Annotated in this window: 424 protein-coding genes, 4 tRNA genes, 11 pseudogenes and 1 riboswitch (1 of these 440 running past the window's edge); of the genes and pseudogenes, 172 read left to right on the top strand and 267 right to left on the bottom strand. The window is 70.8% G+C overall.

Going from position 1 to position 454104, the window contains the following annotated elements; all coding sequences use genetic code 11:
* Positions 1-11: 11 nt before the first annotated feature.
* From ACIBJC_RS12030 to ACIBJC_RS12020, 3 genes are all read right to left on the bottom strand, one after another.
* Positions 12-317 carry a hypothetical protein gene (locus ACIBJC_RS12030; RefSeq protein WP_399290898.1) on the bottom strand — a complete coding sequence of 102 codons (306 nt, stop codon included), beginning with the start codon at positions 315-317 and terminating at the stop codon, positions 12-14.
* A 74-nt stretch (positions 318-391) separates the two neighbouring features.
* Complete coding sequence (locus ACIBJC_RS12025; RefSeq protein ID WP_399290895.1) at positions 392-1201, bottom strand: APH(3'') family aminoglycoside O-phosphotransferase; 810 nt, start codon at positions 1199-1201, stop codon at positions 392-394.
* 9 nt (positions 1202-1210) lie between these two features.
* Positions 1211-1450: a hypothetical protein gene (locus tag ACIBJC_RS12020; RefSeq protein WP_399290893.1), complete on the bottom strand. Its 240-nt coding sequence runs from the start codon at positions 1448-1450 to the stop codon at positions 1211-1213.
* Positions 1451-1685: 235 nt separating this feature from the next.
* Between ACIBJC_RS12020 and ACIBJC_RS12015 the strand changes: the two genes are divergently transcribed.
* Entirely contained in the window at positions 1686-2519 is an 834-nt protein-coding gene (locus ACIBJC_RS12015; protein WP_399290890.1) for a helix-turn-helix domain-containing protein, read from the top strand.
* Positions 2516-2728 (top strand): DUF397 domain-containing protein, encoded by a 213-nt coding sequence (locus ACIBJC_RS12010; RefSeq protein WP_399290887.1) that lies wholly within the window; start codon positions 2516-2518, stop codon positions 2726-2728. The genes ACIBJC_RS12015 and ACIBJC_RS12010 overlap by 4 nt, the downstream gene beginning before the upstream one ends.
* Positions 2729-2895: 167 nt before the next feature.
* Here the strand turns inward: ACIBJC_RS12010 and ACIBJC_RS12005 are convergent, their stop codons facing one another.
* On the bottom strand, positions 2896-3375 hold the full coding sequence (locus ACIBJC_RS12005; RefSeq protein ID WP_399290884.1) for a nitroreductase family deazaflavin-dependent oxidoreductase: 480 nt from the start codon (positions 3373-3375) through the stop codon (positions 2896-2898).
* A gap of 179 nt (positions 3376-3554) precedes the next feature.
* On the opposite strand from ACIBJC_RS12005, the gene ACIBJC_RS12000 reads away from it, so the two are divergent.
* Positions 3555-6800: a tetratricopeptide repeat protein gene (locus ACIBJC_RS12000; RefSeq protein ID WP_399290881.1), complete on the top strand. Its 3246-nt coding sequence runs from the start codon at positions 3555-3557 to the stop codon at positions 6798-6800.
* A gap of 90 nt (positions 6801-6890) precedes the next feature.
* On the opposite strand, the gene ACIBJC_RS11995 is transcribed toward ACIBJC_RS12000, so the two are convergent.
* Positions 6891-7133 (bottom strand): hypothetical protein, encoded by a 243-nt coding sequence (locus ACIBJC_RS11995; RefSeq protein ID WP_399290878.1) that lies wholly within the window; start codon positions 7131-7133, stop codon positions 6891-6893.
* A gap of 1 nt (position 7134) precedes the next feature.
* Positions 7135-8016 carry a mycothiol conjugate amidase Mca gene (mca, locus tag ACIBJC_RS11990; RefSeq protein ID WP_399290876.1) on the bottom strand — a complete coding sequence of 294 codons (882 nt, stop codon included), beginning with the start codon at positions 8014-8016 and terminating at the stop codon, positions 7135-7137.
* 97 nt (positions 8017-8113) lie between these two features.
* Here mca and ACIBJC_RS11985 point away from each other — a divergent pair, with 97 nt between their 5' ends.
* Both ACIBJC_RS11985 and greA read left to right on the top strand, forming a co-directional pair.
* The gene (locus ACIBJC_RS11985; RefSeq protein WP_399290873.1) at positions 8114-8521 is read left to right on the top strand and encodes a DUF4307 domain-containing protein; all 408 of its coding nucleotides are present in this window, start codon (positions 8114-8116) and stop codon (positions 8519-8521) included.
* Between the two features lie 283 nt (positions 8522-8804).
* Positions 8805-9302: a transcription elongation factor GreA gene (greA, locus tag ACIBJC_RS11980; protein WP_399290871.1), complete on the top strand. Its 498-nt coding sequence runs from the start codon at positions 8805-8807 to the stop codon at positions 9300-9302.
* Between the two features lie 151 nt (positions 9303-9453).
* Here greA and ilvA read toward each other — a convergent pair whose 3' ends face one another.
* Positions 9454-10686: a threonine ammonia-lyase gene (gene ilvA / locus ACIBJC_RS11975; protein WP_399290868.1), complete on the bottom strand. Its 1233-nt coding sequence runs from the start codon at positions 10684-10686 to the stop codon at positions 9454-9456.
* Positions 10687-10907: 221 nt separating this feature from the next.
* On the opposite strand from ilvA, the pseudogene ACIBJC_RS11970 reads away from it, so the two are divergent.
* The 3 genes and pseudogenes from ACIBJC_RS11970 to ACIBJC_RS11960 form a co-directional block, all read left to right on the top strand.
* Positions 10908-11429: pseudogene (locus ACIBJC_RS11970) on the top strand (MarR family winged helix-turn-helix transcriptional regulator); the annotation flags it as partial.
* Positions 11430-11657: 228 nt separating this feature from the next.
* Positions 11658-12173, top strand: coding sequence for a sigma factor-like helix-turn-helix DNA-binding protein (locus ACIBJC_RS11965; RefSeq protein ID WP_399290865.1), 516 nt, complete (start codon positions 11658-11660; stop codon positions 12171-12173).
* Complete coding sequence (locus tag ACIBJC_RS11960) at positions 12170-12421, top strand: hypothetical protein (protein WP_329828953.1); 252 nt, start codon at positions 12170-12172, stop codon at positions 12419-12421. Before ACIBJC_RS11965 ends, ACIBJC_RS11960 begins: the two co-directional genes overlap by 4 nt.
* A 25-nt stretch (positions 12422-12446) precedes the next feature.
* Here ACIBJC_RS11960 and ACIBJC_RS11955 read toward each other — a convergent pair whose 3' ends face one another.
* The gene (locus ACIBJC_RS11955; protein ID WP_399290862.1) at positions 12447-13607 is read right to left on the bottom strand and encodes a cystathionine gamma-synthase; all 1161 of its coding nucleotides are present in this window, start codon (positions 13605-13607) and stop codon (positions 12447-12449) included.
* A gap of 111 nt (positions 13608-13718) precedes the next feature.
* Here ACIBJC_RS11955 and ACIBJC_RS11950 point away from each other — a divergent pair, with 111 nt between their 5' ends.
* From ACIBJC_RS11950 to ACIBJC_RS11915, 8 genes and pseudogenes are all read left to right on the top strand, one after another.
* Positions 13719-14822, top strand: coding sequence for a hypothetical protein (locus ACIBJC_RS11950; protein ID WP_399290860.1), 1104 nt, complete (start codon positions 13719-13721; stop codon positions 14820-14822).
* An 86-nt stretch (positions 14823-14908) separates the two neighbouring features.
* Positions 14909-15574 (top strand): peptide-methionine (S)-S-oxide reductase MsrA, encoded by a 666-nt coding sequence (msrA, locus tag ACIBJC_RS11945; RefSeq protein ID WP_399290858.1) that lies wholly within the window; start codon positions 14909-14911, stop codon positions 15572-15574.
* Between the two features lie 245 nt (positions 15575-15819).
* Positions 15820-16260 (top strand): hypothetical protein, encoded by a 441-nt coding sequence (locus ACIBJC_RS11940; protein ID WP_399290855.1) that lies wholly within the window; start codon positions 15820-15822, stop codon positions 16258-16260.
* A gap of 8 nt (positions 16261-16268) precedes the next feature.
* Complete coding sequence (locus tag ACIBJC_RS11935; RefSeq protein WP_399290852.1) at positions 16269-18419, top strand: DUF6571 family protein; 2151 nt, start codon at positions 16269-16271, stop codon at positions 18417-18419.
* Complete coding sequence (locus tag ACIBJC_RS11930; protein ID WP_399290849.1) at positions 18316-19089, top strand: hypothetical protein; 774 nt, start codon at positions 18316-18318, stop codon at positions 19087-19089. The genes ACIBJC_RS11935 and ACIBJC_RS11930 overlap by 104 nt, the downstream gene beginning before the upstream one ends.
* Before the next feature lie 296 nt (positions 19090-19385).
* A complete protein-coding gene (locus ACIBJC_RS11925; RefSeq protein WP_399290846.1) occupies positions 19386-19664 on the top strand; it encodes a hypothetical protein in 279 nt (92 codons plus the stop codon).
* Positions 19665-19772: 108 nt separating this feature from the next.
* A pseudogene (locus tag ACIBJC_RS11920) lies at positions 19773-19997 on the top strand (DUF6879 family protein); the annotation flags it as partial.
* A 358-nt stretch (positions 19998-20355) separates the two neighbouring features.
* Positions 20356-20865, top strand: coding sequence for a DUF6879 family protein (locus ACIBJC_RS11915; RefSeq protein WP_399290843.1), 510 nt, complete (start codon positions 20356-20358; stop codon positions 20863-20865).
* Between the two features lie 257 nt (positions 20866-21122).
* On the opposite strand, the gene ACIBJC_RS11910 is transcribed toward ACIBJC_RS11915, so the two are convergent.
* Together ACIBJC_RS11910 and ACIBJC_RS11905 are read right to left on the bottom strand one after the other, a co-directional pair.
* Positions 21123-21353, bottom strand: a complete 231-nt coding sequence (locus tag ACIBJC_RS11910; RefSeq protein ID WP_399290840.1) for a DUF397 domain-containing protein — start codon at positions 21351-21353, stop codon at positions 21123-21125.
* A 21-nt stretch (positions 21354-21374) separates the two neighbouring features.
* A complete protein-coding gene (locus ACIBJC_RS11905) occupies positions 21375-22259 on the bottom strand; it encodes a helix-turn-helix domain-containing protein (RefSeq protein ID WP_399290837.1) in 885 nt (294 codons plus the stop codon).
* Positions 22260-22516: 257 nt separating this feature from the next.
* Between ACIBJC_RS11905 and ACIBJC_RS11900 the strand changes: the two genes are divergently transcribed.
* Positions 22517-23173 (top strand): Tn3 family transposase, encoded by a 657-nt coding sequence (locus ACIBJC_RS11900; RefSeq protein WP_399290834.1) that lies wholly within the window; start codon positions 22517-22519, stop codon positions 23171-23173.
* A 414-nt stretch (positions 23174-23587) separates the two neighbouring features.
* Here ACIBJC_RS11900 and ACIBJC_RS11895 read toward each other — a convergent pair whose 3' ends face one another.
* Entirely contained in the window at positions 23588-24340 is a 753-nt protein-coding gene (locus ACIBJC_RS11895) for an SDR family NAD(P)-dependent oxidoreductase (protein WP_399290831.1), read from the bottom strand.
* Positions 24341-24462: 122 nt separating this feature from the next.
* On the opposite strand from ACIBJC_RS11895, the gene ACIBJC_RS11890 reads away from it, so the two are divergent.
* The 5 genes and pseudogenes from ACIBJC_RS11890 to ACIBJC_RS11870 all read left to right on the top strand — a co-directional run bounded on the left by ACIBJC_RS11890 (position 24463) and on the right by ACIBJC_RS11870 (position 28737).
* A complete protein-coding gene (locus ACIBJC_RS11890; RefSeq protein ID WP_399290828.1) occupies positions 24463-25416 on the top strand; it encodes an AraC family transcriptional regulator in 954 nt (317 codons plus the stop codon).
* A 541-nt stretch (positions 25417-25957) separates the two neighbouring features.
* Positions 25958-26575: a recombinase family protein gene (locus ACIBJC_RS11885; RefSeq protein ID WP_399291227.1), complete on the top strand. Its 618-nt coding sequence runs from the start codon at positions 25958-25960 to the stop codon at positions 26573-26575.
* Positions 26576-26609: 34 nt separating this feature from the next.
* A pseudogene (locus ACIBJC_RS11880) lies at positions 26610-27314 on the top strand (phosphorothioated DNA-binding restriction endonuclease); the annotation flags it as partial.
* 135 nt (positions 27315-27449) lie between these two features.
* Positions 27450-28118, top strand: a complete 669-nt coding sequence (locus ACIBJC_RS11875; RefSeq protein ID WP_399290825.1) for a ClpP family protease — start codon at positions 27450-27452, stop codon at positions 28116-28118.
* Position 28119: 1 nt separating this feature from the next.
* On the top strand, positions 28120-28737 hold the full coding sequence (locus ACIBJC_RS11870) for a ClpP family protease (RefSeq protein WP_399290822.1): 618 nt from the start codon (positions 28120-28122) through the stop codon (positions 28735-28737).
* Positions 28738-28759: 22 nt separating this feature from the next.
* Here the strand turns inward: ACIBJC_RS11870 and ACIBJC_RS11865 are convergent, their stop codons facing one another.
* From ACIBJC_RS11865 to ACIBJC_RS11855, 3 genes are read right to left on the bottom strand one after another with little or no spacing between them, the layout of a single operon-like run.
* Positions 28760-29200, bottom strand: coding sequence for a helix-turn-helix domain-containing protein (locus ACIBJC_RS11865; protein ID WP_399290819.1), 441 nt, complete (start codon positions 29198-29200; stop codon positions 28760-28762).
* Positions 29201-29218: 18 nt separating this feature from the next.
* Positions 29219-33451, bottom strand: coding sequence for a trypsin-like peptidase domain-containing protein (locus tag ACIBJC_RS11860; RefSeq protein ID WP_399290816.1), 4233 nt, complete (start codon positions 33449-33451; stop codon positions 29219-29221).
* A 7-nt stretch (positions 33452-33458) separates the two neighbouring features.
* Entirely contained in the window at positions 33459-33767 is a 309-nt protein-coding gene (locus ACIBJC_RS11855) for a trypco2 family protein (protein ID WP_399290813.1), read from the bottom strand.
* A 138-nt stretch (positions 33768-33905) separates the two neighbouring features.
* Here ACIBJC_RS11855 and ACIBJC_RS11850 point away from each other — a divergent pair, with 138 nt between their 5' ends.
* The 8 genes from ACIBJC_RS11850 to ACIBJC_RS11815 all read left to right on the top strand — a co-directional run bounded on the left by ACIBJC_RS11850 (position 33906) and on the right by ACIBJC_RS11815 (position 43653).
* Complete coding sequence (locus ACIBJC_RS11850; RefSeq protein WP_399290810.1) at positions 33906-34496, top strand: RNA polymerase sigma factor; 591 nt, start codon at positions 33906-33908, stop codon at positions 34494-34496.
* Positions 34493-35398 carry a zf-HC2 domain-containing protein gene (locus tag ACIBJC_RS11845; RefSeq protein WP_399290807.1) on the top strand — a complete coding sequence of 302 codons (906 nt, stop codon included), beginning with the start codon at positions 34493-34495 and terminating at the stop codon, positions 35396-35398. The genes ACIBJC_RS11850 and ACIBJC_RS11845 overlap by 4 nt, the downstream gene beginning before the upstream one ends.
* A gap of 100 nt (positions 35399-35498) precedes the next feature.
* On the top strand, positions 35499-36335 hold the full coding sequence (locus ACIBJC_RS11840; RefSeq protein ID WP_399290804.1) for an ABC transporter ATP-binding protein: 837 nt from the start codon (positions 35499-35501) through the stop codon (positions 36333-36335).
* Positions 36332-37969, top strand: coding sequence for a hypothetical protein (locus tag ACIBJC_RS11835; RefSeq protein WP_399290802.1), 1638 nt, complete (start codon positions 36332-36334; stop codon positions 37967-37969). Before ACIBJC_RS11840 ends, ACIBJC_RS11835 begins: the two co-directional genes overlap by 4 nt.
* The gene (locus ACIBJC_RS11830; RefSeq protein ID WP_399290799.1) at positions 37966-38553 is read left to right on the top strand and encodes a hypothetical protein; all 588 of its coding nucleotides are present in this window, start codon (positions 37966-37968) and stop codon (positions 38551-38553) included. Before ACIBJC_RS11835 ends, ACIBJC_RS11830 begins: the two co-directional genes overlap by 4 nt.
* Before the next feature lie 119 nt (positions 38554-38672).
* A complete protein-coding gene (locus ACIBJC_RS11825) occupies positions 38673-39965 on the top strand; it encodes a ParB/Srx family N-terminal domain-containing protein (protein WP_399290796.1) in 1293 nt (430 codons plus the stop codon).
* Positions 39966-40159: 194 nt separating this feature from the next.
* A complete protein-coding gene (gene abc-f, locus ACIBJC_RS11820; protein WP_399290793.1) occupies positions 40160-41827 on the top strand; it encodes a ribosomal protection-like ABC-F family protein in 1668 nt (555 codons plus the stop codon).
* A gap of 182 nt (positions 41828-42009) precedes the next feature.
* Positions 42010-43653 (top strand): hypothetical protein, encoded by a 1644-nt coding sequence (locus tag ACIBJC_RS11815; protein WP_399291224.1) that lies wholly within the window; start codon positions 42010-42012, stop codon positions 43651-43653.
* Between the two features lie 8 nt (positions 43654-43661).
* Here the strand turns inward: ACIBJC_RS11815 and ACIBJC_RS11810 are convergent, their stop codons facing one another.
* The 5 genes from ACIBJC_RS11810 to ACIBJC_RS11790 all read right to left on the bottom strand — a co-directional run bounded on the left by ACIBJC_RS11810 (position 43662) and on the right by ACIBJC_RS11790 (position 49281).
* Positions 43662-44654, bottom strand: coding sequence for a GNAT family N-acetyltransferase (locus tag ACIBJC_RS11810; protein ID WP_399290790.1), 993 nt, complete (start codon positions 44652-44654; stop codon positions 43662-43664).
* A gap of 301 nt (positions 44655-44955) precedes the next feature.
* Positions 44956-45639, bottom strand: a complete 684-nt coding sequence (locus tag ACIBJC_RS11805; protein ID WP_399290787.1) for an ABC transporter ATP-binding protein — start codon at positions 45637-45639, stop codon at positions 44956-44958.
* Positions 45640-45728: 89 nt separating this feature from the next.
* Positions 45729-47264 carry an ABC transporter permease gene (locus ACIBJC_RS11800; protein ID WP_399290784.1) on the bottom strand — a complete coding sequence of 512 codons (1536 nt, stop codon included), beginning with the start codon at positions 47262-47264 and terminating at the stop codon, positions 45729-45731.
* Between the two features lie 161 nt (positions 47265-47425).
* Complete coding sequence (locus ACIBJC_RS11795; RefSeq protein WP_399291222.1) at positions 47426-48697, bottom strand: Ig-like domain-containing protein; 1272 nt, start codon at positions 48695-48697, stop codon at positions 47426-47428.
* Between the two features lie 176 nt (positions 48698-48873).
* Positions 48874-49281 (bottom strand): hypothetical protein, encoded by a 408-nt coding sequence (locus ACIBJC_RS11790; RefSeq protein WP_399290780.1) that lies wholly within the window; start codon positions 49279-49281, stop codon positions 48874-48876.
* Positions 49282-49436: 155 nt separating this feature from the next.
* Between ACIBJC_RS11790 and ACIBJC_RS11785 the strand changes: the two genes are divergently transcribed.
* A complete protein-coding gene (locus ACIBJC_RS11785) occupies positions 49437-49859 on the top strand; it encodes a hypothetical protein (RefSeq protein WP_399290777.1) in 423 nt (140 codons plus the stop codon).
* Positions 49860-49890: 31 nt separating this feature from the next.
* Here the strand turns inward: ACIBJC_RS11785 and hutH are convergent, their stop codons facing one another.
* From hutH to ACIBJC_RS11760, 5 genes are all read right to left on the bottom strand, one after another.
* Positions 49891-51432, bottom strand: a complete 1542-nt coding sequence (hutH, locus tag ACIBJC_RS11780; protein WP_399291219.1) for a histidine ammonia-lyase — start codon at positions 51430-51432, stop codon at positions 49891-49893.
* Between the two features lie 63 nt (positions 51433-51495).
* On the bottom strand, positions 51496-52653 hold the full coding sequence (locus ACIBJC_RS11775) for a diguanylate cyclase domain-containing protein (protein WP_399290774.1): 1158 nt from the start codon (positions 52651-52653) through the stop codon (positions 51496-51498).
* A gap of 106 nt (positions 52654-52759) precedes the next feature.
* A complete protein-coding gene (locus ACIBJC_RS11770) occupies positions 52760-53581 on the bottom strand; it encodes an enoyl-CoA hydratase/isomerase family protein (RefSeq protein ID WP_399290771.1) in 822 nt (273 codons plus the stop codon).
* A gap of 42 nt (positions 53582-53623) precedes the next feature.
* Entirely contained in the window at positions 53624-54772 is a 1149-nt protein-coding gene (locus ACIBJC_RS11765) for an adenylate/guanylate cyclase domain-containing protein (RefSeq protein WP_329828911.1), read from the bottom strand.
* A 317-nt stretch (positions 54773-55089) separates the two neighbouring features.
* Positions 55090-55962 carry a biotin--[acetyl-CoA-carboxylase] ligase gene (locus tag ACIBJC_RS11760; RefSeq protein WP_399290768.1) on the bottom strand — a complete coding sequence of 291 codons (873 nt, stop codon included), beginning with the start codon at positions 55960-55962 and terminating at the stop codon, positions 55090-55092.
* A gap of 129 nt (positions 55963-56091) precedes the next feature.
* Here ACIBJC_RS11760 and ACIBJC_RS11755 point away from each other — a divergent pair, with 129 nt between their 5' ends.
* The 4 genes from ACIBJC_RS11755 (at position 56092) to ACIBJC_RS11740 (ending at position 58879) form a co-directional block, all read left to right on the top strand.
* Positions 56092-57729: an acyl-CoA carboxylase subunit beta gene (locus tag ACIBJC_RS11755; RefSeq protein WP_399290764.1), complete on the top strand. Its 1638-nt coding sequence runs from the start codon at positions 56092-56094 to the stop codon at positions 57727-57729.
* Positions 57730-57759: 30 nt separating this feature from the next.
* Positions 57760-57966, top strand: coding sequence for an acyl-CoA carboxylase epsilon subunit (locus ACIBJC_RS11750; RefSeq protein ID WP_399290762.1), 207 nt, complete (start codon positions 57760-57762; stop codon positions 57964-57966).
* Between the two features lie 98 nt (positions 57967-58064).
* Positions 58065-58193, top strand: coding sequence for a morphogenic membrane protein MmpB (gene mmpB / locus ACIBJC_RS11745; RefSeq protein WP_399290759.1), 129 nt, complete (start codon positions 58065-58067; stop codon positions 58191-58193).
* A 71-nt stretch (positions 58194-58264) separates the two neighbouring features.
* The gene (locus ACIBJC_RS11740) at positions 58265-58879 is read left to right on the top strand and encodes a Maf family protein (protein WP_399290756.1); all 615 of its coding nucleotides are present in this window, start codon (positions 58265-58267) and stop codon (positions 58877-58879) included.
* Between the two features lie 13 nt (positions 58880-58892).
* Here the strand turns inward: ACIBJC_RS11740 and ACIBJC_RS11735 are convergent, their stop codons facing one another.
* On the bottom strand, positions 58893-59357 hold the full coding sequence (locus tag ACIBJC_RS11735) for a hypothetical protein (protein WP_399290753.1): 465 nt from the start codon (positions 59355-59357) through the stop codon (positions 58893-58895).
* A gap of 349 nt (positions 59358-59706) precedes the next feature.
* On the opposite strand from ACIBJC_RS11735, the gene ACIBJC_RS11730 reads away from it, so the two are divergent.
* On the top strand, positions 59707-61461 hold the full coding sequence (locus tag ACIBJC_RS11730; RefSeq protein ID WP_399290752.1) for an acetyl/propionyl/methylcrotonyl-CoA carboxylase subunit alpha: 1755 nt from the start codon (positions 59707-59709) through the stop codon (positions 61459-61461).
* A 153-nt stretch (positions 61462-61614) separates the two neighbouring features.
* Entirely contained in the window at positions 61615-62199 is a 585-nt protein-coding gene (locus tag ACIBJC_RS11725) for a TetR/AcrR family transcriptional regulator (RefSeq protein WP_399290749.1), read from the top strand.
* Positions 62200-62292: 93 nt separating this feature from the next.
* On the opposite strand, the gene ACIBJC_RS11720 is transcribed toward ACIBJC_RS11725, so the two are convergent.
* Entirely contained in the window at positions 62293-63294 is a 1002-nt protein-coding gene (locus ACIBJC_RS11720) for a DeoR/GlpR family DNA-binding transcription regulator (protein WP_399290746.1), read from the bottom strand.
* A 306-nt stretch (positions 63295-63600) separates the two neighbouring features.
* Entirely contained in the window at positions 63601-65037 is a 1437-nt protein-coding gene (locus ACIBJC_RS11715; protein WP_399290744.1) for an NAD(P)H-quinone dehydrogenase, read from the bottom strand.
* A 328-nt stretch (positions 65038-65365) separates the two neighbouring features.
* On the opposite strand from ACIBJC_RS11715, the gene ACIBJC_RS11710 reads away from it, so the two are divergent.
* The 4 genes from ACIBJC_RS11710 (at position 65366) to ACIBJC_RS11695 (ending at position 70187) form a co-directional block, all read left to right on the top strand.
* A complete protein-coding gene (locus tag ACIBJC_RS11710; RefSeq protein ID WP_329828899.1) occupies positions 65366-65803 on the top strand; it encodes a gamma-glutamylcyclotransferase in 438 nt (145 codons plus the stop codon).
* A gap of 343 nt (positions 65804-66146) precedes the next feature.
* Positions 66147-66977 (top strand): purine-nucleoside phosphorylase, encoded by an 831-nt coding sequence (locus ACIBJC_RS11705; protein ID WP_399290740.1) that lies wholly within the window; start codon positions 66147-66149, stop codon positions 66975-66977.
* Between the two features lie 97 nt (positions 66978-67074).
* On the top strand, positions 67075-68769 hold the full coding sequence (locus ACIBJC_RS11700; protein WP_399290738.1) for a phospho-sugar mutase: 1695 nt from the start codon (positions 67075-67077) through the stop codon (positions 68767-68769).
* A 512-nt stretch (positions 68770-69281) separates the two neighbouring features.
* The gene (locus ACIBJC_RS11695) at positions 69282-70187 is read left to right on the top strand and encodes a DUF3626 domain-containing protein (protein ID WP_399290735.1); all 906 of its coding nucleotides are present in this window, start codon (positions 69282-69284) and stop codon (positions 70185-70187) included.
* 124 nt (positions 70188-70311) lie between these two features.
* Here ACIBJC_RS11695 and ACIBJC_RS11690 read toward each other — a convergent pair whose 3' ends face one another.
* Together ACIBJC_RS11690 and ACIBJC_RS11685 are read right to left on the bottom strand one after the other, a co-directional pair.
* Positions 70312-70833 (bottom strand): hypothetical protein, encoded by a 522-nt coding sequence (locus tag ACIBJC_RS11690; RefSeq protein ID WP_399290732.1) that lies wholly within the window; start codon positions 70831-70833, stop codon positions 70312-70314.
* A 1191-nt stretch (positions 70834-72024) separates the two neighbouring features.
* A complete protein-coding gene (locus ACIBJC_RS11685) occupies positions 72025-72675 on the bottom strand; it encodes a PH domain-containing protein (protein ID WP_399291216.1) in 651 nt (216 codons plus the stop codon).
* Between the two features lie 388 nt (positions 72676-73063).
* Here ACIBJC_RS11685 and deoC point away from each other — a divergent pair, with 388 nt between their 5' ends.
* From deoC to ACIBJC_RS11665, 4 genes are all read left to right on the top strand, one after another.
* Positions 73064-74011 carry a deoxyribose-phosphate aldolase gene (deoC, locus tag ACIBJC_RS11680; protein ID WP_399291213.1) on the top strand — a complete coding sequence of 316 codons (948 nt, stop codon included), beginning with the start codon at positions 73064-73066 and terminating at the stop codon, positions 74009-74011.
* Between the two features lie 7 nt (positions 74012-74018).
* Positions 74019-75509 (top strand): aldehyde dehydrogenase family protein, encoded by a 1491-nt coding sequence (locus ACIBJC_RS11675; RefSeq protein ID WP_399290729.1) that lies wholly within the window; start codon positions 74019-74021, stop codon positions 75507-75509.
* Positions 75502-76419 carry an aldehyde dehydrogenase family protein gene (locus ACIBJC_RS11670; RefSeq protein WP_399290726.1) on the top strand — a complete coding sequence of 306 codons (918 nt, stop codon included), beginning with the start codon at positions 75502-75504 and terminating at the stop codon, positions 76417-76419. The genes ACIBJC_RS11675 and ACIBJC_RS11670 overlap by 8 nt, the downstream gene beginning before the upstream one ends.
* Positions 76420-76511: 92 nt before the next feature.
* Complete coding sequence (locus ACIBJC_RS11665; protein WP_399290722.1) at positions 76512-76769, top strand: type II toxin-antitoxin system Phd/YefM family antitoxin; 258 nt, start codon at positions 76512-76514, stop codon at positions 76767-76769.
* 142 nt (positions 76770-76911) lie between these two features.
* On the opposite strand, the gene ACIBJC_RS11660 is transcribed toward ACIBJC_RS11665, so the two are convergent.
* The gene (locus ACIBJC_RS11660; RefSeq protein ID WP_399290719.1) at positions 76912-77358 is read right to left on the bottom strand and encodes a hypothetical protein; all 447 of its coding nucleotides are present in this window, start codon (positions 77356-77358) and stop codon (positions 76912-76914) included.
* 180 nt (positions 77359-77538) lie between these two features.
* On the opposite strand from ACIBJC_RS11660, the gene ACIBJC_RS11655 reads away from it, so the two are divergent.
* Positions 77539-78219 (top strand): ATP-binding protein, encoded by a 681-nt coding sequence (locus ACIBJC_RS11655; protein ID WP_399290716.1) that lies wholly within the window; start codon positions 77539-77541, stop codon positions 78217-78219.
* 298 nt (positions 78220-78517) lie between these two features.
* Here ACIBJC_RS11655 and ACIBJC_RS11650 read toward each other — a convergent pair whose 3' ends face one another.
* Positions 78518-79270 (bottom strand): SigE family RNA polymerase sigma factor, encoded by a 753-nt coding sequence (locus tag ACIBJC_RS11650; protein WP_399290713.1) that lies wholly within the window; start codon positions 79268-79270, stop codon positions 78518-78520.
* 160 nt (positions 79271-79430) lie between these two features.
* Between ACIBJC_RS11650 and afsQ1 the strand changes: the two genes are divergently transcribed.
* The 5 genes from afsQ1 to ACIBJC_RS11625 all read left to right on the top strand — a co-directional run bounded on the left by afsQ1 (position 79431) and on the right by ACIBJC_RS11625 (position 83552).
* Entirely contained in the window at positions 79431-80108 is a 678-nt protein-coding gene (afsQ1, locus tag ACIBJC_RS11645) for a two-component system response regulator AfsQ1 (protein ID WP_193564048.1), read from the top strand.
* Positions 80109-80293: 185 nt separating this feature from the next.
* Positions 80294-81811: an ATP-binding protein gene (locus ACIBJC_RS11640; RefSeq protein WP_399291210.1), complete on the top strand. Its 1518-nt coding sequence runs from the start codon at positions 80294-80296 to the stop codon at positions 81809-81811.
* Positions 81808-82419 carry a hypothetical protein gene (locus ACIBJC_RS11635; RefSeq protein ID WP_399290710.1) on the top strand — a complete coding sequence of 204 codons (612 nt, stop codon included), beginning with the start codon at positions 81808-81810 and terminating at the stop codon, positions 82417-82419. Before ACIBJC_RS11640 ends, ACIBJC_RS11635 begins: the two co-directional genes overlap by 4 nt.
* A 269-nt stretch (positions 82420-82688) precedes the next feature.
* Entirely contained in the window at positions 82689-83249 is a 561-nt protein-coding gene (locus ACIBJC_RS11630) for a VanZ family protein (protein WP_399290708.1), read from the top strand.
* Between the two features lie 93 nt (positions 83250-83342).
* Entirely contained in the window at positions 83343-83552 is a 210-nt protein-coding gene (locus tag ACIBJC_RS11625; RefSeq protein ID WP_399290705.1) for a PspC domain-containing protein, read from the top strand.
* 184 nt (positions 83553-83736) lie between these two features.
* Here ACIBJC_RS11625 and ACIBJC_RS11620 read toward each other — a convergent pair whose 3' ends face one another.
* Positions 83737-84120, bottom strand: a complete 384-nt coding sequence (locus ACIBJC_RS11620; protein WP_399290702.1) for an ATP-binding protein — start codon at positions 84118-84120, stop codon at positions 83737-83739.
* Between the two features lie 186 nt (positions 84121-84306).
* Positions 84307-85440: an adenosine deaminase gene (locus tag ACIBJC_RS11615; protein WP_399290699.1), complete on the bottom strand. Its 1134-nt coding sequence runs from the start codon at positions 85438-85440 to the stop codon at positions 84307-84309.
* 201 nt (positions 85441-85641) lie between these two features.
* On the opposite strand from ACIBJC_RS11615, the gene ACIBJC_RS11610 reads away from it, so the two are divergent.
* On the top strand, positions 85642-86370 hold the full coding sequence (locus ACIBJC_RS11610) for an alpha/beta hydrolase (RefSeq protein ID WP_399291207.1): 729 nt from the start codon (positions 85642-85644) through the stop codon (positions 86368-86370).
* Positions 86371-86382: 12 nt separating this feature from the next.
* Here ACIBJC_RS11610 and ACIBJC_RS11605 read toward each other — a convergent pair whose 3' ends face one another.
* Positions 86383-87396, bottom strand: a complete 1014-nt coding sequence (locus tag ACIBJC_RS11605) for a LysR family transcriptional regulator (protein WP_399291205.1) — start codon at positions 87394-87396, stop codon at positions 86383-86385.
* Positions 87397-87515: 119 nt separating this feature from the next.
* Between ACIBJC_RS11605 and ACIBJC_RS11600 the strand changes: the two genes are divergently transcribed.
* The 3 genes from ACIBJC_RS11600 to ACIBJC_RS11590 all read left to right on the top strand — a co-directional run bounded on the left by ACIBJC_RS11600 (position 87516) and on the right by ACIBJC_RS11590 (position 90708).
* Positions 87516-88802, top strand: a complete 1287-nt coding sequence (locus ACIBJC_RS11600; protein WP_399290696.1) for an MFS transporter — start codon at positions 87516-87518, stop codon at positions 88800-88802.
* A gap of 118 nt (positions 88803-88920) precedes the next feature.
* Positions 88921-89619 (top strand): L,D-transpeptidase family protein, encoded by a 699-nt coding sequence (locus tag ACIBJC_RS11595; RefSeq protein WP_399290693.1) that lies wholly within the window; start codon positions 88921-88923, stop codon positions 89617-89619.
* Between the two features lie 105 nt (positions 89620-89724).
* A complete protein-coding gene (locus tag ACIBJC_RS11590) occupies positions 89725-90708 on the top strand; it encodes a sigma-70 family RNA polymerase sigma factor (RefSeq protein WP_399290691.1) in 984 nt (327 codons plus the stop codon).
* Between the two features lie 106 nt (positions 90709-90814).
* On the opposite strand, the gene ACIBJC_RS11585 is transcribed toward ACIBJC_RS11590, so the two are convergent.
* The 3 genes from ACIBJC_RS11585 to ACIBJC_RS11575 form a co-directional block, all read right to left on the bottom strand.
* Positions 90815-92455: a carboxylesterase/lipase family protein gene (locus tag ACIBJC_RS11585; RefSeq protein ID WP_399290688.1), complete on the bottom strand. Its 1641-nt coding sequence runs from the start codon at positions 92453-92455 to the stop codon at positions 90815-90817.
* 316 nt (positions 92456-92771) lie between these two features.
* Positions 92772-93428: a class I SAM-dependent methyltransferase gene (locus ACIBJC_RS11580; RefSeq protein ID WP_399290685.1), complete on the bottom strand. Its 657-nt coding sequence runs from the start codon at positions 93426-93428 to the stop codon at positions 92772-92774.
* A gap of 10 nt (positions 93429-93438) precedes the next feature.
* A complete protein-coding gene (locus tag ACIBJC_RS11575) occupies positions 93439-93777 on the bottom strand; it encodes an STAS domain-containing protein (protein ID WP_399290682.1) in 339 nt (112 codons plus the stop codon).
* Between the two features lie 99 nt (positions 93778-93876).
* On the opposite strand from ACIBJC_RS11575, the gene ACIBJC_RS11570 reads away from it, so the two are divergent.
* Positions 93877-94563 (top strand): HAD family hydrolase, encoded by a 687-nt coding sequence (locus ACIBJC_RS11570; RefSeq protein WP_399290679.1) that lies wholly within the window; start codon positions 93877-93879, stop codon positions 94561-94563.
* Here ACIBJC_RS11570 and ACIBJC_RS11565 read toward each other — a convergent pair.
* The 8 genes from ACIBJC_RS11565 to ACIBJC_RS11530 form a co-directional block, all read right to left on the bottom strand.
* Entirely contained in the window at positions 94556-95140 is a 585-nt protein-coding gene (locus ACIBJC_RS11565; RefSeq protein ID WP_399290677.1) for a Uma2 family endonuclease, read from the bottom strand. The genes ACIBJC_RS11570 and ACIBJC_RS11565 overlap by 8 nt on opposite strands.
* A 94-nt stretch (positions 95141-95234) precedes the next feature.
* Positions 95235-96512: a thymidine phosphorylase gene (locus ACIBJC_RS11560; protein WP_399290674.1), complete on the bottom strand. Its 1278-nt coding sequence runs from the start codon at positions 96510-96512 to the stop codon at positions 95235-95237.
* 90 nt (positions 96513-96602) lie between these two features.
* A complete protein-coding gene (locus tag ACIBJC_RS11555; protein ID WP_399290672.1) occupies positions 96603-97085 on the bottom strand; it encodes a cytidine deaminase in 483 nt (160 codons plus the stop codon).
* Positions 97082-98353, bottom strand: a complete 1272-nt coding sequence (locus ACIBJC_RS11550) for an ABC transporter permease (RefSeq protein WP_399290669.1) — start codon at positions 98351-98353, stop codon at positions 97082-97084. The genes ACIBJC_RS11555 and ACIBJC_RS11550 overlap by 4 nt, the downstream gene beginning before the upstream one ends.
* The gene (locus ACIBJC_RS11545; RefSeq protein WP_399290667.1) at positions 98350-99585 is read right to left on the bottom strand and encodes an ABC transporter permease; all 1236 of its coding nucleotides are present in this window, start codon (positions 99583-99585) and stop codon (positions 98350-98352) included. The genes ACIBJC_RS11550 and ACIBJC_RS11545 overlap by 4 nt, the downstream gene beginning before the upstream one ends.
* Positions 99582-101213: an ABC transporter ATP-binding protein gene (locus ACIBJC_RS11540; protein WP_399290664.1), complete on the bottom strand. Its 1632-nt coding sequence runs from the start codon at positions 101211-101213 to the stop codon at positions 99582-99584. The genes ACIBJC_RS11545 and ACIBJC_RS11540 overlap by 4 nt, the downstream gene beginning before the upstream one ends.
* Positions 101214-101536: 323 nt before the next feature.
* Positions 101537-102586, bottom strand: coding sequence for a BMP family protein (locus ACIBJC_RS11535; RefSeq protein ID WP_399290661.1), 1050 nt, complete (start codon positions 102584-102586; stop codon positions 101537-101539).
* A 164-nt stretch (positions 102587-102750) separates the two neighbouring features.
* On the bottom strand, positions 102751-103983 hold the full coding sequence (locus tag ACIBJC_RS11530) for an amidohydrolase (RefSeq protein WP_399291202.1): 1233 nt from the start codon (positions 103981-103983) through the stop codon (positions 102751-102753).
* 294 nt (positions 103984-104277) lie between these two features.
* On the opposite strand from ACIBJC_RS11530, the gene ACIBJC_RS11525 reads away from it, so the two are divergent.
* Positions 104278-105798 (top strand): ATP-binding protein, encoded by a 1521-nt coding sequence (locus ACIBJC_RS11525; RefSeq protein ID WP_399290658.1) that lies wholly within the window; start codon positions 104278-104280, stop codon positions 105796-105798.
* A gap of 54 nt (positions 105799-105852) precedes the next feature.
* On the opposite strand, the gene ACIBJC_RS11520 is transcribed toward ACIBJC_RS11525, so the two are convergent.
* Positions 105853-106062, bottom strand: coding sequence for a DUF397 domain-containing protein (locus ACIBJC_RS11520; RefSeq protein ID WP_399290655.1), 210 nt, complete (start codon positions 106060-106062; stop codon positions 105853-105855).
* Positions 106059-106889 carry a Scr1 family TA system antitoxin-like transcriptional regulator gene (locus ACIBJC_RS11515; protein WP_399291199.1) on the bottom strand — a complete coding sequence of 277 codons (831 nt, stop codon included), beginning with the start codon at positions 106887-106889 and terminating at the stop codon, positions 106059-106061. Before ACIBJC_RS11515 ends, ACIBJC_RS11520 begins: the two co-directional genes overlap by 4 nt.
* A 104-nt stretch (positions 106890-106993) precedes the next feature.
* On the opposite strand from ACIBJC_RS11515, the gene ACIBJC_RS11510 reads away from it, so the two are divergent.
* Genes ACIBJC_RS11510 through ACIBJC_RS11500 form a run of 3 tightly spaced genes read left to right on the top strand, consistent with a single transcriptional unit; the run spans position 106994 to position 108053 of the window.
* Positions 106994-107188 carry a hypothetical protein gene (locus tag ACIBJC_RS11510; RefSeq protein WP_399290652.1) on the top strand — a complete coding sequence of 65 codons (195 nt, stop codon included), beginning with the start codon at positions 106994-106996 and terminating at the stop codon, positions 107186-107188.
* A complete protein-coding gene (locus ACIBJC_RS11505) occupies positions 107185-107481 on the top strand; it encodes a hypothetical protein (RefSeq protein ID WP_399290649.1) in 297 nt (98 codons plus the stop codon). The genes ACIBJC_RS11510 and ACIBJC_RS11505 overlap by 4 nt, the downstream gene beginning before the upstream one ends.
* Entirely contained in the window at positions 107478-108053 is a 576-nt protein-coding gene (locus ACIBJC_RS11500; RefSeq protein ID WP_399290646.1) for a hypothetical protein, read from the top strand. Before ACIBJC_RS11505 ends, ACIBJC_RS11500 begins: the two co-directional genes overlap by 4 nt.
* A gap of 12 nt (positions 108054-108065) precedes the next feature.
* On the opposite strand, the pseudogene ACIBJC_RS11495 reads toward ACIBJC_RS11500, so the two are convergent.
* The 11 genes and pseudogenes from ACIBJC_RS11495 to ACIBJC_RS11445 form a co-directional block, all read right to left on the bottom strand.
* Positions 108066-108239: pseudogene (locus tag ACIBJC_RS11495) on the bottom strand (NUDIX hydrolase); the annotation flags it as partial.
* Between the two features lie 33 nt (positions 108240-108272).
* A complete protein-coding gene (gene tgmC, locus ACIBJC_RS11490; RefSeq protein ID WP_399290643.1) occupies positions 108273-109415 on the bottom strand; it encodes an ATP-grasp peptide maturase system methyltransferase in 1143 nt (380 codons plus the stop codon).
* Positions 109412-110374: an ATP-grasp ribosomal peptide maturase gene (tgmB, locus tag ACIBJC_RS11485; RefSeq protein WP_399290640.1), complete on the bottom strand. Its 963-nt coding sequence runs from the start codon at positions 110372-110374 to the stop codon at positions 109412-109414. Before tgmB ends, tgmC begins: the two co-directional genes overlap by 4 nt.
* Positions 110374-110694 carry a putative ATP-grasp-modified RiPP gene (gene tgmA / locus ACIBJC_RS11480; RefSeq protein WP_399290637.1) on the bottom strand — a complete coding sequence of 107 codons (321 nt, stop codon included), beginning with the start codon at positions 110692-110694 and terminating at the stop codon, positions 110374-110376. Before tgmA ends, tgmB begins: the two co-directional genes overlap by 1 nt.
* 137 nt (positions 110695-110831) lie before the next feature.
* Complete coding sequence (locus ACIBJC_RS11475; RefSeq protein ID WP_399290634.1) at positions 110832-111680, bottom strand: helix-turn-helix domain-containing protein; 849 nt, start codon at positions 111678-111680, stop codon at positions 110832-110834.
* 19 nt (positions 111681-111699) lie between these two features.
* Positions 111700-112209 (bottom strand): DUF6879 family protein, encoded by a 510-nt coding sequence (locus ACIBJC_RS11470; RefSeq protein ID WP_399291196.1) that lies wholly within the window; start codon positions 112207-112209, stop codon positions 111700-111702.
* Between the two features lie 2 nt (positions 112210-112211).
* Complete coding sequence (locus ACIBJC_RS11465) at positions 112212-112337, bottom strand: hypothetical protein (RefSeq protein ID WP_399290631.1); 126 nt, start codon at positions 112335-112337, stop codon at positions 112212-112214.
* Between the two features lie 288 nt (positions 112338-112625).
* Positions 112626-113765, bottom strand: coding sequence for a hypothetical protein (locus tag ACIBJC_RS11460; RefSeq protein ID WP_399290628.1), 1140 nt, complete (start codon positions 113763-113765; stop codon positions 112626-112628).
* Positions 113766-113769: 4 nt separating this feature from the next.
* A complete protein-coding gene (locus ACIBJC_RS11455; RefSeq protein WP_399290624.1) occupies positions 113770-114696 on the bottom strand; it encodes an N-acetylneuraminate synthase family protein in 927 nt (308 codons plus the stop codon).
* Between the two features lie 12 nt (positions 114697-114708).
* Positions 114709-115956, bottom strand: coding sequence for a cytidylyltransferase domain-containing protein (locus tag ACIBJC_RS11450; RefSeq protein WP_399290621.1), 1248 nt, complete (start codon positions 115954-115956; stop codon positions 114709-114711).
* Between the two features lie 100 nt (positions 115957-116056).
* Positions 116057-117391, bottom strand: a complete 1335-nt coding sequence (locus ACIBJC_RS11445) for a DUF6716 putative glycosyltransferase (RefSeq protein WP_399290618.1) — start codon at positions 117389-117391, stop codon at positions 116057-116059.
* 208 nt (positions 117392-117599) lie between these two features.
* Here ACIBJC_RS11445 and ACIBJC_RS11440 point away from each other — a divergent pair, with 208 nt between their 5' ends.
* The 4 genes from ACIBJC_RS11440 (at position 117600) to ACIBJC_RS11425 (ending at position 121578) form a co-directional block, all read left to right on the top strand.
* Positions 117600-118583, top strand: coding sequence for a glycosyltransferase family 2 protein (locus ACIBJC_RS11440; protein ID WP_399290615.1), 984 nt, complete (start codon positions 117600-117602; stop codon positions 118581-118583).
* Between the two features lie 5 nt (positions 118584-118588).
* Positions 118589-119995 carry a polysialyltransferase family glycosyltransferase gene (locus ACIBJC_RS11435; protein ID WP_399291193.1) on the top strand — a complete coding sequence of 469 codons (1407 nt, stop codon included), beginning with the start codon at positions 118589-118591 and terminating at the stop codon, positions 119993-119995.
* A 133-nt stretch (positions 119996-120128) separates the two neighbouring features.
* The gene (locus ACIBJC_RS11430) at positions 120129-121277 is read left to right on the top strand and encodes an acyltransferase family protein (protein WP_399290612.1); all 1149 of its coding nucleotides are present in this window, start codon (positions 120129-120131) and stop codon (positions 121275-121277) included.
* A gap of 106 nt (positions 121278-121383) precedes the next feature.
* Positions 121384-121578 (top strand): DUF1918 domain-containing protein, encoded by a 195-nt coding sequence (locus ACIBJC_RS11425; RefSeq protein ID WP_329828851.1) that lies wholly within the window; start codon positions 121384-121386, stop codon positions 121576-121578.
* 30 nt (positions 121579-121608) lie between these two features.
* Here ACIBJC_RS11425 and hemC read toward each other — a convergent pair whose 3' ends face one another.
* The 3 genes from hemC to ACIBJC_RS11410 all read right to left on the bottom strand — a co-directional run bounded on the left by hemC (position 121609) and on the right by ACIBJC_RS11410 (position 125023).
* Complete coding sequence (hemC, locus tag ACIBJC_RS11420) at positions 121609-122544, bottom strand: hydroxymethylbilane synthase (protein ID WP_399290608.1); 936 nt, start codon at positions 122542-122544, stop codon at positions 121609-121611.
* A 71-nt stretch (positions 122545-122615) separates the two neighbouring features.
* Positions 122616-123275, bottom strand: coding sequence for a leucine efflux protein LeuE (gene leuE / locus ACIBJC_RS11415; RefSeq protein WP_399290605.1), 660 nt, complete (start codon positions 123273-123275; stop codon positions 122616-122618).
* A gap of 83 nt (positions 123276-123358) precedes the next feature.
* The gene (locus tag ACIBJC_RS11410; protein ID WP_399290601.1) at positions 123359-125023 is read right to left on the bottom strand and encodes a methylmalonyl-CoA mutase; all 1665 of its coding nucleotides are present in this window, start codon (positions 125021-125023) and stop codon (positions 123359-123361) included.
* 207 nt (positions 125024-125230) lie between these two features.
* On the opposite strand from ACIBJC_RS11410, the gene ACIBJC_RS11405 reads away from it, so the two are divergent.
* Entirely contained in the window at positions 125231-126160 is a 930-nt protein-coding gene (locus tag ACIBJC_RS11405) for a L,D-transpeptidase family protein (RefSeq protein WP_399290598.1), read from the top strand.
* A gap of 175 nt (positions 126161-126335) precedes the next feature.
* Here the strand turns inward: ACIBJC_RS11405 and ACIBJC_RS11400 are convergent, their stop codons facing one another.
* The 4 genes from ACIBJC_RS11400 to ACIBJC_RS11385 all read right to left on the bottom strand — a co-directional run bounded on the left by ACIBJC_RS11400 (position 126336) and on the right by ACIBJC_RS11385 (position 129420).
* Positions 126336-127448, bottom strand: coding sequence for a hypothetical protein (locus ACIBJC_RS11400; RefSeq protein ID WP_399290595.1), 1113 nt, complete (start codon positions 127446-127448; stop codon positions 126336-126338).
* Entirely contained in the window at positions 127448-128182 is a 735-nt protein-coding gene (locus tag ACIBJC_RS11395; protein ID WP_399291190.1) for an RNA polymerase sigma factor, read from the bottom strand. The genes ACIBJC_RS11400 and ACIBJC_RS11395 overlap by 1 nt, the downstream gene beginning before the upstream one ends.
* A gap of 711 nt (positions 128183-128893) precedes the next feature.
* Positions 128894-129148 (bottom strand): Txe/YoeB family addiction module toxin, encoded by a 255-nt coding sequence (locus ACIBJC_RS11390; RefSeq protein WP_399290592.1) that lies wholly within the window; start codon positions 129146-129148, stop codon positions 128894-128896.
* Positions 129145-129420, bottom strand: coding sequence for a type II toxin-antitoxin system Phd/YefM family antitoxin (locus tag ACIBJC_RS11385; RefSeq protein WP_399291188.1), 276 nt, complete (start codon positions 129418-129420; stop codon positions 129145-129147). The genes ACIBJC_RS11390 and ACIBJC_RS11385 overlap by 4 nt, the downstream gene beginning before the upstream one ends.
* Before the next feature lie 593 nt (positions 129421-130013).
* Between ACIBJC_RS11385 and ACIBJC_RS11380 the strand changes: the two genes are divergently transcribed.
* Positions 130014-130844 (top strand): helix-turn-helix domain-containing protein, encoded by an 831-nt coding sequence (locus tag ACIBJC_RS11380; protein WP_399290589.1) that lies wholly within the window; start codon positions 130014-130016, stop codon positions 130842-130844.
* 98 nt (positions 130845-130942) lie between these two features.
* Here the strand turns inward: ACIBJC_RS11380 and ACIBJC_RS11375 are convergent, their stop codons facing one another.
* From ACIBJC_RS11375 to ACIBJC_RS11365, 3 genes are read right to left on the bottom strand one after another with little or no spacing between them, the layout of a single operon-like run.
* Positions 130943-131647, bottom strand: coding sequence for an NADPH-dependent F420 reductase (locus ACIBJC_RS11375; RefSeq protein ID WP_399290586.1), 705 nt, complete (start codon positions 131645-131647; stop codon positions 130943-130945).
* Between the two features lie 28 nt (positions 131648-131675).
* Entirely contained in the window at positions 131676-132725 is a 1050-nt protein-coding gene (locus tag ACIBJC_RS11370; RefSeq protein ID WP_399290583.1) for an LLM class flavin-dependent oxidoreductase, read from the bottom strand.
* A gap of 60 nt (positions 132726-132785) precedes the next feature.
* Complete coding sequence (locus ACIBJC_RS11365) at positions 132786-133157, bottom strand: DoxX family protein (RefSeq protein ID WP_399290581.1); 372 nt, start codon at positions 133155-133157, stop codon at positions 132786-132788.
* Positions 133158-133300: 143 nt separating this feature from the next.
* On the opposite strand from ACIBJC_RS11365, the gene ACIBJC_RS11360 reads away from it, so the two are divergent.
* The 4 genes from ACIBJC_RS11360 (at position 133301) to ACIBJC_RS11345 (ending at position 136211) form a co-directional block, all read left to right on the top strand.
* Positions 133301-133942, top strand: a complete 642-nt coding sequence (locus tag ACIBJC_RS11360; RefSeq protein WP_399290579.1) for a TetR/AcrR family transcriptional regulator — start codon at positions 133301-133303, stop codon at positions 133940-133942.
* Positions 133943-134160: 218 nt separating this feature from the next.
* Positions 134161-134592 (top strand): YybH family protein, encoded by a 432-nt coding sequence (locus ACIBJC_RS11355; RefSeq protein ID WP_399290577.1) that lies wholly within the window; start codon positions 134161-134163, stop codon positions 134590-134592.
* Positions 134593-134652: 60 nt separating this feature from the next.
* Complete coding sequence (locus tag ACIBJC_RS11350) at positions 134653-135111, top strand: YybH family protein (RefSeq protein ID WP_399290575.1); 459 nt, start codon at positions 134653-134655, stop codon at positions 135109-135111.
* A gap of 158 nt (positions 135112-135269) precedes the next feature.
* A complete protein-coding gene (locus ACIBJC_RS11345) occupies positions 135270-136211 on the top strand; it encodes a hypothetical protein (RefSeq protein ID WP_399290573.1) in 942 nt (313 codons plus the stop codon).
* Positions 136212-136343: 132 nt separating this feature from the next.
* Here the strand turns inward: ACIBJC_RS11345 and ACIBJC_RS11340 are convergent, their stop codons facing one another.
* The gene (locus tag ACIBJC_RS11340; RefSeq protein ID WP_399290571.1) at positions 136344-137036 is read right to left on the bottom strand and encodes a hemerythrin domain-containing protein; all 693 of its coding nucleotides are present in this window, start codon (positions 137034-137036) and stop codon (positions 136344-136346) included.
* Between the two features lie 294 nt (positions 137037-137330).
* On the opposite strand from ACIBJC_RS11340, the gene ACIBJC_RS11335 reads away from it, so the two are divergent.
* The 4 genes from ACIBJC_RS11335 (at position 137331) to ACIBJC_RS11320 (ending at position 143637) form a co-directional block, all read left to right on the top strand.
* Positions 137331-139823 (top strand): ATP-binding protein, encoded by a 2493-nt coding sequence (locus tag ACIBJC_RS11335; protein WP_399291185.1) that lies wholly within the window; start codon positions 137331-137333, stop codon positions 139821-139823.
* Between the two features lie 100 nt (positions 139824-139923).
* On the top strand, positions 139924-140775 hold the full coding sequence (locus ACIBJC_RS11330) for an LLM class flavin-dependent oxidoreductase (RefSeq protein ID WP_399290569.1): 852 nt from the start codon (positions 139924-139926) through the stop codon (positions 140773-140775).
* Between the two features lie 399 nt (positions 140776-141174).
* Positions 141175-142536 (top strand): alpha/beta hydrolase, encoded by a 1362-nt coding sequence (locus tag ACIBJC_RS11325; protein WP_399290567.1) that lies wholly within the window; start codon positions 141175-141177, stop codon positions 142534-142536.
* Positions 142537-142992: 456 nt separating this feature from the next.
* The gene (locus tag ACIBJC_RS11320; protein WP_399291183.1) at positions 142993-143637 is read left to right on the top strand and encodes a DUF3159 domain-containing protein; all 645 of its coding nucleotides are present in this window, start codon (positions 142993-142995) and stop codon (positions 143635-143637) included.
* A gap of 52 nt (positions 143638-143689) precedes the next feature.
* On the opposite strand, the gene ACIBJC_RS11315 is transcribed toward ACIBJC_RS11320, so the two are convergent.
* Positions 143690-144364 (bottom strand): TetR/AcrR family transcriptional regulator, encoded by a 675-nt coding sequence (locus tag ACIBJC_RS11315; protein ID WP_399290565.1) that lies wholly within the window; start codon positions 144362-144364, stop codon positions 143690-143692.
* Positions 144365-144484: 120 nt separating this feature from the next.
* Between ACIBJC_RS11315 and ACIBJC_RS11310 the strand changes: the two genes are divergently transcribed.
* Positions 144485-145183, top strand: a complete 699-nt coding sequence (locus ACIBJC_RS11310; RefSeq protein WP_399290563.1) for a TetR/AcrR family transcriptional regulator — start codon at positions 144485-144487, stop codon at positions 145181-145183.
* A 103-nt stretch (positions 145184-145286) separates the two neighbouring features.
* Entirely contained in the window at positions 145287-147206 is a 1920-nt protein-coding gene (locus ACIBJC_RS11305; RefSeq protein WP_399290561.1) for a S9 family peptidase, read from the top strand.
* Positions 147207-148218: 1012 nt separating this feature from the next.
* Here the strand turns inward: ACIBJC_RS11305 and ACIBJC_RS11300 are convergent.
* From ACIBJC_RS11300 to ACIBJC_RS11275, 6 genes are all read right to left on the bottom strand, one after another.
* Entirely contained in the window at positions 148219-149259 is a 1041-nt protein-coding gene (locus ACIBJC_RS11300; RefSeq protein WP_399290559.1) for a DUF418 domain-containing protein, read from the bottom strand.
* Positions 149260-149374: 115 nt separating this feature from the next.
* A complete protein-coding gene (locus ACIBJC_RS11295) occupies positions 149375-150091 on the bottom strand; it encodes a response regulator (RefSeq protein WP_399290557.1) in 717 nt (238 codons plus the stop codon).
* Between the two features lie 24 nt (positions 150092-150115).
* Entirely contained in the window at positions 150116-151327 is a 1212-nt protein-coding gene (locus tag ACIBJC_RS11290; RefSeq protein ID WP_399290555.1) for a sensor histidine kinase, read from the bottom strand.
* Between the two features lie 186 nt (positions 151328-151513).
* Positions 151514-152155, bottom strand: coding sequence for a hypothetical protein (locus ACIBJC_RS11285; protein ID WP_399290553.1), 642 nt, complete (start codon positions 152153-152155; stop codon positions 151514-151516).
* A 146-nt stretch (positions 152156-152301) separates the two neighbouring features.
* Entirely contained in the window at positions 152302-152988 is a 687-nt protein-coding gene (locus ACIBJC_RS11280; protein WP_399290550.1) for a DUF4328 domain-containing protein, read from the bottom strand.
* 249 nt (positions 152989-153237) lie between these two features.
* Positions 153238-154830, bottom strand: coding sequence for a glycoside hydrolase family 20 protein (locus tag ACIBJC_RS11275; protein ID WP_399290548.1), 1593 nt, complete (start codon positions 154828-154830; stop codon positions 153238-153240).
* Positions 154831-155136: 306 nt separating this feature from the next.
* Between ACIBJC_RS11275 and ACIBJC_RS11270 the strand changes: the two genes are divergently transcribed.
* The 6 genes from ACIBJC_RS11270 (at position 155137) to ACIBJC_RS11245 (ending at position 160244) form a co-directional block, all read left to right on the top strand.
* Positions 155137-155877: a 2-oxo-4-hydroxy-4-carboxy-5-ureidoimidazoline decarboxylase gene (locus ACIBJC_RS11270; RefSeq protein ID WP_399290546.1), complete on the top strand. Its 741-nt coding sequence runs from the start codon at positions 155137-155139 to the stop codon at positions 155875-155877.
* Positions 155878-156065: 188 nt separating this feature from the next.
* Positions 156066-156446 (top strand): succinate dehydrogenase, cytochrome b556 subunit, encoded by a 381-nt coding sequence (gene sdhC, locus ACIBJC_RS11265; RefSeq protein WP_384920165.1) that lies wholly within the window; start codon positions 156066-156068, stop codon positions 156444-156446.
* 8 nt (positions 156447-156454) lie between these two features.
* The gene (locus ACIBJC_RS11260; RefSeq protein WP_399290543.1) at positions 156455-156949 is read left to right on the top strand and encodes a succinate dehydrogenase hydrophobic membrane anchor subunit; all 495 of its coding nucleotides are present in this window, start codon (positions 156455-156457) and stop codon (positions 156947-156949) included.
* A gap of 20 nt (positions 156950-156969) precedes the next feature.
* Positions 156970-158724 (top strand): succinate dehydrogenase flavoprotein subunit, encoded by a 1755-nt coding sequence (gene sdhA, locus ACIBJC_RS11255; RefSeq protein ID WP_399290541.1) that lies wholly within the window; start codon positions 156970-156972, stop codon positions 158722-158724.
* The gene (locus tag ACIBJC_RS11250; RefSeq protein ID WP_399290539.1) at positions 158724-159512 is read left to right on the top strand and encodes a succinate dehydrogenase iron-sulfur subunit; all 789 of its coding nucleotides are present in this window, start codon (positions 158724-158726) and stop codon (positions 159510-159512) included. Before sdhA ends, ACIBJC_RS11250 begins: the two co-directional genes overlap by 1 nt.
* 132 nt (positions 159513-159644) lie before the next feature.
* Positions 159645-160244: a hypothetical protein gene (locus ACIBJC_RS11245; protein ID WP_399290537.1), complete on the top strand. Its 600-nt coding sequence runs from the start codon at positions 159645-159647 to the stop codon at positions 160242-160244.
* 1126 nt (positions 160245-161370) lie between these two features.
* On the opposite strand, the gene ACIBJC_RS11240 is transcribed toward ACIBJC_RS11245, so the two are convergent.
* A complete protein-coding gene (locus tag ACIBJC_RS11240; RefSeq protein WP_399290535.1) occupies positions 161371-161577 on the bottom strand; it encodes a hypothetical protein in 207 nt (68 codons plus the stop codon).
* Positions 161578-161867: 290 nt separating this feature from the next.
* Here ACIBJC_RS11240 and ACIBJC_RS11235 point away from each other — a divergent pair, with 290 nt between their 5' ends.
* The 3 genes from ACIBJC_RS11235 to ACIBJC_RS11225 are packed head-to-tail and all read left to right on the top strand — an operon-like array spanning position 161868 to position 163171.
* Positions 161868-162698, top strand: coding sequence for a Scr1 family TA system antitoxin-like transcriptional regulator (locus ACIBJC_RS11235; protein WP_399290533.1), 831 nt, complete (start codon positions 161868-161870; stop codon positions 162696-162698).
* Complete coding sequence (locus tag ACIBJC_RS11230; RefSeq protein WP_399290531.1) at positions 162695-162910, top strand: DUF397 domain-containing protein; 216 nt, start codon at positions 162695-162697, stop codon at positions 162908-162910. Before ACIBJC_RS11235 ends, ACIBJC_RS11230 begins: the two co-directional genes overlap by 4 nt.
* Positions 162911-162955: 45 nt before the next feature.
* On the top strand, positions 162956-163171 hold the full coding sequence (locus tag ACIBJC_RS11225; protein ID WP_399290529.1) for a DUF397 domain-containing protein: 216 nt from the start codon (positions 162956-162958) through the stop codon (positions 163169-163171).
* 36 nt (positions 163172-163207) lie between these two features.
* Here the strand turns inward: ACIBJC_RS11225 and ACIBJC_RS11220 are convergent, their stop codons facing one another.
* Positions 163208-164029, bottom strand: coding sequence for an SDR family NAD(P)-dependent oxidoreductase (locus ACIBJC_RS11220; protein WP_399290527.1), 822 nt, complete (start codon positions 164027-164029; stop codon positions 163208-163210).
* 109 nt (positions 164030-164138) lie between these two features.
* Here ACIBJC_RS11220 and ACIBJC_RS11215 point away from each other — a divergent pair, with 109 nt between their 5' ends.
* The 3 genes from ACIBJC_RS11215 to ACIBJC_RS11205 all read left to right on the top strand — a co-directional run bounded on the left by ACIBJC_RS11215 (position 164139) and on the right by ACIBJC_RS11205 (position 165729).
* Positions 164139-164765 (top strand): TetR/AcrR family transcriptional regulator, encoded by a 627-nt coding sequence (locus ACIBJC_RS11215; RefSeq protein ID WP_399290525.1) that lies wholly within the window; start codon positions 164139-164141, stop codon positions 164763-164765.
* An 85-nt stretch (positions 164766-164850) separates the two neighbouring features.
* On the top strand, positions 164851-165261 hold the full coding sequence (locus tag ACIBJC_RS11210; protein ID WP_399290523.1) for a hypothetical protein: 411 nt from the start codon (positions 164851-164853) through the stop codon (positions 165259-165261).
* 6 nt (positions 165262-165267) lie between these two features.
* Positions 165268-165729: a thiol-disulfide oxidoreductase DCC family protein gene (locus tag ACIBJC_RS11205; protein ID WP_399290521.1), complete on the top strand. Its 462-nt coding sequence runs from the start codon at positions 165268-165270 to the stop codon at positions 165727-165729.
* A gap of 9 nt (positions 165730-165738) precedes the next feature.
* On the opposite strand, the gene ACIBJC_RS11200 is transcribed toward ACIBJC_RS11205, so the two are convergent.
* Genes ACIBJC_RS11200 through ACIBJC_RS11185 form a run of 4 tightly spaced genes read right to left on the bottom strand, consistent with a single transcriptional unit; the run spans position 165739 to position 170570 of the window.
* Positions 165739-166878 (bottom strand): XdhC family protein, encoded by a 1140-nt coding sequence (locus ACIBJC_RS11200; RefSeq protein ID WP_399290519.1) that lies wholly within the window; start codon positions 166876-166878, stop codon positions 165739-165741.
* Complete coding sequence (locus tag ACIBJC_RS11195) at positions 166871-169012, bottom strand: xanthine dehydrogenase family protein molybdopterin-binding subunit (RefSeq protein WP_399290517.1); 2142 nt, start codon at positions 169010-169012, stop codon at positions 166871-166873. The genes ACIBJC_RS11200 and ACIBJC_RS11195 overlap by 8 nt, the downstream gene beginning before the upstream one ends.
* Positions 169009-170001 carry an FAD binding domain-containing protein gene (locus tag ACIBJC_RS11190; RefSeq protein WP_399290515.1) on the bottom strand — a complete coding sequence of 331 codons (993 nt, stop codon included), beginning with the start codon at positions 169999-170001 and terminating at the stop codon, positions 169009-169011. Before ACIBJC_RS11190 ends, ACIBJC_RS11195 begins: the two co-directional genes overlap by 4 nt.
* Complete coding sequence (locus tag ACIBJC_RS11185) at positions 169998-170570, bottom strand: 2Fe-2S iron-sulfur cluster-binding protein (protein WP_399290513.1); 573 nt, start codon at positions 170568-170570, stop codon at positions 169998-170000. The genes ACIBJC_RS11190 and ACIBJC_RS11185 overlap by 4 nt, the downstream gene beginning before the upstream one ends.
* 384 nt (positions 170571-170954) lie before the next feature.
* On the opposite strand from ACIBJC_RS11185, the gene ACIBJC_RS11180 reads away from it, so the two are divergent.
* A complete protein-coding gene (locus ACIBJC_RS11180; protein WP_399290511.1) occupies positions 170955-171611 on the top strand; it encodes a TetR/AcrR family transcriptional regulator in 657 nt (218 codons plus the stop codon).
* A gap of 11 nt (positions 171612-171622) precedes the next feature.
* Positions 171623-172390, top strand: a complete 768-nt coding sequence (locus ACIBJC_RS11175) for a TetR/AcrR family transcriptional regulator (RefSeq protein ID WP_399290509.1) — start codon at positions 171623-171625, stop codon at positions 172388-172390.
* 9 nt (positions 172391-172399) lie between these two features.
* Here ACIBJC_RS11175 and ACIBJC_RS11170 read toward each other — a convergent pair whose 3' ends face one another.
* From ACIBJC_RS11170 to ACIBJC_RS11160, 3 genes are all read right to left on the bottom strand, one after another.
* Complete coding sequence (locus tag ACIBJC_RS11170; protein ID WP_399290507.1) at positions 172400-173953, bottom strand: ABC transporter substrate-binding protein; 1554 nt, start codon at positions 173951-173953, stop codon at positions 172400-172402.
* Positions 173954-174111: 158 nt separating this feature from the next.
* The gene (locus ACIBJC_RS11165; RefSeq protein WP_399290505.1) at positions 174112-175512 is read right to left on the bottom strand and encodes a metallophosphoesterase; all 1401 of its coding nucleotides are present in this window, start codon (positions 175510-175512) and stop codon (positions 174112-174114) included.
* 14 nt (positions 175513-175526) lie between these two features.
* Positions 175527-175784, bottom strand: a complete 258-nt coding sequence (locus ACIBJC_RS11160) for an SCO4848 family membrane protein (RefSeq protein WP_329828776.1) — start codon at positions 175782-175784, stop codon at positions 175527-175529.
* A 97-nt stretch (positions 175785-175881) separates the two neighbouring features.
* On the opposite strand from ACIBJC_RS11160, the gene ACIBJC_RS11155 reads away from it, so the two are divergent.
* A complete protein-coding gene (locus ACIBJC_RS11155) occupies positions 175882-177189 on the top strand; it encodes a D-alanyl-D-alanine carboxypeptidase family protein (protein ID WP_399290503.1) in 1308 nt (435 codons plus the stop codon).
* On the opposite strand, the gene ACIBJC_RS11150 is transcribed toward ACIBJC_RS11155, so the two are convergent.
* The gene (locus ACIBJC_RS11150) at positions 177152-178105 is read right to left on the bottom strand and encodes a YihY/virulence factor BrkB family protein (protein WP_399290501.1); all 954 of its coding nucleotides are present in this window, start codon (positions 178103-178105) and stop codon (positions 177152-177154) included. The genes ACIBJC_RS11155 and ACIBJC_RS11150 overlap by 38 nt on opposite strands.
* A 114-nt stretch (positions 178106-178219) precedes the next feature.
* Here ACIBJC_RS11150 and ACIBJC_RS11145 point away from each other — a divergent pair, with 114 nt between their 5' ends.
* Complete coding sequence (locus ACIBJC_RS11145; RefSeq protein ID WP_399291180.1) at positions 178220-179029, top strand: SDR family NAD(P)-dependent oxidoreductase; 810 nt, start codon at positions 178220-178222, stop codon at positions 179027-179029.
* 55 nt (positions 179030-179084) lie between these two features.
* Here the strand turns inward: ACIBJC_RS11145 and ACIBJC_RS11140 are convergent, their stop codons facing one another.
* A complete protein-coding gene (locus tag ACIBJC_RS11140) occupies positions 179085-179675 on the bottom strand; it encodes a 2'-5' RNA ligase family protein (protein WP_399290499.1) in 591 nt (196 codons plus the stop codon).
* Positions 179676-179887: 212 nt separating this feature from the next.
* On the bottom strand, positions 179888-180901 hold the full coding sequence (trpS, locus tag ACIBJC_RS11135) for a tryptophan--tRNA ligase (RefSeq protein WP_399290497.1): 1014 nt from the start codon (positions 180899-180901) through the stop codon (positions 179888-179890).
* A 256-nt stretch (positions 180902-181157) separates the two neighbouring features.
* On the opposite strand from trpS, the gene rocD reads away from it, so the two are divergent.
* Positions 181158-182363, top strand: coding sequence for an ornithine--oxo-acid transaminase (gene rocD, locus ACIBJC_RS11130; RefSeq protein WP_399290495.1), 1206 nt, complete (start codon positions 181158-181160; stop codon positions 182361-182363).
* A gap of 84 nt (positions 182364-182447) precedes the next feature.
* Here the strand turns inward: rocD and ACIBJC_RS11125 are convergent, their stop codons facing one another.
* The 3 genes from ACIBJC_RS11125 to ACIBJC_RS11115 all read right to left on the bottom strand — a co-directional run bounded on the left by ACIBJC_RS11125 (position 182448) and on the right by ACIBJC_RS11115 (position 185381).
* Positions 182448-183824 (bottom strand): hypothetical protein, encoded by a 1377-nt coding sequence (locus tag ACIBJC_RS11125; protein ID WP_399290493.1) that lies wholly within the window; start codon positions 183822-183824, stop codon positions 182448-182450.
* A gap of 85 nt (positions 183825-183909) precedes the next feature.
* Complete coding sequence (locus ACIBJC_RS11120) at positions 183910-185097, bottom strand: glutathionylspermidine synthase family protein (protein ID WP_399290491.1); 1188 nt, start codon at positions 185095-185097, stop codon at positions 183910-183912.
* Positions 185097-185381: a hypothetical protein gene (locus tag ACIBJC_RS11115; RefSeq protein ID WP_399290489.1), complete on the bottom strand. Its 285-nt coding sequence runs from the start codon at positions 185379-185381 to the stop codon at positions 185097-185099. Before ACIBJC_RS11115 ends, ACIBJC_RS11120 begins: the two co-directional genes overlap by 1 nt.
* A gap of 219 nt (positions 185382-185600) precedes the next feature.
* On the opposite strand from ACIBJC_RS11115, the gene ACIBJC_RS11110 reads away from it, so the two are divergent.
* On the top strand, positions 185601-186737 hold the full coding sequence (locus ACIBJC_RS11110; protein ID WP_399290487.1) for a methyltransferase domain-containing protein: 1137 nt from the start codon (positions 185601-185603) through the stop codon (positions 186735-186737).
* A gap of 59 nt (positions 186738-186796) precedes the next feature.
* Here the strand turns inward: ACIBJC_RS11110 and ACIBJC_RS11105 are convergent, their stop codons facing one another.
* From ACIBJC_RS11105 to ACIBJC_RS11060, 10 genes are all read right to left on the bottom strand, one after another.
* On the bottom strand, positions 186797-187774 hold the full coding sequence (locus ACIBJC_RS11105) for an ABC transporter substrate-binding protein (protein ID WP_399290485.1): 978 nt from the start codon (positions 187772-187774) through the stop codon (positions 186797-186799).
* 1 nt (position 187775) lies between these two features.
* Complete coding sequence (locus tag ACIBJC_RS11100) at positions 187776-189833, bottom strand: ABC transporter permease (protein WP_399290483.1); 2058 nt, start codon at positions 189831-189833, stop codon at positions 187776-187778.
* The gene (locus ACIBJC_RS11095) at positions 189830-191038 is read right to left on the bottom strand and encodes a glycine betaine/L-proline ABC transporter ATP-binding protein (RefSeq protein WP_399290481.1); all 1209 of its coding nucleotides are present in this window, start codon (positions 191036-191038) and stop codon (positions 189830-189832) included. The genes ACIBJC_RS11100 and ACIBJC_RS11095 overlap by 4 nt, the downstream gene beginning before the upstream one ends.
* On the bottom strand, positions 191035-192675 hold the full coding sequence (locus ACIBJC_RS11090) for a GMC family oxidoreductase (RefSeq protein WP_399290479.1): 1641 nt from the start codon (positions 192673-192675) through the stop codon (positions 191035-191037). Before ACIBJC_RS11090 ends, ACIBJC_RS11095 begins: the two co-directional genes overlap by 4 nt.
* Before the next feature lie 133 nt (positions 192676-192808).
* On the bottom strand, positions 192809-194341 hold the full coding sequence (locus ACIBJC_RS11085; protein WP_399290477.1) for an aldehyde dehydrogenase family protein: 1533 nt from the start codon (positions 194339-194341) through the stop codon (positions 192809-192811).
* Between the two features lie 184 nt (positions 194342-194525).
* A complete protein-coding gene (locus ACIBJC_RS11080) occupies positions 194526-195056 on the bottom strand; it encodes a hypothetical protein (RefSeq protein WP_399290475.1) in 531 nt (176 codons plus the stop codon).
* On the bottom strand, positions 195056-195301 hold the full coding sequence (locus ACIBJC_RS11075) for a helix-turn-helix transcriptional regulator (protein ID WP_329828756.1): 246 nt from the start codon (positions 195299-195301) through the stop codon (positions 195056-195058). Before ACIBJC_RS11075 ends, ACIBJC_RS11080 begins: the two co-directional genes overlap by 1 nt.
* 176 nt (positions 195302-195477) lie before the next feature.
* Positions 195478-196467 (bottom strand): malate dehydrogenase, encoded by a 990-nt coding sequence (locus ACIBJC_RS11070; RefSeq protein ID WP_329828755.1) that lies wholly within the window; start codon positions 196465-196467, stop codon positions 195478-195480.
* A gap of 226 nt (positions 196468-196693) precedes the next feature.
* Positions 196694-197851: a helix-turn-helix domain-containing protein gene (locus ACIBJC_RS11065; protein WP_399290472.1), complete on the bottom strand. Its 1158-nt coding sequence runs from the start codon at positions 197849-197851 to the stop codon at positions 196694-196696.
* 250 nt (positions 197852-198101) lie between these two features.
* The gene (locus tag ACIBJC_RS11060; protein WP_399290470.1) at positions 198102-198266 is read right to left on the bottom strand and encodes a hypothetical protein; all 165 of its coding nucleotides are present in this window, start codon (positions 198264-198266) and stop codon (positions 198102-198104) included.
* Positions 198267-198280: 14 nt separating this feature from the next.
* On the opposite strand from ACIBJC_RS11060, the pseudogene ACIBJC_RS11055 reads away from it, so the two are divergent.
* Positions 198281-198538, top strand: a pseudogene (locus ACIBJC_RS11055) (peptidase inhibitor family I36 protein); the annotation flags it as partial.
* A gap of 112 nt (positions 198539-198650) precedes the next feature.
* Here the strand turns inward: ACIBJC_RS11055 and ACIBJC_RS11050 are convergent.
* Both ACIBJC_RS11050 and ACIBJC_RS11045 read right to left on the bottom strand, forming a co-directional pair.
* On the bottom strand, positions 198651-199304 hold the full coding sequence (locus ACIBJC_RS11050; RefSeq protein WP_399290468.1) for a DUF3017 domain-containing protein: 654 nt from the start codon (positions 199302-199304) through the stop codon (positions 198651-198653).
* A complete protein-coding gene (locus ACIBJC_RS11045) occupies positions 199304-200167 on the bottom strand; it encodes a bifunctional methylenetetrahydrofolate dehydrogenase/methenyltetrahydrofolate cyclohydrolase (RefSeq protein ID WP_329828749.1) in 864 nt (287 codons plus the stop codon). The genes ACIBJC_RS11050 and ACIBJC_RS11045 overlap by 1 nt, the downstream gene beginning before the upstream one ends.
* Positions 200168-200473: 306 nt before the next feature.
* On the opposite strand from ACIBJC_RS11045, the gene ACIBJC_RS11040 reads away from it, so the two are divergent.
* Positions 200474-201091 carry a hypothetical protein gene (locus ACIBJC_RS11040; protein WP_399290466.1) on the top strand — a complete coding sequence of 206 codons (618 nt, stop codon included), beginning with the start codon at positions 200474-200476 and terminating at the stop codon, positions 201089-201091.
* 126 nt (positions 201092-201217) lie between these two features.
* On the opposite strand, the gene purH is transcribed toward ACIBJC_RS11040, so the two are convergent.
* Positions 201218-202780, bottom strand: a complete 1563-nt coding sequence (gene purH / locus ACIBJC_RS11035; RefSeq protein ID WP_399290464.1) for a bifunctional phosphoribosylaminoimidazolecarboxamide formyltransferase/IMP cyclohydrolase — start codon at positions 202778-202780, stop codon at positions 201218-201220.
* Positions 202773-203423, bottom strand: a complete 651-nt coding sequence (gene purN / locus ACIBJC_RS11030; protein WP_399290462.1) for a phosphoribosylglycinamide formyltransferase — start codon at positions 203421-203423, stop codon at positions 202773-202775. Before purN ends, purH begins: the two co-directional genes overlap by 8 nt.
* 293 nt (positions 203424-203716) lie before the next feature.
* Here purN and ACIBJC_RS11025 point away from each other — a divergent pair, with 293 nt between their 5' ends.
* Entirely contained in the window at positions 203717-204637 is a 921-nt protein-coding gene (locus ACIBJC_RS11025; RefSeq protein WP_399290460.1) for a hypothetical protein, read from the top strand.
* Between the two features lie 3 nt (positions 204638-204640).
* Here the strand turns inward: ACIBJC_RS11025 and ACIBJC_RS11020 are convergent, their stop codons facing one another.
* Positions 204641-206677, bottom strand: a complete 2037-nt coding sequence (locus tag ACIBJC_RS11020) for a DUF6350 family protein (protein ID WP_399290458.1) — start codon at positions 206675-206677, stop codon at positions 204641-204643.
* Positions 206678-206793: 116 nt separating this feature from the next.
* On the opposite strand from ACIBJC_RS11020, the gene ACIBJC_RS11015 reads away from it, so the two are divergent.
* Positions 206794-208239 carry a sigma factor-like helix-turn-helix DNA-binding protein gene (locus ACIBJC_RS11015; protein WP_399290456.1) on the top strand — a complete coding sequence of 482 codons (1446 nt, stop codon included), beginning with the start codon at positions 206794-206796 and terminating at the stop codon, positions 208237-208239.
* 101 nt (positions 208240-208340) lie between these two features.
* Here the strand turns inward: ACIBJC_RS11015 and sucD are convergent, their stop codons facing one another.
* From sucD to ACIBJC_RS10985, 6 genes are all read right to left on the bottom strand, one after another.
* The gene (sucD, locus tag ACIBJC_RS11010) at positions 208341-209225 is read right to left on the bottom strand and encodes a succinate--CoA ligase subunit alpha (RefSeq protein ID WP_399290454.1); all 885 of its coding nucleotides are present in this window, start codon (positions 209223-209225) and stop codon (positions 208341-208343) included.
* A 21-nt stretch (positions 209226-209246) separates the two neighbouring features.
* The gene (gene sucC / locus ACIBJC_RS11005) at positions 209247-210422 is read right to left on the bottom strand and encodes an ADP-forming succinate--CoA ligase subunit beta (protein WP_329828740.1); all 1176 of its coding nucleotides are present in this window, start codon (positions 210420-210422) and stop codon (positions 209247-209249) included.
* 274 nt (positions 210423-210696) lie between these two features.
* Entirely contained in the window at positions 210697-211833 is a 1137-nt protein-coding gene (locus ACIBJC_RS11000) for a vWA domain-containing protein (RefSeq protein ID WP_399291177.1), read from the bottom strand.
* 122 nt (positions 211834-211955) lie between these two features.
* The gene (locus ACIBJC_RS10995) at positions 211956-214370 is read right to left on the bottom strand and encodes a DUF5682 family protein (protein ID WP_399290452.1); all 2415 of its coding nucleotides are present in this window, start codon (positions 214368-214370) and stop codon (positions 211956-211958) included.
* The gene (locus tag ACIBJC_RS10990) at positions 214367-215512 is read right to left on the bottom strand and encodes an AAA family ATPase (protein WP_399290450.1); all 1146 of its coding nucleotides are present in this window, start codon (positions 215510-215512) and stop codon (positions 214367-214369) included. Before ACIBJC_RS10990 ends, ACIBJC_RS10995 begins: the two co-directional genes overlap by 4 nt.
* Positions 215513-215685: 173 nt before the next feature.
* Positions 215686-216153: an MmpS family transport accessory protein gene (locus ACIBJC_RS10985; protein ID WP_399290448.1), complete on the bottom strand. Its 468-nt coding sequence runs from the start codon at positions 216151-216153 to the stop codon at positions 215686-215688.
* Positions 216154-216285: 132 nt separating this feature from the next.
* Between ACIBJC_RS10985 and ACIBJC_RS10980 the strand changes: the two genes are divergently transcribed.
* Both ACIBJC_RS10980 and ACIBJC_RS10975 read left to right on the top strand, forming a co-directional pair.
* A complete protein-coding gene (locus ACIBJC_RS10980) occupies positions 216286-217626 on the top strand; it encodes an SWIM zinc finger family protein (RefSeq protein WP_399290446.1) in 1341 nt (446 codons plus the stop codon).
* A gap of 50 nt (positions 217627-217676) precedes the next feature.
* A complete protein-coding gene (locus ACIBJC_RS10975) occupies positions 217677-219446 on the top strand; it encodes a DUF5691 domain-containing protein (protein ID WP_399290443.1) in 1770 nt (589 codons plus the stop codon).
* Here ACIBJC_RS10975 and ACIBJC_RS10970 read toward each other — a convergent pair.
* Entirely contained in the window at positions 219412-219825 is a 414-nt protein-coding gene (locus tag ACIBJC_RS10970) for a cobalamin B12-binding domain-containing protein (protein WP_329828733.1), read from the bottom strand. The two genes, ACIBJC_RS10975 and ACIBJC_RS10970, sit on opposite strands and share 35 nt — an antisense overlap.
* 320 nt (positions 219826-220145) lie before the next feature.
* Between ACIBJC_RS10970 and ACIBJC_RS10965 the strand changes: the two genes are divergently transcribed.
* Both ACIBJC_RS10965 and ACIBJC_RS10960 read left to right on the top strand, forming a co-directional pair.
* Positions 220146-221078, top strand: coding sequence for an esterase/lipase family protein (locus ACIBJC_RS10965; RefSeq protein WP_399290441.1), 933 nt, complete (start codon positions 220146-220148; stop codon positions 221076-221078).
* 243 nt (positions 221079-221321) lie between these two features.
* The gene (locus ACIBJC_RS10960) at positions 221322-223145 is read left to right on the top strand and encodes a peptidoglycan DD-metalloendopeptidase family protein (protein ID WP_399290439.1); all 1824 of its coding nucleotides are present in this window, start codon (positions 221322-221324) and stop codon (positions 223143-223145) included.
* A gap of 122 nt (positions 223146-223267) precedes the next feature.
* Here the strand turns inward: ACIBJC_RS10960 and ACIBJC_RS10955 are convergent, their stop codons facing one another.
* Positions 223268-225808 carry an ATP-dependent DNA helicase gene (locus ACIBJC_RS10955; RefSeq protein ID WP_399290437.1) on the bottom strand — a complete coding sequence of 847 codons (2541 nt, stop codon included), beginning with the start codon at positions 225806-225808 and terminating at the stop codon, positions 223268-223270.
* 280 nt (positions 225809-226088) lie between these two features.
* Positions 226089-226263, top strand: a riboswitch (cyclic di-AMP (ydaO/yuaA leader).
* Between ACIBJC_RS10955 and ACIBJC_RS10950 the strand changes: the two genes are divergently transcribed.
* Positions 226262-227575, top strand: a complete 1314-nt coding sequence (locus tag ACIBJC_RS10950) for a C40 family peptidase (protein ID WP_399290435.1) — start codon at positions 226262-226264, stop codon at positions 227573-227575. (Overlaps the previous riboswitch by 2 nt.)
* Positions 227576-227796: 221 nt before the next feature.
* Here the strand turns inward: ACIBJC_RS10950 and ACIBJC_RS10945 are convergent, their stop codons facing one another.
* Complete coding sequence (locus ACIBJC_RS10945; RefSeq protein WP_399290433.1) at positions 227797-228150, bottom strand: hypothetical protein; 354 nt, start codon at positions 228148-228150, stop codon at positions 227797-227799.
* A gap of 271 nt (positions 228151-228421) precedes the next feature.
* On the opposite strand from ACIBJC_RS10945, the gene ACIBJC_RS10940 reads away from it, so the two are divergent.
* Both ACIBJC_RS10940 and ACIBJC_RS10935 read left to right on the top strand, forming a co-directional pair.
* Entirely contained in the window at positions 228422-229471 is a 1050-nt protein-coding gene (locus tag ACIBJC_RS10940; RefSeq protein ID WP_399290431.1) for an NlpC/P60 family protein, read from the top strand.
* Positions 229472-229616: 145 nt separating this feature from the next.
* Entirely contained in the window at positions 229617-229994 is a 378-nt protein-coding gene (locus tag ACIBJC_RS10935; RefSeq protein ID WP_399290429.1) for a hypothetical protein, read from the top strand.
* 42 nt (positions 229995-230036) lie between these two features.
* On the opposite strand, the gene ACIBJC_RS10930 is transcribed toward ACIBJC_RS10935, so the two are convergent.
* On the bottom strand, positions 230037-230759 hold the full coding sequence (locus ACIBJC_RS10930) for a LuxR C-terminal-related transcriptional regulator (RefSeq protein WP_399290427.1): 723 nt from the start codon (positions 230757-230759) through the stop codon (positions 230037-230039).
* Between the two features lie 89 nt (positions 230760-230848).
* The gene (locus ACIBJC_RS10925) at positions 230849-232147 is read right to left on the bottom strand and encodes a PspC domain-containing protein (protein ID WP_399290425.1); all 1299 of its coding nucleotides are present in this window, start codon (positions 232145-232147) and stop codon (positions 230849-230851) included.
* A gap of 156 nt (positions 232148-232303) precedes the next feature.
* Here ACIBJC_RS10925 and ACIBJC_RS10920 point away from each other — a divergent pair, with 156 nt between their 5' ends.
* The gene (locus ACIBJC_RS10920; RefSeq protein WP_399290423.1) at positions 232304-233680 is read left to right on the top strand and encodes a PspC domain-containing protein; all 1377 of its coding nucleotides are present in this window, start codon (positions 232304-232306) and stop codon (positions 233678-233680) included.
* Between the two features lie 156 nt (positions 233681-233836).
* On the opposite strand, the gene ACIBJC_RS10915 is transcribed toward ACIBJC_RS10920, so the two are convergent.
* The 4 genes from ACIBJC_RS10915 to guaA form a co-directional block, all read right to left on the bottom strand.
* A complete protein-coding gene (locus ACIBJC_RS10915) occupies positions 233837-234355 on the bottom strand; it encodes a DoxX family protein (protein WP_399290421.1) in 519 nt (172 codons plus the stop codon).
* A 191-nt stretch (positions 234356-234546) separates the two neighbouring features.
* A complete protein-coding gene (locus ACIBJC_RS10910; RefSeq protein ID WP_399290419.1) occupies positions 234547-235812 on the bottom strand; it encodes a hypothetical protein in 1266 nt (421 codons plus the stop codon).
* Between the two features lie 146 nt (positions 235813-235958).
* Entirely contained in the window at positions 235959-236570 is a 612-nt protein-coding gene (locus ACIBJC_RS10905; RefSeq protein ID WP_399290417.1) for a Uma2 family endonuclease, read from the bottom strand.
* 186 nt (positions 236571-236756) lie between these two features.
* Positions 236757-238340, bottom strand: coding sequence for a glutamine-hydrolyzing GMP synthase (guaA, locus tag ACIBJC_RS10900; protein ID WP_399290415.1), 1584 nt, complete (start codon positions 238338-238340; stop codon positions 236757-236759).
* Between the two features lie 354 nt (positions 238341-238694).
* On the opposite strand from guaA, the gene ACIBJC_RS10895 reads away from it, so the two are divergent.
* Complete coding sequence (locus ACIBJC_RS10895) at positions 238695-239069, top strand: chorismate mutase (protein ID WP_399290413.1); 375 nt, start codon at positions 238695-238697, stop codon at positions 239067-239069.
* A gap of 528 nt (positions 239070-239597) precedes the next feature.
* On the opposite strand, the gene ACIBJC_RS10890 is transcribed toward ACIBJC_RS10895, so the two are convergent.
* The 7 genes from ACIBJC_RS10890 to ACIBJC_RS10860 form a co-directional block, all read right to left on the bottom strand.
* Positions 239598-241565 (bottom strand): GMC oxidoreductase, encoded by a 1968-nt coding sequence (locus tag ACIBJC_RS10890; RefSeq protein ID WP_399290411.1) that lies wholly within the window; start codon positions 241563-241565, stop codon positions 239598-239600.
* Positions 241566-241602: 37 nt separating this feature from the next.
* On the bottom strand, positions 241603-243258 hold the full coding sequence (locus ACIBJC_RS10885) for a succinic semialdehyde dehydrogenase (protein ID WP_399290409.1): 1656 nt from the start codon (positions 243256-243258) through the stop codon (positions 241603-241605).
* Between the two features lie 54 nt (positions 243259-243312).
* Complete coding sequence (locus ACIBJC_RS10880) at positions 243313-245136, bottom strand: serine/threonine-protein kinase (RefSeq protein ID WP_399290407.1); 1824 nt, start codon at positions 245134-245136, stop codon at positions 243313-243315.
* A gap of 43 nt (positions 245137-245179) precedes the next feature.
* Entirely contained in the window at positions 245180-246934 is a 1755-nt protein-coding gene (locus ACIBJC_RS10875) for a protein kinase (protein WP_399291174.1), read from the bottom strand.
* 197 nt (positions 246935-247131) lie between these two features.
* The gene (locus tag ACIBJC_RS10870; RefSeq protein ID WP_399290405.1) at positions 247132-250398 is read right to left on the bottom strand and encodes a protein kinase; all 3267 of its coding nucleotides are present in this window, start codon (positions 250396-250398) and stop codon (positions 247132-247134) included.
* Positions 250399-250625: 227 nt separating this feature from the next.
* Positions 250626-252602, bottom strand: coding sequence for a serine/threonine-protein kinase (locus ACIBJC_RS10865; protein ID WP_399290403.1), 1977 nt, complete (start codon positions 252600-252602; stop codon positions 250626-250628).
* 588 nt (positions 252603-253190) lie between these two features.
* Positions 253191-254912: a glycerol-3-phosphate dehydrogenase/oxidase gene (locus ACIBJC_RS10860; protein WP_399290401.1), complete on the bottom strand. Its 1722-nt coding sequence runs from the start codon at positions 254910-254912 to the stop codon at positions 253191-253193.
* 290 nt (positions 254913-255202) lie between these two features.
* On the opposite strand from ACIBJC_RS10860, the gene ACIBJC_RS10855 reads away from it, so the two are divergent.
* A complete protein-coding gene (locus tag ACIBJC_RS10855) occupies positions 255203-256465 on the top strand; it encodes a nucleotide sugar dehydrogenase (RefSeq protein WP_329828705.1) in 1263 nt (420 codons plus the stop codon).
* 160 nt (positions 256466-256625) lie between these two features.
* Positions 256626-257114, top strand: a complete 489-nt coding sequence (locus tag ACIBJC_RS10850; RefSeq protein WP_399290398.1) for a hypothetical protein — start codon at positions 256626-256628, stop codon at positions 257112-257114.
* Between the two features lie 102 nt (positions 257115-257216).
* On the opposite strand, the gene ACIBJC_RS10845 is transcribed toward ACIBJC_RS10850, so the two are convergent.
* The 4 genes from ACIBJC_RS10845 to ACIBJC_RS10830 all read right to left on the bottom strand — a co-directional run bounded on the left by ACIBJC_RS10845 (position 257217) and on the right by ACIBJC_RS10830 (position 261722).
* On the bottom strand, positions 257217-258341 hold the full coding sequence (locus ACIBJC_RS10845) for a GuaB3 family IMP dehydrogenase-related protein (protein WP_329828703.1): 1125 nt from the start codon (positions 258339-258341) through the stop codon (positions 257217-257219).
* A gap of 165 nt (positions 258342-258506) precedes the next feature.
* The gene (gene guaB, locus ACIBJC_RS10840) at positions 258507-260009 is read right to left on the bottom strand and encodes an IMP dehydrogenase (RefSeq protein WP_399290396.1); all 1503 of its coding nucleotides are present in this window, start codon (positions 260007-260009) and stop codon (positions 258507-258509) included.
* Positions 260010-260229: 220 nt separating this feature from the next.
* The gene (locus tag ACIBJC_RS10835) at positions 260230-260805 is read right to left on the bottom strand and encodes a sigma-70 family RNA polymerase sigma factor (RefSeq protein WP_399290394.1); all 576 of its coding nucleotides are present in this window, start codon (positions 260803-260805) and stop codon (positions 260230-260232) included.
* Between the two features lie 305 nt (positions 260806-261110).
* Positions 261111-261722 (bottom strand): response regulator transcription factor, encoded by a 612-nt coding sequence (locus ACIBJC_RS10830; protein ID WP_003948568.1) that lies wholly within the window; start codon positions 261720-261722, stop codon positions 261111-261113.
* A 425-nt stretch (positions 261723-262147) separates the two neighbouring features.
* Between ACIBJC_RS10830 and ACIBJC_RS10825 the strand changes: the two genes are divergently transcribed.
* The gene (locus ACIBJC_RS10825; protein WP_399290392.1) at positions 262148-262558 is read left to right on the top strand and encodes a WhiB family transcriptional regulator; all 411 of its coding nucleotides are present in this window, start codon (positions 262148-262150) and stop codon (positions 262556-262558) included.
* A gap of 69 nt (positions 262559-262627) precedes the next feature.
* Here the strand turns inward: ACIBJC_RS10825 and ACIBJC_RS10820 are convergent, their stop codons facing one another.
* A complete protein-coding gene (locus ACIBJC_RS10820; RefSeq protein WP_399291171.1) occupies positions 262628-263518 on the bottom strand; it encodes a LysR substrate-binding domain-containing protein in 891 nt (296 codons plus the stop codon).
* Positions 263519-263608: 90 nt separating this feature from the next.
* Between ACIBJC_RS10820 and ACIBJC_RS10815 the strand changes: the two genes are divergently transcribed.
* Complete coding sequence (locus ACIBJC_RS10815; RefSeq protein ID WP_399290390.1) at positions 263609-264283, top strand: MOSC domain-containing protein; 675 nt, start codon at positions 263609-263611, stop codon at positions 264281-264283.
* A gap of 122 nt (positions 264284-264405) precedes the next feature.
* Positions 264406-265179, top strand: a complete 774-nt coding sequence (locus tag ACIBJC_RS10810; RefSeq protein WP_399290388.1) for an SDR family NAD(P)-dependent oxidoreductase — start codon at positions 264406-264408, stop codon at positions 265177-265179.
* Positions 265180-265361: 182 nt separating this feature from the next.
* Here the strand turns inward: ACIBJC_RS10810 and groL are convergent, their stop codons facing one another.
* The 4 genes from groL to ACIBJC_RS10790 form a co-directional block, all read right to left on the bottom strand.
* A complete protein-coding gene (gene groL / locus ACIBJC_RS10805) occupies positions 265362-266987 on the bottom strand; it encodes a chaperonin GroEL (RefSeq protein WP_399290386.1) in 1626 nt (541 codons plus the stop codon).
* 102 nt (positions 266988-267089) lie between these two features.
* On the bottom strand, positions 267090-267398 hold the full coding sequence (gene groES / locus ACIBJC_RS10800) for a co-chaperone GroES (protein ID WP_023539274.1): 309 nt from the start codon (positions 267396-267398) through the stop codon (positions 267090-267092).
* A gap of 275 nt (positions 267399-267673) precedes the next feature.
* Positions 267674-267967, bottom strand: a complete 294-nt coding sequence (locus ACIBJC_RS10795) for a hypothetical protein (protein WP_399290384.1) — start codon at positions 267965-267967, stop codon at positions 267674-267676.
* A complete protein-coding gene (locus tag ACIBJC_RS10790) occupies positions 267964-268995 on the bottom strand; it encodes a polysaccharide deacetylase family protein (RefSeq protein ID WP_399290382.1) in 1032 nt (343 codons plus the stop codon). Before ACIBJC_RS10790 ends, ACIBJC_RS10795 begins: the two co-directional genes overlap by 4 nt.
* A gap of 83 nt (positions 268996-269078) precedes the next feature.
* On the opposite strand from ACIBJC_RS10790, the gene ACIBJC_RS10785 reads away from it, so the two are divergent.
* Positions 269079-270377, top strand: a complete 1299-nt coding sequence (locus ACIBJC_RS10785; protein WP_399290380.1) for an SAM-dependent methyltransferase — start codon at positions 269079-269081, stop codon at positions 270375-270377.
* A gap of 71 nt (positions 270378-270448) precedes the next feature.
* On the opposite strand, the gene ACIBJC_RS10780 is transcribed toward ACIBJC_RS10785, so the two are convergent.
* Both ACIBJC_RS10780 and ACIBJC_RS10775 read right to left on the bottom strand, forming a co-directional pair.
* Entirely contained in the window at positions 270449-270826 is a 378-nt protein-coding gene (locus ACIBJC_RS10780; RefSeq protein WP_399290378.1) for a hypothetical protein, read from the bottom strand.
* A 71-nt stretch (positions 270827-270897) separates the two neighbouring features.
* Complete coding sequence (locus tag ACIBJC_RS10775; RefSeq protein WP_399290376.1) at positions 270898-271542, bottom strand: hypothetical protein; 645 nt, start codon at positions 271540-271542, stop codon at positions 270898-270900.
* Between the two features lie 262 nt (positions 271543-271804).
* On the opposite strand from ACIBJC_RS10775, the gene ACIBJC_RS10770 reads away from it, so the two are divergent.
* Positions 271805-272317 (top strand): DinB family protein, encoded by a 513-nt coding sequence (locus ACIBJC_RS10770; RefSeq protein WP_399290375.1) that lies wholly within the window; start codon positions 271805-271807, stop codon positions 272315-272317.
* Between the two features lie 15 nt (positions 272318-272332).
* Here the strand turns inward: ACIBJC_RS10770 and ACIBJC_RS10765 are convergent, their stop codons facing one another.
* Both ACIBJC_RS10765 and ACIBJC_RS10760 read right to left on the bottom strand, forming a co-directional pair.
* Positions 272333-272965 carry a hypothetical protein gene (locus ACIBJC_RS10765; protein WP_399290373.1) on the bottom strand — a complete coding sequence of 211 codons (633 nt, stop codon included), beginning with the start codon at positions 272963-272965 and terminating at the stop codon, positions 272333-272335.
* Positions 272966-273048: 83 nt separating this feature from the next.
* Entirely contained in the window at positions 273049-273903 is an 855-nt protein-coding gene (locus ACIBJC_RS10760) for a helix-turn-helix transcriptional regulator (protein ID WP_399290371.1), read from the bottom strand.
* A gap of 445 nt (positions 273904-274348) precedes the next feature.
* On the opposite strand from ACIBJC_RS10760, the gene ACIBJC_RS10755 reads away from it, so the two are divergent.
* Positions 274349-274888, top strand: a complete 540-nt coding sequence (locus tag ACIBJC_RS10755; protein ID WP_399290369.1) for an NUDIX domain-containing protein — start codon at positions 274349-274351, stop codon at positions 274886-274888.
* A 178-nt stretch (positions 274889-275066) separates the two neighbouring features.
* On the opposite strand, the gene ACIBJC_RS10750 is transcribed toward ACIBJC_RS10755, so the two are convergent.
* The gene (locus tag ACIBJC_RS10750; protein ID WP_399290367.1) at positions 275067-276455 is read right to left on the bottom strand and encodes an RNA polymerase sigma factor; all 1389 of its coding nucleotides are present in this window, start codon (positions 276453-276455) and stop codon (positions 275067-275069) included.
* 131 nt (positions 276456-276586) lie between these two features.
* Entirely contained in the window at positions 276587-276940 is a 354-nt protein-coding gene (locus tag ACIBJC_RS10745) for a YciI family protein (RefSeq protein WP_399290365.1), read from the bottom strand.
* A gap of 286 nt (positions 276941-277226) precedes the next feature.
* Here ACIBJC_RS10745 and ACIBJC_RS10740 point away from each other — a divergent pair, with 286 nt between their 5' ends.
* Positions 277227-278693 (top strand): ricin-type beta-trefoil lectin domain protein, encoded by a 1467-nt coding sequence (locus ACIBJC_RS10740; RefSeq protein ID WP_399290363.1) that lies wholly within the window; start codon positions 277227-277229, stop codon positions 278691-278693.
* A 39-nt stretch (positions 278694-278732) separates the two neighbouring features.
* Here ACIBJC_RS10740 and ACIBJC_RS10735 read toward each other — a convergent pair whose 3' ends face one another.
* Positions 278733-279386 carry a TetR/AcrR family transcriptional regulator gene (locus tag ACIBJC_RS10735; protein ID WP_399290361.1) on the bottom strand — a complete coding sequence of 218 codons (654 nt, stop codon included), beginning with the start codon at positions 279384-279386 and terminating at the stop codon, positions 278733-278735.
* Positions 279387-279500: 114 nt separating this feature from the next.
* Between ACIBJC_RS10735 and ACIBJC_RS10730 the strand changes: the two genes are divergently transcribed.
* Complete coding sequence (locus ACIBJC_RS10730; protein ID WP_399290359.1) at positions 279501-280793, top strand: cytochrome P450; 1293 nt, start codon at positions 279501-279503, stop codon at positions 280791-280793.
* Between the two features lie 166 nt (positions 280794-280959).
* The gene (locus tag ACIBJC_RS10725; RefSeq protein WP_399290357.1) at positions 280960-281580 is read left to right on the top strand and encodes a Uma2 family endonuclease; all 621 of its coding nucleotides are present in this window, start codon (positions 280960-280962) and stop codon (positions 281578-281580) included.
* 6 nt (positions 281581-281586) lie between these two features.
* Here ACIBJC_RS10725 and ACIBJC_RS10720 read toward each other — a convergent pair whose 3' ends face one another.
* The 4 genes from ACIBJC_RS10720 to tsaB are packed head-to-tail and all read right to left on the bottom strand — an operon-like array spanning position 281587 to position 284206.
* Positions 281587-281877: a hypothetical protein gene (locus tag ACIBJC_RS10720; RefSeq protein WP_399290355.1), complete on the bottom strand. Its 291-nt coding sequence runs from the start codon at positions 281875-281877 to the stop codon at positions 281587-281589.
* A gap of 7 nt (positions 281878-281884) precedes the next feature.
* On the bottom strand, positions 281885-283006 hold the full coding sequence (gene tsaD / locus ACIBJC_RS10715) for a tRNA (adenosine(37)-N6)-threonylcarbamoyltransferase complex transferase subunit TsaD (RefSeq protein WP_399290353.1): 1122 nt from the start codon (positions 283004-283006) through the stop codon (positions 281885-281887).
* Positions 282999-283496 carry a ribosomal protein S18-alanine N-acetyltransferase gene (rimI, locus tag ACIBJC_RS10710; protein WP_399291168.1) on the bottom strand — a complete coding sequence of 166 codons (498 nt, stop codon included), beginning with the start codon at positions 283494-283496 and terminating at the stop codon, positions 282999-283001. Before rimI ends, tsaD begins: the two co-directional genes overlap by 8 nt.
* Before the next feature lie 56 nt (positions 283497-283552).
* The gene (gene tsaB / locus ACIBJC_RS10705; RefSeq protein WP_399290351.1) at positions 283553-284206 is read right to left on the bottom strand and encodes a tRNA (adenosine(37)-N6)-threonylcarbamoyltransferase complex dimerization subunit type 1 TsaB; all 654 of its coding nucleotides are present in this window, start codon (positions 284204-284206) and stop codon (positions 283553-283555) included.
* A 103-nt stretch (positions 284207-284309) separates the two neighbouring features.
* Here tsaB and ACIBJC_RS10700 point away from each other — a divergent pair, with 103 nt between their 5' ends.
* Complete coding sequence (locus tag ACIBJC_RS10700) at positions 284310-284870, top strand: hypothetical protein (protein WP_399290349.1); 561 nt, start codon at positions 284310-284312, stop codon at positions 284868-284870.
* 27 nt (positions 284871-284897) lie between these two features.
* Here the strand turns inward: ACIBJC_RS10700 and ACIBJC_RS10695 are convergent, their stop codons facing one another.
* The 7 genes from ACIBJC_RS10695 to glmS form a co-directional block, all read right to left on the bottom strand.
* The gene (locus tag ACIBJC_RS10695) at positions 284898-285131 is read right to left on the bottom strand and encodes a hypothetical protein (RefSeq protein WP_399290347.1); all 234 of its coding nucleotides are present in this window, start codon (positions 285129-285131) and stop codon (positions 284898-284900) included.
* A 240-nt stretch (positions 285132-285371) separates the two neighbouring features.
* The gene (tsaE, locus tag ACIBJC_RS10690) at positions 285372-285992 is read right to left on the bottom strand and encodes a tRNA (adenosine(37)-N6)-threonylcarbamoyltransferase complex ATPase subunit type 1 TsaE (protein ID WP_399290345.1); all 621 of its coding nucleotides are present in this window, start codon (positions 285990-285992) and stop codon (positions 285372-285374) included.
* The gene (locus tag ACIBJC_RS10685; protein ID WP_399290343.1) at positions 285964-287169 is read right to left on the bottom strand and encodes an alpha/beta fold hydrolase; all 1206 of its coding nucleotides are present in this window, start codon (positions 287167-287169) and stop codon (positions 285964-285966) included. Before ACIBJC_RS10685 ends, tsaE begins: the two co-directional genes overlap by 29 nt.
* The gene (gene alr / locus ACIBJC_RS10680; RefSeq protein ID WP_399291165.1) at positions 287166-288404 is read right to left on the bottom strand and encodes an alanine racemase; all 1239 of its coding nucleotides are present in this window, start codon (positions 288402-288404) and stop codon (positions 287166-287168) included. Before alr ends, ACIBJC_RS10685 begins: the two co-directional genes overlap by 4 nt.
* Before the next feature lie 197 nt (positions 288405-288601).
* Positions 288602-290071, bottom strand: coding sequence for an NAD(P)H-hydrate dehydratase (locus ACIBJC_RS10675; protein ID WP_399290341.1), 1470 nt, complete (start codon positions 290069-290071; stop codon positions 288602-288604).
* A gap of 49 nt (positions 290072-290120) precedes the next feature.
* Positions 290121-290489, bottom strand: coding sequence for a holo-ACP synthase (locus ACIBJC_RS10670; RefSeq protein ID WP_384916443.1), 369 nt, complete (start codon positions 290487-290489; stop codon positions 290121-290123).
* Between the two features lie 30 nt (positions 290490-290519).
* The gene (gene glmS, locus ACIBJC_RS10665) at positions 290520-292367 is read right to left on the bottom strand and encodes a glutamine--fructose-6-phosphate transaminase (isomerizing) (protein WP_399290339.1); all 1848 of its coding nucleotides are present in this window, start codon (positions 292365-292367) and stop codon (positions 290520-290522) included.
* A 223-nt stretch (positions 292368-292590) separates the two neighbouring features.
* Between glmS and coaA the strand changes: the two genes are divergently transcribed.
* A complete protein-coding gene (gene coaA, locus ACIBJC_RS10660) occupies positions 292591-293598 on the top strand; it encodes a type I pantothenate kinase (RefSeq protein WP_399291161.1) in 1008 nt (335 codons plus the stop codon).
* Between the two features lie 97 nt (positions 293599-293695).
* Positions 293696-294658 carry a DUF389 domain-containing protein gene (locus tag ACIBJC_RS10655; protein ID WP_399290337.1) on the top strand — a complete coding sequence of 321 codons (963 nt, stop codon included), beginning with the start codon at positions 293696-293698 and terminating at the stop codon, positions 294656-294658.
* A 17-nt stretch (positions 294659-294675) separates the two neighbouring features.
* Here ACIBJC_RS10655 and ACIBJC_RS10650 read toward each other — a convergent pair whose 3' ends face one another.
* The 4 genes from ACIBJC_RS10650 to ACIBJC_RS10635 form a co-directional block, all read right to left on the bottom strand.
* Positions 294676-295659 carry an alpha/beta hydrolase gene (locus ACIBJC_RS10650; RefSeq protein WP_399290335.1) on the bottom strand — a complete coding sequence of 328 codons (984 nt, stop codon included), beginning with the start codon at positions 295657-295659 and terminating at the stop codon, positions 294676-294678.
* Positions 295660-295914: 255 nt separating this feature from the next.
* Positions 295915-297201 carry a PP2C family protein-serine/threonine phosphatase gene (locus ACIBJC_RS10645; RefSeq protein WP_399290333.1) on the bottom strand — a complete coding sequence of 429 codons (1287 nt, stop codon included), beginning with the start codon at positions 297199-297201 and terminating at the stop codon, positions 295915-295917.
* Positions 297202-297288: 87 nt separating this feature from the next.
* Complete coding sequence (locus ACIBJC_RS10640; protein WP_399290331.1) at positions 297289-297528, bottom strand: hypothetical protein; 240 nt, start codon at positions 297526-297528, stop codon at positions 297289-297291.
* 1609 nt (positions 297529-299137) lie between these two features.
* Entirely contained in the window at positions 299138-299821 is a 684-nt protein-coding gene (locus ACIBJC_RS10635; protein ID WP_399290329.1) for a hypothetical protein, read from the bottom strand.
* Between the two features lie 313 nt (positions 299822-300134).
* On the opposite strand from ACIBJC_RS10635, the gene ACIBJC_RS10630 reads away from it, so the two are divergent.
* The 3 genes from ACIBJC_RS10630 to ACIBJC_RS10620 are packed head-to-tail and all read left to right on the top strand — an operon-like array spanning position 300135 to position 304518.
* Positions 300135-301637 carry a DUF4331 domain-containing protein gene (locus ACIBJC_RS10630; protein WP_399290327.1) on the top strand — a complete coding sequence of 501 codons (1503 nt, stop codon included), beginning with the start codon at positions 300135-300137 and terminating at the stop codon, positions 301635-301637.
* Between the two features lie 14 nt (positions 301638-301651).
* Positions 301652-302986 (top strand): tetratricopeptide repeat protein, encoded by a 1335-nt coding sequence (locus ACIBJC_RS10625; RefSeq protein WP_399290325.1) that lies wholly within the window; start codon positions 301652-301654, stop codon positions 302984-302986.
* The gene (locus tag ACIBJC_RS10620) at positions 302986-304518 is read left to right on the top strand and encodes a nickel transporter (RefSeq protein WP_399290323.1); all 1533 of its coding nucleotides are present in this window, start codon (positions 302986-302988) and stop codon (positions 304516-304518) included. The genes ACIBJC_RS10625 and ACIBJC_RS10620 overlap by 1 nt, the downstream gene beginning before the upstream one ends.
* 63 nt (positions 304519-304581) lie before the next feature.
* On the opposite strand, the gene glmM is transcribed toward ACIBJC_RS10620, so the two are convergent.
* The 4 genes from glmM to ACIBJC_RS10600 all read right to left on the bottom strand — a co-directional run bounded on the left by glmM (position 304582) and on the right by ACIBJC_RS10600 (position 309181).
* Entirely contained in the window at positions 304582-305940 is a 1359-nt protein-coding gene (gene glmM / locus ACIBJC_RS10615; RefSeq protein ID WP_399290321.1) for a phosphoglucosamine mutase, read from the bottom strand.
* A 269-nt stretch (positions 305941-306209) separates the two neighbouring features.
* Positions 306210-306737, bottom strand: a complete 528-nt coding sequence (gene rpsI / locus ACIBJC_RS10610; protein WP_329828631.1) for a 30S ribosomal protein S9 — start codon at positions 306735-306737, stop codon at positions 306210-306212.
* A gap of 42 nt (positions 306738-306779) precedes the next feature.
* Entirely contained in the window at positions 306780-307223 is a 444-nt protein-coding gene (rplM, locus tag ACIBJC_RS10605) for a 50S ribosomal protein L13 (protein ID WP_329828630.1), read from the bottom strand.
* A gap of 311 nt (positions 307224-307534) precedes the next feature.
* A complete protein-coding gene (locus ACIBJC_RS10600; RefSeq protein WP_399290318.1) occupies positions 307535-309181 on the bottom strand; it encodes an ABC-F family ATP-binding cassette domain-containing protein in 1647 nt (548 codons plus the stop codon).
* A gap of 79 nt (positions 309182-309260) precedes the next feature.
* Here ACIBJC_RS10600 and ACIBJC_RS10595 point away from each other — a divergent pair, with 79 nt between their 5' ends.
* Both ACIBJC_RS10595 and ACIBJC_RS10590 read left to right on the top strand, forming a co-directional pair.
* A complete protein-coding gene (locus ACIBJC_RS10595; protein ID WP_399290316.1) occupies positions 309261-310229 on the top strand; it encodes a hypothetical protein in 969 nt (322 codons plus the stop codon).
* A gap of 65 nt (positions 310230-310294) precedes the next feature.
* Positions 310295-313312, top strand: coding sequence for a glycosyltransferase (locus ACIBJC_RS10590; RefSeq protein WP_399290314.1), 3018 nt, complete (start codon positions 310295-310297; stop codon positions 313310-313312).
* 18 nt (positions 313313-313330) lie between these two features.
* On the opposite strand, the gene truA is transcribed toward ACIBJC_RS10590, so the two are convergent.
* The 33 genes from truA to ACIBJC_RS10425 all read right to left on the bottom strand — a co-directional run bounded on the left by truA (position 313331) and on the right by ACIBJC_RS10425 (position 332177).
* Complete coding sequence (truA, locus tag ACIBJC_RS10585; protein ID WP_399290312.1) at positions 313331-314230, bottom strand: tRNA pseudouridine(38-40) synthase TruA; 900 nt, start codon at positions 314228-314230, stop codon at positions 313331-313333.
* Between the two features lie 92 nt (positions 314231-314322).
* The gene (gene rplQ, locus ACIBJC_RS10580; RefSeq protein WP_399290310.1) at positions 314323-314835 is read right to left on the bottom strand and encodes a 50S ribosomal protein L17; all 513 of its coding nucleotides are present in this window, start codon (positions 314833-314835) and stop codon (positions 314323-314325) included.
* A gap of 119 nt (positions 314836-314954) precedes the next feature.
* Entirely contained in the window at positions 314955-315977 is a 1023-nt protein-coding gene (locus ACIBJC_RS10575) for a DNA-directed RNA polymerase subunit alpha (protein ID WP_329828625.1), read from the bottom strand.
* 115 nt (positions 315978-316092) lie between these two features.
* Complete coding sequence (gene rpsK, locus ACIBJC_RS10570; RefSeq protein ID WP_003956432.1) at positions 316093-316497, bottom strand: 30S ribosomal protein S11; 405 nt, start codon at positions 316495-316497, stop codon at positions 316093-316095.
* A gap of 66 nt (positions 316498-316563) precedes the next feature.
* On the bottom strand, positions 316564-316944 hold the full coding sequence (rpsM, locus tag ACIBJC_RS10565; protein ID WP_399290307.1) for a 30S ribosomal protein S13: 381 nt from the start codon (positions 316942-316944) through the stop codon (positions 316564-316566).
* 183 nt (positions 316945-317127) lie between these two features.
* The gene (gene rpmJ, locus ACIBJC_RS10560) at positions 317128-317241 is read right to left on the bottom strand and encodes a 50S ribosomal protein L36 (protein WP_003956441.1); all 114 of its coding nucleotides are present in this window, start codon (positions 317239-317241) and stop codon (positions 317128-317130) included.
* A 57-nt stretch (positions 317242-317298) separates the two neighbouring features.
* Positions 317299-317520: a translation initiation factor IF-1 gene (gene infA / locus ACIBJC_RS10555; protein WP_003956442.1), complete on the bottom strand. Its 222-nt coding sequence runs from the start codon at positions 317518-317520 to the stop codon at positions 317299-317301.
* Positions 317521-317673: 153 nt separating this feature from the next.
* Positions 317674-318510, bottom strand: a complete 837-nt coding sequence (gene map, locus ACIBJC_RS10550) for a type I methionyl aminopeptidase (RefSeq protein ID WP_399290305.1) — start codon at positions 318508-318510, stop codon at positions 317674-317676.
* 141 nt (positions 318511-318651) lie between these two features.
* The gene (locus ACIBJC_RS10545) at positions 318652-319317 is read right to left on the bottom strand and encodes an adenylate kinase (protein WP_399290303.1); all 666 of its coding nucleotides are present in this window, start codon (positions 319315-319317) and stop codon (positions 318652-318654) included.
* Complete coding sequence (gene secY / locus ACIBJC_RS10540; RefSeq protein WP_384925264.1) at positions 319317-320636, bottom strand: preprotein translocase subunit SecY; 1320 nt, start codon at positions 320634-320636, stop codon at positions 319317-319319. Before secY ends, ACIBJC_RS10545 begins: the two co-directional genes overlap by 1 nt.
* A 235-nt stretch (positions 320637-320871) precedes the next feature.
* A complete protein-coding gene (gene rplO, locus ACIBJC_RS10535; RefSeq protein ID WP_329828621.1) occupies positions 320872-321330 on the bottom strand; it encodes a 50S ribosomal protein L15 in 459 nt (152 codons plus the stop codon).
* Position 321331: 1 nt separating this feature from the next.
* Positions 321332-321514, bottom strand: coding sequence for a 50S ribosomal protein L30 (rpmD, locus tag ACIBJC_RS10530; protein ID WP_024491595.1), 183 nt, complete (start codon positions 321512-321514; stop codon positions 321332-321334).
* The gene (gene rpsE, locus ACIBJC_RS10525; RefSeq protein WP_023539330.1) at positions 321514-322116 is read right to left on the bottom strand and encodes a 30S ribosomal protein S5; all 603 of its coding nucleotides are present in this window, start codon (positions 322114-322116) and stop codon (positions 321514-321516) included. The genes rpmD and rpsE overlap by 1 nt, the downstream gene beginning before the upstream one ends.
* Before the next feature lie 46 nt (positions 322117-322162).
* Positions 322163-322546, bottom strand: coding sequence for a 50S ribosomal protein L18 (gene rplR / locus ACIBJC_RS10520; protein WP_384925258.1), 384 nt, complete (start codon positions 322544-322546; stop codon positions 322163-322165).
* Positions 322547-322549: 3 nt separating this feature from the next.
* Positions 322550-323089: a 50S ribosomal protein L6 gene (rplF, locus tag ACIBJC_RS10515; RefSeq protein ID WP_399290300.1), complete on the bottom strand. Its 540-nt coding sequence runs from the start codon at positions 323087-323089 to the stop codon at positions 322550-322552.
* A 21-nt stretch (positions 323090-323110) separates the two neighbouring features.
* The gene (gene rpsH / locus ACIBJC_RS10510; protein ID WP_399290298.1) at positions 323111-323509 is read right to left on the bottom strand and encodes a 30S ribosomal protein S8; all 399 of its coding nucleotides are present in this window, start codon (positions 323507-323509) and stop codon (positions 323111-323113) included.
* Between the two features lie 212 nt (positions 323510-323721).
* Complete coding sequence (locus ACIBJC_RS10505; protein WP_003948630.1) at positions 323722-323907, bottom strand: type Z 30S ribosomal protein S14; 186 nt, start codon at positions 323905-323907, stop codon at positions 323722-323724.
* 2 nt (positions 323908-323909) lie between these two features.
* Positions 323910-324470, bottom strand: a complete 561-nt coding sequence (gene rplE / locus ACIBJC_RS10500; protein ID WP_030351443.1) for a 50S ribosomal protein L5 — start codon at positions 324468-324470, stop codon at positions 323910-323912.
* Positions 324470-324793 carry a 50S ribosomal protein L24 gene (gene rplX / locus ACIBJC_RS10495; RefSeq protein WP_329828619.1) on the bottom strand — a complete coding sequence of 108 codons (324 nt, stop codon included), beginning with the start codon at positions 324791-324793 and terminating at the stop codon, positions 324470-324472. Before rplX ends, rplE begins: the two co-directional genes overlap by 1 nt.
* Before the next feature lie 2 nt (positions 324794-324795).
* Positions 324796-325164, bottom strand: a complete 369-nt coding sequence (gene rplN, locus ACIBJC_RS10490) for a 50S ribosomal protein L14 (RefSeq protein WP_003966950.1) — start codon at positions 325162-325164, stop codon at positions 324796-324798.
* Positions 325165-325282: 118 nt separating this feature from the next.
* Positions 325283-325567, bottom strand: coding sequence for a 30S ribosomal protein S17 (gene rpsQ / locus ACIBJC_RS10485; protein WP_399290295.1), 285 nt, complete (start codon positions 325565-325567; stop codon positions 325283-325285).
* On the bottom strand, positions 325567-325791 hold the full coding sequence (gene rpmC, locus ACIBJC_RS10480) for a 50S ribosomal protein L29 (protein ID WP_031230018.1): 225 nt from the start codon (positions 325789-325791) through the stop codon (positions 325567-325569). The genes rpsQ and rpmC overlap by 1 nt, the downstream gene beginning before the upstream one ends.
* The gene (rplP, locus tag ACIBJC_RS10475) at positions 325791-326210 is read right to left on the bottom strand and encodes a 50S ribosomal protein L16 (protein ID WP_003966953.1); all 420 of its coding nucleotides are present in this window, start codon (positions 326208-326210) and stop codon (positions 325791-325793) included. Before rplP ends, rpmC begins: the two co-directional genes overlap by 1 nt.
* A 5-nt stretch (positions 326211-326215) precedes the next feature.
* Entirely contained in the window at positions 326216-327064 is an 849-nt protein-coding gene (gene rpsC / locus ACIBJC_RS10470) for a 30S ribosomal protein S3 (RefSeq protein WP_399290293.1), read from the bottom strand.
* A complete protein-coding gene (gene rplV, locus ACIBJC_RS10465; protein ID WP_026249422.1) occupies positions 327064-327411 on the bottom strand; it encodes a 50S ribosomal protein L22 in 348 nt (115 codons plus the stop codon). Before rplV ends, rpsC begins: the two co-directional genes overlap by 1 nt.
* Before the next feature lie 40 nt (positions 327412-327451).
* Positions 327452-327733 (bottom strand): 30S ribosomal protein S19, encoded by a 282-nt coding sequence (gene rpsS / locus ACIBJC_RS10460; RefSeq protein ID WP_003966956.1) that lies wholly within the window; start codon positions 327731-327733, stop codon positions 327452-327454.
* A gap of 12 nt (positions 327734-327745) precedes the next feature.
* Positions 327746-328582 (bottom strand): 50S ribosomal protein L2, encoded by an 837-nt coding sequence (gene rplB, locus ACIBJC_RS10455; RefSeq protein ID WP_129770859.1) that lies wholly within the window; start codon positions 328580-328582, stop codon positions 327746-327748.
* A gap of 50 nt (positions 328583-328632) precedes the next feature.
* Positions 328633-328950, bottom strand: coding sequence for a 50S ribosomal protein L23 (gene rplW, locus ACIBJC_RS10450; protein ID WP_249948333.1), 318 nt, complete (start codon positions 328948-328950; stop codon positions 328633-328635).
* Positions 328950-329603 (bottom strand): 50S ribosomal protein L4, encoded by a 654-nt coding sequence (rplD, locus tag ACIBJC_RS10445; RefSeq protein ID WP_399290290.1) that lies wholly within the window; start codon positions 329601-329603, stop codon positions 328950-328952. Before rplD ends, rplW begins: the two co-directional genes overlap by 1 nt.
* A gap of 8 nt (positions 329604-329611) precedes the next feature.
* Positions 329612-330256, bottom strand: a complete 645-nt coding sequence (gene rplC, locus ACIBJC_RS10440; RefSeq protein WP_399290288.1) for a 50S ribosomal protein L3 — start codon at positions 330254-330256, stop codon at positions 329612-329614.
* A 14-nt stretch (positions 330257-330270) separates the two neighbouring features.
* Complete coding sequence (gene rpsJ, locus ACIBJC_RS10435) at positions 330271-330579, bottom strand: 30S ribosomal protein S10 (protein WP_003948644.1); 309 nt, start codon at positions 330577-330579, stop codon at positions 330271-330273.
* A gap of 498 nt (positions 330580-331077) precedes the next feature.
* Positions 331078-331302, bottom strand: coding sequence for a DUF397 domain-containing protein (locus ACIBJC_RS10430; RefSeq protein WP_399290286.1), 225 nt, complete (start codon positions 331300-331302; stop codon positions 331078-331080).
* On the bottom strand, positions 331299-332177 hold the full coding sequence (locus ACIBJC_RS10425; protein ID WP_399290284.1) for a helix-turn-helix domain-containing protein: 879 nt from the start codon (positions 332175-332177) through the stop codon (positions 331299-331301). Before ACIBJC_RS10425 ends, ACIBJC_RS10430 begins: the two co-directional genes overlap by 4 nt.
* A gap of 221 nt (positions 332178-332398) precedes the next feature.
* Here ACIBJC_RS10425 and ACIBJC_RS10420 point away from each other — a divergent pair, with 221 nt between their 5' ends.
* Complete coding sequence (locus tag ACIBJC_RS10420) at positions 332399-332902, top strand: hypothetical protein (protein WP_399290282.1); 504 nt, start codon at positions 332399-332401, stop codon at positions 332900-332902.
* Between the two features lie 383 nt (positions 332903-333285).
* On the opposite strand, the gene ACIBJC_RS10415 is transcribed toward ACIBJC_RS10420, so the two are convergent.
* The 3 genes and pseudogenes from ACIBJC_RS10415 to ACIBJC_RS10405 all read right to left on the bottom strand — a co-directional run bounded on the left by ACIBJC_RS10415 (position 333286) and on the right by ACIBJC_RS10405 (position 339735).
* Complete coding sequence (locus ACIBJC_RS10415) at positions 333286-334785, bottom strand: RHS repeat domain-containing protein (RefSeq protein ID WP_399291159.1); 1500 nt, start codon at positions 334783-334785, stop codon at positions 333286-333288.
* Positions 334786-336037: 1252 nt separating this feature from the next.
* A pseudogene (locus ACIBJC_RS10410) lies at positions 336038-337213 on the bottom strand (hypothetical protein); the annotation flags it as partial.
* A gap of 2045 nt (positions 337214-339258) precedes the next feature.
* Positions 339259-339735 (bottom strand): hypothetical protein, encoded by a 477-nt coding sequence (locus ACIBJC_RS10405; protein ID WP_399290280.1) that lies wholly within the window; start codon positions 339733-339735, stop codon positions 339259-339261.
* Between the two features lie 280 nt (positions 339736-340015).
* Here ACIBJC_RS10405 and ACIBJC_RS10400 point away from each other — a divergent pair.
* Together ACIBJC_RS10400 and ACIBJC_RS10395 are read left to right on the top strand one after the other, a co-directional pair.
* Positions 340016-341361: pseudogene (locus ACIBJC_RS10400) on the top strand (FG-GAP repeat domain-containing protein); the annotation flags it as partial.
* 145 nt (positions 341362-341506) lie between these two features.
* Positions 341507-341962, top strand: a complete 456-nt coding sequence (locus tag ACIBJC_RS10395; RefSeq protein ID WP_399290278.1) for an RlpA-like double-psi beta-barrel domain-containing protein — start codon at positions 341507-341509, stop codon at positions 341960-341962.
* Between the two features lie 76 nt (positions 341963-342038).
* Here ACIBJC_RS10395 and ACIBJC_RS10390 read toward each other — a convergent pair whose 3' ends face one another.
* The 3 genes and pseudogenes from ACIBJC_RS10390 to ACIBJC_RS10380 form a co-directional block, all read right to left on the bottom strand.
* Positions 342039-342545 carry a hypothetical protein gene (locus tag ACIBJC_RS10390; RefSeq protein ID WP_399290276.1) on the bottom strand — a complete coding sequence of 169 codons (507 nt, stop codon included), beginning with the start codon at positions 342543-342545 and terminating at the stop codon, positions 342039-342041.
* Complete coding sequence (locus ACIBJC_RS10385) at positions 342542-343897, bottom strand: AAA family ATPase (protein ID WP_399290274.1); 1356 nt, start codon at positions 343895-343897, stop codon at positions 342542-342544. The genes ACIBJC_RS10390 and ACIBJC_RS10385 overlap by 4 nt, the downstream gene beginning before the upstream one ends.
* 230 nt (positions 343898-344127) lie before the next feature.
* Positions 344128-344636 (bottom strand): annotated as a pseudogene (locus ACIBJC_RS10380) (Scr1 family TA system antitoxin-like transcriptional regulator); the annotation flags it as partial.
* 161 nt (positions 344637-344797) lie between these two features.
* Between ACIBJC_RS10380 and ACIBJC_RS10375 the strand changes: the two are divergent.
* The 3 genes and pseudogenes from ACIBJC_RS10375 to ACIBJC_RS10365 form a co-directional block, all read left to right on the top strand.
* On the top strand, positions 344798-345379 hold the full coding sequence (locus ACIBJC_RS10375; RefSeq protein ID WP_399290272.1) for an ATP-binding protein: 582 nt from the start codon (positions 344798-344800) through the stop codon (positions 345377-345379).
* 210 nt (positions 345380-345589) lie between these two features.
* Positions 345590-346507, top strand: coding sequence for a helix-turn-helix domain-containing protein (locus ACIBJC_RS10370; protein WP_399290270.1), 918 nt, complete (start codon positions 345590-345592; stop codon positions 346505-346507).
* A gap of 59 nt (positions 346508-346566) precedes the next feature.
* Positions 346567-346734, top strand: a pseudogene (locus tag ACIBJC_RS10365) (alpha/beta hydrolase); the annotation flags it as partial.
* Between the two features lie 63 nt (positions 346735-346797).
* On the opposite strand, the gene ACIBJC_RS10360 reads toward ACIBJC_RS10365, so the two are convergent.
* The 11 genes and pseudogenes from ACIBJC_RS10360 to ACIBJC_RS10310 all read right to left on the bottom strand — a co-directional run bounded on the left by ACIBJC_RS10360 (position 346798) and on the right by ACIBJC_RS10310 (position 359350).
* Positions 346798-347688, bottom strand: a complete 891-nt coding sequence (locus ACIBJC_RS10360; protein WP_399290268.1) for a calcium-binding protein — start codon at positions 347686-347688, stop codon at positions 346798-346800.
* Between the two features lie 293 nt (positions 347689-347981).
* A complete protein-coding gene (locus tag ACIBJC_RS10355; RefSeq protein ID WP_399290266.1) occupies positions 347982-349577 on the bottom strand; it encodes an alpha-1,2-mannosidase in 1596 nt (531 codons plus the stop codon).
* A 116-nt stretch (positions 349578-349693) separates the two neighbouring features.
* Positions 349694-350212: pseudogene (locus ACIBJC_RS10350) on the bottom strand (MFS transporter); the annotation flags it as partial.
* An 83-nt stretch (positions 350213-350295) separates the two neighbouring features.
* A complete protein-coding gene (locus tag ACIBJC_RS10345) occupies positions 350296-352371 on the bottom strand; it encodes a tetratricopeptide repeat protein (RefSeq protein WP_399290264.1) in 2076 nt (691 codons plus the stop codon).
* The gene (locus tag ACIBJC_RS10340; RefSeq protein ID WP_399290262.1) at positions 352368-352772 is read right to left on the bottom strand and encodes a hypothetical protein; all 405 of its coding nucleotides are present in this window, start codon (positions 352770-352772) and stop codon (positions 352368-352370) included. The genes ACIBJC_RS10345 and ACIBJC_RS10340 overlap by 4 nt, the downstream gene beginning before the upstream one ends.
* A 339-nt stretch (positions 352773-353111) precedes the next feature.
* Positions 353112-354305 (bottom strand): elongation factor Tu, encoded by a 1194-nt coding sequence (tuf, locus tag ACIBJC_RS10335; protein WP_129770864.1) that lies wholly within the window; start codon positions 354303-354305, stop codon positions 353112-353114.
* Between the two features lie 155 nt (positions 354306-354460).
* The gene (fusA, locus tag ACIBJC_RS10330; RefSeq protein ID WP_399290260.1) at positions 354461-356587 is read right to left on the bottom strand and encodes an elongation factor G; all 2127 of its coding nucleotides are present in this window, start codon (positions 356585-356587) and stop codon (positions 354461-354463) included.
* A gap of 38 nt (positions 356588-356625) precedes the next feature.
* On the bottom strand, positions 356626-357096 hold the full coding sequence (rpsG, locus tag ACIBJC_RS10325) for a 30S ribosomal protein S7 (protein ID WP_384919609.1): 471 nt from the start codon (positions 357094-357096) through the stop codon (positions 356626-356628).
* Between the two features lie 2 nt (positions 357097-357098).
* Positions 357099-357470 carry a 30S ribosomal protein S12 gene (gene rpsL, locus ACIBJC_RS10320; protein ID WP_003948652.1) on the bottom strand — a complete coding sequence of 124 codons (372 nt, stop codon included), beginning with the start codon at positions 357468-357470 and terminating at the stop codon, positions 357099-357101.
* A 300-nt stretch (positions 357471-357770) separates the two neighbouring features.
* On the bottom strand, positions 357771-358367 hold the full coding sequence (locus ACIBJC_RS10315) for a hypothetical protein (protein ID WP_399290258.1): 597 nt from the start codon (positions 358365-358367) through the stop codon (positions 357771-357773).
* 524 nt (positions 358368-358891) lie between these two features.
* Positions 358892-359350, bottom strand: a complete 459-nt coding sequence (locus ACIBJC_RS10310) for a helix-turn-helix domain-containing protein (RefSeq protein WP_399290256.1) — start codon at positions 359348-359350, stop codon at positions 358892-358894.
* Between the two features lie 391 nt (positions 359351-359741).
* On the opposite strand from ACIBJC_RS10310, the gene ACIBJC_RS10305 reads away from it, so the two are divergent.
* Positions 359742-360581 carry a hypothetical protein gene (locus ACIBJC_RS10305; RefSeq protein WP_399290254.1) on the top strand — a complete coding sequence of 280 codons (840 nt, stop codon included), beginning with the start codon at positions 359742-359744 and terminating at the stop codon, positions 360579-360581.
* A complete protein-coding gene (locus ACIBJC_RS10300; RefSeq protein WP_399290252.1) occupies positions 360578-360805 on the top strand; it encodes a hypothetical protein in 228 nt (75 codons plus the stop codon). The genes ACIBJC_RS10305 and ACIBJC_RS10300 overlap by 4 nt, the downstream gene beginning before the upstream one ends.
* A gap of 134 nt (positions 360806-360939) precedes the next feature.
* Here ACIBJC_RS10300 and ACIBJC_RS10295 read toward each other — a convergent pair whose 3' ends face one another.
* Positions 360940-361266, bottom strand: coding sequence for a hypothetical protein (locus ACIBJC_RS10295; RefSeq protein ID WP_399290250.1), 327 nt, complete (start codon positions 361264-361266; stop codon positions 360940-360942).
* Positions 361267-361534: 268 nt separating this feature from the next.
* On the opposite strand from ACIBJC_RS10295, the gene ACIBJC_RS10290 reads away from it, so the two are divergent.
* From ACIBJC_RS10290 to ACIBJC_RS10270, 5 genes are all read left to right on the top strand, one after another.
* Positions 361535-361942 (top strand): hypothetical protein, encoded by a 408-nt coding sequence (locus ACIBJC_RS10290; RefSeq protein ID WP_384919593.1) that lies wholly within the window; start codon positions 361535-361537, stop codon positions 361940-361942.
* Between the two features lie 147 nt (positions 361943-362089).
* The gene (locus tag ACIBJC_RS10285; protein ID WP_329828570.1) at positions 362090-362677 is read left to right on the top strand and encodes a phage tail protein; all 588 of its coding nucleotides are present in this window, start codon (positions 362090-362092) and stop codon (positions 362675-362677) included.
* 83 nt (positions 362678-362760) lie between these two features.
* A complete protein-coding gene (locus ACIBJC_RS10280) occupies positions 362761-363054 on the top strand; it encodes a hypothetical protein (protein WP_399290247.1) in 294 nt (97 codons plus the stop codon).
* A 65-nt stretch (positions 363055-363119) separates the two neighbouring features.
* Positions 363120-363458: a hypothetical protein gene (locus tag ACIBJC_RS10275; RefSeq protein ID WP_399290245.1), complete on the top strand. Its 339-nt coding sequence runs from the start codon at positions 363120-363122 to the stop codon at positions 363456-363458.
* Positions 363459-364016: 558 nt separating this feature from the next.
* The gene (locus ACIBJC_RS10270; protein WP_399290243.1) at positions 364017-364751 is read left to right on the top strand and encodes a hypothetical protein; all 735 of its coding nucleotides are present in this window, start codon (positions 364017-364019) and stop codon (positions 364749-364751) included.
* A 59-nt stretch (positions 364752-364810) separates the two neighbouring features.
* Here the strand turns inward: ACIBJC_RS10270 and ACIBJC_RS10265 are convergent, their stop codons facing one another.
* Both ACIBJC_RS10265 and ACIBJC_RS10260 read right to left on the bottom strand, forming a co-directional pair.
* Positions 364811-365212: a DUF3592 domain-containing protein gene (locus ACIBJC_RS10265; protein WP_399290241.1), complete on the bottom strand. Its 402-nt coding sequence runs from the start codon at positions 365210-365212 to the stop codon at positions 364811-364813.
* Positions 365213-365749: 537 nt separating this feature from the next.
* Positions 365750-366451 (bottom strand): hypothetical protein, encoded by a 702-nt coding sequence (locus ACIBJC_RS10260; protein ID WP_399290239.1) that lies wholly within the window; start codon positions 366449-366451, stop codon positions 365750-365752.
* A gap of 267 nt (positions 366452-366718) precedes the next feature.
* Here ACIBJC_RS10260 and ACIBJC_RS10255 point away from each other — a divergent pair, with 267 nt between their 5' ends.
* From ACIBJC_RS10255 to ACIBJC_RS10215, 9 genes are all read left to right on the top strand, one after another.
* Complete coding sequence (locus ACIBJC_RS10255) at positions 366719-367915, top strand: phage tail protein (RefSeq protein WP_399290237.1); 1197 nt, start codon at positions 366719-366721, stop codon at positions 367913-367915.
* Complete coding sequence (locus tag ACIBJC_RS10250; RefSeq protein WP_399290235.1) at positions 367912-369207, top strand: tape-measure protein; 1296 nt, start codon at positions 367912-367914, stop codon at positions 369205-369207. Before ACIBJC_RS10255 ends, ACIBJC_RS10250 begins: the two co-directional genes overlap by 4 nt.
* A gap of 86 nt (positions 369208-369293) precedes the next feature.
* Positions 369294-370220, top strand: coding sequence for a phage distal tail protein (locus tag ACIBJC_RS10245; RefSeq protein WP_399290233.1), 927 nt, complete (start codon positions 369294-369296; stop codon positions 370218-370220).
* A gap of 72 nt (positions 370221-370292) precedes the next feature.
* The gene (locus ACIBJC_RS10240) at positions 370293-371426 is read left to right on the top strand and encodes a hypothetical protein (protein WP_399290231.1); all 1134 of its coding nucleotides are present in this window, start codon (positions 370293-370295) and stop codon (positions 371424-371426) included.
* Positions 371427-371437: 11 nt separating this feature from the next.
* On the top strand, positions 371438-372556 hold the full coding sequence (locus ACIBJC_RS10235) for a hypothetical protein (protein WP_399291156.1): 1119 nt from the start codon (positions 371438-371440) through the stop codon (positions 372554-372556).
* Positions 372557-372560: 4 nt separating this feature from the next.
* Positions 372561-373274: a hypothetical protein gene (locus ACIBJC_RS10230; RefSeq protein ID WP_399290229.1), complete on the top strand. Its 714-nt coding sequence runs from the start codon at positions 372561-372563 to the stop codon at positions 373272-373274.
* Between the two features lie 98 nt (positions 373275-373372).
* Positions 373373-374830, top strand: a complete 1458-nt coding sequence (locus ACIBJC_RS10225; RefSeq protein WP_399290227.1) for a phage tail protein — start codon at positions 373373-373375, stop codon at positions 374828-374830.
* A 107-nt stretch (positions 374831-374937) separates the two neighbouring features.
* Positions 374938-375867 (top strand): peptidoglycan-binding protein, encoded by a 930-nt coding sequence (locus tag ACIBJC_RS10220; protein WP_399290225.1) that lies wholly within the window; start codon positions 374938-374940, stop codon positions 375865-375867.
* A gap of 12 nt (positions 375868-375879) precedes the next feature.
* Positions 375880-376143, top strand: a complete 264-nt coding sequence (locus tag ACIBJC_RS10215) for a hypothetical protein (RefSeq protein ID WP_329828552.1) — start codon at positions 375880-375882, stop codon at positions 376141-376143.
* A gap of 73 nt (positions 376144-376216) precedes the next feature.
* Here ACIBJC_RS10215 and ACIBJC_RS10210 read toward each other — a convergent pair whose 3' ends face one another.
* The 10 genes from ACIBJC_RS10210 to ACIBJC_RS10165 all read right to left on the bottom strand — a co-directional run bounded on the left by ACIBJC_RS10210 (position 376217) and on the right by ACIBJC_RS10165 (position 389563).
* Positions 376217-380131, bottom strand: coding sequence for a DNA-directed RNA polymerase subunit beta' (locus tag ACIBJC_RS10210; RefSeq protein ID WP_399290223.1), 3915 nt, complete (start codon positions 380129-380131; stop codon positions 376217-376219).
* Positions 380132-380256: 125 nt separating this feature from the next.
* Positions 380257-383739 (bottom strand): DNA-directed RNA polymerase subunit beta, encoded by a 3483-nt coding sequence (rpoB, locus tag ACIBJC_RS10205; protein WP_329828550.1) that lies wholly within the window; start codon positions 383737-383739, stop codon positions 380257-380259.
* Positions 383740-384359: 620 nt separating this feature from the next.
* On the bottom strand, positions 384360-384743 hold the full coding sequence (gene rplL, locus ACIBJC_RS10200; RefSeq protein ID WP_329828549.1) for a 50S ribosomal protein L7/L12: 384 nt from the start codon (positions 384741-384743) through the stop codon (positions 384360-384362).
* A 104-nt stretch (positions 384744-384847) separates the two neighbouring features.
* Positions 384848-385408 (bottom strand): 50S ribosomal protein L10, encoded by a 561-nt coding sequence (rplJ, locus tag ACIBJC_RS10195; protein WP_329828548.1) that lies wholly within the window; start codon positions 385406-385408, stop codon positions 384848-384850.
* Between the two features lie 247 nt (positions 385409-385655).
* Positions 385656-386591 carry a hypothetical protein gene (locus tag ACIBJC_RS10190; RefSeq protein ID WP_399290220.1) on the bottom strand — a complete coding sequence of 312 codons (936 nt, stop codon included), beginning with the start codon at positions 386589-386591 and terminating at the stop codon, positions 385656-385658.
* A 152-nt stretch (positions 386592-386743) separates the two neighbouring features.
* Entirely contained in the window at positions 386744-387466 is a 723-nt protein-coding gene (gene rplA / locus ACIBJC_RS10185) for a 50S ribosomal protein L1 (protein WP_384919544.1), read from the bottom strand.
* A gap of 82 nt (positions 387467-387548) precedes the next feature.
* Positions 387549-387983 (bottom strand): 50S ribosomal protein L11, encoded by a 435-nt coding sequence (gene rplK, locus ACIBJC_RS10180; RefSeq protein ID WP_023539372.1) that lies wholly within the window; start codon positions 387981-387983, stop codon positions 387549-387551.
* 166 nt (positions 387984-388149) lie between these two features.
* Positions 388150-389025 carry a transcription termination/antitermination protein NusG gene (nusG, locus tag ACIBJC_RS10175; protein ID WP_399290218.1) on the bottom strand — a complete coding sequence of 292 codons (876 nt, stop codon included), beginning with the start codon at positions 389023-389025 and terminating at the stop codon, positions 388150-388152.
* 72 nt (positions 389026-389097) lie between these two features.
* Positions 389098-389382, bottom strand: a complete 285-nt coding sequence (gene secE, locus ACIBJC_RS10170) for a preprotein translocase subunit SecE (RefSeq protein ID WP_384919537.1) — start codon at positions 389380-389382, stop codon at positions 389098-389100.
* 108 nt (positions 389383-389490) lie between these two features.
* Positions 389491-389563 (bottom strand) — tRNA-Trp (locus tag ACIBJC_RS10165).
* Positions 389564-389872: 309 nt separating this feature from the next.
* Between ACIBJC_RS10165 and ACIBJC_RS10160 the strand changes: the two genes are divergently transcribed.
* Positions 389873-391099 (top strand): pyridoxal phosphate-dependent aminotransferase, encoded by a 1227-nt coding sequence (locus ACIBJC_RS10160; RefSeq protein WP_399290216.1) that lies wholly within the window; start codon positions 389873-389875, stop codon positions 391097-391099.
* A gap of 145 nt (positions 391100-391244) precedes the next feature.
* Positions 391245-392276: an adenosine deaminase gene (locus ACIBJC_RS10155; protein WP_399290214.1), complete on the top strand. Its 1032-nt coding sequence runs from the start codon at positions 391245-391247 to the stop codon at positions 392274-392276.
* Between the two features lie 24 nt (positions 392277-392300).
* On the opposite strand, the gene ACIBJC_RS10150 is transcribed toward ACIBJC_RS10155, so the two are convergent.
* From ACIBJC_RS10150 to ACIBJC_RS10125, 6 genes are all read right to left on the bottom strand, one after another.
* Positions 392301-393356 (bottom strand): UDP-N-acetylmuramate dehydrogenase, encoded by a 1056-nt coding sequence (locus tag ACIBJC_RS10150; RefSeq protein WP_399290212.1) that lies wholly within the window; start codon positions 393354-393356, stop codon positions 392301-392303.
* A gap of 74 nt (positions 393357-393430) precedes the next feature.
* Positions 393431-393859 (bottom strand): MaoC family dehydratase, encoded by a 429-nt coding sequence (locus ACIBJC_RS10145; RefSeq protein WP_329828538.1) that lies wholly within the window; start codon positions 393857-393859, stop codon positions 393431-393433.
* A 5-nt stretch (positions 393860-393864) separates the two neighbouring features.
* The gene (locus ACIBJC_RS10140) at positions 393865-394317 is read right to left on the bottom strand and encodes a MaoC family dehydratase N-terminal domain-containing protein (protein WP_384919522.1); all 453 of its coding nucleotides are present in this window, start codon (positions 394315-394317) and stop codon (positions 393865-393867) included.
* Positions 394318-394404: 87 nt separating this feature from the next.
* Positions 394405-394569 (bottom strand): 50S ribosomal protein L33, encoded by a 165-nt coding sequence (gene rpmG / locus ACIBJC_RS10135; RefSeq protein WP_003956487.1) that lies wholly within the window; start codon positions 394567-394569, stop codon positions 394405-394407.
* 93 nt (positions 394570-394662) lie between these two features.
* A tRNA-Met gene (locus ACIBJC_RS10130) sits at positions 394663-394735 on the bottom strand.
* A 47-nt stretch (positions 394736-394782) separates the two neighbouring features.
* A tRNA-Thr gene (locus tag ACIBJC_RS10125) sits at positions 394783-394855 on the bottom strand.
* Between the two features lie 260 nt (positions 394856-395115).
* Here ACIBJC_RS10125 and ACIBJC_RS10120 point away from each other — a divergent pair.
* Positions 395116-396384: an amidohydrolase family protein gene (locus ACIBJC_RS10120; protein ID WP_399290209.1), complete on the top strand. Its 1269-nt coding sequence runs from the start codon at positions 395116-395118 to the stop codon at positions 396382-396384.
* 72 nt (positions 396385-396456) lie between these two features.
* On the top strand, positions 396457-397116 hold the full coding sequence (locus ACIBJC_RS10115; RefSeq protein ID WP_399290207.1) for an SDR family oxidoreductase: 660 nt from the start codon (positions 396457-396459) through the stop codon (positions 397114-397116).
* An 87-nt stretch (positions 397117-397203) separates the two neighbouring features.
* Here ACIBJC_RS10115 and ACIBJC_RS10110 read toward each other — a convergent pair.
* Positions 397204-397285 (bottom strand) — tRNA-Tyr (locus ACIBJC_RS10110).
* A gap of 237 nt (positions 397286-397522) precedes the next feature.
* Between ACIBJC_RS10110 and ACIBJC_RS10105 the strand changes: the two genes are divergently transcribed.
* The 3 genes from ACIBJC_RS10105 to ACIBJC_RS10095 all read left to right on the top strand — a co-directional run bounded on the left by ACIBJC_RS10105 (position 397523) and on the right by ACIBJC_RS10095 (position 399436).
* On the top strand, positions 397523-398011 hold the full coding sequence (locus tag ACIBJC_RS10105; RefSeq protein ID WP_329828534.1) for a YajQ family cyclic di-GMP-binding protein: 489 nt from the start codon (positions 397523-397525) through the stop codon (positions 398009-398011).
* Positions 398012-398189: 178 nt separating this feature from the next.
* On the top strand, positions 398190-398702 hold the full coding sequence (locus tag ACIBJC_RS10100) for a methylated-DNA--[protein]-cysteine S-methyltransferase (protein ID WP_399290205.1): 513 nt from the start codon (positions 398190-398192) through the stop codon (positions 398700-398702).
* Complete coding sequence (locus ACIBJC_RS10095; protein WP_399290203.1) at positions 398699-399436, top strand: alpha-ketoglutarate-dependent dioxygenase AlkB family protein; 738 nt, start codon at positions 398699-398701, stop codon at positions 399434-399436. The genes ACIBJC_RS10100 and ACIBJC_RS10095 overlap by 4 nt, the downstream gene beginning before the upstream one ends.
* 34 nt (positions 399437-399470) lie before the next feature.
* Here the strand turns inward: ACIBJC_RS10095 and ACIBJC_RS10090 are convergent, their stop codons facing one another.
* From ACIBJC_RS10090 to ACIBJC_RS10030, 13 genes are all read right to left on the bottom strand, one after another.
* Positions 399471-399740, bottom strand: coding sequence for a GlsB/YeaQ/YmgE family stress response membrane protein (locus ACIBJC_RS10090; protein ID WP_399290201.1), 270 nt, complete (start codon positions 399738-399740; stop codon positions 399471-399473).
* Positions 399741-399952: 212 nt separating this feature from the next.
* On the bottom strand, positions 399953-400345 hold the full coding sequence (locus tag ACIBJC_RS10085; RefSeq protein ID WP_399290199.1) for a YccF domain-containing protein: 393 nt from the start codon (positions 400343-400345) through the stop codon (positions 399953-399955).
* Entirely contained in the window at positions 400342-401205 is an 864-nt protein-coding gene (htpX, locus tag ACIBJC_RS10080; RefSeq protein WP_399290197.1) for a zinc metalloprotease HtpX, read from the bottom strand. Before htpX ends, ACIBJC_RS10085 begins: the two co-directional genes overlap by 4 nt.
* Before the next feature lie 186 nt (positions 401206-401391).
* The gene (locus ACIBJC_RS10075; RefSeq protein ID WP_399290195.1) at positions 401392-402978 is read right to left on the bottom strand and encodes an NADH-quinone oxidoreductase subunit N; all 1587 of its coding nucleotides are present in this window, start codon (positions 402976-402978) and stop codon (positions 401392-401394) included.
* On the bottom strand, positions 402975-404663 hold the full coding sequence (locus ACIBJC_RS10070) for a NuoM family protein (RefSeq protein WP_399290193.1): 1689 nt from the start codon (positions 404661-404663) through the stop codon (positions 402975-402977). The genes ACIBJC_RS10075 and ACIBJC_RS10070 overlap by 4 nt, the downstream gene beginning before the upstream one ends.
* 3 nt (positions 404664-404666) lie before the next feature.
* A complete protein-coding gene (locus ACIBJC_RS10065) occupies positions 404667-406670 on the bottom strand; it encodes an NADH-quinone oxidoreductase subunit L (protein WP_399290191.1) in 2004 nt (667 codons plus the stop codon).
* The gene (gene nuoK / locus ACIBJC_RS10060) at positions 406667-407035 is read right to left on the bottom strand and encodes an NADH-quinone oxidoreductase subunit NuoK (RefSeq protein ID WP_329828523.1); all 369 of its coding nucleotides are present in this window, start codon (positions 407033-407035) and stop codon (positions 406667-406669) included. The genes ACIBJC_RS10065 and nuoK (ACIBJC_RS10060) overlap by 4 nt, the downstream gene beginning before the upstream one ends.
* The gene (locus tag ACIBJC_RS10055; RefSeq protein WP_399291153.1) at positions 407035-407598 is read right to left on the bottom strand and encodes an NADH-quinone oxidoreductase subunit J; all 564 of its coding nucleotides are present in this window, start codon (positions 407596-407598) and stop codon (positions 407035-407037) included. Before ACIBJC_RS10055 ends, nuoK (ACIBJC_RS10060) begins: the two co-directional genes overlap by 1 nt.
* Positions 407599-407624: 26 nt before the next feature.
* Positions 407625-408176: a NuoI/complex I 23 kDa subunit family protein gene (locus ACIBJC_RS10050; RefSeq protein WP_399290189.1), complete on the bottom strand. Its 552-nt coding sequence runs from the start codon at positions 408174-408176 to the stop codon at positions 407625-407627.
* Positions 408177-408178: 2 nt separating this feature from the next.
* Positions 408179-409147, bottom strand: a complete 969-nt coding sequence (locus tag ACIBJC_RS10045; protein ID WP_399290187.1) for an NADH-quinone oxidoreductase subunit H — start codon at positions 409145-409147, stop codon at positions 408179-408181.
* Positions 409144-410193 (bottom strand): NADH-quinone oxidoreductase subunit C, encoded by a 1050-nt coding sequence (locus tag ACIBJC_RS10040; protein ID WP_399290185.1) that lies wholly within the window; start codon positions 410191-410193, stop codon positions 409144-409146. The genes ACIBJC_RS10045 and ACIBJC_RS10040 overlap by 4 nt, the downstream gene beginning before the upstream one ends.
* Complete coding sequence (locus ACIBJC_RS10035; protein WP_399290183.1) at positions 410190-410924, bottom strand: NADH-quinone oxidoreductase subunit B; 735 nt, start codon at positions 410922-410924, stop codon at positions 410190-410192. Before ACIBJC_RS10035 ends, ACIBJC_RS10040 begins: the two co-directional genes overlap by 4 nt.
* Positions 410915-411307: an NADH-quinone oxidoreductase subunit A gene (locus ACIBJC_RS10030; RefSeq protein ID WP_240045916.1), complete on the bottom strand. Its 393-nt coding sequence runs from the start codon at positions 411305-411307 to the stop codon at positions 410915-410917. Before ACIBJC_RS10030 ends, ACIBJC_RS10035 begins: the two co-directional genes overlap by 10 nt.
* A gap of 187 nt (positions 411308-411494) precedes the next feature.
* Between ACIBJC_RS10030 and ACIBJC_RS10025 the strand changes: the two genes are divergently transcribed.
* The 5 genes from ACIBJC_RS10025 (at position 411495) to ACIBJC_RS10005 (ending at position 418691) form a co-directional block, all read left to right on the top strand.
* Positions 411495-412724, top strand: coding sequence for a sensor histidine kinase (locus ACIBJC_RS10025; protein ID WP_399290180.1), 1230 nt, complete (start codon positions 411495-411497; stop codon positions 412722-412724).
* Positions 412725-413025: 301 nt separating this feature from the next.
* Positions 413026-414333, top strand: coding sequence for a sensor histidine kinase (locus tag ACIBJC_RS10020; RefSeq protein ID WP_399290178.1), 1308 nt, complete (start codon positions 413026-413028; stop codon positions 414331-414333).
* Positions 414334-414567: 234 nt separating this feature from the next.
* Positions 414568-415248 (top strand): response regulator transcription factor, encoded by a 681-nt coding sequence (locus ACIBJC_RS10015; protein ID WP_329828513.1) that lies wholly within the window; start codon positions 414568-414570, stop codon positions 415246-415248.
* A 295-nt stretch (positions 415249-415543) separates the two neighbouring features.
* On the top strand, positions 415544-417559 hold the full coding sequence (locus ACIBJC_RS10010) for a 2-oxoacid:acceptor oxidoreductase subunit alpha (protein WP_399290175.1): 2016 nt from the start codon (positions 415544-415546) through the stop codon (positions 417557-417559).
* A gap of 130 nt (positions 417560-417689) precedes the next feature.
* Entirely contained in the window at positions 417690-418691 is a 1002-nt protein-coding gene (locus tag ACIBJC_RS10005) for a 2-oxoacid:ferredoxin oxidoreductase subunit beta (protein WP_399291151.1), read from the top strand.
* A gap of 91 nt (positions 418692-418782) precedes the next feature.
* On the opposite strand, the gene ACIBJC_RS10000 is transcribed toward ACIBJC_RS10005, so the two are convergent.
* Positions 418783-419157 carry a winged helix-turn-helix transcriptional regulator gene (locus tag ACIBJC_RS10000; RefSeq protein ID WP_399290173.1) on the bottom strand — a complete coding sequence of 125 codons (375 nt, stop codon included), beginning with the start codon at positions 419155-419157 and terminating at the stop codon, positions 418783-418785.
* A 111-nt stretch (positions 419158-419268) separates the two neighbouring features.
* Between ACIBJC_RS10000 and ACIBJC_RS09995 the strand changes: the two genes are divergently transcribed.
* Together ACIBJC_RS09995 and rarD are read left to right on the top strand one after the other, a co-directional pair.
* Positions 419269-420129, top strand: coding sequence for an SDR family oxidoreductase (locus tag ACIBJC_RS09995; RefSeq protein ID WP_399290171.1), 861 nt, complete (start codon positions 419269-419271; stop codon positions 420127-420129).
* A 164-nt stretch (positions 420130-420293) separates the two neighbouring features.
* Positions 420294-421343 (top strand): EamA family transporter RarD, encoded by a 1050-nt coding sequence (gene rarD, locus ACIBJC_RS09990; protein WP_399290169.1) that lies wholly within the window; start codon positions 420294-420296, stop codon positions 421341-421343.
* Positions 421344-421403: 60 nt separating this feature from the next.
* On the opposite strand, the gene ACIBJC_RS09985 is transcribed toward rarD, so the two are convergent.
* The 3 genes from ACIBJC_RS09985 to ACIBJC_RS09975 all read right to left on the bottom strand — a co-directional run bounded on the left by ACIBJC_RS09985 (position 421404) and on the right by ACIBJC_RS09975 (position 423204).
* Entirely contained in the window at positions 421404-422462 is a 1059-nt protein-coding gene (locus ACIBJC_RS09985; RefSeq protein ID WP_329828506.1) for a vWA domain-containing protein, read from the bottom strand.
* Positions 422463-422542: 80 nt separating this feature from the next.
* A complete protein-coding gene (locus ACIBJC_RS09980) occupies positions 422543-422971 on the bottom strand; it encodes a hypothetical protein (RefSeq protein WP_399290167.1) in 429 nt (142 codons plus the stop codon).
* Positions 422968-423204 (bottom strand): hypothetical protein, encoded by a 237-nt coding sequence (locus tag ACIBJC_RS09975; RefSeq protein WP_399290165.1) that lies wholly within the window; start codon positions 423202-423204, stop codon positions 422968-422970. Before ACIBJC_RS09975 ends, ACIBJC_RS09980 begins: the two co-directional genes overlap by 4 nt.
* A gap of 345 nt (positions 423205-423549) precedes the next feature.
* Here ACIBJC_RS09975 and ACIBJC_RS09970 point away from each other — a divergent pair, with 345 nt between their 5' ends.
* The 4 genes from ACIBJC_RS09970 to ACIBJC_RS09955 are packed head-to-tail and all read left to right on the top strand — an operon-like array spanning position 423550 to position 425058.
* Complete coding sequence (locus ACIBJC_RS09970; RefSeq protein WP_399290163.1) at positions 423550-424386, top strand: Scr1 family TA system antitoxin-like transcriptional regulator; 837 nt, start codon at positions 423550-423552, stop codon at positions 424384-424386.
* Positions 424383-424592, top strand: a complete 210-nt coding sequence (locus ACIBJC_RS09965) for a DUF397 domain-containing protein (protein WP_399290161.1) — start codon at positions 424383-424385, stop codon at positions 424590-424592. The genes ACIBJC_RS09970 and ACIBJC_RS09965 overlap by 4 nt, the downstream gene beginning before the upstream one ends.
* A 53-nt stretch (positions 424593-424645) precedes the next feature.
* Positions 424646-424852 (top strand): DUF397 domain-containing protein, encoded by a 207-nt coding sequence (locus ACIBJC_RS09960; protein ID WP_399290159.1) that lies wholly within the window; start codon positions 424646-424648, stop codon positions 424850-424852.
* Positions 424849-425058 carry a DUF397 domain-containing protein gene (locus ACIBJC_RS09955; RefSeq protein ID WP_399290157.1) on the top strand — a complete coding sequence of 70 codons (210 nt, stop codon included), beginning with the start codon at positions 424849-424851 and terminating at the stop codon, positions 425056-425058. Before ACIBJC_RS09960 ends, ACIBJC_RS09955 begins: the two co-directional genes overlap by 4 nt.
* An 8-nt stretch (positions 425059-425066) precedes the next feature.
* Here ACIBJC_RS09955 and ACIBJC_RS09950 read toward each other — a convergent pair whose 3' ends face one another.
* On the bottom strand, positions 425067-426167 hold the full coding sequence (locus ACIBJC_RS09950; RefSeq protein ID WP_399290155.1) for a winged helix DNA-binding domain-containing protein: 1101 nt from the start codon (positions 426165-426167) through the stop codon (positions 425067-425069).
* A gap of 187 nt (positions 426168-426354) precedes the next feature.
* The gene (locus tag ACIBJC_RS09945; RefSeq protein ID WP_399290153.1) at positions 426355-427101 is read right to left on the bottom strand and encodes an SDR family oxidoreductase; all 747 of its coding nucleotides are present in this window, start codon (positions 427099-427101) and stop codon (positions 426355-426357) included.
* A gap of 95 nt (positions 427102-427196) precedes the next feature.
* On the opposite strand from ACIBJC_RS09945, the gene ACIBJC_RS09940 reads away from it, so the two are divergent.
* Positions 427197-427793, top strand: a complete 597-nt coding sequence (locus ACIBJC_RS09940) for a TetR/AcrR family transcriptional regulator C-terminal ligand-binding domain-containing protein (protein WP_399290151.1) — start codon at positions 427197-427199, stop codon at positions 427791-427793.
* Positions 427794-428129: 336 nt separating this feature from the next.
* Positions 428130-429101, top strand: a pseudogene (locus tag ACIBJC_RS09935) (M28 family metallopeptidase); the annotation flags it as partial.
* Between the two features lie 114 nt (positions 429102-429215).
* On the opposite strand, the gene ACIBJC_RS09930 reads toward ACIBJC_RS09935, so the two are convergent.
* The 4 genes from ACIBJC_RS09930 to ACIBJC_RS09915 form a co-directional block, all read right to left on the bottom strand.
* Entirely contained in the window at positions 429216-430145 is a 930-nt protein-coding gene (locus ACIBJC_RS09930) for an ABC transporter permease (RefSeq protein ID WP_399290149.1), read from the bottom strand.
* On the bottom strand, positions 430132-431097 hold the full coding sequence (locus tag ACIBJC_RS09925; protein ID WP_399290147.1) for an ATP-binding cassette domain-containing protein: 966 nt from the start codon (positions 431095-431097) through the stop codon (positions 430132-430134). The genes ACIBJC_RS09930 and ACIBJC_RS09925 overlap by 14 nt, the downstream gene beginning before the upstream one ends.
* Before the next feature lie 148 nt (positions 431098-431245).
* Positions 431246-432571, bottom strand: coding sequence for an outer membrane lipoprotein carrier protein LolA (locus ACIBJC_RS09920; RefSeq protein ID WP_399290145.1), 1326 nt, complete (start codon positions 432569-432571; stop codon positions 431246-431248).
* 341 nt (positions 432572-432912) lie between these two features.
* Positions 432913-433923: a polyprenyl synthetase family protein gene (locus ACIBJC_RS09915; RefSeq protein WP_399290143.1), complete on the bottom strand. Its 1011-nt coding sequence runs from the start codon at positions 433921-433923 to the stop codon at positions 432913-432915.
* A gap of 182 nt (positions 433924-434105) precedes the next feature.
* Here ACIBJC_RS09915 and ACIBJC_RS09910 point away from each other — a divergent pair, with 182 nt between their 5' ends.
* The 4 genes from ACIBJC_RS09910 to ACIBJC_RS09895 all read left to right on the top strand — a co-directional run bounded on the left by ACIBJC_RS09910 (position 434106) and on the right by ACIBJC_RS09895 (position 439877).
* Positions 434106-435596, top strand: a complete 1491-nt coding sequence (locus ACIBJC_RS09910; RefSeq protein ID WP_399290141.1) for a peptide MFS transporter — start codon at positions 434106-434108, stop codon at positions 435594-435596.
* Between the two features lie 31 nt (positions 435597-435627).
* On the top strand, positions 435628-437739 hold the full coding sequence (locus ACIBJC_RS09905; protein ID WP_399290139.1) for a CocE/NonD family hydrolase: 2112 nt from the start codon (positions 435628-435630) through the stop codon (positions 437737-437739).
* A 166-nt stretch (positions 437740-437905) separates the two neighbouring features.
* The gene (fahA, locus tag ACIBJC_RS09900; protein WP_399290137.1) at positions 437906-439129 is read left to right on the top strand and encodes a fumarylacetoacetase; all 1224 of its coding nucleotides are present in this window, start codon (positions 437906-437908) and stop codon (positions 439127-439129) included.
* A gap of 112 nt (positions 439130-439241) precedes the next feature.
* Positions 439242-439877, top strand: coding sequence for a Uma2 family endonuclease (locus tag ACIBJC_RS09895; RefSeq protein WP_399290135.1), 636 nt, complete (start codon positions 439242-439244; stop codon positions 439875-439877).
* 105 nt (positions 439878-439982) lie between these two features.
* On the opposite strand, the gene nuoN is transcribed toward ACIBJC_RS09895, so the two are convergent.
* From nuoN to ACIBJC_RS09840, 11 genes are all read right to left on the bottom strand, one after another.
* On the bottom strand, positions 439983-441635 hold the full coding sequence (gene nuoN, locus ACIBJC_RS09890; RefSeq protein WP_399290133.1) for an NADH-quinone oxidoreductase subunit NuoN: 1653 nt from the start codon (positions 441633-441635) through the stop codon (positions 439983-439985).
* Positions 441632-443209 (bottom strand): NADH-quinone oxidoreductase subunit M, encoded by a 1578-nt coding sequence (locus tag ACIBJC_RS09885; protein WP_399290131.1) that lies wholly within the window; start codon positions 443207-443209, stop codon positions 441632-441634. Before ACIBJC_RS09885 ends, nuoN begins: the two co-directional genes overlap by 4 nt.
* Positions 443210-443215: 6 nt before the next feature.
* Positions 443216-445111, bottom strand: coding sequence for an NADH-quinone oxidoreductase subunit L (gene nuoL, locus ACIBJC_RS09880; protein ID WP_399290129.1), 1896 nt, complete (start codon positions 445109-445111; stop codon positions 443216-443218).
* A gap of 14 nt (positions 445112-445125) precedes the next feature.
* Positions 445126-445425 carry an NADH-quinone oxidoreductase subunit NuoK gene (gene nuoK / locus ACIBJC_RS09875; RefSeq protein ID WP_365638577.1) on the bottom strand — a complete coding sequence of 100 codons (300 nt, stop codon included), beginning with the start codon at positions 445423-445425 and terminating at the stop codon, positions 445126-445128.
* Positions 445422-446279, bottom strand: coding sequence for an NADH-quinone oxidoreductase subunit J (locus tag ACIBJC_RS09870; protein WP_399291148.1), 858 nt, complete (start codon positions 446277-446279; stop codon positions 445422-445424). Before ACIBJC_RS09870 ends, nuoK (ACIBJC_RS09875) begins: the two co-directional genes overlap by 4 nt.
* Before the next feature lie 44 nt (positions 446280-446323).
* Complete coding sequence (gene nuoI, locus ACIBJC_RS09865; RefSeq protein ID WP_399291145.1) at positions 446324-446905, bottom strand: NADH-quinone oxidoreductase subunit NuoI; 582 nt, start codon at positions 446903-446905, stop codon at positions 446324-446326.
* Between the two features lie 76 nt (positions 446906-446981).
* Positions 446982-448382 carry an NADH-quinone oxidoreductase subunit NuoH gene (gene nuoH / locus ACIBJC_RS09860; RefSeq protein WP_399290127.1) on the bottom strand — a complete coding sequence of 467 codons (1401 nt, stop codon included), beginning with the start codon at positions 448380-448382 and terminating at the stop codon, positions 446982-446984.
* Entirely contained in the window at positions 448379-450904 is a 2526-nt protein-coding gene (locus tag ACIBJC_RS09855) for an NADH-quinone oxidoreductase subunit G (RefSeq protein ID WP_399290125.1), read from the bottom strand. The genes nuoH and ACIBJC_RS09855 overlap by 4 nt, the downstream gene beginning before the upstream one ends.
* Positions 450901-452262 carry an NADH-quinone oxidoreductase subunit NuoF gene (nuoF, locus tag ACIBJC_RS09850; protein WP_399290123.1) on the bottom strand — a complete coding sequence of 454 codons (1362 nt, stop codon included), beginning with the start codon at positions 452260-452262 and terminating at the stop codon, positions 450901-450903. Before nuoF ends, ACIBJC_RS09855 begins: the two co-directional genes overlap by 4 nt.
* Positions 452262-453176 (bottom strand): NADH-quinone oxidoreductase subunit NuoE, encoded by a 915-nt coding sequence (gene nuoE / locus ACIBJC_RS09845; protein WP_399291142.1) that lies wholly within the window; start codon positions 453174-453176, stop codon positions 452262-452264. Before nuoE ends, nuoF begins: the two co-directional genes overlap by 1 nt.
* A gap of 35 nt (positions 453177-453211) precedes the next feature.
* Positions 453212-454104 carry the 3' portion of an NADH-quinone oxidoreductase subunit D gene (locus ACIBJC_RS09840; protein WP_329828476.1) on the bottom strand. The gene runs 475 nt beyond the window's last position, so the window shows 893 of its 1368 coding nt (coding positions 476-1368); its start codon lies off the right edge, out of view; it ends in the stop codon at positions 453212-453214.

Below are 454104 nucleotides of genomic sequence, written 5' to 3'. Positions count from 1 at the left end.
CCGGCCGGGGCTCAACGGCGTGATTCCCAACGGAAGAGGCGGGAGGCGAGCGCGAGGGCGACGACGACCCAGCCCAGTGTGGGGACCAGCAGGATCAGTGAGTCCGCGACGGCGTCGTCTTCCCAGGCGTTGACGACCAGTTCGGTGGCCGCGCCGGCGGGAAGCAGCCGCTTGAGCGGGGCGAGGTCCTCGAACAGCGTGTGACCGCCAACGGGGGCAAGCTCACCGTGGACCAGAAGGACGGGCGATTCCTGGCCCCCGCCGTCTTCCCGTCGCCCGTCCCCGAGGCACAGGATGTACGGCCCAGACGAGTCCACGCTGAGCCATGAATTGCCACGGTCAGGGCGCCCGGTTGACGCGGGGCGGAGAAGGAACAGCTCCACCATGGCGCCTATCCCCAGGTGAGCGGATCCAGATGGAGATAGAACCGCTCCCGGTCACGGTCGAGTGCGACCCCGTACCGGTCGGCGAACGCCTCGTCCGCCGCGCGCGCCTGCCGCTCGTCGCCCCAGGTCTCCCGGGAGTTGGCGAGGAGCAGCGCGATGTCGGCGTACGGGTCGGCCCGGCCGAGGCGGCCGAGATCGATGAAGCCCGTCACCTCCAGCGTCTCCGGGTCGAGAACGATGTTGGGCAGACACAGATCCCCGTGGCACACGACGCTCAGTGCGGCCTCCTGGGCGAGGCGCCGGCCGAGCTGGGGTTCGAGCCGCGCCAGCAGTGTGCCGGCGGGCGTTCCCCGCTGCTCCTCGGGGAGGAAGTCCGGATCGACGGCGTCGCGCGCGACGACCTCGCGCGCGAGCGCGAACATCCGCGTGAGGTCACGGGTGAACGGACACTCCCGTACGGGAAGATCGTGCAACCGGCGCACGGCGTCGGCGATCGCTGCCCACCCCTCCCGGAGCCCGGCGGCGGGCAACCGGTCGGCGGGGACCCCCACCACGGCGCTGGTCACCAGACAGGCCCCCGCGTCACCGGCACGCCAGTCGAGCACACGCGCCCCGGGAACGCCCCGCGCCGCGAGCCACCCGACCCGGTCGCGCTCCTCCTCCAGCGCCCCCACCTGACCGGTGGGAACACACTTCGCGTACCGCGATCCGTCCTCGGCCCGGAACACACCGGCCCCGGACTCGCCGCCCGCCACGGGCTCCCAGCGGGCGGCGTCGGGGCCGTCCTTCAGCAACTCCCGGAACACATCGCTCACGGCGGCACCTTAACCGGCGGCGGTTCCGTCCGGGCTGCCCGGTCCGTCCTGGCCCCCGGCATCAGGGCAGGTGGGACCGCCGCACCGGCACGGCGGCCAGCGCAGCGCGGATCCGGGGACCAGGTCCGGCCCTTCCGAGGCCAGGTCACCCTCCGGAGTGAGCCCACCCTTCGGCACGACGAGTGTGCCGTCCACCCCGAAGGTGGCGATCATCAGCGACAACAGCCGCCGCCCGTCGCTACTCGCCATCGCGACACCGCCTCAGCCGGGCAGGGAAGGGTGTTCGAATGACGTGGCTTGTCATAGCCAACCTCTCGACAACACGTAACTGGACATGTTCATAGTGTGACCAGTGATGTCGCCCTGGAAGAGGTTCAGCGACCAACCTGCATTGTGGTCACGCCGACCTCCACCCACCTGGCTCGGCCTGCACGGACGCCACGGGTGGCACCCATTCCCAGAACTCTGGTCAAGGGGTTTCCATATGACGGAGCGGTACGGCGACTACAGCGGCGCGAGCAATCCGAGGGAGGTGTTCGGTGAAGCGCTGCGGGACGCGCGCGAAACGCGGGCGGCCGGGAAGCTGACACAGTCGGAACTCGCACGAAAGGCCCGCACGTCGAAATCGACCATCAGCCGGATAGAACGCGGGGTTCCGCCGATCGCCGGGAACCTGCCCGCGCTGTTCGATCAGATCTTCGAGACGGACGGCCTGTTCAAACGGCTGCACGAAGAGATCATCTCTCAGTCCTTCCCTGCGCTGTACCGACGCCGGATGGCGCTGGAGCGGGAAGCCCTGGCGGTGTGGGAGTGGTGCCCGTCAGTGGTCCCGGGTCTGCTCCAGACCGGGGACTATGCCCGTGCGTTGTTCCGGGCCAACGACCCGCGAGCCACCGAGGATGAGATCTCGGCATCGTTGCGTGCACGGCTCGCCCGACAGGACCTCTTGCGGAGCACTACACCGCCGCACGTCCGCGTAGTGCTGTGCGAGTCAGTGCTGAAACGACGCGTGGGAAACCCCGATGTGTTGCGCGAACAATTCGCGGTGCTCCTCAGGCAGGGGGAACAGCCGACCACGCGAATTCAGGTACTGCCACTCCACTCGGAACCGCATCTGCTCATGGAGTGGCCGGTCTCATTCCTGACGATGCCAAACCACGTGACGGTGGTCTGTGTTGAGACCTACCGTACGACGGGCATCATCGAAGAGCCCGAACACGTTCGAACGGCGATGCGCGCCTACGATGATCTGACGAGCGAGGCGCTCTCGGCGCGGGAAAGCGCTGCCCTCATCAGAGAGCGGATGGAGTCACTGTGAACACCAGCACCGCCCCCACCGCGTGGGTCAGGTCGACCTTCAGCGGCCCTGAGGGAGGCAGCAACTGCGTCGAGTGGTCACCCGCCCACGCCCACACCCACGGTGTCGTCCCCGTCCGTGACAGCAAGGTCCCGCACGGCCCCACCCTCGCCTTCTCCCCCGCCAGTTGGGCCGCACTCGTCGCATACGCCCGTACCTCCGGCGCGTAAGGCCCGCTGCGGGGGCTGCGGAGGTGGGCCGCAGGGCCGCAGGGCCGCCGCGTGTGAAGGCGCACGGTATTCGATCAGGTTCTCGGAGTGATCGGCGCCCATGACGCCGAAGCGCCCTCCGCGGCACGCGGAGGGCGCAATGTGCCGCCGTACGGCTCAGGAGGCCGTCAGTGGTCCTGCGCGGCCGGCTCCAGTACGAAGAGCGGGATCACGCGCTCCGTCTTCTTCTGGTACTCGGCGTAGTCCGGGAACGCCTCGACCGCGCGGGCCCACCACTGGGCCTTCTCCTCGCCCGTCACCTCGCGGGCCAGCATGTCCTGGCGGACCGGGCCGTCCTGGAGCTCGACGCGGGGGTCGGCGAGGACGTTGAAGTACCAGACCGGGTGCTTGGGGGCGCCGCCCAGGGAGGCGACCACGGCGTAGGCGCCGTCGTGCTCCACGCGCATCAGCGCGGACTTGCGGATCTTGCCGCTCTTCGCGCCCAGCGTGGTCAGGATGATGACGGGCAGGTCGCGGCGCTTTTCGTCGTCCGGGCCGACCAGGGATTCCAGCGTGGTGCCTTGCGTGCCGCCGGAGCTCTCGTACAGCTCCACCTGGTCGCGGACCAACTGCTGAACGCTCGGCTCGTACTCGCCTTTGAGGGGCATGCTGTCCATCTCCATGCTGTCGGGTGCTGTCGAAAGAGTCCTCGTCCGGTGGAACGCACGGGACGGAGGCAATCATTCCTGCACGGGGCCGCCGAACAGCCGAACGACAGGCACTACTCGCCATCGGGCCCCGTCCGCAGGACAATGTGCACTCACCATGCTCTCGGAGGGGGACGCACATGCGGGAAAGCCACCGGTCCGAGGCCGAGAGGCTGTTGGTGCGCGCCGTGGAGGAAGAGGTACGGCGCTCCGGCGGGCGGACCGACGGGAACGCGCTGCTGGCGCGCGGGCGCGGGGCCCTGGACGCGATGGCGGCCGGGGCGGCCGAGGAGTACGCCGCGTACACGCAGGCCCTGGACGCGGCGCGGGCGCAGGAGACGCCGCTGTCCCAGCGGTTCAGCCGGCAGAACATCGGCACGCCCGTCCTGGTCACGGCTGTCGCCGCCGTGGCCGCCGTCGGCGCCGACATGGCGCTGGGGACGGCCTCGGGGATCGCCCTCGGCGCGGGCGCCGTCGTCGCCGTGGCCGGGGCGGCGACCACCGTCGCCAAGGTGACCGCCTCGCACTGGCCGGCCGCGCACCGCAGAGCCGGTGCGGCCGGGCAGCCGGGCGGGGCGGAGCAGTTGCGGCTCCAGTGGCTGACGGCGTTGGAGGTACGGGGTATCCGGCCGTTCCTCGACCAGCAGCGGGTGCTGACCTCGGCGACGCGCCGAGGCGCCAAGAAGCCGTCCGCCGTACCGCAGTTGCGGGGCGGCGACCGCAGCGCCGCGGCCCGGCGCCGTACCGTACTGGAGCAGTCGTTCGGCCATCTCCCCGAGCCCGCCGGGCCGTTCGCGGGGCGTCGTGCCGAACTGGCCAGGATCGCCCAGTGGGTGCATGCCGCGCGGGCGTCGACGGAGACGAAGCCGACGGTCGTCGTGCTGTACGGCGCCCCCGGGTCCGGCCGCACGGAGCTGGCCGTACGGGCCGCGCACCAGCTCAGGGACCAGTTCCGGGGCGCCTGTCTGGTCGATCTGCGCGGCGGAAACACCCTGGAGTCGCCGCTGTCGACGCGGGACGCGCTGCTGCATCTGCTGAACCGGCTGGGCGCGCCGCGTGAGCAGTTGCTGTTCCGCGAGGGGGCCACCCCCGAGCAACAGGTGCGCAGACTGGGCGAGTTGTACCACCAGCATCTGACGGGGCTGCCGGTGACGGTGGTCCTGGACGACGCGTCCGACCCCGAGCAGGTGCGCACGCTCGTGCCCGAGCGCTCCGACAGCCTGGTGCTGGTGACGGCGCGGCGCCCCGTGGAGCTGCCGGCCGATGTGCCCGCCTGGGTGCACCAGTTGCCCGTCGAGGCGCTGGACGGGGCGGGCACCGAGGAGCTGCTGCGCGCCGCCGCCGGCACGGAGCAGGAGACGGCCACGGGAGCTCCGTACGACGTCCAGTCCGCCGACCGGGTACGGGAGTTGTGCGGCGGGCTGCCGCTCGCGCTGCGCATCGCCGGCTCCTCGCTCGGCGGCGGGCGCACCGCGCACCGACTGGCCGCCGATCTCGACGCGTACGGCCCGGTGGAGCCCGTCGAGCGCGCGCTGTGGCTCCGCTACACCGACCAGAACGACCAGGCCCGCCGGCTGCTGCGCCGGCTCGCGCTGGCGGGGCGCGCCTCGCTGGGCGCCGGCGCGGCGGCGGCGCTGCTCGCGACGGACGAGCAGGAGGCCGGGCGGGTGCTGACGGCGCTGGAGCGGGCCGGTCTGGTCGAGCACGTACGGGGCAGCCGCTACCGGCTGCACGACGTCGTACGGACCTTCGTGCACGCGCGGCTGCGCGAGGAGGAGCCCGCGGAGGAGCGGACGGCCGCGCAGGAGCGGCTGATCCGTAACTACGGCGAGCTGGCCGACTCGGTGATCCGGCTGGTCGACGGCAAGACGTCCACGCGCGCGGACCTCTTCAAGAGCGCGGCGGGCGCGCACGGCTTCTCGTCGCTGGACGCGGCGCTGCGCTGGCTGGACGACGAGTCGAGCTTCATCACGGCCACGCTGCGGCACGCGGAGGGGGTGGACCAGCAGGCGGTGCTCAATCTGCTGGGCGCGCTCTGCGACTACTGCCTGCTGCGCGGCGACCTCTACCGGCTGGGCGAGATCAACGAGTTGACGCAGGCGGTGGACCAGGGGCTGCTGGTGCGCTCGGTCCAGTGGCGTACGGGCATCGCCGCCCGGCAGCTCGGCGAGCTGGACAAGGCGCGTACGACGCTGACCTCCGTGGTGGGCCTCTACCAGGAGGCGCAGCACGAGGCGGGCGCGGCCCGCGCGCTCTGTTCGCTGGGCATCACCCTTCACCACCAGGGCAATCTGACGGAGGCGTCGGCGAGGCTGCGCGAGGCGCTGGCGCTCCAGGGGACGGCGGCGCTGGCGGGTGACCGCGGCTGGACGCTGCACGCGCTGGCGGCGGTGGAGCGGGACCGCGGGAGCCTGGAGGAGGCGTTCGGAATGCTCTCCGCGTCGCTGGAGCTGCACCGCGAGAGCGAGTCGGTGCACGGCGAGGCGTGGGCGCACTTCCAGCTCGGCCAGTTGTTCCTGCGGATGGGTGATGTGGCGCGCGCGGAGGGCGAGTTGCGCGCGGGTCTGGAGCTGTACGGCCGGACGCGGGACGGCCGCGGCGAGGCGTGGGCGACCACCCAGTTGGCGAGGGCGCGGCTGGTGGAGGGCGAACAGGCGCAGGCGGCCGAGCAGTTGCGCGAGGCGCTGGCCAGGCACCGGGACAACGAGGACGCGCGCGGCGAGGCGTGGACCCTGTACTACCTGGGCCAGGCGCTGGAGGAGGGCGGCGACCGCGACCAGGCGGTACGGGAGCTGGAGCGGGCGCGCTCGATGTTCTCGCGGATGCGCGACGTGTACGGGCTGGCCTGCGCCCGGCACCACTCGGGCCGGGTCACCCGCGACCAGCGCGCCGCGCAGACCGGCAACCTCCGCAACTCGGGGTTCGCCCGGCAGCTCCTGGTCGACGCCCGCGCGGACTTCCGGCGGATCGGGGTGGCGCACGGCGAGGCGTGGACGTGTCTGGAGCTGGCCGTCGTCGACGCGGGCAACAGCCGGGCGGCCCAGGCGCTGGCGCTGTGCGACGAGGCGACGGCGCTCTTCACGTCGTACGGCGACCACCGCGGCGCGGACTGGTCGCGCTTCCTGCGCTGCACGCTGCTGCCGTACGGCTCGGCGGGCGGTACGGAGGTGGGCTCGGCGGTGGCCGAACAGGAGTTGGCGGAGCTGGCCGCGGCGGACCATCCGGCGCGGGACGGGAAGCTGGCGGACTCGCTGGCCGCGTTCGCGGTGATGCTGGGCCGGGGCGTACGGCTGGAGGCCGGCTGGCAGGCGTGGGACCTCGGCATGGTGCCGAACCGGCACGCGCGCGAGGTGATGGGCGTGCCGGTGGAGGTCACGCCCGCCTGACACCCGTGCGTGCCGCGCGCGCGGAGCGCGAGGACGGGCCGCTCCCCTCCCAGGGGGCGGCCGTCCTTCAACTGCTGCCGCTACCGCTCGTCACTCTCCGTGGGCGGCGGGCGAGGCGGGCGACTGCTGCCCGGCCGGCGCCGTCGGCTGCCGCTCCGGGGCCTCCTCGAAGTTGACCTTGCCCATGTGGCGGGTCATCGACTTCATCAGCAGCCACACGCCGCCCGCCATCACCGCGAACACGATGAACCCCAGAACACCGGGTGTCACCTTGTTCTCGTCCAGCTCCTTGGCGAGAGGAACGAGCTGCGTCATTGCCTGGGTCGCATACATATCAGGCATTGTCGCGGATGCCCGCGAAGAGGTCGCTCTCGGGGAGGGACGTATCGACGAGCGACTTCGCCAGCTCGTACTCCTCGGTGGGCCAGACCTCGCGCTGGAGCTCCATCGGGATACGGAACCAGCCGCCGTCCGGGTCGATCTGCGTGGCGTGCGCGATCAGCGCCTTGTCGCGGATCTCGAAGAAGTCCGCGCAGGGGATGAACGTGGTCAGCGTCCGCTCCACCCGCTCCATCTCCTTCCACCGCTCCAGCCACTCGCCGTACGGGGACTCCAGGCCGCGGGTGAGCAGCGCCTCGTGCAGCGCGACCGTACGCGGCCGGTTGAAGCCCTGGTTGTAGTAGAGCTTCGCGGGCTGCCAGACCGGTCCGAAGTCCTCCTCGGGGAACTTCTCCTTGTCCGCCGCACCATCGAACGCGACCATGGAAATGGTGTGCGTCATGATGTGGTCGGGGTGCGGGTAGCCGCCGTTCTCGTCGTACGTGGTGATGACCTGCGGCCGGAACGCGCGGATCGACCGGACGAGCCGGCCCGCCGCCTCCTGCGGGTCCACCAGCGCGAAGCAGCCCTCGGGCAGCGGCGGCAGCGGGTCGCCCTCGGGCAGCCCGGAGTCGACGAAGCCGAGCCATTCCTGCTGGACGCCGAGGATCTCGCGGGCCTCGTCCATCTCCTTCTTGCGCACCTCGTGGATGTTCGCCTCGATGTAGGCGTCACCCTGGAGCTTGGGGTTGAGGATGGAGCCGCGCTCGCCTCCCGTGCAGGTCACGACCAGCACGTCCACCCCCTCGGACACGTACTTGGCCATGGTGGCCGCGCCCTTGCTCGACTCGTCGTCGGGGTGGGCGTGAACGGCCATCAGCCGTAGCTGCTCAGTCAAGACTCGATCCTCAGTGATGTGGCGCTTGGGTCGGCTTCTATAGTGACGGATATCGGGGGACGGAAATTCCGGCTGTCCCCGCCCGAGAGGAACGATCATGGCTGCGGTGCGCGAAGAGCTTCCCGCAGGGCGGTACGGCCGCTCCGGGGACGGGGACGCGCGCGCGGACCGGCGGCTGCGCCGCCTGGGCGTGGTGCTCGGCGGGGTGCTGGTGGTCCTGCTCGGCTGGTACGGCTACCACTACGTGATCGACCGGAGTGTCTCCGGCGAGCTCATCAAGTTCAAGCGGATTTCCGCGACCGAGGTCGAGGCGCACCTGGAGGTGCGCAAGGACCGGGACGCGAGCGGAAGCTGCACCCTGCGCTCGCTGGCGGAGAGCGCCGCCGAGGTGGGCCGCAAGGACGTGCGCTTCGGGCCGGGTGAGACCCGGATCGACGAGGTGGTCACGATCCGTACGACGGAGAGCGCGACCAGTACCGAACTGGTGGGCTGCACGTCCGACTGAGCGGACGGACCGGCGGGGACGGCGGGACGGGCGTGACGGGCGGGACCGGGAACGGCGGGACGGGCGGACCGGGAACGACAGGGCGGACGGACCGGGCCGCTGAAGGGACCCGCCGTGCATCGCGGTGGATCTCGGCGCTGACCTGCGCCGATCTACTTCTGACGGCAATTGTCCTCCCCCTCGCGCCACGAAATTGTTAGGCTCGTGGTTTCGCCCACCCGAGACGGCACATGCTTCTGGGTAGGGCGTTGCTTTGTATCCCCAGCACCTACGAGGAGCACCAGTGACCCAGACCAGCGAAAACGTCACCTGGCTCACCCAGGAGGCGTACAACCAGCTCAAGGCCGAGCTGGAGTACCTGTCTGGTCCCGCGCGCACGGAGATCTCCACGAAGATCGCTGCTGCCCGCGAGGAGGGCGACCTGCGGGAGAACGGCGGGTACCACGCGGCCAAGGAGGAGCAGGGCAAGCAGGAGCTTCGGGTCCGCCAGCTCACCCAGCTCCTGGAGAACGCGAAGGTCGGCGAGGCGCCCGCGGCCAGTGGTGTGGTGGCCCCCGGCATGGTCGTGACGATCGCCTTCGACGGCGACCCGGACGACACCCTGGACTTCCTGCTCGCCTCGCGCGAGTACGCCAGCTCCGACATCGAGACCTACTCGCCGCAGTCCCCGCTGGGCAGCGGGGTGAACGGCAAGAAGATCGGCGAGAGCGCGGAGTACGAGCTTCCGAACGGCAACAAGGCCAAGGTGAAGATCCTTGAGGCCACGCCGTACCAGGCCTGAGCCCGCGCCCGCTCCCCCGCCTGTCTGAAGGGGCTTGTCCGAAAGGGCCGGTCCGCCCGGCATCCCGCCGGGCGGACCGGCCCTTTCCGCCTCTCCTCCGCCGGAACTCCGCCGGAACGCTCCGTCTTCGGAGCCGTACGGGGCGTGGTGCTCAGCCGAGGATCGTGTACCCGGCCGCACTCAGCGCCGCCGCGACCTCCGTGCAGTGCGCGGGCCCCTTCGTCTCCAGGTGCACCTCGACGTCCGCCTCCGTCAGCCCGAGCCGCGGATCCGTCCGTACATGGCTCACGTCCAGGACGTTGGCGTCGGCCACCGACAGCACGCCGAGCATCGTGGCGAGCGCCCCGGGGCGGTCCGTGACCCGCAGCCGCAGGCTCAGATAGCGCCCCGCCGCGGCCATGCCGTGCCGCAGGATGCGCTGCATCAGCACCGGGTCCACATTGCCGCCCGACAGCACCGCGACGACCGGGCCGCGGAACGCCTCCGGGTCGCTGAGCAGCGCGGCCACCGGGCTCGCGCCCGCCGGTTCGACGACGAGCTTCGCCCGCTCCAGGCAGAGCAGCAGGGCGCTGGACAGCTCGTCCTCGGAGACCGTGCGTACCTCGTCCACCAGCTCCTCGACGATCCGGAAGGGGATGTCGCCCGGCCGGCCCACCTTGATCCCGTCGGCCATCGTGTGGGGCGCGTCCACGGTCACCGGCCGTCCCGCGCGCAGGGAGGGCGGGTACGCGGCGGCCCCGGCCGCCTGTACACCGATCAGCCGGACGTCGGGGCGCAGCGCCTTCACCGCGACGGCGATGCCCGCCGCGAGACCGCCGCCGCCGATCCCGACGACGATGGTCCGCACCTCGGGGCACTGCTCCAGGATCTCCAGGCCGACCGTGCCCTGGCCCGCGATGATGTCCTGGTGGTCGAAGGGGTGGATGAAGACCGCGCCGGTGTCCCGCGCGTACTCCTGGGCGGCGGCCAGCGTCTCGTCGACGACCTGGCCGTGCAGCCGTACCTCCGCGCCGTAGTCGCGGGTGGCCGCCACCTTGGGCAGGGGCGCGCCGACCGGCATGAAGACCGTCGAGCGGACGCCGAGCAGGGTGGAGGCGAGGGCGACGCCCTGGGCGTGGTTCCCGGCGCTGGCCGCGACGACACCCGCCGCGCGCTCCTCGGGGGAGAGCCCGGCGATCCGTACGTACGCGCCGCGCAGCTTGAAGGAGCCGGTGCGCTGGAGGTTCTCGCACTTGAACAGGACCGGGGCGCCGACCAGCCCGGTGAGGTATCTGCTGCCTTCCATCGCGGTCGTCCGTGCGACGCCGGAGAGCATCTTCTGGGCCCCTTTGATGTCGTCGAGCATCAGGGAGTGGTGGGAGGGGCGGGACGTACCGAAGCTCATACGGCAAGTCTCGCAGTTCGCGCGGGGCGGTGCCGCGGGCGCTGCCGCGGGCGGCGCTGCGGGCGGTGCCGCAGGCCCTGCCGCGGGCGCCGGGGGCTGACCGCCCGCGCACGCCCCGCGCACGTCTTCTCCACCCGGTTTCCACAGGGCCGGTACGGTGCGGAGCCCGGCCGCGTACTCTTTCCCCACCACCCGACCCCCGTACGAAAGAGCCTCCAGCCATGCCCCCCATTCAGGACATGACTTCCGCTGCGTCGGCTTCCCGGGAGCGGACTGCCGAGCCATCGGACGACGCCGCACTCCTCGATGCCCTCCAGCACCAGGTGGCCGTCTTCGCCCGGCGGGCCGAACAGACCCGGCTCGGCGGTGTCGGCCAGGTCCGCAACTCGATGGACCGCGCCGCGTATCTGCTGCTCAACCGGCTCGACCAGGAAGGCCCGATGGGCGTCAAGGCGCTGGCCGCCGGGATGGGCATCGACTCCTCGACCGTCACCCGGCAGGTCGCGCCCCTGGTCGACACCGGCCTGGTCAAGCGCGCCTCGCACCCGGAGGACGGCCGTGCGGTCGTGCTCCAGCTCTCGGCGCGCGGGCTGGCCAAGCTCGACGAGGTGCGCTCCTCGCGGCGCGCGCTGATGGCCCAGGTCACGGCGGACTGGACGGAGGACGAGCGGAACTCCTTCACCACGCTGCTCACCCGCCTCAACGGCTCGTTCGCGTCGCGGGCGGCGCGACTGCCGTCCGGCGAGCAGCCGGGCACGGACGCGGAACCGGCCGCGAACCCGGAGGGCGAGCCGACGGAGCCGACGGAGCCGACGGAGTCATCGAAGCAGTCAGAGCCGTCGGAGCCGTCGACGTCGTCGGAGCCCGGGGCGGGCGGGACCACCGGCTCCTGATGCCCGCTCGACCCGGGATGCCCGCCTGCCCCGGGATGCCCTCTTGACCCGGGCGGCCGGCTGGCCTGATATGAGGTCGTGCGAGAGCGGCGGGCGACCACGGATCGCCGCCGCGCCCGGGAGTTCGAGGTCTTCGCTGCGGGCGCGGCCGGCCGACTGCTGCACACCGCCGCCCTGCTGACGGCCGAGCCGCCCACCGCGACCCCCCGGGCGCAGCGCCTGCTGGTCGCCGCGCTGGCCCGTACGTACGCGCAGTGGGACCACCTGCACGACGAGGACCCGTACGACCACGCCCGCCGGGAACTGGCCCTGCGCTTCGCCGACGAGGCGTGGCGCGTCCGGTGGGCGGGCGCGCGGACCGCCTCCGGGAGCGCTCCCGGAGGCGGGCTGCTGCACGGGCTCGGCGCGCTGGAGCGGCTGGTCCTCGTGCTCCGGCTGTACGAGGGCCTCACCGAGGAGCAGACCGCGTCCCTGCTCGGCCTCCCCGAGGACCGGGCCCGCGCGCTGTGCGCCCGGGCGATGGCGACCCTGCGGCGGACAACCCCGCGCGGCCCGTCCCCCGCCGGCCTCCCGTCCCGCGAGGCCGGCCCGTGAGCGGGACGAACCGCAAGGAGGCGGAGATACGGCGGCTGCTGGACCTGCCGCGGCCCGCCGTGCCCGCCGATCTCGTCCCGAGGGCGGCCCGGCGCGGCGAACGGGTGCTGCGCAGGCGCCGGGTCGCCCGCCGGGTGCTCTGGACGGTGCTGGTGGCGGCGGTGATCGTCTTCACCGTGTGGGCGTGGGACGTACACCCGTGGGTACCGCCGCCCGCGACGACGACCCCGCCGCTGGAAGGCTGGTGAGAGCCTGCCGGAGGAGTGAGCGGAGTTATCCGAGGGCCTGCTGAAGATCGGCGAGCAGGTCGTCGCCCGACTCGATCCCCACGGAGAGCCGGACCAGGTCGGCGGGGACCTCCAGCGGCGAGCCCGCCGCCGAGGCGTGCGTCATCCGGCCCGGGTGCTCGATCAGCGACTCGACGCCGCCCAGGGACTCGCCCAGCGTGAAGAGCTTCGCGCGGTCGCAGACGCCGACCGCCGCCTCCTCGCCGTCCGTGACCCGGAACGAGATCATCCCGCCGAACGCCTTCATCTGCTTGGCGGCGGTCTCGTGACCGGGGTGCTGGGGCAGGCCCGGATAGAGGACCTGGGAGACGCGCGGGTGGCGGGTGAGCATCTCCGCGACGCGTGTGGCGTTCTCGCTGTGCCGGTCCATGCGGACGGCGAGCGTCTTGATGCCGCGCAGCACCAGCCAGGCGTCGAACGGCCCGGCGACGGCGCCCATGGCGTTCTGGTGGTACGCCAACTCCTCGCCCAGCGCCTCGTCGTCGACGATCAGCGCGCCCCCGACGACGTCCGAGTGGCCGCCCATGTACTTGGTCGTCGAGTGGACGACGACGTCCGCGCCGAGCGCGAGGGGCTGCTGGAGGTACGGGCTGGCGAAGGTGTTGTCGACGACGAGCTTCACCCCGGCCGAGCGCGCGATGCCCGCGAGGGCCGCGATGTCGGTGATGTTGAGGAGCGGGTTGGAGGGGGTCTCGACCCAGATCGCCTTGGTACGGGGGGTGAGTGCGGCCTGTACGGCCGCCGCGTCCGAGGTGTCCGCGACCGAGAAGTCCACGCCCCAGCGGGAGACGACCTTGGCGAAGAGCCGGAAGGTGCCGCCGTAGGCGTCGTCGGGGATGACGACATGGTCGCCGGGGGCCAGCAGCGTACGGAGCAGGCAGTCCTCGGCGGCGAGCCCGGACGCGAAGGCGAGCCCGCGCCGGCCGCCCTCCAGGGCCGCGAGGTTCTCCTCCAGGGCGGTACGGGTGGGGTTGGCGCTGCGGCTGTACTCGTAACCGCCGCGCAGGCCGCCCACCCCGTCCTGCTTGTACGTGGACACCTGGTAGATCGGCGGTACGACCGCACCGGTGAGGGGGTCGGCGGTGTTCCCCGCGTGGATGGCGAGGGTCTCGAAACGATGCTGGTCGCTGGAGTGCTCGTGGCTCATGGGCCCGAGGGTAGCGCCGCGAGGCCGGAATCCGCGGCCGTGTACGGCACGCGCGCCCGCGCCGGGCCCACGGGTGATTCCGTACCGGACGGCGTCCGGGACAATGGACGCATGGAGATTCTCTGGGTCCTGCTCGCGATGGGCCTGCTGGCCGCGGTCATCGCCCCGTACCTCAGGCGCCGCGGCGGCGGTATCCGCCAGGTCGCGCCCGGATCGCCGGACGCCGCCGACCCGGCCGCGTACGGCTTCGCACGCCAGGAGGAGCTGGACATCCGGATGCCCGGCCCCGACCAGGACCTCCTCGACGTACTCGACGTCGTCCAGGGGACCCAGGACTGGCGCGCGGCCGCGCAGCTCCTCGCCGGGACGGACAAGGCGGGCGAGGTGCGCTGGCAGCGGGTGCAGGCGTTCGCGGGGGCGGCCTCGCTGGAGCTTCAGCAGCGGCCGGGCGTCGGTGGCGCCTGGCTGCGGGCGTGGCGGTCGGAGTCGCCGAAGGACGCGGGCGGGGCGGCGGTGCACGCGGAGTTCCTGGTGCAGCAGGCGTGGCGGTCGTCGGCCGCGGGGACGGACGACTTCCGGATCATCCTGGAGGAGGCGCGCACGGTCTGCGGCCAGGCGGCTCTGCTGGCGCCGGGCGACCCGGTGCCGTACATCGTGGAGCTGGCCGTGGCGCGCGGGCTCGGTTACGCGCGTGAGGAGTTCGACCAGCTCTGGGCGAAGGTGATCGACCGCGCTCCGGCGCACATGGGGGCGCATCTGGCGGCGCTGCACTACGCGTGCGAGAAGTGGCACGGCTCGCGCGACGAGGCCGACGAGTTCGCGACGGCCGCGGCGGCCCGCGCCCCGCAGGGCTCACTGCTGGCGGCGCTGCCGCTCTTCGCGGTGTACGAGCACCTTCCCGAGGTCAACCTGGTGCGCGGCTTCTACGAGAGCGCGGTGGTGACGAAGGCGGTGGAGGGTGCACTCTTCGCGGTCCACGCGGCGCGGCAGGACGACCCGATGCTCTCGCACGTACGGCACCTCCTGATCCTCTTCCTCGTACGGTCCGAGCGCTGGGCGGAGGCGATGAACCAGCTCGTCCAGGTGGACGGCCACGTCGGCGCCCTCCCGTGGACCCACGACGCGGACCCGGCGGCGCAGTACACGGTGTACCGGGCGCTGGCGGTGGCGGGCTACGAGGCGAACGGCGGCAGCCCGGCGACGCTGCCGCGCTGACGCCCCCGGGGTGCTGGGCGGGCTGGAATGCCCCAGGTGACTCACACGTTGTTACGTACAGTCCCCACAGCCGAGGAGAGCCGACCATGTTCCTGTCCCGCCGCACCCCCGAGCTGCCCACGCCCGAGCAGGCCCTGCGCGGCCGTCCGGAGCCCGCGTTCGCGGTGCCCGGACGCCACACGGTCCTCGGCAACCCCCTGGAGGGCCCGTACCCCGAGGGCCTGGAGGTCGCGGACTTCGGCCTGGGCTGCTTCTGGGGCGCCGAGCGCAAGTTCTGGCAGACGGACGGCGTCTGGACGACCCTGGTCGGCTACCAGGGCGGCTTCACCCCGAACCCGACATACGACGAGGTCTGCTCGGGCCGGACGGGCCACACGGAAGCGGTCCGCGTCGTCTTCGACCCGAAGACCGTCTCGTACGCGGAGCTGCTGAAGGTCTTCTGGGAGTCCCACAACCCGACCCAGGGCTTCCGCCAGGGCAACGACGTGGGCACGCAGTACCGCTCGGCGATCTACACCCACTCCCCCGCCCAGGCGGCAACGGCGGAAGCCTCCCGCACCGGGTACCAGCAGGTCCTGACGAGCAACGGCCACTCCACGATCACCACGGAACTCCTCCCGTCCGAAGGCCGCCCCTTCTACCCGGCGGAGGCGGACCACCAGCAGTACCTGGACAAGAACCCGGCGGGATACTGCGGCCTGGGCGGGACGGGCGTCTCGTGCCCGATCGGGGTGGCGTCGGCCGGCGAGTGAGCCTGGTTGCGGGGGCCCGCACCGTCGCGTCCGAACCCACGTGGCCGCCCTGTGTACATGCCCCGCTCATTACGTGTGCGATCCGGGATACGGCTGACCGCTTTTCCCAAGACTGATTAAAATGATCTCCCGAGTCCGGGGTACCGCGTCGCGCGGTGCCCCGGACTCAGTTGGGTCCGCCGGGATCCACCGGGACCCGCAGGGATCTGCCGGGATCTGCCGGGATCCGCAACCAAGGGGGAGCGATGTCGTTCGAGGAAGAATGGGCTCAGCAGAAGCAGACGGTGGCCGAGCGCCAATCGTCGGACACGCGGCTCAATCAACTCCCGGCCGACCCCGGCGGTTCCGCCTCGCCCGGAGTGGGCGATCCCGACCTGGCCACGGTCCCCGCCGAGAAGAAAAAGGCGGCCAACACCATAGAGAACCAGCTCGAACCAAGGACCAGGACGGCGGCGGACGCAGCCGATGAACCCGTGCGCGTCGCTGTCGCGGAGTTCAAGGAGTGGGACACCGGCGCGGGCCTGAAGAAGGCCCACGCGCACTGGGACTCCCAGGTGAAGCGGCTGATGAGCCGACTGAACTCGGAGAAAGTCTTCCTGCGGAAAACGACGACTCTGCTGGCAGATCAGGACGTGACCATCGAAGCCGAGTTCGCGCCGCTGCGATCAAAAGTGAACGGAATCTAGGGGGAGCCATGCCCAGCTACTACGACGTCATGCACATAAAGCTCTCCGAGCTGACGGCAGCGGCGGACGGCTGGAAGGACATGGCCGCCCGGTTCAAAAAGCTTGAGGACCTGTACGAGGAAGACGTCCAGAGCGTCGCCTCGGAAAACAAATGGACGGGGGCGAGCGCGACGGCAGCCGCTCCGAACTTCGCCATCACACGGGGCCAGTTCGACGCCGCGCAGAAGGAAGCGCTCGGCATGGAGTCGCTGCTGCGGGACGCCCATGCGACGTTCACCGACCTCAAGGCGAAGGTGGAGTCGGCCGTCGCCGATGCCGTCAAGGCCGGCATGAAGGTCTCCGACCAGGGGATGGCGCGTTACGACTACAGCAAGGTCGACGCGGCCACCGCGAAGTCCGTGCGCCACGACCCGGATCTCCCCAACGTGGAGAACTCGTACACCAGCAACATCATGGCCGCGGTGAAGGCGGTCACCGAGTTCGACCAGGACGTCAAGACAGCTCTGCTGAACGCGTCGGGCGCCGACAACACCGCGCTCTTCGGCTTCAACGGCAAACCCGTGGGCGATGTCCAGGCTGTCGAGGCACTCGGCCTCACGGAGAAGATCAACGCGGGCGAGGCGTCGCAGAAGGAGATCAAGGAATACCGCGACGTCATGCGGGAGAACGCCAAGGACAAGCACTTCGGCGAGGCCTACCTGAACGCCCTCGGAGCGGAGGGCACGGTACGGCTCGCGGACCAGATGAACCTGGCCGCCAACGAACGCGGCTCCTCGGCGGCCGACAAGAAGCTCTACGAATCCATCAACACCAGTCTGGCCGCCACGGTGGCCTCCGGCACGAAGGACCCTGACAGCTACGCCTACAAGCCCTTCATGAAGGGCCTCAAAGACGTGGGCGACGACAACATCGGCGGCAACCTCTCACCGACGAACGGGTACCAGTCGCTGGTGACGCTGATGAAGAACGGCGACGGATACGGAAAGCAGTTCCTCAACGATGTGGGCGCCGACATCATCAGGGTCGAAAAAGCGAACCCCAACAAGTGGGAACACGCCTACGATCCCACGCGCCCGAACCTGGTGTCCGACCCGCTGGACGGCCTGCTCCAGGTCATGAGCAAGGACCCGGACGCGGCGACCTACTTCCTCGACCCCGAGGCGAAGGGCAACAAGAACGGCCACCTGGAGTACCTGCTCACGGACCGCGAATGGAAGAACGAGTACATGTCGGCCCCGGGCGGCATGAGGGAGTTCGAATCCCCCTACAAGGCAGCGGGCCTGGGCGCCGCCATCGAAGCCGCCGCCACCGGCAACGAACCCGGCGCCAAACCGGGCGAACCCGGCCCGCACACCGAGGGTCAGGCACGGGTGATGCACCACACCATCAAGTTCATGGACGAGGCGCACGGCGACGAATTCCCCAAGGACCTGGAGAACCTCCGCCAGCCCATGGCCCGAGCCCTCACCGACTACGTCGCAGACACCCACCTCGTCCTCTACGGCCAGGATTCCAAGTACGGCGGAATCGCCGGCAATGACGACATCGGCGGCTCCGGCGACAAGGCGAACATCGCAGTGGGCCAGGCCAGTCTCATACGCGTGATGCGCGGCATAGCGGACGACGGCGCCTCGTACTCCCTCCTGTACGAGACCGAGAGGGCTTACGGTGCCGACGTACTCGCCAATTTGCCCGCTTACAACGGCGAAACGACCCACGGAGACAGCGCGGCCTGGAACAATCGCGGACACGAGATCGGCACGGCCATGGGTGCACTCAATGGAATTGGCGCCGATGTCCACAGGGACAAGATGGAAGATCGGGTGGAGTGGGCCGAAGATACTTCCAACTATTCATCCATCGGCGCAAACGGCCTCATCGGTGAAATCCCGATACTTGGCACCGCAGGAGGCGCGCTGATCGACTCAGTTGCCTACGACTGGACCAAGGATGTCACCGAAGCGGCCGAGGACCAAGGGAAGGAAGATTCCAGCAGCAACTACGCCGAAGGCGTGGACGGGACCAATAAGATCTTCAACAAGTGGGGAGAGGACAATGAAATTTCAGATGACAGTTCCTTCGGATCGGCAAAGAGGGAGGCAAACACCGGCCACAGCCAAGGACGAGCGGCAGCCGAAGCCCATCTCAACAAACCGTAAACCTCTCAGCACATCCATCATCATTGCGGCGTGCATATTGGGTGCGACCTCCTGCGCAGCCGAGAAATCCGCCCCACCGAAAGAAGATCTCTGCGACGTCGCCAAAGACACCGAAACACATAACCTTATACAGAAGTTGTTCCACACAGATCAGTACACGACCACCATCTACAACACAAATGACCGCCTGCCAGAGAAATTGGCGGATGAATTGAAACAATGGAAGCCCGGAAGAACAGAATTCACGACCCTAGCATGTTCATTTACACCGAAGGACAGGAGACCCGACGGGTCCCTGGAATTCGAACTCTCATGGACTGCTCGTGACGGATCGACAAAAAAAGACCCGCCAGGCAAGGTCAGCTATTACAACATCAACGGTGCACTCGGTGAAGCGAACGACATCATCACGAAACTTCGCGTACAGTGCGACCTGCCCGGAACATTGCGCAATCCATCAAGCCAGGTCTCTCTACTCACAAAGGGATCGAACACACTCAGTATCGGAATGAAAGTTGACCAGAAAATGATAGATCAACAGATGACCATCGTCTATCGTGTGACCCAAAAAGCCACCGAGGTCCTCGGCTGCGAAAACAACCCCCTTGAAAAGGACCCGGCGGTCAAGGCCTTCAACACCCCTGAAGAGGCGGCCCGGGCCGGAGACTAAGAATCGCCTATCAGGTCGGAGCCGTCGTCACTTCGAGACGGGCCATCCACGACACGCGCGCGGCTGGTATCAGGCATCGGGCAAGCCACTCTCCCCGGACGGGAGTCTCCGGCCCACGGCGGTCAGGCCTGCGGTCTCATTCTTCGGCAAGTACCGTGATCAAGAAACTATGAAGTGGACCACCACTACGTCGAGCACAAGGCTCAGTGGGAATACGGCGACGTGATCAACTTCGGTTTCCGAGGAGACCTGTGAACGACAGATAGTTCATCGAGCAGGTCAGCGCCAGACCAGGAATGTTCGGCCTGCGCGGTACCTATTATCCGACCGTCATGTTCCTCGTTGGGTTCGGCCTGGGCCGCTCCGACGGCATGCTTAGCAGGTTCACCGAGTGGCTGATCATGAGGAAGGGTGAAGAGACCAGCCTCAACTGGATCGCACTCGTCCTTGAGGAGGCATTTCCGGATGTCGGGATCCGGCACTGGGGCTCACTGGACACGGAGCAGGAGCAGCACGCCGTCGACTGCCTGTTCTCCCTTCTGCTCGAATTTTTGACGGAACAGGGCGCTGCGTAGCGATGCGGACCACGAGGGTGATGAACAGGCGCTGGATCTCGTAGCAGGCAGCGGTATCAGGGCGTCACGGTGCGGGTACCCCTCACGGCGTACGGTTCAGAGCGAACAGTGCCAACAAGGGCCGTTCAGGCGGCAGTCTCGCGGCACAATCCGCTGGCCGGCGTCCAGGACTTCTGGATGTTCGACAGAACAGAAGTCGACCTGATGAACTACGAATCGGACGGCACACAGATCAGCCGGGAAGTACACGAGGGTGACGCAACGCCCTACGTTGAATATCAGCGTGTAGCGCTGGCCGAATCGGTGCCCTTCGAGAAGTACGCGAAGAGCCTTGGTCCAGGACGCCCAAACGCTGCGCGAGCGAACCGGCGCAATTCGAACATCCGCTCACCGATCGGCCATTCAGTCAGCCGGAGTAGGGCGCAGAAGACCGATGGGCCCGTCCGAAGCCCCTTTCCCGTTCTGGAAAGAATCGAGGCTTGACCTGGTCGCGTCCCGCTCGGGAGCATCGTGAACGACAGGCGCACGCCTACGCGAGGAGCAACGATGCTGCGGAAGCTGACGGGGGATCCGAGCTGCAAGAACGGATCGTGCCCGACGTTATGGGGCACTGAGGGCGAGAAGAACTCCGATCTCCCGGAGGGTGAGACCGCCGTCCTGGTACCTGCTGCGATGCTGGAGGAGTACTTCCGTGCTCAGCGGTGAGGCGTTCGCCCAACTCTTCGAGACCTTCGAACGATCCGCTTTCCGGCTGGAGACGCTGTCCACGTACGACGTGGAGGAGGAGCGCGAGGAGTACGAACGCTTCCTCGCCGGTGGCGAGATGGGCCCCGACTGGGACGACAACCCGTGGGTGCGGTCGATGACGGACAAGGGCAAGGACGTGTCCCGTGTCCACGTGCTCCGTTCTCCCCTGACCGACTACCTGCGCTACGAACTCGCCGCCTACCCCGGCAACATCCAGGCCGGCGAGACCATCGGCATCATCGATGCCGCAGAGCATTCCGTGAGCGGCCTGCCGGATCACGACTTCTGGCTGTTCGACGACCAGCGCGTGTTCCGGATGCACTACACGCCCAACGGCGCGTTCATCGGCGCCGCCCCGTTGCCCGCCGCCAGAGTCGCCGAGTACCGGGACTACCGCGACCGAGCCCTGGCCGGAGCTGTGCCGTTCGCGGAGTACTGGGAGCGGCACCGCTGACCGCGGATTCCCTCGGGAGAGACCTGCGGGCGCTGCGGGGCACATCCGGACTCACGGGTGATGCCGTGGCCCGCAGAGCATCCATGTCGGCCGGCAAGCTCTCGAAGATCGAAACCGGCAAGGTCCTACTGTCGGCCCTGAGGTCAAGGAAGAGTTCCTCACCACGGCCCGCGCCGAAGCCACCAAGGCCACCGCGTGGCGGTTGCTGCGCCGTATGGGCTCGTGGAAACACAGAGGAGCCTTCCGCCCCGCCCGGATCACTCCGCGAGACCGCGAGGCTCCGCCGCCTTGACGTACCGGAGCCAGGACGCCGCCTCCGCACGGCCGAAGGCCAGTACAGCCGCGTCCGGGCGCTTGCTGTCGCGGAACGCGAAGCGGCCATCGGGGAGGAGGGCGGTTTCCACACAGTCGCCGCCGGTGTCGCCGCCGCCGCCCGAGTAACTGCTCCTCCGCCAGTGCGGCTGCTTCAACGGGTCCCTCTGCGTCATGTGACAGCTCCCTTCGTTGGGTTACGCGTACTGCTTCGCCGCTTCGGCGATCATGTCCCTCGACTCCGCCCGGGAGAGCGCGAGTTCGGTGAGGATGCCGAACCGCAGCGTCCACGCCCGTACATGCTCGCGGTCCTCGATGTAGAACATGCCCGCCGGGCCCTCCGTGTAGCCGATGTCGGGCATGGGCGCGGGCAACGTCAGGATCGAGAACGGATCCTCCAGTCCGGGGCTCCCGCCCACGTCACGCCGAAGGACCTGGATCGAGATGTTCGGGCTCTCGGCCACGCTCAGCAGCTTTCGCAACTGGCCCCGCATGACTTCCTCGTCTCCGATGACATGGTCCAGGACGGCTTCGTCGTAGATGAAGTGCGCCTTCGGGGCCGGCTGCCTCTGGAGTACGTGCTGACGGATCATGCGGGCGGCGACCTTGCGTTCCAGTTCCTCCGGGGAGCACTCTCCGGGAGCAGCCGCAAGCATGACGGCGCGTGCGTATTCGGCGGTCTGAAGGATCCCGTTCACCAGTTGCGGCTGGAAGCTCCGGAGCTCGACGAGGCTGTCCTCGATGCTCAACAGCGGCTGGATGTCCCGAGGCAGCGCGTCGACGAAGCTGATCCACCAGCCGCGCTCCGACGAGCCTGCGGCCAGCGCCATCAGCCCCTCGCGCAGTCGCGTGTCGGTGACCCCGTACACATCGAGCAACTGCTCCACTTCGCGCGGCTTGATGTTGTGCTCCCGGTTCTCGATCCGGGACAGCTTCGACCGCGACCAGCGCCCCGGCAGCGGATCAAACCGCTCGATCGCGGCCTCCTGGGTCAGGTCGGCGCCCTCGCGCAGCGCCTTCAACGACGCCGCGAGCTGCCAGCGTCGTACCACCGACGTTCCGATCTCCATGTTCCGTCCCATGGGCCCCTCCGGTACTCGTCCGTCGCTTTGGGCGCATCACAGTTACCCGTCCGCGTGAAAAATGGACTGTCCACTTGAAAGTGGTCGCGACCAGGACTCAGGACACCCCTACGCAAAGCGTCGAATCAGTCACGCTCAGTAGGAGGACACGATGTCAGCCGAAGCAGCAGGGCCCGCCTCTCCCGCCTCCAGCGTCCCGCCCCTCACCCACGCCGAATTCCTTGCCCTGACCGAGGAGTTGGTCGCCGATCAACAAGGTGAAGCTGTACCGGCCCGTGGCCGGCGAACCGGACGCCTACCCGCAGCTGACCCCGGCGCTGACCCGCCCGATCCGCTGGGAACTCATCACCCAGCAGTACGACCAGATGATCAAGTACGCGACCGCGATCCGGACCCGTACCGCGTCCACCGAGGCGATCCTGCGCCGCTTCACCCGCAACGCCTCCCACCCCACCTACGCGGCGATGCTGGAGGTCGGCCGCGCCCAGAAGACCATCTTCGTGGCCCGCTACCTGCGGCTGCGGGACCTACAGCGGGAGGTCGAGGAGGGCCTGAACGTGATGGAGTCCTCCAACGGCGCCAACAGCGTGATCGCGTACGGCAAGGGCGGGGAGATCGCCTCGAACCGGCGCGACGAGCAGGAGATGTTCGTGCTGTGCCTGCGGATTCTGCAATCGGCCCTGGTCTACGTGAACACCCTGATGCTCCAGGACATCCTCGGCGAACCCGAGTGGGCCGGCCTCCTCACGCCCGCCGACCGGCGGGGCCTGACCCCGCTGTTCTGGTCCCACGTCCGCCCGTACGGCGAGGTCACCCTCGACATGGCCGCCCGCCTCAGCCTCACCGCGGTCATGGTGCCCAGCCCTCGTACAGCGGGCGATGAGGAGCCGGCCGAGGAAGGCGCGGACGCATAAGGCTGTCCAGTCCCGCCACCGACGCGGTGCCGGTGACCCAGGCCACCAGCTCGGCGTCCACGAACGGGCGCCGTTTGCACTGTTCGACCAGGTCAGCCAGGTGCTCGCGCGAACATGCGGTCAGCCACGGCTTCCCGTCGAACTGCGGACCAGACGCGTGGACGACCGACCAATCCGGCACCAGCGGCACCAGCGCATCATCTCGGAGCCATCGGCGACCACCGTTCCTCACAGGTCACCCAGCTCGGGCAGATCCCTGGCACCACCCCGCCCGCCCCCTTCCTGCCTCCCAGCCCCGCCACCGCGCGTCAAGAGCGTGAAGAACGAAGAAGCAGCAGCTCAGAGGCTTGGCGTTTCTCGCCGATCAGCAAGAAATGCCGGGGCGGTCAACGACTCAGGATCGAAATCAAGTTCTCAGATCTGGTTCTGCCCGCCGTCGACGTAGATGTTCGCGCCGACGATGTAGCTGCTCTGTCCGGAAGCCAGGAACGCCACGGCGGCGGCGACCTCCTCAGGACGCCCTATGCGGCCCTTGGCCACGGTCGCGGCGACATTCTCCTTGACGGCGGACAGTGTCTCCTCGCCGCCGAAAATATTGGCGAGTCCGGGAGTTTCGACCCCGCCCGGCGACACCGCGTTGACCCTGACGCCCCGGCCTTTGAGTTCGTTGGACCATGTCCGCGCGAACGACCGGACGGCGGCCTTGGACGCCGCGTACGCGCCGAACGCCTCCATGCCGTTGTCGGCGGCTGTGGAGGAGGTCAGGATGACCGAGGCGCCGTCATTGAGCAGCGGGAGCGCCTTCTGCACGGTGAACAGAGTGCCCCGGACGTTGACTCCGAAGGTCTGGTCGAAGTGGTCTTCGGTGGTCTGCTCCAGCGTGACGAACGCACCGACCGCCGCGTTCGCGACGAGCACGTCCAGTCCCTGTCCCCTGGCGCGGACCGCGTCGTAGAGCCGGTCCAGGTCGGCTGTCTCGGAGATGTCGCCGACCACCGCGGTGGCCCTGGATGCTCCGATGGTCTCGATGGCGGCGTCCAACTCGGTCTTGCGCCGGCCTGTGATGAACACGTGCGCGCCCTCGTCTGCCAGACGTGCGGCGGTGGCCAGACCGATTCCGGTGCTGCCGCCGGTGACCACAGCCGTCCTGCCCTCAAGCTGTCCCATGCGAGTGCCTCCATAGCCCTCTGTGTTGACCTGCTTCGATAGCCATACTTCAGGAACACCCCGGTGCGGTGCATCATGTGTAGTCCTTATTTCTTTACGTATCGTCCAGAAGGGAGGAGCGCATGCTCGGCTCCGGCGATCCGATCACCGACGCCATCGGTCTTCTGCGCCCTCGCACCGTGATCGACCCCGGTCTCCATGCGGCGGGCCCCTGGGCGCTGCGCTTCGACCAGCCCTCGGATGTCAAGCTTGGCGTCGTCGCGCGCGGCACCTGCTGGCTGACCCTTGACGGGCACAAGCCCGTACTGCTGGAAGAGGGCGACTTCTACCTGCTGGGCAACCCCCCGCCCTACATCCTGGGCAGCACACTCACCGCACCATCGCGCCCCGCGAAGCCGGTGTGGGCAAGCGCCAAGGACGGTGTCGTACGCATCGGCCCGGAGGCCGAGGAAGACACATACCTCTGCGGTGGGCACTTCTCGTTCGAGGACACGAACGCCCCAGTCCTGGCCCAGGTCCTACCGCTGCTCGTGCTTGTCCGTGCCGCAGATCCCCGCGGCAAGCTCCTGGCACACCTCAGCGAGCTCCTGGTCTCCGAGACCAGGACCGCCGCCGCCGGCAGCTCTCTCGTCCTGAACCACCTCGCACAGGTCCTGTTCGTCCACATGCTGCGCGCCCACGCCGAACAGGCCGATCAGCCCACCGGCTGGCTGGGAGCGCTCAACGACGACGGTATCGGTGCCGCACTTCGCGCCATGCACACCGACGCGGCACACCCCTGGACGCTCAAAGAGCTTGCCGGTATCAGCCACATGTCACGTTCCGCGTTCGCCTCATCCTTCAGGAGCCGGGTTGGAACCACCCCGCTGGACTATCTGATCCAGTGGAGAATGAGCCTCGCCCGCGATGCCCTGAGCCGCGGCACGCGAACGATCTCCGAACTCGCGTTCACGATTGGCTACAAATCCGAGAGCGCGTTCAGCACCGCATTCCGCCGCGTGGTCGGTTCCTCACCCAAACAATTCCGCAAAACATCAACCTGCGCGGTCAACGGCCGTCCGGATCAGGGCCACTGACCCCGTACCGTGACGAGTACCCGTTCTCGAAGCCCATAGTCAGGGATCGAAATCAGGTTCTCAGGCCCGCTGCCCTGACTGTTGGGAGGCGCCGTGCTGCCGGCAGGAGCTCTCCCGCGGATTCAGTGCAGCGGGACCACGGCCCGGACTCCGGCGGCAACGCCTTGGCCACACACCGTGTCGTCCTCCCCGAGCGCCGCTGGCTCTGACCACCGTCAGCGGCATGCCGATCAGTAGCGCTGGGACCGACAACCCGAAGGTCGCACGAGCGCACGGGTGACCAAAAGGAGTCGCGCAAGTTCGCGAACACACGGCTCGTTCGCGCGGCGCTCCTCTATCGACCGATTGATGAGCAAGATCGGTAAGTGGCGGCGCGCGACCGGATCGACGCCGGATCATGCCCATAAAACGGTGTCAGAAAGTCGATGTGCTCAAGAACTTGAGGAGCACCGTTTTCTGTACGATCTGGCAGGTGCAGCCACCCCAGGACGACGCCGCCGATCTCCTCGCCCCCGTTCCAGCCGTACGGACCGGCAGCCTCGTGGGATACGCACGCGTGTCCACCAAGGGACAGTTGCTCGACCGGCAGATCCACGCACTCACCGAAGCAAGGTGCATCCGGATCTTCTCCGACAAGAAGTCCGGCAAGAACGCCGAACGCGAGGAACTGTGGAAGGCCCTCGACTACCTGCGCGAGGGCGACACCTTCGTCGTCCCGTCGCTGGACCGGCTCGGCCGCTCCATCCAGGACCTCATCGCGATCGTGTCCGGCCTGCGCAAGCGCGGCATCGGGTTCACCTCGCTGCATGAGGCGCTCGACACGACCACGCCCGGCGGGCGCCTGGTCTTCCACGTGTTCGCGGCGCTGGCGGAGTTCATCCGCGAACTTATCGTGCAGGGCACCAACGAGGGCCTGGACGCCGCCCGCGCCCGCGGCGCCCGGCTCGGCCGCCCGCCGGCGATGACGGAGGAGCAGGTACGTCACGCCCGCGACCTGCTCGCCCGTCCGGAGAACACCGTCACCTCGATCGCCAAGCTCCTCGGCGTCTCCCGCAACACCATCTACAACTACGTGCCCGAGCTCAAGGGTGGTCGCCTCGCACTCGCCGAGGCGACGAGCATGCCGGAACTGCCCCAACCCACCAGGTCAGAGGACTGATCACCGCCGTTTGCGGATGGTGACAGCGTTCTCACCGGCACCCCATCTCGTCAGCGACGGTGTGTGGCGCGTACGGACGGACGCCGGGGACGCGAGTCCGGGTACGGGGGTACGGGCGCTGCGAGAGAGCGGGGCGGAGGGGCGGCTCGTACCGGAGTTGCGGGCCGCGCTCGACGCGGACCCGGGGCTGCTCGGGCGGCTCGTACATCTGCTGCTGGACACGCACTTCCCGCCGTCGCTCCACGCGGACATCGCCGCCGACATCGGGCTCGACCTGGAGCTGGACGCCGTACGGTCGGCCCCCGTGCCCGGCGCCGTACGGGAGGACCGGCGGCGCGGTGTCGAGCTGCGCAGGCAGGTGCTCGTCGCCTACGAATACCGGTGCGCCTTCTGCGGGTTCGACGGTTCCCTCGGCGGGGTGCCGGTCGGGCTGAAGGCGGCGCACGTGCAGTGGTGGGCGTTCAAGGGGCCGGACGAGCTGTCCAACGCGCTGTGCCTGTACTCGCTGCACCACAAGCTCTTCGACCGGGGGGTGTTGGGGCTGGACTCCGGCCAACGCATCACCGTTTCGCGGGAGTTCGTGGGGCGTGGGGTTGCGGCGCGGAGCCACGTACTCGATCTGAGCGGGCGGGCGCTCCTCGGTCCGCAGAGCGGCAGCGCCGGTGTGGCCGCCGAACACGTCGACTGGCATACGGCGCAGGTGTTCCGTGGCGAGGCCCGGACGCCCGAGCCCGTCTGAGCAGACGGCCATCAGGTGCCGCTCTGCCGTTGGCTGATCTGCTGTCGGCCGAGGGACCCGATGTCAGGGCGGTGGCCGGGCAAGGGTGGGGAGGAACGCGCGGCGACCTGCGCCGCGTCACCTCAAGGAGGGCCCATGTCCCCGCTCGTCACCGACCTGGATTTCCCACCGACCCCCTTTGCCTCCTCCGCCTCCGAACAGGGCAACGGCGCGGCGGCGACGCCCTTCGACGACCATCTCGCCGCGCGGCTGCTGACCCAGCGGATCGTCGTGCTCGGCACCGAGGTCACGGACGTCTCCGCGAACCGGGTCTGCGCGCAGTTGCTGCTCCTGTCGGCGGAGGATCCGCGCGGCGACATCGGGCTCTACATCAACAGCCCCGGGGGCTCCGTGACGGCCGGGATGGCGATCTACGACACGATGCAGCTCATCCCGAACGACGTCGCCACCCTCGCCATCGGATTCGCCGCGAGCATGGGGCAGTTCCTGCTCGCGGTGGGGGCGAAGGGCAAGCGCGCCGCGCTGCCGAATGCGCGGATCATGATGCACCAGCCCTCGGCCGGCATCGGCGGCACCACCGCGGACATCGCGATCCAGGCCGAGAACCTCGAATTCATGAAGCGCGCCATCGAACGGATCACCGCCCAGCACACCGGCCAGTCACCGGAGACGATCTCCCGCGACGGCGACCGCGACCGGTGGTTCACGGCCGAACAGGCCAAGGAGTACGGCATGGTCGACCGGGTCGTCTCGTCGCTGGACGACGTACGGCCGGCCGCCGCGCAGCGACGGATCGGACTCTGACATGGGCCAGTACACGATTCCGACGGTCATCGAGCGCACACCGCAGGGCGGCGAGCGCGCGTACGACATCTACAGCCGTCTCCTGTCGGAGCGGATCATCTTCCTCGGCACGGAGATCGACGACGGCGTCGCGAACGTCGTCATCGCCCAACTGCTCCATCTGGAGTCCGCGCACCCGGGGACCGAGATCTCGATCTATCTCAACTCACCGGGAGGTTCGGCCACTTCACTGATGGCCATCTACGACACGATGACCTTCATCGGGTCGCCGATCTCGACGTTCTGCGTCGGCCAGGCGGCCTCGACCGCCGCCGTGCTGCTGGCGGGCGGGGACCCGGGGCGGCGCTACGTCCTCGAACACGCCCGGGTGCTGCTCGGGCAGCCCGCGAGCGGCGGCCACCAGGGGACGGTCTCCGACCTCAGCCTCCGGGCCAAGGAGATGGTACGGATCCGCTCGGAGGTCGAGGAGATCCTGTCCCGGCACACCCCCCACGACGTGGAGACCCTGCGCGCGGACATGGACCGCGACCGGGTCTTCACACCGCACGAGGCGGTGGCGTACGGGCTGGCCGACGAGGTGCTGAGCCGGAGGCGGGTCCCGGGTTCGCTGAGGGGATAAGTTCGCTGAGGGGATAAGGGGGTCAGGCCGCCAGGCGCGCTGCGGACTGCCGCGACCAGGTCCCCCGCGCGCCGCGCCCCGCCAGCGCCGTGACCGTGCCGTCGCCCGTACCTCCCGAAGGGCGGTTCTGGCGGGCCCGGTCGAGGCGGACGAGTTCGCCGTGGGAGCGCGCGAGCAGATCGGCCAGTCCGAGTCCGAGGGCCCCCGCGGCGGCGGCCAGGACCTCGGACGACGCCTCCTTGCGACCGCGTTCCAGCTCCGAGAGGTACGGCATGGAGATCCGGGCCGCCTCGGCCACGTCCTTGAGGGTGCGCTCCTGCGCCTGGCGCTCGCGCCGCAGGACATCCCCGACGAGATGCCGCCAAAGGGGGTCCTTGGCCTGCTTCCTGGGCGCGGGGGCCGCCTGCGCCGTACGCGGGCGCAGGGGTACGACGCGGGCTCGGTCCGGCTGGTGGCTCGTCACCCTCTCAGGGTAGGGGTGTCAGGCCCGGCCGTCAGGGGGTCCCGGTTGCGCCCCCGGCGAAACGGGCGGGGCCTGGGGTGGCCCGGGAGGCGGTGCTCCGAGGTGTGCCATGACCACGTCCCGTACGCGGAGCACGGCGTCCGGTTCGAGTACGGCGAGGACGGGCAGGGCGTGGTGCCAGTCCTCGGCCGTCAACGCCTTGCGGAGGAGGGGGAGGGCGCGGGCACGGTTGGCGGGGGTGGCCTCACGGGGTGCGACGAGCGATGCCAGTTGACGGATCGCGTGGGTGAAGTCGTGGGCCGGATCTGATACCTGGAGAATCAGTCGATGGGCTTCCGCCCCGGCTGCGTACGCGGCGAGCGAGGCGTATTCCGCGACCGGCCGGACGCGGGAGAATGAGGTGAATGAACGGTCCAACAGTTCGACGGCGGCTCCGTCGTCGCCCAAGGCCATGAGGGCCAGGGCCGCGGCACCACTCTGCTCCTCCGACATTCTCGACAGCCGCTGTCGAGCACTTTCCGAACCGGACCTCGAATCCAGCAGCGCCCGCAGAACCGGAGCCTCCCACGTGTAGCTGGCGCCGCTGACGCGGCGAACGGTGTCCACGATGCGGTCCGTGCGACCCGTACCGTCGTGGCCCGCGGCCACGAGCAGGCAGGCGAACGTCACGAAGACCCGGCCGTCGACCGTGGACTCACCGGACAGCGCGTGCCGCCACAGGTCGTCCATGAAGTCCACAGCCGTGGCGGGTGCGCGCTCCCGAAGTGCGGTGGCTACGGCGATGAGCGCCAGGTTCCTGGCGTCCGTGTCCTCGAAGGCGCTGACGCGGAAGCTGTCGGACCGCCCGTCCCGGACAGCCTCGGCCACGGCGCGCGCACGGTCGTCGGCACCGGCGTACCCCAGCGCCTGCGCGGCCACGATCATGGCGCGCGCGTGGTCCAGCCAGTCGTCGATGCCCGCAGCTCCATCCGCCGCCGCCTGTGCCAGGCGCAGCGCCTCATCGCGGCTCAACGCGTCCGCCGCCCCAGCCGCCCCAGCCGTCGAATGTTCCACCGACAGCGCCGCGAGCGCCCAGACACGTACCGCTTCTGTGCCGATCCGCCCGGTCAGGGACTCGGCCTCGCCGAACCGGCCGATGGCCGCCAGCGCCCCCGCCAGGACGGCGACGGACTCGTCGGTATCGCGGTAGTGCGTCTCGCGGCCGAGCACGGCCGCCGTACGTTCCGCCTCCGCCACCAGCCGCGCCGCCGACTCCGCGTCATCGGCCACGACGCATCCAGCCAGTGCGGAGAGCGTCTCTGCGGCCAGCCACGCGTGCCCGCCGGGATCCGCGAGCACGGCCGACTCCAGCGCGGCGGCACGGCCCGCCGCCGCGAGCACCGCGGTCACCTTGGGCAGGGTCCAGGTCACGCCCAGCCCCGCGCTGTCTTCCTTTCCAGCCTTCAGCGCGGCCCACGCCTCATCGGCCCGCCCCTCACGGGCCCGGCCCAGCGCAAGGGCCGTCCACACCCGCGGTGCGTCCTTCAACAGCGTGGGAACAGACTCCAGGAGTTCCTGTGCTTCATCGACCGCACCGGTGTCCGCCAGCGCGACAACCACCTCGTCGACGAGTTGGAAGGACCGTACGGTCGGCTCCAGATCGCGCAGCTCCCCCCTCACATTTCGTGCCGCCCGCCGTGCGAGCCGGACCGCCTCTTCCGGACGGGCGTCGTGCAGGGCACTGGCGGCGGCTGCCAGACCACGGGTGTCGGCGTGCTCCGCGGCCCGCGAGATCCGGTCGTGAAGGTGGTCCTGGCGATGCGGATCAACGGCCGCGTACCCCTCCGCCACTTCGCCCATCGCCCTTATCCCTCTGGCGTGGGACATCTTGTGGGCTGATTCCTCCGCTTCACGCAGCAGCCTGGACGCGCGGTCGGGGTCCCGCCGGCTCACGGCCGCCGCCACCTCCACCGCGGGCGACTCCCCGGTCGAGAACACTTCCGGTTGAAGGAACCCAACCATGCTGAGCGCCAGGCTCGTCCGCCCTGCCGTGGCCACGGCCACCGCGGCTGCCGTCACATCCGCCTTGAGCAAGGCGACCCACTTGCGGTCTGTCATCGACAGCCACGACGCCAGCCCCATCACCTCCTGCGCCAGAGCCTCCGCCTGACCGTCCCCCCGCTCCGCCAACACGCGCGCCACTCCCGCCAGCGCCCGCGCCCGGTCCGACGGCCGGAACACACTCCGTGCCATACCCACCGCACGCCGCGTGTGCCCCAGCCGCGCCAGCGCCACCGGGATCCCCGGCGGCAGCGCCCGGTTGCGGCGGGCCAGCAGGGCGTCGGCCGCCGTCAGGGCCGCCAGGGAACCGATGTCGCTGTCCTCTGCCGCGTGTACCGCCCCCCGCACTGCCCTGATCTCCGCCAGGCCCGCCGCGTCGCTGCCCGTCGCCTCGCGCAGGCGGTCGCCGCGCCGGAGATCCGTGGCGAGGGCCGTCGCCCGGTCGAGGTCGCCCAGCGCAGTCACCATGCGTCCGTACGCATGGAGGAGGTACGACGGGGTGTCCTGCGGCCAGCCGCGTTCCGCGTACCGCGCGGCCCAGGTGTGCAGGCGTTCCCGGTACGGCCGTACGTCGGGGCCCAGTTCGGCCAGGGCCGTGGCCAACAGCGTCTCGTGGGCGAAGAGATAGCCGCGGCTCTCGTCGTACGACCTGCCCGACGGACCACCACTGCCGCCGCTCTGGCCCCGCATCCGCAGAATGCGGCCGAACGCACTGCCCAGCCGCGCCCGCACCGCCATCTGCTGGGCCCCGGTGAGGTGGCGCAGGTCGTCCAGAGTCAGGCTGCCGCGCGCTGCCGCGAGCAGGCCGACGAGGTCTCTGCTCAGGTCGTCCCCGGTCAGCGCCTGGGAGAGGTCGTACGTGGCCTCGTACTGGGTGTGGAGTGCCGCCTCGGCCGTGCTCAGCCGGACGGCCTCGCACCCCCGCAGTGGGTGGCCGCTCGTGACGTCGGGCGGGACGCCGGGGCCCGGTCGGCTGGTCACCAGGACCCGGACGTTGGGCGGCAGCCGCCGGGGCAGGAGTGAGGCGATGCTCGGGCCCGCGCCGCCGGGGGCGAGGGACTGGTCCTCGTCCAGGCCGTCGACGACGAGCAGCAACGTGCCGCCATCCTGTGCGACCCGCTCCGCCGCCTCCTTCAGCAGCAGCTTGCGCTCGCCCTCGCGGGCGATCGCGGAGCGGTGGTCAGTGGGTTCGCGGCCCGCGATCGCGGCGAGTTGGTCGGTCACCGCCTCGGCGTACGCGGCGCTGTCGCTCTGGCTCGCGAAGCGTGCGGTGATGAAGAACCACACGGGCACCACCCCGCGCGGCGGATGCAGCGCGAACCAGGCCGCCAGGGCGGTCTTCCCGGCCCACGGCGGCGCCTGGAGCCACTGGTAGGGGTCGGGGCCGCCGCAGAACGCGGTGAGGTCCCGGAGCTCGTGGCTACGGCCGGACAGGTCGGCCGGGGCGATGTCCTCCAGTTGGGCCCTGAACGCCTCCTGGATCAGGTCGAGTCCGGACGGGGGCACCACATCGGGCAGATCCGTCAGGGCCAGGCTTCCGCAGCCCAGGGTCTCTTCCAGCTCCCGGAGCGCCTGGGGGGCCAGTCGCTCCGGCCAGCGGTCCACGCGCCGCGCGGCGAGGCGGCCCGCGCCGTCGCCGAGGTGGTGGTGGGCCACGATGCCGACCATCCGGCCGCCGGCGAACACCGGCGCACCCGACATGCCCTCCCAGGGAGAACGGGCCGCGTCTGGAGGGAAGTTGGGAGGTGTCGTGGCCAGGTCGAGCGTGCCCTCACGGCGGTTGGAGAGGACGGCGCAGGTCGCGTGGACGTGCTCGGAGTCGCGGTAGCGCGAACCGTCCTTGTCCGTACGGAGCTTGAAGCCCGGGAAGCCGATCGCGCTGCACCGCAGCACCGCGTCGGAGTCGCCGACCCTGGCGAAGCGCACCGGCTCCGGTGGCGGGCCGTCCGCCGGTACGGCCAGGACCGCCACGTCGATCCCGGTGTCCGACCACGTCACCTCGGCCCGGGCCGTACGCTCGCCCGGCCGGTCGGCGTCGAACCGTACGCGGATCCCCGTGGCGCCCGCCACGACATGCGCCGCGGTCAGCAGCCGGCCGGGCGCGACCAGATACCCCGAGCCCCGGCGCCCGCCGTCGGGCAGGGCGACGATGATCTCGGCGGCGCGGTCGGCCCGTAGCGCCTCCTCGGTGGTCCGCCCCTCCCGTGTCATGGCGCGCTCAGCGTTCGCCGTCGGCCTCGTCGCCCACGATCAGGACGGGGCCCGTCACGGCGCCGGGCGCGACCAGGACGGGCTGGAGGGTGAGGGTGATCCGCTGTGTCTGCGCGTGCGTGTACGAGGCGTCGGCGCCCGCTTCGGCGACCCAGAAGCGGACCTTCCCGTTCGCGGAACCCGCCCGGTCCACGGCGACGGTCGCCTCGACCTCCACCGGCCCCAGTTCGAACCGGACCGCCTCGTCCTGGCCGTCCGCCATCGCGGAGTTCAGCTCCTGCCGCAACTCGCGGATCAGCTCGGACAGTTCGATCATGCCGCCCCCCGGTTCCCTTCCGTCACGCCCCGTATCCCCGTACGCACCGTGCGGGAATGCTACAAGCCCGCACCCCACCGCGCGCCGCACCTGATGTGACGCACGGCACACGGAGAGGAAAACCCGCACACCCCCTCCATGCGTCTGGCCGGTGTGGGATCACGCAGGAGGAAACCAGCGGAGCTGGACGAGGAGAGACTCGTCCGGCTCGTCGCCAAGGGCGACCGCGTCGCGTTCGAGGAGTTGTACCGGCGTACGGCGCCCTGGCTGGCCGTACGGCTGCGCAGGCGGTGTGCCGACGAGCAGATCGTCGCCGAGGTCATGCAGGAGACGTACCTCGCCGTGTGGCGCGCCGCGGGCGCGTTCGCGGGGGCCGCGGTCGGCGGGTCCGCCGTCGGGTGGCTGTGGACGATCGCGGCCCGTCGCCTCATCGACGCCTTCCGGCGGCGCGCGCACCAGGCGCGGCTGCCCGAGGCGATCGCCGGGCACGCGGGCGCCGCCGGGGCCGTGGCGCCGGCCGCCGAGGACGAGGTGCTGGCCGGCTCGGTCGGCGGCGAGGTCGGGGACGCGCTGGGCGCTCTGGCGCCCGAACTCCGGGACGTACTACGGGCCATGGTGCTGGACGGGCTGACCGTACGGGAGACGTCCGTCCTGCTCGGAGTGCCGGAGGGCACCGTCAAGACCCGCGCGCGGCGGGCACGGAGAGCGATGCGGGAGGCTCTGTCATGAGCGGAGAGACCAGCGAAGAGACCAGCGGGGACATCAGCGGGGACATCAGCGGGGAAACCAGCGGAGACACGCGCGAAGAGGCCGATGCGGAACAGGGGACCCGGCACGCCTCCGGCGGCCTCATCCTCCGGTACGCGCGCGGCGACACCGGTATCCCCGCCGACCGGGTCTGGGCCCTCGAAGCCCATCTGGAGTCCTGCGCCGCCTGCCGCGGGCGCCTCGCCACCGCCACCGCCGCGCACGCCCCGGCGGTCGCCACGCTCGTCGACGGCGTCTGGTCGGAACTGGCGCCCCTGCTCCCCGGCACCGTGCCCATGCCACGCCGCTCCCGCCATCCGGTGCTCGCGTCCTGGGCGTCGCCGGTGATGGTGCCCTGGCTCTGCATGACCGTGGTCGCCGGGCTCCTCGCCGTGTTCCTCGACGCCGTGTCCACCCAGTCCCTCTCCCTCGTCGCGCTGCTGGCCCCGGTCCTGCCGGTGTTCGGCGTCGCCGCGTCGTGGGCGCGCGGGCTCGATCCGGCGTACGAGATCGTCACGGCCACCCCGCGCGCCGGGCTCCATCTGGTGCTCAGGCGGACGACGTCCATGCTCGTCGTGGTCATCTCCGTGCTGGCGGTGGCCGGTTGGCTCACCGGTACGGCGCTCGCGCAGTGGCTGCTGCCCTGTCTCGCCTTCACCACCGGCACGCTCGCGCTCGGCGGGCTGATCGGGGTGACGCGCGCCGCGACCGCCCTGGTGGCGGTGTGGGCCGTGGTGATCGTGGCGCCGACCGTGGCCCTGAGCGGTACGGCCTTCGCCCTGCGGACCGGCGCCCTGCCGGTGTGGGGCGTGCTCTTCGTGCTCGGGGTGGCCGTCGTGGTCGCCCGCAGGGGCGCGTACACCGTTCTCGGCGCTCAGCGCTGAGAACAGCGGATACCGCAGTGCTCAGCGCTGAGAACAGCGGATACCGCAGACGCAGCGGATACAGCAGATACCTACAAGCAGGAAGTGAGGAGGTTCCTCCATGACGCGTGCCGTGACACGTGCCGTGACACGTGCCGTGACCGCCGCCGAAGTGGCGCCCAGGACCTACGCCTGGGAGATCAGAGCGGAGGCGCTGAAGGTACGGGCGGGCGGGCGGAAGATCGCCGTCGACGGGCTCGACCTGGAGCTGGGCACCGGTGTGCACGGGCTCCTCGGGCCCAACGGGGCGGGCAAGACCACCCTCATCCGTGCGCTCGCCACCGTACTGAACCCCGTCTCCGGCACCCTCGAACTGCTCGGCGCGTCCACCGGTGACCAGAGCCGGCGGCGCGAGCTGCGGCGCCGGATCGGCTATCTGCCGCAGGAGTTCGGGTACTACAAACGCTTCACCGTCCGTGAGTTCGTCGAGTACATGGCGTGGCTCAAGGAGGTCCCCGCGCACGACATCCCCGGGGCGGTCCAGCGTGCCGTCGAGCGCGTGGGTCTCGCCGACCGCGCCGACCACCGGATGAAGACCCTGTCCGGCGGCATGGTGCGCCGCGTGGGCATCGCGCAGGCGATCGTCAACGATCCGGCGGTCCTGCTGCTCGACGAGCCGACCGTCGGGCTCGACCCGGCGCAGCGGCTGCGCTTCCGCGAGCTGCTGATCCAACTCGGCGCGGAAAGCTGCGTCGTGGTCTCCACGCACCTCGTGGAGGACGTCGCCGCGGCCTGTACGGACGTGGTGCTCATCGCGGACGGCCACCTGGTCTTCCGGGGCACCCCGGACGAACTCTCCGCCGCGGGCGGCGAGAAGCATGCGGGCGACAGCCCGCTGGAACGCGGTTACACCGCGCTGCTGGCCCGCCCCGAGCAGGGGAAGGGCGGTGCCTGGTGACCGCCTCCCCGCCCGCCCCCGTACTCCCCGCGCCCGTGGACGAAACGGCCTCGCCAGCAGGTCGCGGCACCGGCCCCGGACGGATTCTGCGGATCGAACTACGGCGTTCCGCGGCCCTGTTCACGGGCGCGCTCGTCCTGGTCGCCCCGCTCGCCTACCTGAACCTCCTCACCGGCCCCTGGGTGCACGGCGACGAGCAGTGGACCGCCGGCTACACCGCCGCCGCCTGGTGGCAGCGGGAGCTCCTGGTGTTCCTGTGGCCCGGAGCGGTGGTCGCCGGGGCGGTCCAGGGGTTGCGGGACAGCCGCTCCGGTACGTCCGAACTCCTCGCGGCCACGTCCCGCCCCACCTGGCACCGCGCCGCCGGCCTCGCGACCGCCTTCGCGCTCACCCTCACCACCGCCTACCTGTTGGTGTTCCTGTCCGGTGCGGTCCAGGTCGTCGCCAACAGCGGCTACCCGCACCTGGGTTGGCTGCCGATCGCGGTCGTCGGGGCGCTCTCGCTGGTCGCCGGTTGCTGGCTCGGCATGGGGATCGCCAAGGCCCTGCCGTCGCGGTTCACCCCGCCCGCGCTCGGCGTGGGGACCCTGCTGTGCGCGATGGTGCTCAGCGGCTACGTACTGCCGGATCCCGCACCGCAGCAGGTCATGCTGATGGCGCCGTCGCTGATGGGTCCGCGCAGCGCGTTCCTCACCGTCGCCTGGCAGGCGAGCGCGGGTCAGGCGCTGTGGCTGCTCGGTATGGCGGCCACCGGTTTCCTGCTGCTGGCCACGGTGGGGCGGCGCGCCCCCCGTGCGGTACGGATCCGTGCCCGGCTGGTCGCGCTGGCGCCGATGGCGCTGGGCGCGGCGGTCGCGCTGCCGATTCTGCCGGGCGACCTGTACGACACGTACATCACCGACGCGTCGGTGACGGAGCCGGAGTGCGAGGGCCGCGTCTGCGTCACGCGCCTGCACGAGTCCCGGCTGGACGGGTTCGCCGGTCCCGCCGAGGAGGCGCTGCGGCTGCTGTCCCGGCTTCCCGGTGCGCCGACGTCCGTACGGGAGTCGGTCACGCCGTGGCCGCCCGGCGCTCCGGTACGGCGCGAGGCGGCGGTCCTGCCCGTGGACTTCGAGGCGCGGTATCTCGACGGGGCCACGCCCGAGGAGACCACCCGCGCCCTGCTGGCCGGTGCCGGGACGGCGCCGTGCCGCGACGCCTACGCGGACCCGGTCACCAGCGAGGAGCGGGAGGAGGGACTGACGGAGGCGGAGCTGACGTCCCAGGAGACGCTGGCCGTACGGGAATTGGCGGCGCGTACGGTGACCGCCGCCTGGTTCACCGGGGAGCTGAAGCCGCTGCCCGGCCTGAACTACGTACGCGAGGAGGCCGACGTACTGGCCCGTCCCGCCTGGGAGGCGCTGCGCGCGCTGCCCGCCGCTGAACAGCGCGAACGGATCGTGGCACTGCGGGACGCCACGCTCGCCTGCGACGCCGAGGAGACCGTACGCGGCGGCGAGCAGGACCTGCTGAAGGTGCTGACGGACGGCGCGAGTGGTCCGGGTGGTACGAGTGGTGCGGGTGGTGCGGGTGACGGCTCCCGCGCCACGGACGGTACGGGCGGTACGGGCGGTACGAGCGGCGGCGCCCGGTGAGCAGAGCGCCTTCCGTGCTGCGCGGTCCCGCCCTGTACGCCCGCTCCCGCCATCTCCCCGCCGCGCTCGCCGGGGCGGCGCTCACCGCCGCCCTGGCGGGGTGGTCCGCGTCCGCCTGGTCGCCGGTCGACCCGAGGATACGGGCGCTGCTGATGGTCTCCGCGGTGGTGGCGTCCGCGTCCGGGCTGAGCGGTCAGGACGCGGCGCTCGACCGTACGGCGGCGCGCCGCTGGGCGCCGCTCCGGGTGGCGCACGTGGCGCTGATCGGGGTGCTCGCCGTGGCGGTGCTGCTGTTGTGCACCCCGTCCGGGCGGGCCTTCGAGGCCGGTTACGTCGTGGTCGACGCGGCCGGGGCCGCGGGCGCCGTGGCGCTCGGGGCGTGGCTGTGGGGCGGCCGGTCCGCGTGGGCGCTGCCGCTGGGGTGGTGCGGGGTGGCGTTCTTCGTACCGTCCACGGAGGAGGTCTGGGCGCAGGCGGCGACCTGGATGCTCCAGCCGCCCGGCACCACCGCCGCCGTCTGGACGGCCGCGCTCCTCGCCGTCGGCGGCGGGGCGGCGTACGCGCTGGCCGGTCCTCGCCGTTGACGTTCACCCGGCGGACACCCCACCGTCGTACGGATGCCACCGGCCGGGGCGGGGAGAGGTGAGTGGATGTCCGCGCCCCCGCCGCCTTGTCCCGCCCGCCACCGACCTGTGGAGACCGTATGCCCGGCACACCCGGCCCCGGACCCGCCTCGGACCGTACGCCCGCGCGGCGTACCGCCCTCCGACCGAAGCAGCCGAAGCAGCGGATGAGGACACGCGGTCTGGCGGCCGGGCTGGCCGCCGCGCTGGCGCTGGGCGGCGCGGTCGCGAGCGGCGCCCCGGCGGTCGCCGCGCCCGCCAACTCCCTTGCGGGGAAGGCGTCCGGCACGCAGAAGTGCGTCAAGAAGCACGGCGCGGTGCCCTCCGGCGCGGCGGCGAAGGCGACATGCGCGCGGGCCGGTGATCTCCTCGACGTGACGCTGGACCAGCTCCGTCCCACCCAGCCGTCCGTCGGTTTCGACCAGATCTACTACAAGCTCGGCCGCTACAGCAGCACCAAGGACGAGCAGAACGGCGACGTCAACAAGCGCTTCGACGACTGGTGCGAGACCAACGGCCAGGAGGAGGCGGCGACGGTCCCGGCCGGGGCCACCCTCGCCGAGCCGTCGAGCTTCACCTGCACCGTCGCGGTCGGCCAGGAGACGGACGAGACCCGCGCCGCGATGAAGACGGTCGTCGTGGGCCCCGGCGGCGCGCTCTATCTGACCGACGGGCACCACACCCTCACGTCGTTCCTGGAGACGGCCGACGGCGGCCCGAAGACGCACATCCGGCTGCGCGTGACCGCCAATCTGAGCGATCTGGGCACCGGCGCGTTCTGGCAGACGATGCAGGACAGGAAGTGGGTCTGGCTGCGCGACGAGAACAACCGTCCCATCACCACGGACCAGCTTCCGCAGCGGCTCGGTCTTGCCCGCTTCCACGACGACCGCTACCGCAGCCTCGTCTACTTCACGCGGGACATCGGCTACCAGGCGCCCGACGACGCCGCCGAGTACCTGGAGTTCCTGTGGGGCACCTGGCTGCGCGACCGGGTCGACCTCGACACGTACGACCTGACCTCGCCCGCCTCGTACCTCACCGCGGTCCGCGGCGCGTCCGAGGCCATGTCGGGGACGCCGGGCGACACCGTGATCGCCGACGGCCGTACCGCCGACGAGCTGGGGCGGATGGCGGAGTGGAACGACGGCAAGAAGCCGACCGGTGGTGAGTTCGGGAAGCTGAGCGCGCCGATCACCGACAAGAAGCCCGGCAAGCTCGCGTACGCGCTGGACTACCGCGGCCACCTCCCGGCCAGGACCGGCGACTGCCCGGAGCACCCCCAGCACCCCCAGCACCCTCAGCACCCTCAGCACCCTCAGCACCCTCAGCACCCTCAGCACCCCCGCGTGCACGCCGCCGGCCGCTCGTAAACGAGTGGGCCCGCGCCCGCGCCCCCGCTAAACTCGACGCCATGTTCAAGCACTACTTCTTCCTGTGATCCGGACCTGACGCACTTCAGGTCCGACATCAGTCCGGCCCGGCGACCCGCGCCGCGCGCCGCCGCTCACCACCGCGGCTGAGCGCCGCCGCGCGGGCGCACGGGCACGACATCCCAGGAAGAAGCATGCGCGAACGCGCCCAATTGGCGATCAAGGACATGTCCAAGGCGTACGGCGACCGGTCGGTTCTCGACCAGGTCTCGCTGACCGTGCGCCCCGGCGAGAAAGCCGGTGTCATCGGCGAGAACGGCTCCGGCAAGTCGACGCTCCTGCGGCTGCTCGCCGGGGCCGAACGGCCCGACAGCGGCGAGATCACCGTCGTGTTCCCCGGCGGCGTCGGCCATCTCGCCCAGACCCTCGATCTCGACCCCGCGTGCACCGTCCAGGACGCCGTCGACGCGGCCCTCGCCGGGCTGCGCGAGCTGGAGCGCCGGATCGCGGCGGCCGAGGCGTCCCTCGGCTCGGCCGACGAGGCCGAACTGGCCTTGTACGGCGATCTGTTGACCGCGTACGAGGAACGCGACGGCTACCGGGCCGACGCCCGCGTCGACGCCGCGCTCGGCGCCCTCGGCCTGCGGAACACGGCCAGGGACCGGCGGCTCGGCTCGCTCTCCGGCGGGGAGCGGTCCCGGCTGGCGCTGGCCTGCGTCCTGGCCCCGGCGCCCGAACTGCTGCTGCTCGACGAGCCCACCAACCACCTCGACCTCCAGGCCACCACCTGGCTGGAGGACCAACTCCGGGCCCACCGCGGGACGTTGCTCGCCGTCACCCACGACCGGGCGTTCCTGGAGCGGATCGCGACGACGATCCTGGAGGTCGACCGGGACACCCGGGCGGTGACCCGGTACGGCGACGGCTGGGCCGGGTACCGGACGGCGAAGGCCGCGGCCCGGCGCCGCTGGGAACAGGACCATCTGGAGTGGCTGGCCGAGGTGGCCCGTACGGAGGAGCTGGCCGAGGCGGCGGGCCGGCGGCTCGCGTCCACGGGCCGGGACCCGGGCGAGGGGTTCGGCAAGCACCGCCGCTCGCACGAGGCGAAGCTGTCCGGCCAGGTCAGGGCAGCGCGCGAACGGCTGGGGCGGCTGCGCCGCGCCCCCGTCCCGCCGCCGCCGGAGCCCTTGCGCTTCACGGCCACGCTGCGCGCCGCGTCGGCCGGGGGTGCGGCGGTCCGGGAGACACCGCCCCCGGGCACGGTGGCCGAACTGGACGAGGTGGCCGTCGGCGACCGGCTCCGGGTGGCGGCCCTGCGGGTGAAGGCGGGCGACCGGCTCCTGGTCACCGGACCCAACGGCGCCGGAAAGACCACCCTGCTCCGGCTGCTGGCAGGCGACCTGCGCCCGGACAGCGGTACGGTCACGGGCCCGCCCGGCGGCGCCTCCCGGATCGGCTACCTCCCGCAGGAGCTGCCCGCCGTACCGTCCCGGCGGCCCCTCCTGCACGCGTACGCGGCGGGCCGGTCCGGGCCTGCGGAGGAGCACGCGGACGAACTGCTCGCCCTCGGGCTGTTCCGGCGGGAGGACCTGGCCGTACCGGTGGCCGCGCTCTCGGTCGGCCAGCGCCGCAGGCTGGAACTGGCGAGGCTGGCCGCCCGCCCCGCCGATCTGATCGTCCTGGACGAGCCGACGAACCACATCGCGCTCAGCCTGGTCGAGGAGTTGGAGGAGGCGCTGCGGAGCTACCCGGGGGCGGTCGTCGTGGTCTCGCACGACCGGCGTTTCCGGGGCGCGTTCGAGGGGGCGCGGCTGGAACTGCGCGCGGGGCGCGTGGTCACCGAGGAGGCCATGGAGCGGTAGCCCCGGGCCGGTGCCGGGAGGGGCACTAGGCTGACCGGGTGCGGATAAGCGGCGGAGGTACGGCGGCGGCCGGGCGGACCGAGGAGGAACGTTCTGGGGCGCACGCCCCGGACGAGGTACGGGAGCCGGCCGGCGCCGTGGGCGCACGGCGGGTGCCGTGGTGGCGGGTGCCGTGGTGGCGGGTGCCGTTGATCGCGACCGGGGCCGTCGTTCCGCTGTACGCCGTGTGGGTCGTCGTCCTCGCGACCGGCGGGGGCGACTTGGCGGCGCAGTTCGCCTGGGCCGGGTTCATGGCCCGGCATCCGGGCTCCGCGTACAACCTCTCCTGGTACGGCGGCACGCACACCGCCAACTACAGCGTGCTGGCCCCTCCCCTGATGGCGCTCCTCGGCGTCAGGACGGTCTCCGTGCTGGCGGGGCTCGCCGGAACCTGGGTGCTGGGCCTGCTGTTCGTCCGTACGGGGGTGCCTCGGCCCGTCTGGCCCGCGCTGCTCGGCGCCTTCGCCCTCTGGTGCAATGTCGCCTCCGGGCGGACGACGTTCGCCCTGGGGGTCGCCCTCGGGCTGGTCGCCGTACTCGGCACACTCCGGCTCCGTACGGACCGACCCCGTACGGACCGACTCCGTACCGGTCGGCTCCGTACCGGCCGCGTGGTGTGCGCCTGGCTGTTCGCCGCGCTCGCCACCCTGGCCAGTCCGGTCGCGGGGCTCTTCCTCGTCGTGGTGGGCGCGGCGTATCTGCTGGACCGGCGGTGGGTGAAGGGGGCCTCGCTGATCGTCCCGCCGGGCCTGGTCGTCGCGACGACCACCCTGCTCTTCCCCTTCCAGGGCGAGCAGCCGATGAGCCCCGGCAAGCTGTGGATGCCGCTGGTGGCCTGCGCGGCGCTCTGTCTGGCGGTGCCGCGGAGCTGGCGCGTGGTGCGGTACGGGGCGTTCGTGTACGCGGCCGGGGTCGTGCTGACCTTCTCGGTCTCCTCGCCGATCGGCACCAACGTGGAGCGCCTGGTGGGGCTGGCCGGCCCACCCGTACTGCTGGCGGCGCTGCTGACGCGCGGGCCGGTCCCGCCGCGCGCCCTCACGCGCCTCAGGAAGTCCGCCGCCCTTTCCCTCGTCCTCCTGGTGACCGTCTGCGTCAACACCTACTGGCTGCTCGGCAAGACGGACGACGACCTCGTCGTGTCCACCACGGTGCCCGCCTGGGCGACGCACACCGAGGGCGTGATCTCCGCGCTGGACCGGCTCGGCGCCGACCGTACCCGCGTCGAGGTCGTCCCGGCCCGCAACCACCGCGAGGCCGATGTCCTCGCCCCGCACCTCAACATGGCGCGCGGCTGGAACCGGCAGCTCGACGTCGAGCGCGGGCGCCTCTTCTACGAGAACCACACCGGCGCCCGTACCCTCGCCCCGGCCGCGTACCGCGCCTGGCTGGACCGCTGGGCGGTCGGCCTGGTGGTGCTGCCGCACGGCCGCCCCGACGGCCCGGCCGCCGCCGAGGCCGCGCTCGTCGCGAGCGCCCCGGACTGGCTGACACCGGTGTGGCGGGACGCCCACTGGACGGTCTACCGCGTACGGGACGCCGTCCCCCTGGTCCCGGCCCCGGCCACCGTCGTACGGAGCGACGCCGCCTCCATGGTCGTACGGACGGAGGCGGCGGGCTCGGTGACGGTACGGATCGCCTACTCGCCCTGGCTCAGGGCGCCGGGTGCCTGCGTCACGCGCGACGGCGACTGGACGCGTCTGACGGTTCCGGCGGCGGGCGACTACCGGCTGGACTCGGCGTACCGGCTGCCGTGGGCGGGGGCCGCCGACTGCCCGGAGAACCGCTGACGCGCGGCCTACAGCTTGGTCTGGAAGACCCCGGCGGGCCGCTCGCGCCGGTAGCCGAGCGCCTCGTTCACGGCCAGCATCGGCCGGTTGTCGTCGGCGACGGTCGTGCTGATCTCCCGTACGCCGGGGCGGAGTTCGTGGAGCCGCTCCAGGTGGTGGCGTTTGACTGCGCGGCCCAGACCGAGGCCACGGTGGGACGGGACGACCAGGGTGTCGTACTGGACCGCGCGGATGTCCGCGGGCGCGGCCAGGGCGACCTCGGTGTACGCGACGACCGCGTCGCCGTCGGTCGTGTCCAGGACCGCCGAGGTGAACAGGGTCCCGCCGCGCTCCCCGACCAGCCGGGCCGCCGCCCGGATCCGGCCGGTGTCCCAGCAGGGGGTCCGCTCGTCGAGCTGGCCGCGCTGGACGTCGCCCAGCGGCTCGTGGGCACGGGTGAACGCCGCCGCCAGTCCGTCGGGCACGACGCCCTGCCAGTCGGTGAAGCGCAGCCCGTCGGGGAGGGCGGGGCGGTCCGGGAGCGGTATGCCCTCCAGGACCTGGCGGACCCGCTGGACGTACCGGCCGAGCGGCAGCACATTGGTGAAGCCGAGGCTGTCGACGAACGCCTCCCCCGCGCCGCCGAGTTCGAGGACGGTGGAGACGGACGTCCTGCCGTCCGCGACGAGTTCGGCGCGTATCGCCGCCCAGAGCGTGGCTCCGACGCCGTGCCGCCGGGCGTCGGGGCGGACCATCAGGGTGTCGAGGAACGCCGTGTGGCGGTTGTTCTCCTCGGTGAACAGGACCAGGGAGGCGACGCCCTCGTACGCCCCGCCGGGGCCCACCGCCGCGAGATGGACGGTCCGCCCGCCCACCGGCGGCACACGGAGTTTTCCCTCCGTCTCGACCCGGCTGCGCTCGGGCGTCGAGGCGGGCAGATCACGGGCGTGCGCCACTGTGACGACTCCGTACCAGGATTCAGTCTCGGCATCCGAGGGCGGACTTCCCAGAGTGATCAGCATGGACCGAACCTACGCGTGCGAGAGGGGTGACGCCCCCGGGTTACGAGGACGTCCGGGCGGACGGGCGAGGAGAGGCGGGCGCTTGCGCCCCGGGAGTCACACGGACCCTCCGGAGTCACAAGCGCCCCGTACGGCACTGTCGGCACTGCTGTACGGCACGGACCCGAGGCATGGACGCACGGCATAGTCGCTCACTTCCGCGGCATGACCGCACGCTTCAACCGCTGTTCTCACAGACGGTTTTACTTCAGGAAGCGTCTCTTCGGAAGGCGTCGCCGGAGATGCGGCGGAAAGCGTCGCGTCAGGCGGCCGCGTTCTCGGTGACGGTCACCCGGCCCTTGCGAATCGTGGCGAGTCGTGGGGCACGACGGGCGATCGAGCTGTCGTGCGTGACCATGACGAAGGTCAGGCCGTGTTCCTTCCAGAGCCCTTCCAGCAGCTCCATGATCTCGTCGCGCATCGACTCGTCCAGGTTCCCGGTGGGCTCGTCGGCGAGCAGCACCTTCGGCTTCTTCACGAGCGCGCGGGCGATGGCGACACGCTGCTGCTGACCTCCGGAGAGTTCACTCGGCACATGCCCCAGGCGTTCGCCGAGCCCGACGGACTCCAGCGCCTGCGCGGCCTGTTCGCGCCGGGCGGCGCCCTTGACGCCGAGGGGGACGAGGGCCGTCTCGACGTTCTCCTGCGCGGTGAGCGTGGGGATCAGGTTGAAGCTCTGGAAGACGAAGCCGATGGACTCCGCCCGTACCGTGGTGAGCCGGGATTCGGACAGTCCGGCCAGATCCACCCCGTCGAATTCCACGCTTCCCTCGGTCGGCCGGTCGAGACCGCCGAGCATCTGGAGGAGGGTGGACTTGCCACCGCCGGTGGGCCCCTGGATGACGAGCCGGCCACCGTCCTCGATGGTCAGATCGACGCCGGCGAGCGCGTCGACACTCTGCTTGCCGCGCGCGTAGCGCTTGGTGACGCCTCTGAGCTGGTACACGGTTCAACTCCTGCTGTACGGACGGTGGTACGGCCTGCGGTACGGGCCGGTGGGAGAGGAGGGCCGGGGGACGAGCGGTTCCGGTGCCGTCACTCGACCCGGCGCAGCGCGTCCGCCGGCCGCAGCCGCGAGGCGCGCCAGCCGCCGAAGCCCCCCGCGATCAGGCCGCCCGCGACGGCGAGCGCCACGGCGACGCCGATGGTGGAGACGGAGACGGGCGCGGTCAGCGCGATGTCGAGCGCCTTGGAGGCGGCCTGCCGGCCCGGTCCGCCGCCGCCTCCCATCGGACCGCCGCCGAAGCCGCCGCCCCCGCCGCCTCCGCCCGTGGAGCCGAGCTGTGCGGTGAGGGTGGGGCTGACGGCGGTGACCAGGTAGGCGCCACCGAGGCCCAGCGCGATGCCGAGCACCCCGCCCAGCAACCCGTTGACCAGGGCCTCGCCGACGACCTGACGGGTGACCCGGCCGCTCTTCCAGCCGAGCGCCTTCAGCGTGCCGAACTCCCGTACCCGGCGGCTGACGGCCGACGAGGTGAGCAGCCCGGCCACCAGGAACGCGGCGATCAGGACGGCGATGGAGAGCCACTTGCCGACGGTGGTGGCGAGGTCGGAGGCGGTGGAGAGGGAGCCGGAGACCGTGTCGGCCAGATCGGCGGAGGTGGTGACGGTCGTGCCCGAGATGTTCTTCTGGATGGCGGACTTGACGCTGTCGATCTGCTGCGAGTCGGCGGCCTTGACGTAGACCGTGGTGACCTTGTCCTTGGAGTCGGCCAGGGTCTGGGCCTTCTTCAGCGGGATGTAGAGGTTGGCGGCGGAGTCGCCGCTGTCGGCGGTCGCGATGCCGACGACGGTGAACTTCGTCCCGGAGATGGTGACGGTCCTGCCGACCGCGAGGCTCTTCTCCGTGGCGTACGCGCTGTCGGCGACGGCGACCGCGGCGTCCGTCTCGGTGCTCTTGAACGTACGGCCCTCGGTGATCCTGGAGGAGGTGAGCGGGCCGAGCGCGGGCGAGGTGACATCCGTGCCGTAGACGGAGTACGAGTTGACGTCGAACGCCGCGCCGCCGCCCCGGACTTCACCGCTGGAGCCGCTGGAGCCGCCGGAGCCGGCCGAGTCGCCCGTACCGCCGCCGTTGCCGCCGCCCCGTCCGGCCCCGCCGCCGGGACCGCCGGTGGAGCCGCCGGTGGAGCCGCCCTCCTGCGGGGTGAACTCGCCGCGCTTGAACTCCCCGTTCACCTTGAGGACGTTGAGGCTGAGCCCGCCGACGGCCTGGGCGACGCCGCTCTGTTCACCGACCTCGGTGACGGTCGAGGAGGCCAGCGTCTGGAAGCCCTGGACCATGACCCGGTCGCTGCTCTGCTCGGCGTCCGAATCGCTGTCGTCGGCGTCGAACTCGAAGCGGCGGCGGTTGGTGTCCCCCTCCCCGGGCGGGGTGGCGGCCTTGGTGACCGTCATGTCCGTACCGAGGCCGTACAGCGATTGCAGGACCTTGTCCTGGGCCTGGCTCATGCCGGCGGAGACCGAGTTGACGACGATCACCAGTGCGATGCCCAGGGCGAGCCCCGAGGCGACGACGAGCGCCGCCTTTCTGCGACGGCGCAACTCGCGCCTGAGGTAGGTGAAGAACATGGGCGTGAAGGTAGAGGCCCGTTGTGATGGCCGGATAAGGCCAGGGTGAGAGCGGGATGAGAACGCGAACGGCGGCGGCACCGGGAGGGTGCCGCCGCCGTTCGAACAGGCTCAGCGGGGTGGAGCGGGTGGGCGCCCGGCGGACCGGACGCCCGGGGGCATCAGGCCTCCGAACCGGCCTGCCACTCGGACCAGCTCATGTTCCAGCCGTTGAGGCCGTTGTCCGGCTTGATGGTCTTGTCGTTCGAGTTCTTGACGACGACCACGTCACCGATGAGCGAGTTGTTGTAGAACCACGCGCCGGGCTGGTTGGCGTCGCCGGCGCCCTTCACGTCCGCGAGACCGACACAGCCGTGGCTGGTGTTGACGCTGCCGAAGATCGAGCGGGCGCCCCAGTAGTTGCCGTGGATGAAGGTGCCCGAGGTGGACAGCCGCATGGCGTGCGGGACGTCCTTGATGTCGTACTCGCCCTTGCCGTCGTCGTCCGTGAAGCCGACCGTCGCACCGTTCATCCGGGTCTCCTTGAACTTCTCGGAGATCACCATCTGACCGTTGTACGTCGTGTTGTCGGGGGAGCCGGCCGAGATCGGGATGGTCTTGACCGTCGCGCCGTCGCGGGTGATGGTCATCATCTTCGTCTTGGCGTCGACGGTGCTGACCTGGTTGCGGCCGACCTTGAAGGTGATCGTCTTCTGCTGGACACCGGTGACGCCCGGGGCGCCCTCGACACCGTCCAGCGCGAGCTTGAGGGTGACCGTCGAGCCGCCCTTCCAGTACTGCTCGGGGCGGAAGTCGAGACGCGTCTGGCTGAACCAGTGGCCGACGACCTCCTGGCCGCTGCTGGACGTGACCGTGATCGCGTCCCGGACGGCCTTCTTGTCGGAGATCGACTTGTCGAAGTTGATCGAGACCGGCATGCCGACGCCGACGGTGGAACCGTCCTCGGGCGTGAAGTTCCCGATGAAGCTGTTGCTGGGCGAGACGGTGGTGAAGGAGGTGTTCTCGTGGGCCTGACGGCCCTTCCCGTCCTTCGCCGTCGCGGCGATCTTGTAGGCGGTGGAGCGGTCGAGCTGCGCGTCCGGCTTCCAGCTCTTGGCATCGGCGGCCAGCGTGCCCTTGACGGCGGTGCCGTCGGCCGTCGTCATCTTGACGTCCGTGAGATCACCCTTGGTGACGGTGACCTTCGCGTCGTTGTTGATGCCGACGTTCGTCGCGCCGTTCTTCGGCGCGATGACTATCTGGGCCTCGGAGGTCTCCTTGGCCGCCGCTTCGTCCGCCTGAGCCTGTGAGGAGGAGGTCTCCGAACTCCCGGCGCCGCTCTTGGACCCGCCGTCACCGTTGCACGCCGAGAGCACCAGTACGCCGCCGAGCACCGCGGACGCGGCCATGAGGGCCCTGCGCCGCTTGCTGTCCGTCATCACACGCTTCTCCATCATCGCCGCTTACCCTGCCGATAACCTTTAAGAACGGCCTTATCGGTTCGTCCGGTTCCGCATCAGCCGGCAGTGTGGTGAACACCACTCACGAACACCAGTTCACGACCGGGAAACAGGCCGGCCCCGGCCCGCCGACTACGGACCGAGGCTTACCAGGGTGGCACGCTCACGCGCTAGCGCCGACCAGCGGTCACCCCTCCACCGCCGCTGACGCCTCCGATCACGCCTCCGACCTCCTCGGACACCTCGTCGTCCGGGTCCTCACCGTCCTCGCCGGTCTCGTAGAGGTCCCACTCGACCGCGTCCGGGTCGTAGTCGATCAGCTCGCTGGTCCACGACGCCTGGGCGAGACCGATCCCGGGGACGTCCTTGATCAGGTCGTGGGGCTCCACGAGGTACGCCAGGGCCTCCGCCTCGTCCCCCTGCACCGCCGCCCTGGCCTGCGCCCGCTCGTCGTCGGGTACCGAGGCGTCGCCGTCGATCCGGGCGAGGGCGGCGGCGCCCAGGCGCTCGGGGTCCTCGACCTCCAGCACCAATTCGACCGTTACCCGTACATACCGTGATGTTTCTGAAGTGGTCATACGACGGAGCGTACGGCTCCGGGGCCCGATACCGGTCGTACGGCACCGGCGAACCTGGCGGCGACAAAACGGGCTCCGTGCCATGGCGGTCGAGAAGTTGGCTAGCATCTCCCCCACTCACCCAATTCGGCGCTGCCACAAGGGGGATCGATCACGTGTCCGTCGCACGGCGACCGCTGCTGACGGCTACCGCAGCCGCGACCCTGCTCTGCGCTCTCTGGTTCGTTCCGTCCGCGAACGCCACCGGCGACCAGGGCGCCGCCCCGTCCCAGCGGTCGGCGCCGTCCGCCCAGAGCCTCACCGCCGAAGGACCCGCCGGCGGACCGGCCGGCGGATCCGAGGTCACCGAGGTCGCGGACAGCACCGACAGCTCCGTGGGCCCGGCCACGCCCGCCCCGCCCACCGCTCCGGCGCCCACCACTCCGGCATCCGACGCCCCGGCGGGCGCGGACGAGCCGAGACTCGCGGACACCGGCAGCGTGGACACGACGCCGTACGTGCTCGGCGGGAGCGTGTCGCTGGGCATCGGCGTGGCCTTCGTCGCGTACTCGGTACGCAGAGGCGCCCGCGCGTTCTGAGCGACGCCGGGCCGGCCGGTCGGCCGACACCTCAGGCGAGCGGCCCCGTCACCGGCTCCACCGCCGCGATCAGCAGTCCCTCCCGTACGAAGGCGTCCGCCCCGGCCAGATCCGGGGAGAGGAAGCGGTCGGGCCCCGGCCCCGCCACCCCGGCCGCCCGCAGCGCGTCGATCACCGCGCGTGAGGCGGGCGCGGGCGTCAGCCCCTCGCGCAGCTCGACGGCGCGGGTCGCCGCGTACAGCTCGACGGCGATGATCCGGGTCAGGTTGTCGACGGCGGTACGGAGCTTGCGCGCGGCCGACCAGCCCATCGAGACATGGTCCTCCTGCATCGCCGAGGACGGGATCGAGTCGACCGAGGCGGGCACCGCGAGCCGCTTCATCTCGCTGACCAGCGCGGCCTGGGTGTACTGGGCGATCATCAGCCCCGAGTCGACCCCGGGGTCGTCCGCGAGGAAGGCGGGCAGCCCGTGGGAGCGGTTCTTGTCGAGGAGCCGGTCGGTGCGGCGCTCCGCGATCGAGCCGAGGTCGGCGGCGACGATCGCGAGGAAGTCGAGAACGTACGCGACGGGCGCGCCGTGGAAGTTCCCGTTGGACTCCACGCGCCCGTCGGGCAGCACGACCGGGTTGTCCACGGCGGAGGCCAGTTCGCGGTCGGCGACGATCCTGGCGTACGCGAGCGTGTCCCGGCCCGCCCCGGCGACCTGCGGGGCGCAGCGCACGGAGTACGCGTCCTGGACGCGGGGGGCCGCGTCCTCCTGGAAGTGCCCGGTCAGCCCGGATCCGGCGAGCACCCGCAGCATGTTGTCGGCGCTGGCGCCCTGGCCGGGGTGGGGCCGGATGGCGTGCAGTTCGGGAGCGAGCACCTGGTCCGTGCCGAGCAGCGCCTCCAGGCTGAGGGCCGCGGTGATGTCGGCGCTGGTGTAGAGGCGGTGCAGGTCGGCGAGGGCCATGACCAGCATGCCGAGCATCCCGTCGGTGCCGTTGAGCAGCGCCAGGCCCTCCTTCTCGCGCAGTTCGACGGGCGTGATGCCGTGCGCGGCGAGCAGCTCCCCGGCAGTCCTCACGGTGCCGTCGGGGCCCTCCGCGTCGCCCTCGCCCATGAGCGCGAGCGCGCAGTGGGAGAGCGGCGCGAGGTCGCCGGAGCAGCCGAGGGAGCCGTACTCGTGGACGACGGGGGTGATGCCCGCGTTGAGCAGGTCGGCCATGGCCTGTGCGACCTCGGGGCGTACGCCGGTGCGCCCGGAGGCGAGCGTCTTGAGCCGGAGGAACATCAGCGCGCGTACGACGTCCCGCTCGACGCGCGGCCCCATTCCGGCGGCGTGGGACCGCACGATGTTCCGCTGGAGCCGCCCCCGCAGCTCGGGTCCGATGTGCCGGGTGGCGAGCGCCCCGAACCCGGTGGAGACCCCGTACACGGGCTCGGGCTTGGCGGCCAGCGCGTCCACGATCTCCCGGGCGGCGGCGAGGGCGGCCAGCGCCTCGGCGGAGAGCTCGACGCGGGCATGGCCGCGGGCCACGGCGATGACGTCCTCGGCGGTCGTCCCTGACGTCCCCACCACGACAGTATGCATATCCATATTCAGGAGCGTACGTACTGAATCTCGGAGTGTCACCCTCCTGACGGCCCCCGCCGTCTACGACGCCGGAGGCGCGTCCCGGAAGCGGCGGCGGTCGCGGGTCGGGGGTGCCGGGGTGTCGGCCAGGGGGATCACCGTGCCGTCGCGTCCCGCCACCACCGGGCCCGCCGCCCGCAGCGCCTTCGCCCGGTACTGGGCCGCGTCCGCCAGCCGGAAGAGCCGGCGCCCCGAGAGCACCTCGCCGATCGGGTCGCCCGTCGAGGCGATCCCGCACGCCACGCCCTCGCCCAGCTCCAGATCCGCCGCCCGCGCGCAGAGTTCGGTGGCGACCGCGATGACCTCGTCCGCGCTCGGGCCCACCGCCAGCAGGCAGAACTCGTCCCCGCCGAGCCGCACCGACAGCGCGCCGGGGAGCCGGGCGCCGCAGACGGAGAGGAGCGAGGCGAACCGTTCCAGCAGCCGGTCGCCGACCGCGTGCCCGAGCGTGTCGTTGACCTGTTTCAGGCCGTTGAGATCGCAGACGACGAGGCTGACGACGGCCCCGTCCGCCTGGTACGAGCCGATCGCCTCGTCGAGCCGCGCGTCGACCGCGCGCCGGTTCCCCAGCCCCGTCAGCGGGTCGGTGAAGGCCAGGCGCCGTACCTCTTCGAGCCGTTCCGTCTGAGCGAGCCCGGCCGCCACCACGGACGCGATGACGGTCGCGAAGTCCGCGTCGTCCGCGTCGAACAGAGGCGCGCCCAGCGGTCTCGCCACGTACAGCTCGCCCCAGGCCCGGCCGTGCAGCACGATCGGCGCGACGACGCAGCACCCCCGGCCGCGCCGGCGCAGCGTCGCCACGCGCTGGTGGCAGTAGCCGGGCGGCCCGGTGGCGGGGGCGTCGGCGTCACCGAGCCCCTCCGCCGTCTCGACCCAGGCGTTGGGCCCGCCGCCGCCTGCCCAGCGCTCGTGCAGGAACTCCGCGATCTCGGGGAACTGGTGCACGGGGTACGACTCGTCCTCGGGGAACTCCTCCTCCGCGTCGGCCAGATCGCCCGCGTTCACGAGCACCTTGAGCCGGCCGAGGTCCCGCTCCCACACGGACAGCGCCGCGAAGCCCCCCGCGAGCGCCGCGCACGCACCCTGGGCCGCCGCCCGCCAGGACTCCCGCGCCGTCGGGGCCGCGGCCATCGCCTGGGACAGTGCCACCATGGCGCGCAGTCGCCCATCCACTCCCATCACCCCACCTTAGGGCGCTTTGGGGTGATTTGATCACCTGGGGCGGCGCCTCGTCACCGCGCGCCCGGCACCGCGCCCCGCACCACCCCCGGCACCGCGCCCGCCGTCAGACCCCGGGCCACCGCGGCGTCCGCTTCTCGTTGAACGCCGCGACGCCCTCCGCCCGGTCCCCGGAGAAGGCGACCGACCGCCAGGCGGCGTCCTCGACCTCAAGACCGGCCCGCAGGTCGAGCCCGTGCCCGAGCCGCAGGGCGCGCTTAGCGGCCCGTACGCCGACGGGCGAGTTCGCGGCGATACGGTCCGCCAGTGCCAGCGCCTCGTCCCGGTCGGCGCCCTCGTCCACCAGCAGATCCACCAGGCCCAGCCCCGCCGCCTCGGCCGCCGGCACCCGGCGCGCGGTGAAGATCAGCTCCGCGGCGCGCGCGGCCCCGACCCGGCGGGGCAGAAGCTGCGTACCGCCGCCGCCGGGGAGCACCCCGACCGACACCTCGGGGAGCCCGACGACCGCGGACGGGTCGGCGACGATCAGGTCGCAGGCGAGCGCCAGCTCGAACCCGCCGCCCAGCGCGAAGCCGTGCACGGCGGCGATCACCGGCATCGGCAGCTCCAGCACCCCGGTGTACGCGGCGCGCGCGACCGGCCGGGTCCGCAGCAGTTCGGCGTCGGTCAGCGCGTTCCGCTCCTTGAGGTCCGCGCCGACACAGAAGGCGCGCGGATGCGTGGAGGTCAGCACGGTGGCCCGTACGTCCTGGTCGGCGGCGAGCTCCGCACAGGCGGCGGCCAGCGAGCGGGCCAGCCCGGTGGAGACCGCGTTCATGGCCTTCGGCCGGTCGAGCACCAGCTCGGCGACGTGCCCGCCCGCGCCGTGCCGCCGTACGGCGACGAACTCCCCGAACCTCTGCTCGCCGCTCTGCTCACCCTCGGCCATGACAGCACCCTCCCGGTTAACGACAGTTCACCGGAGGTGATCCTAGGTCGCGCGCCGTCCCAGGTGCCAGGGCTCCACGACACCGAGGCCGCGCACCGGGCGCTGCCACATCGGCTGGAGGCCGAAGCGGTACGAGGGCGGCACCGCGCCCTCCTTCTCGGCCTGCGCCGCGGCCTCCGCCGCCTCGGTCTCCGAGGCCGGGGCGTCTCCCGTACGGATCAGCTCCTCCGCGAACGCGCCGTCCACCAGGACGGTGTCCTTCGGCGCTATCGACGTGAGCCGGCTCGCGAGGTTCACCGTCGTGCCGAAGACGTCGCCCATCCGCGTGGTGACCGTGCCGAACGCGATGCCGACGCGCAGCGCGGGCATCGTCTCGTCGTGCGTCATGGTCTCTATCAGCCGCAGGGCGATCTCCGCGGCCGTACCGGCGTCGTCCGCCGCGTACAGCACCTCGTCGCCGAGGGTCTTGATCAGCCGGCCACCGTGTGCGGCGACGAGGTCGGCGGAGGTGGTCTCGAACGCCTCGACCAGCTCGCCCAGCTCCTCCTCCTCCAGCCGTCTGGTCAGCCGTGTGAACCCGACGAGGTCCGCGAAGCCCACGGCGAGCCGCCGGTCGACCATCTCGTCGTCGTCCGCGGCCTGCACCACGCGCCCGGTCGCCGCGGCGAGCTGGCGCCGCCACACGTAGACGAGGAACTCCTCCAGCTCCGGCAGCAGCAGTTCGATCAGGGGGTACGTGACCTCGGTACGGGTCATTCCCGGCTCGGGCGGCTCCGTCAGCCCCTCCAGGAAGGAGTCGATCTGCCACTCGGCCAACCGGGCGGTGGTCTGCCCCGTCGACCGGGCGACCTGGATGGCCATCGGCTCGCTCAGCAGCCCGGCCTCGACCAGCCCGGAGAGCCGCCGCAGCGCGAGCACGTCCGCCTCGGTGAGCGCCTTGGCCTGGCCGATGTCGGCGAAGCCCATGGCGCGCCAGAAGCGGGAGGCGAGGTCCATCGAGACCCCGGCCGTGCGGGCCGCCTGGAAGGGGGTGTAGCGGCGTTCCGCGCCGAGGATGAGCTGTTCGAGACGGATCGCGAGGGGATCGTCGGTCGGCTCGGCCGTGTGATCGACGACATGATGCGGGGTCGGGTGACCCGAGGGGTCCGGCGGCGGTGTGTCGGCGCCGGAAGCCGAATCATCGACGGTCACCAGCCGCCTCCTGCCCGTTCCCTGCGCACTGCCCTGCCGATCTGTCGTGGACCGCCTCAACGATACGGCAGATGTGCGCTGGCTCACGTCCATGGGTGGGTATGGGACGGTCCGTCCTGAGGTACGGACGGGCGCGTGCGGGGCACGCCGTACCGCCGGTGACCGCCCCCGTGCCGCGACCGGACGGGCACCGGGCCGCGACCGCCCCGCCGTGCCCCCGTCCTGTGCCAGGCGTGCCATGCCTCGCGCTTACCGTCCCCCGTACGCGTGTGCCGTACCTGCACGGGCGTACCCACGGGCATACCCGCACGACCGTCCTACGCCCCTCGTAGGTGCACGATGTCGCCCGCGCCGACAGAGTGCCGCTCCCCGTCGTCCGTCGCGACGACCAGCCGGCCGTCACCGTCCACCGCCACCGCCTCGCCCACCAGCTCATTGCCGCCGGGCAGCTCCGCCCTGACCTGCCGCCCCAGCGTGGCGCAGCCCGCCGCGTACGCCTCCTGGAGGCCGGTGGCGACCGGGTCGCCACCGGCCTCCCGCCACGGGCCGTACCACCGCTCCAGGGAGCGCAGTACGGCGCGCAGCAGCGTGTCGCGGTCCAGGGAGACGGCGTTCGCCAGCGCCAGCGACCCCGCCGTCGGTACGGGCAGCTCGTCGGCGCGCAGCGAGACGTTGAGGCCGACGCCCACCACGACGGCGTCGTCCCCCGCGCGCTCCGCGAGGATGCCGCCCGCCTTGCGCTCCTCGCCGTCCACCGTCACCAGCAGGTCGTTCGGCCACTTGAGGGCGGTGTCCACACCCGCCGCCCTGGCCAGCCCCGTCGCGACGGCGACCCCGGTCAGCAGCGGCAGCCAGCCGAGCCGCTCGACCGGCACCCCGGGGCCCGGCCTGAGCAGGACGGAGAAGAAGATCCCGGAGCGCGCGGGCGCCGACCAGCGCCGGTCGAGCCGTCCGCGCCCCGCCGTCTGCTCCTCGGCGACCAGTACCGCGCCCTCCGCCGCCCCGTCCGCCGCCCGCGCGGCCAGATCGGTGTTGGTGGAGCCGGTCGCCTCGACCACGTCGAGCGAGCTCCACAGCCCGCCGGGGAGGATCAGGCCGCGGCGCAGCGCGCGGAGGCCGAGCGGCGGGCGTTCGAGGTCGGTCCAGCGGCCGGTGTGGTGCCGGCCTCGGGGGTTACGGGGCTCCGTCATGCAAGCCACCCTAGGTGTGGCAAACGCCGCACTGCCGAACGGTATCCGCGCCGATACGCTACGGATCAGTAGCGTCCGCGCGCGGCGCACGCCGCATCACCCCCGTGACCCGCAGGGAGCCGCATCCCGATGTCCGAGCCGGAAACCGCACAGGGAACCACCGCAGGAACCAGCACCGGAACCAGCACTGGAAGCAGCGCTCACACCACCGCGGGCAAGCTCGCGGACCTCCGGCGCCGTATCGACGAAGCCACGCACGCCGGCTCCGCGCGCGCCGTGGAGAAACAGCACGCCAAGGGGAAGCTGACGGCGCGCGAGCGGATCGGCCTCCTCCTCGACGAGGGGTCCTTCGTCGAGCTGGACGAGTTCGCCCGGCACCGCTCGACCAACTTCGGCATCGAGACGAACCGCCCGTACGGGGACGGTGTCGTCACCGGTTACGGCACGGTGGACGGCCGTCCCGTCTGTGTCTACTCGCAGGACTTCACCATCTTCGGCGGCTCGCTCGGCGAGGTGTACGGCGAGAAGATCGTGAAGGTCATGGACTTCGCGATGAAGACCGGCTGCCCGGTCATCGGCATCAACGACGGCGGCGGCGCCCGTATCCAGGAGGGCGTGGCCGCGCTCGGCCTGTTCGCCGAGATCTTCCGCCGCAACGTGCACGCGTCGGGCGTCGTGCCGCAGATCAGCCTGGTCGTCGGCCCGTGCGCGGGCGGCGCGGTCTACTCCCCGGCGATCACCGACTTCACGGTGATGGTCGACCAGACGTCGCACATGTTCATCACGGGCCCCGACGTCATCAAGACGGTGACGGGCGAGGACGTCGGCTTCGAGGATCTGGGCGGCGCCCGTACGCACAACACGACGTCCGGCGTCGCGCACCACATGGCGGGCGACGAGAAGGACGCCGTCGAGTACGTCAAGTCCCTGCTCTCGTACCTCCCGTCGAACAACCTCTCCGAGCCGCCCGCCTTCCCCGAGGAGGCCGAGCTGGAGACCACGGACGAGGACCGCGACCTGGACACGCTGATCCCGGACTCCGCGAACCAGCCGTACGACATGCACACGGCGATCGAGCGGGTGCTGGACGACGGGGAGTTCCTGGAGACGCAGGCGCTCTTCGCGCCGAACATCATCACGGGCTTCGGCCGGGTCGAGGGCTTCCCGGTGGGCATCGTCGCCAACCAGCCGATGCAGTTCGCGGGGTGTCTGGACATCAACGCCTCGGAGAAGGCGGCGCGGTTCGTCCGGACGTGCGACGCGTTCAACGTACCGGTGCTGACGTTCGTGGACGTCCCCGGCTTCCTGCCCGGCGTCGACCAGGAGTACGGCGGCATCATCCGGCGCGGCGCCAAGCTGATCTACGCGTACGCGGAGGCCACGGTCCCGCTGATCACGGTGATCACCCGCAAGGCGTTCGGCGGCGCGTACGACGTGATGGGCTCCAAGCACCTGGGCGCCGACCTCAACGTCGCCTGGCCGACGGCGCAGATCGCCGTGATGGGCGCGCAGGGCGCGGTGAACATCCTGCACCGCCGCACGATCGCCGCCGCCGGTGACACCGGGGCGCAGGACACCCGGCGCGCCGAGCTGATCCAGGAGTACGAGGACGCGCTGCTCAACCCGTACGTGGCGGCCGAGCGCGGCTACGTGGACGCGGTGATCATGCCGTCGGAGACCCGGGCCCACATCGTGAAGGGGCTGCGCCAGCTCCGGACGAAGCGCGCGAGCCTGCCGCCGAAGAAGCACGGCAACATCCCGCTCTAGGCCCGCCTCCATGACGGAAGGGAACTGACGATGATCAGAGTCGTACGGGGCAACCCGACCCGGGAGGAACTGGCCGCGGCGCTGGCGGTGGTCCAGGCCCGTGCCGCCGCGGTGGAGAGCCCTCCGTCCGGCGCGGCCGAACCCCCGGCCGAGTGGTCCGCCCCCGACCGCATCGCGCGGGGCCGGACGATGCGCCCGGGACCGCGCGCGTGGGCCAGGACGTACTGGCCGGGCTGAGGCACCCACCCGGTAGCCGAGGCATGCCCGGTAGCTGGGTCCGGTGCTTGAGTACACGTACTCAGGCGCCGGACGCCCGCCCGCCGGAGTATCGAGACATGCTGTGGTCCGATCCCGAGAACAAGCCTCCCAAGGAGCTCCGCGAGGCGCAGTGCATGCTGCGCAGGGCGGGCATCCTGCTCGCCCTGGCGATGGTGCTGGCGATGCTCGTGCTCGGCCTGCACTGACCGGCGCGGCGACCGGCGGCTGCGGGCCCGTACGCACACCGCCCGACGCGGGCCGCCGCCCGCTCCGTACGATGTCCGGCATGACCGCTCAGCGACGCCGCCTCGTCCTCGCCTCCGCCTCCCCCGCCCGGCTCGGACTGCTGAAGCAGGCCGGACTCGCGCCCGAGGTGATCGTCAGCGGCGTCGACGAGGACGCGCTCTCCGCACCGACCCCCGCCGAACTGGCGCTCGTCCTCGCCGAGGCCAAGGCCACCACCGTGGCGGCGCTCCCCGAGACCGCCGGGGCGCTGGTCGTCGGCTGCGACTCCGTGCTCGAACTCGACGGCGAGGCGCTCGGCAAGCCCGCCGACGCCGACGAGGCCACCCTCCGCTGGAAGGCGATGCGCGGCCGTACGGGGATCCTGCGGACCGGTCACTGCGTGATCGACACCGCGACCGGCCGCCGGGCCGGCGAGACCGCGTCGACCACGGTCCACTTCGGCACCCCGAGCGACGCCGAGATCGCCGCGTACGTCGCCTCCGGCGAACCGCTGCACGTCGCGGGGGCGTTCACGCTCGACGGTCTCTCCGCCCCGTTCGTCGACTCGATCGAGGGCAGCCACGGCAATGTCGTCGGCCTGTCGCTGCCGCTGCTGCGCACGCTGCTCCTGGCGCACGGCGTGACGATCACCGACCTCTGGGCCTGAGAAACCCCTGGTGTCAGGCGGGCGCCGGCCCCTGCGTGGGGCGGGTCTCCTCGCCCGGTGGCCGCTCCGCGGGCCGGGGCCGGCTCTCGTACGCCACCAGCACCAGCACCACCAGCCCCACGATCACCATCATCACCGCGAAGGCCGCCCAGCCCACCAGACCGACCGTCAGCGCACCCAGCACCGCGTGCACCACCGCGCAGGTGACCAGCACGATCCGCGCGAAGGGGCCGGGGGCCCGGTCCCGTAGCGCCGTACGCACCAGGACCGCCGCGCAGGCCACGAGGTAGAGCCCGAGGACGCCGCCCATCGCCCAGGTCCCGGCGAACATCGCGCCGGTGTCGAGACCGGCCAGCGACATCTGCTGGTGGTCGACCACCGTGGCCAGGACGCCGTTGACGAAGACGATGCCGATCGCCTCCAGCACCAGCACGATCGCGGTCAGCCAGGCCACCGGTCGCCGGGCCACGGGCCCCACCCTCTTCCCCTGTTTTCCACTGTTACCAGCAGTACGTCCGCCATCGCGCACGGTACTAACCGGTAAACCCGGGGACAAGGGCCCGGGCCACGGCAAAGAATCTTGCCGCCATTCGTAGAGACTCCACAAAGAATCGTGATCGGCGGAGGGACAGTCCGACAGAGAGGTGGACCACATCCGAGCGCTACTGTGCGACGGAGGATCGCGGCGTACCGTGGTGCCACAAGGGATTTCGCTCTCCGGGCGAGGATCGGAACACGCTCCGCGCGGTGGAGTTCACCAGCGGGGACAGTTCGGCGGCGCGTGTCGGCAGTCCCTAAACTCAGCTTGTTCCAAGGAGGGAGCCATCGTGCGCAAGGTGCTCATCGCCAACCGTGGCGAAATCGCTGTCCGCGTTGCCCGTGCCTGCCGGGATGCCGGAATCGCGAGCGTAGCCGTCTACGCCGACCCGGACCGGGACGCGCTGCATGTCCGCGCGGCGGACGAGGCGTTCGCCCTGGGCGGTGACACCCCGGCGGCCAGCTATCTCGACATGGCCAAGGTGCTCCAGGCGGCGAAGGACTCGGGGGCGGACGCGATCCACCCCGGCTACGGCTTCCTGTCCGAGAACGCCGAGTTCGCCCAGGCGGTCCTGGACGCGGGTCTGACCTGGATCGGCCCGCCGCCGCAGGCCATCCGCGACCTGGGCGACAAGGTCGCCGCCCGCCACATCGCGCAGCGCGCCGGCGCCCCGCTGGTGGCCGGCACCCCGGACCCGGTCTCCGGCGCCGACGAGGTCGTCGCGTTCGCCGAGCAGCACGGGCTCCCCATCGCGATCAAGGCCGCCTTCGGCGGCGGCGGGCGTGGCCTCAAGGTCGCCCGTACGCTCGAAGAGGTCCCCGAGCTGTACGACTCGGCGGTCCGCGAGGCCGTCGCCGCCTTCGGCCGCGGCGAGTGCTTCGTCGAGCGCTACCTCGACAAGCCCCGGCACGTCGAGACGCAGTGCCTGGCCGACTCGCACGGCAACGTGGTCGTCGTGTCGACCCGTGACTGCTCGCTCCAGCGCCGCCACCAGAAGCTGGTCGAGGAGGCCCCCGCGCCGTTCCTGACCCCCGAGCAGAACGCCGAGCTGTACGCGGCGTCCAAGGCGATCCTGAAGGAGGCCGGCTACGTCGGCGCCGGGACCGTCGAGTTCCTGGTCGGCACGGACGGCACGATCTCCTTCCTGGAGGTCAACACCCGCCTTCAGGTGGAACACCCGGTGACCGAGGAGGTCAGCGGACTCGACCTCGTACGCGAGATGTTCCGCATCGCGGACGGCGAGGAGCTGGGCTACGACGACCCGGCGGTGCGCGGCCACTCCTTCGAGTTCCGGATCAACGGCGAGGACCCGGGCCGCGGCTTCCTGCCCGCCCCCGGTACGGTCACCACCTTCGCCCCGCCGTCGGGCCCCGGCGTCCGGCTGGACGCGGGTGTCGAGTCCGGCTCCGTGATCGGCCCGGCCTGGGACTCCCTGCTCGCCAAACTGATCGTCACCGGCGCCACCCGTGAGCAGGCGCTCCAGCGCGCGGCGCGCGCCCTGGACGAGTTCACCGTCGAGGGCATGGCCACGGCGCTGACCTTCCACCGCAAGGTGGTCACCGACCCGGCGTTCACCTCGGACCCGTTCACGGTCCACACCCGCTGGATCGAGACCGAGTTCGTCAACGACATCCCGGCGTTCGCCACCCCGGCCGACGCGGAGTCCGAGGACGAGCCGGGCCGCGAGACCGTGGTGGTCGAGGTCGGCGGCAAGCGCCTCGAAGTCTCGCTCCCGGTCAGCCTGGGCATGTCCCTGGCCCGTACGGGGCTGGCGGCGGGCGCCAAGCCCAAGCGCCGCGCGGCGAAGAAGTCGGCGTCGGCGGCGTCCGGCGACACCCTGGCCTCCCCCATGCAGGGCACCATCGTCAAGGTGGCCGTCGAGGAGGGCCAGGAGGTCAAGGAGGGCGACCTGGTCGTCGTCCTGGAGGCCATGAAGATGGAGCAGCCCCTGAACGCGCACCGTTCGGGCACCGTCAAGGGCCTCGCGGCCGAGGTCGGCGCCTCGCTCACCTCCGGCGCGACCATCTGCGAGATCAAGGACTGACACCCCGCACGGCTCGGCGCCCCGCACGGCCCGGCGCCTTCGGACAGGCCCCGCCCGATCCCGCGATCCCTTCCAGGGTCGGTTCCAGGATCCGGGCGGGGCCTCCGCCGTAGACTCACCGGGGAGACGGGGTGGCGACAGGAGGACCGCGCGATGGCGAGCAGTACGGCACACACGCCGCCACGGCCCATGCGCGCCGACGCGCGCCGCAACTACGAGCGGCTGCTCGTCGAGGCCCGCACCAGCTTCGCGGAGCACGGTACGGACACCTCGCTGGACGACATCGCGCGCCGCGCGGGCGTGGGGATCGGCACGCTCTACCGGCACTTCCCCAACCGGCACGCGCTGCTGAACGCGGTCTTCAAGGAAGCGCTTGCCGACCTGCTCCAGCGCTCCCGTGACCTCGCGGAATCGGAGAGTCCGTGCCGCGCGCTGACGGAATGGCTGCGCGCCGTGATCACTCATGCGGGTGAGTATCAGGGGCTCTCGCGGGCGCTCATGTCGGCGTCCAACGACGAGAGTTCGGCGCTGTCGGAGTGCAGCGGCCCGATGCGTGAGGCGGGCGCGCGGCTGCTGCTGCGGGCCCAGGAGTCGGGGGACGTACGGGCCGGCGTCTCCATCAGGGATCTGCTCCAGCTCACGAACGCGATCGCGCTGGCGGCGGAGCAGTCACCGGACGACCCGAAGCTGGCGGACCGCCTGCTGACGCTGACGCTGACGGGCCTCAAGGCCTCGTAAGGCCCGGCCCGCCGCCTCCCGTCCCCGGCTGCCCGTTGCCGACCACCGGCGTTCGGCCACCACCGGCTTCCACCACCGGCGTTCGGCTACCGCCTACCGGCGGCGAAGGTCCGCCACCCGCGCCCTCTCGCCCGCCTCCTGCGACCCCAACGGACCTCCCGATCCCCGGAGTTGACCGCCGGGCCCACCGGTGCCACCGGGCCCGCCGAGTCCCGCCCCTGGTCCGGCCGCATGCGTACGGCGCTGCCCGGGCAGGGGTACGTCGCGACGGCCCCGGCCGCCCGGCGGCATCACGTCGCTCCCGGCCGCACCACCGGCCGCGTCGGCACCACCGGCCCCGCAGCCCGCCCCCGTACCGGCGACCGAGACCCGTACGCCCTGGTCCGCCAGCGCCTGGAGCTCCGCCCCCGCACGGTCGTCGTGCGCGGGCGGCTCGTCGGTCACCAGCCTGCTGATGAGGTCGGTGGGCACCGTCTGGAACATCGTGTCGGTGCCGAGCTTCGTGTGGTCGGCGAGGACCACGACCTCGGCTGCGGCCTGGACCAGCGCGCGGTCGACGCTCGCCGAGAGCATGTTGGACGTGGACAGCCCGCGCTCGGCGGTCAGCCCGCTCCCGGAGAGGAACGCGCGGGTGACCCGCAGCCCCTGGAGGGACTGCTCGGCCCCGCTGCCGACCAGCGCGTAGTTCGAGCCGCGCAGCGTGCCGCCGGTCATGACGACTTCGACACGGTTGGCGTGCGCGAGGGCCTGCGCGACCAGCAGGGAGTTGGTGACGACGGTCAGACCGGGGATCCGCGCGAGCCGGCGGGCCAGCTCCTGCGTGGTCGTACCGGCGCCGACGACGACGGCTTCGCCCTCTTCGACGAAGCTCGCGGCGAGGTCGGCGATGGCGGTCTTCTCCGCCGTCGCGAGATGGGACTTTTGCGGAAAGCCGGATTCTCGCGTGAATCCTCCCGGCAGTACCGCACCGCCGTGCCGGCGGTCGAGGAGTCCTTCCGCCTCCAGCGCCCGCACGTCCCGCCGTACGGTCACTTCGGAGGTCTGGACGACGCGGGCGAGCTCACGGAGCGACACGGCCCCGTTGGCTCGCACCATTTCAAGGATCAATTGGCGACGTTCTGCAGCGAACACGAAACTGACAGTAACCCCAATGACCGTCTGCTTTCAGCAGTTTGCGCCGAATAACAGAAGTTGTGCACGAACGAACGTGCCTGATGGTATAGAGGCATCATGCCCGCTCGGGCACGCATCGAAGCCTGCAGAAAGGGCTTACGGGCAGCGCGTGCGCCCGAACGGGGCCGGAGGGACCGCCGGGAACTCCTGAGACGCCTGGAACTCCTGAGGATCCAGGAGCCTCAGGAGCTCCTGGAGGTCCTGGGACCGAAGTCGGCGGTCCGGGTGTCAGCTCTCCTCGGCCGACTTCCGTGTGTGCAACTGCCGTGCCACTTCGGCGATCGAACCCGACAGGGACGGATAGACCGTGAACGTATTCGCGATCTGCTCGACCGTCAGGTTGTTGTCGACGGCCAGCGCGATGGGGTGGATCAGCTCGCTCGCGCGCGGCGAGACGACCACACCACCCACCACGATGCCCGTGCCGGGCCGGGCGAAGATCTTGACGAAACCGTCCCTGATGCCCTGCATCTTCGCGCGGGGGTTGCGCAGCAGCGGCAGCTTGACGACGCGCGCGTCGATCTTCCCGCCGTCGATGTCCGCCTGCGTGTAGCCGACGGTGGCGATCTCCGGATCGGTGAAGACGTTCGAGGAGACCGTCTTGAGGTTGAGCGGCGTGACCGAGTCACCCAGGAAGTGGTACATCGCGATCCGGCCCTGCATGGCAGCGACCGACGCGAGCGCGAAGATCCCGGTGACGTCACCGGCCGCGTAGACGCCCGGCGCCGAGGTGCGGGAGACCCGGTCGGTCTTGATGTGGCCCGAGTCCTTGACCAGGACACCGGCCTCCTCCAGGCCCATGCCCTCGGTGTTCGGGATCGCGCCGACGGCCATCAGACAGTGCGTACCGGAGATGACCCGGCCGTCGGAGAGGGTGACCTCGACGCGGTCGCCCACCCGCTTGGCGGCCTCGGCGCGGGAGCGCGACATGACGTTCATGCCGCGGCGGCGGAAGACGTCCTCCAGCACGGCGGCGGCGTCCGGGTCCTCGCCGGGCAGCACACGGTCGCGGGACGAGACGAGCGTGACCCGGGAGCCCAGCGCCTGGTAGGCGCCGGCGAACTCGGCGCCGGTGACGCCGGAGCCGACCACGATCAGTTCCTCGGGCAGCTCGTCGAGGTCGTACACCTGCGTCCAGTTCAGGATCCGCTCGCCGTCCGGCAGCGCGTCCGGGATCTCGCGCGGGTGGGCGCCGGTGGCGATCAGGACGGCGTCGGCGGTGAGGGACTCCTCCGTGCCGTCCGCCGCGGTCACGACGACCTGACGCGAGCCGTCCATGGCCTGCCGGCCCGCCAGCCGGCCCCGGCCGCGCATGACGCGGGCGCCCGCGCGGGTGACGGAGGCCGTGATGTCGTGGGACTGGGCGAGCGCGAGCCGCTTCACCCGTCGGTTCACCTTGCCGAGATCGACACCGACCACCCGGGCGGCCTGCTCGGAGGGGGTGTCGTCGGCGACGATGATGCCCAGTTCCTCGTACGAGGAGTCGAAGGTGGTCATCACCTCGGCGGTCGCGATGAGGGTCTTGGACGGTACGCAGTCGGTGAGCACCGACGCGCCGCCGAGTCCGTCGCAGTCGACGACGGTCACCTCGGCGCCGAGCTGGGCGCCGACCAGCGCCGCCTCGTATCCGCCGGGTCCGCCACCGATGATCACGATCCGGGTCACGAAAAAGTCCGCCTCGCGTTGTCAACCCGGCCCGTCTGCCACCCCGGCCGGGGTTCCGGGGGGTGCCCCGGGGGATGCAGTACGTACTCCATTGTCCCGCACGCTTCAAGTAGCTTCGCCCCGGGTCCCTCCATCCGGGCGCGGCCCCCGCCGCGCGGCCTCCCACCGGGGGCGCGTACGGCTCCCACCTGCGACCGCGTACATCCCCCGGGCCCCGCGGGCCCCCGTACGTCACCCGTACGTCACCTGTACGACGGGCCCACGCGCCCCACCCCGCCCGGACCGGTGCACCGGCGGCCACGGCCACACCTCCCGTACCCTCAATCCCATGTCGCTCTACGCCGCGTACGCCGGCAACCTCGACGCGCGGCTGATGACCCGCCGCGCCCCGCACTCCCCGCTGCGCGGCACCGGCTGGCTCAACGGCTGGCGGCTCACCTTCGGCGGGGAACAGATGGGCTGGGAGGGCGCGCTCGCCACGATCGTGGAGGCGCCCCGCTCACAGGTCTTCGTCGCGCTGTACGACCTGGCACCGATGGACGAGGACTCCATGGACCGCTGGGAGGGCGTGGGGCTCGACATCTACCGGCGGATGCGCGTACGGGTGCACACCCTGGACGGCGAGGAGCCGACCTGGCTGTACGTCCTGAACGGGTACGAGGGCGGGCTGCCCTCGGCGCGCTACCTGGGCGAGCTGGCCGACGCGGCGGAGTCGGCGGGGGCCCCGCACGACTACGTGATGGAGCTGCGCAAGCGCCCGTGCTGAGGCGGCGCCCGGGGCACTGTACGGCGAGGCCCGGTTCATCCGGACGGCCCCGTACGACGGGACAGATGCGCACGGCGGGAGAGATCCGTACAACGGGGCAGATCCGCACGAGGGGACGGCTCCGTACGACGGGACAGATCCGCACGAGGGGACGGCTCCGTACGACGGGACAGATCCGGCCAACCTCACCCCTGCTCCTGCCCTGAAAGTACCCAGGGCCTCCCCCGAGCCTCCTCCCTCCCGACCCTTTCGCCCCCTTTCGCCGGAAACAGCACCACAACGATATGGAGACCGTGCCCGATACATCTACGCGCGTAGGGCATGACCGGCTACCCTCATCCGCGTGAACGCATCTGTTATCCCGGCCAACGCCGACGGACCCGCCGACCCCCTTGCCGCAGCCGATGCCGCAGCCGCCACGCTGCGCGAGCTGACCGGCGCCGAGACCCATGACGTCGCCCTGGTGATGGGTTCCGGCTGGGCGCCGGCCGTCGACGCGCTCGGCGCGCCCGAGGCGGAGTTCCCCGTGACCGAACTGCCGGGCTTCCCGCCGCCCGCGGTGGAGGGCCACGGCGGCCGGATCCGCTCGTACAGAATCGCCGAGAAGCGCGCCCTGGTCTTCCTGGGCCGCACGCACTACTACGAGGGCCGCGGCGTCGCCTCCGTCGCGCACGGTGTCCGTACGGCCGTCGCCGCCGGCTGCAAGACGATCATCCTGACCAACGGCTGCGGCGGCCTGCGCGAGGGCATGCGCCCCGGCCAGCCCGTGCTGATCAGCGACCACATCAACCTGACGGCCGTCTCCCCGATCGTCGGCGCGAACTTCGTGGACCTTACGGACCTGTACTCGCCGCGGCTGCGCGCGCTGTGCAAGGAGATCGACCCGGGTCTGGAGGAGGGGGTGTACGTCCAGTTCACGGGGCCGCACTACGAGACCCCCGCCGAGATCAACATGGTCCGCGCGATGGGCGGCGACCTCGTCGGCATGTCCACCGTCCTGGAGGCCATCGCGGCCCGCGAGGCGGGCGCCGAGGTCCTGGGCATCTCCCTGGTCACCAACCTGGCGGCGGGCATCTCGGGCGCCCCTCTCAACCACGAGGAAGTCCTTCAGGCGGGCCGCGACTCGGCCACCCAGATGGGCGCGCTGCTGGCGCGGGTGCTCGACCGCATCTGACCTGCTGGACCGCTGGACCGCATCCGCCCCGACCGTCCCCCGCCCTCGCCCCGCCCTCGCCCCACCCGCCGAAGACGTCACCCGCAGGAGCAGGCCCATGCACCGGAACGCGCATCAGGACCCCGCGCACCAGGACCTCCTCGTCCGCGCCAGGACCTGGCAGGCCGAGGACCCGGACAGCGAGACCCGTGAGGAACTGGGCGAACTCATCGAAGCCGCCGGCGCCGGTGATCCCGACGCCCTGGCGGAACGGTTCGCGGGGACGCTCCAGTTCGGTACGGCCGGGCTGCGCGGCGAGCTGGGCGCCGGGCCCATGCGGATGAACCGCGCCGTGGTCATCCGCGCCGCGGCCGGCCTCGCCGCGTACCTGAGGGCGCGGGGCGACGGGGACGGCCTGGTGGTCGTCGGGTACGACGCCCGCTACAAGTCCGCCGACTTCGCCCGGGACACCGTGGCCGTGATGACCGGCGCGGGCCTGCGCGCCGCCCTGCTGCCCCGGCCGCTGCCCACGCCCGTCCTGGCCTTCGCCGTACGGCACCTCGGGGCCGTCGCGGGCGTGGAGGTCACCGCCAGCCACAACCCGCCCCGCGACAACGGCTACAAGGTCTACCTGGGCGGCGACTCGGGTGGCTCGCAGATCGTGCCGCCCGCCGACGCGGAGATCGCCGCCCGGATCGCCGCGGTGGGCGCCCTGGACACGGTGGACCGCCCGGAGTCCGGCTGGGACGTCCTCGGCGACGAGATCCTGGCCGCCTACCTCGCCCGTACGGACGCGGTCCTCACGCCCGGCTCCCCGCGCACCGCGCGCGTCGTCCACACGGCGCTGCACGGCGTCGGTACGGAGACGGTGCTCGCCGCCTTCGCCCGCGCCGGCTTCCCCGCGCCCGTCCCCGTACCGGAACAGGCCGAGCCCGATCCGGCCTTCCCGACGGTCGCGTTCCCCAACCCGGAGGAGCCGGGCGCGATGGACCTGGCCTTCGCCACGGCCCGCCGCGTCCGCCCCGACCTGATCATCGCCAACGACCCGGACGCGGACCGCTGCGCGGTGGCCGTCCCCGACGCGTCGGCCGACGCGGGGTGGCGGATGCTGCGCGGCGACGAGGTCGGCGCGCTGCTGGCCGCGCACCTCGTGGCGCGGGGCGCGACGGGCACGTTCGCCGCGTCGATCGTCTCGTCCACCCTCCTCGGCCGGATCGCCGCGGCGGCGGGGCTCGGATACGAGGAGACGCTGACCGGCTTCAAGTGGATCGCGCGCGCCGAGGGCCTGCGGTACGGGTACGAGGAGGCGCTCGGCTACTGCGTCGACCCCGAGGGCGTACGCGACAAGGACGGCATCACGGCGGCGCTGCTCGTGGCCGAACTGGCCTCGGAGCTGAAGGAGTCGGACCGTACGCTCACGGACGTCCTGGACGATCTGTCCGTCGCCCACGGCCTGCACGCCACGGACCAGCTCTCCGTCCGCGTCCAGGACCTGTCGCTGATCGCCGACGCCATGCGCCGGCTGCGCGAGCACCCGCCGACCGAGCTGGCGGGCCTGCGGGTCTCGGCCGCCGAGGACCTGTCCGCCGGCACGGACACGCTCCCCCCGACGGACGGCCTGCGCTACCACCTGGACGGCGCGTACCGGGCGCGCGTCATCGTCCGCCCGAGCGGCACGGAGCCCAAGCTCAAGTGCTACCTGGAGGCCGTGATCCCGGTCGCCGACGCCTCGGCGCTGCCGGCGGCGCGTACGACGGCGGAGGACCTGCTGACGGCGCTGAAGCGGGACCTGTCGCAGGCCGCGGGCATCTGAACGCCTCCCCCTTTCCCCTCCGAACGGCCGGGTAGGGTACGGCGCCGGCGGGGATCAGCGGTTGTGACGGAGGCGGTTCGCGCGCAAGGCTGGCGGAGGCGCTGGCGGCGATCCACGCGGCGGGGGTGGTGCACCGGGACCTCAAACTGTCGAAGATCCTCCTGGGCGCCCCGGTGGTGGCCGGGGACTCATCTACACGAGCAGCACGTCCGGCAGCCTGTACGCGCTCCACTCGAAGTCCGGCAGGGTCAAGTGGCGCCTCCCTCTGGCGGAATCCCTCACCCGCCCGACCCTCTCGAACACGGCGTCGCGTACGTCGTCGGAGACGGCACGCTGTACGCGATAGCGCTCTGACCGGGGCGACATCCCGGTAGGTCTGGTGCCCCGCCGCGAAAAGGCCTGGGCGCGGCTTCAAGTCATCCGAATTGGTCATCAGCGATGTCCGATGGGCGCGACGAACAGTGGTGGTAGTGCGGATGCAGCGGTTGATCAGCTTGAGCGACACTGCATCGATGAGTTCCCACGCCTTCCCGAGAGCGTACGAACAGGCCTTCCGCCATGTCGCCGAGCGGTCGTCCGGAGGCCCCGTGGATCCAGCGCTGCGTGTGACCCTCAATTTTCATCCGGACCGCGTGGCGCAAGGCAACCCGATCCTCGACGTCATGGCCGAGGACGGCGTCTACCGCTCGCAGTTCGTCACAGGTACAAGCAACGGAGGTTTGACCGCCCACCCGGGCGGTGATCGGTGGCGCTGGGAGAGCCGGATCTTCGGCAGGGCGTACGACGCGGCGCCTGCGGAGGAGCGACCGGTCTACGGGGCATTGAATTTCCGCCGCAAGCTGGTCGGTGGCGCGCCGCGTTTCGGCTCCGCCCACTTTCGGCTGACCGCCGAGACGCTGACACGAACCACGTTCTGCTATCCGGACAGCTTCCTTGAGCCGTCGGCCTTCGGCATCGCGGCACGCATGCCGCTGGTCGAACTCGCCGAGGCCGACCAGCAGGACGCACTCGACGACTACATCGAGGCCCAAGTACACGGACCGGTCCGTCTGAGCCAAGACGTGGAGGCCTTGGTCCTGGACCCCTGCTATCGCGGCACGGCCGTGGAAGCCTCGGCTCGGAGGCTTCCCTGCCCGGTTGAATGGCACCCTGGATTCAGCCTCGCTGTCGAAGAACTCCAGTACCACCCCGCCTATCGTGGCCAGGAATACATCGATCTGGGGACAGGGATCGCGACAGTGGGGAGACTCGATCCTCGCGTCATCGGGGAAGCCGCTCGTACCGGCCACCACGACGAGCAAGCACTCAAGCGTGTGTGGCACTACGTGGCGCGTTTCGGGGCACCCCTGAAGCGCCGTACCGAACCAGCGCGACGGCGGGAGCCGGGGGAAGCAGACGTAACCAATGTCCTCCGTTGAGGAGATGGTTCCGGAGAGATCGTGGGAGCCGTTCCGGGCCAAGGGGCTGCCGCTCCCGACGCCTCCGGAAGGTGGTGGTCTGTGGAGAGCGGACGACCCGTGGTACTTGCCCTGATCACCTTCGTCACCACCTCGGCGAACTGGGCCGGTCCCGCAGCCAGTCATCGAACACGGCAAAGTCCGTTGCCGCCAGGCCGGTCATGGAATCCACCCGGTGGAGCAGCGCGGGCCCTTGGTGGTGCGCCGACACCCAGGCGCGATCAGGGGCGGTGATCTCGTCGTCGACCCAAATAAACGGCCGCCCCGCCGCAGCGCCGACGAGCGCCCGGGTCTTCCAGTGCACCCCGCGCGCCCTGTCCTCCTCGGGCGCGTCCGGCAACTCCGCCACCGGCAACTCGGGCAGCCCGAGCAGCGGTGCTATCACCGCGTTGGCATCGTGCATCCAGGCGGTGGCCCACACCAGGACACAGGGCAACGCCAGCAAACGCGGCCCGAGGGTGAGGTCCAGCTTCGCCAACTGAGGGTTGGACACCTTCTGCCAGCCCTCCCACTCCTCACGATCCGCCGGCAACCGCCCTCCGCCATAGGGCAGAAGCGTTCCGTCAACGTCCAGGAAGAGCAACGGCCGCGCCGCGTCATCGGTCATGACCGCACGCTATCGACCTGCTTGCCGCTGACGGCAGAGTTGCACGATGACCGGCTGGCCTTGCGAGGCACGCGGGGCGGGTTCGGGCGGGGGCGGAGGGTCTGTCGGGGTGGGCCGGTGGTGAGTTGGGCGCCGTAGCCCGCCCCCTCTCTGGTTCGATGATCGCGGCTCCGGGGTGTGCGTCAAGGGCGCTCCTTTGTCGCGTCGGCTTCGCCGATGTCGCTGCGCTCCACCCTTGACCCCCACCCCTGCGCCGCTGGAAAAGGCGTGGGGAGGGGGCGGGGGGGGAGGGGTCCCCTGGGAAACACCGATGTCCCTGGGGCCGGACCCAGGCTGGCCGGTCGGCTCGCCCTGCGGGGCACGCGGTCGTGGAGTGGGGCGGTGACGGCTCTCGTCAAGCGTCCGTCGACCGGTCGTGTGCTGGGCTTCATGCCCCGCTGGTCACTCGCCGTGGGTGGGGCCGGTGGTGAATGCGGCGTGGCCGGGACCGATTTGACGGAGCTGGCCGCCTTGGCGGAGGGGGCCGGCTTGGCGGAGGGGGCCGACTTGGCGGAGCTGGGCGCTTTGATGGAGTCGGGGTGGTGGGGTGCCGGGCAGGATGCGGTGCGGGGAGACCGATCGGGGGCTTCCTCACCCAAAAAGCATGCGTTATGCCCCAGTTTGCCCCGGCTGATTGGGGGGTTGGCTCCGTTGTTCCGCTACTGCGCGCAGCCAGCGCACCTATGCGGGACTCCCAGCACACACTCCCCCGTTGCACACCCCTCCCGCCCCACACATCACATCCGCCCCGACTCCACCCGACCCCTTTCACCCACGGCGGGTGACCAGCGGGGCATGAAGCTCAGCCGCCATCCGGTGGGGAGCCGCTTGACGAAAGCCGGGCCACCCCACTCCACGACCGCGCGCCCCGCAGGGCGAACCGGCCCGCCAGCCTGGAACGGACCGCAAGGGCATCGGTGTTTCCCAGGGGACCCCTCCCCCCCCGCCCCCTCCCCACGCCTTTTCCAGCGGCGCAGGGGTGGGGGTCAAGGGTGGAGCGCAGCGACATCGGCGAAGCCGACGCGACGCAGGAGCGCCCTTGACGCACACCCCGGAGCCGCGATCATCGAACCAGAGAGGGGGCGGGCTACGGCGCCCAACTCACCACCGGCCCACCCCGACAGACCCGCCCGAACCCGGCACCCCGAACCCTCACCCCACCAGCAGCAGCACCAGCAGGACCACCAGGCCCGCGACCGCCGGGGCGATGACCTCGTAGGCCCAGCGGACCACGGGGTCGCCCTGGGCGGTGGTGCGGGAGGTGGCGCGTTCGGCCAGGTCTCGGAGGTCGGCGGTGGTGCGGTCCGCCGTGGCCATTCTGGCCTGGGAGTCCGTGACGTCCACGTTGACCGAGGTCCTGCCGTGCGGGTCGTCGCCCGCCCTGCGGGTCTGCTGACGGGCGGCGCGCTTGCGCTGGCGCAGGGAGACGGGGACCGCCCAGAGCTGGAACTTCCCGTTGTCCCGCGTGAACGCCTCGCACGAGTACGAGGCCCGTATGTCCGTGACCGACCCCCAGGGCAGGTCGATCGTCCGGAACGGGTTCCTGATACGGAGCCGGTCCGCGCCCGCGAAGACCGCCGGGCGCAGCGTGAACGCGACGATCAGCGGTAGGGCGCAGAGCATCCCGGCGAGCGCCAGCCACGGGGTGCGGCCCGTGCCCCGGACGAGCGCGTCGATGCCGATCCACAGGACGAGCGCGAGCAGCAGGCCGCCGCCCACGATTCCGCCGGCCGACCGGAAGACACGATCGGCGTAGGCAGGCTCGGTGGGTCCGGCAGGCCCCGCGGGCCCGGCAGGCTCCACGGGCCCGGTCGACGAGGCCGGCTCGGCGGGCTCGGCCGGCTCGCTGGGCTCGCTCGCGCCGTCCTGCGCCGGTCCGGGCGCCGGGCGCCCGGCCTTCGGTCGCGCGTGCTCGCCGCCGGAGGGGCCGCCGGCGGCACCGGGCTCAGGGCCGGACGCGGGCTGGGGGCCGGGCTCAGGATCGGGGGCAGGGCTCGTCATACGTCCGATTCTGCCGTACGCCTCCGACAGTCGCGGTTCCCGACCCCCGCGCACCCCGCCGCGCACGAACCACGCCCGGGCCCTCGCCGCACACGAGCACCTCGGGTCACAGCTCGGAAACAGCCCCTTCGCGGAACCTCACACCCCCTGTACAGGTCGCTACGCGCGTAGATATGCTCATCTGGTGACCATGCCCACCATCACCCCCGCATTCGCTGACGTGACCGCGTCCGACAGCACATTGCGCCGCTTCCTGCACGGGCTGCCCGGCGTCGACGCCGTCGGCCTGGAGGCCCGCGCCGCCGCGCTCGGTACGCGTTCGATCAAGACCACGGCCAAGGCGTACGCCATCGACCTGGCCATCTCCATGATCGACCTGACGACGCTCGAAGGCGCGGACACCCCGGGCAAGGTCCGGGCGCTCGCCGCCAAGGCCGTACGGCCCGATCCGACCGACCGTACGACGCCCGCGACGGCTGCCGTCTGCGTCTATCCGGACATGGCGGCGACCGCGGTCGCCGCGCTCGCCGGGTCCGGGGTGAAGGTCGCCTCCGTCGCCACGGCCTTCCCGGCCGGCCGCGCCGCGCTCGGTGTGAAGCTCGCCGACACGCGTGACGCCGTGGCCGCGGGTGCCGACGAGATCGACATGGTCATCGATCGCGGCGCGTTCCTCGCGGGGCACTACCTCAAGGTGTACGAGGAGATCCGGGCCGTGAAGGAGGCGGCCGGGGCCGCCCGGCTCAAGGTGATCTTCGAGACCGGCGAGTTGTCCACGTACGACAACATCCGCCGCGCGTCCTGGCTCGGCATGATCGCGGGCGCGGACTTCATCAAGACGTCGACCGGCAAGGTCGGCGTCAACGCCACCCCCGCCAACACGCTCCTGATGCTGGAGGCCGTACGCGACTTCCGCGAGCAGACCGGGGTGCAGATCGGGGTGAAGCCCGCGGGCGGCATCCGTTCGACGAAGGACGCGGTCAAGTTCCTGGTGCTGGTCAACGAGACCGTGGGCGCGGACTGGCTGGACAACCACTGGTTCCGCTTCGGCGCTTCCAGTCTGCTGAACGACCTGCTGATGCAGCGTCAGAAGCTCAGCACCGGCCGGTACTCCGGCCCCGATTACGTCACGGTGGACTGAGGCAGAGATGGCATCCCAGAGCACACCCGAGAGCACGTCCCCGAACACCGCCGCGAACACCCCGGCGAACCCCTTCGTGTACGCGCCCGCCCCCGAGTCCCGCTCGGTCGTCGACATCGCGCCTTCTTACGGGCTGTTCATCGACGGCGAGTTCGGCGAGGCGGCCGACGGCAAGGTCTTCAAGACCGTCAGCCCGTCCACGGAGGAGGTGCTGTCCGAGGTCGCCCAGGCCGGTGCCGACGACGTGGACCGCGCCGTACGGGCCGCCCGTAAGGCGTTCGAGAAGTGGTCGGTCCTGCCCGGCGCCGAGCGGGCCAAGTACCTGTTCCGTATCGCACGGATCATCCAGGAGCGTTCGCGCGAACTGGCCGTGCTGGAAACCCTCGACAACGGCAAGCCGATCAAGGAGACCCGCGACGCGGACCTCCCGCTGGTCGCCGCGCACTTCTTCTACTACGCGGGCTGGGCCGACAAGCTCGGCCACGCCGGCTATGGAGCCGACCCGCGCCCGCTCGGGGTCGCCGGGCAGGTCATCCCCTGGAACTTCCCGCTCCTCATGCTCGCGTGGAAGATCGCCCCGGCACTCGCCACCGGCAACACGGTCGTCCTGAAGCCCGCCGAGACGACCCCGCTCTCCGCGCTCTTCTTCGCGGACATCTGCCGTCAGGCCGGGCTCCCCAAGGGCGTCGTCAACATCGTCACCGGCGACAGGACGACGGGCGCGGCGCTCGTCGGCCACCCGGGCATCGACAAGGTCGCGTTCACCGGCTCGACCACCGTCGGCAAGGCCATCGCCCGCGAGATCGCCGGTACGGGGAAGAGGGCCACGCTCGAACTGGGCGGCAAGGGCGCGAACATCGTCTTCGACGACGCCCCGGTCGACCAGGCCGTCGAGGGCATCGTCACGGGCATCTTCTTCAACCAGGGCCAGGTCTGCTGCGCGGGTTCGCGGCTGCTCGTCCAGGAGTCGGTCCACGACGAGGTGCTGGACGCGCTCAAGCGCCGGCTGTCCACGCTGCGCGTGGGCGATCCGCTGGACAAGAACACCGACCTCGGCGCGATCAACTCCGCCGAGCAGCTCGCCCGGATCCGGGCGCTGGCCGAGACGGGCGAGGCGGAGGGCGCGGAGCGCTGGTCGCCCGCGTGCGAGCTGCCGTCCGCCGGCTACTGGTTCGCGCCGACGCTCTTCACCAACGTCACGCAGGCGCACACCATCGCCCGGGACGAGATCTTCGGCCCGGTGCTGTCGGTGCTGACGTTCCGTACGCCCGACGAGGCCGTGGCCAAGGCCAACAACACGCAGTACGGCCTGTCCGCCGGCATCTGGACGGAGAAGGGTTCGCGGATCCTCGCGGTCGCGAACAAGCTCCGGGCGGGTGTCGTCTGGGCCAACACGTTCAACAAGTTCGACCCGACCTCGCCCTTCGGCGGCTACAAGGAGTCGGGTTACGGCCGCGAGGGCGGTCGCCACGGCCTGGAGGCGTACCTCGATGTCTAAGGAATCCGCCGGCGCTGTCACCGGCCGTCTGAACGTGTTCAAGACCTACAAGCTGTACGTAGGGGGCAAGTTCCCCCGGAGCGAGAGCGGTCGGGTGTACGAAGTGACCGACACCAAGGGCGCCTGGCTGGCCAACGCCCCGCTGTCCTCGCGCAAGGACGCCCGGGACGCGGTCGTCGCGGCCCGCAAGGCGTTCGGCGGCTGGTCGGGCGCGACGGCGTACAACCGGGGCCAGGTCCTCTACCGCGTCGCCGAGATGCTGGAGGGCCGCAGGGAGCAGTTCGTACGGGAGGTCGCGGAGGCCGAGGGCCTGTCGAAGCCGAAGGCGGCGGCCGTGGTGGACGCGGCGGTCGACCGCTGGGTCTGGTACGCGGGGTGGACGGACAAGATCGCCCAGATCGCGGGCGGGGCGAACCCGGTCGCGGGGCCGTTCTTCAACCTCTCCACGCCCGAGCCGACGGGTGTCGTCGCGGTCCTGGCACCGCGTGAGTCCTCACTCCTCGGCCTGGTCTCGGTGATCGCGCCGGTGATCGCGACGGGCAACACGGCGGTCGTCGTGGCGAGCGAGACGTCCCCGCTGCCCGCGCTCTCGCTGGGCGAGGTGCTGGCCACGTCCGACGTGCCGGGCGGGGTGGTCAACATCCTCTCGGGCCGTACGGCCGAGCTCGCGGCGCCGCTCGCCGCGCACCAGGACGTCAACGGGATCGACCTGACCGGCGCGGACGAGACGCTGGCCAAGGAGCTGGAGATCGCCGCGGCGGACAACCTCAAGCGCGTACGGCGCCCCCGCGTGACCGGGACCGCGGACTGGACGGCCGACCCGGGCACACGCCGTCTGACGGCCTTCCTGGAGACGAAGACGGTCTGGCACCCGACGGGCAGCCTGGGCGCGTCCGGCTCGGCGTACTGATTCGTCAACACGGAAGCCCTGCTTCTCCTCATTCGAGGGGAAACAGGGCTTTCTCCATGCAAAACACTTGGCAGATCCGCACTCTTCTGTACATGACTGACAGCTACGCCATGACAGAGGCTCGCGCCAACTTCGGCACACTGGTCCGCCGGGCGGCCCACTCCCGCGAACGGATCGCCATCACGGACCACGGACACGTCGCGGCCATACTGATCAACCCGCAGGAACTGGAGGATCTGGAGGACGCACTCGCAGTAGCCCAGTACATGGCCGAGAAGGCCAACGGAACACTGAGCACGGTGACCCACGAAGAAGCAAAGCGCAGGCTCGGCCTGGTGTCGCGGGCATGACGTACACGATTCGCTGGCGAGACGCGGCTCCGAGGGCTGCCGATCACTTCATGGCGGAGTCGTCTACGAGATCGAAGACGCTGTAGTCACCATCACTGTTATGCACTTGGGTCGCAAAGGCTGACAGCGGCCCTCACACGGCTCACCCCGGCAGCACCCCCGCCACCTGGCCCACCGCCTGCCCCACCAGCGGCATGTCCTTGAGCGAGCCGCTTCCCTTGGTCAGCGGGTCGGTGAGGGGGGCCGTGGAGATCGGCTTGAAGTCCGCCACCTGGGTGCCCACCGCGTTGTCCAGCGGGTCGACGCCCGTGCCGGCCAGGGGGTTGAGCTTGAGGGACGTGATCGGGTTCAGGGCGCCCGCCACCCCGTAGCCGAGCGCGCCGGTGAGGGCCTGGCCCGCCGCCTTGCCGGACTCGGCGATCTGGGTCTCCGTGTCGGAGGACGAGGCGGGTGCGGGTGCGGGAGCGGGCGTCGGGGCCGCGTGGGCCGCCGCGCCGCCCAGGCCGAGGGCCGCGCCCGCCGCCGTGAGGGTCAGGCCGGCGCGCAGCAGGGTGCGGCGCGGGGCGGGGGGAAGTGCGTGACGTGCCATGGGATGTCCTGCCTGGCCGGATCGAGCAAGCCGATTGATGGTGATGGGTAACCGAAGCGGCACTCACAGTAGTTGACCCTTGGTCCGCGACACCAACAAACCCGCCAAATCGACCGCTGGAACTCGCCTGATCGCCCCCAGGGGTTCACCGTACGGACGGATGCCGCACACTGGTGTCCCGTGAGCTCTCCCACTCTTCCGACCCGAGTCGTGCTGCTCGCGGGGCCGTCCGGCTCCGGCAAGTCGTCTCTCGCCGCCCGTACGGGGCTGCCCGTGCTGCGCCTCGACGACTTCTACAAGGAGGGCGACGACCCGACGCTGCCGCTGGTCCACGGCAGCGTGGACATCGACTGGGACTCCGTACGGTCCTGGGACGCGGACGCGGCGGTCGCGGCGATCGTGGAGCTGTGCCGTACGGGCCGTACGACCGTTCCCGTCTACTCCATCGCGACCAGTTCGCGGGTGGACGCGGAGGCGCTGGACGTCGAGGGCACGCCCCTGTTCCTCGCGGAGGGCATCTTCGCCGCGGACATCGTCGCGCGCTGCCGGGAGCTGGGGGTGCTGGCCGACGCGCTCTGTCTGCGGGGCCGGCCCTCGACCACGTTCCGGCGGCGCCTGGCGCGCGATCTGCGCGAGGGGCGGAAGTCGGTGCCGTTCCTGCTGCGGCGCGGCTGGCGGCTGATGCGCGCCGAGCGCGCGATCGTCGGCCGGCAGACGGCGCTGGGCGCGTATCCGTGCGACAAGAGGGAAGCGCTGGGGCGGATCGCCGCGGCGGCGGCCGGGCGGCGCCTCACGCCGCGCGGCGAGCGGGGCGCCGAGCATTCGGCGGAGCCCACGACGACCCGTACCAGCGGCGCCTGACCGGCGCGCGCAGACAGTAACGTTCACGCGAAAGCGCGGGACCGTACGAAAAAGCGGGGCCGTACCGGCCCCCCAGCCCGTACGGTCCCGCTTCCTTTTTCGTGTTCCCCCATGGTCACCGCAGTTCCCCCGCGGCTTTACTGTCCCCCCGTATCCCCCTTGTCCCCCGCGGTTCCCCCTTGCTCCCCACGGGTTCTCCCCCGAACCCCCCGTATTTCCCCCGTACTTCCGCCGTCTCCCCCGAAACGACGGTCCCCCCGCATTCCCCCGTGTTTCCCCCGTGCTCCCCCCACTGCCCTCAGGCGACCAGTTCGCCGAAGGACTCTTCCTCGTCACGGCCGAAGCTGAGGACCTCGTCCTCACGCAGCCGGCGGAGCGACCGCCAGATGCTCGACTTCACCGTGCCGACACTGATGTCGAGGATGTCCGCGATCTCCGGATCGGTGCGGCCCTCGTAGTAGCGCAGGACGAGCATCGTCCGCTGGAGTTCGGGCAGCCGGGCGAGCGCCTGCCAGAGCACGGCGCGCAGCTCCGTGCCGCGCATCGCGTCCGTGTCGCCCGCCGTCTCCGGCAGCTCCTCCGTCGGGTACTCGTTGAGCTTGCGCCTGCGCCAGGCGCTGATGTGCAGATTGGTCATGGTGCGGCGGAGATAGCCCCCGACCGCCGCCTTGTCGCTGATCCTGTCCCAGGCCCTGTACGTGGAGAACAGGGCGCTCTGCAGCAGGTCTTCGGCTTCGAACCGGTCCCCGGTCAGGTGGTAGGCGGTCGCGTACAGGGAGGCGCGGCGCTCCTGGACGTAGGCGGTGAACGCCGCTTCGGCGTCCGCCGTCCCCGCCGGAACCTTCCGCTCCCCCGTGGCCTCCCCGTACGCGACTCCCCCGCTGCCCGCCTGGGGCGCGTCAACCACCGTCATGTACGACGGCTTGTGCTGACGCCCGGCGCCGCGAACGCACCCCCGCCCGTTCACGGCGCCGGACTTCTCTGTGCTCCTGGTGACGTCGTGAAGACGCGTGACCACTGCGCTTGAGGTCGTTCCGTGCAGTGCGTTCATCCCGCGCCCCCCGTCGGTTGGAGTCTGCTTCGTTCCGTGTGGCAATGAGCTTGCCGGGGCAGTTTCATGACCCTGTCCCCCGACTGTCACAGGCCTGTCACAGGGACCTGTGGCACGCAACGGTCGAACTCCGGTCCCCCCATGGGACAGAATGACCTCTGTGCCTTTTCTGCTGCTGATCGAGGACGACGACGCCATCCGCACGGCCCTCGAACTCTCCCTGTCACGCCAGGGCCATCGGGTGGCCACCGCGGCGACGGGTGAGGACGGCCTGAAACTGCTCCGCGAGCAGCGGCCGGATCTCATCGTGCTGGATGTGATGCTGCCCGGGATCGACGGGTTCGAGGTGTGCCGCCGGATCCGCCGTACCGACCAGTTGCCGATCATCCTGCTGACCGCCCGCAGTGATGACATCGATGTGGTGGTCGGGCTGGAGTCGGGCGCGGACGACTATGTGGTGAAACCGGTGCAGGGCCGGGTGCTCGACGCCCGGATCCGCGCGGTGCTGCGGCGGGGGGAGCGGGAGTCCACGGACTCCGCGACCTTCGGCAGTCTGGTGATCGACCGTTCCGCGATGACGGTCACCAAGAACGGCGAGGACCTTCAGCTCACACCCACCGAGCTGCGGCTGCTGCTGGAGCTGAGCCGGCGGCCCGGACAGGCGCTGTCGCGGCAGCAGTTGCTGCGGCTGGTGTGGGAGCACGACTATCTCGGTGACTCGCGGCTGGTGGACGCGTGCGTGCAGCGGCTGCGCGCGAAGGTGGAGGACGTACCGTCCTCGCCGACGCTGATCCGTACGGTGCGCGGAGTGGGCTACAGGCTGGACACGCCTTCGTGAGTGACGTACCGAGGGGGGACGGGCCGGCCACCGGCCCACCGGAAACCAAAACGGGCGCAAGTACGAGTACGGAGCCGTACCAGGACCAGGCGTGCACGGACCAGCCCGTGGACCCGTACGTCCGGCCGCGGCGCGGCAAGAAGGCCGGTGCCGGGGGCGGCAGGAGCGGTACGGCCAGGAAGGCGTTGCTCGCCGGGCTCCGCTGGACCAGTCTGCGGCTGCGGCTCGTCATCGTCTTCGGGGCGGTGGCGCTGACCGCCGCCGTCTCCGCGTCGGGGATCGCGTACTGGCTCAACCGCCAGGCCGTGCTGACCCGTACCCAGGACTCGGCGCTCAACGACTTCCAGCAGGAGATGCAGAGCCGCGCCGCCGAGCTGCCGCTGTGGCCGCGGCAGAGCGATCTCCAGAACACCGCCGAGCGGATGTCGGGCGACAACTCCGGTTACAGCGTGGTGCTGATCGCCGCGCGGGACAAGGGGAAGCCGATCGTCGGCGCCTCGGACCCCGACCTGTTCACCATGGACGACGTGCCGACGTCGCTCCGGAACGCGGTGAACGACCGGCAGGAGGTCACGGCGTCCAACAAGTACCCGTACCACGTGTTCTGGCAGCGCACCGAGCGCGGCGGCACCCCGTACCTGGTGGGCGGCACGCGGATCATCGGCGGCGGCCCCACGGGCTATCTGTTCAAGTCCCTCGACCAGGAGCAGGCCGATCTCAACTCGCTGGCCTGGTCGCTGGGGATCGCCACGACCCTGGCGCTGATCGGCTCGGCGCTGCTCGCGCAGGCCGCCGCCGAGACCGTGCTCAAGCCGGTGCAGCGGCTCGGTGAGGCGGCGCGGCAGCTCGGTGAGGGCAAGTTCGGTACGCGGCTGCGGGTGTCGGGCTCGGACGAACTGGCGGATCTGTCCCGTACGTTCAACAGCGCCGCGGAGTCCTTGCAGAAGAAGGTCGCGGACATGAGCGCGCGGGAGGAGTCGAGCCGCCGCTTCGTCGCGGACATGTCGCACGAGCTGCGCACGCCGCTGACCGCGCTCACCGCCGTGACGGAGGTCCTGGAGGAAGAGGCCGACAGCCTGGACCCGATGATCGCGCCCGCGGTGACGCTGGTGGTGAGCGAGACGCGGCGGCTCAACGTGCTGGTCGAGAACCTGATGGAGGTCACCCGCTTCGACGCGGGTACGGCACGGCTCGTCCTGGACGATGTCGATGTGGCGGACCAGGTCACGGCGTGTATCGACGCGCGCGCCTGGCTGGACGCGGTGGATCTGGACGCCGCGCGCGGCATGATGGTGCGGCTCGATCCGCGCCGGCTCGACGTGATCCTGGCGAATCTGATCGGCAACGCGCTCAAGCACGGCGGTTCGCCGGTGCGGGTGGCGGTGCGGACCGAGGGCGACGAGCTGGTGATCGAGGTACGGGACCACGGCCCCGGCATCCCCGAGGACGTGCTGCCGCATGTCTTCGACCGCTTCTACAAGGCGAGCGCGTCCCGGCCGCGCTCCGAGGGCAGCGGGCTCGGCCTGTCGATCGCCATGGAGAACGCGCACATCCACGGCGGGGACATCACGGCGACGAACGTGCCCGACGGCGGCGCGATGTTCGTGCTGCGGCTGCCGCGCGACGGCGGCGAGGAGCCGGACCTGGAGCTTGGTTCCCGGTCCGGGGACCCGGAGCGGGGAGAGGCGGGCGGGACACCGTGACGCGCTGGAAGAAGACCGTCTGCCTCACCGGGGTCGTCGCGCTCACCGCGCTCACCGCCGGGTGCGGGATCAGGACCACCTCCGTACCGGTGGACGCCGGGCCCGCGCCGTCGCGGCTGCCCTGCGAGATCGCCGGGAAGGATGTCATCACGCAGTCGGAGTCCGGCGTTCCGGTCCGGGTGTATCTGGTGTGCGCCTCCGGCCTCGCGTCGGTCGAACGCGCGGCCAGGATCCCGGCGGACAAGGCGGCCGACGCCAAGGTGGGCGCCGCGCAGGCGCTGCTGGACGAGTTGCAGGCGGAGCCGCCCGCCGCCGAGCGCGAGGCGGGCTTCACCACCTCCGTACGGGGGCCGCTGATCGTCGCCGCCCCGCGCACCGGCGACCCGGCAGGGGCGCTGCGGCTCAGCCGTCAGCCGGAGGACCTGCCGGCGGCGGCGCTCGCCCAGATCGTCTGTACGTTCGCGGAGAGCGGGGCCTCGGACGGCCGGGTCGTCCTGGGCGGCCCCGGCGACTACGCGACGCGTAGTTACGTCTGCGACCAGGATACGAAGCGGCACCCGGACGCCGATGTGCCGACCCTGGCCCCGAGCGCGAGCCCCAGCGGCTGAGACGGGCCTTCCGCGGGTCCGTCCGGCTCTGCCCTCTGCCCTCCACACCACCCGGGCGATCGCCTGTACGTTCGAGTAAGGCCGTCGTCCGGGCCACTGGGCGGGTGACACCGGTCTCATGCGCGCGTTGCCCCGGTCCGCCCGGAACCGATGGCGCGGCGCGCGGCGTCTCTGGAGGCGTGCGTCAAGGTCCGGGCGGCAGTGCCGTCTTCCACTTCCGTAGGGCGGGGTTCGTTCTCCTGCTCCTGCATCTGTTGCTGGTGGCGTGGGTGACGCTCCGTCCCCTCGACGTCATGTGGGTGAACGCGGCCAACCTGACGCCGTTCGCGGGCATCAGGGCGGATCTGGCCCTCGGCCCCCTGGAGGCCGTCCGCCGGATCGGTGAGGGGCTGCTGCTGCTCGCCCCGGCCGGGGTGCTGCTGCCCATGGTGGACGGCCGGATCGCCGTCTCCTTCTGGGCCTCCCTGACCCGTACGGTCACGGCGGGCGCACTGCTCTCGCTCGGGATCGAGATGGCGCAGACCGTGGTGCCCGGCCGGGTCGTCGATGTGGATTCCCTGCTGCTCAACACCGCCGGGGTGGCGCTCGCGCATCTCGCGGTGGTGCCCGCGTGCCGGGCCAGGCTGCGCAGGGAGGGCCGGGTGAGGCGGTCCCGTACGGTACGCCGCGGGCCTTCGTCGCCCCGTACCGATGGCCGGAGGGCCTCCGCCGGGGAGACGGCGCTGCGGGAGACGACGCTCAGGAAGCCCGCCGCGGGTGAGAGCACCCTGCGGGAGGAGAACCCCCAGGGGGTCACCCCGACGATTCCCAGGGTCGGGATCGCCCCGTAGAGGGATGCTTTGCCCCCTTCGGCGCGCGACCATGGAGTCATAGGGAGCACGGACAAGGGATGCTCCCCCGATGGTCTCGCGAAGGAGCCCACCATGGCCGGTCGTCTGGTCCGCCCCCGTCACGGACGCATGCTCGGCGGGGTGTGCGCGGCGCTGGCAGAGCGCTTCGGCACCTCCGCGAACACGATGCGCGTGATCTTCCTGGCCTCGTGTCTACTGCCGGGCCCCCAGTTCCTGCTGTACCTGGCGCTCTGGATACTGCTGCCGGGCGAGAAGCAGGCATCCGCCTCCACCGCCTGGTAGCCCGCCCCGCCCGGCCGCCTCGCCCGAACCCCGGCAGGACCCGGCCCCGATGCCGTGCGTGCGCCCGTAACGCCGTAGATGCCGGTACGGGCGCACGCACACATGACGGTGGGCCGCGTACCCCGGATCCGGGGTACGCGGCCCACCGCGTGATGTCCTGGACGGTGGTCCCGGACGACAGGGATCAGCCGCCGAGCGGGATGCCGTTGACCCCGAGGCCGCCTTCGGCCAGGCCGTTCACGGGCAGGCCGCCGAGCAGGGTGCCGACGGGGTTGGAGACCAGGTCGCCGAGCGGGCTGGAGGCACGGACCGCGTCGAGCGCGTACGGCGTGGTGAACTCGACGGTGTCGACCGCGCTTCCGGCGGCCGTCGCGGCGCCGGCGAGCGGCTGCGGGAGCTGCCCGGCGGCCTCGTCCAGGGGCAGCGCCTTGGTGACGGAGCCGACGGCGTCGAGCGCGGCGCCCGTGTCGGGGACGGCGGGCGCGGCGGAGGCGCTGCCCGCGGCGGCAGCGGCGAAGGCGACGCCGAGGGCGGCGGCACCAAGGGTCTTGGCGGCGGACTGCTTCATCGGGATCTCGTCCTTGGGGACTCGGGGATACGGGGATACGGGGTGGACCACAGGGTCTCTACGCGGCTCTGCAAGGTAGTCAGCCGCATACCCGCCCCGCAAATACCCGGCGGCGGCCGGAAACACGTGTTCCCGACCTCCGGCATTCCCCCAGATTTCCGCTGTTCGATCCGTTTCGTGTATGTCTTAGCTGGTCACAGCGGTCTGTCGAAACAGCCATTCGGATTTCAGCTCGGCATATCCGGGCTTGATCACGTCATTGATCATGGCCAGTCGTTCATCGAAAGGAATGAATGCTGATTTCATCGCATTGACTGTGAACCACTGCATGTCGTCGAGCGTGTACTCGAATGCGTCGACCAGCAGCTCGAACTCCCGGCTCATGCTCGTGGCGCTCATCAGCCGGTTGTCGGTGTTCACCGTCGCGCGGAAGTGCAGCTTGCGCAGCAGCCCGATGGGGTGGTCCGCGATCGAGGGGGCGGCGCCGGTCTGGAGGTTGGAGCTGGGGCACATCTCCAGCGGGATGCGCTTGTCCCGTACGTACGAGGCGAGGCGGCCCAGCTTCACGGTGCCGTCCTCCGCGACCTCGATGTCGTCGATGATGCGCACGCCGTGGCCGAGCCGGTCGGCGCCGCACCACTGGAGCGCCTGCCAGATGGAGGGGAGCCCGAACGCCTCGCCCGCGTGGATGGTGAAGTGGTTGTTCTCGCGCTTCAGGTACTCGAACGCGTCGAGGTGCCGGGTGGGCGGGAAGCCGGCCTCGGCGCCCGCGATGTCGAAGCCGACGACGCCCGAGTCCCGGTAGCGGTTGGCGAGTTCGGCGATCTCCAGGGCGCGGGCCGCGTGCCGCATCGCGGTGAGCAGCGCGCCGACGCGGATCCGGTGGCCGTCGGCGCGGGCGCGGCGTTCGCCTTCGCGGAAGCCCTCGTTGACGGCTTCGACGACCTCTTCGAGGGTGAGGCCCGCTTCGAGGTGCTGCTCGGGCGCGTACCGCACCTCCGCGTAGACGACGCCGTCCTCGGCGAGGTCCTGGGCGCACTCGGCGGCGACCCGGACGAGCGCGTCGCGGGTCTGCATCACGGCGCAGGTGTGGGCGAAGGTCTCCAGATAGCGCTCCAGCGACCCGGAGTCGGCCGCTTCGCGGAACCAGAGGCCGAGCTTGTCGGCCTCGTGCTCCGGCAGGGCCTCGTAGCCGATCCCGTGGGCGAGATCGATGATCGTGCCGGGACGCAGTCCACCGTCGAGATGGTCGTGGAGCAGGACCTTGGGGGCGCGGCGGATCTGGTCGGCGGTGGGCGGACGGTACGTCTGGCTCGTCATCCGTGAACTCTAACCCCTCTTCTCCTACGCGCGTAGAGTACAGATGGGCGATACGTAACAGTGACCGCGCGGACGGGTGGCGTACACCTGCCCTTCTGAGACTGTTCTGTTATGGGACAGCAGGCGGTTCCCGCCCCGGGGGGACGTACGGCAGGCCGGGACGGTTGGGCACGGGCGCGTCGCGCGGAGCCACGGGCACGGCTGGGACGGGCGGTCGCCGCACCGGCCGCGGGCGCGGCGGTGGGGGGTGTGATCCTCGTCCTCCCTTCGGGTGAACCGGTCTCCGCCAAGGGCGCCTCGCTCCTCGCCCACGCCCGGATGCTGCCGCTCGCGCGCTCCCTGGCGACGGCGGGCGCGGCGGAGGGCCTGGTGGCCCACGTGGTGCGGTACGCGCGGCGCGGCTGGAACGGTACGGAGGCGCACCTCGCCGCAGACGCCCGCTGGGCGGTGGAGGAGGTCGTACGGCGGTACGGGGACGTGCCGGTCTGCCTGGTGGGGCACGGGATGGGCGGCCGGGCGGCGCTGTGGGCCGCCGATCACCCGGCGGTCAACTCCGTTCTGGCGATGGCTCCGTGGCTGCCGGAGGAGGACCGGGCCGCCGAACCGGAGCCGGTACGGCAGCTCGTGGGGCGCCGGGTACTGATCATGCACGGCACCAACGACGCCCGGACGGACCCGGAGCTGTCCTACCGGCTGGCCGAGCGCGCCAAGAAGTCGAGCCGCGACATCTGCCGCTTCGAGGTCCACTCGGACGGCCACGCGCTGCGCCAGCACCACACCGAAGTCCTGGCGCTGGCCTCCGACTTCGTGCTGGGCTCACTGCTGTCGCGGACGTACTCGCGGCCGGTGGCTGACGCGCTGGCCGCGCCGCCGCCGCTGGGGCTGCGGATGCCGCTGGCGGCGGGGTTCGGACGGTCGCTGCGGCCGTGAGCCCTTGATCGGTCAGTCCGGCAGGAGCTGGCCCCGGCGCGAGAGCAGGAAGCGTTTGAAGGCCGCCACCGGCGGGGTGTCCGGGTGGCCGTCGAGCCAGGCGACGCCGATCTCCCGTACCGCGCGCGGTGCCGTCACCGTCAGCTCGACGACCCCCGGGCGGGCCACGGCCGGGGGCGGCAGCAGCGCGACGCCGAGGCCCGCCGCGACCAGGCCGCGCAGCGTCTCGGCCTCCTCGCCCTCGAAGGCGACGCGCGGCCGGAACCCCGCCGCGGCGCAGAGGTCGTCGGTGATCCGGCGCAGCCCGTACCCCGGTTCGAGGGTGACGAACGTTTCGTCGGCGGCCTCGGCGAGACGTACCCGGCGGCGCCCGGCGAGCCGGTGGTCGTCGGGGATGACGAGGCGCAGCCGCTGCTCGTCGAGTCTGCGGGCGACCAGGTCGGGGGCGTCGGGGATGGGCGAGGTGAGGCAGAGGTCGAGTTCGCCCGCGCGCAGGCGCTCGATCATCGCCTCGCCGTAGTTCTGGACGAGTTGGAACCGTACCCGGGGGTGGTCGGCGCGGAAGGCCCTGATCAGGCTGGGTACGGTCTCGGAGCCCATGGTGTGCAGGAAGCCGAAGGCGACCTTGCCGGAGGCCGGGTCGGCGTCGGCGCGGACGGATTCGGCGGCGCGCTCGACCTCGCCGAGGGCGCGCTCGACGGAGCCGAGGAACGCCCGGCCCGCGTGGGTGAGCGCGACCGTACGGCCCTTGCGGGCGAACAGGGCGATGCCCAGGTCCTCTTCGAGCCGGACCATCGCCCGGGAGAGCGTGGACTGCGGGACGCCCATGTCCTGCGCGGCGCGGGTGACGTGTTCGTGGCGGGCCACCCCGGCGAAGTACGCGAGGCGTGGGGCGAGGACGGCGGACCAGGAATCGGGGTCCAGGCCGGCCACCGCCGGGGGCCTGTCCAGGTTCGGGGGTCCGGGGGCCGCGGTCGCGGGTCCCTGGTCCACGGCCGGGGCCGGGGCCGGGGCCGTGTGATCCATGTCCCGTACGTAACTGTTCCGTGACAGGTTCGGCTGTGACCTCTGCTCATGCGCCATGGGAACGATTATCGCCATTCCATGCATTGGACGCATGAGGCCGCGGTGCCTACTTTCGAGTCATGCCTTCAGTCAGTACCGAGGCACCCGTCACCCCGGGTGCCTCCGCCGCGCCGTCCGCTCCGAAGCCCTCGGATTCGCTTCTCTCCCCCGGCCTCCCCGGCTACCGCCGGATGAGCTTCGCGCTCTTCGCCGCCGGGGTCGCGACCTTCGCCCTCCTCTACTCCACGCAGGCGCTGCTGCCCGCGATCTCCGCCGGGCTCGGCGTGACGGCGAGTCAGGCGAGCTGGACGGTCTCGGCGGCGACGGGCGCGCTGGCCGTCTTCGTCCTGCCGCTGAGCGCGCTGTCGGAGCGGTTCGGGCGCCGTACGGTGATGACCGCCTCGCTGGTGGTCGCGGTGGCGGTCGGGCTGCTGGTGCCGTTCGCGCCGGACGTCGAGTCGCTGGTGGCGCTGCGCGCCGTACAGGGCGCCGCGCTGGCCGGGCTGCCCGCCTCCGCGATGGCGTACCTCGCGGAGGAGGTACGGCCGAAGGCGCTGGTCGCCGCGATCGGGCTGTTCGTCGCGGGCAACAGCGTCGGCGGCATGAGCGGCCGGATCGTCACCGGCTGGGTCGCCCAGCTCTGGGGGTGGCGCGCGGCGCTGGGCGCGGTCGGTCTGATGGCCGTGGCGTGCGCCGTGGTCTTCCGGATCCTGCTGCCCAAGGCGCGGCACTTCCGCCCGCGTTCGCTGAGCCCGATGGGTCTGGCGCGGACGGTGGGCGGCCATCTCTCCGATCCGCTGCTGCGCCGGCTGTACGCGATCGGCGGGCTCTTCATGGTGGTGTTCGGCGCGGTCTACACGGTGATCGGATACCGGCTGGTGGAGGAGCCGTTCAGCCTGCCGCAGGGGGTCATCGGCTCGATCTTCCTGGTCTACCTCGTGGGTACGGTCTCCTCAGCGGCGGCCGGCAAGCTGGTCGCGCGGCTGGGGCGGCGCGGCGCGCTCTACCTGGCCGTCGGGACGACGACGGCGGGGCTGCTGCTCTCCCTGTCGGACGCGCTCGCCGTGGTGCTGCTGGGGCTGGTGCTGATCACGGCGGGCTTCTTCGCGGGTCACGCGGTCGCCTCGTCCTCCGTGAGCCGTACGGCGCAGACGGCGCGGGCGCAGGCGTCGGCGCTCTACCAGTCGTCGTACTACCTGGGCAGCAGCGCGGGCGGCACGCTCGGCGCGATCGCCTTCCACGCGGGCGGCTGGGCCGCGACGGTGGCGCTGGGGCTGGCCGCGGTCCTCGGGGTCGTCTCGATCACGCTGTACGGGACGCGGGTCGCCCGGGCGGAGCGGGCCGAGCGGCGCTTGGCGCTTTCGTAGGAACCGTAAAGAACGGCCCGATTTACCTCGCCGCTCAGGGCAACTGCCCGCGCCCCTCGACCGTCTAGCCCCTAGAACGCGCCATTTCGGCGGCGCGTGGAGAAGGGGGCGGGGACGCATGGGACAGATATCGCGCAGAGGGGCCGTGGCCGCGGGGCTCGCGGGGCTCGTCGTACCACTGGTCGTGTCGGTGGCGGGCGCCGCGCCCGCGCAGGCGGCGTCGTGCACGTCCGGCACGGGCCCGTACCAGAAGCAGGTCGAGAAGTTCCTGGGCCGGACGGCGGACGGCAAGCAGTCCACGGCCGACTGCACGGCCATCCGGGCCTTCCAGACGAAGCACGGCATCACCCCGAACATCGGTTACGCGGGGCCCGTCACCTGGGGCGTGATGGACCTGATGAACAAGCAGAAGGCGGCGGGCAAGACCCCCAACGCGGCCGGCAAGTGCCCCACGAACAAGGGGCGTATCGCCTGCGTCGACCTCACACGTCAGCTCAGTTGGATCCAGGACGGCAAGAAGCTGGTGTACGGCCCGGTGCCCGTGCGGACGGGCCGGGACGGCTACGAGACCAGGACCGGGCTGAAGAAGATCTACTGGCGGCACAAGGACCACGTCTCGTCGATCTACGACGTGCCGATGCCGTACAGCCAGTTCTTCGACGGCGGCCAGGCCTTCCACTCGGTGGGCGTCAGCATGTGGAATCCGCCGGGCTCGCACGGGTGCGTGAACATGACCAAAACCACCGCGGTGAAGTACTGGTCCCTGCTGAAGAACGGCGATGACGTGTACGTGTACGGGCGCAAGCCGGGAACCTGAGCAAACGGCGAATTCACGCCATTTGTCGGCGCGGGACGGCGGCTTCCGGAAGACTGGATCAGGACTGGATCAGAACTGATGTCAACGGGCTGCCGGGGTGACGCCGTGAGCGAGAGTGCCGCAACACAAGATCTGGACGTGCGGCTGGAGAAGCACCGTACGGAGCTGACCGGCTACTGCTACCGGATGCTCGGTTCGGCGTTCGAGGCCGAGGACGCCGTCCAGGACACGATGGTGCGCGCGTGGAAGAGCTTCGAGAAGTTCGAGGGCCGCTCCTCGCTCCGGTCCTGGCTCTACCGCATCGCGACCAACGTCTGTCTGGACATGCTCACGGCGGGCAACCGCCGGGCCCGCCCGATGGACCTCAGCGGCCCGACACCGGTGGCCCAGGCCCAGCTCAACCCCCAGCCGGAGATCGTCTGGCTGGAGCCGGTGCCGGACGGCCGGGTCCTGCCCTCGATGGCGGACCCGGCGGAGGCCGCGGTGTCCCGGGAGACGATCCGGCTCGCGTTCGTCGCGGCGCTCCAGCACCTCCCGCCGAAGCAGCGGGCGGTGCTGATCCTGCGCGAGGTGCTGGCGTGGAAGGCGAGCGAGGTCGCCGAGCTGCTGGACACGACGGTCGCCTCGGTCAACAGCGCGCTCCAGCGGGCCCGCGCGACGATCGCCGACTCCGAACCGGCCACGACGGAGACCTCGGACCCGCTGGACGAGGAGCAGAAGGCGCTGCTGGAGCGGTACGTCACGGCCTTCGAGGGCTACGACATGAAGGCGCTGACCGCGCTGCTCCACGACGACGCGAAGTTCACGATGCCGCCGTTCGACCTGTGGCTCCAGGGCCACGACGACATCGTGGCCTGGATGCTCGGCCCCGGCGCCGCGTGCCGCGGCTCGCGGCTGCTGCCGACGTTCGCCAACGGCACTCCGGCCTTCGCCCACTACAAGCCCACGGAGTCGGGCGACGCCTACGTGCCGTGGGCGCTCCAGGTCATCGAGATCGAGAACGGCCGGATCTCCACGATGCACTGCTTCCTGGACACCGCGCGGTGGTTCCCGCTCTTCGACCTGCCCATGCGCCTGGAGAAGGAGTAGGCACGGGGAGGGGGCCTCGGGGCCGGGACGCCGCTGCCATGACGTCCCGGCCCCTGGTCCTCGGTCCCGCCGGGCTCGGCGGTCCCGCCGGGCTCCGCGGCGCCGGTCAGGCCCTCTCCCCCGGCAGGGGCAGCGCCGTGAACCGGTGGGTCTCCCAGAGCAGGCGGGAGTCCTCCTCGGGGTAGGCGGTGACCGCGTTCTCCCCGCCGTCGAGGACGAGGGCGTGCCGCTCCTCCGGGTCGTACGGAGGCCACTGCGCGTCGGTGAGGCGGTCGGACGCGAAGGCCGTCCACGCGGCGCGGAAGCGGGCCGACAGGGCCTCCGCCTCCGCCGACGGCTCGGCCCCGATCAGCAGGGGCGCGAGCCCGCTCGTGAAGTTGCCGAAGGTCAGCGGCAGGTCGAGGGCGTGGCAGGCCCCGAGGGCGCCGCCCATCCCGGGTGCCTGCCAGGTCAGTTCGTAGACCCGGGCCCTGCCGCCACCGGTCACCTGCGCCTGCGCGAGATGCAGGCTCGGCATCCGGAACAGCCAGTCGGAGAAGACGAGTTCGTGCAGCGGCTCGGCGTCGGCGTCCGGGTGGGCGGTACGGTAGGCCGCCTCGCTGCCGGCCACCGGGCCGAAGGCGCGGAAGGCGGCGCGCGCCTGCTCCTCGCCGATCCGGCCGAGCTGCCCGCTCAGAGCGGCGAACAGCCGGTACTCGTTACGGTTGTGCCCGACGATCAGCTCGACGTCCCGGGCGACACCGTCCGCCAGCGCCTCCCAGGGCGCGCGCGGCAGCACCTCCCCGTCGACGACCGGTGAGTACGGCGCCGCGGTACGGGCGACCCCGCCCCAGCGGTCCTCCGACCCGAGCATCTTGCCGGCCACCACGGTGCCCGCGGCGACGAGCCGGTCGGGCGCGAACTCCGCCAGCTCCGCGGCCGTCGGCCGGATCCCGGGGCCCAGTTCGGCGGCGATCGCGGTGGAGATGTCCGCGGCCAGCTCCGGCGAGAAGTACGGTCCTGGCACGCTCTGGGCGATGGCCCTCGTGAAGAGCCCGGCGGCGCGCTCCATGACCAGCAGCGCGGCGACCGATCCCGCGCCCGCCGACTCCCCGAAGAGGGTGACGCGGCCGGGGTCGCCGCCGAACGCGGCGATGTTGTCCCGTACCCACTCCAGGGCGGCGACCTGGTCGAGCAGGCCGCGGTTGGCGGGCGCCCCCTCGATCCAGGCGAAACCCTCCATCCCGAGGCGGTAGTTGAGGGAGACCACCACGACGCCGCCCTCGCGCGCGAGCCGTCCGCCGTCGTAACCGGGGTCGCCCGCGGTCCCCGCCATGTACGCGCCGCCGTGGATCCACACCATGACCGGCAGCCGGGCGCCGGGGTCCGTACCTGCCTGCGCGGGCGACCAGACGTTGACCGTCAGCCACTCGTCCGCCGCCGCGTCCCCGGCCCCGTCCCCCTCCTCGGCCCGCTCCCGGGACACCCGCATCTGGTCCGGCAGGGCGGTCTGCGGACACGGAGGCCCGTACGCCCCGGCGTCCCGCACCCCTTCCCAGCCGACGGCGGGACTCGGCGCGGCGAACCGCAGGTCGCCCACCGGGGGTTGCGCGTAGGGGATGCCGCGGAAGACGGCCACGCCGTCCTCCCTGCGGCCCCGCAGTCTTCCGGCCGCGATGCTCAGTTCCGTCCCCGGATCAGCCCCGGTCGCCGTTCGCTCGGAGCCGGGGTCGGGGTCGGAGCCGGTGTCGGGGTCGGCAGCGGTCATGGGAGGTCCTCTCGGCCGGGCCGGCCGAACCGGCCGGCGGGGTACGTCGTACGCCTCGTACACGACGCACCACGGCAACGTCCGGGCCCGGCGGCCGGGTTCCGGCGGCCGGGTTCCGGCGGCCCCACGCGTACCACCCGTACCGCCTGCCGCGACGCCGGTCGGAGACGGACCAGGACGGTCCTGGTCTCCGTGCAGGCGTCCAGGACCTCGGGGTCGTGTTCGCGGCCGAGACCGGACTGCTGGAAGCCGCCCCGGCCACGGCGGTACGCCGCGCGTTCGCACCCGAGCGCACCCGTACGCGCAACTCGTACGGTCACACCGCCAGAGCCGGCTTACGGACCAGGAGGCAGCCCTGCGGAGGCCCCGCGCCGTCCAGATCCCTCACCAGCGTGGCGTCCACGACGAGCCCGGCGCGCTCCGCCAGAGCGGCGACCCGTTCGACCGGCAGCAGATGGACGTCGAGGGACATGGGGTGGCCGCCGTACCCCTGCTTCTTGCGCCGCCGCTCGTCCCCGACATGGAAACCGAGCGGAAGAAGTCCGCCGGGCGCCAGGACCCGGCTGAACTCGCCGAACACCGTGGGCAGTACATCCCTCGGGGTGTGGATGACCGAGTACCACGCGACCACACCGCCGAGTTCGCCGTCCGCCTGGTCCAGGGCCGTCATCGTGCCGATGTCGAACCGCAGTTCAGGGTGGTCCCGCCGGGCCACGTCGACCATCCCCGGCGACAGCTCCACGCCGAACGCCGTCAGCCCGAGCCCGTGCAGATACGCCGTCACATGCCCAGGACCGCACCCCACATCGGCGACCGGGCGGTCACCGGCGGCCCGTACCCGCTCAGCGAACGCGCCCAGCATCGCGCGCCCCAGCACATCCCTCCCGAACGCGGGGCGCACCAGCGCCGCGTAGTCCACGGCGACGGTGTCGTACGAGGTCCGCGTCTCGCGCAGATAGGTCGGCTCGGCCATCTCGGGCACCCTACTCCCGCGTCTCCCGGCCCCGTCCGTCCCCTTCCTCGCCGACGTCGCCGATGTCGCCGATGTCGCCGAACACGAGCGGTGCCCCGTCCCGCCCGGCCAGCCCCACCAGGTCGAGCAGCAGCCGCAGTTCGCGCCCCACACCACGCAGCCGCAGCGGCCGGCCCCGTCTGCGGGCGTCGAGCTGGAGCGCGGCCAGCACATGGACGGCGGCCAGATTCGGCCGCCGGAGCCCGCCGACGTCACAGACGACGACCCCGGCCCCCTCGGCCCCGCACAGCCGCGCGCCCAGCTCGGCACGGAGCCGGGGCACGTCGCCGGGGGTGACGTGGCCCGCCACGACAAGAACGATCGGATCACATGCGTCCACGTGAAGGAGACCGATCCCACGCCCGGAACTCATCGCAACGCCCCGTGCACAGCCCGTACGCTGCCCGTCATGACCCATGCCCCTGTCGAACACGCCGAACAGGCCCCTGTCGAGCTGGTGATCTTCGACTGCGACGGTGTCCTGGTGGACAGCGAGCGGATATGCGTCCGCGTGGACGCGCAGGTCTTCGCCGCGCTGGGCTGCCACTTCACCGAGGAGGAGATCATCGAGACCTTCGTCGGCTCCTCGGGGGAGATCTACGACGCGGCCGTCGAACAGCGCCTCGGCCGCCCGCTGGAGCCGGGCTGGCACCGCGCGTACGAACACCTCTACCAGGAGGCGTTCGACACCGAGCTGACCGCGATCGACGGGGTCGCCGAGACGCTGGAAGCCCTCGGCCTCCCCTTCTGCCTCGCCTCGAACGGCGGCCACGCCACCATCCGCCGCAACCTGACGACCACGGGCCTCCACCACCACTTCGAGGGCCGTATCTTCAGCGCCTCCGACGTCGCCCGGGGCAAGCCCGCCCCGGACCTCTTCCTCCACGCGGCCCGCACGATGGGCGTGGCCGCGGAGCGCTGCGCGGTCGTGGAGGACAGCGCGTACGGCGTGACGGCGGCCCGCGCGGCGGGCATGCGCGCGTTCGGCTACGCGGGCGGCCTGACGGCCCCGCACAAGCTGGCGGGGCCGGGGACGGTCGTCTTCGAGGACATGCGGGAGCTGCCGGGGCTGCTGGCGGGACGGCCAGTTAGCTGACAGGCAGCTCGGAGGTGTCGATGGCCAGGTCGAAGGGGGCGGGGAGGGTGAGCTTGCCCCCGTACTCGACCGCCTGAAGCGTGCGGTACGTGCCGCCCTCGGGCTCGCCGTAGAGCGTCGCGGTCGGGCTGTCCGACACCCAAGGGTCGAGGAGCAGGTAGAGCGGAACTCCGGCCTGGGCGTAGCCGCGCGTCTTGGCGATGCGGTCGTGGTTGGCGTTGCTGCGTGAGGTGATCTCTACGACGAGCTTCGCCCGGCTCACGGGGAACAGGTCCCCGGGCGCGGGCCGGTCCTCCTCCGCCGCCACCATCAGGTCGGGGATGTAGAGGCCCTTGCGACCCGGTACCGCCGCTTCCTGGGTCTGGAAGATTCTCCAGTCGCTCGGGATCACCGCCGCGAGTCGAAGCAGCAGCAGAAAGGCAGTCGAATTGTGATCCCAGGACGGCGTCGGTGACACGGTGATGATCCCCTCGATGATCTCCACCTTGCAGCCCTCGGGTGCGTCCTTCTCCTTCCAGAGACGGACGAGGTCGTCCCAGCCCGGCTCGGGCTCGTGGTCGACGGTGAGTGCGCTCATGGCGGTCTCCTTCGTTGTGTCACCGATTCCAGCATGCCGAACGGGACCGGTGGCCGTCCACCGGTCCCGTTCACCCGAATGAGGAAACCGCAGGTCAGGCGATACGTTCCCGCACCACCGGCGTGGTCTCGTACGCCGTGCCCGCCGGGCTGATGTCGTACGTGCCCGCCAGGGCCTCGGCCGCGTAGCCGAACTTCTCCGGGGTGTCCGTGTGCAGGGTCAGCAGGGGCTGGCCCGCCGTGATCCGGTCGCCCGGCTTGGCGTGGAGTTCGATGCCCGCGCCCGCCTGGACCGGGTCCTCCTTGCGGGCGCGGCCCGCGCCCAGGCGCCAGGCGGCGACGCCGACGCCGTACGCGTCCAGGCGGGTCAGGACGCCCGAGGACGGGGCCGTGACGACCTGCTGTTCGCGGGCGACCGGGAGGGCCGCGTCCGGGTCGCCGCCCTGGGCCGCGATCATGCGCCGCCAGACGTCCATCGCGGAGCCGTCGGCGAGGGCCTTCGCCGGGTCGGCGTCCTTCAGGCCCGCCGCGTCGAGCATCTCGCGGGCCAGGGCCAGGGTCAGTTCCACGACGTCGGCCGGGCCGCCGCCCGCCAGGACCTCGACGGACTCGCGGACCTCCAGGGCGTTGCCCGCGGTGAGGCCGAGCGGGGTGGCCATGTCGGTGAGCAGCGCGACCGTCCGTACGCCGTGGTCGGTGCCCAGGCCGACCATGGTGGAGGCGAGTTCGCGGGCGTCCTCGATGGTCTTCATGAAGGCGCCGGAGCCGACCTTGACGTCCAGGACCAGCGAGCCGGTGCCCTCGGCGATCTTCTTCGACATGATCGAGGAGGCGATCAGCGGGATGGCCTCGACGGTGCCGGTGACATCGCGCAGCGCGTACAGCTTCTTGTCGGCGGGGGCCAGTCCGTCGCCCGCCGCGCAGATGACCGCGCCTGTGGTGTCGAGGACGTCCAGCATCTCGGCGTTGGAGAGCAGCGCCCGCCAGCCGGGGATGGACTCCAGCTTGTCGAGCGTGCCGCCGGTGTGGCCGAGACCGCGCCCGCTGAGCTGCGGTACGGCGGCGCCGCAGGCGGCGACCAGCGGGGCCAGCGGGAGCGTGATCTTGTCGCCGACGCCGCCCGTGGAGTGCTTGTCGGCCGTGGGGCGTGACAGGGCGGAGAAGTCCATGCGCTCGCCTGAGGCGATCATGGCGGCGGTCCAGCGGGCGATCTCCGTACGGTTCATGCCGTTGAGCAGGATGGCCATCGCCAGCGCCGACATCTGCTCGTCGGCGACCTCACCGCGCGTGTAGGCGTCGATCACCCAGTCGATCTGCTCCGGGCTCAGTTCGCCCCGGTCGCGCTTGGTGCGGATGACGGAGATGACGTCCATGGCGGTCCTAATCCTTGCATTCGACTACGTTCGACTACGTACGTACGACGGCCCCGGCGCCGCCGGATCGCGGCGGGGCCGGGGCCTGGTTCAGTGGGAGCGGCCGTTCCCCTGCGGGCCGGGCGGGGTGTCGCGGGGCCGGGCGTTCCTGAGGTGGCCGGGGCCGAAGGCCTGCGGGAGCATGTCGGCGAGCGTGCGGATCCCGTCCGGGGTCTCCATGATCAGCTCGGGGCCGCCGAACTCGTACAGGAGCTGGCGGCAGCGCCCGCACGGCACCAGCACCTCGCCCGCGCCGTCGACGCAGGTGAAGTGGGTGAGCCGGCCGCCACCGCTGAGCTGGAGCGCGGAGATCAGTCCGCACTCGGCGCAGAGCCCGAGGCCGTACGAGGCGTTCTCGACGTTGCAGCCGGTGAGCGTACGGACCGTACCGCCGTCGTCGGTCACCGCGAGCGCCGCGACGCCGACCGGGTAGCCGGAGTACGGGGCGTACGCGTGGGACATCGCGTCCCGCGCCGCCGCCCGCAGCGCCTCCCAGTCCACCCCTGCCCCGGGCGTCACGTCCGCCGCCGTCATTTCCCTTGGCCCTTCCGGTACGGGAGTCCGTCCGCCTTGGGCATCCTGAGCCGTTGCGCGGAGAGCGCGAGGACCAGCAGCGTGGTGACGTACGGCGCGGCGTCCACGAACTGGCTGGGCACCTGGTCGGTGAGGCCGTACCAGACGAAGAGCAGCGCCGAGACGGCCGCCGAGATCACGGCGGGCACGTACTTCTTCTTGTAGAGCTGCCAGCCGACGACCAGCACCAGCAGGATCGCGAGGAGCAGCAGCATCGCGTGGACGTTCTCGGCGCCGCCGCGCAGCTTGAGGCTGTCGGTGAAGCCGAAGAGCCCGGCGCCGAGCGCCATGCCGCCCGGCATCCAGTTGCCGAAGATCATCGCGGCGAGGCCGATGTAGCCGCGCCCGCCGGTCTGGCCCTCCTGGTAGATGCCGGTGGAGACGATGGCGAGGAAGGCGCCGCCGAGCCCGGCGAGGCCGCCGGAGACGACGACGGCGATGTACTTGTACTTGTAGACGTTGACGCCGAGGGATTCGGCGGCGACGGGGTTCTCGCCGCAGGAGCGCAGCCGCAGGCCGAACGCCGTGCGCCACAGCAGCCACCAGGTGCCGGGGATCAGCAGCAGGGCGACGACGGTGAGCAGCGAGAGGCCGGTGACCAGGCCGCCCACGAGTCCCGCGAGGTCGGAGACGAGGAACCAGTGTCTGGCCTGGAGGTCCTGCATCCAGTCGGCGAGCCCCGGAACGGTGATCTCGGTGATCGAGTCGACGCGGGGGGACTGCTTGGAGGAGCCGCCCTCGGCCGCGTCGAAGGTGAACTTGGAGAGGTAGCGGGTGGCGCCGACGGCGAGGATGTTGATGGCGACGCCGGAGACGATGTGGTTCACGCCGAAGGAGACGGTGACGACGGCGTGCAGCAGTCCGCCGAGGGCGCCGCCGATGATGCCGAAGAGGACACCGGTCCAGGGGCCCCACTGGTAGCCGGCCCAGGCGCCGAACCAGGTGCCGAGGACCATCATCCCTTCGAGGCCGATGTTGACGACGCCCGCGCGCTCGGCCCACAGGCCGCCGAGTCCGGCGAGGCCGATGGGGATGGCGAGTTCGAGCGCGCCGGCGACCTGGCCGACGGAGGTGATGTCGTCCGCGCCGCTGATGAGCCGTACGAGCGAGACGAGGGCGAGCGCGCCGGCGACGATCAGCAGGATGACGGGCAGGGAGAGGGTGGGCCGGCCGCCGCCCTTCCTGGGGGCGGCGCTCGTGGCGGAGACGGTGCTCGTGGTCGTGGTCACAGCGCGGACCCCTCCTTCTCGGTCTTGTCGGTGCCCGACTCGTTGCCCGACTCGTTGCCCGACCGTTCTGCGACCGGGGTGTCGCTGCCCGACGGAGTGTCCGACGGGCCGTGGTCCGGCGGGGTCCCGGCGGTGGTGGCGAGGGCGCCGCCCGCGGCGAGTTCCTCGCCGACCTTCTGCTGCTGGCGGCGGAGCCCGTAGCGGCGGACGAGTTCATAGCTGACCACGACCGAGATCACGATCAGGCCCTGCATGATCGTGGCGATCTCCTTCTCGTACCCGAACTGGTCGAGGGAGGCCGACGACTTGTCGAGGAAGGCGATCAGCAGCGCGCTGAACGCGATGCCCAGCGGGTTGTTCCGGCCCAGCAGCGCGATGGTGATGCCGGTGAAGCCGACGCCGGTGGGGAAGTCGAGACTGTACGTGTGGGTGTCGCCCAGCAGGGTCGGCATCCCGGCGAGTCCGGCGATGCCGCCGGAGACCAGCATCGCGGTGAGGATCATCTTCTTGGCGTCGACGCCGGAGGCCTGGGCCGCGCTCTCGCTGGCGCCGGTGGCGCGCAGGTCGAAGCCGAAGCGGGTCCGGCCGAGGACGAACCAGTAGACGATGCCGCAGGCCGCGGCGACGAAGGTGAAGCCGTAGATCTCACCGGCCTCGGCGCCCATGTTCAGGCCGGGGAACCAGCCGGACTCCGGGATGTCGCCGGTGGTGAGGTTGTTGGAACCGGCGGGCTGTACGCCGAAGTTCTTCGGCAGGATCAGCCAGGCGACCAGGCTGGTGGCGATCGAGTTGAGCATGATCGTGGAGACGACCTCGCTCACCCCGCGGGTCGTCTTGAGGATGCCCGCGATCCCGGACCAGAGGGCGCCGACGAGCATCGCGACGATCACGATCAGGGCGATCTGGAGCGGCCCCGGCAGATCGACGCTGGCGCCGACGAGCGCGGCGGTCATCGCGGCGAGCCGGTACTGGCCGTCGACGCCGATGTTGAACAGGTTCATCCGGAAGCCGATGGCCACGGCGAGGGCGGCCAGGTAGTACGTACCGGCCTGGTTGACGATCAGCACCTGTACGTCGACGTACGAGGCCGACTCGAACATGATGCGGTACGGCTCCCACGGGCTGGTGCCCGAGACGAGCAGCACCATCGTGGTGAGGGCGACGGCGACGACGAGTGCGAGCACCGGTCCCGCGAAGCCCAGGATCAGCCGGTCCTTGTCGAATTTCTTCATCGGGCGTCGTCCTCCGGGGCCGTGCTCTCCCCTGATGTCGCTGATGTAGCCGGTGCCTCGGGGGCCGCTGATGCCTCTGTGGCCCCGGGGTCCTCGGGGGCCTCTATGGCCTCCGGTGCCTCAAGGTGGCCGGTGGCGGCACCGGTCATGGCCGAGCCCAGCTCCTCCGGGGTGATGGTGGCGGGGTCCGCGTCGGCGACGAGCCGGCCGCGGTACATCACCCGCAGGGTGTCGGAGAGCCCGATCAGCTCGTCGAGGTCGGCGGAGACCAGGAGCACGGCCAGGCCCTCGCGGCGCGCCTCGCGGATCTGGTCCCAGATCTGCGCCTGCGCGCCGACGTCCACGCCGCGGGTGGGGTGCGCGGCGATCAGCAGCTTGGGGTGGTGGCTCATCTCTCGGCCGACGATCAGCTTCTGCTGGTTGCCGCCGGACAGGGAGGCCGCGGTGACCTCGATGCCGGGGGTGCGGACGTCGTACTCGCGCACGATCCGCTCGGTGTCGGCGCGGGCGGCCTTGAGGTCGAGGAGGCCGCCGCGGCTGTTGGGCCGCTCGGTGACATGGCCGAGGATGCGGTTCTCCCAGAGCGGGGACTCCAGCAGCAGGCCGTGGCGGTGCCGGTCCTCGGGGATGTAGCCGATACCGTCCTCGCGCCGCTTGCGGGTGGGCGCGTGCGAGATGTCCTCGGTGCCGAGGGTGATCGTGCCGCCGTCGGGGTCGCGCATCCCCATCAGCGCCTCGATCAGCTCCGTCTGGCCGTTGCCCTCGACACCGGCGATGCCGAGGACCTCGCCGCGGTGGATGGTGAAGCCGATCCCGTCCAGGACCTCGCGGACGACGCCGTCGGGGTCGGTGGCGGTGAGCCGCAGCGCGTCGACGGTGAGCACGGGGACGTCCGTGACGGTGGACTCCCGGGTCTCCGGCGAGGGCAGCTCGCTGCCGACCATCAGCTCGGCGAGCTGCTTGGTCGTGGTGTGCGCCGGGTCGGCGGTGCCCACGGTCGTACCGCGGCGTATGACGGTGATGTCGTCGGCGACGGACAGCACCTCGCCCAGCTTGTGCGAGATGAAGATGACGGTGAGGCCCTCGGCCTTCAGCTCCCGCAGGTTGTCGAAGAGCGCGTCGACCTCCTGCGGGACGAGGACGGCGGTGGGCTCGTCGAGGATCAGGATGCGGGCGCCGCGGTAGAGGACCTTGAGGATCTCCACGCGCTGGCGGTCGGCGACGCCGAGGTCCTCGACGAGCGCGTCGGGGCGCACGCCGAGACCGTACGCCTCGGAGATCTCCCTGATCTTCCTGCGCGCCTTGGTGCCGATGCCGTGCAGCTTCTCGCCGCCGAGAACGACGTTCTCCAGGACGGTGAGGTTGTCGGCGAGCATGAAGTGCTGGTGCACCATGCCGATGCCGCGCGCGATGGCGTCGGCGGGGCTGCTGAAGACGGCCTGCTCGCCGTCGACGGTGATGGTGCCCTCGTCCGGCTTCTGCATGCCGTAGAGGATCTTCATCAGGGTCGACTTGCCGGCCCCGTTCTCGCCCACGAGGGCGTGGACGGTGCCCTTGCGGATGGTGATGTCGATGTCGTGGTTGGCGACGACACCGGGGAAGCGCTTGGTGATCCCCTGGAGCCGCACGGCGGGCGGCGCGGCGGGCGCGGGGCGCTCGGCGGTCTCCGGGGTCGCGGGCGGGCTCGGCGGACTGCTGGGCGGACTGCTGGACGCGTTGATGACGCACTCTCCTCGGCGGGGAAGGAGCTGGGGTGAGGCTGTGGGGGCAGGGCGGGGGTGAAGCTATCGCGCCGGAGGGCCGTCAACACGCGTAGCGCTGCCAGAACATGAGGGATGGAGCGGGATGAGAGGAATCTCCCGGGGCCCGGAGCGGCGGCGGTGCCGTCGTCCGGGCCCGGGAGACCGGGGTGCACGGCGCGCGGACCGGAGTGCGGTCCGCGCGTGCGATGTTACGGGGTGGTCTTGACGGTGATCCTGCCGTCGATGATGTCCTTCTTCGCCTTCTCGACGGCGGTGACGACATCGGTCATCTTGGTGTACGCGGGGTTGGAGTCGGCCAGGCCGACGCCTTCCTTGTCCAGGCCGTACCGGATCTCACCGGACTCGGGCTTGCCGTCCTTGACCGACTTGATCAGGTTGTAGACGGCGTCGGAGACGTCCTTGGTGACCGAGGTGAGGATCTTGTCCTTGTACTTCGCCAGGCCCTTCTGGGCGTACTGGTCGGAGTCGACGCCGATGGCCCACTTGCCGGCCGTCGCGGTCGCCTCGATGGCGCCGAAGCCGGCCAGACCGGCGGCGTGGTAGACCACGTCGGCCTTCTTGTCGAGCTGGCCCTGCGCGGCGGCCTTGCCGAGGTCGGGCTTGGAGAAGCCGTCGAAGTTCGGGGGCTGCGTCAGGTACTGCGACAGGACCTTCACCGAGGGGTCGGTGGCCTCGACGCCCTGCTCGAAACCGGCCTGGAACTTCTTGATCAGCGGGGTCTCGACACCGCCGATGAAGCCGACCGTCTTCGTCTTGGTGGTCTTGGCCGCGGCGACGCCCGCGAGGTAGGAGCCCTGCTCCTCGTTGAACACCATGTTGGCGATGTTCTTGTCGGTCACCGAGGAGTCGTCGATGATCCCGAAGGAGACCTTCGGGAACTTCGGCGCGACCTTCTTGATCGCGGGCGCGTAGGCGAAACCGACGCCGATCACCGGGTTGTTGCCGGCGCGGGCCAGGTCGGTCAGGCGCTGCACCTTGTCGGCGTCGCCCTCCCCGTCCGTCGGCTCCGAGTCGGTGCCCTTGATGTCGAGGTCCTTCTCGGCCTTGGCCAGACCGGCGTAGGCCGCGTCGTTGAAGGACTGGTCACCCTTGCCACCGATGTCGTAGGCGATGGCGGCCTTGGCCCCGTCGGAGCTGGTTCCTGCGTCCGACGACGACTTGCCGCCACAGGCGGTGGCGGAGAGCGCGAGTGCCGCTGACGCGACGCCCACGGTGGCTATCCTGGTGATCCGGCGCAAGGGAGGCTCCTTCTGGCCTAAGCGCCTCTTCCGGCGCTGGTTTCGCGGCGATCGTAACGCGCGTAGATGTCAGATAAAGACCCGTACGGAAGCCGTTATCGGATCGTCGCGAACGGGAAGCGAACAGCAGGGGAGCACGAGGCGCGCCGATGCTCCCCGGCCGGTTACGGACGGTCGCCGTCGATCAACGCGGCGGCGGTGAAAAGCTCCACGCCGACCTGGATGGCGTGCTCGTCGACGTCGAAATCGCCACGATGCAGGTCGTACCGCGCCTGGCTGCCGGGGACCCGTACGCCGAGGCGCGCCATGGCTCCCGGCACCTGTTCGAGATACCAGGAGAAGTCCTCGCCGCCGAGGCTCTGCTCGGTGTCCTCGATTGCATACGAACCGCGGCGCGCGGTCTGCGCGGTGCGGAGCAGTTCGGTGACGACGGGGTCGTTGACGACCGGCGGCACCCCCCGTACGTACGTGATCTGTGACTTCGCGCGGTGGAGCGTGGCGATCTCGTCGATCGCGGCGTGCACCAGGTCCGGCGCGTCGCGCCAGGCGGGCAGGTCCAGGCAGCGGACGGTGCCGGAGAGTTCGGCGTGCTGCGGGATGACGTTGCAGGCGTGGCCGGCCTCGATACGACCCCAGGTGACGGCGAGCCCGGAGCGGGCGTCGACGCGGCGCGCGAGCAGCGCGGGGACCTCGGTGGCGACCTTGGCGGCGGCGGTGACCAGGTCGGTGGTGAGATGCGGGCGGGCGGTGTGACCGCCGGGCCCGTCGAGGGCGATCTCCAGCCGGTCACAGGCGGAGGTGATCGGTCCTGGCCGCAGTCCGATCGTTCCGGCGTCGACCTTGGGGTCGCAGTGCACGGCGATGATCGATCCGACGCCGTCCAGGACCCCGGACTCGATGGCGTCGGCGGCGCCGCCGGGCAGGACCTCCTCGGCGGGCTGGAAGATCAGCCGTACGGGGGACGGCAGCAGCCCCTGGCGGTCCAGGTCGGCGAGGACGAGCCCGGCGCCCAGGACGGCGGCGGTGTGCACGTCGTGCCCGCAGGCGTGCGCGCGGTCGGGCACGGTGGAGCGGTACGGGACGCCGGTCTTGGTGTCCGGGATGGGCAGGCCGTCGATATCGGCGCGCAGGGCGAGCATGGGGCGCGCGGGGTCCGGGGTGCCGATGTCGCAGACGAGCCCGGTTCCGGTGTGCAGTACGCGCGGTGCGAGCCCCGCCCGCTCCAGCCGGCGCTTGAGCGCGGCGGTCGTCCGGAACTCCTGGTTCCCCAGCTCGGGGTGCATGTGCATGTCCCGGCGGAAGGCGATCAGCTCGGCGCGCAGGGCGTCGGGCAGGGTGCCGGGGAGGGCCGGGTGGGTCGCTTCCCCGGGCAGATCGGTCTCGGACTCGCAGGACATCAACTGGCTCACCTGTCGAAGAGTAGGCCCCTTTATCGATCAACCAACCCCTGATCAATAAAATTTCAGCCACTCAGACGAAGAAACCTGGCGGCGGTGTGCATGCCAGAAAGACAGAACGGGTATACCCGCGCCTTCCGCCTCGGCGGTCGTCGCACTCAGAGCCTGTCCGGTTCAGAGATCGTCCGGCACGCCCGGAACGGGCGCCGAACTCGACGCGACAGAGACTCGTATAACTGGACCTATACTGATCCGTATACATCCAGTTACACGACACCCGGGAGCGGCCGAACGATGCTGGAGAAGCCTTCGTGGGTGCTCGACCGCGACCGTGAGTGGCGGGTCCTGAACCAGTTCCTGGCCGCCGAGGACCCGTACCTGCGGCTGGGGCTGCTCTCGGGACGCAGGCGGCACGGCAAGTCGTTTCTGCTGCGTGCGCTCACCGAACAGGCCGGCGGGCTGTATCTGACGGCGGTACGGGAAGAGGGCCGCGCCGCCGCGCTCCGCCGGGCCACGGCGGCCGTCGCCTCCTATGCCGGGCTGCCGGACGCCGAGGTCGTGATCGGCGACTGGGAGCGGATATTGACCACGGCGCTCGACCGGACCGCCGCCCGCGCGGCCGTTCCGCTCCTCGTCATCGACGAACTGCCCTATCTGCTGGAGCACTCCCCCGAGATCCCCGGCATCCTCCAGAAGCTCTACGACGACTCCCGCGCCGGAGCGGGCTCCACCCGGCAGCGCGGCTCGGGCGGACGGATCATCCTGTGCGGTTCGGCCATGAGCGTCATGCACGAACTGCTCTCGGGTTCCCAGCCACTGCGCGGCCGGGCGGCCATGGACATGCGGCTCGCCGCCTTCGGCTACCGGGCCGCCCGGCGGCTCTGGTCGGTCGAGGACCCGGCGGTCGCCCTGCGGCTGCACGCCGTCCTCGGCGGTGCGCCCGGCTACCGTCAACTGGTCGCGACCGGCACCCCCGACTCGGAGGCGTCGTTCGACACCTGGGTCGTGGACAACCTCCTCAGCCCGGACATCGGCGTCTTCACCCGGACCGAGACCGAGTACCTGCTGCGCGAAGATCCCCGCATCACCCGCCGCACCCTCTACTACGACGTACTCACGGCGGTCGCCCGAGGAGCGTCCTCACCGGCGAAGATCGGCGGTCTGATCGGCCGGGAACGGACGGCGCTGGCCCATCCGCTCGGCGTGCTGGAGAGTTCCGGATACCTGGTCAAGGAGCAGGACATGCTGCGGGGCCGCAGCACCAGCATCAAGGTCGTGGACCCGGTGATCCGGTTCAATCAACTCGTCGCCGTCCCCCGGGCCGATCTCATCGACCGGGGCCAGTCCGAGCAGGCATGGCGTGCCTCCGCCACCACCTTCCGGTCGAAGATCCTCGGACCGCACTTCGAAGAGCTGGCCCGCCGGTGGACGGGGCATTACGCCCACGAACTCCTGCCCGACCTGGAACCGGGCGCGATCGGCACGACCGTAGTACCCGGCCCCACAGCGCGCACCGCGCACGAGATCGACGTCATCGCCCTCGACCTGGACAGCCGCCCCCAGCAGCCCGGGGCCCGTATCCGGCTGCTCGGGGAGGCCAAGGCGACGGTCGAGCGGCGAGGCCCGCACGACCTGGCCCGCCTGGAACACATCCGTACCCTCCTGGCCGACCAGGACTACCGAACGGACGGGACGGTACTCGCCCTGTTCTCGCTCAACGGCTTCCACCCGGACCTGGTACGCATTGCCGAACGGCGCGCCGATGTGGCGCTGGTGGACCTGGCGACGCTGTACGGACCGACGGGCGAGCCGTGAGCCCCGCCCCTCCCCATGACGGCGGCCGGCCCGGACCGGCGCCGGAGGGGGTGCTCAGACTGTGCCGAACTCTTCAGTCCTTATGGACGCCACGAAGAAAGCGAACGGGGCTGCTGGGAAGGCCAGTTGCGGACCGTTCGGGTTCTTGGAGTCCCGCACGGGGACCACACCGTGCGAGGCGACGAGGTTGATGGCCACCTCTACACAGGCGCCGCCGTGCTCGCTGTAGGAGGACGTGAACCAACGGGGTGTTCCGGTCGTCACGGAGTGCCCTTTCGTAGCTGGTTGATCATGGCCACGGATGCCGCCTGGGAGAGTGCTTCGGCCTGTAATTGATGGTAGGCGGTCAACAGGGGCACTACGGAAGTGCTTTCCCGCTCAAGCTGGCCACGCTGTGCGGATTCCGCATAGGAGAGAAGAGAACGGCTCTCCATCGTCAGGATGTACAGCGGCAAGTTGAGTGGGCGGCGGTCGCCCATGTCGAAGGGGGCCACTTGTAGCACCGTGTTCGGAAGCCCGGCGAACGTGATGAGACACGCCAACTGGGCCTCCATGACGGCGTGGCTGCCGACCGGCCTCCTGAGGCAGCTCTCGTCCAGCACCACGAACACCAGCGGCGGCGGTGTCCGCTGAAGAGTTGCCTGACGCACCGCAAGAAGGGCGTTCCGTTCGTCGCCCTGATCGGGTGCGATCGCGCCCCGCTCGACCTCGCGGGCGGTGAGTACCGCCGCGTACTCCGGTGTCTGGAGTATCCCCGGGATGACGCCCACCTCATAGAGCCTGACCTCTGCCGCCCGTGCCTCATACGTGAGGTACTCGGGGAACCCGTCAATCAGCGCGGTGTAGCGGACGGCTCGGCTCCGACGTGTGAGCCGGTCACCGGTACCGAGCACCCGATCAGCATTTGCCGCGAAGCGCGCAGTTGGAGGACGGCGGCCAGTTTCTACGGCGGACACGTGCGTTCCGGAGCATCCCAGACGTTCGCCCAGCTCCTCCTGTGTCCAGCCGCGCTCATCCCGCAATGCGCGTAAGAGCTGGCCAAAGCTCGCGCTGGGCGACTTGTCCGGGTCCAGTTCCTTCCGGTTCACCATCGTGATGACCCACTCTCCGCTCAAAAAGCGCAAGTTGATGAGAGGCCAACTGTAGGCAACTCTGAACGCGCCTGGTAGTGGATTCACTACGGAGAGGAGTCGCCATGTCCGACAAGAACGTTTCCGCCAAGCCGCCGTATCCCCCGGTCGACCTCGCCCCCGAGCCCGGTTGTGACGTATGCGCCTGGTGGGACAAGCGCCGGGAGAACGCCGAGCGCGGGATCGGTTCGGCGACACCCCTGGAGTGCGCCCGGAAGATCGCCACGCACCCGCACCGCAGGGCGGGAGACCCCACATGACGCCCGGCGAGCGCGGCGGGCGCCGCTACCCGGCGCGGCGTCCCACCGCGAACGTGCCCGTCCTCGGGCAGGAACTCCGGGTGGGTATGGCCGTGTTCGACCACAGGACGGACATGCCCGGCTTCATCCGTTGCTTCGCCGGTTCGGTGGTCCACCTGGTCCGCCCCTCGGGCCACACCTGGGAGGCGCCCCGGTTGTCGGTGCGTCCGGCGACCGAGCGGGAACAGACACAGCTCCGCGCCCTCGCGGCCCTGCGCCGCAAGCAGCGGCCTCCCGCGAGGAGGAAGGGATGAGCCCGACCCTCTACCGCCTGACCGTCATCTGTGAAGGGCCGGTCAACGGCGCGTGGGTACGTGTCGTCCTCGCCGCCCGACAGGCGGCGGGGCCGGACCGCGCCCTGTCCTTCCTGCGCTGTCAGGCCCGGCGCATCGCCGACGGGCTCGACCCCGACCCGTGGTCCCTGTGGGCCCCTCCGGGCACCCTCGTCCCCGTAGGACCTCCCGCTCCCGACGTGCCCACCGAACTCCGTTGCTGGTGTGATGACTTCGTTGCTCAGGAGAAGGCGTGGAATCAGCTCCTCGCGGGCACGGCGTTCACCTTCCGCGCCGCTGACCACAGCGGGGTCTACCTGCTCACAGCGGTGCCCGTACCCACGTACCACCCGTCGCCTCCGGCGCCCCGGCCCGGCCGCCGCAGACACCGCAAACCCCGTTGGTACGACCGGTTCCGCCCACAGCGGCGCCCCGGCCGGATATGCACCGCCGCCGGACGGCCAGGTCTTCACGCGCCCCCGGCCGTTCCCCGCAGGCGGAGCAAGCGGTCGATCGCCACGTGGTACGCACACACGTCGTCATCCAACGGGTGACGGTCTCCCATGTCCGGTCTCGGCCAAGGTCTCCCGCACGGTTTCGGTCTCCGACTTGCCGCCCGGCTTGATGACGCCGGCCGGAAACTGCCAGGTGATCCCGGCAGCCTCGTCGTCCCGTCGGCAGACCAGTAGGACATCGCTTTCGCGGAGGACCACCGCGATGGCAACGCGCGGCGCCTGCGCGGTGCACAGTGCTGCCCACAGGGCCCGCGTGTGTCAGATCGGCAGGTCCCACCCCGGGCCGTCCTCGGTGCCGAGCCACACCCTCTGACCGGCGGCCGAGACCGTGATTCCGAACCGCTCCTGGTGAGGCTCGTCGGCAGCCTGCCAACACTGCACGGCCCCTTCGACCCGGTCCCACAGACGAACGGGACCCCGCTGGACAACGGTCCACCCGCCTTGGGGGTTGGGGGCCGTCCGGGCCTGCGAACCGGTGGACACGTCCCAGAGGATCTGTTCCGCCCCCGCCCCCATGCGTTCGGCCGAGGGCGCCGCGAGCTGCGCGACCCAACCGCCCGTCCAGTCATCGAGCTTCGCGGGGTCGATCCGGCTCGGACGCTCATCTCCAGGCAGCAGGGCCAGCATCGGGCGGGGCGGACGGTCGTGCGGCCGGGCGATCATGAAGCTGGTGCAGCCGGGCAGGAACCGGCCCGTGGCCTCCCCGGGGCCGGTCACGTCCAGCAGTGCGAGGGCGTTGGCGTAGCTCCACCCGGACAGCGTGACCAGGATCTTGCCGCCCGGCCGCACCTGGTGCAACCACGGCAGCGGAATATGTCGGACCGAACACGTGGCGATCAGCCGGTCGAACAGGCTCCCGTCCGGGTCGCCGCGCATCCCGTCACCGATGATCAGCCGGGGTGCGAAACCGGCGGCCTTGAGCGCCGCCGCCGCAGCACCACCCACCACCGGGTCGTACTCGATGCTGGTGAGGTTGGCGTCCCCGAGGCGGTGTGCACCGAGGGCGGTCGAGTACCCGGTGCCGGTGCCGATCTCCAACACCCGGTGACCAGCCTCGGCGCCGAGCTGCTGCCACATACGCAGCACCAAGGACGGCAGGGTGGACGACGACGACGGGGAGCCGGTCATGGTCCCCTCGGTCACATCGTCGGGCCTGATCCGACCGTCCAGTTGGGTGATCAACGTGACGTCGGAGTAGACCCCCTCCAGCCATCCGGACTCACCCTCCCGGACGGGCCGGTAGCCGGTCGGAACGCTCCCCGTCACCGTCCTGAAGTAGGACCCCGTGAACAGCTCGCGCGGAACCGCCATGACGGCGCTGTGCCACTCGGGTTCCGTCAGGGCGCCCTCCTCGGTGAGTCTGTCCGTCAAGGTGTGGCGGAGCTGAGCCGATGTGCTCACGCGTCGGGGCCTTTCTCCAGCTGGTCGGTCAGAGCATGGGCGATTGCCGCCGTGGTCCGGGCCGGCTGCCACGCCCATTGGCCATTCGGGTTGCACTCAAGGAAGTACCAGTTGCCCGCAGTGGTGACGGCAAGGTCGAACGCCCCGTAAATCAAACGGAGTTCGGCAAGGTAGGCAACGATCGCACGCGCAACCGCCCCGGGTAATTCGATCGGTGTGCACGTCATCAAATCCTGACGGTAGCGCCAGTCGAGATCAGGGCTGTCGATCCGGACCCCGAACAGTCGGCCGCCTACGGCGGTCACCCGCACATCGAACGCCTTGTCGACCTTGGCCTGGAACATGTGTGGGCAGATCGACACGGCGTCGGTGATCTCGGCCTCGCGCACCTCCCGGACCCACACGCTGTGTGGCTGGTCGCCCACTCGGTAAGGCGTGTTCCACACCGGTTTGTAGACCACTCCGCCGGGCTGGTGGGCGGCGAAATACCGTGCCTCGCGCGGGTCGTTGGTGATCACTGTGCTGGGCACCAGGAACCCGCAGCGTTGCGCGGTCGAGAGCTGCGCCGGCTTGAACTCGGCGGCTCGGTTGTTCCAGGGGTGATTGACGTAGCACGCGCCCGGCAGTGACGCGAGGATGCCGCCCGCGCCCCACAGGGCTTGTTCCACGGCGAACTGACGGTCCTGGCCGCTCAACCCGGCCGGCCCATCGTAGGGCGAGGGCCTACGCACCCAGACGGACCGAATCCGAGTGGTGTCGAGCTTCCGGCTTTCCGTGCGCAGGGTGCCCTGCTGGGCGCCCGTACAGTAAGTGGCGGTCAGCGAGGCACCCGTGTGCAGGTCGGTGCCGGGGTCGAGACGGACCACGGAAACCCGGCGCTCGGCGAGAAGCCGCAACACCACGTCCGCTGTCACGTCGTAGGGATTGGTCAGCACCAGTACCGACCTGCTGTCACCCATCAGCCGGAACTCTGGTCCTGGTCATAGGACTCGGTGCTGTCCGCGTCGGTCGCGCCCCCCGGACCGGACCCGTCACCGGGGGTGGTCGCGGTGGGCGTCAGGCCACTCGTGCTGGTGCCGTGCTTACCCAGCTCGACCGTCCGGCCGTGCTCGTCCACCATGACGGCGATCTGCGTTTCGGGGTCGATCACGGGCGTGTACTGCGGGACCGTGGTGGTAGCCGCGTACGGCTCCATTCGTTGCGTGCCCCACGGTGCGGGCGTCTGCGTCATCTGCCGGTCGATCTGCTCTCGGCTCAGCAGGGGGACGAAGGTACTCACCAGCCGGACTCCCAAACTCCGATGGATGTGAACGTGCAACAGCACGCCCTTGGGAGCGTAGAGCGATGAAAGCGAGCCGACCAGAAAGTTTCTAGATCTTTCTAGCAATACCTCCGGAGAGGTGACGGTACGGGAAATTACTCGCCATCCTCCGGCACGTCGGGAGCAAGATCACTCACCACGCGATTGATGATCGCCCGTGCCGAACGTCCGTAGCTGGCGACGGCTGCGAGCGAATCGAAAATGCCGCTGTACAGGGCAAGTTCCTGGGGTTGAGCAAGGTTCAGCTCTGCCGAGAACGTCTCGACCATCACCCGGTCGTTGTCCAGCAGCCAGAAGCCATGCGCGGGCGCGACCACGTACGCCGTCTCGAACCCGATGATGCCGAGCTTCACGTTGGGCAACGCCGAGAGCGTGACGAGTCGGTCAAGCTGCCCGAGCATGCACCCTGGCGGGCACAGCCGGTAGCGCAACGCCGCCTCGGTCAGCACGAAGTGGAAACGTTTTTCCGGCCGATACAGAACCTCTTGGCGCTGCATCCGCGCGGCCACGGCCTCATTGATGTCGTTGCGCACGTTGAACACGGTGATGCTTTGAGCGAACCGCGCCCTGGCGTACGCGGCCGTCTGAAGAAGGCCAGGAACAAAGGTGGACTCGAACCCCCGGAAGAGGCGCGTCTGAGCGTCCAGGTTGGCAATCTCTTGCTGATGCGGCTTCAAGCCCGTCTTGAGCTGCCGTTGCCACTCGGCGTGCTGGACTTCGAGCGTATGCAGTGAAGCGAGCAGCGCGTCAGTCTCGTCCTCCTTGCCGGTGACCCGCGTCCACCCACTGATGTCGCCGTCGGTCGGTGCCTGTCGGCCGTTCTCCAGCTTCGACACCTTCGAGGGTGGCCAGGCCAACGACTCCGCGAGCTGCCGACCGCTCATGCCGGCCTGCCGACGAAGATCACGGAGTCGTTTGCCCAGTGCGTCACGCGCTTCGTGCACGGTGGTAACGCCGGTCGTTCTATTCGTCCGCGGCAAAGTCATCCCGTCGTGTGGCGAGGTGCCAGGCGGCATCACGCCAGTAGTTGTGCTGCACGATCACGGCAGGATCTTCGATGATTTCACCGCCCAGGAAGTTCTCGTCGTCATCAAAGTGCATCCGTACCAGCTTGCGCGAGTCGAACAACCAGTAGTCGTAGTCCGGGAGATCAGCCGCTTCATCCCTCTTGAGGTAACGAATGTCCTCACCAGCCGCGTTGGTGTGCTGCGAACAGAACACCCCGAAGCGGCTGTAATCGGTGAGCGGCACCGTCACCACCCGCACGCGCATGAAGCGGCGGCCCTCGGCGGTCGTCTGCCGGATCATGGTCAGCCAGTTCTGGAACCAGTACAGGTCAACCGTGTCACCCGCGACGAACTGACGCAGCGCCTCCGACTCGTTGGCGGACTTGTAGTGGTCGCGCGTCTCCAGCCGGAAGGCCGTGTGCTCGAAGGTGCGAAAGAGCTTGGTGAACTCGGGTCCGACGAGCAGGCTCAGCGCTCTCCCTCCTGTTCCAGGTAGCGGAGCGCGTACATCTTGAGTACGTCCTCAGGGATCTCGATGAGCGTCTCGTGGTCGGGGACGGGCCCGACATCGGCGAGCGCCTGGGGATCTGTCACCTTCCATCCCTGCGCGATGCAGGTCTTACGGTCGGTGCGGTCGGTCGCGAACAAGGTAGGCGAGTTGCCTTCCTGGGACTCTGGGTCTTTGCCGAGGAGCCGAGCACGCATGGCGTGCCTCCGTTGCTCGAAATTTGGCGAACCGTTCCCAACCATGATGTCGGACGGACTGAATACTCGTCAATGGAGCAAGGACCGCCTCCGCCACACTGAACCGGACCCCAGCCCGTACAGCGGCCGGCCCGCCACCCGAGGAGGGTGGCGGGCCGGGCCGGTGCCGGTGCCGGTTCAGGCCGGCGAAGGCAGCCTCGGGAGGCGGTGGACGTCGCGGGCCGTGCCCGTGACCCCGGAGAGGAAGCCCTGCGCGCGGGGCGACGCCGTCTCCTTGAGCCATTCCGGGGCTATGTCGCAGACCGCGACCCGTACGCCCGTGCCCGCGAGGGCCAGCGGCAGGGTGTGGACCACTGTCGACGGGAAGCTCAGCACCGTACGGCCGATCGGGCCGCGGCGGGCGATCAGCTCCAGGGGCAGGTCGGGGCGGACGATCTCCAGGCCCGTCGCCGCGTGCAGCTTGTGGAGCTTGTCGACGTTCTCGCGCCGGTGGGCGAAGTAGCGCGTCGCGCCATGGGTGCGGGCGAGCGCGATGACCGCCTCGGTGTACAGGTCCGCGTCGACCACGCCCGTCTCGACCAGCGAGGTGCCGACCATGTCGGCGCCGGTCGTGATCCGGGGCGGCCCGAAGGTCGCGCGGGTCCAGGCGAAGGTGTTGGCCGTCACGGTGATGCCGTCCGGCACCCCCTCGACCGGCATCGAGGTGAAGACCTCGACCGAACGGGCGGCCGACGGGGTGAGGCGGCGGCGCGCGGCCGCGGTGACCGGTGCCAGGACCAGTTCCCGCGGCCCGCGCGAGCCGCCCCGCCGGTGCCAGCGCACCAGGCGTTCGCCCCGGGCGATCTGCCCGACGAACTCCATCGTCGCGGTGCCGTCGTCGACGACCGTCAGCTCCTTGGTGGGGACCAGGGCCAGCAGGAGCTGTACGTAGCGGGAGAACGGGTCACCGATGACGACCCGGTCCGCCTTGCGCAGCAGCGGTGCCAGCGCCCGTACCGTCCGCAGCGGCGCCCCGGCCCCGCCGCGCGCCTCCTGCCAGCGCACCGTGAAGCCCTCGTCGCGGGCCAGCTCGGCCACCCGGCGGAGCTGACCGCGCGACATGGGGTCGGTGGGCGACAGGACGATGACGGTGAGCGCGTCGCCCGTCCCGCTGAGGTGCGCCCACTCCAGCACGTTGAGCAACTGGACCGGGCTCTCCACGAAGGCGATCGTGGGGGCGGCGGGGGTGTCGGTGAGAAGGACGCCCGCGGGCGCGGAAGCTGTCGCGGCCACTGTCTCGCTCTGGTACGGGGAGCTGCCCCCGCCGGCACCGGTCATGGCGTCAGACCGCTACCGGCTCGGCGGCCTCGGCGACGACGCCCGCGACGCGGCGGAGCTTCTTCATCGGGCCGAGCTCCGACTCGTACACCTTCTTGACACCGTCACCGAGGGACGCCTCGATGGTGCGGATGTCGCGGACGAGGCGCGTCAGGCCCTGCGGCTCGACGGAGGCCGCCTGGTCCGAGCCCCACATGGCGCGGTCCAGGGTGATGTGACGCTCGACGAACGTGGCGCCGAGGGCGACGGCGGCGAGGGTGGTCTGGAGACCGGTCTCGTGGCCGCTGTAGCCGATCGGGACGTTCGGGAACTCGGCCTGGAGGGTGTTGATGACCCGCAGGTTGAGCTCCTCGGCCTTGGCCGGGTACGTCGAGGTGGCGTGGCAGAGCAGGATGTTCTCGCTGCCGAGGACCTCGACCGCGTGGCGGATCTGCTTCGGCGTCGACATGCCGGTGGAGAGGATGACGGTGCGGCCGGTGGCGCGCAGGGAGCGCAGCAGCTCGTCGTCGGTGAGGGAGGCGGAGGCCACCTTGTGGGCGGGCACGTCGAACTTCTCCAGGAAGGTGACGGCCTCGGTGTCCCACGGGGAGGCGAACCAGTCGATGCCGCGCTTGGCGCAGTGCTCGGCGATGGTGCGGTACTCGTCCTCGCCGAACTCGACGCGGTGGCGGTAGTCGATGTACGTCATCCGGCCCCAGGGGGTGTCGCGCTCGATGTCCCACTGGTCGCGCGGGGTGCAGATCTCCGGGGTGCGCTTCTGGAACTTGACCGCGTCACAGCCCGCCTCGGCGGCCACGTCGATCAGGGCCAGGGCGTTGTCCAGCTCACCGTTGTGGTTGATGCCGATCTCGCCCGTGATGTAGACGGGGCGGCCGGGACCGGCGGTCCGGGTACCGAAGTTCCGCAGACGGGAAGGGGAGTTGGTGCTCATGGCGGTGCGTCCTTACTTGTTGACTGTGTGGAGGGTGTGGGGGTTCACGGGGGCGGTGGGGGTGGCGGGAGCCGTGGAGAGCGCCGGGCCGAGCAGCCAGGTGGCGATCTCCCTGACGGCTCCCTCGCCGCCGGGCGTGGTCGTGACGGCGCGCGCCGCGGCGCGTACCTCGTCGTGGGCGCTCGCGACGGCCACCGGCCAGCCGGCGAGGCCGAAGCAGGGCAGGTCGTTGACGTCGTTGCCGACGTAGAGGACCCGTTCGGGCGCGATGCCGTGCTCGTCGCACCACTGCTTGAGCGCCAGGTCCTTGCGGTCGATGCCGTGCAGGACCGGGACCTGGAGTTTGCGGGCGCGGGCCGCGACGACCGGGTTCTGCTCGGTGGAGAGGATGAGCAGTTCGAGGCCGGAGCGGCGCAGCGCGGCGATCCCGAGGCCGTCGCCGCGGTGCACGGCCACCGTTTCGCGGCCGTCGGAGTCGATGTGGACCTTGTCGTCGGTCTGCGTCCCGTCGAAGTCGAGGACGACGGCGTCGACATCGTCGTACGAGGGCAGGACCTGCGGGTCGAGCAGCGGCGCGAGGAGCCGGGCGCGCGCCAGGTCGTGCGGGTCGTCGATCTCCAGCACCCGCGCGGGGTCGGTGGGGACGAGCGCGGTGCGGCCGAAGAAGCGGTGGCGCGCGGTGCGGAAGCCGTCGGCGCGCATCGCGTAGGCGGCGCCGGTCTCCAGGTACTCCTGGGGGCGGTCCTGGCGGCGCGGCCGGTTCGCCTTGTCGTGGTTGACGCCGTAGCCGTCCGGTTCGGTGCGGCCCGCGCCGTCCTGGCGCCAGACGAAGCCGTGGGTGGGCGCGACGGTCAGCGCGGTGTCGGCGCCGTCCTCGGTGACGGCGCCGGTGACGCCGTCCAGGTCCTCGGCCGTGAGGAAGGGGCTGGTGCACTGCACCAGCAGCACCACGTCGGGGTCGCCGGCGCCCTGGCCGCGTGTCGCGCCGTGCGCGTCCATGGCGTGCAGGACGGCGTCCTCGCTGGTCGCGGTGTCCCCCGCGATCGCGGCGGGGCGCAGGACGACCTCGGCACCGGCCGTGCGGGCCGCCTCGGCGATCAGCGCGTCGTCGGTCGAGACGACGACGTCGGTGACGCGCCGGGCCGCCAGACAGGCGCGGACCGCGCGGACGACGAGGGGGATGCCGCCGACGGCGGCGAGGTTCTTGGCGGGTACGCCCTTGGATCCGCCGCGTGCGGGGATCACCGCGAGGACGGTCATCAGTACTCCGTAGGGGGTCGGGTGTGCGCGGCTCGTGCGATGACAGGTCGTGCGGGGGTGCCCGGAAGGCCGGCGGGCGCGGCGGGGGCGGCGGGGGCGGTCACAGCTCGCCCATCCGGCGGATGACCGGCGCCACGCGCTGCACCCCGTGCCGGTAGGCGCCGCGCGCCGCTCCCCGTACCGCCTCGCGCACCACGCGCCGCACTCCGCCCGCGCTGTTCTCGGCGGTTCTGGCGGCGGCGGGCAGCGGGGTCCCGTCCGCCGCGAGGTGGTAGCGGGCGAGCAGGCCCGGCAGGTATCCGGGGGCGGTCGTGGCCGTGTAGTACGGGCTGATCTCCGGGAGTTCCCCGGCGGAGGCCCGCTCGGTCAGCTCGGTGACGCGCCGGCGCGCCGCGTCGAAGGCGTGGGCGTACGAGCCATCGGCGGCGACGCCCTGCCGGTCGGCCCACCGGGCGTCGGGGACGGGGCGTCCGCCGCCGTCGAGCTGGTCCCAGGAGGCCAGGCACCCTGAGCCGATGAAGTGGTGGTTGCCGAGCGGCTCGCGCACCCCGAAGTCGGTGAGGATCGCGGTGGGCACGGAGCGGTGCAGGGACTCCAGGGCGGCCGTCGAGGAGACGGTGACCAGCAGGTCCGTACGGTCCAGGACCTCGCCCATGTTCCCGTACACCAGCTTGAAGTTGTCCGGCAGCCCGCCGGGCACCTTCTCGGCGAGGCGCTGGTAGGGGAACTCCTCGATGTGCGTGGTGTGCTCGCCGGGCTTGCTGCGCAGCTTGAGCAGCACCTCGCGGCGCGGGTGGAGCCTGGCGTGCTCGACGAGGCGGCGCAGCAGGTACGTACGGTCGGCGCGGGTCGCCGGTACGGAGGGCTGCGCGGCGAAGACGAGCGTGTCGCGCCCCTCCTCGGGCTGGTAGCGCGCGCCGCCGAGGAACGGCAGCGCCGCCTCGGTGACGGAGGAGGCGTCGGCGCCCACGCCCTCGTAGACGGCGCGGAAACGCTCCGCGTCGTAGAGGGAGTTGGCGAGGACGACGTCCGCGCCGTGCCGCAGCAGCAGCCCGTCCGAGAGCTTCTCGTAGACGACGCCGACGTAGCCGGTGACGACAACGGGCCGCTCCGCGAGTCTCAGCGCGGCGATGCCGTGCAGCATCGCCTGGACGGCGCCGCCGACGAGCGCCAGCACGACGATGTCGTACGACTCCTCGCGCAGGGCCCGCAGGAAGGCGGTCCCGGTCACCTCGCGCAGGGCGTCGGCGTCCGCGCCGACCTCCGCGAGCTGGCGGGGGGTGGGCGTGGCCCGGCCGCGCAGCAGGAAGCCGCTGAGCTCTGTGGGGCGGTCGTCCGGGGCGATGCGGCGCGCGGTGAGCGCGCCCCATTTCCACCGGGTGTCGGAGTCGGCGAGCACGGCGACCCGGACCGCTTGACTGATACGTGATGGCACGTCGAGGACGTTAGGAAGCCATTCCGTTTGTCGGCCCAACTCAATGGCAATGGAGGGTTAACAACACGTCTACGAATGGCGTCGCACCCCGGGAAATGTCCGGAACAACGAGTGGCTCCGGCCGATTCACTGTTCCGACACTCTTCGTTCATCCGGCGTGCCCCGCGAAGTCAGCCCTGGTGACGGCATGCCGCCTAGCGTCACTCGGGTGGTGAAGCTCTCTGTTGTCGTGCCGTTCTACAACGTGCGGACATATGCCCCCGAAACTTTGCGGAGCCTGCAGGCGAATACGCGTGCCGACTTCGAATTCCTGCTTGTCGACGATTGTTCGGCGGACGGTACCGGCGAAATCCTGGACCGTGCGGAACGCGAACTCCCCGGCGCCAGGGTGATCAGACATGAGCGGAACGGAGGACTCGCCACCGCGCGGAACACCGGCCTCGACGCCGCGACAGGTACGTACATCACCTATCTGGACGGCGACGACTGGGTGGCTCCCGGCTATTTCGAGCAACTGCTCGCGGCGGCCGAGGATCTGGACTGCGATTTCGTCCGTACCGACCATGTGCAGTTCACCGGGAAGTCCCGGGCGGTGCACCGGGTCCCGGTCGGCCGGCGCTCCACGGTGCTCGACCCCCGGGACGCGATCCTGCCCGCCGACCGGTCCACCTCGGTCGACTACGCCTACGCGTGGGCCGGGATCTACCACCGCCGGCTGGTCGACCGCGGGCTGCTGCACTTCACGGACGGGCTGCGCACCGCCGAGGACCGGCCCTGGATCTGGAGGCTGCACCGGGAGGCGGAGTCCTTCGCCGCGGTGAGCCTGCACGGGGTGTTCTACCGGCGCGGGGTCACCTCGTCGCTCACCCAGATCGGTGATGTCAGGCAGCTCGACTTCATCCGGGCCTTCGACCAGGTGGTGGCGGAGACGGCCGCGGACCGGGACGCGGATCTGCTGCTGCCGAAGGCCGTACGGACGTACTGCGCGGTCATGGCCCACCACCTTGGCTCCATCGAGAGGTTCGAACCGCCCGTGGCACGCAAACTCCGCTCGCTCAGCGCGGCGGCCCTCAGGCGCATTCCGGCGCCCCTCCTCACGGAGACACTGGACTCGATGGACGCCGCGCGGGCCGGGCGGCTGCGCCGGGTCCGCCGCCGTCCGATCGCGCAGCGGGGACCGGAGGCAGCCTGATGAGCATGTCGGCCAAGGGCACCACGCAGCTCTTCTTCGCCTGCACGCAGTACGCGGCGGCGACCGTCACGGCGGCCATCCGGGCCGGGCTGTTCGGCCCGCGCTCGGAGCACCGCCGGATCCTGGTGATCAGCGACACCTCGTCCTCCCCCGAGCTGGCCACCGCGCTGGACACGCTCCCCGGGTTCCGCCCGCTGCGGCCGGAGTACGACGAGATCCGGTCCTGGAACGACTTCGTACGCCCCTTCCACCCGGCCGGCTGGTCCCCGCGCGAGCAGGACGCCGCGCTGTGGCAGCGGGCCGTCCGGGAGGCCTGGGGGCTCGGCGACACGCCGGTGGAGATCGCCTGCGAGTCGATCCAGGCCAATCCGTCCCAGGCGGTCGCGGCCATCTTCGGGGACAGCCCGCTCCATGTGTACGCGGACGGGCTGATGAGTTACGGGCCCACCCGGAGCAAGCTCGACCCGCTGATCGGGGGGCGCGTCGAACGGCTGCTGCACCTGGATCTCGTACCGGGCCTGAAGCCGCTGCTGCTCACGGAGTTCGGCGTCGAGCCGGAGATCATCCCGGACGAGACCTTCGTGAAGGTGCTCGCGGAGATCGCGGACGCGGAGAGCGCGGCGGACGCGAAGCTGGACGCGCTCGCGGACGGTGACGCCGCCGACGAGCCGCCCGCGCTCATCCTCGGCCAGTACCTCTCCGCGCTCGACATCCTCACCGTGGCGGAGGAGGAGGAACTGCATCTGGGGATGGTCAGGGGCGCGATCGCCCGGGGCCACCGCAATGTCGTCTTCAAGCCCCACCCCTCGGCGCCCGCGCAGTGGTCGCGGACGCTGGAGGAGGAGGCCGCGTCCCTCGGGGCGAAGCTGACGGTACGGTCGGGCCCCGTGCTGGCCGAGGTGCTGTACCAGCGGCTGCGCCCCGCCCTCGTCATCGCCTGCTTCTCCACGGCCCTGTTCACGGCGAAGGCCTTCTACGGGCTGCCGGTCGCGCGGACGGGCACGGAACTGCTGCTGGAGCGGCTGGCCCCGTACCAGAACAGCAACCGCGTACCGGTGACGATCGTGGACGCGCTGCTCCCGCCGCTGGAGGACGGCGCGGGCGCGGGGGGTGCAGGCGCGGCACAGGCAGGGAGCGCGCCGTACGAGCCGTACGAGCGGCTGTCCGAGCTGGTCGCGGCCGTCGGGTTCGCGATGCAGCCGCAGATCTACCGGAGTCTGCGCCCGGCCGCCGAGGGCTTCCTCGCCCGGCATCTGACCCCGCGCACCACGGTCTACTTCAAACGCCGCAGGCTCGCGGTGCTGGCGCTGCCCGGTGGCGTTCCCACCCAGCTCGCCTTCATTCCGCGCAACGCGACGGTACGCAGGGTGGCCCGGCACGCGCGCTCGTTCAAGAGGGCGGCGCTGGGCTGAGCCCACGGCAGGACGCGTGGAGGCGGAGCGCTGCGACGGAACGCGGCGCTCCGCCTCCTGCGGTCCGTACGAAGCGCGAGTTCATCCATTCCACGACCGACGCATCGACGCAGGGACGAAACGGAACCCCGGAATGACTCAGACGACCCTGGCCAAAGCACCGGAACCGGCGCCCGGGCCAGTGGACCCCCCGGCCCCCGCGGCGCCCCCCGCGAAGGGGGACCGCCTGCGCGCCCTGGACGGCCTGCGGATCCTCGCCGCCCTGATGGTGTGCACCTTCCACTACGCGGGGAAGGGGCAGGTGGGACATGCGTGGGGCCAGTCCCCGAAGGAGCTCTTCCCCGATCTGTCGGCGGTCGCCACCTACGGCTCGCTGGGCGTGCAGCTCTTCTTCGTCATCAGCGGTTTCGTCATCTGCATGAGCAGTTGGGGCCGCTCACTCGGTGACTTCTTCCGCTCCCGCGTCTCCCGGCTCTACCCGGCCTACTGGGCGGCCATCGTCCTCACCACCGCCGCGTGCGTCGCCCTGCCGTCGGTCATCGAGCCCCTGCGCCTCGACGAGGTGCTGGTGAATCTGACGATGCTCCAGCAGCCGATGGGGGTGGACCGGGTCCTCGGCGTGTGCTGGACCCTGTGGGTCGAGGCGCGCTTCTACCTGCTCTTCGCGCTCTTCGTGGTGTGGAAGGGCGTCACGTACCGCCGGGTCGTCATCTTCTGCTGCCTGTGGACGGTGGCGGGGGTGTTCGCCCGCGTCGCCGACAACCCGCTCACCGACGAACTCGTCATGCGCGACCACGCGCCGTTCTTCATCGGCGGCCTCGCGCTCTACCTGATCCACCGTTACGGCAGCGATCTCCTGCTCTGGTCGATCGTCGCCACCAGTTGGCTGCTCGGGCAGCGCTACTCGACCACCGCGCTGTGGGACCCGAACGCGACCAGCGTCTTCCAGGAGCGCTCCCCCTACGTGATCCTGCTCCTGGTCACCTTCGCCTTCGGCGCGGTGGCGGCCGTGGCCCTCGGCTGGCTGCGGTGGGCGAACTGGCGCTGGCTGACCTTCGCCGGGGCGCTCACGTACCCCTTCTACCTGATCCACGAACACCTCGGGTGGTTCGTGATCGCCGCCTATCACCAGAAGTTCGGCCTGGACGCGCGGCTCACGTTCGTCGCCACGATCGTCACGCTGCTCGCGGTCGCCTGGCTGATCCACCGGCTGGTGGAGAAGCCGGTCGGCCCGCGCATGAAGCGCCTGATGAAGCAGCAGGCGGAGCGGGTGCGGGCGTAGCGGGGACCCGATCGGCCTGACGGAATGGCTGACGCGGGTGGGCCGCCCCTACACTCCACACAACGCCGCGTAACGTGGCGTGACGGTCGATCCACAGGGAGTACGCATGAAGGCGAACAAGGGCGACCGGCTGGTCATGCACGGCAGGGTGGTCGGCAAGCAGGACCGCGTCGTGGAGATCGTGGAGGTGCTGGGCCCGGAGGGCACGCCGCCCTTCCGGGTACGCGCCGCGGACGGCCACGAGACGATCATGTCGCCGGGCCCCGACACCATGGTCGAACACCGCAAGGGCAACGACTGACGGCCCGGGTCCCCGACGCGGGGCGCCCGGTCAGTGGGCGATGGTGTCGATCAGCTCCCGCGCGCCCTGGCGCAGCAGCGCGAGGGCGACGGACGCGCCGAGATCGGCCGGGCTGAGCAGCCCGGCCCACTCGTGGGCGTTGAGCACGGTCTTGCCGTCCGGGGTGAAGACACAGGCGCGCAGCGAGAGGTCGCCGTTGGGGCGGGCGGTGGCGTACCCGGCGATGGGGCTGTTGCAGTGCCCCTGGAGGACGTGCAGGAACATCCGCTCGGCCGTCGTCTCACGGTAGGTGTCCGGGTCCCCGAGGCCGCTGACCGCGTCGATGAGCACCGTGTCGTCCTCACGGCACTGGAGGGCGAGGACCCCGGCGCCGATGGGCGGGCACATCGTCTCGGGCGACAGGATCTCCGTGATCACGTCACTGCGGCCGATCCGCTCCAGCCCGGCGGCGGCGAGCAGCAGCGCGTCGGCCTCCCCCGCGGCGAGCTTCTCCAGCCGCCGGTTGGCGTTGCCCCGGAACGGGACGCACTCCAGATGCGGGTGGGAGGCGGCGAGCTGGGCGACCCGGCGCACCGACGACGTACCGATCCGCGTCCCGTCGGGAAGCTGGTCGAGGGTCAGCCCGCCGGGGTGGATCAGGGCGTCGCGGATGTCGTCCCGCTTGAGGAACGCCGCGAACGTCGTCCCCGCGGGCAGCGGCCGGTCCGCCGGCACGTCCTTGACGCAGTGCACCGCGAGATCCGCCTCGCCCGCGAGGAGCGCGGCGTCGACCTCCTTGGTGAAGGCGCCCTTGCCCTCGACCAGGGAGAGGTCGCCCATCCACTTGTCACCGGTGGTCTTGACCGGCACGACCTCGGTCGCCGTACCGGGATGCAGCACCCCCAGCTCGGCACGGACCCGCTCCACCTGGGCCAGGGCCATGGGCGAGTCGCGGGAGACGATACGGATCAGCTCAGGAGCGGACATGCCTTCCACGATAGACCGCCCGGGGGTGCCGCCGGACCGCCGTTGGGCTGACCCGGCGGCGCCGGGCACCGTCAGACGCTGCTGAGGGAGAGCTTCGCCGCGAAGCCCAGGAACATCGCCCCCGCCGCCGTCGTCATCCCCGCCGAGAGGCGCTTACGGCGGCGGAAGGCCGCCGCGAGGCGCGTACCGCCGAATATCAGGGCCGAGAGGTAGAGCGCGCTGGCCGCGTTGGCGAGGAGGCCCAGGAGGACGAACGAGAGGGCGGGGTGGGCGTAGCCGGGGTCGACGAACTGGACGAAGAAGGAGATGAAGAAGAGGATCGCCTTCGGGTTGAGCAGACTGATCATCAGTGCCTTGCGGTACGGTCGCTCGGCCGCCGGGGCCGTCTCCCGTCCGCCGTCGGCGCCCGCCTCGTCGCGTTCGTGCCGGGCGCGCCACATCGACCACGCGGCGCGCAGCATTCCGACGGCCAGCCAGGTCAGGTATCCGGCGCCCGCGTACTTCACGATGCCGAACAGCACGGCGTTCGCCTGGAGCAGCGAGGCGACGCCCGCCGCGGAGAGCACCATCAGGACCGTGTCACCGCACCAGACGCCCGCGGCGGCCTGGTAGCCCGCGCGTACCCCTCGGCGGGCCGCGACCGAGAGCACGTAGAGCGAGTTCGGGCCCGGCAGCAGAACGATCAGGACGAGGCCGACGAGATAGGTCGGCAGATCAGTGACACCCAACATGTACCGGAGTGTCGCATACGAGTTCGATGCCGCGCCGGGAGAATCCGGCTGCCGGACACCGCCGCTCGGAAGGCCGGAACGGCTCAGTACGCGTCCACCGGTACGTACGTCCCCCACACCTCCCGCAGCGCGTCGCAGACCTCCCCCACCGTCGCCCGCGCCCGGAGCGCCGTCCGCATCGGGTGGAGCACATTGGCGGTGCCCGCCGCCGCCTCCCGCAGCTCCGTGAGGGCCGTCCGTACCGCCGTCCCGTCCCGCTCCGCGCGCAGCCGCGCCAGCCGCGCCGCCTGGCGGGTCTCGATCTCCGGGTCGAGCCGCAGTGGGGTGTACGGCTCCTCCTCGTCCAGGGTGTACCGGTTCACGCCGACGACCACCCGCTCGCCGCTCTCCGTCTGCCGGGCCACGGCGTACGCGGCGCGCTCGATCTCGCCCTTCTGGAAGCCCCGTTCGATGGCGCCGACCGCGCCGCCCATGTCCTCGATCCGGGTCATCAGCGCGAGGGCCGCGGCCTCCACGCCGTCCGTGAGCCGCTCGACGGCGTACGAGCCGGCGAACGGGTCGACGGTCGCGGTGACGTCCGTCTCGTACGCCAGCACCTGCTGGGTACGGAGCGCGAGGCGCGCGGCCTTGTCGGAGGGGAGCGCCAGCGCCTCGTCGTAGGAGTTGGTGTGCAGCGACTGCGTGCCGCCGAGGACCGCCGCGAGGCCCTGGACCGCGACCCGGACGAGATTGGTCTCCGGCTGCTGCGCGGTGAGCTGCACGCCCGCCGTCTGGGTGTGGAAGCGCAGCATCAGCGACCTGGGGTTCTTCGCGCCGAACTCCTCGCGCATGATCCGGGCCCAGATCCGGCGCGCGGCACGGAACTTGGCCACCTCTTCGAGGAGCGTGGTCCGCGCGACGAAGAAGAAGGAGAGCCGGGGCGCGAAGTCGTCCACCTCCATGCCCGCCGCCAGCGCCGTCCGTACGTACGCGATCCCGTCGGCCAGCGTGAACGCGATCTCCTGCGCGGGCGTGGCCCCGGCCTCCGCCATGTGGTAGCCGGAGATCGAGATGGTGTTCCACCGCGGGATCTCGGCGCGGCAGTACCGGAAGAGGTCCGCGACCAGCCGCAGGGAGGGCTCCGGCGGGAAGATGTAGGTGCCGCGCGCGATGTACTCCTTCAGTACGTCGTTCTGGACGGTCCCGGTCAGCTCCCGTACCGGAACGCCCTGTTCCTCCGCGACCAGTTGGTAGAGGAGCAGCAGTACGGCGGCGGGCGCGTTGATCGTCATCGAGGTGGAGACCTCGCCGAGCGGGATCCCGTCGAACAGCACCCGCATGTCGTCGATCGAGTCGATGGCGACGCCGACCCTGCCGACCTCGCCTCGTGCCAGGGGCGCGTCGCTGTCGTACCCCATCTGCGTCGGCAGGTCGAAGGCGACGGAGAGGCCGGTCGTGCCGTGCGCGATGAGCCGCCGGTAGCGGGCGTTGGACTCGGCGGCGGTGCCGAACCCGGCGTACTGCCGCATCGTCCAGGGCCGGCCGGTGTACATCGTCGGGTGGACGCCCCGGGTGAAGGGGTACGCGCCGGGCTCGCCCAGTTTCTCGGCGGGGTCCCAGCCGGCCAGCGCGCCGGGCCCGTACACCGGCTCGACGGGCAGGCCGCTCTCGGTGAGCCTGACGCCCCGTCCGGCGCCGGATTCACGGGCCGGGTCCGGCACGGGATCCGGCGTCGGGTCCGGCGTGGGATCTGTCGTGGGATCCGTCATGGGATGCCGCCTCCCGTCGCTGACCGCCGGTCACTACGGACTGTAGCGGCGGCCGGTCGTCCGCGCGCGCCCGGACGTCGCCCGCGCGCCCGGGAATTCGGGAGTTACGGGCACACGGGCCGCGCCGGCGCGGGATCATGTCACTCCGGTCACTCCGGTCCGGCAACGCGCCGGGAACCGTCTTCTTCTCTTCGGGGAGCCGCGAAGATGCTCACGACATCCACCCTGTGCAGAGGGTTCGCCACGGCCGCCGTACTGGCCGTGAGCGTGGGTTGTACGGTGCAGCCGGGCACGGGCGAGCCGGCGGCCGACGCCAAGGGCGGGGACTCCCTGGGGGTGAGTATCGGCCCGCTGCCCGAGCGGACCACGGCCACGCCCACCCCGCCCGCGCCCGCCCCGACGGCCGCGTCGGCCCGCCCCGCCACCGACCGGACTCCGTCCGCGGCGCCCGTACCCACGACGCCGGAGGCCCCGCCGCCGAGCCCGAGCCCGACGCGGACCGCGCCCCCGACGCTGATGGCGACCGGCAGCCAGAGCGACCAGGTGCGCGAACTCCAGGCCCGGTTGGGCCAGATCGGTTACTTCGACCGCGCGCCCACCGGCTACTACGGCTCCGTCACCGCCGGCGCGGTCTCGGCCTTCCAGGACCGGCGGGGGCTGCCGAGGACCGGCGCGACGGACACCGTCACCTGGCAGCGGCTCCTCGGCATGACCCGCACACCGACGGCCGACGAACTGACCCCGCCCACCACCAAGCCGGTCGCCAAGCCTGATCCGCGGTGCATGAAGGGGCGGGTGATGTGCATCAGCAAGACGAGCAGCACGCTCTCCTGGATGATCAACGGGAAAATAGAATCGTCGATGGACGTGCGCTTCGGCTCGGAGTACACCCCCACGCGCGAGGGGACGTTCGAGGTCGGCTGGAAGTCCCGGCACCATGTCTCGACGCTGTACGACTCCCCGATGCCGTACGCGATGTTCTTCAGCGGCGGCCAGGCGGTGCACTACTCGGAGGACTTCGCGGCCCGCGGCTACTCGGGCGCCTCGCACGGCTGCGTCAACGTCCGGGACGAGAAGAAGATCGCCGCCCTCTACGCACAGGTCAAGACGGGCGACAAGGTCGTCATCTACTGGTGAAGAGGGGCGCGGGCGGGACCGGGGGAACGTGTCCCGCCCGCGCCGATGCGCTGAGCCGAAGGTACGGGGGGAACCCCGGCTCGATGCGCTGCCGATGACCAGTCGGCTCACTCTGTACTGCGCCATGGCCCGGAAAAGTGTCACACCCGACATCGCGGTATCGGAGAACAGCAGGTCAGGAGGGGTCCGGGGCGGACGGGGTCGCCTCGGTCGTCGCCGGGTCCGCCGGGTCCGCCGGGTCCGTCACGGCATCCGTCGGGTGCCGCGATGTCTCCGGCGCCGGCGTCCCGTACGGGGGAGGCGCGGTGGGCGACAGGGTCGGTGGCGCGGGGGTGAGCTGCGGCTGCCCGCTCTCACCCTGGCCGCCTTCTTCCTCGTACCCGCCTTCCTCGCCCTGGCCGCCCTGACCTCCGTGGCCGTTCCGGTCCTTGCCGTAGCCGTTCCGGTCCTTGCCGCCGCCCCGCAGGTCGCCGTCGAGCAGCCGGTCGCAGTAGCGCTTCGTACCCCCGGGCTCGTCGGCCGCCGAGTCCAGTGCCTTCCCGCGCTCGGAGTCGATCGCGCCGCTGCGGTAGTCGCGGCAGGCGTCGACGGTCTCGCGGTACCAGGCGCCGGACGCCGGGTCCGTGTTCGGGACGAACCGCTCGCTCCGGCCGTCCGCCGACCCGGCCGGGGTGTCCTCGTCCCCCTCGGCCTCGCCCCGTGCCGCCTCGGCCGTCGAGCCCGGCGCGGAGGGCGAAGCGGACGTGGAGGGGGAAGCGGGCGCGCGCTCGCCCGCGCCGTCCGCGCTCGGGCGGTCCGAGGGCGGCGCGGGCCGGTCGTGGGCGCGGTCGGCGGAATCGGAGGACAGCGGCCTCGGGGAGACGCCCGCCGAGACGGAGCCGGCGGGCCCGTGGCCGGGTCCGCCGAAGAACGAGGGCAGCACGGTGGCGCCCGCCGCGACGGTGAGCCCGCCCAGCGCGCAGCCGGCCACCGCGACGACCAGACCCCGCCGCAGCGGACGTCCGCGCCGCCGCTCCCGTACGGTCCCGGGCGCCAGGGCGAGCCGTACCGTACCCAGCAGATCCGTGCCGCCTTCGGCCTCGCCGGCCTGCCGGAAGGCGGCCAGGGCAGCCGCCTCACCGGGCAGTTCCTCATCGTTTGCGTACGTGACGGCGGACATGTCCCGCAGCGCCCCGGAGAGCCGTTCCCGCCGGGCCCGCGCATACTCGTCCGGGGCCTCGACGGGGTCACCGCGCAGCAGTCTCTCCGCCGCGTCCTTGTCGAGCCACGCGTCCCGCTCGTCGGCCATCACATGTCCTTCTGCGTCCGCAGGCGCGAATACGTCACACCTGGGGAAGCGGCGGCTCCCGGTCGTGGGCTGCGCTGCGGAGGTACGGCGGCCAGCCCCGCACGGCGGCCGGCGTCGCCCGGAGCGCCGTCGGCGGCGGCCCCGGAGGCACCGGGAGCGTCACCGGGGCCGGCGTCCGCCCCGCTGTCCGCGTCGAGGAGTTCGGCCAGCCGCTTGAGTCCGCGGTGCGCGGCCGTCCGTACCGCACCGGGGCGCTTGCCCAGGGTCTTGGCCGCGCTCTTCGCGTCGAGCCCGACCACCACCCGCAACACCACGGCCTCGGCCTGGTCCTGGGGAAGCTGGGCGATCAGCTCCATCGTCCGGCCGGTCGCGAGGGCTTCCATGGCCTCGTCCGCCGTGTCCGAGTCGGCCGCCCGGCCCGTCAGCTCCGTCTCGTCGGCGCCGATGGCGGGGCGTCTGCCGCGCATCCGGAGGTGGTCGAGGGCGCGGTTACGGGCTATGCGCGCCGCCCAGCCGCGGAAGCGGTCGGCGTCGCCGGTGAAGCGGTCGAGGTCGCGGGCTATCTGGAGCCATGCCTCCGAGGCCACGTCCTCGGCGTCCGGCTCGCCGACGAGTGTCCGTAGGTAGCCCAACAACCGCGGGTGCACCGCGCGGTACACAGTACGGAAGGCGTTCTCGTCCCCGTCCTGCGCCGCCAGCACCGCGGTGGTCAGCTCCGCGTCGTCCCCCAGCACTCCCACAACCTGTCCTGAACATCGCGGCCGGTCGCCGCCGCGCCACCCCACGCGCTCCTGCACGCTACGGCCTTACCCGGTCCGCGTCCACGCCTAGTACAACCTGCAACAACTTGCTGGCGTTATGAGGTGTGACACAAAACGCCTCCGCGGCGCTGATACGAGTACGGGGTCGTGCTGCGGCTCCGGCGGACGGCGACCGGGGCCTCTCCTGTGGGGGGTGGCGGCCCCGGTCGTCCTCCCATTTCCCCCTCTGACCAGGCAATATCCAGGGCGCTGGGCCTCCGGATGACCAACGCGTGACCAGCGCATCCGGGAGCCCTTCCCGCTGACACCGTCGCCGACGCCGAAGCGGCCTTCCTCGCCCGTCTCTCCTCGGCATACGAACCGCCCGTCCTTGCGGCCTACGCCGACGGCTCGGTCCCGTCCAGAGTCGGTCGTGCTGATGTCCGCCTGATGTCCGCATCGTCATCTGCGTGCGGTTCAAGGTCCCGCGAGCCTGGCGGGCAGGAGCCTGCCAGGCCCGGATCCGACCGCCCGGTTGCCCTCGCACTCCTGCGGCAACGGATACCCCGGCCAGACATCCTTGGTGAAAATCTGAGGCATGGTACGGCCACAGCTTGGACACCCCCGCGTCCAGGGCCTCTCGTTGGGACCTTGCTGGGCTCGCGCGCCCTGCTCCCTGACCCAGCCAGATCCGAACGAAAGACCCTAGTCGCGGTAGCGAGCAGCGAGAATGACGATCTCCTTGTCCGTGACCAGGTAGACAAGGCGGTGCTCGTCGTCGATCCGCCTCGACCACACCCCAGGCAAGTGGTACTTGAGAGGCTCGGGTTTGCCGATTCCCGTGAAGAGATCACGTTTGACGTCTGCGATGAGCTTGTTGATCCGGGCGAGCATCTTGCGGTCGTTCTTGAGCCAGGACGTGTAGTCCTCCCAGCCCTGATCCTCGAAGACAAGCCTCACGCAGCACCTGCGGCAGGGCTCGTCACGTCCGGATCGATCAGCTCGCGCTCCGACACGTTGATGTTGCCCAGAGCGTTCTCGTACGCCTTGAGCAGACGCCGTGCATTCGCAGGCGGGCGCAGCAGATATGAGCCCTCGCGCAGTGCCGCGTAGTCCTCGGCCGAGACGAGCACGGCGTTGCCATGCTTGGAGACAATCTCGATGGCCTCGTGATCGTCGTTGACCTTCTTGATCAGCGGAAAGAGACCCTTGCGGGCTTCGCTCGCAGTTATCGACCTGGCCTGACTCCCTCAAGCAAGTGGTACCCGATAACGTACCGCTTTCGACCCGATCAATCGGAGTCGGGAGGGTGGCGAGCCACCAGAGAACCCTGCACCGTCCCAGCACGGGATCGCCGCGCAGGGCCGCGCCCGGCTCCGCAATTCCTGCGTACCGCCTTCCGACAACGCTCCGAACATGCAGAAGTCCCGCCTGCTGCCGGGAACAGACGGGACCGTGAGGCTACTGCGATGCGCGAGCCTCAGTGGCGGACCCAGAAGGTGCGCGTGTTGGTGAACTCGCGGATGCCGGCTGCCGCCGGCTCTCCGCCGTAGCCGCTGCGGCGACCGCGTACAGATCAAGGGCGCCTGAGCTTGGCGTCTACCCCTAGGAGCAAGGCGGCCAGCAGAGGGGCGGCGGGTCACACGTCGTCCCTGCCCATCCCTTCCCGACGCCGACAAAACGGGCAGTAGGCTGCGGGCGTGTGATGGTCGCCAAGCAACACCCCAAGCGCTCTCCACGAGCCGGACGCAGCGGGCAGGCCGTTCAGGCCGCGGTTCCGCTGTACGGTTTCCAGCCCCCGGTCGGCACTCCGTACGGCCTTGAGGTGAACACCATTGAGGACTTCTTCACCGAGCACGACGACTGGCCGTGGAACCCGCCCCGTCCGGGTCGTGCGACCTTCCACTACCTGATCCTGGTCACCGAGGGCGAACTGCTCCACGACGTCGACCACGTCACGCGGACCGTCTCCCCGGGCCAGTGGCTGTGGGTGCGCCCAGGGCACACGCAGTGCTGGCATCCGCCGGGCGTCACCCGCGGCCCGTTCATCCTCTTCGAGCCGGACGTCCTGACCTCCGAGATCGCCCGGCTGCTGGCCCCACTCACCGCGCACGAGGCCCCCGTCGTACTGAACCCGCATCCCGATGACGATGCCTGGCTGCGGCAGACGGCCCTCCAGCTCCTGGACGAGCACCGTGCACTGGGGCGCCGCCGGCTCGATGTCCACCACGCCCTGCGGCGCAGCCTGCTCGAATCGCTGCTGCTGCGCCTGGCCAACTCCCCGGATGTCACCGCCGCCGGCCCGGCGGCGAAGGGCACGGGCCGCAAGGACACGTACGCACAGTTCGTGGACGCACTGGAACTGCACTTCCGGGAGCTGCACCGGGCCGCGGACTATGCCGCGCTGCTCGGCTGTTCGGTACGCACTCTCAGCCGCGCCGCCCGGGACGCCACCGGCAAGGGAGTACGTGAGCTGATCGACGAGCGGCGGCTGCTCGAGGCCCGGCGCCTGCTGGCAGGTGCCGGTTGGGACGCCCGGGCTGTGGCCGCCCACCTCGGCTTCACCGATCCCGCGAACTTCGGCCGCTTCTTCCGTGGCCACACCGGTCTCACTCCTGCCGCGTTCGCGGCCGGCGAGGCCGAGTCCGGCGTGTAAGGCGCAAGCCCGCACTGCCACCAGTCGTCCCCGCCCTCGGGCAACGCGAGCCGATCTCGATCAGAGCTCTTCCCCCCGGCCGGACGATCTGACGGACGTCAGGCAGCGACGCCACGGGCGGCCGACGCCGCCCGGCCGCGCTCGGAGTCCGGGAACTGCCGCAGCAGTTCGCGCAGTTCCGGTGCCGGCGTGTTCGCGCCGAAGACCGGGGTGCCGGGCTCCATGCGTACGCCTTCGGCGAGCGCTCCGGCCTCGACGGGGTCAAAGCCGAGGGCGTCGACCAGTGCGGTGACGGCGGCCACGGCCGCGGGGGCGTCTCCCGCGACGGCGATGGCGCGGCGGCCGGGCGCCCCCGTGGCGAGGTCGGGGCGGGCGCCGTCCTCCAGATCGTGGTAGCCCATGTGGTTGAAGGCCTTCACGACGTGGGAGCCGGGCAGGTGGGTCTGGACGAGCTCGCTGGAGGAGGTGCGCGGGTCGGCGAGGTCGTCGCGGATCCCGTCCACCTCCCACCAGTAGTTCATCGCGTCGGCGACGACCTTGCCGCGCAGGGCCTGCGCCGGAACGCTGCGGTACTTGCCGAGCGGCAGGGCGAGGACGACGAGGTCCGCCTCGGTGGCGGCCTGTTCGGCGGTGACGGGCTCGGCGCGCGGGGCGAGGACCTCCACGGTGAGGGCGATACGATCCGGGTCTCCCGAGCCCGCGATCAGGACCCGGTACCCGGCGGCGACGGCGAGGCGTGCCAGCACCGTGCCGACCTTGCCCGCGCCCAGGATGCCGATCGTCGGTAGCTGCTGAGTGCCCATCACGTACTCCTTCTTCTTCAGGTTGCGGTCAGTCGGCCAGCAGGTCGCGGACCATGGGGATGACCTTGGTGCCGTACAGCTCCACCGAGCGCAGCCGGGCGCTGACCGGCTGGGCGCCGGCGGTGTAGACGAGGTCGAACCGGCCGACGCCGAGCCGCTTGATGGTGGCGGCCATCTTGCGAGCGACGGTCTCGGGAGAGCCGACGTACATCGAGCCGTGCTCGATCTCGGACTCGTACTCGCTCTTGGTGGCCGGCGGCCAGCCGCGCAGCGCCCCGATCGTGTCGCGGATCACCTTGAAGTGCGGCCAGTGCAGGGCGCGGGCCTCGTCGTCGGTGTCGGCGACGAACCCCGTGGAATGCATGCCGACCGGGTGCGCCGTGGTCCCGAACTGCTCGGCGGCGCGCTGGTAGAGGTCGATGTAGCGGCTGAAGCGGGCCGGGTCGCCGCCGATGATCGCGAGCATCAGCGGCAGTCCGTAGCGGGCGGTACGGATCACCGACTGCGGGGAGCCGCCGACCCCGACCCACGTGGGCAGGCGCCCGGACTCGGTCTTGGGGAAGACGTCGGCGTCCGTCAGGGCGGCCCGCTGGGTGCCCTCCCAGGTGACCGGCTTCTCGTCCAGCAGCCGGACGAACAGGTCCAGCTTCTCCTCGAAGAGCACGTCGTAATCGGCCAGGTCGTAGCCGAAGAGCGGGAACGACTCGGTGAACGAGCCCCGGCCCAGGATGACTTCGGCGCGGCCGCCCGAGAGCGCGTCGAGGGTGGCGAAGCGCTGGAAGACGCGCACCGGGTCGTCCGAGCTGAGCACGGTGACGCCGGAGGCGAGCCGGATCCGCTCGGTGCGGGTGGCGATGCCCGCCAGCACGGTTTCGGGCGTGGAGACGGCGTACTCGGGCCGGTGGTGCTCGCCGAGCGCGAGGGCGTCGACCCCGATGGAGTCGGCGAGTACGGCCTCGTCCACGACCTGCCGGATCGCGCGGGCGTAGGAGACGGGACGGCCCTGGTCGTCCTGGGGGACGTCGCCGAAGGTGTCGAGGCCGAAGAGGACCTCGGGCGCGGGTGCGGCGGCGGACATGGCGGGGCTCCGTTCCGGAGGGAGAACTGGTGGGGTGGCGGAGGGGCGGAGGCGGTCGGCTTACCAGGCGTACGGGCCGAAGCGGCCCCAGGCGATCACGACCGCGACAGCGAGCAGGACCACGTTGATGCCGACGTTCGACCATTCGCTGCGGCGGGCGTGGGTGACCACCGCGCCGAGCATGATCAGTGCGACGCCGACGGCCGCGAGCGGCGTGAGCACGGTGGCGATGCCGGTGGCGGCCGGCAGGACCAGGCCGAGCGCGGCCAGCACCTCCAGCGCGCCGATGGCCTTGACCTGGCCGGCGGTGAAGCTCTTCGCCCAGGCCATGGACTCGGCGGTCTTTTCGTAGGACTGGGCGAGCTTGCCGCCGCCCGCGGCGAGCATTCCGGCGGCGAGCAGGGACTGGAGGATCCAGAGGAAGACGTTCATGGCGGGTCCGTTTCGTGCGACGCGAGGGGACGTGGGGCCGAGCCTGACGAGCGGGGGCCGGGCCTCGTACAGCTTAAGCGGACTTCACCCCGCTTAAATTCCCGGCCTCCGGGCGGAGCGCTGGGCGGGGATAGATTTGCCGCATGGAACGATCGCCTCTGACCTTCGGACGGCCCCGCGCCGAGCGCGCCGACGCCGCCCGCAACCGAGAGCAGTTGCTGGCGGTGGCGCGCGAGATGGTCGCCGAACTGGGGGCGGACAAGGTCACCATGGACGGCCTCGCCGAACGCGCCGGCCTGGGCAAGGGCACCGTCTACCGCCGCTTCAGCACCCGCGCCGGGATCTTCCACGCCCTGCTCGAAGACGACGAGCACGCCTTCCAGCACCATGTCCTGGCCGGCCCGCCCCCGCTCGGCCCGGGTGCCGAGCCCCTCGACCGGCTGGTCGCCTACGGCCGGGCCCGCATCGCCTACCTCGCCGACCACGTCACGATCGTCCGCTCCTCATTTGACCGGCACCGGGCCGTCCCCGCCGAGGGCGGCAGCGGCTTCACCCAGGCCCACATCCGCATGCTGCTCGGCCGCGCGGGCACCGGTGTCACCGATCTGGACAGCCTCACGGTGCAGCTCACCAGCGCACTGGAAGGCCCCTTCATGATCTTCCTCGCGCTGCCGGGGACCGGCCCCGACGACGACGCCGAGGCCGACGCCGCCTTCCAGCGCCGCACCCGCCCGCTGGGCGACAGCTGGCAGACCCTGATCGAGCGGGTCTGTCGCACGGCGTGACTCCCCGGGATCGCCCTGGCCTGGCCCGACCGGGCCACCCCTCCCACTGCGGTGTCCTTCATCGACTACCGGCTGTCCGCAGCCAACTGCCCGATTCGCCGGATTTCACTGGATGATCGAGAGATACCGCGGCGACCACCTCGCCCCGGGCGAAGCGTGGCGCCCCTTCGCGGCGTACACGGCGTACACGGCGTACAGCCTGCACGAAAGGAACCGTCATGGGCGTCAACAAGGAAGAGATCAGCAAGACCCTCATTGAGCTGGAGAAGTCGTACAACGAGCGCTTCAGCGTCGGCGACGCGGGCGGCTACCTGGACGGGTTCGCGGATGAGGTGAGCTACTTCGACCCGATCCTGAAGGACATCGCCGTCGGCAAGGAGAAGACCGTCGCTTGGCTCTCCTCCATCTACTCCAACCCGAACATCGTGCGCAGCGAGTACCTCAACCCGCAGGTGCACGTCGGCGACAGCGGTGACTTCGCCGTCATGGGCTACAACCTCAAGACCTACGTGCTCGACGAGGACGGCAACGACAAGCTGCTGCGTGCCTGGAACGCCACGCACGGCTACCGCCTCGTCGACGGCGAGTGGCTCATCGTGCACTCCAACTGGGCCTTCTCCGAGACCCTCAAGGACCTGGTCGCCTACTGACCGGCGATCCGCGCCCGGAAGCAGAAGAACACCGGCATGAACGCCAGACAGGAAAATGTCATGCCCCCCGAAGAAGCCGAAACGCTCGTCGAGTTCGAGAAGTCCATCCAGTGGCGGTGGAGCAGCGGAGACCCGACGGGCTACATGGACGCGCTGGCTGAGGACGTCACCTACGTCGATCCGCTCGCCGAGTACGTTCTCGTCGGCCGTGAAGCCGTGCGCGAGCACTTCAAGCGCATCTACGCGGATGCGGGCATCACCCGGCAGGAGTATCTGAACGAAGTCGCCCGCCCGCTCAGCAAGGACGAGGTCCTGCTGGTCTTCACCTTCAACACGTACCAGCAGGACGAGACCGGCGAGGAGAAGCTGTTCCTGTCGTGGAACATGTCGCTCATCTTCCGCAGGACCGACGGCGAGTGGCTGATGTCGCACGGGCACCTGTCCCTGCGTAATGCGTGGGATCTCGGCCTCATCCCGAAGCTGCGCGATTCGTGGAATCGCGACAGCGTCCGTAAGTAGAGCCCCATGGTGCTCTACTACCTGGCGTCTTCCCGGGGAGAAGACCGGTCCCTGACCGGGAGGACGCGTAGCCCCACACCCTCATCGGAGGTTGTGGGGCGGGTGACCATGTCACCCGCCCCACCGGGCAGCACCAGCCGTAGCGGAAGGACCAGCCAGTGGGCAAGTCTGTGAAGGGGGCGACGGGCGTCGGCCCGGCGCCCGTGCCCGCACCGGACGCGATCAAGGTGCACGGGGCACGTGTGCACAACCTCAAGGACATCGACGTCACGGTGCCGCTGGGCAAGCTCGTCGCGATCGCCGGGGTCTCCGGCTCGGGCAAGTCCTCGCTCGCGCTCGGTGTGCTGTACGCCGAGGGATCGCGCCGCTATCTGGAGGCGCTGTCCACGTACACGCGGCGCCGCCTCACCCAAGCGGCCCATGCCGCCGTGGACAGCGTCGAGCACGTACCGGCCGCTCTCGCGCTGCGGCAGCGGCCCGGCATTCCCGGGGTGCGCAGCACGTTCGGGACCTCCACCGAGCTCCTCAACAGCCTGCGTCTGCTCTTCTCCCGGCTCGGCCACCACCAGTGCCCCAACGGACACCGCCTTCAGCCGACCGTGGACGTTGCCCTGGATCTGCCGCTGACCTGCCCCGAGTGCGGGGTGGTGTTTCCGCCGCCGGGTGCGGAGTCGTACGCGTTCAACAGCGAGGGCGCCTGCCCCCGCTGCGCGGGCACCGGGACCGTGCGGGAGGTCGACGAGGACACCCTCGTACCCGACCCCTCGCGCACCATCGACGAGGGCGCGGTCGTGCCCCGGCAGATGTTCGGCCTTGCCGCCGTACCGAAGGTGGCCGCCGAGCTCGGTGTCCGTACCGACGTGCCGTTCTCGAAGCTGACGAAGAAGGAACGGAAGATCGTCTTCGAGGGAGAGCCGGTCAAGCGCGTCATCCTGTACGACGGGCCGCCACCCCGAACCCTTGCCACCCGCCGGCTGGGTACGCGACCGGTCGGCAGCCAGGCATCAGGCCGTGGCCGACTTCGCCGCACGTGCCCCCTCCGGGCCGTAGCCCCGCCACCCCACCACCTACGTCGCCCCGTCCACCACGCTGGTCGGTGATGTCCGCGTGGGGCCGAGGGCGCGGGTGATATACGAGGCGGTGTTCGACGCCGAGTGCTCGCGGATCAAGAGCAGGGAGGCGCGGTGATCTGCGAGAACGCGGTCCCACGCCGGGTCCGCTGTCGTGGGCGATCAGCCGGTGCTGAAACCTGAATCCCGGCTCGCGGAGGCCAGGCGCTCACGGTGGGTGCGATAGAGACGGGTCCCGAGCGGGCGGCCGGCATGCCAGACGACGGAGGGAACAGCGGCGCGCAGGAGCTGGGCCTGCTCCTCGCCCGCCCCGTGCAGGGCCATGCCCAGCATCAGCAGCCGCCGCGCGAAGGACACCTTGCTCAGGGACGCCTCGACGGTCGTCTTCCACTCGTGTTCGGTCAGGTGGCGATCGATGAGCGGCAGGATCCGCTCCTCCTCCAGCGCCAGATGCTCGTACAGCGCCGGCAGCAGACGTTCCGCGACGGCGGCGACGGCATCCCGGTCGGAGGCGTCAGCGGTGGCCTGCCAACGCCGGCCGCTCGCGGCGAGCGCCTTCAATTCGTCGTCTATGGAGGCGTGCTGCTGGTCCATCGTCTCGATGAGGGGCCCGACGTCGTCGGGGCAGCGCTCCCGCAGTCGGGGCCACACATGGTCGTCCTCGCTGGTGTGATGGGCGTGCAGGAAGTCGACCATCAGCAGGACGTGGTCGGCGACGACGTCGGTGCCGTGCGCGTTACCCGTCGGCACACCGGCGATCAGCGCGGGCAGAGCGCCGAACTCTCTCCGCATGGCGTCGTGTGCGCCGATCATGTCGCGGCTGTCGGCCATCTTCTCGTTCTTCTCGGTGTGCATGGGACCAGCTTCGAGGCCGTACCTTTCAATCCGCCTACAGCACGGATACCGCGAGGTCGTCACCACGTTGCCGTCCGTCGGTGGCATGGGCTTACATGGTGCGGTGCTGACGTTCGCGGTGCTGGGTCCGTTCGAGGTCCGAGCGGGTGATCAGCCGGTCCACGTCGGAGGCCGGCTGCCCCGCAGGCTGCTGGCGATCCTCGTCGCCGGGAAGGGCGGCCGGTCTCGGAGGACAGCCTGGCCGAAGGACTGTGGGATGGCGGTCGGCCACGCAACCCTGCGGGTGCCTTGCAGGTGTACGTCTCGCGGCTCCGCCGGGTGGTGCCGGGCACGGTGTTGCAGCGCTCCGCCGGCGGCTATCGGCTCCTGGCCGCCGACACCGACGTCGAACGGTTCCGCGGCCACCTCGTCCGGGCCCGTGCGCTGGTGGCCGACGACCGCCACGCCGAGGCGCACGAGGCTTTCGAGACGGCGCTGCGGTTGTGGCGTGGGACACCGTACGAGGATCTGGCCGACCACGAGTCGACGACCGCGATCCGTGCCGCCTTGGTGGAACAGCGTGACAGCGCCCAGGAGGAGGCGGCCGCGGCCCTGCTGGCCACCGGCGACCACGCCGGTGCGGTGGCCATGCTCGAGCCGCTGGTGCACACCGCGCCGTACCGCGAACGCCGTTGGCAGCTGCTGGCGCTGGCGCTCTACCGTTCGGGACGCCAAGCCGACGCTCTGAACGCGGTGCGCCGGGTCCGGACCCTGCTGGCCGAGGAACTGGGTGTCGACCCCGGACTGGGGTTGCGGCAGCTCGAAGGCCGCATCCTGTCCCAGGACCCGGCCCTGGCGGCCACCGGCGCCCCGGCCGCGACGCCCGGTGACCGGCCGCTGTCGTCGTTCATTGGCCGCGACGCCGATCTGGCCTTGCTGAGCCGTCTCGTCGGCCTGCATCGGCTCGTCACCGTCGTTGGGCCCGCCGGGTCGGGCAAGACCCGCCTGGCCGTGGAATGGGCAGGGCGGGACGCCGTCGTCCGGCTCGCTGATGTGGCCGACCCCGCCCACCTGGTCTCAGCGGTCGCCGCGGCGGTAGGAGTCACCGGGTTCACCGGGGACCCGTACGAGGCGCTGATCAAGCGGCTGCGCCTATACGGGAAGATTTTGGTACTCGACAACTGCGAGCACCTCGTCGGCGAGGTGGCCCGGCTCGTCGTCGACCTGCTCGACCGGATTCCCGCGTTGCGGGTGGTGGCCACCAGCCGCAGCCCGCTCGGCGTCGACGGTGAGCACAGTCTGCCGCTCGGTCCGCTGGCCGGCGACGACGCCGTGACGCTCCTGACCGATCGCATCCGCGCAAGCCGGCCCGGCTGGATCGCGCAGGACACCGACCGCCGGGATCTGCGCCGCCTCGCCGACGCGCTGGACCGGCTGCCGCTGGCCCTGGAACTGTCGGCGGCGCGCGTGCGGACCCTGGGCGTACGGGGGCTGATCGAGAACCTGGACGACCTGTTCACCGTGCTGGGCAGGATCCCGCACAACAAGATCACCCCGCACGCGACGTTGCAGGAGGCCGTCGCCTGGAGCTTCGACCTTCTCTCCGGCGAGGAGCATGACCTCGCGGTGCGGCTCTGGCCGTACGAGGGCGGCTTCCCCTTGGAGGCCGCAGGCCCCGCCGCCGGGCTCGGCACACTGGTCTCACTGGTCGACCAGTCCGTGGTCACCGCCGAGACCGGCGGCAGCACCGCACGCTACTGGATGCTGGAGACGATCCGGGCGTACAGCCGGTCCGTGGACAAAAATCCGGCGGCGACCCGGGCCGCCCATGCCCTCTGGGTCCGCGAGCTGGTCGCCCGTGCTGAGGCCGATCTGCAGGGCATACGGTCCGCGACCACGATGGCGGCGCTGCGTCTGGAGTTGCCGAACCTGCGCGCCGGGCTCGCACACGACCTGATGCATGCCCCGGTCGAGGCATTGCGTACGGCCGCGCGGCTCATGTGGTTCTGGATCCGCAGCGGCCTGCTCGTCGAGGGCAACCGGATGCTGACCGCGGCCCTGGCCGCCGCGCCGGACGCCCCGCTCGGCGACATCGTGCGGGCCAGGACCTCCTCGGCCGCCCTGTTCTACTTCACCGGCGACGTCACCACGGCACGCCGCATGCTGTCCGAGGCGAACCTGGCGGTGGCCTCGGAACCGAGGTATCGCAGCCTGCTCGCCGAGGTCCGCTACTACCAGGCTCTGGTCCAGCTGCCGGGAGGCGACCCGGCGATCGCGCTGGGCGCGTCGGCCGAGGCGCACGCCATCGCCACCGAGACGCAGACCACCTGGCTGATCGCGGCCACCTCGATGGCGTGGGGCGCCGCCCTCGTCATGGCCGGCCGGATCTCCGAAGGCCGAAACCGGTTGCGGGCCGCCGTGCGGCTCGCCGACGCCTCCGGGCTCGTCTGGACAGCCGCGCTCAGCGAGCTGATGCTGGCCCAGACCCTGGTCGACGCGAAGGGCGGCGAAGCGCTGCCCCTGCTGCGGTCCTCGCTGCGGCGTTTCCTCATCGAAGGAGACCTGAGCAATCAGCTGGCCGTGCTGCACAACGGGGCCCTGGTCCTGGACGCGGCCGACGACGCGGCCGGCGCCGCGCTGCTCCGCGACGTCGTCCATTTTCACCAGGCGCACAGCGACATCCGGCCGGCCGGCACCTTTCTCCAGTCGACCGTGCCGCACGGCTGGTACGAAGGCGCGCCTCCTTCCCAGCCGCCGGCACTCGACGACGCCGTCGCCGTCCTGAGCGCCTCGGCGCGCGCTGTCTGACCGTTGTAACCCGGGTGTATGGGTGCCCGGCCAGGATCGGGTTGGGCGCGGTTCACGGCCCGTACTACGTCGACACCCGTACCAGCTAAGGAGCTTCTCGATGCGCATCGGCATCGGAATACCCAACCAGGTCCGCGACGTCCGCGCCCCGGTGATTCCCGCCTGGGCCCGCCGAGCGGAGGAAGCGGGCTTCTCCACGCTGGGTACCACCGGCCGGTTCGCCTATCCGGGCGTGATGGACACCGTCGCCCTGGCCGCAGCCGCCGGGGCCACCACCACGATCGGGCTGCTCAGTCAGGTGCTGCTGGCGACCACCTGGCCGGGTGCGCTGCTGGCCAAGGAGGCAGCGTCGATCGACGGGGTCTCCGGCGGTCGGCTCACCCTGGGCATTGGGGTGGGCATCCGCGAGGACGACTTCGTCGTGCCCGGGCACGGACCCCGGGACCGGGGCGCCCGGATGGACCGCGACCTGGCAACCTACCGGTCGATGTGGGCAGGTGAACCCGTTCCGGGAAGCCCGAACCCGGCGGTTCCGGCCGGAGGACGACAGGTGCCGCTGTTGTTCGGCGCCACCACTGCGGCGGCCTACCGCCGGATGGCTCAGTCGTCGGACGGTTACATTGCCGGATCGGTGCCGGCTGCCCTGGCGTCCGGTGCTTTCGACGCTGCCCGTGCCGCGTGGCAGGCGGCCGGGCGGCCGGGACAGCCTTGGCTGGTCGCCCTCAACTACTTCGCGTTGGGCGATCCCGACCGCGGTCGGGCCAACATCGCCGATTACTACGCCGCTACCGGCGAATACCAGGACATCGTCGTTGACAACGTGCACACCGACGCGGAATCACTGCGCGACGCCGTCAAGCAATTCGAGGCCCTGGGCGTCGACGAACTGATCCTGGGCCCCGGGACCGACGACCTCGACGAGGTCACCCGGCTGGCCGACATAGTCCTCTGACGCGAAGCTCACGCCTCTACTGTAAGTGCCCGTCACCACTGTGGGGGCTGTTTTATAAGGGCTACACCGTCCACCGGCCCGTCGGCCGGCCCCTGCCGCTGAAGTCACATTCCCATTCGCTTGCATGTGGCGCCAGCCAGAGGGCAGTTAGGGGTCACCCGACACTTCGGGCGGTGTGTGAAATGACCATGTGTATTCCGGCGACCCGTCAACGGCCGGGACCTCGTCTGATCCGGCCTTCGTCGCACCATTCCGATCCGCAGGATTTGCCAGAAAGGCTCACTCGTGAGGAAGTCCGCAGCAGCACTCGCTATCGGTCTGCTGGCAACGCTGTCAACGGCGTGTTCACCGGCCGAGACTGATGTGGAGAAACTCTCCTGGAAGAAGTGCCCCGAAGGTGTGGCTGCGGCGGGAGTCGAATGCACCACGCTCGACGTCCCGCTCGACTACGAGAAGCCCGACGGGAAGACGATCGAGATCGCCGTCTCCCGGCTGGCGAGCAAGAATCCCGACAAGCGCCGCGGCGTCCTCCTCACCAACAGCGGGGGCCCCGGCGGGGAGACCCTCACCATGCCGGCCACTCTGCGCAAGCTCGGCCTCCCCAAGAGCGTCCTGGACAGCTACGACATCATCGGGATGGACCCCCGGGGCGTCGGGCACAGCACGCCGGTGACCTGTGGGCTGAAGCTGACGGACCACCCGAGCAACATCCCCACCTACGCACGGAACGCGGCAGACGTGGCGGCCGAGGCCAAGCGTGTCGAGGCGGTCGCGAAGAAGTGCGCGTCCTCCAGGACGGCGGCCCTCCTCCCGCGTATCACCACGGCGAACACCGCCCGCGACCTGGATCGGGTCCGCGAATCCCTCGGCGAGTCCAAGGTCTCCTATTTCGGTATCTCCTACGGCACCTACCTCGGTTCCGTCTACGCCACGATGTTCCCCAAGAGCACCGACCGGGTCTTCCTGGACAGCGTGACCGGCCCCGGTGGCTGGAACGCATCGTTCGCACGCGACTTCGGCCAGGGCTTCGAGGACCGCTTCCCCGACTTCGCCAAGTTCGCAGCCGCCCAGAACGAGACGTACGGCCTGGGCCGGACACCCGCAGAGGTCGAAGAGACCTTTTCCGACATCGCCGCGAAGCTCGACAGGAAGCCGAGCGTCGACGGATTCACAGGCGCGGCGTTCCGGCAGGCGACCTTCGACCGCTTCTACTACGACAGCAAGCTGCCAGAACTGGCCGGCATATGGAAGGCGCTCAACACCGGCAAGCCCATCCCCAAACTGAAGCCGGCCGAAGGCGAGAGCCCGGCGGGCGGTTCGTCCGGCGTGCCCTCGGACAACTATCTGGCGAGTCAGATGCACGTCATCTGCAACGATTCAGACTGGCCCGCAGACGTCTCGGTCTACGCCCGAAACGTCGAGCAGGCCCGCAAGGCGTACCCCGAGTTCGGAGCCGCCGGCGCGGACATCACACCCTGCGCGTTCTGGCCGTCGCAGCCCAACGAGAAGCCGGTGAAACTCACCGACCGCGGCCCGTCCAACATCCTGCTGCTCCAGAACCGCCGCGACCCCGCAACGCCACTGCACAGCGCCCTCAAGACGCGCGCGGCGCTCGGGGACCGGGCGCGACTGGTGACGGCCGACCAGGGCGGGCACCTGGCGTACCTGTTCCTCGACAACAAGTGCGCCAACGACATCGTCACCACCTTCCTCACCACCGGCGAACGCCCCGACGAAGACACCGCCTGCCCCCCGAACTGACCCTGTAGGCCCATGGCCGGCTCATACGCCACACCTGCGCACGGGCAGGCCATACCGCGCACCCCCGCGCCAACCTGGCCCGGCGCTTCGACAGGCACTGCATGGGCGCCACGGGCCGCGCGGTCCAGGAACGGCGGCCAGGTCCGGCTTGCCGAGCGGCGGCCTGGAAAGACGTAGCAGTGCCCGAGCGTGGGCCGAGGCCCTGGGCGACGGCGGAGACCCAGCCGCGTCGCTTATCCGTGCAGTAGTCCCGCACTTGGCGGCTTGGAAGGGTGCGTACGTTCCTCGGCCGGCGAAACCCGCAAGCGAGGCGTGCGATTAGCCAACAACGTTGACCCGCCTGTCACTTAATGACATAGTGGCGGCAAGTGACAGGCTGAATGGTGCCGATGGGTACCACCCACAACCGCACGGGTGTCTCGGAAGGCCACCCGGCAGAAGGACCAGGTGAACACCATGCAGGCACAGACCCCGCAACAGACCGAACGGCCGTCGGCGCTGGAGCAGGCCGGAGGTACGCGAGGAATGATCTATTCGGCTCTGCCGGCGCTGGCGTTCGTAGTGGCGAACGCGATGGGCGGGCTGGCGGTCGGCATCATGGTGGCGCTCGGGGTGGCCGTGATCATCGGTATCGAGCGCCTGATGCGCAAGGAGTCGGTGTCGCCGGCGCTGGGCGGGGTGTTCGGTGTGGCGATCGCGGCCGGCGTCGCCTGGTGGACGGGATCGGCCAAGGACTACTTCCTGCTGGGTATCTGGCTGAGCCTGGCGGGTGCGGTGCTGTTCCTGGGGTCGGTGGTCGTGCGGTGGCCCCTGGCCGGGGTGATCTGGAACTCGATGACGGGCAAGGGCCAGGTATGGCGTAAGGAGCCCCGCTCGCGGTTCTACTTCGACATCGCTACGGTGACCCTGGCGCTGATCTTCGCGGCCCGGTTCGTGGTCCAGCAGTACCTGTACACCCAGGACGAGGTCGGCTCGCTGGGCGTCGCCAAGATCGTCATGGGCTACCCGCTGCTGGCGGTGGGACTGCTCGTGGCGGCCTGGGCGGTCCGCGCCTCCGACCGCCGCCTGCGCACCCTCGGGCTGATAGAGGCCAAGCGGTGAGACCCCTGCGGCACGGGCGTTGCCGCCACCCTCACCCGTGGCGGCAACGCCCTCAGCCCGTGCCGCCGGTGACCGGATCCCCGACGGCGCCACCCGTGGCCCTGCGGACCGCGAGCGCGATCCGCTCGGGAGTGCCCCGGAAATCCTCCGGGCTCGCGCCGTCCAGCAGGCCCGCCCCGACGTGCTCGTTCAGCACCCGCAGCGCCGCACCCGCGGCCGCCGCGTGCAACCGGATCTCCACATCGTCCGGCTCGCCCCCGAGGCGCTTCGCGATGATCTCGGCCATCTGCCGTTCCACCTGGTCACAGGCCATCAGCCAGGCAGTCCTGATGGCCGGCTCGCTGTCACCGAGGCGGATCATCTTGATGCCGAGCGCGGTGTCCTCCCGCTCCATCGGAGTGGCCTCACGGCCGTGCCGCAGCGCCTCGGCGCGGAAGTGGTCCTCCAGAGAGAGCCCGAGCGGCCAGTTGCGCAGGGTGTCGAGCTCCCAGTCGACGCTGCTCATGACGATCGGCTCCGCGCAGCTCTCCTTGCTGCGGAAGTGGCGCCAGATGGTCCGGGTGGAGAGGCCGACGGCCGCAGCGATCTGGTCACCGCTCGTCGCCTCCACCCCTTGGGTCCAGAACAGGCGGGAAGCCTCCCGCGAGACCTCCAGGCGAACCCGGCGCCTGCGCTCGGCGCTCATCCCGCCGCGTCCCTGCCCGGTCGTTCCCTCGGCTCCCGCCATGCCCGCTCTCCTCCTGGTCCGGACGCGGCCACGCCGTTCCGCCTCTTCAGGGCCGGGCGAAGAGTTTTGACAAATGGCGGCTCATCGCATCTGCGGCCTAAATATTCACTAAGTGACAGAATGCTATCAAGTGACATCCGGGGTAGGAAGGAGGAGGAGAGCGCTGCGCCGGACAACGCTTCAGTAGACCTTCCGGACTCGCGCGAACGGCTGAAGCTGCGCATCTCCCGCGCCGCGACCCTGCTCTTCTTGACCGGTGGAACCGCCGCCACCAGCGGCGACAGAATCGCGGAAGAGACAGGAGTGTCCACCCGGACCATCTGGCGTCACTTCCGCAACAAGGAGAGCTGCGCCGAACCCATCGCGCTGCGCGGCCTCGACTGGGAGCTGAACACGCTGCGCAGCTGGCCGCCCGGAACTCCTCTGGACGCCCACATCATCTCCGAAGCGGCTCTTTTCGCTCCTGCCCAGCACGACGATTTCCTCCAGGACTTCAGCCTTTCGGCGCGGCTGGTCCACCTCACCCGACACGAACCCGTGCTGCGCATCGCCTGGCTGATGGCCTGCGACCACGCAGAACGTGAACTGACCGCAGTGCTCGCCGACCGGACGGGTCTGCCGGCCCACACGCCGCACCTCCGGGTGAACGCCGCGGCGGGCGCAGCGGCGCTACGGATCCTGCACGAGCGCAGAAGCGCGGACCCCGCGCTCCGCGCCGGGCGGGACACACCCTCCGCACACGCCTCCCGTACGGCCGCCGTGCTCGCCCGCGTGATCTGTCCCTGCCCGCCGAAATCAACCGTACGGCCACGTCTCTGACGCTCAGGGTGCGAGAAGCAGGCCAACAGGGCACCAGATCCGCACAGTTCGCCGGCCGCATCAGCGACCCCTCGCCGCGGTGACCATCGAAGGAGCTCATCCCATGTCCACCGACCGACCTGACGTCCCGTACCTGACCGTCGAGGACATCCTCGACTCCCCGGACCGCACCGGCGCCGTCATCTCACCCGACGGCTCGAAGTTCGCCTATCTGGCCCCCTGGCGTGACCGGCTCAACGTCTGGGTCCAGGATCTCGACGGCGTGGGGACAGCACGATGCGTCACCACTGACTCCCGCCGCAGCGTCCTGCGCTACCACTGGACCGACGACCCGCGCTGGCTGCTGTATGAACAGGACGGCGACGGGGACGAGAACTACCACCTCCACCGCGTCGACCTGGAAAACCCGGACTTCGATGCCGTCGACCTCACGCCCTTTCCCGGAGCCCGGGTCACCGGCTTCGATCTCCCCCCTACCCGGCCCGGCCACGCCGTCCTGAACCTCAACCACCGCGACCCAGCGGTGTTCGACCTCTACGAACTTCACATCGCCACCGGCGAACTCACGATGCTCGTTCAGAACCCCGGTGGCTCCAGCGCCCTGGTGTACGCACCCGACGGGACGATGTACGGACACGGGCTGAGCGAGGACGGGGACATCGAACTGACGCGATGGGAACCGGAGTCGGGGACCATGTGCCGCGTCACCACCTTCCCCGGCTCCGACCACCCACTGGACCTGCAGCCCTTCCAGCTCACCCCGGACGGAACCGGCGCCTGGGTCGGCTCCTACCGCGACAGCGAGCACACACGGACCGTCCACGTCGACCTGAACACCGGCCAAGAGACCGTGGTCGACAGCCACCCCGGCCTCGACATCGACCCTCGCGCCGCCGTCTTCCCCGCCCTTCCCGCGCCGCTGATCCTCGACCGCCGCAGCAAGGACCTCATCGGCGTGCGGTACCTCGGCGAACGCGCCGTCATCCGGCCGTTGACCGCCCACTTCGCCGACGTCCTCGACAACCTGCGCAAACTTTCCGACGGCGACGTGGCCGCCCTCTCCTCGGACCGCGAGGGACAGCGCTGGATCGTCTCCTTCACCCACGACCGGGACCCCGGCGTCACCCACTTCTACGACCACACCACAGGCGACAGCCGCGTTCTGTTCCGGCCCTACCCTCGCCTCACCCCGGCCGCCCTCGCGCCGATGACCCCCGTCACGATCCGAGCACGAGACGGCCTGGAACTTCCCTCGTACCTCACCCTGCCGCTGCACAGGGAAGCAGCCGCACTGCCCATGGTGCTCCAGGTGCACGGCGGACCCTGGCACCGTGACAGCTGGGGCTTCGACCCCACCGCGCAACTCCTCGCCAACCGGGGATACGCGGTCCTCCAAGTGAACTATCGAGGCTCCACCGGATACGGCAAGAGCTTCCTCAAAGCCGGGATCGGCGAACTCTCCGGCGCGATGCACGACGACCTCGTCGACGCCGTCGGCTGGGCCGTCAAGCAGGGCTACGCGGACCCGGCGCGCGTCGCTGTCTTCGGCGGCTCCTACGGCGGGTACGCAGCCCTCGTCGGAGTCTCCTTCACGCCCGGCCTCTTCGCCGCCGCCGTCGACTTCTGCGGTCCCTCCAACCTGGTGACCACCCTGCGCAACATGCCGGACTTCGCCAAGCCGTACCTCAGCAACAACTGGCACCTCTACGCGGGCGACCCCGAAGACCCCGCGCAGGAAGCCGACCTCTGGGCCCGCTCACCACTCAGCCGGGTGGCCGACATCCGCACCCCGCTGCTGGTCGTCCAGGGCGCCAACGACGCCCGCGTACTCAAGTCGGAGTCCGACCAGATCGTCGAGGCTCTCCGGAACCGCGGCGTCGACGTCGAGTACCTGGTGAAGGACGACGAAGGGCACAGCTTCGTCAACCCGGAGAACAACATCGCCATGTACCGCGCGGCCGACCACTTCCTGGCCCGTCATCTCCGAGACGGTGGCACGGTGGCGGCCGGGTCGTCTACCTGAAGGAACGCCAGGTCGTGGTCGTTGGTGGACCCCTCGGCCTGCAGGAACGCGGCCTCCGGAGTGCCGCTGCCGTCGGCATGGAGACGGAAGACTGTTCGCACCCTGTGCTCGTCGGTCTCCGCGAAGCCGAACCGGCGCACCGGCCGAGGGGATACACGGACTGGTGATCTTGTCGATCCCCCGGCGAGAGGACAGCTCTTCCGGTCGAAATAGGGCCGGCCAGGCTGTTGCCCTCCTTGCCTTGCAAGCCTGTGGGAGAACAAACCTTGTCTTACTGACTTGTTCGCCATTAAGACAAGCGTTCACGTGTCTTGTTGCCTTATCCGATGACACAGGATGGCCGCACCGATGGGTTCGAGGAAGGGTGTTCGTCATGGCGGATTGGGTAAAGGTCGCGGGCTGTCCCGCGGCTATCTCAGCGGGGTCCAGGACGACGGTGTGAGGCGTGAAGGCGGCGAGCGCGATCTACCACCACACGAACTGCGACGCCAACCCCTGGATCAACTTCCCCCGGGCTGAGCGACATCGGCGCGGGTGCCGACGGCACCGTGTGGGGCGTCAACAGCGGCAACCAGATCTTCCGGTACACCGGGGACCAGCCGAGCTGACCCTACCGCTGAGAAATCCGTGCGGGCCCCGACCGGGCAAGGCCGGGGCCCGCACGTCTGCAAACGCACAGCCGAGACACTCTTTGATCTTGGGCTTCGAAAGCAGACACTTAAAGAGCCTTTTGTTCCGAAGCGGGTGCTTCATTGCAGTTCCGGCGGCGGACCGCTTCGAGCTGGCTGAGCCAGTAGACGCCTCTTGTACTTTCGCAATGAACTCGCTCACGTCAGCGACGTGGGGGAATTCATAGACTGAACCGGAACTCCACCACGTCGCCGTCCTGCATCACCTACTCCTTGGCGTCCGTGTGGGCCGACCCACCGGCGGGAAGCGAGAACCTCCTCCTGGACGACAAAACGCCAGGTCAGAGGCCCTTGACGACTCAGTCGGGCCAGGGGTGGCGGCGTCACGGATGCGAGCGGCGCAGCGGCACCACGTTCCACCAGGTCAGGCAGCGCAGGACCCACTCCAGCGGCCCGTATCGGAAGCGGGCCAGCCACCAGCGGCTGAAGAGCGCCTGCGCCGCGAGGATGACCGCCGCCAGGGCCATGGCGGTGACCCAGCGGGAGGAGTGCCGCAGGCCCAGCGGACCGGCCGCGGCGAGCACGACGAGCGTCGCGGTGAGGTAGTTGGTCAGCGCCATCCTGCCGAGCGGTTCGAGCACCGCCGACAGCGGCCGGCCCAGCCGGGTCCGCAGGACGAGCGGCAGCGCGGTGGCGTACACGACGGCGCCCAGGACACCGGCCGCCGCCGCGATCCGCGTGGCGTACGGTCCGGCGGACGGGTAGATGTGCTCCCACCAGCCGACGGCGACCGCTCCCAGGGCGGCCAGGACGAGTACGACGGCGAGTTGCCCGGAACGGCGGTCCACCGTGCGGGCGATACCGAGGCGTGCGACGGCGAGCCCGAGCAGGAACAGCCCGGGGATGCTCGCCAGTCCGCCCCCGACGACGGTGACCGAGGCGACGAGCCCGAGCAGCCCCGCGGGCAGCACCACCCAGGTCGGCAGCCACGAGGCGGGCAACAGGATCAGCAGCCCGAAGACCGCGTACGGAATCAGCGCCTCCCCGGGGTGCACCTGCTGGTGCGCGAAGCCGAGCAGCCCCAGCACCACCAGCCGGCGGGCCAGCAGCAGCCGGGGGCGCGGCGACCGGCGCGCCGCGCTCTCCAGGAAGAGCGCGAAGCTCAGTCCGAAGAGGAACGCGAAGATGGGGAAGAACCGCTGATGGACGAAGTGGTCCAGGAAAGCGGGGACCGCGTAGAGGTGGGAAGCGTCGTCGCGCTTGGGCATCTCCATCAACTGGTACGGAAGATTGACCAGAAGGATGCCGCAGAGCGCGAAGCCGCGCAGCGCGTCCAGCACGGTGATCCGGCGTGCCGCCCGCGCGGTGGGTTCCTGGGCGGTGGCGGTGGCGGTGGCCCGGTCCGTCGAGGTCGTTGTGTTCATGGCGTTCACGGTGCGGCAGCGGCACGGTACGGCACTTCGGCCGGACGGCCGTTCCCCATCGGCCGGACGGCCGATACGGGCTCCTCCCCGGGGCTGTCCCTGCCCCGGGGGCCGTTCACTCCGGGGAGCCGGAATCCTCCGAGACCGTGCCCGTCGCCCACGCCCACGCGGCGATCTCCACCCGGTTGCGCACGGCCAGCTTGGACTGGATGTTCGTCAGATGCGTCTTGACGGTTCCGAGCGACAGGAACAGGTTCCCGCAGATCTCCTGGTTGGTGCGCCCCACCGCGACCAGCCGCGCCACGTCCAGCTCACGCGCCGTCAGCGCCGCTCTCGGGGCACGGCCGCCGGACGGTGACGGACCGCGTCTGCCCTCCAGTTGCCGCAGCAGCCGTACCGTGACCGCCGGGGAGATCAGCGCGTCCCCGCGCCGCGCGGCCCGTACCGCCTCGACGAGCAGCGCGGGGCTGGCGTCCTTCAGCAGAAACCCGCAGGCGCCGTGGTGCAGTGCCCGGCTGACGTAGTCGTCCTGGTCGAAGGTGGTGATCACGACGACGCGCATCCGGTCGGCCGACCCGGGTCCGGCCAGGATGCGCGTGACCTCCAGGCCGTCGAGCGCGGGCATCCGGATGTCGACGAGGCACACGTCCGGCCGCAGCCGTCTGGCCATCTCCACGCAGGCGGCACCGTCGGCCGCCTCGCCCACCACTTCGATACCCGGCTGGGCGTCCAGGATCAGCCGGAATCCCGTACGGACCAGATGCTGATCGTCGGCGATGAGCACCCTGATCACCGAGGACGCCGTGACGTCCGTTGCCGTCGTATCACTCACCTGGCCGATCCTGCCATGTCCGCCTCAGGCCGCTGATCCCGCCATGTCCAGCACGGGGAAGACGCCGACGACCCGCCAGCCACCGTCCGGCGTCCTGCCCGCCTCCAGCAGCCCTTCGACCGCTGCCACCCGCTCCCGCAGCCCCACCATCCCGAAGCCCCCGCGGCCCCCGACCGGTGATGACGCGGGCGGCGTGGCCGGGGGCGTGTTGTTGATCTCCACCCGAAGCCGGCCGTCGTCCGTGTCCACCCGTACGGCCACCAGCGCCCCGGGGGCGTGCCGCCGCGCGTTGGTCAGCGACTCCTGCACCACGCGGTGCACGGAGAGCTCCACTTCGGGCGCGAGCCGCGCCGAGCGGGCGGGGGCGGCCACCGAGAGTGTGGCGTCCGCTCCGTCCTCGCCACCGCTGAAGCCGGAGACCATTCCGGCCAGTTCGGTGAAGAGTTCGCCGGGCCGCCGCGGTGTGCCCTCGACCTCCCGCAGCACCCGCACCAGGCGGCGCATGGAATCCAGCGTCTCCATACCGGATTCCCGGATGGTCTCCAGGATCGGGTCGATGTGTTCGGGCGCCGTGGCCCGGATGGCCAGCCCGGCGTTCGCCTGCACGACGATGGCGGTCACATGGTGGGCGACGAAGTCGTGGAGGTCCCGGGCCAGCTCCATCCGCTCCGTCTGCCGGACGCTCTCCACCGCGCGGGCCTGGTGCCCGTCCTGCACGCGGAGGTAGCAGCCGAGCGCGACCGCCGCGCCGACGGCGAAGGTGAGCGAGTAGGAGCCCGCCAGCGTGGCCGGGCTGTTCAGCCGTACCGGGCCGAGGAGCACCGCGATCCCCAGCGCGACGGTGACGTACGGCCGGCCGGCCCGCCGGCAGGTCCGGGCGAGCAGGATGAGCAGGCATACCGTCTCCAGCATCCCCCAGTTGCCGCCGGACTCAAGGTCCCTGAGCGCCATCACCCCCGTCACCACCAGCGAAGCGCACGCCGCGGCCCAGGCGCGCCGCTCCAGGGACAGCCACCGGTAGGGCAGATGCAGCAGTACGGCGGCCACCGGCCCGGACACCAGCGGCAGCAGCCAGCCGCGCTCGGAGGTGCGCAGCCCCCCGGTGGACACCACGTCCCCCAGCCACACCACGGCGAGCACCACGTACAGCGCGACGGGCAGGGCCCTCTGGACGGGCGAGAGGGGAGGCGGGGCGGTCTTCGGCGGGTCCGCGGTCAGCGGGGCAGGCGCGTTCACCACGCGGAGACTATCCAACGCGAGCCGTCCCGCGGGTCGGCCGAATGGCCGACTCCGGCCGCCTGGTAAGCGGTGTACCGCTTGCGGCGTGGCCGGTTCCCCGGCTCCGGGTCCGGTGTTCTTCAGTGCTGCCGGACGGAGCGCGCGTACGCGTCCGTGATGGCACCTCCTACGCCGCCGGCGCCGTCAACTCCGCGCCCGCGCCCTGCGGGAGACCACGGCACGCAGCACCCGCTGGCCCTCGGTCGACAGGTCCCTCGCCCTGCGCATCGCGCCCGCGTCCCCCGCGGGGTCGCCCAGGATCTCCAGGATCCGGATCTGGCGCCGCAGTTCACCGGCGACCAGCGGACCGACGCCGTCGCCGCCCTCCGTACCGTCCACCGCGTCGGCGACGGCCGCCGGGTCCTCGCGGCATCGCACCAGCCACTCCGCCGCGGCGGCGCTGCCGCTCTCGCCGACCGCGTCGAGCTTCTGGTGGATCTCCAGCGCGACGACGGAGCAGGTGTCCGCCCAGATCCGCAGCGGCTCGGCCTCCCAGCGGGACGGCGCGGAGCCGAGCATCGTCCGTACGAGCGCGAGCGTGACGCCCGCGGCCCCCGAGGCCCCCGGGTCCGGCTCGGGCTCCGCCGCGATCACCGCGTCCAGGGCGCCGCGCGCCTCCGCCAGCCGGTCCGGCCATTCCGCCTCACCGGCCGCGACGCCCGCCCACAGCGGACGCAGCGCGTCGGCCTCTCCGGCCGACGGCGGCAGGCACCGGTCGAGGCAGGCCAGACCGCTCGTGGCGAGGCCCCGCTCGTCCGCTTGCGCGATCAGTTTCACCAGGCTCATGAATGTCTCCCGTCGCGGACGCAGTACTGACCAGTACTGCGCCGATCCGCCGGAAAATGTCACCACGAGTCGCGCGTAGACCGCCCATAGGCCATGGAACGCCCATGCGTGCATCGAGCATCTTTCGCTGGGCCGCCCTGGACGCGTCAGACTGTGGCGCCGGTCGCCCTCGCGTGCTGCATACGGGTCAGCTTCCGTACGAAGAGCAGGGCGAGCACGGCGGCGGCGATGTCCAGCAGGTCCACGGCGAAGAGCACGGCGGCGGCCTGTCGGATCTCCTCGGCCTCCTCCGCCGTGTCGTACACGCGGGAGGCGTACCGCCCCAGGACCAGCGTGCAGACCCACGCCGTCCACCAGGCGTTGACGAGGGCGTACGACACCCGGGGCGCTCCGCCGTCCGGTCCCGGGAGGGTGCTCGCCGCCCAGATGTCGCCCGCGACCCGGCGCGGCAGCAGGAAGTTGGCGACCGGGACGAACCAGCCGCCGATGGCCCAGCCGGCGGACATGCGGTGGGCGCTCGGGTCGAAGACCTCCGCGTTCCTCCGTACCCGGTGGAACCAGACGAGGAAGACGACGGCCGTGACGATGACCGCGGCGACCTGCGCCACCCCTGACGCGGAGTAGAGCAGGTCGGCGCGGTCCAGGTCCTCGTCCGTGAAGGCGTCGAAGTCCTCGTTGATGATGTCGGTCGTCAGTCCGTGCACCCGGGCGCCCGCCAGGAGCGCGAAGAGGTCGGTGGCGATCACGGCGCAGAACAGGGCGACCAGCGCCTTGCCGAGCCCGACCGGCGAGGAGAGCCGGGGCCCGCCGGGCATGGGCATCGGCATGGGCATGGGCATCGGCATGGGCATGGGCATCGGGGACGGCGGAGGCGGTCCCGCCGTGGCGCACTCGGCGCAGAGCCCTTCCGTGGTGGTCGCCGCTCTGGCGCGGCACTGGGAACACAGCATGGAAAACGAAACCCCCCGAGGCCCGAAGGCGGGCCCTCCCCCAGGCCCAGCGGGCCCGTCCTGCGCCCACCCCGGGCGCCCGCGGAACATATGTGCCCCGCGGGTGCCCTGTCCAGAGAGTTCCGGCCGGTCTCAGACGCCGAGCTTCCCGGCCAGCGCCTTGAACGCGCTCCAGCTCAGCGTCGGCTTGTCCGGGTTCCACAGTTTCTGGGACACGGCGGCCAGCGGCATCCTGATGCCCTGGGCGACCTGGGCCTCGGTCTGCGCGTTCGGGAAGTCGCCCCAGATGGCGAACACGCCGCCCTGGATCTGCTTCGAGTACCGCTCGGGCACCGGCTTCGTGCCGCGCAGGACCAGCGGGGTCCAGTCCTCGTAGATCCGCTTCCCGGTCGGGTAGACGAAGTCGTTCGGCTGGCCGAGCACGTAGTAGAGGTACTCGTCGTTGAAGTTCACGACCTTGCGTCCCTCACTCAGGTACGCGACCGGCTCGCGCGCCCCGAACTCCTTGCCCGTCCAGTACTGGACCTCCATGTCCGGATCGGCCTTCACCACGCCGCCCTTGAACAGGCCGTCGTTCCAGACCTTGAGCTTCTTGCCGTACGGGCCGAGCGCCTTGCCCCGGGCGTTCGTCCAGGCCGTCGTCAGGTCCTGGATCCGCCCGTTCGCGCCGTACTTCTGGACCGCGAGCCGCGCCAGCTTCGGGTACGAGGCCTCGGGGTTCGGGACCACCAGGGCCTGGTACTCGTCCGCGCCGAGGTTCCACCACTGGCCGGGGAAGAGCTGGGCGAACTCGCTCTGGAGGTCGTCCACGATCTTCGCCGCGGCGGGCTGGGAGATGTCGATCGCGCCCTGCGTCGCCTTCCCGTTGACGTTGCGGAGCTGGAGGGAGGGGTGCGCGCGCATCACGGCGCCGAGGTGTCCGGGAGAGTCGATCTCCGGTACGACGGTGATGTGCAGCTGGTCGGCGAGCGCCAGGATCCGGCGGACCTGGGCCTTGGTGAGGTGCTGCCGGGAGACGATCTCGGGGTGGGTCGTCGACTCGATCCGGAACCCCTGGTCGTCGGAGAAGTGCAGGCCGAGCTGGTTGAGCTTGAGGTCGGCCATCTCGCGCAGCCGGTCCTCGATCCACCCCGGCGAGTAGTACTTGCGGGCGATGTCGAGGTTGAGCCCGCGCTGCGGGCGGGCGGGGGCGTCCTTCACGACACCTTCCGGCATGGTGCCCTGGGCGCGTACGGCCTGCTTGAGCGTACGGGTGCCGTAGAAGACCCCGGCCTGGTCCGGTCCGGTGATCCGGACCGTGTTGTCGCGGGCGGTGAGGGTGTACGACTCGGCGGCGCCGCTGCCGCTCGCGAGAGCCAGCTCGACATCGCCGGCCCGGGCGGCGACCGCGCCCCGGTAGGAGATCTTCAGCTCCTGGGAGAGCAGCTTCCCCTCGTCGGCCAGCCCCTCACTGCCCTTGGCTATGACGACACCGCTGTTCGGGGCGGGTTTCCAGCCGGGGCCTCTGGCCGCCTCGTGCTTCCGTACGGACGGTATGGACTCCGGTGCCGTGGAGAGCGGATAGGACCGTGTGGGTGAGGGCGTGGCGCTCGCGGCGGAGCGGCCCGTCGTGTTGTCCGAGGAGCCGGCGGTACCGCTCCCTGAGTCGCAGCCCGCGACGGTGACAGCGGTGGCCAGGGCTACGGCCGCCGCGCCGGCGGCCCGGGTGCCCGGGGATGACCACATCACTCAAACCTCCTCTGTGCGGATGTACGGCATACGCGCGACACGATTACGGCGAAGGTCCCACGGAGACGTCCATTCCGCGCGCCGAAACTCTCCCATCCGGGTGAATATCGCGCAGCCGTCGGACGTCTCGCTCAAGGCATCGATAACGTTTACGACGCATCAGCCCCTCCGAGCTCAACCCTTTCGTGTGCGATCGCGTCTGCCTCTGTGCGGGTCACCTGTGCAGACCGTATGTGCGGGTCATGCATGGCCGTACGCGCATGGCAGTCGTACACCCATGCACCCCGCACACGTCATCCCCACATGTCACCCGCACCTGTCGTACCACCTGCCGCACACCAAGATCGCCACATCACGCCATTCCCCCGGCATGTGCCTCCGGGGCATGTGCCCGACCGCTGCCGTCCCACCGCGTTCGAGGAGCCTCCGCTGTCCCGCGCATCAGACGCCGGCCACCCGGACGGCCTCCCCTGTCCGACCGGGCTCGCCCGCTTCAACGCCGCCCCGCAGGCCGACGCCGAAGCCGCGCTGCTCACCTGCTGCGGCAGCCGCCGCTGGGCGCAGCGCGTCGCCGCACACCGCCCGTACCCCGATCTCGACTCCCTGCTGGCCGCCTCCGACGAGGCCGGTTACGACCTCCCGGTGACCGACCTCACCGAGGCGCTCGCGGCCGAGTCCTCCGCCGTACCGCCGCACCCGGCGCCACCCGCGGCGTGGACCGCGCTGCGCGCCGCGCACGCCGCGTACGAGAGCAGCTTCGGGCACGCCTTCGTGATCAGCCTCGACGGCCACAGGCCCGAGGAGCACCTGGACCACGTACTGGCCGGAATCCGCACCCGGCTCTCGCACGACCCCGACCTGGAGCGCTCCGTCTCCGCCGACGAGCTGCGGCGACTCGCCCGGGGCCGGATCGTCCGGCTGCTCTCCGGACCGGCCGGCCCTCCCGGCCGGAACCCGGGGCCGCCGGACCCGCGTACGCCGGAATCCGGTGCGGCGATCCCGTACGGTCCCGGACCGTTCGGGCTGCTCAGGGCGGAGCGATAGCCCGTCCGTGGCTGTTTGATTGCCTGTTTGATCACATCTATGGGACCCCACGCGAAGGAACCGACAAGTCGTCGCTACCATTGCCGGGGCCGGTGGACCGTACCCGGCCGGGCGCGACCGACACCACTGTGCTTGATTGAGTAGAAGATGGCGGCCGGCCCCGATCCCCGCTCCCGGAGGGCTTTTCCGTGCCGGCTGGAACGCTGTACCGCGGCCGGGAAGGAATGTGGTCGTGGGTGGCTCATCGAGTCACCGGCGTGCTCATCTTCTTCTTCCTGTTCGTACACGTGCTGGACACCGCTCTCGTCCGCGTCTCGCCAGAGGCGTACGACGATGTCGTGGCGACCTACAAGACGCCGCTCGTGGCGCTGCTCGAATACGGCCTGGTGGCCGCGATCCTCTTCCACGCGCTCAACGGCCTGCGTGTCATCGCCGTGGACTTCTGGTCCAAGGGCCCCCGCTACCAGAAGCAGATGCTCTGGTCCGTCGTGGGCATCTGGATCGTCCTGATGGTCGGCGCCCTCTACCCCGTGCTCGGCCACGCCGTACGCGAAGTCTTCGGGAGCTGAGAGTTCTGATGTCCACCGACACCACGCCCGCTTCCGCGTCCACTTCCGCGATCAGTCCTGTCGAGGGCGAGAGCCTTTATGACGTGGACAATCCGGCTCCGCTCATCGAGCCGCCGCGCAAACGCACCGGCAAGACCCCGAAGTCGACCCGCGGCAACTTCGAGATGGCCGCGTGGCTCTTCATGCGCCTCTCCGGAGTCGTCCTCGTCGTCCTGGTCATCGGCCACCTGCTCATCCAGCTCGTGCTGGACGGCGGCGTGTCCAAGATCGGCTTCGCCTTCGTGGCCGGCCGCTGGGCCTCCCCGTTCTGGCAGGTCTGGGATCTGCTGATGCTCTGGCTCGCCATGCTGCACGGCGCCAACGGCCTCCGCACGATCATCAACGACTACGCGGAGCGTGCCAACACGCGCCTGTGGCTCAAGGGCCTGCTGTACACCGCCACGGTGTTCACCATCCTTCTGGGCTCGCTGGTGATCTTCACCTTCGACCCGAACATCCGCTAGAGCCGGGGCAGACGAGACCAATGAAGATCCACAAGTACGACACCGTCATCGTCGGCGCCGGCGGCGCCGGTATGCGCGCGGCCATCGAGTCGACCAAGCGCAGCCGCACGGCGGTGCTGACAAAGCTCTACCCGACCCGCTCCCACACGGGCGCGGCGCAGGGCGGCATGGCCGCCGCGCTCGCCAACGTGGAGGAGGACAACTGGGAGTGGCACACCTTCGACACGATCAAGGGCGGCGACTACCTGGTCGACCAGGACGCCGCCGAGATCCTGGCGAAGGAGGCCATCGACGCGGTCCTCGACCTGGAGAAGATGGGCCTGCCGTTCAACCGCACCCCGGACGGCACCATCGACCAGCGCCGCTTCGGCGGCCACTCCCGTAACCACGGCGAGGCGCCGGTCCGCCGGTCCTGCTACGCCGCGGACCGCACGGGCCACATGATCCTCCAGACGCTGTACCAGAACTGCGTCAAGGAGGGCGTGGAGTTCTTCAACGAGTTCTACGTCCTCGACCAGCTCCTCACCGAGGTCGACGGGGTCAAGAAGTCGGCGGGCGTCGTCGCGTACGAGCTGGCCACCGGCGAGATCCACATCTTCCAGGCGAAGTCGGTCATCTACGCGTCCGGCGGCACCGGCAAGTTCTTCAAGGTGACCTCGAACGCGCACACCCTGACCGGTGACGGCCAGGCCGCGTGCTACCGCCGCGGGCTGCCGCTGGAGGACATGGAGTTCTTCCAGTTCCACCCGACGGGCATCTGGCGCATGGGCATCCTGCTGACGGAGGGCGCCCGCGGTGAGGGCGGCATCCTCCGCAACAAGGACGGCGAGCGCTTCATGGAGAAGTACGCGCCCGTCATGAAGGACCTCGCCTCGCGTGACGTCGTCTCGCGCTCCATCTACACGGAGATCCGCGAGGGCCGCGGCTGCGGTCCCGAGGGCGACCACGTCTACCTGGACCTGACGCACCTGCCGCCGGAGCAGCTCGACGCCAAGCTGCCCGACATCACGGAGTTCGCGCGGACCTACCTGGGTATCGAGCCGTACACGGACCCGATCCCGATCCAGCCCACCGCGCACTACGCCATGGGCGGCATCCCGACCAACGTCCAGGGCGAGGTCCTCCTCGACAACACGACGGTCGTCCCCGGGCTGTACGCGGCCGGCGAGGTCGCCTGTGTGTCGGTGCACGGCGCCAACCGCCTGGGCACCAACTCGCTGCTCGACATCAACGTCTTCGGCCGCAGGTCGGGCATCGCCGCGGCCGAGTACGCGGCGAAGAACGACTTCGTCGAGCTGCCTGAGGACCCGGCGTCGCTGGTCGAGGCCCAGGTCGAGCGGTTGCGCGCGTCCACGGGCAAGGAGCGGGTCGCCACGCTGCGCCTGGAGCTCCAGGAATGCATGGACGCCAACGTGATGGTGTTCCGTACGGAGCAGACGATCAAGACGGCCGTCGAGAAGATCGGCGAGCTGCGCGAGCGCTACCTGAACGTCTCCGTCCAGGACAAGGGCAAGCGGTTCAACACGGACCTGCTGGAGGCCGTCGAGCTGGGCAACCTGCTCGACCTGGCCGAGGTGATGGCCGTGTCCGCGCTCGCCCGCAAGGAGTCCCGCGGCGGTCACTACCGCGAGGACTTCCCCAACCGTGACGACGTGAACTTCATGCGCCACACCATGGCGTACCGCGAGGTCGGCGACGACGGCAACGAGTCCATCCGTCTCGACTACAAGCCGGTCGTCCAGACCCGCTACCAGCCGATGGAGCGTAAGTACTGATGGCTACACCGACCCTGGACAAGCTCAGCGCGCTGGAGGCGGACTCCACCTCCTCGCACCTCATCGCGGTCACGTTCCGGATCCGCCGGTTCAACCCCGAGGTCTCCGCGGAGGCCGAGTGGCAGGACTTCCAGATCGACATCGATCCGAAGGAGCGCGTCCTCGACGCCCTCCACAAGATCAAGTGGGATGTCGACGGCACCCTGACGTTCCGGCGCTCCTGCGCGCACGGCATCTGCGGCTCCGACGCGATGCGGATCAACGGCCGCAACCGGCTCGCGTGCAAGACGCTGATCAAGGACATCATCTCGACGGACAAGACCGGCGCGGTCACCAAGCCGGTCACGGTCGAGGCCATCAAGGGGCTGACGGTCCTCAAGGACCTGATCGTCGACATGGACCCGTTCTTCCAGGCGTACCGCGACGTGATGCCCTTCCTGGTCACCAGCGGCAACGAGCCGACGCGCGAGCGCCTGCAGTCCGCCGAGGACCGCGAGCGCTTCGACGACACCACCAAGTGCATCCTGTGCGCCGCGTGCACGTCGTCCTGCCCGGTGTTCTGGAACGACGGGCAGTACTTCGGCCCGGCCGCGATCGTCAACGCGCACCGCTTCATCTTCGACTCGCGTGACGAGGCGGGCGAGCAGCGCCTGGAGATCCTCAACGACAAGGACGGCGTGTGGCGTTGCCGCACGACGTTCAACTGCACGGACGCCTGCCCGCGCGGTATCGAGGTCACGAAGGCGATCCAGGAAGTCAAGCGCGCGCTGATCACGCGCCGCTTCTGACCCGGTCGCCGGGTCACCTGGCCCGAGGCCCGTTCCCGTGCGCACGCCGTACGGGAACGGGCCTTCGGTGTGTCAGGATCGGGACGAGGAAGCCGAGGCGGCCCCACCGGGGCAGGGGAAGCGGGGAAAGAGATGAGCGAACCGAATCCGTACGCGGACGGTGAGTACACCTGGGGTCCGGCCCAGCAGCCCGAGTCCGGCACCCCGGCAGCGGGCAAGCCGGGACCGTACACGCCGGGGGCCCCGCAGTACGACTTCCCGCCCCCCACCCTCGCCGACGGCCAGTCGCTCGCACCTCCGGGATACGGTTTCCCCCCGCCGCAGGGCTACGCCCCACCGCAGGACTACGCCCCGGCCCCGACGGGCGGTCCGGGGCCCGGCGGCGGCGCGCCCCTGCTGGCGATCGGGGACATCACGGTCACGGGCGACTCGATCATCACCCCTTCGGGCACGATGCCGCTGAAAGGCGCGGTCTGGAACGCGACGGACATGTCCCGCACGGAGGAGAAGATCCCCACGCACGCCATCGTGCTGGCGGTCGTCTTCGGACTGCTCTGCCTGGTCGGCCTCTTCTTCCTCCTGATGAAGGAGAAGCAGACGACGGGCTTCATCCAGGTCATGGTCAGCAGCGGCGGCCGACACCACTCGACGATGATCCCGGCGATGGGCCCGGAGTCCTTCCAGATGGTCATGGGCCAGATCAACTACGCGCGGTCGCTGAGCAACATGTGAGGCCTCCCCCAGCCGAAGGGCCACGCTGTTGGCGGGGCCACGCTGTCGGCAGGGCCACGCTGTCGGCAGGGCCACGCTGTCGGCGTGGGGGGCCGTTGGCCTGTCGGGGTGGGCCGGTGGTGCGTGGTGGCGGGCGGTCCGCCCCCTCCCTGGTCCGATGATCGCGGCTCCGGGGTGTGCGTCAAGGGCGCTCCTGCGTCGCGTCGGCTTCGCCGATGTCGCTGCGCTCCACCCTTGACCCACACCCCTCCACCGCTGGAAAAGGCGTGGGGAGGGGGCGGGGGGGGAGGGGTCCCCTGGGGAGCATTGCTTGTCGCTGGGGTCGGTTCCAGGCTTGCGGGTGGTTCGCCCTGCGGGGCGCGCGGTAGTGGAGTGGGGCGGTGACGGCTTTCGTCAAGCGTCCGTCGACCGGATGACGGTTGGGCTTCATGCCCCGCTGGTCACTCGCCGTGGGTGAAAGGGGTCGGGTGGAGTCGGGGCGGATGTGACGTGTGGGGCGGGAGGGGTGCGCAACGGGGATCGGTGTGCCGGGAGTCCCGCATAGGTGCGCTGGCTGCGCACAGTCACGGAACAACGGAGCCAACCCCCCAATCAGCCGGGGCAAACTGAGGCATAACGCATGGTTTTTGGGTGAGGAAGCGCCCTATCGGCCACCAAGACCGCCCCCTGCCCCGGCACCGCATCCCGCCCCGACCCCCCACCACCCCGGCTCCATCAAGGCACCCCGCTCCGTCAAGTCGCCCCACTCCACGCCCCATTCACCACCGACCCCACCCACGGCGAATGACCAGCGGGGCATGAAGCCCAACCGCCATCCGGTCGACGGACGCTTGACGAGACGCGTCACCGCCCCACTCCACGACCGCGCGCCCCGCAGGGCGAGTCGGCCCGCAAGCCTGGAACGGAGCGGAAGTACAGCCGTGTTTCCCAGGGGACCCCTCCCCCCCGCCCCCTCCCCACGCCTTTTCCAGCGGCGCAGGGGTGTGAGTCAAGGGTGGCCGGAGGCCATCGGCGAAGCCGACGCGACGCAGGAGCGCCCTTGACGCACACCCCGGAGCCGCGATCATCGAACCAGGGAGGGGGCGGGCCTGGGTGAGCAATGCACCACCGGCCCAGCACGCCACCGCTACCCATCAGCCCTGACCGCAGAAGAAGGGTCGTAATCCGGGCACTTCGGGCTGCCGCACTCGCACGGCGGCCACTTCAGCGCCGAGCCCGGCGCCAGGTCGGCGCCCTCGGCCCCGGGCTCACCCTTGCGCACGACGAGCGTGCCGTCGACCCCGAACGTCGCGATCAGCATGGTCAGGCGTTGCCGCGCCTCGCTGCCCGTCATTCCGACCTCCGCAGCCCGCGCACCAGGCGCTCCAGCAACTCCCGCGTAGGCGGGGCGAATCGCTGAGGCACCCAGTCGGGTACGAGGCGCCGGAACCCTCCGTCTCCGATCGATGCGACCAACTCGTCCGGGTCGTCCGCCCTCGTATCGGTGGCTTGCTCACACACAGCGATGTACCTTCCGTTATCAAGTGCTCGCTTTCTGTGCTCAAGCTTCGGCGTTCGCGAGCGCGTCCAACAGATGGGCAAGCTGGACGCTGAGGGCTGTCCAGGGACCATGCGGGAGTTCATATGGCCGTCGAAAACGAACCCGAAGAGACGGCCGACCCGGCCCTCTCTCCACTGGCCCACTTCGGCGCCGAAGTACGACTCGACCGTGAGCGCCTGGGGATCACGCGCGAAGCGCTCGGGAAGGAGGCGTGCTGCGGTTACTCACTCGTGGCAAAGATCGAATCCGGGAAACGCGTACCGCCGCTGAACTTCGCAGAGGCGTGCGACCGGATGTTCCCGCACTCCAACGGACGGTTCGTCAGGCTCTGGCCGCTTGCGTTGCGGTGGGCCTTTCCGCCGTGGTTCCGCAGATATGTCGAACTGGAGTGGACGGCCACCACGATCTCCATGTTCCACCCCCAACTGGTACCGGGGCTCGTACAGACCGAGGAATACGCACGGGCCGTGCTGCGAACCGGGCGCCCCAGTAACCTTGAGGACTTGGTGACCGCGCGGATGGAGCGACAGCGGATCCTCTCACGCGAGGATCCGACCAGGCTGTGGATCATTCTGGACGAGGGCGTTCTCCGGCGCGCCATCGGCGGAAAACGCGTCATGAGTGAGCAACTTGAGCAGTTACGGACGCTGGCGGAGACACCGCGTCATGTCATCCAGATCATCCCCAGGACCGTCGCGGCATATCCCGGATCAGGTTCTCCGTTCGGCCTGTTGTCCTTCGGTGAAGGCTCGGACGTGGTGCATGTCGACGGCTTTCCCAAAGGCTACGTTCTGGCCGATCCGGACGATGTGACCACGGCTCGCGATGCCTATGATCTGCTTAAGGCAACTGCTCTGCCGCCGGACGAGTCGGCCTCCAAGATCGGCTCCATTCTGAAGGAATGCTATTCATGACCGAGCCGATCCGCGTACCGGAAGAGGCGTGGCGCAAGTCCAGTTACAGCGGCAGCAACGGCGGCGAGTGCGTCCAGATCGCGGACGGCATCCCCCACACCATCCCCGTCCGGGACTCCAAGACACCCGGCGGCCCACACCTCACCTTCCCGCACGCCTCGTTCAGCGCCTTCGTCCACGCCGTACGCCAGGGCGAGTTCAAAGCCCCCTGACCACCAGTCCAGGACGAATACGCCGCCCCGGAAGGACACCCCGCCATGACCGAGCCCGCCCCCATCCCCGAAGAGAACTGGCGGAGTTCCTCCTTCAGCCAGAGCAACGGCGGCGAGTGCGTCCAGATCGCAGACGGCATCCCCCGCACCGTCCCCGTCCGCGACTCCAAGACACCCGAAGGCCCGCACCTCACCTTCCCGCACGCCACCTTCGGCGCCTTCGTCCACGCCGTACGCCGGGGCGAGTTCGGGCCGTCCTGACCCCTTGCCCCTGCCGGTCAGGGGTTACGGACGTGGTCAGTTCGCCGGGGTCCTGACGTCCTGGACCTCGTGGAAGCCCATGTGGCGGTTGAACCCCGCCGTCACGCGCGTCACCGTGGTGCGGGGCAGGAGGCGGGCCGGCCAGGTGAGGGCGCGGAAGAGCGGGCGGCCGGGGTACGAGGCCGTTCTGCCGCGGGCGAAGTCTTCCAGTGTCTTCGCGGCGACCCTCGTCGGGCTGTCGGCTCTCTTCGCGTCCATGACCGCGGTGGTGTTGTCGAAGAAGCCGGTGTCGGTCGCTCCGGGGTGGGCGACCATGACGTGTACTCCCGAGTCCCGGAGTTCCGCCGTGAGGGCTTCGCTGAAGGAGAGGACGAACGCCTTCGTCGCGGCGTAACTCGCCTGGTAGGGCATCGGCTGGAACGCGGCCGTCGAGGCGACGTTGATGATCCCGCCCGAGCCGCGTTCGAGCATGTCCTCCCCGATGAGGCGGGTCATCAGCATCAGGCCGTTGATGTTGACGTCGACCGACTGCACATGCTGCGCCAGAGGGCGGGTGAAGAAGGGGCCGACGGAACCCAGCCCCGCGTTGTTCACGAGCAGATCGACGGCCGCTCCCTGCTCGCGCAGTTCCTCGGCGACGGCCGTGGGGCCTGCCGGATCCGAGAGGTCCGTCGCGATCACCCGGGTGTCGACGTGGTGGTCCGCGCGGATCTCGGAGGCGAGCCGTTCCAGCGCCGGGGCCGAGCGGGCCACCAGGATCAGATGCGCGCCGCGCCGGCCCAGTTCCTGCGCGTAGGCCCTCCCGAGTCCTTTGGAAGCTCCGGTGACCAGTGCGGTGGTGCCTCGATAGCTGTACATGGGCAGGGGCCTTCCTGGAGAGGGAGGGGCGCGGGAGCGCGACGGCGTGACACGAGGCCAGGACAGGCACAATGTGTACAGCGTCCACAATCACTCAGGGAAGTGCACAGTGTCAACATCCGATCGGCAGAGCTACCACCACGGCGACCTGCGCGCCGCCCTGCTGCGGTCCGCCCTGCACCTGCTGGACACCGACGGCGCGGACGCCCTGTCCCTGCGTGCCGTGGCCAGGCACGCCGGCGTCTCCGCCAACGCCCCGTACCGCCATTACCAGGACAAGGAGGCGCTGCTCGCGGCACTGGCCACCCATGGCTTCACCGAACTCAAGGCGCGCTTCGAGGCGGCCACGGACGACCCGGACGGCACTGCGGCCTCCCACCCGGCGGACCTGGCGGGCACCCTGGCACCGCTGGCGCGGACCACCGTGCGCTACGCCCTCGACCATCCAGGCCTCTTCCACCTGATGTTCGGGCACCCGTGCGTCAGCCATGCCGACGTGCACGCCGCCTCCGACGCGGCGCAGGCCACCGTGACCGCGCGTATCGCCGCCTTCGCGGGCCCCGAGCACCGCGAGCCCCTCAAGATCGGCGTCTGGGCCCTCGTCCACGGGCTCAGCCTTCTGCTGCTCGACGGCCGCCTCGGGGACCCCATGCCCGAACAGGTCGACGCCCTGGTCGACTCGGTGACGCGCACCATGATCGGCGCCGACTGGCTGCCGGGCGCCACCGCGCCCTGAACGACACTCCCGCCTTGAACGCGTTCAAAAGGAGGTCTAGAGTCATGACATCATCTTTTGAACACGTTCAAAGGGAGGGTGAGGCATGGACCTCACTGTTGTCGCTTATGTGGTCTACCTGCTGATCAGCGTCGCGCTGACCGTCTGGGTGGCCCGGACGCTCAGCCGGAACGGGCGGCTCTTTCTCTCCGATGTGCTCCAGGGGGACGAGAAGCTCGCCGACGCCGTCAACCACCTGCTGGTGGTCGGCTTCTACCTGGTCAACCTCGGCTTCGTCGCGCTGTATCTGAAGGCCGCCGAGGCCGTCGAGAACGCGCGGGGGCTCTTCGAGGCCCTTTCGGTGAAGGTCGGTGTCGTCCTGCTCGTGCTCGGGGTGATGCACCTCGGCAATGTGTACGTGCTCAACAAGATCCGGCGGCGCGGACTCATGGAGCGCGACCAGACGCCGCCCGTGCCACCGCAGGGGTGGACGGGCACCGCCGTCGCCGGGAGCTGAGCCGCGATGACCGGCACCGCACCCCGCCCCGGCACCGCGCGCCGCCTGCCCGTACGGCGGCTGACGTTCCTCTACGACGCCCAGTGCGCGCTCTGCGTCCATCTGCGGCACTGGCTGATGCGTCAGCCCCAGCTCGTACCGCTCGACCCGGTGCCCGCCTGCTCGCAGGAGGCTCGGCGGCGGTTCCCGGATCTCGATCACGGGGCCACGCTCAAGGAGATCACCGTCGTCGGTGACGGCGGCCAGGTCTACCGGGGGACGGCCGCCTGGATCGTCTGCCTTTGGGCGCTGGCCGAGCACCGGCCCAAGGCCCACTGGCTGGCCACCCCCGCCGGGGCCCCCTTCGCCAGGGCGAGTGTGCTCGCCGCGTCGAAGTACCGGGAGCTGACGGCGGCGGGCCGTACGGACGGCGACGGAAGCTGCGACGGAGGGGCGTGCGCCAGGCACGCCCCTCCGTCCCCCGCGTGAGCACGGGCCTCAGGCCGCCATGGCTGCCGGTTCCGCCTCGTCCCGGTGGATCGGCGTGCCGGATCCGGTGAGCGGCAGGCCCGTGCCGCCCCGCCGGAGCGCGACGATCTCCGCCGCGATGGACAGGGCGGTCTCCTCCGGCGTACGGGCACCGAGGTCGAGCCCGATCGGCGAGTGCAGCCGGGCCAGTTCCCTGTCGTCCAGGCCCACTTCGCGCAGCCGCCGGTCGCGGTCGTCGTGCGTGCGGCGTGAGCCCATCGCGCCGACGTACGCCACCGGCAGCCGCAGCGCCGTCTCCAGCAGGGGCACGTCGAACTTGGCGTCGTGGGTGAGCACGCACAGCACGGTGCGTTCGTCGGTCGGCGTGCTCCGCAGATAGCGGTGCGGCCAGTCGACCACGACCTCGTCCGCCTCGGGGAAGCGGGCCGGGGTGGCGAAGACCGGCCGGGCGTCGCACAGGGTCACCCGGTATCCCAGGAACTTCCCCGCGCGGACGAGCGCCCCGGCGAAGTCCACCGCGCCGAACACGATCATGCGTGGCGGCGGCACGCTCGACTCGACGAACAGGGTGAGGCCGCCGGGGCAGTGCGTCCCGTCCTCCGAGAGGCCGACCATGCCGGTGCGGCCCGCCTCCAGCAGGGCGCGCGCCTCGGCCGCCGCGGTGCGGTCCAGTCGCGGATGACCGGCCAGCGTGCCCTCGTACGAACCGTCGGGGCGTACGAGCAGGTTCCGGCCCAGGTGGCCGTCCGGGCCCCGGACCACCCGGGCCAGGGCGGTCGGTCCGCCCCGGGCGGCGGACGCCAGCGCCGCGGCGAACACCGCCCTGACGGGTGCCGGCGCGGTGACCGGGGTGACCAGGACCTCGACGGTCCCGCCGCAGGTCAGCCCGACCGCGAAGGCGTCCCCGTCGCTGTAGCCGAACTCCTCGGTCACCGTACGGCCGTCCTCCAGCGCCTGGAGGCAGAGCTCGTACACCGCTCCCTCCACGCAGCCGCCGGAGACCGAACCGATCACCGTGCCGTCGCTGTCGACGGCGAGGGCGGCGCCGGGGCCGCGCGGCGCGCTGCCGCCGACGGCCACGACGGTGGCCACCGCGAAGTCCCGGCCCTCTTCCATCCAGCGGTCCAGTTCCTCGGCGATGTCAAGCATCCGGCGCTCCGCCGGCGGCCCGCAGCACCCGGTCTGGCCGGATGGGCAGGTTCCGGTGGCGTACACCGGTCGCGTGCCAGACCGCGTTGGCGACGGCCGCCGCGGCGCCCACGATGCCGATCTCGCCGACGCCCTTGATGCCGACCGGGTCGTCCGGGTCGGGGTCGTCCACCCAGTCGGCCTCGACCCGCGCCACGTCGGCGTGCGCGGCGAAGTGGTAGCCGGCGAGGTCCGCGCCGACGTGGGCGCCCAGGTTGCCGTCGCGGACGGCCTCCTCGTGCAGGGCCATGGAGATGCCCCAGATCATGCCGCCGACGAGCTGGTTGCGCGCCGTGAGCGGGTTGACGATGCGGCCGGCCGCGAAGATGCCGAGCATGCGCCGCACGCGCACCTCGCCGGTCGCCACGTCCACGGCGACCTCGGCGAACTGCGCCCCGAAGGAGTGCCGTTCCCTGGGCGGCAGGGCGCCGACGGCCGTGGAGGTGTCCGAGCGCGCCGTGATGCCCTCGGGCGGCACGGTGCCGCCCAGGGCGAGCTGCTCCCGCAGGTCGCGTGCGGCGAGGTTGACCGCCCAGGCCCAGGAGCGGGTGCCCATGGAGCCGCCCGCGATCATCGCCGGGCCGAAGTCGCTGTCACCGATCCGCACCCGGACCCGGTCGGGCGTGGTGGCCAGGGCGTCGGCGGCGATCAGGGTGAGCGCGGTGCGCGCGCCGGTGCCGATGTCCGCGGCGGAGATCCGCACGGTGAAAGTGCCGTCGGCCTCGGCGGTCACGGCCGCCGTGGAGGGCGCGGCCCCGGCGCCGAAGGAGGCCGCCGCCGTACCGGTGCCGAGCAGCCACCTTCCGTCGCGGCGCAGGCCGGGGCGCGGGTCCCGGTCGGCCCAGCCGAAGCGGCGAGCGCCCTCCTGGAAGCAGGCGACCAGATTGCGGCCGGCGAACGGCAGTCCGGAGACGGGGCCCTTGTCGGGCTCGTTGCGCAGGCGCAGCTCGATCGGGTCGACGCCGCACTTCTCGGCGAGTTCGTCGAGCGCGGCCTCCAGCGCGTACGAGCCGGGCGCCTCGCCCGGCGCGCGCATCCAGGTGGGGGTCGGCACGTCGAGGCGTACGACCCGGTTGGCGGTGTGGTGGGCGTCGGCGTCGTACATCACCCGGGCCACCCCGGCGCTCGGCTCGACGAACTCGTGCACCGTGGAGGTGGCGCTCAGCGAGTCGTGCGCGAGGGCGCGCAGCCGGCCGTCCGCGTCGGCGCCGAGCCTGACCCTCTGCACGGTGGGGCTGCGGTAGCCCGCCAGCGTGAACATCTGGCGGCGCGTCATGACGAGGCGGACCGGGCGCCGCAGGAGGGTCGTGGCCATGACCGCGCCCACCTGGTGTGCGCGGACGCCCTTGCTGCCGAAGCCGCCGCCGATGTGCTCGGAGCGGACCCGCACCGAGGAGGGGTCGAGGGAGAACATCTGGGCCAGCTCGCTCTGGACCCAGGTGGTGCCCTGGTTGGAGTCGACGATCTCCAGCCGGCCGTCGTCCCACCGGGCGGTCGCCGCGTGCGGCTCCATCGAGTTGTGGTGTTCCTCCGGCGTGGTGTACTCGGCGTCCAGGACGACGGCGGACGCGGCGAGTTGGGCCTCCAGGTCGCCCTTCTCCGTCACCGCCGGCATGTGGCCCTCCGCCGCGTAGGCGTCCGGGCGGTCCCCGGTGAAGGCGACGTCGTGCGGTTCCTGTTCGTACCGCACGACCAGCGTCTGAGCCGCCTCCCTGGCCTGTTCGGACGTCTCGGCGACGACCAGGGCCACCGGCCAGCCCGCGTGCGGTACCCGGTCGTGCTGGAAGAGCGCGGCGGTCGGGTCCGGGCGGCCCAGCATGCCGACGTAATCGGACTTCACGCGGGGGGCGTTGCCGTGGTGCAGGACGGTGAGGACGCCGGGCATGCGCAGAACGGGGCCGTCCTCGACGGAGCGGATCCGGCCGCGGGCGACGGTGGAGAGCACCAGCCAGCCGTGGGCGAGCCCGTCGAAGGGGATCTCCCCCGCGTAGCGGGCGGCTCCGGTGACCTTGTCCCGGCCCTCCACCCGGGTGTGCGCGGTGCCGACGGAGCGGAGCGCGGTCGCGGCCGTGGCCGCGGTGGTGGTGGTGGTCATCGGGCGGCCTCCTCGGTGAGTTCGCTGAGCACGGCGACCACGAGGTTGCGCATCAGGGTCACCTTGTACGCGTTGCCGGGCAGCGGCCGGGCGGCGGCCAGTTCGGCGTCCGCGGCGGCGGCGAAGGTCGCGGCGTCGGCCGGTGCGCCGGTGAGCACGCGTTCGGCCGCCGTGGCGCGCCAGGGCCGGGACGCGACCGCCCCGAGGGCCAGGCGCGCCTCCCGTACGACGCCGTCCCGGATGTCGAGCGCGGCGGCGACCGAGCCGATGGCGAACGCGTAACTGGCGCGCCCGCGCACCTTGCGGTAGCGCGAACGCGCCGCAACGGGGGCCGGTGGCAGGGTCACGCCGGTGATCAGCGCCCCCGGCGGCAGGGCGGTCTCCCGGTGCGGGGTGTCGCCCACGGGCAGGTAGAACGCGGCGATCGGCGTCTCGCCGGGCCCGTCCGCGCTCTCGTAGGAGACGACGGCGTCGAAGGCGGTCAGCGCCACGCCCAGGTCCGAGGGGTGCACGGCCACGCAGTGTTCGGAGGCGCCCAGGACGGCGTGGTTGTGGTGCTCGCCCCTGACTGCGGGGCAACCGCTGCCGGGTTCGCGCTTGTTGCACGGCTTGGTGATGTCGGTGAAGTAGCCGCAGCGGGTGCGCTGGAGCAGGTTGCCGCCGACCGTGGCCATGTTACGGAGCTGCCCGGAGGCACCGGCGAGCACGGCCTGCGCCAGCGCCGGGTAGCGGCGCCGGACCTCGGGGTGGGCGGCGAGATCGCTGTTGGTGACGGTCGCGCCGACGCGCAGCCCGCCGTCCGGCGCCGACTCGATGCCGTCCAGGGGCAGTTCGCGGATGTCGACGAGGCGTCCCGGCCGCTCCACGCCGGTCTTCATCAGGTCGACGAGGTTGGTGCCGCCGCCGACGAACCGTGCGTCCGGATCGGCGTCGAGCAGCGCGACCGCGCCGGCGACGTCGTGCGCGCGCTGGTAACCGAACTCCCTCATGCCGCGACCTCCTCACCGGTCGCGGCGGGCGCGGCGGCCTCGGCGGCGCGGGCGACCGCCCCGACGATCGACACGTACGCGCCGCAACGGCACAGGTTGCCGCTCATCCGCTCGCGGATCTCCTCGGGCGTCAGCGGCGGCGGCCCGGCCTCGGGTCGGACATCGCCGGTGGCGGCGCTCGGCCAGCCCGCGGCGTGCTCCTCGATCACGGCGATGGCCGAACAGATCTGGCCCGGCGTGCAGTAGCCGCACTGGTAGCCGTCCAGGTCGAGGAACGCCTGCTGCACGGGGTGCAGCCGGTCGTTGTCGGCGACCCCTTCTATGGTGGTGATCTCACGGCCTTCGGCGGCCACCGCGAGCTGTAAACAGGAGACGGCCCGGCGGCCGTCGATCAGTACCGTGCAGGCACCGCACTGTCCCTGGTCGCAGCCCTTCTTGGTGCCGGTCAGGTCGAGGCGCTCGCGCAGCGCGTCGAGCAGGGTGGTGCGGTGGTCGACGGAGAGCGCGTGCTTCTCACCGTTGATGTTCAGCGTGACGGCGCTGTGCGTCGACGAGGGGGGCGGGGCCATGAACAGCCTTCTTTCGCATATCCGGAGCGCGTCTGCGGGACGGTCGGGCAGTCGGGCAGTCGGGCGTGAACCGGGGCGGGTGTGGCGCATGTACGGAGTGGCGCTGTACGGGATGGCGCTGTACGAGTCGGTGCGGTACGGGATGGCGCTGTACGAGTCGGTGCTGTACGGAGCGATGCGGTACGGGATGGCGCTGTACGGGCCGGTGCGGGCTTGTCATCATGCGGACAAGGGGAAGGGCCCCCGGGTCGGTCGTCACCGGCCCGGATCACGTCCGTCCCCGGACCGGACCCAAGTGGACAATTGTCCACTACTGGGAGAACGTAGTGGACAATTGTCCGCTCAGCAAGGCCGGTTCTGGAACCGGGCCCACGAGGAGGACGAGTGCGGCAGCAGAAGGACCCGCCTCTGCGCTCGGACGCGCAGCGCAACCGCGAGCGCATCCTGGAGGTAGCCCTGACCGAACTGACGCGGTGCGCGGACGCCCCGTTGAGCCTGATCGCCAAGAAGGCGTGCGTCGGGCAGGGCACGTTCTACCGCAACTTCCCCAACCGCGAGTCCCTGGTCCTGGAGATCTACCGCCACGAGATGCAGCAGGTCGCCGACTCCGCGGCCCAACTGCTCCAGGAGCGGGAGCCGGACCGCGCCCTGCGGGAGTGGATGGACCACCTCGCCCGGTTCGCCATGGCCAAGGCCGGCCTCGCGGACGCCATCCGCCAGGCCACCAGCGCCCCGGGGAGCCCGGGGAAACCGGCTCCCACCCCCGTGGCCGACGCGGCCGAGGCCCTGCTGCGGGCCGGCGAGAAGGCCGGCACCATCCGCCCGGGGGTGACCGGCGAGGACTTCATCCTGCTCATCGCCGGCCTCTGGATGATCGATCCGGTCGGCGAGTGGCAGCCGCAGGCCACCCGGCTCCTGGACCTCGTCATGGCCGGCCTGCGGACGGGAACGCCGGCTCCCTCCCGTGCGGATCCGCGGATCCCGCCGGAAGAAACGATCTCCGATCCGCCCACCACCACTGAGAACACCGCGTTCATCTAGGCTCAGGCAGCGTGAAGGACGAGAAGGATCAGAAGGACGCCAAGGCCCCCGCCACGCCCAAGAGCGAGCAGACCCGCACGCTCATCCTGGAGACCGCACTGCGACTCTTCCAGGAGCGCGGTTACGACAGGACGACCATGCGGGCCATCGCCCAGGAGGCCGAGGTCTCCGTCGGGAACGCGTATTACTACTTCTCCTCCAAGGAACATCTCGTCCAGGGCTTCTACGACCGGATCGCCACCGAGCACCGCGTGGCGATCCGGCCCGTGCTCGACCGGGAGACCGGCCTGGAGGCGCGCCTCGGCGGGGTGCTGACCGCGTGGCTGGAGATCGCGGAGCCGTACCACGAGTTCGCCGCCCAGTTCTTCAAGAACGCCGCCGACCCGGACAGCCCGCTGAGCCCCTTCTCGCCCGAGTCGGAGCCCACCCGGGAGGCGGCCATCTCCGTGCACCGGGAGGTGCTGGCCGGCTCCACCGCCAAGGTCGACGCCGAACTGGCGCCCTCGCTGCCCGAGTTGATGTGGCTGGCCCAGATGGGCCTGGTCCTGTACTGGGTCTACGACCGCTCGGAGGACAGCGAGCGCAGCCACCGCCTCGCCCTGCGCGGCGCCCGGCTCGTCGCGCGCAGCGCGGCGCTCTCCCGCTTTCGGGTGCTCCGGCCGCTCGTACGCGAGGTCCACGAGCTGTTCACGGACTTCCTGCCGGGCATGGCCCAGGTGGCCGCCGCCCGTAAGAACGGCAGAGGCAGCGGCGGTACGAGGGAGAAGAGCGGGGACTGACCTGCGTCCTCAGAGCCGGCCCAGCCGCCACAGCCGCCAGATGCCCGTGCCGTCCGAGAGGTACTGCGAGCCCGTCACGTCCTCCGTGCTCAGGACGTAGTCCTTCTTCTGCCAGAGCGGCACGATCGGCACGTCCTGGGCCACCGTCCGCTGGAGGGACTTGAAGTCCTGCGCGGCGCGGCCCCGTTCGGCGTACCGCTGCGTCGAGCGGATCAGTTCGTCGACCCGGCCGTCCGTGTAGCCGTTGTGCAGGATCGAGCCGCGCCCGATCAGGGGCTGGATGAAGTTGTCGGGGTCGGGGAAGTCCGGCACCCAGCCGATGGTGTACGCATCGAACTCGCCCTTGGAGTAGCCCTTCTGGAACTCCGTCCACTCGTTCTCGACGACCTTCACCTTGAAGAGCCCGGTCGCTTCGAGCTGGCTGCGCAGTTCGGCCGCCTCCGGCGCCGCCGCGCCGCCCTGCGCGTATCCGAGCGTGAAGCTGACGGGCGTCCGCACCTCCGCGTCCTCCAGGAGGGCGCGGGCGCGCGGGGTGTCCGGCTCCGGGTAGGCGTCGAAGAACGGGGTGCTGTGGGAGGTGATGCCCTGCGGGATCAGCGAGTAGAGCGGCTCGACCGTCGACGCGTACACACCGGAGACGATCCGCGGCCGGTCGACCACGGCGGCGATCGCCCGGCGCACCGCCTTGTCGGCCATCGGCGACCCGGCCCGCGTGTTGAGGACGAGGCTGCGGATGGCGGCGCTGTCCGCCTCGTCGACCCGTACGCCGTCCCCGGCGCCGTCCAGCCCGGCGATCACGGACGGCGGGAGCTGGCGGTGGGTGACCTCGACCGTACGGGCCTGCCAGGCGTCGGCGAGCGCCTCTGAGGTCTTGAAGTACTCGATGTCCACCGGGCCGCCGGTCGCCTCGATCGCGCCCCGGTAACCGGGGTTGGGCTCCAGGTGGGCGGAGGAGCCCGGCAGGTACTGGTCGAGGAGGTACGGTCCCGAGCCGCCGACGTTGTCACCGGCGAGCAGCGCGTCCGCCGGGTACTGGGTGCGGTCGACGATCGCGCCGGCTCCGGTGGCCACCTTGAGCGGGAACGTCGCGTCGCGCGAGCGGAGTTGGAAAGTGACCGTCAGCCCGTCCGCCACCACCGACTTGAGCGTGGCGAAGAGGGGCGCGGGGCCGGCGTCCGCCTTGATGGCGAGGACGCGGTCGAAGGAGTACTTGACGTCCTCCGCGGTCATCGTCGCGCCACTGGGGAAGCGGATGTCGTCCCGCAACTGGCAGCGGTAGGTGGTGAGTTCCTTACCGGTGAAGCCGCAGGAGCGGGCCGCGTCCGGTACGGGGGTGATCGAGGCGGGTGCGAACGTCAGCAACGACTGGTAGATGTTGCTGAACAGCGCCCAGGAGCCCGCGTCGTACGCCCCGGCCGGGTCGAGCGACGAGACGACGTCCGTCGTGCCGACGGTGATCGGTTTCGTATCCGCCCGGTTGGACGGCAGCAGCTGCCAGCCGCCCACTCCGGCAGCCACCAGTACCAGACATGTGATGAGTATCCGCACACGGACCGACCGCATCGCTGTGCCCCTCTGTCACGCCCACCCCTGACCGTGATGGCGTTCACCCAACCACAAAGGTCTCCACCTGTGGAAGGGAAATCGGCGCTCTCCCGGGCAACGGTCACGTCAAGCCGGGAACACTCGCGAGCAGTCGGCGAGGGAGAGCGCCCGCGGGGTCACGCCTGGCGCGAGGCGAGCTCCACGACGGTGATGTCGGAGGGCGCGCCGACCCGTACGGGAGGACCCCAGGCGCCCGCGCCGCGCGACACGTAGAGCTGGGTGTCCTGGTACCGCTCAAGACCGGCGACGGTGGGGTTGGCGAAGCCCGCGATGAGGTTGCCGGGCCAGAGCTGGCCACCGTGGGTGTGGCCGGAGAGCTGGAGGTCGACGCCGTGGCGTACGGCGTCGTGGATGACGATGGGCTGGTGCGCGAGGAGCACGGAGGCCCTGGCCGGGTCGCGGTCCCCGAGCGCCTTCACGAAGTCGGGGCCCGCGCCCTCGGTCTCGCCCGCGATGTCGTTGACCCCGGCGAGATCGAACCCGGCGATCTCGACGCGCTCGTTCTCCAGGGGCCGCAGCCCCAGCTCACGTACGTGGTCGATCCAGGCGCTCGCGTCCGAGTAGTACTCGTGGTTGCCGGTCACGAAGAAGGAGCCGTGCGGGGCCTCCAGGCCGGCGAGGGGCTCGGCGGCCGGGCCCAGGTCCTGGACGCTGCCGTCGACCATGTCACCGACGACGGCGATCAGATCGGGCCGGGTGGAGTTGATCGTGCGGACGATGCGCCGGGTGTGGGCGCTGCCCAGGATCGGGCCGAGGTGGATGTCGCTGACGACGGCGATACGGAAGCCGTGGGCGGCGCGCGGCAGCTTGGTGAGCGGAACGGTGACGCGCTTGACGCTCGGGCCGCGCAGGACGCCGTACGTGCCGTACCCGACGGTGGCGAGCGCGGCGGTGGCGGCGGCGCCGCCGACGGCACGGGAGACGAACAGACGGCGGGAGGGGCCGGAGGGAGCAGAGGGAGCGGAGACCGTGGCGGGGGCGGAAGGCGGGGCGATCGGCTCGGCCTCCGTCTTCGGCTCCGCCTCCGTCTTCGTCGCCGTCCCCGTCGCCGTCTTCGCGGCGGCGCCCGGCTCCGTGGCGCCCGGCTCGGCGGCGCCCGGCTCCGTGGTGCTCGGCTCGGCGGTGCTCGGCTCCGTGGCGGCCTCGTCCCGTGGCCCTGTCGGAGTAGTCGGCTCCGGTGTCTTCGCCGTCGCGTCCCGCCGCGCCAGGAAGCGCCGCAGCGCCGGGCGGGCGGCCTCGCCCACCACCAGCGCCAGCACCAGGTACAGCAGCGTCGCCAGCCACAGGAACCCCGGCCAGGCCAGGACCTGCTGGAGCCCGAAGGGCGCCCCCGAACGGCTCGAACTCACTGCGCCGATGGAGAGAACAGGCAGCAGAATGATCGCAACCGTTCCCAGCCTGCGGGCGGCCCCGGGCGCCGACGTCGTGTCGCGCACCAGGCGCCGCCACACGTACCAGTGCGCCGCGACCAGTACCGCGACGGCCGCGAGTCCCGTCAGAACGACCACGACAACCACGAAGAACGCGCCCCCTATACCTGTTGTTCAGGCTGTTCGCGCCGGAGTGCGCGAACGCCACGGAACCCGATCACGCCGATCGTCGTCCCCAGAAGAAAGGACACGACGGCGAGCGTCAGGTGCACCCAGAAATATCCCGTCGGGTCACCGGCGTCGTCGAAGGCGAGCCCGCTGCCGTCCTGCCAGAGATTTTTCACGAAAGTGATCCAGATGAACCAGCTCCAGACCCCGAACACGAGCAGGAACCAGGACACGGGGCGGCTGAGCTTCATGGATTCAGTATCGCCGTCGCCCTCCGGGCGGCGGCAGCGGGGTCCGGGAGATCCGCCGGTGTCTCCATCCGTGGCTGGTGCATGTACGTTCTCGGTCGTGCCCGCTCTGAAAAAGACCGCCGTGACGGTCCTCGCCGCCGCTCTGCTGCCCGTGCTGACCGCTCTGCCCGCCTCGGCGGCCACCGTGGCGCCCGACGCACCCGAGGCGCCCACGGCCTCCGCCGACAGCAGGGCCGACGCGCCCGGCAAGAAGCAGCCGAAGCCGCCCGCCTCGATGTCCACGGTCGGCGGGACGCCGCTCGGCAAGGCGGGTACGCAGGTGAACCTCGGCGCGGGCGTGCCGGTGCTGCCGAAGAAGCTGAGCGGCCGGTCCTGGATCGTCGCGGACGCCGAGTCCGGTGACGTACTGGCGTCGCACAACGCGCACTGGCGGCTGCCGCCCGCCTCCACGCTCAAGATGCTCTTCGCGGACACGCTGCTGCCGAAGCTGCCCGCGACGGAGAAGCACAAGGTCACCAACGCCGACCTCATGGGGGTGGGCGCGGGCAGCAGCCTGGTCGGGGTGAAGGAAGACCTCACGTACTCGGTCCACGATCTGTGGCTGGGCGTCTTCCTGCGTTCCGGCAACGACGCCGTCCATGTGCTCTCCGCCATGAACGGCGGGGTGGAGAAGACGGTCGGGGAGATGCAGGCGCAGGCCGACGAGTTGCAGGCGCTGGACACGCATGTGGTCACGCCCGACGGCTACGACGAGAAGGGCCAGGTCTCCAGCGCGTACGACCTGACGCTGATCGCCCGCTCCGGCCTCCAGAAGAAGGAGTTCCGGGAGTACAGCTCGACGCAGTCGGCCAAGTTCCCCGGCGAGTTCTCCAAGCCCGAGAAGGGCGAGAAGAAGGAGGGCTTCAAGCCCGTACGGGAGAACTTCGAGATCCAGAACACCAACCGGCTGCTGACCGGTGCGGGCGGGGTCGCCCAGTACCGGGGCATCGCGGGGGTGAAGAACGGCAGCACCACGCACGCCGGGAACACCTTCACCGGGGTCGCCGAACGCGACGGCAAGAAGCTGCTGGTCACGGTCATGAACCCGTCGTCCACCGAGGCCCACGCGGTCTACCAGGAGACGGCGCGGCTGCTGGACTGGGGCTTCGCGGCGAGCGGCAAGGTGAAGCCGGTCGGGGTGCTGGTGCCGCCGAAGTCCGCCCGTACGAGCCCGTCCCCGGAGTCCACGCAGGTGGGGACGGACACGGGGGCCGACGGCCACGCCAGGACCGTGGCGGCGGCGAACGGCGGCGGTACGGGCGGGGCCGGGGTCGCGCTCGGCGTCACGGGCGGGGCGCTGGTCCTGCTGGCGGGTACGGGGTACCTGGTCAACCGGCGCTGGCCGCTGCGCCGTCCGCGCGGGTAGCGCCGCCGTACGCCCCGTCCCCCTCATCGTTCTCGTCCCCCTCGGTCGGTTCGATCTCCTCCTCGGACTTGCTCCGCGTCGCCGTCCAGGCGGCGCAGAACAGCAGCAGCTTCGCCGTGAAGTTGATCCAGAGCAGCAGCGCCACCGGCACCCCGAACGCGCCGTACATGCTCTTCGTCGCCACGCCCCTCATGTAGCCGCCGAGCAGCAGCTTCAGCAGTTCGAAGCCGACGGCGCCGATCAGCGCGGCGACGACGAGCCGGCGGCGCGGCGGGTGGACGCGGGGCAGCAGCGTCAGGACGTACAGGAGCAGCAGGAAATCGGCCAGCACCGCCACCACGAGGGCGGCGGCCTGGAGCAGTACGCCGCCCGCCCCGCCCTCGGGGATACCGAGTTTGCCGGCGCTCCAGCCGACGGCCGTCGAGCCGAGCCCCGAGGCGCCCAGCGAGGCGAGCCCGACCGCGCCGAGGCCCAGCAGGACCACGCCGTCCTTGCCCTTGAGGAGGAAGGGGTTGCCGTCCTGCGGGTCCTCCAGCTCCCAGACGGCCCGCAGGCACTCGCGCATCGAGCCGATCCAGCCGATGCCGGTGAAGAGCAGCAGCGCGCCCGCCACCAGCCCGACCGTGCCCGCGTTGGCGACGAGGGCGTTGAGGTCGAGCTGCTGCGAGATGCCGGGGACCTGCTTGGCGATGCTCTCCTGGAGCCGGTCGAGCCGGCCCGGGCTGAGCAGTACGGCGCCGATCGCCGCGCCCACGGTGATCAGCGGGAAGAGCGCGAGGAAGCTGATGAACGTGATGGCGGCGGCGAGCCGCGTCCAGTGGACCCGGTCGAGCCTCTCGTACGAGCGCCAGGCGTGGGTCCGCATCAGCCGTGCCACGACCGGACCGATGACAGGGAGGTTTTTCAGCCAGTCCATGAGGAGGTGCCTACCCCCATTCATACGAGTATCCCTGCGGGCATCGCGACAAGAGCGCGCAAGAGTGAGATATGGGGCGATCCTGGCGATACCGTCGCGTTCATGCGCTCACCGATGAAGGACGCCTCCGGCGCCTCGCCCGCTTCCGGTATCCCGCGGTCCCTGCTCGTCCTCGGCGGCACGTCGGAGATCGGCCTGGCCACCGCGCGCCGGCTGATCGTCCGCGGCACTCGTACGGTCTGGCTGGCGGGCCGCTCCTCCCCCGCGCTGGAGGCCGCCGCGGCCGGGCTGCGGACCCGGTGCGGCGCGGAGGTCCGCACCCTCGCGTTCGACGCCCTGGACCCCGGGGCGCACGCGGAGTCGCTGGGGAAGGTCTTCGCGGAGGGCCCGGTCGATCTGGTGCTGTTCGCCTTCGGGGTCCTGGGCGACCAGGCGCGGGACGAGGCGGATCCGCCGGCGGCGGCCCGGGTGGCGCAGACGAACTACACGGGCGGGGTCTCGGCCGGGCTGGTGTGCGCGGCGGCCCTTCAGGCGCAGGGGCACGGCGCGCTGGTGGTGCTCTCGTCGATGGCCGCGGAACGGGCCCGGCGCGCCGACTTCATCTACGGGTCGAGCAAGGCGGGCCTCGACGCGTTCACGCAGGGGCTGGGGGACGCGATGCAGGGCACGGGGGTACGGGTCATGGTCGTACGGCCCGGCTTCGTACGGCCTTGGACGCCGGCGCGGCCCGGCCAACTCCCGTCGGCCGATACCCAGGCGCCGACGGCCCTGACGCTGGCGACGACGCCCGGGGAGGTGGCCGTGGCCGTCGAGGCGGGGCTGCGGCGGGGCGCGGAGACGGTGTGGGTGCCGGGGGCGCTGCGGGTGCTGGCGACGGCGCTGCGGGTGCTGCCGCGCGGGCTCTTCCGCAGGCTGCCCATCTGAACCCGCCCGAAGGCCGCTGAAGGGTTCCGAGGGCCTGTGGAAGGGCTGAGGAGACTTAAGGGCTCAGGGGGGCGGGGTGGTCGGCGGGGGCGGACTGGGAGGGCACCGGAGGCGTCTCCGTACCGCCGCCGAAGGCGTACTCCTGCACCTTGCGCCAGACGCCGTCCGCGCCCTGTTCGTAGAGCGCGAAGGAGGTGCAGCTCCACTGCGCCCCGTACTCCGACAGCTCTTCGTAGGCCCGGTCCATCGCCTCTTCCGCGATGCCGTGCGCGACGGTCACATGCGGGTGGTACGGGAACTGGAGCTCGCGCACGAGCGGCCCCGAGGAGTCCCTGACCCGCTTCTGGAGCCAGGCGCAGGCCGACGCGCCCTCGACGACCTGGATGAAGACGACCGGGGAGAGCGGGCGGAACGTACCGGTGCCCGAGAGCCGCATGGGGAAGGGCCGTCCTGCCGACGCGACGGCGGCGAGATGCGCCTCGATCGCGGGCAGCGCCGACGCGTCCACCTCGGTGGGCGGCAGCAGCGTGACATGCGTGGGGATGGCGTGCGCCGCGGTGTCACCGAAGCTCGCACGCCGCTCCTGGATCAGAGTGCCGTAGGGCTCCGGGACCGCGATCGAAACGCCGAGCGTTACGGTCCCCACGTCGTTCTCCTCAGTCTCTGTGTCGATCTGTTTCTGTTGGCTGTCTCTGTCGCCCGCACCGCCCGCCAGTGTGACGGTCGCACGGCCGTGCTGGCCACCGCTCGCCGGACCGGGGGCCGGCATCAGTACATGGCGTAACCGTCCGACGTACCCACGTCACACGGATTCGTCCATACGGTCGCCCCTCCGGCCCCCGGTTTCCGGCACCTGGCTCAGTGCTTGGCCGGCAGGAAGCCGACTCTCCCGTACGCCTGGGCCAGCGTCTCCGCGGCGACCGTACGGGCCTTCTCCGCCCCTGCGGCCAGGAGAGCGTCCAACGTCTCGGGGTCGTCCAGATATTCCTGCGTACGGGTCCGGAAGGGTGTGACGAATTCGACCATCACCTCCGCCAGGTCCGTCTTCAGCGCGCCGTATCCCTTGCCCTCGTAGCGCAGCTCAAGATCCGCGATGGACGTGTCCGTGAGCGTGGAGTAGATCGTGAGCAGATTGCTCACGCCGGGCTTGGCCGCCGCGTCGAAGCGGATCTCCGTGCCGGTGTCCGTGACGGCGCTCTTGATCTTCTTCGCCGTCGTCCTCGGCTCGTCGAGCAGGTTGATCAGGCCCTTCGGCGTGGACGCCGACTTGCTCATCTTGATCGCGGGGTCCTGGAGGTCGTAGATCTTGGCGACCTCCTTGACGATGTGCGGTGCCGGAACCGTGAACGTCGGTCCGAAGCGGGAGTTGAAGCGCTCCGCGAGGTCACGGGTCAGCTCGATGTGCTGGCGCTGGTCCTCACCGACCGGGACGGCGTCGGCCTGGTAGAGCAGGATGTCCGCGACCTGGAGGATCGGGTACGTGAAGAGGCCGACCGTGGCGCGGTCCGTGCCCTCCTTGGCCGACTTGTCCTTGAACTGCGTCATCCGGGACGCCTCGCCGAAGCCCGTGATGCAGTTCATGACCCAGGCGAGCTGGGAGTGCTCGGGAACATGGCTCTGCACGAAGAGCGTGCAGCGCTGCGGGTCGAGCCCGGCGGCCAGAAGCTGGGCGACGGCCAGCCGCGTGTTGGCGCGCAGCGCGGCGGGGTCCTGCGGAACGGTGATCGCGTGCAGGTCCACGACCACGTAGAACGCGTCATGGGACTCCTGCAGCGCCACGTACTGACGTACCGCACCGAGGTAGTTCCCGAGGTGGAACGAGCCTGCGGTGGGCTGGATTCCGGAGAGGGCACGAGGACGTTCAGAGGCCATGCTCAGCATTGTCTCAGGTGGGACCGACAGCTCGAAACGGATCTCCGGAGGGGGCCGGGAGACGACGCGGCGGCAGGCCGGCCGGTGCCCGTCGGGTAGGCCGGTGGGCGGAGCCCGAAACGGGGAACCTGTTCAATCAGGTGCCGTTACGGGCAAGCTTTCATCGTCCGGACTGCGTGCGACGAAAGAAAGTGGGGCTCTGCCCCCCTCGGAGCAGCAGCGCTTGCCAGCTTGCCCTGACCGATCGGAGAGACCCGTGTCGACAACGGAGAGCGCCATCGCCTCGGCGGAGGCCCACAGTGCGCACAACTACCATCCGCTGCCCGTCGTCGTCGCCTCGGCGGACGGGGCCTGGATGACGGATGTCGAGGGACGGCGCTTCCTCGACATGCTCGCCGGGTATTCGGCGCTCAACTTCGGCCATGGCAACCGGCGGCTCATCGAGGCCGCCAAGGCCCAGTTGGACAGGGTGACGCTGACGTCCCGGGCCTTCCACCACGACCGCTTCGCGGAGTTCTGTACGGAGCTGGCCGACCTGTGCGGCATGGAGATGGTCCTGCCGATGAACACCGGCGCGGAAGCCGTGGAGACGGCGGTGAAGACCGCCAGGAAGTGGGGGTACCGCGTCAAGGGCGTGCCCGACGGCATGGCGAAGATCGTCGTGGCGGGCAACAACTTCCACGGCCGTACGACGACGATCATCAGCTTCTCCACGGACGCGGAGGCCCGCGCGGACTTCGGTCCGTACACCCCGGGGTTCGAGATCGTGCCGTACGGCGACCTCACGGCCATGGACGAGGCGCTGACCGAGAACACCGTGGCCGTGCTGCTGGAACCGATCCAGGGCGAGGCCGGGGTGCTGGTCCCGCCGCCCGGCTATCTCGCCGGGGTGCGCGCGCTGACCCGGGAACGGAACGTGCTCTTCATCGCGGACGAGATCCAGTCGGGGCTCGGCAGGACGGGCAGGACCTTCGCCTGCGAGCACGAGAACGTGGTGCCGGACATGTACGTGCTCGGCAAGGCGCTCGGCGGCGGGGTGGTCCCGGTGTCGGCGGTGGTCTCCTCGGCGGCGGTGCTGGGGGTGCACAGGCCCGGCGAGCACGGGTCGACGTTCGGCGGGAACCCGCTGGCCTGCGCGGTGGCACTTGAGGTCATCGCGATGCTGCGGACCGGTGAGTTCCAGCAGCGGGCGACGGAGCTGGGCGACCACCTCCACCGGGAGCTGGGGCTGCTGACGGCGGGCGGGGCGGTGTCGGCGGTACGCGGCCGGGGGCTGTGGGCCGGGGTGGACATCGTGCCGACGCACGGGACGGGCCGGGAGATCTCGGAGCGGCTGATGGACCGGGGTGTCCTGGTGAAGGACACACACGGCTCCACGATCCGGATCGCCCCGCCGCTGGTGATCAGCAAGGAGGACCTGGACTGGGGGCTCGACCAGTTGCGCGCGGTGCTCGCGGAGTAGGTGGTACGGCGCGGAGGGTCGCGGTACGGCGCGGTACCGGCGTATGGGCGTACGGGGCACTGTCGCCGTACGCCCGGAGCGGGATCAGCGCGCGGTGGCCCGGGTCTCTGTCGGGGCCTGCGGCTGCGGCGGGACCTGGGCCTGCGGCTGGGCCCTGGCCTCCTGTTCCGCTCTCCAGCGCCGGTTGTTCCTCTCCCGCCGGCTCTTCGCCCCCTTCAGGCTGATCTCGCCCGCCGCGACCTTCCGCCGCATCTGCGCGGCGAACAGGGACGGCTCCACCGCCGGCGCGGCGGGCCCGCGCTCGTCCTGGACGTACGGCTCGAACACGCCGCTCGCCAGGCAGCGCATCACATGGGCCTTGAGCGCGCCCCGCCGCTGCGAGTGGTTCGCCCACTCCGGGTCGAGGGAGCGGCTGCCCACCGGCGTGCCGAACGGCTCCATCTGCCGGCGGATCCACGCGTACTCCCGTGGGTGACGGCGCGCCAGTTCCGCGCGCACCTCCACCTCCACCGCGTACCAGGGGGCGCGCAGGCGCTCCTGGCGGGCCCGGCAGTCCTCGGTGAGCCGGCGGACGATCCGGGCCAGCTCGGTCAGCCGGTACTGCAACGCCACATAGAAGCGGCGGCTGTTGAGGAGCGTGTAGACCTCCTGGGCGGTCAGGGCCGAGATGTCCCCCAGGTCGCCGAGGACGGTGGTGGAGTCGGCGCGCGCCCGGTCCACCAGCTCCGTCAGCAGGTCGTGGACGGCCGCCTCCCAGCGGCGCAGCAGCAGGGGGTGCCGTAGCGCCGTGCTGCGTTCCTCCTGCTCCTTGGCGTCGTTGGCGACCACGAGCCGGAACGCCTGGTCGGGGGCGGCCATCAGGCGGGCCACGTCCGCCGTGACCAGCGGATCGATCAGCTTGGCGCGGCAGGCGATCTCGATGCCGTGCAGCGCGTTCCGCGCGGGCTCCTGGTACGGGGCGTCCTCGGGGATGCCGCGCTCCGCGCACAGCGCCCTGCGCACCGCGTCGGCCTCCTCGCCGTAGGCCCCGCGCAGCCAGGACCGGGCGGTGAAGACGGCGTCGCACATGTTCTGCCACTCGCGGCCGGCCCGCTGGTTCTCGTCCTGGTAGCCCCGCCGCACCCGGCGCGCCTCCGCCAGCCGGGTCTGTACCTGCTCCAGCCGCCGCTGGTTGGCGCGCAGCCGCTCGTCGCCCCGGTACCGCAGCCGCTCGCAGGCGATCTGCAGCTCACCGGCCGCGAAGGTCAGCGCGTCCAGCCAGTCGTGGTGCATCTCCGGCGAGCGCAGCCACGCGGAGGTGGTGTCCCGGGTCTTTCTCAGGAACGCGTCCGCGAGGGCGGCGCGGACGAAGACCTCGAAACTCGCGGCGCTCGCGTCGGCGACTTCCTGCGTGGGGCGGGAGGCGCAGTCCCCGACGGAGAGCAGCTCCGCGCGGGGACCGGGGACCAGTGACTTGCGCATGCCGGGACGGTACGGCGCACGGCCCCCGGGCGTGTCGGGATCGGCGAAAAGAGAACCCGATCCGGTGAACAGGGGCCGACCCAGGTCATGTTGGCAGGATGACGTGGGGCAGGAAGCGCGCGTACTCGTCCGTGATCAGGCCCGCCGACTCGCGGATGCCGAGCCCCGCCGCCTCGTCCCCGACCACCCACGCGCCGAGGACGACATGGTTGCCGTCGAAGGCGGGCAGCGGGGCCAGTTCCTGGTAGCAGCACGCCTCGTCCCGTACCACCGGAGGCTTTCCCGGCTCGTGGAGGGTGACCCCGGCGCCCTCGCGGCCCAGCAGCGGCTTGGCGGCGTAGCCGCGGGAGGCGGCGAGTTCGCGGGGTCCGTCGAGGTGGGCGGCGAGGAGGTGGGGGTGGCCGGGGTTCAGCTCCCAGAGGATCGCGAGGAGCGCCTTGTTGGAGAGGAGCATCTTCCAGGCGGGTTCGATCCAGCAGGTGGCGCCCGTACCGCCGCCGTTGTCGAGGGTGTCCAGGACCTGCGGGCCGAAGCGGTCGGTGGCCAGCCATTCCCAGGGGTAGAGCTTGAAGCAGGTACGGATGTACCGGAGCCGGTCGTCGACGAAGCGGCCGGAGAGCCGGTCCCAGCCGATCTCCTCGACGGAGAGCGCCTCGGTCTCCAGACCGGCCTGTGCGGCGGTCTCGCGCAGATAGGCGACGGTCATGAGGTCCTCGCCCAGTTCGTCGCCGTCGGAGTGCGCGAAGTGCACGGGGCCCGGCGGGAGCAGGGCGGCCTGCTGCCGCCAGGCGTCGACGAGGCGTTCGTGGAGGGAGTTCCACTGGTCGGCGCCGGGGAAACGGTCCTCCATCCAGAACCACTGGGCGCTCGCGGCCTCGACCAGCGAGGTGGGCGTGTCGGCGTTGTACTCCAGCATCTTCGCCTGTCCCGTGCCGTCGTAGTGCAGGTCGAACCGGCCGTACAGGGAGGGCAGTTCGGCGCGCCGGCGCCAGGACTCGGAGATCAGCCCGGCCAGCCGGGGATCGGTGATGCCCAGGTCGGCGAAGCGGTCGTGCGTCACGATGTGCGCGGCGGCGTCCAGGCAGAGGGCGTGCAGCTCCTCGACGACCTCTTCGAGGGCCTCCACCTCGGGCAGGGTGAAGGTGTAGTAGGCGCTCTCGTCCCAGTACGGGCGCAGGGAGCCGTCCGGGTAGCGGGTGAGCGGGTAGACGACGCCCTGCTCCTCGACGGTGCGCTGCCAGTCGGGGCGCGGGGCGATGGTGTGACGTTTCATCAGCCGCCGCCGGACCCCGAACCGGAGCAACCGAAGCCGCCGCGGTCGACCGCCGACTTGTCGAAGCTGCCGCCGTCGACCTTGCCCTTGCTGCTGTTGCCGCCGTAGTAGTACGAGCCGCTGCCACCGCTCTTGCACTGGGAGCTGGGCAGGGTCTCCTTGGTCGTACGGTCGGCGCACCGCTTGTCGGGCTCCGAGCCGCAGGACGTGAGCGCGAGCGCCAGTACCCCCATGGACCCCAGCACGACCGTGCTCGACCTCAACTTCCGCTGCCGTGCGGTCATGTGCCGCACCTCCCCCGTGGTGTTCGATTCCGGCCAGGTGGCCGTCCGAACACATTAGATGGGCGGTTCGGTCCGCTGTAAGGAAGGTGCGCCGCTTCTGGCGGGTAGACGCCAGAGAGTAAGCACGGCATTGCCCAGAGCGATGGCGATGCGCGACGATATCTCCGTATCTCCTCCACGACACGGGAGACTCCACGACACGGGAGAACGGAGACCGCTGTGGGTGGCGTGGACATCGACGCGTACCGGCGGCGGCTCGCGGCCGACATGGCGTCCCGTGGCTGCTGGCCGGAGGAATCCCCCTGGGTCCGTGCGGCCGTTGACGCCGTGCCCCGGGACCTGTTCGCGCCGGAGCGGGTCTGGGTGTGGGGCGGCGAGGAGTACGTACGGGTGGACCGCGCCGCCGACCCCCGGGCGTGGGCGGACGCCGTGTACGCGGGGGTGTACGACTCCACGGTCATCCAGGTCACCGACGGCCTGCCCACGTCCAGCCTGTCCTGCGTCCCGGTCGTGGCCGACATGCTCGACTCGCTGATGCCCGAACCCGGCCACCGGGTGCTCGAACTCGGCACGGGGGCGGGGTGGAACGCCGCCCTGCTCGGGGTGCGCGCGGGCGACGGGCGGGTCGCCAGTGTGGAGTTCGACGCCGAACTCGCCGCCGCCGCGCAGGAGCGGATCAAGAACGCGGGCGCGGAGCTGTCGGTACGGGTGGGCGACGGGGCGCTCGGGCTGCGGGAAGGGGCACCGTACGACCGGCTGATCGCGACCTACGCGGTGGAGGAGGTGCCCTGGGCCTGGGTGGAGCAGACCCGCCCCGGCGGCCGGATCGTCACCCCGTGGGGCCGTCTCGGCCATGTCGCGCTCACGGTGGCCGACGACGGCCGGTCCGCCTCCGGCTGGATGCAGGGCCTGGGGATGTTCATGCCCAGCCGGTACGCCACCGGTCAGGGCCGGGCGTTCCACGAGATCCGCGAGGCGGTCCCGCCGGAGACCGAGTCCCCCTTCCCCAGGGACCCGCGAACGCTCGCGGACGGGAATCTGCTCTTCGTCCTGCGGGTGCTGCTCCCCGACGTACGGATCACCACGGAGCCCGGCGGGGCCGACGGGACCGGTACGACCGCCCGGCTGCACGACGGCCGTTCGTCCTGGGCGACCCTCGCCGGGACGGCGGCCGGCCCGGCCGTGACCCGGCAGGCCGGGCCACGGCGGCTGGCCGATGACGTCGTACGGGCGTGGCGGAGGTGGGAGGACGCGGGGGCGCCGTCGCTCTACGACTTCGGCATGACGCGTACGCCGGACGAGCAGTACATCTGGAGCGGAGACCGGCACACCGGCCCCCGCTGGGGGCCGGTGTAGCCCGGACCCGCCGCGCGAGGACCGAGCGGTACGGGGAGCCCCCCGTACCGCTCACGTCGTCACTTCTTCGGGAGCCACTTCTTCCACGTCGGCTCGTTCGCCTTGACCCACTTCTCCGCCGCCTTCTCCGGCGTGAGCTTCTGGTCCGCGATCATCAGGGCGACGTCGTTCTGTGCCTCGGTCGTCCAGTGGAAGTTCTTCAGCAGCGTCGCCGCGCCGCCGCCCTTCTTCGCGAAGTCCGCGTTCAGGTACTTCTGGAGCGGGGTGTGCGGATAGGCGCAGGCGACCTTCTTCGGGTCGGCGTCGCAGCCCTCCTTGTACTCCGGGAGCTTGACCTCGGTCATCGGGACCTTCTGGAACAGCCACTGCGGCGTGTACCAGTAGGTGAGGAAGGGCTTCTTCTCCTTGGCGAACTGCTTCATCTGGGTGATCTGCGCCGCCTCCGACCCCGCGAAGACGACCTGGTAGTCCAGCTTCAGATTGGACACCAGCGCCTTGTCGTTGGTGACGTACGACGGCGAGCCGTCCAGCAACTGGCCCTTGCCGCCGCTCTCCGGGGTGCGGAACTGGTCCGCGTACTTGTTGAGGTTGCGCCAGTCGGTCACGTCCGGGTGCTGCTTCGCGAAGTACGTGGGGACGAACCAGCCGATATGGCCGGTGACCCCGAGCCCGCCGCCCGGGGTGATCGTCTTCTTGTCCTTGACGTAGCGCTGTTCCTGTTCGGGGTGGCCCCAGTCCTCCAGGATCGCGTCGACCCGGCCCTGGCTGAGGGCGTCCCACGCGGGGACCTCGTCGACCTGGACGGTGTCCACGCGGTAGCCCAGCTCGTGTTCGAGCAGATACGTCGCCACGGCCACGTTGGCCTGCGCCCCGACCCACGACTGTATGGAGAGGGTGACGGTCTTCGAGCCCTGCGCGTTGGCGTACGGCGACGCCTGCTTGGTCATGTCGGCCGCGCCGCAGCCGGTGACGGCCAGCAGGGCGGTCGCCGAGGCGAGGACCCCGGCCGTCCGGATACGCGTACGGATGTGCGTCATGTCAGGCCCCCTTCCTGTCTCCGCCACGGCGTTCCGTGGGCTGGGTCACCCGGTCCAGCATCAGGCCGAGGCAGACGATGGCCGCGCCCGCGACCAGGCCGGTCGCCAGGTCGCCCTGGGCCAGGCCGAACACCACGTCGTAACCGAGCGCACCGCCGCCGACCAGGCCGCCGATGATGACGACGGCGAGGACGAGGACCACGCCCTGGTTGAGCGCGAGGCGCAGCGCCGGTCCGGCGAGGGGCAGTTGGACCTGGCGCAGTTGCTGGCCGCTGGTCGCGCCGAGGGAGCGCGCGGACTCCAGCGCCGCCGCGTCGACCTGGCGGAGCCCCTGGGTGGTGATGCGTACGACGGCGGGCAGCGCGTAGACGACGGCGGCGGCGACCGCCGGGGCGCGGCCCACGCCGAAGAGCGCGACCACGGGGATCAGGTAGACGAACTGCGGCAGCGTCTGGAAGACGTCCAGGACGGGCCGGAGCAGTGCTTCGAAGCGGGCGCTGCGGGCCGCCGCGATCCCGGTGGCGAAGCCGATGACCAGGGTGACCGCGACGGCGGCCAGCACCTGGGAGAGCGTGTCCAGCGACGGCTTCCACACGCCGAGCACGCCGATGGCGGCCAGGGCGAGGACGGCGGTGAGCGCGGTCTGCCAGGTGCCGATGAGCAGGGCGAGCGCGGCGACGATCAGCAGCAGCGCCCACCAGGGCAGCGCCTGGAGTCCGCCGCGCAGCGGGTCGAGCACCCAGGTGGTGAAGTGGCCGGCCCAGTCGGCGGTGCCGCCGATGACGGGGACGCCGGAGTAGAGGTGGGCGGTCATCCAGTCGACGGCGCTGTTGACGGGCTCGGCGATGTTGGCGATCCAGCTCTCGGGCCAGTCGAGCCGGCCCGCGAGGCGTCCGGCGAACGCGACGAGGGCGGCGGCCACGACCACGGCGGCCCAGCCGAGCCATCCGGTACGCAGCCGGTCCGCCGCCGACGAAGCGGGGGGCCGGTCGAGTCCGGAGCCCGCGGCGGCGGTCGTCCGGTCGAGGACCACGGCGAGCAGCACGATCGGCAGCCCGGCGGCGAGCGCCGCGCCGACGTCGACCGAGGCCAGCGCCTGGTAGACGCGGTCGCCGAGCCCTCCGGCGCCGATCACGGACGCGATGACGGCCATCGACAGCGCCATCATGATCGTCTGGTTGAGGCCGAGGAGGAGCTGTTTGCGGGCGAGCGGCAGGCGCGCGGTCAGCAGCCGCTGCCTGGCCGTCGCGCCGAGCGAGGTGACGGCTTCCATCACGCCGCCGTCGGCGTCGCGCAGGCCGAGCGCGGTGAGCCGGGCCATCGGCGGAGCCGCGTACACGACGGTCGCGAGGACCGCCGCGGGGACGCCGATGCCGAAGATCAGCACGACGGGCAGCAGATAGGCGAAGGCGGGCAGCACCTGCATGGTGTCGAGTACGGGGCGCAGCACGCGGTGCAGCCGGTCGGAGAGGCCGGCGGCGAGCCCGAGGAGCGCGCCGACCACGACGGACGCGGCGACGGCGACGATCATCAGCGAGAGCGTCTGCATCGTCGGTATCCACATGCCGAGCACCCCGCACAGGGCGACGGAGACGGCCGCGGTGAGGGCGAGCCGGACACCCGCGACGCGCCAGGCGATCAGGCCGGCCGCGGCGGTGACCCCGGCCCAGCCCATGGCGAGCAGCAGCAGGTAGACGCCGCGTACGGAGAGGACGACGGCGTTGCTGAGGTAGCCGAAGAAGTAGAGGAAGAGCGGGTGGCTGTCGCGGTTGTCGATGATCCAGTCGCTGGCGCTGCCGAGCGGGGCGGAGAGGTCGACGGTCAGCGCTTCGGGCCAGACGGTGCCGGGCCAGCGGGTGAGGGCCAGCGGGACGAGGACGGCGGCGAACACCGCGAGCAGCAGGAGTTTGCCGAGCCCGGGCCGGCGCCGCAGCGTGGCCGCGAGGCCGGCGGCCGACCCCGCGGTCCCGGAGGTCCCGGGGCCGCCGGAGCCCCCCGGGGTCCCTTGGGGTCCGGTGGCGGAGCCGGTGCGGGCGGTCGTGCCGGTGGCGGCGGTCATCGCAGGGCCGCCTCTCCGTTCTCCGGCCGCGCCGCCGCGTCCGTACCGGAGTCACCGGAGTCACCGGAGGCACCGGAGGCACCGGAAGCACCGGAGGAACCCGCGGCGTCGGAGGAACCCGCGACACCGGCGGTGCCCGCGACCACCCCGAGCAGGCACGCGTGGTCGACGACGCCGATGAGCCTGCTCCCGTCGACCACCCGTGCCGTGGCCTCGCCGGAGCGGGCCACCGCCTCGATCGCCTCGGAGACGGTCGCGGTCGGGGCGAGCGCCGGGCCCGTGTCGGCGTCCCCGGGGGCGCGGGGCCGCATGGCCGCCCGTACGGTGATGACCTGTTCGCGGGGTACGTCGCGGACGAAGTCCCGTACGTACGCGTCGGCCGGGTGCCCGACGATCTCCTCGGGCGTGCCGAGCTGCACGATCCGGCCGTCGCGCATCAGCGCGATGCGGTCGCCGAGGCGCAGCGCCTCGTTGAGGTCGTGGGTGATGAAGACCATCGTGCGGCCCTCCTCGCTGTGCAGCCGGATGACCTCTTCCTGCATCTCGCGGCGGATCAGCGGGTCGAGCGCGCTGAACGGCTCGTCGAAGAGGAGCACCTGAGGGTCGACGGCGAGCGCGCGGGCCAGTCCGACGCGCTGCTGCTGACCGCCGGAGAGCTGCCCCGGCCTGCGGTCCTCCAGACCGTCGAGGCCGACCTTGGAGACGACCTCGGCGGCCTTCTCGCGGCGCTCGGCGCGGCCCATGCCCTGGATCTCCAGACCGTAGGCGACGTTGTCGAGGACGGAGCGGTGCGGCAGCAGGCCGAAGTGCTGGAAGACCATGGCGGCCCGGTGCCGGCGCAGGGCGCGCAGCCGGGTCCTGTCCATCGACAGGACGTCCTCGCCGTCGATGGCGATCTCGCCGGACGTCGGCTCGATGAGCCGGGTCAGACAGCGTACGAGCGTGGACTTGCCGGAGCCCGACAGGCCCATGACGACGAAGACCTCGCCCTTGCGGACGTCGAAGGAGACATCGCGTACAGCGGCCGTACAGCCGGTGCGTTCGCGCAGCTCGGAGGGGGTGAGCGCGGCGAGTTCCGGGTCGGCGGGCACGCGGGTGGCCTGGGGTCCGAAGACCTTCCACAGGTCGCGTACGGCGAAGACCGGCGGCCGGTCCGTACGGCTCCCGCCTTCCGTGGTGGCCTTGGTGTGGTCGAGTTCACTCATCGGATCAGCCCTTTCTCCTCGGTGGCTGCCCCCATGAGCAGTTCCGCGCACTTCTCCCCGACCATCAGGACCCCGATCATCGGGTTCACCGCTGGCATCGTCGGGAAGACCGACGCGTCGGCGATACGGATGGATTCGAGTCCCCGGATCCGCAGATCGGGTGCGACGACGGCCTGTTCATCGGTGGCGGCACCCATCCGGCAGGTGCCGGCGGGGTGGTACACGGTGTGGGCGCACTTACGGGCGTACTCGCTCAGTTCCTCGTCGGAGGTGACCTCCGGGCCCGGCGCGACCTCGCGCTTGAGCCAGGTCGACAGCGGTTCGGCGGCGGCGACCCGGCGGGCGATTCTGATGCCGTCGACGAGCGTACGGCCGTCGTAGTCGTCCTCGTCGGTGAAGTAGCGGAAGTCCAGGGCGGGTTTGACCTGCGGGTCCGCGCTCGTGAGGTAGAGCCGGCCGCGGCTGCGCGGCTTGGGGATGTTCGGGGTCATCGACACGCCGTGCTCGGGGCGTTCGTACCCGAGGCGCTCCGGGTTGTCGGTGAAGGGGATCTGGTAGAAGTGGAACATCAGGTCAGGGCCCTCGGCCGCCGGGTCGCGCCGGACGAAGAGCCCCGCGTCGGAGTCCATCGCCGAGTTCTCCGGGATCGGCCCGTCGGTCTCCCAGACGATCACCGACTCGGGGTGGTCGAGCAGGTTCTCGCCGACGCCCGGCAGGTCGTGGACGACGGGGATGCCGAGCTTCTCCAGGTCGGCGCGCGGACCGATGCCGGAGTGCAGCAGCAGCCGGGGCGTGTCGACGGCGCCGGCGCAGACGATGACCTCGGCGCGGGCCTCGATCAGCTTCTCCTCGCCGTCCGCCGTCCGTACCCGTACGCCGGTGGCGCGGGTGCCCGCCAGCTCCAGCCGGTACGCCCAGGTCTCCAGCAGCAGATGGAGGTTGGGGCGGTCGAGGAAGGGGTGGAGGTAGGCGACGGAGGCGGAGGAGCGCTTGTTGTTCTCCGGATGGTAGGCAAGGTCGAAGAAGCCGACGCCCTCGTGGAAGGGCTTCTTGTTGAAGCCCTCCACCCGCGGGACGTCCAGCGCCGCCTGCGCCGCGTCGACGAAGTCGCGGGCGATGGCGTTGCGGTCCCGCTCGTCGACCGGGACGACGTTGTTGCGCAGCCGGGGGAAGTACGGGTCCATGGAGCCCGCGTCCCAGCCCTCGGCGCCCGCCGCCGCCCACTCGTCCCAGTCGGACGGCAGCGGCTTGAACGCGATGAGCGTGTTGTGCGAGGAGCAGCCGCCCAGCACCCGGGCGCGGCTGTGCCGGATGTGCGAGTTGCCGCGCGGCTGCTCGGTCGTCGGGTAGTCGTAGTCCAGCTCGCCGCCCAGCAGGCCCATCCAGCGCCGCAGGGTGAGCACGTCCTCGCGGTCGACGTCGGAGGGGCCGCCTTCGATGACGGCGACGGTGACATCGGGGTTCTCGGTGAGCCGGGAGGCGATCACCGAGCCCGCCGTACCGCCGCCGACGACGACGTAGTCGTACGTGGCCGTGGCCGACGCGGCGGGGGCGGCGGGGTCCCCCGCGCCGGCCGTGTCCGCCGCGCCCGTCGTGTCCGCCGGCTCCGCCGCGCCCGTCCTGTCCGTCATGCCCATGGGTGGTCTGCTCCTCTGCTGGAGGGTCGTACGAGGTTCTTGCGGCGCTGTTCCCGCGCGGTTCCGGGCCTGTTCCGGTGCTGTTCCGGGGCCCTTGGGGGATCCGGGGCCTCCGGTACGCGTCCGGTACGCGTCAGCCCTTGAACCAGCGGACCGGGCTCGGCGCGAGGTTCTGGTAGACGTGCTTGGCCTCGCGGTACTCGGCGAGCCCCGCGGGTCCCAGCTCGCGCCCGACGCCGGACTTGCCGAATCCGCCCCACTCGGCCTGCGGAAGGTACGGGTGGAAGTCGTTGATCCATACGGTGCCGTGCCGCAGCCGGCCTGCCACGCGCCGCGCGCGCCCCGCGTCCGCGCTCCACACGCCGCCAGCGAGCCCGTACTCGGTGTCGTTGGCGAGGGCGACCGCCTCGTCCTCCGTACGGAAGGTCTCCACCGTCAGGACGGGGCCGAAGACCTCTTCCCGTACGACGCGCATCTCGCGGTGGCACTGGTCGAGGACGGTCGGCTCGTAGAAGTAGCCGCCGTCGGGCCGCACCTCGGACGCCTCGGGGCGCTTGCCGCCGGAGCGCAGGACGGCGCCCTCGGCGAGCGCGGAGGCCACGTACTCCTCGGTCTTGGCGAGCTGCTGCGCGGAGACGAGCGGGCCGCACTCCACACCGTCCTCAGTGCCCCGGCCGAGCCGGATCCGCTCGGCACGGCGGGCCAGCTCCGCGACGAAGCGCTCGCGCAGCGACTCCTCGATGATCAGGCGCGAACCGGCGGAGCAGACCTGGCCGCTGTGGATGAAGGCGGCGTTCAGCGCCTGGTCGACGGCGGTGTCGAAGCCCTCGTCGGTGGCGCACGCGTCCGCGAAGACGACGTTCGGGTTCTTGCCGCCGAGTTCGAGGGCGACCTTCTTCACACCGGGGGCCGCCGCCTGCATCACCTTCGTACCGCTGCTGAGGCCGCCGGTGAACGAGACGAGGTCCACGTCGGGGTGGGCGGACAGCCGGGCGCCGACCGGGTCACCGGCGCCGGTGACGAGGTTGGCGACGCCGGACGGCAGGCCCGCCTCGGCGAGCAGGTCGATGAGGTCGACCGTGGAGAGCGGGGTGATCTCGCTCGGCTTGATCACGAAGGTGTTGCCCGCGGCGAGCGCCGGGGCGATCTTCCAGCTCGCCTGGAGGAGCGGGTAGTTCCAGGGGGTGATCAGCGCGCAGACCCCGACGGGCTCGTGGACGACCACACTGTGGACGGTGTCCGAGCCGGCGTCGACGACCCGGCCGCCGCTCTCGTTCATCACGAGGTCCGCGAAGTAACGGAAGGCGTCGGCGACGCAGTCGACGTCGACGCGCCCCTCTTCGAGGGTCTTGCCCGAGTCCCTGCTCTCCAGCAGCGCTATCTTCTCGCGGTTGCGTATCAGCAGGTCGGCGGTCCTGCGCAACAGCCCGGCCCGCTCGGCGACCGGGGTACGCGGCCACGGGCCGTGGTCGAAGGCCGCACGCGCGGCGGCGACCGCGGCGTCGGTGTCCTGGGTCCCGCCCTCGGACACGACGGCGAGCACCGTCGCGTCGGCGGGGTCGAGGATGTCCCGCGTGGCGCCGGACGCGGCTTCACGCCACTTTCCGTCCACATGAATCGTCTGTTGTGCCGACACGTCGCGTATTGCCTTCCATTCCCGGAACATTCCTCACCAGCGACAACTGGCGATTCAGGCATCTGCCCAGGGGGGTGGAAAGCATGCGTACGGCGTGACCGAAAGTGCTCTGTGTCTCTTTCGCTCACGCCGTACGTCGGACGGACGTCACGCCGTACGTCGGACGGACGTCACGCCGTAGGTCACGCCGTACGCCGGTCCGCAGATGCTGCGGTCAGTCCTCGGCGGGCTCGTCCCGCGCCTGGAGACCGGCCAGCCACAGCGGCACCAGCCAGTGCACGGCCAGGGCCACGACCAGGGCGTACGACAGCGATACCGTCACGTCCCGGTCCCCGAGCGCGTGGAGCACGATGAAGACGAAGGCGCCCCCCAGCAGCAGGCGGAGGGTGATCCCGTGGGCGCGCGCCCTGATCAGGTCGCGCTCGGCGCGCTGGCGCTCGTCCAGCATCCGGCCGCGCAGCTCCAGCAGCCCGCGCGTGGCGCCGTTGAGGATGCCGGTCGCCAGGCACCAGGGCAGGAGCAGCCCGATCATCACGAAGAGCGGCCAGGTCCGGTCCATGGCCTGCGCCACGCCCCAGGAGCCGGCCATGAGCGCGGTCAGCACGACATGGGCGCCGACGACCAGCCTCCTGCGGGCTGCCGTCGCGTGGAACGTCCGGGCCTCGCCCCGGTTCATCAGCGCGTGCATACGCCGGTCGTACGTCGTGGGCGCCGCTGCCGGTGCCGGTGTCTCGCGTGCGGTCATCACTGCTTCCTCCCGTAGACCTCGTGCGTGAGCGGGCTGAAAGGTTCGAGGGAGAACAGCGCCTCCACGGGGAGGCTGAAGTACTCCGCGATCCTCAAGGCCAGGTCGAGGCTGGGGTTGTACTGCCCGCGCTCGATGTAGCCGACGGTCTGGTAGTGGGCTCCCACTGCCTCGGCCAACTGCTGACGGGACACTTTCCGTTCAGCCCTCACCACGGCCAACCTGTTGTGCACCTGCTCGCTCATGTATAAGAAGTACTACATTTATGAGGACGTTGACAACCTCGGCGGACTGACAGACCGACAGACCGGCGGCCCGGCAGACCAGAAAGGCCCCGTACCGCCGGTGGTCCGGCGGTACGGGGCCTTTCGTGAAGCAGTGCAGCGGTGCAGCAGGGTGGTGCGGGGGGGGTGCGGTCCGGTCAGAGCAGACCGAGCTCGCGCACGGCGTCGCGCTCCTCCGCCAGCTCCTTGACCGAGGCGTCGATCCGGGTGCGCGAGAAGTCGTTGATGTCCAGGCCCTGGACGATCTCGTACACGCCGTTCTTGGTGGTGACGGGGAAGGAGGAGATCAGGCCCTCCGGCACACCGTAGGAACCGTCCGACGGGATGCCCATCGAGGTCCAGTCGCCCTCGGCGGTGCCGTTGACCCACGTGTGGACGTGGTCGATGGCCGCGTTGGCGGCGGACGCGGCCGAGGACGCGCCACGGGCCTCGATGATCGCCGCGCCGCGCTTGGCGACGGTCGGGATGAAGGTGTCGGCGAGCCACGCCTCGTCGTTGACGGCCTCGGCGGCGTTCTTGCCGGCGATCTCCGCGTGGAAGATGTCCGGGTACTGCGTGGCGGAGTGGTTGCCCCAGATCGTCAGCCGCTTGATGTCGGAGACGGCGGCGCCGGTCTTGGCCGCGAGCTGCGAGATGGCGCGGTTGTGGTCGAGGCGCGTCATCGCGGTGAAGCGGTCGCGGGGTACGTCCGGGGCGGCGGCCTGCGCGATCAGCGCGTTGGTGTTGGCCGGGTTGCCCACGACGAGGACCTTGATGTCGTCGGCGGCGTGGTCGTTGATCGCCTTGCCCTGCGGCTTGAAGATGCCGCCGTTGGCGGAGAGCAGGTCGCCGCGCTCCATGCCCTTCGTACGGGGGCGGGCGCCGACCAGCAGGGCGACGTTCGCGCCGTCGAAGCCGACGTTCGGGTCATCGGTGATCTCGATGCCGCTGAGCAGCGGGAAGGCGCAGTCGTCCAGCTCCATCGCGGTGCCCTCGGCGGCCTTGAGGCCCTGAGGGATCTCCAGGAGACGCAGCTTGACCGGCACGTCCGCGCCGAGGAGCTGGCCGGAGGCGATGCGGAAGAGCAGCGCGTAACCGATCTGGCCGGCCGCGCCGGTGACGGTGACATTCACGGGAGTGCGGGTCATGGCGGTCTCCGTAAGACAGTCTGGCGGTGGGGGTCCCTGCCCCTGATGCGGGACATCTCCACAGCGCCGCTCCGTACGCGGGCCGGTGTTCGACCGGCCGTCATCCGAATCTTGACGTGAAGAGATATCCGGCGCCAGGCTATCCGACCCGGGGCGGCCCGCACCCACGCCCCCTCAGTGGCGCGGCTCACGGCACGACGGGCGTCGATGCGGGTATACGTACGGGTTATCCGCCGGTCGATTCGCCGCCGGGCGCTTCGCCGGGAGTGGTGCAGCCCGTCTCGCCGGTCGTGAGCGTCGCGCACGCCTTGACGCTCGCCGCGTCCGGCGCCGCGGACATCGCGGTGTACCCGTTGGTGTTGGTCTCCACCGAACCGCTCTGCCCCTGGCCCCGGCCCTTCGCCGGGTCGATCCGTATCTCGTCCCCCAGGGCGGCCTGCGTTATCCGCGCCCAGGCGGCGCCGCAGGTCTTGCTGTAGCGGACCTCGACCAGCGCCGTGCCGACCGTGGCGCTGGCGACGGTCTCGGCGAACCGGCCGCCGCAGCCCATGTTTTCCGGGTCCTTGCCCGCGCACGCGTCACCGGCGCACTTCACCCCTTCGGGCAGTACCGGATCGCTGGTGGACGGCTTGGGCGAGGGCGTCTTGGCGACCGCCTTGCCGTCGCCGTCACCGCCGAGGCTGGTGAGCGTGAACGCGGCGGCGACCACCACCAGCGCGCCGACGACCCCGGACACGAAGACCGCCACCTTGCGCCGGCCGCCCTTGCCGCTCCTGCCACCCTTGCCGCTCTTGCCGCCTCGGTCTCCCCTGACTCCCTTGCCACCGGGGGCCGGACCGCCCGGACCGGAGCCGGGCGGGGAGTGCGGCGCCCCCTGGGTTCCGTGCGCGCCGTGTGTTCCCTGCGCCCCGTGTGTTCCCTGCGCTCGGTGTGCTCCCTGCGTTCCCTGCGTTCCCTGTGGGGGTACGGTGCCCCGTCCACGGCCCGAGCCGACCGCCGCGCCGCCGCCCGAGGCGCCGGCCGCCCCGACGACCGGATTCTTACCGGAGTCGGCAAGTGCTGTCCGCGCCTGGGAGATACGGATCGCTTCCATGGTCATGTCGTGACGCATCTCGGAACGGCTCCAGGCCCGCTCCGCCAGCTCCCACATCGTGGTCAGATGCACCTGATGCGTGCCGGTGACCTCGGCCAGCGCGACGACCGCGCCCTTGGGCGGGAGCAGCCGCCCGCTCAGATAGCGCTCCCACGACGTCTTGCTGTAGCCGGTTCTGTCCGCCACGGCGGCGATGCTCAGACCACTGCGGTCGACGAGCCTGCGCAACTGGCTGGTGAACTCGCTGACCTCCGGGTCGAGCCCTTCCGGTAGCGCCTTCCAACGAGGCATTCCGCCTCCCCCTTGTCCCCCCGCACGTGCCTGATGAGCCCCGCGCTGTGCCTGCTCCCCCGCGCTGACCGCTCCCCCGCCCCGCGGCCGGCCCGGCTTCCCCTGCCGGTGGACCGCCGTGGAAGGCGCGCCCGGCCAGGATGCCAGGTCCTGGGTGCGCCACGCACGGGAGCATTCGGGGCCGCACGCACGCGTCGACGCGCGCCCCCGGCCCGAACACCGCCCCAGTCTCCCATCCGTCGCGCACTCATCACACCATTGCGGAATGGTCACTTCCGTGCCACAGGCGCCAGAGCCCGGTCGTCCGCAGCCACAGGGCGCGGCAGGTCTCCCCGTACCGGAGTTCCAGCCGCTGTCCGCCCGAAGCCGTGAACGTGGAGAGGTTCTTCACCACGTCCCCGACCGCGCAGAACATCGTCCCGGGGGTACTTCTGCGTCTGGCCCAAGACGAACTACGGCGGAGCGATGCAGAAGGTCGCCGACGACAACCCGGACCTGACCATTTTCGGCGGCGCCTTCGCCGCGCGGGTCCACTCCGTCTTCAACAACGGCAGCAGTTGCGACGTGCGCGTCTACAGCGGCAAGAACTACAAGTCCAGCTCGCCCGAGACGTACGCGAAGGGCAAGAAGTTCTCCACGTCCAAGGGTGGGGTCATCCACTCGAACAGGTGGGTCAACTGCAAGTGACCCACAGCGGTGGATGAAAGCGGCGGCCCGTCCTCCTCGGGGGAGAGGACGGACCGCCGTCACGCGCGTACGGGGCCGGTCCTCGGCCCGCGGCGGCCTGCCGCCGCCACCCCTACCGCACGGTGAAGTGGAGGGTGTCCTCCAGGAACGGGATCTCCAGCCACGGTTTCGGCTGCGTCATCAGCGAGAGCAGCACGATCGCCACGCCGAGCAGCCCGTACGTGAGCATGTCGGTGAAGCGCGAGCGCACGGCGAGCATGCCGACGGACGGCAGGACACGCCGCAGGACCGCGCCGCCGATGAGGGCGATACCGATCAGGATCGTGCCGACACGGAACGCCTCCGCGAAGGGGTGCAGGCCGACGATCAGCAGCCCGAGGCCGGTCGTCCCGAGCACGCTGAGCAGCGGCCACTGGCGGGCGGGCGCCGGGGCGTCCCGGGGCGCGGCACGGCCGCCGCCCTCGGGGGGCGCGGTGTCGCGGGTGAGCGAGAACCGCCTGCCGGCCTCGGCCTCGTCGGTCCCGTCGGCCTCGTGGGTCTCGTCCGCCTCGCCGGGCGCGTCCGGGGTGTCGGCCGTATCGGAGCCCTCAGTGGCCCCCGAGCCGCCTTCCGCGGTGCCCGGGTCGTCCGGGGTGGCCGGGCCGTCCGTGGCGTCGGGACGGTGCTCGTCGGCCGCCTCGGCCCGTTCCGTACCGCCCGTACCGGTACTCGTACTCTTGCCCGTATCCGCGTCCGAACCCGTGTCCCGGCTCGTGCCAGCACCCATCATTCGGCGTCCTTGAGGGTACGTTCCGCCGCCTCGACGACATTGACGAGAAGCTGCGCGCGGGTCATCGGCCCGACGCCGCCCGGGTTGGGCGAGATCCACGCCGCCACGTCCGCGACGCCCGGGTGGACATCGCCGACGATCTTGCCGTTCTCGTCCCGGCTGACGCCGACGTCGAGGACGACCGCGCCCTCCTTGACGTCCTCGGGGTTGATGATGTGCGGCACGCCCGCCGCCGCCACGATGATGTCGGCCTGCTTGAGCAGCGCCGGCAGGTCGCGCGTGCCGGTGTGGCACTGGGTGACGGTCGCGTTCTCGGTCTTACGGGTCAGCAGCAGGGGAATCGACCGGCCCACGGTGATCCCGCGTCCGACGACCACGACATGCGCGCCGTTGATCTCGACGCCGTGGTGGCGCAGAAGCTGGATGATGCCGTACGGGGTGCAGGGCAGCGGCCCCGTCTCGTTGAGCACCAGCCGGCCGAGGCTCATCGGGTGCAGCCCGTCGGCGTCCTTGGCCGGGTCCATCAGCTCCAGCACCCGGTTGGTGTCGATGCCCTTGGGCAGCGGCAGTTGCACGATGTAACCCGTGCACTCGGGGTTGGCGTTCAGCTCCGCGACGACCGCCTCGATCTCCTCCTGCGTGGCGGTGTCGGGCAGCTCACGCTGGATGGAGGCGATGCCGACCTGCGCGCAGTCGCGGTGCTTGCCGTTGACGTACCAGCGGCTGCCCGGGTCGTCCCCGACCAGCAGGGTCCCGAGACCGGGCGTGACACCCCGCTCCTTGAGGGCCGCCACGCGGACGGTGAGATCGGACTTGATCACGGCTGCGGTGGCCTTGCCATCGAGAATCTGGGCGCTCATGCCCCCATCCTCGCGGAAGACCCCTCCCCGGTTCCAATCCGCGTCCCTGTTCGTCCGTACCCGCACGCTCGTCGCACGTACCCGCACGCTCGCGCGCGTACCTGCACACGCCCGCACACGCATCCGCACGAGACGTTGCACTTGCACAACACTTGTGAAGGCGACTGGACAAAACCGTGTGTTGATAACACGATTACGTCGCAGTGCGGCCGGCGTCGGGGGGCAGACCGCTCAGACCGCTCAGACCTGAGATTTTCCTCCACGCGGGCCATTCCGTCCCCGCACCACCAACGGAGGAACCCCGTCATGAGCTTCGGCGACCCGAACAACCCCTACGGCCAGCAGGGCCAGCAGCCCGGTTACGGCCAGCCCCAGGGTCCGCCGCCGGGCCAGCAGCCGGGGTACGGCTACCCGCAGGGCCAGCCCCAGCAGCCTCCCGGCTACGGCTACCCGTCCCCGCCGCAGGCTCCCATGGGGTTCGGCTACCCCGGTGGCCAGATGGAGATGCCCGGTCTGATGAAGGCCGCGCGCGTCATGCTCTTCATCTTCGCCGGTTTCCAGGTTCTCGCGGGGCTCATCATCGGCGTCGCCTTCGGTCTTCTCAGCGACGCCGCCGACTCGGTGGGCTCGTCGAGCACCGGCGCCGATGCCCTGGCGGGTATCGGCATAGGCGCCGGCGTGGCGCTCCTGGCCATCGGCGCCCTCTCGATCTTCCTGGGCGTCAAGTTCGCCACCGGCGGTTCCGGTATCCGTGTGACGACGATCGTCTACGCCTCGCTCGCGCTCCTCGGCGGCCTCGGCAACCTGGCCAACGGCGGTTCCGGTGCCTTCGGCGGGATCATCTCGCTCGCGTGCAGCGGGGTCATCCTGGCCTCGATGGTGAACGGCCAGGCCTCCGCGTGGTTCAACCGCCCGCGCTACTGACGCGTCGCCAGTGCGCCGCTTAGGCACGCCACGTACAGCAGAACCGCCGAAGGCCGCGGTCTCCCGGAAGGGAGAACGCGGCCTTCGGCGTCGGCCGGGGCCCTGCCCTGCCGTGCCGGTCGCAGGTCAGTGGAAGAAGTGGCGCGTCCCCGTGAAGTACATGGTCGCGCCCGCCTTCCGCGCCGCCTCGATCGTCAGCTCGTCGCGGACCGAGCCACCCGGCTGGACCACGGCCCTGACGCCCGCGTTCAGCAGGATCTCCAGTCCGTCGGGGAACGGGAAGAACGCGTCGGACGCGGCGTACGCGCCGCTCGCCCGCTCCTCCCCCGCCCGCTCCACCGCGAGCTTCGCGGAGTCGACGCGGTTGACCTGGCCCATGCCGACGCCCACCGAGGCGCCGCCCTTGGCGAGCAGGATCGCGTTGGACTTGACCGCGCGGCACGCCTTCCAGGCGAAGGACAGTTCGCGCAGCTCGGCCTCGGAGAGCGCCTCGCCGGTCGCCAGCGTCCAGTTCGCCGGGTCGTCACCGTCGGCCTGGAGCCGGTCGGTGACCTGGAGCAGCGTGCCACCGTCGATCGGCTTGACCTCTACGGAGGCGGCCGGGGCCTCGGGGCAGCGCAGCACACGGATGTTCTTCTTGCGGGCCAGCACCTCGACGGCGCCGTCCTCGTACCCCGGCGCCACGATGACCTCGGTGAAGATCTCCGCGACCTGCTCGGCCATCGCGACGGAGACCGGGCGGTTGACGGCGATCACGCCGCCGAACGCGGAGAGCGGGTCGCACTCGTGCGCCTTGCGGTGCGCCTCCGCGACATCGTCGCCGATGGCGATCCCGCACGGGTTGGCGTGCTTGATGATCGCGACACAGGGCTCGGTGTGGTCGTACGCGGCACGGCGCGCGGCGTCCGTGTCCGTGTAGTTGTTGTACGACATCTCCTTGCCGTGAAGCTGCTCCGCCTCCGCGAGCCCGCCCTCACCGGCGGTGTAGAGCGCGGCCGGCTGGTGCGGGTTCTCGCCGTAGCGCAGCACGTTCTTGCGCGTGTACGTGGAGCCCAGGAAGTCGGGGAAACCGGAGTCGTCGGCCGCGGCGTAGTCGTCCGCGAACCAGGAGGCCACGGCCACGTCGTACGCCGCGGTGTGCTGGAACGCCTCCGCCGCGAGCCGCTTGCGCGTCGTCAGGTCGAAGCCGCCGTCCCGTACGGCGCCGAGGACGTCCGCGTACCGCTCGGGGCTGGTGACGACCGCGACCGAGGGGTGGTTCTTGGCGGCGGCGCGGACCATCGAGGGGCCGCCGATGTCGATCTGCTCGACGCACTCGTCGGGGGTGGCCCCGGAGGCGACCGTCTCGCGGAACGGGTACAGGTTCACGACGACCAGATCGAACGGCTCGATCTCCAGCCCGGCGAGCTGCTCGCGGTGGGAGTCGAGGCGCAGGTCGGCGAGGATCCCGGCGTGGACGCGCGGGTGCAGCGTCTTGACGCGGCCGTCCAGGCACTCGGGGAAGCCGGTCAGCTCCTCGACCTTGGTGACCGGCACACCGGCGGCGGCGATCTTCCCGGCGGTGGAACCGGTCGAGACCAGGGTGACGCCCGCCTCGTGCAGACCGCGTGCCAGCTCCTCCAGGCCCGTCTTGTCGTAGACGCTGACCAGTGCGCGGCGGATGGGCCGCTTCGTGCCCTGATTATTCACCGACGTATACCTTTCGTCCCTCGATGCGATAGCCGTGCCGGGCCAGTGTCCCCACGGCCTCGACGAGCAGGTGTCGCTCGACTTCCTTGATGCGCTCATGGAGAGCGTCTTCGTCGTCCTCGTCCCGGACCTCGACCACGCCCTGCGCGATGATCGGGCCGGTGTCGACACCGTCGTCGACGAAGTGGACCGTGCAGCCGGTGACCTTCACGCCGTGGGCGAGCGCGTCGCGTACGCCGTGGGCACCGGGAAAGCTGGGGAGCAGAGCGGGATGCGTGTTGACGCACCGGCCGCCGAAGCGCGCCAGGAACTCTTTCCCCAGGATCTTCATGAAGCCCGCCGAGACCACGAGGTCCGGCTCGTACGCCGCCGTCGCCTCCGCGAACGCCGCGTCCCACGCCTCGCGTGTCCCGTACTCCTTCACCCGGTGCACGAAGGTCGGCAGCCCGGCGCGCTCGGCGCGCTCCAGACCGGCGATGCCCCCGCGGTCGGCGCCGACCGCGACGATCCGGGCGCCGAAGCCCTCGGGGTCGTCGCCGATGGCGTCGAGCAGGGCCTGCAGATTCGTACCGGATCCGGAGACCAGGACCACGAGCCGGGCCGGGGCGGCGGAGGACCGGGGGGCGGGGGGCGGGGAGGCCACGGCGGGCGCCTTTCTCGGAGCGGGCACAGCCTCGCGGGGCGTGCGGCGTTGTACGGACGGCGACTTGGCGTGGTCGTACGGCTTTGTGTGGTCGTACGAACGAGTCACGTTCCCCGATACGGGGAACTCTACGAAGGAGCCGACCGTCAGCAACGATACCGGCACACCGAGCGGCCCCCACGGGACGGGGGCCCGGCCGGGAGGTAGCGTCTGGGGACAGGGTTCGTCTCCGGGACGGGCCCGTACAGGACAAGACCCCCGCGCGACGGGTCTGAGGGGAAGACGTTCACCACATGCAGGACCGACGCCGCCGCACGGCACTCCACCTCCCGCCGCCCTCTGGGCCGGTGCTGCTGCCGCGGGAACGCCAGTCCTCCTCCACCGGCCCTTCGCCGGGCTCCCAGGAGCCCGAGGGATCGTCCGGTACGTCCGGTACCAACGGTGCGCCCGGTACCTCCGGGGCCGGCGGTTCCTCCGACGACAATCCGTTCGCACCGCCGCCCGAGGGCAGGCCCGACCAGCCGTGGCAGCCCCGGCGCCCCGAGGACGGCGACGGACAACAGGACGGGCAGGACGGCGGCTCCGGCCGCGGCGGCTGGGGCAGCCAGTGGAGCAGCCGCCAGCCCGGCCGCTCCTCGGGAGGCTTCGGCAGCCGCCCCGGCGGTCAGGGCAACGGGCAGAACGGGCCGAACGGAGCGGCCAACGGTCAGGACGGCTCCGAGACCGGCCGCGGCAGTGGACCGCGCTGGGACCCGACGGACCCGGCCCAGCGCCGCGCCCGCTACGCCCTGCTCGGCGGGATGTGGGCCTTCTTCTTCGCGCTGTTCGACCTCCCCGACATCGCCCTCCTCCTCGGCGCACTCTCCGTCTACTGGGGCGCCAGCGCCCTGCGGGCCAAGGCCAGGAAGCCGTCGGACGGCACCTCCGCCTCCGCCCTCGGCGCCGGACAGCCGGCCCCGGCGGGCGCCCCCGACCAGGCGGGTCAGCCCGCCCCGTCCGGTCAGATCGCGACCAGGTCGCTGACCACGGCGGCGGTGAGCGGACTGGTGGCGGCCGGACTCGCCCTGGCGATCGTGGCGACGACCTTCACCGTGCAGCTCGTCTACCGCGACTACTACACCTGCGTGAACGACGCGCTGACGAAGACGGGGCAGCTCTCCTGCAACGATCTGCTGCCGCGTTCCCTGGAGCCCGTCTTCGGCGTCAAGGAGTAAGGGTCAGGAGGCACCCTCCTGGGTGTGGTCGATCCGCGGCTGATCGGTCCCGATCCGGTCGGTCCGGGTCGGGTCGGTCCGGGTCGGGTCGGTCCGGGTCGGGTCGGTCCGGGTCGGGTCGGTCCGGGTCGGGTCGGTCCGGGTCGGGTCGGTCCGGGTCGGGTGGGCCGCAGTCCGGTCGGTCCTGGTCGGGTCAGTCCGGGTCGGGTGGGCGGCAGTCCGGTCGGTCCGGGTCCGGTCGGTCCGGGTCGGGCCCGGCGGCGCCGCTGCCGCCTGGAAGTCGGCCATCAGTCCACCCGACGCCTCCTTGAACGCGGCCCACCGCACCTCCCGCGCCCCGCGCTCGTGCCAGGCGTCGGCCGCCAGGAAGTCGTACGGCTCGTCGTCCGGGCCGGCCCCCTCCGCCTCGTGCACCGTCCGGGCGTCCCCGGTCTCCGGACCACCGCCCGCCCAGGGTGCGGCCCCGGGCGCGGACGGTACGGCGTCCTGACCACGCGCCGCGGCGGTCTCCCCCGTACCGCTCCGCAGCCCCAGCCACCACAGCGGCGCCCGCCACCACGGCGGAAGCGCCGGCTCCGCGACGCCCGGAGCCACCACCGTCGCGACCTTCTTCCCCGCTCTCCTCCCCGCTCTCCTCCCTGTCTGCTTTCCCGACCTCTCCCCCGCCTGCTTCCCGGCTCTCCTGGCCGCCTTTCCCGCTTCCTTCTCCGCCTTCCTCCAGGCCTTCCTCTCCGCTCTGCTCATCCGCCCCGTTTCCCGTACGCCCTTCGCCCACCGCTTCCTCAGCCGCCAGGCCCGGAGCAGCAGCGCCGTCGGTACGCCGAGGGCCACCGTCCACACCAGCGTGGCGGCGCCCGTCAGCCACCAGACCGGACCGAACGCGGCCAGCCGCCCGTTCCCCAGCGGCCCGCCCGCCATCGCCGCCAGGAACGCCGTCAGAACGGCACAGGCCGCACCCCCGAGGGCCGTTCCCAGCGCCGTGTCGCGCGCGCTCCAGGCCTCCTCCCGTACGGCGAAGGGCGGCGCGGCCACCCGGAGGGTGAACCAGGCGATCGCCGGCCCCACGACGGCGGGCACGGCCGCCACCGCCCAGTTCAGCGGCGTGCCCGGCCCCTCGGGCACCGCGGCGAGGAGCGGGAAGGACGGCAGCGCGGGGCTGCCCAGCACGCCGAACGGCGTGACCGTCGCCCCCGTACCGAGCACGAAGCCGGGGCCCAGTGCGTACGCCGCTCCCCAGATCGCGGCGTTGGGCACCAGCGCCAGCCCCAGCAGCAGGAGCGCGAACCGCCCGGACCAGTCCGCGGCGAGCTGGACGAAGGACGCGTGCGCCGGGGCGCTGTGCCAGCCGAGCGAGACCCCGGCCAGCAGCGCGCCACCCCCCGTCAGCAGCAACGCGCCCGCCGCGCCGGAGCGCAGGGCGGCCCGCGTCCTGGTGCGTGCCAACGCCGTCCGGGCGCCCCGGGGCAGCCACATGGGCAGCGGTCCGAGCGGGCGCCCGCTCGCCGTCCACGCCCCCGCCGTCGCGGACAGGAGCGTCAGGACTGGCAGGGTGAGCAGCGCGCGCAGCGGATGCGCGGTGAGCGGCCCGCCCGCCGCGTAGCACACGGCAGCCCCGCCGACGAGCAGATATCCGCAGCTCACCGTGGACACGGCACCGAGCGCGGTGAGTTGCGGACGCCCCTCCTCCGGTTCGAGGGTGTCCCGCGCAGCGCGGTGGACGAGCCAGGCCGGCAGGGCCACGAGCAGCAGCGGCATGACGCCGAGCGGGGCGGGGACGCCGGAGAGGGTCTCGGGGCGTACCAGCTCGATGCCGTGCGCCAGCAGCCAGAGCCCTGCCGCCACATGGAGGGCAGCGCCCGCTCCGCCGTCCGGGTACGGCGAGGCGATCCACATCGTTGTCAGAAGCACGGCGAGCGCGCCGAGTCCGAGGCCCGCGGCGATGGCTCCACGGAGGAAAGAGGCGGTCAGCGCGGCGGCGCGGCCGCGGTCCACGGCCGAGGCCGAGGACAACGGTGTGCCGCGATCGGTCAATTGGGTCACAACACAATGTTGCCCACGACACGCGCTTTATCTGCGTAACAGGCGAATACTCGCCATGTCGCTCAATATACGCTTATGTGCTTTTTCGCCCAGTACCGTGCTGCGGGGAGTCCCTCATGACCCAGAACACCACGCAGAGCACCCCGCAGCCCGCCCCGGACGGCGCTTCCGGCGCGGTGCTCCCCGCCCCGAAGGAGCGGCGCCGGCTGCGCGAGGCGAAGGCGATGACCGAGAAGCAGGCGGCCAACGCCGTGGGCGTCACCCGCGCCACGATCCGGTCCTGGGAGACCGGCCGTACGACGCCACGCGGGCGCAAGGGGGAGGTCTACGCCAAGCTGCTGGCGGGCATCGCGGCCGAACTGCGGCAGACGGAGGAACGGGCGCGACGCATCGAGAGGGCGGCGGTACGGGCGGCGCAGGAACGGTCGGCCGCGCGGCACCACCACAGCACCTCCGCGGCGGCGCCCCCGGACCGTACGAAAGCGGCACCGGCCCTCACGGCGGACGCCGTCGCCGCGGCATCCCTCGCCACACCCACCCCGGTGGCCGCTACGGCGCAGACTCAGGAACCGGCAGCGGCACCACCGGCACCGGCACCGGCCCGGGAAGCCGAGACCGCGCCCGCGACATCGGAGTCCGGGGCCGCGCCCGCGACGTCGGAGTCCGGGGCCGCGTCGGTGGTGGAGTCCGGGGGCGCGTCGGTCGTGGAGCCCGGCGTGGTCCCCGTCGCGTTCAGCGGTGCGGCCGTCGCCTCGCTCACGCCCGACCAGGCGTTCGACGCGCTGTACGCGTGCACCGCGCCCGCCCTCGTACACCAGGCGTATCTGCTCACCGGACGGCGCGCCCTCTCCCAGGAGTCCGTCGAGCGCGCCTTCCACCGCGCGTGGGAGAGCTGGCCCCGGGTCGCGGTCGACCGGGACCCGGTGGGCTGGGTGCGGGCCACCGCGCACGAGTACGCGATGTCGCCCTGGCACCGGCTGCGCCGCGCGCACCGCCGCCCCGACCCGGTCCGCGGCGAGCAGGAGAACCCCGACGGCCGGGCGCTGCGGGAGGCGCTGCTCGCCCTGCCGCCCTCGTACCGCCGCACGCTGCTGCTCTACGACGGGCTCGGGCTCGACCTGCCGGAGACCGCCGCCGAGACGGAGGCCTCCACCCCGGCCACCGCGCACCGGCTGATGCGCGCCCGCACAGCGGTCTCCGTACGGGTGCCCGAGCTGGCCGACACGGATCTGCTGCACGAGCGGCTGGGCGCGCTGGTGCGCGCGGTGACCGTTCCGGGGATCGCGTCGGCGGAGGCCGTACGGAACGGCAGCGAGCGGCGGGCCAAGGTCTGGACGCGCGCCGCGATCGCCTTCACGGTGCTGATCATCGGGGCCACGAGTTTCACGCTGGCCACCGCTCCGCGGCAGTACGACCCGCCGCGGTCGCCGGGCGAGCAGGTCGGCGGTGTCCCCACGCCCAGCGGTCCCGAACGGCTCAGCCCGCAGGATCTGCGCCTGCGCAATATGCTCCGGGCCGCGCCGATGAACGGGCCGCACCGGCTCGTACCCCTGGCACGCTGACCACTCGGGCGTGCCGGGCACGTCCCGCCACACGCGCGTGGGCCCGCACCCGGAAAGGGGTGCGGGCCCACGCGCGTGGTGGTCCGTGCGGAGGTGACGGATCAGCCGGCGAGGATGGCGCGGGCGAGCCCGGCCGTCTCGGTCGGCGTCTTGCCGACCTTCACACCGGCGGCCTCCAGGGCCTCCTTCTTCGCCTGGGCCGTGCCGGAGGAGCCGGAGACGATGGCGCCGGCGTGGCCCATGGTCTTGCCCTCGGGCGCGGTGAAGCCCGCGACGTAGCCGACGACCGGCTTGCTGACGTTCTTCGCGATGAAGTCGGCCGCGCGCTCCTCGGCGTCGCCGCCGATCTCGCCGATCATCACGATGAGGTCGGTCTCGGGGTCGGCCTCGAACGCGGCGAGCGCGTCGATGTGCGTCGTGCCGATGACCGGGTCGCCACCGATGCCGACGGCGGACGAGAAGCCGATGTCGCGCAGCTCGTACATCATCTGGTAGGTCAGCGTGCCGGACTTGGACACGAGGCCGATGCGGCCGGGCTTGGTGATGTCGCCCGGGATGATGCCGGCGTTGGACTGGCCGGGGGTGATCAGGCCGGGGCAGTTCGGGCCGATGATCCGGGTCGTGTTGCCCTTGCTGCCCGCGTACGCCCAGAAGGCGGCCGAGTCGTGGACCGCGATGCCCTCGGTGATCACGACGGCCAGGCCGATCCCGGCGTCGATCGCCTCGATGACGGCGGCCTTGGCGAAGGCCGGCGGCACGAAGACGACGGAGACGTCGGCACCGGTCTTCTCCATGGCCTCGGCCACGGAGCCGAAGACGGGTACGTCGGTGCCGTCGAAGTCGACGGACGTACCGGCCTTGCGCGGGTTGACACCGCCGACGATGTTGGTGCCGTCGGCGAGCATGAGCTTGGTGTGCTTCATGCCGGTGGCGCCGGTCATGCCTTGGACGATGACCTTGCTTTCCTTGGTCAGGAAAATAGCCATGGTTGTGGTTTCCCTCGTCCCTTACTTGGCCGCGGCCAGCTCGGCGGCCTTGTCGGCCGCGCCGTCCATGGTGTCCACGCGCTGCACGAGCGGGTGGTTGGCGTCGGACAGGATCTTGCGACCCAGCTCCGCGTTGTTGCCGTCGAGCCGCACGACCAGCGGCTTCGTGACGTCCTCGCCCTTGGTCTTCAGCAGTTCGAGGGCCTGGACGATGCCGTTGGCGACCTCGTCGCACGCGGTGATGCCACCGAAGACGTTGACGAACACCGACTTGACGTCCGGGTCGCCGAGGATGATCTCCAGGCCGTTGGCCATGACCTCGGCGGACGCGCCACCGCCGATGTCGAGGAAGTTGGCGGGCTTGACGCCACCGTGGTTCTCACCGGCGTACGCGACGACGTCGAGGGTCGACATGACCAGACCCGCGCCGTTGCCGATGATGCCGACCTCGCCGTCGAGCTTGACGTAGTTGAGGTTCTTGGCCTTGGCGGCGGCCTCCAGGGGGTTGGCCGCGGCCTTGTCCTCCAGCGCGTCGTGCTCGGGCTGGCGGAAGTCCGCGTTCTCGTCGAGCGAGACCTTGCCGTCGAGCGCGATGATCTTGCCGTCACCGGACTTGATCAGCGGGTTGACCTCGACAAGGAGGGCGTCCTCCTTGATGAAGACGGTCCACAGCTTCTGCAGAACGTCGGCGACCTGGTCCGCGATCTCGGCCGGGAACTTCGCGGCGGCGACGATCTCGGCGGCCTTCTCGGGCGTGCAGCCCTCGTTGGCGTCGACCGGGATCTTGGCGAGCGCGTCGGGGTTCTCCTCGGCGACGACCTCGATCTCCACGCCGCCCTCGACGGACGCCATCGCGAGGAAGGTGCGGTTGGTGCGGTCCAGCAGGAAGGAGACGTAGTACTCCTCCGCGATGTCCGCGGTCTGGGCCAGCATCACCTTGTGGACCGTGTGGCCCTTGATGTCCATGCCCAGAATCTGACCGGCCTTCTCGACGGCGTCGGCCGGGTCGGAGGCCAGCTTCACGCCGCCCGCCTTACCGCGTCCGCCGACCTTGACCTGCGCCTTGACGACGGCCTTGCCGCCGAGACGCTCGGTCACCTCGTGGGCGGCCTCGGGCGTTTCGATGACTTCACCGGCCAGCACCGGTACGCCGTGCTTGGCGAAGAGGTCCCTCGCCTGGTACTCGAACAGGTCCACGCGTGTCCGTCCCTTTGTCTTTTAACCGCAGCCTGGTGATCGCGGGTTCGTTGTCTGCGTGGGCGTGCCGCGAAGGGCAACGTGACTGCGCTGTCACTGAGGAAGGCGTACGCGGTGTCCGGTACGCGGCATGTCCGCCTCGCAGGTTATCCCCGTGGGACGTGGGTCCCTAAATCACAGATCACAGATGAGCGGTGATACCTGTCACAGAGCGGTGATACCCGTCACAGCACGCACGGCTGCCCGCATGCCCCGACCGTTGGTCTGTACACGTTCACCCGGCCGGCAGGTCGGTGTCCGGTACGGGCAGGGGGCGCTTCTCTATCGCCGCGGCCATCACCTCGGGGAAGAGGTCGGGCGTGCAGGCGAAGGCCGGAGCGCCCAGCTCGGCGAGGGCCGCCGCGTGCTCCCGGTCGTACGCCGGGGCCCCCTCGTCCGAGAGCGCGAGCAGCGCCACGAACTGCACACCGGACGCCTTCATCGCGGCGACCCGCTTGAGCATCTCGTCCCGTATCCCGCCCTCGTAGAGGTCGCTGATCAGGACGACCACGGTGTCGGCGGGGCGGGTGATCCGCGACTGGCAGTAGGCGAGCGCGCGGTTGATGTCCGTGCCCCCGCCGAGCCGGGTGCCGAACAGGACGTCCACCGGGTCGTCGAGCTGGTCGGTGAGGTCGACGACCGCCGTGTCGAAGACGACGAGACGGGTGTCGAGGGAGCGCATCGAGGCCAGGACGGCGCCGAAGACGGAGGCGTGGACGACGGACGCGGCCATCGACCCCGACTGGTCGACGCACAGGACGACGTCCTTCTTCACCGACTGCGCGGCCCTGCCGTACCCGATCAGCCGCTCGGGCACGATCGTGCCCTGCTCCGGGAGGTAGTTCTTCAGGTTCGCCCGGATCGTACGGTCCCAGTCGATGTCCCGGTGGCGTGGCCGGCTGATCCGCGCGGAGCGGTCGAGCGCGCCCGTCAGGGTGGCCCTGGTGCGGGTGGCGAGCCGCTTCTCCAGATCCTCCACCACCTTGCGGACGACGGCGCGCGCGGTCTCCTTGGTCGTCTCCGGCATCGCCTTGTTCAGCGAGAGCAGGGTGCCGACGAGATGGACGTCCGCCTCGACGGCCTCCAGCATCTCCGGTTCGAGCAGCAGCGCGGCGAGCCCGAGCCGGTCGATGGCGTCCCGCTGCATGATCTGGACGACGGAGGTGGGGAAGTACGTTCGGATGTCGCCCAGCCAGCGGGCGACGGACGGCGCGGAGCCGCCCAGACCGGCGGACCGGCCACCGCTCCCCTCTCCTCCGCTCCTGCCGCTGCCCCGGCCCCCGTACAGCGCGGTCAGGGCGCCGTCCATCGCCGCGTCCTGACCGGCGAGCGCCCGCCCCGTGCCGTCGGCCCCCTCCGCGCCGAGCACCATCCGCCAGCGGCGCAGCCGCTCGTCGGCCGCCGCGTCGTCCGATGCCGTGTCATCCGGTGCCGCGTCGTCCGGTGCCGTGTCCGTCGCCGCGCGCGTCGCCGTGCTCATGGTCGTGTCCGATGTCATGTCCCCGCCCCCACCAGGTCGTTGTCGTCGCGGTCGGCGCCCAGCAGCAGCCGGAGCACCGGCAGTACGGCGTCGGCGCGCGCCGTGTCCAGCCCGGGGCCGAAGCCCGGCGCGGTGGCCTCGGCCGCCGCCGGCCCCGGGGCGGCAGGACCGCGCCGGACCAGCTCGCCCAGGGTGCGGCGGACGCCCGGTTCGTACGCCGAGAAGGTGCGGCGCAGCAGCGGCAGCACATCGGTGAACGCGTCGGGCGCCACCCCGGTCAGCCAGGCGTCGACCAGGCCCAGGAGGCGTTCGTCATGGATCAGCAGCATCCCCCCGCCGGACCCGGCCCCCTGCCCGTGGCCCCTCCCGGACGCGCCGCCGACGAAGCCCTCGACCCAGGCGGCGGCGTCGGCGGGCGGGGTGCCGGGCGACAGGGCGAGCCCCATCAGCCGGGCCGCCTCGTCCTCCGCGAGCCGTCCGTCGTCCAGCAGCAGCCGGGCGGCCCGACCCCGGATCCCGCCGGGCACGCTGTCCCGCCCGGCGAGCCTGACCAGCACGGCCTCCCAGCGCCCGGCGAGATCCCGGCCCCCGGGCTCTCCTTCGGGGCGCCCGGATTCCGCTGCGGAGCGCCCGGGGCCGGCCGTCAGGAGCCCGATCGCGGTGTGGACGCTGTCGAGATGGCCGCGCATCTGCGCGGCGCCGTCCGCGTCGAGCGCGGAGCACGCGGGCGGCAGGCCGACGCAGATCCGCTCCGCGAGGCCCGCCGCGACCTCACCGAGGGCGCCGGTGTCGGTGGACCGTACGTCGCCGTACCGCAGCGAGCGGGCCAGCGCGGGCAGCGCCTCGGCGAGCCGGCCGATGTCGGCGTCGAGCGCGGCGCGGTCGGCGAGGGCGCGCATCACCACGGGCAGGGCGTCGGGCAGCGCGGCCCGCAGACAGCGCTCCGCGAGGGCCGTGACCTCGCCGAGCGCGGTCGCCGCCAGGGCGCGCGACTCGGCCCTGGCGGTGGCGGCGGCGAGCACCGTCGTGCCCCACACGCCGGCTTCCGCGACCCGTACGTACAGCTCGGGCTCCCAGCTCAGCCGCCAGCTCTCGCGGAACGTGCCCGTGCTCCCCCGTCCCGCGACCGCCTCGCCCCAGCCGATGTCCAGCAGCCGCAGCCGGTGCAGCAGGGTGCTCTTCGCCGTGTCGGTCTCCTTGCGGAGGTCGAGGTCCAGCTCGCGCTCCGAGGCCTCCGGCTTGAGCCGCAGGGAGCGCTGGAGCCGGGTGAGGTCGCGCTGGAGCGGTACGGCGGGCGCCGTGTCGGGGACCTCGCCGAGCGTGTCGCCGACGATCAGCCGGTCCTGGATGAGGCCGAGCGGCACCGGGGAGCCCTCGCACATCACGGCCTGTACGGCGTCGACGGTCTCCGTGAGCCCGGCCAGCGGCCGGCCGCGCAGCACGGCGAGGGTCCGCGCCAGCCGTACCGCCTCGATGACATGGGCGGAGGAGACGATGCGGTCCTCCTCCCGCAGCAGCCCGGCGACCTTGGTGAGCCAGCGTTCGACGGGCCGGTCGGGCGCGCTGAAGAGGTGTCCGTACCAGCCGGGCGAGTCGATGCCCGCGCCGTAACCGCTGTGGCGGGCGAGTCTGCGGTGGGTCCAGGGCACCCAGGTGATGTCGGTCCTGACCTTGGGCAGGCCCTTGAGCAGCGCGCGGTCGGCGGCGAGGGTGGTCTTCGCGCGCAGCGCCGGTACGTGCCAGGCGCCGCAGACGACGGCGACTCCTCCGTCCCCTCCGACCCCTCCGTCCCCGAACTCCTTGCGGGCGGCGCGGAGCTGGATACGCATATGGGCCTCGCGGACGAGATCCCGCCGGTGTCCGCCGGAGCCGTACTCCTCACGCAGCTCGCCCATGGCCTCCGCGACCGCCTCGAACGGCGCGAAGGGGTCGTCCGTACGCCCGGGGGCCCGGTGCTCGACCACGTCCTCCCACCAGCGCTCGGGGTCGTCGTACCCGGCAGTCCTGGCGAGTACGGCGAGCGGGTCGATCCGCACCCCCTCGCCCCCGTCGTCCCCGTCATCCCCCGCATCCGACGTACCGTCGTCGGACGCCAGCGAGTGGGCCGCCGGCAGATCGATGAACCGCACCGGCACGTCGTGCGCGAGTGCCCAGCGGATCGCCACCCACTCCGGGGAGAACTCCGCCAGCGGCCAGAACGCGGCGCGTCCCGGGTCGTCCACGGCGTGCGCCAGGAGCGCCACAGGTGGCCGCATCGCCTCGTCGGCGGCGAGCGGCAGCAACGCGTCGCCCTCGGGCGGACCTTCGATCAGTACGACGCCCGGCGCCGCCGCGTCGAGAGCGCTCCGTACCGCCCGCGCGGATCCGGGCCCGTGGTGCCGGACCCCGAGCAGCAGCGGCCCCGTCGCGCGCGGGACGGCCGTGGTCACGCGCTCACCTCGCGGCAGGCGCGGTAGAAGTCCTTCCAGCCGTCGCGCTCGCGGACGACCGTCTCCACGTACTCCTGCCAGATCACCCGGTCCGCCGCGGGGTCGCGGACGACCGCGCCGAGGATCCCGGCCGCCACGTCGCCCGGCCGCAGTACCCCGTCGCCGAAGTGCGCGGCGAGCGCGAGGCCGTTGGTGACGACGGAGATCGCCTCGGCCGTGGAGAGCGTCCCCGAGGGGGACTTGAGCTTCGTACGGCCGTCGGCCGTGACGCCGTCGCGCAGTTCGCGGAAGACCGTGACGACCCGGCGGATCTCGTGGATGCCCTCGGGGCCGGCCGGCAGGTCGAGGGAACGGCCCATCTCCCCGACGCGCCGGGAGACGATGTCGACCTCGGCCTCCGGGGTGGCGGGCAGCGGCAGGACGACCGTGTTGAAGCGGCGGCGCAGCGCGCTGGAGAGGTCGTTGACGCCCCGGTCGCGGTCGTTGGCCGTGGCGATCAGGTTGAAGCCGCGGACGGCCTGGACCTCCTCGCCCAGCTCGGGGATCGGGAGCGTCTTCTCGGACAGGATCGTGATGAGCGAGTCCTGTACGTCGGCGGGGATACGGGTCAGCTCCTCTACCCGCGCGGTCATGCCGTCGGACATGGCCCGCATCACGGGGCTGGGCACCAGCGCGTCGCGGCTGGGGCCGTTGGCGAGGAGCTGGGCGTAGTTCCAGCCGTAGCGGATCGCCTCTTCGGGCGTCCCGGCCGTGCCCTGCACCAGCAGGGTCGAGTCGCCGCTGACGGCCGCCGCGAGGTGTTCGGAGACCCAGGTCTTGGCGGTGCCGGGCACGCCGAGGAGGAGCAGCGCGCGGTCGGTGGCGAGCGTGGTGACCGCGACCTCGACGATCCGGCGCGGCCCCACGTACTTCGGTGTGATCACCGTCCCGTCGGGCAGCGTGCCGCCGAGGAGATAGGTGGCCACGGCCCAGGGCGAGAGGCGCCAGCGGGCGGGCCGCTGCCGGTCGTCGGCCGCGGCCAGCGCCGCCAGCTCCTGGGCGAACGCGTCCTCCGCGTGCGGGCGCAGGACCTTGTCGCCGGTGGCCCCGGCCGTGGTCGCGGTGGTTTCGGGCGTGGCCGCGGTGGTTTCGGGCATGGTCATGGATCCCCCTCCAGATCGGTCGACCTGTTGTGGATCCCACGGTGCACCACGCCACTGACAATCGGCCGTCTCCGCAGGTCAGAGCCGATCTACCCGCCGCCACGACCGGAGTTGACCGACGGCGGCGGAAGCTGCCGGGCGCCGGGCGGGAGCGCCCCGGCGCCGGGCGGGGGTCACCCCGCGATCGGGGAGACCGCGACGCAGCCGCCGGCCGCTGCCTTGCCCGCGTCCGTCTCCTCCTTGATGACCTCGCCCTTGTAAAGGATCTTGCAGGTGACCTCGGCCTCGGCGCCCAGCGCGATCGGCATGACGGCGGGCGGCATGATGCCGCGGAGCGTCACCGTCTTCTTCCAGGGCAGCGTGGGCTTCTCGACCGTCTCGATCTTCGGCTCCATGGCCTCGCCCCCGCCGCCGTGGAAGTCGATCGTGTCGATGTTCTTGCCCGTGACCTCGTAGGTGACCTCGTACGTCTCGTTGACGGCCTTGTCGACCTCGTCGGTCACGGCCTTGTCGACCCGCTCCGTGGCCTCGGAGCAGGCGCCGAGGCCCAGCGCGAGGCCGGTGACGGCGAGGGTCGTGACGGCGGCGCGGACGATACGGCCGGTGCGCGCGACGCGTGAGGTGCGGGCGATGCGGTTCATTGTTGATTCCCCCCGGGATGTGGCATAGAAACTGCCTGAGTATAGCAAGGGCAACGCACGGTCACCTGCCGTCGGAACGGTCGAATGCGCAGGTCAGGGCGATTGTCAGTGGGGCCGCCTAACGTCGTGAACATGAATCAGACGGGGGTGCGCTGGACGTCGGAACAGGTGCTTGCTCTGGCTCCTGACGAGGCGTCGCGCAGAGCGGGCGACAAGCTGGGCACGGCGGGGCCGTGGTCGGACACGGGGTGCGACGCCGCGGGCGCAGTGTGGGGACTGTGCAAGGGCAGCGGCAGCAAGCCGTACCGGACGGTGGTGGACACGACGGGCCTGGCCTGCAACTGCTCCTGCCCGAGCCGGAAGTTCCCGTGCAAGCACGCGCTGGGCCTGCTGCTGCTCTGGGCGGTGGACGGAGCGACCGTGGCACGGAGCGCCGGGGCGCCGCCCGGCTGGGCCGGGGAGTGGCTCGACGCGCGCCGGACGCGGCAGGCGGAGAAGACGGCCCCACCGGCCAGGACCGCCGACCCGGAGGCCGCCCGGCGCAGGGCGGAGCGGCGGGCCGCGCGGATCACGTCGGGGGCCACGGAGTTGGAGCAGCGGCTGACGGATCTGCTGCGCGGTGGCCTCGCGTCGGCCGAGCAGTCGGGTTACGGGCTGTGGGAGGAGACGGCGGCGCGGATGGTCGACGCACAGGCACCGGGGCTGGCGGGCCGGGTGCGGGAGTTGGGGGCGATACCGGGCTCGGGTCCCGGCTGGCCGGTGCGGCTGCTGGAGGAGTCCGCGCTGCTGCATCTGCTGAACACGGCGTGGCTCGGGCTCGACCGGCTGCCCGAACCGCTGGCGACCACGGTCCGTACCCGCGTCGGCCTCCCCTCGCCCTCCGGAGGACCACCGGTCCGGGACCACTGGCTGGTCCTGGCTCAGTACGACGCGTCGGACGGCAAACTCGTCACCCGCCGGATCCGGCTGTACGGACGGGAGTCGGGGCGCTCGGCGCTGCTGCTCTCCTTCGGCGCGGCCGGCCGCGCGCCGGAACTGGCGCTGCCGGTGGGGACGATGATCGACGCCGAGATCGTTCCGCATCCGGGCGCCGGGCAGCTACGGGCGGACTGGGGCGAGCGGTTCGGCGCCCCGGTCCTCGTCGGGGAACCGCCGCCGGGCGGTTCCGTGGCGGCGGCGATCGAGGCGTACGGGGCCGCGCTGCGCGTCGATCCCTGGCTGGAGGCGTGTCCGGTGACGCTGTGCGACGTCATACCCGTCCCCGGGGCGGGCGGCGGCTGGCAACTGGCCGACGCAGACGGCGGATCCGCGCTGCCGGTCGCGCCCGTCTCCCTCGGGCACCCCGGGCTGTGGAGGCTGGCCGCGCTCTCCGGCGGCGGCCCGGTCACGGTCTTCGGCGAGTGCGGCCACCGCGGCTTCCGGCCGCTCACGGCCTGGTCGGCGGAGATACCGGGGACGGTTCCGCTCACCTGAAGGTGTCCACGCCCCGGAGGCCCGATGCGACGTACGGACGGAGTACCCCGATGACCAAGACGCCCGACACGCCCCGCACACCGCCCACGATCCGCACCCCAACGACAACGGCAACGGCAACGGCAACGGCAACGGCGCCCTGGGAGTCCTCCTGGGAAGGGCTCGTCACCTCGGCGCTGCTCGGCACCGACCGCCGTACGCCGCCCGCGGAGGCCCTGTCCCCCGGCAAGGACGCCCCGGTCGCCCTGCTGGACGCCGCCGCGCTGCACACCGTACGGCGCAGGGCGGGGCTGCTGCCCGCGCCCGCCGCCGCGCCCCCGGACCGCGCGCCCCACGACGGCCGCGCGCGGCTGCCCACGGCGGCGGAGCGGCGGCTCATGCAGCTTCTGGCCGACCGGGCGGCGCCCACGGGCGGCGGCGGGGGCCGTCGCGGTACGGCGCCCGACCTCACGGAGCTGCTGCCGCAGTGGCTCGCCGCGGCCAACGCGCACGGTTACGCCGTGCCCGCGCCGCTGCTGCCCGCGCTGCTGGACGCGGCCCGCGCGCGGACCGATCTTCGGCCGCAGGCCCTGGCGTTCGCCGGGCCGCGCGCGCTCTGGCTCGCCCGGCTCAATCCGGAGTGGAAGTTCGCGCTGCGCGGGGCGTCCGGCGGCGCCGTACTGCCCGCCGCACAGGACCCGGAGGCGATGCGGCGGCTCTGGGAGGAGGGCCTGTTCGCCGAGCGGATCGCACTGCTCTCCGCCGTACGGGCCAGGGACGCGGAGACGGCGCGCGCGCTGCTCGCCTCGACCTGGCCGACCGAGCGCGCCGAGGACCGGCTGATGTTCCTCGACTCGCTGCGCGACGGGCTGACCGCGGCGGACGAGCCCTTCCTGGAACTGGCGTTGTCGGACCGCAGCCGCAATGTGCGCTCCACCGCGGCCGAACTGCTCTCCGCGCTCCCCGGTTCCGCGCTCGCGGCCCGGATGGCGTCCCGCGCGGCCACCTGCGTCGGCATGGACCGTACGGGCGGCGGACAGGTCATCACGGTCGAGGCGCCCCACGAATGCGACGCGGACATGCAGCACGACGGAGTGGTCCCCGCTCCGCCCGGCGGCCGGGGCGAACGGTCCTGGTGGCTGGGTCAGTTGGTGGAGGCGGCCCCGCTGTCGCGTTGGCCGGCCAGGCTCGGCGGCCGGACCCCCGAGGAGATCGTCGCCCTGCCCGTCCTGGACGGCTGGGCGGACGAACTGCACGCCGCGTGGTGCCGGGCAGCCGTACGACAGAGGGACGCGCGCTGGTCGGCCGCGCTGCTCGGGTCACCCACCGCCCCGCCCGACGCCGGCCCCGGCACGACATCCCTCGCCGAGCGCGCGAAGCTGCTCGCCACCCTGCCCGAGGCCGAACGGGCCGACTGGGTGGCCGCGTTCATCGCCGCGCACGGCCTGCCGGAGGCGTTCCAGTTGCTCGGGGGCTGCGCGGTGCCCTGGTCGGGAGCGCTCGGCCGGTCGGTCGTGGACGCGCTCGACATCGCGAGGGACGCGGGCAGCTATCCCTGGAGCTTCAGCGGCGTCATGGGCCTCGCGGAACGCTGCCTGGACCCGGCGGAGGTGAGCAGGCTGGAACTGCTCACGGCGACCCCCGACGAACCGGAAGGCGCGTCACCGGGCGCGGGCGGCTACTGGTCGGAGGCGTTCCAGCGCCTGGTGTCCACCCTGCGCCTGCGCGCCCTGATGCTCGCCGAACTGGAGCCGATACGCGGCCACGATGCGCAGGGCCAGGAGGTGCAGGAGGTGCAGGGCTCCGTCACGCGCCCGCGGGCTGGCGGACATTGTCCTTGACCCAGGTGACGATCGAGGTCGTCGTCGCCCCCGGCGTGAAGATCTCCGCGACACCCTTCTCCTTCAGCGGGGCGATGTCCGCGTCCGGGATGATGCCGCCGCCGAAGACCTTGATGTCCGCCGCGTCCCGCTCCTTCAGCAGGTCGATCACCTTCGCGAAGAGCGTGTTGTGGGCGCCCGAGAGGATGGACAGGCCGATCGCGTCGGCGTCCTCCTGGATCGCGGTGTCCACGATCTGCTCGGGCGTCTGGTGGAGCCCCGTGTAGATGACCTCCATCCCCGCGTCGCGCAGGGCCCGGGCGATCACCTTGGCCCCCCGGTCGTGCCCGTCGAGCCCCGGCTTGGCGACCACCACACGGATCGGACCTGTCACACCCATCACTGCCTCCACATACCGACTGCGCCGCCATTGGCACGGCCCCCGCGCCCGCCAAGGCTCGGAGTAGTGAACGAACGTTATCCACAGCATCCCGCAACCAGCCGTTTCGCGGAGGCCGCCGAGGGGGAAATCACACATGGGACATGTTCGCTTTGCGCCGTTCCGCCACCACCCGGCCCACCCGGCCGGGCAGGAACGGGCGCAAGGGGAGCCGCGGACGGAGCCGTCACGACCCGACGGCTCCCGGCATGTCGCCGTGGCGCCCCATGAGGGCATACGGGGGACAGAGCCGCCTCCCGTATGCCGTTCGGAGGTCGGCCATGAAGGTCACGCCGTTCGCGCCGTTCACCCCCCTCCTGACGCCCTTTCTGCGCCAACTGAGCCGCGTACGCCCGGCGGATCCGGCCGTCGCACCCCTGAGCCTGGCCACAACCCTGCGCCTCGCCGCCCCGCTGCGTGCGGGCGCGCTCGATCTGGCCATCTTCGCCGGGCATCTCTTCCTCTATCCGGCCGGAATCGTCCAGGAGCGCCGCGCCGCTCCCCTGCCGCCCGAGGCGTCCCCACTGCCCACCGAAGGCCGCTCCCACCCGCCCGTGGTCCTGCTGCACGGCTTCGTGGACAACCGGTCCGTCTTCGTCCTGCTGCGCCGCTCCCTGGCCCGGCACGGCTGGCAGCATCTTGTCTCGCTCAACTACTCACCGCTGACCTGCGACATCCGTACGGCCGCCGAGCTGCTGGACCGCCACATCGAGGAGATCTGTGCCCGCACCGGCCACCGGCGGGTCGATGTCGTCGGGCACAGCCTGGGCGGCCTGATCGCCCGGTACTACGTACAGCGCATGGGCGGTGACAGCCGGGTACGCACGCTGATCACGCTGGGCACGCCCCACGAGGGCACGACGGCCGTGCCGCTCGCCGACGCCCATCCCGTCGTACGGCAGATGCGCCCCGGATCGCCGGTCATCGAGGAGTTGCGGCAGCCCGCGCCCGGCTGCCGGACGCGGTTCGTGAGCTTCTGGAGCGATGCCGACCCCCTGATGGCGCCGGTCGCCACGGCCAGAATCGAACATCCGGACCTTCTCGTGGAGAACGTCCTGGTGAGCGGTGTCGGTCATCTCGCCCTGCCGATTCATCCGGGGGTGGCCGCCGGGATCCGGCACGCGCTCGAAGAAGCCGTGCCCATGGGCAGTTCCGGTGAAGGTTCCGTGCCGACACCCCCGGCCGAGGGATCCGGATCCGCCTCCGTCGCCTGATCCGGACCGCCTCGCTCCTCCCTCACACTCGAACGTATTTCGAACGTATGGCCAAGCCTGCGCCCACAGTTCGCCGAAACACGGCCGAATGCCCGTTTCCGTAAAGCACGAAACTCGCGGAAGATTGTCGCCGTCGCATACCGCCGGGTACAGTCGCGGCCACTGCTTTCCCTCTGGGGCCCTTTCCACACAGGACCGGATTTCCCAGAGCCTGGTTCTGCTGCCGAGGCGAGAGAGAAGTTGGTGAACGACCAGCACGCCCACGCCGGGTACCCCGCTTACGACGGTTACCAGAACGGCAGCTTCGAGACAGATCCCCTCTTCGGCTCCCTGCCGGACGGTTCGGGTGGCACGGGTGGCTACGGCGACACTTCCGCCACCACCGGCCAGTACGCGACCGTGCAGGTCGACCAGATGCAGGGCGCCCAAGTGCAGGGCGACCACCTCCAGGTGGGACACCCGCAGGCCGGGCACTCCGGCCCGTACGACAGCGGCCAGTGGGACACCGGCGCCCACCACCAGGCCACCGGGTACGACGCGTACGGCACGCAGGCGTACGACACCAGCGGCCAGTGGCCCACCGTCACCCCCGACGCCCCCGCCGACAGCGGCTATCCGCGGGACGCCACGGGCGAGTGGGGTTCGGGCGCCTGGCACCAGGCCGTCCAGCCGAACAGCCCTGGCGACACGGGCCAGTTCGACAACACGCCGTTCGACGGCGCCCAGTACGGCGGCTACGACACGCCCGGGGCGACAGCGACGGCCACCTTCGACCCCGCGCAACTCGCCGCACTCGAAACCGCACAGTTCGAAGCGGCCCAGTTCGAAGCGGCACCGTTCGAAGCGGCACCGTTCGCCTACGAGGCGACCGCTCAGTGGTCGGCATCGACGTTCGACACCGGTTCGTACGACGCCACCGCCTGGAACGGATCGGGCACGGCGCACGAGGACACCTCGTACGCGTACGGCGCCCCCGGCCCCGAGCCTGAACGGGCCTTCGACGCGGAGCCCGGTTACAAGGCGGACCCCGGCTACACCGCGGAGTCCGGCTACCGCGCGGAGCCGGCCTACGAGGCCGAGCACGGCTACGAGACCGTGGCCACCGAGACGGACGCCGCGTCGGAGACCGGCCCCGGCGCCGAGGCGGAACACCGCACGGGCGCCGATGACTTCGCCCCGGAGTCCGAGAGCCCCGTGGAGCCGGCCGCTCCGGACGACGACCCCGACGCGCTGCACACGGCGGCCACGATGGCCACGCCCGCGGTGACGATCACCCCCCGTCCCGTCCGCCGGGCCGGCGGCGCCGGCAACGGCAGCCGAGGCCGGCGCCGTACCCCCGCCAAGCGCTCGGCCATCCTCACCGTCGCCGTGCCCTCCGCCTGTGTGATGGGCGTCGCCGGCATCGCCGCCGCTTCCGTCGGCGGGCTCACCGGCGAGGACACCAAGGACGACTCCACGACGACGGCCTCCGCCGAGGACACCGCCTCCGCCAAGCCCGTCGCCGCGGCGGCCAACAACAAGCTGGACACGCAGCTCGCCGCGCTCAGCGCCGACGCCCGCGACTTCGGCGACCGCGCCAGCCGCACGCAGGAGCGGATCGACCTCCAGGAACGGAAAGCGGAGGAGCGGAAGCGGGCCGCGGAAGAGGCGGCGCGCAAGGAAGCGGCCCGCCCCAAGTTCGCCCTCCCCGTCTCGCAGAACGGACTCAGCGCGCACTACGGCCAGGCCGGCGTCAACTGGATGTCCATGCACACCGGGATCGACTTCCCCGTGTCGTACGGCACGCCCGTCATGGCCGCGAGCGACGGCACCGTACGCACGCAGTACAACAGCGCCTACGGCAACATGGCCATCGTGACCGCCGCGGACGGCACGGAGACCTGGTACTGCCACCTCAGCAGCACGAAGATCCGTTCCGGTTCGGTCAAGGCCGGTGACGTGATCGCCTACTCGGGCAACTCCGGCAACTCCACCGGACCGCACCTGCACTTCGAGGTACGGCCCGGCGGCGGCTCGGCGATCGACCCGCTGTCCTGGCTCCGCAGCCACGGCCTCGACCCGACGTAGCCTCAATCCGGCATAGCCTCGACTCGACGTAACGGAGCGGGCGACGTAACAGCGACGGCGCGCCGACGGCCGGAGCCGTCGGCGCCGTGCCGCACCACACGGGCCCGGCCCGGCCGCCGTGCCTACAACTTCTCGACCGGCGCGTACCGCAGCAGCAGCCGCTTGGGCTTGACGTCCCCGAAGTCGACCGTCGCCTGCGCGTCCGCGCCCACGCCCGTCACCTCCATGACCGTGCCGAGGCCGAACTGGTCGTGCGTGACCCGGTCCCCCACCGCCAGCGCGATCACCGGCTTGTCGCTCGCACGCCGCGTGGCGAAGCCCGAGGGCCCACCGCCCGACCGCGAGCGCGACGCGGAGGAGGAGAGCGACGACGTGATCCCGGACGTCGGACCCGCCGGGATCTGCGCGCCGGTGCGCTTCCACTCCAGGTGGTGTCCCGGGATCTCCTCCAGGAACCGCGACGCCGGGTTGTACGAGGGCTGTCCCCAGGCGCTGCGCATCGACGACCGCGTCAGATAGAGCCGTTCGCGGGCGCGCGTGATGCCGACGTACGCGAGACGGCGCTCCTCCTCCAGCTCCTTCGTCTGCCCGAGGGCGCGCATGTGCGGGAAGACGCCGTCCTCCATGCCCGACAGGAACACCACCGGGAATTCGAGGCCCTTGGCGGTGTGCAGCGTCATCAGGGTGATGACACCGGAGCCGTCCTCGTCCTCGTCGGGGATCTGGTCGGAGTCGGCGACGAGCGCGACCTTCTCCAGGAACTCGGCGAGGGTCGGGGTCGCGGCCGGGGCGGCGGCAGCGTCCGTACCGTCCCCGTCACCCGCTCCCTCCGTCCCTCCCTCCGTGCCGTCGCCGTCGTCGGCACGCGCGGCGGCCTGGCTGCGTTCCTGTTCGAACTCCAGCGCCACCGAGGCCAGTTCCTGCAAGTTCTCGATCCGCGTCTCGTCCTGCGGGTCGGTCGACGCCTGAAGCTCCGCCAGATAGCCGGTCCGTTCGAGCACGGCCTCCAGGACCGTGGCAGGCCCTGCGCCCGACTCGACGATCGTGCGCAACTCCTCCATCAGCGTGTTGAAGCGCTTGACGGCGTTGGCGGAGCGGGCCGCCATGCCGTACGCCTCGTCCACGCGCCGCAGCGCCTGCGGGAAGGTGATCTTCTCCCGGAGCGCGAGGGCGTCGATCATGGCCTCCGCGCGGTCCCCGATGCCGCGCTTGGGCACATTGAGGATCCGGCGCAGCGGTACGTTGTCCTCCGGATTGGCGAGGACCCGCAGATAGGCCAGGACGTCGCGGACCTCCTTGCGCTCGTAGAAGCGCACTCCGCCGACGACCTTGTACGGCAGGCCGACCCGGATGAAGATCTCCTCGAAGACGCGGGACTGCGCGTTCGTCCGGTAGAAGACGGCGACATCGCCCGCCTTGGCCTCGCCCGCGTCCGTCAGCCGGTCGATCTCGTCGGCGACGAACTGCGCCTCGTCGTGCTCCGTGTCCGCGACGTAGCCGGTGATCTGGGCGCCGGCGCCGGCCTTGGTCCACAGGTTCTTCGGGCGGCGGCTCTCGTTGCGCTCGATGACCGCGTTGGCGGCGCTGAGGATCGTCTGGGTGGAGCGGTAGTTCTGCTCCAGCAGGATCGTCGTCGCGTCCGGGTAGTCCTCCTCGAACTGGAGGATGTTGCGGATGGTGGCGCCGCGGAAGGCGTAGATCGACTGGTCGGCGTCGCCGACGACGCACAGCTCGGCCGGGTCCTCGCCCTCGCCGGAGGGGCCCACCAGCTCGCGTACGAGGGTGTACTGCGCGTGGTTCGTGTCCTGGTACTCGTCCACCAGGACGTGCCGGAAGCGGCGCCGGTAGTGCTCGGCGACGTCGGGGAACGCCTGGAGCAGGTGGACGGTGGTCATGATGATGTCGTCGAAGTCCAGGGCATTGGCCTCGCGCAGCCGCGCCTGGTACATCCGGTACGCCTCGGCCAGCGTCTTCTCGAAACCGTCGACGGCCTGCCCCGCGAAGGTCTCCTCGTCGATCAGCTCGTTCTTCAGATTGGAGATCTTGGCGCTGAAGGACTTCGGCGGATAGCGCTTGGGGTCGAGATCCAGATCGCGGCAGACCAGCGCCATCAGCCGCTTCGAGTCGGCGGCGTCGTAGATCGAGAACGACGAGGTGAACCCGAGCCGCTTCGACTCGCGCCGCAGGATCCGCACGCAGGCGCTGTGGAAGGTCAGCACCCACATCGCCTGGGCGCGGGGGCCGACGAGCTGCCCGACGCGCTCCTTCATCTCGCCCGCGGCCTTGTTGGTGAAGGTGATCGCCAGTATCTGGCCGGGGTGGACGCTGCGGGTGCCGAGCAGATGCGCGATCCGGTGGGTCAGCACCCGGGTCTTGCCGGATCCGGCCCCGGCGACGATGAGCAGCGGCGATCCCGTGTGCACGACGGCCGCGCTCTGCTCCTCGTTCAGCCCTTCGAGGAGCGCGGCAGGGTCGATGACCGTACGGGACGCCCCGTCGCGGTGGTACGGATCCCGGGCCGGGGGCACGTCGTAAGCGCCCTGGAACAGGTCGTCGGGCACCTGCTCCGGGGCGTGCTCGTCCCGGTCCTCGGGCGGCGGGGGGTGCTCGTCGCCGGAGGGCTGGAGGTCGGCCAGGAAACTGTCGTCAAAGAGGCTGCTCATCGCTTAACGAGTCTAGGCCGCCGCACTGACAGTCGGCGCCGGACCGGGAAAGCCGGCCGGGGAAGTCGGCCCGGTGGGCCGCACCGGCACGCCGGACGGTCCCGACTCACATACGCAGCGTAATGCTATACCCCGCATTGAGGCTCCTTGCACTCCACACGAGGAAATGGTCACAGAAATGTATCGGGCATATCGGCCATCCACCTTCACATCAGCGCCACATCTTGGCTAGCGTGCTCGATCAGGCAGCCCGTACCTCTGACGGCGATCCGCGCCGAGCGGGCGGCCCACGCCGAATCCGGGCTTTCCGCAAGGAAGTTCGGAACCGGGGACCCACTCTGCACGACCGGGGTGAATCGGGCCGTACGTTCGCCGAACGTTCAAGGCCCGTAGGGCAGCCTTCCGTTCCGCCCGAACCCGACAGCTAACCCGGTAGGCGGTCCACGGAAGGAGATGCCGAACTTGGCGTCGCATCGCAAGTCGCGCAGCCGTAGCGGAGAACGCGTCAGCTCCCCCGCGGTCGGAGTGACGACGGCCGCCATCGCCTCGGTCACGCTGCTGTCGACGCAAAGCGCGGACGCCGCGCCCGCAGAACCCAAACCGTCCGTCGAAGAGGTGCAGAAGAAGGTCGACGCCCTGTACCGCCAGGCCGGTGGAGAGACGCAGACGTTCACCAAGGCCACCAAGGCGAAGGAGACGACGGCCAAGCAGAAGCGCACGGTCGACCGGGTCATCGACGGTGTCGCCAAGAGCATCGACGGGGTCGCCAAGAGCGCGGACAAGCTGAACGAGGCCCGCCGTACGCTCGGTTCCTCCGTGGCCGCGCAGTACAGGGAGGGCGCGGGCACCCCGACGGCCGCCGTGCTGTTCGCGGACACCCCGCAGGCGCGCGTCGCACCGGAGGAGACGACGGACCGGCTGACCGACCGTCAGCAGAGCACCGTCACCGCCTACCCGGCGCGGCCTACCGAGCCGCCGAAGGTACCGGGCCGGGCGGCCACACGCCCGGAGTCGCCGGACGAGTCACCGGAATACTTGCGGACCAGCAAGGAGAGCATCCAGAAGAAGCTCGCCGAGGCCCGCTCGCTGCTGGCGCGGCTCACCGCGGAGGAGCAGGCGCGGCTGGCCGCCCTGGAGCGCAAGAGGGAAGAAGAGACCCGGCGCGCGGCGGAGGCGAAGGCCAAGGCGGAGGCCCGCGACAAGGCGGAGGCCGAAGCGGAGGCGGAGCGCCGGCGCGAGGCGGGACAGGCCCAGACCCACGCCCGTCCCCGGTCGCACGCCCGGCCCTCGTCGGCCGACACGGACGCGGGCGCGAACACGGACGCGGACGCGGGTATGGGCACGACCGCGAACGCGGGCACGGCCGTCGGCACCGGCACGGAGGCCGGGACGGGCGGCGACACCGCCGGCACGTACGCGGCCAAGGCGGCGAAGGTGCTCGCCTTCGCAGACGCCCAGATCGGCAAGCCGTACGTCTGGGGTGCCTCGGGGCCGAGTTCGTACGACTCCTCGGGCCTGACCCAGGCGGCGTGGCGGGCGGCGGGCGTCGAGCTGCCGCGCACCACCGGCGAGCAGGTGAACGCCGGCACGCGCGTCGCCACCGACGACCTGCTCCCCGGCGATCTGGTCTTCTTCTACGACGACGCCAGCCATGCCGGCATCTACATCGGCGACGGCATGATGGTCCACGCGCCCAAGCCGGGCGCGAACGTGCGCGAGGAATCGATCTACTACATGCCGATCTACGGCAGCATCCGCCCGGCGTGACCCTCTGGTGGTCCTCCAGCCCTCTACAGGCCAGTGGCGCTCTATAGGGCTCACAGCTACTGGCCTTCAGCCGGCGGCCTACAGCGGCCCCCAGGTGACCCCTGGGCTGCCTTGAGGCGGCCGTCTCCGGCCCCCGGCTTTCCGTGTCACCGGCGTCACCGGTGGTGTCCGCGCTTCCGGCGCTCACCGCCGGTCGTCCGGTCCGCGCGGGGAGCTGGGGGTCAGGTCCAGAGCGTGGCGATGAGGATGTTGACCACGGTCAGCCCGCCCACCGCGCCGAAGAGCGGCTTCTCGGCGGCCTCGTCGTCCCGCTTCACGTACACGATGCCCAGGATCACGACCAGGACGGCCAGCTTGACGCCGATCTTGATGCTGTTGAGCGGCTGGTCGTCGGCCTGGTTGAGGCCCACCAGCACCATCCCCGTGATCAGCATCGTCAGCGCGCCGTGCAGCATCGGTGGGGTGAAGCGCGCCGCGCCGGCGCTCATCGCCTTCGTCTGGGTCAGAAAACCGCCGAGCAGCGCGGCTATGCCGATGATGTGCAGGGCGACGAAGACATTGATGAGTACGTCCATGCCGGGAGCGTAGCCGGGCCTGTATCACCCCGGTTCGATGAGGTGTGGCTTACTTCCGCGATCGGTCGGAACCGTCCGGAAGGGCGCACTCCGTACGGACGATCGTGATCACGAAACGCCCCGGAACCTTCACCTCCCGCCAATACCCGCCATGCCGTGGCCATGTCGTGACCTGCGCCCTAACGTCTCGCGTACGGCCCCCTCCCCGGGCCGTACCGCGCGGCCGTACCGCACGGAATCGACGGAACCGAAGGAAACGGACCCCGCCCCCGTGGCAGCGCACCGGAACCACCGAAAACCCAGACAGCGCCCGTTCTCCCGCCAGGCCGGCCGCACCGCAGCGACGCTCGCGCTCGCCGGTGCCGCGACCGCCGCCGCCGGAGGACCCGCGCACACCGAGCCCCGGCTCACCCCCGCGCAGATCAAGGCCAAGGTCGACGTGTTGTACACGCAGGCGGAGACCGCCACCGAGCAGTACAACGGCGCGAAGGCCAAGTCCGACGAGGCCCGCGCCTCGCTCGACGCGCTGCGCGACGAGGCCACGCGCAGGACGGACCGGCTCAACACCTCGCGCGGCGAACTCGGCTCGATCGCCACCGCGCAGTACCGCAGCGGCGGCCTCGACCCCGCCGTACAGCTCGCCCTCAGCTCCCGGCCCGAGGACTACCTGGAACGGGCCGGTCTCGCCGAGCGGGCGGGCAGCCGGCAGGCCGCCGCCGTCTCCGGGATCCGCAGGGATCTGTCGCGGATCGCCGGACTGCGCTCCCGGGCGGACACTCAGCTCGCCGATCTCACGGCCCGCCGAGCCGAGCTGGCCCGGCACAAGTCCACCATCCAGGGGAAGATCGCCTCCGCCCGGCGGCTCCTGGACGGGCTCACCGCCGAGCAGCGCGGCCAGTACCAGGGGCAGGACGGCGAGTACGCGGACCGCGCGGACCGGGGGACACCACGCGGTGCGGTACGGGCGCCGAACGCGCGGGCCGAGGCCGCCGTAGCCTTCGCGTACGGGGCGATCGGCAAGCCGTACGTCTGGGGCGCGACCGGCCCCGGCTCCTTCGACTGCTCGGGGCTGACGCAGGCCGCCTGGCGCGCCGCCGGGGTCGCCCTGCCCCGTACCACCTACACGCAGATCAACGCGGGCCGACGCGTGGCGAGCTCCGAACTGGCCCCCGGTGACCTGGTGTTCTTCTACTCCGGCATCAGCCATGTCGGGATCTATGTGGGCGGCGGGCAGATGATCCACGCGCCACGGCCGGGTACGGCGGTCCGGCTCGCGCCGATCGACGAGATGCCGTTCACGGGCGCCGCCCGCCCCGCCTGACGCCCTGGGGCGCCCTGGCGTCGCGCCCCGCTCTCCGGACTGCTGTCTCCGACGGCCCATGCCAGGGTGCCCCGTCCCCTTCTCCGGTTCACGATGAGCAGCAGGAGGCCATCGGCCGGTAAAAGGGGACAGGAAAGGGGCGGTCGTGAGCCGAGCCACCGCTGTCAGTACGGCGTTCCTCGTCGTCGGCGCGCTGTTCGTCCTGGCGCCCGTGGGCGTCACCCCGAAGGGCTGCGGAGATCTGTCCGGCGGCCGGCTCTGCGTCGAGGGGCCGATCGGCGGCGCGGGCCCGTTCACCACCCGGTACGTGCGTACCGGGGTCGGCCCCGAGATCCCCGTACGCCTCGGGTACCAGCGCAAGGACGCCCGGATCACGGCCTTCCCCGGCTGGTTCGGCACCCGGCTCACCCGGCACGGCCGCGCCGAGCTGACCGGCGTCATCGACACCCGGCCCGGTGAGTGCATCCGCGGCGTACTGGACCATCAGGGGCGGCTGTACGTCACCCGGTGGCACTGCTCGTGAGCCGCGGGCGGACCGGGCGGGCGGACAGGGGCGGGCGGCCTGTCAGACCAGTCGGCGGGCGGTCGCCCAGCGGGTCAGTTCGTGCCGGTTGGAGAGCTGGAGCTTGCGCAGGACCGCCGAGACATGGGACTCCACGGTCTTCACCGAGATGAAGAGCTGCTTGGCGATCTCCTTGTAGGCGTACCCCCGCGCGATGAGCCGGAGCACCTCGCGCTCGCGCTGGGTGAGCCGGTCCAGGTCCTCGTCCACCGGGGGCGCGTCCGTCGACGCGAAGGCGTCCAGGACGAAGCCGGCCAGCCGGGGTGAGAAGACCGCGTCGCCCTCCTGGACCCGGAAGATCGAGTTGACCAGGTCCGTGCCGGTGATCGTCTTGGTGACATAGCCGCGGGCGCCGCCCCGGATCACGCCGATGACGTCCTCGGCCGCGTCCGAGACCGACAGGGCCAGGAAGCGCACCGGATTCTCGGACGCCGCCATCATGGGGGCGCTGCGGCGCAGCACCTCGACCCCGCCGCCGCCCGGCAGATGGACGTCGAGCAGGACGACCTCGGGGCGGGTCGCGGTGATCACGGTGACCGCCTGGTCGACGTCGGCCGCCTCGCCGACGACCTCGACGCCCGTCTCCTCCGTACGGCCGATCTCGGCCTGGACGCCCGTACGGAACATCCGGTGGTCGTCGACGAGCACGACGCGGACGCGGCGGCCGTCCCCCGCCGGGTCACCGCTCGCCGCGGGAGTGGATTCGGCGTGTACGCCCTCGCTCATGGTCTGTGCCCCTCGCCCTTGTCGCTCCGTCGCCGTCTGCGCGGCTCTCGTACCGTACGGTCCCCTCCCGGCGACCGGTCCATCCGCGGTCAGTCGACGCGCTCCATCTCCAGCTCGACCTCCGTGCCTCCGTCGGGCACCGCGCGCAGCCGGGCCGTGCCTCCGTTGCGCTGCATGCGGCCGATGATCGACTCGCGGACGCCCATCCGGTCGTCCGGTACGGCGTCCAGGTCGAACCCGGGGCCGCGGTCGCGTACGGAGAGGAAGACCGTACGCCCCTCGACCTCCGCGAACACCTGCACGGCGCCGCCCTCGCCACCGTACTTGGCGGCGTTGACCATCGCCTCGCGCGCGGCCTGCATCTGTGCGGACAGCTTCTCGTCGAGCGGGCAGTCGCCGACGACCACGACCTCGATCGGCACTCCGTGGTAGTCCTCCACCTCGGCCGCCGTCCGCTTCACCGCGTCGGCGAGCGTGGTGGGCTCGTCCTCCTCGTCCTTGCCCGTGCCCTCCGGCTTGTAGAGCCAGGCGCGCAGCTCGCGCTCCTGGGCGCGGGCGAGCCTGCGGACCTCGCCCCCGTCGTCCGCGTTGCGCTGGATGAGCGTCAGGGTGTGGAGGACGGAGTCGTGGACATGTGCGGCGACCTCGGCCCGCTCCTGCGCACGGATCCGCATCAGGCGTTCCTCGGAGAGGTCCTGGGTCATCCGGACGAGCCAGGGCCCGGCGAGCAGCGCGACCCCGGCGACGACGGCGATCGCGCCCGTCAGCACGTTGCCGAACTGGGCCGCCGCGCCGCGGACCACCATGAAGACGGCGAGGCCGAGGCCGACCAGGGCGACGCCGGAGAGGCCGCGGGCGAGCTGGAGTATGCGGCGGCGGCGGCCGACCTCGGTCCAGCGGGCGCGGCGCGCGTTGTCCGCCTGCCGCCAGACGAGGACGACGCCGACGCCGATCAGCAGCATCGGCCATATGTAGCGGTCGGCGTGGCTGCGGCCCAGGCTGACGTTGCCGATGAAGGTGGCCGCGCTGACGACCAGGGCGAGCAGGGCGAAGACCTGTCCCTTGTCGGGCTTGCGCAGCCGGCGTCTGCCGTCCTGGCCGGTCTCGAAGAGGGGGCGCGACTCGACGGCTCTGCCGCCGACGCCGAGCGGGACGACGATCCAGAACACGGCGTAGAGCACGGCGCCCAGGCCCTGCGAGAAGAAGAAGATGAGGAAGACGAGCCGGACCCAGGCCACCGGCAGCCCGAGATGGCCGGCGAGTCCGCGCGCGACGCCGCCGAGCATCCGGCCGTCCGCGCTGCGGTACAGCTTGCGCGGCGGCAGCTCCTCGGGCCCTGGGGCGCGGGAGTGCGGCGACGCGGCGGTGCGAGGCGGAGCGGCTGGCATGCACCGATGGTCACACGGCGGGGTGTGGCAGGGCATCAGGGTCGTACCCCTGACGCGACCCTGATCCGACCCGAGGGGCCCTGGGGGGCCAATATCAGGGTCAGACCGGGGTCGTCGCCGCTGGAGACCCGGCTCGCGCACCGTCACCATGGACGTATGACCCAGCCGCCGACTCCGCCGCCGTCCTCGCCGACCGCGCCGTCCGCCGCGTCGCCCCCGCCGTCGGGCGCGACCGCGGTCACGGGCGCGCCCGTACATCTGCAGCGCAGCCCCCGGCAGAAGCTCTTCGCGGGCGTGTGCGGCGGGCTCGGGCGGTACTGCGATGTCGACCCGGTCATCTTCCGGATCGTGCTCGGTGTCCTCGCGGCCGCCGGCGGGCTCGGGCTGATCTTCTACGGCTTCGCCTGGCTGCTGATCCCGCTGGAGGGCGAGGAGGAGAACGAGGCGCGCAGGCTGCTGTCGGGGCGGGTGGACGGCGCGTCGCTGATCGCCGTGCTGCTCGCGCTGGCGGGGTGCGGGCTGTTCCTGTCGATGCTGGACAACGGGGACACGCTGAGCTTCGCCGCGATGCTGTCGATCACGGTCGCGGGGGCGGCGGTCTGGTCCCAGCGCCGGCGCGGCACGCTGCCGGACGGCGGGCCGCTCGCTCCGGCGACGGCGCACGTGGTGGCGGACGCTCCGCCGGAGACGAAGGCTCCTCCGCCGACGTCCGGCGCCCCGTCCTGGTGGCGGGATCCGATCGTGAAGGACGGCACCACGGGACCGGTGGGCACGGACTACCTGTGGGGCCCGGAGGGCTCGCATGTGGAGGCGCGGCCCTGGGGCTGGCACAAGGGCGGGAAGGGCGGAGCGGACGGCAGGGACCGGGCCGCGTCGCGCATACGGGAGCCCCGCCCGCGGGGCCCGCGCGGGATCGCCGGGGTTGTCTTCCTGTTGGCGCTGCTGGCGGGCGGGCTCGGTACGGGGCTGTCCTGGGAGAGCCACCCGCTGAGTACGAGCCTGGAGATCGGGCTGGCCGCCGCGCTCGCGGTGTTCGGTCTCGGGATCGCGGTCAGCAGCTTCCTGGGCCGTACGGGGGTCGGCACCATCTTCCTGACGGTGGTCACGGCCGGGCTGCTAGCCGGGAGCGCCGCCCTGCCGAAGAACATCACGACGGAGTTCGCGCGCCAGGAGTGGATACCGGCGTCGGTGGCCGAGGTACGGCCGCACTACGAGTTGGGGTCGGGCACCGGCGTTCTCGATCTGAGCGGGCTGTCCGTTCCGGAGGGGCGGACGGTCAGTTCGTCGGCCGAGGTGGGCGCGGGGCAGCTCAAGGTCGTCGTACCGAAGGGAGTGACGGTGAAGGTGACGGCGAAGGCCGGTCTCGGGGACATCCGGCTTCCCGGTGAGCCACCGAACGATGTGGACATCTCGCCGGACCAGTCGCGGGGTCTCACCCTGGCTCCGGCCGCGGGCAGCGCCCCGGCGGGGACGCTGCGGTTGAGTCTCGAAGTCGGGCTCGGACAGGTGGAGGTGACCCGTGCTGCTTCATGAGTTCCGGCCGGGCCGGTTGATCGTGGGGCTGACGGCGCTGGCGGTGTCCGCCGCGTACGTGGGCGACGCGGCGGACGCCGGGCCGACACCGTGGTTCGCGGCGTTCCCCATGTTGTTCTGCGGGTTGTTCCTGGCGGCCGTGGTGACCTGGTGTCACTACCGCATACGGCGGCGGCGGTCGGCGAGGACGGCGTCCAGGGAGAACGAGGGTGCCCCGGCGAGCACGAGCGGCAGCCAGGCCATGAGATAGGGGAGGTCGTTGCCGTAGTAGTACGGCGTGGACTGCCAGCTCACGGTGAGCCAGAGGCTGAGCGAGATCAGGGCGCCGCCGAGCGCGGCGATCCGGGTGAGGAGGCCGAACAGGGCGCCGAGGCCGACGGCGAGTTCGCCGAGGGCGATGGCGTAGCCGAAGCCGGCGGGGCTCTTGAGGGCCAGGTCGACGAGGGCGGGTATCGCGGAGCTGTCCCGGACGCTCCGCATCATCTCGCCGACGGAGCCGCTGCCGGTGGCCGCGAAGAAGCCGCCCTGGGTCAGTTTGTCGATGCCCGCGTAGAGGAAGGTGACGCCGAGGAAGATCCTCAGGGGCAGGAGTGCGTGGCGCGCGGCGTTCTCACGCCGGCCGAGGCGCTCGCCGCCGAGCCCTCCGTAGCCGCCCATCCGGTAGCCGTGTGTCATCGCCGGGTCCGCCTCTCCCTGTCCCGCACCACTGCCGCGAGGGCTGCTGCCCCCGCGTGCCCTGTCCCTGCATACGCAGTGAACACATCCGGCGCTCAGTGAACCAGCCGTTCGGCCGGGCGGGGCCGGCCTCCTCGGAAAAGAAGTGAAAACTCTTCATCAGAACAGGAGCAACAATCGGCCGAATTCGCTCAGTCCATGACTTCGATGATCACGCGATTGGTTTCGATCCCCGCCGCGGTGACGACCTGCACCTCGACGGCCCCGGGCTCCACCTCCACCGGTACGGACACGGTGAGTGAGGTGTCCGCCGGGTTGGCGAATCCTCCGGGGACGGGCACCAGCGGCACATGGACATGGACCGCGCCGATCCGGACGACCATCCGGGCCAGCCGGTCCGGGGTGCCGGCGCCGGGCGGGACGAATCCGGCGCCGCGGATCTCGATGTCGTCGCCGGTCCGGATGGGGGCGTCGAGATCGCCCGCCTCCCTGGCCCGTACGACGGAGAGCACGACGGGGCGCCCGCCCTCCGCGTACTTCCCGGCGAAGTAGGTGGCGGCGGAGACACCGACGAGCAGAGCCAGCGCCCAGGGCAGATCGGGCAGTTGCTCGGGGCGCCGGGCGAGCCGTACGGCGGCGAAGACGACGGCGACGGCGTTCACCAGCGTGTACTGGATATCGGTGAAGCTGCCGCGCCCGGCGTCGTCGCAGAGCAGATCGGCGAGCCGGGGACGGTCGGCGCGCACCTTCTGGAGCCGCTGGCCCAGGACCCGTACGGACACCACACGGCGGACGACGACGGCGATGGCGCACACGGCGGCGAGCACGGTGACGAGGCCGGCGCCCCGGGCCAGTTCGAGGCCGGCGATCAGCTCGTCGCGATGGTCGGGACCGGAGGCGCCCGCGAGCTGGAGAGCGAGGAAGAGCACGGCGAAGACGACGAGCAGTACCCAGGCGGAGGCGACGGTTCGCGAGGTCGAGAGCCGGTTGTCCTCGCCGATCAGCGGTGCGAGCAGCCCGCCGCGGGCGCGGTGCAGCCACGCGGACGCGGTCAGCAGTCCCGCGCAGACGAGGGCGGAGAGCAGCCCGGCCGTCCGCGCGAGGGTCCAGCCGACGCCGATCGCGGTCACCGTCTGGGTCAGCAGGAGCAGGACGACGCAGCCCCACGCGCCGAACAGCGTGTGCCGCCAGACGGCGTGCAGCCAGGCGTCCCCCGCCTCGCGGCTGCGGTCCGCCACCGCGCGGGCGGACTGGGTGAGTTCGTCGGAGACCCACTGGCGGGAGGCGCCCACGGAGTGCGCGACGGCGGCGGGCAGCCCCTGCCCGGCGGCCAGTTCGTCGCGCTTCGCCAGGAACGCGGCCACGGCCCGCCGGTGCCCTTCCCGAGCCCCGTGCGGACAGTCCCCACACGCACAGCCACCGCCGTGCGCGCCCTGCCGCACCTCTTGCACCGCCACGCCGATTGCCGCCTTCCCCGCCCCGAGTACCGCCTCAGTGAACTTCCTTGCACCGCAGGGAAATTGTCCCGTACGAAGGGAGGGATACGCGGAGTTTGCCGGGTCGGTGAGGGTGACAACATCGTTACGGTGTTGACCCGCGAGGCTCAGTCCTCGACGGAGCGACGCCTGTTGATCGCGGTCAGGTCGATCGTGATCGGGAACGGCTCCTTCAGCTCCAGTTGCTCACGGTGGATGCCGGTCGGGACGTAGACATGGGTGGCCGGGTCGAGTTCGTAGCTGTAGACGACGGGGAGACCGTGCTCCTCCTCGACCCGCCAGAAGAAACGCACACCGGCCGCGGCGTATTTGCGTGGCTTGACCTCGCGGTCACGTTCCACGGAATCGTCGGAGACGACCTCGACTGCGAGGACGATGTCCTCCGGCTTGTGCCAGGTCTGCCCCGGACCGGTGTCTCCCTCCGCCTGAAATACCAGGATGTCCGGCTCCGGGCGGTTCTTGTAGTCAATCCTGATGGTCATTTCTCGATCGACGTCCAGCTCATCAGACACCTGGGTGAGCAGCGCGTTCTCCAGCAGACGCATGGTGCGCATATGGAATCGAGTCTGCGGACTCCTCAGGACAAGGCTCCCGTCGATCAGCTCACCGTGCGGCGGGAGGCCCGGAATCCGGTCGAGATCATCCGCGGTCCAGCCCCCGGCCGGCGGGATCGGCCACTGGTATCGCGGTTCCAGCCCATGCTCAGGTGCGGCGCTCATGATTGCTCCCAGGCACTCATGATTGCTCTCATACGACGGAGTCTCGCCTCTACAAGCAGCGTACCCAGGTGAAACGACAACGCCGCCACCCAAAGGAATGAGCGACGGCGTCGGCGTTGACCTGCGGGAGTTCCGGATCGGGATCAGAAGACCCGATCAGAGGACCCGATCAGGAGACCTGGGGGATCACTCCCATTCGATGGTGCCCGGGGGCTTGCTCGTCACGTCGAGGACCACCCGGTTGACGTCCCGGACCTCGTTGGTGATGCGGGTGGAGATCTTCGCCAGTACGTCGTACGGCATCCGCGTCCAGTCCGCGGTCATCGCGTCCTCCGACGAGACCGGCCGCAGCACGATCGGGTGGCCGTAGGTCCGGCCGTCGCCCTGGACGCCCACGGAGCGTACGTCGGCGAGAAGGACCACCGGGCACTGCCAGATGTCGCGGTCCAGGCCCGCCGCCGTCAGCTCCTCGCGGGCGATCGCGTCCGCGTCGCGCAGCAGGTCGAGGCGGTCGCGCGTGACCTCGCCGATGATACGGATGCCCAGGCCGGGGCCCGGGAACGGCTGGCGCTGGACGATCTCGTCCGGCAGGCCGAGCTGCTGCCCGACCATCCGGACCTCGTCCTTGAACAGCTTGCGCAGCGGCTCGATGAGCTGGAACTCGATGTCGTCGGGGAGCCCGCCGACATTGTGGTGCGACTTGATGTTGGCGGTGCCGGTGCCGCCGCCCGACTCCACGACGTCCGGGTAGAGCGTGCCCTGCACGAGGAACGCGACGTCCTCGCCCTCCGCGCCCGCCTCCGCGACGATCTCCGCCTGGGCCTGCTCGAAGACCCGGATGAACTCCCGGCCGATGATCTTCCGCTTCTGCTCGGGGTCGGAGACCCCGGCCAGCGCGGTGAGGAAGCGCTCCTCGGCGTCGACCACCCGGAGCTGTACGCCCGTCGCGGCGACGAAGTCCTTCTCGACCTGCTCGGTCTCGCCCTTGCGCATCAGGCCGTGGTCGACGTACACGCAGGTGAGCTGCGACCCGATGGCCTTCTGCACCAGCGCGGCGGCCACGGCCGAGTCCACACCGCCGGACAGCCCGCAGATGGCCCGCTTGGTGCCGACCTGCTCACGGATGAGCGCGACCTGCTCGTCCACCACGTTGGTGGTGGTCCAGTTCGGCTCGATCCCGGCGCCCCGGTAGAGGAAGTGCTCCAGGACCTGCTGTCCGTACGTGGAGTGCATCACCTCGGGGTGGTGCTGCACCCCGTACAGCTTCTTCTCGTCGTTCTCGAAGGCGGCGACCGGCACGACGTCCGTGGACGCGGTGACGGTGAACCCCTCGGGCGCGGCCGAGCAGGCGTCGCCGTGCGACATCCAGACGGACTGCTCGGCGGGGGTGCCCTCGAACAGCGTGGAGTCGGTCCGGGAGACGCTCAGGGCGGTACGGCCGTACTCACGCGAGCCCGTGTTGTCGACGGTGCCGCCGAGCGTGGTCGCCATGAGCTGGAAGCCGTAGCACATGCCGAAGACGGGGACACCGGCCTCGAAGAGCGCGCGGTCGACGCTCGGCGCGTTCTCCGCGTACACGGAGGACGGACCTCCGGAGAGGATGATCGCCTTGGGGTTCCTGGCCAGCATCTCGGCCACGGGCATCGTGGACGGGACGATCTCGCTGTAGACCCGGGCCTCGCGGACGCGGCGGGCGATGAGCTGGGCGTACTGCGCGCCGAAGTCGACGACGAGTACGACGTCGGGGGCGGCGGGGGGTGCTGCTGGCACGGGGCGGCCTTCCGGCGGAGGTGTGACGAGAGCTCGATGCTGTTCCCCCGATTCTAACGGGGGGCGGTGAGGGGTCGGGGACGGATCGTTCCTGGACCGGGGACGGCGGCACCGGCCTCGTCTCACCATCCGGCCCCGCGTTGCCGTCCGCCGGGTCACCGGGTCCATACTGTGCGCATGCGCAAGCAGCTCACCTTCGTCTTTACCTATGGCACCGGCCCGTCCGGCTGCCATGGTCGTGCTGCTTGAGCTGACAAGCGACTTCCCAGGCGCCCCGGGCCGACAAGGCCCGGGGCGTCTGTCGCGTTCGGGGCCGTACGGCTCAGGGCCCCCGAACCGACAAGGACCCCCGTCATGACATCCGACACGACCACCGCCCCGGACACCGCCACTCCGAACGCCGCCACTCCGAACGCCGCCACCCCGAACACCACCGCCCCGGACACGACCGCCGCTCACGAGAACACCGGTGCCCGCACCACCGAGGCCGCCTCGCTCATCGGCGGCGCGCGCGAACGTGTCGACGCGCTGGACGACCGCATCATCGGTCTCGTCCAGGAACGGTTGGCGATCTCGGCCGTGATCCAGGACGCCCGGATCACCTCAGGCGGCCGCCGCGTCAATCTCTCCCGCGAGATGGAGATCCTCGCCCGCTACCGGGACGCCCTCGGCAAACCGGGCACGGCACTGGCGATGACGCTGCTGGAACTGAGCCGGGGCCGCGTCTGACCGCCTCCGCTCCGCCCGGCGCCCGGGTGCGTATCTGCGTTCGGGCACCGCTCTCACCCGTACGGCGCGTGACCGCCTCCGGCGCCCTTCGTTGGGCCGTACGGGCACGCAGCGCACTTCATCGCAGTCGGGAGAAGGACCGCGTGGCTCCGCCGGGGCGTGCGACGTGTGTACGTCGTGGGACCTCGTCCCGGCGCCCGTGACCGGACGGCAGGGGACAGCCGCCCGGTCGCCAGAGGAACGGCCGGTTCCGGGGACGCCCGGAGCCGGCCGTCGTGCGTCGGGCCGCCGGCCGTCGTGCGTCGGAGCGCCGGGCACCGGAACGCCGCGTACAGCGCACAGAGCGTGACGCAGACCACTGAGAGATTCTGTGAAGATCGTTGCAACCATTCCCCCGGGTCACAGGTCTTGCATCGAAACCACTGGCCTCACCCGTGACCGCAGATCATTCGGGAGGGCGCTGAAGCCGGAGAGGCGCTGCACTCGGAGGGGGGTGCAGCGCCTTTCTGTGTCCGTGGCGGCCCGAGCTCAGGAATTCCTTCTGCGCGGGACCGCCGGCATCCCCAGGAACGGCAGCTTCAGCGCGCCGAACGCGCCCTCCGGAACGACCGGCGACCGCGGCTCCACGGGCGCGAGCCGCACATACGCCGTCCCCTCGATCCCTTCGCCCCCCTCGCGCCCCTCTTCGCCCTCCGCGACCTGGTCCGGGCGCGGATCCCGCTCGCCCTTGTTCGGCCAGAAGGACATCGCGCGCTCCGCCTGCGCCGTGATCGTCAGCGACGGGTTCACGCCCAGGTTGGCCGAGACCGCCGAGCCATCGACCACCGAGATCCCGGGGTGTCCGTACAGCCGGTGGTACGGGTCGATCACGCCTTCCCGTGCCGATGCCCCGATGACGCACCCGCCCAGGAAGTGCGCGGTCAGCGGGGTGCCCATCAGCTCGCCCACGTTGCTGCCGGCGAAGCCCTTGATCTCCTCGGCTATGAGGGTCGCGGCACGCGTCGCCTCGGGTATCTGCTTCGGGTTGGGGGCGCCGTGGCCCTGGCGGGCGGTGAGCAGTCCCTTGCCCACCCCGCCGGCCTTGCGGTACGTGGTGAGGGAGTTGTCCAGCGACTGCATGACCAGTCCGATGATCGTCCGTTCCGACCATTTGCGGTACCAGAGCGACCGGAGGAGCAGCACCGGATGGCGCGCGGCGTGCCCGAGCCAGCCCCGTACCCGGTGGTCGCCGTACGGCACCTGGAGCACGCAGAGCGCGCCCATCGCGTTGGAGCCCTTCCCGTACCGCACGGGCTCGATGTGGGTGGTGGCGTTCGGGTGGATGGAGGACGTGATCGCGACGCCCCGGGTGAAGTCCGCCTTCGGCGCGCCGTGGCGTGCGCGGTAGCGCCGGTCCAGGGTCTGCGCGCCCACCAGCGCCTCGGAGTTGGTACGGGTCAGCTCCCCCAGCCGGGGCGAGAGGCGCGGCAGCAGGCCCCGGTCGCGCATCGTGTGCAGGAGGGTCTGGGTGCCGTATGTACCGGCCGCGATCACGACGTGACGGGCGCGGAGCACTTTCTCGGGTCCGCCGGTACCTCCTTTTGAACGGCTTGTACGGCTTGAACGGCTTGTACTGCTTGTACTGCTTGTACGGCCCTTGCGCCGTTGGTCGGTCGGCACGGTGGTGACGCGGAGACCGTGCCTCTCGTCCTCCGTGACAGCGGTCACCGAGGTCATGGGGTGGATGACCGCTCCGGCCCGCTCCGCCAGGTGCAGGTAGTTCTCGGTGAGGGTGTTCTTCGCGCCGTGCCGGCAACCCGTCATGCACTCGCCGCACTCGGTGCAGGCGCGCCGCGCCGGTCCCGCGCCGCCGAAGTACGGGTCGTCCACCGTCGCCCCGGGCCGGGCCGCGACCGTACCGGCACCGCCTTCGGCGTCCTTGCCGTCCCCGAAGAAGACGCCGACCGGGGCGAGGTGGAAGCTGTCGCCCACGCCCATCGCCTCGGCCGCCGCCTTGAGGTGGACGTCCGAGGGGGTCGTCGTCGGATTGAGCCGTACGCCGAGCATGCGCCGCGCCTGGTCGTAGTACGGCTTCAGCTCCTGCTCCCAGTCGGTGATGGCCGCCCACTGCGGGTCCTCGAAGAAGGCGGCGGGCGGCACGTAGAGCGTGTTGGCGTAGTTGAGCGAGCCGCCGCCGACCCCGGCGCCCGCCAGCACCATCACGTTGCCGAGCAGATGGACGCGCTGGATGCCGTACAGGCCGAGGGCCGGGGCCCAGAGGTAGTTCCTGATGTCCCAGGAGTTCTTGGGGAGCGTCTCACGGGTGAAACGGCGGCCAGCCTCCAGGACGCCGACCCGGTACCCCTTCTCGGTCAGCCGCAGCGCGGAGACCGAGCCGCCGAAACCGGAGCCGACGACGATCACGTCGTAGTCGTACGCGTCGTCGTGCGCGCCGTCGTGCGCGTTGCCGTGCGCGTTGCCGTGCGCGTCGTAGGCGTCTTCGTCCGTCTGTGACATCGGCTCTCCTCGTTGAGAACTCCCGCGCCCGCGGGACCTACCGCAGCCGCAACGCCTTCATGACCCGCAGGCTCCCGCTCATGAAGGCCGCGTACTTCTCGTCGGCCATCCCGAGGAACGGCGCCATCGGCATGATCCGCTGCTCCGCCACCGTCTGGGCCTCGGTGTACTTGAGGATGCCCTCGGAGCCATGCCGCCGGCCCAGGCCGGACTGCTTCATTCCGCCCATCGGCGCCTGGACGCTGCCGTACGCCGACGCGTACCCCTCGTTGATGTTGACGGTGCCCGTGAGCAGCCGGGCCGCGATCGCGTGGCCGCGGCGGGAGTCCCGCGTCCAGACGCTCGCGTTGAGGCCGTACGGCGTGTCGTTGGCGAGGTCGACCACGTCGTCCTCGTCGCTGAAGCGGTAGAGCGAGACGACCGGGCCGAAGGTCTCCTCCGCGCACACCGCCATCGGCGCCTCGACGCCTTCGAGGATGGTCGGCTCGTGGAAGAAGGGCCCGATGTCGGGGCGCGCGACGCCGCCCGCGACGACCGTGGCGCCCTTGGCGACGGCCTCCTCCACGTGGCTGACGGTGGCCGTCAACTGCCGCTCCCCCACCAGGGATCCCATGTCGGCGCCGTACGCGAGCGCGCTGCCGAGCCGCATCGCCTTCGTGCGGGCGGCGAACCGCTCCACGAACGCGTCGGCGACCGACTCGTGCACGTACAGCCGCTCGATGGAGATGCAGAGCTGGCCCGCCGAGGAGAAGCAGGCGCGCACCGCGCCCGCCGCGGCCTTCTCGATGTCCGCGTCGGCCAGCACCAGCATGGCGTTCTTGCCGCCCAGTTCGAGGGAGACGCCGACGAGCCGGTCCGCCGCGCCCCTGGCCACCTCGCGGCCGGTTCTGGTGGAGCCGGTGAACGAGACGTAGTCCGCGTGCCGGACCACCTCGGGGCCGACGACGGGCCCCTCCCCGAGGACGACCTGGAAGACCTCGGCGGGCAGGCCGGCCTCGACCAGCAGGTCACGGGCCCACAGCGCGGTGAGCGCGGTCTCCGTGTCGGGCTTCATGACGACGGCGTTCCCGGCGACGAACGCGGGCAGCGCGTCCCCGACGGACAGCTCCAGCGGATAGTTCCACGGCGCGATCTGGCCGACGACCCCGCGCGGCCGGCGCGCCTCGCTGACCTTGGTCAGCAGCGGTACGGCGCCTGTGTGGCGCCTGGTGTGCAGGTACGAAGCGGCCTTGCGCCCGTAGTGCCGGGCGGCCACCGCGACCGCCTGGACCTCCTCGTGGGCGTGCAGCCTGGCCTTGCCGGTCTCCAGTTGGATCAGGTCGAGCACCTCGGCCTGGCGCTCCAGGACGAGATCGTGGAAGCGGAGCAGCACGGCCGCCCGCTGCCGTACGGGGAGAGCGGCCCAGACCGGCTGGGCGGCGCGGGCCCGCTCGTAGGCGGCTGCCACGTCCTCGGGGGTGGACTCGGGCAGGTCCGCCAGCTTCTCCCCGGTGAACGGGGTGTGGTTGGCGGTACGGCCGGAGCCGACGACGCCGCGCGTGAGCTGGGCGACCACCTCGGGCGTGACCACATCGGCCGCCGTGCGCACCCCGGCCGGGGTGGGAGCCACGGGGTTGGTGCCGGGGGCACTGCCGGATCCGGAGTCGGATCCGGCGGGGGCGGAGGTGGGGGTGGAGACCTGCGAGTCCGTCATGGAGCCGAGCGTATTCCGTGGACGAGACTTTGAATACCCGGGAGTAACAGCCAATCAGCGCACGGGATCCGGTACGGGTGTCCGCGCCGGGACGAAGGAGTCGAGCGCGGCGTCGAACTGGCCGCGCGCGGTGTCCAGCTCGTTCAGCGGGGCCGAGACCCAGACGTCGTACATCCGCCCGGCCTCCTCCCAGCACAGGTCGAACGTGTGGCGCTCCCCCTCGGCCGGGGTGAACCCGTCCCAGGTGAACTCCCAGAGCGCGGCCCGGAATCCGTTGTGGGTGGTCGGGGTGACGCCGCCGTCGTGATACCCGGGGTTGGTGTGGGCGCCTTTCTCGTCCGCATCGCGCATGGACGCCACCGGGCCGCCGGGGATCTGGTCCTGGACGCGGATGCCGATCCTGAGGGCCTTGTCCCGCGACATGTAGTAGACGCGTTTGTCGTCGTGGGAGCGGATGTGCCCGTCGGGCACGGCGAGGGTGAAGCCCATGGGGTCGTGGACGGAGTGATAGCCCTCGGGCGCGGTGGGCGGTGGGGAGGTGGCCATGAAGGAGGGCGTGAACGAGGGCGAAGGGGAATGCGGGGTTCCGGCCCGGTTGGCGGGCGTGGCGCTCGCGGTCGTCAGGCTCGCGGTCGTACGGCTCTCGATCGTACGGCGGTCGCCCCTGTTGTCCTGGAGCAGGATCGTGGCCACGGCGCCACCACCGGCGAGCACGCAGGCCAGGGCGCCGGCGGCAAGCGCGGTGCGGTTACGGCGTGGGGCGCGGGCGGCGTCCGGGGCGGGCTGCCGCGCCCCGGACACGGGAACGGAGGCAGGGGCAGGGGCAGGGGCAGGGACTGGGACGGGGACGGGCAGCGGCCGGTCGGCGGTCGGCGCGTCCTCGGCACCGGCGGCGGAAGCATGAGCAGGAGCAGGAGCATGAGTGGGAGCCGGAGTTGGAGCAGGAGTGGGAGCCCGAGGCGGCGGAGGAACGGGACCGGGCCCGGAGCCGGGACCGGGAGGGGAAGGCGTCTGGAGCGGCCTGCCCGTCGTGACGTACTCCGTCAGGAGCCGTTCCGCCTCCGCCGCGTCCAGCCGGTCCTCCGGGTCCCGCTCCAGCAGCCCCCGTACGAGCGGCAGCAGCGGCTCCGCCGCGGCGGGCGGTCTGATCTCGTCGGCCACCACCGCGTGCAGCACGCCGGGCAGCGAGTCGCGGCGGAAGGGCGACTCGCCGCTGAGCATCGCGCACAGCAGGGCACCGAGCGACCAGAGGTCGGAGGCGGGGCCCGCCGCCTGGGCGTTCAACACCCGTTCCGGCGCCGTGTACTCGGGCGAGCCGACGAACACACCCGGATCAGTGATCGTCGTGGCGCCGACGAGACGCGCGATCCCGAAGTCGGTCAGCACGACCCGGCCCGTGGTCCCCTCCAACAGCACGTTGGCGGGCTTGAGATCGCGGTGCAGCACCCCGAGACCGTGCGCCGCGCGTAACGCGCTCAGCAGGGCGAGCGCGACCCGCGCCGCCTCACGCGGTGCGAGGGTGCCCGTCCTGAGCCGGTCGGCGAGCGAACCGCCCTCGACCAGTTCCATGACGATGTACGGACGGCCGTCCTCCTGGACGACATCGTGGACGACCACGACATGCGGATGCTTGACGCGGGCCACCGCGCGGGCCTCGCGCAGCGTCGTCGCGTTCGGGCCGCCCGGCCCGTGGGGACCGTCCCGGTTGTCGTGGCCGTCGTGTATGGCGTGCAGTTCCTTGACGGCGACGGACCGGCCGAGCAGTTCGTCCTCCGCACGCCACACGGTGCCCATGCCGCCGCGCCCCAGCCTGGTCCCCAGCCGGTACCGTCCGGCGATCAGCCGGCCGTCGGGCGGACCGCCATCCCCTGCGGGCATGTCCCGCACCTCCCGTTCACCCCGTACGCCCCGTGCGCCGCGCTCAGCCGCCGGAGCCGCCGGATCCGGCGGGCGGCTCCTGCCAGCTTCGCAGTACGGCGTCGAACTGCTTGCGCGTCTCGGCCCAGTCTTCCTCAGGACCGGACATGTAGATCGCGTATTCCGTGCCGCTGTCGTCCGAGTAGTAAATCTGGTCGATGGCGTGCCGCCTGCCCGGATGGGCGCCCTTCTCCATCCAGGTGAACTCCCAGATCGCGGCCTTCTCCTTGTCCCGGTACCGGTTGGCCTCAAGCTGTATCGAGTTGTACTCCAGCCGCTGCCGCAGGCTCTCCTGCATGCTCTGCATATGCTGAGCCGGGGTCTCGAAGTCCGGCTTGGCGATGCTGATCCGCAGCAGGTGCAGCCCACCGTCCGGGCTGTAGTCGATCTGCTGGCTGTCCGTCAGCCGCGTCCAGTCCTCGGGCAGGCTGACGCTGAAGCCCTCCGGCGCCTTGACGCGCTTCCACCCCTCTTCGGTGGAGCGGGTGGCGTCGTCGACGGACCCGCCGTCCGACTGTCCGGCCGAGGCGTTCGTTCCCGCGGAGCCGCCCGTTCCGTCCGCGGTGTCCGCGCTGCCGCCGGAGAACTTCAGGGCGGCGAAGCCGGCGCCACCGCCGAGGACCGCCGCCGCCACGACGGCCACCACCGCCGTACGCCACCGACCACGGCGGCCCGGACCGCCCCGGGCGGTCGCGGACGCCGGTGGCTGCGCCGACGGCGGTACGGGTACGGATGCGGTCACGACGGCGGGCATCGGCGCGGCCGGGGGCAGGTGCCCCGTACCGAGGCCGCCGGAGCTACCGGAGCCGCCGGAGCGCCCGGCGTGCGCCGCGTGCGCCACGTACTCCTCGTGCCCGGCGTGCGCGGTGGTGTCCTTCGGCAGGGGGCGGGTCACGGCGTACGTCGGTGCCTCGCTCCGCGGGTCCGGTGCGCCCGATGCGCCGGCCCCGTCCGGTTTCCGGCCCTCGGCCACCTCGCGGAGCAGGCGCGCGCACCCTGCCATGTCCGGCCGTTCCGCCGGGTCCTTGCGGAGCAGCGCGGCGATGACGGGGGCGAGGGGGCCCGCGTGGTCGGGGTGGGCCGGCTCGTCAGCGACGACGGCCTGCATCGTGGTCAGCGGGGTGCCGCGGCGGAACGGCGAGATCCCCTGCACGGCCGTGTAGAGCGTGACGCCCAGCGACCAGAGGTCGGAGGCGGGGCCGGGGTCCTTGCCCCGTACCCGCTCGGGTGCCAGATAGTCGATGGAACCGACCAGTTCGCCCGTTCTGGTGATCGTCGAGTCGCCCTCGATGGCCGCTATGCCGAAGTCGGTGATCAGGACGCGGCCGTTCCGTGCGAGCAGGACGTTGCCCGGCTTCACATCGCGGTGCAGCACCCCGGCGGAGTGCGCGGCGCGTAGCGCGTCGAGGACCGCGAGGCCGATCCCGGCCACCTCGCGGGGGTCGAGCCGGCCGGACTCCTTCACGGCGTCAGCGAGGGAGGGGCCGTCGACGTACTGCATGACGATCCACGGCCGGTCGTCGTGGTCGAGGACGTCGTGGACGGTGACGACGCCGGGGTGGCTGATCCGGGCGGCGGCGCGCGCCTCTTTCTGCGTGCGCTGGTGCAGTACGGCGCGGTCCGCCTCGGAGGCGTAACGCCCGGCGGTCAGCTCCTTGATGGCGACCGTGCGGTGCAGCACCTCGTCGTGGGCGCGCCACACCTTGCCCATGCCGCCACGGCCGATGGCCTCGCCCAGGCGGTAACGCCCGGCGAGCACCGGCCCGTTGCCGACGCCCTGACCGGCCGTACCGGTTCCGGCCCTTCTTCCCGTCCCGGCCGTTCCCGTAGCCGCGCCTGAACCCGCGCCCGCGCCTGTGCTCGCGCCCGTACCCTGCGAATGCTCCACGTCCCAGCCCCGTTCCTTGGGATCACAGGGTACGGAGGGAACACAGTGACGGGAAACCTCGGGTCGTCTCAGCCGGTGACGCGGTAGGCGCCGGTGGCCTGTTGATAGATCTCGGACACCTGATCGCGCTGGTCGTCCGGGCCGATGACCTGCACGATGTGGTACCTCCCTTCGATGATCATCGCGAGGTTCCTGACATAGACCTGGCGTCCGCTGCTGTCCTGCCAGGTGTACTGACCCTCCGCCATGGCCTGGCGGCCCACGTCGATCCGGCGCAGTCCGGTGGCGCTGGACCAGGAGGAGTCGCGGAAGGGCTGAAGCTCCCGCTCCTTGTCGCGCTGATAGGCCAGCGGATCGTCGCCGTTGTCCGCCACGCTGTCCCGGCCGGGGACCACGATCAGCGTGAAGTCACCACCGACATAACGGACTTGGCCGCTGTCGTTGATGGGACGCCGCTGCCAGTCCTTGTCGACCGCCGTACGGAACCCCTCGGTGTCCTCCCGCAGCGCATAACCGTCGGCGAGATCGGCCGCGGGCCCGGAGGTCTGCGGCGCGGACGTGTTGGGCTTCTCCGCGGGGCTGTTGGAGGCGGGGCCGTCGCCCGTTGGGGACCGCGGCGCGGACGACGCGCTCGGGGACGCCTCGCCGACGCTCTGCCCCTTCTGCTCGGTGGTGCCGGCCTTCGGCAGGAACACCACGGCGTATCCGACGGCCAGCACGAGGAGAAGCAGGATCAGCAACAGCAGGTTGCGGCCCAGGGAACGGGGACCGCGCCCCTTGTCGCCGCGGTCCTGGCCATCGTCCCACCGGTCGGCGGACCTGCCTCCCGACCGGCCGCCCGGCCTGCCCACGGGGCCGTCGTCCAGCCCGCTGTCCAGGCGGTCGTCGAGACGGTCCTGCCGGTGGAACATCGCCTCGGTCTCGGGGCGCAGCGGGGCTTCGTACGCCTCGTACCGCTGCGGCTCCTCCACGCCGGCCCCGGCGGACTTCTGGACCTTCCCGGCCCGTCCCGCCTTCTCCTTGCGCTCGTTGCCCTTCTTCTGACGGTGCCGTCCGTGGCCCAGGTCCCGGCGGCGCCGCTTGCGGACCAGCTCGCCGCGGCGCCGCTTTATCGGCAGCTTCGTGGCGTCCTCGGACAGCAGCGGTACGACGTCCAGACCGGCCTCGGGCTCGGGCGCGGACCGTACGAGCGAACGCAGCCAGCCGCGCAGCTCCTCGAAGTCCGGGCGCTCGGTCGGGTCCTGACGCAGCAGCGACTCGACGACGGGCCGCAGCGGGCCGCACTCCTCGGCGAACGCGGGCGGCTCGGCGCAGACGAGCTGCACCAGCTCTATGGCGCTCTCCTCGGGATACGGGGCATGGCCCTGCACCGCGCGGTAGAGCAGCGCGCCGAGCGCCCACAGGTCGGTGGCGGGGCCGATGGGCGGCGCGAGCTGCCAGTTCTCGTGTACGGGGCCGGCCTGCTCGGGCGACCAGCGCTCGGTGACCGCGCCGACGACGGCGATCCGGGCCTGCCGGGCGCGCTCGGCGGCGAGGGGGGTGGCCGGGCCGCGGTAGGCGGGCGAGGCGCTGCTCGCCATGACCTCGTCCCACCGGCCGCCGCCGCTTCCGCCCGCGACGGCGGGGAGCCGGAGCGACTGCCGCTGCGCGTCGGCGTGCAGGGCGTCGTGGGCGCCGAGGCTCTGCCGGCCGCCCCCGCCGTCGCTCCTGCCGCCGGAACCGGAACCGGGACCCCTGTACGGGGTGTCACCGCCACCCCGGGCCATGACCAGGTCGGTGCCGGGCCGCTGGTCGGCGTCGCCCTGCACGGGGATGCCGGACACGGGGATGCCGGAGGTGGTGCCACCCCCGAAGGAGCCACCGGAGTCGGGGCCGTACGGTCCTGAGCGGCCGTAGGGCGCGGAGCCGCCGCCCGGGATTCCGCCGCCCGGGATTCCGCCGCCGCCCGCGGGGACGGAGCCGGAGGCGTCGTTCCAGGGCGCCGGGCCGTCCCGCCAGGTTCCGGCGAGCCGGGGGCGGTAGGGGGTGGGCGGATCGTCGTCCTCGTCCGCGTCGGCGTCACCGTCCGGATCGGCCGAGAAGCCGCGCGGCTGGGCCCACCAGTCCGGGTCGGGGCCGGCGTCGCGAGGCGCCTCCCGCGGCCCGCTCCCCGTACCGCTGCCCACCTCGGAGGTACCGGTACCGGTACCGGCGCCCGGTTCCGGGAGCGGCGGCACCGGGGTCCGGCCGGAGCTCTGGTCCTCGCCGGCCCGCGCGGCGGCGCGGGCGCCCGCGCGGTACGCGGCGATGGCGCCGGCGCGCGCGGCGCGGATGTCTCCCGAGGCGTTCCCGCTCGGCAGCGCGGGCTGGCCGTCGAACGGGGCGGGCACTCCCGGGGTGGCGCCCTGCGGCCGGGGGAAGGCGCCGGACGTACCGGACGACGTGCCGTCCCCGTACGGGCTCTCCGGGCGCGCGGGCTCCAGCTCCGCGTGGCCGGAGGCGCCGGGCACCCCCACGGTCGGGCTCGGGTCGTACGCCGGTCCCTGGCGCGCGGCGCCGGGCACTCCCCCGGAAGGCGCGAACCCGTCGGGCAGTTCGGGCCGCCCCTGCCGCTCCTGGGACCCGAGGGCGTCCTGCCGGTCCCCTGAACGGTCTTGATGGCCCTGGGGCCCCAACCGCCGTGTGTCATCGACCGGATCCGGCCCTTGACCCAGGTTCGGGCCCTGGCCCTCGCCCTGGTGGAAATCGGGCTCCGGGTCCGGATCCGGTGGTTCCGGCACCGGCGCGTAGCCGCACAGGGCCTCCTCGGCCGCGCCCGCCGCGAGCCCGGTCAGCACGACCCGCCCGTCGTCACAGACGAGCACCGTACGGACGGTGATGTTCCGGTGGGTCCAGCCGTGCGCGTGCACCACCCGTACGGCCGTGAGCACGTCGGAGGCGATCTCGGCTGCCCGGAAGGGGTTCAGCGGCTTCTCGGCGAGCAGCGCGGCCAGCGGTCTGGCGGCGACGAGTTCACTCACTATCCAGAGCGAACCGGCCTCCGCGAAGACGTCGAAGACCTGGTCGAGACGCGGATGATCGGGGATCTGGGCGGCGCTCTGCGCGGCCTCGATGGCCCGCCGCACCGCCGGATCCGTAGCCTTGCGTGCCGTACGCCCGTGGACGCGCCGCGACGCGCCGCCGTCGGCCTCCACGACCTCGGCCTCCACGACCTCCGGCAGCGGCACCTGCCTGACGAGGACTTCCTGTCCGCTGTACGTGTCGAACGCGCGCGTCTCGACGAGGTCGTACTCGTCGGAGGGCGGCAACGGCAGGCGATAGCGGTCTGCGAGCACTCGACCCGCGTATTCGTCCACGACGCCTCCCCACAAACAGGCCGTCTCCTGGTCACGGAGACCCGCGAAACCGCCAATTCCGGTCGTTTACCGGCTCATTGTGGATGCGTACGGTTCGCGAGTTCTCACGATACGTGGCGGCGGGGGAACATGCCGCAGGGTCGCGGCAACCCGCTGCGGAACGTTCGCATCCGGTATTCCGCATCCTTCCCGCCCTCGGCCGGAACTCACCAGTCCGGTCTGCCCGCTCAGTCCTTGGGCGCGAACGTGGCGTGCGCCGTCTCCCGGAGGGTCTTGCACTCGGTGTCGTCCCACTCGCTCGCCTTGCAGCTCACCATGATCGAGTAACCGTGGGTGCTGTCGATCTTGAAGCCCCGGTTGAGCACCCGTATCTGCTGGCCGCCCTGCTGACGCTCGAACTCCCAGTCGGCGACGGTCGGGTAGCCGTTGAACTCGATGTCCTTGATACCGAGGAGCTTGTAGTTGCTGCTACTGCGCGCGACGGCCGGTTCGGCCCCTCGCCACGCCGCCGCGGCGTCGTCCGTGGGCTGGGCGTTGAAGTCGATCTGGACGCGCGGGAAGGAGCCGCTGGACTTGTTGTATATGCCGCCGGAGTTCACACCGGCTATGTCGGTCCGCTGGAAGCCCTCGGGCATCGCCATCGAGAAGCGGAACCGGGCGTCGCTGACGGTGGTGTACCCCTCGGGCAGCTCCCCCGCTTTCCCGCCGCCGCTGTCGCCGCTGCCTCCGCTGTCTCCGCCGTCGTCGTCGGAGTCGCCCGACGAGCCCGCGTCGGAGCCCGAGTCGTCGTCCTCCTCGTCCGAACCGCCCGTGGTGGCGGCGCCCTTGCCGTCCTCGGCCGCGCTCTTGCCCGGGTCCGGGCTGCCCTTCGCGCCGTCGGACTTGGGCACGATCGGTGCCTGAGCACCGCCGGTGGCCTTGCCCGCGCCCGCATCCTTCTCGTCGTCACCGCTCAGGGCGACGACCAGGACGGTGGAGATCAGGGCCACCGCGGCGACGACCGCGATGATCACGAGCGTGCGCCGGGGCACCACGTCGGTGAGCGACGCGCGCGGTGTGGCCGGCCGGTACGGAGCCGCCGCGGGCTCCGGCCGGGGCCCGGCCGCCGCGGAGGCGGAGGCGGTGGCCGCCGAGCCGACGGAGGCCGACGCGGCCACCGGCACCGCGGTCCTGCGCGCGGAGCGCAGCGCGCCGCGCACCCGGTCGCTCCCCGACTCCCCGGCGGGCTTACGGCCCGTACGCTCGGCCGGTTCCTCGGGCAGCGGAGGCATCGGGACGACCCGGGTGGCGTCGAGCGGCGGCTCCGGCTCCGCCTCGGGCGCCTGGACGATGTCCTCCAGTAGGGCCCGCGCTCCCGCGTCGTCGAGCCGCTGCTCGGGGTCCTTGGCGAGCAGCCCGTAGATGACCTCGGTGAGCGCGCCCGCGTTCTTCGGCGGGTCGAGCGGCTCGGTCATCACGGCGGTCAGCGTGGCGATCGCCGAGCCCTTGTCGTACGGGGGACAGCCCTCCACTGACGCGTACAGCAGGCCGCCGAGCGACCAGAGGTCGGCGGCGGGCCCCGGCTTGTGGCCGCGGGCGCGCTCCGGCGAGATGTAGGAGGGGGCTCCGACGAGCATGCCGGTCGAGGTGACCGACGGGTCTCCCTCGACCTGGGCGATGCCGAAGTCGGTGAGCACGACGCGGCCGTCCTCGGCGATCAGTACGTTGGACGGCTTCACATCGCGGTGCAGGATGCCCTCGCGGTGCGCCGAGCGCAGCACGTCGAGGATGGCGAGCCCGACCTCGGCGGCCCGTCGCGGGGTCAGAAGACCGTCCTCGCGCACGGCTTCGGCCAGGGACTTGCCCTCGACCAGCTCCATGACGATCCACGGCCGGTCGTCCTCGTCCACGACATCGAAGACCGTCACCGCACCGCTGTTGCGGATCCGGGCGATCGCCTTGGCCTCGCGCAGCGTGCGCGTGATGAGCCGGCGCTTCTCGTCCTCGTCGATGCTGGAGGGGAAGCGGAGTTCCTTCACCGCGACCGTACGGCCCAGCGTCTCGTCGAGGGCACGCCATACCGTGCCCATGCCACCGCGCCCGAGCACCCCGCCGAGCCGGTACCTGCCCGCGAGCAGACGCCCTTCCGGGCTGCCGTCGGCGCTCTTCCCCGCGTCCTGCCGAGGTTCCTTCGCCGTGTCCCGCGACTGCTCCGACTCCGACATGCGTCCCCTCTGCGATCCCTGATCCTGGCCCGCGACTGCCCTCACCGCGCGGTGCCGTAACGCGCCCTGGCAGAGCCTTCATTGTCCCTCATTCCGGGACAGCCACTGCTCCCGGGTCCGGCGTCCGCCACGGCGGGGCCCGACGAAGGAACCCCCACCCTGCCACTACCCCGGGCCCGGCCCAGCACCCCGCCGGTCAAGCACCCGTTCGAAATCGGAACGGATACCCGGTAACGGGTGAGCCTGCTGTGACGTGTGGTGTCAGAGAGGGAGTTACGGGAGTATCCCCCACGAGGGCGCCCCCGCCTGCACCGAGGCCGAGTTGACGCTGCCGAACGCCCCTCGGCCCCGCCCTCCGGCCACCACCGGCGCACGCTGCCCACGCACGCCTGTGATCAGTACGGCACACAGCCGCCGATGACTCAACTCCCCCCGGGCCACCGGCCCGGAACGGCACGATGCGCGGGCACGCGACAGCACGATGCGCGGGTATGAGCCCCGGCCGGGCCTGCCCGGGGCCGTCACGCCCCGGACAAGCACGCCCCGGACAAGTACGCCCCGCACGAGCCCGCGCCGGACGGGCATGGCTCAGCTGGGCACGATGTCCGGCGCCCCCAGCCGTGCCGCGTCCGCCGTCTGGTCGTCCGGCTGACGCTGCGACTCGCGCTCCGCCTCCACCCGCTTCTCGTAGTGCTCCACCTCCCGTTCGATCTGGCCCTTGTCCCACCCCAGCACCGGCGCCATCAGCTCCGCGCACTCCCGGGCGCTGCGCGTCCCCCGGTCGAAGGTCTCGATCGAGATCCGCGTCCGCCGCGTCAGTACGTCGTCGAGGTGGCGCGCCCCTTCGTGCGACGCCGCGTACACCACCTCCGCGCGCAGATAGTCCTCCGCGCCGCCCAGTGGCTCGCCGAGCCCCGGATCGGCGGCGATCAGCTCCAGCAACTCCTCGACCAGCGTGCCGTAGCGGTTCAGGAGATGCTCCACGCGCACCACATGGATGCCCGTACGCTCCGCCATCCTGGCCCGCGCGTTCCACAGCGCGTGATACCCCTCGGCGCCGAGCAGCGGCACGTCTTCCGTGACGCACTCGGCCACCCGCTGGTCGAGGCCGTGCACCGCCTCGTCCACCGCGTCCTTGGCCATCACCCGGTACGTCGTGTACTTGCCGCCGGCCACGACGACCATGCCGGGCACCGGATGGGCGACCGTGTGCTCGCGCGAGAGCTTGCTCGTCGCATCGGACTCCCCGGCGAGCAGCGGACGCAGCCCCGCGTACACCCCCTGGACGTCATCCCTGGTCAGCGGCGTGTGCAGCACCTCGTTGACATGTTCGAGCAGGTAGTCGATATCGGCGCTGGAGGCCGCGGGATGGGCCTTGTCCAGGTCCCAGTCGGTGTCCGTGGTGCCCACGATCCAGTGGCGGCCCCAGGGGATGACGAAGAGCACGGACTTCTCCGTCCGCAGGATCAGTCCCGTGGTCGAGTGGATCCGGTCCTTGGGCACGACGAGGTGGATGCCCTTGGAGGCGCGGACGTGGAACTGTCCGCGCTCGGCGATCAGCGCCTGGGTGTCGTCCGTCCACACCCCGGTCGCGTTGACGACCTGCTTCGCCCGGATCTCGTACTCCGCGGCCCCGCCCCGCGTCGAGCTCTCCACGTCCCGCACCCGGGCGCCGACGACCCGCTCACCCTCCCGCAGGAAGCCGACGACGCGTGCCCGGCTGGCGACCTGCGCGCCGTACGTGGCCGCCGTACGGACCAGGGTGGCCACGTAGCGCGCGTCGTCCATCTGGGCGTCGTAGTACTGGAGGGCGCCGACCAGGGCGCCCTTCTTCAGGCAGGGCGCCACCCGCAGGGCGTGCCGCCGGGAGAGGTGGCGGTGGACCGGCAGGCCCCGGCCGTGCCCGGACGAGACGGACATCGCGTCGTACAGCGCGACGCCCGAGCCCGCGTAGAACCGCTCCCAGCCCTTGTGCTTCAGCGGGTACAGGAACGGCACGGGCTTCACGAGGTGGGGCGCCAGCTTCTCCAGCAGCAGTCCCCGCTCCTTGAGGGCTTCCCGCACGAGCGTGAAGTCGAGCATCTCCAGATAGCGCAGACCTCCGTGGACCAGCTTGCTCGATCTGCTCGATGTGCCGGACGCCCAGTCCCGCGCCTCCACGAGGCCGGTCGCCAGGCCCCGGGTCGCGGCGTCGAGAGCAGTCCCGGCTCCGACCACGCCCGCGCCCACGACCAGTACGTCCAGTTCACGCTCCGCCATCGCCGCGAGCGCTTGGACGCGCTCCGCAGGTCCCAGTGTCGCTGTCCTCACCGCTTGCCTCCCGTCGTCCCCCAGGTGGTCGGGCTCACGTCTCGATTCTGTCCGCACTCACCGACTTCAGCCACCGGCTGTGGATAACCCTGGCCGGACCAGCGACCGCCGACGGGCGAGCGGGCGAGCGGCGACCGCCGTCCGGCGAGCGGGCGACAGAGCGACTCCCCCGGCCGCGCAATGCCGCATAACGGTCATATTTACGCCTAGTCTGACATTGCGCTCGCCCGTTCTGTCCACAGGGCTTGCGCTCACTGTCCACTCCGGCTAAGGGAAGGACGGCCACCGCCATGCCCGCAGATCTCGCCGTCATCGGACTCGGTCATCTCGGACTGCCCCTCGCCCAGGCCGCCGTAGCCGCCGGGATCCAGACCATCGGCTTCGACACCGACCCGCGCCCCGTCGCGGAGCTGGCCGCCGGCCACACCCCCGTCGACGGCCCGCTCACCCCCTCCGACGTCCGCCGGATGCTCGCCGGCGGTTTCCGGCCCACCACCAACCCGACCGAGCTGGGCCGGGTCCGTACCGCCGTGATCTGCGCGCCCACCCCCCTCGGCGCCGACCGCACCCCCGATCTGACCGCCGTCGGCGAGGCGGCCCGCGCGCTCGCCGCCAAGCTGCGCCCGCACACCACCGTGCTGCTGGAGTCGCCCGCCGCGCCCGGCACCACGGAGGGCTTCCTGCGCACCACCCTGGAGGAGGGCTCGGGGCTGCGCGCGGGCCGCGACTTCCACCTCGCGTACTCGCCGGGCCGGCTCGACCCCGGCAACCGCACCCACGGCTTCGCCAACACACCCAAGGTGATCGGCGGCCTCACCCCCGCGTGCACCGAGTCCGCCGCCGCCTTCTACGGCCGGCTGACCGACAAAGTCGTACGGGCGCGGGGCCCGCGCGAGGCCGAGACCGTCAAGCTCCTCGAAACCAACTTCCGGCACGTCAACATCGCCCTCGTCAACGAGATGGCCGTGCTCTGCCACGACCTCGGCGTGGACCTCTGGGACGTCATCCGCTGCGCCGAGACCAAGCCCTTCGGCTTCCAGGCGTTCCGGCCCGGCCCTGGGGTCGGCGGCCACGGCGTGCCGATGGACCCCAGCTATCTGCCGCACGCGGGCCGTACGCCCGGCCATCCGCTGCGGATGGTCGGCCTCGCCCAGGAGATCAACGACCGCATGCCGCAGTACGTCATCCAGCGCTGCGCCGCCCTCCTCAACGAGCACGGCAAGTCGGCGCGCGCGGCCCGGGTGCTGCTCCTGGGTGTCACCTACAAGCCTGATCTCGCCGACCAGGAGAGCTCACCGGCCACGGAGATCGCCTGCCGGCTGATGGATCTGGGGGCGGCGGTCAGCTACCACGATCCGTACGTCCCCGACTGGCGCGTACGCGAACAGCCCGTACCGCGCGCGGACTCCCTCTACGAGGCCGCCGCGAACGCGGATCTGACGGTGCTGCTCCAGCACCACCGTACGTACGACCTCCAGGGCCTGGCGGTCAAGGCGCAGCTCCTGCTGGACACAAGAGGCGCGAGCCCGGCGGGCGCCGCGTACCGGCTCTGAGCCCACCGGCTCCGAGCCCACCGGCCCTGAGCCGCGCGGAGCCCTCCTGGCCGCCTCCTCCAGGGAATTGTCCGGCCGGTTGTCGGACCTGGCTGCTACTGTCCGGGGCTGTCGTGCGCAAGTCATGCGCACGCCGTTTTCCCTGGGGGGATCTTTCACCATGAGCCAGCCCGTTCCACCACCCGGCAACCCCTTCGCCCCCGGCGCCGTACCGCCCGCGCCGTTCGCCCCGCCGCCCGCGCCCGCCCGTGACACCGTCGCGCTCGGCCTGGCGGCTGCCCTGGTCACCGCTCTTGTCGCCGCCGGTGTCTACGGCGGGATCGCCGGGGCCATCGAGCGGGAGATCGGCTGGGCGGCCATCGGGGTGGGCTACCTGATCGGGCTCGTCGCCGGCAAGGTGGGCGGCGCCAACCCCGTCCTGCCGGTCGTCAGCGGCGCGCTGGCGCTCGGCGCCGTCTACCTCGGCCAGATCGTGGGCATCGCGATCATCGTCGCCAAGGAGCTGAACGTGTCAGCGACGGACGTCTTCCTCGACCACTTCGGTCTGCTGACCGATGCCTGGAACGAGGGCAAGGACGTCATGACGTTCCTCTTCTTCGCCCTGGCCGCCTTCGCCGCCTTCTCCGGCGCGAAGAAGGCCACCGCGTAGAAAAGGCCACCGCCTAGAAGAGGCCGGACAAGGAGAAGGCCGCCTCCTTCAGGAAGCGGCCTTTTCCGTAACACGCCTTCATACGTCCCGGCAGGACGGTGTTCAGCGGCGGTGCTGCGAGTCCGCGACCGTCACCTCGACGCGCTGGAACTCCTTCAGCTCGCTGTAGCCCGTCGTCGCCATCGCCCGCTTCAGAGCGCCGAAGAAGTTCATCGACCCGTCCGGGATGTGCGAGGGGCCCGTCAGGACCTCCTCCGTCGTGCCGACGATGCCCAGGTCCACCAGCTTGCCGCGCGGCACGTCCTCGTGGACGGCCTCCATGCCCCAGTGCCGCCCCTTGCCGGGCGCGTCCGTGGCCCGCGCCAGCGGCGATCCGATCATCACCGAGTCCGCGCCGCACGCGATCGCCTTGGGCAGGTCGCCGGACCAGCCGACGCCGCCGTCCGCGATGACGTGCACGTACCGGCCGCCGGACTCGTCCATGTAGTCGCGGCGGGCCGCCGCGACGTCCGCGACGGCCGTCGCCATCGGGACCTGGATGCCCAGCACGTTACGGGTGGTGTGCGCCGCGCCGCCGCCGAAGCCGACCAGCACGCCCGCCGCGCCGGTACGCATCAGGTGCAGCGCCGCGGTGTACGTGGCACAGCCGCCGACGATGACCGGGACATCCAGCTCGTAGATGAACTGCTTCAGGTTGAGCGGCTCGGCGGCGCCCGAGACATGCTCGGCGGATACCGTCGTACCGCGGATGACGAAGATGTCGACCCCGGCGTCCACCACGGCCTTGGAGAACTGCGCGGTGCGCTGCGGCGAGAGCGCGGCGGCCGTGACGACGCCCGAGTCCCGCACCTCCTTGATGCGCTGACCGATCAGCTCTTCCTTGATCGGCTCGGCGTAGATCTCCTGGAGCCTGCGGTTCGCGCTCGACTCGTCCAGCTCGGCGATCTCGTCGAGCAGCGGCTCGGGGTCCTCGTACCGGGTCCACAGACCCTCCAGGTTGAGGACGCCCAGGCCGCCCATCTCGCCGATGCGGATGGCGGTGCGCGGCGAGACCACGGAGTCCATCGGAGCGGCCAGGAACGGCAGCTCGAACCGGTAGGCGTCGATCTGCCAGGCGATCGAGACCTCCTTCGGGTCCCGGGTGCGCCGGCTGGGGACGACGGCGATGTCGTCGAAGGCGTACGCCCTGCGGCCGCGCTTGCCGCGCCCGATCTCGATCTCAGTCACGATGTGTGGCCTTTCCCTCTACGTCTGCCGTACCAGTATCCCCGTATCCCCGCGGTCGCTCCTCAGGGAGGACCCGCGTGCGGCCGGCCGCGCAAACGACGAGCGGTCGACCGCTCGTCGTCCGACGACGGGTACGGGAAAAACCTTCACCGGCCGGCCACGGCGTCAGCGGCCCGTGTAGTTCGGCGCCTCGACGGTCATCTGGATGTCGTGCGGGTGGCTCTCCTTGAGGCCCGCCGACGTGATCCGCACGAAGCGGCCCTTGCGCTCCATCTCGTCGATGGACGCCGCGCCCACGTACCCCATCGTCTGGCGCAGTCCGCCGACGAGCTGGTGCAGTACGGCGGAGAGGGGGCCGCGGTAGGGGACCTGGCCCTCGATGCCCTCGGGGACGAGCTTGTCGTCGGCGGCGACCTCGGCCTGGAAGTAGCGGTCCTTCGAGAAGGAGCGGCCCTGGCCGCGCGACTGCATCGCGCCGAGCGAGCCCATGCCCCGGTACGACTTGAACTGCTTGCCGTTGATGAACTGCAGCTCGCCCGGCGACTCCTCGCACCCGGCGAGCAGGCTGCCGAGCATGACCGTGCTGGCCCCGGCCGCGAGGGCCTTGCCGATGTCGCCGGAGTACTGGAGGCCGCCGTCGCCGATGACCGGGACCCCGGCCGCCTGGCACGCCACGGCCGCCTCGTAGATCGCGGTGACCTGCGGGACGCCGATGCCGGCGACGACACGGGTCGTACAGATGGAGCCGGGACCCACGCCGACCTTGACACCGTCCACACCCGCGTCGATCAGCGCCTGGGCGCCGTCCCGGGTGGCGACGTTGCCGCCGATGATGTCGACGGGAACACTCGACTTGATCTTGGACATCCAGCCCAGCGCGTTGCTGTTGTGGCCGTGCGAGGTGTCCACGACGAGGAAGTCGACACCCGCCGCGACCAGCGCCTGGGCGCGCTCCAGCGCCTCCGGGCTGGCGCCGACGGCCGCGCCGACGAGCAGCCTGCCCTCGCCGTCCTTGGCCGCGTTCGGGTACTTCTCGGCCTTGACGAAGTCCTTGACCGTGATCAGGCCCTTGAGGATGCCCGCGTCGTCGACCAGCGGCAGCTTCTCGATCTTGTGACGGCGCAGAAGCTGCATGGCGTCCACGCCGGAGATGCCGACCTTGCCCGTGACCAGCGGCATCGGGGTCATGACCTCGCGCACCTGGCGCGTACGGTCCGCCTCGAAGGCCATGTCACGGTTGGTGACGATGCCGAGCAGCTTGCCTCCGCGGTCGGTGACCGGGACGCCGCTGATCCGGAACTTGGCGCAGAGCTGGTCCGCCTCGGCGAGCGTCGCGTCCGGGTGGACCGTGATCGGGTCGGTCACCATGCCGGACTCGGAGCGCTTCACCAGGTCGACCTGGTTGGCCTGGTCGGCGATGGAGAGGTTGCGGTGCAGCACCCCGACGCCGCCCTGCCGCGCCATGGCGATCGCCATGCGGGCCTCGGTGACCTTGTCCATCGCCGCGGAGAGCAGCGGGATGTTCACCTTGACGTTCCGCGAGACCAGAGACGCGGTGTCCACCTGGTTCGGCAGCACTTCCGAGGCGCCCGGCAGCAGCAGCACGTCGTCGTATGTCAGCCCGAGCGTCGCGAATTTCTCGGGCACTCCGTCGACGTTTGCAGTCATGACACCTTCCCCAAATGGCCTTGATCGGTGCGGATGTCCATGCTAACGGCCTCTGCGGGCCTCTCATTCCACGCTTGAGATCACCGATCCGGCTTTGTACGTTCGTACGGCAAACGGCCCCGTAGGCGCAAACACACGCCCCGCCGCTCCCCGCCGCGCGTGCGCGCCCGCCCCGACGTGCGCGGGGAGTGCGGCCGGCGCACGCGGGGGGCGCGTCCGCTCACTGTTCCGCGAGCGCCCGCAGTCTGCTCAGCGCGCGGTGCTGGGCGACCCGCACCGCTCCCGGGGACATGCCCAGCATCTGCCCGGTCTCCTCCGCGGTGAGCCCGACCGCGACCCGCAGAACCAGCAGTTCGCGCTGGTTGTCCGGCAGGTTGGCCAGCAGTTTCTTGGCCCATTCGGCGTCGCTGCTGAGCAGCGCGCGCTCCTCGGGGCCCAGCGAGTCGTCGGGCCGCTCGGGCATCTCGTCGGACGGTACGGCCGTGGATCCCGGGTGCCGCATGGCGGCCCGCTGGAGGTCGGCGACCTTGTGTCCGGCGATGGCGAAGACGAACGCCTCGAAGGGCCGCCCGGTGTCGCGGTAGCGCGGCAGCGCCATGAGCACGGCGACGCACACCTCCTGCGCGAGGTCCTCGACGAAGTGGCGCGCGTCACCCGGCAGCCGGTTGAGTCTCGTACGGCAGTAGCGCAGCGCGAGCGGGTGTACGCGGGCCAGAAGATCGTGCGTCGCCCGTTCGTCACCGTCGACGGCGCGGTGAACGAGCGCACCAATCACCGTGGGCTCGTCTTCGCGCATCGGTCCATGGTGCCTTGGCGGCTGCTGATCGGTGGCACTGCGTCCGTAGTTGTGCACCGAAGCGTTATGAGCGGGTGCGGCAGAACTCATCTCCTGCGCTCTCCCCTCGCGCTCGTCCGACTCGTCCCCGTGGAAGTCCACATCTCAAGGATGCGGCATAGCGCGGGAAACGGGTGTGTACGGGCGTACGTTGCCTCACCCGGCGCCCGGAACGCACCTCGCCGAGCGCCGCGCATCGCGCCGGAGCACCGGCTCGCCCGCCGTCGGAGACCGCCGGCGGGCGAGGAATCGGGACCGGTCGTACGTCAGCGGACCAGGCCCCAGCGGAAGCCGAGCGCCACCGCGTGCGCCCGGTCGGAGGCGCCGAGTTTCTTGAACAGCCGCCGGGCGTGCGTCTTGACCGTGTCCTCCGAAAGGAACAGCTCACGGCCGATCTCGGCGTTGGAGCGGCCGTGGCTCATGCCTTCGAGCACTTGGATCTCGCGTGCCGTGAGCGTCGGCGCGGCGCCCATCTCGGCCGACCTGAGCCGGCGCGGGGCGAGCCGCCAGGTCGGGTCGGCGAGCGCCTGCGTGACCGTCGCGCGCAGTTCGGCGCGCGAGGCGTCCTTGTGCAGATAGCCGCGGGCCCCGGCGGCGACCGCGAGTGCGACCCCGTCCAGATCCTCCGCGACCGTGAGCATGATGATCCGGGCGCCGGGGTCGGCCGAGAGCAGTCGGCGGACGGTCTCGACCCCCCCGAGCCCGGGCATTCGTACGTCCATCAGAATGAGATCCGACCGATCGGCACCCCAGCGGCGGAGGACTTCCTCGCCGTTGGCCGCGGTCGTCACGCGCTCGACACCGGGCACGGTCGCGACCGCGCGGCGAAGCGCCTCTCGGGCAAGCGGGGAGTCGTCGCAGACGAGGACGGATGTCATGACCGTCCTCCGCAGCTAGTGCGCGTCACCTTGAGCCTCCAGGCTGGGTACATATCGTCACCTGTGCGATTGACGCTCTCGGACATGTGCCCGATCGCTCATTCTCTCAATCGCCTCGCACATTCAACGACGGTCACTCGAAAGAGTTACGGGTCCGACGGCCGAGTTCGGCACTCCCCGTAAGTGGTCGCACACGGAGGAGAGCGACAGGAAGTCTTCCGGTGCCCGGTCAGAGCTATGCCCCATTTAGCGGCTTTTCTTCACTTTTGCTGGTGTCTGTGGCTAGATTCGCAATGAGTCATATTTACATCTACTTACATAGTAGATGTACGGTCGGGAGCACCGGCGCGGGTACGCGCCGGGCTTGTACCCGGCGTCCAAGCGGCCCGTATCCGCCTCAGCACGGTTTCAAGGGGACATGAGCAATGGCAGATTTCTCCCGCCTTCCCGGACCGAACGCAGATCTGTGGGACTGGCAGCTCCTCGCGGCTTGTCGTGGTGTGGACAGTTCGCTCTTCTTCCACCCGGAGGGGGAGAGGGGCGCGGCACGAAGCGCGCGTGAGAACTCGGCGAAAGAGGTGTGCATGCGGTGCCCGGTCCGCGCGGAGTGCGCGGCGCACGCACTGGCGGTACGGGAGCCGTACGGCGTGTGGGGCGGGCTGACCGAGGACGAGCGCGAGGAGCTGATGGGGCGGGCGCGCAGCCGGCTGATCACGGCGCACGCCGCCGCGCCGTCACCCGCGTCGGAATCAGCGTCGGCGTCGGCTTCCGCGTCCGGGCCGGGGCCGGGCGGGGGCGCGGGGCCCGGAGGGCACCACCATCACCGGCTGGAGTGAACACGACCTCCCCCCTACGGAAGAAACGTTTCCGCACGCCTGGGCGTCGCGATTCGGCGCGAGACGGCGTCAGCGTGAGGCGGCGAGGGCGAGCTGGTCCAGCATGGCCGCGACGGCCGGGACCTGCGCAAGGTCCGGCAGCGTGAGCGCGACGATCTCCCGTTCCACGGACGGCTCGACCGTCAGCGCCCGCACGCCTTCGGTACGGACCGACTCCAACGCCAGCTCCGGCAGCATCGCCACCCCGAGCCCCGCCGCGACCAGCCCGACCACGGCCGGATAGTCGTCGGTCGCGAAGTCGATCCGGGGCGCGAACCCCGCCGCTCCGCAGGCGTCGACGAGTTGGGTACGGCAGCGCGGGCACCCCGCGATCCACGACTCGCCGGCGAACTCACCGAGCGCGGCACCGTCCGAGTCCGCGAGCCGGTGGTCCTCGGGGACGAGCCCCACGAGCCGGTCCCTCAGCAACGGCCGGACGACCAGGTCGTCCCACTCCGCGGCCGAACCGCCGTACCGGAACGCCAGCGCCACATCGCAGTCGCCGTCCCGCAGCATCGCCGCCGATCTGGGCGGCTCCGCCTCGACGAGCGAGACACGGGTGCCGGGGTGGGCGGCGCGCAGGGCCGCCAGCGCGGTGGGGACGAGGGTGGAGCTGCCGCTCGGGAAGGAGACCAGCCGGACCCGGCCCGCGCGCAGCCCGGCGATGGCGGCCATCTCCTCCTCCGCTGCGGTGAGCCCGGCGAGGATCCCGGTCGCGTGCCGTACGAGCGCTTCACCCGCCTGGGTCAACCGCGTCTCGCGGCCCGTCCGGACGATCAGCGGCGTCCGCGCGGAGGATTCGAGCGCCTTCATCTGCTGGCTGACGGCCGGCTGCGTACACCCCAGCTCGCGCGCGGCGGCCGAGAAGGAGCCGGTGGCGGCCACGGCGCGCAGCACACGGAGATGGCGGGCCTCGATCATTCCTCGCATGTCCTGAATATAAGTGATCCTTGGGGGTATCGATGAGAATTGAGTGGATCGCTTGGGTGGGGGGTGGTTAGCGTGTGGGGCATGAAGCTTCTGACCGTGAATGTGGGGCGGCCGAAAGCCGTGGAGTACACGGACGCGCCCGGCGGTGCCACGGGGATCGACAAGCGCCCGGCCGAGGGTCCCGTCCGGGTGGCCGACCCGGGCATCAAGGGCGAGGGGGCGAGCGGGCTCTCCGGGGACGCGGTCTGCGATCTGCGTCATCACGGCGGCAGCGACCAGGCGGTGTACGCGTTCGCGCGGGAGGATCTCGACTTCTGGGAGCGCGAGTTGGGGCGGCCGATCCCCAACGGCACCTTCGGCGAGAATCTGACGACGTCCGGCCTCGACATCATGGGCGCGCGCATCGGGGAGCGCTGGCGGATCGGTTCCGAGGTGGTGCTGGAGACGACGAGCGGGCGGATTCCGTGCCGTACGTTCCAGGCCTGGCTGGGCGAGAAGGGCTGGGTCAGGCGCTTCACGCGGGAGGCGGTGACGGGCGCCTATCTGCGGGTCATCACTCCGGGCGAGATCCGCGCGGGTGACCCGATCGAGGTGGTCCACCGGCCGGACCACGAGGTGACGGTGAGCCTGGCGTTCCGGGCGGTCACGACGGAGCGTGAGCTGCTGCCGCGCGTCCTCGCGGCCGGGGAGGCGCTGCACGGGGAGGAGTTGAGAACCGCGCGGGAGTATGTGGAGAAGCGCGGCGGGCGCGGGTAGGTCCTGGTGGCGTCCGGTCGCCGTCCGGCCTCCGGGCCGGGGCGGGCCGGGGCGGGCCGGGGCGAGGCGGACGGATCTGGACGGGGCCCGGGCCACCACGGCGCAGGCACTACCGTGCGCGTATGACGACTGCTCTGATTACGGGCTCGACGGCGGGCATCGGCGCCGCCTTCGCGCGGCGGCTGGCGGCGGACGGGCACAATCTCGTGCTCGTGGCCCGCGACACCGAGCGCCTGCGTGACCAGGCCACCGAACTGCACGACCTGCACGGCATCGAGGCCGAGGTGCTGACCGCCGACCTGTCCACGGACGCCGGGATCGAGGCAGTGGAGAAGCGGCTCTCGGACCGCAGACACGCGGTGGATCTGCTGGTCAACAACGCGGGCTTCGGGAACAAGGGCCGTTTCCTCGACGTCTCGATGGCCGACGAGCTGACGATGCTGAAGGTGCACTGCGAGGCGGTGCTGCGGCTGACGTCGGCCGGGGTCAGCGGCATGAAGACGCGCGGGCGGGGCGGGGTCGTCAATGTGTCGTCGGTCGCCGCGTTCGTGCCGCGCGGGACGTACGGCGCCTCGAAGGCGTGGGTCGTGCAGTTCACCCAGGGCGTGGCGCGGGATCTGACGGGGACGGGGGTACGGCTGATGGCGCTGTGCCCCGGTTTCGTACGGACCGAGTTCCATGACCGGGCCGGGATGGGCACGGACAACATCCCGGGGTGGATGTGGCTGGACGCGGACAAGCTGGTGACGGCCGCGCTGGCGGATCTGGCGCGCGGGAAGACCGTGTCCGTACCGGATCCGCGGTACAAGGCGCTGATGGGCATGGTCAAGCTGGCCCCGCGCGGGCTGCTCGGTGGGGTCACGTCGAAGACGGGGCGCAAGTACGGCCCGCAGTAACGCGCGGCACCGAAGCACACCGAAGCACGAAGCAACGCGGCACAGCGACCCCGCACCCCAGCGGCACTGCGCCGCAGCAACTCTGCGGCAACAGGCGAGGCCCGGCACCCCTCCTGGGGTACCGGGCCCGGCTGCTTTTCGCGCGGAAGCGGCGGCGGTTCAGCCGGCCACGACGGCGAACCTCAGTGGCTGTGGCCGTGGCCGCCGTGGCCCGCGTCGCCCTCTTCCTCAGCCGGCTTCTCGACGACCAGGGTCTCGGTCGTGAGCAGCAGCGCGGCGATGGACGCGGCGTTCTCCAGGGCGGAGCGCGTGACCTTGACCGGGTCGATGACGCCGGCCTTCACCAGGTCGACGTACTCGCCGGTGGAGGCGTTGAAGCCGTGGCCCTTGTCCAGCTCCGCCACCTTCGAGGTGATGACGTAGCCCTCAAGGCCGGCGTTCTCGGCGATCCAGCGCAGCGGCTCGACGACGGCGCGGCGGACGACCGCGACACCGGTGGCCTCGTCGCCCTCCTTGCCGAGGTTGCCCTCCAGCACCTTGGCGGCGTGCACCAGAGCGGAGCCACCACCGGAGACGATGCCCTCCTCGACCGCGGCGCGGGTCGCGGAGATGGCGTCCTCCAGACGGTGCTTCTTCTCCTTCAGCTCCACCTCGGTGGCGGCGCCGACACGGATCACGCACACGCCGCCGGCCAGCTTCGCGAGGCGCTCCTGGAGCTTCTCGCGGTCCCAGTCGGAGTCCGTGGACTCGATCTCGGCCTTGATCTGGTTGACGCGGCCGGTGATCTCGTCGGAGGCACCCGCACCGTCGACGATGGTCGTGTCGTCCTTGGTGACGGTCACGCGGCGGGCGGAGCCCAGCACGTCCAGACCTGCCTGGTCGAGCTTGAGGCCGACCTCCTCGGCGATGACGGTCGCACCGGTGAGGGTGGCGATGTCGCCGAGCATGGCCTTGCGGCGGTCACCGAAGCCGGGGGCCTTGACCGCGACCGCGTTGAACGTGCCGCGGATCTTGTTGACGACGAGAGTGGAGAGCGCCTCGCCCTCGACATCCTCGGCGATGATCAGCAGCGGCTTGGAGCTGCCGCCCTGGATGACCTTCTCCAGCAGCGGGAGCAGGTCCTGGATCGAGCCGATCTTGCCCTGGTGGATCAGGATGTACGGGTCGTCGAGGACGGCCTCCATACGCTCCTGGTCGGTCACCATGTAGGGGGACAGGTAGCCCTTGTCGAAGGCCATGCCCTCGGTGAAGTCCAGCTCCAGGCCGAAGGTGTTGGACTCCTCGACGGTGATGACACCGTCCTTGCCGACCTTGTCCATCGCCTCGGCGATGAGCTCGCCGACCTGCTCGTCCTGCGCGGAGAGCGCGGCGACGGCGGCGATGTCGGACTTGTCGTCGATCGGGCGGGCGGTCGCGAGCAGCTCGTCGGAGATGGCCTTGACCGCGGCGTCGATGCCCTTCTTCAGGGAGGCCGGGGAAGCGCCCGCGGCGACGTTGCGCAGACCCTCGCGGACCAGCGCCTGGGCCAGCACGGTGGCGGTGGTGGTGCCGTCACCCGCGATGTCGTTGGTCTTGGTCGCCACCTCCTTCACGAGCTGGGCACCCAGGTTCTCGTACGGGTCGTCGAGCTCGACCTCGCGAGCGATCGTGACACCGTCGTTGGTGATGGTGGGGGCGCCGAACTTCTTGTCGATGACGACGTTGCGGCCCTTGGGGCCGATCGTCACCTTCACCGTGTCGGCAAGCTTGTTGACGCCGCGCTCAAGGGCGCGACGGGCGTCCTCGTCGAACTTCAGGATCTTCGCCATGGGAGCTTCTCTGTCCTCTCAAATGAGCTGCGCCCCTGTCCACCCGGCATTCGCAGGGGGGCCAGGGGCGCAGCTCAAAAGCAAAAGTAAATCTTGGGTGAGTTACTTCTCGATGATCGCGAGCACGTCGCGAGCCGAGAGGACGAGGTACTCCTCGCCGCTGTACTTCACCTCGGTGCCGCCGTACTTGCTGTACAGAACGACATCGCCGACGGAAACGTCGAGCGGAAGCCGCTCGCCGTTCTCGAAACGGCCCGGGCCCACAGCCAGGACGACGCCCTCCTGGGGCTTCTCCTTGGCGGTGTCCGGGATAACCAGGCCAGAGGCCGTGGTCTGCTCGGCGTCGAGCGGCTGGACCACAATGCGGTCCTCTAGCGGCTTGATGGCAACCTTGGTGCTGGCGGTCGTCACGATCCGACCTCCCCCTTCGGAGATCTCACGGGGTTAACTGTCTGAGGGTGGCGACCAGATGGACCCGTCGTCGCGGGTGCCGGATCCGTCAGTCGCGCTTTGGCACTCTCCAGTGGGGAGTGCCAGGCCTGACACTATGGCCGCGATTAGCACTCGGTCAAGCGGAGTGCCAATACGGATGCTCGCGGCGCGCCTTCACCGACAGGGAAACGCGAGGGGGAGGGGCATGGTTCCGCACGCGGGTACGGACCTGGACAGCGCGTACGACACGGCGCTTACGGGTCGGTCGGTATCGGGCGCGCCGCGCCCCGGCACTTCGCCGTCCGCGCCCCCGTCCGTCCCTGCGGCGCGAGGCGCCCGCAGTCACGGCGTACGACAACCGCGCGCGAGACCGGCTCCGGCGCCCCCGGCTTCTCCCAGCCCCCCAGCTCCTCCCGGGCCCCCGGGCCGACCCGCTGCGCCGCCTTGCGCCCGAGCCGTTCGATGGGGTCCACCGACTGCGCACAGCCGGCGGTGAGGAGCGCACCGGCCGCCAGCACTCCGGCCAGCAGCCGGTGCCCGGGGCTCATACGTAGTCCTCCAGCCTGGCCACGGCGTACCCCTTGTCCGTGATCACCTTCATCACGTGCCGGATCATGTCGGGCATGGTGCCCTTCCAGTCCTCGCGGCCACGGAAGTGCGTGAGCACGATGTCGCCGGGGTGCAGGTCCCGGTCCCACTCGCGCCACTCCATGTGGTCCGGGTACGCCTCGGCGGTCCAGAGGGGCACGGCCCGCGCACCGCAGCTCTTGGCGGCACGCAGCGTGTCGTGGTTGTAGTTGCCGTACGGCGGCCGGAAGAGCGTGGGGCGCTTCCCGTACCGCTTCGCCAGCTTGTCCTGCTGGTCGCAGATCTCGGTGCGCTGCTCCTCGTAGGAGAGTCCGGGCAGGTAGGGGTGGTTGAGCGTGTGGTTCTGGATGGTGACCCCACGGTCCTGCATCTGTTTGAAGTACCCGTAGTTGTCGTTGATGACGTAGTCGCTGAGGAACGCGGTGTACGGGATCTTCAGTTCGGTCATCATCCGCAGCAGGTCGGGATCCTTCTCCGAGCCGTCGTCCATCGTCAGGAAGACGACCCGGTCCTTGACCGGGACCGTGGTGAAGACGGGGGGCAGGTTCTCGCCCTCCTCCTCGCTCTCGATCTCGAAGCCCTTCCGGTTGGTGATCTCCGGCTTGACGGCGGGCGCGGGGGGCGCGGCCAGGGGCGTACTGGCGAGCCCCCACTTCTTCGCCGCGACGGCGCGCGCGGCCTGCGTACGGCGCGTCTGCTCGGCGTACGAGAGCGTCCCCGCGCCGCCCTCCCGCCGGCCGTCGGGCGCGCCGGGGGCCGCCTGGCCGTGCCCGCCATGCCCGCCGTGCTCGCCAGGCCGGCCGTGCCCTGCCGTGGCTCCCGGTTCACCGGCCCCGGCGGCGCAGCCCGAGCCGACCGCGGCGACGAGCAGCGTCGCCAGGGCGGCGGCGCACCGTCTTCCGCGCCGGGACCGGATGTTCCGGGGCGCCTCCGTGGCGACGCGCGCCCCGACTACTTCCTTTTGTTCCTTTTGTCTTACTAGCTGCATGGCGCCGCATCCTGTCAGCGCGCGGCGCCTCCGCCCGGCCGACACCGCCGCCCGACGCACACCAACCCCCCGCCTGGCCCACAATGGACCGGATGACCGACCGTGCCCCCTCCCCCGCCACCGTCTCGCCGCTCGCGCCCCTGCTCTCCCCCGAGGGCCAGGCCCTCCTCGCCGAGCTGCGCGACCACGACCCCGCCGGGGAGCTCGCCCTCGCGACCCGGCTGCGCCGCGACCACCCGGCCGAGCTGGTCTCGGCGGCGCTGGCGCAGGCGCGGCTGCGCCAGCGCGCGGTGGCGAAGTTCGGCGCGGCGGACGCGTACCGCATGTACTTCACGCCCAACGGCGTCGAACAGGCCACGCGCGGCTCCGTCGCCGCCTACCGGGCAGCCAGGTTCCGTACCCTCGCGGCACCGGGGGACGGGGACGACGCGCCCCGGATCACGGACCTCTGCTGCGGCATCGGCGGCGACGCGATCGAGCTGGCGCGGGCGGGCTTCGCCGTCTCCGCCGTCGATCTCGACCCGGTGACCTGCGAGATGGCCCGCACGAACGTGACCACCCTGGCCCCCGGCGGCCCGCCCGTGACCGTGACCCGCGCGGACGTCCTGGAGTACGACCTGGCCTCGGCCGGAACCCTCTTCGTCGACCCGGCACGGCGCGGCGGCCGGGGCAGGATCTTCGACCCGGAGGCGTACTCGCCGCCGCTGTCCTGGGCGGTCGAGGCGGTACGGCGGGTGGGCGCGGGCGCGATCAAGATCGCGCCGGGCATCCCGCACGAGCTGGTCCCGGACGACTTCGAGGCGGAGTGGATCTCGGACGGCGGCGACGTCAAGGAAGCGGTGCTCTGGTACGCGGGCGACCGAGCCCCGACCGCACCCTCCGTCCCCCCGGTCACCCCCGGCACCCGCCGCGCCACCCTCCTCTCCCCCCGCACCACCCCCACCTCCCCCACCACCCTCGCGGGACACGGCCTGCCCGACCCGCCCGTCCGCGCGGTCGGCCGCTTCCTGTACGAACCGGACGGCGCGGTCATCCGCGCGCACCTCGTCGCCGAGGTCGCCGAGGAGCTGGACGGGGGGCTGATCGACGAGACGATCGCGTACGTCACCGCCGACGAGCTACGCCCCACCCCGTACGCCACCGCCTACGAGATCACCGACGAACTCCCCTTCAACCTCAAGAAGCTCAAGGCACTGCTGCGCGCCCGCGAGGTCGGCGTCCTGACGGTGAAGAAGCGCGGCTCGGCAGTGGAACCGGAAGAACTGCGCCGCCGCCTCAAGCTCAAGGGCCCGCACGCCACCACGGTCTTCCTGACCCGCGTGTCCGGCGCCCCGACGATGCTCCTGGGCCACCCGGTTTCCACGTCGCCCCCCTCGCGCTGACGCTCCACGACGTTGCCCCGCGTTGCCGCGTTGCGCTGCGTTGCCCCGCTCGCTGTCTCATCTCGCAGCCGTCAGCCGAGGTCCGTCAGTTCGTCCGCGTAGACCTGGGAGAGCGGCTGGGGGCCGACGTACTGCTGGCAGTTGCACTGTCTGAGTTCGTACCGCAACGGCTTCTTGTTCTCGTCCCACTCCGTCGGGACCTCGACGTCCTCGTGGCACTTGCCCTGGCGGTCGTGCTTGGCCAGGTGGTGTGAGCAGCCGCAGATGGGCTCCGGGAGCTTCTGGGCCTCTTCCAGCGCCTGGCGCTCGGCCTGACGCTCGCCCTCCGCCAGCTTGAAGCGTTCGATTTTTCGTTCGTGCCGGGTCTTGAGCGCGGTCCGGCCCGTGTCGGCCACCCAGCCGAACCCGCCCACGATGAAGAAGACGAAAATCCACCAAAGCCATTCCATCCGCCGCCCCTTACCCCTGAATGGCGCATGCGTTCCCTCTTCAGGATAGGACCGTCGGCGTAGGAACCGCCTCAGCGATGCGAGCCTCCGCCCCTGCGGGCCGGGGCCGGCTGGTGGAACCGCGCTGACCAGCGGCGCTGCGCGAGCGCCTGGGCGAGGCCGAGAATTCCGGTGAGCAGGACCGTGGCCCCGAGCCCGACCTGGTACGTCGTGCCGCTCACCTTCGACGTCCGCTCCGACGCCTCGGCCAGGGCGATGCCCACCAGGCTCACCCCCGCCAGGCAGAGCGCCACCGACGGCAGCAGCCACAGCACCGACCTGCGGTGCGACAGGGACTGCGCCGCGCCCACGGGCGCGGGGTCGAGGTCCGCCCACTCCTCCAGCCGCAGCCGTATGACGCGGCCCTTGTTCAGCCAGAATCCGAGGGCTGTCGCCGCCGGCACCAGCAGGATCGCCGCGAGGATCAGGGCCACGATTCCGCTCACGGGGTCGAAGCCGCCCTCGCCGAAGCTCTGGATGGCCAGCCCGACCGACGCCCACCCCAGCACGGCGACCGCCCCCAGCAGCCACAGCAGCAACAGCCGCGCGATCCCCAGACCGCGTCTGCTCAGCTCCGCCAGGGCCATGGACCGGTCGGCGAGACGTGCCGCGTCGTCGGGCCAGGCGCGCAGTTCCTCGGGCGGCGGGGGTGGCGGCAGGGGGCGGCGGGGGATCATGCGGCAGAGGGTAGCGGGGCGGCGTGGGGGCGCTCCGTCCGGGAGCCGGTTCGGCCGGGGTGCCTTGTGGCCTCGGGCGTCGTGGCGCTCTTAAGTCCGGTGCGGGCCGGGGCGTACGGCGGTAGCGTCGGCCTCTCCGCCTCCGTGAGCCCGTACGTCCGTAAGCCCGTACGGTCCGTAAAATCGCGCGTCCGTAAACCCGCGCGTCCGTGCCTCTGTACGTCCGTACGTTCCTCCGTCCGCGACCACGACAGGATCCGCCATGACCTCCGCCACCGAACGCACCGTCCCGCCCGCCACCGCCGGCGAGCGCGAAATGCTGCGCGGCTATCTCGACTTCCACCGCGCGACCCTCGTCCTGAAGACGGACGGCCTCTCCGACGAGGAGCTGCGCCGCTGTTCGACGCCGCCCTCCACGCTCTCCCTGCTCGGTCTGGTCCGGCACATGGCGGAGGTGGAGCGCGCCTGGTTCCGCCGTGTGATCAACGAGGAGGACATCCCGCTCGTCTGGTCGGCCGAGGGCGACTTCCAGGTGGCGTACGACGCGAGTACGGCCACCCGCGAGGAGGCGTTCGCCGCCTGGCGTACGGAGGTGGAGCACGCCCGCCGGATCGAGACGGCGGCCGAGTCGCTGGACGTCGCGGTCTACGCGCCGCGCGCGGAGAAGGAGGTGTCGCTGCGGATGGTGATGCTGCACCTCATCCACGAGTACGCCCGCCACAACGGCCACGCCGACCTCCTGCGCGAGGCCATCGACGGCTCGGTGGGCATCTGACCGCGCATCAGAGGCTCAGTGGGCCGCCGCCGGTACGACCAGTCGTACCGCCCAGCGGTAGTGCCCCACCGCTCGCGCCACCCCGATCAGCCCGGCGATCCACAGGACGGTGCCCGCGCCCATCGCGTACGCGACCTCCATGTACGTGTCCTCGCCGCGCTCGGCCGTGGCCGGTACGACGAACGCGATCCACAGCCCCGTGGCACCCGCCGCGAACGACGTCAGCAGCCAGCTCAGGCTGCGCCCCGCCATCCGCAGGCGCGCGTCGCCCTCCGGGTCGCTGTCCAGCGCCGCCCACTGGGTCATCAGCCCGCGCATCGCGCGCTCCTTGCGGACCGACAGTCCGAGGAAGACCCCCGCCGTGATCAGCGCGCCCAGCCCGACCGCCAGGACGGGCACGGCGATCATGACGCTGAACGGGTCGTCGCTCCCGTTGGCGATCGCGACCAGCACCTCGCCGACCAGGGCCCATCCGAACTGCACCCCCAGCACCAGCGCCCAGAAGAGCACCAGCGCGGCCGGTCCGAGGCTGCGTCCGCCGAGATACGCGAGTACCCCGGCCCGGTCCGCGAGCAGGGCCGCCCGGTCGGGCCAGGAGCGCAGGTGCGCGGGGGGCGGGGGCGGCGGCAGAGGCGTGCGGCGTGACATGTGCACGAGGCTACCGACCGGGCCGCCGGCGCCCGCGCCCGCGTCGAACCCCGCCGGAATGCCGGAATCCCGGAATCCCGGAATCACTGTCCTTTGCGCCGGAGGAGGTCCCGGATGTACTTCCGCGAGGCGGTCGGAGAGAGGGCCGCCGCGGTGAACTCGTCCCACACGCGCGCGTACACCTGGACGTCGCTCCGCCGCTCCAGCAGCGTTCCGCCGGTGACATGCTCCAACCATGTGACGTCGACGGAGGGTTCGCCCCGGAGCGAGAACAGCGTGAACGGCGTGTACTGCTCGGCGGGGATCACCGCGTCGAGGGGCAGGATCCGGAGGTCGACGGTGCTGCGCCGGCCCATGTCCAGCAGGTGTTCGAGCTGCTCCCCGGCCACCTCCCGCGAGGCGCTGATGCGGTGCAGGACTGCCGCCTCGATGATCGCGCACAGCCGGAAGTCCTGCTGCGGGCCGAGGAGTTCCTGCCGTTTGGTCCGGGTCTCGACGAGCGGGGTGATCTCCTCCGCGGGAAAGCGTGCTTCGAACATCTCCCGCATGTACGCGCCGGTCTGGAGCAGTCCGGGGATCACCGCCGGGTCGTACTCGCGCACCAGGTCGGAGTCCGCCTCCAGCGTGAGGTAATCGCGAAGTGAGTCGTGGAGCGCGGGGCCTTCGCCGTTCCACCAGTCGACTTTGTGAATCTCCTTGGCGAGCCGTTTGATGCTCGCGATGTACGCGGCGTCGTCAATTCCGTAGAACTCCAGCAGGACCGTCAGATCGAGCGGCCTTATGCCTCGTTTGCCGTTCTCGATCTGCGAGATCTTCGGCTGGCCGCACTGGAGCTTGTCGGCGATGTCCTGGACTTTGTATGCCCGTTCGAGACGGAGCCGCTTCAACTCGTTGCCGAGCCGCCGACTGCGCATCGTAGGCATGTCGCTGTGCGTCATGCACCCATCGTGACGTGCCACTTCTCCGCGCAGAGATGTCTTCGGGGTGGATTCACTCGTCAGTATGAAGCGGCAGCGGAATATCTTGCCCGTTCAGAAGAATCGATTTCGCCGCGCACCCGGACGGACTGGGACGTAATCCCCGTGAACTGGTAGAAACATTGGCGTCATGACAAACACGCCGGTGGCCGCCGTGGCCTCCTCGTCACACCGACCGCGGCCCATCTGTCCGTCACCGTCAGTGATTTCGCTACGGCCGTTCCAGCGAAGAGAGCCCGTTCCTCCACGGCGGGGGACGGCCGAGGGCTGATGCTGATCGGGGAGCCGACCGAGGAGCCGGCCGAGCACCGGGGAGGGACCGGGTCCCGGTCCGGGACCCGGATCCGGTCCCGGACCGGGACCCGGTCCAGGACCTGGTCCGAGAGCGCAAGGAGTTGAGCTGACTGTGGCTGTCGAAGAGAGCGCCATCATCAAGGAGTTGAACCACTACCTGCTTGGCCACCCTGACGAGACGTCGGCGACGATGCCCCTGTTCGACGCGTTGCTCGACCACTCCAGGCAGGGCCTGTGCCTGCACCACGGGAGCTGCCCGGTGGTCAGGGCCGGCGCCATCCTGATGGACGAGCAGGGGCGGGCACTCGCCCTGCGGTACGGCGACGCCTGGGGGTTCGCCGAGGGCGCCCCCGACCCCTCGGACCAGTCGCTCAGCCGCACCGCGAGCCGTGTGCTGGAGGAGTTCGCGGGCGTCCAGAACGCCTGGACGGCGCCCGGCGAGGAGGGCCCGATCCTGGTCGACGCCTCGCCCGCCGCGCCCGAGGACGGCCGGCGCACCCGGTACGGCTTCCGCTATCTCTTCCGGGCGCACTCGCGCGTCCTCGTTCCGGCGATGGCCGCGCTGGGCCGGGCGCGCTGGACCTCGCTGGACGAGATCGGGCCGCCGCTGCTCCGTACGCGGCTGAGGGACCGGCTGGCGGTGTCGAGATGAGCCCGACCGCACAGCAAGTGGCGTACGTGGTCGCTGTGTTGGCGCTGGGCGCCTCGCTGGCGCTGGCCATCTGGCGGAGCTGACAGGCGCTACGGGGCTACGGGTCCTACTGAGTTACGGGTCCTACTGGGTTACGGCTCTCCGGCTACAGGGCTACGGGGCTACGGGTCCTGCTTGGCTACGGCTCTTCCCGCGCCCCGGGCCCGAGTTCGGCGGCGCGGCGCCTGAGCAGTTCCCGCTCGCGTTCGTTACGGGTGAGCCCGGCCGCCCGTTCGAACTCGGCCCGCGCCTGGTCCGTACGCCCCAGCCTGGCCAGCAGATCGCCTCGGACGCTGGGGAGCAGGTGGTACGTCTTCAGCGCAGGGTCGTCGGCGAGGGCATCCACCAGCGCGAGCCCGGCCGCCGGGCCCTCGGCCAGGGAGACGGCGACGGCGCGGTTGAGTTCGACCACCGGGGAGGGCGTGAGCGCGGCGAGCCGGCCGTAGAGGACGGCGATCGCGGACCAGTCGGTCTCCTCGTACGTCACCGCGCGGGCGTGGCAGGCGGCGATGGCCGCCTGGAGGGCGTACGGCCCCGGCGCGGCGCCGGTGCGCGCGGCGAGGGAGCCCGCGTGGGTGAGGGCGGCGAAGCCGCGGCGGACGAGGAGCTGGTTCCAGCGGGACCGGTTCTGGTCGGCGAGCAGGACGGGCGCGCCGTCCGGTCCCGTACGGGCGGGCACCCGGGACGCCTGGAGCTCCAGCAGGGCGGCGAGCGCGTGCACCTCGGGCTCGTCGGGCATCAGGCCGGCGAGGACACGGGCGAGGCGCAGGGCGTCCTCGCAGAGGCCGGGGCGTAGCCAGTCGTCGCCCGCGGTGGCCGAGTAACCCTCGTTGAACACCAGGTAGATGACCTCCAGGACGGAGGAGAGCCGCGCCGCGCGCTCCGTGCCGTACGGCACCTCGAAGGGCACGCCCGCCCTGGCGAGGCCGCGCTTGGCGCGCACGATGCGCTGGGCGACGGTCGCCTCGGGGGCGAGGAAGGCGCGGGCGATCTCGGCGGTGGTGAGTCCGCCGAGGAGGCGCAGGGTGAGGGCGATACGGGCCTCGGTGGAGAGGACGGGGTGACAGGCGGTGAAGATGAGGCGGAGGAGGTCGTCGTCGATGTCCTCCCCGGTCCCGGCCCCGCTGCCCCCGATCCCGGCCCCGCTGCTCCCGATCCCGGCCCCGCTGCTCCCGGGGCCGGTACCTGAATCGGGGCCGGGGCCGGTCAGCGCGGCCTCGGGGGTGTCGGGTCCCGGGGCGTCCGCCAGGGCGCGGCCGACCTCGGCGAGCTTGCGGGCGTACGTCTCGCGGCGGCGGACGAGGTCGATCGCCCGGTGCCTGGCGGTGGCCATGAGCCAGGCCCCCGGCCGGTCCGGGACGCCCGACTCCGGCCACTGCTCCAGCGCCGCGACGAGCGCGTCCTGCGCGATCTCCTCGGCGATGCCGATGTCGCGCACGATGCGGGCGACCACCGCGATGATCTTCGCGGACTCGATCCTGAAGACCGCCTCCACCGCACGGTCCGCGCTGTGGTCCGCGTGCTCCACGCCGGCCCGCCCGGCCCGCCCGTCCGGTCTGTCTGCCCCGTCTGCCCTCACGGGCACCCATCAGAGCACACCCACCGGACGGGGGCGCGGCGACCCTCGCGGGAGGGTCTCCGGGAGGCGCTGCCCGCCGGTTACTCGGCGATCTGCCGGACCTCGCAGGTGACGTCGAACTCGTCCTCGTGCACCTCCACGAAGCGCCGCGCCCACTCGATGGCCTCGGCCTTGTCCTTCGCCTGCATGAGCGCGTACCCGCCGATGACCTCCTTGGCCTCGGTGAACGGCCCGTCGGTGACGGTGGTCGTCCCGCCGTGGTGACGGACCCGTACCCCGTCGGAGGTCGGCGTCAGTCCGGCGGTGTCGAGCATGACGCCGGCCTTGGTGATCTCCTCCAGCAGCGCGCCCATGCGCTGCTGGAGCTCGGGGCTGGGGCCGCCGGCGGGTGCGGTGGACTCGTCGATACGGACCAGGGAGAGATAGCGCGGCATGGTGACTCCTCGGATAGGGGGCGGGCTGTTTCCCGCCTCTCACCTCTTACGTCGAACGGGAGACGCCCGGATCGACACACGCCGGGAAATTCTTTCGAAGATCTTTCTGACCTGCCGCGGGCGCGGGCAACTGTGCCCGCGCACAACCGCGGGCGCGGGCAACTGGGGACGCGCGCGACCACGGGCACGGCGCTGCGCCTTCGGGCAAGGCCCGGCGCCCTCCCGGTCGGCAATCGTGCCCCTGAGCCGCTGCTCATCGTGCCCGCCCGCCTCTAGGGTCGGCAGTGTGAGCCTATGGACTTCCCTCGAACCTGCATCGACGACCATGGACGCGGGCGCGACCAGGACCGTGACGCTGCGGTTGCGCAACACCGGTGACGTCGTCGATGAGTACCATTTCGTCCCGGTCGGCGACCTCGCGCCGTACGCCACCGTCGAGCCCGCCACTCTGCGGCTCTACCCCGGCACCACCGGTACCGTCGCCATCACCTTCGCACCGCCGCGCACCCCCGACTCCGCCGCGGGACCGCATCCGTACGGGGTGCAGGTCGTGCCCACGGAGCATCCGGACGCCACGACGGTGGCCGAGGGCAACATCACCATCACCCCCTTCACGGAGCTGCACGCCGAACTCGTGCCGCCGACCGTCAAGGGCCGGTTCCGGGGGCGGCCCAAGCTGGCCGTCGACAACCTCGGCAACGTCAAGCTCACCGCGTCCGTCAGCGGCAGCGACAACGGCGATCAGCTCTCGTACGAGATCCTGCCCGGCAGCGTCCAGATCGAGCCGGGCCGTGCCGCGTTCATCAAGGCGACGCTGAAGCCGCGTCAGATCACCTGGGCGGGCCAGAAGCAGGAGCGGCCCTACACGCTGGACATCCGCAGGTCGGGCGCGGAGCCCACGCCGGTGGACGGGGTGTACGTGCAGCGCGGCGTCCTGCCGTACTGGCTGATGACGGTGCTGAGCCTGCTGCTGGTGCTCACCATCACCGGGCTGATCATGTGGTTCAACTACAGGCCGGCCGTGCGGAGTCTGGCCCAGGACAAGACCGCACCGGTCGCCGCCCAGTCCATCAAGCCCTCCGAACCCGCGGCACCGAAGCTGCCCGAGGCCCCCGCCACGCCGGATACCCCGGCACAGCCGTCGCCGGACGCGGACGACGGGGACGGCGGCGGCGAGAAGGACTCCGGCGGGGGTGAGGAGAAGGAGAAGAAGGACCCGGCGTCGCGTACCCGCGTCCAGATGCGGGACATCCGGACGGACAAGTGCGCCGATATCCTCGGCCGGGAGAAGGGCACCGTGAACGGGGCGGTCCAGCACTCGCTCTGCAACCGCCCGGACGAGGACAACCAGTTGTGGAACCTTGAGGTGCGCTACAAGAACAAGAGCCCCAAGGGGACCAGCCTGTTCCAGATCAGGAACGTCACGGACGAGCTCTGCATGGACCTGGGGGGTTACGAGGCCGTGGAGTCCGGGAAAAACATCGGCGAGTTCCACTGCGACGGCACCACCAGCGACAACCAGCTCTGGTGGCTCGACCGTCAGCCCAACGGCGGCGACACCCTGTCCCACTACTGGATACGCAACGTCGCCAGCGACGACATGTGCCTGAAGCTGAAGCGCTTCGACCCTGCTGTCGACGACTACGGCAAGGACGCGCCGCTCGCGGTCATGAAGTGCACCGAGGGCGACGGCGGGGCCTGGAAGTTCATCACGGAGAAGCGGGCCAAGGAGCTGGCGGAGCAGGCCGGATAAGACCCCGCCACCACCACCCGCGTCGCACGGGACGCGACGTTACGGGCGGGACGCGCCCCCGCCCGTACGGCCGGGGCCGTGCAGCTCGCCCAGCGCCGTCCGCAGCTCATCAGCGGTAAGGGGCCCGCCCGGCAACGGGCGGGCCCCTTCCGCGCGCAGGCCGTCCAGGAAGAGCGCGAGCAGCCGCCGCCAGGATCCGGACGCCGCCCTCTCCGCCGCCGGTACGGCGCGGCCCAGCGCCGCCAGCGCGAACAGCACGTCCTCGACCGACAGGTCCCCGCGTACGGTGCCGTCCTCGCGGCACCGCGTCAGCAGGGCGTCGATCGTCCCGGCGTTGTGGAGGTGCAGCGCCTCCAGCGTGGGGACGCCGGGCATGGCCGTCGTCATCAGGTCCGTGACGCCCCGGTCCGTGGCCAGCCCCTCGAAGGTGCGCTCCAGATAGGCCGTCAGCCCCGCCCACGGGTCCGCCGCCGCCCGGGCGCGCTCCCCCGCCTCGATGGTCGCCGCGAGCCCTTCGCCGAAGACGGCCTCGATCAGCGCGGCCCGGTCGGGGAAGCGCCGGTAGAGCGTGGCGTTGCCGACATCGGCCCTGCGGGCGATCACATCGAGCGGGGCCTCGACGCCCTGCTCGGCGTAGACCGCGCGGGCGGCGGCGATCACCCGCTCCCGGTTGCGCTGCGCGTCCTGTCTCACGGCCGTACCGTACCGTGGGCGCCCCAACCGTGGAGCACTCCCCACTTCCTGTTATCGTCGGACCCAATAAGTGGGGAGACCTCCCCGCTTAAGGTTCGGCCCCGGGAGCCCACCATGCCCACCGACCCCACCGACCCCATCAACTCCGCGGCACCCACCACACCCAGCACACCCACCGGCGACGGGGTACGCGCCGAGGACGCCGGCGCCGAGGACCTCGCCCTGGGCGACTGGCCCGGCTTCACCGCCGACCCGTACCCCCGCTACGCGCGGCTCCGTACCGCCGGCAGCGTCCACCCCGTGAGCCTCCCCCTCGGCGCGCCGCAGTGGCTCGTCACCGACGGCGCCACCTCCCGCACCGCCCTCACCGACACCGCGCGGCTGCGCAACGACATCCGGCACTCCTCCTCCTGGAAGAGCGACGGCGGCCACGCCGTCGGCCGCAACATGCTCCAGGTCGACCCGCCCGACCACACCCGGCTGCGCCGGCTGGTGGCCCGGGAGTTCACCGCGCACCGCGTACGGGCGCTGCGCCCCCGCGTGCAGGAGATCGCCGACGGGCTGCTCGACGCCGTGGAGGGGGACGGCCGCGCCGATCTCGTCGACGCGTACGGCTTCCCGCTGCCGGTCACGGTCATCTGCGAGCTGCTGGGCGTCCCGGCCGCCGACCGGGAGCCGTTCCGGGCCTGGTCGGCGGCGGTCGTCGATCCGACCGCCCCGGACGCCGCGCAGCGGGCCAACCAGGAGATGACGGCGTACTTCCTCAGCCTCATCGAGGAGAAACGCGCGCTCCCGGCCGGGGCCGCGGAGAGCGATCTGCTGCACGCGGTGATCCACTCCACCGACGGGGAGGACGGCGAGGGCCTCGACACGGAAGAGCTGCTCGGCATGGCCTTCGTGCTGCTGGTCGCCGGGCACGAGACCACCGCGCACCTGATCTCCAGCGGCGTCCACCACCTGCTGCGCCACCCCGGCCAGCTCGCCGCGCTGCGCGCCGACTGGACGCTGCTGGACGGCGCGATCGAGGAGACGCTGCGGTACGAGCCGCCCGTACAGGCCACGTCGTACCGGCACACCGCCGAACCCGTCACCCTCGGCGAGACCCGGATCGCCCAGGGCGAGCCCGTCATGTTCTCCATCGCGGCGGCCAACCGGGACCCCGAGCGCTTCCCCGACCCGGACCGCTTCGACATCCACCGCGACCCGGCCGCCACCCGGGGCCACCTCGCCTTCGGCCACGGCATCCACCACTGCCTGGGCGCCCCACTGGCCCGCCTGGAGGGCGCCATCGCCCTGCGCACCCTCCTCGAACGCTTCCCGGCCCTGACCCTGGACGACGAAGCCGCGGCCCCCGACTGGCGCCCCGGCCTGCTGCGCGGCCTGAACCGGCTGCCGGTCCGCTGGTAGCCCGTCCGCTCCTGTCCCTGGCCAGCCGGTCCGCGCGCGCCCGCGCGGGACACCCGTCCGGGGGAATCCCCACGGAACCGCCACGGGCGTGCGCGATCATGCCCGAGCATCCTGCTGGGGCACCCGATGCGGGCGTAGCCTGGCATCAGAGTCAGGGAGGACAGCGATGAGCGCCGACCCCATCACCGAGCCGGTGGCCGAGCCGAGGCAGGACCCCATCGATCTACTGATCGCGATCGAAGAAGCGTCGGAGACGCCTATTCGACCCGAGTACTTCGAGGGGATGGCAGTGGTACCGCCACAGCCGGACGACAATCACAACGACGGCGCAGCAGAGCTTTCCTTCCAACTCCGCACGGCGGGCATCCGTCTGGCGGGCATGGGCAACGGCTACCGCACCGGGCTGAGGGGCGAGCGCACCCGTTCCCTGGCCATCCCGGACTTCTACGTGCAGCACCGCAAGCCGACCGAGATGGACGAGGCATACCGCAGAGCGCACAAGGGCTGGTACCCGATCGAACTGCTCGCCCTGGCGGGCGAGGTCACCTCCAGCAACCACGAGACGGACTCGGGTCCCAAGTACCGCAGTTACGCCGCTTTCGGCATCCCGGTCTATGTCCTCATCCACCGCCAGGACGGCAAGGCGTACGCCTTCTCCTACCCGGTTCCTGGCGACGATCCGGCCACCGCGCACTACGCCACGAAGGTCGAAGTGGAACTGGGTCGTCCGCTGCCGTTGCCCACGCCCTATCCCTCCCTCGACACCTCCGTACTCCTGGAGGACTGAGCCCGCTCAGCCCTCCAGGGGTTCCTCTCCGCTCTCCAGGGGCTCCTCGCCGAGCGCCTCGAACCGCCAGCGGTGGACCGGCCGGGCGATCAGGTCCGGTGCCGGGTCGGGGAGTTCGGGGAGGTCGGTGTCGTACGCGCCGTCCCACCAGGTGATGACCAGGACGCGGTCCCCCGGGGCCCGGAACAGTTCGCGGCGCTGTGGCGCGTACGGCAGTTCGTACGCGCCGGCCCACGCCAGCAGCTCCCCGCCCCGGCCGGACGCGGCCCTGGCCTCCCACATCAGCGCGACCGTCATGTGTGCCTCATGAGTACAGGTTGTCCTTCGCCAGCTCGTGAACGTGGTCGTGATCGTGGCTGTGGCTGTGGTCGTGGTCGTGCGGGGGCGCCGGTACGTGCGGCTCCGTCACCGGCAGCGACGAGTCCGCCGAGAGCGCCCAGTCCGACGCCGGCCGCCCCCGCGCCACCATCTCCGCGCCCAGCGCCGCCACCATCGCCCCGTTGTCCGTGCACAGCCCCGGGCGCGGCACCCGCAGCCGGATGCCCGCGCGCTCGCACCGCTCCTGCGCGAGCGCGCGCAGCCGGGAGTTGGCCGCGACCCCGCCGCCGATCATCAGATGGTCGACGCCCTCGTCCTTGCAGGCGCGGACGGCCTTGCGCGTCAGTACGTCGACCACCGCCTCCTGGAAGGAGGCCGCCACGTCCCGTACGGGCACCTCCTCGCCCGCCGCCCGCTTCGCCTCGATCCAGCGCGCCACGGACGTCTTCAGCCCGGAGAAGGAGAAGTCGTACGGGGCGTCGCGCGGCCCGGTCAGCCCGCGCGGGAACGCTATGGCGGCCGGGTCTCCCTCGCGCGCCAGCCGGTCGATCACCGGGCCGCCGGGGAAGCCGAGGTGCAGCACGCGGGCGATCTTGTCGAACGCCTCGCCCGCCGCGTCGTCGATCGTGGCGCCCATGGGCCGTACGTCGCTGGTGATGTCCGGCGCGAGCAGCAGCGACGAGTGGCCGCCGCTGACCAGCAGCGCCATCGTCGGCTCCGGCAGCGGGCCGTGTTCGAGCTGGTCGACGCAGATGTGCGAGGCCAGGTGGTTGACGCCGTACAGCGGCTTGCCGAGGGCGTACGCGTACGCCTTGGCCGCCGAGACACCGACCAGCAGTGCTCCGGCGAGCCCCGGGCCGGCCGTCACGGCGATCCCGTCGAGGTCGCGGGCGGTGACCCCGGCCTCCTTCAGCGCGCGCTCGATCGTCGGAACCATCGCCTCCAGATGCGCGCGGGAGGCGACCTCGGGGACCACGCCGCCGAAGCGCGCGTGCTCGTCGACGCTCGACGCGATGGCGTCGGCGAGCAGCGTCGTACCGCGCACGATGCCGACGCCTGTCTCGTCGCAGGAGGTCTCGATGCCGAGGACGAGCGGTTCGTCAGCCATGGTTCTCAGTTCCTGCCGTCTCTGTTCCGTCTGCTTCGTCTGCGTCCTGGGCGCGGAAGCGCATGACGAGCGCGTCGACATTGCCCGGCTGGTAGTAGCCGCGGCGGAAGCCGATCGGCTCGAAGCCGAACCGCTCGTACAGCTTCTGCGCCCGCGTGTTGTCGACCCGTACCTCCAGCAGCACCTCCTCGCACTCGAAGGCGGTGGCGTGCTGGAGGAGGTCGGTGAGGAGGCGGGAGCCGAGGCCGGTGCCCCACTGGTCGCGGGCGGCGGCGATGGTCTGTACGTCACCGAGGCCACCGGCGGCGGCCAGCCCGGCGTACCCGACGATCTTCCCGCCGCCCCGGCTCTCGGCGACCACGTAGCGCCGCGTCGCCCGCGGGCCGCGCGCGTGCGCCAGCTCCGACCAGAACATCCCCGGTGACCAGGCGTCCTCGGGGAACAGATCACGTTCGAGCGCGAGCACCGGCTCGATGTCCCACCAGCGCATCTCGCGCAGGACGACGGAGGTGGAGGCGGAGGAGGAGGCAGAATCCGGGGAGGCGGTCACTTCGGGGTGACCACCTTGTAGTTCTTGGGCACCTGCGCGTCGGGCCGCCGCAGGTAGAGCGGCACCGGCGCCAGGAACTCCCCGCCCGCGGCGAGTCTCTCGACGGCCAGCGCGGCGAGCGCCTGGGCCGACTGGTGCTCGGGGGCCCGCGCGTCCGGGAAGACGTCCGGGTAGAGCAGCGCCCCCGCGCCCACCACGGGCAGGTCCGCGACCTGCTCGGCGAGGTCGGCGGGGCGGTCCACCGCGGGCTCGGTCAGCCGCGTACGGGCGTCCGCGTACCGCGCCCAGTAGACCTCCTTGCGGCGTGCGTCCGTGGCCACCACGAACGGCTCCGTCAGTCCGGACGCGTACGCCAGCCCGTCCAGGGTGCAGAGCCCGCGCACCGGGACGCCGAGCGCCGAGCCGAAGGTCAGGGCCGTCACCAGGCCGACCCGCAGCCCGGTGTACGGTCCGGGCCCGACCCCGACGATCACCTCCGTCACGTCGTCGAGTTTCCGGCAGGACCGGGCGAGGACCCGGTCGACGGCGGGCAGCAGCAGCTCCCCGTGGCGGCGGGCGTCGGTCCTGCGCTCGGCGGCCAGGACGGAGGAACCGTCGTGGAGGGCGACGGTGACGGCGGGCGTGGCGGTATCAACGGCGAGCAGAAGCACGCAAACAGCCTACGGCTCCCAGCGCCGGGGCACGGCGCCCTGCCCCGTCACCCCGCTGCTGCTAACGTCACCACGGAGTCATACGTACGAGAGGTGGATCAAGGTGTCCAGGAGCAGCTCGGGAATCGTGGCCGGGCTCACCGCAGCGGCTGTCGCCGTGGTCGGTTTCCTCGCCTTCCAGGCATCGGCGAACGTCCCCGACACCCTCGGGAAGCCCAGGAAAGCGGCCCCCAGCTCCTTGCCCTCCTCCTCCGGCGCCCCCGCGCAGAAGCCGAAGGACCCGATGGCCGTGCCGGCCGACTCGGGCACCGGGGAGCGGGTCGTCTACGCGCTGGCCGACCGGCGGGTGTGGCTGGTGGACGAGAAGGGCCGGTCGACGCGGACGTTCGCGGTCATGCCGAGCACGGTCAGCCCGCCCCCCGGCTCGTACACCGTGACCTCGCGGTCCGGCTCCGTGACCGGCTCGGACGGCGTACGGATCGAGCACGTGGTGCGCTTCACGACCGTCGAGAACGTGGCGATCGGGTTCAGCGCGGCGGTCGACGGCACGCTCACCAGCCCCGACCCGACCCTGAAGACGGGCGGGGTCAGGATGAAGGTGGGGGACGGGAACGCGATGTGGACGTTCGCGACGGTCGGCTCGAAGGTCGAAGTCGTCCCGTAGCCGCCCGGTAACCCCCGTATGCCGGCCTTACGCGGCGTCGCGCTCCCGCGCGGCGCCGCTCTGCTGTTCGCCGCTCTCCCGCAGCAGCTCCAGCCCGGTGTCCTGCCGCGCGTCCGGCTCGGGCGCGCGCGGTGGCGTGGAGACGGCCGCCGCCGCGGCGCAGGACGCCAGCAGGTCTTTCATGGGGACGGACGACGGCGACAGCGACCGCGTCAGATACGACGAGGGCCGCGGACGGGTGTCACGCTCGGGCGCCGGCATGGGTGCCTCCTGGGGCTCCGGGAGCAGGCATGGTTAGGTAGACCTAACCAAATCTCCCTACCATGTGACCACGCACGGCAGGGCACGCGCAACATTTTGCCGACGTCTTGTCGGAATGTACGGAACGACTGACCGAATCACCGTCCACGGGGCCGGTGAGACTCCTACGGGGCTGGTGGACTTCTACCGGGCTGGTGGACTCCTACCGGGCGGTGAGACTCCTACCGGGCCGGTGAGCTCCTACCGGGCCAGCGAGGCCAGGTCCGCGTCCGCCCACCGGGCGCCGAGGCCGGTCAGGGTGACGGTGCGCCGGTCGTCCTCCTCGGCCGGCGCGGGGTCGGTCCCGCCCACCACCCGGTCGATGACCACGTGCAGCCGGTCCTCCGACAGCTCCTCGACCTTGCCGTCGCCCCACTCCACGACCACCACGGAGTCCGGCAGCGAGACATCGAGGTCCAGGTCCTCCATCTCGTCGAGACCGCCGCCGAGCCGGTACGCGTCGACGTGGACCAGCGCGGGACCGCCGGTCAGGGAGGGGTGGACGCGGGCGATCACGAAGGTCGGGGAGGTGACGGCTCCCCGCACCCCGAGGCCTTCACCGAGGCCGCGCGTCAGGGTCGTCTTGCCGGCGCCCAGCTCGCCGGTGAGCATCACCAGGTCGCCGGGGCGGAGCAGCGCGGCGAGGCGCAGGCCCAGCTCCGTCATCCGTTCGGGCGAACCGACGGTGAGGGTGAGGGTGACGGAGGCGTCACGGGCGTCACGGGCGTCACGGGCGTCAGGGGACGCGGGAGTGGCGGGAGCGGCAGGATTGTCGGCAGGGGCGGCGACGTCGTCAGGCGCCGGGCTGTGCGGTGCTTCCATGCGTCCCCACGTTAGACGGTGCGGGCACCGCCCCGACCCGTACCAGCAGGTCGGCCAGCCGGTCCGTGACGACCTCCGGGTGCTCCAGTATCACCAGGTGCCCCGCGTCCGGGACGAGCACCAGCTCCGCGTCGGGCAGCAGATCGCCGATGGCCTCGCTGTGCGAGCTGGGGGTCACCAGGTCGTTCTCCCCCGCCAGCACCAGCGCCGGAACCTCCAGGAAGGCCGGCAGCGCCGTCGCCTTGTCGTGCTCGGTGAAGGCCGGGTAGAACTCCGCGACGACATCGATCGGGGTGGATTCGAGCAGCCGCTCCGCGAACCGCGCGACGGCCGGGTCCACGTCCTTCGAGCTGAACGAGTACCGCTTGATCACCCCGGCGGAGATCTCCGCCGTGGCCCGCCGCCCGCGCTCGACCAGCTCGGCCTGCGAGCCGAGCGCCCGCAGCACGCCGGGGAGCACACTGCGTACGACGTTCACGCCCAGGGTCGGCAGCCCGTAGGTGACCTCGGCGAGCTTTCCGCTCGACGTGCCGATGAACGCGACGCCGACGACCCGGTCCCGTATCAGCTCAGGAAACTGGTCGGCGAGCGCCATCACCGTCATGCCGCCCATGGAGTGCCCGACCAGCACCAGCGGCCCGTCGGGCGCGGCGGCGTCGATGACGGCCTTCAGGTCGCGGCCGAGCTGGTCGATCGTGACCGGTACGGCGTCGGGCCCGAGCTGGGCCGCGCCCCGGGCGGAGCGGCCGTGGCTGCGCTGGTCCCAGTGGACGGTACGGACGAGGCCGCGCAGCGCGGCGCGCTGGAAGTGCCAGACGTCCTGGTTGAGGCAGAAACCGTGGCTGAACACGACGGTGACGGGCGCGGGTGCCTTCCGGCCGAAGAGCCGCCGCCGGCGTGGCCCGGCGGCCCCCTCCGCCCCGGTCTCCTCCCCCGGGGTGGCGTCGTCCACCTCGTAGTACAGCTCCGTACCGTCGTCCGCGAGGGCCCGGCCCGGGGTGCCGCGCAGGGCGCCGTACGGGCCCGCCGCGTCCAGCGCGAGCCGCGCCTTCTTGCGGATGCCGCGTCCGACGGTCATCCTCTCGATCGCCAGACCGGCGGCGGCGCCGGCGGCGATCACGCCTATGGCGGCGCCCGCGATCCCCGTCGCCCTGCGCCAGTTGCCGCTCTCGCTCACGGTGCGCTCCCCGTCGTCGGCCCCGTCGGCCCGGTCCCTGTCGGCCCGGTCCCTGTCGGTTCGGTGGTGGGACCGTCCGGATCAGCATGCCCGCTGTCGTTCAGGTAGACGCGGGGGACGCGGGAACCGATGCGTGTGACGATCTCGTACGCGATGGTGCCCGCGGCCTGTGCCCAGTCCTCCGCGGTCGGCTCGCCCCGGTCGCCCGGGCCGAAGAGGACGGCGGTCGCGCCCGGTTCGGGCGTGTCGCCGCCGAGGTCGACGACGAACTGGTCCATCGCGACCCGCCCGGCGACCGTCCGCCGCACCCCGCCGACCTGCACGGGGCCGCGCCCGGAGGCGTGCCGGGGGATGCCGTCCGCGTAACCCAGCGGGATCAGGCCGAGGGTGGTCTCCTCCGGCGTGACGTAGTGGTGGCCGTAACTGACGCCGTGCCCCTTCGGCACCTGCTTGACCAGCGCCACGGACGCGGAGAGCGTCATGACGGGGCGCAGCCCGAAGTCCTCGGGGGTGCCCAGTTCCGGGCTGGGCGAGATGCCGTACAGGGCGATGCCCGTCCGGACCAGGTCGAAGGACGACTCGGGGACGGTGAGCGCGGCGGCCGAGTTGGCGATGTGCCGCACCTCGGGCTCGACGCCGGCCTTCTCGGCGTACGTCACCACCTCGCGGAAGACCTCCAACTGGGCGGCGATCGACGGGTGTCCCGGCTCGTCGGCGCAGGCGAAGTGCGACCAGAGCCCGGTGACCCGGACCTCGCCGGCGGCCTGCGCGGCGAGGGCGGCGCCGACGAGTTCCGGCCAGTCGGCGGGCGGGCAGCCGTTGCGGCCGAGGCCGGTGTCGGACTTGAGCTGGATCCGCGCGGGCCGCCCGGCCGCGCGCGCGGCGGCGGTCACCTCGCGCAGCGCCCACAGCCCGCTGACGGACATGTCGAGATCGGCCTCGATCCCCTCCCGCCAGGGATCGCCGGGCGTCCACAGCCAGCACATCACCCGTCCGCCGATCCCGGCGGCGCGCAGCGCGAGCGCCTCGTGGGGGGTGGCGGTCCCCAGCCAGGTGGCCCCGGCGGCGCGGGCGGCGCGGGCGACGGGCAGCATGCCGTGTCCGTACGCGTCGGACTTCACGACAGCCATCACGGCGACGCCGTCCCCCACACGGGAGCGCAACGCGCGCACATTGCCCCGCAGGGCGGCGAGATCGACTTCGGCCCGCGCCCGCAGGGTCGCCGAGGTCTGCATGGTTCCGGTCATCGCGCCCAGTGTCTCAGGCCCGGTGCCCCGGTTCGCCGTCCGAGCCGTCCGAACCGTCCGAACCGTCCGAGCCGTCCACGCAGTCCACGCAGTCCACGCCGTGTGATCACGGCGACGACGCCCCCGCGAAGCCGCTCCCGGAGGTCAGATCCGCGAGATCCGCGAGATCCGCGCGTACGGCCCCCTCAGCCCGCGTCCCCCACCACGTTGCGCCACGCCTCCCCCACGCCCGCCGCCACGTCGTCCGCCGCCACCGGCGCGCCGTGCGCGGCCAGGCGGGCCGCCAGGCCGTGCAGGTAGGCCGCTACGGAGGCCGCGTCGCGGGCCGGGAGGCCGGTGGCGAGGAGGGAGCCCGCGAGGCCGGAGAGGACGTCGCCGCTGCCGGCCGTGGCCAGCCAGGCGGTGCCCGTGGGGTTGACGCGGACCGGGGTCCGCGGGTCCGGGGCGGCGACCAGGGTCGTCGAGCCCTTCAGCAGGGCCGTCACGCCGTACCGGGCGGCCAGTTCCCGTACGGCGGCCAGCCGGCCCGCCTCCACCTCGGCGCGGGGGACGGAGAGCAGCGCCGCCGCCTCGCCCGCGTGCGGGGTGAGCAGGGTCTCGGCGGTACGGCGCCCCGCCGCCTCCGCGGTGACATGGCGCAGGCCGTCCGCGTCGACCAGAACCGGGACGTCCGAGGCCAGCACCTCGGCCACCGCCGAGCGCGCCCACGAGCCCTCGCCGAGCCCCGGGCCCACCACCCACGCCTGGACGCGGCCCGCCTCCGACGGCGGGCCCTCGTGGACCAGCGTCTCCGGGAAGCGGGCGAGGACCGCCTCGCTGCCGGGGCCCACGTACCGTACGGCGCCCGCGCCGCCGCGCAGCGCGCCCGACACGGCGAGGACCGCCGCGCCCGGGTAGCGCGCCGAGCCGGCGACGACACCGATGACGCCGCGCCGGTACTTGTCGCTCTCGCCCGTCGGTACGGGCAGCAGCCGCGCCACGTCCGCGTGTTGCAGCGCCTCCAGCTCCGGGACGGACGGCAGGTACGGTCCGAGCCCGATGTCCACGAGCCGCAGGGCGCCCGCGTGTTCCCGCGCCGGGTCGACGAGCAGGCCCGGCTTGTACGTACCGAAGGTGACCGTCGCGTCCGCGCGCACCGCCCGGTCCGCCGCCTCGACCTCCCCGCTGTCCGCCTCGACGCCGCTCGGCAGGTCGACGGCGACGATCACCGCGCCCGCGCCCCGGGCCGCCCGTACCACCGGCACCGCGTCGGGCCGCAGCCCGCCGTGGCCGCCGATGCCGGTGATGCCGTCCAGCACCAGGTCGGCGGCGGCCAGCACCTCATACGGGTCGTCCGCGACCCGGCCGCCCGCGCCGAGCAGCGCCGCCAGCCCGCCCGCGTGCGCGCGGTCGGGGGCGAGGAGCACCGCCGTGACCCCGGCGCCCCTGCGGGCCAGCCGCGCCCCGGCGTACAGGGCGTCCCCGCCGTTGTCGCCGCTGCCGACGAGCAGGACGACGCGCGCCCCGTACACCCGGCCGAGCAGGTCCTTCAGCAGCCCGGCGCAGGCGGCGGCGAGACCGGCGGCGGCGCGCTGCATCAGCGTGCCCTCCGGCAGCCGCGCCATCAGCTCGCGCTCGGCGTTCCTCACGGTCTCCACGCTGTAGGCGGTACGCATCAGCCCTGCCCTCTCTCGACCTCTCGACCCCCGTTCGCCTGCCTGCCCGTCAACCCTCCGCGATGACCACGGCGGACGCCACCCCCGCGTCGTGGCTGAGCGAGACGTGCCAGCTCCGTACGCCCAACTCGGCGGCGCGCGCGGCCACCGTCCCGGTCACCCGCAGCCGTGGCCGCCCGGTCTCCTCCACGTACACCTCGGCGTCCGTCCAGTGCAGCCCGCCGGGCGCGCCGAGCGCCTTCGCCAGGGCCTCCTTCGCGGCGAACCGCGCCGCCAGGGAGGCCGTACCGCGCCGCTCGCCGCTGGGGAGCAGCAACTCGCTCGCCAGGAAGAGCCGGTCGGCCAGTTGTGGGGTGCGCCGCAGCGACTCCCCGAACCGGTCGATCTCCGCGACGTCGATCCCCACCCCGATGATCACTCCGCTGTCTCCCCTCACTCGATCACTCGATCACTCCACCGTGACCGACTTCGCCAGGTTCCTCGGCTGGTCCACCTCGTTGCCCCGCGCCGTCGCCAGCTCGCACGCGAACACCTGCAACGGCACCGTCGCGACCAGCGGCTGAAGCAGCGTAGGCGTCGCCGGGATGCGGATGAGATGGTCCGCGTACGGCACCACCGCCTCGTCCCCCTCCTCCGCGATCACGATCGTGCGCGCGCCCCGCGCCCGGATCTCCTGGATGTTCGAGACGATCTTGCCGTGCAGCACCGAGCGCCCGCGCGGCGACGGTACGACGACCACCACCGGCAGGTCCGGCTCGATCAGCGCGATCGGGCCGTGCTTCAGCTCGCCCGCCGCGAACCCCTCCGCGTGCATGTACGCGAGTTCCTTGAGCTTGAGCGCGCCCTCCAGGGCCACCGGATACCCCACGTGCCGGCCCAGGAACAGCACCGTCCGCTTGTCCTTCAGGGTGCGCGCCAGGGCCCGTACCGGCTCCATCGTGGCGAGGACGCGCTCCACCTCGCCCGCGATCCGCCCCAGGTCACGGACGACGTCCCGGATCTCGTCGCCCCACTTCGTACCGCGCCGCTGGCCCAGGTAGAGCGCGACCAGGTAGCAGGCGACGAGCTGCGTCAGGAACGCCTTGGTCGACGCGACGGCGACCTCGGGGCCCGCGTGCGTGTAGAGGACCGCGTCGGACTCCCTGGGGATGGTCGAGCCGTTGGTGTTGCAGATGGCCAGCACCTTCGCGCCCTGCTCGCGGGCGTGCCGCAGCGCCATCAGCGTGTCCATCGTCTCGCCGGACTGCGAGATCGCGACGACGAGCGTGCGCGGGTCCAGGATCGGGTCGCGGTAGCGGAACTCGCTGGCCAGCTCCACCTCGCAGGGCAGCCGCGTCCAGTGCTCGATGGCGTACTTGGCGATCAGCCCGGCGTGGAAGGCCGTACCGCACGCCACGATGACGACCTTGTCCGCCTCGCGCAGCACGGCCGCCGGGATCCGCACCTCGTCGAGGGTGAGCGCGCCCTCGGCGTCGATCCGGCCCAGCAGCGTGTCCGCGACGGCCTTCGGCTGCTCGGCGATCTCCTTGAGCATGAAGGAGGCGTAGCCGTCCTTCTCGGCGGCGGACGCGTCCCAGTCCACGTGGTACGAGCGGACCGCGGCCGGGGCGCCGTCGAAGTCCGTGACGGTCACGCCGTCGCGGCGCGCCTCCACCACCTGGTCCTGGCCCAGCTCGATCGCGGAGCGCGTGTGGGCGATGAACGCGGCGACGTCGGAGGCGAGGAACGACTCGCCCTCCCCGACCCCGACCACCAGCGGCGAGTTGCGGCGCGCGCCGACGACGACGTCCGGCGCGTCCGCGTGGACGGCGACGAGCGTGAAGGCGCCCTCCAGCCGGCGGCACACCCGGCGCATCGACTCGGCGAGGTCGCCGCAGGAGGAGAACGCCTCGGCGAGGAGGTGCGAGACGACCTCGGTGTCGGTGTCGGAGCCCAGGTCGTGGCCGCGTTCGGCCAACTCGGCTCGGAGGGCGGCGAAGTTCTCGATGATCCCGTTGTGGACGACGGCGACGCGGCCCGCGTTGTCGAGGTGGGGGTGGGCGTTGGCGTCGGTGGGGCCGCCGTGGGTGGCCCAGCGGGTGTGGCCGATGCCGGTGACACCGCTCGGCAGCGGGCTCTCCACCAGCGTCTTCTCCAGGTTGAGGAGCTTTCCCGACTTCTTGGCCGCGGCGAGCCCACCGCCGGCGAGGACGGCGACCCCGGCGGAGTCGTACCCCCGGTACTCCAGGCGCTTGAGACCCGCGATGACCACATCGAGCGCCGACTGCCCGCCCACGTACCCCACGATTCCGCACATACCATTCCCTTCCCGGCCGTTTCCCCCTCGTCGGACGGCATCGTCGCAGACCGCGCACCGGGGGGCGGGGACCTCACGTACACGCCACAGGAAAGCCACACGCCCCGCCCCGCGCCACGTGGCTCACGCCCGGCCCTCCCTCCGCAGGGGCCCCGGCCGCCACGTGACCGACCCCACCCCCGGCGGCCTCCCCCGGCCGCCGGTCGCGCCGGACAATGGCCAGGTGATCACCTCGCCGACGTCACCGCCGTCACGGAGCACCGCCCGCCGGACCGACCACGGGCCGACGCCCTACGTCGACCTCACCCGGGCCGAGTGGAGCGCGCTGCGCGACAAGACCCCGCTGCCGCTGACCGCCGAGGAGGTCGAGCGGCTGCGCGGGCTCGGGGACGTCATCGACCTGGACGAGGTACGCGACGTCTACCTCCCGCTCTCCCGGCTGCTCAACCTGTACGTCCAGTCCACCGCCGGGCTCCGCGGCGCCCTGAACACCTTCCTCGGGGACGCGGGCAACGGGAACGGCGCGCAGCGCGGCACCCCGTTCGTCATAGGCGTCGCCGGGAGCGTGGCCGTGGGCAAGTCGACCGTGGCCCGGCTCCTCCAGGCGCTGCTGGCCCGCTGGCCGGAGCACCCGCGGGTCGAACTCGTCACCACCGACGGCTTCCTGTACCCGATGAAGGAGCTCCAGGCGCGCGGGCTGATGTCCCGCAAGGGGTTCCCCGAGTCGTTCGACCGGCGGGCGCTGACCCGGTTCGTCGCGGACATCAAGGCGGGCAGGGACGAGGTCACCGCGCCCGTCTACTCGCACCTCATCTACGACATCGTGCCGGGCGAGGTGCTCACCGTACGGCGCCCCGACATCCTCATCGTGGAGGGGCTGAACGTCCTCCAGCCCGCGCTGCCCGGCAAGGACGGCAGGACGCGCGTCGGGCTCGCCGACTACTTCGACTTCAGCGTGTATGTCGACGCGCGCCCCGAGGACATCGAGAGCTGGTACCTCAGCCGGTTCCGCAAGCTCCGTGAGACGGCCTTCCAGGATCCGTCGTCGTACTTCAGGAAGTACACCCAGGTCTCCGAGGAGGAGGCCCTGGAGTACGCCCGTACGACGTGGCAGACCATCAACAGGCCCAACCTCCTGGAAAATGTGGCGCCCACCCGGGGCCGCGCCACACTGGTGCTGCGCAAGGGCCCGGACCACAAGGTGCAGCGGCTCTCCCTGCGCAAACTCTGACACCTGCTCACTTACGACAGCACTTCTGAGACATCACTTCTGACATCTGACACCTGACTTCTGACATCACTTCTGAGACTTTTGAGGAGCGGCCGGCGTGCTGCATCTGCGTCTGCTCGTACCGGCCGACCGTACGGACGAGGTGGTACGGGCCGTCGAGTCCACCGTCGGCACCACGCACCTGGCCGTCGTCCCCGGCGCCGCCCGCGACCCGCACGGCGATCTGATCCTGTGCGACGTGGCGCGCGAGGCGGGCGACGAGCTGATCGGGGTGCTGTGCGGCCTCGGTATCGACGAGTCCGGTTCGATCTCCGTGGAGGACGTCCACCTGTCGCTGTCGAAGCGCGGGGAGGCGGCGGAGGAGGCAGCTCCGGGCGAGGGCGCCGACGCCGTGCTGTGGGAGCACCTGGAGGAGGTGACGCACGAGGAGTCCACCCTCTCGGTCACCTACCTGGCGTTCCTGACCCTCGCGACGATGATCGCCGCCTGTGGTGTGGTGCTGGACAACGCGATCCTGATCGTCGGCGCGATGGCGGTGGGCCCGGAGTTCGGCCCGCTGGCGGGCATCTGTACGGCGCTGGTGCAGCGCGCCCCGCGCCTGGCGTGGCGTTCTCTGGTCGCGGTGCTCGTCGGGTTCGCGGTGGCGATGGCGCTGACGACGGTGTTCGGCCTGGCGATGGACGGCTTCGGGCTCTTCTCGGAGTCGATGCTGGAGGCTGACCGCCCGAACACCTCGTTCATCTGGAACCCTGACCTGTTCTCCCTGGTGGTCGCGGCCCTCGCGGGCGCGGCGGGCATGCTCTCGCTGACCTCGGCGAAGTCGGGCGCGCTGGTCGGGGTCGCCATCTCCGTGACGACGGTCCCTGCGGCGGCGAACGCGGCGGTCGCCCTCGGGTACGGCGACTTCGGCCAGGTCTGGGGCTCCACCGGCCAGCTCCTGCTGAACCTGGCGGGCATCGTCGCCGCGGGCACGCTCACGCTGCTCGCACAGAAGGCGTTCTGGGCGGTGACCCGGCCCCGCCGGGCCCGTACCGCCGCGGACGGGGCCGCTCAGCGGTGAATCAGTGACTCACCGGCTCAGGACGTGGCGAGCACCCGCCGCATCCACCGCAGCCGGGCGGCCTTCACATCGCGGGTGATCCGGGTCTTCGGCGCGTCGCCGTGGAAACCGTGGAAACCACCGGGCCATACATGGAGTTCGGCGCGGCCCCCGGCCATCCATATACGGGAGGCGTAGTCGACGTCCTCGGAGCGGAACGTCTCCGCGGAGCCCACCTCGATGTACAGGGGCGGCAGCCCCGACAGGTCCCTGGCACGGGCGGGCGCGGCGTACGGGGAGACCCCCGGCTTCCCCATCCGGTCGCCGAGCAGCGAACTCCAGCCGGTGTGGTTGGAGGCCCGGTCCCAGGTGCCGACCCCGGCCATCTGGTGGCTGGACGGGGTGTTGTTACGGTCGTCCAGCATCGGCGCCATCAGGAGCTGCCCGGCCGGCTCGGGGCCACCCCGGTCCCGCGCCATCAGCGCCAGCGCCGCGGCGATCCCGCCGCCCGCGCTGCTGCCGACGGTGAAGATCCGGTCGCGGTCGATGCCCAGCTCACGCGCGTGCCGGGCGGTCCAGGCGAGCCCCGCGTAGGAGTCCTCCACGGGCGCGGGGTGGGGGTGTTCGGGGGCGAGCCGGTACTCGACGGAGACCACGACCAGGCCGCCCAGCTCGTGCGCCAGATCGAGCCGGTCGGGGATCCCGAGCCGGTTGTCACCGCTGACCATGCCGCCGCCGTGCACGCAGTAGAGGGCGGGCAGCAGCGCGGCGGACGGGCGCGGCACACCGGCGGGCCGGCAGATCAGCAACGAGATGTCGGGCGCCCCGGCCGGCCCCGGCACGGAACGCTCCTCGAACGTGAAGGTGCCCTGGCGCCGTATCTCCTCGTCGGTGGGGCGCTGCTGGGCCATGACCTCGCGGGCGAGGGGGATCAGCTCGGGCGTGAGGACGGTGGTGGCCTCGGGGTTCAGCTCCAGTACGACGGCCAGTTCGGGGTCGAAGGGCGGCGGGGTGACGGTCATCGGCTCTCCCGTTGGTCGGGTTCCCGGCTTCGGTCGCGGCCCGTGGCGCCACCCCTGGTGACACACCTGGGGGTCAGGGGTCAGGGGCCAGGGGCGGGCTGCGGATGACGGGCGGCTGCGGACAGGACACGTACGCGTCGCTCCCGACGCACCGTAACCACCGCCCCCACTCCCCCGCACCTACGGCGATCCGGCCACCGCCCGGCCGAAATCGGGGGGCCATGCCCAGAGGGACGGGCCCGGAGGGCTGCCGTCTCAGTCGAGGGCTGCGAGGTGGTCGGCGTCGCCTCCCCGCCACTCGATGAGGAAGATCGTCGCGTCGTCGCTGGTGACGCCGCCCCGTTCCTGCTTCAGGGCGTAGGAGAGCGCGCGCACCACCGACCGCACCGCCGTGTGGTCACGGACGGCGCGGTTGGTCCACGCGATGAGCTGTTCCTCGCCGAACGGTTCCCCGCCGTCCTGGTGTTCCTCGATCAGGCCGTCGGTGAAACACAGCAACCGGTCCCCGGGGCGCAGCCTCCGCTCACTGACCACCGGCTCCTCACCGCCGAAGCCGACCGGCAGGGTGGTCGGGCTCTCCAGCCGGTCCACCACGACGCGGTCACGGATCAGCAGAGGGGCCGGGTGACCGGCGTTGACCCACTGCAGTTCGCCCGTGGCGATGTTCAGGCACATCATCTGCGCGGTGACGAAGTGGTCGTGGCCGAACTGCTCGTTGATGGCCCTGTCCATGAACGCGTACACCTGGGACAGCCCCGTGTTGGCCCGCCGGGTGTGGCGGTAGGCGCCGATGGCCACCGTCGCCATGGTCGCCGCGTCCAGGCCGTGGCCCATCGCGTCGATCATGGCCACGTGAAGGATGTCGCCGTTGAGGGCGTAGTCGAAGCTGTCGCCCGCCACGTCGTACGCCGGCTCCAGGATCCCGGCCACCTCGACCTGCGGAACGGTCATCGACAGCGGCGGCAGCAACGACCACTGGATCTCGGCGGCCACGCTCATCGGGGCGCTGCGCCGGGCCTGGAAGAACAGGTCGGTGTAGGCGTCCTTGGTGACGATCATGTCCGCGACCAGCCCGGCGAGCCTGCGCAGCAGCCGCCGGTCGTCGTCATCGACACTGTCCAGGGTGACGGCCATGGCCCCGACCTGGTCACTGCCGTCCAGCAAGGGCAGATACATCCGCACACTGCCACCGGGGCCGTCCGGGCCGCCCTCGCTGCTCCGGCCGACCTGGGCGCCGAGCGGCACCTCCACCGTTCTGCGGGTCAGGAACGCCGTGCCCGCGGGGGAGTTGTCGACCGGCTCGGGCCGTCCGACCGTCAACCCCCGGCCCGGCAGCGGAACCAGCAGCACCTGCTCGTAGTCCTGCAAGAGGATCGAGAGGTCCCGGCCACCGACCCTGGCCACCTCCTCCGCGACGAGCGGGGCGATCAACTGCGGCGGCATCTCATGGGCCCGGTCCAGCAGCACACCCAGCAGCCGCTCGCCGAACCCCTCCGACCGGTCGATCTCAGCCTTGCCCGGCGTGCGCCCGCCTTCGGCCATCGCTGCTCATCCCTTCGTACCGCGGCATGGAAATGCAGAGGGCGGCCGCCCCACAGCGTGACACCGCCAACCGGCTCAACGGCCCGATTACGCCGGAGGCGGCATGTCGCCCCCGGCGGGCAGCGGCCTCGCGGCGACCGCGAGACGCCGGACCTCTACGTCGTACAGACGAGTGCTGTTGAGCGCGTCGCCGGACAGCTCCGAAACGCCCCGGGCGTCCAGGTCCCACAGCGCCAGGTTGTCGGCCCCCTCCGGCGGGGACGGCAAGCCCTGCCGCTGGGCCGGCGCGTGGTGCGCCGACGGCAGGGAGACCGGGTAACAGCTCACGTACACGTAGCGGGAGTGAGCGGCGAGCGGTCGGGGAACGCCTTGACCGAGCCGGCCCGGCTGACGCCCCGGCAGCAGATGGCCATCGACTGCGCGCGGTGCGGGCACCGACTGGGAATGTGGGGCCGGGTGCTCGGCGAGGTGCGGTACTGCGGCTTTACCTCCGGCTGTGGGTGTGCTTATCCGGGTGCCCGCCCCGTACGGATGTCGCGCTGTGAGCCCACGTGGGGGCACCGCCCCGCCCAGCCGCCGCCAGGTGCTGCTGGACGCGGCCCTGACCAGCCTGACGACCGCCGCGATCCTCGCCGCCCTGGGGTACGGGTACGGCTCCATACCCGACCCTGGGGCGGACCCCGATGCCGATGTATCGCCAGGCCTCGTTCGAACTCCGCCGCGCGATCCGCCTCCGCACTGCCGCGTCGGCAGAGGCGCGTCGGCAGAGGCGGCAGTGCGGAGGCGGATCGGCAGAGGCGCTGAGCCTGTCGGGGTGGGCCGGTGGCGGATGATGGCGGGCGGTCCGCCCCCTCCCTGGTCCGATGATCGCGGCTCCGGGGCGTGCGTCAAGGGCGCTCCTGCGTCGCGTCGGCTGCGCCGATGGCCTCCGGCCACCCTTGACTCACACCCCTGCGCCGCTGGAAAAGGCGTGGGGAGGGGGCGGGGGGGAGGGGTCCCCTGGGAAACACCGATGTCCCTGGGGCCGGACCCAGGCTGGCCGGTCGGCTCGCCCTGCGGGGCGCGCAATAGTGGAGTGGGGCGGTGACGGCTCTCGTCAAGCGTCCGTCGACCGGTCGTGTGCTGGGCTTCATGCCCCGCTGGTCACCCGCCGTGGGTGGGAGGGGTCGGGTGGAGTCGGGGTGGATGTGACGTGTGGGGCGAGAGTGGTGCCCAACGGGGAAGTGTGTGCCGAGAGTCCCGCATAGGTGCGCTGGCTGCACGCAGTCACGGAACAACGGAGCCAACCCCCCAATCAGCCGGGGCAAACTGGGGCATAACGCATGCCTATTGGGTGGGGAAGCGCCCTATCGGCCACCAAGACCGCACCCTGCCCCGGCACCGCATTCCGCCCGGCACCCCACCACCCCGGCTCCATCAAGGCACCCAACTCCGCCAAGCCGGCCCCCTCCATCAAAGCACCCAACTCCGCCAAGCCGGCCCCCTCCGTCAAGGCGGCCAGCTCCGTCAAATCGGTCCCGGCCAAGCCACATTCACCACCGGCCCCATTCACGGCGAGTGACCAGCGGGGCATGAAGCCCAGCCGTCATCCGGTGGGGAGCCGCTTGACGAAAGCCGGGCCGCCCCACTCCACTACCGCGCGCCCCGCAGGGCGAGCCAGCCCGCAAGCCTGGAACGGACCGCAAGGGCATCGGTGTTTCCCAGGGGACCCCTCCCCCCCGCCCCCTCCCCACGCCTTTTCCAGCGGTGGAGGGGTGGGGGTCAAGGGTGGAGCGAAGCGGAATCGGCGAAGCCGACGCGACAAAGGAGCGCCCTTGACGCACACCCCGGAGCCGCGATCATCGAACCAGGGAGGGGGCGGACCGCCCGCCATAAAGCACCACCGGCCCACCCCGACAGGCTGAGCGCCCCAGGGCAGCGGACCAAGCGACCGGCGTTACGACCTCGGCGCCGTCGGGATGTAGTCGAAGTTCGGCGTGAGCGTGCCGAACAGGGCGCCCACGGGCGGGGCTTCGCCGCCGGTGATCGAGGCGAACAGGCGGGACGCCTCCGCCGTGAGGTAGAACGGCGCCTGCTTGATGCGGAAGCCGGTGAAGCTCGGGCGGGCGCCCAGCATGACCTCGGCGTATGTGGATTCCGCGATGACGACCTCGTCGGAGATCGGCACGCCGTCGACCGCGACGCCGGCCGTGTACGAGGGCGTCGGCATCACACGGATGTACGTCGGCTTCAGCGTGATGGTCTTGCCGGATGCCACGTGGTGGAAGTTGAGGCCGCCCGGGTAGAAGATGCGCCCCCGGATGTCGAGGCCGTCACCGGCCGTCGAGCCGATCGGCATGCTGAAGCCCTTGCGGTCCGCGTCCATCGCGAACGGGGTGATGGCCTCCAGCGTGATGCCCTCGCGCTCCATCCAGGACAGCGCGTCGCCGCCGAGCGCGATCTGGGCGTCGCCCCACGGGGAGATGTACGCGCCCGGGAACGGTGCGGCGGCGGGCGCCGCCTGGTGGGTGGCAGCGGGCAGCTGCGCGGTGGCCGCCCCGGCCGAGGTCAGGCCGAGCGGCAGGGAGAGGGCCGCGACAGCGGCGAGGACGGTGAGGCGTCGAAGGCCGTGCATAGGCATAAGAGCGTTTCCTCTTCTTTGATGGGGGGAGCGGCCACGGGCGATCGCCCGGCCTGGCCCAACAGGCTTATCCGACAAGCGAGTTCACGGCCCTCGTGGGAGATCACGGGAGATCACCCAACGGGGCCGACAGGCAGTCTCCCTGTCGGGCCATGCCAATCCATGCATAGATATAAACCAGGGCAAACCATCGCTGAGCCGTACGGAGGAAAACCGTCACGCGAAGGGGGTGCGCCGGGCTGTGCGGGCGCCTCAAGATCATCGGAGACTCCACTCTGGGGCCCACACCCACCTCGGCACTGGAGAGACGCGCATGCCCCGAAACGTCAGGGAACCCGGAGAGCCACGCCTCAGCCGGTCGTCACGGCGGCGGCTCACCGCCCTCGCCGTCGCCCTCGCCGCGCTCACCGCCGGCGCCCTCTCCGGCCCGTTCACGGGCACCGGTGAGGCGGGCGGGCACATCGACTCCCCGTCGACCCTGCTCGACCCCGCGACGGACCTGACCGATCTCTACGCCTTCACCAGCCCCGAGAACGCGGACCTGGTCACTCTGATCACCAGCGTCCGCCCCCTCCAGGCGCCGGGCACCGCCGCCAACGCGCTCGTGGACTTCCCGTTCGCGACCGGTGCGCGGTACGAGATCCACACGGACGCGGACGGCGACGGGGCGCCCGACACCACGTACCGCTGGACCTTCCGTGACGAGGACCGCCGGCCCTTCGGCATGGGCCCCAAGGTCGGTCCGCTGCCGGTGACCTCGCTCGACGACCGGTCGCTCGGCGTCCGCCAGAAGTACACGCTGGAGAAGGTCACGGCGGGCGGCGCCACCGAGACGCTGCTGCGTGACGCGATCGCCTCCCCCACCCACACCGGCCTGTTCCTGATGCCGGCCTACGACCGGCTGCGGAACCAGGCGATCCGCCAACTCCCCGGCGGCGGGCGGACGCTGGCCACCCACGCGGCGGATTCGTTCAAGTTCGACACCCAGGTCCTCGGCCCGTACGTGCTCGGCACGCGCGGCCCCGTACCGGGCTGGCTGCCCGACGCCCAGCCGCTGTCGGTGCTCAACGTGAACAGCCTCGTGCTGCAAGTACCCAAGCGGGACATCGCGCTGAAGGGCGACCCGAAGCGCAACCCGGTCGTCGGCGTCTGGGCGTCCGTCTCCCGGCCCGGCGCGGATCTGAGCCGGAGCCTCGCGACCCAGGCCCCCTCCTTCCGGCAGGTGGCGCGGCAGGGCAATCCGCACCTCCCGCTCGCGCTCTTCGGCACCACCGTCGGGCTGTCCAAGCCGGGCGGACCCGAGGACCGGTTCCAGACCCGCGTGCCGAAGGACGACCGGCAGGACGCCGCCTTCATGGCGGCCACGCTCGACCCCGCGCCCCCGCACCGCTTCGAGAGCGCCCAGGGGCACAAGGCTCCGGCGACTCCGCGCCTCGACATCCAGGCCCTGCTCATGAAGGGCATCGGCAAGGACAAGGCCAACGGCTCGCTCTTCGGCTTTGACCTCAACGCCCATCTGATGAACGCCGACGCCGACCCGGCCCGCATCGTGCTCGCCGAGGAGCTGCGGCTGAACCTCTCCACTCCGGTCACCGCCGCGCCGAAGACGTACGGAGTCATCGACGGGGACCTCCAGGGCTTCCCGAACGGGCGGCGCCTCAACGACCACGTCGACGGGCCGCTGCTCCGCATGCTGGCGGGCGAACCCGCGAAGCCCGCTCCCGCCGGTCTGGTGCCGGATCCGGTCGTCCGGCTGGAGCCCGCCGACGCGCAGTCCACGTTCCCGTATCTCAACCTCCCGCACGCGGGCCCGTGAGGCGTCGGATCACCTTGAAGACACTGATCAGCGCCGTGGGTGGAGCGGCGGCCGTGGCCGGGTGTGTGGCGGGACTGCTGTGGCTCGGTCCCTCCCCCGCCCGGCCGGGGGCCACCGCTCCGGCCGCCGCCGCCTCCACCACCGGCACGGACAACGCGGGCGGAGGCTCCAGGGATACGGCCGGCTCCGGCTCCAGGGATACGGCCGGCCCCGGGGATACGGTCGACGCCGCCCGGCGCCGTACGGAGGCGTACCCCGACGACCCCACCGCCTGGACCGGCCTCGCGCGCGCCGCGATCGAGCGGGCCCGCACCACCCTCGACGCGGGCCCGCTCGACACCGCCGACCAGGCGCTGCGCCGTTCGCTCGCCCTCGACGGCAGCCGCAACTACGGCGCGGTGACGGGCCGGGGGATGCTCGCCAACGCCCGGCACGAGTTCGCCGAGGCCCGCGAACACGCGCTGCGCGGTACGCGGATGGCGCCCGACCGGCCGGACGCCTACGCCGTACTGGCGGACGCCGAGATCCAGCTCGGCCACTACCCGGCGGCGCGGGCCGCCGTGCAGCGACTGCTCGACATCGCCCCGGCGAGCGCCGCGTACAGCAGGGCCGCATACGACCTGGAGACCCACGGCAGGCGCACGGATGCAGCCATCGCGCTCCGGCGGGCCGTCGACAGTGCGGCGACCCCGGACGAACGGGCCTTCGCCGAGGCCCGCCTCGGTGATCTGCTCGGCTCCGGGGGCGACCTGGACGAGGCCGAACGGCACTACCGGCGCGCCCTGGACACCGTCCCCGACCACCCCTACGGGCAGGCCGGGATCGCCCGGGTGACCGCCGCGCGCGGGGAGACGGACGCGGCCCGCGCGCTGTACGGGAAGCTGGTCGCGCGGACGCCGTTGCCGCAGTTCCTGCTGGAGGCCGTGGAGCTGCGCCGGGCGTCCGGGGTCCCGGGGCAGGGCGGCGAGGGGGCGGCGCTGGCGGCGCAGGTGCGGCTGGCGCGCGCGGACGGCGGTCCCGTCGACCCGCATCTCGCCCTCTACGCGGCCGATCACGGTGATCCGCAGGTCGCGGTGGAGCTGATGCGCAGGGAGTGGCAGCACACGCGCGGTGTCGTCGTCGCCGACGCGCTGGGGTGGGCGCTGCACCGTGCGGGGCGGTCCGAGGAGGCCCTTCCGTACGCGGTGCGGGCGGCCGGGACGGGCTGGCGCAAGGCGCTGTTCCGCTACCACCGGGGCGCGATCGAGCGGGAGTTGGGGATGCCGGAGGCGGCCGGTCATCTGCGCGAGGCCACCGCCGTCAACCCGTACTTCACCCCGCCGTCTCCCCGCGCCGAGAGGGGCCACTGATGCCGGGCCTCCGCCGCATGGCACCCCTCCTCGCCCTGCTCACTCTGCTGACGTGCGCGACCGTACCGACGGCCCACGCCCACCCGCTGGGCAACTTCAGCGTCAACCACCACGACGGGCTGCGGCTCTCGCACGACCGGATCGAGGACACCGCCGTCGTCGACAGCGCGGAGATCCCCACCGCGCAGGACCAGGACGCCACGGACACCGACCGGGACGGCACCGTCTCCCCCGCCGAGGCCGCGCACCGCGCCGCCGAGCGGTGCGCCGAACTGGCGGGCCGTACCAGGGTCTCGGTACGCGGCGAGCCCGCCGTCTGGCGTACGGGCCGCTCCACCCTGACGTACGGGAAGGGGTCGGCCGGTCTTCCGGTCGCCCGGCTGACCTGCGCGCTGCGGGCCGACGCCGCGCTCTCCCGGCCGTCCGACGTCACCTTCGCCTCGGGGGCGGAGGCGGCGCGGACCGGCTGGAAGGAGATCACCGCCGTCGCGGGGGACGGGGTACGGCTGGCGGCGTCGCCCGTTCCGGCGCGGAGCCCGAGCGAGGTGCTGCGGCGGTATCCGACGGGCGAGGGCGAGCAGCCGCTGCACGTGACCGGTGCGACGTTCCGTACGGAGCCGGGCGCGGCGGACGGCCCTGCGGCGGCGGACGCGGACGCGGCGCCCGCCGTGCAGGCCGTGGCCCGGGACGGGGTCCTCTTCCCCGCGCTGGAACACCGGCTCACCGGCCTGACCTCGGGCCGGGACCTCACCTTGCCGGTCGGCCTCCTCGCCGTGCTGCTGACCCTGCTCCTCGGCGCGGGCCACGCCGCCCTCCCCGGCCACGCCAAACTCGCGGTCGCCGCCTGTCTGGCCCGCCGGGAGGGCGGCGTACGGGCGGCGCTGGCGGTCGGGGCGACGGTGACGGTGACCCACACGGCCGGCGTCCTGGCCATGGGGCTGGCGCTGACGGCCGGCGGCGGATTCCTCGGGGAACGGCTGCTGGGGTGGCTGGGGGCGGTCAGCGGCGCGGTGATCGCGGCGCTGGGGACGGTGCTGGTGGTGACGGCGGTACGGACGTTACGGACGGGGAGACCGCCGGCACACTGGCATCACGGCCACCGTCACACCCACACCCACGACCACACGCACCCCCACCAGCACGGGCATGAGCACGAGCATGGGCACACGCACACGCACACGCACACGCCCACCCACACCGCCAAGCCCCGCCGCAGTGGGCTCCCCACCCTCCTCGGCGTGGGGCTCGCGGGCGGGCTGGTGCCCAGCCCGTCCGCCCTCGTCGTGCTGCTCGGCGCCGTCGCCCTGAGCCGTACGTCCTTCGGAGTGCTGCTCGTCGTCGGCTACGGCGTCGGCATGGCGCTCACCCTGACCGCCGCCGGGCTGCTGCTCGCGGGCGGCGGGAGCCGGCTCGCCGCCCTGGGCGAGCGCCGCCTTCCCGCGCTGCGCCGCTGGACCCCGTACGGCACGGTGCTGACCGCGTTCGCCGTCCTGGCCGTGGGCATCGGCTTCACCCTGCGCAGCCTGCTCTGAGACCGAAGATCTGAGGCCGACGATCTTCTGAGGCCGACACCCACCCGCCCGGGACGGCGGCGGTCAGCCCAGCGCCGACTTCACCGCGTCCGCGAGCCGCCCCGCCACCGCGCGCGCCTGCTCGATGTCGGCCGCCTCGACCATGACCCGTACCAGCGGTTCCGTGCCCGAGGGGCGGAGCAGGACGCGGCCGGTGGAGCCCAGGTCGCGTTCCGCCTCCGACACCGCCGAGGCCAGTTCCGCGGAGGTCTTCACCCGCGCCTTGTCGACGTCGGGCACATTGATCAGCACCTGCGGCAGCCGCTGCATGACGCCCGCCAGGTCGGCCAGTGTGCGGCCGGTCGCGGCGACGCGGGCGGCCAGCATCAGGCCGGTCAGGGTGCCGTCGCCGGTGGTGGCGTGGTCGAGGACGATGACGTGGCCCGACTGCTCGCCGCCGAGGGCGTAGCCGTGCTCCTTCATCGACTCCAGGACGTAGCGGTCGCCGACCGCCGTCTCGACCAGGTGGATGGACTCGCGCTCCATCGCCATCTTGAAGCCGAGGTTCGACATGACCGTGCCGACCACGGCGTCGCCCCGCAGGGTGCCCGCCTCGCGCATCGCGAGGGCCAGGACGGCGAGGATCTGGTCGCCGTCGACCTCCTCGCCGGCGCCGTCCACGGCGAGGCAGCGGTCCGCGTCGCCGTCGTGGGCGATGCCGAGGTCCGCGCCGTGCTCGACGACCGCAGCCTTCAGCAGCCCGAGGTGGGTGGAGCCGCAGCCGTCGTTGATGTTCAGACCGTCCGGCTCCGAGCCGATGGTGATGACCTCGGCGCCCGCGCGGGCGAACGCCTCGGGCGAGACCCGGGCCGCCGCGCCGTGCGCCTCGTCCAGGACGACCGTGAGGCCGTCGAGCCGGTTGGGCAGCACACCGATCAGGTGTGCCACGTACTGATCGAATCCTTCGTCGTACGAGCGGACCCGGCCGACGCCGCCGCCGGTCGGCCGCGCCCACGGCTCGCCGGTGCTGTGCTGCTCGTACAGCGTCTCGATACGGTCCTCCAGCTCGTCGGCGAGCTTGTGCCCGCCCCGCGCGAAGAACTTGATGCCGTTGTCGGGCATGGCGTTGTGACTCGCGGAGAGCATCACGCCGAGGTCGGCGCCCAGCACACCGGTGAGATACGCCACCGCGGGGGTGGGCAGCACACCGACGCGCAGGACGTCCACGCCCGCGCTCGCGAGACCCGCCACCACGGCGGCCTCCAGGAACTCGCCCGAGGCGCGGGGATCCCGGCCGACCACGGCCGTGGGCCGGTGCCCCTCGAACGTCCCCACCTCGCCGAGCACGTGCGCCGCCGCGACCGACAGGCCGAGCGCCAGCTCAGCCGTCAGATCGGCGTTGGCGACACCGCGCACGCCATCCGTGCCGAAGAGTCGTCCCACAGCTCTCCCTCCGAGAAACGCCGGAGTGGCGCCAGTGCCACCCCGAACGAAAGCGCTCCGAAATTGATCCGAAAATGCGAAGCCATGCACATACACGTAAGCCCATTGAGCACCGGCTGCACTCTCATGCACCCTGAATGCTGTTATACGCCCGTGGCTCGCGATAAACGAACGCCCCGGCGGCACGGAGTGCCGCCGGGGCGAACGGTAGGCCGAAAGGCTGTGAAACAGCCGAACCAGCCGTCGTGCGATTGAGCGCTTGCTGCGATTTAGCGCTTGCTGTACTGCGGCGCCTTGCGGGCCTTCTTGAGACCGGCCTTCTTGCGCTCGACCGCACGGTCGTCGCGGCTCAGGAAGCCGGCCTTCTTCAGCGTGGCGCGGTTGTTGTCCACGTCCGCCTCGTTCAGCGAGCGGGCCACGCCGAGGCGCAGGGCGCCGGCCTGACCGGAGACGCCGCCACCGGAGATACGGGCGATGACGTCGTAGCGGTTGTCGAGCTCAAGCACCTTGAAGGGCTCGTTGACAGCCTGCTGGTGCACCTTGTTGGGGAAGTACTCCTCAAGGGTGCGACCGTTGATCTTCCACTTGCCGGTGCCCGGGACGATCCGGACGCGGGCGATGGCGTTCTTGCGACGGCCCAGGCCGGCCGCCGGCTGCGGGTCGCCGAAGCGGCCCGCGAGCGACTCGGAGGTGTACTCACCCTCGACGGGGACCTCCGACTCGAAGGTCGTCACGGCGTCAAAGGTCTCTTCGACCTCGGCGCCTTCGACGGGGGTCTCTGCAGTGGTCTCGGCCACGATGCTCCTCAGATTTCTTTTCGTCTTAGGGGGTGGCCGGAACTACTGCGCGACCTGGGTGATCTCGAACGGCACCGGCTGCTGGGCAGCGTGCGGGTGCTGGTCGCCCGAGTAGACCTTCAGCTTCGAGATCATCTGACGGCCCAGGGTGTTCTTGGGGATCATGCCCTTGATGGCCTTCTCGACGGCCTTCTCGGGGTTCTTCGCCATCAGCTCGTCGTAGCGGACGGAACGCAGACCACCCGGGTAACCGGAGTGGCGGTACGCCATCTTCTGGGTCTTCTTGTTGCCGGACAGGTGCACCTTGTCCGCGTTGATGATGATGACGAAGTCACCGGTGTCAACGTGCGGCGCGTAGATCGGCTTGTGCTTGCCGCGCAGAAGGTTGGCGGCGGTGGTCGCCAGACGGCCCAGGACGATGTCCTGCGCGTCGATGATGTGCCACTGGCGCGTCACATCGCCGGGCTTGGGGCTGTACGTACGCACGGTCGTATGCCTTCGCTTCTTCAGTGATGAGGTTCCCGCAGCCCGCGAGGGATGTGGGACGGGTCCTGACAAGGCCACCCGGACGATCACGACAGCCCTGGTGATGCGACGGGGACGCAACCCGTGCACCTACCGCTGTCCATCGGCCCGGTGAACCGGCGTAAGGGCCCCTCGCGTGAGAACGACCAAGCCAATACGCATAACGAACCAGCAGAATACCGCCGCTGCCCCGTACGGGTCAAAACGGGGGCAGCGCGGGGACAAGCCCGCCGTACGAGCCCGCTGTACGGGCCCGCTGTACGGGCCCGCCCTCACCGCGCCCGTACCACCCTGCGCTCGTCCCACACCGGCTCCGGCGTCTCCCGTACGACCCCGTCGGAGCCGAAGACCAGATAGCGATCGAACGAACGCGCGAACCAGCGGTCGTGGGTCACCGCCAGCACCGTCCCCTCGTACGCCTCCAGGCCCTCCTGGAGCGCCTCCGCCGACTCCAGGTCCAGGTTGTCCGTCGGCTCGTCCAGCAGCAGCGCCGTCGTGCCCGCCAGCTCCAGCAGCAGGATCTGGAAGCGCGCCTGCTGGCCGCCGGAGAGCTTGTCGAAGGGCTGGTCGCCCTGGCGCTCCAGCTCGTACCGGCGCAGCACGCTCATCGCGCCGCCCCGGTCCTTCGCGTGCTCCGTCCAGAGGATGTCGACGAGCGCGCGGCCCCGCAGCTCCGGGTGGGCGTGCGTCTGCGCGAAGTGGCCGGGAACGACCCGCGCGCCGAGTTTCCACTCGCCTTCGTGCCGGACGTCCTCGCCGGCCAGCAGCCGCAGGAAATGCGACTTGCCGGAGCCGTTCGAGCCGAGGACGGCCACCCGCTCGCCGTAGAAGACCTCCAGCGTGAACGGCTTCATCAGGCCGGCCAGCTCCAGATTCTTGCAGGTCACCGCCCGTACGCCGGTACGGCCGCCGCGCAGCCGCATGGTGATCTCCTGCTCGCGCGGCGGCTCGGGCGGCGGCCCGGCCTCCTCGTACTTCCGCAGCCGGGTCTGCGCCGCCGCGTACCGGGACGCCATCTCGTGGCTGACCGAGGCCGCCTGCCGCAGATTGACCACCAGCCGCTTGAGCTGCGCGTGCTTCTCCTCCCAGCGCCGCTTCAGCTCCTCGAACCGGGCGAACCGTTCCCGCCGCGCCTCGTGGTACGTGCCGAACCCGGCGCCGTGCACCCACACGTCGGAGCCGCCGGGCCCCGGCTCCACACTGACGATCTTCTCGGCGGCCGTGGCCAGCAGCTCCCGGTCGTGGGAGATGAAGAGGACCGTCTTACGGGTCTCCTTCAGCTTCTCCTCCAGCCAGCGCTTGCCCGGCACGTCCAGATAGTTGTCCGGCTCGTCGAGGAGCAGCACCTCGTCGGGGCCGCGCAGCAGCGCCTCCAGCACCAGCCGCTTCTGCTCGCCGCCGCTGAGCGTGCGCAGGGCGCGGAACTGGGCCTTGTCGTACGGGATGCCGAGCGCCGCCGTCGTACAGATGTCCCAGAGCGTCTCGGCCTCGTAGCCGCGCGCCTCCGCCCAGTCGCTGAGCGCCTGCGCGTACGCCATCTGCGCGGCCTCGTCGTCGACCGTCATGATCGCGTGCTCGGCCCGGTCCACGGCCTCGGCGGCCTCCCGGATCCGTGGCTGTGAGACCGAGACCAGCAGGTCACGCACCGTACGCTCGTCGCTCCCCGTGCCGTCGTCCCGCTGCGAGCCGACGAACTGGGACATCACCCCGAGCCCGCCGCTGACGGTCACCGTCCCGCCGTGCGGCTGCAACTCCCCCGCGATCATCCGCAACAGCGTGGTCTTTCCCGCGCCGTTGGCCCCCACGAGGGCGACGACGGCGCCTTCCGCGACGCGGAACGAGGCGTCGGCGAGCAGCACCCGCCCGTCGGGGAGGTAGTACTCCAGGTGCGCGGCCTCTACATGTCCCATGCCACGCATTGTCGGCGTAGGTGGGGCCAGGACCCAAACCGGTTTTCGCGGCCCGTACCGTCCCGTCCGACGGTCTAAACTGCGCGGCATGAGCTTTGGGCATGGGCAGGGGGGGCAGGGCCCTTCGTGGGGCGGCCCCGGTTCACCGGACCACGATCCGTACGGGGCACGGCAGTCGCAGGGCGGGTACGGATCCCAGGACCCGTACGACCCGCCGGCCTCGGACCGGTACGACACACAGACACCCGACTGGGCGGCGCTGGCCGACGCGTCCGCCGCCCGGGGCCGCCGTAAGCGCTGGCTGATGATCGGCGGCGGGGTGCTCGCGACCGGCGCCGTCGCCGCGATCGTCGCGACGGCCGTCGTCTCGATGAACGGCGGCAGCGGCACCGACAACGGTACGGAGAACACCGCGGGCCAACTCCCGACCTCCGGCACCGAGGTGCCGAACCAGAACGGGGATCCCGCCCCGTCCTTCCCGTCGGCCGCGCCGCTGCCGCCGCCGGACCCGAAGGACTTCATATCCAGCGCCGACAAGGACAAGGCCCCGCTCGGCGAGGACACCCTGTTCCCCGGCAAGAAGCTGACGATGGGCGACCGCGTCTATCTCAAGGCCGCCACGACCTCCACCACCAACTGCGCCGCCGCGACCCAGGGCGCGCTGGGCTCCGTACTCGCGTCGAACAGTTGCGACCAGGTCATCCGCGCCACGTACCACAAGGACGGGGTGGCCGTCACGGTCGGCGTCGCCGTCTTCGAGCGGGAGGCGCAGGCGCTGAAGGCCAAGGACCAGGCGCAGGGCGGGATCGCCTCGCTCTCCGGCTCCGGGATCGACACCTTCTGCCGGGCGCCGTCGATCTGCCTCAAGACCACCAACTCGTACGGCCGGTACGTCTACTTCACCGTCGGCGGCTTCACGAACGGCAAGAACGTCGCCAAGACCGACAAGGGTGTCTACGCGACCTGCGACGACCTCGCGGAGTTCACCTTCCGCCAGATCCTCGGCCGGGGGCAGGCGCAGGCGTCGGCGGCGGCCACGGAGCCCGTAACCCAGTAGCACCTCCGGCGTTCACCTGAGTATGTTTCACAGAGACTGCACAGGATGATCACGGGGGAGAACCGATGACGGCCGTCAAGATCACTGTGGTGGTGCCGACCTACAACTCGGGACCCCACATCGAGCCGCTCGTCGACTCGCTGCTCCAGCAGACCATGCCGCGCGACGCGTTCGAGGTCCTGTTAGTCGACGACGGCTCGACCGACGGGACCCCGGCGCGCCTCGCGGCCCTCGCCGCCGAGCACCCCCACTTCCGTACCGTCTCCATCCCCAACTCCGGCTGGCCCGGCCGCCCCCGCAACGTCGGCGTGGCACAGGCGAACGGCGCGTACGTGCAGTTCGCGGACCATGACGACCGGCTGGCGCCCGAGGCGCTGGAGCGGCTGTACGCGATGGCCGAGCGCAACGGCTCCGACATCCTCATCGGGAAGGTCGCGAGCAACTTCCGGGCCAGGGGCGTCCCGTACGCCCTGATGAGCCGTACGCGCGAGTCCTGCACGGTGTGGAACGCGCCGCTGATCGACAGCCTCACCCCGCACAAGATGTTCCGCACCGCGTTCCTGCGCGAGCACGGCATCGTGCACCCCGAGGGGCCGTGGATCCTGGAGGACCAGCTCTTCATGGCGCGCGCCTACCTCAAGGCGTCCGTCGTCTCCGTCCTCGGCGACTACGTCTGCTACACGTACTGGGCGCGCGACGACGCCTCCAACGCCGGTACGACGGCCATCGACCCGCGGTACTTCTACGGCAATCTGCGGCAGATCCTGTCCACCGTCGTCGCCGGGACGCAGCCGGGCCCCGCGCGCGACCGGCTGCTGCGCCGCTTCTACCGCGTCGAGCTGCTGCACCGGCTCGGGGTGGAGCCCGAGGGGCCGCCGACCGACCCGCCGTTCCGGGACGACCCGTTCGACGCCGTACGGGAGCTGGCCGAGGAGTTCATGACCGACGGCGTGCACGACGGGCTGCCGGTCCTCCACCAGGTCCGCTCGACACTGCTGCGCGCCAACAGACCCGCCGAACTCACCGAGTTCACCCACCGCCTGCGGGAGCTGCGGGCCCACTGCGCGGTCGGACCCCCGTACTGGAACCGCGACCGCCTCAAGGCCACCTTCACCGCCCGCTTCGAGGAACACCCGGGCGGCCCGGGCCTGTTGCTGGCGCGGCGCGGGGAGCGGTACTTCCTCGCCCCGTCGCTGACCGACGGGGTGCTTGCGGAGCCCGTCGAGGTGACCGACGCGCTGAAGACGTTCAAGGCGGACGTGCTGCTGCGGCACACGGAGACCGCGCACGTCTGGCCGGTGGAGCGCGAGACCTCCCTCGTCCTGGAGGAGGAGGGTCAGGCCGCGGACGACGGCACGGTCCTGGTCCGCCCCGTCGTGCGCGGCACCTTCGCCGTGGACCCGCGGCGCGCCGCGGGCGGCGCTCCGCTGGACGACGGTACGTGGGAGGTACGGGTACGGCTCACCGGCGCCGGATTCGACCGCTACGCGACCGCGCTCGACGCCGGGGGCCGCCCGCTGACCGTACGGCGTACGGACCAGCCCCCGGCCGGGGTCAAGGTCAGCGTCGTCGTCCGGACGGCGCGCCCCGGACGGACGGCGGGCACCGCGGCGGACGTCGTACGGACCACGGGCGCCGCCGCGGACGCCCTGCGCCACACCCTCGACTCCCTGGCCGCGCAGACCCTGCCGTCCGCCGCGTTCGAAGTGATCGTGACCGAGGACCGCGACACCGGGCTCACCGACGCGACCGGGGCGTACGTCCTCTTCCTGGAGCCCGGCACGGAGCTGGACACCGAGGCGCTGGAGCGGCTGTACGCGTACGGCGTCGAGCACGACGCCGACATCGTCGCCGGGAAGCCCGCGGGCCGGGGCAGACCCGTCCCGCACGCGCTGTTCACCCGGGACCGGCCGCGGGCCACCCTCGCCAAGGACCCGCTGGCCGACAGCCTCGGCGCGGACAAGCTCTTCGACCGGGCGTTCCTCGCCCGGCACGGCCTGCGCTTCACCCCGGCCCCGGAGGCGGGCGTCGGGGGCCGGGAGACCCTGGCCGAGCAGGCGTTCACCGCCGAGGCGACCGTCCTGGCGGGCCGCACGGCCGTCCTCGGCCGGCATGTCTGCTTCCGGTACGGCCCGGCGCCCGAGGGGCCCGCCGTACCGCCCGGCGCGTTCTACCCGGCGCTGCGGACGCTGATGGCCCGGATCGACGCCCTCACCGAGCCGGGCGCTGCGCGCGACCGGCTGCACCGGCGCTGGCTGCGCCTGGAGCTGCTGGACCGGCTGAGCGGGACGGAGTTGCTCGACCTCGACGACTCCGACCGGCGCGTCCTGTTCGACGCGATCCGCGAGGTCGTCGAGGACGGCGTCTCCCCCACCGCGGGCGCGGCGCTGCCCGCCGTACGCCGGGTCGCGCTCACCCTGGTCGCCGACGGCCGCCCCGACGCGCTCACGGCGCTCGCGCGCTGGGAGACCTCGATCGGCTGCCATGCCCGCCTGGACCGGGTGAGCAGCCCGGACGACGCCACGCTCCGGGTCGCCTTCACCGCGCATCTGCGGACGGCGGAGGGTCCGCTGGACGTGTCGCCGCCGGACGGGGAGGCGCGGCGCTTCCTGGCCCCGGTGGGGCTCGACGGGCCCCTGCCGGACCTCTTCGCCCGCGAACCGCTCGCCTCGGGCGCGTACCCCGACCAGGCGTCCGCCGTGCTGGTCCTGCGCGCCCGTGAGGGCGGCAAGGAGCACCGGGTGGCCACGGAGTGCACCGTCGCCTACACGGGGGGCAGCGGGCTGAGCATCTCGGGGACGGCGTCGCTCACGGCGGCCGGGCTGCGCGCCGGCGTGTGGGACGCCTCCGTACGGCTGACCGCGCTCGGCTGGACGAAGACCGCCCGGCTCGGCGCGCACCGGAGCGCCGACGTGCCCGAGGAGCTTCCGGCGGCGGCCCGGATCGCCCCGTACTGGACCACGCCCGGCGGGGAGCTGTCCTTCCGCGTCACCACACCGCGCCCGGCCGGCCCGCGGCCCCGCATACTGCTGCACCGGGTGAGCCGCCGGCTACGCGGCGCGAGCCAGGCCCAGGGCCGCTGAGGCCCCTGAGGCCGCCGTCTAGCAGCCCGCGCAGCTGTCCGCCGCACCGCCCAGCGTCCGCTTGTTGCGGGCCTGGCGGTTGCGCGCCCCCAGCAGCTCGTCGGCCGGGTAGCCGACCTCCTCCAGCGTCAGCCCGTGCGGGCGTACGACATGCACCGCCGAGTCCCGTGCGCCCGCCGCCAGGACCTTCGCCGGCCACTCCACCGGCCGGTGGCCGTCGCCGACGAAGAGCAGCGCGCCCACCAGCGAGCGCACCATGTTGTGGCAGAAGGCGTCGGCGCGCACGGTCGCGGTGATGACACCGCTCGCGTCCCGCACCCACTCCAGCCGCTGGAGCGTACGGATCGTCGTGGCGCCCTCGCGCCGCTTGCAGTACGCGGCGAAGTCGTGCTCGCCGAGCAGCCCGGCCGACGCCGCGTTCATGGCGGCCACGTCCAGCGTCCAGTCGTGCCACAGCACATGGCCGCGCAGCAGCGGGTCGACGCCCCCGGGGTGATCGGTGACGCGGTAGGCGTACCGGCGCCAGATCGCCGAGAAGCGCGCGTTGAAGCCTGCCGGCGCCTCCTCGGCCCTCCAGACCCGTACGTCGTGCGGCAGCCTGCCCGCGAGGCGCCGCAGCAGCCGCTCGCTGTGCTCCTCCCAGACGTCCAGCGGAAGATCCACGTGGGCGACCTGGCCGCGCGCGTGCACGCCCGCGTCGGTCCGCCCGGCGACGATCAGGTCGTACGTACGGGAGGAGCGCGTCACCGTACGGAGCGCGTCCTCGATCTCGCCCTGGACCGTGCGCCGGGTGCGCTGCCTGGCCCAGCCGGAGAAGTCCTTGCCGTCGTAGCTGAGGTCCAGCCGTACCCGTACGTGACCGGCCGCCGGGCCCTCGGGGTTCTGAGGGCCCTCAGAGCTCTCGGGGTTCTCGCTCACCTGCACACCTGTCCGATCCTCTCCCAACGGAAAAACGGAACGGGCCCGCCCCCCTGAGGGAGCGGACCCGTCCGTACAGCCGACCGCAGGACTCAGGCGTCCTTGGACTCGGCCTCGTCCTTGGCCTCGGCGGCGGGCTTGGCGTCCTCGACGGTCTCGGCCGGAGCCTCGTCCTTCTTGAGGGCGTCTTCCTTCACCGCGCGCTTCGTCGCGGCCTCGGCCTCACCGGTGGCCTCCTGCGCCACGGTCAGGGCCTCGACCAGCTCGATGACCGCCATCGGGGCGTTGTCGCCACGACGGTTGCCGATCTTGGTGATGCGGGTGTAACCACCGGGGCGGTTCTCGTACCGCGGGGCGATCTCGGTGAAGAGCGTGTGGACGACGCTCTTGTCCGTGATCGACTCGAGGACCAGGCGACGGTTGTGGATGTCGCCCTTCTTCGCCTTGGTGATGAAGCGCTCCGCGACGGGGCGCAGGCGGCGGGCCTTGGCCTCGGTCGTGGTGATGCGGCCGTGCTCGAAGAGCGACTTCGCGAGGTTCGCGAGGAGCAGCTTCTCGTGCGCGGCGCTGCCGCCCAGACGGGCACCCTTGGTGGGCTGCGGCATGGTGTTTCTCCTTGTGTCTGCACCGGCCGTATCAGGTACCGGTGTCAGTTCCCGCGAGGCGGTCGCCCCGCGGAAGCGAAATCAGCTCAGCACGTCTCCGTACGAGAGCTCAGTACGGCTCAGTACTGCTCGGTCTCCACGAAACCGGCGTCCGCGTCGTCCTCGGCGCCGAAGGCGTCCGCGGCGGCGGTCGGGTCGAATCCGGGCGGGCTGTCCTTGAGCGCGAGGCCCATTCCGGCCAGCTTCGCCTTGACCTCGTCGATCGACTTGGCGCCGAAGTTGCGGATGTCGAGCAGGTCCGCCTCGGAGCGGGCCACGAGCTCACCCACGGAGTGGATGCCCTCGCGCTTGAGGCAGTTGTACGACCGAACGGTGAGCTCCAGCTCCTCGATCGGCAGGGCGAGATCGGCGGCGAGCGCGGCGTCCGTCGGCGACGGGCCCATGTCGATGCCCTCGGCGTCGATGTTCAGCTCGCGCGCCAGACCGAACAGCTCGACCAGCGTCTTACCGGCGGACGCCATGGCGTCACGCGGCCGCATGGCCTGCTTGGTCTCGACGTCGACGATCAGCTTGTCGAAGTCGGTGCGCTGCTCGACACGGGTCGCCTCGACCTTGTACGTGACCTTGAGCACCGGCGAGTAGATGGAGTCGACCGGGATACGGCCGATCTCCTGGCCGACCTGCTTGTTCTGGACGGCGGAGACGTAGCCGCGACCGCGCTCGACGGTCAGCTCCATCTCCAGCTTGCCCTTGCCGTTCAGCGTGGCGAGGACGAGGTCCGGGTTGTGCACCTCGACACCGGCCGGCGGGGCGATGTCGGCCGCCGTGACCAGGCCGGGACCCTGCTTGCGCAGGTACATCACGACCGGCTCGTCGTGCTCCGAGGAGACGACGAGCTGCTTGATGTTGAGGATGAGGTCGGTGACGTCCTCCTTGACGCCCGGCACGGTGGTGAACTCGTGCAGGACCCCGTCGATCCGGATGCTCGTGACGGCGGCACCGGGGATCGAGGAGAGGAGCGTGCGGCGGAGCGAGTTGCCGAGGGTGTAGCCGAAGCCCGGCTCCAGCGGCTCGATCACGAACCGGGAGCGGTATTCGTCGACGACCTCTTCGGTCAGCGACGGACGCTGAGCGATAAGCATGGGTGATTCCTTCAGTTGGGGACGCCCGCTATTTGACGTCCATCAATACTGACAAGGGTACGGGCGGCACGACGCGAAAGCGCCGTACCGCCCGCAACCTCAAGACGGCCGAGCCTCAGACGCGGCGGCGCTTGGGGGGACGGCAGCCGTTGTGCGGGGTGGGGGTGACGTCCTGGATCGAGCCCACCTCCAGGCCGGTGGCCTGGAGCGAGCGGATCGCGGTCTCACGGCCGGAGCCGGGACCCTTGACGAAGACGTCGACCTTGCGCATGCCGTGCTCCTGCGCGCGGCGGGCGGCCGACTCGGCGGCCATCTGCGCGGCGAAGGGGGTGGACTTGCGCGAGCCCTTGAAGCCGACGTGGCCGGCGGAGGCCCAGGAGATCACGTTGCCCGAGGGGTCCGTGATCGAGACGATCGTGTTGTTGAACGTGCTCTTGATGTGGGCGTGCCCGTGAGCGACGTTCTTCTTTTCCTTGCGGCGCACCTTCTTGGCAGCGCCCTGACGACCCTTGGGGGGCATCTATTTCTCCTACAGGGAGGTGGTCGGTCCTACAGCGAAGACCGCTGGTGAGCGTCCGGCTGAGGACTACTTCTTGCCCGGCTTCTTCTTGCCGGCGATCGCGCGACGCGGACCCTTGCGGGTACGGGCGTTCGTGCTGGTGCGCTGACCGTGCACCGGCAGGCCGCGGCGGTGACGCAGACCCTGGTAGCAGCCGATCTCGACCTTGCGGCGGATGTCGGCGGCGATCTCGCGACGGAGGTCACCCTCGGTCTTGAGGTGGGCGTCGACGTACTCGCGGATCTTGACGAGGTCTTCCTCGGCAAGGTCACGGACGCGAACGTTCGCGTCGACGCCGACGGCGGCGAGGGTCTCCTTGGACCGGGTGCGCCCGATACCGAAGACGTAGGTGAGGGCGACCTCGACGCGCTTGTCGCGCGGGAGGTCAACGCCTGCGAGGCGTGCCATTCATGGCTCCTGATGTGTCGGAGGTCTACCGCAGTGTCTGTCCCGGCTGCCGTACGGGGTCCGTACGGTCCGGGTCCCCGGCCTCCGCCGGAGGTGTCGGTCCCATCGGCTGGGAGCCGGACACTGCGTCATTACGTTTGCTCGCGTCGCGCGAAGTACTGCGAGGTGCTGGGGGGTCTTGCGTCAGCCCTGGCGCTGCTTGTGGCGCAGGTTGTCGCAGATGACCATGACCCGGCCGTGACGGCGGATCACCTTGCACTTGTCGCAGATCTTCTTGACGCTCGGCTTGACCTTCATGGGATTGAGGTTCTCCGGGTCAGTGCGCACGTCCGGTTGAAGGGACGTCCACAAGATCTACTTGTATCGGTAGACGATCCGGCCACGCGTCAGGTCGTACGGAGACAGCTCCACCACGACCCGGTCATCGGGAAGGATCCGGATGTAGTGCATCCGCATCTTCCCGCTGATGTGCGCGAGGACCTTGTGACCGTTCTGCAGCTCCACCTTGAACATGGCGTTCGGGAGGGACTCGATCACGGTGCCCTCAATTTCGATGGCACCTTGCTTCTTGGCCACGCTTCGCCCTTCGAATCGGCTACCTTGATCGATTCTGGCAATCGCATGAGGACACACGGGTACACCAGAGCCGACGAGTCAGTCTACGGGAGCACACACGAAAAGACGAATCCGTTGAGTTTGCCCACCGTGGAAGATCTTTAAGCAACAGCCCTACGCGAGCGGGTCCGGCGCCGCCGTGACACCCAGCTCCGCCAGCTTCGCCTTACCGCCGTCCGGGGCGGTGAGGACGAGGGGGCCCTCCTCCGTCAGCGCCACCGAGTGCTCCCAGTGCGAGGACCAGGTCCCGTCGGTCGTGATGACCGTCCAGTCGTCCTCCAGCACCTGCGTACGGGGCGTGCCGAGGGAGACCATCGGCTCGATCGCCAGGCAGAAGCCGGGGATCAGCTTGGGGCCCTTGCCGCGCTTGCGGGTGACGTAGTTCAGCAGGTGGGGGTCCATGTGCATCTCGGTGCCGATGCCGTGGCCGCCGTACTCCTCGATGATCCCGTACTTGCCGCCGCCGGGACGCGGCTGGCGCCTGATGTACGTCTCGATCGCGCGGGAGACGTCGATGAGGCGGTTGCCGGCGCGCATCGCCGCGATGCCCGCCCACATCGACTCCTCGGTCACCCGGGACAGCTCGACCAGCTCCGGAGCGTGACCGGTGCCGACGAAGGCCGTGAAGGCCGCGTCGCCGTGCCAGCCGTCGATGATCGCGCCGGCGTCGACGGAGATGATGTCACCGTCCTTGAGGACCGTCGCGTCGTCGGGGATACCGTGGACGACCACCTCGTTGACCGAGGTGCAGATCGTCGCGGGGAACCCGCCGTACCCGAGGAAGTTCGGCTTCGCACCGTGCTCGGCGAGCACCTTGCGGGCGACCTGGTCGAGATCCCGGGTGGTGGCGCCGGGCACCGCCGCCTCGGCTGTGGCCGCGTGCACGGCGGCGACGACCAGCCCCGCCTCGCGCATCTTCGCGATCTGCTCGGGGGTCTTGATCTCCACCATGCCTGTGCCTTCCACCTGACTGTCAGAGAATCGATACGCCGGGCCGGTGTCCCTCTCGGCAGGCCCGGCCCCGCGATGCCTGCTCAACAGTACGGCCGTGGTGCCCAGGGGACACCACGGCCGTACTGCTGACTGCTGAAGCTACGCCTGCGAGGCCGGGTCGCGCTCCAGGGCCGCCATCGCACGCTCGGTCACCTCGGTGACCTTGCCGAGCGCCGAGATCGTCACGACCAGGCTCTGCGCCCGGTAGTGGTCGATGATCGGCTCGGTCTGCGTGTGGTAGACCTCAAGCCGCGTCCGTACGGTCTCCTCGGAGTCGTCGTCCCGCTGGTACAGCTCGCCGCCGCAGACGTCGCAGACACCTTCCTGCTTCGGCGGGCTGTACGTCACGTGGAAGACGTGCGCGCTGTCGTTGCGGCAGATGCGCCGGCCGGCGATCCGCTTCACGACCTCCTCCTCGGGGACCTCCAGGTCCAGTACGGCGTCGAGGTGCACGCCGTCCGTCGTGAGCGCCTTGTCGAGCGCCTTCGCCTGCGACACATTGCGCGGGAAGCCGTCCAGCAGGAAGCCGTTCTCGGCGTCCGGCTGGGCCATGCGGTCCTGCGCCATCGCGATGGTGACCTCGTCGGGCACGAGATTCCCCGCGTCCATGAACGCCTTCGCCTGTTTGCCGAGGTCGGTGCCCTGGCTGATGTTGGCGCGGAACAGGTCGCCCGTGGAGATGTGCGGGATCGACAGGTTCTTGGCAAGGTACGCAGCCTGCGTTCCCTTGCCGGCACCGGGCGGTCCGACGAGGACGATTCGCATCAGCGGAGGAACCCTTCGTAATTGCGCTGCTGAAGCTGGCTCTCGATCTGCTTGACGGTCTCCAGCCCCACACCCACGATGATCAGGATGCTCGTCCCGCCGAACGGGAAGTTCTGGTTGGCACCACCGAAGCCCGCCAACGCCATCGTCGGTACGAGAGCAATCAGCCCCAGGTACAGCGAGCCCGGCCAAGTGATCCTGTTGAGCACGTAGCTCAGGTACTCGGCCGTGGGCCGGCCTGCCCGGATACCCGGGATGAACCCACCATACTTCTTCATGTTGTCGGCGACTTCTTCGGGGTTGAACGAGATCGCCACATAGAAGAAGGCGAAGAAGACGATCAACAGGAAGTACGTCGCGATGTAGTACGGGTGGTCGCCCTTGACGAAGTGGGCCTCGATCCAGGTCTTCCACGCCGAGTTCCCGCTGGAGAACTGCGCGACCAGAGCCGGGATGTAGAGCAGCGACGACGCGAAGATGACGGGGATCACACCCGCCTGGTTCACCTTCAGCGGGATGTACGTCGACGTACCGCCGTACGACCGGCGGCCGATCATGCGCTTCGCGTACTGCACGGGGATACGGCGCTGGGCCTGCTCGACGAAGACGACGAGGCCGACCATCACGAAGCCGATCAGGATGACCGTGCCGAACTCGATCCAGCCGTCCGCGAGCTCGCCGCTCTGCTTGATGGCCCACAGCGCGCCGGGGAAGCCCGCGGCGATCGAGATGAACATGAGGATGGACATGCCGTTGCCGATGCCCTTGTCGGTGATCAGCTCACCGAGCCACATGACGGCGGCGGTGCCGGCGGTCATGGTGATCACCATGACGACGGTGACGAAGATCGACTGGTCGGGGACGATCTGCGACGCCACCGGGCAGCCGCTGAACAGCGCGCCGCTGCGTGCGGTGGCCACCAGTCCGGTGCCCTGGAGCACGGCGAGGGCGACGGTCAGATAGCGGGTGTACTGCGTGATCTTGGCCTGGCCGGAAGAGCCCTCTTTCTTGAGAGCCTCCAGCCGGGGGATGACCACGGTCAGGAGCTGCAGAATGATGCTCGCGGTGATGTACGGCATGATGCCGAGCGCGAAGATCGTGATCTGCAGCAGCGCCCCGCCGCTGAACATGTTCACCAAGCCGAACAGGCTGTTGTTGCCCTTCTGGGCCGCGTCGACACAGATCTGGACATTCGCGTAGCTGACGCCGGGCACGGGCACATGCGCCCCGAGCCGGTACAGCACGATGATGCCGAGTGTGAAGAGCAGCTTCTTGCGCAGGTCGGGCGTCTTGAACGCCCGGGCGAACGCGGTGAGCACGGTGCCTCCTGCGACCCCCGCGCTACTGCGTCAGAGGTGACGGTATTGAGGATCGACGGATACGGAACGAGCGGGTCCCGGAGCGCGAGCCCCGGGTCCGGGGAGCGAACCCCCGGCTTCGTACAGCAACAATGCACGCCACCTTACCGGCGACAGTGCCCCCCTAGGAACGACCAACCGGGGATGCCTCATGGAAGAGGCATCCCCGGTCGGGTGTTCAGGCCATCGAGTTGTCTCAGACAAGCTCGGTGACGGTGCCGCCGGCGGCGGCGATCTTCTCCTTGGCGGAGCCGGAGACGGCGTCAACCGAAACCTGCAGCGCCACGGTGATCTCGCCCTGGCCCAGGACCTTGACGAGGCTGTTCTTGCGCACCGCACCCTTGGTGACCAGGTCGGCCACCGTGACCTCGCCGCCCTCGGGGTAGAGAGCGGAGAGCTTGTCCAGGTTCACGACCTGGTACTCGGTGCGGAACGGGTTCTTGAAGCCCTTCAGCTTCGGGAGGCGCATGTGGAGGGGCATCTGCCCGCCCTCGAAGCGCTCCGGAACCTGGTAACGGGCCTTGGTGCCCTTGGTACCACGACCTGCGGTCTTACCCTTGGACGCCTCACCACGACCCACACGGGTCTTGGCGGTCTTGGCGCCCGGGGCAGGACGGAGGTTGTGGGCCTTCAGCGGGCCGTTGTTCTCGGCCATGTCAGTCGACCTCCTCGACCGTGACGAGGTGCCGCACGGTGTTGGCCATGCCGCGGAACTCGGGACGGTCCTCCTTGACGACCACGTCGTGCAGGCGCTTCAGCCCGAGCGAACGCAGCGTGTCACGGTGGTTCTGCTTGCTGCCGATGTACGACTTCGTCTGCGTGATCTTGAGACGGGCCATTACGCACCCGCTCCCGCACGCGCACGGAGCAGAGCGGCCGGGGCGACGTCCTCAAGGGGCAGACCACGGCGAGCCGCGATCTCCTCGGGACGCTGCAGACCCTGGAGGGCCGCCACCGTCGCGTGCACGATGTTGATCGGGTTCGACGAGCCGAGCGACTTCGACAGGATGTCGTGCACGCCCGCGCACTCCAGCACGGCACGCACCGGGCCACCGGCGATAACGCCGGTACCGGGGGAAGCCGGCTTGAGCAGGACGACGCCCGCCGCCTTCTCGCCCTGGATCGGGTGAGGGATGGTGCCCTGGATACGGGGGACCTTGAAGAAGTGCTTCTTGGCCTCCTCAACACCCTTGGCGATGGCGGCCGGCACCTCCTTGGCCTTGCCGTAACCGACACCTACGGTGCCGTCACCGTCGCCCACCACGACCAGCGCGGTGAAGCTGAAGCGACGACCACCCTTCACAACCTTGGCGACACGGTTGATCGCGACGACGCGCTCAACGTAAGCGGTCTTCTCGGCGGCAGCGCCACCGTCGCGACCCTTCCGGTCCCGCCGCTCGCCGCCACCGGCACCGCTTCCGCGGCGCTGGGGTCCAGCCATTGGATTTACCTCTCTCTGTTACGTCCGTTAGTCCCGGAACCGGGGCCTAGAACTTCAGCCCGGCTTCGCGGGCGGCGTCAGCCAGAGCGGCAATGCGCCCGGCGTACCTGTTGCCACCACGGTCGAACACGACGGCCTCGACACCCGCGGCCTTGGCGCGCTCGGCGACCAGGGCGCCGACCCGCTGGGCCTGGGCGCTCTTGTCGCCCTCGCCGCCGCGGATCGAGGTGTCCAGGGTCGACGCCGAAGCGAGCGTGTGGCCCGCGATGTCGTCGATGACCTGAGCGACGATGTTGCGGTTGGAGCGCGTCACGACGAGGCGAGGACGCTCCGGCGTGCCGGAGACGTGCTTGCGCACGCGGATGTGGCGGCGCTTGATGGCGGCGCGCTTGTACGCGTCACCCTTGGCGATCTTTACACCGTATGCCATGGCTTACTTACCCGCCTTTCCGACCTTGCGGCGGATGACCTCGCCCGCGTACTTGACGCCCTTGGCCTTGTACGGGTCGGGCTTCCGCAGCTTGCGGATTTTAGCGGCGACCTCGCCGACCTTCTGCTTGTCGATCCCCTCGACCGTGAACTTCGTCGGGTTCTCGACCTTGAAGGTGATGCCCTCGGGGGCCTCGATGAGGATCGGGTGGCTGTAGCCCAGGGCGAACTCCAGGTTGGAGCCCTTCGCCTGGACGCGGTAACCGACACCGCTGATTTCGAGCGCCTTGATGTATCCCTGGGTCACACCGGTGATCATGTTCGCCACCAGCGTGCGGGACAGGCCGTGCAGGGCCTTGTTCTGACGCTCGTCGTTGGGGCGCAGCACCGAGAGGGTGCCGTCCTCGCCCTTGGTGACCTCGATCGGCGCGGCGACGGTGTGCGAGAGGGAGCCCTTGGGGCCCTTCACCGCTACCGTGCGGCCATCGATGGTGACGTCCACACCGGCGGGAACCTGGATGGGGAGCTTGCCGATTCGCGACATGAGCTTTTCCTCCGTTCCCGACTACCAGACGTAGGCGAGGACTTCCCCACCTACGCCCTTCTTGCCTGCCTGCTGGCCGGTCAGGAGACCGTGGGACGTGGAGATGATCGCCACGCCCAGGCCGCCGAGGACCTTCGGCAGGTTGGTGGACTTCGCGTACACGCGCAGACCCGGCTTGGAGATGCGCTTGATGCCGGCGATCGAACGCTCGCGGTTCGGGCCGAACTTCAGCTCCAGGACGAGGCTCTTGCCGACCTCGGCGTCCTCGACCTTCCAGCCGGTGATGAAGCCCTCCTGCTGGAGGATCTCCGCGATGTGCGACTTGATCTTGCTGTGCGGCATCACGACGTCGTCGTGGTATGCCGAGTTCGCGTTACGCAGACGCGTGAGCATGTCTGCGATGGGATCAGTCATGGTCATAAATTGGCCTTCGGCCTCTCTCGCCGGGGTTTCCTGTATGCGCCATCCCTCTCCCCGATCAGAGTCGGGACGGGTGCGGTGCGGGGACCTACGGCGTAGTAAGTCAGTCATGGACGGCGGGCGCCCAACCCCACAAGCCTACGGCATGTGGAGGAGGGCTCCCACCAACCAAATTGCTTACCGAGAGCGTCTGGTTGATCCCTTTTAGGGGATTACCAGGAGCTCTTGGTCACGCCCGGCAGCTCGCCACGGTGGGCCATCTCACGAAGGCACACGCGGCACAGGCCGAACTTGCGGTAGACGGAGTGGGGCCGGCCGCAGCGCTGGCAGCGGGTGTAACCGCGTACGCCGAACTTCGGCTTACGGGCGGCCTTAGCGATCAGAGCCTTCTTCGCCACGGTCAGTTCTCCTTGAACGGGAAGCCGAGGTGACGAAGGAGGGCACGACCCTCGTCGTCGTTGGTCGCCGTGGTGACCACGGTGATGTCCATGCCCCGGACCCGGTCGATCTTGTCCTGGTCGATCTCGTGGAACATGACCTGCTCCGTGAGACCGAAGGTGTAGTTGCCACGGCCGTCGAACTGCTTCGGCGACAGGCCGCGGAAGTCACGGATACGCGGCAGCGCGAGCGACAGCGTACGGTCCAGGAACTCCCACATGCGGTCACCGCGGAGGGTGACGTGGCAGCCGATCGGCTGCCCCTCGCGCAGCTTGAACTGCGCGATCGACTTGCGGGCCTTGGTGACGGACGGCTTCTGGCCGGTGATCGTGGTGAGGTCCTTGATGGCACCCTCGATCAGCTTGGAGTCGCGGGCGGCGTCGCCCACACCCATGTTGACCACGATCTTGACGAGGCCGGGGATCTGCATGACGTTCTCGTACGAGAACTCCTCACGCAGCTTTCCGGCGATCTCCTCGCGGTAGCGCAGCTTCAGACGCGGCGCGGTAGTGGTCGCAGTCATCAGATGTCCTCACCGGTCCGCTTGGCAACGCGGATCTTGTTGCCCTCGTCGTCAAAGCGGTAGCCGACGCGGGTAACGACCTTCTTGCCGTCCTTCTCCACGACGAGCTGAACGTTGCTCACGTGGATGGGGGCTTCGGTGGTCACGATGCCACCGGTCTGCGAACCGCGAGCCGTCTGGCCGGCCTTGGTGTGCTTCTTGACCCGGTTGACACCCTCGACGAGAACACGGTCCTGCGTGGGGAAGGCCACGATGACCTTGCCCTGCTTGCCCTTGTCCTTACCGGTGATGACCTGAACCAGGTCGCCCTTCTTGATCTTCATGCTTACAGCACCTCCGGCGCGAGCGAGATGATCTTCATGAACTTCTTCTCGCGCAGCTCACGGCCCACCGGGCCGAAGATACGGGTGCCGCGAGGGTCGCCGTCGTTCTTCAGAATGACGGCGGCGTTCTCGTCGAAGCGGATGTACGAGCCGTCCTGACGACGACGCTCCTTGACGGTGCGAACGATGACCGCCTTGACGACGTCACCCTTCTTCACGTTGCCACCGGGGATCGCGTCCTTGACGGTGGCGACGATGACGTCACCGATGCCCGCGTAGCGGCGACCCGAGCCACCGAGAACACGGATGGTGAGAATTTCCTTCGCACCCGTGTTGTCGGCGACGCGCAGTCGCGACTCCTGCTGGATCACGTCTATCTCCTGATCGTCTGCCGGTTCCCCGGGGACCGCTCATCCGTGGATGCGCGGCCCCCGGAGCCTGGCGGAACTGTTCCGAGGGGAAACCCCCTCGGAGGGGGACCTGCTGGTGTTACTTGGCCTTCTCGAGGATCTCGACGATGCGCCACCGCTTCGTGGCGGACTGCGGCCGGGTCTCCATCAGGAGGACGCGGTCGCCGATGCCGGCGGCGTTCTGCTCGTCGTGGGCCTTGAGCTTGTTCGTACGGCGGATGACCTTGCCGTACAGAGCGTGCTTGACGCGGTCCTCGACAGCGACGACGACGGTCTTGTCCATCTTGTCGCTGACGACGAGACCCTCACGGGTCTTGCGGTCTCCGCGCGCGGCCTTGGTCTCGGTCACGTTGTTCTCAGTCATCAGGCGCTCTCCACCGTCTCGATGCCCAGCTCGCGCTCACGCATCAGGGTGTAGATCCGCGCGATGTCCTTGCGCACGAGCTTCAGCCGCCCGTGGTTTTCGAGCTGACCGGTCGCCGCCTGGAAGCGGAGGTTGAACAGCTCTTCCTTGGCCTCGCGGAGCTTGTCGACAAGCTCCTCGTTGCCCAGCTCGCGCAGTTCGGACGCCTTGGTCACGGCCGCCATCACGACTCACCTGCCTCGCGCCGAACGATCCGGCACTTCATCGGAAGCTTGTGAGCAGCGCGGGTAAGCGCCTCACGCGCAATCTTCTCGTTCGGGTAGGACAGCTCGAACATCACGCGACCCGGCTTGACGTTCGCGATCCACCACTCGGGGGAACCCTTACCGGAACCCATGCGGGTCTCGGCGGGCTTCTTCGTGAGCGGACGGTCCGGGTAGATGTTGATCCAGACCTTGCCGCCACGCTTGATGTGACGCGTCATGGCGATACGAGCGGACTCGATCTGCCGGTTCGTCACGTACGCGGGGGTCAGCGCCTGGATGCCGTACTCGCCGAACGCAACCTGCGTTCCACCCTTGGACATACCGCTGCGCTTGGGGTGGTGCTGCTTGCGGTGCTTGACCCTACGGGGGATCAGCATTTCGGTCAGGCCTCCGTTCCGCCGGTAGAAGAGGTCGTCGCCTCGGCGGCCGGAGCAGCGGTGGCGTCGGCCTTGGGGGCGTCGGCTGCCGGGCTCTGCTGCGGCTTGCGGCCACGTCCGCCACGCTCGCCACCGCGGCCACCACGGCCGGCGGGACGGTCGTTGCCGCCACCGCGGGCGGGACGGTTGCCGGCGCGCGCCGCGGCGTTCTCGGCGCGGACCTCGGCGATGTTCTTGACGTCGCCCTTGTAGATCCAGACCTTCACACCGATGCGGCCGAAGGTCGTCTTGGCCTCGAAGAAGCCGTAGTCGACGTTGGCACGGAGCGTGTGCAGGGGCACACGGCCCTCGCGGTAGAACTCCGAGCGGGACATCTCGGCGCCGCCGAGACGGCCACCGCACTGGATCTTGATGCCCTTGGCGCCGGCCTTCATCGTCGACTGCATGCTCTTACGCATGGCGCGACGGAAGGAGACACGCGAGGAGAGCTGCTCGGCCACGGCCTGGGCCACGAGCTGAGCGTCCACCTCGGGGTTCTTGACCTCAAGGATGTTGAGCTGGACCTGCTTGCCGGTCAGCTTCTCCAGCTCGCCGCGGATACGGTCGGCCTCGGCGCCGCGGCGGCCGATGACGATGCCCGGACGCGCGGTGTGGATGTCGACGCGGACTCGGTCACGGGTGCGCTCGATCTCCACCTTGGAGATGCCGGCCCGCTCCATGCCCTTCGTCATCATGCGACGAATGGCAACGTCTTCCTTGACGTAGTCCTTGTACAGCTTGTCGGCATACCAACGGGACTTGAAGTCCGTGGTGATACCGAGCCGGAACCCATGCGGGTTAACCTTCTGGCCCATTACCGGGTTCCTTCCTTGCTGCTGACGACCACGGTGATGTGGCTGGTCCGCTTACGGATCCGGTAGGCACGACCCTGCGCGCGCGGCCGGAACCGCTTCAGGGTCGGACCCTCGTCCACGTACGCCTCGCTGATGACCAGCGAATTGGCGTCGGTGTGGTCGTAGTTGTGCGCGGCGTTGGCAATGGCGCTGTCCAGCACCTTGCCGACCGGCACGCTCGCGGCCTGCGGGGCGAAGCGCAGGACCGCCTGAGCCTCCGTGGCATCCATGCCACGGATGAGGTCCACCACGCGGCGGGCCTTCATGGGCGTGACGCGGATGTACCGCGCCTGGGCCCTGGCTTCCATGGTTGTCCCTTCGGTGTAAGTCATAGTCAGTCACCCCGCGCTAGCGGCGCTTCGACTTCCGGTCGTCCTTGACGTGGCCGCGGAAGGTGCGAGTCGGCGAGAACTCGCCGAGCTTGTGGCCGACCATGGACTCGGTGACGAACACCGGGACATGAATCTTGCCGTTGTGCACCGCGATCGTGTGGCCGAGCATGGCCGGGACGATCATCGAGCGACGGGACCAGGTCTTGATGACGTTCTTGGTGCCTGCCTCGTTCTGTACGTCCACCTTCTTGATGAGGTGTCCGTCGACGAAGGGCCCCTTCTTGAGACTGCGCGGCATCTAAACCCGCTCCTAGCGCTTCTTGTTCGTCTTGCGGCGGCGGACGATGTACTTGCTGCTTGCCTTCTTCGGCGAGCGAGTACGACCCTCCTTCTGACCCCACGGGCTGACCGGGTGGCGACCACCGGAGGTCTTGCCCTCACCACCACCGTGCGGGTGGTCGACCGGGTTCATCGCGACACCGCGGACGGTCGGGCGGACGCCCTTCCAGCGCATACGGCCGGCCTTGCCCCAGTTGATGTTCGACTGCTCGGCGTTGCCGACCTCGCCGATGGTGGCGCGGCAGCGGACGTCGACCAGCCGGATCTCGCCGGACGGCATGCGGAGGTGGGCCATGGAGCCCTCCTTCGCCAGGAGCTGCACGGAGGCACCCGCGGAACGGGCGAACTTCGCGCCGCCGCCGGGCCGCAGCTCGATGGCGTGGATGGTCGTACCGACCGGGATGTTGCGCAGCGCCAGGTTGTTGCCGGGCTTGATGTCGGCGGCCGGACCGTTCTCGACACGGGCGCCCTGCGCCAGGCCACGGGGGGCGATGATGTAGCGCTTCTCGCCGTCCGCGTAGTGGAGCAGCGCGATGCGCGCGGTGCGGTTCGGGTCGTACTCGATGTGCGCGACCTTGGCAGGCACGCCGTCCTTGTCGTGACGACGGAAGTCGATCACGCGGTAGGCGCGCTTGTGGCCACCACCCTGGTGGCGAACGGTCACACGACCGGCGTTGTTACGGCCGCCCTTGCTGTGCAGCGGGCGGACCAGCGACTTCTCCGGCGTGGACCGCGTGATCTCGACAAAGTCGGCGACGCTGGAGCCACGACGGCCCGGGGTCGTCGGCTTGTACTTGCGGATACCCATTGTCTCTCAGTCCTCGGAAGAATTCCGGATCCTGGACGTCTCGACCTCCGTCAGGAGGTCGGGCCGCCGAAGATGTCGATACGGTCGCCCTCTGCGAGGGTCACGATGGCGCGCTTGGTGTTGGCGCGCTTACCGAAACCGGTGCGGGTGCGCTTGCGCTTGCCCTGGCGGTTGATCGTGTTGACCCCGGCGACCTTGACCGAGAAGACCGCTTCCACGGCCTGCTTGATCTGGGTCTTGTTGGCCGTGGGCGCCACGATGAACGTGTACTTGTTCTCGTCGAGCAGCGCGTAGCTCTTCTCGGACACAACCGGCTTGACAAGAATGTCGCGGTGGTCGTGGAAGGTCTTGCTGGTGATCTCGGCCATCAGGCTTCGCTCCCCTCGTTGTCATCGGCCTTCTGGGGGCCAGACACGAAGGACTCGAAAGCGGCCTGGGTGAAGACCACGTCGTCGGAGACGATCACGTCGTACGTGTTGAGCTGGCCCGGCGCCAGGATGTGCACCTGGGGCAGGTTGCGGGCGGAGAGCCACGCGGCCACGTCGGCCTGCTCGACGACCAGGAGCACGTTCTTCCGCTCGCTGATCTTGCCCAGCAGGGTCTTCGCGGCCTTGGTGGACACCGCGTCCTCGACCAGGCCGGAGACGACGTGGATACGAGAGTGACGGGCCCGGTCGGTGAGGGCACCGCGCAGGGCGGCGGCCTTCATCTTCTTCGGGGTCCGCTGCGAGTAGTCACGCGGCACGGGGCCGTGGACGACGCCACCACCGGCGAACTGCGGAGCGCGGGTCGAACCCTGACGGGCGCGGCCGGTGCCCTTCTGGCGGTACGGCTTCTTGCCACCGCCACGGACTTCGCCGCGGGTCTTGGTCTTGTGCGTGCCCTGTCGGGCAGCGGCCAGCTGGGCGACAACGACCTGGTGGATCAGCGGAATGCTGACCTTGGCGTCGAAGATCTCCGAGGGGAGTTCGACGGTCCCGGCCTTGTCGCCTGCCGGCGAAAGGATGTCAACGGTGCTCATCAGTTACCTCAGGCCCCCTTGGCCGCGGTACGGACCAGGACGAGGCCGCCGTTCGGACCAGGAACCGCGCCCTTGATCAGGAGCAGGCCCTTCTCCGCGTCAACGGCGTGAACGGTCAGGTTCTGGGTGGTGACCCGCTCGTTGCCCATACGGCCCGCCATGCGGAGGCCCTTGAACACACGGCCCGGGGTGGCGCAGCCACCGATGGAACCGGGAGAGCGGTGCTTGCGCTGGGTGCCGTGACCGGCGCCGAGGCCCTTGAAGTTGTGACGCTTCATGACACCGGCGAAGCCCTTGCCCTTGCTCTTGCCCGTGACGTCAACCTTGACGCCGGACTCGAACGTGGCGGCGGTGATCTCCTGGCCGAGCGTGTAATCGCTGGCGTCGGAGGTGCGGAGCTCCACCAGGTGGCGGCGGGGGGTCACGTCGGCCTTGGCGAAGTGGCCCTTGAGGGGCTTGTTCACCTTGCGCGGGTCGATCTCGCCGAAGGCGATCTGGACCGACTCGTAGCCGTCGGAGTCATTCGTACGGACCTGGGTAACGACGCAGGGTCCGGCCTTGACCACGGTCACCGGGACGACACGGTTGTTCTCGTCCCAGACCTGGGTCATGCCGAGCTTCTCGCCCAGGACACCCTTGATCTGCTTTGCCATCTCTTCCGCGCCTCTCAGAGCTTGATCTCGATGTCAACGCCGGCCGGAAGGTCCAGGCGCATCAGCGAGTCAACGGTCTTGGGCGTCGGGTCGAGGATGTCGATCAGGCGCTTGTGCGTGCGCATCTCGAAGTGCTCGCGCGAGTCCTTGTACTTGTGCGGCGACTTGATGACGCAGTACACGTTCTTCTCAGTGGGCAGCGGCACCGGGCCCGCGACCGACGCACCAGTACGCGTCACCGTCTCGACGATCTTCTTCGCCGAGGAGTCGATGACCTCGTGGTCGTAGGCCTTGAGCCGGATGCGGATCTTCTGTCCCGCCATGGCTGCTTCGTAGTCCTGTCTCTCGTAACGCTCTGGGACCCGGTGGTTCCGGGCTCTTCTCCGACCCACGCGGTCGGGCGTGTCGCGTCCCCGTCCATGAAAATCTCCCGAAGGATTTTCCCTGCCAGGGGTGCGGGCCCAACGTCCGCGAACCGGGGAGAACCGCGGGCAATCGCGTTCCGCCACCGGGAGCCTGGCCGGTACCCCGCTGACACTTCCCGGAAGATTCCCGTACGTCCGGCCCCAGCGCTGCCCCGTAGGGCAGTTGGAGACGACGAGTACTGTGGGACTCGCTTCCGGTCCTCCCGGCGGGAGGCGCGCAGCATTGGCACTCAACCGAGCAACCTGAACAGTGTGCCATAGGCGCCTTGACCCTGGCCAATCGGGCCGGAAAGCGTACCCCACCTCCGGATCGGCGAACCTCCGCCACCGGATCGGGCCGCCGGGCCGCCACCCAGGGCGCCCACGCAACCACTCTCCGCATGCGACCGCGTACGGTCAGCGCTTCCCCTCCGGAACGTCCACCACGGCGTACGGGACGAAGTCGGCCCACGCGGCGACGGCGAAGCCGAGCGGGGGCAGCCGTACGTCCTTGGAGTCGCGGACATGGACGATGCGCGGGGTGGCGGCGACCTCGACGCACGAAGGGCCGTCGTCCGTGCTGTAGCTGCTCTTGAACCACGCCAGGTTTGCGGTGTCTACGGCGGAAGGCTTGACGGTCATGTCTCTCCCAGCAGTTTCTCGATGAAGGCCAGCGAATCCCGAGGAGTGAGTGCCTGCGCCCGGAGTACTCCGTAGCGGATGTCCAGGAGCTGGACCTCCCGAGGGTTGGAGATCACGCGACTGAGGAGCTGAATCTCGTTCAGCGCGATCGTAGTCCCCTCCTTCAGCCTGAGCAGGCGGAACGACCCTCCGAGACCCGAGTTCTCCGCACAGTTCAGCGGCAGCACCTGAAGATCCACATTACGCAACTGCCCCACCTCCAGGAGGTGTTCGAGCTGGCGCCGCAGCACCATTCTGCCCCCGATCTCGCGGCGGAGGGTGGCCTCGCACTGAACGAAGCTGAAGACGGGCTGCGCGGTCGGTGAGCCGAGGATCTGCTTCCGCGCCGTACGCCCGGCCATCCTCCGCTCCACCTCCTCCTCGGAGAAGGGCGGTCGCCGGTTGCCGAACACGGCCTCCGCGTACTCCTCGGTCTGCAACAGCCCCTCGATGACGGAGTTGTTGTAGGCCAGCAGCTCGACGGCCTCGTCCTCCAGCTTCTTCACGCCCCGGACCTTCTTCGGGTAGCGCGCCTCCGCCATGTCCTCCTTCATCGCGGCGATCCTGCCGCCCGCGCCCAGCACCTCGTCCGCCCGGTCCAGGAACTCCGGCCGGGGGATACGGCTGCCGGCCTCCACCTTGTAGACCTGGTTCTCGCCGTAGCCGATCGCCTCCCCCAACTCGGCCTGACTCAGCCCAGCCGCTGTCCGCCAGAGCTTGATCTGCCGCCCCAGCGCCGCGACGACGGCCCCCGAGTCGTCATCCTCGAAGTCCGGCTCCCAGCCGGACCCGTCGAGACCGTCCACTCCGTCCGCACCGCTCCTGCCCGCACCCACCGCGCACACCTCCGAGATCGACGTCAGCCACCACACGAACTCGACGCGCGGCAGACCCCGAGGCCGGTAACCACCCGTAAGCGCGCCATCACGGACGACCCTATGCACATCCGGCCACGCAGCGTGACGCAAACCTCGAACCACCACCCGTGCGAGCGCCCCTCCACTCCCCACTCCACGAACTACGTTCTGGACGACCCGCCGACGGAGGAGAGACACCGGTGCTCGGACTGCTGGGCTTCTACGACGAACTCGACGCCGGCCCCGGCGCCGGACAACCGAACGGCTCCCTGCCCGAAGCCGTCCGCCCCACAGGCGAGCCGGACGAGGCGAGCCTGGTGGCCTACCTCGACGCCGGCCACTACCTCATCGACGTCATGGAATTCGGCCGCGACGTCATCACCGGAGACCCTCACCGGCACTCCCCGGGCTGCTCATCGCTGCTCACCGACGGCACCTGGCTCTGGCGCCAGGACCTCCCCCACTACGTCGAGACGCACCACGTCGCACTCCCCGAGGCGTTCACGGAGCATGTCCGCGGCAAGGACTATCGGATGCCACCCCTCATCACTGCGGAGTTCGCTCCCCATTACAACGAGACGATGCCCGTGGTCGGCTGGACGTCCTTCGCCCCGTGGCCTTCGGCTGCCGCTGCACTGGAACCACCGCCACGCGAAGCAACCGGTACAGCCGCCTCCGAAACGGCGATGTCGGCCCCGTATTGATTAGGCCGCCTAAACCTCCGGCTATTCCAGCCCCAACATCAACGAGTCCCTACCCGACTCGTAAATCTCGATCGCATCAGGGGAATGTTCCATGAACTTCTCCCAGAAATCGGGTACTTGCCAAGCAGCAGGGGCCATCGTGAGCGAACCATCCCACTCGACAGACGTCACCCACGACGGGTGCATACCGCGATCGACCACTTCAAAGAGGCGCGAATCGAAGAGAGGCGGAAGCTCCCCCCTGTGGAACTCAATCCTGAAGTAGTTGGGCCCTTCTGCCTGGCAGTACGTTTCGAGGACCACATACACTTGCCCTTGACGCAAGGCATCCGCTCCCTGCCGAACGCTCTGCTCGTGGCCTGCGGTCCCGTTGAACCTCACTTTCACGGCGTGCTCCCTCGGCGGTTCATGACGACCTTGTAGTCATAGTCGTACAGGACCTCTCCCGATTCTCGATTCATGTAGTAGTGCACCTGGTAGTCACCATACGGGCTTTGATGCGTTACCGTGCTGTACTTTCCCCACTGTGAAGCTCCACCGCGCTCCGCGAACCGAGCCTGAAGGTCCTTGTTTCCCATTTTCACACCTGGCATGGCCAACCTGGACTCGGCAATTGCATCAGGCGTCAGATGTCCGCTCTGGTTGAATGGCGAATTAGCCGAGTCCAGGCGCAGTCTCTCTGCGAGTTTGTTCCCTTGAAAAGAGCTCGATGGAACATCCAAGGTCGCACTGTCTGTGCCCTTCGCACCCCCGCTACCGCTGCTCTTTGCGCTGCCACCGCCGCCCTTCGAGCCGCCACTGCTGCCGCTGCCCTTCGGGCTGCCGGCTCCGCTTCCTCGTTTGACGATCTTGGAGGCGACCGCTTTGACGCCCTTGGCGATGGCCTTGCCGACCGCGCCGCCGACGACCGAGGCGACCGCTCCGACCGCGGCTCCCTTGCCGGCTGCTTTCGCGAAGCCGCCCAGGCTCTTGTCCGCCTCGGGGTCCAACGCGTTGCCGACTGCTCCTGCCGCCGCTCCCGCGATGGCGCCGCAGGACGCTCCGACCGCCACGGCGCCGACGCCGCCTGTCGCCGCGCCCGCGCCGACCGCTACCGCGCCGCAGGCCACGCCCACCACCACTTCGGTGGTGATGGTGATGATCTCGGTCTTGTACTTCTTCAGCCAGCGCTTGCCCTTGCAGATGAAGTCGCAGGGGGCCGGCTTCGTCACCGTGACTGTTTTGGTGATCGTGTACGTGACCGTCGGGGCGCCCTTGTACGGGTTGGATCCTTCCTTCTCTTGGCGTTTCGCGGCTTTGGCTGCCTCCGCCTGGCCCGAGGCGCTGCCCGGGTTCGCCTTCCCCGCGCCGCAGATCTCCGCGGGGCACAGCCCCGTAGGGTCGCTGGAGCTGACCGGGCTGTTGCCCGCGTACGCGTAGCCGTTCATCTGGAGCGGTTCGGTGACGTCGATGACCGGGTCCGCGGAGAGGAAGCGGCCGGCCGCCTGGTCGTATTCGCGGGCGCCCAGGTGGGTCAGGCCGGTGGCCGTGTCGTCGATGCCGGTGCCCAGGTAGCTGCGTTTGTTCGGCCAGAGGGCCGGCTTGGGGCCGCGTGCCTCTCCGTACGGTTTGAACGCGCGGCGCGTGACCGTCTGGGACGCGCCCAGTTCCACCGTGGTGTTGGCGGTGCCGAGGTGGTCGCTGATCAGGGCGCTGAGGGTGTGGCCGGTGCCTGAGCCGTTGGTCGCGGTGCGGACGACCGTCGGGGCGCCCGGGTGGGAGTAGGCGCGGGAGGCGCGGGTGATCTTGCCGGTGGCGTCCGTGGTCAGCTCGGTCTCGCCGAGGTAGAGCGTGGAGCCGGTGGGCGAGTTCTCCAGGATGCGGTTGCCCGCGGCGTCGTACACGTAGCGCGTCTTGACGCCGTCGTCCGTGATCGTGTCGAGCTTGTTCTCCGCCGTCCAGGCCAGGTTCTGGGTGGTGGAGGGCAGATCGCGGACGGTGGTGTTGCCGACGTCGTCGTAGGTGTAGGCGCTGCTCTTGCCGCCCGCCGTGGCGGCCACCGAGGTGAGGGTGTGCGGCTGGACCAGGCCCTTGCCGGTGACCTGGCGGCCGTACCGGGAGGTGTACGTGACGCTCGATGCCGCGTCGGCCGGGTCGTGGTCCGTCAGTGGCCCGGTTGCCCAGCCAGTCGTAGGTGAAGGACTGGCGGTACGCCGTCGAGCCCGTCGAGACCGTTGTCGACGCGGGCGCCGCCGCGGCCAGTGAGGTGGTCAGGCCCGCGCTCGGGGTCGTGGTGTCGGTCGCCACGGTCGGGGCGTCGGCGACCGGGCCGCCGGAGGGCTCACCGTCCGCACGGTAGCCCCAGTTGGTGCCACCCGACGAGCGGCAGCCGGTGCCCGTGGTGCCGGGGGTGATGTCCGACGTCCAGGCGTGGACCAGTTCACCGAGCGCGTCGTACGTGTAGCACTGGTTGTCCCAGGTGGAGCCGGACGCGTCGGTGAGCTTACGGGCGTTGGAGGTGATCGTGCCCGAGGCGTCGTACGAGTAGTAGCTGTCCGCGACCCGGTGGGTGCCCGCGGTCTCTCGGTCGGTGACCGTGCGCTGGAGGCTCCCGGTGTGCTGGTCCACGAAGTTGGTGGTCCAGACACGCGAGGGCTGCGACCCGCTGACCGAGCGCAGCGGCTCACCGTACGGGGAGTAGGTGATGTCGGAGGTGTACCAGGAGATGCCCGAGGTGGATTCCGGCAGGCCGTCGTCGTCGTACCGCGTGACGACCTTCTCGGCCGCCAGCCCGCCCTTCGCGGGGAGCGTGACCGACAGCGGTTTTCCGGTGGGCGTGTAGGCGTAGGAGTAGGCGTACGTGCCGGAGAGTCCGGCGGTCGTCGCGTGGGACGGGATGACCGTCTCACGCCCGGTGACCTGGTAGTCCGTGTCGTATCCGGTGACCCGGTCGATGTAGTCGCCGGTGGAGTCGTGCCGGATCGAGGCGACGGGCAGCCCGGTCGCGCCGGGCAGGGTGTCGTACGTGAACTCCTTGACCGGGGCCGAGGTCGCCGAGCCCTCGCGGACGGCGACCACGCGGTCCAGTTCGTCGTACTGGGTGTGGATGCTCTTGCCGAGCGTGTCGGTGGCCCGGGTCCGGCGGTCGGCGTCGTCGTACGCGAAGGTGGAGGTACCGGTGTCGGGGTCAGTGGAGCTGGTCAGGCGCCCGCGGACGTCGTACGCGTACTCCCAGGCGTTGCCGGCCGGGTCGGTGACCTTGGTGTGGTTGCCCCGCGCGTCGTACGTGTAGTTCGTCGTCCGCCTGGTGCTCGTGCCGCCGGCCTTGGTGTAGTGCTGGACCGAGGTGACCCGGCCCTGCGCGTCGGTGAAGCTCTGGGTGGACGGGGCGGTCTGGCCCGGCGGGTCGACGTAGACGTAGTCGTCGCCGTAGGTGGTGTACGTCGCGTACTTGAAGTCGGCGCCGTGGTAGACGGAGGAGCGCACCGCGCGTTCGAGGCCGTCGTACCGCGTCTTGGTCTTGTTCGGTACGAGGGATTCCGAGACGCGGGCGAAGAGCTTGGTTTCGGGCTCCCCCTGGGCGAGGTAGCCGCCGGTCTGCTCCCAGACCAGGCCGTGGTCGTTGTACTTGGTGTCGGTGATGATCCGGCCGGCGCCGTGGGCCTCGCTCTGCGTCTGGACCGTACGCCCCAGGCCGTCGTAGAGCGTGACCGCGCTGGCATAACGCCCGTCGTCCTTGAGGGACTTGACGGTGACAGCGGCCGGCCGGGTCTCGCTGGAGGTCGCGACGGCGCCGCGGTACGAGATCTCCGTGTCCGGCGATTTTCCGCCCGAGGAGCGCCCCGGGGACCAGCCCTTGACCAGGCGGCCGAGCGCGTCGTACTCGGTCCTGGTGATCCGGCCGTTCGGGTCGGTGGCCGTCAGGGCCAGGGCGCGCCCGGGGTCGTAGACCGTCGTGGAGGCGTGGCCCTTGGCGTTGATGAGCTTGACGGCGGTGACGGGGCCGCCGCTGTCGCCCGGGGTGTAGACCGTCTCCGACGTGCCGGTCAGCGGCGTGCTGGATTTCCTGACGCGTCCGAGCGGGTCGTACGAGGTGGTGGTGGTCACGGAGTGGGCGGAGCCCGAGCCGTTGATCTCCGAGACCGATGTCTCCAGCCCCTTGGTCGGGGCGGCTCCCCACGCCTGGCCGTCGAAGGAGGTACGGACCGATCCCAGAAGCTGTGTCGCGGTGTCGGCGGTGTCGAAGCCGGCGCAGGGCGTGGCGGTGGAGCGGGTCTCCTTGGCCTTGCCGACGATCCAGTCGGTGCGATTGTGGACGTACGACGTCCGCATGCAGACCTGGTCGCTGACGGTCTCACCGGTGCCGTTCGGCTTGACGACGGACATCTCCAGTTGGGTGGGCAGCCCGTAGGTGTCGTCGACGGTCGTCTCGGTCCGCACCGCGCGCCAGCTCGTACCGACCTTCTGGACGGCGTCGGTGCGCGCGACCCAGGTGCGGTGGGCGAGCAGCGGGTCGAGGTCGGTGCCGTCCTCGGCCTGGCGGGGCCGGGAAGCGGTCTCCTTCGACTTCGGGAAGGTCAGCGCGCGGGTGAGGGCCTCGCGGTCCTCGGAGTGCTTGTACGTCAGTGTCTCGGCGGTCATCCCCGCGAACTGCGGTGCGTCGTCGGCCAGCAGGACGACGGCGTCCTTGGAGTCCTTCACCTGGCCGCCCGTGCCCTGGAAGAAGCGGGTGACGGTGTGCGACTGCGACTGCGGATCGCCCTGCTGGGAAATGGACTTGCTGCCCTTGGTGACGGCGACCTGCCGGTAGCCGCGCCACGTGCTGTACGTGCGCAGCGCCGGGCGGAGGAATTCGTTGTCGGTCTTCTGCCAGGCGGGGGACGTGTACTTGTAGGCGGTCACGACGGGCTTGCCGTGCGTGGTGACCCGGTCGGTCTCGGTGACGGAGGCGACGACGTACTTGTTGAACCACGCCTTGGCCGGAGTCTTCTCCTCCCCGTCCGGGGACCAGCGCACCGGATAGCAGGTGGTGTTGGCCTTGCCCTTGTCGGTCGCGGGTTCGGTGGCGCAGCCGCCGGTGTACTCGACCTGGATGTCGCCGCCGTTCTCGGTCGCGACCGTGCCGATGCGCGGGCGGGTGAAGGCGGGCCGCTGGTCCCCGGGTCCTGACGGCACGAGGTTGGGGAGCTGCCGGTCCCGCAGGCGTGCGCGCAGAGGGGAGGAGGAGCCCACGCGGTACTCGCCGAAGCTGACGCCGTCCTTGGACTGAAGGGTCCCGGTGGTGTCCCCGGGCGCGAAGCCTCTGCGGGTGATCGAGTTGAGCCACAGGCTGGGGGATGTGTCGTACCAGTCCTCGGGGAAGGACTGGTGGAGGGCGTACGTGTCGACCTTGCCCAGTCCGCTCCGGCCGGCGCGGGCGGCCTTCGTCGTCACCGTGTCCAGGCGGAGCTGGGTCCAGAAGGACGGGAAGGCCGGGCAGAGTTTGGAGGTGGACTTGCAGTTGAGGTTGCCGGGCGTGTCCCACCAGGGCCGGTAGGCGCCGGGGTCGTCGGTCTTGGCGAAGTTCGCCGGGTCACAGGCGGTGGCCGACTTCAGGCAGCGCTGCTGGACACCGAACTCGACGGTGGCCGAGGGCTTGGTCAGGTCGGCGATGCGCATCCCGTACTCGATGGAGACGGGGTAGGCGGCCCGGTCGTACTTCTCCGGGGACTTGAACTTCTTGTTGACCGAGTAGTGGTTGGTCTCCTGCTTCCAGTTGACGACCATCGCGTTGCCGTGGACGTCGACGACCTTGTCCATGCCCCACTGCCAGGCTTGCTGTACCCCCGCGCCACAGCGGGAGTTCGCGAAGGTGGCGGCGTAGCAGGGCTCCTCGGGATGGTTGCCGTACACGGGCACGGTGGAGACGGAGTTGGTGACGGCGTGACCGCCTCCGACGGCGTTCAGCCCGTAGTGGTACGTCGTACCGTCCGAGGTGGTGACCACCCAGTACTCGCCGTCGTACGCACCGTTGGCGGCGCCGGTCTTCAGTTCGACGCGCGTACCGTCGTCGTTCTGGGGACGGTACGTGTTGGTGTCGCCCTCCCTGACCAGCTCGGTGGTGCGGCCGTTCAATGACATCACCGCGTTGTGCGACACCCAGCACAGGTCGGACGTCTGGTCCTTCTTGGCCGTGTTGTTGGGCGTGCCGGCCTTGAGCTTCTTGGTGTCGTCCTTGCAGGAGCGGTAGCGGCGCTCGATGTGGCCGGGTTCGTAGTCCCATCCTTCGCCGATCCACGAGGTCTGCGGAGAGGAGACGGCCGTCTTGCCGTCCACCTCCTGCGAGTCGTAGGCGAAGGAGATGTTCGGGGACGGTCCGGCCGGGGTCGGGGGAACGGTCAGCGGGTACGCCCAGGAGAGGGAGCCGGAGGAGCCGCCGGCCGCCCACGTTCCGCTGGAGGCGAGCGGTGTCGCCTTGAAGGAACCGCCCGCGCCCGCACCGGAGTCGGTGACGCCGAGTACGGCCGCGCCGGCAGCCGCGGCCGACGCCGCGGCCGGCCGGCCGGCCGGCCGGGGTAACCGGCGCGGGTGGAGGCGGCGGGGGTGGAGGCGGCGGGGAGGAAGGAGGCGGGGGTGGCCGTGCCGTCGTCGGAGACCGTTCCCGTACTCGCCCCGCCTGCCGTGTCGACCGTCGCCGTGACCGTTCCGTCAGCGGTGTCGTTGACCGTCTCCAGCTCCTCGTACGCCTGGCACTCCTCCAGTTCGGGGGTGTCCAGGTAGCACGCCGGGAACTGGACGAAGCGCAGGCGCGAGGCCCAGTCGGCGCCGTAGAGGTTCTTGAACTTCTCGTAGTCGAACCGCACGGCGACCGGCACCGCTCCGGTGGCCGGTGGCCGGTGGCCGTACGGTGACCACCGCGCCGTCCACGCCCTGCGCCGTCGTCTCCGTCCGTCCGGCGACCGTGACCTGCCAGGTGCCCGTCGGGGCGGTCTCCCCCGGCGCCTGCCCCAGGCTGACGGGCAGGTCCGCCACGGGAGTCACGTCCGCCACGGAGGTCGCCCGGGTGGACGCTGTCCTGGCGCCCGCGCCGGAGCCGAAGGTGACGGATCCGGTGTCGGCGGGCGGCACTGTGGTCGTCCCCGAAGGAGCCTGTTGGGCTCATCCTCCGACTACTCCCCGAAGAAGACTCCCTGCCGGTTCGTCCTGGACACCGCCGCGCCCAAGCCGCCCAAGGTCTCCTCCACCGACTTCCCCAACGCGGACGAGAACGAGAACGGGTTCGGCAACCAGCCCGAGGACTCGCTCTGGTCCACGAAGAAGTTCGGCACACCCGGCTCCTTCACCGTGCGCGCCCTCGACAAGGACGTCATACGGTACGAGTACGGCTTCAACTCGGCCAGTTACCCGTTCAGCCTGGCCCGTACCGCCGGTACGGCGACCACCACCAGCGCGACGCTCGCGAACACCAGGCCGCCGGCCGCCGGGCCGAACGTGCTGTACGTACGGACCGTCGACGGCGCGGGGAACGTGTCCACACCGGCCAAGTACTTCTTCTACGTCAGCCCTCGCGACAAGGCCGACGCCCCCGGCGACATGACCGGTGACGGGCTCCCCGACCTCCTGACCGTCACGGAGAAGGGCAACCTCAGCCTCTACATCTCCCAGACCAACACCGACCTCACCAGGGCCACGGGGAAGCTGGGCTACTCGATGCCCAGCGCGTACCGGGCCAACCCCGCCAAGGACCCCAACGGCGACGATCTCCCGCCCTCGTCGCCGCGCCCACCGGGCACTTCGACAAGGCCCTCATCACCCACAACGGCGACATCTACGGCGGCGACGGCCTCCAGGACGTCGTCGCGCGGGTCGGCGGAAAGCTCTGGGTCTACCCCGGCGACGGATACGGCGCCGTGAACATCGACAAGCGCCGCGAGATCCTGCTCCCGTCCGACGCTCCCGACCCGGCCACGTTCACCCAGATCGTCTCCGCGGGCGATGCGACAGCCGACGGCAAAGCCGACTTCTTCGTCACGGTCGGCGACGCGCTGTGGGTGCTCACCGGCTACAACGGCGCGACGATCGAGAAAGCCACCCTCCTCTCCGGCGCCTCCTGGGCCGACCGGGACACCGTCATCGCCCTGGACGTCACCGGCGACGGCGTCACCGACCTGGTCTACCGTTCCGACGCGACCGGCCGGCTGCTGCTCCGTACGGGAGTCAAGGCGGCGGCGGGCGGAGTGGACCTCGGCTCTCTCGCAACCGCGGCGAACTCGGGAGCGGGTACGGACACCCAGTACGCCGCGTCCGGCTGGTCGAGTTCCGCCGTTCCCCACCTCATGGGCACCCCGGACGTCACCGGCGACGACATCCCCGACATCTGGGCCGTCCACTCCGACGGCTCCGTACGCCTCCACACCGGCGGCAGAACGGCGCTGAACGGCACGGGGACCAACGTCATCGCACCCTCCACCTGGTGGAAGACCCGCCAGACGATCGGCTGAGCGGAAAGAGCGACCGGGCGGGGGCGCCGGGGCGGGTTGGCCAGAAGGTGCAACAGGTGAGCCGGAAAGGCTCTGGGAATGCGCTCCCCTGCGAGCAACCCTGGTCTAGACCAAGACACCTGCCACCGTTCGAAGGGTTGCTCGCATGTCCCCCACCACAGCCACGACCCGGAACAACGACCCCGCCCGCACCCGCGCCGCCCGCACCGCGGCAGCGCTGACCGCGGCCTCGTCCCTCCTCGCGCTCGCCGCGGTCGGCGCCACCGCCGCCCCGGCCGCAGCCGCACCGAGCGACGCGCGCGCCACCGGCCAGGCCACCTGGTACAACACCGGCCTCGGCGCGTGTGGTTGGTTCAACAACGACAGTGAACTGGTCGTGGCGATCTCGACCACGCTGTACGGCAACCACCCCAACCCCAACAACTCGCCCCAGTGCGGACGGCAGATCCGCGTCAACGGCCCGCTCGGCTCCGTCGTCGTGAGAGTCGTGGACAAGTGCATGGGCTGCGCCACCAACGACGTGGACCTCAGCCCCACCGCGTTCTCCCGGATCGGTGACCTCAACGCCGGCCGGATCAACGTGAGCTGGGACTGGGTCTGACCACAGGCACGGACACGCGTGGAGGCCGGGGCATGCGCGCCCCGGCCCCGGCACCCTCGGTACCCTCGGCACTCTCTCAGCTCAGCTCGGCCCACGTGTTCATCGTCGCCTCCAGCGTCCAGATACGGACGTGGGCCTGGGCACGGGACGCGTACAGGTCGCGCTCCACGACGATGCTCAGATCACCGGTGCCGAGCTGCTGACGCGCGGCATGCTCGACAAGGTCCATTTGTGTGATGGCGCCATCGCACAAGGACATGAGGAACGGGCCGTCCCAGGTGCGCTCGTACAGCTTCCAGGGAGCTTCACCGAGGGCGGTCCTGCGCAGCATGTTCATGAATCTGCCGGCGCACCGGCGGCGCGCGATGCCGTCCTTGATCTGGAAGACGTGGTTCCCCGTCTCCACCACAGTCGCGGTGGGCAGAATGAACCGGACTCCGTCCTTCAGTCTGCGGTCCATCTCGGCGAGCACATCAGCTTGGTGATCGTTCATGAAGGGGACGTCAAGAAACTCCACCAGGACCGACGTGTCGAGGAAGTCGACGACCGGAAGCCCGAGGCCCGGCCGGCGCTGCGTGCTCACAGGCTCCTCAAGAAATCCTCGACGTTGATCGTTCCGCTCTCACGTGGGCGTACGGCGTCCGGAAGACGTCCCTTGGCAACGGCATCACCCAGATCGCCGGCCGCCAGCAGATCCACGTACCCGGGAAGGTCCGGCAACCGGGTCAAGCGGCTCTCCCCCGACCGAGGATCACGGGTGCAGACGAGAACTCCTGAGTGGTCCTGCGCGGTAAGTGCGTTGAGCAGGGCCGGACTGTGGGTGGTGAACAAAACCTCGATACGGCGCTGCTGCGACTCTTCCCGCATCAAACGCAGCACGCGAGCGGCCTGGGTCGGGTACAGGCCGTTCTCGATCTCCTCGATCACGAGAAGCCGTTTGGCGCAGGCCGCATCACCGGCGCGGCCGGAACCAGGGGCGTCGAGCATGGCCGCGCCGAAGGCGAGGAAGCGCAGCATCCCGTCGCTGAGGAGGCGGGCGGGGATCGCGTGTACGGCGCCGTGGAACCCTGATTCGTGGAGCACGAGCTGTACGTCTCCGAGGGGGGTGACGACCGTGTCCACCTCCACCACGGGGTACTCCGGCATCCCGCTGATCAGCTTCTTGAGCCGGTTGAACGCCTGTGGTTCGTCGCGCATCAGCTCGCCCACCACCGCGCTCAGATTGTCCGCGCTACGGCGCAGCTCGGTGTCGCGCTCGGCAACGTACTGACGCATGAGGTGCGGGACCGGGTCCAGGAGGAAGACCCCCCTCAGCGCGGACAGCACCTGCCCGGCCGCCTCGTGCACCAGACGTCCGGCGCTTGTCTTGTCGGGCACCAGGAAAGGCACCAGAGAACACATAAGGCGGTCGTCGCTGTGGAGGTCACCGAAGTCCTCGGGTTCTCTCCGGCCGTTGAAATGGCGCAGGGCGAGCCGGTTGAATTCGCCGGACCTCGCCGACGACCCGATGGACTCCGCCGTCAGCAGCACCCTGTCGGACAGCAGCCTCTTGCCGTACCGCACCCCCTCCACCACGACCAGCCGCTCGCGACGGATGCGGACGGTGGGCCGCACCTCGATCTCCACGTCGAAGTCGAACACCGCCTCCCCGACGCGCACCCGGCAGCCGATGGCGAAGGCGTCACGTCCCAGCGGGGCGCACCCCTCGGCGCCGCCCCGGATCGGTTCCTCGCCGCCGTGCCGGGGGCTGTCGAGTGCGTCCCGTACCGGCTCGCCGAGCGCCAGCCGCGACAGGACCGTCAGAGCGTCCAGGGCGTTCGACTTACCGCTGCCGTTACGACCGACGAGGAGCGTGAGGTTCTCCAGAGGCATGCGCTGGTCGATGAAGCTCTTGAAGGAGGTGAGGCGCACTTCCTCCAGGCGGGGTGTGTGCACCAGGCACCTCTCTCGATCGTCCAGGCCAGCCGGGCACTGCGGGACCGCTTCTCAGCTAACAGCACCCGCCCCGCACCGTCCAACGTGACGCCCGCGCCGCCGCCCACCTGGCGGTGGGATGCCCCAGGCCGCGCCGGCCGTGGCCGGTGGGAGCGCGGAGCGAAGGCTTCCGAGCGCCCCATGGCGTCAACGACCATCGGTCTTGACGGGGACACGTCCGCTTTCGCAGGGTCAAGGATCTTCTGACGCGCCAAACGAGCGGCGACGTTACGCTCGATGACCTCCTCGGTGAACAGAGGGCGCCGCATTCGGAAGAGGGCGCGAGCGTGCTCCTCGGTCTGGAGCAGTCCGAACAGGTTGTGGTTGGAACAGGCTCCCAGCTCGACGGCCTCCCTCTCCAGCTTCACCAGGTCCCTGACCTTCTTGGGGTCCGCGCTTCCAGCACGTCCTGGTTCATCGCGGCGATCTTGCCGCCAGCGCGAAGCACCTCGTCCGCCTTGTCCAGGAACTCCGGCTTCGGGATGCGTTTGCCGGCCTCCACCTTGTAGACCTGGTTCTCGCCGTAGCCGATTGCCGCCCCGAATTCGGCCTGTCGCAGCCCCGCTTCCAGTCGCCACAGCTTGATCTGTCGGCCGACCGCAGCGATCACTGCCCCCGAGTCGTCCTCCAAGTCGTCGGACTCCCAGTCGGGGTCACCCGTACCGTCTGCCGTCGTCCGGTCCGTACCGCCCAGGTCCATGCTCACTGCGCACACCTCCGTGACACTCGTCCGCCACAGCGTCCGTTCCACAGAAGGCCACGGCGTACAACCCGGACCGAGCCGGACAACACCAGGACAGTCACCGTCCGTAAGTACGCTGTCACTGTTCAGCGTAAGCGCATCCGGCCACGCTGGGTGACGTGAACCTCAAAAACGCCGACCGGCCCCCCGCGCCGCAATCCGCCCTCCCCGACCGTGAGTTCCGTGTCCTGCTCTCCTCCACCCGCAGAGGCGCCCGGCTCGCGCGGTTGCTCGCCGTCGAGCAGTTGCGCATGTGGGACGTGCCCTTCGAGAGCGCGGCGCACATCGTCGCCGAGCTGGCTTCGAACGCCGCGTTGCACGGCCGGGTCGCCGGGCGGGACTTCCGGCTCGCGCTGATGCTGCGGGGCGGAGGCGGTGCGGCCGGCACGCTCCGTATCGAGGTGACCGACGCCCGGTCCGAGCAACTGCCCGCCGCCGTACGGAGCGCACTCGCCGAGGACGAGTCGGGGCGTGGCCTGATCCTGGTGGACGCGCTCGCCGATGCGTGGGGCGTTGTGCCGGGGCCGCCGCCCTGCAAGACCGTGTGGGCCGAACTCGCCCTGGCGCCGGGATCCCGCAGCCCGGAAACCCTGGCTCCGGTGGGCTGTGCCCCCGGGCTGCGGGCGGTAAAAGACCAAAGAACCCAGGGAAATAACCAACCAAACCCAACCCCACCCGGCTCAGGTCACCCGCAAGGGTGATCTCACCCTGGACGGCTGGCTTTTGGTGTGTTCGGGGAGGCAGGCTCGGCCTCAACACCACATCAGACATGCGACGGCCCCCGGCCGGGACGGCAATCCCGGTCCGAGGGCCTGACCACCGAGGAAGATACGGACTTCCCCATGGTTGTAGAGAAGTTTAGTGCGCCCGAACGCACCCGTTGCGCGGTTCGCGGATCCTCATCCGGAGTGATGAAGGTGCACGAATCCCAGACCTCCCGCTTCACGATCGTGGGCAACCACCTCGCGCAGCACCGCACGTTGTCGCTGACCGCGATCGGCCTGGCGACGCACATCCAGTCGCTGCCCGAGGGGTCCCCGGTGGACATCAGGACGCTGGCGGGGAAGTTCGTGGAGGGCCGCGACCGTATCGCCGCCGCGCTGCGGGAGTTGGAGACGTACGGGTACATCGAGCGGCGCCGCGAGCGGGCCGAAGGGGGGCGGATCGTCAGCCGGACGATCTCGTACAACCACCCCGAGGCGACCCGCGTCCGGTGCGCGGGGGAGGTTCGGCGGCCGGCTGCTCCTACGCGGGCTGCGGGCGTTCCCTTACCGGCACCCTCGGCTTCCGCCCCGGCGCCCGTGGAGCCCGTACCGCCCGTACCGCCCGTGGAGCCCGTACCGCCCGTACCGCTGCGGGAGCCCATACCGCCCGCGTCCCCCGTACCGCCGCGCCCGGCGACGGCGGCCCCTCCTCGCGTGACGCCGCCGCTCCCCCGGCCCATCACCCCTGACCTGGAGCGCCAACGCGTCGCCGCCGAGCTGCTGGCCGACCTGCGGCGGGACGAGCCGCGGCTGCTGCTGGCCGAGCGGGATGTACGGCGCCTCGCCCCGGGCGTCGCCGCGTGGCTGGAGCGCGGTGCCGCGCCCGATGCCGTACGCCGGACCCTGGCCGCGAACCTGCCGCCCGACCTGCGCCGTCCGGCCGCCCTCCTGGCGTACCGGCTCACCGAGCTGCTACCGCCACCGCTCCCGGCCAGGCCCGCCGCCGCCACCGCGCCACGGCCGGACCCGCTCCAGAACTGCGACACCTGCGATCACGCCTACCGCGCACCGGAGCCGGGCGACTGTCCTGGGTGCGCGTCCTCCGGCGCGCCTCTGGCCGCGTAGCCGGAGTGGGTCGGGCCGGTTGTCAGACCCCCGCGCTACGTTTTCGGCATGACTGATGGACGTACGTCAAGTGCCTGCTCGACGGCGCCGAGCCGAACGCGGACGTGGCCGCGCTTCTGACGAGCGAGCGGTGGCGGCTGGTGGAGATGGACACCGGGCACTGGCCGATGTTCTCGCAGCCGCGTGAGCTGGCGCGGATCCTGGCGGTGGTGGGCGTCGGCCAGTGAGGAGCCCCGGCCCGGGAACCGCGCGGTGCGCGGGCGGTTCCCGGGCCGGGGGGCCGTCCGGTGTCAGTCCTGGCTTACGACGTTCTTGCCGGGGCCGCCGGAGAGGGTGTCCGTGCCGGCGCCGCCGTACAGCTTGTCGTCGCCGCTGTTCCCGTAGATCGTGTCGTTGCCGCCGTCTCCGTACAGGACGTCGTTGCCCTTGCCTCCGTAGACGAAGTCGTTCCCGGCGTCGCCGTGGATCGTGTCGTCGCCGTCGCCGCCGGTCAGGCTCTGGCCTTCCGCGCCGCCGTGGATCTCGTCGTCACCGGCACCGCCGTCGACGTCACCCTTGGCGTAGATCGTGTCGTCGCCCGCGCCGCCCTGCGCGATGGTGCCGTCGGCCGCGCGGATCGTGTCGTTGCCGTCGCCGCCGAGGGCCACCGTGACCTCGCCCACCGTGAGGGTGTCGTCGCCCGCGCCGCCGATGACGCCGTTGCCCTGGACGCCGCTGGACTCGGTCAGCGTGTCCTTGCCTGCGCCCAGGTCGGTCGAGGCGAAGTAGTACGCCTGGTCGGTCTTGTTGGTGTAGGTGACGACATCGTCGCCGTCACCGAGGGACATCTGGAGAGTGGGGTACGGGTCCTGGCTCTCCAGCGTGGCCACCGTGCAGGAGACCTTCGTGCGGTCCGTGCCGCTGGGGTACGTGCAGCCGCTGCCCGCGCTGATCGTGACGACGTCGTCGATGACGTACGTGATGTTCTCCCCGGCCTTCGAGGCGGTGACGGCCGGCTTGTTGGCCTGGCCGGAGGCGGCCGTGTAGATGACCGACCTGCCGTCGAGCGCGGCGGTGGCCGACGGTGCGGCGGCGGTGGCCGTACCGGCGAGCAGCACCGGAGCGGCCAGCCCCGCACCGAGGGCCAGGGTCAGCGCCGAAGCGGCACGGAAGATCCGGCCACTGACATGACGAGAGGGCATTGCATAACCTCCATGAGGAGTAAGTGGCTCCAACAACCATGTGGGATGGCCGAGTTATGCACTTGGTTGCCCTCTCACGCCGCACGGATTACGTCGTCATGCCTGCGACTCGGACGCCACAGACCGTCGTGACCTGTGACTTCCGGTCGCACGAGGGGAATTCGACGCGATATTTCTTCAGGCGTGGTTAAACTCGAATTCACCTTGAGTCAGGTGAATGGTCGGGCCCCGATTTCAGGCACCGGCCCGATCTCGGATCCGATCCCGACGCCGAAATCCGGAATTTCTCACGTTCAGCCGGCGTGCTTCAGGTACGCCGCCAGCTTGTCGATGAGACGGGCCGCCTCGTCCAGGGTGCGGGCCGTCTCGCCCAGCTCCCCGGCCAGCAGTTCCTCCCCGCGACCGCTCCGCGGCTCCGTGTCGGACCACGGGCCGGGGACGGTCGTACCCCGGTAGCCGGCCGGTTCGCCCCCGGCGGGCGTGCGGTAGCCGGTGAAGTCGGCGGAGTCGGGGGTCGGGCCCGTGATGATCTCACCGGCGAAGAGCTCGATCCGGGAGAGCTGGATCTCGCTGCTGCCCGCGTTGTCGGTGATGGACAGGCGGTAGTGGGGGTAGGGCGTGGTGTTGGTGAACTCGTACTCGTTCGTCTCGAAGCGCCCCCGGAAGCGTTCGCCGCTGCGGGAGTCCAGGTCCGACCAGGTGCGTCCGTCGTACGAACCGGCGAGCACCCAGTCCCGCGGATCCCGGCCCGGGGCGTCGTTCGCCGAGGTCAGCCGGTAGGTGGAGACCGCGGCGGGCGGGTCGAGGACGAACTCGATGTCGGCGGTGTTCCCATGCGCCAGCCACTTGTTGTGCGAGCCGCGGAGCAGGTTCTCCGCGACCTCTCCCGCCGCGCCGAACTCCTCGCTCGCCCGTATGCCGGTGACCGTACGGGTGACGTCGTGCAGTTCGCCGGTGGTGGCCGCCTCCGCGGCGGGGGCGGCGGCGGCCGGACTCAGCTCGATGGACGCGGTGTTGCCGAGCCGGTCGGTCCAGGACACGCGCTCCACCGGGGTCCCGCCCGCGTCGAGCAGCAGCTTCAGCTCTCCGGACGGGGACCAGCTCTCACCCTGGGCCTCGTCCGTCGAGAAGAGGTAGAGAGGGGTGTCGGCCGTGCCCTCGGGGTAGGCCGAGCGGTCCGTGAGGGTGCCGCGGTACTCGGCGGGCGCTCCGTCGGCTCCCCGCGAGTGCCCCTGGAACCCCGACAGGTCGGCCCGCAGCCCGATCGCGGCCTCCGAGCCGTCCGCGCCGCGCCAGGCGAGGTGGGCGGGGACGGCCCGGTCGCCGGCGTCGAGGTGGAACAGGAGCTGGGGCGCGGGCTGCCACACGGTGGTGCCGGGCGCTCGGCGCTCGGTGTCGAAGGTGACGACCGACCGGATGTCCGCCACCCTGGCCACGAGCGCCCGCTCGGCGCGGCCTCGGTCGTGGGCGGGGTCGACGGTGACGGTACGCAGCCGCAGGAGCGTGTCCGCGCCTTCCGGGCTGCGTATCTCCAGGATGTTGTCGCCGGACGCCAGCAGATCGCCCGGAGCGGCGAACACGGTCTGGAACGCGGCCTGGAACGCGCCCTGGTGGGGAGCTCCGTGGCCGCCGTCCGCCGGGACGGCCTGGCCCTCGCCGAGCGCCTTGCCGTTGAGGCTGACGTCCATCGGCACGTCACCGCCGAGGGTGGTCACCGTGATGACGGCCTCGGCGATCTCCTCCCGCTCGCCCACCGCGAAGTCCAGCTTGATGTATCCGCCGCCGCCCAGCGCGAGATGCGAGGAGGCGATCCCGCATCGGTGATGGGCGACGAGGGTGTTCGACAGCCGGGCGGGGCGGGTGGAGAAATCAGCGAAGACCGGTTCCATGTGCGTTCCTAGCGTCGTCCGGTACCGGCCCGAGCGAGGCGGACCGGCGGCATTTCCCAGAACCGTACCGGCGCCCACCGACAACGCCCCGGAACGCCGCCGGAACGCCAACTCGATTACTGACCGGGGGACTTGGCGCCTTCCCTCGGGGTGATCGGTTGCATCCGCCAGGTGACGGATCCGGCCGCCGCGAGCCCCGTGACGGCCAGGAGGCTGCTGACGAGGAACGGGTCGGCACCGCCCAGCGCGGGGCTGAACCCGATGCCGACGTAGATCGTGACCCCGGTGGAACCGCCCAGTTGGTCGGCGGCTCGCTGGACGCCGGAGGCGATGCCCGCGTCGTCCTCGGTGACGCCGGACACCGCGACGTACTGCAGCCCGACGATCCCGAAGCCCATCCCGCCAGCCGTGAGCACCATCGCCGGGATCATCGCCGGGCCACCCGCCCCGAGGTGGGAGACGAGGGCGACGGCGGCCATCGCCGGCGCGGTGAAGCCGATGCCGGCCAGGACACAGGCCCGCGCTCCCCACCGTACGAGCAGCCGGGGCACCAGCGCGGAGGCCGCGATCAGCGACGCCGCCAACGGGAGCATCGTCAGGCCGGCTTCGAGCGGTGCGGCGCCCCACCGGTCCCGAAATGTACCGAGCGGCCGAACGTTTCCTCCACCGGCACCTGGGCGGACGGTACGGGAACCACGAACCGGCCGAGTGGAGCAGGTCAGCCGGTACCCGGCCCGGAACGCGCCCGCCGGGCTCCGCTGAGCAGGTGGCGGGCGAGTTCGACATGCGGGTGGTCGGGGCCGAGGACGCGCTCCCGGTCGGTGAGTACGCGTTCGTGCAGGGCGACGGCACGGCCGAGATCGTTCGCCTGCTCCAGGGTGCAGGCGAGGTTGCTGCGGGCGGTGAGGGTCTCGGGGTGATCGGGGCCGAAGTGCCGTTCGTACTCCGCACATGACTGCTCGTGCAGGGCGACGGCCTGGGGCAGATCGCCGGCCGCCCTGCACGAACTGGCCAGGTTCGCCCGCGCGTTCAGGGTCTGGGGGTGGTCGGGGCCGACGGTGCGTTCGTAGTCCCCGAGGTTGCGCCGGTTGAGTTCCAGGGCGCGGCGCGTCTCCCCCCGCAGGGTGTACAGATACGCGAGATTGCCGCGGGCCACCAGGGTGTCCAGGTGATCCGGGCCGAGAACACGCTCGCAGTCGGAGACATTGCGCAGGTGGAGGGGGAGGGCGCTCTCCAGGTCGCCGGCCGCGCGGTGGGCGCTCGCCTGGACGCTGCGGGCGGCCATGGTGGCCGGGTCGTCCGGGCCGCAGATCCGTGCGAACGCGTCGACAGCGCGCCGGGAGTAGGAGATCGCCTGGCCGATGTGCCCCTCACCCTGCAGAAAACCGGATGCCAGAAAACAGATGTCGGCCGTGGCCCGGGTGTCCTGCTCGGGGTTGACCAGGGCGAGCAGGGCGTGGATGTGCGGCAGCAGCTCCCGCCAGCGTCCCCAGCCGGTGACGTCGAAGACGGGATCGCCGGGGAGCGACTGCCGCATCACGCCCTCGGACTGTTCCCGGGCCGCGGTGATCAGCTCGGCCGCGCGGTTCGGATCGGCGGGGTCGGGGGTACGGGCCACGGCCCGCACCAGACGGTGCAGGGAGAAAGTCCCCCGCGTCAGCGTGATCATGCTGTACGTGTGCAACAGGGCGAGGGCATCGTCCACCACGAACGGATCGGCGTGCAGGAGGTACGCCAGGTCACGCGGTACGGGTTCGGAGGAGAACCAGGCGAAGGCGCGCAGGATCTCCCCGGCGAGAGGGCTCTCCGCGGTGATGGCCTGGAGGGAGAGCTGCCAGATGCGGGCGACCGTACGGTGGTTACGGTCCTCGCCCGCCGCTCCCCCGGACCCTGGCGCGGACGCGGCGAACATCCGGGCGGGGTAGCGGCGCAGGCGCTCAAGGTAGGCGGCCGGGTCGATCGCCGTGTATTCGATGTACGCGGCGGCCTGCTCCAGGGCCAACGGCAGGTGGCCCAGTTCGGTGGCGATCTCCTCAAGAAGAGATCCGCCGGAGTCGTCGGAGTCGTCGATGAGGCGCACCAGCATGTCCACCGCGGCGTCGGCGGGCAGCGTACGCAGAACCAGCGGCCTGGCGAGCCGGCGCCATCCGGTGGAGCGACGGCTGGTGATGAGATGGCGGCCGGAGCTGAGCGGGCCGATGACCGGTTCCAGGTCGTGCGGTGATTCGGCGTTGTCGAAGACCAGCAGCCAACCCTCGTGCGCCTGGAGCCAGTTGATCGCCCAGGTGGCGTTCTCGGCGCTGCTCGCCGAGGCGAGGTTCCCGTACGGGTCGAGGCCGGCCGCGAGCCCGGCCAGCGCGCCGGTGATGCTGCTGGGGGTCTCCGCCGGAATCCACCAGACGGGGTTGTAGCGGTCCCGGTGGCGGTGGGCGAAGTGGAGGGCGAGCGTGCTCTTGCCGACGCCGCCCAGGCCGTACACCACGGACGGCGTCGTCGGGAGCGCGTCGTTCACGGCCGCGTGGAGTTCGGCCATGTCCGACTGCCGGTCGACGAAGACAGGGCTGGGCGGGGCCGGCAGGTTGGTCAGCGCGCCGGGTGCCACGACGTCGGCGGGCGCTCTGAGGGCCGCTGCGGGCAGGTGGACGGTGCGGTTGTCGATCGCGGCGCCGTCGCCCGTGCTGATGATGCCGTAGTTGGTGCCCGCCGCTGCCGCACGGTCTCCGGAGGCGGAGGTGGAGGCGGGGGCCAGCTCAGAGGCGCCGGGGGGATCGGCGGGACCGGCGGGACCGGTCATCGCTGGATGGTGGTGTCGCTGCCCGTGCTGATGATCCCGGAGTTGTTCTGTACGGCGACGGCCCCCGCACCGGAGGCGGTGAAGGACGTACCGGCGGCCGGAAGCATACGGGCGATCTCCGCCGCCAGCTCCGGATCGTCGAGCAGGGCCCGTTTGATGTGCGCGCGCAGCAGAGCCTGGAAGTCCTCGTCGTCCGGTGTCCGGGCCAGGTCGGCGACGGCGCCCTCGATGGCCTCGCGGCTCTCGTCCCGGTTCCACAGACGCTGCACGATCCGGCGCCCCAGGGAGACCGTGGCATCGGCGGCCGTATCGGTGGACCTGGTCAGCACCGCGGTGCCGTAAGCGCCGACCGCTGCCGTGATGTACGGCGTCACCTCACCGGCGACGACCAGAGCGTCCATGATGTGTCCCCCTTGCCCAGCATCCTCGGATACGCGGAATTACGCGGAATCATGGCACGGAAGCGACCCGCCCTCCATGTCACGCCTCCGCCGTCAGCACCTCCGTCGTCCACCGGCTCCACGGTGAGCAGCGCCGCGGCCGTCCGCGTGCTTCCCACCGCTTTGCCGACGCGTCAACAGGATCCGGGCAAGAGCCGGTCGTGGAACCGGAGTTGCCGTCCGGGCCGGGCCCGCACAGCGAAAAGGGCCCGTACGACCGAAGTCGTACGGGCCCTTCCGTAGGTTGCTCCGAGGAGCTACCAGGTCGGACCGAACCCTGGGGTCCGATCAGATCAGCAATTACTTGTTGATCTTGGTGACCTGGCCGGCGCCGACGGTCCGGCCACCCTCACGGATGGCGAACTTGAGGCCCTCCTCCATGGCGACGGGCTGGATCAGCTCGACCGTCATGACGGTGTTGTCGCCCGGCATGACCATCTCGGTGCCCTCGGGGAGGGTCACGACGCCGGTCACGTCCGTGGTACGGAAGTAGAACTGCGGGCGGTAGTTGTTGAAGAAGGGGGTGTGACGGCCACCCTCGTCCTTCGACAGGATGTAGGCCTGGGCCTCGAAGCTGGTGTGCGGCGTGACCGAACCCGGCTTGATGATGACCTGGCCGCGCTCGACGTCCTCGCGCTTGATGCCACGGAGGAGCAGACCGACGTTCTCACCGGCCTGGCCCTCGTCGAGCAGCTTGCGGAACATCTCGATGCCGGTGACCGTGGTGGTGGTCTTCTCGGTCTTGATACCGACGATGTCGACGGTCTCGTTGACCTTGAGGACACCACGCTCGATACGACCGGTGACGACGGTGCCACGACCGGTGATCGTGAAGACGTCCTCGATCGGCATCAGGAACGGCTTGTCGACGTCGCGCTCGGGCTGCGGGATCGACTCGTCGACGGCCTTCATCAGGTCGAGGACGGTCTTGCCCCACTCGGCGTCGCCCTCAAGGGCCTTGAGCGCCGAGACCTTGACGACCGGAAGGTCGTCGCCCGGGAACTCGTACTCCGAGAGCAGCTCACGGACCTCGAGCTCGACGAGCTCAAGGATCTCCTCGTCGTCCACCATGTCGGCCTTGTTCAGCGCGACAACGATGTACGGCACGCCGACCTGGCGGGCCAGGAGCACGTGCTCCTTGGTCTGCGGCATCGGGCCGTCGGTGGCCGCGACCACGAGGATGGCGCCGTCCATCTGCGCCGCACCCGTGATCATGTTCTTGATGTAGTCCGCGTGACCAGGGCAGTCGACGTGCGCGTAGTGACGCGACTCCGTCTGGTACTCGACGTGCGCGATCGAGATCGTGATACCGCGCTGGCGCTCCTCAGGAGCCTTGTCGATCTGGTCGAAGGCCGAGGCCTCGTTCAGGTCCGGGTACGCGTCATGCAGCACCTTGGTAATGGCGGCCGTGAGGGTCGTCTTACCGTGGTCGATGTGACCGATGGTGCCGATGTTGACGTGCGGCTTAGTCCGCTCGAACTTCGCCTTCGCCACTGGGGTCCTCCTGGAGTGGTTCTGTACGCCTTACTCATCGGCGCCAGGTGATCTTTGCTGGGATACCGGGGCCCGGAACCTCCCCGCCGCATGTGAGTGCGGCGGGGAACCCCAGGGCTTGCCGGTGACAAGCCTAAAGCGTGGACTCGGTCGAGTTACTCGCCCTTGGCCTTCGCGATGATCTCCTCGGCGACGTTCCGGGGAACCTCGGCGTAGGAGTCGAACTGCATCGAGTAGCTTGCGCGACCCGAGGTCTTGCTGCGGAGGTCTCCGACGTAGCCGAACATCTCCGAAAGCGGCACCAGACCCTTGATGACCTTGGCGTTCGCCCGGTCCTCCATGGACTGGATCTGCCCACGGCGGGAGTTGATGTCGCCGATCACATCGCCCATGTAGTCCTCGGGCGTGGTGACCTCGACGGACATCATCGGCTCAAGGAGTACGGGAGACGCCTTGCGGGCGGCTTCCTTGAACGCCTGCGAACCGGCGATCTTGAAGGCCAGCTCGGAGGAGTCGACCTCGTGGTAGCCACCGTCGAGCAGCGTGAGGCGCACGCCGGTCATCTCGTAACCGGCCAGGATGCCGAACTGCATGGCCTCCTGCGCACCCGCGTCCACCGAAGGGATGTACTCCTTCGGGATACGCCCACCGGTGACCTTGTTCACGAACTCGTACGGGACGTCGCCGTCCGTAATGGGTTCGACCATGATCTGCACCTTGGCGAACTGCCCGGTGCCACCGGTCTGCTTCTTGTGCGTGTAGTCCACGCGCTCGACGGTCTTGCGGATCGTCTCACGGTAGGCGACCTGCGGCTTGCCGACGTTCGCCTCGACGCGGAACTCGCGCCGCATGCGGTCGACCAGCACCTCAAGGTGGAGCTCGCCCATACCGCCGATGACGGTCTGGCCGGTCTCCTCGTTGCTGTGCACCTGGAAGGAGGGGTCCTCCTCCGCGAGCCGCTGGATGGCCACACCCAGCTTCTCCTGGTCACCCTTGGACTTGGGCTCGATCGCGACCTCGATCACCGGCGCCGGGAAGTCCATGGACTCCAGGATCACCGGGTTCTTGTCGTCGCACAGCGTCTCACCGGTGGTGGTCTGCTTCAGGCCCATGACGGCGACGATGTCGCCGGCGCCCACCGACTCGATCTCCTCACGCTTGTTCGCGTGCATACGGTAGATCTTGCCGATGCGCTCCTTGCGGCCCTTCACCGAGTTCAGCACCGCGGTGCCGGACTCCAGCTTGCCGGAGTACACCCGGACGAAGGTGAGCTTGCCGAGGTGCGGGTCGCTCATGATCTTGAACGCCAGCGCCGACAGCGGCTCGTCCACGGAGGGCCTGCGCGCGACGACCTTCTCCGGGTCCTTCACGTCGTGGCCCTCGATGGCCTCGACGTCCAGGGGGGTCGGGAGGTAGCGCACGACCGCGTCGAGCAGGGGCTGAACGCCCTTGTTCTTGAACGCGGTGCCACAGAAGACCGGGGTGATGGTGGTGCCGTCGGACTTGCCGGAGGCGATGGTGATACGACGGATCGCCGCGTAGAGCTGGTCCACGGTGGGCTCGACGCCCTCCAGGTACAGCTCCATCAGCTCGTCGTCGTTCTCCGAGACGACCTCGAGCAGCTTGCCGCGCCACTCCTCGGCCGCCTCGGTGTGCGTCGCGGGGATGTCGACGATGTCGTACATCTCGCCCTTGGCGGCCTCGGCGGACCAGACAAAGGCCTTCATCGTCACGAGGTCGACGACGCCCTTGAAGTCCATCTCGGCACCGATCGGAAGCTGCATCACGATCGGAACCGCGCCGAGGCGGTCCTCGATCATGTCGACGCAGCGGTGGAACTCCGCGCCGGTCCGGTCGAGCTTGTTGACGAAGCAGATGCGGGGCACGCCGTAACGGTCGGCCTGGCGCCATACGGTCTCGGACTGCGGCTCCACACCGGCGACACCGTCGAACACGGTGACGGCACCGTCGAGGACGCGGAGCGAACGCTCCACCTCGACCGTGAAGTCCACGTGACCCGGGGTGTCGATGATGTTGATGGTGTGGTCGACGTCGTCGAGCGGCCAGTGACAGGTCGTCGCGGCGGACGTGATGGTGATGCCGCGCTCCTGCTCCTGCTCCATCCAGTCCATCGTGGCAGCGCCGTCGTGGACCTCACCGATCTTGTAGCTCACACCGGTGTAGAACAGGATGCGCTCGGTGGTCGTCGTCTTGCCCGCGTCGATGTGGGCCATGATCCCAATGTTGCGGACCTTGGCCAGGTCAAGCGAAGTGGTGGCCATAAGGCTCAATCTTCTCTCGGTCTCGATGGGGGGAGCGACTACCAGCGGTAGTGCGCGAAGGCCTTGTTGGACTCGGCCATCTTGTGCGTGTCCTCACGCTTCTTGACCGAGGCGCCGAGACCGTTGGAGGCGTCGAGCAGCTCGTTCATGAGGCGTTCGGTCATCGTCTTCTCGCGACGGGCGCGGGAGTAACCCACGACCCAGCGCAGGGCGAGGGTGCCGGCGCGGCCGGGCTTGACCTCGATCGGCACCTGGTAGGTGGCGCCACCGACACGGCGGGACTTGACCTCAAGCGTGGGCTTGACGTTCTCCAGCGCGCGCTTCAGCGTGATGACCGGGTCGTTGCCGGTCTTCTCGCGGAGGCCTTCCATCGCGCCGTAGACGATCCGCTCGGCGGTGGAACGCTTGCCGTTGAGCAGAAGCTTGTTGATCAGTGACGTGACAAGAGGAGAACCATAGACCGGGTCGATGATGACCGGGCGCTTCGTGGCGGGGCCCTTACGAGGCATTCTTACTTCTCCTTCTTGGCGCCGTAGCGGCTGCGGGCCTGCTTGCGGTTCTTGACACCCTGGGTGTCGAGGGAACCGCGGATGATCTTGTAACGAACACCCGGCAGGTCCTTCACACGGCCACCACGCACGAGCACGATCGAGTGCTCCTGCAGGTTGTGTCCCTCACCCGGAATGTAGGCCGTGACCTCGATGCCGGAGGTCAGACGCACACGCGCGACCTTCCGGAGGGCCGAGTTCGGCTTCTTCGGGGTGGTCGTGAAGACACGCGTGCAGACGCCGCGACGCTGAGGGGATCCCTCAAGAGCGGGCGTCTTGTTCTTCTCGACCTTGTCCTGCCGGCCCTTCCGGACCAGCTGCTGGATCGTAGGCACTACTTCTCCGGTTTCTGTGTGCCGTTAGTGGAACTAACCTGGAACACCACCGACCCACGCGGTCGGGTGTGTCGAATACTGCAAAGCCCTCGCCGAAAGCGAGGAAGGCGCAGATTGCGGTGGCCCGTACTCGAACTCCTCGTGCGGCTGAGGACACGCACAGGAGCCCAGGCACACCCCAGGCACAAGGTCTGAGCGTACCTACCTCATCGACTCCGGTCAAAACAAATGCCCACGCAGGGGATACGCACGGGACGCGCACGGGACGCGCGGAGGACGGCCCTCACGACCTGGCCCGATTCAGTTGTCCGGACGGGCCGGGGACGGACCCTCGGGATCGCGCTCCCGGGGCTGCTCCCGCGCCTGCTCCCGGGAGCGCGGCGACTCACCGGCCGGACCGCGCCGCACCCGCTTCCCCAGGCTACGGGGAGAACCGAGGCGGGGGATCGTGGGCACCCGCGAGCTGGGGTTCTTGGGTACGAGACCGGCGGTGGCGGAGCGGGAGACATCGGCGCCGGGCGGCGGCTCGGGGGCGGACTGCGGTTCGGGGGCGGACCCGGCGGACGGCGGTTCGGAGGCGGACCCGGCGGACGGCTCCGGCGGGACGTCGTCCCGGGGCGAACGCTTGGGCGAGGGCTTGGCCGGGGGCTTGGGCGGGGGCGGCTCCGCGTTCCCCCGGTGGACCAGCCGCAGCCGCGGCGGCCCCGGCCGCGCACCGGCCCGCTCCCGCTCCGACTCGTACGCGGCCACGGCGTCGCGCCAGCCGTCCGCGTACGCCTTGATCTCCCGCTCCCCCAGTTCGTCGCGCGTCACCAGCAGGAGATCTTCCGGCCGATGGTGCTCCAGATGGTCGTGGAGCCGGGCCAGCAGGCCCGGAAGATCGAGCGGCGGGTCCACCGGCTCCGGGGAATCCGGCGGCTCGGGCGAAGGCGAGGATTCCGGCGGCTCAGGAGAATCCGGCGGGGACGGCGGCAGCGGCTCATGCGACGGGGACGCCTGCGCCGATGGGGACGCCTGCGGTGGCTGGGAAGCGTCGGACGATGCCGGAGGCGTGGACGCCGACGGAATGGAGGGTGCCGGCGGCATGGAAGGTGCCGGCGGCGAGGAGGGCGACGGTGGATTCGGCGGACTCGGCGGCTTCACGCGGTCGGCGTTGCCGCGCACCCGCCTGCCGGCACGCCGCTGCCGGGTCCTTTCCTCCCCCTCGGCCACGCACCGTCCCTCTTTCGCGTCGCGCGTCAGCCGCCTCCGTCGGTCGCGTCGGCCACATCGGCCGCGACCATCCGCGCGCCCTGGGGGATCGACCTCCGCGTCCGTGCAGCGCAGCCCAAATCACCCTACTACCCGACCACGGCCGGGAGGGAGGGCGGATCGGGACGCTCCGGGCCCCGGCGCGGCGCCCGCCCGGCACGGGCCCGCGGTCACTCCGAGGCGAGCGGTGTGCGCTCCGTGCCGCGGGCAGCCGGGGGCGGCAGGAACTGCCCGGCGATCCTGATGAACATCTCGCGCTGCTCCTCCGGTACGCCGAGCCCGATCGCGGCCTCCTCGATGGTGAGCCGGCGCACCTCGTACGGGCCGGATCCCGCCCCTTCCGCACGCTGCTGCGGATCCGGCAGGGGCAGATCGCTCTCGGTCAGCCGACCGGAACGGATCAGCATGTCCCGTACCGGAACACCGAGCACACGGGCGAGCCGCCGGGTCGTCTCCAGGTCCGGCATGCTCTGGCGGTGCAGAAGTCTGGTGACGGCCGCCCGGTGCACTCCGGCCTCGTCGGCCAGTCGGGACTTGCCTCCGCCACGCGGACTGTCGATGTCGAAGCCGCGACGGCGGATCAGCTCTTCGACCCAGGCGGCGAACTGATCAAGGTCACTGGTGGTCATGGGTGGGGCGCCTCCCTCCGAAGCCGAACCAGCGTATCGCGCTTGCGCGCACGGAATTATGCGCGAGTAAGACACCAAGTGTGCGGATTCAGCAAAGACCCCTCCCCTTCAATCCCAGCCACCCCTTACCCACCTCCCGGCCCACTCCCGGCTCATTCCCGGCCCGACGGCGGGAACTCACACCCAAAGATGATTGCGTGCGAGCGCGCAACGTGTCAGGGTCGGTATCGCGACACGGAGTGACCGTGAGGTCACCGCCCTGCCGCGGGACTCGGATCCGCCTGTCCGGATCCGTACCCGTCCGCCCGGATCCATCCGCCCGGCCGTGTCCACCCGGCCCTGTTCCGCCCGGGCCTGCCGCCCGGCCCCGTCCTGCCCTGGGAGAGCGCCCATGTCCGTCACCAGCCGCACCACCAGCCACCACGACACCCCCCGCCCCAGCCCCGGCCACCACACCGGGACCGAGACCCACGCCGGGAACCACGCCGACGCCCACCCGGGCAGGGCCGCGGCGGACGCCGCGGCCCTCTGGCTGGATTTACTGAACCGCCAGTTCCCGGAGCTGCTGACCGAACTGGTCCCCGGCCCCGGCACCACCACGGCCGGTGACCGCCCGCACCGCACCCCGGACCGGCTCGCCGCGGACTCCGCACGCGTCCGCGCCGAGCGAAGAGACGCCCTGCTCGTCGAGCAGCGCCACGGTCTCGCCGTCCCCGGCCACTCCACCGCCCCGCTGCGGCTGCACATCTCGGACGCGATCCGCGACATCACCGACGGTGTCGTCGAGCTGGAGGAGGCCGTCCACGACAAACTGGCCCTCGGCCGCCCGCGCCGCGCGACGGTGCCCGAGCGGCTGGAACGGCTGGCCCGGCTGCTGGACCGTATCGCCGCCCATCGGGTACTCGCGGCACACGTACGGGACGAGACCCGCCGCATGGCCCGGCGCTGCGGACGCGCGCTCGGCGATACGGAACCGATGGCGCGGGTCGGGGGCCGCTGCCCCTGGTGCGACTCGGTGTCCCTGCGCGCCTTCCCGTCCCGGGGAGCGGTGCTGTGCGTCAACCCGGCCTGCCGGTGCGACGCCGGGGAGTGCGACTGCCGTACGGATCCGGCCTACCGGCACCTCTGGGAGCGGGACGCCTGGGCGCGGCTCGCCGCCTCGACGGGCGGTGACGCGCGGGAGATGGCCGAGGCGGTGTCGGAGAACCCGGCGGACGGGACCCCGCGGTGAACGCCTCCACCGCCTCCACGAACTCCCTGATCACGACCCCCCTGATCACGGGCACGCTGGCGGCCGGCGAGGTCGAGGTGGCCCCGGCGACCATCCGCAAGTGGGTCCAGCTCGGCCATCTCACCCCGGCCGGGAGCCGGGGCCGCGCCCTGCTCTACCGGCTGGAAGACGTGTTCGCCGCGGAACGCGTGGCGCACGGACGACACCCCTCACCGACCGGCTGACCCCGGATCCCCATACGCGCCCCCCTCCCGCCCCTTCCCTCTCCCCCGAGCCGGCCGCCCCCATCACCTCACCTCGCCACCACAGTGCGAGGGGGGGGAGGGCGGCCGGCCCTTTCGCGTGGCCGGGTCCCGGGTCAGAACACCCGGGGCCCGTACGGCTCTTCAGGGCCCTCCGCGGGGGCGGGTTCCGCGGTTTCCGCAGGTTCCGCGGTTTCCGTACGGGCCGCGGGCACCCCCGTACTACCGACGAGAGCGACGGCCTCCTGCCAGCCGCCGGTGAATCCGCGTACCTCCGCCTCGACGGCGATACGGGCGCCGACCTTCACCGCCACCGCCGTGAGCGTCCGGGCCATCTCACCGCTGTAGGTACCGGATTCACCCGCCTCGGCCGCCACCTCCACGACCACGGCGACGATCTCACTCAGCCGCTCCTGCGCATCGCTCTCGTGCTCCCCGCTCATGTCACCGCCACCCTCTCGAATGCATGTTCGATACGCAGCGTATCGCCCGCACGCCCTGAGTGACCACCGGGAACCCGATCGATTCCGGACCGTCACTAATTGCGCGCCCACGCGCACTAGTTGCGCTCTCGCTCGACATCGATCACAATGGGTGCAGCGGCGGAGCTGTGCCCACCTCCCTCCGGGGTGCAGCTCCGCCGCTGGCGTTCCCGGGGCCTGTGGCTCCGACCGCGGACCCGACCCCTACGAACAGGAGTGATATGCCGTCATGAGCACTCCCCCGAGTACGTTTCCCGACGTGGAGGCCATCGTCGTGGAGCTTCTCTCCGACCGGCCCGAACTGGCCGACGCCACGGTGGACGAGACCCCGCCGCCCGGCTTCGACGGCACCCAGAAGGCCGTGATCGTCTCGCGCCGGGGCGGCGCCTGGATCGACGATCTCCACCTGGACCTGCCGCTGATCGAACTGGAGTGCTACGGGCCGGACAAGCCCACGGCACATCTGCTGGCCAACGCGGCCCGGGCCGAACTCCTCAAGGCGCGCGGCACCCGGTACGGCCCCACGACGATCACCGATGTCGTGGAGGCGGACGGACCGCGCTGGCTGCCCGAATACCTCTATCCCGCGGCGAACCGCTACCTCTGCGTCATGCGGTTCTCGATGCGTACGGACTGATCCCGGGCCTCCCGGGGCCCTTCCGGCCGCGCACACCCCACAGACAAGGCCCTGCCGACCCGGCGGGGCCTTTGCCGTACCCACGGCAGCACCACCCATCCCGGCACACGCATCACCTCACACGAACACCTCATCCAAGGAGCCCTCATGGCATCTGCGAACGACTCCTCCCAGATCCGTATCGCCGGCACCGGCCGCCTCTTCGTCGCCGCGGCGGGCGCGAGCGCGCCGGCCAACTTCGCGACCGACTGGGACCCCCAGGTGTGGAAGGACCTGGGCTACACCTCCACCGACGGCGTCACCTTCGCCAAGAAGGACAAGCTGGACCCGGTCGAGACCTGGCAGTCCGTCAGCCCGGCCCGCTTCATCTACGCGGACCGCGACCTGACGCTGAAGTTCTCGATGCTCCAGTTCAACGAGGCGACGCTGCCGTTCTTCATGGGCGGCGACGCCGTCGAGCCGGTGGCCAGCGCGGAGGGCGTCTTCTCGTACGCCATCCCGGACGGCCCGCAGTTCGACGAGCGGGCCCTCGGCCTGGAGTTCACCGACGGTACGGACGTGACGTACCGCTTCGTCATCCCGCGCGGCCAGGTCACCGCGTCGGACGACATCAAGCTGGCCCGCAAGGCCGCCGCGCTGCTCGGCGTCACCTTCACCGCGCTCGCCGCGAAGGAGGGCGAGCCGCTGGCCACCTTCCTGATGAAGGACCCGGCGTACGCGTCGCCGGTGGCCTAAGAGCTCAGGGGCGGGGCCTGACCGGCCCCGCCCCGTCCCACACCCCCCTTCCCACCCCGCCCCCTCATCGACAGGAGACACACATGGCGACTTCCTTCAACGTCAACGCGGCGCGGGCCCAGCGCCTCGAAGCGCTCGGCCGCACCTGGTCGTTCGAACTGGACGACGACACCTTCGAACTCCCCACCGAACTGAGCCGCACCACCGCCAAGGCCCTGCGCGGCCTGGACGACAACGACGTGGACGGCCTGCTGGGACTCCTGCTGGGCGAACAGCAGTTCACCCGCTTTGTCCGGCACGACATCACCGTCCAGGACATCGCCGCGATCCTGGAGGCGTACGGCAAGGAGACCGGGCTCGGCCTGGGGGAAGGCTGAGCCTCGTCGCGTTCGTAGAAGAACACGCCGAGGCCCTCGAAGCCGACCTCCTCCGGCACTACGGCGTGGACCTGCTCGACTGGCACCGCGGTCGGCTCACCAGCCGCCGGCTCGCGGTGCTGGTCAAGCACATGCCACGCGACAGCGCCCTCACCCACGAACTCCACGGCGAGGAAGCCGAATGGTCGGTCACCGACCACCTCCTCGCCGCCGCGGTCGACCACCTGGCCGCCGCCAACTGGATGTTCGCCACGGTCAACACCGACGAATCAGCCGACGCCCCGGACCCCCCACTCCCGGTCCCCCGCCCGGGCGACCCCGCCCCGGCCGACGCCACAACGAACCCACCACCGCCGGAACCGGACCCTCCGACCCACGCCGACCTGACCCGCTTCTTCCACTGACCCCGGCCCGCGCCCAGCACCCTCACCTCAGGCCGGCCTCTCCCCTCAAGGACGCGGCCTTCAGAAGGCGAAACGAAACACAGCCGCCGCCACCAGCATTACCCCCAAGAGGTACTGGAAGAAGACCCCTGTGTACCGCGAGTCCCGCGAGTCCAGATAATGCACACTCTCTGCTCGTTGCAGATCCTCAGGGTCAAATATGATCTGCAGATACTGCCCGACCCTGGGCGGCGGCTTCGGCGCCCGCACCTGGGTACGGATTTCTGTACCAGGCCAGGGCACATACAAGCAGTTGACACGAATAACCCTGTTGCCTCCCTGGTACAGGCGTTCTTCACACAGCGCAGTCGCCTCCACACCTCTTGCCCGAAGAGTCCTCTTCTTGAGTTGCAAGGGGATTTCAAGCAGCGCTACAACCCCCACGGGAATAGCGAACACAAGTATCGGGATCCAGAATTCCGAAATATCTGGACTTGACTGCATAAACAACCCCCCAGGCTCAATGCCAAGTATTAGTCACACAGCATACACAGAAGCACCTCATCCTGGAGGCGTCAGATGCCCGAGGAGTACGTAACAAAGAGCGACTTGGAAGTCCGCCTCGCACAGAAGGACGTAGCCAACGCCACGGAGGTCTACGTCACACCCTCCGAGGCATCCGAGGCTATCAAGGACGCGATTGAAGGCTACGACAAGGAGAAAAAGAATGAGGAGGAGGAGTTCAAATGGTTCTCGGACTGGAAGCACTGGAATGCAATAGAACTCAATACGATCAAGAGTGAATTCACCGCCCTGAAGGCAGAGTTCGTCCCGCTCAATGCTTCCCTTCCCTCGTTCTTCAGCCTTGAAGAATTGATCAAGAATAGACTCAACCTCGAATATGATGAACGGGGCCTTTTGCAGCGTCGGGCCCGATCAAACGCGGACGACCCGCCCGCGACCGGCGGAACCGGCGAACCGGCCGCAAGGGCCACTCCGCCCCCCGCGTCTCCCGCACCCCCCACGAACGATCCGCCCCCGCCGGGGAGAGCACAACGGGGCACCACCACCACACCCTCTCCCGCACCCGCACCCGCTCAGGGTCGAAGCGAGCCCACCACTCGAAGCAGCAACACCCGGACCGCCGGCACGCGAACACCAGGCCCGACAACCGCGCAGTTGCGGCAGCAGGGAGACCAGGCTCGTCGGACCCGTGAGGCGATGCACCGCGTGGCTGCCGCGGCGCGCCCCGCCGCTGATGGGGTGCGCCGCGTCACCGACGAGGTGAACCGCCTGGATCGCAGCATCGGTTGACGCACAGTCCATCATCCGCCCGCATGAAAAAAGGGCACACGGTGGTGAGTACCGATAGGTCAAAAAGTGAGGAAAAACCCCACTGAAGGCGCCAAGAACAGCACGACACCTATAGAGAATATGAGCGTGTCGTAGCCGACCCGATTGACCGCTTCGAATGCGAGCATCGCATGGTTAGGATTTTGGGGATCATGCAGAATTTCCACAGAGTGCCCTACTTCCACCGGAGCAACCGTATACTTGGAGGATTTAACGGAGGCCCTCTCCCCGCCTTCCGTCGAATATTCGCAGATAACCCCGATATACCCACCGGCCGGCCAGTAGTGATTCACGCATTCGCCCTTGACGCGCCGCCCCGACTGTTCCAGCCTTCGCCCTTTGCGCAAAGCGTATAGATTGACAAAGACCACCACAAGAGGCGCCACGGCGAACATAGCCAGCATGAACCTGATGACATTCACAGGTACTCCCACAGTCGATGGCGGAGAGACTGGCCGTCGCCTCTGCTTTCACGGAATCCGGAGGGGCCCTTCCGGGGAAGAACCCCGAGCCCCACCAGCCTGGCCGGCTTCTTCAGCCGTGGCGGATAACCCCGTACAGCGCCACCAGCACTCCGACGATCGCAAAGAAGGCAATGACCGGGAGAGTGGGAAGGCGAGGCGCCCGGTCCACGAGAAACATCCGATGCGGATACTTCGGGTCGTACACGACTTCGACTCGATGCCCGACCCGGATTCCCAAGGATTTCCCTCTTACGGACCCTTCCGCGACCTTCCCATTACGAACAACCGGCCCCATGCTGTAGACCGTTTCACCGAAATCACCTGGCCGAGACCCTTCGCATGTGACGAAGGACCGCTCACGGCGCCTGAGTCCGCGCAGGTCGGAAACAAGTAGAGCCATTGCGAAGCAGAAGAAGCCTAAACCGCTGAAAAGAACCCAGTAAAGCATTACGTCCCCCTGGACGACGAAGAGTGCGCACCACCGCGGGAGCATCGTCACCCCGCGATGAGGTGAATAAAAATCCTGCCCGCCACGCAGCTCGCTATCACTGCCATGCAGGATTCAAGCATAAAAAGGCGCCAGAATGCCCTCTCTGCCGAGGTTTCTGGATAGAGAACACCCCCCTCCGCACGCTCCGGCGCGATTCCCCTCTCTCGCACAACCCGCTTGCGTTTTCCCTTCTGGCTCGGAAGGTCTTCCAAGACCCAGAAAAGGCTTCGCAGCTTCTCCATGATGCTTCCCGAATGCCCTGTCAGGAAGCCGTGGACAAGAAATATAAAAACTCCGAGAGAGAGGAGACCGAAGACGGAAACCGTAATCGACCAGGAGACACTTTCAGACCGGATGAGACCCATCCCGAAGGCTACTGCGGACCCTCCGGAACCGTACAGGAAAGAAGTTCCGTCAAAAGCGATCAGTGGGCCCTGCCAGCCTTCTCTCTTACTGAGCTTTCCAGAGAGAAATATACCGGCGATGAAGGCAGCAGGCCCCAGAGCCAAGTACCCCTGACCCTGCTGGCAGGCGGGACCGAACCGGTATCCGCAGTTTCCGTGAGTCGCCATCACCTTGAGGAGCTCCAAGGTGACCGTGACGCCCCAATAGGTGGCAAAAACCGAGCATATAGATAAAAAATGCCTCATGGGCGTATCGCCCCGAGGCTTCTCCGGCTTGGCGGGTAACCCCGCAGCTCCACTCATGCGCCGGACGGTATCAGAAGGGCAGGAATCCCACCATGCCCATTAAGGGATATCAAATCGGCCGACCGAGTCGTGGTCCGACGGCTGCCGACACTCGCCTCTCGACTCAAACGCAGAAGGAATCCGACAAGGGAAAACCTTCCTCCCCCGAAGAGAAGAAGAAAGGCGATTTCGAACGGCCGAACAGAAAGCGGAGCACGAGTCGTGGAGCGGCGACAAGCCGCCACGAACGCTTTCCGCAGCAACCACGAAGAAGAGGGGAAACATATGTCGCTGGTGCAATCCCTCGGCAGAGCGTCCACCACGCTCAAGGGCTTCAAGGACAGGGCTCAGGAGGCCGGCCGCGCCGCCGACGGGCTCCGGCAGAAGGCCACGTCCGGCGAGGCCGGGCTCAAGAAGCTTCAGGGGGGTGCCCAGTCCTCAGCCCGTGAGCTGAGCACCCTGAAGACCAGGGCCGACAGTGCCGCCAAGTCGCTCACCAAGGCCGGGCAGGCCGGGCAGAAGGGCGGGACGCAGGTCGGGAAGTTCAAGTCCGGGGCCGACAAGGCGTCCAAGGGGATGAACGGGCTGAACAAGTCGATGAAGGGCAACCTCATCGGCGTGCTGCTCGGGCTGCTCGCACCGTTGATCGAGAAGGTGGTCGAGACGGCCGCCCGCTCGAAGACCATGCAGAAGGTCATGAAGACGGCCTTCGACGCGATCAAGAAGGTCATCAGCGCGGTCATGAAGGCGATCGGCCCGATCATGAAGAAGGCCGGCTCGCTGATCAAGTCGGTCTGGAACGGGATCAAGTCGGCGGTCTCCACCGTCGTCAAGGCCGTCGGCACGGTCATCAGGACGTACTTCAACGCCTGGAAAAAGGTCATCACCACGGCGATGAACGCTGTCAAGAGCGTGATCTCCAGCGTCTGGAACGGCGTCAAGAAGATCATCTCCCCGGTCGTCTCCTGGATCAGGAACGTCGTCCCGCAGGCGTTCAGCGCCGTCAAGAGCAAGCTCTCCAGCATCTGGGGCGGCCTCAAGGGGATCGCCTCCCGGGCCTTCAACTCCGTGAAGAGCGCGGTGAAGTCGCCGCTCAACGGGGTGATCGACCTCATCAACACGGCCATCAGGAAGCTCAACGGCATCAAGGTCTCGATCCCCGGCTGGGTCCCCGGTGTCGGCGGCAAGACCTTCGGGGTGAACCTGCCGACCATTCCGCGGCTGGCCGAGGGCGGCATCGTCACCCCCCGGCGCGGCGGTGTGGCCGCGCTGGTCGCGGAGGCCGGGGAGGCCGAGGCCGTGCTGCCGCTGTCCAAGCTCGACCGGCTGCTGCGGCACACCGCCCGGCAGGGCCGGGCCCAGGCGTTCGGGGCCGGGGCCGCGGGCGGCGGGCTGCTCATCGAGAACTACCACGAGGCGGCCGGCAGCGACCTCCGGGAGACCGCGATGGCGCTGATGTTCCTGTCCAAGGCGCGCGGATGAGCGCCGCGGCGGTCGGCCTCGGCGCGGGGGCCGGCCGGGATCCGCTCGCCGGTGTCGGCCCCGCCCTCGCCTCCTTCCGTAACCAGCTCGGCCAGGGCGGGCGGGCACTCCAGTCGCTGCGGCAGAACGTTCAGCGGTCCGCCACCGCGGCCGGCCGGATCAGGTCCGGTGCCGAGAGCGCCACCAGCGGGCTCCGGCAGGTCAAGGGGCGTGCCGAGACCGCCGGGCAGGCGCTCACCCGGGTCGGCAGGTCGGCCGGGAGCGCCGGCACCCAGGTGCGTACCGGCGGCGGCAGGGCCCGGGGCGTCGCGGGGGCGCTGTCGCCCCTGGCCACCGGCAGCGGGCTGTTCGGCGGGCTGGCGGGGAAGCTCGGTTCCGGCGCGGGCACCGTCTCCAAGATCATGGGGCCGCTCGCGGCGGGGCTCACCGTCGCCACCGGGGCCATGACCGCCGTCAACGTCGCCCTGCGCGCCAACCCGCTGGGCTTCGTCATCGGCCTGATCACCCCGATCGCGGCCTATCTGATCGATCTGGCCGTCAACTCCCAGACCGGTCAGCGGATCATGAAGCAGGTCTTCGACCAGGCGCTGAAGGTGATCCAGGGGATCTGGGCCTTTCTGGGCCCTGTCGTGAAGCTGTACGCGAAGACCGTCTCCGCCGCCTTCAGCACCGTACGCAAGGTCATCGGCGGGGTGTTGAAGGTGCTCGGCCCCGCGCTGTCCCAGGGCTTCAACCGTGCCCGCAGCGCCGTCTCCACCGCGACCCGCGCCCTCACCGGGCTGATCCGTTCGGCGTGGAACGGCCTGAAATCCGGCGTCCGGCCGGTGCTGAACTGGATCACCCGGGACATCCCGCGCGGCTTCCAGCGGGTGAAGGACGCCCTGTCCCGGGCCCTGAACGGCATGGGCGGCTTTGTCACCAGCGCCATGCAGGCCCTGCTCTCCGTCATCAAGGGCCCTCTCAACGGCCTGATCTCGTTCGCCAACTGGGTCATCGACGGCCTCAACAAGCTCAGCTTCTCCGTTCTCGGCAAGAAGTTCGGGGTCAGTCTCCCGAAGATCCCCCAGCTCGCCGAAGGCGGTGTCGTCCTGCCCTCGGGCGGCGGCCCGCACTCCGGCGCCGTACTCCCGCTGTCCGCGCTCGACCGGCTGCGGCCCGCCGAGCCGGGACACGGGCCGTCCACCGGCCCCCCGGCGCACCGCACCGTCCTGCCCTGCTACCACGAGCCCGAGGGGCGCAGCGCGCTGGTCATCGCCGGGGACCTGCTGTTCCTGAACCGGACCGCCGCGTGAGTGCCCACCCCGGCGCCCCAGCCCCGCGCCATCGCTCGCACCACACCCGCCCGCTACGGCTCCCCTACGAAATGAGGTGACGGCCCATGGCCGAGACCACAACCGGATACCAGGAAGATCCTTCCCCCGGCTCACTGATCACCCGCGACGGGCAGATCCAGTGGGCCGGACTGCTTCTCGGTCCCGGTACCCCGTTCGAGATCGATCGCGCCGGCCTCAGTGGCTGGGACGATCTGCCCGGCATCGACGTCGGTGATGTGCCCCGCCCCGACCAGCACGGTTCCTGGCCCGGCTCGCGCTGGGCGCAGCCCCGGCTGGTCGACGCGACCGTCTGGCTGCTGCCCGCGTCCCGGGCGGGCGCCCGTGCCACCCTCGGCGAGTTCCGGTCCGGCACCGGGCTGGACGGCGCCGAACGGTGGCTCGCGGTCCGGCTGCACGGGGAGACGCTGGCGGTACGGGCCCGGATCAGCCGGCGTGTCGTACCGCAGGACCGTTCCTTCCTGTTGAACGGCACGTCGAGGACCAGCCTTCAGTGGACCGCCACCGATCCGCGCCGCTTCGGCACGGACGAACAGGGGGCACGGACCGGTCTGCCCTCCGCCGAGCCCGGTGTCGACTGGCCGGACGGCGGGCTGGACTGGCCGCTGGACTGGGGTACGGCCGGTTCGAACGGCTCCCTCACCGCAGTCAACTCCGGGGATACGGCGGCCCATCCGCTGATCGAGTTCCGCGGGCCCGTGCAGCGTCCCTCGCTGACCAGGCTGTCCGACGGGCGCCGGCTCCAGTACGACATCACGCTCGCCGCCGACGACGTCCTGACCGTGGACACCTGGACCGGGACGGTGGTCCTCAACGGCACCGCCTCGCGTCTCTACACGGCCACCGCGGCCTCGGCCCCCGAGCAGTTGTTCCTCCTGGAGCCCGGTGAGACCTCGCTGGCCTTCCGCTCCGAGGACGCCGCGCCGGACCCGGCGGCGCAGGCGACCGTGCGCTGGCGCCACTCCCACTGGTGACACGCGCCCCCGTACGCCCCCGTACGCCCCGCGCAGCTCGCCCCACCCCACCCAACCCGCAGAGGAGACCTCATGCCCATCCGTTCCGCATGGCTGCTCAACCGCTCCGCCGATGGCACCGCCACCGGCCAGTCCCGTACCGACACCCGGCTCGCGCCCCTCGGCGCCATGACCCCGTCCGGCCAGCTCACCACCCGCGGCGGCGTGCTCCCCGGCTCGCCGGACGGCAGGTACGTCCTGTCCGGGCTGTACGTGTACGGGGAGTCGGCCGGGATGACCGCGACCGTCGCCTCGGGCCGTGCCGTCGTGCACAGCAGCGAGGCGGCCGGTTCCTACCCCGTCGCGGTCACCGAGTACACCCCGCTCCTCCTCGCCGACGGCGACCCGGCCAACCCCCGGCTCGACCTCGTGGTGCTGCGGGTGTACGACGAGACGCAGGACGCCGGGGGACGTACGGAGGCCGCGCTGGAGGTCGTCCAGGGCACCCCGGCGCCCACCCCCGCCGCCCCGGCGATCCCGGCCGCCTCCCTGGCGCTGGCCACCGTCCGGGTGCCGGCGGGCGCCTCGGCGGGCAGCGGCGGGATCGACTGGTCCTCTGCCGTCTCCGATCTGCGCCGTACCACGGTGGCGGTCGGCGGCATCCTGCCGGAGGAGTGGGCCCGCGCCATCCCGGGCGCCTATCCGGGCCAGTACCGGGACATCGGTGAGGGCGGTCTCCAGCGCTGGGACGGTACGGCCTGGCAGCCGTACCCGCCGCTGCCGCGCTGGCGGGACTGGACGCCGGTCTGGACGACGTCCACCGGTCTGGCGTCACCGTCCTTCGGCAACGCGGCGCTGCGGTGCCGTTACGTGCAGATGGGCACCGTGGTGCACGGGTCGTTCGACATCGCCTTCGGCACGACCACCCGCTTCGGAAGCGGCGACTCCGGCGACAACTGGCGCTTCAGTCTGCCGGTGACCGCCGCCGCTGCCACCCAGGCCGCGGGCTCCGCCGGTCTCGTGGGGGCGAGCAACAAGGACCGGTACGCGGCCCGGGTCCGTATCACCAGCACGAGGACCCTGGAGCTGGAACTGGCCTCCGGCTCGCCGGGCACCGTGCCGTTGCCGTTCGGCGGCATCGTGGACGCGATCACCCCGTGGCCCTGGGCCGGCACCATGCGGATCTCCGGCACCTTCACCTACGAGGCGGCGGAGGCGGCCCTGTGACGCCGACGCCGATGCCCTCGGGGGCGCTCAGGACCCCCGGCACCGCCGTCTACCGCGCCCTGTTCTGCGATCTGCGCACCGACCAGGTGCTCGACGTGCTCCCGCTCACCGACGCGAAGTTCGACGACTTCATCGGGAAGGCCGGTTCCCTCACCGCGACGATCCCGCTGCCCGACGCCGCCCTCGCCGAACGGACGCGGGCCGCGCTGGTGCCCGGCCGTACGGCGGTCTGGCTGGAGCGGAACGGGGACATCTGGTGGGGCGGGGTGCTGTGGACCAGTACCCCGCAGATGGACGAACAGGGCCGGCTGACCGTCCAGTTCCAGGCCGGCACCTTCGACTCGTACCTCGATCACCGGATCCTCTCCGCCGACCTGGTCGGCGCGGGCACCGAGCAGTTCGACATCGTCCGGCTGCTGATCGACCACGTGCAGGAGCAGCCGGGCGGGGACATCGGGATCCGGTACGGGACCGAGGCGTCCGGGATACGGCGGGACTTCGCGTACGCCTACAGCGGGCTGGCCCGGGTCAGGGAACTGCTCGACAAGCTCTGCCAGTTCGACGACGGGTTCGAGTGGCGGATCCACTGCTACCGGGACGCGGACGGAAAACGCGTCAAACACCTGCAACTCGGCCATCCGGTGATCACCACCGGTCGTACGGAGATCGTCCTCGATCATCCGGGGCCGGTGCACACCTACAGCCTGCCGTCGGACTCGACCGTGCAGGCCAACGTGTGGGTGGCGCGCGGTGAGTCGAGCAACAGCGACCAGTCGCAGGAGTCCGAGCCGCTGACCGTGAGCGTGGTCAGCGACGAGGACATCGCGGGCGGCTGGCCCCGGCTGGAACAGACCTCGGACCACACCTCGGTGAACGACGCGGCCGCTCTCGGCTCCCTCGCCCGCGCCGAGCTGTCCCGTCACCGCGTCCCGGAGACGATCCCGGAGCTGACGGTGTGGATGGACGGCCGGATCACGCCCGCGCTGATGGGCGCCAGGATCCGGCTGCGCGTCCACGACCTGTGGCACCCCGGCGGCTCGGACACCCGGTTCCGGGTCGTCGGGCTCGCGGTCAATCCGCCGCAGCGGGCCAAGCCCGAGACGGCCACGCTCTACCTGGAAGGGGTGTGACACCGTGGCGATCATCCCCCTCGACCTGCTGGACCGGATCCGGACGCTGGAGCGGCAGGTACGCGACCTGATGGGCAGCGCCAACACCCGCCCGGCGATGAACCAGATCATGGGCGGCGACGTCGTCATCGGCGACGGCGGCCGACTGCGGGTGCGCACCGGTCAGGGCGACGACCTGCTCTACCTGGGCCGGGTCCAGCCCGAACGCGCCGACGGTTCCCCACAACAGGGGCTGATGGTACGGAGGGACGACGGCTCCCTCGCCCTGACCGTCTGGACCGGCACCCCCGACACGCTGCCCGTCCAGCCGGTCCAGATCCTCGACCGCAAGGGCAATGTGGTCGTCGCCGACGACTCCGTGGGACACGGGCTGGCCAGGCCCTATGTGCCCTACCCGCTGCCGCAGCCGGTCGCCGCCGACCGGTGGGAGTCCACCGGCGCGACCGACTGGACGACGCTGTACCGGGGTACGGGCATCGCCCAGCACGCGCGCCTGTACTGCCGGATCGCCGCCGAGAGCGCCGGGCGGGCCGAGCTGCGGCTGATGGCCGACGGCGTCCAGGTGGGGCCGGCAGGTGACGCGCGCGGCCTGGAGTTCACGGCGGTCCTGGACGTGGCGTACGACGCGACCGTCACCTTCGAGGTGCAGGCGCGGGTCCTCGCGGCGGGCGACACCGTGCGCTGCCGGCCCCTCGCCCTGTACGGCGTGCAGTCCTGACGTACGGCCGCGCGTGACGGGCCGTACGGCCCCGCGTCCCGACCGTACGGCTCCCCCGTGCGCGCCCCGACCCATCCCCCTCCCAAGGAGGTACCCGAGTGCTGCCCGAATCCATTCCCACGGTGACCGTCACCGCGCGCTATCTGACGCCGGACGGCCACCCCATGACCGGCCAGGTCGAGTTCCGGCCGCCGGCCCTCCTCACCCACGCCGAGGCCGACCTCTTCCTCGGCGGGCCGACGCGGGCGACGCTGGACGGCGAGGGCGCGATCAGGGTGGTGCTGCCCGCCACCGACGGCCCCGGCTGGAACCCCGAAGAGTGGACGTACACCGTCACCGAGAAGCTGGGCGCCCTGGCCCGGCCGCGCACGTACCGGATCGTGCTCGCCACCGGCCAGGAGAGCGTCGACCTCGCCGATCTCGCCCCGGTGGACCCGGCCACCCCCACCTATGTGGCGGTACGGGGGCCGGCCGGGCCCGCCGGGGCACCGGGCCCGGCCGGCCCCGCGGGCGAACCCGGAGCCGTACATTCCGTCAACGGGCACGGCGAGCCCGACATCACCCTCACCGCCGCCGATGTGGCCGCGGTACCGGCCGCGTCGGCCGGCGCCCGGGGCGGCGTGGCCACCCTGGGCGCGGACGGGCTGGTGCCGCCCGGCCAGCTCCCCGCCGCGTCCGGCGGAGCGGTCGCCTCGGTCAACGGCAGGTCCGGCGCGGTCGTCCTCACCGCCGCCGACGTCGGCGCCCTGGACGCGCCCGCCGCCGACCTGCGCTACCTGCGGCTCGGCGGCGCGCCGGTCACCTCCGTCAACGAACGTACGGGGACGGTCGTGCTCGGCGCGGGCGACGTGGGCGCCGTCGCGGCCGGCGCAGCGGTGCTGCTGGACGGGAACCAGACGGTCCAGGGCACCAAGACCTTCGCGGCCCCGCCCGCCACCACCGCCAATCCGGCCACCGCCGACCAGTTGGTCCGGCGCGGCTACCTCGACACGGTCGCCGGGTCGGGCACCTGGTCACCGGCCGCGATGGGCTTCTCCGGCTGGGCGTTCGACCCGGCGGCGGCCTCCGGCAGCACCGTCCAGTACTGCATCAACGGCTGGGTGTACCTGATCGGCATCCCGCTGCACGCGGCCACCACCGTACGGAACGTGGTCTTCTACGTGCCCGGTTACGCGGGGACCGGCCTCAGCGCCAGCTCGTTCGCCGGGCTGTACACGGCGGCCGGGGCCCGCGTCGGCCTGACCGCTCCCCTGACCACCCCGATCAAGGCCACCGAGGGTCAGACCGTCGTCTGCCCGCTGACCAGCGCGTACAACGCCGCCGCGGGTTCCTACTGGGTGGCCCTCCTGGTCAACGGGCCGAACCCCAGCAACAGCGGTCCCGCCTTCATGCGGGGCTCCAGCATGGGGCAGACCCCTGGTGGGAGCGCCCGGATGCCGGGGTCGTTCATCCGCCACGGCCGGATGAACGTCACCGGCCAGACCTCGCTGCCGGCCTCCTTCACCCCCTCGACCGTGGTCGCCGACTCCAACGCCATCTGGGCCGCCCTGTCCTGACCGCCCGCCCCGCGTGTGCCCCGTACCGGATCCGTACCGGCCCCTGATCGGCCCCTTCCGGTACGGGGCACACGCGCCCGGCCGTCCACCACCCGAAAGGAAGCCTCATGGCCACCCCGCTCACCGCCGACCAGATGGTCACCGCCCTGCGCGCGGAGGGCGTCGCCGTCATCGAACACCCCGGCTGGCGCACCCACCACCGCAACCACAAGGGCGCCTGGGGACCCCTGAACGGCGTGATGATCCACCACACCGTCACCACTGGCACCACCAGCTCCGTCGCCCTCTGCTACCGCGGCTACGCCGCCCTGCCGGGACCGCTCTGCCACGGCGTCATCGCCAAGGACGGCACCGTCCACCTGATCGGCAACGGCCGCGCCAACCACGCGGGCGGTGGCGATCCGGCCGTACTCCGGCGGGTGGTCGAGGAGGACTACGGGGAGCGCCCGCCCGCGCCCCGCCACCACGAGGGGAGCGCCGGCGCCGCCGACGGCAACGCGCACTTCTACGGCTTCGAGTGCGTCAACCTCGGCGACGGGAAGGACCCCTGGCCCACGGCCCAGCTCACCGCGATCGAACGGGTCTCCGCCGCGATCTGCCGCGCCCACGGCTGGAGCGCGAAGAGCGTGATCGGGCATACGGAGTGGTCCGACCAGAAGGTCGACCCGCGCGGATTCACCATGGCCTCCCTGCGTACCCGGATCGCCACCCGGCTCGGCGCGGCGCCCGTCCCCCCGGCACCCGTACCGCCGACGCCGTCAACGCCGTCGAAACCCGCCACCCCGCGCCACCAGCCGTTCCCCGGCGCCGCGTTCTTCACCGAGCGCCGCAGCTCGCCCGTGATCACCGCGATGGGCCACCGGCTCGTCGCCGAGGGCTGCTCCGCCTACACGGTGGGCCCGGGACCGCGGTGGACCGAGGCCGACCGGCGCTCGTACGCCGCCTGGCAGCGCAAGCTCGGCTTCCGCGGCGCCGACGCGGACGGCAGGCCGGGACAGACCTCGTGGACCGCGCTGAAGGTCCCGTACACCGACTGAAGGAGGGTGCCCATGACCGACACCGAAGCGAACAGCCCGGTCACCGTCGCCGTCGAACTGGAGCGGCTGCGCGGCACGCTGGAGGCGGGGTTCGCCCGCACCGACGGCTCGCTGGCGCTCCTCGTCCAGCGCAGTGACCAGACCGACCGGCAGCTCGCCGACCACGAGGCGCGGCTGGACTCCCTGGAGCGCGCCCGCTGGCCGCTCGCGAATATCGCCGCGCTGACGGCCACCTGCGGACTCGCCGTGGCCGCCTGGGAGCTGGCCGTACGGTAGCCGCGCGGCCCGCGAAAACGCCGGAGGGCGGCCACCCCGTACGGGATGGCCGCCCTCCGCGTTCGCTCACGCCTTACTGGTTGTACGGACCGTAGTCGTAGTCCTCCAGCGGAACGGCCTGGCCGGAGCCCGTGCCGAACGGCGAGTAGTCGATGTCGTCGTAGCCGACGGCCGAGTACATCGCGGCCTTGGCTTCCTCGGTCGGCTCGACCCGGATGTTGCGGTAGCGGGACAGACCCGTACCGGCCGGGATGAGCTTACCGATGATGACGTTCTCCTTGAGGCCGATCAGGGAGTCCGACTTGGCGTTGATCGCCGCGTCGGTGAGAACCCTGGTCGTCTCCTGGAAGGACGCCGCCGACAGCCACGACTCGGTGGCCAGCGACGCCTTGGTGATACCCATGAGCTGCGGACGGCCGGAGGCCGGGTGGCCGCCTTCCGTGACCACACGGCGGTTCTCGGTCTCGAACTTCGACCGCTCCACCAGCTCGCCGGGCAGCAGCTCCGCGTCGCCGGACTCGATGATCGTCACGCGGCGCAGCATCTGCCGGATGATGATCTCGATGTGCTTGTCGTGGATCGACACGCCCTGCGAGTTGTAGACCTTCTGGACCTCGCCGACCAGGTGGACCTGGACCGCGCGCTGACCGAGGATCCGCAGCACGTCGTGCGGGTTGGTGGCACCGACGGTGAGCTTCTGGCCCACCTGGACCTGGTCGCCCTCGCCCACGAGCAGACGGGCACGCTTCGAGATCGGGAACGGCGTCTCTTCGCTGCCGTCGTCCGGGGTGACGACGAGCTTCTTGGTCTTCTCGGTCTCCTCGATACGGACGCGGCCTGCCGCCTCCGAGATCGGGGCGACACCCTTGGGCGTACGGGCCTCGAAGAGCTCGACGACTCGGGGCAGACCCTGCGTGATGTCGTCACCGGCCACACCACCGGTGTGGAAGGTACGCATCGTGAGCTGGGTACCGGGCTCACCGATGGACTGGGCGGCGATGATGCCGACCGCCTCACCGATGTCGACCAGCTTGCCGGTGGCCAGCGAGCGGCCGTAGCAGAAGGCACAGGTGCCGACCGCGGACTCGCAGGTCAGGACCGAGCGGGTCTTGACCTCCTCGACCCCGGCTGCCACGACTGCGTCGATCAGGACATCGCCCAGGTCGACGTTGGCCGGCGCGATGACCTTGCCGTCGACGACGACGTCCTCGGCGAGCATCCGCGCGTACACGGACGTCTCGACGTCCTCCGCCTTGCGCAGCACACCGTCGGCGCCGCGCTCGGCGATCCGCAGCTTCAGACCGCGGTCGGTGCCGCAGTCCTCCTCGCGGATGATGACGTCCTGCGAGACGTCCACCAGACGACGGGTCAGGTAACCCGAGTCGGCGGTACGCAGGGCGGTGTCGGCCAGACCCTTACGGGCACCGTGCGTGGAGATGAAGTACTCCAGCACGGACAGACCTTCACGGAAGGACGCCTTGATGGGACGCGGGATCGTCTCGTTCTTGGCGTTGGACACCAGACCACGCATACCGGCGATCTGACGCATCTGCATCATGTTTCCACGAGCACCCGAGTTGACCATCATGAAGATGGGGTTGGTCTTCGGGAAGTTCGCGTTCATCGCCTCGGCGACCTCGTTGGTCGCCTTGGTCCAGATCGCGATGAGCTCCTGGGTGCGCTCGTCCTTGGTGATCAGACCGCGCTCGTACTGCTTCTGGACCTTCTCGTCCTGCGCCTCGTAACCCTGGACGATCGCCTTCTTCGCCTCGGGCACGACGACGTCCGAGATGGCGACGGTGACGCCGGAACGGGTCGCCCAGAAGAAGCCGGCCGCCTTCAGGTTGTCGAGCGTCGCCGCCACGATGACCTTGGGGTAGCGCTCGGCGAGGTCGTTGACGATCTCGGAGAGCTGCTTCTTGCCGACCGAGTAGTCGACGAACGGGTAGTCCTCGGGCAGCAGCTCGTTGAAGAGCGCGCGGCCCAGGGTCGTCCGCAGCCGGAACGGGTCGCCCTGCTGCCACGGCACCGCGGTGCCGTCGGTGTCGGCCTCCTCGGAGACCGGCGGGGTCCAGCCGCGCGGCGGGATGGTGCCCACCGGGAAGCGGATGTCGACCTTGGCCTGGAGCGACAGCTCGCGGTTGTCGAACGCCATGGTGGCCTCGGCGGTGGAGCCGAAGGACCGGCCCTCGCCGATGACCTTGCGCTCCTCCTCGTCCGTGGTGAGGAAGAAGAGGCCGAGCACCATGTCCTGGGTGGGCATGGTGACCGGACGGCCGTCGGCCGGCTTGAGGATGTTGTTCGAGGACAGCATCAGGATGCGGGCCTCGGCCTGCGCCTCCGCGGAGAGCGGCAGGTGGACGGCCATCTGGTCACCGTCGAAGTCCGCGTTGAACGCGGTGCAGACGAGCGGGTGGATCTGGATGGCCTTGCCCTCGACGAGCTGCGGCTCGAACGCCTGGATACCCAGACGGTGCAGGGTGGGCGCACGGTTCAGCAGTACCGGGTGCTCGGCGATGACCTCTTCGAGCACGTCGTACACGACCGTACGGCCGCGCTCGACCATGCGCTTCGCCGACTTGATGTTCTGCGCGTGGTTCAGGTCCACCAGGCGCTTCATCACGAACGGCTTGAAGAGCTCCAGCGCCATGGCCTTCGGCAGACCGCACTGGTGCAGCTTGAGCTGCGGGCCGACGACGATCACGGAACGGGCCGAGTAGTCGACACGCTTGCCGAGCAGGTTCTGACGGAAACGGCCCTGCTTGCCCTTGAGCATGTCGCTCAGGGACTTCAGGGGCCGGTTGCCGGGACCGGTGACCGGACGGCCGCGGCGGCCGTTGTCGAACAGCGCGTCGACGGCCTCCTGGAGCATCCGCTTCTCGTTGTTCACGATGATCTCGGGGGCACCGAGGTCGAGGAGACGCTTGAGGCGGTTGTTCCGGTTGATCACACGGCGGTACAGGTCGTTCAGGTCGGAGGTCGCGAAGCGGCCACCGTCGAGCTGCACCATCGGACGCAGGTCCGGCGGGATCACCGGCACGCAGTCCAGCACCATGCCCTTGGGGCTGTTGCTGGTCTGGAGGAACGCGGAGACGACCTTGAGGCGCTTGAGCGCACGGGTCTTCTTCTGCCCCTTGCCAGTACGGATGATCTCGCGGAGGCGCTCGGCCTCCTCGTCCAGGTCGAAGGACTCCAGGCGCTTCTGCAGCGCGGCGGCGCCCATCGAACCGTCGAAGTAGGTGCCGAAGCGGTCGCGCAGCTCGCGGTAGAGCAGCTCGTCGCCCTCCAGGTCCTGGACCTTGAGGTTCTTGAAGCGGTTCCACACCTCGTCGAGACGGTCGATCTCGCGCTGCGCGCGGTCCCGGAGCTGCTTCATCTCGCGCTCGGCGCCTTCGCGCACCTTGCGGCGGACGTCGGCCTTGGCGCCCTCGGCCTCCAGCTCGGCCAGGTCGGTCTCAAGCTTCTTGGCGCGGGCTTCGAGGTCGGAGTCGCGACGGTTCTCGGTCTGCTGGCGCTCGACGGAGACGTGTGCCTCCAGCGACGGCAGATCGCGCGTACGGCGCTCCTCGTCCACGAACGTGATCATGTACGCGGCGAAGTAGATGACCTTTTCGAGGTCCTTCGGCGCGAGGTCGAGCAGGTACCCGAGGCGCGAGGGCACGCCCTTGAAGTACCAGATGTGGGTGACGGGCGCGGCCAGCTCAATGTGGCCCATCCGCTCACGGCGCACCTTGGCGCGCGTGACTTCCACGCCACAGCGCTCACAGATGATGCCCTTGAAGCGGACACGCTTGTACTTGCCGCAGTAGCACTCCCAGTCCCGGGTCGGACCGAAGATCTTCTCGCAGAAGAGTCCGTCCTTCTCGGGCTTGAGCGTGCGGTAGTTGATGGTCTCCGGCTTCTTCACTTCGCCGTGCGACCAGGTCCGGATGTCGTCCGCGGTGGCAAGGCCGATCCGCAGCTCGTCGAAGAAGTTGACGTCGAGCACTTGTCGTCAATCCCTCTTTCGGGGGTTCGAGCCCCTCGCGTCAGCGAGTAGATGGGGCACTTCAGCAATGGTCTGAACGGGTCCGGGGAGAGCCGGCCGGATCGGGGATCCGGCCGGCGAACCCGTCAGACCTCTTCGACGCTGCTCGGCTCTCGCCGGGACAGGTCGATACCGAGCTCCTCCGCCGCGCGGAAGACGTCCTCGTCCGTGTCGCGCATCTCGATGGACATGCCGTCCGAGGACAGCACCTCCACGTTGAGGCAGAGCGACTGCATTTCCTTGATGAGCACCTTGAAGGACTCGGGAATGCCGGGCTCAGGGATGTTCTCGCCCTTGACGATGGCCTCGTAGACCTTCACGCGGCCGGTCACGTCATCGGACTTGATCGTCAGCAGCTCCTGGAGGGCGTACGCGGCGCCGTAAGCCTCCAGCGCCCACACCTCCATCTCACCGAAGCGCTGGCCACCGAACTGAGCCTTACCACCCAGCGGCTGCTGGGTGATCATCGAGTACGGGCCGGTCGAACGGGCGTGCAGCTTGTCGTCGACCAGGTGGTGGAGCTTGAGGATGTACATGTACCCGATCGAGATCGGGTCCGGGAACGGCTCACCGGAGCGGCCGTCGAACATCCGGGCCTTACCGGAGCCCTTGACCATCCGCTCGCCGTCGCGGTTCGGGATCGTCGACTCGAAGAGACCCGAGATCTCGTCCTCGCGGGCGCCGTCGAAGACCGGGGTGGCGACGTTGGTGCCGGGCGCGACCTCGTCGGCGCCGATGGACTTCAGCCGCTCCATCCACTCCTCGTTGCCCTCGACCTTCCAGCCCTGGCTGGCGAGCCAGCCGAGGTGGATCTCCAGGACCTGTCCCGGGTTCATTCGGGACGGGACACCCAGCGGGTTGAGGATGATGTCGACCGGGGTGCCGTCCTCCAGGAACGGCATGTCCTCGATCGGCAGGATCTTCGAGATGACGCCCTTGTTGCCGTGACGGCCGGCGAGCTTGTCGCCGTCCGTGATCTTGCGCTTCTGGGCGACGTACACGCGGACGAGCTGGTTGACGCCGGGCGGCAGCTCGTCGCCCTCCTCGCGGTCGAAGACGCGGACGCCGATGACCTTGCCGACCTCGCCGTGCGGCACCTTCAGCGAGGTGTCGCGGACCTCACGGGCCTTCTCGCCGAAGATCGCGCGGAGCAGGCGCTCCTCCGGGGTCAGCTCGGTCTCACCCTTGGGCGTGACCTTGCCGACCAGGATGTCCCCGGCGACGACCTCGGCACCGATACGGATGATGCCGCGCTCGTCGAGGTCCGCGAGGACCTCCTCGGAGACGTTCGGGATGTCCCGGGTGATCTCCTCGGGGCCGAGCTTGGTGTCCCGGGCGTCGACCTCGTGCTCCTCGATGTGGATCGAGGAGAGGACGTCGTCCTGGACCAGCCGCTGGCTGAGGATGATCGCGTCTTCGTAGTTGTGGCCCTCCCACGGCATGAACGCCACGAGGAGGTTCTTGCCGAGCGCCATCTCACCCTGCTGGGTGGCGGGCCCGTCGGCGAGGACCTGGCTCTCGACGACCCGGTCGCCCTCGTTGACGACAACCTTCTGGTTGACCGAGGTGCCCTGGTTGGAGCGGGAGAACTTGGCGATGCGGTACGTGGTGTACGTACCGTCGTCGTTGGCGACGGTGATGTAGTCCGCGGAGACCTCCTGGACCACACCTTCCTTCTCCGCCTTGACGACGTCACCGGCGTCGACCGCGCAGCGGTACTCCATGCCGGTGCCGACGAGCGGCGCCTCGGACGTGATCAGGGGCACGGCCTGACGCATCATGTTCGCGCCCATGAGGGCACGGTTGGCGTCGTCGTGCTCCAGGAACGGGATCATCGCGGTCGCGACCGACACCATCTGGCGCGGCGAGACGTCCATGTAGTCGACGTCGTCGCCGGGGATGTAGTCGACCTCGCCGCCACGGCGGCGGACCAGCACGCGGGGCTCCGTGAAACGCATCTCCTCGGAGAGCGTCGCGTTGGCCTGCGCGATGACGAAGCGGTCTTCCTCGTCGGCGGTCAGGTAGTCGACGTCGTCGGTGACGACGCCCTCGACGACCTTGCGGTACGGCGTCTCCACGAAGCCGAACGCGTTGACCCGGCCGTACGAGGCGAGCGAGCCGATCAGGCCGATGTTCGGGCCTTCAGGGGTCTCGATCGGGCACATGCGGCCGTAGTGCGACGGGTGCACGTCACGGACCTCGAAGCCGGCCCGCTCACGCGAGAGACCACCCGGGCCGAGCGCCGACAGACGGCGCTTGTGGGTGAGCCCCGACAGCGGGTTGTTCTGGTCCATGAACTGCGAGAGCTGGCTGGTGCCGAAGAACTCCTTGATGGAGGCGACGACCGGCCGGATGTTGATCAGGGTCTGCGGCGTGATCGCCTCGACGTCCTGAGTCGTCATGCGCTCCCGCACGACGCGCTCCATCCTCGCCAGACCCGTACGGACCTGGTTCTGGATGAGCTCGCCGACGTTACGCAGACGACGGTTGCCGAAGTGGTCGATGTCGTCGGTCTCGACGACGATCTGGGTGCCGCTCTCGCCGACCGTCTCGGTCTCGCCGGCGTGCAGCTTGACCAGGTACTTGATGGTCGCGATGACGTCGTCGGTGGTGAGGACGCCGGCGTCCAGCGGCTCGTCCGCGCCGAGCTTCTTGTTCACCTTGTAGCGGCCGACCTTCGCGAGGTCGTAGCGCTTCGGGTTGAAGTAGAGGTTCTCGAGCAGCGTCTGGGCCGCCTCGCGCGTCGGGGGCTCGCCCGGACGCAGCTTGCGGTAGATGTCGAGGAGCGCGTCGTCCTGGCCCTGGGTGTGGTCCTTCTCCAGGGTGGCGCGCATGGACTCGTACTCGCCGAACTCCTCCAGGATCTGCTCGGTCGTCCAACCGAGAGCCTTGAGGAGGACGGTCACGGACTGCTTGCGCTTGCGGTCGATGCGGACACCGACCATGTCGCGCTTGTCGATCTCCATCTCCAGCCAGGCACCCCGGGACGGGATGATCTTGGCGGAGAAGATGTCCTTGTCGGACGTCTTGTCGATGGAGGAGTCGAAGTAGACACCCGGCGAGCGGACGAGCTGCGACACCACGACACGCTCGGTGCCGTTGATGACGAAGGTGCCCTTGTTCGTCATGAGCGGGAAATCGCCCATGAAGACCGTCTGGGACTTGATCTCGCCGGTCTCGTTGTTGGTGAACTCGGCGGTCACGAAGAGCGGGGCGGCGAACGTGAAGTCGCGGTCCTTGCACTCGTCGATCGAATTCTTCGAGGGCTCGAAGCGGTGGTCGCGGAAGGTCAGCGACATCGACCCGGAGAAGTCCTCGATCGGGGAGATCTCCTCGAAGATCTCCTCCAGACCGGACTTCCTGGGGACGTCCTGCCCACTCTCGACAGCCGCCTCGACACGAGCCTTCCAGGCGGGGTTGCCGAGCAGCCAGTCGAAGCTCTCGGTCTGAAGCGCCAGAAGGTTCGGAACCTCAAGCGGCTCCTTGATCTTTGCAAAGGAGATGCGCAGCGGGGCAGTGCTTGCGCCGTTGTTCGTATTCGTGGTCGAGGCGTTGCGCGAGGCGGCCAAGAGGGGGTCCTTCCGAGGGCTCGGACTCACTACGCGCGTACCGGTGTCCCAAGCTGGACATCGAGAGGGAAAGCCCAGTTCGGAGCTTTTCTTTCACCGATGCTCATGCGAGGGGGTGCCCCTGGTGACGGGCAGGGAGCAGCTAACAGGCAGCGCAAAGGGTCAGTGTAGCCACTTGGCACACTGATGTCCAGAGCGGGTTTTCCGACACCCTCGTTGTTCTCAACACCCTTGTCTCAACCACTGCGAGCCTCGCGCCGCAGGCGCACACCATTACTGCCCTCTTCGCCACCGATCCATGCCTCGGATGCGGATCGATTGTGACGACGCGTCCTGAGAATTGCGCGCTCCGTGCGGTTCGTCAAGGCCCCCCACCCCATGCGGAAGGTCACTGGGCGTACGGCGGCACGGCGATGATCACGATACTCGCCGACGGCCGAAGAGCAAGGCAACCCCTGCGGGAACGCGGAAGGGCGACCACCCGACTGGGTGATCGCCCTTCATGTCAACGCCGCGCCGTAGGGACCCCGCGTGGGAGGCCCTACGGCGCCGGGACTGTCCCCGTGTCCGCCCGAACCCCTCGCGGGGCCCTCAGCGGCCGGTGACGGACCCGTACGGGGTCACTTGACCTCGACGGAGGCGCCGGCGGCCTTGAGGGACTCGGCAGCCTTCTCGGCGGCCTCCTTGGCGACCTTCTCGACGACGGGCTTGGGGGCGCCGTCCACGAGGTCCTTGGCCTCCTTGAGGCCCAGGGAGGTGAGCTCGCGCACAACCTTGATGACCTGGATCTTCTTCTCGCCGGCACCCGTGAGGATGACGTCGAACTCGTCCTGGACCTCTTCGGCCTCGGCGGCGACAGCGGCGCCACCGGCGGCGGCAGCGGCGACCGGGGCGGCGGCCGTGACGTCGAACTTCTCCTCGAAGGCCTTCACGAAGCCGGAGAGCTCGATGAGGGTCATGTCCTCGAACTGCGCGAGCAGCTCGTCCTGGGTGAGCTTCGCCATGATGGCGGTCCTTCCACTAATTCGGCTGGTGCCGTATGTACAGTTCCGCGGGCGTACCGGCCCGCTGTGACCGACCGGGTGTGATCACCCGGGACCGAGCGTGATTACTCGGAGTCGGCCTCGACGGGGGCCGGCGTACCGGCACCGTCCTGCTCTTCCTTCTGGGCACGAAGAGCTTCCGCGGTGCGGACGAACTTCGACGGAAGCGCCTGGAAGAGAGCGGCAGCCTGCGACTGCTTGCCCTTCATGGCACCGGCCAGCTTGGAAAGCAGAACCTCACGGGACTCGAGGTCCGCGAGCTTCTTGATCTCGTCGGCGCTGAGCGCCTTGCCGTCAAGGACACCGCCCTTGATGACGAGATTCGGGTTCTCCTTGGCGAAGTCACGAAGACCCTTGGCCGACTCCACCGGGTCACCGGTGACGAAGGCAACCGCCGTCGGACCCGCGAACAGGTCGTCCAGCGTGTTGATCCCGGCCTCGTTGGCCGCGATCTTGGTCAGCGTGTTCTTCACCACGGCGTACTGGGCGTTCTCACCGAGAGAACGACGCAGCTCCTTGAGCTGCGCCACGGTGAGACCCCGGTACTCGGTCAGCACGGCGGCGTTCGAGCTGCGGAACTGATCCGCCAGCTCGGCTACCGCGGCAGCCTTGTCGGGCCTTGCCATGAGCGTCGGCCTCCTTCCGGGTGATGAGGACCGCTCAGAAGGGGCTGGGCAAAACGAAACGCCCCGGCGCAGGCGCACGGGGCGTAGCTCGACCGAATGGGATCCGGGAGCTTTCCACAGTCACCTACGCGGGTCGTCCGCAGCTAGCGGATCCTTCGGCCACCGCACCCTCTTACGAGCACACGGCAACGACCAGCGGTCTTTGGCTTCTGGGGAAGACTACGTGAGTGTTGTGCGGTACGGCAAATCAGCTTGCGGCGCCCGCGGTGGACTCGTCGCCCAGGCCCGCCATCATCTCGGCGATATCGAAGGTCTCACCGGCCGGCGGGGCCGCGACCTGCGTCTTCGCCCCGTAGTCCGAGTAGTGCGTGGAGATCTTCATCATGCCCTCGGAAGTCTTCATGCCGATGTCCATCTTCACCGGGTAGTCGTCCTCGTTGACCCAGACCTCGGTGTCGTACGTCTCCATGCCCGACTTCTTCAACGAGTCGATGAGGGCCTTGCGCTCCTGCTCGTCGAGGACGGCGAGCGAGTCGTTGGACTTCATCATCTCGTCGACGCTCAGCGTGCCCTTGTAGTGCTCGGCGTCGACGCCGTCCACCTTCTCGGAGCCGACATGCTTGAGCTGCGGCGAGTCGAGCAGCAGGGCGAGCTGCTGGGCCGGGTCCTGGTTCATGTTCTCCAGGCCGCCGGTCATCTGCTTCTCCAGCGCCTTGTCCCCCGACGCCTCGGCCACGGCGGCCATGTCGAGCTTCATCCAGCGCTTGCCCTCCATCTCCTTGGCCGCCTCGGCACCCATGTCCATGTACATGACGTTGTCGACCCAGACCATGCGGATCTCCGAGAGACCGGAGGTCTCGGCGCTCAGCGCGTCGCCCTTCATCGTCATGTCCATCACGGACGGGTCCCACCCCATGACCCCGGACATCTCGATGTCGCCCTTGACCATGCCCGTCGACTCCGGCATCGACATCGTCATCCGGACCTTGGCGGACTTCGCCTCGGAGGTCTTCTTGTAGGCCGCGGTGATGACCTCGGAGGCGTTGGACCTCGCCGGCGCCTGCTCGGCCGCCGGGGCCGACTTCTTCTCCGTACCGCCGTCGTTCTGACACCCCGCGACACCGGCCATGACGGCCACCGCGGTCAGACAGACGCCCCCGCGCTTCCATACGGACGTGTTCATGAGCCCCACCCCTTGTCGTACGTTCAACTGCTGTGAACCGTAACGCACAGGTCTGACACAGCCTCGTACCCCGAAAGCCGGGCCCCGCACCTCCGGAGAGGTGCGGGGCCCGGCTTTCGTACGTACGGTGCGACCCGCGGCTGCCGTCGGACTCAGACGGCGGCCGGGTCCTCCTCGACGAGGAGGTTACGGGTGCGGTTGGCGTCCAGCGGAACGCCGGGGCCCATCGTGGTGGCCAGCGTGGCCTTCTTGATGTAGCGGCCCTTGGCGGCGGACGGCTTGAGACGGAGGATCTCCTCCAGCGCCGCGGCGTAGTTCTCGACCAGCTTCGTCTCGTCGAAGGAGACCTTGCCGATGATGAAGTGCAGGTTCGAGTGCTTGTCGACGCGGAACTCGATCTTGCCGCCCTTGATGTCGTTCACAGCCTTCGTGACATCGGGGGTGACCGTGCCGGTCTTCGGGTTCGGCATCAGACCACGCGGGCCGAGGACGCGGCCGAGGCGGCCGACCTTGCCCATGAGGTCCGGGGTGGCGACGACGGCGTCGAAGTCCAGACGGCCCTTCGAGACCTCGTCGATCAGTTCGTCGGCGCCGACGATGTCGGCGCCCGCGGCACGCGCGGCCTCGGCACGGTCACCGGTCGCGAAGACCAGGACCCGGGCGGTCTTGCCGGTGCCGTGCGGAAGGTTCACGGTGCCACGGACCATCTGGTCGGCCTTGCGCGGGTCGACGCCCAGACGCATGGCCACCTCGACGGTGCCGTCGAACTTGGTGCTGGTGGTGTCCTTGGCGATACGGACGGCTTCGAGCGGGGCGTACGTACGCTCCCGGTCGATCTTCGCGTCCGCGCCGCGGAGAGCCTTGCTGCGCTTCACTTCTTCTCCTGGTGTTTCTTCAGGTGTGGAGTTCGTGGTGCGGGCCGCGCTCGGCCCTCCCACTGGGGCGTGCCCTGCTGGGTCAGCCCTCGACCGTGATGCCCATGGAACGGGCGGTGCCGGCGATGATCTTCTCGGCGGCGTCCAGGTCGTTGGCGTTCAGGTCGGGCATCTTGGTCGTGGCGATGTCGCGCACCTGGTCGCGGGTGAGCTTCGCGACCTTCTTGACGTGCGGCTCGCCGGAGCCCTTGTCCACACCAGCGGCCTTGAGGATCAGCTTGGCGGCCGGCGGAGTCTTGGTGATGAAGGTGAAGGAGCGGTCCTCGTAGACCGTGATCTCCACCGGCACGACCATGCCACGCTGCGACTCGGTCGCGGCGTTGTAGGCCTTGCAGAACTCCATGATGTTGACGCCGTGCTGGCCCAGCGCGGGGCCGACCGGCGGAGCCGGGTTGGCCGCGCCGGCACTGATCTGGAGCTTGATAAGCCCCGTGACCTTCTTCTTCTTGGGAGGCATTGCTCTCTCCGGGTCCATTTGAGAGTTTTCAGCCCGCCGTCCGGTCATCCGGATGGAGGCATACCGCACAACGATAACGGGTATAGCCGTACGGCCAAAAACCGACAGGTCAGACAGGCGTGAACCCCTGTCTGACCTGTCGGAAGTAGGTGTTCCGGAAGAAGGATCAGTTCTTCTGGATCTGGTCGAAGCTCAGCTCGACCGGGGTCTCGCGACCGAAGATCTCGACCAGGCCCTTGACCTTCTTCGAGTCCGCGTTGATCTCGTTGATCGTCGCCTGGAGGGTGGCGAAGGGGCCGTCGGTGACGGTGACGGAGTCGCCGACCTCGAAGTCCAGCACCTGGACCTCGACCTTGCGCGACGGCGCGGGCTTGCCCTCGGCCTCGGCGGCCTCGCGGGCGGCCTTCTCCTCGGCCTCCGGGGCGAGCATCTTGACGATCTCGTCCAGGGTCAGCGGGTACGGGTCGTAGGCGTTGCCCACGAAGCCGGTGACGCCGGGGGTGTTGCGGACGACGCCCCAGGACTCGTTCGTCAGGTCCATGCGGACGAGAACGTACCCGGGAAGCTTGTTCTGGCGGACGTTCTTACGCTCGCCGTTCTTGATCTGGACGATCTCTTCCTCGGGGACTTCAGCCTGGTAGATGAATTCCTCGACGTTGAGCGAGACGGCGCGCTGTTCCAGGTTGGCCTTCACGCGCTTCTCGTAGCCCGCGTAGGTGTGGATCACGTACCACTCACCGGGCAGCCCGCGGAGTTCGTCACGGAGGGCGGCGACCGGGTCGGCAGGGGCCTCGGCGACGGCTTCCGCCTCGTCGTCGGCCTCGTCGTCAGCGGCCTCGTCGTCCGCTTCCACGGAGTCCTCGGCGGCCTCTTCGGTCTCGTCCTCGACGTGCAGCGCGGCCTCTTCGGCCGGCTCGCCCGCAGCGATGTCAGCGGCTTCGGCCTGGTCTGGCTCGATAGCGTCCGCCGCCTCGACGATGCCGGTCTGGTCCTCTCGGGACTCCACCGACTCGCTGGCGTCGTTCAGTTTCGGGTCAGACACGGTGGCTGCTTCTTCCTGGCTCAATGGGTGGAACACGCGAAAGGGGCGCCGCACCGGGCGCCCTTCGCGGGATCAGCCGAAGACGTACTTGATTGCTTGCTGGAAGCCATAGTCAATCACGGTCACCAGACCGATCATGACGACCACGAAGACAATCACCACGGTGGTGTACGTCGTCAGCTGGCTGCGAGTCGGCCAGACGACCTTGCGCAGCTCGGCGACGATCTGTCGGTAGAAGAGCGCGAGACGGCCCAGGGGGCCCTTCTTGCCGCGCTTTCCGCCCTTGCGGGGCTTCTTCGACTCGGCGGACTCATCGTCGGCATCAGGCTTGTCGATGGAGCCCACGGCATCCGCCACTCTCTCTCACCTGATTCCGGGTCGTGACCGTGCCGCGCCCGGGGGAGCCGCACGGCGATGCATTGAATGTACGTACATGCGCACACATCCTGGCGAAGATGTGTGTAGCAGGGCCGGAGGGACTTGAACCCCCAACCGCTGGTTTTGGAGACCAGTGCTCTACCAATTGAGCTACGACCCTTTGCGTTCTCCCTCAACCTACCGCATACGACCGGATGCACGGAGTGCCCGGTACGGCTTCGGAGCTGAAGGCCAACGACCAGTGAGTGTACGTGCTCATGGGCCGTGCGTCGAACAGCTTCCCCCTGGAGCCCCACGGGGACGTCACGGGGACGTCGCGCGAAGCGATCATCCTCTGGTGCGCCCACCCGCCCGTCCGCTTTTGTTCACAGCGTGCCTCCCTCTTGTTGTTCACAGCGTGCCTCCCCCTTTTGTTCACAGCGTGAAACGTGTGTGCCACGGAGGTTTCAGGTCTGGGACCATGGACCCTATGAGCCCTGCAACCCCTCCCACCGAGCGCCGGGTCTCCGCCCGCATCGGCGCGATCTCCGAGTCCGCGACCCTCGCCGTGGACGCCAAGGCCAAGGCCCTGAAGGCCGCCGGGCGTCCGGTGATCGGCTTCGGCGCGGGCGAGCCCGACTTCCCGACCCCCGGCTACATCGTGGACGCCGCGGTCGAGGCTTGCCGTAACCCCAGGTTCCACCGCTACACGCCGGCCGGCGGACTCCCCGAGCTGAAGGCCGCCATCGCCGCGAAGACGCTCCGCGACTCCGGTTACGAGGTCGACGCGTCCCAGGTCCTCGTCACCAACGGCGGCAAGCAGGCCATCTACGAGGCGTTCGCCGCCATCCTGGACCCGGGCGACGAGGTCATCGTCCCGGCTCCGTACTGGACGACGTACCCCGAGTCGATCCGGCTGGCCGGCGGTGTCCCGGTAGAGGTCGTGGCCGACGAGACCACGGGCTACCGCGTCTCCGTCGAGCAGTTGGAGGCCGCCCGTACGGAGCGTACGAAGGTCGTGCTCTTCGTCTCGCCGTCCAACCCGACGGGCGCCGTCTACAGCGAGGCCGACACCGAGGCCATCGGCCGCTGGGCCGTCGAGCACGGCCTGTGGGTGCTGACGGACGAGATCTACGAGCACCTCGTCTACGGCGACGCCGTCTTCACCTCGCTGCCGGCCGTCGTCCCCGAGCTGCGCGACAAGTGCGTCGTCGTCAACGGCGTGGCCAAGACGTACGCCATGACCGGCTGGCGGGTGGGCTGGGTCATCGGCCCCAAGGACGTCGTCAAGGCCGCGACCAACCTCCAGTCGCACGCCACGTCCAACGTCTCCAACGTCGCGCAGGCCGCCGCCCTCGCCGCCGTCTCCGGCGACCTGGAGGCCGTGGCCGAGATGCGGACCGCCTTCGACCGGCGCCGCAGGACGATCGTCCGGATGCTCAACGAGATCGACGGCGTGCTCTGCCCGGAGCCCGAGGGCGCCTTCTACGTCTACCCGTCGGTGAAGGCCCTGCTCGGCAAGGAGATCCGCGGCACCCGCCCGGCGACCTCCGTCGAGCTGGCCGCGCTGATCCTGGACGAGGCCGAGGTCGCGGTCGTCCCGGGCGAGGCGTTCGGCACGCCCGGGTATCTGCGGCTGTCCTACGCGCTCGGTGACGAGGATCTCGCCGAGGGCGTCGGGCGCCTCCAGAAGCTGCTGGCCGAGGCCAAGGACTGACGCCTCCGCACGCTCCCACCAGCGACTGAACGGGTCCCCGGCCACCGGCCGGGGACCCGTTTCCCGTTCCGTATCCGCGTTCGGACAAGATCTCGATCGGGGAAAGTGGCTGCCGGTGGCTCTTTTCATGCGGCAAAATCCATGGATGGAGAGCACCACCCCCCGCCCCAGGGACCTCAGCCTGCTGCCCAAGGCCCATCTGCATCTGCACTTCACCGGTTCGATGCGGCCGGCGACCCTGCTCGAACTCGCCGACAAGTACGGCGTCCATCTCCCCGACGCGCTGACCGGCGGCGAACCCCCGAAGCTGCGCGCCACCGACGAACGCGGCTGGTTCCGCTTCCAGCGGCTGTACGACATCGCCCGGTCCTGTCTGCGGACGCCCGAGGACATCCAGCGACTGGTGCGCGAGGCCGCCGAGGAGGACGTACGGGACGGCTCCGGCTGGCTGGAGATCCAGGTCGACCCCACCTCGTACGCCCCGCACCTGGGCGGACTGATCCCGGCGATGGAGATCATCCTGGACGCCGTGGACTCCGCGTCCAGGGAGACCGGGCTCGGGATGCGCGTACTGGTCGCGGCGAACCGGATGAAGCACCCGCTGGAGGCCAGGACCCTGGCCCGGCTCGCGGTGCGGTACGCGGACCGGGGCGTCGTCGGCTTCGGGCTCTCCAACGACGAGCGCCGCGGCATGGCCAGGGACTTCGACCGGGCCTTCGCGATCGCCAGGGACGGCGGGCTGCTGGCCGCGCCGCACGGCGGCGAGCTGACGGGGCCCGCGTCCGTACGGGACTGCCTGGACGACCTGAGCGCCTCCCGGATCGGGCACGGCGTCCGCGCCGCGGAGGACCCCAGGCTGCTGCGCAAGCTCGCGGAGCGCGGGGTGACCTGCGAGGTCTGCCCGTCCTCGAACGTCGCGCTGGGCGTCTACGAGAAGCCCGAGGACGTCCCCCTGCGCACCCTGTTCGACGCCGGGGTCCCGATGGCGCTGGGCGCGGACGACCCGCTGCTCTTCGGTTCCCGGCTGGCGGCGCAGTACGAACTGGCGCGGCTCCACCAGAACTTCGGCGACACGGAACTGGCCGAGCTGGCCCGTCAGTCGGTACGGGGCTCCGCCGCGCCGCCCGCGGTCCAGGAGAAGCTGCTGGCGGGGATCGACGCCTGGCTGGCTTCCTGACCCCCGTCAGGGGCGCCAGAGACCTCAGAGGCTGACGCCCACCGTCACCGGCTCGTTGACCAGAGTGATCCCGAAGGCGTCGTACACCCCGGCGACGACCTCGCGCGCGAGGTCGAGCAGGTCCTCCGTGCGCGCGGCGCCCCGGTTGGTGAGGGCGAGGGTGTGCTTGGTGGAGATCCTGGCCGGGCCCGTGCCGTACCCCTTGGTGAAACCGGCCCGGTCGATCAGCCACGCCGCCGAGGTCTTCGTACGCCCCTCCCCCTCCGGGAAGCCGGGGGGTGTCACGTCGTCGCCGAGGCGGGCCCTGACGCGCGCGGCGAACTCCGCGTACTGGCGGTCGGTGAGGATCGGGTTGGTGAAGAACGACCCCGCGGACCAGGTGTCGTGGTCCTCCGGGTCGAGCACCATGCCCTTGCCGGCCCGCAGCTTGAGGACGGTGTCCCTGGCGGTGGCGGCGGGGACCCGGTCGCCGGGCTCGACGCCGAGGGCGCGGGCGGTCTCGGCGTACTTGAGAGGGGCGGAGAGGCCGCCCGCGTCCTCCAGGCCGAAGCGGACCCGCAGCACGACCCAGCGCCCGGGGTGCTGCTTGAAGCGGCTGTGACGGTACGAGAAGCCGCACTCGGCGCCGGTGAGCGTCACGGTCTCGCGGGCGGCGCGGTCGTACGCAACGACCTCGGTGACGGTCGTGGAGACCTCCTGGCCGTACGCGCCGACGTTCTGGATCGGGGTGGCGCCGGCCGAGCCCGGGATGCCGGCCAGGCACTCGACGCCCGCGAGGCCCGCTTCGACGGTCCGGGCGACGGCCTCGGTCCAGACCTCACCGGCGGCCAGCTCCAGCGCCGTACCGTCGAGCGTGAAGCCCTTGGTCGCGATGCGCAGGGCGGTGCCGTCGAAGCCCCGGTCGCCGATGACCAGGTTGCTGCCGCCGCCGATGATCAGGAGCGGGGTGCCCGCGTCGTCCGCCTTCCGTACGACGGCGATCACCTCGTCGTCGGTGACGGCGGTGACGAGCCGGGCCGCGGGACCGCCGAGGCGGAAGGTGGTCAGGGGGGCGAGAGGGGCGTCGCGGAGTTCGTGCACGGGCACAAGCGTAAGGGGCGCCCGGCCATTGCGGGCGCCCCTTACCTGCGGCCTGTAGGCCGGTGCTGCGTGTGTCAGGCGAGCCGGACGACGGCGCGGGCCATACCCAGCACCTTCTGCCCCGCGCTCATCGCCGTCAGGTCCACGCGGACCCGGCCCTCCTCCAGCTTCGCCGCGACCTTCGCGCTGACCTCGACGAGCGCGCCCGTCTCGTCGTTGGGCACGACGACGGGCTTGGTGAAGCGGACGCCGTACTCGACGACGGCCCCCGGGTCGCCGACCCAGTCGGTCACCACGCGGATCGCCTCGGCCATGGTGAACATGCCGTGGGCGATGACGTCGGGGAGGCCGACCTCCTTGGCGAACTTCTCGTTCCAGTGGATCGGGTTGAAGTCCCCGGAGGCGCCCGCGTACCGCACCAGCGTGGCGCGTGTGACGGGGAAGCTCCGCGCCGGCAGCTCCGTACCGACCTCGACGTCGTCGTAACCGATCTTCGCGGTCATCGCTCTCACGCCCCCTCGGCGGCGCGCGCCACCAGCTTGGTCCACGCGGTCACCACGTGCTCGCCGGCCTCGTCGTGCACCTCGCCGCGTACGTCGATGATGTCGTTCCCGGCGAGGGACTTGATCGCCTCGATGGTGGAGGTGACGCTCAGCCGGTCCCCCGCGCGCACGGGGCGGGAGTACGCGAACTTCTGGTCGCCGTGGACGACCCTGCTGTAGTCCAGACCGAGCTGCGGATCGGCGACGACCTCGCCTGCGGCCTTGAACGTGATCGCGAACACGAAGGTCGGCGGGGCGATCAGATCGGTGTGCCCGAGCGCCTTGGCGGCCTCCGGGTCGGTGTACGCCGGATTGGGGTCGCCCACCGCCTCGGCGAACTCACGGATCTTCTCCCGGCCGACCTCGTACGGCGCGGTGGGCGGATAGCTCCGCCCCACGAAGGACTGATCGAGCGCCACTGACTCGCTCCCTCCCTGATGTAGGTGACCACTACAAACGACGCGAGGCCGTCCCCAACCGGGGACGGCCTCGCGTACGAGCCTGATTCAGCGCGTTTCGCGGTGCGCGGTGTGCGAGTTGCAGCGCGGGCAGTGCTTCTTCATCTCAAGACGGTCCGGGTTGTTACGCCGGTTCTTCTTGGTGATGTAGTTCCGCTCCTTGCACTCCACGCAGGCCAGCGTGATCTTCGGGCGGACGTCGGTGGCAGCCACGTGAGTGCTCCTTGGACGGACAACGGATGAAAGGATGAACGCATAAAAGAGTAGCCGATCGAAGGACCGACCCCACAATCGGCTACTTTTGTGTAGCGGTGACCGGACTTGAACCGGTGACACAGCGATTATGAGCCGCTTGCTCTACCGACTGAGCTACACCGCTTCGATGCTGGATCTCCTCGCCCGAAGGCGAGGATCACCGAACATCTGAGCCCCAATACGGAATCGAACCGTAGACCTTCTCCTTACCATGGAGACGCTCTACCGACTGAGCTATTGGGGCGAGCGATGAAGACATTACACGGTCGCCCACCGATCGCCCAAATCCGTTTCGTGGCCCGTCGCCCCAGGTGTCCCACCCCGTGTCACACACCACTTCCGGCCCCGGTTCGCGCTGGTCGCGGCGCCCGTCCGGGCGGCTCCCCGTGGGCTCGCCGGTACGACTATTTCGCTCCTCCGCGAAGCCCGGCCGGGGCGCCCCTAGGCTCGGCTCCGCGCTCCGTGATCTTGCACGTGGCGCGGACCACCTCCCCCAGGAGCCCGATGCCCGACAGCCAGCCGCAGCCGCCCGACGGGGCCACGGCCGACACCCCCGCGCTCGTGCTCTGCGGCGCCCGGCTCGCCGACGGCCGCATCGTCGACGTACGGATCGGCGCGGGCCGGATCGAAGCCGTGGGCACGGCAGGCAGCCTCCCGCCGGGCGGCGCCTCACGCGTGGACCTCGGCGGCTACCTGCTGCTGCCCGCCCCCGCCGAGCCGCACGCCCACAGCGACACCGCGCTCACCGCCGACCGCGCCGCCGAGCGGCCCGTCCCGTACACCTCCGAGGACGTGCAGCGGCGCGCCACCGAGGCCGCGCTCCTCCAGCTCGGCCACGGCGCGACCGCGCTGCGTTCCCACGTACGCATCGGCGACGCCCAGGAGCTGGGCCGGCTCGCGGCGGTCCTCCAGGCGCGGCGCTCGCTGCGCGGGCTCGCCGATCTGACCGCCGTGGCCGTGCCCCGGCTGCTGACCGGGCTCGCGGGCGCCGACGGGCTCGCGATGCTGCGCGACGCGGTGACGATGGGCGCCGGGGTGGTGGGCGGCTGCCCGGACCTCGACCCCGATCCGACGGGGTACGTGGAGGCGGTGCTGGAGGTCGCGGCGGAGCACGGGTGCCCCGTCGACCTGCACACGGAGGGCGCCGAACCGGCCAGGATCGCGCGGCTCGCGGCGCTGGCGGGCGGGGTGCCGGCCGGGGTGACGCTCGGCCCGTGCGCGGGGCTGGCCGCGCTGCCCGCCGAGGTGGCGGCGCGGGCGGCGGACCAGTTGGCGGCGGCCGGGGTGACGGTGGTCTGCCTGCCGCAGGGCGGCTGCGGAGGCCTGGAGCGGCGCGGTACGGAGCGGGTGGGCGGGGCGCGCGGGGTGGCCCCCGTACGGCTGCTGCGGGCGGCCGGCGTACGGCTCGCGGCGGGCGGCGGGGCGCTGCGGGACGTGTCGAACCCGGTGGGGCGCGGGGATCCGCTGGAGGCCGCGTATCTGCTGGCCTCGCAGGGCGGGGTACGCGCGGCGGACGCGTACGGCGCGGTGAGCGGGGCGGCGCGGGCGGTGATGGGGCTGCCGGAGGTGCGGGTGGAGGCGGGCTTCCCCGCGGAGCTGCTGGCGGTGCGCGGGGAGCGGATCGAGGGGGTGCTGTCGCTCGCGTACAGCAGGATCGTGATCCACCGGGGGCGGGTGGTGGCGCGGACGAGCGCGGTACGGGAGTACTGCGACTCGGTCGAGTCGGGCGCGCCGGAGCTGCCGCGCCAGGGCCGGCCGGGCGGGGGCCCGTGAGCGGGAGGCGCGCCCGTGCGGCGGGGCGCGAGGTCGCGACGTACGGTCACGTCGCCACGTACGGTCGTGAGCATGCGAATCGTGATTGCCGGAGGACATGGTCAGATCGCGCTGCGGCTGGAGCGTCTGCTCGCCGCGCGCGGACACGGGGTGGCGGGCATCATCCGCAACCCCGGTCAGGCGGAGGAGTTGCGGGCCCTGGGCGCCGAACCGGTCGTCCTGGACCTGGAGTCGGCCTCGGTCGAGGAGGTGGCGGAGGTGCTGGCGGGCGCGGACGCCGCGGTGTTCGCGGCGGGCGCGGGCGGCGGCAGCGGCGCGGCCCGCAAGGAGACGGTGGATCTCGGCGCTGCGGTGCTCTTCGCGGACGCGGCGGAGCGCGCGGGCGTACGCCGTCACGTGGTCGTCTCGTCGATGGGCGCCGACCCGGACCATCAGGGCGACGAGGTCTTCGACGCGTACCAGCGTGCCAAGGGCGCGGCGGATGCCTCCGTACGGTCGAGGTCCGGGCTGGACTGGACGGTCCTGCGGCCGGGCGCGCTGACGAACGACGCGGGTACGGGCCTGGTCACGCTGGCGGAGTCGACGGGGCGGGGCGCGGTGCCGCGCGACGACGTGGCGGCGGTGCTGGCGGAGCTGCTGGAGGCGCCGGGCACGGCGGGCCGGACGCTGGAGCTGATCGGCGGCGCGGTACCGGTGGCGGACGCGGTGAAGGCGGCGGTCAACGGCGGTTGACCGTACGCGAGCTGTCCGTACACGAGCTGACCTACGCGAATGGCCCCTTCCGCACGTTTCCGTACGGAAGGGGCCATCTCGATCGCGTGGCGGCGCCAGGATTCGAACCTGGGAAGGCTAAGCCGGCGGATTTACAGTCCGCTCCCATTGGCCACTCGGGCACACCGCCATGGGATGTCGCTGCCGTCCGAGCTGCCCTTTTCGGGGCCGCGCTCCTTGGCAACGACGTAAACGATACCCGATGCCAGGGGGTGCTCCGCCACCGGATTGTTCCGCGCTCGGGGCGGTCCCGGGTGACTAGGCTTTACGGCGACGGCGTCGGCAGCACCTCGACTGCGCCCGGCGACAACCGGCAGCACAGCAGCACCCATACAGGCAGACAGACCGATACAAGGAGCCACAGGACATGGCCGACTCCAGTTTCGACATCGTCTCGAAGGTCGAGCGGCAGGAGATCGACAACGCCCTCAACCAGGCCGCGAAGGAGATCTCGCAGCGCTACGACTTCAAGAACGTGGGGGCCTCGATCGACTGGTCCGGCGAGAAGATCCTGATGCAGGCGAACTCCGAGGAGCGGGTCAGCGCGATCCTCGACGTCTTCCAGTCCAAGCTGATCAAGCGCGGCATCTCGCTGAAGGCGCTGGACGCCGGCGAGCCGCAGTTGTCCGGCAAGGAGTACAAGATCTTCGCGTCGATCGAGGAGGGCATCTCCCAGGACAACGCCAAGAAGGTCGCGAAGATCATCCGCGATGAGGGTCCCAAGGGCATCAAGGCGCAGGTTCAGGGCGACGAGCTGCGGGTCAGCTCGAAGAGCCGTGACGACCTCCAGACCGTGATCGCCCTGCTGAAGGGGCACGACTTCGACTTCGCGCTCCAGTTCGTCAACTACCGCTGAGGACGGCGGTTCGGGGACCGCGCCCGGAGGGTGGGTGCGGTGTCCGAATTCCGCCAGCTTCGCGGGTTCCGGGGGCGCAGACTCGTCACTGAGCGGTCGTTGAAACACACCGCGTGGAGAGGAACGAGTGATGACAGTCACCTTGAACACCTTGAACAGCTCGAAAGCCTTGAGCACCGTGAGCGCGACCATCTTGTACACCACGGTCGACAGCCCGCTGGGCGACGTACTCCTGGCCGGTGTGGGGTCCGCCACGGCACCGGGCGGTGTGGCGCTCGCCTCCCTCTCCCTGCCGGGGCAGAAGGGCGCGGCGGTCGTCCAGGACGACTGGGTCCGCGCGCCCGAGGCGTTCGCCGGGATCGTCGGGCAGCTCCGGGCGTACTTCGCCGGTACGTCGACGGGCTTCGACATCGAGTACGCGGCCGGCGGCACGGAGTTCCAGCGCCGGGTCTGGGCGGCGGTGGACGCCATCCCGTACGGCGTGACGGTGACGTACGGGCAGATCGCGGCGCGGGTCGGCGCGTCGGGCGCGGGGGTGCGGGCCGTGGGGACGGCGATCGGGCGCAATCCCCTGCTCGTCGTACGGCCGTGTCACCGCGTGATCGGCGCGGACGGGGCGCTGCGCGGGTACGCGGCCGGACTGGAGCGCAAGGAGCGGCTCCTCGGCCTGGAGGGCGCGCTGCCGGCATGAGCGCCGGCGCGGCGGGAGACGACGGCGCGGGCGGCGGACCGGGCGGGGACGGGCTGTTCCCGGAGCCGTTCGCGACGGGCCGGGCACGTACGGTCGTCGCGCCCGGGGCCGTGCATGTCCCGGGCTGGCTGTCGGCCGAGCGGCAGCGGGAGTTGGTGACGGTCTGCCGGGGGTGGGCGCGGGGGCCGGTGCCGATCCGGCACACGGTGCTGCCGAACGGTGGCGTGATGTCCGTACAGACGGTGTGTGTCGGCTGGCACTGGCAGCCCTACCGGTACACGCGGAGCGCGGGGGATGTGAACGGCGCGCGGGTCGCGGAGTTCCCGTCCTGGCTGGCCGAGTTGGGGCGCGCGGCGCTCGTGGACGCGTACGGCGATCCGGCGGCCGGTGCCGCGTACGCCCCGGACACGGCTCTGATCAACTTCTACGACGGCGACGCGCGGATGGGGATGCACCAGGACAAGGACGAGAGGTCCGCGGCGCCGGTGGTCTCCCTGAGCATCGGCGACAGTTGTGTCTTCCGGTTCGGCAACGCGGAGGGCCGGGGCCGCCCTTACACGGATGTGCGGCTCGCCTCCGGTGACCTCTTCGTCTTCGGAGGGGAGTCGCGCTTCGCGTACCACGGGGTGCCCAAGGTGTATCCGGGGACGGCGGGGCCCGGGACGGGGATGAGCGGTGGCCGGCTCAACATCACCCTGCGCGAGACGGGCCTGACGGACCCTTCCGGGACCTGAGGCCCCGCCCCGCCCGCGAGCCCCGCCCGCCGGTTCAGCGGGACCGTGAGTGGCCGAAGAGGAGCCGGTACACGACGAGCAGGACGAGCGCGCCACCGATGGCGGCGATCCAGGTGGCCCCGTCGTAGAAGTCGTTGCTGATCGGCCGGTCGAGCCATGTCGCCGATATCCAGCCGCCGATGAAGGCTCCCGCGATCCCGATGAGGGTCGTTCCGATCAGCCCGCCGGGGTCCCGGCCGGGGAGCAGAATCTTGGCGGCGGCGCCGGCGAGAAGTCCGAGAATGATCCAGCTTATGACACCCATGCCCTGAACCTGCCTTTCTTGCGGTATCGCCCTCAATGACGCCGCAGAGGCGGGCCGTGGTTGCGATGTGTACGGTGCTCAGCAGCCCGGGGCCTGGGGCACGGCCGGGCGGACTCCTGATGCTGAGTGATCAACTACCCCGCATCCCCTGGGGCATACGTCCGCATTCGGTAACAGCCCCGAGGGTGTCGTCGGGGCTGTTCGAGGGTCCGTCAGCGGGAGGTGAAGGGCTGGTCCGTGGAGACGATCTCCTTGCCGAGCGGCATCAGGGAGAGCGGGATCAGCTTGAAGTTGGCCAGGCCCAGGGGGATGCCGATGATCGTGACGCACTGGAGGACGCCGGTGACGATGTGGCCGAGGGCGAGCCACCAGCCCGCGAGGACCAGCCACAGGACGTTTCCGACGCACGAGGGCGCGCCCGCGCCGGGGCGGTCGACCGCTGTGTAGCCGAAGGGCCACAGGGCGTAGACGCCGATACGGAAGGCCGCCACGCCGAAGGGTATGCCGATGATCGTGATGCACAGCAGAACGCCCGCCAGCATGTACCCGAGGAAGAGCCAGAAACCGCTCAGGACGAGCCAGATAATGTTCAGGATTGTCTTCATGCTCGCGGACCTGCCATCTGTTCTAGTCGGGCGATGCGCTCCGCCATCGGCGGATGCGTGGAGAACAGTTTCGAGAATCCCCGACCTGGACGGAAGGGGTTCGCGATCATCATGTGACTGGCTGTCTCGATCCGCGGTTCGGCCGGCAGCGGAAGCTGTTTCGTTCCGGCTTCCAGCTTACGCAACGCGCTCGCCAGGGCGAGCGGGTCGCCCGTGAGCTGGGCTCCGGACGCGTCCGCCTCGTACTCGCGTGAACGGCTCACCGCGAGCTGGATGACGGACGCCGCCAGCGGCCCCAGGATCATGATCAGGAGCATGCCGAAGATGCCGGGGCCGTCGTCGTCGTCCGAGCGGCCTATGGGGATGAGCCAGGCGAAGTTCACCAGGAACATCACCACGGACGCGAGGGCTCCGGCCACCGACGAGATCAGGATGTCGCGGTTGTAGACATGGCTCAGCTCGTGACCGAGGACCCCGCGCAGCTCCCGCTCGTCCAGGATCTGGAGGATCCCGTCCGTACAGCAGACGGCCGCGTTGCGCGGGTTGCGGCCGGTGGCGAACGCGTTGGGCGCCTGTGTGGGGGAGATGTACAGGCGCGGCATGGGCTGGCGCGCGGCCGTCGACAGCTCACGGACGATGCGGTAGAGCTGCGGCGCCTCGAATTCGCTGACGGGGCGTGCGCGCATCGCGCGTAGAGCCAGCTTGTCGCTGTTCCAGTACGCGTACGCGTTGGTGCCGACCGCCACGACGAGCGCGACGATCAGACCCGTACTTCCGAAGAAACTGCCGATCGCGATGATGAGTGCGGACAGTCCCCCGAGGAGTACTGCGGTCCTGAGCCCGTTGTGCCGGCGGTGCACGGTACGCCCTCCAAGTCATGCGGCAGGGGAACCCTTTTGCCTGGTGCTGCTCCACTCTCCAGTGGACCCTTCCGTACAGGTCAACGCGAGGCGGGCGGTCCGGGTTCCCCGGCAGACCGGACGGGGGCGTACGCCGTCCGGGTGGTTGTGGCTTTCCGGTCGTGGCTTTCCGGTCGTGGCTTTCTCTCAGAAGAGGCTGACGCCGGCGAAGCGCAGCACCAGTTGCGGCGCGCCCGAGAGGGCGATGCCCGCGGCGGCGGTCAGCGCGATGGCCGCGGTGAGGGCGGGCGCCGGGGTCAGGGCGGCCGTCCCGGTGTCGGCGGTCACCGTCGTGGGGGCGTCGGCGCTTTCCGGCTGCCCCTCCGGGGAGCGGAAAAGGACCGCCGTCCACTGGAGGTAGTAGTAGAGCGCCACGACAACGTTGAGGGCCATGACGACGGCCAGCCAGCCGAGTCCCGCGTCGACCGCCGTCGAGAAGACGGTGACCTTGGCGAACAGGCCGATGATGCCCGGCGGCAGCCCGGCCAGGCAGAGCAGGAAGAAGCCCATCGCGAGCGCGGCGAGCGGCCGGCGGGCGTAGAGGCCCTGGTAGTCGGAGATGCGGTTCAGCGGCTTCGTACGGGCCACGAGCGCGACGACGGCGAACGCGCCGAGGTTGACGACGGCGTACATCAGGGCGTACGCGACGGTGGAGCCGATCCGCTCCGTCCCGCCGCCCTCGCCGCCGCTCCCGTCCCCTCCCCCGCCGTACGCGGCGGCGGCGATCGGCACCAAGAGGTAGCCGGCCTGGGCCACGGACGACCAGGCCAGCAGTCGTACGGCGCTCCACGCGCGCGTGGCGGACTGCCGAAGTGCGGCCACATTGCCGAGCGTCATCGTCAACGCGGCGAGGACGGCGAGGACCGGCCCCCATACGGCGTGGTACGAGGGGAACGCGACGACGGTCACCAGGATGAGGCCGGAGAAGCCGACGGCCTTGCCGACCACGGACAGATAGGCGGCGATGGGCAGCGGCGCGCCCACATAGGTGTCGGGCACCCAGAAGTGGAAGGGCGCGGCGGCCGTCTTGAAGGCGAAGCCGACGAGGGTGAGGGCGACACCCGCCTCGGCGAGGGTGGAGAGCTGTCCGGGGACCTCGTCCAGCTTCGTGGCGATCTCGGTGAGGTGCATGGTGCCGGTGGCCGCGTACACGAAGCTGACGCCCAGCAGCATGACGGCGGTCGCGGTGACCGAGGAGAGGAAGAACTTCAGCGCGGCCTCGGAGGAGAGCCGGTCGCCGCGCCGGAGCCCGACCAGGGCGAAGGCGGGCAGGGAGGCCACTTCGAGCGCGACGACGAGGGTGGCCAGGTCGCGTGCGGCGGGCAGCAGCGCCGCGCCGGCCGCCGAGGCGAGCAGCAGGAACCAGAACTCGCCCGCGGGGAGCTGGTGCGTGTCGTGGTACGAGAGCAGTGCGGTGAGCAGCGCCCCGCCGAGCACCAGGAGCTGGATGACCAGCGCGAAGTGGTCCGCGGTGTAGCTGCACACGTCCGATGCGGTGGTGAGGCAGAAGGTGGCGCGGTCGCCGTGGCGCAGCGGCAGGAGTGTGCCGAGCGCGGCGACGAGGCCGGCGATCGCGAGACCGCCGAGGAGCGGCTTGCGGTGGTCCGGTACGAAGAGGTCGGCGACCAGGATGATCAGGGCGACCACCGCCACGAGGGTGGGGGGCGCGATCGCGAGCCAGTCGACGGACTGGACGAGGCCGGCGGCGCCGGCGCTCTCGGCGGCCACGGTCACGACTTGCCTCCTGCGAGGAGCTTCTGCACGGCGGGGTCGGTGAGGCCGAGGAGGACCGCGGGCCAGAGACCGGCGAGGACGGTCAGCGCGACGAGCGGGGTCCAGGCGGCGATCTCGTAGGTCTGTACGTCGGCCACGTCGGGGAAGTGCGGCGCGCCCGCGCCCGTGGTCCCCGGCGTGTCCCGCGTTCCCTCGGTCGTCCCGGATTCCGGGGCGCCTTCCGGCTCGTGGGGCGGCACGCCCATCTCGTGGGGCGGCACGCCCATGCAGACGCGGCGTACGACGACCAGCAGGTACGCGGCGGTGAGCAGGGTGCCGAAGGCGGCGACGGTCATGAAGGTGAGGAAGGCGGGGCGGCTCAGCCCCTCCGCCGGGTCGAACGCGCCGAACAGGGCGAGCATCTCGCCCCAGAACCCGGCGAGCCCCGGCAGTCCGAGCGAGGCGACCGCGGCGAAGGCGAGCAGCCCGCCGAGGCGGGGGGCGCGGCCGTACAGCGCGGCGCCGGTCGCTCCGGCGAGGGTGTCGAGGTCCGCGGTGCCGTACCGGTCCTTGAGGGCTCCGACCAGGAAGAACAGCAGGCCGGTGATGAGGCCGTGGGCGATGTTGGCGAAGAGCGCGCCGTTCACGCCGGTGGGGGTCATCGTCGCGATGCCGAGCAGGACGAAGCCCATGTGGCCGACGGAGGAGTAGGCGATCAGCCGTTTGAGATCGCCGCCCGCGCCCCGCTTGGCGAGGGCGAGGCAGGCGAGGGAGCCGTAGATGATGCCGACGACGGCGAAGGCGGCGAGGTACGGGGCGAAGACCCGCATCCCGTCGGGGGCGATGGGCAGGACGATCCGGACGAATCCGTACGTACCCATCTTGAGCAGGACGCCGGCGAGGAGGACGGAGCCGACGGTCGGCGCGGCGGTGTGGGCGTCCGGCAGCCAACTGTGCAGGGGCCACATCGGGGTCTTGACCGCGAGCCCGAGACCGATCGCCAGAACGGCGGTGACCTGCACGGATGTGCTGAGACCTGAGCCGTTGTCAGTGGCGAGTGCCATCATGTCGAATGTGCCGGCCTGGACTCCGATGAGGAGCAGGCCGAGCAGCATGACGACGGACCCGAGCAGTGTGTAGAGGATGAATTTCCAGGCGGCGGCCTGCCGGCCGCCGGTGACGCCTTCCGAGCCGCCCCAGCGGGCGATCAGGAAGTACATCGGGATCAGCACCATCTCGAAGGCCAGGAAGAACAGGATCAGATCGAGGACGGCGAAGGTCGCGAGCGTGCCGGATTCGAGCACGAGCAGCAGGGCGACGAATGCCTTGGGCGAGGGGCCCTTGGGCATCTTGAAGTAGCTGTAGAGCGCGCAGAGGAAGGTCAGCAGCGCGGTCAGGACCAGAAGGGGGAGTGAGATGCCGTCGACACCGAGGTGGATCCGCACGTCCAGTGCCGCGATCCAACTGATGTCCGTGGTGGCCTGCATCCTCGACGGCTGGTCGTGGTCGAAGCCGAGCGCGAGGACGATCGCGGCGATGAGGATCGCGCCGGTCACGGTCACGCCGTGGCGCAGGACGGCCTGGTCGGGGCTGCTGCCGCGGAGCCCCGGCGGGGCGGGGAGCAGGGCCGCGACGGCGCCGACCAGCGGGCCGACGATGATCAACGCGAGAAGGAACTGCATCACGGACTCACTGATATCGATCACGGCTCACGCTCCGGCGGCGACGAGTACGGCGGCGATCGCCAGGACGACGGAGCCGGCCAGCAGGGCGCTGAGATAGGTCTGCACATTGCCGGTCTGGGCACGGCGTACGGCGCTGCCCAGCCAGCGGGTGCCGGTGCCCGCGCCGCGTACGTAGGTGTCGACCACCTCGCGGTCCAGGAAGCGGACCAGCTCGGCGGCGGCCAGGACGGGGCGTACGAACAGGCGGTGGTAGACGGCGTCGAGATGGAAGCCGGAGGCCGCGTGGCGGTGGAGCGGGCCCAGCACCAGCCGTCCGGGGTCCGCCGGGTCGTCGGCCGCCGAGATGGAGCCGTAGGTGGCGGTGTGGGTCTCGATGGCTTCCGCCTCGGTGAGCGCGGGCTCGGTGTGCGGATGCGCGGTGACGGCGCCCATCGGCGTACGGGCGGCGAGCGCCGTGGTGTGGCGCCAGCAGCCGTAGATGATCAGGCCGCCGGCGAGACCCGCTCCGGTGCCCAGGACGGAGGTGGTGAGGTTCGGGGCGAGGCTGTGGCCGTCGAACCACTCGGCGAGATATCCGACGGTCAGACCGAAACCGAGGGAGGGAAGGGCCAGCACCCACAGGACGGCGCTCATGGACACGGGCTGTTTGCCGTGGTCGGGGGCCTCGGCGCCGTGGCCACGGAAGGCCAGCAGCCAGAGGCGGGTGGCGTACGCGGCGGTGAGCAGGGCGGTGAGGAGTCCGGCGACCAGCACCGTCCAGCCGGCGGCCCCGGGGGCGGCGGATTCGTCGAGGGCGGCGTGCTCGGCGGCGACCAGGACGGATTCCTTGGAGAAGAAACCGGCGAAGGGAGGGATCGCGGCGAGCGCGAGCAGGGCGACGGTCATCGTCCAGTACGCGTCGGGGATGCGCCGGGGCAGGCCGCGCATCCGGGACATGGTGGCCAGCGAGTTGGTGCCGGCGGCGTGGATGACGACACCGGCGCCGAGGAAGAGGAGGGCCTTGAACGCACCGTGCGAGACGAGGTGGAAGACGGCCGCGCTCCGGTCGCCCACGGCCAGGGCGCCCGACATGTAGCCGAGCTGACCGATGGTCGAGTAGGCGAGGACCCGCTTGATGTCGTCCTGGGCGAGGGCGGCGAGCGCCGAGCCGACCATGGTGACCGCGGCCATCACGGCCAGGACGACCAGCGCCGCCTCCGAGGCGGCGAAGACGGGGAGGAGCCGGGCGACGAAGTAGATGCCGGCCGCGACCATGGTGGCGGCGTGGATCAGCGCGGAGACGGGCGTGGGGCCCGCCATCGCGTCGGGCAGCCAGGTGTGCAGCGGGAACTGCGCGGACTTGCCCGCCACTCCGGCGAGCAGCAGCAGCGCCACGAGGGTGGGGTGGTCGAGACCGCCGTCCGCGACGGTCTTCAGGACGCCGGTGATCCGGAACGTGCCGGCGTCGGCGGCGAGCGCGAACAGACCGATCAGGAAGGGGACGTCGCCGAGCTTGGTGACCAGGAACGCCTTGAGGGAGGCGGCGCGCGCCTCGGGTGTCTCCCAGTAGTGGCCGACGAGGAAGTACGAGCAGATGCCCATGATCTCCCAGCCGACCAGCAGCACCATCAGGTCGCCCGAGTAGACGACGAGCAGCATCGCGGAGGTGAAGAGCGAGACCAGAGCGGCGTACGAGGGGTAGCGCGCGTCACCGCGCAGATAGCCCGTCGAGTAGATCTGCACGCACGACGCGACGACGCCGACGAGGACGGCGACCAGGGCCGCGAAGCCGTCGATGTGCAGGGCGAGGTCGATGGGGACCGAGCCGGTGGGGGTGAGCTGGGTCGCGGCGTCCAGCGGCGCCTTCCCGCTGCCCGCGCCACCGCCCTGGCGTACGGCCACGATCACGGCGAGCGCGGCGGCGGCCAGGGTCGGCAGAATCGCCAGGGGGCGGACGAACCCGGGGGCGGTACGGCCGAGCAGCAGCCCGGCGACGGCGCCCAGGAACGGCAGGACGGGGACGAGGACGGCGAGGGTCGTGGTGGTCACGCGGTGGCCTCAGTCTTCTGCGTCGGAGCCTGCTGCGCCGGGGTGGCGGTCCCGTCGGGGCCCTCGGCGGTGTCGCGGAGCCGGTCGATGTCCGAGGAGCCCCGGTTGCGGTAGACCATCAGCACGATGGCCAGGCCGATGCCGATCTCCGCGGCGGCGATGGCGATGACGAAGAGGGTGAGCGCCTGGCCGGTGTGGAGCGTGTCGCGGAGCCAGACGTCGAAGGCGACGAGGTTGAGGTTGACGGCGTTGAGCATCAGCTCGACGGACATCAGGACGAGGATCGCGTTGCGGCGCGCGAGCACCCCGTACAGACCGACACAGAACAGGAGGGCCGCGAGCACGGCGGGGTAGGCGAGATGCATCAGCGCCGCTCCTTGCGGGACAGGACGATCGCGCCGACGAGGGCGGCCAGCAGGAGGACGGAGAGCGCTTCGAAGGGCAGCACCCAGTTCCGGAACAGGAACGCTCCCGTGACCTCGGTGGAGCCCTGTGCCGCGCCCCGCAGGTCGATCCAGGTCGTACGGAAGGCGTCGACGACGACCCAGACCAGACAGACGGCGGCGACGGCGGCCACCCCGAGCGCGAGCGGGCGGTTGCCCGAATCGGAGTCCGGGGAGCGGCCGATGGGCGCCTTGGTGAGCATCAGTCCGAAGAGGAGGAGGACCACCACGGAACCGAGATAGATCAGGACCTGCACCCAGGCGATGAACTCCGCCGTCAGCAGGAGGTACTCCACGGCCAGGCCGCCGAGCGCGACGACCAGCCAGAGGGCGGCGTGCACGAGCTGCTTGGTGGTGACGGTGATCAGGGCCGCGCCGAGGGTGACCAGGCCGACGAGGACGAAGGCGATCTCGACGCCGGACGGGGAGAGGAAGGCGTGTCCGGTGGCCGTAGTGGCCGCCGGAGCCGCCGGTGCGGAGAGCACGGACGCCGCCGTGGCCGCTGCGAGGCTCACTCCCCTGCCTCCCGCTCCTGCTGGGCCGCCGCGGCGAGCTTCTCCACTGCCTTGCGGGCCGCGCCGAGCTCCTTCGGGTCCTCGGCGGCGGGGTCGAGCGCGGGCGGCGCCGGCACCGTCCACATCCACTCGCGGAGCTTGTCCCGCTCGTGGGTGAGTTCGAGGATGTCCGTCTCCGCGTACTCGAACTCCGGTGACCAGAACAGCGCGTCGAAAGGACAGACCTCGATACAGATACCGCAGTACATGCAGAGCGAGAAGTCGATGGCGAACCGGTCGAGGACGTTACGGCTGCGCTCGCGGCCACCGGGGGCCGCCGCCGGGACCGTCTCCTTGTGGGAGTCGATGTAGATGCACCAGTCGGGGCACTCACGGGCGCAGAGCATGCAGACCGTGCAGTTCTCCTCGAACAGGCCGATCACGCCCCGGGAGCGGGGCGGGAGTTCGGGCTGTGCTTCGGGGTACTGCGCGGTGACGGTCTTCTTCGTCATCGTCCGCAGGGTGACGGCGAGGCCCTTGGCCAGGCCGGATCCGGGGATCGGGGACATGGTTAGCTGATCGCCACCTTCACGATGCCGGTGAGCGCGATCTGCGCGAGAGCGAGGGGGATGAGTACGGTCCAGGCGAGTTTCTGGAGCTGGTCCTCGCGCATGCGCGGGTAGCTCACCCGCAGCCAGATCACGACGAAGGCGAGGACGGCGGTCTTGAGGAGGGTCCAGACCCAGCCGAGACCGTCGGCGCCGAGCGGGCCGTGCCAGCCGCCGAGGAAGAGGACGGTGGTCAGTCCGCACAGGACGACGATGCCCGCGTACTCGGCGAGCAGGAACAGGGCGAAGCGCAGACCGGTGTACTCGGTGTAGGCGCCGAAGATGATCTCGGAGTCGGCGACCGGCATGTCGAAGGGCGGACGCTGGAGCTCCGCGAGGCCCGCGGTGAAGAAGACCAGCGCGCCGACGATCTGCCAGGGCAGCCACCACCACTGGAAGGCGTCGAGGATGCCGATCAGGGAGACGGTGCCGGCGGCCATCGCGACGGACGCGGCGGCGAGCAGCATGGGCAGTTCGTACGCGAGGAGCTGCGCGGCGGTGCGCAGCCCGCCCAGGAGGGAGAACTTGTTGGCCGAGGCCCAGCCCGCCATGAGCGAACCGAGCACGCCGATGCCCATCACGGCGAGCACGAAGAAGATGCCCGCGTCGACGACCTGGCCGACCGCACCCTCGCCGGGACCGATCGGGATCACGAGGACCACGAGGAGGTACGGGAGGAGGGAGACGGCCGGGGCGAGCTGGAAGACCCGCCGGTCGGCCTCGGCCGGGACGATGTCCTCCTTCTGCGCGAACTTCACCCCGTCCGCGACGAGCTGGGCCCAGCCGTGGAAACCGCCCGCGTGCATGGGGCCGAGGCGGCCCTGCATATGGGCCATCACCTTGTGTTCGGCCTGCCCGACCACGAGGGGGACGACCATGAACACGGCGAAGACGATGACCAGCCGGAGGGCGACGTCGAGTACGTCGTTCACGCGTCTCCTTCCGGTTCCGGTCGGTCGTTCTCGGGGCGGGGCTCGGGTTTGGGCGTGGCGTCGGGCTCGGGCTCCGGTTTGGCCGTCGGCTCGGGCTCGGGCTTCGCTGCCTGCTCCGGTTGGGCCGTCGGCTCGGGCTCGGGCTTTGCCGCCTGCTCCGGTTGGGCCGTCGGCTCGGGTTTGGTTGCCTGCTCGGGTTCCGTGCCGTCCGTGGCCGGGCTCGGGCGGCGCCAGGGCGCGTCCGGGGCGGGCCGTTCGGGGCGCTGGGAGGTCGAGCCCTCGGAGACGCTGCGCGCCCGGCGGGCCGGGGCCGCCGGGGGCGGGGCCGCGCCCGGCGTCGTACCGGCGGCTTCGTCCGCCGCGGCGCGCGGCCGGCGCGCCGGGCGGTCACCGGAGGCGGCCCCGGCTGCACGGGCGCCGCGCGCGGGGCGGGCCGGGGCCGGGGGGAGCTGGCCCTTGAGGGGGCCCCATTCGTTCGGGTCGGGGACGCCCGGCGGGAGCATCTGGCGGCGCTTGGGGCCGCCGTGCTCGGACTCGCCCGGCTCCTTGGCGCCCGGCCACGCCTTCGCGACGCGGGCCGCGAGGACGAAGTCCTTGCGCAGCGGGTGTCCCTCGAAGGTCTCGGGGAGCAGGAGCGGGACGAGGTTCGGGTGGTCGGTGAAGGCGACGCCGAACATCTCGTGCGTCTCCCGTTCGTGCCAGCCCGCGCCCGCGTAGACGCCGATGGCGGTGGGCAGGACGGCCGCGTCGTGCGGGACGGTCGTCCGGACGAGCAGGCGGCGGACCGTACCCGGTGCGACGGCGGCGACATGGGCGCAGACCCGGAAGCCGGTGCCCTGTTCGTCGACGGCGCTCAGCCAGTCGAAGTAGGTGCAGCCCAGGGTGGACCGGGCGGTTTCGAGGGCGCTGATCCAGGACGCGGCGGGCACGTCGACCGTGAGCAGGTCGTACGCCAGCTCGGCCGTGGCACCCTCGCCGAAGATCTCGGCGGCAGCGTCGGGCAGCCGGTCGTAACCGGCCGCGGCGGCCTGGTCGGAAGCGCTCACGACGCCGACTCCCCTGTCGCACCCGTCGTACCCGAACCCGTGCCCGAACCGGAGTCCGTACCCGTGCCCGAACCCGTGCCCGGGGTCGGCGGGGCCGGGACCAGGCCGCTGCGCAGTGCGGCGGTGGAGGGCCTGCCGCCCGTCGCGTACCGCTCCTTGAGCGATTCGCGGGCGATCTTCTCCTGGAGCTTCAGGATGCCCTGGAGCAGCGCCTCGGGGCGCGGCGGGCAGCCCGGTACGTAGACGTCGACCGGGATGATCTGGTCGACGCCCTTCGTCACCGAGTAGGAGTCCCAGTACGGGCCGCCGCAGTTGGAGCAGGCGCCGAAGGAGATCACGTACTTGGGCTCGGGCATCTGCTCGTACAACCGCTTGACGGCCGGGGCCATCTTGTCCGTGACCGTGCCGGAGACGACCATCAGGTCCGCCTGGCGCGGCCCCGGCGCGAAGGGGATCACGCCGAGCCGGATGAAGTCGTGCCGGGCCATGGAGGCGGCGATGAACTCGATCGCGCAGCAGGCGAGTCCGAAGTTGAAGACCCAGAGGCTGTAGCGGCGGCCCCAGTTGAGGACGACCTTCATCGGCTCGGGCGCCAGCCGGGAGAGCACCCCGAGGCGTTTCGGCTCCGGCAGCGGTACGGGCACGGAGACCGGCGTGGCGCCGTCGGCCGCGGCGGATCCGGAGGCCGCGGCGGGGCCTGCGGCCTTGTCGGCGGCGGGGGTCACGTCCATTCCAGGACGCCCTTCTTCCATGCGTAGAGCAGTCCCACGGCCAGGAAGCCGAGGAAGATGAACATCTCGACCAGCGTCGTGGCCCCGTACCCGGGCGCGGCGAACACGGTCGCCCACGGGAACAGGAAGATCGAGTCGACCGCGAAGATCACGTAGAGGAACGCGTAGACGTAGTAGCGGACCTGTGTGTGGGCCCACCCCTCGCCCACCGGGTCCACCCCGCATTCGTACGTGAGCAGTTTCTCCGGCGTCGGCACCACCGGCCGCAGCAGCCGGCCCGCTCCGAAGGCGACGGCGACGAACAGCACACCGACGACCGCGAGCAGCCCGACGACCGAATAGCTCTGGAAGTAGTCCGACGCGAGAACGGTCGGTTGCGACACGTCCGCCCCTCGCTCCCTGACCTCATAGCGACTTCATCGACTTCTTCGACGATCTGTACGCACGGGAGTCTAGGCCCTGCTAAAGAATCAGTAAGCAGCCCGTCTCTCTTAGTGGGGTTATCCCCACCGTCAACTGACCCAGCCACCCCATGGCGCCCGGCTTCCGGGCCGGGCAGCCTTGGTGCTTATGACCGCGAGCCTGACCGCCCACAGCGTCCTCCCCGATGACGACCGGCCGCCCCCGGCGCGTTTCGCGTACGACCGGCACACCTGGAAGGAGATCGCCTATCTCCTGAGCAATCTGCCGGTGGCCGTGGCCGGTTTCGTCTACGCGACGTTCACGGTGTTCACCGGCGTGGGCCTGTCGGTGACCGTCATCGGGCTGCCGTGGCTGGTCGCCGGGCTGACGGGCGCGCGGCTGCTCGGCCGGGCGGAGCGCGCGCGGGCGCGCGCGCTGCTGGGCGTACGGATCGACGAGCCGAGCCCCCTGCACGGCTCCGGAGGCCGCGGGCGCAGCCGTAAGGGACAGGCCAAAAAGCGCGGCGGCTCCGAGGGCTTCTTCGGGTGGGTGTGGGCCGGGTTGAAGGATCCGGTGGCGTGGCGGACGGTGCTGTACGGGTTCGTCCGGCTGCCCTGGGGGGTGGTGACGTTCTCCGTCACGCTGGTGGGGTTCTTCGTGCTCTGGCCGGTGCTGCCGCACATCGCGCGCGGGCTCGCCAACGCCGACCGGGCCATGGTGCGCGGCCTGCTCTCGCCCTCCGACGAGCTGGAGCGGCGGATCGCGGAGCTGGAGTCGGACCGCGGGGTGGTCGTGGACACGGCCGCCGCCGACCTGCGCCGTATCGAACGCGACCTGCACGACGGAGCGCAGGCCCGCCTCGTCGCGCTCGCGATGGGGCTCGGGCTCGCCAAGGAGAAGCTGCTGGAGGACCCGAAGGCGGCGGCCGACATGGTGGACGAGGCGCACGGCGAGGTGAAGCTCGCCCTCCAGGAGCTGCGGGACCTCGCGCGCGGCATCCATCCGGCCGTCCTGACCGACCGGGGGCTCGACGCGGCGCTGTCGTCCATCGCGTCCCGCTGCACGGTCCCGGTGAAGGTGACCGTCGATCTGGGTGAGCGGCCCGCCGAGGCGATCGAGGGCATCGCGTACTTCACCGTCTCCGAACTGCTCCAGAACATCAGCAAGCACAGCGCGGCGCGGTCGGCGGCCGTCGACGTGTGGCGCGCTGACGACCGGCTGCTGATCCAGGTACGGGACGACGGGCGCGGCGGCGCGCGGCTGGACGGCGGTACGGGGATGTCCGGGCTGGCCGAGCGGCTCGGCGCGGTCGACGGGCTCTTCGTACTCGACTCCCCGGAGGGCGGCCCCACGGTCGTCACCGCCGAACTGCCCTGGCGCGAGCGAGGCAAGGCCTGACCCCCCGTCCCCCCGCCGCTCGACCTCTCCCCTCTCCCTCCCTTGTGGGGCTCACGGACCGTCCGTGGGCCCCACACGCGCATCACGCGCACCGTCGGGCACTCCACCCTCCCGGGGGTGGGGAAAACCCCAGGGTGAAGAGGGATACCGGCCTCATGGTGCGGTGCCCGGCGCGCCGGGAGCATGGACGTACAGCAAGACCCCCTCGTACTCCTCGCCCCTCCTTTGCGCTCCCCTCGCGCTCCCCCTCTCGCCTCGCCCCTCGCCCCTCGTCCGCAGACTCGCAGAACGGACACCACAGATGGCCATCGACTACGGATCGCGGTCACGCCCCCACGTTCTCCCCCTGCCCCTGCGCGCCCCCGTCGAGGGCCGCATGTGGCGTGAGTTCGGTTATCTGCTGCTGAGCCTGCCGATCAGCGTGGCGCTGTTCGCCTACGCGGTGGCCATGACCGCCGTCGGTACCGGGCTGCTCGTCACCTTCCTCGGTATCCCCGTGCTGGCCGCCTCGCTGGCCGGCTGCCGTGCCTTCGGCATGCTGGAGCGGGCCCGCGCGCGGGCGCTGCTGGGCCTCGACGTGGCGGAGCCCGCGCCGGTCAGGGGCAAGAAGAGCGGGCTGCTGTCCTGGGTGGGCGCGATCCTGAAGAGCGGGGTGTCCTGGCGCCATCTGCTGTACGCGGTGCTGCACCTGCCGTGGGCGACGTTCGCGTTCGTGGTCTCCGTGACGTTCTGGTGCGTGAGCTGGTCGCTGTTCCTCTATCCGCTGTACCAGTGGGTGTACCCGGCCCACTGGGGCCAGCCCGGCATGGGGATCAACACCGACGGCAACGGCTTCTATGTCGACACCCCCTTCGAGATAGCCGTCACCAGCGTGCTCGGGTTCCTGCTGGTGCTGGTCTCCCCCTGGCTGATCCGCGGGCTGACGGGCATGGACCGGCTGATGGTGCTCGGCCTGCTCGGCCCGTCGCTGCTGGCCAGCCGGGTCTCCGAGCTGGAGTCCGACCGCGGGGTGGTCGTGGACACGGCCGCCGCCGACCTGCGCCGTATCGAACGCGACCTGCACGACGGAGCGCAGGCCCGTCTCGTCGCCCTGGCGATGGATCTGGGGCTGGCGAAGGAGAAGCTGGCGGAGGACCCGCAGGCCGCCGCCGTCATGGTGGACGAGGCGCACGGTGAGGTGAAGACGGCTCTCCAGGAGCTGCGGGACCTGGCGCGCGGCATCCACCCGGCCGTGCTCACCGACCGGGGGCTCGACGCGGCGCTCTCCGCGATCGCGTCCCGCTGCACGGTTCCGGTGACGGTCGACGTCGACCTGCCGGCCAGGCCCGCCGCGGCGATCGAGGGCATCGCGTACTTCACCGTCTCCGAGCTGCTCCAGAACGTCAGCAAGCACTCCCGGGCCCGGCGGGCCACCGTGGACGTCTGGCAGACGGAGGGCCGGCTGATGCTCCAGGTCACGGACGACGGCGTGGGCGGGGCGGACGCGGCGGCGGGCAGCGGGCTCGCCGGGCTGACGGAGCGGCTGGACGCGGTGGACGGCGTCCTGGTCGTCGACTCCCCGGCCGGCGGCCCGACGACGGTCACGGCGGAACTGCCCTGGCGCGGCTGACCGGACACGACGACCGACCCGACCGCGTACGAACGCAGGAACAGAAACACGACGAGCGGCGCGAGCGCGCTCCGCCCCCGGGGCTCCGGCCTCCGGGGGCTTCCGCGTGCCGTGGGCCGGCCGGGGACGCGTGCCGTGCCCCGGCCGGGCGGAATTAGGTGCTGGTTGCCACGGCGCCATCCGAATACTGGGATGCTGGAGGACGCAGGGGGCGGACACACTTCGACATGGGGGATGAAGGTCGTGGAGGACAGGGTACGGGTGGTCATCGCCGAGGACTCAGTGCTGCTCAGGGAGGGCCTGACCCGGTTGCTGACCGACCGTGGGCACGACGTGGTCGCGGGTGTCGGTGACGGGGAGGCCCTGATCAAGACCGTCGGGGAGCTGGCGGACCGGAACACCTTGCCGGACGTGGTGGTGGCGGACGTACGGATGCCGCCGACCCACACCGACGAGGGGGTACGGGCGGCCGTGCGGCTGCGCCGGGACCATCCGGGGATAGGCGTGCTGGTGCTGTCGCAGTACGTCGAGGAGCAGTACGCCACCGAGCTGCTGGCGGGCAGCAGCTCGGGCGTCGGCTATCTGCTCAAGGACCGGGTGGCCGAGGTCCGGGAGTTCGTGGACGCCGTGGTCCGGGTGGCCAGGGGCGGTACGGCGCTGGATCCCGAGGTGGTGGCGCAGCTCCTGGGCCGGAGCCGGAAGCAGGATGTGCTGGCCGGGCTGACGCCGCGTGAGCGCGAGGTGCTCGGGCTGATGGCCGAGGGACGGACGAACTCGGCGGTCGCCAAGCAGCTCGTCGTGAGTGACGGGGCGGTCGAGAAGCATGTGAGCAACATCTTCCTGAAGCTCGGTCTTTCGCCGAGTGACGGGGATCACCGCCGGGTGCTGGCCGTGCTGACGTATCTGCGGAACTGACCGGTTCCGCGGAACTGATCGGTCCGCTCCGGGGCCGGTAACGCCGTCCGCGTCCCCGCGCCGTAGGTCGCAAGCCCTACACCCAAAGGCTGAGAGCGGAGCGCTCGGCGCCGGGGAGACCAAGGAGCGGATAGACCGTAATAAAACCGACAAATTGGTACGACACGGCGTCTCAAAAGAGCGTCCGCCATATGGCTGTCCCAAGGAAGGCGACCCTTACCCACGTAGGGTGGTATCCGGACTGCCGGGCGGCCGGTCAGTCCCGAGCCGCCGCCTCGTAGGGAGGTCCAGTTCAGTGACCAGCCAGGTCAGTAGCCCAGCCGAGCAGGCCGATGAGGCCAACGACGCGAGCGATCCGAGCGATTCCGGCGATGCGCGCCTGTCGGGCAGCGGCCCGACAGGCGCGACGACCGCCGGGAACGACGGAGAGACCGAGGGGAACGACGGCAGGGCCGGTGAGAAGGAGGTCCGCCGGCTGGAACGGGTGATCATCCGTTTCGCGGGTGACTCCGGTGACGGGATGCAGCTCACGGGTGACCGGTTCACCTCCGAGACCGCGTCGTTCGGGAACGACCTGTCGACCCTGCCGAACTTCCCCGCCGAGATCCGGGCCCCCGCCGGGACCCTGCCGGGCGTCTCCTCGTTCCAGCTCCACTTCGCCGACCACGACATCCTCACCCCGGGTGACGCGCCCAACGTGCTGGTCGCGATGAACCCGGCGGCGCTGAAGGCCAACATCGGCGACGTGCCACGCGGCGCGGACATCATCGTGAACACCGACGAGTTCACCAAGCGCCCCATGGCCAAGGTCGGTTACGCGGTCTCTCCGCTGGAGGACGGCTCGCTCGACGGCTACCAGGTCCACCCGGTGCCGCTGACGACGCTGACGATCGAGGCGCTGAAGGAGTTCGGGCTCTCCCGCAAGGAGGCGGAGCGTTCGAAGAACATGTTCGCGCTCGGTCTTCTGTCGTGGATGTACCACCGGCCGACCGAGGGTACGGAGCGCTTCCTGCGGGCCAAGTTCGCGAAGAAGCCGCAGATCGCCGAGGCGAACGTGGCCGCGTTCCGCGCGGGCTGGAACTTCGGCGAGACGACCGAGGACTTCGCGGTCAGTTACGAGGTCGCCCCGGCGGGCGCCGCGTTCCCGGCCGGCACGTACCGCAACATCTCGGGGAACCTCGCCCTGTCGTACGGTCTGGTCGCCGCCGGTCACCAGGCGGAGCTGCCGCTCTACCTCGGCTCGTACCCGATCACCCCGGCCTCCGACATCCTGCACGAGCTGTCCAAGCACAAGAACTTCGGTGTACGGACGTTCCAGGCCGAGGACGAGATCGCGGCCATCGGTGCGGCGCTCGGCGCGGCCTTCGGCGGCTCGCTCGCCGTGACGACCACCTCGGGCCCCGGCGTGGCGCTCAAGTCGGAGACGATCGGGCTCGCGGTCTCCCTGGAGCTGCCGCTGCTGGTCGTCGCCATCCAGCGGGGCGGCCCCTCCACCGGGCTGCCCACCAAGACGGAGCAGGCCGACCTGCTCCAGGCGATGTACGGGCGCAACGGCGAGGCCCCCGTCCCGGTGGTCGCGCCGCGCACCCCGGCGGACTGCTTCGACGCGGCGCTGGAGGCCGCGCGGATCGCGCTGGTCTACCGCACGCCGGTGTTCCTGCTCTCCGACGGTTACCTCGCCAACGGCTCCGAGCCCTGGCGCATCCCGGAGCAGGACGAACTTCCGGACCTGCGGGTTCAGTTCGCGACCGGCCCCAACCACGAGCTGGCCGACGGCACCGAGGTGTTCTGGCCGTACAAGCGCGACCCGCACACCCTGGCCCGCCCCTGGGCGGTGCCCGGCACACCCGGTCTCGAACACCGGATCGGCGGTATCGAGAAGCAGGACGGCACGGGCAACATCTCGTACGACCCGGCCAACCACGACTTCATGGTCCGCACCCGTCAGGCCAAGATCGACGGCATCCAGGTCCCCGACCTGGAGGTGGACGACCCGGACGGGGCGCGCACGCTCGTCCTCGGGTGGGGGTCCACGTACGGTCCGATCACGGCGGCGGTCCGCCGGCTGCGCAAGGCGGGCGAGCCGATCGCCCAGGCCCATCTGCGCCATCTCAACCCGTTCCCGCGCAACCTGGGAGACGTTCTCGCGCGGTACGACAAGGTCGTGGTCCCGGAGATGAACCTCGGTCAGCTCGCGACGCTGCTGAGGGCGAAGTACCTGGTCGACGCCCACTCGTACAACCAGGTCAACGGCATGCCGTTCAAGGCGGAACAGCTCGCCACGGCCCTCAAGGAGGCCATTGATGTCTGAGACGACGACGTCCGACGTGGCATCGGGCGGCGCCCCGCGCCTGCCGGGTACAACAACGGGTACGCCTGGTCCGGCGCCCCTCGCGGGCGAACTGCTGACCCTGGTCCCCAAGGCCACGGCCAAGCAGTCCATGAAGGACTTCAAGTCGGACCAGGAAGTGCGCTGGTGCCCCGGCTGCGGTGACTACGCGGTGCTGGCCGCGGTCCAGGGCTTCATGCCCGAGCTGGGCCTGGCCAAGGAGAACATCGTCTTCGTCTCCGGCATCGGCTGCTCCTCCCGCTTCCCCTACTACATGAACACGTACGGGATGCACTCCATCCACGGCCGCGCCCCCGCCATCGCCACCGGGCTCGCGACCTCGCGCCGCGATCTCTCGGTCTGGGTGGTCACGGGCGACGGTGACGCGCTCTCCATCGGCGGCAACCACCTCATCCACGCGCTGCGCCGGAACGTCAATCTGAAGATCCTGCTGTTCAACAACCGGATCTACGGACTGACCAAGGGCCAGTACTCCCCCACCTCCGAGGTCGGGAAGATCACCAAGTCGACACCGATGGGATCGCTCGACGCGCCCTTCAACCCGGTGTCGCTGGCGATCGGCGCGGAGGCGTCGTTCGTGGCCCGTACGGTCGACTCGGACCGCAAGCACCTCACGGAGGTGCTGAGACAGGCCGCGGACCACCCCGGCACGGCGCTGGTGGAGATCTACCAGAACTGCAACATCTTCAACGACGGCGCCTTCGAGGTCCTCAAGGACAAGGAGAAGGCCGAGGAAGCCGTGATCCGGCTGGAGCACGGGCAGCCCATCCGCTTCGGCGCGGGCGGTTCGAAGGGCGTGATCCGGGACCAGGCGACCGGCGACCTCCAGGTCGTGGCCGTCACCCCGGAGAACGAGTCGCGGATCCTCGTCCACGACGCGCACACGGAGAGCCCGACCACCGCGTTCGCGCTCTCGCGGCTCGCGGACGCGGACACGCTGCACCACACGCCGATCGGTGTGCTGCGCAGCGTGCGGCGGCCGGTGTACGACACGCTGATGTCGGAGCAGCTCGACGCGGCCGTCGAGCAGCGCGGCAAGGGCGATCTGGCGACGATGCTCGCCGGTGGCGACACCTGGACGGTCGTCGGCTGACGCGACGCCGCTCACCGGCGCCCTTCACCGACGCCCCTCGCCGGCGCTCCTCACGAGGCCCGGATCCCCTGATCCGTATCACTGGTACGGACTAGGAGGTCCGGGCCTCGTCGTACACCTCGCGGGCCTTGAGGACCTCCTCCGCGCGCCGCTCCGTCCAGCGCGCCAGCGCCCACACCTGCTCGGCGGCCTCCTGCCCCAGCGCGGTCAGCGTGTAGTCGACGCGTGGCGGGATGACGGGCCTGGCGTCACGATGGACGAAGCCGTCGCGTTCCAGGGTCTGGAGGGTCTGCGCAAGCATCTTCTCGCTGACGCCGCCGATCTCGCGCCGCAGCTCGCTGAAGCGGTACGAGCGCTCCAGCAGCGCGGCGAGGACGAGCACGCCCCAGCGGCTGGTGACGTGCTCAAGGATCAGCCGGGAGGGACACATCTGCTGGTTCACATCGAGCTTTACGCTTACGTCCATGCCAGTACCTTACTTTGAAGTGGGTACTTTCCCTAAGTTAGTGCCATCCGTAGGGTGAGTGCAGGAACGCGAAGACAGGCACAGCACACCGCACGAACTGGAGAGACCCCCATGAGCATCGTCGTCACCGGAGCCACCGGACACCTCGGCCGTCTGGTCATCGAGGCCCTGCTCGCCGCCGACGTCCCGGCCGACGGGATCGCCGCCGTCGTACGGAACAAGGAGAAGGCCGCGGGCCTGGTGGCGAGCGGGGTCGAGCTGCGGGTCGCCGACTACGACGACCCCGCCTCGCTGAAGAACGCCTTCCGGGCCGGCGACCGGGTGCTGCTGATCTCCGGCAGCGAGGTCGGCAAGCGCGCGGCCCAGCACGGCGCCGCCATCGACGCCGCGAAGGCGGCGGGCGTGGCCCAGCTCGCCTACACCGGTGCCCTCGGCGGCCCCGACGCCGACTTCGACCTGGCCGCCGAGCACCGGGTGACCGAGCAGCTCATCCTCGACTCGGGGCTGCCGTACACCTTCCTGCGCCACGGCTGGTACACCGAGAACTACACCGACAACCTGGCGCCCGTGCTGGAGAACGACGCCGTTCTCGCCGCCGCGGGCGAGGGCCGGGTCGCCTCGGCGACCCGCGCGGACTACGCCGCCGCGGACGCCGCCGTACTGACCGGCGAAGGCCACCTGAACAAGGCTTACGAGCTGAGCGGCGACACGGCGTGGTCCTTCGCCGAGTACGCGGCGGAGCTGTCGCGCCAGACCGGCAGGACCATCGCGTACAACAGCGTGTCGGAGGAGACCCTGCGGGGGATCCTGGCCGGCGCCGGGCTGCCCGAGCCGCTGCCGGCCATCCTCGCCGACGTGGACCGGGCGATCGAGCGCGGGCGCCTCGCCGCCACGCCGGGCGATCTGGCGCGACTGGCGGGCCGGCCCACCACGCCGCTCGCCGACACGATCGCCGAGGCGCTCAAGGGCTGACGGCTCGCCGGGCGGCGCCCGTTCCGGCCTCGCGCCCCCTCTCCGGCCTCGCACCCGGCCCACGCTCGTCATGACCGTATGACGATACGGACATGACACCGCACCCCGTGTCCCGCTACCTTCATCGAGGACGAGCTCGGGGCGGCACAGGGCGGGGAGGGCCAGTGAAGTCGGAGAACGAACAGCGGGCGGGGCTGCTGTACGGGATCGGCGCCTACGGGATGTGGGGACTGGTCCCGATGTTCTGGCCGCTCCTCAAGCCGGCCGGGGCGATGGAGATCCTCGCCCACCGGATGGTCTGGTCGCTGGCCTTCGTGGCCGTCGCGCTGCTGGTGTTGCGCCGCTGGGCCTGGATACCGGAACTGCTGCGGCAGCCCCGCAAGTTGGCGCTCATCACGGTGGCCGCCGCCACGATCACCGTCAACTGGGGCGTCTACATCTGGTCGGTCAACGCCGGCCATGTGGTCGAGGCGTCCCTCGGGTACTTCATCAACCCGCTGGTGACCATCGCCATGGGCGTACTGCTGCTCAAGGAGCGGCTGCGCCCCGCCCAGTGGGCAGCGGTCCTCATCGGTTTCTCGGCGGTGGTGGTGCTCGCCGTGGGGACCGGGCAGCCCCCGTGGGTCTCGCTGACGCTGGCCTTCTCGTTCGCGACGTACGGCCTGGCCAAGAAGAAGATCAACATCGGCGGTCTGGAGTCGCTGACGGCCGAGACCACGGTGCTGTTCCTGCCCGCCCTCGGCTATCTGGTGTGGCTGAGCGCGACCGGCTCGGCCACCGTCGGCTCGGAGGGCGCCGGGCACGTCGCGCTGCTGGCCTCGACCGGGCTCGTCACCGCCGTGCCGCTGATCTGCTTCGGCGCGGCGGCGATCCGCGTACCGCTGTCGACGCTGGGGCTGCTCCAGTACCTGGCGCCGGTCTTCCAGTTCCTGCTGGGCGTCCTCTACTTCCACGAGGCGATGCCGGCCGAGCGCTGGGCGGGCTTCTCGCTGGTGTGGCTGGCGCTGACGATCCTGACCTGGGACGCGCTGCGGACGGCCCGCAGGACACGGGCGGAGGCGGTACGGCTGGCCGCGCTCGCCCGGGAGAAGGCGAGCTCCCCCGCCCCGTCGGCCACCGACCCGGCCGCCCTGCCCCTCACGCCCCCGCTCACCTCGCCCCCGCTCACCTCGCCGCTCACCCCGGAACCGGCGGCCGGGGACCCCGAGCGCTGACCCCCGGAGGCTCACGGCGCCCGCACCGGACCACCCGCGCCACGGCCCTTCTGGCGCATGTCAGAGCATGATCAGCAGCCGCGTCTTCGCCTTGAGCTTCCTGTTCACCGAACGACTCTGCACGTACACCTCCAACTTGGGATTACGCCCCGCCTTCACGGAGACCGTCCCCTGGATACCCGTGCCGAACAGAAGGCTGCGCGCCGCGTCGCCCGTGTACGCGCGGTCGGTGTCCTTCTCGACCACGATGACTTCCTTGTCGGGCTGAACCTGAACCCGGGTGCCGAGCTGGTAGTAGCACGACCCGCGCTCGTACGTCACACCCGGATGCGAATCGACGAAGGCCCGGATCTCCATCTCCGTGTCGACCTTCAGGAGTCGGTACGTGTCGGCCGGGACCGGTTCGAGGTTCGCCCGCACATCGTCGACCGATATGTCCTGGCCGACCGCGAACAGGTTCTTCGTACCGCGCACACCCTGCTCGCGGCCACGGAGGAAGCTGGTGGCCGCCGCGCGCACGGTACCGATCGCCTCCTCGACACCCGCCTGGGAATCCGCGTCCCAGATGGCGATGTTCCCGGCCGGGAAGCCGTAGTTCTGGGCGGTGCGCTTCGCCAGGGAGTTCGGGACGAGGATCGCGGACGTCCAGTGGCCAGGAAGCCCGCCCATCTTCGCCGCGATCCTGTCGAGCCAGGGGCCGAGGATGGTCATGTCGCCGTTGTGCCGCCGGTCGCCGCCGGAGGCGTTCTCCTCCCCGTCCGTCACCACGATCTGGAGGAAGCTGTGCTCGCCGTACTCCTCCCAGATGTGTCCCAGGTCGTCCAGGGACTTCAGAGAGGCCTCGATGAGGGCCGTGGCGCCGTTGTTGACCTTGTACAGGCCCTGCATGGACGGCAGATGCTTCACGTCCATGTCCCAGACCAGGTTCTCCACCTGGTGGTCGAAGGAGTAGAGGCTGATCCGGGTCTCATGACCGAGGCTGTCCGACTCGGCCTTCAGGCCCGCCACGAACTCGTCCACGACACGGATGAGTTGGCTCTGGTGCGGACGCATGGAACCCGAGCAGTCCACGACCAGCGCGACGTGATTGACCTTGTGCTGGATCTTGTTGACGGACACGTTTCCACTCCTTCTCCGGGGTTCCCCAAGCGATGTCCCCACACTATGGGGAGGCACTGACAACGGAGCCTGACGGACGATCACCGCAGGTCAGACGGTTCCGGACCCGGCCCCGGACCCGACCCCGGAGCCGGTACGTACGCCGGTACGGGCAGCACCCTGAAGAGGTAGACCCCGCTGTGGTCGGCGGCGCTGAGAGCGAACTCCCCGCCCGCGACGAGCTGGTTCCGTGCGGCCCTCTGCGCCTCGGGGTCGCGGCACCACGAACGGAGTTCGGCGGGCACATCCGGAACCCGGCTCTCCGCCCGGACGAGCGTGCCCACGGGGATCCACCCGGAACGCGGGTCGGGATCGAGGCCGGAGGCGATACGCCGGGCCTGGCGGCGCAGAAAGGACATGGCGCGGTCCGGGGACGTCGCCTGCCGGACGGCGAGGACGACGCGTACCCACGTACCGTTGACCGGTCCCTCGCCGACCACGGTCACGTTGCAGAGACGTACGGCACTCACGCCCGCCTCCGGGCGGCCGGCCGCTGCTTCCTGTGCAGCTTCGCGAGGGCACGGAGCTGAGCCCGTTCCCGCGCCGTCGCCGGACGGACCGAGATCAGCGTGGCCTGCCAGGTGAGGCCCGAAGGCCGGACCAGACAGACCACCGGCCCGGCGAACGAGCGGATGACACCCGGCATGTCCGTCCTCCGGTCGAACACCGCCATGCCCAACCGGAGTTCGGCCCCGGCTGTCATTTCGCGTCCCCCGCCCGGCGGTGCGGATGCGCCGCGATCTGCCGAGCGCAGTCCATCGCGGTGGTCGTACCGATCCCGCGATGCGCGTTTTCCCGGCGACTGGCCCACCAGGCACAGAGCTCGCAGCCGGGCACGGGGGCGAGGTCGACCGGGGGGTACGGCACGGCCGGCGAGATCCCCAACCGGCGCCGCTCCACGGGTGACATGGGTTCGTTGGGGGTGGGGGCGTCTCCGGACACGGTCCGCTCCTCTCCGTAGCGGTCTCACTACTCAGGGCGGTCAGCGTGGCGTAGAGTCGAGAACCGTTCAACGTGTCAGACACGGACGAAAGCTTGGTGATGCCCCTTGAACCGCAAGGAGTTAAATCCCGACAGCAGTCCGCAAGCCGCCTACGGGGCACGCGTGCGCAGTTCACGGGAGGCTCACGGATGGAAGCAGGAGGATCTTGCCGATCGGACGGGATATTCCAGCACGCATATTTCGGCCGTAGAAACGGGTCGCAAGATGCCAACCTTGCGCTTTTCGCGGCGCGCTGACGTTGCCTTCGGAACCGGCACCACGGCCGACACGTTCGAACGCCAGTGGCGCGAGATCCGACACGGCAGCTTGTTGGAGGGCTTCCCCGAGTACGTCGGGCACGAGGGCCGGGCGGCGGAGATCAGGCTGTTCGAAATCGGCATCATCCCCGGGTTGTTGCAGACACCGGAGTACGCAACCGTCCTCGCGACCAGCGCCGTCAAACGGGGAGCGATCACCCGCGAGCAGGCGCACGAGCGGGTGACGATCGTCGCGGAGCGCCAAGCGGCTCTCGTCCGTGCGTCTTCGCCGCTGATCTTCGTGGTACTGGACGAGAGTTGCATCCGTCGGCCCATCGGCGATGCAGCGGCCATGGACGCCCAGTTGGCACGCCTGGTGGAGTTCGCCGAGCTGCCCAATACCGTGCTCCAGATCGCCCCGTTCGTGATGGGAGCACGCCGTCCGTTCAACCTGCCGCTCTATATCCTGACGATGCCGGACCGCTCACTCATGTCCTACGCCGAGTCCGCCCAGCGGGGTTATCTTGAACGGGAAAGCACTTCCGTACTGCCCATACTGACGGCCTACCATCAACTACAGGCCGAAGCGCTCTCGCAGGCGGCATCCGTAGCCATGATCGAACAGTTGCGAAAGGGCACCCCGTGACGACCGAACCCCCGCGTTGGTTCAAGTCCTCGTACAGCGACAACGGCGGTGCCTGCGTGGAGGTGGCCACCAACCTCGCCACCACACATGACACCGTCCCCGTCCGGGACTCCAAGAACCCCCAAGGCCCCGCCCTGGCACTCACCCCGGGCACCTGGGCGGCATTCCTCGGGGGCGTTCAGCAGGGAGCCTTCACCACCGCCTGAAACAGGGCCCCGCCCCTCTACGCAGCGAGGCCCAAACGACGAAAGGGCATTCAGTGACGACCGAATCCCCCCGTTGGTTCACGTCCTCCTACAGCGAGAACGGCGGCCAGTGCATCGAGGTCGCCGCCAACCTCGCCGCCTCACAGGGCATAGTCCCCGTCCGAGACTCCAAGAACCCCCAAGGCCCCACCCTCGCGCTCGCCCCGAGCACTTGGGCGGCATTCGTCGGGGGCGTTCAGCGGGGAGCCTTCACCCCGTGACGACCGAACCCCCGCGTTGGTTCACGTCCTCCTACAGCGGCAACGGCGGCCAGTGCGTCGAGGTCGCCGCCAACCTCGTCGCGTCGCACGGCATCGTCCCCGTTCGGGACTCCAAGAACCCCCACGGCCCCACCCTCGCGCTCACCCCGGGCACCTGGGGAACCTTCGTCGCCGGTCTCCGGCAAGGCGCCTTCCCCGCCGCCTGAACCGGCTCTCAGTTCCCGGTGTCGAGGTGGATCTGCTCGATGCCGTCGTCCAGGAAGGTGGCCAGGTCCTGGGCCTCGGCGTGGACGGCTTCCTGTTCCGGGGCGGTGAGGGGGCGCAGGGGGCTGATCCGGAGTCGGTGGTCGCGTGCGGTCCATGTGGCGGTGACGCGGCCGTCGACCAGGACCGTGCGGTGGCCCGCGACGGACACACCGAGGTGGGCTGCGTCGATGATGCGGCCGCGGTCCTGGTAGCCGAGGATCGCGTTGTCGAAGGCCGGGAGGAACCGGACGGGCGCCGGGGTGTCCGGGTCGGGGCGGGGTGCGTCGGGCAGGTCGAGCAGTTCGCGGCCTCGTTCGTCGCGGAAGACGACCAGTTCGCCCCGGGCCCGTGCGGCTCTGATCGCGGCGGGAAGACCGGCGAGGCCGGACCAGGCGCGCAGGTCCGCGCCGGCGGCGGGCCCGTACGCGGCGAGGTAGCGGTGCAGCAAGCGCTGCCCGACGGGATCGTCACCGTCGGCGGGCAGGGGGGCGATGTCCCGTTCCAGCCAGGTGGCCATCGGCAGGTTGCGTACGCCCGCGGTCCGCTGCCACAGGCCGCGCGGCGGGAGTTGGGCCATCGGGATGAGGGCCGCGACGAGCAGTTCGCCCAGGACACGGCGTGGCGGGCCGGGCCAGCGGTCCTCGACGGCCCCTACGAGCTCGCTCATGGTGCGGGGCTGCCCGTCGGCCAGGACCGCGCGGCCCGCGGCGGCGACCTCGTCCAGGTCGATGCCGGCCAGTTCGCTCCGGTAGGTGCCCAGGACCCGCTGGCGCAGCATGGCGTCGTGGCGGGCTCGCCAGGCGAGCGCGTCGTCGGCGGTGACGAGGTGGACGGTGCGGCGCATCAGGTGGGTGCGTACCACCGTACGGCCGGTCAGCGCGCCGTCCAGCCGCTCGGGCGTGAAGCCGGACAGGCGGGACCACAGCCCGGTGAAGGGTTCCTGGGGCTCCTGCGCCTGGAGGCCGCACAGGTGGGCCACCGCATCCGGCACGGAGGTGTCGGCTCGTGTGAGCAGGTGCTGGCGGGCGAGGGTGGCGCGGTTGAGGGCGCGGGCGTCGAGGACGGTCATGGCGCGGTGACCTCGGTGCCGGTCCGTCCCAGTTTCCGGGACATGGGCTGCTCCCTGCTTCGGTGTGGTGAGTACGCCGCGACCAGGAGCGATGCCTCCCGAACGGCTCGTACGCCACGATGGCAGGGGTAGAGGACAGAGTCTGTCCTCTACTGCTTGGGCGAGGGGCGGGCCGGCCCCCTGAGCGTCATGCGACGCCGCCGTTGGCGTAGAGGACCTGGCCGTTGATCCAGCGGGCGGGCCCGGCCAGGAAGGCGACGGTTTCCGCGATGTCGGCCGGGGTGCCGAGGCGCTCCATCGGGGACTGGGCCGCGATGGCGTCGACGACCTGCTGCGGCTTGCCGTCCAGGAACAGCGGTGTGGCGGTCGGGCCCGGGGCGACGGCGTTCACCGTCACGTCACGGCCGCGCAGTTCGCGGGCGAGGATCAGCGTCATCGCCTCGACGGCGCCCTTGGTGGCGGCGTAGGCGGCGTACGTGGGCAACTGGAGCCGGGTGACGGACGTGGAGAAGTTGACCAGCGCGCCGCCGGGGCGCAGGGTCCGGGCGGCCAGTTGGGAGACGACGAACGTTCCGCGCACGTTGGTGCGGTGCATCCGGTCGAAGTCGGCGAGGTCCAACTCCGCGACCGGCGCCAGCAGCATGATGCCGGCCGTGTTCACGACCACGTCGACCCCGCCGTACCGCTGCGCGGCCGTCTCGAAGAGCGCGGCCATCTCCTGTTCGTCGGCGACATCGCCGCCGAACGCGGTCGCGGTCCCGCCGGCCGCCGTGACGGCGTCCACGACCTCCTGCGCCCGGGACGCGTCGCGGCCGTAATGCACGACCACGGCGAGGCCGTCGGCGGCCAGGCGTTCGGCGACGGCGCGGCCGATGCCCCCGGAGGCTCCGGTGACGATCGCGACGCGCGGGGCGGGTGCGGTGGTGGCATCCATGGTGTTCGGCCTCTCGTCATTAATGGACTGTTCGTCCATTTAAAAATGTAGACTGGCCGTCCACCTACCGCAAGCCGAGGAGAGGAGTGGGACGGATGGAGCCGACGGAGCCCGTCCGGCGCGGCCGGGGCAGGCGGCCCGCCGCGCAGGTACGGCAGGCGGTGCTGGAGGCGGCCGGCGCGATCCTGTTCGAGGCGGGGCTGGCCGAGGTCACCTTCGAGAAGGTGGCCGCCCGCGCCGGCGCGAGCAAGATGACGCTGTACAAGTGGTGGTCCTCGCCGGGCGCCCTGGCCTTCGAGGCCTACTTCGCGTCCGTCGAGGACACCCTCAGGTTCGCGGACACCGGCGACATCGAGCGTGACCTCACCGCCCAGCTCCACGCCTTCGTCGGCCTGCTCACCGAACCGCCCGCCGGACAGGTGATCGCCCAGCTCGTCGGCGCGGCGCAGACCGATCCGGCCCTGGCCGCCGCCCTCACGACGCACTACACCCATCCGCGCCGCCTCCTCGCGGTCGAACGGCTCACCCGGGCGCGGCGCCTCGGCCAGATCCGCGCCGATGTGGACCCCCAGGTGGTGGTGGACCAGCTCTGGGGCGCCTGCTACCACCGCCTTCTGCTGCCGGACGAGGCGCTTGACACCGCCTTCGCGGACGCCCTGATCCGTAACCTCCTGCGCGGTATCCAGGGGTGAGGCCCGCGGGCGTGTCCGCTCAGCGAACATGTCTGACCGGTTCCCGCTCTTGACGCAGTGTCACGCTCTCCCCCACCATTCACCACGCACAGCGCACCATCAGCTTTCACACGCACCACCAGCTTTCGCACGCTCCAGCAAGCTTCAACGCCTCACGCCGCTGCCGTCGTGGGGCGTCTCGCACGTTCCGTCCCGTCCCCGTTCGGAATCCGGAGCCCCCACATGAAGCTCTCCGTTCCTGGAATGCGCCGCACGACCGGCCCCACGCCCGGTCCGATATCCGGCTCGGCGCCCGCGTCGGCGCCCGGCTCGGCGCCCGGCTCGGCGCCCGGCCGAATACCCGGCCGCAGAACGACCGCCGCCGCGACGGCCGCGGCCACCGGGCTGGCCCTCGTCGGGCTGCTCGGCGCCGCCGCCCCCGCCCAGTCGGCGACCGCCCCGGCCCCGGCGTCCGCCTCGGCCGCCGTGCTCGCCGCGCCCGACATCCCGCTCGCCAACGTCAAGGCGCACCTCACCCAGCTCTCGTCGATCGCCGCCGCCAACGGCGGCAACCGCGCCCACGGCCGCGCCGGCTATCTCGCCTCGCTCAACTACGTGAAGGGCAAGCTGGACGCGGCCGGGTTCACCACCTCCGTACAGCAGTTCACGTCCAGCGGCGCCACCGGCTACAACCTGATCGCCGACTGGCCGGGCGGCAACGCGAACCAGATCGTCATGGCCGGCTCGCACCTCGACTCCGTCACCGCGGGCGCCGGCATGAACGACAACGGCTCCGGCTCGGCCGCCATCCTGGAGACCGCGCTCGCCGTCTCCCGCGCCCAGCTCAAGCCGACGAAGCACCTCCGGTTCGCCTGGTGGGGCGCGGAGGAGCTGGGGCTCGTCGGCTCCCGGTACTACGTGAACAACCTGCCGACCGCCGAGCGCGCGAAGATCAGCGGCTATCTGAACTTCGACATGATCGGCAGCCCGAACCCGGGCTACTTCGTCTACGACGACGACCCGACGATCGAGCAGACCTTCAAGAACTACTACGCGGGCATCGGCATCTCCACGGAGATCGAGACCGAGGGCGACGGCCGCTCCGACCACGCCCCGTTCAAGAACGTGGGCATCCCGGTCGGCGGGCTCTTCAGCGGCGCCGACTACATCAAGACGGCCGCGCAGGCGCAGAAGTGGGGCGGCACCTCGGGACGCGCCTTCGACACCTGCTACCACCGCTCGTGCGACAGCCTGTCGAACATCAACGACACCGCGCTCGACCGCAACAGCGACGCCGTCGCGTACGCGGTCTGGACGCTCTCGGGCGCCGCGTAGCCCCCGTCCCGCGTCTCGTCCTGTACGTGCGCCTCGCCTCTCCCGTACGCCGCCGTGCGTACGGGAGGGGAGTACGGGAGGGGCTTCGCAGTGCGGGGCGGGCGCCCGTCAGGTCGTGATGTCCCGCGTGGTCAGGCGCGCCCAGGCCGCCGAGCCGAACACCGCCGCGTACAGCACCTGGAGCCCCAGGTTCTCGGCGATGCCGTCCCAGAGGACGGGCTGGCGGAGCAGGTCCGCGAAGGACAGCCAGTGGTGCGAGAAGAGATACGGCTGTACGGCGTGGAGCTGCGGGATCGCGTCCAGGATCTGCACCGTGATCAGCAGCCCGACCGTCGCCGCCATCGCCGCGATGCCGCTGTTGGTCAGGGTCGATATGAAGAGCCCGAGCGCCGCGACCCCGATCAGCGAGGCGGCCACGACCAGGGCGATCAGCCCGGCCCGCGCGATCCCCTCGCCGAAGGAGATCCGGACGCCGGAGATCGTGGTGACGTCACCGAGCGGGAAGAGCAGCGCCCCGACGGCGAGCGCGGACGCGGCCACGACCGCCGTCGCGACCAGGCAGAACGCCAGGGTGGCGGCGTACTTGACCAGCAGCAGCCGGGTACGTCCCGCCGGGGCGACCAGCAGGTAGCGCAGCGTCCCGCCGTTGGCCTCGCCCGCGATCGCGTCGCCCGCTATGACGCCGACGGCCATCGGGAGGAAGACCGGCAGCGTCGCGGCGAGCGCGGCGAAGACCAGGAACAGCCCGTTGTTGGTGACCTGCCCGATGAAGGCGGGCCCGCCGCCCCGGCCGCCGCCCCCTCCGTCGCCCGTCTCGATCTTCACCGCGATGCCGATGAGGACGGGGACGGCGGCGAGCACGCCCAGCAGGGCGAGGGTCCGCCAGCGCCGGAAGGTGACCGACAGCTCGGAGCGGAGCAGCCCGAACGTCCACAGCACCCGCGGCCCCGTGTCAGCCCGCGGCTCCCTTTCAGCCCGCGTCCCTGAGTCGGCCCGCGTCCCCGCCTCGGCCTGTGTCCCCGCGTCAGCCCGCGACATCGAAGCCCTCCCCCGTCAGCGCGACAAAGGCGTCCTCCAGCGAGGCGCGCTCCTGGCCGAAGGCCCGTACCCGCACCCCCGCCCGGACCAGCGCGGCGTTGAGCTCGGCCGGGTCGACCGGCTCCCCCTCGCCCGCCGGAAGCTCGCCGGTGACCCGGTCTCCCGCCACCACCACGTCCGTGACCCCGCACTCCTTCAGCACCCGGGCCGCCTCGCCCGGGTCGGGGGTGGTGACGGCGAGTGCGCCCCGGGTTCCGGCCGCCAGCTCGGCGACCGTCCCCTGGGTGATCAGCTTCCCCTGGTTCATCACGGCGACATGGGTGCAGACCTGCTCGATCTCGTCGAGGAGGTGCGAGGAGAGGAAGACCGTCGTGCCGTCCGCGGCCAGCTCCCGCACCAGCGTCCTGATCTCCCGCATGCCCTGCGGGTCGAGCCCGTTCGTCGGCTCGTCCAGCACCAGCAGGGCGCGCGGGCGGAGCAGTGCGGAGGCCAGCCCGAGCCGCTGCTTCATCCCGAGGGAGTACGCCTTCGCCTTCTTGCCCGCCGCCGCCGTCAACCCGACCCGCTCCAGCGCCCCGGTGACCCGGGCGGCGCGGGTGCGGGGATCGGCCGTCGGGTCGGCGGAGTCGTACCGTACGAGATTGTCCCGGCCGCTCAGGTGCCCGTACAGCGCGGGCCCCTCGATCAGCGCCCCCACCCGGGGCAGCACGGTGCGCGAGGCGCGCGGCATGCGGTGGCCGAGGAGCGTGGCCGATCCCGCGGTGGGCTCGATCAGGCCCATCAGCATCCGGATGGTGGTGGTCTTGCCCGAGCCGTTGGGCCCGAGGAAACCGAAGACGGTGCCCGCGGGCACCGTCAGGTCGAGATGGTCGACGGCGAGCTGGCCGCCGCGGTAACGCTTGGTCAGGCCGCGCGTCTCGATGACCGTCGCCGGTACCGGTACCGCTGTCACCCCGCTCCCCCCTTCTCCCCCAGCCCGTGGGCCCGTCCGTGGCCCCGTCCATGGGCCCGCTCCGTGGTGCCCTCCCGAGAACGGACCGGCCCCGGTCAGCGTTCCGCCCCGCCGCGTGGTGCACACGGCGGGGCGGTCCGTCACGGCGTCACTTGGCCTGGTCGGCCGCCTTGATCAGCGCGTCCTTGGTGACCGCGCCGACGTAGACCTTGCCGTCGTCGGTCATCAGCGCGTTGACGATACGGGTCTGGAAGACCGTCCCCGAGCCGAACTTCCCGGTGACCTTGTCGCCGAGCGCGTCCATGAACTGCTGCGCCTCGGCCGGGACGTCCTCCGGCTTCGCCGCGCCGGCCTTGGAGTCGGCCTTCGCGCCCGCGCCACCGTCCGGTGACGACAGGGCGTACACCGTGCTCCAGCCCTTGCCGATGACCTTCACGTCGCCGTCCGAGCCGCCGAGCGCGCCCAGCGCACCGAGGCTGCCCGGCCCCAGGGGCAGCTCCTTGGCCGAGTTGTCCGCCCCGTGCTCCTTCGCCGCCTTACCGGCGTCGCTCTCCTCCGTCACCTTCGCGCCCTTGGGGGGCGTGAAGTCGAAGGTGCCGGCGGCGGGCTTGGCGAAGTCGACCTTCGTGAAGCCCACGTCGACCACGGCCTTGCCGCCGCTGCTCGGCGCCAGCGTGAACTTGAGCGGCGTACCCGTCTTCGCGTCCACCGCGACCGTGATGGAGCCGACGGTGGAACCGCTCTGCTTGGGCTTGATCAGCAGCCGGTACGCGTCCCGCCCGGCCACCTTCGACGTCCCGTCGACGGTCACCGAGGTCGTGTCGCCCGCGACCTTCAGCGCCTGCTCGGCGAAGTCCTTGGGGGTGGTGGGAACGCCCTCCGGGGCGGTCCGGTCCTTGTCCCCGGAGCCGTCGGACCCCTTGCCGCCCTTGGCGCCCTTGCCGCCCTCCGGCGCGGTCGCGTGGTAGGCCGCGTTGGAACCGCTGTCGTACGCCCACACCTCGTCGCCGTTGTGGATCAGGCTGTACTCGGAGGTGTCGTCGAGGACCGACAGTCGCTGCTTGTCGGCGCCGTCCGTCGCCACCCGCAGGGTGTGCGTGCCGGAGGCCAGCTCCGTCAGCTTCGTGGCGGGGTCCGCGGATTCGCCGCCCTGGCCCGGGCTCTCGCCCTTCGGGGCGAAGGAGCCCGCCAGGTCGCCGAGGTTGTCCAGCGCCGGGATCCCCAGGCTCGTGCTGATCTTCACCGTGCCGGAGAGCTGCTCGGTGTCCGACGCGGCGATCTTCTCGATGAGCTGCTGCGCGCTGATCTTCGGCAGTTCGGGGTCACCGGTCGCGGCGAGCGCCGGGACGAGTCCGATGGTCGCCGCGGCCACCCCCGCCACCGCGACGGGAAGCGCGTAACGTGCCGCCTTGCGGCGGACGGCACCGGGCTCCCTGTCTTCCTCGGTCGCCGGTGCGCTGTCGTTCGGTGCCATGTGTGCCCTACCTCCGTGGTCGGCGGCCTTCCGTCCGTTGCTCTTGTCCACTCCTCGCCGCCATTCTCACCCGAATTGGTCAGGAGTGGTGTTGTCCATCTGACCAAATCGGGGGTGCGGAAGCGTCAGACCCCGGGCGCAACTTCCCGTACTGCTCTGGGATGACATACGGATGAGATGGCTCCGGCATCCCGTAGGGGACGGCCCGGCAAACGAGGGACGCCTGCGCCGGGCGAGTGAGGACGGGGGCGGGGGCGGACGGCGGCGGGGGCGGGGGCGGGCCCCGGAACCACGGAAAACGACCCGCCCTGAGCGCGTACAGCCCTGAGCCCGTACGCCCCTCAGCCCGCGCGGTGGACCACCGCGTCGCACAGCTCCATCAGCGCCGACTTCGCGTAGCACTCCGGCAGCGGCGCCAGCGCCGCGCGCGCCTCCTCCGCGTACCGCACCGTGTCCCGTCGCGCCTGCTCCAGCGCCGGATGCGCGCGCAGCAGCCGCAGGGCCTCGGTGAGCCGCCCGTCGTCCGCGAGGTCGCCGTCCAGCAGCTCGACCAGGGCCAGGTCCTCCGGCCTGCCGTGCTGCTGCGCCTGGGCGCGCAGGAGCAGCACCGGCAGCGTGGGGATGCCCTCGCGCAGGTCCGTGCCGGGCGTCTTGCCGGACTCGTGGGAGTCGCTGGCGATGTCGAGGACGTCGTCGGCGAGCTGGAAGGCGATGCCGAGCCGCTCCCCGTACTGGGTGAGGATGTCGACGGCCGTCTCGTCGGCGCCGGACATCATCGCGCCGAAGCGCCCCGCGACCGCGATCAGCGAGCCGGTCTTGCCGCCGATGACGTCGAGGTAGTGGCTGACGGGGTCGATGCCGCCGCGCGGGCCCGCGGTCTCCAGGATCTGGCCCGTCACCAGTCGTTCGAACGCCTGCGCCTGGATACGGACGGCCTCGGGGCCCAGGTCCGCCAGGATGTGCGAGGCGCGGGCGAAGAGAAAATCACCCGTGAGGACGGCGACCGAGTTGTCCCACCGGGCGTTGGCGCTCTCCACCCCGCGGCGTACCTCGGCCTCGTCCATGACGTCGTCGTGGTAGAGCGTCGCGAGATGCGTCAACTCGACGACGACGGCGGCCGGGACGACCCCGGGCGCGTACGGATCGCCGAATTGTGACGCGAGCATGACCAACAGTGGCCGGAATCGTTTGCCGCCCGCCCGTACGAGGTGCTGCGCGGCCTCCGTGATGAAGGGCACCTCGCTCTTGGTGGCATCGAGGAGTCCCGCCTCGACGGCCGCCAACCCGGTCTGGACATCGGCCTCAAGAGCCTGGTCCCGCACGCTCAGCCCGAACGGCCCGACGACGGTCACGAGAGGTACTCCTGTCTGCTGACGATCACACGGATTGTCGATGTGTCGCTGCCATCACTCAAGTCAGCGTATCCGGTCGCCTTTCGATCACCATGGGCGCCTTCCCGGCTTCGCCGGTATGTTCGGGATCGACCTTTCGACCAGGAGCGGCCCTTTTGTCAGGAACGACGACCGACCCCGAAGTGAACGACGAACCACCCGACGGGCAACCCCCGCCGGGCGACGACCGCGCCTTCCTCGGCCACCCCAGGGGACTCGCGACCCTCTCGGGTCTGGAGGTCTGGGAGCGCTTCTCGTTCCTCGGCATGCAGGCCATCCTCGTCCTCTACTTCGTCGCCACCGTCCACGACGGCGGCCTGGGCATGGCGCCCGGCACCGCCGCCTCCGTCTCGGCCGCGTACGGAACCCTCGTCTACCTGCTGTCGGTGGCCGGCGGCTGGCTCGCCGACCGCATCCTGGGCTCGTACCGCGCCGTCCTCTGGGGCGGCGTCCTGATCGCCGTCGGGCACTACGCCATGGCGGTCCCCACAGCCGCCATGACCTGGGTGGGGCTCGGCCTGATCAGCGCGGGTACAGGGCTGCTCAAGCCGAACGTCTCCGCCATGGTCGGCAAGCTCTACCGTACGGAGGACGAGCGCAGGGACGCCGGCTTCGCCCTCTACTACATGGCCATCAACATCGGCGCCTTCCTCGGCCCTCTCGTCACGGGGTGGCTCGGCGACCACGCGAGCTGGCACTGGGCGTTCTCCGCCGCGGCCGTCGGGATGACCCTCGGGCTGATCCAGTACGTGGCGGGCAGACGCCATCTCGCCGGGCGCAAACACGCCGCCGAGTTCGCGCTGGCGCCCGCCGCCCTGCGCCGTGCCGTACGGCTGATGGCCGTGGGCGCGGCGGTGACGGCCGTCGTGGCCGTGGCGCTCGCCCTGGCCGGATGGCTCACCATCGGCCGCTTCGCCGACATCCTCACCGTGCTCTCGGTGATCGCGCCCGTCGTCTACTTCGTGGTGATGTTCCGCAGCCCGCGCGTGACGGCCGAGGAGCGCGGCCGGCTCCGCCCCTACGTGGTGCTCTTCCTCGCGTCGGTGTTCTTCAACTTCATCCTCTTCCAGGCGTACTCCACGATGATCCTTCTCGCGTCGACCAACGCCGACACCTCGATCCTCGGCTTCCACTTCCCCGCGAGCTGGTACGCCTCCGCGCTCGGCGCCTTCGAGGTCGCGCTCGCGCCGGTCGTCGCCGCGGTCTGGGTACGGATGGGCCCGCGCCAGCCGCACGCCTCGAACAAGATTGCGATCGGGGTGATCCTCGGCGGGCTGTCCTTCCTGCTGATGGTCCTGCCCACATCCGGACACAGCGGCGCCGACTACCGGATGGCCGCGTGGTGGATCGTCGCCTCGTACCTGCTGCTCGGCCTCGGCGACATCCTCGTGGAGACCTCCGGCCTCTCCGCCTCCACCAAGCTCGCGCCACGGGCGTTCGCCAGCCAGACCATGGCCCTCTGGTTCCTCTCCCTGGCGCTCGCCAACGGCATCCAGGCCCAGACCGTGAAGTTGTACGGGCAGGTCTCGCAGCCCGCGTACTTCGGCGTCAACGGGGCCGTCGCGGTCGTGGCGGGCCTCGCCGTGATCGCCGCCGCGCCCTGGCTGCGCCGCACGATGCACCCCGTCCACTGAGCCCCCACGCCCCCGTATCGAGGTGATCGGCATGTCCCCCACCGTCCGCACACCCGCCGCCCCTACACCCGCCGCCCGTACCCCCGTCATCCGCACCGACTTCCCCCACGTGACCACCCACGAGGACGTACGGATCCCGCTCTCCGACGGCACCCTCCTCTACGCGCGCGTCTGGCGCCCCGTCACCGACGAGCCCGTCCCCGCGCTCCTCGAATACCTCCCGTACCGGCTCAGCGACTGGACGGCGCCCCGCGACCACCAGCGCCACCCCTGGTACGCGGGGCACGGCTACGCCTCCGTACGCGTCGATGTGCGCGGTCACGGCAACAGCGAGGGGCTGCCAGGCGACGAGTACGACGCGACCGAGCTGGCCGACGGCGTCGAGGTGATCGACTGGCTCGCCGCGCAGCCCTGGTGCACCGGGAAGGTGGGCATGTTCGGGATCTCCTGGGGCGGCTTCAACGCGCTCCAGCTCGCCGCCCTCGCCCCCGAACCGCTCAAGGCGATCGTCACCGTCTGCTCCTCCGACGACCGGTACGACAACGACGTCCACTACATGGGCGGTTCGGTTCTCGCCGTCGACATGCACGCCTGGGCGGCGACGATGCTCGCCTTCGTCTCCCGGCCGCCGGACCCGGCGTACGTGGGCGACGCGTGGCGCGCGATGTGGCTGCGGCGCCTGGACGCCGTCGAACCGTTCCTGCACACCTGGCTGGACCACCAGACCCGCGACGCGTACTGGAAGCACGGCAGCGTCTGCGAGGAGTACGGGGCGATCCGGGCCGCCGTCCTGGCCGTGGGCGGCTGGCACGACCCGTACCGGGACACCGTGCTGCGGCTGGTCGAACACCTCGACCCCGGGCGGGTACGGGGGCTGATCGGGCCCTGGTCGCACCAGTACCCCGACCGGGGGCTGCCGCCGGGGCCGGCCATCGGCTTCCTCCAGGAGACCCTGCGCTGGTGGGACCAGCATCTCAAGGACCGGGACACGGGGGTGATGGCCGAGCCGCTGCTGCGCTCCTGGATCAGCGACTCGCACCCGCCCGCGACCGTCTACCCCGAGCTGCCGGGCCGCTGGGTCGGCGACCGCGCGTGGCCCTCCCCGAACGTGACGCCGACGCCGTACTCCCTCCGGGGGGATCCGATTGTCGTCAACTCGCCACAACACACCGGCCTGGACGCGGGCCGCTACTTCCCGTTCGGCAACGACGCGGATCTGCCGCCCGACCAGCGCGACGAGGACGCCAAGTCGGCCTGCTTCGACTTCCAGGTGGCGGGCGACACATCCGGCGGCGAGTTCCGGGCGGGCGGCGAGGCGGCCGGCGGCGAGCCGATCGAGATCCTCGGCCGCCCGCGCGTACGGCTGAGACTCCGGGTCGACGCCCCGGCCGGCCAGGTGATCGCCCGGCTGTGCGACATCGCGCCGGACGGCTCCTCCACCCTGGTCACCCGGGGTGTCCTCAACCTCTCGGCCCGGCACGGCCGCGACCGGATCGACCCGTGGCCCGAGGGCGCCACCGAGGACGTCGCCTTCGAGCTGAACGGCATCGGCCACGCCTTCCCGCCCGGCCACCGCATCCGGCTCGCGGTCTCCTCCGCGTACTGGCCGTGGATCTGGCCGCAGGCCGGGTCGGCTGGCTTCACCCTCGACCCGGCGGGCAGCTCGCTCGAACTCCCCGTCCGCGCGCATGGCGGCACCGAGGAGGGGGCCGACGAGAAGGCCATCTCCTTCGAACCGCCGGAGCAGGCCGAGCCGCTGGGCGTCTCCTTCCCCGCGACGCTCGACGAGGAGCGCCCCGAGCGGCTGGTCGTACGGGACGTCGCGGAGGGCGTCTGGCGGCTGGAGGTCGATCCGCGCTACGGCGGCTCGCGCTTCTACCCGGACGGGCTGGAGTTCTCCGAGGACGCGCGGGAGACGTACACGATCCAGGAACGCGACCCGCTCTCCGCGCGCACGCTCTCCCGGTGGACGATCCGGCTGCACCGGCCCGACCTGGCCTGGGACACCCGGGTCGAGACACGTTCCGAGATCCGGTGCGACGCGGACGACTTCATCGCCACCGACGAGGTGATCTGCCGCGTCGGCGAGGAGGTCGTCCACCACCGCACCTGGGAGAAACGAATCCCCCGCACAGCGGGCTGAGCCACCCCGCCCTCGCCCCGCCCCTGCCCCGCCCCCACTCCGCCCTCGCGCCCAATCCCCGTGCCCACCTCGGCCTTTCGGTCGATGCGAGCCTTTTATTACCGCCTCAGCCGGGCAACACCGACGTAACGTGTCCCGTATCGATCCGGAAAGCGAGGCAGCACCGATGCCCGAGCAGAGCCCGCTCGAAACGGCCGAGGACGATCCCTTCGGCCCGCACAACCTGCCGTACGGAGTCTTCTCGACCGCCGACGAGCCCGACCGACGGCGGGTCGGGGTGCGCATCGGCGATCATGTGCTCGACGCGGGGGCGGCGGCGCAGGCGCTGGGCTCCCCGTACGCGGCGCTGCTGGCCAGGCCCAGCCTCAACCCGCTGATGGCGGCCGGGCGCACGGCCTGGCGCGATGTCCGCCGGGCGCTCACCGCCTGGGTCACGGTCCCCGCGCACCGCGTCGACATAGAGCCCCTGCTCCACCCGCTGGGCGCGGTCACCCTGCATCTGCCGTACGAGGTCGCGGACTACGTCGACTTCTACGCGAGCGAGCACCACGCCACGAACGTGGGCCGGATCTTCCGCCCCGACGGCGAGGCGCTGACCCCCAACTGGAAGCACCTCCCGATCGGTTACCACGGCCGGTCCGGCACGGTCGTCGTCTCCGGTACGGAGGTGACGCGCCCGGCGGGCCAGCGCAAGGCGCCCAACGACCCGGCGCCGGCCTTCGGCCCTTCCACGAAGCTGGACATCGAGGCGGAGGTCGCCTTCGTCGTCGGTACGCCGTCCCCGCGGGGCTCCTCGGTGGAGCTGGCCTCCTTCCGCGACCATGTCTTCGGGCTGTCCCTCCTCAACGACTGGTCGGCGCGGGACATCCAGGCCTGGGAGTACGTGCCGCTCGGCCCGTTCCTGGGCAAGTCCTTCGCCACGTCCGTCTCGGCGTGGGTGACCCCGCTGGAGGCCCTGGACGCCGCCCGGGTGGCGCCCCCGGCCCGTACGGTCCCCGTTCTCCCCTATCTGGACGACGCGGAGGACGAGGAGCCCGGCGGCTTCGACCTGCGGATCTCGGTGGCGCTCAACGGAGAGGTGATCTCCGAGCCCCCGTTCTCCACGATGTACTGGACGGCCGCGCAGCAACTCGCCCATCTCACGGTCAACGGCGCCTCCCTGCGCACCGGGGACGTCTTCGCGTCCGGCACGGTCAGCGGACCCGCGCGCGAGCAGCGCGGCTGCCTGCTGGAGCTGACGTGGAACGGTACGGAGCCGATCGAACTGCCCGGCGGCAAACGCACCTTCCTGGAGGACGGCGACGAGGTCACCCTGACCGCCTGGGCCCCGGGCCCGGACGGCACGAAGGTCGGCCTGGGCGAGGTGAGGGGCCGCATCGCCACCGCGTGAGCCACGCCCCTGTCAATGTCACGTGACCCGATCACCCGTTCGTAGGGGGTTATCCCGATATCCGCCGGTTACGCTGGATGGAGCCGCGAGACTCCGTCCTATGGGAGCACTGATGAGCGTGGAACCCGAGACCGAGCCTGAGGCTCCGGGCCCTGACGCCCCGAGCCGCAGGTGGCCCGTCCCGCCACCAGGCGGATGGACCGGCGACGACCTGGACGAGCTTCCGAACCTGCCTCCGCACACGGAGCTGATCGACGGGAGCCTTGTTTTCGTGAGTCCGCAGACCCTTTTCCATTCGCTGGCAGTCAGCTTCTTCGAGTGGCAGCTCCGGTCGCAGGCCCCCGCCGGAATCCTTGTCCTTCGTGAATTCACGATCGACATCGACTGGCAGAACCGGCCCGAGCCGGATGTCGTCGTCTGTCACTCGAAATACATGCGTGACCACGAACAAACCCGGATCCCGGCCGAGTCGGCGCTCCTCGCGATTGAAGTGGTCTCACGGGAGTCGAGGTCACGGGACCGGGAAACCAAACCACTGAAGTACGCGCGTGCCAAGATCCCGCACTACTGGCGAGTGGAGAACAGTGGTAACGGCGAGGCCGTTGTCCACGTCTTCGAGCTGGAGCCGGCCACCGGTGTCTACGTGAGTACGGGCATTTTCCGTGACTGGATGAAGGTTCCCGTCCCGTTCCCGGTGGATCTCGACCTCACCACGATCATGCCTCGACCGGACGCCGACGGCGCCTGAGCAGTGAGAACGGCCGGGCCCGGTACCTCCCCCGAGGAGGTGCCGGGCCCGGCCGTGTGTACGACGTAGGGACGCGGTGCGCACCCCGTGCGCGCCCCGCCGGGGCTACCGTACGAAGCCTCCCGCCTGGCTCGCCAGGTCGAGGAAGTACTGCGGGGCGACACCCAGGACCACGGTGACCAGGACGCCCACGCCGATCGCCGTCATCGTGAGGGGCGACGGCACGGCGACCGTGGGGCCCTCCGGCTTCGGCTCGCTGAAGAACATCAGGACGATGACCCGGATGTAGAAGAACGCCGCGATGGCCGAGGCGATCACACCGACCACCACCAGCGCGCCCGCGCCGCTCTCGGCCGCCGCCTTGAAGACCGCGAACTTCCCCGAGAAGCCCGAGGTCAGCGGGATCCCCGCGAAGGCCAGCAGGAAGACCGCGAAGACCGCGGCCACCAGGGGCGAACGCCTGCCGAGCCCCGCCCACTTGGAGAGATGCGTCGCCTCGCCGCCCGCGTCGCGGACCAGGGTGACGACCGCGAACGCGCCGATCGTCACGAACGAGTACGCCGCCAGATAGAAGAGGACGGACGAGATCCCGTTGCCGGTCCCCGCGATCACCCCGGCCAGGATGAACCCGGCGTGCGCGATCGAGGAGTACGCCAGCAGCCGCTTGATGTCGGTCTGGGTGATGGCGACGATCGCGCCGCCCAGCATCGTGATGATGACGACGCCCCACATCACCGGCCGCCAGTCCCAGCGCAGGCCCGGCAGCACCACGTACAGCAGGCGCAGCAGCGCGCCGAACGCGGCGACCTTCGTCGCCGCCGCCATGAAGCCGGTGACCGGGGTGGGCGCGCCCTGGTAGACGTCCGGGGTCCACATGTGGAACGGGACGGCGCCGACCTTGAAGAGCAGCCCCATCAGGACCATCGCACCGCCGATGAGCAGCAGCGCGTCGTTGCCCATGGTGTCCGCGAGCGCCGGGCTGACGTTCTGGACCGTGCCGTCGACGACCTCGGCGATCCGGGCGTACGAGACGGAGCCCGCGTACCCGTAGAGCAGCGCGATCCCGAAGAGCAGGAACGCCGACGAGAAGGCGCCCAGCAGGAAGTACTTGACGGCGGCTTCCTGCGACATCAGGCGCTTGCGGCGGGCGAGGGCGCACAGCAGGTAGAGCGGGAGGGAGAAGACCTCCAGCGCGATGAAGAGCGTCAGCAGGTCGTTGGCGGCCGGGAAGACCAGCATGCCGGCCACCGCGAACAGCAGCAGCGGGAAGACCTCGGTGGTGGTGAACCCGGCCTTGACCGCGGCCTTCTCGCTGTCGCTGCCCGGTACGGACGCGGCCTGCGCGACGAAGGAGTCGACCCGGTTGCCGTGCGTCTCCGGGTCGAGCCTGCGCTCGGCGAAGGTGAACACGGCGACGACGGACGCCAGCAGGATCGTGCCCTGGAGGAAGAGCGTCGGACCGTCGATGGCGATGGCGCCCATCGCGGCGATGTGCTTCTTCGTGGTGCCGTATCCGCCCGCCGCGAGCCCGACCACCGCCGCGAAGGACGCGGCCAGGGCGACGACGGAGAGGAAGAGCTGCGCGTGGTAGCGCGCCTTGCGGGGGACGAACGCCTCGGCCAGGATGCCCAGGACCGCGGCGGCCACCACGATCAGCACGGGCGAGAGCTGCGCGTACTCGATCTTCGGGGCCGGGATCTTGGCGATCCCGTCGGCCGCCGTCGTTGTCCACAGGCTGTGGACGACAGTCGCACTCATGGAGCGGCCTCCACCTCGGGCTCGGGATCGGTCTTCTGTACGTCGGACATCGTGTGCTCCACCGCCGGGTTGACGATCTCGGTCAGCGGCTTCGGGTAGACGCCCAGGAAGAGAAGCAGCGCGATCAGCGGGGTGACGACCACCAGCTCCCGGATCCGCAGATCCGGCATGGTCCTGACCTCGTCCTTCACGGCGCCGGTCATCGTGCGCTGGTAGAGGACCAGGACGTAGAGCGCGGCGAGTACGATGCCGAAGGTGGCGATGATGCCGACCACCGGATACCGGCTGAACGTGCCGACCAGGACGAGGAATTCACTCACGAACGGGGAGAGCCCCGGCAGTGAGAGCGTGGCGAGCCCGCCGATCAGGAACGTGCCCGCGAGGACCGGGGCGACCTTCTGCACCCCGCCGTAGTCCGCGATGAGCCGCGAGCCGCGCCGCGAGATCAGGAAGCCGGCCACCAGCATCAGCGCGGCGGTGGAGATCCCGTGGTTGACCATGTAGAGCGTGGCGCCCGACTGGCCCTGGCTGGTCATCGCGAAGATGCCCATGATGATGAAGCCGAAGTGCGAGATCGACGCGTAGGCGATCAGCCGCTTCATGTCGCGCTGGCCGACCGCGAGCAGCGCCCCGTAGATGATGCTGATCAGCGCCAGCACCAGGATCGCCGGGGTGGCCCACTTGGACGCCTCCGGGAAGAGCTGGAGGCAGAAGCGGAGCATCGCGAAGGTGCCGACCTTGTCGACGACCGCGGTGATCAGTACGGCGACGGGCGCGGTGGCCTCGCCCATGGCGTTGGGCAGCCAGGTGTGCAGCGGCCACAGCGGGGCCTTCACCGCGAAGGCGAAGAAGAAGCCGAGGAACAGCCAGCGTTCGGTGTTCGTGGCGATCGACAGGGTGCCGTTGGCCCGCGCGTCCGCGATCTCGGAGAGCGAGAAGCTGCCCGCGACCACGTAGAGGCCGATGACGGCGGCCAGCATGATCAGCCCGCCGACCAGGTTGTAGAGCAGGAACTTGACGGCCGCGTACGAGCGTTGGGTCGCCGCCGCCTCGTCCCCGCCCGCATGGGCGCGGTCGCCGAAGCCGCCGATGAGGAAGTACATCGGGATGAGCATGGCTTCGAAGAGGATGTAGAAGAGGAAGACGTCGGTGGCCTCGAAGGAGAGGATCACCATCGCCTCGACCATCAGGATCAGCGCGAAGAAGCCCTGGGTCGGCCGCCAGCGGCGGTTCGGGTTCACGTCCTCCAGCGGGTCGGCGTCGTGCCAGCCCGCCAGGATCACGAACGGGACCAGCAGCGCGGTGAGCGCGAGGAGCGCCACCCCGATGCCGTCCACGCCCAGTTCGTACCGCACCCCGAAGTCCGCGATCCAGGCGTGGGACTCGGTGAGCTGGTAGCGGGCGCCGCCGGGCTCGAAGCGGACCAGCACCACGGCGGCCAGTACGAGGGTGGCGAGCGAGAAGAACAGCGCCAGCCACTTGGCGGCGGTGCGCCGGGCCGCCGGGACGGCCGCCGTGGCGATCGCCCCGATCGCGGGCAGCGCCGCCGTCGCGGTCAGAAGGGGGAACGACATATCCGGTTACACCGCCCTCATCAGCAGGGTCGCGGCGATGAGCACTGCCGTACCTCCGAACATCGAGACCGCATAGGTGCGGGCATAGCCGTTCTGCAGCTTGCGGAGCCGTCCTGAGAGTCCGCCGAACGAGGCCGCTGTCCCGTTGACCACCCCGTCGACCAGGGTGTGGTCGACGTAGACCAGGGAGCGGGTGAGGTGCTCGCCGCCGCGGACCAGGACGACGTGGTTGAAGTCGTCCTGGTAGAGATCGCGGCGGGCGGCGCGGGTGGCGAACGAGCCGCGCGGGGCGACCGCGGGGACGGGTCGGCGGCCGTACCGGAACCAGGCGGCGGCGACGCCGATGACCAGAACCACCATGGTGGCGCCGGTGACGGCGCCCGCGCTGATCGGCGCGTGTCCGTGGTCGTGTCCGGTGACGGGCTCCAGCCAGTGCAGGAAGCGGTCGCCGATGGAGAAGAACCCGCCGGCGAAGACCGAGCCGAACGCCAGGACGATCATGGGGATGGTCATGGACTTCGGGGACTCGTGCGGATGCGGCGGGTTGCCCTTCTCGTCCGGCTGCCAGCGCTTCTCGCCGAAGAAGGTCATCAGCATCACGCGCGTCATGTAGAACGCGGTGATCGCGGCGCCCAGCAGGGTGACGGCGCCGAGGATCCAGCCCTCCGTGCCGCCCTTGGCGAAGGCCGCCTCGATGATCTTGTCCTTGGAGAAGAAGCCGGAGAGACCGGGGAAACCGATGATCGCGAGATAGCCGAGACCGAAGGTGACGAAGGTGACGGGCATGTACTTCCGCAGGCCGCCGTACTTCCTCATGTCGACCTCGTCGTTCATGCCGTGCATGACCGAACCGGCGCCGAGGAAGAGCCCGGCCTTGAAGAAGCCGTGCGTCACCAGGTGCATGATCGCGAAGACGTAGCCGATCGGTCCGAGGCCCGCCGCCAGGATCATGTAGCCGATCTGCGACATCGTCGAGCCCGCGAGGGCCTTCTTGATGTCGTCCTTCGCGCAACCGACGATCGCCCCGAACAGCAGCGTCACCGCGCCGACCACCACGACCGCCAACTGGGCGTCCGGGGCCGCGTTGAAGATCGCGCCGGAGCGGGTGATCAGGTAGACGCCCGCGGTGACCATCGTCGCCGCGTGGATCAGGGCCGAGACCGGGGTCGGGCCCTCCATGGCGTCGCCCAGCCAGGACTGGAGCGGCACCTGGGCCGACTTGCCGCAGGCGGCCAGCAGCAGCATCAGGCCGATCGCCGTCAGCTTGCCCTCGGTCGCGTCGCCGGTGGCCGCGAAGACCGGGCCGAAGGCGAACGTCCCGAACGTCGTGAACATCAGCATGATCGCGATCGACAGACCCATGTCACCGACACGGTTGACGAGGAACGCCTTCTTCGCCGCCGTGGCCGCGCTCGGCTTGTGCTGCCAGAACCCGATGAGCAGGTACGAGGCGAGACCCACGCCCTCCCAGCCGACGTACAGCAGCAGGTAGTTGTCCGCGAGGACCAGCAGCAGCATCGCCGCCAGGAACAGGTTCAGATAGCCGAAGAAGCGGCGCCGCCGCTCGTCGTGCTCCATGTACCCGATCGAGTAGATGTGGATCAGGGTGCCCACACCGGTGATCAGCAGGACGAAGGTCATCGACAACTGGTCGAGCTGGAAGGCGACGTCCGCCTGGAAGCCCTCGACGGGGATCCAGGAGAACAGATGCTGGTGCAGCGAGCGGTCCTCACCGCTCCTGCCGAGCATGTCGCCGAAGAGCACCACGCCGATCACGAAGGACGCGGCGGCCAGCAGTGTGCCGAGCCAGTGGCCCGTGCGGTCGAGCCGGCGACCGCCGCACAGCAGTACCGCCGCTCCGAGCAGAGGCGCCGCGACGAGCAGCGCAATCAAGTTCTCCACGATTCAGCGACCCCTCAGAGCTTCATCAGGCTGGCGTCGTCGACCGAGGCCGAGTGGCGGGAACGGAACAGCGAGACGATGATCGCGAGCCCGACCACGACCTCCGCGGCGGCGACGACCATCGTGAAGAACGCGATGATCTGGCCGTCGAGGTTGCCGTGCATCCGGGAGAAGGCGACGAACGCCAGGTTGCAGGCGTTGAGCATCAGCTCGACGCACATGAAGACCACGATCGCGTTCCGCCGGATCAGCACACCGGCGGCGCCGATGGTGAACAGCAGGGAGGCGAGGTAGAGGTAGTAGACCGGATTCACCGCTTGACCTCCTTGTCGGCACGGCCGGACCCCGTACCGCCGGGATCCGCGGGGTCGAGGCCGCGACGGCCCAGCCGCTCCGACGACCGCTGCTCCAGCGCCTTCAGATCCGCGAGGGCCTCGTCCGACACGTCGCGGATCTGGCCGCGGTCCTTCAGCGTCCTGCTGACCGTCAGATCGGACGTGGTGCCGTCCGGCAGCAGGCCCGCGATGTCCACCGCGTTGTGCCGGGCGTAGACACCGGGGGCGGGCAGCGGCGGCAACTGGCCGCTCCGTACCCGCGCCTCGGCCATCTCCCGCTGGGTTTTGGCCCGCTCGGTGCGCTCCCGGTGGGTGAGCACCATCGCGCCGACCGCCGCGGTGATCAGCAGCGCGCCCGTGATCTCGAAGGCGAAGACGTACTTCGTGAAGATCAGGGCGGCCAGGCCCTCGACGTTGCCGCCCGCGTTGGCCTGGGCGAGCCCCGTGAAGGAGTTCAGCGAGGCGTTGCCGATGCCCGCGACGAGCAGCACACCGAAGCCGAGCCCGCAGGCGGCGGCCCACCAGCGCTGGCCCTTCAGCGTCTCCTTGAGGGAGTCGGCCGCGGTGACACCGACCAGCATGACCACGAAGAGGAACAGCATCATGATCGCGCCGGTGTAGACGACGATCTGGACGACGCCCAGGAAGTAGGCCCCGTTGGCGAGGTAGAAGACCGCCAGGATGATCATGGTCGCGGCGAGGCAGAGCGCGCTGTGCACGGCCTTCTTCATCAGGATCGTGCAGAGCGCGCCGACCACGGCGACCGTGCCGAGGATCCAGAACTGGACGGCCTCACCGGTCGAGGTGACCGACCCGGCGGCGAGCGAGGGCATCAGCGGGCCCGCCAGGGGCGGCGCCAGGGAACTTGCCAGGAGGCTCATGCTTCGGCCCCCTCGTCCTGCGGCTTCTCACCCTTGCTGACGGCCACCTGCCGGACCGTGCCGGGCGCGGCCTCCGTGACCAGTCCCCGGTAGTAGTCCTGCTCGTCCGTACCGGGGAAGATCGAGTGCGGCGACTCGACCATGCCCTCCTCCAGGCCCGCGAGAAGCTGCTCCTTCGTAAAGATGAGGCTCTCGCGGGAGCTGTCGGCCAGCTCGAACTCGTTCGTCATCGTGAGCGCCCTGGTCGGGCACGCCTCGATGCACAGTCCGCAGAAAATGCAGCGCGCGTAATTGATCTGGTAGACGCGGCCGTAGCGCTCCCCCGGGGAGTAGCGCTCCTCCTCCGCGTTGTCCGCGCCTTCCACATAGATCGCGTCCGCCGGGCAGGCCCACGCGCACAGCTCGCAGCCGATGCACTTCTCCAGGCCGTCCGGATGGCGGTTGAGCTGATGCCGGCCGTGGAAGCGCGGCGCCGTGACCTTCGGCGTCTCCGGATACTGCTCCGTCAGCCGCTTCTTGAACATGGCCTTGAAGGTCAGCCCGAAGCCGGCCACCGGATTCCGCGGCGGACGCGGGATGTCGCCGCCCGGAACGTCCTCCTGGGGAGCGTTCCCCTGCGGATCGCTCCGCTGCGGGAGGTTCTCCTGCGAAGAGTCAGACACTGCCGGCCTCCTTTCCGTCACTCTCGGTACCGTCACTCACAGTATTGACCCCGCCACTGACAATCAGCTCCCGCTCGCGTCGCGGCTGCCTGCGCGGCACCGGCGGCAGCGTCTGTCCGGGCAGCGGCGGTACAGGGAAACCGCCCGCCATCGGGTCGAAGGCCGGTGGCTCCGGTTCGTGCTCCGCCTCGGCCCTGTCCTTCCGGTCTCGGAAGATGTCCGCGATGAACGAGAGCAGCAGGAGCGCGATGATCGCGGAGGCCACGTACAGCAGGATCGTCTGGAAGGAGTAGTTCTCGTTGCGCAGCGCCCGTACGGTCGCGACGAGCATCAGCCAGAGCAGCGAGATCGGGATCAGGACCTTCCACCCGAGCTTCATGAGCTGGTCGTAGCGCACCCGGGGCAGCGTGCCGCGCAGCCAGATGAAGAAGAAGAGCAGCAGTTGGACCTTGAGGACGAACCAGAGCATCGGCCACCAGCCGTGGTTCGCGCCCTCCCAGAAGGTGGAGATCGGCCACGGGGCGCGCCAGCCGCCGAGGAAGAGCGTCGTCGCGACGGCCGAGACGGTCACCATGTTGACGTACTCGGCGAGCATGAACATCGCGAACTTGATGGACGAGTACTCGGTGTTGAAGCCGCCGACCAGGTCGCCCTCGGACTCCGGCATGTCGAACGGGTTGCGGTTGGTCTCCGCCACCATCGTGATGATGTAGATGATGAAGGAGACCGGCAGCAGCAGGATGTACCAGCGGTCCGCCTGCGCTTCGACGATCGCCGAGGTCGACATCGACCCGGAGTAGAGGAACACCGAGGCGAACGCGGCGCCCATGGCGATCTCGTACGAGATCATCTGCGCGCACGAGCGCAACCCGCCGAGCAGCGGATACGTCGACCCCGAGGACCAGCCCGCGAGGACGATGCCGTAGATGCCGACCGAGGCGACCGCGAGGATGTAGAGCATCGCGATGGGCAGGTCGGTGAGTTGCATCGTGGTGCGCTGGCCGAAGATCGAGACCTCGTTGCCCGCGGGCCCGAAGGGGATCACCGCGATCGCCATGAACGCGGGGATCGCCGCGATGATCGGCGCGAGGATGTAGACGGCCTTGTCGGCGCGCTTGACGATGATGTCTTCCTTGAACATCAGCTTCGCGCCGTCGGCGAGCGACTGGAGCATGCCCCAGGGGCCGTGCCGGTTGGGGCCGATGCGCAACTGCATCCAGGCGACGACCTTGCGCTCCCACACGATGGAGAAGAGCACGGTCAGCATCAGGAACGCGAAGCAGAACACGGCCTTGACGAGCACGAGCCACCAGGGGTCGCGGCCGAACATCGACAGGTCCTCGGCGGCGAGGACGCTTCCCGGGGCCGCCGCGATTGAAGCGAAGGCGGTCATGCGCGCACCTCCGGTGCTGCGTCGGCGGGGTCGTCCTGCGAGGGGCCGGCCGGTTCCGCGGGGCCGATACGTACGAGCGTCCCCGGCAGCGAGCCGGTGTCCGCGAGGACGCCGCCTCCCGTGGAGTTCAGCGGCAGCCAGACCACCCGGTCGGGCATCGCCGTCACCGCCAGCGGAAGGGTGACCGTGCCCGCAGGTCCGGTGACGGCCAGGTCGTCGCCGTCCTTGACGCCCGTCTCGGCGGCCGTCGCGACGGAGAGCCGGGCCACCGCCGCATGGCGCGTGCCCGCCAACGCCTCGTCGCCCTGCTGGAGAAGGCCCTGGTCCAGCAGCATCCGGTGGCCCGCGAGAACCGCCTCTCCGCCGCCGGCCCGGGGCACCGGACGGGCCGATTCCGCCGGTTCGGTGGCGCGGAGTCCGTCCCAGCCGCCGAGCCGGTCGAGTTCGGCGCGTACGGCACGCAGGTCCGGCAGCGCGAAGTGCACGTCGAGGGTGTCGGCGAGCATGTGCAGCACGCGCGCGTCGCTCGGCGCGAGCCGCCGCGTCATCTGCTCCGGCTTCAGCGCCGCCTCGAACAGCCGCGCCCTGCCCTCCCAGTTGAGGAAGGAGCCGGGCTTCTCCGCGACCGCCGCGACCGGGAAGACCACATCGGCCCGCTCGGTGACCTCGCTGGGCCGCAGCTCCAGCGAGACCAGGAAGCCGACCTCGTCCAGCGCGGTCCGCGCGCCCGCCGGGTCGGGCAGGTCCGCGATCTCGACGCCCGCGACCAGCAGCGCGCCCAGCTCGCCGTTGGCGGCGGCCCGGACGATCTGGCCGGTGTCGCGGCCGTACCGGTGCGGCAGTTCGCGTACGCCCCACACCGCCGCGGTCTCCTCGCGGGCCCGCGGATCCGTGGCCGGCCGGCCACCCGGCAGCAGCGAAGGCAGCGCGCCCGCCTCCAGCGCGCCGCGCTCACCGGCGCGCCGCGGGATCCACACCAGCCGGGCGCCGGTCGCGGTGGCGGCGCGCGCCGCCGCGGTGAGCCCGCCGGGTACGGCCGCGAGCCGCTCCCCGACGACGATCACGGCACCGGGCTCGCGCAGCGCCCGCGCGGCGGCCGTACCGTCCGCGTCGAGCCCGCTCTCCGAGGCCAGGGCGTCCAGCCACTCGGTCTCGGTGCCTGGCGCGGCGGGCAGCAGCGTGCCGCCCGCCTTCGACAGGCCCCGGGTGACGTGCGTGGCCAGGGAGAACGTCCGCTGGCCGTGCTTGCGGTGCGCCTTGCGCAGCCGCAGGAAGACGCCGGGCGCCTCCTCCTCGGACTCGAAGCCCGCGAGCAGCACCGCAGGGGCGGCCTCCAGCGTGGTGTACGTGATCCCCGTGCCGTCGAGGTCATGGCCCCGGCCCGCGACGTACGCCGCGAGGAAGTCGGCCTCCTCGCCGCTGTGCACGCGCGCGCGGAAGTCGATGTCGTTGGTGTCGAGGGCGACGCGCGCGAACTTGGCGTACGCGTACGCGTCCTCGACGGTGAGCCGGCCGCCCGTCAGGACGCCGGTCCTGCCCCGGGCCGCGCCCAGGCCGCGCGCCGCGGCCTCCAGCGCCTCCGGCCAGCTCGCCGGTTCGAGGACGCCGTCCGCGTTCCGTACCAGCGGGGTGGTGAGCCGGTCGGGCTTCTGCGCGTACCGGAAGCCGAAACGGCCCTTGTCGCAGAGCCACTCCTCGTTGACCTCGGGCGCGTTGGCCGCCATCCGCCGCATGACCTTGCCGCGCCGGTGGTCCGTACGGGTCGCGCAGCCGCCCGCGCAGTGCTCGCACACGCTCGGCGAGGAGACCAGGTCGAAGGGGCGGGATCGGAAGCGGTACGCGGCCGAGGTGAGCGCGCCGACCGGGCAGATCTGGATGGTGTTGCCGGAGAAGTACGACTCGAAGGGGTCGCCCTCGCCGGTGCCGACCTGCTGGAGGGCGCCCCGCTCGATCAGCTCGATCATCGGGTCGCCGGCGATCTGGTTCGAGAACCGGGTGCAGCGGGCGCAGAGCACGCACCGCTCCCGGTCGAGCAGCACCTGCGTGGAGATCGGCACGGGCTTCTCGAACGTACGCTTCTTGCCCTCGAAGCGGGTGTCGGGGTCACCGACCTGCATGGCCTGGTTCTGGAGCGGGCACTCGCCGCCCTTGTCGCAGACCGGGCAGTCCAGCGGGTGGTTGATGAGCAGCAGCTCCATCACCCCGCGCTGCGCCTTCTCGGCGACCGGCGACGTCAACTGCGACTTGACGACCATGCCGTCGGTGCAGGTGATCGTGCAGGACGCCATCGGCTTGCGCTGGCCCTCGACCTCGACGATGCACTGGCGGCAGGCGCCGGCCGGGTCGAGGAGCGGATGGTCGCAGAAGCGCGGGATCTCGATGCCGAGCTGCTCGGCGGCGCGGATCACCAGCGTCCCCTTGGGGACGGAGATCTCGATGCCGTCGATCGTCAGCGAGACGAGATCCTCGGGCGGAACCGCGGCTTCACCGCCCCCGGAGGGAGCATTCGTCGTCACCGTCATGCGTTCACCTCCAGGTGCGGGTTCTGGTCTGCCCACACGGTGGACTTCGCGGGGTCGAAGGGGCAGCCCTTGCCGGTGATGTGCTGCTCGTACTCCGCGCGGAAGTACTTGAGCGAGGAGAAGATCGGGGAGGCGGCGCCGTCGCCGAGCGCGCAGAAGGACTTGCCGTTGATGTTGTCGGCGATGTCGTTGAGCTTGTCGAGGTCGGACAGCTCGCCCTTGCCCTCCTCGATGTCGCGGAGCAACTGGACCAGCCAGTACGTCCCTTCGCGGCACGGCGTGCACTTGCCGCAGGATTCATGCGCGTAGAACTCGGTCCAGCGGGTGACGGCCCGTACGACACAGGTCGTCTCGTCGAAGCACTGGAGCGCCTTCGTGCCGAGCATGGAACCGGCGGCGCCGACGCCCTCGTAGTCGAGCGGGACGTCGAGGTGTTCCTCGGTGAACATCGGGGTCGAGGAGCCGCCCGGCGTCCAGAACTTGAGGCGGTGCCCGGCCCGGATGCCGCCGCTCATGTCGAGGAGCTGGCGCAGTGTGATGCCGAGCGGGGCCTCGTACTGGCCGGGGTTGGTGACATGCCCGCTGAGCGAGTAGAGCGTGAAGCCGGGGGACTTGTCGCTGCCCATGGACTTGAACCAGTCCTTGCCCCGGTTGAGGATCGCGGGAACCGACGCGATGGACTCGACGTTGTTCACCACAGTGGGGCAGGCGTACAGGCCCGCCACCGCCGGGAAGGGAGGACGCAGCCGGGGCTGTCCGCGACGCCCCTCCAGGGAGTCGAGCAGCGCGGTCTCCTCCCCGCAGATGTACGCGCCCGCGCCCGCGTGCACGACGACATCGAGATCGAGCCCGCTGCCCAGGATGTTCGTGCCGAGGTACCCCGCCGCGTACGCCTCGCGCACCGCCTCGTGCAGCCTGCGCAGTACGGGGACGACCTCGCCGCGCAGATAGATGAAGGCCTGCTGCGAGCGGATCGCGTAACAGGCGATCACGATGCCCTCGATGAGGGAGTGCGGGTTGGCGAAGAGAAGGGGGATGTCCTTGCAGGTGCCGGGTTCCGACTCGTCCGCGTTGACGACCAGATAGTGCGGCTTGCCGTCGCCCTGCGGGATGAACTGCCACTTCATCCCGGTGGGGAAGCCGGCCCCGCCGCGCCCGCGCAGACCCGAGTCCTTGACGTACGCGATGAGGTCGTCGGGCGTCATGGCCAGCGCCTTGCGCAGCCCCTCGTACCCTTCGTGCCGCTCGTAGGTGGCCAGCGTCCAGGAGTCGGGCTGGTCCCAGAAGGCGGACAGGACGGGCGCGAGGAGCTTCTCCGGGCTGGTCCCGTTCTCGTTGAGCTCGGTGGCCATGGTCATCACTCCCCCTCCTCGGCTGCGGGTCCGGCCGGGTGGTCCGGGTCGGAGGCCGAGGTCTGCTGCGGCGCATCGTGAGAGCTGAGGTGCTCGGCGCCCGGCTGGGGCGCGTCGTGCGGAGCGTCCTGGGGCTGCCGGTCCCGCGGGGCGGCATCGCGTGGTGGCGCGTCCTGGGGCTGCCGGTCCTGAGGCTGCCGGTCCTGGGGCTGCCGGTCCTGGGGATCAGCGCCGTCCCGGGGGCGTACCACCCGCTGCGGCGCCTCTCCCCTGGCGAGCCGCAGCCCGACCAGCGACGCGGGGCCTGCACCGCCGGTGGCCTCGACGGCGCCGGGGCGCTCGTCGGGGAAGCCGGCCAGGATGCGCGAGGTCTCCTTGTACGTGCACAGCGGCGCGCCCCGGGTGGGCGCCACGGTGTGCCCGTCGCGCAGGTCGTCGACGAGCCGCAGGGCGGTGTCCGGCGTCTGGTTGTCGAAGAACTCCCAGTTGACCATCACCACGGGCGCGAAGTCGCAGGCCGCGTTGCACTCGATGTGTTCGAGGGTGATCTTGCCGTCGGGGGTCGTCCCGTGGTTGTCGACGCCGAGGTGCGCCTTCAGCTCCTCGAAGATGGCGTCGCCGCCCATCACCGCGCAGAGCGTGTTGGTGCAGACACCGACCTGGTACTCGCCGCCGGGCCCACGCCGGTACATGGAGTAGAAGGTGGCGACGGCGGTGACCTCGGCGGTGGTCAGGCCGAGCTGTTCGGCGCAGAAGGCCATCCCCGTACGGGAGACGAACCCCTCCTCCGACTGTGTGAGGTGGAGCAGCGGCAGCAGCGCGGAGCGGGAGTCCGGGTAGCGGCCGATGATCTCCTTGGCGTCCCCTTCGAGCCGGGCGCGTACCTCGTCCGGGTAGGCGGGGGCGGGAAGCTGCGGCATCCCGAGGCTGACCTCGGCTTTGGGCGGTGTGGCGGTCACCGGTCGACGCCTCCCATCACGGGGTCGATGGACGCGACGGCGACGATGACGTCGGCGACCTGGCCGCCCTCGCACATCGCCGCCATGGCCTGGAGATTGGTGAAGGACGGATCGCGGAAGTGCACGCGGTACGGGCGGGTGCCCCCGTCGGAGACGACATGCGCGCCGAGTTCGCCCTTGGGCGACTCCACGGCGGCGTACGCCTGACCGGCCGGGACCCGGAAGCCCTCCGTCACCAGCTTGAAGTGATGGATCAGAGCCTCCATGGACGTGCCCATGATGTTCTTGATGTGGTCGAGGGAGTTGCCCAGGCCGTCCGGGCCGAGCGCGAGCTGCGCGGGCCAGGCGATCTTCTTGTCGGCGACCATCACCGGTCCCGGCTCCAGCCGGTCCAGGCACTGTTCGACGATCCGCAGCGACTGGCGCATCTCCTCCAGGCGGATGAGGAAGCGGCCGTACGCGTCGCAGGTGTCGGCGGTCGGGACGTCGAACTCGAACGTCTCGTAACCGCAGTACGGGTCGCTCCTGCGCAGGTCGTGCGGGAGCCCGGCGGAGCGCAGGATCGGACCTGTGGCACCCAGCGCCATGCAGCCGGTCAGGTCGAGATAGCCGACGTCCTGCATACGGGCCTTGAAGATCGGGTTGCCGGTGGCGAGCTGGTCGTACTCCGGCAGGTTCTTCCGCAGCGTCTTCAGCAGCTCGCGCAGGGAGTCGACGGCGCCCGGGGGGAGGTCCTGGGCGAGCCCGCCGGGACGGATGAACGCGTGGTTCATCCGCAGCCCGGTGATCATCTCGTAGGCATCGAGAATCAGTTCACGATCGCGGAATCCGTAGATCATGATCGTGGTGGCGCCCAGCTCCATCCCGCCGGTGGCGAGACAGACGAGGT

Origin of the sequence: Streptomyces sp. NPDC050509 (assembly GCF_044457965.1) — a bacterium.
Classification (GTDB): domain Bacteria; phylum Actinomycetota; class Actinomycetes; order Streptomycetales; family Streptomycetaceae; genus Streptomyces.
This window is presented reverse-complemented; position numbering and strand designations above follow the sequence as displayed.

Coding starts and splice junctions, on each gene's coding strand:
- ACIBJC_RS12020 (WP_399290893.1), bottom strand. CDS start 1,450: ATGGCGAGTAGCGACGGGCGGCGGCTGTTGTCGCTGATGATCGCCACC.
- ACIBJC_RS12015 (WP_399290890.1), top strand. CDS start 1,686: ATGACGGAGCGGTACGGCGACTACAGCGGCGCGAGCAATCCGAGGGAG.
- ACIBJC_RS12005 (WP_399290884.1), bottom strand. CDS start 3,375: ATGCCCCTCAAAGGCGAGTACGAGCCGAGCGTTCAGCAGTTGGTCCGC.
- ACIBJC_RS12000 (WP_399290881.1), top strand. CDS start 3,555: ATGCGGGAAAGCCACCGGTCCGAGGCCGAGAGGCTGTTGGTGCGCGCC.
- ACIBJC_RS11995 (WP_399290878.1), bottom strand. CDS start 7,133: ATGTATGCGACCCAGGCAATGACGCAGCTCGTTCCTCTCGCCAAGGAG.
- ACIBJC_RS11985 (WP_399290873.1), top strand. CDS start 8,114: ATGGCTGCGGTGCGCGAAGAGCTTCCCGCAGGGCGGTACGGCCGCTCC.
- ilvA (WP_399290868.1), bottom strand. CDS start 10,686: ATGAGCTTCGGTACGTCCCGCCCCTCCCACCACTCCCTGATGCTCGAC.
- ACIBJC_RS11955 (WP_399290862.1), bottom strand. CDS start 13,607: ATGAGCCACGAGCACTCCAGCGACCAGCATCGTTTCGAGACCCTCGCC.
- ACIBJC_RS11950 (WP_399290860.1), top strand. CDS start 13,719: ATGGAGATTCTCTGGGTCCTGCTCGCGATGGGCCTGCTGGCCGCGGTC.
- msrA (WP_399290858.1), top strand. CDS start 14,909: ATGTTCCTGTCCCGCCGCACCCCCGAGCTGCCCACGCCCGAGCAGGCC.
- ACIBJC_RS11940 (WP_399290855.1), top strand. CDS start 15,820: ATGTCGTTCGAGGAAGAATGGGCTCAGCAGAAGCAGACGGTGGCCGAG.
- ACIBJC_RS11935 (WP_399290852.1), top strand. CDS start 16,269: ATGCCCAGCTACTACGACGTCATGCACATAAAGCTCTCCGAGCTGACG.
- ACIBJC_RS11930 (WP_399290849.1), top strand. CDS start 18,316: ATGAAATTTCAGATGACAGTTCCTTCGGATCGGCAAAGAGGGAGGCAA.
- ACIBJC_RS11925 (WP_399290846.1), top strand. CDS start 19,386: ATGTTCGGCCTGCGCGGTACCTATTATCCGACCGTCATGTTCCTCGTT.
- ACIBJC_RS11910 (WP_399290840.1), bottom strand. CDS start 21,353: ATGACGCAGAGGGACCCGTTGAAGCAGCCGCACTGGCGGAGGAGCAGT.
- ACIBJC_RS11905 (WP_399290837.1), bottom strand. CDS start 22,259: ATGGGACGGAACATGGAGATCGGAACGTCGGTGGTACGACGCTGGCAG.
- ACIBJC_RS11895 (WP_399290831.1), bottom strand. CDS start 24,340: ATGGGACAGCTTGAGGGCAGGACGGCTGTGGTCACCGGCGGCAGCACC.
- ACIBJC_RS11890 (WP_399290828.1), top strand. CDS start 24,463: ATGCTCGGCTCCGGCGATCCGATCACCGACGCCATCGGTCTTCTGCGC.
- ACIBJC_RS11875 (WP_399290825.1), top strand. CDS start 27,450: ATGTCCCCGCTCGTCACCGACCTGGATTTCCCACCGACCCCCTTTGCC.
- ACIBJC_RS11870 (WP_399290822.1), top strand. CDS start 28,120: ATGGGCCAGTACACGATTCCGACGGTCATCGAGCGCACACCGCAGGGC.
- ACIBJC_RS11860 (WP_399290816.1), bottom strand. CDS start 33,451: ATGACACGGGAGGGGCGGACCACCGAGGAGGCGCTACGGGCCGACCGC.
- ACIBJC_RS11855 (WP_399290813.1), bottom strand. CDS start 33,767: ATGATCGAACTGTCCGAGCTGATCCGCGAGTTGCGGCAGGAGCTGAAC.
- ACIBJC_RS11850 (WP_399290810.1), top strand. CDS start 33,906: ATGCGTCTGGCCGGTGTGGGATCACGCAGGAGGAAACCAGCGGAGCTG.
- ACIBJC_RS11845 (WP_399290807.1), top strand. CDS start 34,493: ATGAGCGGAGAGACCAGCGAAGAGACCAGCGGGGACATCAGCGGGGAC.
- ACIBJC_RS11840 (WP_399290804.1), top strand. CDS start 35,499: ATGACGCGTGCCGTGACACGTGCCGTGACACGTGCCGTGACCGCCGCC.
- ACIBJC_RS11825 (WP_399290796.1), top strand. CDS start 38,673: ATGCCCGGCACACCCGGCCCCGGACCCGCCTCGGACCGTACGCCCGCG.
- abc-f (WP_399290793.1), top strand. CDS start 40,160: ATGCGCGAACGCGCCCAATTGGCGATCAAGGACATGTCCAAGGCGTAC.
- ACIBJC_RS11810 (WP_399290790.1), bottom strand. CDS start 44,654: ATGCTGATCACTCTGGGAAGTCCGCCCTCGGATGCCGAGACTGAATCC.
- ACIBJC_RS11800 (WP_399290784.1), bottom strand. CDS start 47,264: ATGTTCTTCACCTACCTCAGGCGCGAGTTGCGCCGTCGCAGAAAGGCG.
- ACIBJC_RS11795 (WP_399291222.1), bottom strand. CDS start 48,697: ATGGAGAAGCGTGTGATGACGGACAGCAAGCGGCGCAGGGCCCTCATG.
- ACIBJC_RS11790 (WP_399290780.1), bottom strand. CDS start 49,281: ATGACCACTTCAGAAACATCACGGTATGTACGGGTAACGGTCGAATTG.
- hutH (WP_399291219.1), bottom strand. CDS start 51,432: ATGCATACTGTCGTGGTGGGGACGTCAGGGACGACCGCCGAGGACGTC.
- ACIBJC_RS11775 (WP_399290774.1), bottom strand. CDS start 52,653: ATGGGAGTGGATGGGCGACTGCGCGCCATGGTGGCACTGTCCCAGGCG.
- ACIBJC_RS11770 (WP_399290771.1), bottom strand. CDS start 53,581: ATGGCCGAGGGTGAGCAGAGCGGCGAGCAGAGGTTCGGGGAGTTCGTC.
- ACIBJC_RS11760 (WP_399290768.1), bottom strand. CDS start 55,962: ATGACGGAGCCCCGTAACCCCCGAGGCCGGCACCACACCGGCCGCTGG.
- ACIBJC_RS11755 (WP_399290764.1), top strand. CDS start 56,092: ATGTCCGAGCCGGAAACCGCACAGGGAACCACCGCAGGAACCAGCACC.
- ACIBJC_RS11750 (WP_399290762.1), top strand. CDS start 57,760: ATGATCAGAGTCGTACGGGGCAACCCGACCCGGGAGGAACTGGCCGCG.
- mmpB (WP_399290759.1), top strand. CDS start 58,065: ATGCTGTGGTCCGATCCCGAGAACAAGCCTCCCAAGGAGCTCCGCGAG.
- ACIBJC_RS11740 (WP_399290756.1), top strand. CDS start 58,265: ATGTCCGGCATGACCGCTCAGCGACGCCGCCTCGTCCTCGCCTCCGCC.
- ACIBJC_RS11725 (WP_399290749.1), top strand. CDS start 61,615: ATGGCGAGCAGTACGGCACACACGCCGCCACGGCCCATGCGCGCCGAC.
- ACIBJC_RS11720 (WP_399290746.1), bottom strand. CDS start 63,294: ATGGTGCGAGCCAACGGGGCCGTGTCGCTCCGTGAGCTCGCCCGCGTC.
- ACIBJC_RS11710 (WP_329828899.1), top strand. CDS start 65,366: ATGTCGCTCTACGCCGCGTACGCCGGCAACCTCGACGCGCGGCTGATG.
- ACIBJC_RS11700 (WP_399290738.1), top strand. CDS start 67,075: ATGCACCGGAACGCGCATCAGGACCCCGCGCACCAGGACCTCCTCGTC.
- ACIBJC_RS11695 (WP_399290735.1), top strand. CDS start 69,282: ATGAGTTCCCACGCCTTCCCGAGAGCGTACGAACAGGCCTTCCGCCAT.
- ACIBJC_RS11690 (WP_399290732.1), bottom strand. CDS start 70,833: ATGACCGATGACGCGGCGCGGCCGTTGCTCTTCCTGGACGTTGACGGA.
- deoC (WP_399291213.1), top strand. CDS start 73,064: ATGCCCACCATCACCCCCGCATTCGCTGACGTGACCGCGTCCGACAGC.
- ACIBJC_RS11675 (WP_399290729.1), top strand. CDS start 74,019: ATGGCATCCCAGAGCACACCCGAGAGCACGTCCCCGAACACCGCCGCG.
- ACIBJC_RS11670 (WP_399290726.1), top strand. CDS start 75,502: ATGTCTAAGGAATCCGCCGGCGCTGTCACCGGCCGTCTGAACGTGTTC.
- ACIBJC_RS11665 (WP_399290722.1), top strand. CDS start 76,512: ATGACTGACAGCTACGCCATGACAGAGGCTCGCGCCAACTTCGGCACA.
- ACIBJC_RS11660 (WP_399290719.1), bottom strand. CDS start 77,358: ATGGCACGTCACGCACTTCCCCCCGCCCCGCGCCGCACCCTGCTGCGC.
- ACIBJC_RS11650 (WP_399290713.1), bottom strand. CDS start 79,270: ATGAACGCACTGCACGGAACGACCTCAAGCGCAGTGGTCACGCGTCTT.
- ACIBJC_RS11625 (WP_399290705.1), top strand. CDS start 83,343: ATGGCCGGTCGTCTGGTCCGCCCCCGTCACGGACGCATGCTCGGCGGG.
- ACIBJC_RS11620 (WP_399290702.1), bottom strand. CDS start 84,120: ATGAAGCAGTCCGCCGCCAAGACCCTTGGTGCCGCCGCCCTCGGCGTC.
- ACIBJC_RS11615 (WP_399290699.1), bottom strand. CDS start 85,440: ATGACGAGCCAGACGTACCGTCCGCCCACCGCCGACCAGATCCGCCGC.
- ACIBJC_RS11605 (WP_399291205.1), bottom strand. CDS start 87,396: ATGGATCACACGGCCCCGGCCCCGGCCCCGGCCGTGGACCAGGGACCC.
- ACIBJC_RS11600 (WP_399290696.1), top strand. CDS start 87,516: ATGCCTTCAGTCAGTACCGAGGCACCCGTCACCCCGGGTGCCTCCGCC.
- ACIBJC_RS11595 (WP_399290693.1), top strand. CDS start 88,921: ATGGGACAGATATCGCGCAGAGGGGCCGTGGCCGCGGGGCTCGCGGGG.
- ACIBJC_RS11585 (WP_399290688.1), bottom strand. CDS start 92,455: ATGACCGCTGCCGACCCCGACACCGGCTCCGACCCCGACCCCGGCTCC.
- ACIBJC_RS11580 (WP_399290685.1), bottom strand. CDS start 93,428: ATGGCCGAGCCGACCTATCTGCGCGAGACGCGGACCTCGTACGACACC.
- ACIBJC_RS11570 (WP_399290679.1), top strand. CDS start 93,877: ATGACCCATGCCCCTGTCGAACACGCCGAACAGGCCCCTGTCGAGCTG.
- ACIBJC_RS11565 (WP_399290677.1), bottom strand. CDS start 95,140: ATGAGCGCACTCACCGTCGACCACGAGCCCGAGCCGGGCTGGGACGAC.
- ACIBJC_RS11560 (WP_399290674.1), bottom strand. CDS start 96,512: ATGGACGTCATCTCCGTCATCCGCACCAAGCGCGACCGGGGCGAACTG.
- ACIBJC_RS11555 (WP_399290672.1), bottom strand. CDS start 97,085: ATGACGGCGGCGGACGTGACGCCCGGGGCAGGGGTGGACTGGGAGGCG.
- ACIBJC_RS11545 (WP_399290667.1), bottom strand. CDS start 99,585: ATGAAGAAATTCGACAAGGACCGGCTGATCCTGGGCTTCGCGGGACCG.
- ACIBJC_RS11530 (WP_399291202.1), bottom strand. CDS start 103,983: ATGTCCTGCGAGTCCGAGACCGATCTGCCCGGGGAAGCGACCCACCCG.
- ACIBJC_RS11525 (WP_399290658.1), top strand. CDS start 104,278: ATGCTGGAGAAGCCTTCGTGGGTGCTCGACCGCGACCGTGAGTGGCGG.
- ACIBJC_RS11515 (WP_399291199.1), bottom strand. CDS start 106,889: ATGGTGAACCGGAAGGAACTGGACCCGGACAAGTCGCCCAGCGCGAGC.
- ACIBJC_RS11510 (WP_399290652.1), top strand. CDS start 106,994: ATGTCCGACAAGAACGTTTCCGCCAAGCCGCCGTATCCCCCGGTCGAC.
- ACIBJC_RS11505 (WP_399290649.1), top strand. CDS start 107,185: ATGACGCCCGGCGAGCGCGGCGGGCGCCGCTACCCGGCGCGGCGTCCC.
- ACIBJC_RS11500 (WP_399290646.1), top strand. CDS start 107,478: ATGAGCCCGACCCTCTACCGCCTGACCGTCATCTGTGAAGGGCCGGTC.
- tgmB (WP_399290640.1), bottom strand. CDS start 110,374: ATGGGTGACAGCAGGTCGGTACTGGTGCTGACCAATCCCTACGACGTG.
- ACIBJC_RS11460 (WP_399290628.1), bottom strand. CDS start 113,765: ATGACCGGTGCCGGCGGGGGCAGCTCCCCGTACCAGAGCGAGACAGTG.
- ACIBJC_RS11455 (WP_399290624.1), bottom strand. CDS start 114,696: ATGAGCACCAACTCCCCTTCCCGTCTGCGGAACTTCGGTACCCGGACC.
- ACIBJC_RS11450 (WP_399290621.1), bottom strand. CDS start 115,956: ATGACCGTCCTCGCGGTGATCCCCGCACGCGGCGGATCCAAGGGCGTA.
- ACIBJC_RS11435 (WP_399291193.1), top strand. CDS start 118,589: ATGTCGGCCAAGGGCACCACGCAGCTCTTCTTCGCCTGCACGCAGTAC.
- ACIBJC_RS11430 (WP_399290612.1), top strand. CDS start 120,129: ATGACTCAGACGACCCTGGCCAAAGCACCGGAACCGGCGCCCGGGCCA.
- ACIBJC_RS11425 (WP_329828851.1), top strand. CDS start 121,384: ATGAAGGCGAACAAGGGCGACCGGCTGGTCATGCACGGCAGGGTGGTC.
- hemC (WP_399290608.1), bottom strand. CDS start 122,544: ATGTCCGCTCCTGAGCTGATCCGTATCGTCTCCCGCGACTCGCCCATG.
- leuE (WP_399290605.1), bottom strand. CDS start 123,275: ATGTTGGGTGTCACTGATCTGCCGACCTATCTCGTCGGCCTCGTCCTG.
- ACIBJC_RS11410 (WP_399290601.1), bottom strand. CDS start 125,023: ATGACGGATCCCACGACAGATCCCACGCCGGACCCGACGCCGGATCCC.
- ACIBJC_RS11405 (WP_399290598.1), top strand. CDS start 125,231: ATGCTCACGACATCCACCCTGTGCAGAGGGTTCGCCACGGCCGCCGTA.
- ACIBJC_RS11400 (WP_399290595.1), bottom strand. CDS start 127,448: ATGGCCGACGAGCGGGACGCGTGGCTCGACAAGGACGCGGCGGAGAGA.
- ACIBJC_RS11375 (WP_399290586.1), bottom strand. CDS start 131,647: ATGGGCACTCAGCAGCTACCGACGATCGGCATCCTGGGCGCGGGCAAG.
- ACIBJC_RS11370 (WP_399290583.1), bottom strand. CDS start 132,725: ATGTCCGCCGCCGCACCCGCGCCCGAGGTCCTCTTCGGCCTCGACACC.
- ACIBJC_RS11365 (WP_399290581.1), bottom strand. CDS start 133,157: ATGAACGTCTTCCTCTGGATCCTCCAGTCCCTGCTCGCCGCCGGAATG.
- ACIBJC_RS11360 (WP_399290579.1), top strand. CDS start 133,301: ATGGAACGATCGCCTCTGACCTTCGGACGGCCCCGCGCCGAGCGCGCC.
- ACIBJC_RS11355 (WP_399290577.1), top strand. CDS start 134,161: ATGGGCGTCAACAAGGAAGAGATCAGCAAGACCCTCATTGAGCTGGAG.
- ACIBJC_RS11350 (WP_399290575.1), top strand. CDS start 134,653: ATGCCCCCCGAAGAAGCCGAAACGCTCGTCGAGTTCGAGAAGTCCATC.
- ACIBJC_RS11340 (WP_399290571.1), bottom strand. CDS start 137,036: ATGCACACCGAGAAGAACGAGAAGATGGCCGACAGCCGCGACATGATC.
- ACIBJC_RS11330 (WP_399290569.1), top strand. CDS start 139,924: ATGCGCATCGGCATCGGAATACCCAACCAGGTCCGCGACGTCCGCGCC.
- ACIBJC_RS11320 (WP_399291183.1), top strand. CDS start 142,993: ATGCAGGCACAGACCCCGCAACAGACCGAACGGCCGTCGGCGCTGGAG.
- ACIBJC_RS11315 (WP_399290565.1), bottom strand. CDS start 144,364: ATGGCGGGAGCCGAGGGAACGACCGGGCAGGGACGCGGCGGGATGAGC.
- ACIBJC_RS11310 (WP_399290563.1), top strand. CDS start 144,485: ATGCTATCAAGTGACATCCGGGGTAGGAAGGAGGAGGAGAGCGCTGCG.
- ACIBJC_RS11305 (WP_399290561.1), top strand. CDS start 145,287: ATGTCCACCGACCGACCTGACGTCCCGTACCTGACCGTCGAGGACATC.
- ACIBJC_RS11300 (WP_399290559.1), bottom strand. CDS start 149,259: ATGAACACAACGACCTCGACGGACCGGGCCACCGCCACCGCCACCGCC.
- ACIBJC_RS11285 (WP_399290553.1), bottom strand. CDS start 152,155: ATGAGCCTGGTGAAACTGATCGCGCAAGCGGACGAGCGGGGCCTCGCC.
- ACIBJC_RS11280 (WP_399290550.1), bottom strand. CDS start 152,988: ATGCCCATGCCGATGCCCATGCCCGGCGGGCCCCGGCTCTCCTCGCCG.
- ACIBJC_RS11275 (WP_399290548.1), bottom strand. CDS start 154,830: ATGTGGTCATCCCCGGGCACCCGGGCCGCCGGCGCGGCGGCCGTAGCC.
- ACIBJC_RS11270 (WP_399290546.1), top strand. CDS start 155,137: ATGTCACCCGCACCTGTCGTACCACCTGCCGCACACCAAGATCGCCAC.
- ACIBJC_RS11260 (WP_399290543.1), top strand. CDS start 156,455: ATGTCCACCGACACCACGCCCGCTTCCGCGTCCACTTCCGCGATCAGT.
- sdhA (WP_399290541.1), top strand. CDS start 156,970: ATGAAGATCCACAAGTACGACACCGTCATCGTCGGCGCCGGCGGCGCC.
- ACIBJC_RS11250 (WP_399290539.1), top strand. CDS start 158,724: ATGGCTACACCGACCCTGGACAAGCTCAGCGCGCTGGAGGCGGACTCC.
- ACIBJC_RS11245 (WP_399290537.1), top strand. CDS start 159,645: ATGAGCGAACCGAATCCGTACGCGGACGGTGAGTACACCTGGGGTCCG.
- ACIBJC_RS11240 (WP_399290535.1), bottom strand. CDS start 161,577: ATGACGGGCAGCGAGGCGCGGCAACGCCTGACCATGCTGATCGCGACG.
- ACIBJC_RS11235 (WP_399290533.1), top strand. CDS start 161,868: ATGGCCGTCGAAAACGAACCCGAAGAGACGGCCGACCCGGCCCTCTCT.
- ACIBJC_RS11230 (WP_399290531.1), top strand. CDS start 162,695: ATGACCGAGCCGATCCGCGTACCGGAAGAGGCGTGGCGCAAGTCCAGT.
- ACIBJC_RS11225 (WP_399290529.1), top strand. CDS start 162,956: ATGACCGAGCCCGCCCCCATCCCCGAAGAGAACTGGCGGAGTTCCTCC.
- ACIBJC_RS11220 (WP_399290527.1), bottom strand. CDS start 164,029: ATGTACAGCTATCGAGGCACCACCGCACTGGTCACCGGAGCTTCCAAA.
- ACIBJC_RS11210 (WP_399290523.1), top strand. CDS start 164,851: ATGGACCTCACTGTTGTCGCTTATGTGGTCTACCTGCTGATCAGCGTC.
- ACIBJC_RS11205 (WP_399290521.1), top strand. CDS start 165,268: ATGACCGGCACCGCACCCCGCCCCGGCACCGCGCGCCGCCTGCCCGTA.
- ACIBJC_RS11200 (WP_399290519.1), bottom strand. CDS start 166,878: ATGCTTGACATCGCCGAGGAACTGGACCGCTGGATGGAAGAGGGCCGG.
- ACIBJC_RS11195 (WP_399290517.1), bottom strand. CDS start 169,012: ATGACCACCACCACCACCGCGGCCACGGCCGCGACCGCGCTCCGCTCC.
- ACIBJC_RS11190 (WP_399290515.1), bottom strand. CDS start 170,001: ATGAGGGAGTTCGGTTACCAGCGCGCGCACGACGTCGCCGGCGCGGTC.
- ACIBJC_RS11185 (WP_399290513.1), bottom strand. CDS start 170,570: ATGGCCCCGCCCCCCTCGTCGACGCACAGCGCCGTCACGCTGAACATC.
- ACIBJC_RS11170 (WP_399290507.1), bottom strand. CDS start 173,953: ATGCGGTCGGTCCGTGTGCGGATACTCATCACATGTCTGGTACTGGTG.
- ACIBJC_RS11160 (WP_329828776.1), bottom strand. CDS start 175,784: ATGAAGCTCAGCCGCCCCGTGTCCTGGTTCCTGCTCGTGTTCGGGGTC.
- ACIBJC_RS11150 (WP_399290501.1), bottom strand. CDS start 178,105: ATGGACTGGCTGAAAAACCTCCCTGTCATCGGTCCGGTCGTGGCACGG.
- ACIBJC_RS11145 (WP_399291180.1), top strand. CDS start 178,220: ATGAAGGACGCCTCCGGCGCCTCGCCCGCTTCCGGTATCCCGCGGTCC.
- trpS (WP_399290497.1), bottom strand. CDS start 180,901: ATGGCCTCTGAACGTCCTCGTGCCCTCTCCGGAATCCAGCCCACCGCA.
- ACIBJC_RS11125 (WP_399290493.1), bottom strand. CDS start 183,824: ATGCGCAAGTCACTGGTCCCCGGTCCCCGCGCGGAGCTGCTCTCCGTC.
- ACIBJC_RS11120 (WP_399290491.1), bottom strand. CDS start 185,097: ATGAAACGTCACACCATCGCCCCGCGCCCCGACTGGCAGCGCACCGTC.
- ACIBJC_RS11115 (WP_399290489.1), bottom strand. CDS start 185,381: ATGACCGCACGGCAGCGGAAGTTGAGGTCGAGCACGGTCGTGCTGGGG.
- ACIBJC_RS11105 (WP_399290485.1), bottom strand. CDS start 187,774: ATGACGCACATCCGTACGCGTATCCGGACGGCCGGGGTCCTCGCCTCG.
- ACIBJC_RS11100 (WP_399290483.1), bottom strand. CDS start 189,833: ATGACCGCCGCCACCGGCACGACCGCCCGCACCGGCTCCGCCACCGGA.
- ACIBJC_RS11095 (WP_399290481.1), bottom strand. CDS start 191,038: ATGAGTGAACTCGACCACACCAAGGCCACCACGGAAGGCGGGAGCCGT.
- ACIBJC_RS11090 (WP_399290479.1), bottom strand. CDS start 192,675: ATGGGCATGACGGACAGGACGGGCGCGGCGGAGCCGGCGGACACGACG.
- ACIBJC_RS11085 (WP_399290477.1), bottom strand. CDS start 194,341: ATGTTCCGGGAATGGAAGGCAATACGCGACGTGTCGGCACAACAGACG.
- ACIBJC_RS11080 (WP_399290475.1), bottom strand. CDS start 195,056: ATGACCGCACGCGAGACACCGGCACCGGCAGCGGCGCCCACGACGTAC.
- ACIBJC_RS11075 (WP_329828756.1), bottom strand. CDS start 195,301: ATGAGCGAGCAGGTGCACAACAGGTTGGCCGTGGTGAGGGCTGAACGG.
- ACIBJC_RS11070 (WP_329828755.1), bottom strand. CDS start 196,467: ATGACCCGCACTCCCGTGAATGTCACCGTCACCGGCGCGGCCGGCCAG.
- ACIBJC_RS11065 (WP_399290472.1), bottom strand. CDS start 197,851: ATGCCTCGTTGGAAGGCGCTACCGGAAGGGCTCGACCCGGAGGTCAGC.
- ACIBJC_RS11060 (WP_399290470.1), bottom strand. CDS start 198,266: ATGTTCTGCGCGGTCGGGGACGTGGTGAAGAACCTCTCCACGTTCACG.
- ACIBJC_RS11050 (WP_399290468.1), bottom strand. CDS start 199,304: ATGGGTGCTGGCACGAGCCGGGACACGGGTTCGGACGCGGATACGGGC.
- ACIBJC_RS11045 (WP_329828749.1), bottom strand. CDS start 200,167: ATGAGCGCCCAGATTCTCGATGGCAAGGCCACCGCAGCCGTGATCAAG.
- ACIBJC_RS11040 (WP_399290466.1), top strand. CDS start 200,474: ATGAGCTTCGGCGACCCGAACAACCCCTACGGCCAGCAGGGCCAGCAG.
- ACIBJC_RS11025 (WP_399290460.1), top strand. CDS start 203,717: ATGCAGGACCGACGCCGCCGCACGGCACTCCACCTCCCGCCGCCCTCT.
- ACIBJC_RS11015 (WP_399290456.1), top strand. CDS start 206,794: ATGACCCAGAACACCACGCAGAGCACCCCGCAGCCCGCCCCGGACGGC.
- sucD (WP_399290454.1), bottom strand. CDS start 209,225: ATGGCTATTTTCCTGACCAAGGAAAGCAAGGTCATCGTCCAAGGCATG.
- ACIBJC_RS11000 (WP_399291177.1), bottom strand. CDS start 211,833: ATGGTGCTCGGCGCGGAGGGGGCCGACGGCACGGGGCGGGCGCTCGCC.
- ACIBJC_RS10990 (WP_399290450.1), bottom strand. CDS start 215,512: ATGACCATGCCCGAAACCACCGCGGCCACGCCCGAAACCACCGCGACC.
- ACIBJC_RS10985 (WP_399290448.1), bottom strand. CDS start 216,153: ATGAACCGCATCGCCCGCACCTCACGCGTCGCGCGCACCGGCCGTATC.
- ACIBJC_RS10980 (WP_399290446.1), top strand. CDS start 216,286: ATGAATCAGACGGGGGTGCGCTGGACGTCGGAACAGGTGCTTGCTCTG.
- ACIBJC_RS10975 (WP_399290443.1), top strand. CDS start 217,677: ATGACCAAGACGCCCGACACGCCCCGCACACCGCCCACGATCCGCACC.
- ACIBJC_RS10970 (WP_329828733.1), bottom strand. CDS start 219,825: ATGGGTGTGACAGGTCCGATCCGTGTGGTGGTCGCCAAGCCGGGGCTC.
- ACIBJC_RS10965 (WP_399290441.1), top strand. CDS start 220,146: ATGAAGGTCACGCCGTTCGCGCCGTTCACCCCCCTCCTGACGCCCTTT.
- ACIBJC_RS10955 (WP_399290437.1), bottom strand. CDS start 225,808: ATGAGCAGCCTCTTTGACGACAGTTTCCTGGCCGACCTCCAGCCCTCC.
- ACIBJC_RS10950 (WP_399290435.1), top strand. CDS start 226,262: ATGCCGAACTTGGCGTCGCATCGCAAGTCGCGCAGCCGTAGCGGAGAA.
- ACIBJC_RS10945 (WP_399290433.1), bottom strand. CDS start 228,150: ATGGACGTACTCATCAATGTCTTCGTCGCCCTGCACATCATCGGCATA.
- ACIBJC_RS10930 (WP_399290427.1), bottom strand. CDS start 230,759: ATGAGCGAGGGCGTACACGCCGAATCCACTCCCGCGGCGAGCGGTGAC.
- ACIBJC_RS10925 (WP_399290425.1), bottom strand. CDS start 232,147: ATGCCAGCCGCTCCGCCTCGCACCGCCGCGTCGCCGCACTCCCGCGCC.
- ACIBJC_RS10920 (WP_399290423.1), top strand. CDS start 232,304: ATGACCCAGCCGCCGACTCCGCCGCCGTCCTCGCCGACCGCGCCGTCC.
- ACIBJC_RS10915 (WP_399290421.1), bottom strand. CDS start 234,355: ATGACACACGGCTACCGGATGGGCGGCTACGGAGGGCTCGGCGGCGAG.
- ACIBJC_RS10905 (WP_399290417.1), bottom strand. CDS start 236,570: ATGAGCGCCGCACCTGAGCATGGGCTGGAACCGCGATACCAGTGGCCG.
- ACIBJC_RS10895 (WP_399290413.1), top strand. CDS start 238,695: ATGACATCCGACACGACCACCGCCCCGGACACCGCCACTCCGAACGCC.
- ACIBJC_RS10890 (WP_399290411.1), bottom strand. CDS start 241,565: ATGTCACAGACGGACGAAGACGCCTACGACGCGCACGGCAACGCGCAC.
- ACIBJC_RS10885 (WP_399290409.1), bottom strand. CDS start 243,258: ATGACGGACTCGCAGGTCTCCACCCCCACCTCCGCCCCCGCCGGATCC.
- ACIBJC_RS10880 (WP_399290407.1), bottom strand. CDS start 245,136: ATGCCCGCAGGGGATGGCGGTCCGCCCGACGGCCGGCTGATCGCCGGA.
- ACIBJC_RS10865 (WP_399290403.1), bottom strand. CDS start 252,602: ATGTCGGAGTCGGAGCAGTCGCGGGACACGGCGAAGGAACCTCGGCAG.
- ACIBJC_RS10855 (WP_329828705.1), top strand. CDS start 255,203: ATGCCCGCAGATCTCGCCGTCATCGGACTCGGTCATCTCGGACTGCCC.
- ACIBJC_RS10850 (WP_399290398.1), top strand. CDS start 256,626: ATGAGCCAGCCCGTTCCACCACCCGGCAACCCCTTCGCCCCCGGCGCC.
- guaB (WP_399290396.1), bottom strand. CDS start 260,009: ATGACTGCAAACGTCGACGGAGTGCCCGAGAAATTCGCGACGCTCGGG.
- ACIBJC_RS10835 (WP_399290394.1), bottom strand. CDS start 260,805: ATGCGCGAAGACGAGCCCACGGTGATTGGTGCGCTCGTTCACCGCGCC.
- ACIBJC_RS10830 (WP_003948568.1), bottom strand. CDS start 261,722: ATGACATCCGTCCTCGTCTGCGACGACTCCCCGCTTGCCCGAGAGGCG.
- ACIBJC_RS10825 (WP_399290392.1), top strand. CDS start 262,148: ATGGCAGATTTCTCCCGCCTTCCCGGACCGAACGCAGATCTGTGGGAC.
- ACIBJC_RS10820 (WP_399291171.1), bottom strand. CDS start 263,518: ATGATCGAGGCCCGCCATCTCCGTGTGCTGCGCGCCGTGGCCGCCACC.
- ACIBJC_RS10815 (WP_399290390.1), top strand. CDS start 263,609: ATGAAGCTTCTGACCGTGAATGTGGGGCGGCCGAAAGCCGTGGAGTAC.
- ACIBJC_RS10810 (WP_399290388.1), top strand. CDS start 264,406: ATGACGACTGCTCTGATTACGGGCTCGACGGCGGGCATCGGCGCCGCC.
- groL (WP_399290386.1), bottom strand. CDS start 266,987: ATGGCGAAGATCCTGAAGTTCGACGAGGACGCCCGTCGCGCCCTTGAG.
- ACIBJC_RS10795 (WP_399290384.1), bottom strand. CDS start 267,967: ATGAGCCCCGGGCACCGGCTGCTGGCCGGAGTGCTGGCGGCCGGTGCG.
- ACIBJC_RS10790 (WP_399290382.1), bottom strand. CDS start 268,995: ATGCAGCTAGTAAGACAAAAGGAACAAAAGGAAGTAGTCGGGGCGCGC.
- ACIBJC_RS10785 (WP_399290380.1), top strand. CDS start 269,079: ATGGACCGGATGACCGACCGTGCCCCCTCCCCCGCCACCGTCTCGCCG.
- ACIBJC_RS10780 (WP_399290378.1), bottom strand. CDS start 270,826: ATGGAATGGCTTTGGTGGATTTTCGTCTTCTTCATCGTGGGCGGGTTC.
- ACIBJC_RS10775 (WP_399290376.1), bottom strand. CDS start 271,542: ATGATCCCCCGCCGCCCCCTGCCGCCACCCCCGCCGCCCGAGGAACTG.
- ACIBJC_RS10770 (WP_399290375.1), top strand. CDS start 271,805: ATGACCTCCGCCACCGAACGCACCGTCCCGCCCGCCACCGCCGGCGAG.
- ACIBJC_RS10765 (WP_399290373.1), bottom strand. CDS start 272,965: ATGTCACGCCGCACGCCTCTGCCGCCGCCCCCGCCCCCCGCGCACCTG.
- ACIBJC_RS10760 (WP_399290371.1), bottom strand. CDS start 273,903: ATGACGCACAGCGACATGCCTACGATGCGCAGTCGGCGGCTCGGCAAC.
- ACIBJC_RS10745 (WP_399290365.1), bottom strand. CDS start 276,940: ATGCCGCGCTATCTCTCCCTGGTCCGTATCGACGAGTCCACCGCACCC.
- ACIBJC_RS10730 (WP_399290359.1), top strand. CDS start 279,501: ATGCCCACCGACCCCACCGACCCCATCAACTCCGCGGCACCCACCACA.
- ACIBJC_RS10725 (WP_399290357.1), top strand. CDS start 280,960: ATGAGCGCCGACCCCATCACCGAGCCGGTGGCCGAGCCGAGGCAGGAC.
- ACIBJC_RS10720 (WP_399290355.1), bottom strand. CDS start 281,877: ATGACGGTCGCGCTGATGTGGGAGGCCAGGGCCGCGTCCGGCCGGGGC.
- tsaD (WP_399290353.1), bottom strand. CDS start 283,006: ATGGCTGACGAACCGCTCGTCCTCGGCATCGAGACCTCCTGCGACGAG.
- rimI (WP_399291168.1), bottom strand. CDS start 283,496: ATGCGCTGGTGGGACATCGAGCCGGTGCTCGCGCTCGAACGTGATCTG.
- ACIBJC_RS10695 (WP_399290347.1), bottom strand. CDS start 285,131: ATGCCGGCGCCCGAGCGTGACACCCGTCCGCGGCCCTCGTCGTATCTG.
- tsaE (WP_399290345.1), bottom strand. CDS start 285,992: ATGGAAGCACCGCACAGCCCGGCGCCTGACGACGTCGCCGCCCCTGCC.
- alr (WP_399291165.1), bottom strand. CDS start 288,404: ATGCAGACCTCGGCGACCCTGCGGGCGCGGGCCGAAGTCGATCTCGCC.
- ACIBJC_RS10675 (WP_399290341.1), bottom strand. CDS start 290,071: ATGCGTACCGCCTACAGCGTGGAGACCGTGAGGAACGCCGAGCGCGAG.
- glmS (WP_399290339.1), bottom strand. CDS start 292,367: ATGTGCGGAATCGTGGGGTACGTGGGCGGGCAGTCGGCGCTCGATGTG.
- ACIBJC_RS10650 (WP_399290335.1), bottom strand. CDS start 295,659: ATGACCGTCACCCCGCCGCCCTTCGACCCCGAACTGGCCGTCGTACTG.
- ACIBJC_RS10645 (WP_399290333.1), bottom strand. CDS start 297,201: ATGGCCGAAGGCGGGCGCACGCCGGGCAAGGCTGAGATCGACCGGTCG.
- ACIBJC_RS10635 (WP_399290329.1), bottom strand. CDS start 299,821: ATGCCTATGCACGGCCTTCGACGCCTCACCGTCCTCGCCGCTGTCGCG.
- ACIBJC_RS10630 (WP_399290327.1), top strand. CDS start 300,135: ATGCCCCGAAACGTCAGGGAACCCGGAGAGCCACGCCTCAGCCGGTCG.
- ACIBJC_RS10620 (WP_399290323.1), top strand. CDS start 302,986: ATGCCGGGCCTCCGCCGCATGGCACCCCTCCTCGCCCTGCTCACTCTG.
- ACIBJC_RS10600 (WP_399290318.1), bottom strand. CDS start 309,181: ATGCGTGGCATGGGACATGTAGAGGCCGCGCACCTGGAGTACTACCTC.
- ACIBJC_RS10595 (WP_399290316.1), top strand. CDS start 309,261: ATGAGCTTTGGGCATGGGCAGGGGGGGCAGGGCCCTTCGTGGGGCGGC.
- ACIBJC_RS10590 (WP_399290314.1), top strand. CDS start 310,295: ATGACGGCCGTCAAGATCACTGTGGTGGTGCCGACCTACAACTCGGGA.
- rplQ (WP_399290310.1), bottom strand. CDS start 314,835: ATGCCGCAGCCCACCAAGGGTGCCCGTCTGGGCGGCAGCGCCGCGCAC.
- ACIBJC_RS10575 (WP_329828625.1), bottom strand. CDS start 315,977: ATGCTTATCGCTCAGCGTCCGTCGCTGACCGAAGAGGTCGTCGACGAA.
- rpsK (WP_003956432.1), bottom strand. CDS start 316,497: ATGCCCCCCAAGGGTCGTCAGGGCGCTGCCAAGAAGGTGCGCCGCAAG.
- rpsM (WP_399290307.1), bottom strand. CDS start 316,944: ATGGCACGCCTCGCAGGCGTTGACCTCCCGCGCGACAAGCGCGTCGAG.
- rpmJ (WP_003956441.1), bottom strand. CDS start 317,241: ATGAAGGTCAAGCCGAGCGTCAAGAAGATCTGCGACAAGTGCAAGGTG.
- map (WP_399290305.1), bottom strand. CDS start 318,510: ATGGTGGAGATCAAGACCCCCGAGCAGATCGCGAAGATGCGCGAGGCG.
- ACIBJC_RS10545 (WP_399290303.1), bottom strand. CDS start 319,317: ATGCGAATCGTCCTCGTCGGACCGCCCGGTGCCGGCAAGGGAACGCAG.
- rplO (WP_329828621.1), bottom strand. CDS start 321,330: ATGGCCGAGAACAACGGCCCGCTGAAGGCCCACAACCTCCGTCCTGCC.
- rpmD (WP_024491595.1), bottom strand. CDS start 321,514: ATGGCCCGTCTCAAGATCACGCAGACGAAGTCGTACATCGGCAGCAAG.
- rpsE (WP_023539330.1), bottom strand. CDS start 322,116: ATGGCTGGACCCCAGCGCCGCGGAAGCGGTGCCGGTGGCGGCGAGCGG.
- rplR (WP_384925258.1), bottom strand. CDS start 322,546: ATGGCATACGGTGTAAAGATCGCCAAGGGTGACGCGTACAAGCGCGCC.
- rplF (WP_399290300.1), bottom strand. CDS start 323,089: ATGTCGCGAATCGGCAAGCTCCCCATCCAGGTTCCCGCCGGTGTGGAC.
- rpsH (WP_399290298.1), bottom strand. CDS start 323,509: ATGACCATGACTGATCCCATCGCAGACATGCTCACGCGTCTGCGTAAC.
- rplE (WP_030351443.1), bottom strand. CDS start 324,470: ATGACTGCGACCACTACCGCGCCGCGTCTGAAGCTGCGCTACCGCGAG.
- rplX (WP_329828619.1), bottom strand. CDS start 324,793: ATGAAGATCAAGAAGGGCGACCTGGTTCAGGTCATCACCGGTAAGGAC.
- rpsQ (WP_399290295.1), bottom strand. CDS start 325,567: ATGACTGAGAACAACGTGACCGAGACCAAGGCCGCGCGCGGAGACCGC.
- rpmC (WP_031230018.1), bottom strand. CDS start 325,791: ATGGCGGCCGTGACCAAGGCGTCCGAACTGCGCGAGCTGGGCAACGAG.
- rplP (WP_003966953.1), bottom strand. CDS start 326,210: ATGCTGATCCCCCGTAGGGTCAAGCACCGCAAGCAGCACCACCCCAAG.
- rpsC (WP_399290293.1), bottom strand. CDS start 327,064: ATGGGCCAGAAGGTTAACCCGCATGGGTTCCGGCTCGGTATCACCACG.
- rplV (WP_026249422.1), bottom strand. CDS start 327,411: ATGGAAGCCAGGGCCCAGGCGCGGTACATCCGCGTCACGCCCATGAAG.
- rpsS (WP_003966956.1), bottom strand. CDS start 327,733: ATGCCGCGCAGTCTCAAGAAGGGGCCCTTCGTCGACGGACACCTCATC.
- rplB (WP_129770859.1), bottom strand. CDS start 328,582: ATGGGTATCCGCAAGTACAAGCCGACGACCCCGGGCCGTCGTGGCTCC.
- rplW (WP_249948333.1), bottom strand. CDS start 328,950: ATGGCCGAGATCACCAGCAAGACCTTCCACGACCACCGCGACATTCTT.
- rplD (WP_399290290.1), bottom strand. CDS start 329,603: ATGAGCACCGTTGACATCCTTTCGCCGGCAGGCGACAAGGCCGGGACC.
- rplC (WP_399290288.1), bottom strand. CDS start 330,256: ATGGCAAAGCAGATCAAGGGTGTCCTGGGCGAGAAGCTCGGCATGACC.
- rpsJ (WP_003948644.1), bottom strand. CDS start 330,579: ATGGCGGGACAGAAGATCCGCATCCGGCTCAAGGCCTACGACCACGAG.
- ACIBJC_RS10430 (WP_399290286.1), bottom strand. CDS start 331,302: ATGACCGTCAAGCCTTCCGCCGTAGACACCGCAAACCTGGCGTGGTTC.
- ACIBJC_RS10395 (WP_399290278.1), top strand. CDS start 341,507: ATGTCCCCCACCACAGCCACGACCCGGAACAACGACCCCGCCCGCACC.
- ACIBJC_RS10370 (WP_399290270.1), top strand. CDS start 345,590: ATGAAGGTGCACGAATCCCAGACCTCCCGCTTCACGATCGTGGGCAAC.
- ACIBJC_RS10360 (WP_399290268.1), bottom strand. CDS start 347,688: ATGCCCTCTCGTCATGTCAGTGGCCGGATCTTCCGTGCCGCTTCGGCG.
- ACIBJC_RS10355 (WP_399290266.1), bottom strand. CDS start 349,577: ATGGAACCGGTCTTCGCTGATTTCTCCACCCGCCCCGCCCGGCTGTCG.
- ACIBJC_RS10345 (WP_399290264.1), bottom strand. CDS start 352,371: ATGACCGGTCCCGCCGGTCCCGCCGATCCCCCCGGCGCCTCTGAGCTG.
- ACIBJC_RS10340 (WP_399290262.1), bottom strand. CDS start 352,772: ATGGACGCTCTGGTCGTCGCCGGTGAGGTGACGCCGTACATCACGGCA.
- fusA (WP_399290260.1), bottom strand. CDS start 356,587: ATGGCCACCACTTCGCTTGACCTGGCCAAGGTCCGCAACATTGGGATC.
- rpsG (WP_384919609.1), bottom strand. CDS start 357,096: ATGCCTCGTAAGGGCCCCGCCACGAAGCGCCCGGTCATCATCGACCCG.
- ACIBJC_RS10310 (WP_399290256.1), bottom strand. CDS start 359,350: ATGACCACCAGTGACCTTGATCAGTTCGCCGCCTGGGTCGAAGAGCTG.
- ACIBJC_RS10305 (WP_399290254.1), top strand. CDS start 359,742: ATGTCCGTCACCAGCCGCACCACCAGCCACCACGACACCCCCCGCCCC.
- ACIBJC_RS10295 (WP_399290250.1), bottom strand. CDS start 361,266: ATGAGCGGGGAGCACGAGAGCGATGCGCAGGAGCGGCTGAGTGAGATC.
- ACIBJC_RS10290 (WP_384919593.1), top strand. CDS start 361,535: ATGAGCACTCCCCCGAGTACGTTTCCCGACGTGGAGGCCATCGTCGTG.
- ACIBJC_RS10285 (WP_329828570.1), top strand. CDS start 362,090: ATGGCATCTGCGAACGACTCCTCCCAGATCCGTATCGCCGGCACCGGC.
- ACIBJC_RS10280 (WP_399290247.1), top strand. CDS start 362,761: ATGGCGACTTCCTTCAACGTCAACGCGGCGCGGGCCCAGCGCCTCGAA.
- ACIBJC_RS10270 (WP_399290243.1), top strand. CDS start 364,017: ATGCCCGAGGAGTACGTAACAAAGAGCGACTTGGAAGTCCGCCTCGCA.
- ACIBJC_RS10260 (WP_399290239.1), bottom strand. CDS start 366,451: ATGAGTGGAGCTGCGGGGTTACCCGCCAAGCCGGAGAAGCCTCGGGGC.
- ACIBJC_RS10255 (WP_399290237.1), top strand. CDS start 366,719: ATGTCGCTGGTGCAATCCCTCGGCAGAGCGTCCACCACGCTCAAGGGC.
- ACIBJC_RS10250 (WP_399290235.1), top strand. CDS start 367,912: ATGAGCGCCGCGGCGGTCGGCCTCGGCGCGGGGGCCGGCCGGGATCCG.
- ACIBJC_RS10245 (WP_399290233.1), top strand. CDS start 369,294: ATGGCCGAGACCACAACCGGATACCAGGAAGATCCTTCCCCCGGCTCA.
- ACIBJC_RS10240 (WP_399290231.1), top strand. CDS start 370,293: ATGCCCATCCGTTCCGCATGGCTGCTCAACCGCTCCGCCGATGGCACC.
- ACIBJC_RS10235 (WP_399291156.1), top strand. CDS start 371,438: ATGCCCTCGGGGGCGCTCAGGACCCCCGGCACCGCCGTCTACCGCGCC.
- ACIBJC_RS10220 (WP_399290225.1), top strand. CDS start 374,938: ATGGCCACCCCGCTCACCGCCGACCAGATGGTCACCGCCCTGCGCGCG.
- ACIBJC_RS10215 (WP_329828552.1), top strand. CDS start 375,880: ATGACCGACACCGAAGCGAACAGCCCGGTCACCGTCGCCGTCGAACTG.
- rplL (WP_329828549.1), bottom strand. CDS start 384,743: ATGGCGAAGCTCACCCAGGACGAGCTGCTCGCGCAGTTCGAGGACATG.
- rplJ (WP_329828548.1), bottom strand. CDS start 385,408: ATGGCAAGGCCCGACAAGGCTGCCGCGGTAGCCGAGCTGGCGGATCAG.
- ACIBJC_RS10190 (WP_399290220.1), bottom strand. CDS start 386,591: ATGAACACGTCCGTATGGAAGCGCGGGGGCGTCTGTCTGACCGCGGTG.
- rplK (WP_023539372.1), bottom strand. CDS start 387,983: ATGCCTCCCAAGAAGAAGAAGGTCACGGGGCTTATCAAGCTCCAGATC.
- ACIBJC_RS10160 (WP_399290216.1), top strand. CDS start 389,873: ATGAGCCCTGCAACCCCTCCCACCGAGCGCCGGGTCTCCGCCCGCATC.
- ACIBJC_RS10155 (WP_399290214.1), top strand. CDS start 391,245: ATGGAGAGCACCACCCCCCGCCCCAGGGACCTCAGCCTGCTGCCCAAG.
- ACIBJC_RS10145 (WP_329828538.1), bottom strand. CDS start 393,859: ATGACCGCGAAGATCGGTTACGACGACGTCGAGGTCGGTACGGAGCTG.
- ACIBJC_RS10120 (WP_399290209.1), top strand. CDS start 395,116: ATGCCCGACAGCCAGCCGCAGCCGCCCGACGGGGCCACGGCCGACACC.
- ACIBJC_RS10115 (WP_399290207.1), top strand. CDS start 396,457: ATGCGAATCGTGATTGCCGGAGGACATGGTCAGATCGCGCTGCGGCTG.
- ACIBJC_RS10105 (WP_329828534.1), top strand. CDS start 397,523: ATGGCCGACTCCAGTTTCGACATCGTCTCGAAGGTCGAGCGGCAGGAG.
- ACIBJC_RS10095 (WP_399290203.1), top strand. CDS start 398,699: ATGAGCGCCGGCGCGGCGGGAGACGACGGCGCGGGCGGCGGACCGGGC.
- ACIBJC_RS10090 (WP_399290201.1), bottom strand. CDS start 399,740: ATGGGTGTCATAAGCTGGATCATTCTCGGACTTCTCGCCGGCGCCGCC.
- ACIBJC_RS10085 (WP_399290199.1), bottom strand. CDS start 400,345: ATGAAGACAATCCTGAACATTATCTGGCTCGTCCTGAGCGGTTTCTGG.
- nuoK (WP_329828523.1), bottom strand. CDS start 407,035: ATGCATCTCGCCTACCCCGCCGTGCTCGCGGCCCTCCTGTTCTGTGTC.
- ACIBJC_RS10050 (WP_399290189.1), bottom strand. CDS start 408,176: ATGTCCCCGATCCCCGGATCCGGCCTGGCCAAGGGCCTCGCCGTCACC.
- ACIBJC_RS10035 (WP_399290183.1), bottom strand. CDS start 410,924: ATGGACGTGACCCCCGCCGCCGACAAGGCCGCAGGCCCCGCCGCGGCC.
- ACIBJC_RS10025 (WP_399290180.1), top strand. CDS start 411,495: ATGACCGCGAGCCTGACCGCCCACAGCGTCCTCCCCGATGACGACCGG.
- ACIBJC_RS10020 (WP_399290178.1), top strand. CDS start 413,026: ATGGCCATCGACTACGGATCGCGGTCACGCCCCCACGTTCTCCCCCTG.
- ACIBJC_RS10015 (WP_329828513.1), top strand. CDS start 414,568: ATGAAGGTCGTGGAGGACAGGGTACGGGTGGTCATCGCCGAGGACTCA.
- ACIBJC_RS10005 (WP_399291151.1), top strand. CDS start 417,690: ATGAAGGACTTCAAGTCGGACCAGGAAGTGCGCTGGTGCCCCGGCTGC.
- ACIBJC_RS10000 (WP_399290173.1), bottom strand. CDS start 419,157: ATGGACGTAAGCGTAAAGCTCGATGTGAACCAGCAGATGTGTCCCTCC.
- ACIBJC_RS09995 (WP_399290171.1), top strand. CDS start 419,269: ATGAGCATCGTCGTCACCGGAGCCACCGGACACCTCGGCCGTCTGGTC.
- ACIBJC_RS09975 (WP_399290165.1), bottom strand. CDS start 423,204: ATGACAGCCGGGGCCGAACTCCGGTTGGGCATGGCGGTGTTCGACCGG.
- ACIBJC_RS09950 (WP_399290155.1), bottom strand. CDS start 426,167: ATGACCGTCCTCGACGCCCGCGCCCTCAACCGCGCCACCCTCGCCCGC.
- ACIBJC_RS09945 (WP_399290153.1), bottom strand. CDS start 427,101: ATGGATGCCACCACCGCACCCGCCCCGCGCGTCGCGATCGTCACCGGA.
- ACIBJC_RS09940 (WP_399290151.1), top strand. CDS start 427,197: ATGGAGCCGACGGAGCCCGTCCGGCGCGGCCGGGGCAGGCGGCCCGCC.
- ACIBJC_RS09930 (WP_399290149.1), bottom strand. CDS start 430,145: ATGTCGCGGGCTGACGCGGGGACACAGGCCGAGGCGGGGACGCGGGCC.
- ACIBJC_RS09920 (WP_399290145.1), bottom strand. CDS start 432,571: ATGGCACCGAACGACAGCGCACCGGCGACCGAGGAAGACAGGGAGCCC.
- ACIBJC_RS09905 (WP_399290139.1), top strand. CDS start 435,628: ATGTCCCCCACCGTCCGCACACCCGCCGCCCCTACACCCGCCGCCCGT.
- fahA (WP_399290137.1), top strand. CDS start 437,906: ATGCCCGAGCAGAGCCCGCTCGAAACGGCCGAGGACGATCCCTTCGGC.
- ACIBJC_RS09895 (WP_399290135.1), top strand. CDS start 439,242: ATGAGCGTGGAACCCGAGACCGAGCCTGAGGCTCCGGGCCCTGACGCC.
- nuoN (WP_399290133.1), bottom strand. CDS start 441,635: ATGAGTGCGACTGTCGTCCACAGCCTGTGGACAACGACGGCGGCCGAC.
- ACIBJC_RS09885 (WP_399290131.1), bottom strand. CDS start 443,209: ATGTCGTTCCCCCTTCTGACCGCGACGGCGGCGCTGCCCGCGATCGGG.
- ACIBJC_RS09870 (WP_399291148.1), bottom strand. CDS start 446,279: ATGCCCTCGCTCGCCGCCGGGTCGGTCACCTCGACCGGTGAGGCCGTC.
- nuoH (WP_399290127.1), bottom strand. CDS start 448,382: ATGACCGCCTTCGCTTCAATCGCGGCGGCCCCGGGAAGCGTCCTCGCC.
- ACIBJC_RS09855 (WP_399290125.1), bottom strand. CDS start 450,904: ATGACGGTGACGACGAATGCTCCCTCCGGGGGCGGTGAAGCCGCGGTT.
- nuoF (WP_399290123.1), bottom strand. CDS start 452,262: ATGACCATGGCCACCGAGCTCAACGAGAACGGGACCAGCCCGGAGAAG.
- nuoE (WP_399291142.1), bottom strand. CDS start 453,176: ATGCCGCAGCTTCCCGCCCCCGCCTACCCGGACGAGGTACGCGCCCGG.